We start from the raw sequence: 430,127 nt of genomic DNA, 5'->3' as shown, positions 1-430,127 counted from the left end.
ATCTCGACGTCGCCGTGCTCGGCGACGCCGCGGCGGAGGTCGCCGCCGGTGGCGAGGTGGTCGAGGTGGCCAACCCGCTCGCGGGCTCCCACCGCCGGCTCGTGGTCCGTGACGGACGGATCGTCGCCGCCACCCTGGTCGGCGACCTGTCCCGGGTCGGCCTGATCACCCAGCACTTCGACCGGCGGACCGTCCTCGGACCGCGGGAGCCGGGGAACCTGCTCCTGCCCGAGCGCGCGGCGACCGGGGGCAGCGCCGCCAGTGTCGCCCAGGCCCTGCCCGACGACGCCGAGGTGTGCGCCTGCGCGGGCGTCACCGCCGGCCGGATCCGTGCCTGCTCGTCGTACGAGCAGGTCCGCGACAGCACCCGCGCGACCACCGGCTGCGGTGGCTGCGCCCCCACGGTCCGGCAGGCTGCTCGCCAGCCGCCCGGCCCTCGCCACGAAAGGTCCCTGACATGGCCCCGCACCTCCGCAAGCGAACTCGTCGTCGTCGGCCACGGGATGGTCGGGCACCGCTTCGTGCAGGCCGCGATCGAGCGCGGCCTGACCGAGACCCACGACCTCGTGGTGCTCGGCGCGGAGCCGCGCGCGGCGTACGACCGGGTGGCGCTGACGTCCTACTTCGAGGTCGGCGCGGAGGCGCTGTCCTTCCTCCCCGAGGGCCGGTACGACGACCCGCGGGTCACCCTGCGCCTGGACACCGAGGTGGTGGCGCTCGACGCGGACGAGCACGTCGTGACCCTCGCCGGCGGAGAGCAGGTCGCCTACGACGGTCTCGTGCTCGCCACCGGTGCGGCGCCGTTCGTGCCGCCGGTGCCCGGCAGGGAGCCTGGAGAACGTCTTCGTCTACCGCACGATCGAGGACCTGGAGGCGATCCGCCAGGCGGCGCAGGGCGCTCGGGCGGGCGCGGTCGTCGGCGGTGGCCTGCTGGGCCTGGAGGCGGCGAACGCACTGCACCGACTCGGCGTGCCGACCCACGTGGTGGAGATGGCGCCCCGGCTGATGGCCGTGCAGGTCGACGAGGTGGGCGGGGCGACCCTGCAGCGGCACATCGAGGAGCCTGGGCCTCACCGTGCACACCGGTGTGATGACCGAGCCTGATCGACGGCGACGCCGACGGGCGGGTCTCGGCCATCAGGCTCGAGGACCGGGAGGCGCTGCCGCTCGACCTGGTGATCTTCTCCGCGGGCATCCGGCCGCGCGACGCGCTGGCCCGCGAGGCGGGCCTCGATCTCGCCGAGCGGGGCGGCGTGCTGGTCGACGAGCAGTGCCGCTCCTCGGACCCGCACGTGTGGGCGATCGGCGAGTGCGCCGCGCCGGCCGGGCGGATGTACGGCCTCGTGGCGCCCGGCTACGCGATGGCCGAGGTGGTCGTGGACACCCTGCTCGGTGGTGCCGCGGGCGCCTTCACCGGCGCCGACATGTCGACCAGGCTCAAGGCTGCTCGGGGTGGACGTGGCGTCCTTCGGCGACGCCTTCGGGGCCGACCCCGACTGCCTGGAGTCTGGTCTTCGCCGACGCCGTCGCGGGGATCTACAAGAAGCTCGTGGTCAAGGAGAACGACTCCGGTGGCGTCGAGTTCGCTGGGCGGCATCCTGGTCGGCGACGCGTCGGCGTACGGCGTGCTGCGCCCGCTCGTCGGCAGCGGCATGGTGCTGCCGGACAATCCCGAGGAGCCTGATCCTCCCCGCGGGGCGCGGTGGTGCGGAGATCGGCCTGCCCGACGAGGCGCAGGTCTGCTCCTGCAACAACGTCACCAAGGCCGAGATCGTCGCCGCGGTCTCCGAGGGCGGCGGTTGCGACAGCCCGGCCTGCGTCACCAGGTGCACCCAGGCGGGCGCCACCTGCGGCTCGTGCAAGACCGTGGTGAAGAAGATCGTCGAGGACCACTTCGCCGCGACCGGCAAGGCCGTCGACAAGTCCCTGTGCGAGCACTTCCGGATGACCCGGCAGGAGGCTCTTCGACGTGGTGGCGGTGCATGGCTACCAGCGCTTCGACGACATCGTCGCCGGGCACGGCACCGGCCGGGGCTGCGACATCTGCAAGCCCACGGTGGCCTCGATCCTGGCCACCCTGCTCAACCACCACGTCCTCGACGGCAGCAACGCGACGCTGCAGGACACCAACGACGCCTACCTCGCGAACCTGCAGAAGAACGGCACCTACTCGGTGGTGCCGCGCATCCCGGGCGGCGAGATCACCCCGGACAAGCCTGATCGTGATCGGCGAGGTGGCCCGCGACTACGGGCTGTACACCAAGATCACCGGTGGCCAGCGGATCGACCTTTTCGGCGCCCGGATGGAGGACCTCCCGGCGATCTGGCAGCGGCTCGTGGACGCGGGCATGGAGTCCGGCCACGCCTACGGGAAGTCCCTGCGCACGGTGAAGTCCTGCGTCGGCTCGACCTGGTGCCGGTACGGCGTGCAGGACTCCGTCGCGATGGCGATCGAGCTCGGTCTGCGCTACCGCGGGCTGCGCTCGCCGCACAAGGCTCAAGGGCGGCGTCTCCGGCTGCGCCCGGGAGTGCGCGGAGGCGCGCGGCAAGGACTTCGGGGTGATCGCGACCGAGAAGGGCTGGAACCTCTACGTCGGCGGCAACGGCGGTGCGATCCCCTCGCACGCCCAGGCTGCTGGCCGGCGACCTGTCGCGCGAGGAGCCTGATCCGCTACCTCGACCGGTTCCTCATGTACTACGTCCGCACCGCCGACCGGCTGCAACGCACGTCGTACTGGATGGAGGAGATCGGCGGCCTGGAGCGGGTCCGCGAGGTCGTCGTGGACGACAGCCTCGGCCTGGGCGCGGAGCCTGGAGGCGTCGATGGCGGCGCACGTGGACTCCTACTTCGACGAGTGGAAGGCCACCATCGAGGACCCGGAGAAGCCTGGCCCGCTTCGTCTCCTTCGTCAACGCTCCCGGTGCGCCGGAGCCCGCGATCGCCTTCCAGGAGCAGGCGTCGGAGCAGCCGCGTGCGACGACGCTGACCCTCGGCACCGCGGTGTGCCGCCTCGACCAGGTCCAGCGCGAGTCGGGAGTCCCCGCACTGGTGGGCGGCCGGGCCGTCGCGGTCTTCCGCACCTACGACGACCAGGTCTTCGCGCTCTCCAACCACGATCCCTTCGGAGGCGCTTCGGTCCTCTCGCGCGGCATCGTGGGCACGCTCGGGGAGGACGCGGTGCCCTTCGTCGCGAGCCCGTTGCTCAAGCAGCGCTTTGACCTGCGCACCGGCGCCTGCCTGGACGACCCGTCGGTGGTCGTGCCGACGTACGACGTCCGCGTGGTCGACGGTGTTGTGGTGGTCGGTGCCCGGCGCGAGACACTGGACTCGTGAGCGAGCCTTCCCCTGTCCGGATTCAGGATCGGGGTCACCGCTGCCCGGCGGGCCGAGGAGCAGGTGAACCTGCTGGAGCGCCGCGGTGCGGAGGTGGTCCATGCCCCGGCCCTGTCGGTCGACCCGAACCGCATCGACGAGGCGGGTCTGCGCGCGGCGACGGAGGACGTGCTCGCCCAGCCGGTCGACATCTTCGTGGCGACCACGGGGATCGGGCTCAAGTCGTGGTTCGCCGCGGCCGAGCGCTGGGGCCTGCTCGAGGACCTGCTGGCCCACCTCGGCGGGGCGGAGATCCTCGCCCGCGGACCCAAGAGCGTCGGTGCGCTGCGGCGGGCCGGGCTGCGCGAGCCTGTGGGCGCCGGAGTCGGAGGCCTTCGAGGACGTGCTCGGCCACCTGCGCGGGCGTGACCTGGAGGGCCGGCGGATCGTCGTGCAGGAGCACGGCCAGTCGCTGTCGATGGCCGCCCACGCGCTGCGCCGGCTCGGTGCGGACGTCACGACCGTCGCGGTCTACCGCGTCGAGGGTGCCGCCGACCCCGAGCCGATGTTCGGCCTCATCGAGCAGATCGCGGAGCGCACGGTGCACGCGGTGACCTTCACCGCCGCGCCGGCCATCGCCGCCATGATGCAGGCCGCCACCTCCACCGGCCACCGCGACGAGGTCGTCACCGCCTTCCAGGCCGACGTCGTGGCCTCCTGCGTCGGGCCGGTGACCGCGGCCGCCTTCGAGATGTGGGGCGTGCCGTCGATCTATCCCGAGCGCTCGCGCCTGGCCGCGATGGTCAAGCAGCCTGGAGACCGAGCCTGCCCTCCCGCGCCGCCGGCACCACGCTCGAGGTCGCCGGGCACACGCTGCTGCTGCACGGCGACGACGTGCTGCTCGACGGCGCCGAGGTGAAGGCTCTCGCCCGCGCCGTACGCCGTCCTGCAGGCGCTCCTCGTCAACCCCGGCACGGTGGTCTCGCGCCGCGACCTGCTCACCGCCCTGCCCTCGGGCACCGCCGGCTCCGAGCACGCCGTCGAGATGGCCGTCGCCCGGCTCCGTGCGGCGCTCGGCACCCGCTGCGTGCAGACCGTCGTCAAGCGCGGCTACCGCCTGGCGGTCGCCCCGTGAGGCTGCTGACCGTGGCCCACGGCACCCGTACGACGGCCGGCAACCTGGTCGCCGCCGAGACCACCGCGCTCGCCGGCGACCGGCTCGGCTGGCCTGCCACGACGTCGTACGTCGAGCTGTGCGCGCCGCTGCTCGCCGACGCGGCCGCGGCCGTCACCGAGCCCACGGTCGTCGTCCCGCTGCTGCTCTCGACCGGCTACCACCTGCGCCAGGACCTGCCCCGCGCCGTGGCCGCCGCACCGCGCGGGCTCGTCCGCCTCGGCTCCGGGCTCGGCCCCAGCCCGCTGCTGGCCGCCGCCCAGGTGGACCGCCTGCGCGCTGCCGGTGCCACCCCCGGTCAGCCGGTCGTGATGGTCGCCGCCGGCTCCACCGACCCGCTCGCGGCCGCCGACCTGGAGGGCGCGGCCGCGCTGCTCGCCCGGGCCTGGGGCGGCCCGGTCCGGCTCGCCACCCTCTCGGGACGGGGCGAGCGCCTCGCCCGAGTGGTGCGCACGGGGGACGCGGTGTCGTCGTACCTGATGGCGACGGGGCACTTCGCCCGCACCGCCCGCCACGACGCGCTCGCCGCCGGTGCCTCGGTCGTCGCGGACGTGCTCGGCCCGCACCCGCTCGTCGTGGACCTGGTCTGCGCCCGCGCCCGCGCGCTGGCCTCGTCCCCGGTGCCCGCCTGACCTAGGCTCGACGCATGAGCGAGAGCCTGGGAAGGCGTCGTCCTGAAGAAGTCGCGCGGTCTCTACGACGGCGCCAACCTCTACCGCCGGCTGAAGGTGCGCACCTCCGCCGGCACGATCGTCAAGGCGCGTGTGGACCGTGCGCTGTGGGACGCGGTCAGCGTCGGCGACGCCGTGCGGCGCGACGCCGACGGCAACGTCACGAAGGGCTAGACCGCGACCGACCCCACGAACCGCGCGAGCCCGGCGAGTCTCGGGGATCTCACCCGCCTCGTCGAGCGTGTCGCGCAGCACCTCGTCGTGCAGCGGTCGCGCCTTCTTCAGCAGCGCCCGGCCGGCCGGCGTGAGCTCGGTGTAGATCCCGCGCCGGTCGTCGGCGCAGAGGATCCGGGTGAGCAGGCCGCGGTTCTCCAGGCGGGTCACCAGGCGGGTGGTCGCGGAGGGGGAGAGCGCGGCGGCGCGGGCGAGCCTGCTGCATCCGCATGTGCCAGCCGTCCTGGCGGCTGAGCGCGTCGAGCACGGTGTACTCGACGACCGACAGCGCGTGCTCGCGCTGCAGCGCCTTCTCCAGCGCACCCTCGATCAGCCCGTGCACGGCGGCGAGCGTGCGCCAGCCGTGTGCCCTGATCTCGACGGCGTCGTCGGCGATACCCATGGCCCCACTGTACCCGGGTTGCGCAGATAGTCCGCGCGTGCAACTATCGATAGTGTGCGTGTGCAACTAATGCAGACGCTGACTATCTACTCACGCATCCAGGAGAGCCATGCCTGTCGCCCTGCTCGCCCTCGCCATCGGGGGCTTCGGGATCGGACTGACCGAGTTCGTCATCATGGGCCTGCTGCCCGAGGTCGCCGACGACTTCGCCGTCACCGAGACCACCGCCGGCTACCTCATCTCCGGCTACGCCCTCAGCGTCGCGGTCGGCGCCGTCGCGCTGACCCTCGCCCTCACCCGGGTGCCGCGCAAGACCGCGCTGCTCGGGCTGATGGTGCTGTTCATCGCCGGCAACCTGATCTCGGCCCTCGCCCCGTCGTACGGCGTGATGATGACCGGGCGCGTGGTCGCGGCCCTGTGCCACGGCGCGTTCTTCGGCATCGGCGCGGTCGTCGCTGCCCAGCCTGGTCGCTCCGGAGCGCAAGGCGAGCGCGATCGCGTTCATGTTCGGCGGGCTGACCCTGGCGAACGTGCTCGGCGTACCGCTCGGGACGCTGCTCGGCCAGGCCGCCGGCTGGCGCTCGACGTTCTGGGCGATCACGGTGATCGGCGTGCTGGCCTTCGTCGGCATCGCCGCCCTGGTCCCCGCCCACACCGGCCGCGGCGAGGCGGCGAGCAGCGCGCGCACCGAGCCTGGCGGCCTTCCGCAGCCCGCAGGTGTGGTTCTCGATCGCGATCACGGTGCTGGGCTACGGCGGCATGTTCGGCGGGTTCACCTACATCGCCTTCACCCTCACCGAGGTGAGCGGCTTCGCCTCGGGCGCCGTGCCCGCGCTCCTCGTGGTCTTCGGCGTCGGCCTGTTCGCCGGCAACCTCCTCGGTGGCCGGGCCGCCGACCGCGACCTGGTCCGCACCCTGCAGGCTGGCCCTCGCGGCGCTGACCGCCGTGCTCGCGGTGTTCGCGCTCACCGCCGGCAACCAGGTGCTCACCGTCGTGATGCTCTTCCTCATGGGCGCAGTCGGCTTCGGTGCCGTGCCCGGCTTCCAGATGCGCGTCATGGCGTACGCCGACCGGGCGCCCACCCTCGCCTCGGGCGCCAACATCGCGGCGTTCAACGTCGGCAACGCCCTGGGTGCATGGGTCGGCGGTCTCACCCTCGCGGCCGGGCTCGGCTACACCTCGCCGCTGTGGGCGGGCGCCGGCGTCACCGCGCTCGGTCTGGCCGTCCTGCTGGTCGCGGTCCGCGCGCCCGGCGGCGAGCGCCGCAGGGCCGTCGCGGGCGCCGAGGGGTGGGGAGAACCCCACCTCCGGGTCGGGGCCTGACCTCCTCGCGGGCGCCGCCCGCTGCGACGAGCGTGGAGCCATGACCACCACGACTCTCGGGCCCACCCGACGCAGCGAGCGTGCGCTCGCTCCTGACCTGATCCGCGGCGCGATGCTGCTCTTCATCGCCCTCGCCAACGCCGGGAACTGTGCCTTCGCCGGCCAGCCCGGCCTCGACCCCGACCCGCACGGCCTGTCCCGGGTGCTCAACTTCGGGCTCTCGCTGCTCGTCGACAGCCGGGCCTACCCCGTCTTCGCGATCATGTTCGGCTACGGCCTGGTGCAGATCGCCCGCCGTCAGGAGGCCGCCGGGGCAGATGCCCGGCGGGTCCTCGTCCGCCGCAACGCGTGGCTGGTCGCCTTCGGTCTGGTGCACGCGACCCTGCTCTACTTCGGCGACTTCCTCGGTGCCTACGGGCTGATCGGCCTCGCGGCGACCTTCCTGCTCCTGCGCCGCTCCGACCGCTTCCACCGGGCCGTGCTGTGGGTGTGGGGCCTGCAGTCGATCTACCTCGTGGTCCTCCCGGTCCTCGCCCTCACCCACGACTGGTCCGGCGGCGCCGGGCTCGTCAACTCGCCGAACCCCTCGCTCGCCGCCGACTCCTACCGCGCCTCGATCGGCGAGCGGCTCGCCGAGTGGCCGGTCCACACCCTCTCCGTGCTCCCCGCCCTGCTCATCGTCTGGCTCGGCATCTGGGCGGCGCGGCGCCGGATCCTCGAGAACGTCGACCAGCACCGCACCCTGCTCGTCCGCACCGCCGCCATCGGCCTGGGGATCGCGGTCCTCGGCGGCCTGCCCTACGCGCTCGTCGCCGCCGGCGTCCTGCACCCTGCTGCGGGCACCGTCGACATCCTCGCCCTGCTCCACGACGTCAGCGGCGAGTACGCCGGACCGGGCTACATCGCCGCGCTCGCCCTCCTCGGCGCTCGCCTCTCCCGGACCGGCCGGGTCGGGGCCGTGGCCGCGCTCGGCCAGCGCTCGCTGTCCGGCTACCTCTTCCAGTCCGTCTGCTGGCTGGTGCTCTTCGCGCCCTTCGCCCTCGACCTCGGCGGCCACACCGTCGTCGCAGTGCTCGCCGCGATCGGCGTCTGGATCGCCTCGGTCGCGGGGGCGGCGGCGCTGCAGCGTCGCGAGCACCCCGGCCCGGCCGAGAAGGTGCTGCGGGGGCTCACCTACGGCCGCCGCTGAGGTTTCCCGCCCCGAGGCTCTCCGGGGTGTGCAGCCGGACCAGGAACCGCCGGGCGTGCGCAGGTGCGCGCCCGGCGGTCGCCATCGAGACCAGCACCATCACGCCGAACCCGAGTGGAACGCTCCACGCCGCGGGGGAGGTGAGCAGGGCGCCGGCCCAGCCGTCGACGTCCACGCCCGCGAGGTGGAGCACCGCGGCGCCGCCGGCGCCCAACCCGCCTGCGGCCAGGCCGGCGAGGGCGCCGGCGTCGGTCAGCCCGCGCCACCAGATGCCCAGCACCAGCAGGGGACAGAAGGTCGAGGCCGCGACGGCGAACGCCAGCCCCACGGACTGGGCGACGCCGACCTCGCCGACGGCCAGCGCCACCAGCAGCGGTACGACGACCGCGACCACCGCCGCGAGCCGGAACGCCGTCGCCACCGACCCGGTGTCGCGATCGCCTACCCACCGGCTCGTCACGTCCTGGGTGAGCACGCCGGACACCGCGACCACCAGGCCGGACGCCGTGGAGAGGAAGGCCGCGAAGGCGCCGGCGGTGACCAGCCCGGTCAGCGACTCGCCGCCCAGCCCGCCGATCATCAGCCGGGGCAGACTCCAGCACGAGCACGTCGGAGTGGCCCTCGCGGACCAGCCGGTCGCCGTAGACCCGGCCGAGGGCGGCGTACACCGGCGGCCAGACGTAGAAGAGCCCGAGCAGGGCGAGCACCGCGAGCGTCGTACGGCGTGCGCCGCGACCGTCCGGGTTCGTGTAGAAGCGCACGACCACGTGCGGCAGGCCCATCGTGCCGAGGAAGAGCGCGATGATCAGCGAGTACGTCGAGTACAGCCCGATCCCCCCGCCGCCGGCGACCGGGTCGGACCACCCGCCGCCGACGCCCTGCCCGGCGGGCCGTCCCTCGCCCCACCACACGACGACCAGGACCATCGCGGGGAAGAGGATCGCGGTCAGGCTTGAGCCAGTACTGGAAGGCCTGGACGAAGGTGATCGAGCGCATCCCGCCCGACATCACGTTGACGAGGACGACCAGCCCGACGATGACCGGGCCCGCCCACACCGGCGCGCCGATCGCCGACTCCAGGGTGATCCCGGCGCCCTTGAACTGCGGCACCAGGTAGAGCCAGCCGACGCCGACGACCAGCAGCGAGCACGCCGAGCGGACCCAGCGCGAGGCGAGCCGCGCCTCGGCGAAGTCGGGCAGCGTGTAGGCGCCGGAGCGGCGCAGGGGAGCGGCGACCAGCACCAGCAGGACGAGGTAGCCCGCGGTCCAGCCGACGGGGTACCAGAGCATGTCCGCGCCGCCGACGAGGAGCAGGCCCGCGACGCCGAGGAAGGAGGCCGCCGAGAGGTACTCCCCGCCGATCGCCGAGGCGTTGAGCCGCGGCCGGACGGTGCGCGAGGCGACGAAGAAGTCGCTCGTGGTGCGGGAGAAGCGCAGTCCCCAGGTGCCGATCGCGACCGTCGCGACGGTGACCGCCAGCACGGCGACCAGGCCGGGGACCGCGTCCGTGCTCACTCCTGTCCCTCCGCCCTGCCCTCGACGAGATCGGCGAAGTCGCGTTCGTTGCGCTCGACGCTGCGCACGTAGCGCCAGCCCAGCAGCACGAGACAGGGATAGACGACGACGCCCAGCAGCAGCCAGGCCAGCGGTACGCCGAGCACGTCCACCTCCGCCAGCCCCGGCCACAGGTGGAAGGCCAGCGGCAGCACGCCGAGCGTGGCTGCCAGGGCGACCAGGACGGCGAGGGCGAGCCCAAGCTCGCTCACGCAGCAGCGAGCGCAGGTAGACGTCGCCCAGCGCGGTCTGCTCGTGCACGTCGCCCAGCCGGCTGAGCGGGCGCCCCGCGGCGTCGTGCCGCGGCGGGCCGGTGACCCGGACCCGCTCGGTCACCGCCGCCCCCTCACTGCTGCCCTCTCACTGGGGGCCCGCGCCCGGCGGACCAGCACGTCGCGCAGGGCGCGGGTGTGCCGGCGGCTGACGGGCGGCTCGGTCCCGCCGGCGATCACCGACGTGCGCCCGGCCTCGGTGCGCACCTCGGTCACGTGGGCGAGCGCGACCAGCAGGGAGCGGTGGATCCGGTGGAAGCCCGCCGTCGCCCACTCCTCCTCGAGCGTCGTCAGTGGGACCCGGAGCAGGTACGTCTCGCCGCCCGTGGTGTGCAGTCGCGCGTAGTCGCCCTGCGCCTCCACGTGGGTGATGTCGCCGCGGTCGACGAAGCGCGTGACGCCGCCGCGCTCGACGGCCACCTGGGTGTCGGGCGCGGGAGCCGGGGGCGCGCTGGTCGCCAGCACGCGTCGTACGGCCTCGGCCAGGCGCTCGGGGCGCACCGGCTTGAGGACGTAGTCCACGGCGTGCAGGTCGAAGGCCTCGACCGCGTGCTGCTCGTGCGCGGTCACGAAGACCACCGGCGGCGGCTGCTTGAAGCGGCTGAGCACCTCGGCCGACTCCAGCCCGCTCAGCCCGGGCATCTGGATGTCGAGGAAGACGCAGTCGACCTCGCGCTCGCGCAACAGGCGGAGGCTGTCGGTCGCGGACTGGCAGGCGATCACCTCGCCGACCCGCTCGTCGGCCTCCAGCAGGTAGACCAGGCTCGTCCAGCGCCGGCCGCTCGTCGTCGACCACCAGCACCCGCAGCGCGGTCATGCACTCACCCCCGGCGCGAACTTCGGCACCCGCACGATCACCTTCGTGCCCGCACCCGGCGCCGTCTCCACGACGAGACCGTAGTCGTCGCCGAAGGTCGCGCGCAGCCGTGCGTCCACGTTGCCGAGGCCGACCGAGTCGAGACTCGGTGTCGCCGGCGAGCGCACGTCGTACCTTGTCCGGGTCCTCGCCGACCCCGTTGTCCTCGACCTCGATCACCGCCTCGTGCCCGCGGTCGTGGGCGTTGATCGTCAGCAGGCCGGTCTGGTCGGCGCTCTCCAGGCCGTGCCGGACGGCGTTCTCGACGAGCGGCTGGACGCACAGGAACGGTACGACGACGGGCAGCACCTCCGGTGCCACGTTGAGCGTCACCTGCAGCCGGTCGCCGAAGCGGGCCTGCTCCAGCAGCAGGTAGCGCTCGATGGAGTTCAGGCTCCTCGGCGAGCGTCGTGTACTCACCGTGCCGGCGGAAGGAGTACCGGGTGAAGTCGGCGAACTCCAGCAGGAGCTCGCGTGCCCGGTCCGGGTCGGTGCGCACGAAGCCTGGCGATCGCGTTGAGCGAGTTGTAGACGAAGTGCGGGCTGATCTGGGCCCGCAGCGCGCGCACCTCGGCCTCGATCATCCGGTTGCGGTGGGCGTCCAGGCTCGGCGAGCTCCAGGCTGCCCCGACACCCACTCCGCGACCTCCTCGGTCGCCCGCACCAGGCCGGCGGTCGGCGTCGGCGAGAACGCTTGCACCGTCCCGAGCACCCGGCCCTCCACGACGAGCGGGCTCACCACGCCGGTGCGCACCGGGCAGCCGCCGACCGTGCAGCCGAGTCTGGTCGCGAGCCACCGTGCGGGTGCTGCCCTTGTCGATCGCGAGCAGGCCCACGACCGCCGCCTGGTCGGCGTGGTGGCCGCCGATCCCGTCCCAGGCGAGCACCGACTCGGTGTCGGTGATGGCGAGGGCCGGCGTACCGAGCAGTGTGCGCAGGTGCCGGATCGCCCGCTCCGCGCTGGTGGTCGTCAGTCCCTCGCGCAGGGCCGGCGCCGCGAGGGAGGCCTGGTGCAGGGCGCGGAAGGCCGCGCGGTCGGCGTCGCTCCCGAGGTTCCCCCGTCGCCACAGTCGTCCGCCCGCCATGGCCCCATCCTGGCGGCAGGACTCAGCGGAAGTCGATCAGCAGCATCCCGGTGTCGTCGTCGGCCGGCGGCTCGACGGCGGGCGGGACGTTGCTCGCACCGATCGGGACGGTGTCCTCGCCGACCGGCTCGTCCGGGCTGTCGGTGACCGGGACGACGGCCGGCTCGGGCCGCGCGGTCTTGGGCTGGATGCCGACGACCGCCCGGAAGCACTCGGTGACGTAAGGCAGCCTGCATGCCGTCCATGCCGCGGCCGAAGTCGTCGTAGAACGCCAGCACCTCGCGCAGCCGCGACTCCTGCGCGGTGCGCTCGAGGCCGGCGACCCCGGGCAGCGAGCGGACCAGGTCCTGCACCGAGTCGCGGTTGATGACCTGCCACTGCTTGAAGGAGGCGTCCTCGGCCGGGCCGAAGTAGGGCGAGGCCTCGATCGCCTCGTCCAGGCCGGCGCCCGCGGTGTGGTGGCCGATGATGTTGCCGAGCCGCTTGACCCACGGGATCCGCTCGTCGCGCAGGTTCGCGATGATCGCGAAGGTCCCGCCGCGCTTGAGCACGCGCGCGATCTCCGGCAGCGCCTTCTCGGCGTCGAAGTACTCGAACGCCTCGCCCGCCACCACCAGGTCGTACGTCGCGTCCGCCGCCGGGATCTCCTCCGCGGACGTCTGCGACACCCGCTGCTCCGGGAGCCGCAACCCGAGCCGGTCGAGCATCCGCGGGTCCGGGTCGGTGGCGTGCACGTCGTGGCCCAGCGCGACCAGGTGCTCGGTGAGCTTTGCCGGTCCCGGCGCCCAGGCTCGAGCACCGTCAGCGGCTGCTCGCCCGTCAACCACGCCACGGCCTCGCGCGGGTAGCCGGGGCGGCCGCGGTCGTAGGCCTCGGCCACGGCGCCGAAGGAGAGCGCGGCCGGGGTCGGGGTGGTGTCGTCGGTAGCCATCAGGGCGAGGGTACGGCGGGGAGCGGGCTCGATCACGCAGGCACGCCTGCGTCGCCGCCGCGAGCGGGTCCTAGGCTTCCTCCGTGAGCGATCCCCATGCCTGGCTGGTCTCCCTCGAAGGCGCGCCGTCGGGCTTCACCGCCGCCCGCGACGGCATCGACGTGCTGCTCCGCGACCGCGGCCTGCGTCGTACCGGGCCCGAGCCTGACCGGGGAGTCGCTCCTGCGCGGCGCCCACGCCAGTGCGGTGCTGGAGGGATCCGCCTCCGCGCTGAACGAGGTCCGCAACGGCGGTGGCGACGAGATCGCGGCCGACGCGGTCCGCGTCTCGACCGAGCCTGCTCTCGCTGGTCCCGGTGCTGCGCCGTCAACCGCTGCAGGCCTTCGCCCGACTGCACACCCTCGCCGCCCGGGGCACGCTGCCCGACGAGTCTGCTCGGCCGGCCGCGCGACGGCGAGGCGGCCTCCAGGCTGCGCGGGATCGCCGAGTTCGCCACCGCGCGCACCTCCGCGCCCGCGCTCGCGGTCGCGGCAGTCGTGCACGCCGAGTCTGGTGACCGCCGCGCCCTTCGGGTCGCACAACGGCATCGTGGCCCGCGCGGCCGAGCGGCTGCTGCTCGCGGTCAAGGGCGTGGACGAGAAGTCGCTCGTCGTACCGGAGGCGGCGCACCTGGCGCTGCGGCGGGAGTACGAGTCCAACCTCCGCGGCTGGGCCACCGGCGGCCCGGCCGGCATGCACGCGTGGCTGATCTACGCGACCGAGGCGTACGCCGCGGCGGCCGAGGCGAGCCCGCTCAACGGCTGAGGCACCCGGACATGCAGGTGGCACCCGAGCCTTTGATCGTCTCGGGTGCCACCGCTGACACGTGAACCATGGCTACCAGGCGTGCACACTCAACTGCTGCCCCGGAAGTGTTCCGGTAGGCCAGCGCCCTGTTAGGAAGGGTGGATCGCCGCGTGGGTACCGGGATCACGTGTTGCTCTTGAGTTCTTGATGTCCTTTGTACGCCCACCCGGGGCCACCTTCAAGGCTTGTCTTTCCACCCGATCCGGGGAACGCTGGGCGGTTGGGAGCAGGCGTCAGGCCGGGCGGCGCCGGGCGCCGATCCAGACCGCCGCACCCACCGCGACCACCCCGCCGACCGCCAGTGCGGCGAGCGTCGGCTTCGGCGGCGGCAGGTGCAGGCGCGACTGCAGACTCGACCGGCCGGTTGAAGACCAGCACCGGCCAGCCGCGGGCGGCCGCGGCCTTGCGCAGACTCGCGGTCCGGGTTGACCGCGTGCGGGAAGCCGACCGCCTCCAGCATCGGCACGTCGGTCACCGAGTCGGAGTACGCATAGCTTGTTCGCGAGGTCGTAGCCCTCGCTCTGCGCGAGCAGACGGATCGCGTTCGCCTTCTCCTCGGCGTAGGCGTAGTACTCGATCTCGCCGGTGTAGCGGCCGTCCTCGGCCTTGAGCCGGGTCGCGACCACCCGGTCCGCGCCGAGCATCCGGCCGATCGGCTCGACGACCTCGCTGCCGGAGGTGGAGACGATGACGACGTCGCGCCCGGCGGCGTGGTGCTCGTCGATGAGGCGCACCGCCTCGTCGTACACGAGGGGGTCGACGACGTTGTGGAGGGTGTCGGCGACGATCTCGCGGACCGTCGCGACCTCCCAGCCGGCGCACAGGCTGCGACATGAACTGGCGCATCTTCTCGACCTGGTCGTGGTCGGCGCCGCCGATCATGAAGACGAACTGGGCGTACGCCGAGCGCAGCACCGCCCGGCGCGAGATGAGGCCGCCGGCCTGGAACGGCTTGCTGAACGCGAGCACGCTCGACTTGGCGATGATCGTCTTGTCGAGGTCGAAGAACGCCGCGGTCGGCGCCGCACCCGGTCGGGCCATGGGCTCATCGTAGGTGTCACCCGTTGCGGAAACGTCCATCTCCCCTCCACAGGGGCGATTCCGGTACGGGTCATCCACACCCGCGCGGGTCGTGGGCGTGGTCGCGTCGGGGGTGGGCGAGAAGGTCGGCATGTCCCGAAACCCGATCCCCGCCCGCCGGCGCGCCGCCGGCCCGGCGGACGTGCCTGTCCTGGTGGTGACTGCCGATGACGACCTGCTCGCGGCCCTGCTGCCGCTCGCCGCCGCGGCCGACGTCGCCCCCTCCGTCGCCCGCGACCCGCTGACCGCGCTGCGGTCGTGGCCCGTGGCGCCGGTCGTCCTCGTCGGTGCCGACCTGGCCGAGGAGATGCTGCGCGTCGTGCCCGAGGCGCGACCGCGTTGCTTCGTCGTGACCGGCGAGCGTGCCCCGCACGAGGCTCTTCCGGACCGCGTTGCGCCTGGGAGCCGAGCAGGTCGTCGAGCTGCCCGGCGCGGAGCCCTGGCTGGTCGAGTCTGCTCGCCGACCTCACCGAGCGCCAGCCCGGTCGCGCCCGCGTGATCGGCGTGATCGGCGGAAGCGGCGGCGCCGGAGCCACCACCTTCGCCTGCGCCCTCGGCCAGTGGGCCGCCCGCTCGGGCGATGCCGTGGTCATCGACTGCGACCCGCAGGGTCCCGGCCTGGACCGGATGCTCGGCGTCGAGCGCCGCGACGGCTTCCGCTGGGACGCGCTGTGCCAGACGACGGGCCGGCTGTCGGCACGTGCCCTGCGGGAGGCACTGCCACGCAGCGGCGCCCTCGGCGTGCTGTCCTGGTACGTCGACGGGCGGGTCCCCACGCTGCAGGCCTTCGCCGCCCGCGAGGCGCTCTCGGCGGCTCGCCGCGGTCACGCCGTCGTCGTGGTGGACCTTCCGCGCTCGCCCGATGCCCTCGTCGACGAGTCTCGCCGCGCGCTGCGACCTGCTGCTCGTGGTCACCGTCGCGAGCGTCGTCGGCGTCGCCGGTGCGGCCCGGATGCGGGCGCGCTTCGCCGGTCACCCGGATGTCGCCGTGGTGCTGCGCGGTGAGGCCTTCGATCCCGACGAGGTCCGCCGCGCGGTCGGTCTGCCCGTCCTGGTGCAGATGCGGGACCAGCGCGGGCTGGCCGAGGCCGTCGACCTCGGTCTGGGTCCGCTGCGCAGCACCCGCGGGCCCCTGGCGCGCGCCGCCGCACAGGTCCTGGGCGACACGGTGGGGCCCGAAGCCGACCAGCAGGTCGTCGCATGAGTGCCGACGCGCCGGTCCCGGGTCTCGTCGAGGAGGTACGACGCCGGCTCGCCGCCGAGCCCGGCGCCCTCACCCCGCACCGCGTCGCCGACGCCCTGCGCGCGGCGGGCCGTCCCGTGGGCGATGCGACCGTCCTCGCCGTCTACGAGGGCCTGCGGCGCGAGATCGCCGGCGCCGGCCCGCTCGAGCCTCTGCTCGCACTGCCCGGCGTCACCGACGTCCTCGTCAACGGGCCCGGGCCGGTCCGGATCGATCGGGGCCGCGGCCTGGAGGCGTCGGCGGTGGTGATCGGCTCGGAGGAGGAGTGCCGCCGGCTCGCCCAGCGCCCGGTCGCCAGCGGTGGCCGCCGGATCGACGACGCCGCGCCCTGGGCCGACGTCCGGCTGCCCGGCGGGACCCGCTGCCACGCCGTGCTCGCCCCGATCGCCCAGCCCGGCACCGCCATCTCGCTGCGCGTCCCGCGCCGCGGTGGCTTCTCCCTCGCGGGGCTGCGCGCTGCCGGTGCGCTGACCGACGCCGGTCACGAGCCTGCTCGCGCGGGTCGTCGCCGAGCGGCTGGCCTTCCTGGTCTCCGGTGGCACCGGCTCGGGCAAGACGACCCTGCTCGCCGCACTCCTCGGTGTCGTCGACCCGGCCGAGCGGGTCGTCGTGGTGGAGGACGCCGCCGAGCTCCGTCCCGACCATCCCCAGGTGATCGGCCTGGAGGCGCGTCCCGCGAACCTCGAGGGAGCCGGCGCCGTGGTCCTGTGCGACCTGGTGCGTCAGGCGCTGCGGATGCGCCCGGACCGGCTGGTGGTGGGGGAGGTCCGCGACGCCGCGGTCGTGGACCTGCTGGCCGCGCTGAACACCGGTCACGAAGGCGGGTGCGGGACCCTGCACGCGAACTCCGCGTCCGACGTACCGGCCCGGGTGGAGGCGCTCGCCCTCACCGCCGGCCTCGGCCGCGCCGCCGTGCACAGCCAGGCTGGCCTCGGCCGTCGACGTGGTGCTGCACGTGGTCCGCGACCGTGGCTCGGGACGCCGCCGGCTCGGCGAGATCGCCGTCCTCGTCCGCGACCGCACCGGCGAGGTGCGCACCGAGCCCGCCGCCACCTTCCTCGCCGACGGTGACCTGTCCGAGGGGCCCGGCAGCGGCCGGCTGCTCGACCTCCTCGACCGGGACCGCTCGTGAGCGCCCTGCTGGCCGGTACGTCGGCCGCGCTCGCGTTCGCTCTGCTCCTCCCCGCACCCGCGCACCTGCCGGGACCACCCCGCCGCCGTTCCGTGCTCCTGCTCGCCCTGCTGCCCGGGGTCCTGGCGGTCGCCTCCGTGCAGCAGGTCGCGCTCGGACTCGTCGTCCTGGGTCTCGCCGCCGGCGCGCTGCGGATGCTCCGGCGGGCTCGGGAGGCGCAGACCGCCGGGCGGCACCGCGCGCGGGTCGTCGAGCCTGTGCGACGCGCTGCAGGCCGAGACTCGCCGCGGGCCAGAGCGCCGAGCAGGCCCTCGGCCGCGCAGCCGAGGACTGGCCACTCGTCGGTCCGGCCGCTCGCGCCGCCGCCACCGGGGGCGACGTGACCAACGCCTTCCGCGACCTGGCGGCCGTCCCCGGCGCCGCCTCGCTGCGGATCGTCGCCGCGGCGTGGCTGGTCGCCCACCGCACCGGTCACGGTCTTGCCGACGCCCTCGGTCGGGTCGCGGACGACCTCCGCGCCGCCGAGCAGACGCACCGGATCGTGGCCGGTGAGACTCGCCTCGGCTCGCGCCACCGCTCGCCTCCTGGCCGGGCTCCCGGTGGTTGCGCTGGCCATGGGTGCGGGTGCCGGAGCCTCACCGTGGGCCTTCCTCCTCGGGTCTGCGGCCGGACTGGTCTGCCTCGTCACCGGCCTCGGCCTCGGCTACGCCGGCCTCGCCTGGGTCGACGCCCTCGCCACCGCCATCGACCGGGACGCCTGATGGCCGTCTTCCTCGCCGTGCTGCTCGCCACGACCGCCACGGCGCTCCTCGTCCCGGCGACCACGCCCTCCACCGCCCACCGGCCGGCGCCGATGCCTGCCCCCGCCCGCGACGGACTCCTGCGGCGCGGGCGTTGGCTCTGGGCCGCCCTCGCCGGCGCCGGTGCGGCCGCGCTCGTCGGTGGTCCGCTCGCCCTCCCGGCGGGTCTCGTGACCGGCGTCGTGGTCGGTGGCGTCGCCGGACGGATCGAGCCGCCCGCCGTGCGACGTCGTCGTGAGCAGGTGCGACGCGACCTCCCCCACGTCGTCACCCTCCTCGCTGCCGCCCTCCGCTCCGGCGTCGCTCCGGCCGAGGCGGTCGAGCCTGGTCTGCCGGGCGCTGCCGGGCGCGGCGTCTGACCGGCTGGTCCCGGTCGCCGCGCGGCTCCGGCTCGGCGGGGACCCGACCGCGATCTGGTCCGGCCTCGGTGCGGACGCCGAGCTCGCCTCGCTCGGCCGTACCCTCGCCCGCGCCCAGCGCACCGGCGCACCGATCGTGGCCGCGGTCGAGCGGCTCGGAACGGAGCCTGGCCCGCCACGCGCGCGCCGAGGTCGAGGACCGAGCCCGCGCCGTCGGCGTTCGTGCCGCCGTCCCGCTCGGCCTGTGCCTGCTGCCGTCGTTCCTCGTCCTCGGCATCGTCCCGCTGGCCGTCTCCCTCGCCGCCACGATCACCCACTAGCCCCGCAACCACCAGGACCGTCCACCTCTGCGGCCCTCGCCTGTGGATCGCGCCTCCTCCTCCACAGGCGACCCCCGCTCCCACCCGCCGATTCACCTCTCCCGCCCACGCTGACCCCTCCACCGGCCGCACCCGTGGCCACCACGAAGGGAGATCCCATGTTCCGCTCGACCGTCCGCCGCCTCCGGTCCGACGGACGCCGCCGCGACGAGCGCGGCGTCACCACCGCCGAGTACGCCGTCGCCACAGCCGCCGGCGCCGGCTTCGCCGGACTGCTCTACAAGGCTGCTCAGCGGCGGACTCGGCACCCAGGCTCATCAAGACCCTCTTCGACCACGTGCTCCGCCTGCTGGGACTGCGATGAGGGCCGGCTGCCGGACTCGTCGAGGCGAGCGGGGTGCCGTCACCGCCGAGCCTGGCCGTCGGTCTCCCGCTCCTGCTCGCCGTGACCGCAGGGCTCGCCTGGCTCGTCGCCGTCGCGATCGGTCAGACGCGCACGGTCGACGCCGCGCGCGAGACGGCGCGTGCCCTGGCCCGCGGCGACGACCCGGCGGCGGCGGTGGAGGCGGGCGAGAGGGTGGCGCCCTCCGGCGTACGGATCTCCTTCAGCAGTTCCGGTCGCGAGGTTCACGTGCGAGCCACCGGCCGGATGGCCGGTCCTGGTGGGCTCCTGGCGTCGCTCCCCGGAGCGGAGCTCGACGCCGAGGCGGTCGCGCTCGTCGAGGAGGGCGCCGATCGCGGCGCCGGAGCCGGTCCGTGACCGGGCATCGTGCCGCGGTCGCACGCGGGGCGGCCACGGTCCTCGTCGTCGCCATGGCGGGCCTGCTGATGCTCATCGGCGCCGCTGCCGGGGTCGTCGGTGCGCTGGTGGTCGCTCACCGGACGGCCCAGGCGGCCGCCGACCTCGCTGCCCTGGCAGGTGCGACGGACCTCGCCGAGCGCTCCGGGCGCGACCCCTGCCGCACGGCGACCGAGGTCGCCACCGCCAACAGCGCCACCCTCACCGCGTGCACGGTGCACGGCGAGGACGTCCGGGTCGAGGTCTCCGTCTCAGGCCCGCACTGGCTGGGCCAGGACCAGGACCTGCTCGCCGAGGCACGCGCCGGGCCCGACGACCCGGCTCCGTGACCGGCCCCGGCCGCTCGGCTCAGGCCCGGCCGCGCGGCTCAGACGTTGTCGTCGTCGTTGCGGCCGTGGTCGTCGCGCCGGCGCTCGAGCTCCACCTCGTCGAGCCTTCGCGGAGAGACTCGGTGAGCCGCTTCTGCTCCTTGCGGCGCTTCCAGCCCTGCTTGGCGCCGGCCTTCATCATCCACAGCCCCAGCGCGATCAGCAGGGTGGAGACGGCACCCCAGAGGACGAGCGTGCCCGGCGAGACGTCCCAGTTCAGGATCTCGGTCGAGCGGTGCTTGTAGTCGACGCTCGCCCCGAAGAAGGCTGGCGATCAGCGCGATGACACCGAGGAGGAGGACGACCAGTCCGAGGAGCAGCATGTCGGCAGATTAGGCCATCTCGGCGTCCGGCGCGCGGGAGAGCAGTGCGTCGAGCAGCGCGACCGCGCCGCGCTTGTCGAGCGGGTCGTTGCCGTTGCCGCACTTCGGTGACTGGATGCACGAGGGGCAGCCGGTCGCGCACTCGCAGGCGGCGATGGTCGCGCGGGTGGCCCGCAGCCACGCCGCCGCGGTGCGGTAGCCCCGCTCCGCGAAGCCCGCCCCGCCCGGGTGCCCGTCGTGGACGAAGACGGTCAGGATGCCGGTGTCGGGGTGGCGTGCGGTCGAGACGCCGCCGATGTCCCAGCGGTCGCACGTCGCGAACAGCGGCAGCAGGCCGATCGAGCAGTGCTCGGCGGCGTGGGCCGCGCCCGGCAGGTCGCTCACCTCGAGCCCGGCCGCGGCGAGCATCGGGGCGAGCACACCGTCCGGCACGGTCCACCACACGGCACTCGTGGCCAGCGTGCGCGGCGGCAGGTCGAGCGGCGTCTCGTCGATGACCTCGCCGGTCCGGGCCCTCCGGCGCAGGTACGACGTCACCTGGCTCGTCACCTCGACCTGCCCGAAGGAGACCCGGCAAGGCCCCCAGTCGACGTGCTCGGCCTCGGCGACGATGGCGATGTCGGTGACGTCGCGGGCCGAGGTGGTGTGGTCGACGTCGGCGCGGTGCAGGGTCGCGACGTGCTCCTCGAGGTCGAGTCTCGTCGACTAGCCAGGTCTCGCCGCGGTGCAGGTACACGGCGCCGGTGTGCGCGGTGCCGTGGGCCCGCGCGCCGTCGACGGTGCCGACGACCCGCCCGGTTCCGGCCTCGACGAGGGAGACCTGCTGCCCGCCGGCCGAGCGGATGTCGGCGAGGTCGCACGCGCGCGAGCGATCCGTCCAGAACCAGCCCGCTGGTCGGCGCCGCAGCATCCCGCGCTCGACCAGGGGAGCCGAGCACCTCCCGGGTGCGCGGACCGAAGAGGTCGAGGTCGGCCACCGTGACCGGCAGGCTCCTGCGCCGCGGCGCACAGGTGCGGACCGAGCACGTACGGGTTGTCGGTGTCGAACACCGTGCCCTCGACCGGCCGGCCCAGCAGCGCCTCCGGATGGTGCACGAGGTAGGTGTCGAGCGGGTCGTCGCGGGCGACGAACATGCCGAGCGCCCCGCCGCCGTCGCGCCCCGCCCGGCCGACCTGCTGCCAGAAGGCGGCCCGGGTGCCGGGGTAGCCCGTCACCAGCACCGCGTCCAGGCCGCTGACGTCGATGCCGAGACTCGAGCGCGTTCGTGGCCGCCATGCCGAGCAGGCGCCCGCTGCGCAGCGACTGCTCCAGGGCACGGCGCTCCTCGGGCAGGTAGCCGCCGCGGTAGGAGTCCACCCGCCCCGCGAGGGCGGGGTCGACCTCGGCGACCAGCTTCGCCCGCCCTCCGGGCGACGGTCTCCACCCCCTGCCGGGAGCGCACGAAGGCCAGCGTGCGGACGTCGTCGACGACGAGGTCGGCGAGCAGGTCGGCGGTCTCGGCCGTCGCCCGGCGCCGTACGGGGGCGCCGTTCTCCCCGGTGTACGACGTGAGGGGCGGCTCCCACATCGCCACCGCGACCTCACCCCGTGGCGAGCCGTCGGCGGTCACCGTGGTGACGTCGAGCCCCGTCATCCGCCGCGCGGTCAGGTCCGGCTCGGCGACCGTGGCGGAGGCGAGGATGAACGTCGGCGACGACCCGTAGGACGCGCACACCCGCCGCAGGCGCCGCATCACCTGGGCGACGTGGGCACCGAACACGCCGCGGTAGTGGTGGCACTCGTCGACGACGACATAGCGCAGCGACCGGAAGAACTGGGTCCACCGCTCGTGGCCGGGCAGCAGCGAGCGGTGCAGCATGTCGGGGTTGGTCAGCACGTACTCCGCGTGGTCGCGGGTCCACTCCCGCTCCTCGGTCGTGCTGTCGCCGTCGTGCGTGGAGGTCCGCACGTCGAGCCCGAGCGCCCGGATCGCCGCCCACTGGTCGTGCGCGAGCGCCTTCGTCGGCGCGAGGTAGAGCACGGAGGCGCCCCGCTGCCCGCGCGGCCCGCGCGCTGCGCGGATCGTCGAGAGCGTCGGCAGGAGGTACGCGAGCGACTTGCCGGACGCCGTGCCGGTCGCGACCACGACGTGTTCCCCACGGTGCGCCGCCTCCGCGACCGCCACCTGGTGCGCCCAGGGCAGCCCCACCCCCCGCGACCGGTACGACGCCAGCAGGGTCGGATCGGTCCAGGCTGGCCAGTCGGCGGTGACCGCGGGCCGCGCCGGCAGGCTGCTCGAGATGGGTCAGCCGGCTGGCCCGGTCGGGCAGGGCGGTGAGCCGGCCCAGGACCGCGGCCGGGTCGCGCCGCGCGGGCGGGATCGGCAGCGTCGGACGGGGCTCGGCGGTCATGTCCCGATTGTCTCAACCACCCCCGACACAATGTCGCCGACATGTCGCCGACACCGCATCTGGTGATGCCTTGACAGCAGTCTTCGTGCGCGGCAGGGAAGGGCATGGTTTGATTGAGACCATTCCTTTGTAGGTGAGCCATCCCGGGGTGAGGTCGTTGAATCTGACACTGTCGACGCGCGAGGTCGGTGGTCGCACCGTCGTTGCCGTGGGTGGAGAGATCGACGTCTACACCGCCCCGAAGGCTGCGCGACACGATTACCGAGTCTCGTCGCCGGGGGCACCTACGACCTGGTCATCGACATGCAGGGCGTCGAGTTCCTCGACTCCACGGGCCTCGGTGTGCTGGTCGGCGGCCTCAAGAAGGTGCGCGCCCACGACGGCTCGCTGGAGCTGGTCTGCAACGCCGACCGGCTGCTCAAGATCTTCAAGATCACCGGCCTGGCGAAGGTCTTCGTCATCCACGACAGCCCGGAGACCGCGCTGGCCTGATGGCGCGAGCGCGTCGGCGCTTCGCTTGCCGCGCTGCCGCGCTCGCAGTTGTCCTGCGTAGGTGGTGACCTCCGCCCGGCGGCAAGACTGTCGGCGCGCGGGACGGCGCCTCCCTGCGCCTGCGGTCGCTCGTTCCTCGCTCCCTCCGGCTCCGGGCCGGCTTCGTCCCGCGCTGCCGACGGCCGACGGCCTGCGCCGCGCTGCCGACGGCCTGCGCCGCGCTGCCGACGGCCTGCGCCACGCTGCCGACGGCCTGCGCCGCGCCGGCGGTGCTCCCTGCGTTTCACGCTTCGCGGCGCTGCGATCGCGCGCAGCGCGCCCGAACTCGACTGTGACTCGCGTCACAACCTCCGTGTGCTCCAGGTCACAGTCTGCGTAGACTCCGGCCCACGAACTCAGACCTGGGTCCTCACCCGCACCTGAACTCCTCCAGGAGGCACTCGCATGCCCCGTCCGTTGCTCGCCGACATCGAAGTCTCGGGGGGCGACCTCGCCCTCGTGATCGTCGTTGCTGCCATCGCCCTCGGCTCCCTCGCCATGGCGACCCTGTTCAGATCAGAGGTGCTCCGGGCGGGTGAGGGCACGCCCAACATGCAGCGCATCGCCCAGGCGGTGCAGGAGGGCGCGAGTGCGTACCTCACCCGTCAGTTCCGCACGCTGACGGTCTTCGCGGCGATCGCGTTCGTGGTGCTGCTGGCGCTGCCGGCACACACCGCTGACGGCGCGAGCGGCCTGCAGTCGGAGTGGGCGGTGCGGATCTTCCGCTCCGTCTTCTTCGTGATCGGGGCGTGCTTCTCCGGCGCGATCGGCTACCTGGGGATGTCGCTCGCGGTGCGGGCGAACCTGCGGGTGGCGGCGGCCGCCAACGAGCAGGGCCGGGACCCGGCGATGAACATCGGCTTCCGCACGGGTGCCGTCGTCGGCATGGCGACGGTGGGCCTGGGCCTGCTGGGCGCGAGCGTCGTGGTGATCGTGTTCCAGGACGCCTCGCCGAAGGTGCTGGAGGGCTTCGGGTTCGGTGCGGCTCTGCTCGCGATGTTCATGCGTGTGGGGGGCGGCATCTTCACCAAGGCCGCCGACGTCGGTGCCGACCTGGTCGGCAAGGTCGAGCAGAACATCCCCGAGGACGACCCGCGCAACGCCGCGACGATCGCGGACAACGTGGGCGACAACGTCGGTGACTGTGCCGGCATGGCCGCCGACCTCTTCGAGTCGTACGCCGTCACGCTCGTCGCGGCGCTGATCCTCGGCTCGCAGGCGTTCGGCGACAAGGGGCTGGTGTTCCCGCTCATCGTCCCGGCGATCGGCGCGCTGTCGGCCATCGCGGGCGTCTACCTCACCCGCCCGCGGGCCGGGGAGAGCGGACTGACGACCATCAACCGGTCGTTCTACCTCTCCGCGGCGGTCGGCGCGGTGGCGAGTGCCATCGCGGCGTTCGTCTACCTGCCGAGCGACTGGGCCGACCTCAACGGCGCCGGCGTCGGCCTCGGCGACCTGGCCAGCGGCGACCTGCCGTCGGTCGGCCCGGCGACCTTCGCCGCCGGTGCGGTCGTGATCGGCATCGTGCTGGCAGCGGCGATCCTCGCCCTGACGGGCTACTTCACCGGCACCGACCACCGGCCGGTCAAGGACGTCGGCCGGACCTCGCTCACCGGCGCGGCCACGGTCATCCTGTCCGGCCTCTCGGTGGGCTTCGAGTCGGCGGTCTACACCGCGATCGTGATCGGTGCGGCCGTGTTCGGGGCGGCCCTGCTGGCGGGCGGCTCGACCGCCCTGGCGCTCTTCGCGGTGGCGCTCGCGGGCTGCGGCCTGCTGACCACGGTCGGCGTCATCGTCGCGATGGACACCTTCGGCCCGGTCTCCGACAACGCCCAGGGCATCGCCGAGATGTCCGGCGACGTCAGCGAGGAGGGGGCGCGGATCCTCACCGAGTTCCGACGCCGTCGGCAACACCACCAAGGCGATCACCAAGGGCATCGCGATCGCGACGGCGGTCCTCGCCGCGAGCGCGCTCTTCGCGTCGTACACCCAGTCGGCGGTGGAGTCCCTGCTCGACACCGAGGGCGTCTCCGACGCCGATCGCGGGGCCTTCGGCCTGGTGTTCCTCGTCTTCGACGCCAAGGCGATCGTCGGCACCCTGCTCGGCGCGGGCGTGGTCTTCCTCTTCTCCGGCCTGGCGATCAACGCCGTCGGCCGTGCGGCAGGCGCCGTGGTGATGGAGGTACGCCGCCAGTTCCGCGACATCCCCGGGATCATGGAGGGCACGGCGCGACCGGAGTACGGCCGCGTGGTCGACATCGTCACCCGCGACTCGCTGCGCGAGCCTGGCCACGCCGGGCATCCTGGCGATCCTCAGCCCGATCGCGGTGGGCTTCGGCCTCGGGGTGGGGCCGCTCGCGGGCTTCCTGGTCGGCGCGATCGCGACCGGCACGCTGATGGCGGTCTTCCTCGCCAACGCCGGCGGTGCCTGGGACAACGCCAAGAAGCTCGTCGAGGACGGCAACCACGGCGGCAAGGGCTCCCCGGCCCACGAGGCGACCGTCATCGGTGACACCGTCGGCGACCCGTTCAAGGACACCGCCGGTCCGGCCATCAACCCGCTGCTCAAGGTGATGAACCTGGTCTCGCTGCTCATCGTCGGCGCGATCGTCAGCCTGTCGTACGGCGACAGCCAGAACGACGTCGTGCGGATCCTGATCGCCCTCGCGGCGGCCGCCGGGATCTTCGCCGCCGTGTTCATCTCCAAGCAGCGCTCGTCGGTGATCGGTGACGATGCGCCGGCACCGGCCCCGGCGGAGTCCGCCTAGCGTGCTGCGTCGCGTCGCGACGCTGCTCGTCGCGCTGGCGGTGACCCTCGCGGTCACCGCCGGCGCGGCGCCCGGCGCACCCGGCAGGTCCGCGTCCGCGCCGGCCCGGCCCGCCACGGCGCCCTCCGTGCAGCGGACGGTCGTGATCGGCCGCTCCGTGCAGGGTCGCGTGATCCGCGCGTACTACCGCGGTGATCCGGGGGCCACCCGGGTGCTCCTCGTGCTCGGCCAGATGCACGGCGACGAGGGCGCCGGGCGCAGCACGGTCGCCTGGATCCGCCAGAACGTCCGCCCGCCGGCCGGCACGGGGGTCTGGGTGATCCCCTCGATCAACCCCGACGGCGCGGCCCGCCACCGGCGGAGCAACGCCCGCGGCGTCGACCTCAACCGCAACTGGCCCACGAGCGGCTGGCGGCGCACCCCGAAGGGCAGCCGGTACTACGGCGGACCGCGGGCCGCCAGCGAGCCGGAGACGCGAGCCCTGATGCGCTTCCTGGCCGGTGCGCGGCCGAACTACGTCGCCTCGATCCACCAGCCGCTGCACGGCGTGGGCCGCAGCGGCCCAGGCATCGCGTGGGAGCGGCGGCTGGCGCGCAACCTCGGACTGCCGCTGCGGTACTTCGGCGTCGGCAACCCCACCGGGACGGTCTCACCGACGATGACCGGCTGGTACAACCAGCGCTACCGGGGCATCGCCACCACGATCGAGTACGGCGCCCGCCCGTCCACGCGCTTCCGCACGGTGGTGGCCGGCCGCGGGATCACCCGCGCGGCCGGCATCGGCTGAGCGATGCTCAGGGCCGCATCCAGTGCGGGTGCGAGCGGTTGCCCTTGCAGACGTACCGGCGGCCCTTGGCGTCCCACCCGCTCTTGCCGTACTTCGCCTTCGGGCAGAACTGTCCGCCGCGGATGCACTTCCCGCTGCTCGTCTTCGTGCAGGGCCGGGCGTGAGCGATCGAGACGGCGTCGACGACGGCAGTGCCGGGCGCGGCGGTCGCCGTGCCGGCGGGTGCGACGAGGCCCATCAGGGCGACGGCCAGGGCGGCCATGAGCAGGCTTGAGGCGCATGAGGTCTCCGAGTTCGTAGGACGCCGGTCTGCCCGGCGGACGGCATACCGTGACACGGCGATGCCCGTCCTGTACGCGGAATGGCGGAGACGGTGACATCCCGTCCAGGACGGCGTCGAGGACGTGTCCTAGCGTGGTCCCGTGCTGCCCGTCGCCCTCGCCGCCCCGCTCCGCGAAGCCCTCCTCGACGCCGACTTCACCTACGACGCCGTCAGCGACCTGCTCGGCCCGGAGGGCCACCAGGCGCTGTCCCGCAACGAGACCACTCCCGGCCTTCGTCGTACGACGGAAGGCGGACCGCTCGCCACGCTGACCCGGCTCTTCCTGCTCCAGGCCGCGGTCCCGGCCGCCGACGCCGAGCGCGCGCTGCCGGGTCTGGTCGACCGGCTGGTCAACGCGGGGGCCCTGGTCCAGAGCGTCGGCGAGGTGGCGGCGCGGCTCGACGTGCGCCCCTATGCGACCGAGGAGGGCGACCTGTGGGTGGTCAGCGACCTCACCCCCGGGCTGAACGGGGTGGCCACCCGGGTGACCGGCGACTACGTGCTGGGGATCAGCCCGGCCTCGTCCAGCCTGGCCCAGTCTCACCCTGCGCCAGGACGTGGAGTCGGCGCTCGACCTCGGCACGGGCTGCGGCGTCCAGGCGCTGCACCTGGCGACCCACAGCGACCGGGTGGTGGCGACGGACGTCAACCAGCGCGCGCTCGCGATCGCCCGCTTCAACGTGGCCCTGAACGACGTGGACGACAAGGTCGAGGTCCGCGACGGCTCCTTCTTCGCGCCCGTGGCGGGGCAGACCTTCGACCTGATCGCCACCAACCCGCCGTTCGTGATCTCCCCGGCGACGGGGGAGCGCCTGGTCTACCGCGACTCCGGGCTGCCCGGCGACCAGGTCGTCGAGCACATCGTCCGGACCGCGCCGCGCCACCTCAACGAGGGCGGCTGGTGCCAGGTCCTCGCCAACTGGGTGATCGACCGCGACCAGCCGTGGGACGAGCGGCTCGCGGGCTGGCTCCCCGAGGAGTGCGACGCGCTGGTGGTGCAGCGCGAGGTGCTCGACCCCGCGTCGTACGTCGAGCCTGTGGCTCAAGGACGCGGGTCACCACCCGGCGACCGGCGGCGACCCCGCGGCGTACGCCCAGCGCTACGACACCTGGCTCTCCTGGCTGGAGGAGCAGCGGGTCGGCGGGATCGGCTTCGGGTGGATCAACCTGCACCGCACGGGCGGGCGCACGCGCGACCTCCTGGAGTGGCCCTACGACGTCGAGCAGCCCATCGCGCCGGCGATCTCCGGGTGGGCGGAGGCCGCGATCGCGGCCGGCTCGGTCGGCCCGGAGACGCACCTGGTGCTGCGCGAGGACGTCGTCCAGGAGACCTCCGGCCCCGTCGGCGCCGAGGACCCGTCGGCGATCGTGCTGCGCCAGCAGCGCGGCTTCCGCCGCGCCCGGCAGGTCGACACGGTCACGGCCGCCGTGGTCGGCGCCTGCGACGGTGACCTCGCCGTCGGTCCGCTCCTGGACGCGGTCGGCCAGCCTGCTGGAGCGCGATCCTGCCAGCCTGCGCGAGGTGTACCTCCCCGAGCTCGTCGAGTCTCGTGGCCGAGGGCTTCCTGGCGCCGCGTGCGGCAGACTAGGGCCGTGACGAACGCAGGCTGGTACCCCGACCCCGCTGGCGCCCCGGACACCTACCGGTACTGGGACGGACAGGCGTGGAGCCAGATGACGACGAGCACGCCGCCGGGGGCAGCGCGCCGCAGCAGCCGCAGCAGCCCTCGCAGCAGCCGGGCCCGCCGTCGTACCCCCGGGCCCCGCAGCAGCCGTACGGCGCCGTCCCGCCCGTCGCACCGCCGCCGGCCGGCGGCTACGGCCAGCCGCAGTGGAGCCCGGCCCCGCAGCCCGGTGGGGGCGGCGGCAGCGGCAAGACCGTCGGCATCGTGATCGCGGCCGTGCTCGTGCTGCTGCTGATCGGCGTCGGCGGCTTCTTCGGCGTCCGTGCCCTCACCGGTGACGACGACAAGAAGGCCGACGACAACAGACTCGGAGAGCACCGACCAGAGCGAGGGCACCGACGGCACGGACAGCACCGACGGCCCGACGGACGGCAGGCTCCAGCACCGTGGCGCCCACCGGCATCCAGTGCACCGGCGGCAAGCCCGATCCCGCCACGAACCCCGGCGCCAACCCGGCCACGATCACCGGCGGTGGCCTCACGATCCCGGTCGCCAAGGGGTACCAGGTCGACGCGCGGCTCTCGAAGTCGCACGCCTTCGCCGAGCAGATCCTCGTGCAGTACAAGTCTGGTGGAGAAGAGTCTGGATCAGCGAGTTCGCCGTCGGTGGCCTGCTCAAGTCCAACGGCTTCGACGATCTGGCGAAGAGCGCCGAGATCATCATGCAGTGCCTGACCTCGAGCGACGAGATCTACGAGGGCTTCACCAGCCGCAAGGACCTCAAGAACGAGGACATCACCGTCGGCGGCAAGCCGGCCCACCGGATCACCGCCGAGATCCGGGTCGACAACCCCGACGTCCGGGCCGAGGGCGACGTCACCACGGTGGCCGTCGTGGACACCGGCAACCCCGACCAGGCCTAGGCCTGTTCATCGGTGTCGGCACCATCGGCGACCCCGTCACGATCGACCTCAGCGAGCAGATGCTGCAGTCGGTGAAGGTCGGCTGACGCCCCCGCCCGGACCGGCCACTCTGGACGCCACCGGCGACCGGACTGGACAGCACGCGCTACCGTGATCGGCCGTAAGGCTCAGCACGTCCAGCAGCACGTTCAGTAGAGAAGGTCCCTGTGGCACACAAGTTGGTGATCGTCGAGTCGCCGGCGAAGGCCCGCACCATCGGCGGGTACCTCGGCGACGGCTTCGTCGTCGAGTCCTCCATCGGCCACATCCGTGACCTCCCGAACAACGCCGCGGACACCCCGGCGAAGATCAAGGACAAGCCGTGGGGCCGCTTGGCGATCGACGTGGAGAACGGCTTCGAGCCCTACTACGTCGTCCCGCGTGACAAGAAGTCCCACATCTCCAAGGCTCAAGAGCCTGCTCAAGGACGCCGACGAGTCTCTACCTCGCCACCGATGAGGACCGCGAGGGAGAGGCGATCGCCTGGCACCTGCTGGACGAGCTCAAGCCGAAGAACATCCCGGTCAAGCGGATGGTCTTCCACGAGATCACCAAGGCCGCCATCCAGGAGGCCGCCGCCAACCCGCGCGAGCTCGACATGGACCTCGTCGAGGCGCAGGAGACCCGCCGCATCCTCGACCGCCTCTACGGCTACGAGGTCTCGCCGGTGCTGTGGCGCAAGGTGATGTCCGGGCTGTCCGCGGGCCGTGTGCAGTCGGTCGCGACCCGGCTCGTGGTGGACCGCGAGAAGGAGCGGATGGCCTTCAAGGTCGCCTCCTACTGGGACCTCGAGGGCACCTTCGACGCCGGCTCGAAGCACGACCAGCGGATGTTCCCGGCCAAGCCTGCACAGCATCGACGGGGCCCGCGTCGCGAGCGGCTCGAGCTTCGGCCAGGACGGCCTGCTCAAGGCCAAGGCCGACGTCGTCCACCTCGACCAGCGGCGTGCCGAGGCCCTCGTGTCCGCGCTCTCCGACACCTCCTACGACGTCCGGTCGGTCGAGGCCAAGCCGTACCGCCGCTCGCCGTACGCCCCGTTCCGCACCACCACGCTGCAGCAGGAGGCCAGCCGCAAGGCTGGGCATGAGCGCCTCGGTGACGATGAGCGTGGCCCAGCGGCTCTACGAGAACGGCTTCATCACCTACATGCGTACCGACAGCACCACGCTGTCCGGCAACGCGATCGGCGCCGCGCGCAACCAGGTGGCCGAGTCTCTACGGCAGCGAGTACCTCCCCGACGCGCCGCGTACCTACGCCAGCAAGGTCAAGAACGCCCAGGAGGCGCACGAGGCGATCCGCCCGGCGGGCGACTCGTTCCGCACCCCGGCGCAGACCGGTCTGACCGGCGACCAGTTCCGCCTCTACGAGCCTGATCTGGATGCGCACCGTCGCCTCGCAGATGAAGGACGCGGTCGGCCAGTCGGTCACCATCCGCCTCGGTGGGGCCGCGGCCACGGGTGAGGACGTCGTCTTCTCCGCGTCCGGCCGGGTGATCACCTTCCACGGCTTCCTCAAGGCCTACGTCGAGGGCACCGACGACAACGCCGCGAAGGACGACCAGGAGACCCGCCTGCCGAACCTGCAGGAGGGTGACCCGGTCTCCGCGGCCTCGCTGTCGGCGAGCGGGCACGAGACGAAGCCGCCGGCGCGCTACACCGAGGCGACGCTGATCAAGGAGCTCGAGGACCGCCAGATCGGCCGACCCTCGACGTACGCCTCGATCATCGGCACGATCCTCAACCGCGGCTACGTCTACAAGAAGGGCACCGCGCTGGTCCCGGCGTGGATCGCCTTCTCCGTCGTCCGGCTGCTGACCGAGCACTTCAGCCGCCTCATCGACTACGACTTCACCGCGCTGATGGAGACGGTGCTCGACGACATCGCCCGCGGTGAGAAGAGCCGGGTCACCGAGTCTGTCGGAGTTCTACTACGGCTCCGAGGACCGCGAGGGCCTGCAGCCGCTCGTCACCGGCCTCGGCGACATCGACGCCAAGGAGCCTGGCGACCTTCCCGGTGGGTGCTCCCGAGGACGGGATCGACCTGCGGGTCGGCAAGTACGGCCCCTACCTGGAGGGTCCCGAGGACGGCGCCGGCGCGCGGGTGCGGGCGAACGTGCCCGACGACCTGCCGCCCGACGAGACTCACCGTGGAGAAGGCCAAGGAGGCTGCTGGCGAACCCGGCCGGCGAGGAGATCGACCTCGGCGTGCACCCCGAGACCGGCCTGCAGGTCGTCGCGAAGAACGGCCGCTTCGGCCCCTACGTGACCGAGCTTGCTGCCCGAGGACGCTCCCAAGAGCGCGAAGGCGCGCACCGGCTCGCTGTTCAAGTCGATGTCCCTCGACACGGTCACCCTCGACGACGCGGTGAAGCCTGATCTCGCTGCCCCGCATCGTCGGCACGGGTGAGGACGGCGAGGAGATCACCGCGCAGAACGGCCGCTACGGCCCGTACCTGAAGAAGGGGACGGACTCGCGCTCGCTCACCAGCGAGGACCAGATCTTCGGGATCACCCTCGACGAGGCGCTCAAGATCTACAGCCAGCCCAAGCAGCGCGGCCGGGCCGCCGCGGCGCCGCCGCTCAAGGAGCCTGGGCAACGACCCGGTCTCCGGGCAGCCGGTGGTCGTGAAGGCCGGCCGGTTCGGGGAGTACGTCACCGACGGCGAGTACAACGCCACGCTGCGCAAGGACGACTCGGTCGAGGCGATCACCCTCGAGCGCGCGGCCGGTTCTGCTGGCCGAGCGGCGGGCGAAGGGTCCGGCGAAGAAGACCGCCAAGAAGGGCGCGAAGAAGGCCCCGGCCAAGAAGGCGGCGGCCAAGAAGACCACCGCCAAGAAGACCGCGGCGAAGAAGACCGCGGCCAAGAAGGCAGCCAAGAAGTCCTGAGCACGCCCTCACAAGGTTTCCTTGTGAGGGCCCAGGAAGGACCTCGTTCCGCCCGCGGCCGGCGATCGGCATCGTGGCGGACGTGATCCCCTGCGGACCCCACTGGTACGCCGCCGTCATGGGCACCGGCATCCTCGCCGTCGTCCTGGCCGACCCTCCGCTCCACCTCCCCGGGGCGTCGTACGGCGCGACGGGGGCGTGGTTGCTCGCCGCGGCTCTGCTCGTGGCGGTCGCGGTGGTCGGGGCACGCTCCGGGCGGCCGTTCGGGCATCTCGGCGACCCGGTGCTGGCGCACTCCTACGGCGCGACCGCGATGGGCCTGATGACCGTGGGCGCCGCCACCGGTGCCGTGGGCGGTCGGTGGCTCGGGCCGGCGACCCTGCCGCTGGAGGCCGCGCTGTGGGTGGGCGGCACCCTGCTGGGACTGGTGACGGCGCTGGTCGTTCCCTACTGCGCGATCACCCGCCACGAGGTCGGTGACGACAGCGCCTTCGGCGGCTGGCTGATGCCCGTCGTCCCCCCGATGGTGAGTGCCGCCACCGGGGCCGTCCTCCTCCCGCACCTGCCGGCGGGCGAGCCACGGGCCACCCTGTTCGTCCTGCTGTGCGCCGGCTTCGGGATCGCCCTGGTCGCGACCCTGCTGGTCCTCCCGGCGATCTGGCAGCGCCTGCTGCGGCACGGGCCCGGCGCGCCCGGGACCGTGCCGACCCTGTGGATCGTGCTCGGCCCCCTCGGGCAGTCGATCACCGCCGCCCACCACCTCACCACCGCCGCGCCCGGTGCCCTGCCCGGCCAGGACCCTGCGCTGCTGCGCACGCTCTTCCTCGCCTACGCCCTGCCGGTCTGCGGCTTCGCACTGCTCTGGCTGGGCCTGGCCGCGGCACTGACGGTCCGCCAGGTGCGCGTCGGGATGCCCTTCGCGCCGACATGGTGGTCCTTCACCTTCCCGGTCGGCACCCTCGTCACCGGGACGACGGCCCTCGCCTCGGTCACCGGCCTCCACCTGCTCACGGGCCTGGCCGCCGCTCTGCTGGCCCTGCTGGTCCTCGCCTGGGCGGTCGTCGCGGCCGGCACCGTCCGGGCGCTGGCCGCACCGGCCGCCGTCCGTCTGATCACCCACCCGTGGAACGAGTCGGAGGTGTCTCGTAGGTTCGTCCCGTGAGCCTCCCCGGGTCAGTACGCCGCGACCGGCGTCTTCGTGTGCTTCGAGGGCGGCGAGGGCGGCGGCAAGTCGACCCAGTCCCGGCTGCTGCGCGAGCGCCTGGTGGCCGACGGCTACGACGTGGTGCTCACCTTCGAGCCCGGTGACACCCCGGTCGGCAAGGAGGTGCGTCGGATCGTGCTCAGCCCGGAGACCGGCGCACTGGCCCACAAGACGGAGTTCCTGCTCTACCTCGCCGACAAGTCCGAGCACATCGAGACGCTGGTGCAGCCCGCGCTCGACCGCGGAGCCGTCGTGATCACCGACCGGTACGTCGACTCCTCCCTGGCCTACCAGGGCGCCGGCCGCGACCTCGACCCCGTCGAGTCCGGAGGAGGTCGCGCGCTGGGCCACCGCCGACCTGCGCCCGCACCTGACCGTGCTGCTCGACGTGGAGCCCTCGGCCGGGCTGGCCCGCTTCGAGGAGCGGGACCGGATCGAGGGCGAGTCGCTGGAGTTCCACCAGCGGGTCCGCCAGGGCTTCCTCGACCTCGCCGGGCGCGACCCCGAGCACTACCTCGTCCTCGACGCGCGCTCCTCGATCGAGGACGTCGCCGCCGCGATCGCGGCCCGGGTCGAGCCGCTGCTCACGCAGGCGGTGCGGGCATGAGCATCTGGTCCACCCTCGTCGGCCAGCGCGCGACGGTCGAGCCTGCTGCGCACGGCCGCCTCCGGGCACGGGATGACCCATGCCTGGCTGTTCACCGGTCCGCCCGGCTCGGGCCGCTCCAATGCCGCGATCGCCTTCGCCGCCGCGCTGCAGTGCCCCGACGCGGGCAGCGGGCCGGACTGCCCGGACGGCTGTCACGCCTGCCGCACGGTGCTGGCCGGCTCGCACGCCGACGTCACCGTGATCCGCACCGAGAAGGCTCTCCATCGGCGTCGACGAGGTCCGCGAGCCTGGTCCGCCGCGCCTCGCTGAGCCCGATGGGCGATCGGTGGCAGGTGCTCGTCGTCGAGGACGCCGACCGGCTCACCGAGCAGGCGTGCAACGCGCTGCTCAAGGCGATCGAGGAGCCGAACGGGCGCACCGTGTGGATGCTCTGCGCGCCGACCGTCGAGGACGTGCTGCCCACGATCCGCTCCCGCTGCCGCCTGGTCACCCTCTCCACGCCGACCACCGAGGAGGTCGCCGGCTTCCTGGAGGCCCGCGGCATCGGCGCCTCCCTGGCGACGTACGCCGCCCGGGCGAGCCAGGGCCACATCGGCCGGGCCCGGGCGCTGGCCTTCGACGAGGACGTCCGGACCCGCCGCCAGGAGGTGGTCGCGATCCCGGCCCGGCTGACCTCCCTGGGCCGCTGCATGGACGCCGCCACGCGGCTCGCGACGACCACCAAGGAGGAGGCCGACGCGATCACCGCGGAGCCTCGACGCGAAGGAGAAGTCCGACCTCGACGTGGCCTACGGCGTGGTCGAGCGCGGCCGGCGCCCGCGGGAGTACGGCCCGGCCCTGGCCGCGCTCGAGAAGGGTCAGCGCACCCGCGCCAAGCGCCGCCACCTCGACGTGGTCGACCGCGGCCTGACCGACCTGGTGTCGGTCTACCGCGACGCGATCGCGGTGGCCACCCGGGCGCCCGGGGCGCTGGTCAACGAGGAGATCCGCGACCAGGTCGAGCAGATCGCCCAGGAGACCTCGCCGGAGCCTGAACCTGCGCCGGATCGGTTGGATCTTCGCCGCGCGGGAACAGATGCTGGAGTTCAACGTTCCGGTCGCCTTGGCACTGGAGTCGATGATGGTGGCACTCAAGGCGCCGCAGCGCTGAGCCGGACGACGGAAGCAGGGACCGGAGTGAGCAAGAAGGTCGATCATCGCCGTGGGCGTGGTCTGGGCACTGGTGATCGCGGGCGCGATCGGGATCGGTGTCGTGGTCCTCGCCGGCGGGGACGACGACGAGCCGAGCGCCGGCACCCGGGCCAGCGACACGGTGAGCCCGAGCGCGGACGGTCGCACGATCGACGACTTCTACGGCCAGAAGGCTCACCTGGAGCGACTGCGGCGACGACGAGTGCGCCACCCTCGAGGTCCCGATCAGCCTACCAGGCTCCGGGCGACGGCTCGATCAAGGCTCGCCGTCGAGCGCACCCAGGCCACCGGCAAGCGGATCGGCTCGCTCGTGGTCAACCCGGGCGGACCGGGCGCCGGCGGCACCTACCTCGCCGAGCAGGCGGACTCCTACTTCGCGCCGGAGCCTGCGCGCGGCGTACGACATCGTGGGCTTCGACCCCCGCGGCACGGGTGACTCCTCCCCGGTCGACTGCCTCACCGACGACCAGTCTGGACTCCTACATCGCGGCCGACCCCGACCCGGACACCCCGGAGGAGGTCACCGAGAACGAGGACAACGGCGCGGAGTTCTGGTCGGGTTGCCAGGCCAAGTCGGCCCAGGCTCGGCGCGCACGTGAGCACCGTCGAGGCCGCGCGTGACATGGACGTCCTGCGGGCCGCCCTCGGCGAGGACAAAGCTCGACTACCTCGGCTTCTCCTACGGCACCCGGCTCGGCGCGACCTATGCCGAGTCTCTACCCGGAGAAGACCGGCCGGCTGGTGCTCGACGGTGCCGTGGACCCGGCGCTCAGGCTCCCGCGACGGCGCGCTGAGCCAGGCCGCGGGGTTCGAGACCGCGCTGCGCTCCTACATCCAGAACTGCGTGAGCGGCGGCGAACTGCTTCCTCGGCAGCAGCGTCGATGCGGGCCTGAAGACGATCAAGGACCTGCTCGACTCGATCGACAAGCAGCCGTTGAAGACCAGTGACACCGAGGACCGCGAGACTCACCGTCGGGCTGGCGTTCTACGGCCTGATCACCCCGCTCTACAGCAAGGACAACTGGTCCTACCTCGACCAGGCCCTCAAGACCGCGCTGGACGGCGACGGCAGCACGCTGCTGCGGCTCTCGGACTTCTATGGCTCGCGGGAGAAGGGGAAGTACACCGACAACAGCCTCGAGGCGATCTCGGTGATCAACTGCCTCGACGACCCGTACTCCATCACCGCCGACCAGGTGCCCAGCCAGTTCCCCGACTTCGAGAAGGCCTCGCCGACGTTCGGGAAGGTGTTCGCCTGGGGGCTCACCACCTGCCACGGGGACCCGTTCAAGGCCACCGACGAGCCGGACCTGAAGATCGACGGCTCGGGCGCGGCGCCGATCGTGGTGCTCGGCACGACGCGCGACCCGGCGACGCCGTACGAGGAGGCGGTGGCGATGGCCGAGGAGCTCGAGTCCGGTGTGCTGGTCAGCCGTGACGGCGACGGCCACACGGCCTACGACAAGGGCAACCAGTGCGTCGACGACGCCGTGCACGCCTACCTCATCGACGGCAAGGTGCCTGCCGACGGACTGAAGTGCTGAGCGCCTAGACCGGCTCCAGGATCGCCTGGATCCGCTGGGTCGCGAGGTCGATCACCAGCCGGGCGGCCGGGGAGAGCGTCGCTCCGGCGCGGTGCACGATCGCCATCGTGTCGTGGACCCGCGGGCGCAGCGAGACCCAGCCGGCCTCGGGCGCCAGCCGGGGGAGCAGGCTGCAGGGCGGCGCTCTTGTGGGTGACCGTGTCGGCGAGGCCGCGCCCGACCAGACTCGATGGCGGTCTCCACGTCCTCGACCTCGATCCGCGTGGTGGGGTTGTGGCCCGCCTCGTGCAGCATCCGGCGCAGCACCAGGCGCGCGGAGTCGGAGTCCTTCCACGTCGTCTCCGGCATCACCAACCGGGCCGCGGCGAGGCGGCGCGCGGTCACCGGCGAGCCCAGCCGCTCGGGGTCGGCCGAGACGTAGACGAGACTCGTCGCGAGCGATCGGCGTGATCGTCAGGCCCTCGCTGGACAGGCCGGCGACGGCGATCATGGCCGCTTCCAGGCGCCCACGCCGCAGGTTGTCCTGCACCTCGCGGGAGTGCTGCCCGACCAGGCTCCACCCGCACGCCCGGGTAGCGCTCCAGGACGTCCGCGACCAGCCCCGCACCGCCGTAGAGGCGGGCGACGCCGAACATCCCGAACCGGATCGTCCCGGTCTCCAGCGACTTGATGCTCGCCACCGCGCGCTGCGCGTCGTCGGCCGCGGCGAGCACCCGCTCGGCGTGCGGCCGGAAGGTGTCGGCCGCCGTGGTGGGTACGACGCCGCGCCCCACCCGCCGGAACAGCGGCACGCCCAGCTTGCTTCTCCAGGTTGCGCACCTGCTCCGACACCGACGGCTGGGCGTAGCCCAGGTCTTCCGCCGCGCGGGTCAGCGACCGGTGCTCGTAGGTTGCGAGGAAGCAGGTGAGCCTGGTGCAGGGAGAGCATGCGGACCTCAAGGGAAATCCTAGGGAAGCGGCAGGAAAGAGAGCCTACCCCTTGAGAGGGTGACCGCCGAGAATAGAGGGGACAACCTCGATCGGACCTCGGAGGAGGCCTCCATGTTCACCCACGACTGCACGTCCTGTGGCCGGCGCGAGCCTGATCTTCCCGGACCAGATCACGGGCCTCGACAGCCACCACGACCACTACGTCGTCCACTTCACCTGCTGGTGCGACGCCCCCCAGGCGCACACCGAGCCGCGCCTGGTCGCGGCCGCCTGAGCGGACCCGCGCGCGTCGTACGGGGGCACGATTGGGCGGCTGCTCGCCGGCCTCGGTATGCTTCCGCGGTCGCCCTCGGGCGGCGCGCCGCCTTAAACTCAGTCGGTAGAGCGAGTCACTCGTAATGACTAGGTCGTCGGTTCGATTCCGACAGGCGGCTCCGACACGGAACAGGCCCGGTCCTCGCAGCGCGAGCACCGGGCCTGGGTGTTTTCCGACCACTTCGGGAGCCTGCGTCCAGGACGGCGCACCGCGGGACCGTGGCACGCCCATGTCCTCGAAAGCGATGGACGGCGGGCGCCGAGGGGATGGGCGCGGCAGACTCAGGGTAATAGGCAGGACAAATACGGGGACGACACCTAACAAGGGGGAAGGTCATGTCCGTCCACAAAGCCCGCGCGGTGCAGCCTGCCGACGAGGTGGCCGAGCCTGCCGGGCATCGTGCTGATGCTGCTCGTCGTCGCCATCGCTGCCGCGCTGGTCTGTCTGCTGGCCTGACTACAGGGGGAAGAACATGTACATCGGACTCGGAATCGTGCTGCTGGTGCTCGGCCTGATCCTCGTCTTCGACGTGATCACGATCGACCTGAGCCTTCGTCAACGACAGCGCGCTCGGCACGATCCTCGTCGTCGCCGGCGTGCTCGCCATCGTGCTGTCGCTGCTCTACGCGCGCCCCGGACGCCGCGAGGACGTCGTGGTGCACCACCGGGACGACACCTTGCGGTGACCGCCACGCGCTGAGGCGTGATCGGGGGGCCGGGTCCTGGTGTGGTCCGGCCCCTCGTGCTGTCCGGGCCCTACAGTTCTCGCGTGGTCAAGCGCTCGTGGGTCCTCGGTCTCGTGCTCGGTCTGCTCCTCGCGGTGGGCGCCGTGGCGCCCGCGCACGCTGCTCCCGAGCGAGCGGGCACCGGCTACCGCTGCATCGTCGACGCCTTCGGGCACACCGCGGGCGGACGGATCACCTTGCGCCGGGTGGTGAACACGCGGGTCACCCTGAGCAAGAAGACCGCGCAGTCGTTCCGCTGGCGACCGATCGCGTGGGGCCTGGTCTCGGCCGAGAGCCTGGCCCGGTCACGAGACGACCCGCCAGCTGGTCGCCGCGACCGACGGCCGGATCCGCCTGGTGGAGACCCGGTGGGACACCGGTAGCGCGCTGCGCGTGCGCGTGCTCCGGGTGGTCGGCTCCGGGTACCCCGGCCGCCTGGTCGCCTTCGACGACCGCTCGCTCTACTGGGTCGCCGCGGACCGCTCGCTGCGCCGCGCGACCTGGACCGGGACCCGTCTGGTGCGCTCGACGCGGCTCCCGGTGACGCTCGGCGGTGCCACGGCGCTCGGCGCCCGCACGACCGACCAGGGCATGCGCGTCTACTGGACCGACGCGACGGGCGCGCTGCACCTGGTCGCCGACGCGGGCGCCTCCTCCACCGACCGGGTGATCAAGGCCAGCGGGTTCCGCGGGGTCACCGGCCTGCGGACCGGGGTGTGCATGTCGCCGGACCAGGTCCGCGTCCGCCCGTACGTCGGCCTGCTCAGCGTGGACCGCAGCCGGGGAGTCGCGCGCTTCCAGCGGGTGCTGCGGCCCGGGTCTCCGGCCGCCAGCAGCGTGACCGCGCCGGCGCGGGTCGGTCGGGCGGACTGGACCTGGCCGCACCTGGGCTGATGCCGGGCCTCAGGGCACCGTCGACTCGGCCGGTACGACGGCCGCCAGGGCCTCGCGGCAGGCGCGGATCGCCGGCGTCCCGCTGATGGCCGCGCGGGTGGCGGTGAAGACCGAGCGCCGCCGGTCGTCGACGTCGACGACGCGCAGGGCCGGCGGGCGTCGTACCCGCATCAGGTCGGGGAGGATGGCGACGGCGTTGCCGCTCTCGATGAGCGCGATCTGCGCCTCGAGGTCGTCGGTCTCGAAGCGGACGTCGGGCTCGAAGCCGGCCCGGCGGCACAGCCTGCTCGGCCCAGTGCCGCGAGGCGGTCCCGGCGGGCTCCATCGTCCACGGCAGGCCGGCGGTGTCGGCGACGCAGGTGATGGCGTCCCACGGCTCCCCCGAGGGCGGTACGGCGAGCCGGAGCAGGTCGGTCGTGAGCGGCTGCCGGTCGATGTCGGGATAGACGCGGGCCGCGTGACCGGGGTACTCCTCGGCCACGACCAGGTCGAACTCGCGCATCCAGGTCTCGTAGAGCGCCTGCTCGGGCTCGCGCTGCGACATGGTCACCCGCAGCCGCGGGTTGCGGGCGGCCGACTCGGTGAGCATCTGCGGCATGAAGGCGGAGGCGGCGGACTGGAAGACCGCGAGCCGGACCGTGCCGGCGGCGCCGTCGCCCTGGCTGGCGAGGTCGGAGGCGGCCGACTCGAGGCGCTGCAGGATGACGGCGGTGTGCTCGACGAGGACCTCCGCGGCGGGGGTCAGCCGGACCCGGCGGCCCACCTTCTCCAGCAGCGGTACGCCGGCCTCCCGCTCCAGGCTGCGCGAGTGCCTGTGACACCGAGGAGGCGCTCTGGTGCAGCGCCTCGGCGACCTCGGCGAGGGTGCCGCGGCGGCTCAGGCTCGTGGAGCAGTCTCAACCGACGGACGTCCAAGCTGCTCGACGCGTGGAACCATCACTCCTGCTTAACGGTTTGCATCGGAATTCATCGCTTTATCCTAGCGGTCGCCGGGAGCGACGATGTCCCCATGACCGACCCGCGCCCGGACGCCGCGCTGCTCGCCGACGTCGACACCCTGGTCCGCAGGCTGGCTCGACGAGGCGGCCGAGCAGCCGACCGCGCCCGCCGCGCGACGGCTCGCCGACGTGCTGCGCGACCCGTCCGGGCTGGACTTCACGGTCGGCTTCGTGGACCGGGTGATCCGGCCCGAGGACATGAGCGTCGCAGCGGCCAACCTGCGCGAGCCTCGCCGGAAGCGCCCCCCGCTTCCTGCCCGTGCACCTGCGCCTGCTGCTCCGGCTCGGCGCGCTGCTGTCCGTCGTCGCGCCGGGCATCGTCATCCCGATCGCCCGCCGCGCGCTGCGGCAGATGGTCGGCCACCTGCTCGTGGACGCGACCGACGCGCGGCTGGGCCGCTCGATCGCGCGGATCCGCGAGCGCGGCGTACGGCTCAACATCAACCTGCTCGGCGAGGCGGTCCTCGGTCAGGCCGAGGCCGGCCGTCGGCTCGACGGCACCCGGCGGCTGCTGGCCCGCCCGGACGTCGACTACGTCTCCATCAAGGTCTCGGCGACCGTGCCGCCGCACTCGCCGTGGGCCTTCGACGAGGCCGTCGACCACATCGAGAAGAGCCTGCTGCCCCTGTTCGAGACGGCTGCGGCGTCGCCGACGCCGAAGTTCATCAACCTCGACATGGAGGAGTACCGCGACCTCGAGACCACCATGGCGGTCTTCACCCGGCTGCTCGACCGGCCGGAGCCTGGAGCAAGCTGGAGGCCGGGATCGTGCTGCAGGCCTACCTTCCGGACGCGCTCGCCGCGATGATGCGCCTGCAGGAGTGGGCGGCCGCGCGCCGCGCCCGCGGTGGCGCCGGCATCAAGGTCCGCCTGGTCAAGGGCGCCAACCTGCCGATGGAGCACGTCGAGGCGTCCCTGCACGACTGGCCGGTCGCGACCTGGTCGACCAAGCAGGAGTCGGACACCCACTACAAGCGGGTGCTCGACTACGCGCTGCGCCCCGAGCACGTCGCGAACGTGCGGCTCGGCGTCGCCGGGCACAACCTCTTCGACATCGCCTACGCGTGGGTGCTCGCCGGTCAGCGCGGCGTGCGCGACCGGATCGAGTTCGAGATGCTGCTGGGCATGGCCGAGGGCCAGGCCGAGGCGGTACGACGCACCGTCGGCGGGCTGCTGCTCTACGTCCCGGTCGTGCACCCCAAGGACTTCGACGTCGCGATCGCCTACCTGGTGCGCCGCCCGGAGGAGGGCGCGAGCCAGGACAACTTCATGTCGGCGGTCTTCGACCTGCACGACGACAGCACGCTGTTCGCGCGTGAGCGCGACCGGTTCCTCGCCTCGCTGGCGGACCTCGACGACGTCGTACCGCTGCCCAACCGGCGACAGGACCGTGCCACCGAGGAGCCGCGCGAGACCTCGCCCGGCACCTTCGGCAACCACCCCGACACCGACCCGGCGCTGCCCGGCAACCGCGCCTGGGGCCGGGCGATCATCGACCGCGTCGCCGGCTCCGACGCCGGTGCGGCCCTGGTCGCCGAGCACACGATCTCCGACGAGGCCGCCCTGGAGCAGGTCCTCGCCACCGCTGTCGCCGCCGGTGCGGACTGGGGTTCCCGGTCCGGTGCGGAGCGCGCCGCCGTCCTGCGCCGCGCCGCGGTGAGCCTGGAGAAGGCCCGCGCCGAGCCTGCTGGAGGTGATGGCCGCCGAGTGCGGCAAGACGCTCGACCAGGGTGACCCCGAGGTCTCCGAGGCGATCGACTTCGCCGACTACTACGCCCTGCTCGCCGAGCAGGCTCGACGAGATCGACGGGGCCCGGCAGGTTCCGGTCGGCCTGACCGTGGTGACGCCGCCGTGGAACTTCCCGGTCGCGATCCCGGCGGGCTCGGTGCTGTCCGCGCTGGCGGCCGGCAGCCCGGTCGTCATCAAGCCCGCCCCGCAGGCTCAGCGCTGCGGCTCGGTCATGGTCGAGGCGCTGTGGGCGGCCGGCGTGCCGCGCGAGGTGCTGCAGGCTGGTCCACCTGCCCGAGAACGACCTGGGCCGCCGGCTGATCGCCGACGAGCGGGTCGGCCGGCTGATCCTCACCGGCGCCTTCGAGACGGCGGCGCTGTTCCGCGAGTTCCGCCCGGACCTGCCGCTGCTCGCCGAGACCAGCGGCAAGAACTCCATCGTGGTCACTCCGCACGCCGACGTCGACCTCGCCGTGAAGGACCTCGTGTACTCCGCCTTCGGCCACGCCGGCCAGAAGTGCTCGGCCGCCTCCCTCGGCATCCTGGTCGGCTCGGTCGCGAGACTCGCGCCGCTTCCGCGACCAGGCTCGTGGACGCGGTCTCCTCCCTGACCGTGGGCTACCCCTCGGACGCGACCACGCAGATGGGCCCGGTCATCGAGCCGGTCAGCGGCAAAGCCTGGAGCGGGCGCTGACCGAGCCTGGCTCCCGGTGAGTCCTGGCTGGTCGAGCCGCGGCGGCTCGACGACACGGGGCGGCTCTGGTCGCCCGGCGTCAAGACCGGCGTACGACGGGGCTCGGAGTTCCACCTCACCGAGTACTTCGGCCCGGTGCTGGGCCTGATCGCCGCCGACGACCTCGACGAGGCGATCGCGATCCAGAACCAGGTGGACTACGGTCTGACCGCCGGACTGCACTCCCTCGACCGCGCCGAGATCGAGACCTGGGTGGACCGCGTCGAGGCCGGCAACGCCTACGTCAACCGCTCGACGGTCGGCGCGATCGTGCGCCGCCAACCCTTCGGTGGCTGGAAGAAGTCGGCCGTCGGAGCCGGCACCAAGGCGGGCGGCCCGAGTCTACCTGATCGGTCTCAGCGACTGGGTCCCCGCACCGGCCACCGCCTCCGCCCCGCTCGGCACGACGGCCCGGCGGGTCCTCGACGCCGCACGCGCCCTCGGCCTGGACGCCGCCCGGACCGGCTTCCTGGAGCGGGCCCTGGGCTCGGACGCGCTCGTGTGGCAGCGCGACCTCGGCGCACCGCGCGACGTCTCGGGGCTGACAGCGGAGAAGAACGTGCTGCGGCACCTGCCGGTCCCGGTGACCGTGCGCGACGAGCAGGGCGATCCCGCCCAGCTTGCTGCGTGTCGTGGGCGCCGGGCTGCTCGTCGGCGCTCCGGTCACCGTCTCGGTGCCGGCCTCGCCCGACCGGGTCCTCGCCGACCGGCTCGCCGGGCTCGGCGTGACCGTGCGGGTGCAGGACGACGCGGCCTGGCGCCGGGTCCTGACCACCCAGCCGCCCGCGCGGGTCCGGCTGCTCGGCGGCAGCCGGAGCGCCTTCGCCGAGGCGAGCGGCGGCCGGGTCGATGTCGCGCTCTACGCCCAGCCGGTCCTCGAGGCCGGCCGGGTGGAGCCTGCTGCCCTTCCTGCACGAGCAGGCGGTCGCGGTCACCGCGCACCGGTTCGGCTCGCCGACCCCGCTGGCCGAGGGCCTGTTCCGGTAGCCCGGGTGCGGCGGGGCACAATCGCGGCATGGCCTCCGAGCATCTCGTCCTGCGCCCGGGTGACCCGGACGTCAACGGCTACCGGCTGATGACCGCGCTCGTCGTACCGCGGCCGATCGCGTGGGTCGCGACCCGATCGGCCGAGGGTGTCGGCAACCTGGCGCCGCACTCGTTCTTCACCATCGCCAGCGCCAGCCCGCCGATCGTGCAGTTCACCTCGGTCGGCGCGAAGGACACCCTGCGCAACGTCGAGGAGACCGGCGAGTTCACGATCAGCCTCGCCAGCGAGCCGCTCATCGACCTGGTCAACGGCTCCAGCGCCCGCTTCGAGGCGGAGGTCGACGAGGCGGACCGGCTGGGCATCGCGATGGCGCCGAGCGCGGTGGTCGCTCCGCCGCGGGTCGCCGCCTCGCCGGCGTCCCTGGAGTGCCGGCTGCACCGCACGATCCCGGTCGGCGACTCGGTGCTGGTCCTCGGCGACGTGGTCGCGGTGACGGTCGACCCGGACGCGGTCGTGGACGGTCACCCCGTGCTCGGGCGGCTGGCGCCGCTGTCGCGGCTCGGGGGCGACGAGTGGGGGCTGTCCCCCGAGGTCGTCAGCCGGGAGCGCCCCCGCTGATCCCGTCGAGGATCTCCACCTGGCGTGCCCACGCCTTCGAGGTCGGGTCGATGACGACGAAGTGGTCGCCCGCGACCTCGACCAGGCTCGGCGGTGCCGCCCGCGGCCTTCGCCCGGGCGACGTAGTCGACCGACTGCTGCAGCGGAACGGTGTCGTCGTCGGTGCCGTGCACGCACCACACGGGTACGCCGAGCGGGAGCTCGCTGCCCGGGGTCGTACCGCGCGTCCGCGGTGGTCGGCGCGTGCCCCAGGAAGGCCTCGACCGCTCCGGCGCCCAGCCTGCTCGCGCGCGGCCGAGCGCAGGTCCAGCACGCCGGCCTGGCTGATCACGTGCGTGACCGGGACCTCCGCGGGCCAGCCGTGCGCGGCGCGGCCCGCCGCCCAGGTGGCGAGGTGCCCACCCGCGCTGTGCCCCAGGGTCACCACGGTCGAGGTGTCCACGTCGAGGGTCGCGAGCAGGTCGATGCCGGTGGCGACGTCGTCGAAGGTCGCCGGGGCGCCGCCCTCCCCGCCCATCCCGGGGCCGACCCGCCGGTACTCCAGGTTCCAGGCCGCCCAGCCTCGCCGAGCGAGGTCGCGCGCCAGGGGGTGCCGAGCGAGCCGGCGTCGTACTCCGAGCGCCAGAAGCCGCCGTGGACGACCACCACGACACCGCGCGGCGTCCCGCCGGGGAGGTGCAAGCTCGCCGTACTGGCTGGGGCCGGGACCGTAGTCGTGCCGGACCGCGTCCTTCGCTGGGCTCACCACTCGCTCCTGCTCCTCGTCACCGCACGCCGCCAGCGCCGCCCCGGCCGCGCCGAGGGCCGCGAGTCCCAGCACGGTACGTCGGCGCACGGGGCAATCCTCGCAGGGAGACCGCTCGCCGGGTCAGTCCGCCGGCTCCCCGGGCGTGCCCTTGCCGAAGTGGCGGGCACGGTTGAGGAAGATGCCGTCCTCGTCCAGCGTGCGGACCGGCTCGGCGGGGTTGCCGCGGTACAGCGTGAAGGGCTGGTCGAGCGAGCGGCTGACGACGGAGCCGGCCGAGACCACGAGTCTGGGGCGCCAGCGTGACGCCCATGAAGACGGTGCATCCGCTCATCAGGCAGCCTGTGGTGACCGAGGCGGACCGGCTGGGTCCGGAAACGGTCCGTGCGCAGGTCGAGGCTGTGGGTGAGCACGACCGAGCCGAAGCCGAGGATCGTGGCGTGGTGCTCCAGGCTCGACCAGGTCGGCACAGTCGATGTGGTGGGCGACGGTGATGGTCGCCCAGGCGCCCAGGACCAGCCGCGGTCGCCGGCCCTCGTCCTGGGTCGGGCCGTAGAGGCCGGTCCCGCTGCGCGAGCCGGTGACGACGTTGTCCCCACCGATGGATGCCCCCTCGCCCAGGACGAGACTCGTCGAGCCCCCACACCCGGTTGCCGTTGCCGATCGAGGAGCCGGCTGCCATCCGGAGGTGGCCGACCCGCAGCACGCTACGGCCCAGGTGAGCGGTGGGGTGGATCTCCCACCCCAGCAGGCGCCGGGCCAGCAGCACCCGCAGTCGGTGCGGGAGGAAGCGCAGCAGGTGGGGAAGCAGTCCGCTCACCGAGCGCTGCTCGCGGTGCTCGTGCGGGCGCGCTCCTCGTGGATCCCGGCCGCGCGTCCCTCGGCGTGCGCGGCGTGGTGGAGCGCGGCGAGCCCCGGCAGGCAGGAGCTCCCCAGGCCAGCGGTCTCGAGCGCCTCCTCCGGAAAGCGGCACACGACGCACTGCCGCGCCTCGTCGGCACCTCCGTCCCACGTGTGCGGGGTGGCTCGCGCCACGGCCGGGTGACGGCACTCGGCGCAGCAGGGGGTCCGGTCGCCGACCTCGAGGTTGAGGTTGCACTCGTCGTCCGAGGTGCCGCACGCCGGGCAGTCCTCACCTGGTGTCCACGAACCCGTCCTGGATCCCATCGCTTCCCCCGGAGCGTGTGTCTTCTCCTGCCGAATCCGGCTGGTACCGAGGCAGATCCAACCTTGTCCCGGGGGCTCGTGCCAACAATCGGCGCCTGCGCGCTATCACTTCCGGCAAACCCTTGCGTCAGGGGCCGGGGGGATGGCTCACCGCGCACCGGGCACACTGGGATGCACCGACCCCCGACCCTGCCCACCAGGAGCACGATGAGCACCGCGAGCGTCCCTCTCCCCGACGAGAGGAGCCAGCCCGAGGACCACGTGCCGATGGCCGTCGAGGACGTCTCCGCGCTGGCGCAGGAGGCTGGGCGAGTTCCTGCTGCACTACAAGTTCGGCCTCGACGAGATGCTGACGAAGATCAACATCCTGCGCGAGGAGCCTGTCCTTCCGTGGGACCGGCAACCCGATCGAGCACGTCGACTCGCGGCTGAAGTCGATCGAGAGCCTGCGGGCGAAGGCGGCCCGGCTCGGCGTCCCGCAGGAGCCTGGACGAGATCAGCGAGCAGATCACCGACATCGCCGGCGTGCGGATCGTGTGCAGACTTCATCTCCGACGCCTACCAGGTGCTCGACATGCTCACCACGCAGTCCGACATCACGGTCCGCACGATCAAGGACTACATCGCCCGGCCCAAGCCCAACGGCTACCGCAGCCTGCACGCGATCGTGGAGATCCCGGTCTTCCTGTCCGAGAACGTACGACGCGTGCCGATCGAGCCTGCAGATCCGCACCGTCGCGATGGACTTCTGGGCCAGCGTCGAGCACAAGATCTACTACAAGTACGACAAGGACGTCCCCGGCGAGTCTGCTCGTCGAGCTCGAGGCCGCGGCACGGGTCGCGCACGACCTCGACGAGCGGATGGCCGAGTCTGCACCGCACGGTGCACGGCTACGCCGGGTCCTAGCCGAAGCGTTCGGCCAGAGCCTGCCCGCTCGGGCTCCGGCACGCCGAGCGCGACGAGCCACTCCGCGAGGCTCCCCGTCCCGCAGGCTCGCGGTGCTCGGTGGGTGCCTCCGGGCGTCGTACGGTCACGGTGGTGGCGGTGAGCGAGACGTGGCGCCCGTCGAGGTGACGGGTGACCATCAGGCCGCTGCGGAAGTGCGAGGCGGGGAAGGTGCTCGTCCAGTGGTGGCCGATGGCGACGTCGACGGGCAGCACGGGCAGGCTCGTCGGTGGTGTGGGTGAGCTCCCAACCGCCCTCGCGCAGGCGCTCCAGGCCCCAGCCGGCCTCGGAGCGGACGACGCGGTAGCGCCAGCCGTCCTGGTCGGACTCCGCGCCGTCGACGAGCGGCACCGGGCGGAGCAGGCTCATCCCGAACCCGGGGTCGCAGAGCAGTCGTTCGCCGTCGAGGACCACCTCCACGGTCATGTGGGTGCGGCCCTGGACGGTGCCGGCGGCGGGGTCGCCGACCCGGCCGAGGTGGCGCCGTACGTCGTACCCGAGCCGGTCGAGGGCGGCGGCGACGACGGTGGCGTGCTCGAAGCAGTAGCCGCCGCGGCCGCGGCCGACGAGCTTCTCGTCGAGCACGTCGAGCCCGACGCCGGGGTGCTGGTCGAGCAGCACGTCGATGTTGTCGAAGGTGAAGGTGCGCACGTGGGCCTCGTGCAGGGCGTCCAGCGCGGCGCGCGAGGGCGCGGAGCGGGTGACGCCGAGCCGGGCGAGGTAGCCGTCGAGGTCGAGCCTGTCGGTCTGCCACGCGTCGGTCATGTGCCGAGCGTAGACAGCAGACAAGAGGTAGAACACGTTCTATTCTGAGCGCCATGACCAGCACCGCGCGCCCGGCGCGCTTCACCGATCGCCGCATCGTCGTCACCGGGGCCGCCGGGGGCCTGGGCCAGGTGGTGGCCGGGCTCTTCCGCGAGGAGGGTGCGCGGGTGGTCGCGACCGACGTGGTGGCGGCCGAGGGCGTGGTGCCGTGCGACCTGGCCGACGACGTGGCGCGCGAGGAGTTCGTGGAGGCCACGCTCGCCGAGCTCGGAGGCCTCGACGTGCTCTGCAACGTCGCGGGCGTCCAGCAGTTCGCCGAGACTCGGCACGATCACCGCCGCCAGCCTGCGCAAGCACCTCGACGTCAACGCGGTGGCGCCCCTGCTCCTCACCCAGTCGTACGCCGAGGCGCTGGTCGCCAGCACGGGCAACGTGGTCTCGGTGGCGTCGATCTCCGCGGTGATGGGGCAGCCCTACAACGCGCAGTACTGCGCCTCCAAGGCCGCGCTCCTGCTCGGCATGCGCTCCCTCGCCGTCGAGACTCGGCACCCGCGGGGTGCGCGTCAACTGCGTCTCCCCGGGTGGCATCGCCACCCCGATGATCGAGGCGGCGGCGGCCGGGCTCCCGGCCGACGCCAACTGGGACCTGGTCGCCAAGAGCACCTCGGTGATCCCGGGGTTCATGCCGCCCGTGGACGTGGCGGAGTCGCTGCTGTTCCTGGCCTCCGACGCGGCCGCGTCGATCACCGGCGCCAACCTGGTCGTCGACCGCGGCGTGGTCTGGTGATGCAGGTCGGGATGACGCTGCCGGTGATGGAGCCGGACGTCACCCCCGAGTTCGCTGCGGGACTGGGCCGGGCGGATCGACGGCGGTCCGTTCGCATCCCTCTGCTTCGGCGAGCGGATCCTGTTCGACAACCCCGACGCGCTCACCCTGCTCGGTGCGGTCTCGGCGTGGACGCGCCGGGTGCGGATCGCGGCCACTGTCGTCGTACCGCAGCCTGCACGACCCGGTGCACCTCGCCAAGGCGCTCGCCACCGCGGACCGGCTCTGTGCCGGGCGGCTCTCGGTCGGGCTCGGGGTCGGCGGTCGCGAGGAGGACTACGCCGCGGTCGGGGCGGACTGGTCGAGCCGGACGATGGGCGAGATGGCCGCACGCGCCGAACGCCTGCGCGAGGTCTGGGCCGCCGGTGAGGTCGGCCCCCGCCCGCACCGCCCGCGTGGTCCCGAGTCTGCTCGTCGGCACCCTCGGCGCGCGCACCCTGCGGCACGCCGCGCGCTGGGCGGACGGGCTGGCCGGGATGACCTTGAACGCCGACGTGGCCGAGACCGAGGCGCTGTTCGCGGTCGCCCGCGACGCCTGGGCGGAGCGCGGCAGGCCGGCGCCGAGGCTCACCACGTCCTTCTGGTTCGCACTCGCCGAGACCGCGCCGGACCCGCGCGCGCAGGTGCACGCCCACCTGCGGCACTACATGAGCCTGGCTGCCGGCCGACCTGGTCGACGCGCTCGCCGTGACGGCCGGCTTCGCCGGCACGCTCGAGGAGCCTGGGTGCACTGCTGGACCGGTTCGCCGCGATCGGCGCCGACGAGGTGCAGACTCATCCCGACCGGTGGCGACCCGCGCCAGGTGGACCTGGTCGCGGACCTGCTCGATCGCCGGCTCAGCGGACGGGCTTGATGCCCGCCGCGTGCCGGCGCGCCAGGTCGGCGTAGTAGGGCGCGTTCGTCTCGATCCAGAACTGCGCGCCGGTGCCCTCGATCGGCTTCTTGACCTGGGCAGGGCTGCCCGCGGCCAGCACGCCGTCCGGGAGGCTCGGTGCCGGGCGCGACGAGCGAGCCCGCCGCGACCAGCGTGCCCGCGCCGATCTTGGCGCCGTCGAGCACCGTCGAGTCGTTGCCGACCAGGCCCTTCTCGCCGAGCGAGTCACCATGGAAGACGCAGGCGTGCGCGACCGTGGAGTGCGCGCCGATCTCGACCGTCACGTCCGGGGCGCCGTGCACGACCGAGTTGTCCTGGATGTTGGCGCCCTCGCGGACGATGATCGTGCAGATGTCGGCGCGCAGCACGGCGCCGTACCAGACGCTGGCGCCCTTCTCGATCCGTACGTCGCCGATCAGCGTGGCGGTCGGGGCGATGAACGCCTCGGGGTGGACCTGCGGGGAACGGCCTTCGAACTCGTACGCGAACACCCCTGCACGCTAGCGGTCGGCCAGCCCGAGCTCGCGCTCGCCCACCGGCGCGAAGTACGCCGCGACGTCCGCCGCCGCCACCTCGGCCAGCGTCGCCGGCTGCCACTGAGGGTCGCGGTCCTTGTCGACCACCTGCGCGCGGACGCCCTCGACGAAGTCGTGGGAGGTGTGGAAGCCGAGCGCGAGCCGGTACTCCAGGTCCAGTGCGGGCTCCAGCCGGTCCATCCCGGCCGCCTCGCGCAGTGCCCGCAGGGTGACCTTGACCGACGTCGGCGACTTCGCCTCGATCGCGTCGGCCGCGCGGGTGGCGTCCTCGGTGCCCAGCGCGCGCAGGCGGGCGAGGATCGCGAGGGCGTCGTCGCCGGCGTACGCCGTGTCGAGCCAGGGCCGCGCCTGCGCCAGCGGGGACGGCGGGGCGGGCTCCTCGAAGGCCGCCAGCGCCTCGTCGGCGTCGGTCGTCGCGAGCGCGGCGAGCAGGCCGGGCAGACTTCGCGGAGGGGGACGTAGTGGTCGGCGAAGCCGATCGCGATCGCGTCGCCCGCGCCGACCGAGCCCGCGGTCAGGCCGAGGTGCGTGCCGGTCTCGCCGGGCGCGTGGGAGAGCAGGTAGGTGCCGCCGACGTCGGGCAGGAAGCCGATCCCGGTCTCCGGCATGCCGATCGCGGAGCGCTCGGTGACGACCCGCTGCGGTGCGTGCGCGGACAGGCCGATCCCGCCGCCGAGCACGATGCCGTCCATGATCGCCACATAGGCCTTCGGGTACGACGCGATGAGCGCGTTCAGCCGGTACTCGTCCGCCCAGAACGCCGCGGCCTCGGTCCCGCCGGCCTTCGCGTCGCGCCACATCGCCACGATGTCGCCGCCCGCGCACAGACCCCGCTCACCCGCCCCGGTCAGCACGACGGTGCGCACGGTGTCGTCCTCGCGCCACTCCTCGAGCGCGGCGGTGATGATCCCGACCATCTCGTGGGTCAGCGCGTTGATGGCCCGCGGCCGGTTCAGCACGAGGTGCGCCGCCCGGCCGTCGCGGTGGAGCAGGACGGGAGGCTCGCTCGACATGGCCGTCATTGTGCCGGGCGGCGCAAGCTGGGCCGTGCGCAGGGCGGCGGCAGCGAGGGCCGCCGCACTCAGCACGAGGTACGGCGTCAGGGTGCCCACCGGCGTGCGCAGCGCCTCGATCAGCACGGGCAGCCCGAAGCCCAGGTAGGTGCACACGTAGTAGACCCCGATCACCGCACCGCGGTGCTCGGGCGGGGTCAGCGTCTCGACGTCGACCAGGCCGGCGCGCAGGCACAGGCCGTACGCCGCGCCGAGCACCACGGAGGTCGCCACGAAGAGCGCGACCCCGGCCGTGGAGTCGACGACCGCCGCGAGCACGAAGCCGGTGGCGGCCAGCAGTGCCCCGACGATCCCGGCCCGCGGTCCCCAGCCGGACCGGCGCGCGACCACCTGGGTCACCACGCCGGTGCCGAGAGCCAGCGCGGACGCGACGCCGGCCAGCCACGGGCCACCGTGGGTGCTCACCCGCCCGGCGAGCACCACGATCGGCACCGTCACCGAGGCGAACACCCACAGCGCCATCGGCACCGCGCGCGCCAGCGCCCGGCCCACGCCGAGCCGGTCGCCCTCCGGCTGCACGACGCCCGCCGTGCCGGCCTCGCCGCTGGTGGGCGGCGCGGCCACCACGCCGAGCACCACCCCCGCGAGGGAGAGCACGATGGTGAGGGTGAAGGGCGCGACCAGACTGCGCGGATCCGGAGGCGAACTCGGCGACCAGGCCGGTGGCGAGCGGACCGGAGGCGAAGCCCGCGGTGAGCACGGTGCCGGCGATCGTCGTACCGGTGCGGCCGCCGAGGTCCGCGGCCCACGCGGTCCCGGCGCTCATCGCGAGGCCGACCCCGACGCCCACGACGAGCCGGCCGAGGTAGATCCCGGCGACCGGGTGCCAGCAGAGCATGAGCAGGTTGCCCGCCGCCGCGACGGTGGCGCCGGTCAGCACCAGCGGCCGGCGACCGGTCCGGTCCGAGAGCGCGCCGCCGCCGAGCAGCCCCGGCAGCAGGCCGAGCGCGTAGATCCCGAAGGCGCCGGCGAGGACGGTCGCCGAGAGGCCCTCGCGATCGCGGAGCACGGGGATGATCGCGGCGAAGTGGTTGGTCGCCCAGCCGGAGACGAAGAGCAGGACCGCGACGACGGCGAGCCCCGGGCGACGGGTGGAGGACACGTCCACGACCCTACGACTCGCCTAGGGTGGCCCCATGTCCGCACCCCGCCGCGCCGTCGTCACGGGCGCCGGGCCCGGCTCGATCGGCGAGTCCGTGGCCCGCGCACTGGCCGATGACGGCTGGGAGGTCGTCGTCACCACCCGCCAGGCCGCGGTCGACGGGCTGGAGTGGCACGCGCTGGACCTCGCGGACCGGGGCTCGGTCGCCCGCTTCGCCCAGTGGTACGCCGAGCGCACCGATCGCCTGCACCTGCTGGTCAACAGCGCGGGGATCCACCTGGACCTCGGCTCGCGCTGGTCCGCACCGCAGGCTCGTGGACGGCCACGAGGTGCACTGGCGCACCAACTACCTCGGCACCGTCGACCTCACCGAGGCGCTGCTGCCGGCCCTGCTGACCGCGGCGACCGCCGACGGCGACGCCCGGGTGCTGCACGTCGTCTCCCAGCTTGCACGAGCGCGGGACGGTGGAGGCGATGCTGGGGCGGGAGACGCCGTACGACTCGTGGGCGGCGTACGGCACCTCGAAGGCTGGGGCTGGTCCACCACGCGGCCTGGCTGGCGGCGGAGCACGGGTGCCACGGCCTGCGCGCCATCGCGGTGCACCCCGGCGCGGTGTCGACCAACATCGCGAACCGCGGCCTGGAGACCCGGCCGGTGCTGCGCCTGCTGCGCAACCTGGCCCGGCCGCTGGAGCGCCGGGTGCTGCTGTCGCCGCGGGACTCCGCGGCCCACCTCGTCCGGCTCGGCACGACGCCCGAGGGTGTCTCCGGCTACTACCGCAAGAGCCGCCCGGCCGAGCCCGCGCCGGCCGCGACCGACGAGGACGCCCGGCTCGCGCTGGTGGACCGCACGAACGCCTGGCTCGCGGGTCGCACCTGACCTAGGCTCTGGGCCAGCAGACTCCGCGAGGTGCTTCGGCTCGGTGCCGGGCGCCAGGCTCGTCGATCTGGGTGCGGCAGGAGAAGCCGTCGGCCAGCACCACCCGCTGCGCGGCGGGGGCTCGCAGCGCGGGCAGCAGGTTGGCCTCGGCGATCGCCACGGACACCTCGTAGTGGCCCTGCTCGACGCCGAAGTTCCCGGCCATCCCGCAGCAGCCCGCGATGCTCTGCACCCGGGCACCGGCGCGCTCCAGCAGGGCGCGGTCGGTCTCCCAGCCCATGATCGCGTGGTGGTGGCAGTGCGGCTGCGCGACCACCGTGACGCCCGACAGGTCCGGCGGGGTCCAGCCCTCCACGCCCGACAGCGAACTCGGCGAGGGTCACCGTCGCGCCGGCGACCCGGGCGGCGTCCTCGCCCGGCACCAGGCTCGGTCAGGCTCGTGGCGCAGCACCGCCGTGCAGGACGGCTCCAGGCCCACCACCTGCAGCCCCTCCCGTACGTCGGGTGCGAGCGCCTCGACCATCGAGCGCAGCCGCTTGGCGGCCCCGTCGAGCCTGACCGGTGCTGATCCAGGGCAGTCCGCAGCACTCCTGCTGGCGGGTGATCCTCGGCGCGAAGCCCGCCTCGCGGAGCACCTGTGCGGCTGCGTCCGCCACCTGGGGGGCGAAGTGGTTGGTGAAGGAGTCGACGAAGAGCACGATCGGCGTACCGGTCGTCGCCGGCTCGAACGTCCGGCGGAAGGTACGCCGCGCGAACGCCGGCATCCGCCGCCGGGTGTCCACGCCGGCCGCCTTGAGCGCGACCTTGCGCAGCGGCGTGACGTCCATCGACTTGTTGGCGAGGCGCGGCATCGCCGAGCCGAGCCTGGCCCAGCGCGGCAGCCAGCCCACGGAGTAGTGGCTGCGCGGGCGCAAACTTGTTCTTGTAGGTCTGGTGCAGCACCTCGGCCTTGTAGGCTGGCCATGTCGGTGCCGGTCGGGCAGTCCGACGCGCAGCCCTTGCAGGCCAGGCAGAGGTCGAGCGCCTCGTGCACGGCCGGCGAGGACCAGGTGATGTCGCTGTCGCCGTTGACGATCTCCTGCAGCAGCCGGGCGCGGCCGCGGGTGGAGTGGATCTCCTCCTTCGTCGCCTGGTACGACGGGCACATCACCCCGCCCGAGCCGGTGTTGTCGGCGCGGCACTTGCCGACGCCGGTGCACCGGTGCACGGCCTGGCCGAAGTCGCCGCCGTCGGTCGCGTAGGCCATCGCGAGGTTCTTGCGCAGGCCCGCGTGCACGCCGTAGCGAAGGTCGGCGGTCAGCGGCGCGGCGTCGACGATGATCCCCGGGTTGAGCAGCCCGTCGGGGTCGAAGGCCTTCTTGATGCCCGACATCAGGGCGAGCGCGCGCGGGGAGTACATCCGCGGGAGCAGGCTCGCTGCGGGCCCGGCCGTCGCCGTGCTCGCCGGACAGCGAGCCGCCGAGCGAGGCGACCAGGTCGGCGGCGTCCTCGACGAACGAGCGGTAGCGCTGCGGCCCGTCGGGGGAGTCGAAGGCGAAGTCCATCCGCACGTGCACGCAGCCCTCGCCGAAGTGCCCGAACGGCATCGCGGTCAGCCCGTGCGTGGCGAGCAGGCTCGTCGAAGGAGGTCAGGTAGGTGCCCAGCCGGTCCGGAGGCACGGCGGCGTCCTCCCAGCCCGCCCAGGCCGGCCGGCCCGACGGAGCACGGCCCGCGAGCCCGGCACCGTCGGCACGGATCCTCCACAGCCGCTCCACCGCGACCGGGTCCTCGACCACGAGCGCGGAGACGCCGAGACCGGCGCCGGCGAGCAGGTCCGCCCTGCGACGCACCTCGGCGGGGTCCTCGCCCGCGATCTCGACGAACATCCAGGCGTTGCCCGCGGGCAGGCTCCGGCACGGCGGCGGCGCCGCGACGCTCGCGGATCACGTCCACGATCCGGCGGTCGATGCCCTCGCACGCGGACGGCGTGAACGCCAGCACCTCGGGGGTGGCGTGCCCGGCGGTCGGGAAGTCGGGGAAGCCGATCACCACGAGCAGGCTTGGCGGCGGGCGTGCCGACCAGGCGGACCGTGGCCTCGGTGAGCACCGCGAGGGTGCCCTCGGAGCCGACCAGGGCCCGGGTGAGGTCGTACCGCTCGGGCAGGAGGTGCTCCACGGCCAGCCCGGAGACGTGCCGCCCGAAGGTGCCGAACTCGGTGCGCGCGGTCGCCAGGTCGGCTGCGACCACGTCGCGGACCCGGTCCAGCACGCCGTTCCCGGCCTGCGCGGTGCCGGGGCCGGTCACCAGGCTCGGTGCCGTCGGCGAGCAGCGCGCGCAGCCCGAGGGTGTTGTGCGAGGTGCGGCCGAACGCCAGCGAGCGTGCCCCGCACGCGTCGTTGCCGATCATCCCGCCGATCGTGCAGCGGGTGCTGGTCGAGGGGTCCGGTCCGAACCGGAGCCCGTACGGCGCCGCCGCGGCCTGCAGCGCGGCCTGCACCACGCCGGGCTGGACCACGGCGGTGGCCGCGTCGCCGTCGATGCTCAGCACCTGGTTCATGTGCCGGCTGAAGTCGAGCACGATGCCGGGGCCGATCGCGTTGCCCGCGACCGACGTACCGGCGCCCCGGGCAGTGACCGTCAGGCCCAGGCTCCCGGGCGGCGGCCAGCGTGGCGCGGACGTCGTCGGACACGCGCGGGAACACCACCGCAGCGGGCGGGACACGGTAGAGGGAGGCGTCGGAGGAGTACGCGGCGAGGACGGCCGCGTCGTCGTTGACGTCGGTTGCTCCGTGCCGCCGGATCTCAGGAGCGATGCCGGGCACGAGACGAAATCTATCGGGTACCGGAACGACTACGCTCCGCAGCATGACCGCTGAGCAGCGCTTCACCGTCACCTACGACGCCGCCGTGGCCACCGTCGCGCTGGCCGGTCCCGGCGGCAAGGCCGTCATGGACGAGGACTTCTTCGCCGAGCCTGGCCGCCACCTTCACCGGCTTCGAGGAGGACCCGGAGGTGCGCGCGGTGGTCGTGACGGGCACCGGCCCGCACTTCTCCTTCGGCCTCGACCTGGGCGCGGCCGCGGCCACCTTCGCCCCGCTGCGCGGCGCGACCGACGCCGGCGCCCGGCAGCACCTGCTCGCCCTGATCCGGCGCTGGCAGCGCGCGCTGGACGCCGTGGCGAACCTGCGCAAGCCGACGGTCGCGGCGCTCACCGGCTGGTGCATCGGCGGGGGCGTGGACCTGGCGGCGGCGTGCGACGTACGGATCGCCTCGGCCGACGCCCAGTTCAGCATCCGCGAGGCCAAGGTCGGCATCGTCGCGGACCTCGGCAGCCTGCAGCGCCTGGTCGGCATCATCGGCGACGGCCACCTGCGCGAGCCTGGCGCTGACCGGCGACGACATCGACGCCGTCCGCGCCGCGGAGATCGGCCTGGTCAACAGCGTGCACGACGACGCCGAGGCCACCCGTACGGCGGCCGGGGAGGCTCGCCGCGCGGATGGCGGCCAACTCCCCGCTGGTCCTGCGTGGCATCAAGGACGTCCTCGACGCCGAGCGCGGCCCGCGGGTCGAGGCCGGTCTGCGCTACACGGCGGTGTGGAACTCCGCCTTCCTGCTCAGCGACGACCTCGACGAGGCGATGCGCTCGTTCGCGGAGCGACGTCCGCCCCACTTCACCGGTCGCTAGGCTCACCGGCCGGTGACCTCGCGCTTGGCCATCGTGATCCGGGCGACCTCGCGGCCGTAGCGGACCGGGACGGCGCCGAGCGCGAGCGCGCGCTGCCGCATCGGCTCGCGCAGGTCGAAGTGCTCGGTCGCGGTGCCCTCGTTCTGGATCCAGCGCGGGTCCACGCCGAGCCGCTCGACGAAGGCGAGCAGACTCGCGGGTCCCCCTCCGGCCCGGGCAGGTCTGAGAGCAGGTGCGACCACTCGCCCTCGACCGGGCCGACCCGGGCGGGCGGCTGCATGTCGTCGACGTAGATCGTCACGGGGACAGCATCGCGCACCCGTAGATGCCCACCGCCCAATGCCCACCGCCGGCCCCGCCTCATACGCGGGACCGGCGGTCGAGGACAGGTGCGGGTCAGCGGACCCGGCCGTAGAAGACCGACGAGGTCCAGATCCGCTCCTTGGCGACCGGGTGGCCCGGGCGCGAGGCGTGCCACAGCATGTGGCGCCCGGCGTAGATGCCGACGTGGTAGACGTGACCGCCGTCGGTGAAGAACACCAGGTCACCGGGGCGCGGGTGGCGCACGTGGCGCACGGCACCGGCCTGGGCGCCGGAGGTGCGCGGCAGGCGCTTGCCGAGCTTCTTGTAGACCCACTGGGTCAGGCCCGAGCAGTCGAAGGCGCGCGGACCGGTGGCGCCGTAGCGGTAGGCGCTGCCGGCACGGCTGCGCGCCTTGGCGACCGCACGCTTGCCGAGCAGGACCTGCTTCTGCTCCCGGGTGAGCGGGGCGGGCTCGGTGGACGGCGCCGGTGCAGGCGCGTCGGCGGTGGTGGCGTTGCTGACGCCGGGGGCCGGCACGAAGGTGTCGGCGTGCGAGGGCGCCGACGGGGCGGCGAGGAGCACCGTCGAGGCGACCGGTACGACGAGAAGGCGCGCGGCAGCGCGCAGGAAGGTGGTGGACATGAAGTCTCCGCAGCGACGCCTACGAAAGGTGACCTGTCGGGCTAGGGCTGCTGGTGCCCTGGAACGCGTTCCTTCGCCCCGAGCCGCCCGCCTGGTGGCGGTCGGCGTACTGCTGGTTCTCCCGTGCCCGCGACTACCTGATCATGCTCTGCGTCGCTCCACGTCGTCGCGGGCCTCGGCGCGCGTGGGCGGCCCTCCCGGGGTCGGGAAGGTCTGACCGGGTGATTCCACCCGCTTGCAATAGTTAGCGCAGTGGTCCGCGTCACGTTCCGGGCGTGGCATCCCTCACGGCCGGAGGCCGTAACGTTGCGCCGCCCTCACGACATGGGGCTGCTTGCGGGCCTGCTAGCGAGGGCGTCCTCGACGTGCGGGTCAGCAAGCAGGTACTGCGCCAGGCGACCGTCGCGGGAGCGGTGCGGGCGCACCGGCTCGGGCACCATCCGGCCCTCCGCGGTGTCCCAGAACCGGTCCACGCGCACCGCGACGCGGCGGGCCACCCGCCCGCTCAGCCCGCGGTGCGGGAGGTAGGGGGTGCGGCCGGGTCCCGACCCCCTTCTCGGCGCGGAAGAGCCGCTCGGCGAGGCGGTCGCGCTCGCCCGGCGGGAGGCTGGCTCGCGAGGTCGGCCACGAGTGCTTGCTCCAGGCTCCCGGAACGCGGCCAGGCTTCGCCGGCGACCTCGCTCCAGATCGACGCCCACGGCCGTCGTACGACGAAGGTCGAGCCGTACAGGCTTGGCCTTGGTCTGGAACAGCGCACCCTCCAGCCGCCGGCTCTGGCGGGCCAGGCTCCTGCGCCCGCCGGCGCCCGTGCGGCAGGTGGTGCCGGGCGGCCCGGCCGAGCACCTGGTTGGCCGCGCACACGTGGCGGCTCGTGCTGGCGAGGAAGGGGTCGGTGGCGCGCAGCCGGTCACGGGGCAGGTCGCGGGTGGGCCGGCACGCCTCGGCGTCGGCCAGGCGTGCGCTGAGCACGTCGTGGGTCTCGGTGACGGTGTCGGCCAGGGTGTCGGCGCCGTTGCTGCTCTCGCTCATCGCGCGTCCCTTCGGGAGGATCCCCTCCTTGCAGTGTGCGCCCGCGTCGCAGGCACCGCAAGGACCGCTCAGCGCTCTCCCCGGGCGGCGTCGAGGATCCGGTGGAGGGACCAGAGCAGGTCCTCCTGCGCGCCCTCGCCGGCGACCATCTCGTAGCCCACCAGCGTGCTCAGCGCCCAGGTCGCGTAGCGGTGGGCGTGCGGGTCGCCGACCGACTCGGTCATCGCCTCCAGCACCACCGCGTGCCGGCTCTCGTCGACCCGGCGCTGCACGGCGCCGACCCGGTCGTCGACCCCGGCCCAGACCCGGATCGCGGCCTCGGTGCGGTGCAGCAGGTCCGCGCTGGCCCGGGCCAGCACCAGCAGCCGCTCGGCCGGGTCGTCGTAGCCGCGGGCGATCGCGACGGTCTGCTCGGTGCGCTCGCGGACCCAGCTTGTCGAGGAGGGCGTCGGTGAAGTCCTGCCAGCTTGTCGAAGGAGTGGTAGAACGCGCCGGTCGTCACGCCGAGCCGGGCGCAGAGCGGGGCCAGGCTTGAGCGCGCCGTACCCCTCGCTCGCCAGGATCTCCTGGGCGCCCTGGAACCACGCGTCGCGCAGCGCCGCGTTGCGGCGGGCCGGGCGCTCGGTCACTGGGTGCTCCTCGGGTCGGGCGGGCTCATCGTAGGGGCCGCCGGGCGGTCGGCGATGATGGCGCGCATGGCGCTCACCATCGTGACCGGAGGCACCCGTGGGATCGGGGCGGCCGTCGCCGTCCGGCTGGCGACCGACGGGCACGACCTCGTCCTCGGCTACCGCCGCGACGCCGACAGCGCCGCGACGAGCGTGGCGGCGGTCCAGGCGCACGGGGTGCGCTGCGTCGCCGTGCCGGGCGACCTGACCACCGACGCCGGCATCGCCGGGCTCTTCGCCGCGGCCGCCGAGCCCGGCGAGCCTGACCGGCGTGGTGAACAACGCGGGGGCGACCTACCGGTTCGCGCCGCTGGTGGACACCCCCGCCGAGGAGGTACGACGCACGATCGACGTCAACCTCACCGCCCCGCTGCTCGTCGCCCGGGCCGCCGTCGCGGCTCTCGGCAGCGGCGGCGTGATCGTCAACATCACCTCGGGCGCGGCCACGCTCGGCTCGCCGGGCGAGTACGTCCACTACGCCGCCGCGAAGGCCGGCCTGGACCTGGTGACCCGTGGACTCGGGCTGGAGGTCGCCGAGCGCGGGATCCGGGTGGTCGCGGTCGCGCCGGGACTGATCGCCACCGACCTGCACGCCACGACCGGCGACCCGGAGCGGGTGGAGCGGATGGCACCGCAGATCCCGCTGGGCCGGGCCGGGCAGCCCGAGGAGATCGCGGAGGCGGTCGCCTGGCTGATGAGCGAGCGCGCGTCGTACGTCACCGCGACGACGCTGCGGGTCACCGGGGGCCGCTGGAACCAGGCGACGGTGGTGCCGTCCTCGCAGGCGGTGCAGGACCACCACTGCACGAGGACCGCGCCGTCGGTGGCGCGGGTCGTCGGGCCGAGGACGTGGAGGCTGCGGGTGCCACAGGCCAGGCAGCGCAGGACGCGCCGCTGTCCGGGATCGCCTTCGGGCTCGGCGGCCAGCGCCTCGCGCAGCGCCGGCGACAACATCCGCTCGACGGCGGGGCTCAGGTGGGTGAGCCGGAGGCGGGCCGAGTGCTCGAGCGCCCGGTCACGGCAGTGGAGCAGGCTCCGCCGTTCCGGCGCAGTCCATGGAGCGGACGTCGCGCAGGTCGAGCGACACCGAGCGTGGCTGCTCGTCGAGGCAGGCGTTGACCGCGGCGCCGAGCAGGGCCGTGGTGGTGATGTCGAGGTCGCCGCCGACGACGACCAGGCCGACGCAACGCTCGACCTCGGCGGTGATGGAGAACTGGAAAGTGGCTGACGGACGCATCGTCCGGCCTTTCGGAAGATCCTTCGGCCAAGAACGGAGACGCCATGATCGGCGGGACGCGAGAGACCCTCAGCCTGCGCTCGACGTTACGCCCACGAGGCGGGGAGCACCAGTGCGCGTGCGGCAGGATGGCGCCACCATCCGCCGAACCGAAGGAACGAGCATGCGCCTCGGAATGATCATCGACTACTCCGGCGGCTTCGCCGAGACCGTCGAGCCTGGTGCAGGAGTACGAGCGCAACGGACTCGAGCTGGTCGCGATCCCGGAGGCCTACTCCTTCGACGCCGTCAGCCGACCGGCTACCTGGCCGCGCGCACCGAGAAGCTCGAGCCTGATGTCGGCCATCTTCCAGATCTACACGCGCACCCCCTCGCTCACCGCGATGACCGCGGCCGGCCTGGACTTCGTCTCCGGCGGCCGGTTCACGCTGGGCCTCGGCGCCTCCGGCCCGCAGGTCATCGAGGGCTTCCACGGGGTCAGGTACGACGCCCCGCTGGGCCGCACCCGCGAGGTGATCGACGTGTGCCGGCAGGTCTGGAAGCGGCAGCCCGTCGAGTACCGCGGCAAGCACTACACGGTTCCGCTCACCAAGGAGGACGGTGGCTCCGGGCTCGGCAAGCCGCTGAAGATCATCAACCACCCGGTCCGCCCGGACATCCCGGTCTCCGTCGCCGCTCTCGGCCCGAAGAACGTCGCGCTCGTCGCCGAGACTCGCCAACGGCTGGCAGCCGCTCTTCTTCCACCCCCACAAGGCGCGGCAGGCGTGGGGGAGTCGCTGGAGGAGGGCTTCGCGAAGCGCGACCCCGCCCTCGGCGAGCTCGACATCCAGTCTGCAGATCCCGTTCCTGCTCGGCGAGGTCTCGCCGGAGGCGGAGCAGGCGATCCGCAACCAGGCGGCGCTGCACGTCGGCGGGATGGGCGCGCGCGACAAGAACTTCTACAACCAGGCTGGCCCGCCGCTACGGCTACGACGCCGAGGCCACCGAGATCCAGGACCTCTACCTCGCCGGCAAGAAGGCGGAGGCGGCGGCCGCCGTACCGGACGACCTGGTGGACGCCGTCAGCCTGCTCGGCGACGAGGACGCCGTGCGCCAGCACGTGCGGGACCTGCACGCGGCCGGCGTCCGCACCCTGCTGCTGAACCCGCTCGCCGCGACCGACGAGGAGAAGGTCGCGCAGGTGCGCCGGCTCTCCGAGATCCTCGCCGAGGTCGAGCAGGACTGAGGCCTGCTCCGACGACGCGAACGGCCCGCCCCCGCGAGGGGACGGGCCGTTCGTGCGTCGCGGGGCGTCAGGCGCGCGGCAGCGTGGCGTACTCGACGCCGGAGATGTACTGCACCGTCCGCAGCACCTGGCAGGAGTAGCCGAACTCGTTGTCGTACCAGACGTAGAGGATCGCCGAGTCGCCGTCGACGATCGAGGCACCGCCGTCGACGATCGAGGCCGCGCGGGCACCGATGAAGTCGGTGGACACCGCGTCGGTGGCGGTCGTGTAGTCCAGGTTGCGCGCCAGCGGGCCGACCAGCGAGGCCTGGCGCAGGTGCTCGTTGACCTCCTCGCGGGTGGTCTCGCGCTTGAGCCTGCAGGCTCAGGATGGCGATCGAGACGTCCGGGGTGGGGACGCGGATCGAGTTGCCGGTGATCTTGGCGTCGAGGTCGGGCAGCACCTTGGCGACGGCCGAGGCGGCGCCGGTCTCGGTGATGACCAGGTTCAGCGGCGCGGACCGGCCGCGGCGGTCGGCCTTGTGGTAGTTGTCCAGCAGGTTCTGGTCGTTGGTGAACGAGTGCACCGTCTCGACGTGGCCGCGGGAGATGCCGAAGGCGTCGTCCATCGCCTTGAGCGGCGGGACGATCGCGTTGGTCGTGCAGGAGGCGCAGGAGAGCACCTTCTCCGAGAGGTCGACGTCGAGGTGGTTCACCCCGTGCACGATGTTCGGCACGTCGCCCTTGCCGGGAGCCGTGAGCAGCACCTTCGCGATGCCGGGGCGCAGGTGCTCGGAGAGGCCCTCGCGGTCGCGCCAGATGCCGGTGTTGTCGATCAGGATGGCGTTGTCGATGCCGTACTCGGTGTAGTCGATCTCGCTCGGCGCGTTGGAGTAGATCACCTGGATCACGTTGCCGTTGGCGATGATCTGGTTCTTCTCCTCGTCCACGGTGATCGAGCCGTTGAAGGCCCCGTGGATCGAGTCGCGGCGCAGCAGCGAGGCGCGCTTCTTGAGGTCGTCGCCCTTGGCCTTGCGGACCACGACCGCGCGCAGGCGCAGGCCGTTGCCGGAGCCGGACTTCTCCACCAGCAGGCGCGCGACGAGGCGGCCGATCCGGCCGAAGCCGTAGAGGACGACGTCCTGGGAGCCCGGGCCGGGCGTCTTGTTCTCGCCGGTGGCCTCGGCCAGCGCCTGGGCGGTGAACTCCGGGATCGAGCCCGGCTCGCCGGCGGCGCGGTAGGCGCGGATCAGCAGGGCGAGGTCGATCTTGACCGCGCCGAGGTCGAGGCCGGCGATGGTCTCCAGGAAGGGGAAGGTGTCGGCGACCGACGACTCCACGCCGTCGATCTGGCGCGCGTAGCGGTGCGTCTTGAGGATGTCGATGACCGACTTGTTCACCAGCGAGCGGCTGTGGAGCAGGATCGTGACGTCCTTCTCGCGGTGCAGACTTTGCCCACGATCGGGATCATCGCCTCCGCGGTCTCCTCGTGCTGCTTCCAGCGGTCGAACTTGTCCTCGATGACGCTCAACGAAATCCCCTAGGGCGAGACGGCAAAACCGCTCGATCGTAGGCCGGGAACGGCTGCGGAACGGTAATTGGCCCGGTGCGTGGACGGCGTGGAGTCCGTCACAGCACCTTCGTGCCGTACATCTCGCCGAGCGGGTCCGCCAGCGAGCCCAGCCGCTCGCCGTCGGGGCCGGGGAAGTAGAGCGAGACCTTCGACTCCAGGTGGTAGGCGACGCCGGCGTCGTCGAGCTTGGCCCGCAGGTAGTCCCACTTCTCCCGGGTCACCGAGATGGCGATGTGGTGGTGCCCGCCGAGCACCTCGGCGTAGGGCCCGAGGTCGAGGCCGGGCAGCGTGAAGAACGCCAGCAGGTTGCCCACGCCGACGTCGAAGAAGAAGTGGTCGGAGCCGGCGTAGTCGCGGTTCTCGAAGATCTCCGTCAGCGGGAACTCCAGCAGGCCCTGGTAGAACTCGATCGTCCGTCGTACGTCGGAGGAGAGCAGCGCCGCGTGGTGGATCCCGCGGGCGCTGCTGGCCGGCCGGTCGGCCTCGGCGACGAGGTGCTCCCGCTTGATCCGCTCGCGGTCCTTGGTGATCGCGTCGACGTCGATAGTTGCCATGTCAACCATCATGCTCCCGAAGTCGTGGATACGTCAACATTCTCGGCTAGAATCGGCGCGATGGGAACGACACGGTGGCTCGACGACGAGCAGCAGGCCGCTTGGCGCGGCTGGCTCGACGTCCACGCGCGACTCAGCGCCCGGCTCGGTCGCGAGCCTGCAGGCGGCGAGCGGGCTGTCGCTGTCCGACTACGAGATCCTGGTCGCGCTCACCGACGAGGACGTGCCGGAGCACTCGTTGCGGATGTTCGAGCTCGGCGAGCGGCTCCAGTGGGAGAAGTCCCGGGTCTCCAAGCAGGTCTCCCGGATGGAGGCGCGCGGACTCGTCGAGCGGCGGCACTGCGCCGACGACCGGCGTGGTGCCTTCGTCGACCTGACCGAGGCCGGCCACGCCGCGATCGCCGCCGCGGCGCCGAGTCACGTCGACCTGGTCCGGGAGCCTGTTCTTCGACGGCCTGAGCCCCGAGCAGGTGCGCGCCCTCGCGGACTTCACCAGCGGCGTGCTGGAGCGGGTCAGGCTCCCGCTGAGCAGGCTCCTGGCGGGCGTCGCACCTGACGCTGCTGTCGTGATCGCGCCGAATTCGCGACTGTTGCGTCAGGTACGACGCGATCAGGAGCCCCCGAGCATGTCCTCCACGGCGAGCGAGGCGAAGGTCATCGCGGCGCCGAGCGGCGCCCCCGGGCCCGGGTACGACGAGCCGAACACCGACGCGGTGGAGTTGCTGGCGGCGTAGAGGCCCGGGATCGGCGTGCCGGACTCGTCGAGCACGCGGGCCGCGGCGTCGGTGACCAGCCCGCCCTTGGTGCCGAGGTCGGAGAGCACGAACCGCGCGGCGACGTACGGCGGGGTGTCGACCGGGACGAGCGCCTTGTTGGGGGATCCGGCGGAGGCGAAGAAGGTGTCGTACTCGTCGGTGCCGCGGCCGAAGTCCTCGTCCACCCCGGACGCGGCGAAGCCGTTGAAGCGCTCGACCGTGGCGGCGAGGGTGGCCGGGTCGAGGCCGCACGCCTCGGCCAGGCCCTCGATCGTGTCGGCCCGCACCCAGGTGCCGGCGGCCAGGTGTGCGGCGGCGTCTCCCTCGGGCATCGCGATCGCGGGCAGCCGGCCGTCCTCGCGGGCGTCGAAGACGAACCACGACGGCGTGCGCTCGGGCGCGGCCGCCATCACCCGGCCGAAGCGGTCGTAGGGCAGGCACTCGTTGCCGTAGCGCTCCCCGTCCTGGTCCACCATCAGCCCGCCGCGGAAGCCGAGGGTGAAGCCTCCCCGAGCCGTCGGGCTGCAGCAGGCCCGGGCAGAACCACCCCTCGCCGGAGAAGTCGGTCGCCGCGCCGATCGCGGCGGCGGCGTCGATGACCTCGCCGGTGTTGGTGCCGCGCGGTGCCATGGACCACGCCGCGTCCCCCGGCGTGCCGTGCGCCGTACGACGCTCGGGGCTGCCCTCGAACCCGCCCGCCGCCACCAGGACGCCCCGGGTGGCCGTCAGGCTCGACGGGCCCGTCCGGGGTCTCGGCGAGCACGCCCGTCACCCGTCCGGAGGTCGCGCGCACGAGGCGGGTCACGTGGTGCTCGACCAGGATGTCACCGCCGTCGCGCAGCACCATCGCGGCCAGCCGGCCGATCAGCGCCTGGCCGCCGGAGAGTGTGGACCGGCCGGGTTGGCCGGCCCGGTCGCGCTCGACCGGCGGGCGGAGCAGGGCCCCGACGCGAGGATCGAGCGCGTCCCGGCGGATGGTGGCGGGCTGGATGGAGCGGCCCATCGGGACCCGGCCGGGCGCGTCGTAGTACTCCGAGAAGGGGATCCACTCGAAGTCCATCAGGCTCGTCGGCCTCCAGGGTCGCGACCAGCCGCGGAGCCTGGGTGAGCAGTGCCTCGACCCGTGCGGTGTCGGGCGCGTCGAGGACCGCGGCCAGGTAGGCCCGCGCCCCCTCGGTGGAGTCGGGCAGCCCGGCGCGTTGCTGCACCGCGCTGCCCGGCAGCCAGCATGCGCCGCCGGAGTACGCCGAGGTGCCGCCGATCAGCGGCGTCCGCTCCAGGACCAGGGTGCGCAGGCCGGCCCTCGCCGCCAGGGCCGCGCCGGTCAGGGCGCCACCGCCGGAGCCGACCACGATCACGTCGTACGCACTCATGGCGAAACGATAACGTGTTCTAGTTCGGTGCGGGCCGGACCGCGTCCTCCAGGGCGGGCCGCACGACCTCCGGGTCGAGCTCGAGGCCGATCGCGACCAGGGTGCTCCGCTCGGGCACCGGACACGGAGCGACGTACGCCTGCCGGCCGACGACGTGGACCACCTGCCCGCGCACGCGGTTGCCGCGGCGGACCGCGAGGGTGCCCTTGATCCGGTAGGCGCCGGGCGGCGGGGCCGCGAGCAGCGCCCTCAGCGCGTCCGGGTCGACCGGCTCGCTCGCGGTGACCGCGACGGACGCGGCGTGCGTGTGACCCGAGGCGGCCGGGCGCTCGGCGCGCAGGAGGGCGGCGAGGGGCAGGCTCGTCCTCGGGCTCCTCGGCACTCGCCGCGTCGTACACCAGGGCGGGGTCGATGCGCCCCAACGAGGTCCGTACGACGTGCGCGTGCGGGTTCCGCTCACGCACCCGGGCCTCGATCCGGGCCAGGGTCTGCTCGGGGACGAGGTCGGCCTTGTTGAGCACCACGAGGGTCGCGATCGCGAACCGGGCCGGCGCGAGGCCGCCGCCGTCGACGGTGTCGAAGTACTCCACGGCGTCCACCACGTCCACCACGCCGCCGGGACGGACGTTCGGGGCCGTGCTGCCGGCGATCATCGAGGCGAGCGCGCCGGGCTCGGCGATGCCGCTCGCCTCGACCACGATCACGTCCAGGGCGCGCCGCGGCTGCGCCAGTGCGGCCAACGCGTCGTCGAGGCCGCCGGCGTCCTCCAGGCAGCACAGGCAGCCGCCCGCGATGGACGCCGGCTCGTCGACCTGCCCGCTGACGAGCGCGGCGTCCACGTTGATCGCACCGAAGTCGTTGACGACCACGCCGACCCGGGCGCCGGGCTGGCGCAGCAGGTGGTTGAGCAGCGTCGTCTTGCCCGCGCCGAGGTGGCCGGTGAGGGCGACGACGGGGACGCGACGGGACACCGCGGCATCGTAGGCCGCCGGCCCGCTCAGCCCTGACGCCCCTTCATCCGCGGGTTCTGCTTGTTGATGACGTAGATCCGGCCGCGGCGGCGCACCACCTGCGCACCGGGCTGGCTCTTGAGCGAGCGGAGCGAGCCTGCGGACCTTCACCGGGTCCTCCTTCCGGTCCGGGGGTCGACGAGCCCGTCCAGCACCGCGCCGATCAGCCGGCGCGGCACGCGAAAGGTCTCGCCCTCGATGGTCACCGGCACCAGGTCCGGTGCGCTCGCCCTCCACTGCGCGCGGCGGTGCCGCGTGCTCGAGCGGGAGGTACGACGCTTCGGGACCGCCATCTCAGGCCACCTCCCGGATCGGCCCGAGCCACGGCTCGAAGCCGTCCTCGCCGCCGCTGTGCGCGACCCGTTCGCCGGGCGCGACCAGCAGCGCGTCGAACGCCGGGCGCAGGTGTGCGGGTGCGGCACCGAGGCCGGTGAGCACGATCCGCGTGAACGGCGTACGACGCCCCCACGCCGCGTGGTCGCCGATGCTCAGGCTGTCCGCCCGCGCCGTCCCACTCGACGATCCGGCCCGGCCGGGTCGGCAGCCAGAAGCAGCCGCGCGAGCGGTGCGGACCGGCGCCCAGGCTCTCCAGCGACTCGAGCAGACGGTCGGGGTGGAAGGCGCGAGTGGACTGCAGGTCCAGGCGCCACACGCCCTCGGCGGCCAGGTCGGGCAGCGCCTCGGTGCGTGCGGGGCTGGTCCAGGCGTCGGTGGCCGCGTGGTTGTGGATGCCGCCGGTCAGCGCGACCCCGTCGAGGTCGTGGCTGCCCGGCAGGACCGCCACGCCGGGCCGGGCGAGCGCGGAGACCAGGGCCGTGGCGGCGGGATCGGGGGCGGCGTCGAAGGCCACCACGTCGGCGTACTCCACCTGGGCGGCGAGCACCTCGCCCACCCCGCGCCGGTCGTCGTGCGCGCTGTGCAGGCCGCGGTCGGCGAGCAGGTCGTCGCCGAGCAGGTCCCGGACCGGGTGCGCGGCCGAGAGCGCGGCGACGACGCCGGAGACCCGCAGGAAGCGGGCGAGCCGGGTGTCCCAGGTGAGCACCGAGCACACGTGCGCGGCCTCGGCGCCGACGGGCAGGTGCGCCACGATGCTGGCCCAGCGGCCGTCGCGGGCCAGCCGGGCGAGGGTCGGCACGACGTCCTCGCGGATCGCGCACCCGACGCAGGCGTGCTCCAGCAGCGTCTCGTGCGTCTCCAGGACGCCGGTCAGGTCGCTGACGGTCCGGGTGAGGACGCCGCGCTCGACGTCGATGTGGTGGCGCACGGCGACCGCGCCCGGCAGGTCGAACTGCAGGCCGACCATCGCCGAGGCCATCGCGTCCACCTCCACGCCCGAGACGAGGACGACGGGCACCCTCACCGCGCGCCCCGTCCGTAGCGGCGCTCGAACGCCTCGACCCGTCCCTCGCTGTCGAGCACGCGGCCCTGGCCGGTCCAGAACGGGTGGCTGTGCACGCTCACGTCCACGTCGACGACGGGGTAGGAGCGGCCCTCGACCTCGACGGTGGCGCCGCCGGAGCGGGTGGCCAGCGTCGAGCGGGTCAGCACGACGTCGCCGGTCGCGCGGTCGCGGAAGGCGACCGGGCCGTAGTCGGGATGGATTCCTCGCTTCACGGTGTTCTCTCCTCGTCTGGTTAGAATGAGAATCGTTCTCAATCATGACACAGGCACGAGCGGAAGGAGAAGGTGATGTCACGCACCTGCCAGGTGACCGGGGCGCGGCCGGCGTTCGGCAACCACGTGTCCCACTCGCACCGTCGTACGCGACGGCGCTTCGACGTCAACGTCCAGCGCAAGCGGTACTGGGTGCCCTCGCTGGGCCGGAACGTCACGCTGCGGGTCAGTGCCCGCGGCATCAAGACCATCGACCGGCGGGGGATCGAGGCCGTGGTGGCCGACCTCCGCGCACGAGGGGAGATCTGACATGGCGAAGAAGGGCAACGACGTCCGGCCGATCGTGAAGCCTGCGGTCCACGGCGGGCAGCGGGTTCACCTACGTGACCCGCAAGAACCGGCGCAACGACCCGGACCGGCTGGTGCTGCGCAAGTACGACCCCGTCGTCCGGCAGCACGTCGCCTTCCGCGAGGAGCGCTGATGGCCAAGCAGGCCAAGATCGCCGCGCAGGAGCGGCGTCGCGCCACCGTCGAGAGGTACGCCGCCCGGCGGGCCGCGCTCAAGGAGCGGGTCCGACGGGCCGAGCCCGGCTCGGCCGAGCCTGGCGGTGGCGGTGCGGGCGTTGAGCGACCTGCCGCGCGACTCCTCGCCGGTCCGGCTGCGCAACCGCGACCAGGTGGACGGCCGTCCGCGGGGCTACCTCCGCAAGGCCGGGCTGTCGCGGATCCGCTTCCGCGAGATGGCCCACCGCGGCGAGCCTGCCGGGGATCACGAAGTCGAGCTGGTGAGCCCCGTGACAGGGTGACTCCCATGGGTTCCGGCCACTCCCACCGCGCATCCGACGGTGTCGACGACCAGATCAGCGTCGGCACGACCGCCCGCACGGCGCTCCTCGCGGCGCTCGGCGTCGCGCTGCTGCTCACCCTGGTCGGCCTCGTCGTCTGGCTGCCACCGGGCGATGCCGCCGAGCAGGCCGCGAAGAACGGTGGGGCCGCGGCGCAGTTCGCCGCGCCCGGCGTGACCTTCCCGACCGCGGAGGTCGTGGAGGTCGCGCCGAAGTGCGCGGGCGGGGGCCTGCCGGACGGCTCGGGCTGCAGCACGCTGTCCGTGCGGGTGCCCGGGGAGAAGGAGCCGGTGGTCCTCGCCGTTCCCCCGGACGTGATCGACTCCGGGATCGGGCCGGGCGACAAGGTCGAGCTGCTGCGCACCCCGGCCGCGAAGGACGCGGAGATCCAGACCCCGTCGTACTCCTACTTCGCGACCGAGCGGCACGGGACGCTGCTCTGGCTGGCGGTCGGGTTCGTGGTCGTGGTGCTCGCGATCGCCCGTCTGCGCGGGCTGTTCGCGCTGGTGGGCCTGGCGTTCGGCGGCGCGGTCGTGTGGTGGTGGATGCTGCCCGCGCTGCTCGACGGAGCGTCCAGCGTCGGTGTCGCCCTGACCAGCGCGGCGGCGATCATGTTCGTGGTGCTCTACACGACCCACGGCTTCTCGCTGCGCACGAGCACCGCCCTCGCCGGCACCCTGGTCGGCATCTTCCTCACCGCCGGCATCGGCGTGATCGCGATCGGCGACGCCCGGCTCACCGGCGTCAGCGACGAGGGCGGGCAGATCCTCGCCACCTTCGGGGCCCTGGACTTCCAGGCCCTGCTGGGCTGCGCCCTGGTCATCGCCGGCCTCGGCGTCCTCAACGACGTCACCATCACCCAGGCCTCGGCGGTCTGGGAGCCTGCGTGCCGCGACCCCGCACGCCTCGCGGGCCACCGTCTTCGCCAGCGCGATGCGGATCGGACGCGACCACATCGCCTCGACGATCTACACGATCGTCTTCGCCTACGTCGGCACCGGGCTGATCCTGCTCATGCTGCTGCGCGTCTACGACCGACCGCTGCTGGAGTCGCTCTCGACCGAGCAGACTCGCCGAGGAGGTCGTGCGCACCCTGGTCACCTCGATCGGGCTGGTACTGGCCGTCCCGGTCACGACCGGGCTGGCCGTGCTGGTCGCCGCGCCCCAGGCCCGCGAGGATCAGAGCGAGGGGTCGGTCCAGGCCAGGCTGAACGACCTCGGCCCCCCGCTCGCGGGAGACCAGCCGGCCGCGCCCGGCCTGGGCGGGACCGGGCCGGAGGTTGCCGATCAGGACGCCCTCGTCGCGGTTGCCGGCCAGCAGGATGCCGGGCATGGCGAGGTCGCGCATCGACTGGATGACCGGCTCGTAGAGCGCCCGCGAGGCACCACCGGAGCGCCGCGCGATGACCACGTGCAGGCCGACGTCGCGGGCCTGGGCCAGCAGCGGCTGGAGCAGCGCGATCGGCGAGTCTCTGCTGGGTGGCGACCAGGTCGTAGTCGTCGACGACCACGAAGACCTCCGCGCCCGACCACCAGGACCGGTTGCGCAGGCTGGTCGGGGGTGACGTCGGGGCCCGGGAGCCGGTTCTGCAGGTACGTCGCCAGGTCGCTCAGTGCGGGCTGCGCCTGCGTCGCGGAGGTGAGGTAGTTGAGGAGGTACTCCTCGGGCACCTCGCCCAGCAGCGAGCGCCGGTAGTCCACGACGACGATCTGCGCCTCCGCGGGGGTGCGGGTGCGCATGATCTCCTGGCAGTAGGTGCGCAGGAAGTTCGACTTGCCCGACTTGCCGTCGCCGAAGAGCAGCAGGTGCGGCTCGGCGTCGACGTCGAAGGCGACCGGGGCCAGGCTCCTTCTCGTTGATCGCGAGCAGCAGGCTGGCGCGCCGGGGGCGTCGGGGCCAGGGCGCGCACCTGGTCGAGCGTGATCCGGTCGGGCAGCAGCCGCGGCTTCGGCCCGCTGGGACCGCGCCAGGCCTTCGCGACCGCCGAGATCATGGCGTCCACGCCGTCGCCGAGCGTGGCGGCCTCCTGCACGCTGTCGAGGCGCGGGAGGGCGCCGAGGAAGTGCAGGCTTTGCCGGGCACCATGCCGCGCCCGGGCCGGTTGGCCGGGACGAGCGCCGCGACCTTGCGGTCGATCTCGGAGTCGATGGGGTCACCGAGGCGCAGGCCCAGACTTGGTGCCGATCAGGTCGCGCATCGCGGCCCGGAAGTCCGGCCAGCGGGTGGCCGCGGTGACGATGTGCAGGCCGAAGGTCAGTCCGCGCCCGGCGAGTCTGCTGCACCTCGACCTCGAGGTCGTCGAAGTCCGAGCGCAGGGTGCCCCAGCCGTCGACGACGAGGAACACGTCGCCGTACCCGTCGTCGGCGCGGCCTTGCGCTCGCCGGCTGCGGTAGGTCTCGATCGAGTCGATGCCGTGCGTGCGGAAGTAGGCCTCGCGACGGTCCACGATGCCCTTGACCTCGGCCAGGATCCGGCGCACGACCTCGGGCTCCGAGCGGCTGCCGACGCCGGCGACGTGCGGCAGCGCGGTCATCGGCGCGAAGGTGCCGCCGCCGAAGTCGAGCACGTAGAACTGCGACTCCAGCGGGGTGGACGTCAGCGACAGGCTGGTGACGATGGTGCGCAGCAGCGTGGACTTGCCGCTGCGCGGCCCGCCGACGACCGCGACGTGCCCGGCCGCGCCGCTCAGGCTGACGGTCAGGGTGTCGCGGCGCTGCTCGCGCGGCCGGTCCACGGTGCCGATCGGGATCGTCAGGTTGCCCGCCTGGCGCCACTGCATCGACACCAGGCCGAGGTCCGGGTGCGACTGCAGGTCGGGCATCAGGCTGGTTGAGCGTGTCGGGATCGTCGAGCGGCGGGAGCCACACCTGGTGCGCGGCCGGGCCGCGGCCCGCCATCCGCTGCACCGCGATGTCGAGCAGCGAGGTGGACTCGCCGGTCACCGGCGCGGCGGCGGGCTCGTCGTTGTCGAGCGCGGGGTCGTCGAAGGTCTGCACCTCCGAGATCGTGAACGGCAGGATGCCGCGCGAACTTGCCGCCGCCGTCGCGGTCCACCCGGCGGCGCCCGGCCTCCGGCGGCCCCGACACGTACGCCGCCTTGAACCGGGTCAGCTGGGTCGGGTCCGGCTTGAGGTAGCCCAGACCGGGCACGGCCGGCAGGCTCGTAGGCGTCGGGCACGCCGAGCACCGCGCGCGACTCCTGCGCGCTGAACGTGCGCAGGCCGATCCGGTACGACAGGTGCGACTCCAGCCCGCGCAGCCGGCCCTCCTCCAGCCGCTGCGAGGCCAGCAGCAGGTGCAGCCCCAGGGAGCGACCGAGCCGGCCGATGGCGACGAACAGGTCGATGAACTCGGGCTTGGCCGTCAGCATCTCGGAGAACTCGTCGACGACGAGGAACAGCGAGGGCAGGGGCGGCAGCTGCGCACCGGCCGGGTCGCCCGACGTACGGGCCTTCTCGTAGTCGCGGATCGAGGCGAAGTTGCCGGCCTCGCGCAGCAGCCTCCTGGCGCCGCACCATCTCGCCCGAGAGGGCGTCCTGCATGCGGTCGACGAGGGTCAGGCTCCTGCGACAGGTTGGTGATCACCGCCGAGACGTGCGGCATGTCGGACATCCCCGCGAAGGTCGCGCCGCCCTTGAAGTCGACGAGGACCATGTTGAGTTTGCTCGGGCGAGTGCGTCATCGCCAGGCCGAGCACCAGGGTGCGCAGGAACTCCGACTTGCCGGAGCCGGTCGCGCCGATGACGAGCCCGTGCGGGCCCATGCCCTGCTGGGCGGACTCCTTGATGTCGAGGTGGATCGGGCCGGCGCCGTCACCGACGCCGATCGGCACCCGCAGCCGGTCGCGGGCCGGACGCGACCGCCAGGCCGCGCCCGGGTCGAAGGTGAACACGTCACCCAGGCCGAGCAGGTCCATGAAGTCGGTGGGTGCGGTGATGTCGACCGCGTCGTCGCCGACCGCGGCGCCCGCGCTGGGGGTGAACAGCGGCGTGAGCCGCCGGGCCAGGGCCTCCGCCGAGGCGATGCTGCACTGGTCGCCCTTGGCGCGCAGTGCCTCCGTGCGCAGCCGTACGGCGAGCAGCGGGACGCCGCTCGACTCCGGCTCCCCGGGTGCCCGGTCGGCCAGGCTCCAGGCGCAGGGCGGTCGCGCTGTCGAGTCTCGCCCCAGTGCGCCGGGAGGTCGATCACGGTGACGCCGTGCAGGCCGTCGGGCGGGATCACGTGGTTGCCCGGGGGCGACTCGGCCCCGTCGGTGATGAGCACGATGTGCGGGATCGCGGGCCGCTCGTCGGCGCCGAAGCGGGGTCGCTCGCTGAGGTCCGGCGGCAGCATCTGGGCGAGGTCGGTGAGCGAGGTCGTCACCATCCGGGCCGGGCCGACGGCGTCGTTCTGGTGCTGGCTGTGGGCGTGCGGCAGCCACTTCACCCAGTCCCAGTGGGCCAGCGTGGCGTCGGTCGCGAGCACCGCGACCTGCAGGTTCTCCGGCGACTGGAAGGCCGTGGCGGAGCAGAGCAGCGCCCGCGCCATGGAGCGGGCCTCCTCCTCGCCGCCGCAGACCTCGATCCGGTCGAAGGCGCGCAGGTCGATGGATGCGGGCAGGTCGGGCTGGAGCCGGTGGACGACGAGGAGCCGGTGCAGCGCCGAGGCCGACGCCGGGTCCACGTCGTCGATGGGGGCGCCCTCGGGCGGGACCAGGCTCGAGCGCGAGCGGCTGCGCGCACACGCCGTACCGGACCTGGAGGAAGGCGGGGTCGGCCGAGGACCGCTCCCAGACCCGCGAGCGGTCCTCCGCCAGCGAGGGCAGCGCGGCCGGGTCGGGGTGGATCCAGGTGAGCGCACGGCGCTGCTGGTCGGCGGCGTCGCGGGCCACGCCGCGCACGGTCGAGAGGTAGCGCAGGTACTCCGTGCGCGAGACTGCCGACCTGCTGCTGGCGCTGCTTCCGCTGCCGGTCGATCTGCACGATGATGAAGCCGAGGGTGGCGAAGAGGAACATGCCGGCCGCGATGAAGCGCAGCGCCTGGTTCTGCCCGTTGCCGCCGCCGAGCCCGGCGACCAGGACGATCGAGCCGAGGCTGCCGAGCATCGGGATCGCGTTCATCGCCACCCCGGCGGCGCCCTCGTTGGGCTGGATCTGCGGCGGCGGCTGGATCTGCAGGCTGGCCGCCGGGCATCTCGGGCCGCTCGCTGCGCCCGCCGCGCTGGGTCAGGCTGCCGGGCGTCGCCACGCGCCGTCCCGGCGTGCTGCTCTGGGTCACCGTCACGCTGTCGTCCCCTGTCGTCCCCGGATACGCGGCCCGCTCGGCGCGGTGCGACGCGGACGATGATAGGCCCGGCTCAGGACGGGTAGGGACGACCACATGACTCGGAGGACTACCCTGCGGGCAGGAACATCAATCTCGGGAGGCCCGATGCCCGGTACGACGTCCCGGCCGGCCGCGCCCGGTGCGGTCACCGCGGTGACGGTGCACGGGCCGCTGGGGGTCCTCGACCTGACCGTGCCGGCAGGCGCGACGCTCGCCGACGTGTCCGGGGTCTACGCCGCCGAGGCCGGCCTGCCCACCGCTCTCCCGCTGGTCACCCGTACCGGCGAGACGCTGCAGATGACCGCGCGCATCGACACCCTCGGGCTGCTGCCCGGCACGGTGCTCGTCGCGATCGACCCGTACGCCCGCCCGGTGCCCCGGCGGGCGCGGGCCGGCGCGGGCGACAGCGTCCCGGCGCCGGTCGCCGGCGCGGCGTCCGCCACCTGGCTCAGCATCGCCGTCGCGGTCGCCGTGGTCGCGGGCTGGGCGGCCACCCGGCTGCCGGTCGACGAGCGGTGGCCCGCGGTCGCCGTGCTGTTGGCAGCGGCGGTGGTGGGCTGCCTGCCGATCGGCACGCTCGCCGTGCACCGCGTGGTCGCCGCCCCCGCCTTCGCCGCCGCGGCGGTGCTCGCGCTCGTCTGGGACCCGCTCCCGGCGCGGCTGCCGATGGTGCTCGGTGCCGCCGCCCTGGCGGCCGCCGTGACCGCAGCGGTGGGCCGGGCGCTCGCCGAGCCGGGCAACCCGGCGGAGCCGGCGCTGCGCACCTGGCTGGTGGTCGGCGCGGGCTGGTTCGCGCTCGCCGGCGTGGGCGCGTTGACCGGCGTCTCGCCGCAGACCGTGTGGGCACTGCTCTTCCTCGGTGCCGTGCTGGCGGCCCGCTTCGTGCCGGAGGTCGCGGTCGACGTTCCGGACCAGTACCTGCTCGACCTCGAGCGCCTCGCCGTCACCGCGTGGTCCGCCCGGGAGCGCCCGTCCGGTCGCCGGGGCCGGATCGTCGTCTCGGAGCAGGCCGTGAGCGGGGTGGCCGCCCGCGGCACCCGTACCGTGCGCGCCGCGACGACGGCGGTGCTCGTGGTCGTCCTGGTCACCGCGCCGCTGCTGCTGTGGACCGCGGTGCTGCCGCTGGACCGCACCGGCGCCCGCTTCCTGGTCGGGTTCGGCGGCGCGTCGCTGCTGCTGGCCGCGCGCAGCTACCGGCACGCCGCGGCCCGGCGGATGCTGCGCATCGCCGGGGTGCTCGCACTGGTCGTCGTCGCCGCGGTGCTGCTCGGTGCCGGGCCCGGCGATGCCGCCGGTCCCGGGCTGAGCCGGCTCCTGGCCTGCGTGGCGATCGGGGTGGCCGTGGCGCTCGTGCTGGTGGCCGTCCTGGTCGGCCGGGGCTGGCGCTCGGCGTGGTGGTCCCGGCGGGCCGAGATCGCCGAGGCGCTGTGCGGTTCGGTGGCCGTCGGCTCGCTCGTCGTGGCCGTCGGATTCTTCCGTTATCTGTGGGAACTCACGAGCCTGATGTTTAGCCCCCGCGCCGGAGCGGGTAGCAAGCACGGCATCGGCTCTAAGGCAGCACTCGGGAGCCAGATCCACTGATAGCAACCGCGGGCGGATCCGCCCAACTGACCAAGGAGCAGACATGTCGAATGTCGAGTTCGGCCACGCAGAGGGTGCGCTCAAGCAGATCGCTGAGCGCGTCATCCAGGCCAAGGATGAGTTCAAGAAGCACTCCGACACGCTGGACGGCCAGATCCAGGGCCTCAAGGGCAAGTGGGAGGGCGACGGTGGCCGCGCGTTCATCATCCTCCACCAGGCGTGGACGGAGAAGCACAAGGTCGTCACCACCGCGCTGGACAAGTTCCACGCCGCGCTGACCGAGACCGAGAAGGACAACGTCGCGGTCGACCAGCAGGCCGGCGCCGGCATGAACAACCTGTTCAACAAAGCTCGGCTCGATCTGATCTCGGGCCCCAGGATCTAGGAGACAACGACATGAGCCTCGACGGACTGCGCGTCAACCACAACGAGCCTGGACAACGCCGCCCAGCACATGTACGACACGGTGAAGCGGATGGAAGACACCCTCACCAACCTCGAGAACGACATCTCGCCGAAGGTCGCGACCTGGTCCGGCGCCCAGCAGGACGCCTACCGCGTGTCCAAGCAGGCCTGGGACTTCGCGATCAACGAGCTCAAGGACCTGCTGGACCAGAGCCACCAGACGGTCTACCAGTCCAACGCCGAGTACGTCGCCGCCGACAAGCGCGGCGCCGGCCGGTTCGAGTTCTGAGCCGAGCCCGACTCGTCCGGGAGGGCCGACGCCCAGCGTCGGCCCTCTCGTCATGTCCCGGCGCCGGTACGGCTAGCGTCCGTGCCACGATGGCCTCCGTCGCGTTCGGCGGACTCTCGGAAGGTGTGAGCAGATGACACAAGGTCTGGTCGGGCTCCCGGGGCGGTCGCCTCCGGCCTGGTCCGGGTCACCGTCACCTCCGGCACCCGCCGGGTCGACCTGGTGCTGCCCGGTGCGGTCCCGGTCGCCGAGTCTGCTCCCCGAGCTGGCCCGCAGCGTGGGCCTGCTCGACCCCGCCACCGTGCACGGCGGCTACCGGGTCGGCACGGCCGACGGCCGCCGCCTGGTCCCCGACACCGGGCTCACCCTGCAGGGCGTCGAGGACGGCGGCCTGCTCACCGTGACGGCCGGTGTGGACGACCCGGCCCCGCGGGTCTACGACGACGTGGTCGAGGCGATGGCCGACGTCGTCGAGAACGACCTCCAGCCCTGGCAGCCGGCCTCCGGGCGTCGTACGGCGTTGCTGGCGGCGGGCCTCTTCCTCCTGCTGGGTGTCGCCGCGCTCCTCGTGCAGCGCGGCTCCGACCTCGCCGCGGCCGCGACCGCCGTGGTCGCCGCCGCCCTCTGCGCCGGCGCCGTCGTGCTCTCCCGCGCGCAGCGCGAGCCGGAGGCGGCGGTCGGCGTGGCCTGGCTCGGCGCGGTGTACGCCGCGGTGGCGGGGTTGATGTTCGCCGACCACGACGGCGGCCTGCTCGGCCAGCCACTGGCCCTCGCCGGTGCCGGCGCCCTGGTCGCCGGCCTGGTCTGCGTGATCGGGCTCGGCCCCGGTCGCACCCTCGTCTTCCCTCCGGTCGTGGTCGGGGCGCTGGCCCTGGCGGCCGGGCTCTACCTCGACTCGGTCGACGGCGGGATCAGCCCGGCGGCGCTGCTCACCACGGTGCTGGCCCTGGTGGTCCTCGCCGGCAGTGTCTTCCCGTGGTTGGCGCTCGGCGCGACCTCGACCCGGGTCGACCAGGCTCTTCAGCGCCGCCGACATCACCTCCGACCCCGAGGACATCGCGGCCGGCCGGTGCTCGCCGACGCGCGGATCGCCCACGAGATCCTGCTCGCGATCTCCGGCACCGTCGGGCTGCTGCTCGTGCTCATCGCGCCGATCGCGGTGAGCCGTGGCGTCACGGGCACGCTGCTGGCGGTGGACGCGTGCCTGATCGTGATGCTGCGCACCCGGCAGTACCGCACCGGCTCGGAGGTTCTCGTCGGCCTGGTCGCCGGGCTCGCCGGCCTGGCGACCACCGCGGTCGCCGTGCTGACGCTGCACGACGACTGGCGGCCCACCCTCGCGGTGCTGCTGGCGGTCGCCGGAGCCCTGCTGCTCGCCGCGACCCTGGCCCCGTCGGTGCCCTCGGTGCGCCGCGGCCGGCTGGGCGACGTCCTGGAGTCGGTGGCGCTGATCGCGCTGGTGCCGCTGCTGGTCGTCGCGGTCGGGCTGTTCGAGAAGGTCCACGAGGCGCTGGCCTGAGATGGCGACCAAGAAGGACCTCGTCGAGGCGTACTCATTCAGCCGGCGCCGGCTGGTCACGGCCTTCGTGTCCGGCGCCCCCGGTGGCCGTGAGGTCGAGCCGGCCCGCCCGGGCCGGATGATCGTGGGCGGCGTGGCGCTCGCCGTGCTGCTCATCGCCGGTGCCGCGGTGGCCGGCGCGCTCACCAAGCGCCCGCCCGTCGACTGGAGCAGCCCGGGCCTGGTCACCGACGACCACGGTGCGCTCTACGTCATCCTCAGCGACGAGCAGTCCGCGGGCCAGGCGACCCTGCGGCCCGTCATCAACGTGACCTCGGCCCGCCTCATCCTCGGTGCCGACGCGAAGACCAAGAGCGTGCCCGACAAGACCCTCGCCACCCAGCGCAAGGGTCCCTCGATCGGGATCCTCGACGCGCCCGCGACGGTGCCCGCCGCCGACCACCTGATCAACTCGGGCTGGGTCGCGTGCACCACCGACGGCGGCGGCCTGCAGGCCGACGTCCGCACGGACCCGGAGGTGCAGCGTGCCTCGGGGATCGGGTTCGTGGTGCGGGCGGAGGAGAGCAAGGCCCGCTACCTCATCGCCGAGGCCGAGGTGCCCGACCACCCGGTGCGTGCCTACCGCTACCTCATGGCCGACAACGACGCCCTCGACGCCGAGCTCCACCTCGACACCACCGACGAGATCACCGTCCCGGACGCCTGGCTCGCGCTCTTCCCGCCCGGCGGCGACCTGTCCGCCAAGGGGCTGGGCATCCCGAGCCTGGAGCCGGCCGGTCACCCTGCCCGGCTACGCCGCGGGCGCCCAGGTGGGTGACTACGTCGAGCGGGGCGACACCCGCTACGTCTACACCGGCGCCGGGTTCGCGCCGCTGACCGACTTCGCCTTCACCGTCCTGCAGCACACCATGGCCGGGAAGCGGCTGCCGCGAGCACTCCAGGCGACCACCACCGACCCGCCGTTCAAGGCGGTGGCCGCGCCCTACCGCGACTCGTCGTGGCCGGAGACCCGGGTGCAGCGCTCCGCCGCGGCGACCGACACGGTCTGCGGCCAGCCTGGAGACCGGCAAGGGCACCGAGCCTGCCGTGCGCCTGGCCACCGTGCCCACCGGGTCGCCGCTCGGCGGCGACGTCGCCGCCGGGCAGCGCAAGGTCGTCGTCGAGCCCGGCTACGGCGCGCTGGTGCGCTCCGCCGACTGGGGCGCCACCGACGGCGGCACCGTCGCGCTGGTCGACGACGGCGGCCGCAAGCTTACTCCGTGGCGGGGCCGACCGAGGTCGAGAACCTCGGCTACAAGTCGGTCCCCCCGGTCGTCGTACCGGTCTCGTGGGTGCAGCTGTTCACCCCCGGTCCTGACCTGTCGATCCTGGACGCGCTCTGCCCGCCGCGGACGCCGACCCAGGACGCCCGGAAGCCGGCCGGTCCGACGTGCTCGTGAGGCCGCGCGCCCTCGCCGTCGCGCTCGCGCTCGCGGCGAGCCCGCTGGTGCTGCCCGGCCCGCCGGCCGTCGCCGCGGAGAACCCCGAGTGCGCCTCGATCGGACCCGACGACCGCGACCGGTCGACGGTCACCGGCCCGAACGTCGCCAGCGAGGAGCCTGCAGATCCCTGCCGCGACCCGGATCGCCGCCGCGGCCAGCCGCGCTCCGGGCCAGGGCGTCAACGTGGTCGTGGTCGACACCAGCGTGGCGGACTTCGACTCCAGGAGGTACGCCGACCTGACGAGCACGCACGGCCTGACCGCCGCCGGCATCGTGGTCGGCAGTCCTCAGAAGACGCCGCCCGTCGCCATCGGCATCGCCCCGGCCGCCGGGATCAGCGTCCGGCGTTTCTACGACGCTCCCGAGGGTGCGGCCAAGGACGGCGAGAAGCCGCCGACGCCGGAGGGCCTGGTGGCGCAGCCTGCGCACGATCCCGGCAGGCCCGCGCACGATCGTGCTCATCCCGACCGCCGTCCGCGGCTCGGCGCAGCCTGCGCACCGAGATCGATCGGCTGCACACCAACGGCGCCCTGATCATCGCGCCGGCGGGTGACCGCCCGCAGGCCAAGACCGGCTTCCTGCAGGATTACGCCGGACAGCAGCGCGCGGGGGAGGACGCCGCGGCCGACGTGTGGCCGGCGGCGGACGAGGATGTCATCTCGGTCGGCATCTCCAGCCCCGGAGCGGCGGGCACCGCCCTGCGCAGGCTCCGGCGTGGACCTGGCCGCACCCGGTGTCGGCTCGTTCTCCCTGGGCGTCCAGGGCGGCTACTGCCTGGTGAGCGACCCGTCGACGTCCTGGGCCGCGGCCGAGGTCGCCGGGGTCGCCGCACTGGTCTGGTCGGTCCACCGCACCGACACCGCCGACCAGCCTGCGCGCACGGCTGGAAGGCACCGCGTCGGGCAACGGCGACGCCAGCCCGCTCACCGGGCACGGCATGGTCCAGGCGGTCGAGGCGCTGCAGCGTCCGGTGGAGGCGCTGGGGGAGGAGTCCCCGTTCGCCACGCCCGTACGACGCGGGGAGGTCCCGCCCGAGCGCGCCGACCAGGCTCGCCGGCACCCGCAAGGACGCCGTCTGGTGGGGTCTGGCGGGCGGTGGTGCGCTCGTCGTGCTGCTCGTGCTGCGGCCGGTGCTCGCCCGGCGCCGGCGCTGACAGCTAATACTACGGTCGAGTAGCATTGGCTCCCGTGACCTCGAACCTGCTGTCGGCCCGCAACCTCTCGTTCCTGCTGCACGAGTGGCTCGACGTCACCGCGCTCACCGAGCGCGAGCGCTTCGCCGAGCACTCGCGCGAGACCTTCGACGCGCTGCTGGAGCCTGAGCGAGCAAACTCGCCACCGAGCACTTCGCACCGCACTTCCGCGCCAGCGACGAGCAGGAGCCGTCCTTCGACGGCACCACCGTCACCGTGCTGCCGGAGATCGGCGAGGCGCTGCGCCGCTTCGCCGAGATGGACGGCTTCGCGCTCGGTGCGGACGCCGAGGCGGGTGGTCTCCAGCTCCCCTCGACCGTCGGCACCGCCGCGGCCACCTGGTTCACCGCCGCCAACATCGGCACCATCTGCTACGCCTTCCTCACCCAGGCCAACGCCGCCCTGCTGCACCAGCACGGCTCGGAGGAGCCTGCGGTCCCGCTTCGTGCGGCCGATGCTGGAGGGGCGCTGGTTCGGGACCATGGCGATGTCGGAGGCGCACGCCGGCAGACTCGCTGGGCGACATCACCACCCGTGCTGTCCCCGACGGGGACGCCTACCGGATCACCGGCACCAAGATGTGGATCTCCGGCGGCGACCACGAGACTCGCCGAGAACATCGTGCACCTGGTCCTCGCCCGCCTGCCCGAGGCGCCGGCGGGGACGAGGGGGGATCTCGCTGTTCGTGGTCCCCAAGTTCCTGGTGGAGGACGACGGCAGTCTCGGCGAGCGCAACGACGTCGCGATCACCGGGATCAACCACAGGCTCGGCTCCCGGGGCACGGTCAACACCGCCCCGGTCTTCGGCAGCGGCGCGTTCACGCCGGGCGGTGCGCCCGGCGCGGTCGGCTACCTCGTCGGTGAGCCGCACCAGGGCCTGCGCTACATGTTCCACATGATGAACGCCGCCCGGCTCGGCGTCGGCACGGGCGCCACCGGCACGGCGTACGCCGCCTATCTCAAGTCCCTCGCCTACGCCCGTGAGCGTCCGCAGGGCCGCGCCGTCGGCGGTGACGTCACCACCGCCCAGGTGCCCATCGTCGAGCACACCGACGTGCGCCGGATGCTGCTCGCCCAGAAGTCGTACGTCGAGGGAGCGCTCGCGCTCACCCTCTACTGCGCCCGCCTGCTCGACGACGAGAAGACCGCGCCCACCGAGGAGGAGCGCGCCGAGGCGGCGAAGCCTGCTCGGCGTGCTCACCCCGATCGTGAAGTCCTGGCCCTCGCAGTGGGGCCAGGAGAGCACCTCGCTGGCGATCCAGGTGCTCGGCGGCGCCGGCTACACCCGCGACCACGACGTCGAGCAGCACTGGCGCGACCAGCGGCTCAACCCCATCCACGAGGGCACGCACGGCATCCAGGCGATGGACCTGCTCGGCCGCAAGGTGCTCCTCGACGGCGGCGCGGCGCTGATGCTCCTGGCCGCCCGGATGGAGGCCACCATCGCCCGCGGGCGTGAGGCCGGTGGCCAGCCCTCGAACTGGGCCGACCGGCTCAAGGCACAGGCTCGACCGCTTCGGCGAGGTGACCCTCGGGCTCGCCGGGCTGGGGGAGCCGGACCAGGTGCTGGCCAACGCCACGACGTACCTGGAGGCGGCGGGGCACCTCGTCGTCGCCTGGCTCTGGCTGGAGCAGGCGCTCGTCGCGGGCACGCAGACCGGCGACTTCTACGACGGCAAGCGGCAGGCGGCGGCGTACTTCTTCCGCACCGAGCCTGCCCAAGATCACGCCGATGCTCGACCTGCTGGCCGCAGGCGACCTGACCGCCCTGGAGATGCGGGACGCCTGGTTCTGAGCCGGGACGACGAACGGCGCCGACCCGCAGGTCGGCGCCGTTCGTACCGGCGGAGGTAGGGGGATTCGAACCCCCGAGGGCGTTAACCCAACACGGATTCCAGCCGTGCGCCATAGGCCACTAGGCGATACCTCCGCGGAGGAGGTTACCGGTCGGTGACCGGCACCCGGAAATCGCCTGGCTCGGCGGTGACCGGCGCGAGCGCCCGGAGTTCGGGTGGGCGGCGGGCATCCTCTAGAGTGAGGCCAACCCCCGTGCGGCGGCATCTCGCCCAACTCCCCCAGGGCCGGAAGGCAGCAAGGGTAAGTGAGGCTCTGTCGGGTGCGCGGGGGGCCTCTTGCTTTTTCGGCGCCCAGCCGACGGCCCTGCCCGCCTGTGCGCTGTCGGGGCCGCTGGTTAGTGTTCAGGGGTGGACTCCCCGCTCGCGCTCTACCGCCGCTACCGGCCCGAGACCTTCGCCGAGGTGATCGGCCAGGAGCACGTGACCGAGCCGCTGCGCTCGGCGCTCGCGGGCAACCGGGTCAACCACGCCTATCTCTTCTCGGGCCCGCGCGGCTGTGGCAAGACCACCAGCGCCCGGATCCTCGCGCGGGCGCTCAACTGCGAGAAGGCCCCGATCGCCGACCCCTGCGGGGAGTGCGAGAGCCTGCCGCGACCTGGAGCGCAACGGCCCGGGCTCGATCGACGTGATCGAGATCGACGCCGCCTCGCACGGTGGCGTGGACGATGCCCGGGACCTGCGGGAGAAGGCGTTCTTCGCGCCGGTGAAGAGCCGCTACAAGGTCTACATCATCGACGAGGCACACATGGTGACGACGCAGGGCTTCAACGCCCTGCTCAAGGCTGGTGGAGGAGCCGCCGCCGCACCTGCGGTTCATCTTCGCCACCACCGAGCCGGAGAAGGTCATCCCGACCATCCGCTCGCGCACCCACCACTACCCGTTCCGGCTCATCCCGCCGCGGCTGCTGACGACCTACCTCACCGAGGCTCTGCGAGCGCGAGGGCGTCGCCATCGAGCCGGCCGCGCTGCCGCTGGTGGTCCGCGCCGGCGCGGGCTCGGCCCGCGACACCCTCTCGGTGCTCGACCAGGCTGCTGGGCGGGGCCGGGCCGCAGGGCGTGACCTACGAGCCTGGCCAGCGGCCTGCTGGGCTACACCCCGGACACCCTGCTCGACGACGTCGTCTCCGCCTTCGCCAGCGGCGACGGCTCGGCCGTCTTCGGGGTCGTCGACAAGGTGATCGAGACCGGCCAGGACCCGCGCCGGTTCACCGAGGACCTGCTGCGCCGGTTGCGCGACCTGGTGATCATCTCCGCCGTGCCCGATGCCGCCGCCTCCGGACTGCTCGACGTCTCCGGCGACCAGGCCGACCGTCTCGTCGCCCAGGCGACCTCCTTCGGCCGCGGCGAGCTGACCCGGGCCGCCGACCTGGTCGCGGCCGGGCTCACCGACATGCGCGGCGCCACCGCGCCCCGGCTGCTGCTGGAGCCGATCTGCGCGCGGATCCTGCTGCCCGCCGCCGACCACACCACCGAGGGCGTGCTCGCCCGGCTGGACCGCCTGGAGCGCCGGGCCGCCATCAGCGGTACGACGTCCGCGGAGTCCGCTCCGCCCGTCGCCCCCGCCGCGCCGGCCCAGGACCGCCCGGCCCCGTCGCGGGCCGAGCGTGCCGCGCCCGAGCGGGTCGAGGACCGGCCGGGCCCGCAGCGCACGCCCCCGCCCGAGCCGGCCGCCCCCGTCGCGCCCGACCCGGTGGTGCCGGTCGAGCCGGAGCCGATCGCGGTCATCCCCGCGCCGCAGCCCGAGCCGACGCCGCAGCCGACGCCGCAGCCGACGCCGCAGCCCGCACCCCAGCGGACGCCGCAGCCCGAGCCCACGCCGGAGCCGGCCCCGCAGCAGGCCAGCGCGGGCGGGCTCACCCTGGTCGACGTACGACGCCTGTGGCCCTCGGTCATCGACCGGGTCAAGGCGGTCAAGCGGGTCACCTGGATCCACCTGACGCAGAACGCCCAGGTGGTGAGCCTGGACGGCACGGTGCTCGCGCTGGGCTTCCAGGCCGACGGGCCGCGCCGGTCCTTCGAGTCCGGCGGGCACGCCGAGATCGTGCAGCAGGCCGTCATCGACGAGATCGGCATCGAGGTCCGCATCGACGCGATCATCGACCCCGCCGCCGACCCGGGCGCCCGGCCACCGGCCCCCGCCGCACCGGCGGCCGAGCCCGCGCCGGCCCCTCGCGGGGAGCCGGCCGCGCCCACGGCGTCCGACGACCCGCCGCCCTGGGCGGTCCCGGGCGAGGAGACCGAGGCGGAGCCCACGCCGCGGCGCCCGCGGATGGCCGACATCCAGGCCCGCGAGGAGGAGCGGGCCGAGGAGCCGCCCGTCGACCCCGACGCCCACGTGGACCTCGATGACGCCGAGGTCGACGCCGAGTCCAGCGCCGAGTCTGCTCGCCCGTGAGCCTGGGCGCGCAGATGATCGAGGAGATCCCGCGCGGCGGCTGAGCCGCGCCGGACCCCCACCCGAGACCCGCAGCCAGAGAAGAGACGACCATGAGCCAGAACCCGTTCGACGCACTCGCCGGTGGCGGCGGCCTCGACCTGAACGCCCTGCTGCAGCAGGCCCAGCAGATGCAGGAGCAGACCCAGGACGCCCAGGAGCGCCTCGCCGAGACGAAGGTCGAGGGCAGCGTCGCGGGCGGCGCCGTCACGGTGACCCTCACCGGCTCCGGCGAGCCTGACCGCCGTCACGATCACCCCGGACGCCCTCGACAGCACCGACCCGGACGCGCTCGCCGACCTGGGCGACCTCGTCGTCGCGGCCTTCCGCGACGCCCGTGCCAAGGCCGACGCGCTGGCCCAGGAGAGCCTCGGCCCGCTGGCCGGCGGCCTGCCCGACCTGGGTGGCGGCCTGCCGGGTCTGGGCGGACCGGGCCAGGCGCCCGGTCAGCTCGGCTTCTAGGGCCTCGCGATGTACGAAGGCGTCGTCCAGGACCTCATCGACGAGTCTCGGCCGCCTGCCGGGTGTGGGTCCCAAGAGCGCCCAGCGGATCGCGTTCCACCTGCTGCAGGCCGACCCGGTCGACGTACGACGCCTGGCGGACGTGCTGATCGAGGTCAAGGACAAGGTGAAGTTCTGCTCGATCTGCTTCAACGTCGCCGAGGACGACCAGTGCCGGATCTGCCGCGACCCCCGCCGGGACCCGAGCGTGCTGTGCGTCGTGGAGGAGTACAAGGACGTGGTGGCGATCGAGCGGACACGCGAGTTCCGCGGCCGCTACCACGTGCTGGGCGGCGCGATCTCGCCGATCGACGGCATCGGACCGGAGCAGCTTGCACATCCGTGAGCCTGCTCACCCGGCTCGGCGACGGCACGGTCACCGAGGTGATCCTGGCGACCGATCCGAACCTCGAGGGGGAGGCCACCGCGACGTACCTCACCCGGATGCTGGGGCCCCTGGGCTTGCGCGTGACGCGTTTGGCCAGTGGACTGCCGGTGGGAGGAGACCTGGAGTACGCCGACGAGGTCACTCTCGGACGGGCATTCGTGGGAAGGCAGGCAGCAACATGAGCGACAACACCACCGGTGAGCAGGCTCCCGGGTCTCGCGGCCCTGGAGGCCCTGATCGCGGTCGAGACGGAGACGGTGCGCTTCGCCGACGACATCGCGGCGTCGGTCCGTTCGTTCCTCGACGGGCTGCGCGTGGTCGCGGCGGAGGCGACGGGCGGGCAGGCGGTCTCCCTGCTGCTCCTCCAGATCAGCCAGATCGCGCTGACCGGTGCCCGGCTGGGTGTGCACCGCGACTTCGCGCCGCGCGAGGAGTACCAGCCCGACGACGGGCCGGACCCCGACGACATCGACGAGCCTGCGCCTGCAGACTCGCCGGGCTGCTGGGCGAGACTGGACACCTACTCCGCGCTCTTCGAGCCCTACCAGCCCGAGGTCATCGAGGGCCTGATCTCCGACGACCTCACCAGCATCGCGGCCGACCTCGCCGTGGGCGTGCGCCACTACGAGGCGGGCGACGTCGAGGAGGCGCTGTGGTGGTGGCAGTTCTCCTACGTCTCCTCGTGGGGCGGGCTCGCCGGCTCGACGATGAACGCGCTGCTCTCCGTGGTCGCCCACGACCGGCTGGACGTCGACCTCGACACGACGCAGGAGCCTGGAGCCTGGTCCAGGCGGCGTCCGCCGTGCTGGACAGCGCCGAAAACGGCTAGCCCGCGCCCGTAGAATCGGGCCTGGTCCCGATGTGGCAGGGGCCGTGTCCCTTCCCCGTCAGCCAGGAGTGAGTCCCTCGTGGGCATTGTCGTGCAGAAGTACGGCGGCTCGTCGGTCGCCGATGCCGCCGGGATCAAGCGCGTCGCGCAGCGCATCGTCAACACCAAGAAGGCGGGCCACCAGGTGGTGGTCGTCGTCTCCGCGATGGGCGACACGACGGACGAGCCTGATCGACCTCGCCAACGAGGTCTCCCCGCTCCCGCCGGCCCGCGAGACTCGACATGCTGCTGACGGCGGGCGAGCGGATCTCGATGGCCGTCCTCGCGATGGCGATCCAGAACCTCGGCCACGAGGCGCGCTCGTTCACCGGCTCCCAGGCCGGGGTGATCACCGACGCCGCCCATGGCAAGGCGAAGATCATCGACGTCACGCCGGGCCGGATCGAGGCCGCGATCGCCCAGGACGCGATCGCGATCGTGGCCGGCTTCCAGGGCGTCTCGCAGACGACCAAGGACATCACCACGCTCGGCCGGGGCGGCTCGGACACGACCGCCGTCGCGCTCGCGGTGGCCCTGCGCGCCGACGTGTGCGAGATCTACTCCGACGTGGACGGCATCTTCACCGCCGACCCGCGGATCGAGCCGCACGCCCGCAAGGTGCCGCGGATCTCCTACGAGGAGACCCTGGAGATGGCCGCGCAGGGCGCCAAGATCCTGCACCTGCGGTGCGTCGAGTACGCCCGCCGCTACGACATGCCCATCCACGTCCGCTCCTCCTTCTCCGAGAAGGAGGGCACCTGGGTCGTCAAGGCCGAGGACGTCGTTTCGGAGGAGAACCCCATGGAAGCCGCGATCATCACCGGCGTCGCGCACGACCGCAGCCAGGCCAAGATCACCGTGGTCGGGGTCCCCGACAAGCCGGGCGAGGCGGCCGCGATCTTCCGCGCGGTCGCCGAGACGCAGATCAACATCGACATGATCGTGCAGAACGTCTCCGCCGCCGCGACCAGCCTCACCGACATCTCCTTCACCCTGCCCGCGGGCGAGGGGCAGACCGCCATGACCGCGCTCTCGCGCCTGCAGGAGTCGGTCGGCTTCGAGTCGCTGCTCTACGACGACAGCGTCGGCAAGGTCTCCATCGTGGGCGCCGGCATGAGTCTCCTCCCCGGGCATCTCCGCGCGCTTCTTCGAGGCGCTCTCGGAGGCCGGGGTCAACATCGAGATGATCTCCACCTCCGAGATCCGGGTCTCCGTCGTCGTCGCCGAGACCCAGGTGGAGGCGGCCGTCAACGCCGCGCACGCCGCCTTCGACCTCGGCTCGGACGAGATCGAGGCCGTCGTGTACGGAGGGACCGGCCGATGAGCATCAACATCGGCGTCGTCGGCGCCACCGGGCAGGTCGGCGTCGCCATGCGCCAGATCCTCCTCGAGCGGGACTTCCCGGTCGGCGAGATCCGGTTCTTCTCCTCCGCCCGCTCGGCCGGCAAGGTGCTCCAGTTCGGTGACCGCAAGGTCGTCGTCGAGGACGCCGAGACCGCCGACCCGTCCGGGCTCGACGTCGCGCTCTTCTCCGCCGGCGCCACCGCCTCGCGTGCGCTGGTGCCCCGCTTCGTGGACGCCGGCGTGATCGTGGTCGACAACTCCTCGGCCTTCCGCAAGGACCCGGCCATCCCGCTGGTCGTCTCCGAGGTCAACCCGGAGGCCGCCGCCGAGGTGATCGCGGCGGGCCGCGGGATCATCGCCAACCCGAACTGCACCACGATGGCCGCCATGCCCGTGCTCAAGCCGCTGCACGAGGAGGCCGGGCTGGTGCGGCTGATCGCCTCGACGTACCAGGCCGTGTCGGGCTCGGGCATCGCCGGTGTCGAGGAGGCTCTCGACCGGCATCGCGGCGGCCGGCGACAAGGCCAAGGAGCCTGGCCTACGACGGCGAGGCGGTCGCCTTCCCCGAGCCGGGGGTCTACAAGGAGACCATCGCCTACAACGTGCTGCCCTTCGCCGGGAACCTCGTCGACGACGGCCAGGGCGAGACCGACGAGGAGCAGAAGCCTCCGCAACGAGTCGCGCAAGATCCTCGGCCTGCCCGACCTGCGGGTCTCCGGGATCTGCGTGCGGGTGCCGGTCTTCACCGGCCACTCGCTCGCGATCAACGCCGAGTTCGAGCGGTCGCTGACGCCGGAGCGGGCGCGTGAGTCTGCTCGCGAACGCTCCCGGTGTCGAGTCTCGCCGACATCCCGAACCCGCTCGCCGCGGCGGGCAAGGACCCGTCGTACGTCGGCCGGATCCGTCGGGACCCGGGTGTCGACGACGACCGCGGGCTCGCGCTCTTCGTCTCCAACGACAACCTGCGCAAGGGGGCGGCCCTCAACACGGTGCAGATCGCGGAGTCTCATCGCCTCCTCGCGCTGACCGGCCCCCACTCAGGCGACCAGGTCGTCCCAGCCGGCGGCGAGGTAGTCGATGAACTGCGGGCTGACGTGCTCGCCGCGGAGCACCTCCCGCGGGACCGGGCGCTCGCGCACCCGGAAGTCCGGGTCGGCGATCGCCCGGGCCGCGAAGTCGTGGTGCAGGATCGCACCGGTGCCGACGGTCACCACGTCCGCGCCCCGCTCCAGGCACCAGCGCGCGTCCGCCGCCGAGATCACCTTGCCGGCGACGCCCAGCGCCGCGCCGTGGCGGGGCAGGTCGGTGAAGTGCTCGATCAGCAGGCCCTCGTGGCCCTCGCCGCGCGGCTGCATGAAGACGTCCCACAGCGACATGTCGAGGTAGTCGAGGTGGCCGGTGGCGAGCACGCGCCGGGCGGCCTCGCGGCCCTCGGGCAGGGTGATGCCGTAGCCCTCCGGGGTGAGCCGGAGCCCGAGCCTGGAAGTCCGGGCCGGTGCTCTGCCGGATCCCCTCGAGGACCTCCAGCAGCATCCGGACGCGGTCGTCGAAGTCGCCGCCGTAGCCGTCCTCGCGATGGTTGGAGCGGGCGTCGAGGAACTGCCCGATGAGGTACCCGTGGGCGCCGTGCACCTCGACCCCGTCGAAGCCGGCCCGCTCGGCACGGACCGCCGCCTGCACGAACTCCTCGATGACGCGCTCGACGCCGCTGGTGCTCAGCGCGACGGCGTCCTTGTCGGGCTGGTCCCAGGGGCACTCGTTCGGACCGCCGTGCAGGCTCGCGTCGGAGCGCCGGCCGCCGTGGTGGAGCCTGCACCGAGGAGCGGGTGCCGGTGGCGCGCAGGCCCTCGGCGAGCCGCTGCAGACCCGGCGACTGGCTGTCGTCGGAGATGCCGAGCCTGGCCGTTCCAGGCCCGCCCCGCCGGGCTGATGAAGGCGGCGCAGGTCATCGTGAGGCCGAAGCCGCCGCGTCCGCGGGCCACCAGCCAGGCGTACTCGTCCTCGCCGAGCGTGCCGTCGGGATTGCTCTGGATGTTCGTCAGCGGGGCCAGCGCGAAGCGGTTGGCCCACGCCGGGCCGTGCGCGAGCCTGGATCGGGTCGGCGAGAGAGGCGGTCACTCCTCCATGGTGCCCGGCCGCTCCAGCGCGGTCCGCACCAGGTGCAGGGCCGCGACGACGGTACGGCGTCGTACGGCGCCCCGGTCGCCGCTCAGCCGGAGCCTCCCGGTGGTGGGTGACGCCGTCGACGTCGACGGCGAGGTGGACCAGCCCGACCGGCTTCTCCGCGCTGCCGCCGCCGGGCCCGGCGATGCCGGTGACCCCGACGCCGAGCGTCGTGCCGAGGCGTTCGCGGGCGCCGCGAGCCATGGCCTCGGCGACCTCGCGGCTGACCGCGCCCTGCTCATCGATCAGCCTGGCGGGAACGCCGAGTCCGGCGGTCTTCGCGGCGTTCGCGTAGGTCACGAACCCACCGACCAGGTACGCCGAGGAGCCGGCCCGGTCCGCCAGCCGCCCCGCCAGGAGGCCGGCCGTGCAGGACTCCGCGGTCGCGATCGTGGCCTGCCGGGCGAGCAGGAGACCGGCGACCACGTCGTCGAGGCTGCGGCCGTCGTCGGCGTACACCTGGGCGCCGAAGGCTTCGTGCAGCGCTGCGCGCAGACCGTCGTAGGCAGCGGCGGCGGCGGGGCGGTAGCGGGTGACCACCTCGAGTCTCGCCGTCGCGCACGCAGGTGGTGACCTCGAGCCCGGCGTCCTCCAACCCGCCGTGCGCCTCCTCGTGGGCCCGGAGCAGGGCGGCCAGGCTCGGACTCGGGCGGCCCCCAGATCCGGACCTCGGCCTGGCGCAGGCTCCTCGGCCCGCTCCAGCACCGCCCGGACCGGTGCGGTGGCGAGGGCGGCGGGCCACATCGGCTGCAGGCTCGCCCGGCGGCCCGGGGAGCACCACGACCGGTGCGCCGGGACCGGGTACGACGAGACCGGGCGCCGTACCGACGGGCGGGAGGATGCTCGCCCCTTCGGGCACCAGCGCCTGCTTGCGCACGCTGTGCCGGGTGGCCTCGGCCGGCGGGCTCCACCCGCGGCGGGCGTTGAGTACCGGCGACGACCGCTCCGATCCGCTCGGCCAGGCCCTCGTCGACGTGCAGCGCGCGCCCCTGCACCTGCGCGACCACCTCGGTGGTGAGGTCGTCGGCCGTCGGCCCGAGACCACCGCTGGTCAGCACCAGGTCGTGGTCGGCGAGTCTGGAAGCGCAGCGCCGCCGCGAGGTCCTCGCGCCGGTCGCCGACCACGACGGTGCGGCCGACGTCCACGCCCAGGCTCCCGCAGCCGCTCGGCCAGCCACGGCCCGTTGCGGTCGACGACGCGACCGGTGAGCACCTCGGTGCCCGTGACGACGATGCCTGCGCGCGCTGTCACGCTCAGGTGTCGACGGGTTCGACGAAGGTCTTGGTCACCCAGACCGAGGCGAGGTACCCGCCGATGGCCAGCACCGGGATCACGATCAGCATCGACCAGTGGTCCAGGTGGTCGATGAGGAACAGCAGCGCCACCACGGCCACCAGTCCCACCGCCAGGAAGCCTGCTGCTGCCCGGGTCGGGGATCTGGAAGGTCTTGAGCAGGCTGACTGCCGAGCAGCACGCACAGCGCGAAGGTCGCGACCAGCAGCAGGAACCCGGGCCCGCCGCCGCACGACGACGTCCCGCGCACCGCCTCGCAGCCGCGCAACGAGAGCCACGTCAGCACGACCATCGCCGCGCCGACGACGAGGCCGGTGAGGGCCGCGGCGCGGTACGCCGACAGCAGCGGCCCGCCCGTGGCGAGCGCCGCGATCTCGGCATCCTCCAGGGCGCTGTCGCTGACCGGCTCGGGCTCGACCTCGACGACCGCCGGCCGCGGGGCCGGCTTCGGCTTCGGGGCGCGCTGGGGAGCCGGCTTCGGCGTCGGCGCCGCGGCGGCGGCAACCGGCTCGGGTTCGGGCTCCGGCTCGGGTTCGGGCTCGGGTTCGGGCTCGGGTTCGGGCTCCGGCTCCGGTTCGGGCTCGGGTTCGGGCTCCGGTTCGGGCTCCGGCTCGGCTTCGGGCTCCGGCTCGGGTTCGGGCTCGGGCTCGGGTTCGGGCTCGGGTTCGGGCTCGGGCTCCGGTTCGGGCTCGGGTTCGGGCTCCGGTTCGGGCTCCGGTTCGGGTTCGGGTTCGGGCTCCGGTTCGGGCTCCGGCTCGGCTTCGGGCTCCGGCTCGGGTTCGGGCTCCGGCTCGGGCTCGGGCTCCGCCTCGATGACGACGGTGGGCTCGTCGACCGGCTCCTCCACGGGGACCACGACGGTCTCCTCGACCTCCGGCTCGGGGGCAGGGGCGGGTGCGGACTTCTTGGCGGCAGGACGCTTCGCGGGCTTTGAAGCGCCGGCGGGAGCGGCCGGCTTCTTCTTCCGCCCGAACAGGCTTGGGCGGCTCCAAGCTGAGCTTCCGACTTGTCCTGCTCGTCAGACATGGAGGAAGTGTGGCACGACCTGACAGCAGATCGGCTGCTGGTCAACTGGTGAAAAAGACGAGCAGGCGGATCCCCAGGGGGATCCGCCTGCTCCGCGGTCGGGCTGACAGGATTTGAACCTGCGGCCTCCTCGTCCCGAACGAGGCGCGCTACCAAGCCTGCGCCACAGCCCGCCGGTCTCCGGCTCCCGGAGGAGCCAGCACCAGCAGTGGAGCATAGCCGAGGCCCGTGCCCGAGCAGGAATCGGGGGAGCGATCAGCCCTCAGCCCGCCGGTAGCAGGGTGAGCAGGATCGCCTCGGGGCGGCAGGCGATCCGGACCCGGGTGTAGGGGTTGGTGCCGATGCCCGCCGAGACCTGCAGCCACGCGGAGCCGGGATCGCCGGGACGCGAGTCCGCCGGGTGGCGGTGCAGCCCGCGGGCCCGGGCGGGGTCGAGGTCGCAGTTGGTGGCGTACGCGCGCGATCCACCGGGCAGGGGCAGCCGCACCTGGCCACCGTGGGTGTGCCCGGCCACGATCGCGTCGTACCCGTCGGCGGCGAACTGGTCCAGCACCCGCAGGTACGGCGCGTGCGCCACCGCCAGCCGGGCGTCGGCTCCCGGGTCGGCGGGCCCGGCGACGGCGGCCAGGTCGTCGTAGGACAGGTGGGGGTCGTCGACACCGGCGAAGGCGAGCGTGGTCTCGCCGACCGTCAGCGTGGTGCGGCGGTTGGTGAGGTCGAGCCAGCCCGCGCCCGCGAACCCGGCGGTGAGGTCGCGCCAGGGCAGTCTGCGGGACGTGGGTGTGCCGCTTGCCGTCGTCGGGCAGCAGGTAGGCGAAGGGGTTGCGCAGACCGGGCTCGAAGTAGTCGTTCGAGCCGTGCACGAACACGCCGGGCACGTCGAGGAGCGGGCCGAGGCTGTCGAGGACGACCGGAACCGCGTGGCGGTGGGAGAGGTTGTCGCCGGTGTCGATGACCAGGTCCGGCTCGAGCGCGGCCAGCGAGCGCAGCCACTCCTGCTTGCGGGTCTGGCCGGGGGTCATGTGGATGTCGCTGAGGTGCAGCACGCGCAGCGGCCGCATCCCGGGCGGGAGGACGCGCAGGTCGTGACGGCGCAGGGTGTACTGCCGCGCCTCCCACAGGGCGTACGACGTCACCCCGGCCCCGGCGAGGCCACCGAGCGCGGCGGTGCGGAGCAGTGGCCGGACGAAACCCATTGCGCCAGTCTCACACCCGTTGGGCACAATCGAGGCATGAGCACCCTCAAGGACCGACTGCGCAGCGACCTCACCACCTCGATGAAGGCCCGCGACGAGGTCCGCTCCTCGACCCTGCGGATGATCCTGACCTCGCTCACCAACGCCGAGGTCGCGGGCACCACCGCCAAGGAGCTCACCGACGACGAGGTGCTCACCGTGCTTGCCAGCGAGGCGAAGAAGCGCCGTGAGGCCGCCGTCGCCTTCGAGGACGGCAACCGCCCCGAGAGCGCCGCCAAGGAGCGTGCCGAGGCCGCGGTGATCCAGGACTACCTGCCCGCCCAGGCTCGGCCCGGAGGAGATCGCCGCCATCGTCGAGGCCGCAGTCGATCAGGCCGGCGCCGCGGGCGCAGGCCCGAAGGCGATGGGCAAGGTGATGGGCATCGTCAGCCCGCAGGTGAAGGGTCGCGCCGACGGCGCGGCCGTCGCCGCGGAGGTACGCCGCCGCCTGGGCTGAGCGCGATGTCGGATCTCGGGTCGGCGCCGCGTCGTACGGCCGTGCGGCGGACGTGGGGCGTGCTCGGCGTCATCGCCCTCACCGCGGCGGTCAACGTGCTGCTGGGCTATCTCGGCCTGCTGCCCGCGATGTACGCGAGTCTACACGATCAGCGACCTGCTCGGGGTGCCGCCGTACACCTCCGACCCCGACGTCGCCCGCGCCTTCGGCTACGCCGGGATGGCGCTCGTCGTCGGCGGGTTCGTCGCGGTCAACGCGGTGCTGCACCGCTTCCTGCCAGGGCGGCCGTGGTGGATCTGGCCGGTCGCGCTCGCGTCCTACCCGTGCGCGTTCCTCACCGAGGTCTGGGCGCCCCGCTAGCCGTTGCCTCTGCCGTTCCCGTTGCCCCGGCCGGGCTTCTTGCCGTTGCCCTTCGGCTTGCCCTTCGCCTTGGGTGTCCCGTCGGAGAGGTACAGCGTCACCCTGTCGCCGGCGCCGAGGCCCGTGCCGGCCGAGGGGGAGCCTGTAGGAGACCAGGCCCCGGGCGTAGCCGGAGTCGACCATCGGGCCCCGGGCGACGTCGAAGCCGAGGCCCTCGAGGGTCGCCTTGGCGTCGTCGTAGGACTTGCCGGCGACCGAGGGCACCGGGACGAGCAGGCCCGCGACGTCGGTCGACGAGGGGCGGACGAAGTCGTCGCCGGGCAGGTACTGGGCGATCGCCTTGAAGGTGTCGCCCCAGATCGGCCCGGCCGTGGTGGAGCCGGAGGTCGATCCCCGGACGTAGCCACCGATCGACTTGCCGTCGAGGGTGTCCTGGTTGCCGTTCTTCTTCACCCCGGCCACCACCGAGGCGCCCGCGAGGTTGGGCGTGTAGCCGGAGAACCACACCGACAGGTTGCCGTTCGTCGTCCCCGTCTTGCCGGCGGCGGGGACGCCGGGGCTGAGCGCGGCGCCGAAGCCGCCGGGCGCGATCACGCCGCGGAGCACGTCGTTGACGGCGTCGGCGATCGGGCTGGCGATGACCTGGGAGCAGGACTTGTCGTAGGTCTTGAGCACGTTGCCGTCGGTGTCGGCGATCTCCGTGACCGGCCTTGCCGCGCAGTGGATGCCGCGGGCCGCGAAGGTGGCGTAGGCCTGCGCCATGTCGAGGGGGCTCACGTTGGCGACGCCCAGGGTGAACGACGGGATCTGCCACTTCGGGCTGAGACTCGATGCCCATGGCCCGCGCCAGGCTTCCACGGCTCGCAGATCCCGGTCTCCCGCTCGAGGTTGACGAAGAAGGTGTTGACCGACTTCTGGGTGCCCTCGTAGAGGTTGGGGTTCGACGATGACGACGTCGAGTTCTTCGGCGTCCAGACCTCGGTGCTCCTGTAGGGGCCGTCGCAGGTCTCGAAGTCGTTCAGCGGGAACGCACCCGGGTTCGGCGCCGGGAAGGTCCGCGTCAGCGGGATGCCCTCCTTGATGGCGGCGGTGAGGGTGAACGCCTTGAACGTCGAGCCGGGCTGGAAGCCGGCGGCGTCGCCGTACTTCTGGGGGACCGTGTAGTTGAGGAAGGTCTCGCCCTTCTTCGATCCCATCGGCCGCGACTGCGCGAGCGCACGGACGTTGCCCGAGCGGGGCTCGACGAGTGCGATCGCGCCGATCGCCGAGTCGCCCTTGTAGACGTTGCGCTCCACGGCCTCCTGGGCGGCGCGCTGGTCGCGCATGTCGATCGTGGTCTTGATCGTGAGGCCGCCGTTGAAGATCAACCGCTGGCGGTCGGCGGCGGTGGCACCGAGGGCCGGGTCGGTCTTGAGCCAGCGCACGACGTAGTCGCAGAAGAACTGCGCGCGCGAGTTGGCGCAGCCGTTGGGCTGGTTCTGCACCTTGAGGCCGAGCCTTCATCGCCTTGGCCTGGGCGGCCTGCGCGTCGGTGATGACGTTGGTCTGCGCCATCCGGTTCAGCACGATGTCGCGGCGCACCTTGGCCTGCGGGGCGTTCCGGGTCGGGTTGTAGGCCTCGGGGCTCTGCACGAGGCCACCGAGCAGGGCGGCCTGGCGCAGGTCGAGGTCCTTGGCGTTGGTGCTGAAGTAGTGCTGCGCGGCGGCCTGGACGCCGTAGGCGCCGTCGCCGAAGTAGGCGGTGTTGAGGTAGCGCTCGAGGATCCAGTCCTTGGAGTGCCGCTTCTCCAGGGCGATGGCGTAGCGCAGCCTCCTGAGCCTTGCGGCCGTAGGTGTCGTCGGTGGCCGCCTTGCGCTCGGCGTCGGTGTCGGCCTGGTTGAGCAGGGTCAGCCTGACCAGCCTGCTGGGTGATCGAGGACCCGCCCTGGGCGACGCCGCCTGACGCCTGGTTGGTGAGCAGCGCCCGCAACGTGCCCTTCAGGTCGAGCGCGCCGTGCTGGTAGAAGCGGTAGTCCTCGATCGCCACGATCGCCTGGACCATGGTGCGCGAGATCTGGCGGAGCGGGACGTTGACCCGGTTCTGGTCGTAGAGCGTGGCGATCGTCTTGCCGGACTTGTCGAGGATCTCGGTGCGCTGCGGCAGCCTGCTCGGTCTCGAGCTCCTGCGGCAGCGAGTCGACCGAGTCGGCCACGTTGCGTGCGGTGAAGCCGGCGACGCCCGCGAACGGGATGGCGAGGCCGGAGACGACGACCCCGAGGACGGCGGCGACCAGCAGCATGACGCCGAGGTGCGAGGCGATCTTGCCGGGCGGGAGCCCGTCGAACCGGGTGCGGGACATGGCGCCCAGGGTACGGGACAGGCCGGTACGCCCCGATTCGCGATGGCCGCTGCGGGCCAGGTCACACGCCTCGGCGTAGTCCGATGTGACTACGCAGGTTGGGCCCAATGAGCGGTGGTCGAAACCGTGCTCCGTCCTTTACTTTGAACCGGTCGAGAAGACCAGGCGCTGTGGGGGCGCTGGCTTCTCGGAGTGGGAACCACAAGGGGACTGACATGTGGGTTGACGACTGGGCGCCGCGCGCCGCCTGCCGTGAAGAGCAGCCGGACCAGGCTTTTCGTTCGGGGCGCCGAGCAGAACAAGGCCAAGCAGGTGTGCTCGGGCTGCGCCGTGCGCACCGAGTGCCTCGCCGAGGCGCTGGACAACCAGATCGAGTGGGGCGTCTGGGGCGGCATGACGGAGCGTGAGCGCCGTGCGCTGCTCCGCCGCCGACCGAGCGCCTCGTGGCGCAAGGTGCTCGAGGACGCGCGCGACCGGCAGGGCGCCGCGACGGTCTGACCGGCCGGCTCCCTCAGGAGCCGTCCGCGAGCAGCGTGCCGACCCGGCGGAGCCCGCCGAGGTCGTGCACGTCGCCTGCCAGAGCCGGTACGACGACCGTCTCCACCTGCGGGTGGGCGGTCGCGAACCGCTCCCGCAGCGCGCGCTCGCGCAGCACCATCCGGACCCGGTCGGCGTGCAGCCGCAGCAGGCCGGCGGCGACCGACGTACCGCCCGTGCGGCGCAGCCGCTCCGCGGCGGTGGTCGCCTCCTCGGCCGACAGCGTGCCCGCCGGCTCCGGGCTGGCCCGGTTGACGACCAGCCCGGCCAGGGGCATGTCGTCCTCGCTGAGCCGCTCGACGAAGTACTCCGCCTCGCGCAGCGCGTCCGGCTCCGGTGCCGCCACGACGAGGAACGCCGTGCCGTCGGCCTTCAGCAGCGCGTAGGTCTGCTGCGCGCGCTGGCGGAAGCCGCCGAAGACGGTGTCGAGCGCGGTCACGAAGGTCTGCAGGTCCTTGAGGAACTGCGCGCCGAGGATCTTGGTCAGCGAGTTCGTGATGATGCTCAGCCCGGCGGACATCAGGCTTCGCCGGACCGCGCGCAGGGGCGAGCAGCAGCCGCACGAAGCGACCGTCGAGGAAGTCTGGACAGCCGCTCCGGGGCGTCCAGGAAGTCCAGCGCCGAGCGCGAGGGCGGGGTGTCCACGACGATCAGGTCGTAGGTTCCCGATGCCTGGGCATCGCGATGGATCTGGCCGAGCTTCTCCATCGCCATGTACTCCTGCGTGCCCGCGAACGAGACCCGACAGGGCGATGTAGAAGGGGTTGGCGAGGATCTGCTTCGCCTTCTCCGGGCTGGCCTGGGAGAGCACCACCTCGTCGAAGGTGCGCTTCATGTCGAGCATCATCGCGTCGAGGCTGCCCGTGCCCTCGACGCCGGTCACCGGGCGCGGGGTGTTGTCGAGCGCCTCGATGCCCATCGACTGCGCGAGCCGGCGCGCCGGGTCGATGGTCAGCACGACGACCTTGCGGCCGCGCTCGGCGGCCCGCAGCGCGAGCGCCGCGCTGGTCGTGGTCTTGCCGACGCCGCCGGACCCGCAGCACACGATGATCCCGGTGCGCGGGTCGTCCAGGAGGGCGTCCACGTCGAGGGTGCCGGCACGTCCGCTGGTCGCGGGACCCACCCGGCTGGTGTTGCGGGTCATCGGGGTCCCCGCCCGGTTGTGCGCCGGAGGAGCGCTGCGGGGGAGGTGCGGAACCGGGTGGGGTGATTCATGCCATCCCCTGCTCTCGGAGGAGTCCGGCGAGCTCGTAGAGCCCGCCGAGGTCGATGCCGCCCGCCATCTGCGGGAGGCTCGTACGACGGCACGCCCAGGTCCGCCACGAGGCTGCGCTGGGAGTCCTCCAGAGCGCGCCGCTCGGCGTGCTCGGCGGCCTCCTGGACCAGCCCGTCGACCAGGTCGGGGGTGACCTCGATCCCGCCCGCGCGCAGGTCGGTCTCGATGGCGGACCGGTCGAGGGTGCCGGCCCGCGCGGCGGCGAGCCTGGTCGGCGGACAGGTCGCGCGGACGGACCAGGTTGACGACCACTCCACCGACCGGCAGACCGGCGGAGCGCAAGCTCGGCGATGCCGTCGGCGGTCTCCTGCACCGGCATCTCCTCCAGCACGGTGACCAGGTGCACCGCCGTGCGGGGCGAGCGGAAGAGGGTCATCATCGTGTCGGACTGCGCCTTGATCGGGCCGACCTTGGCCAGCCCGGCGAGTCTCGTTGCTCACGTTGAGGAACTGGGTGATCCGGCCGGTGGGCGGCGCGTCGAGCACCACGGCGTCGTAGTCGATGGCGTTCTTGTTGCGGCTGTTGCGCTGCACCGCCTCGTAGACCTTGCCGGTGAGCAGCACGTCGCGCACGCCCGGCGCGATCGTGGTGGCGAACTCGATCACGCCGAACTTGTCGAGGGCACGGCCGGCGCGGCCGAGGCGGTAGTACATCGCGAGGTACTCCAGCAGCGCCGACTCCGCGTCGATGTGCAGGGCGTGCACGATCCCGCGCCCGCCGTCGGCATCCGGGAGGCCGGTCGTCAGCCGCCGCTCCTGGTAGGGCAACGGCTCGACGTCGAACATCCGGGCGATGCCCTGACGTCCCTCGACCTCGCAGAGCAGCACGTTCTTGCCCCGCGTCGCGAGGGCGAGCGCGAGCGCGGAGGCGACCGTCGACTTGCCGGTGCCTCCCTTGCCCGTGACCACGTGCAGGCGGACCTTCCCCCAGTCACTCACCCGGGCAGCGTAGCGAGCGGCCGGTTCCCCCGAGCAGGGAACCGGCCGCTCGCGGTCTCAATCCAGGGCCAGCCCCGCGGCCGGGGCGACCCTCGCCGCCCGTCGCGAGGGCAGGACGGCGGCGACCAGCCCGGCCAGCGTCGCGGCGCCCACCACCGCCGCCAGGCTCGGCCCAGGGCAGCACCAACCCGGCACCGTCGACGACCGGCTCCACCAGCGCACGTACGCCGGCCCAGGCGAAGGTCACGCCCAGGGTGGTGCCGAGCAGGGTGGCCACCAGGGCGAGCAGGACGGCCTCGGTGGCGAGCATGCGTCGTACCTGGCGGCGGGTGAGGCCGAGTGCCCGCAGCAGGGCGTGCTCGCGCCCGCGCTCGAGCACGGACAGGCCGAGGGTGTTGGCGATGCCGACGAGCGCGATCACGACCGCGATGCCGAGCAGGCCGACGACACCACCGGTGAGCACGTCCAGGCTGGAGGTCGACGTAGGCGCGCTGAGCCAGACCGTTCTCCACGCCGGCGTCGAGCGGCGAGCCGATCGCCTCGAGGGAGCCGGCGAGATCCTCGGGGTCCGCGCCGTCGTCGGCTCGCACCCACACGGCATGGGTCGTCACCTCGGGTGCGAGCCGGGCCAGGGTGGCGGGCGCGACGAGGGCGGCGTCGCCCCAGCCCTCACCGCCGACGACGCGCAGCCGCTCGGTCCGGTCGCCGACGGTGACCGCGACCCGGTCCCCGGCGGCGACGCCGTCGCCGAGGGCGTCCCACGGCACCACGACCTCGCGGGGCCGGGGTGCCGGGAGGTCGCCGTGCAGGACACCCCCGTCGTCGGCCGGTACGGCGAGGACGGGCAGAGGGTCCAGGCCCGGCACCCGCGCGGTGGCTCCGCTGACCGGGGTCGCCGCGGCGACGCCCGGCACGGCCCGCACCTGCTGCACGACGTCCGCCGGCAGCGGGCGCGCGCCGGTCAGGGCGAGGTCCACCGGGTGCTGGTCGTCCATCTCGGAGGCGAGCGCGGAGCGGGAGCCTGGCCAGCCCGGTGAGCACGGCTGTGGTGAGGGTGACCCCGACGAGCAGCGAGGCGGTGGTCGCGGCGGTGCGGCGCGGGTTGCGGACCGCGTTGCCGGCGGCGAGGCGCCCCGAGGGCCCGAGCAGGCGCCCGGCGAGCCGGCCCGCGGCGCCGATGAGGGCGGGCACGACGACCGGGCCGAGCATCAGCACGCCGAGGAAGACCGCGGCACCTCCGGCGACGAGCGGCGGCGGGGCGGCGGTCGCGACGGCGAGGGCCAGGGCCGCCGTACCGGCACCGAGCAGGAGGACTCCCAGCGCGATCCGCAGGCGGCCGGTGGTGGTGCGCACCCGGGTGCTGTCGTCGGGCCGCAGCGCCGCCAACGGGCTGACCTGGACGACGCGGCGGGTGGGCAGCCAGGCGGCGACGAGGGTCACCCCGATCGCGAGCACCGCGGCGGCCAGCAGCCAGCCGGCGCCGATGTGCGCGTCGCCGAGCCGGGCACCGGGCCACTGCGCGTGGATGAGCGCGACCAGCCCGTGGCCCGCGCCCAGACCCGCGACGATGCCGAGGACCGCGGCGATGATGCCCAGCGCGAGCGACTCCACCCGGACCGAGCGGACGACCTGGCGCCGGGTCGCGCCGACGCAGCGCAGCAGCGCGAAGTCCCGGCTGCGCTGGGCGAAGAGGATGGTGAAGGTGTTGTTGATGACGAGCACGGCGACGAGCAGGGCCACCGTCGTGAAGAGCAGCACGATGATCGCGATCACGTCCACGCCGTTGTTGACGTCGCGCTGGAGGTCCTGGACGAAGGCGTCGACGGTCTCCGGCTCCGCGGTCGGGACGACCGCACGGATCGCGGAGGCGGCCGCGTCGTGACCACCACCGCTCCAGGCCACGCTGCCGACGTAGAGGCTGTCCTCCCAGCGGCGCAGGTCCGGCCAGAGGAGGTACACCGAGGACACCGCGTGGTTCGAGGGCGAGTCGGCGAGGCCCACCACCCGGACGTCGAGCGCCCGGGTGCCGGTGCCGATCCGCAGCCGGTCGCCGATCGCGATGTCGTCGGCCTTCGCGGCGTTGCTGTCCACCAGCGCCTCGCCGGGACCCTGCGGGAAGCGGCCGGACACCACGTCCTGCCACCGGTGCTCGGGGCGGTCCGGCACCTGGCCGATGTCGGCGTCGCTGGTCACGACCCGGCCGTCGCGGGCGAGCCTGCTGCATGGTCCAGCCGACCAGCCAGGCGTCGGCGCCGTCCCCGGGCGCGGCGGCGATCAGGCTTCGCGGCGTCCGCTGCGGAGGGGCGGTCGAGGACGGCGTCGGCGCCGTCGTAGGGGTCGGCGAGGCCGGAGGTCAGCCCGTCGCGGACCGAGGAGGAGAGCGCGGCGGTCACCAGCACCAGCACGACGCCCACGACGATCGCGAGCAGCGCGGCGCCGTACCGGCGGGTGTGGGTGCGCAGGGAGGCGAGCAGGACGGTGCGCATCAGGCGCCGGCCACGGTGAGGGCGGCGACCAGGTCGTCGCGGCTCGGGGCGGTGAGCCGGTTCGTGATCCGGCCGTCGGCGAGGACGACCACGTCGTCGGCGTACCGGGCCGCCTCGAGCTCGTGGGTGACCATGACGACGGTCTGGCCCAGGCTCGCGCACCGAGTGGCGCAGGAAGGAGAGCACCTCGGCGGAGGCGCTGCTGTCGAGGTTGCCGGTGGGCTCGTCGGCGAACACGATGGCCGGCTCGGAGACGAGGGCACGGGCGATGGCCACCCGCTGCTGCTGGCCGCCGGAGAGCCTCGGCGGGGCGGTGGCCGAGCCGCTCCTCGAGGCCGAGGGTGCGCACGATCCGCTCGAAGCGCGGGCGCAGCGGCCCCTGGGAACGCCCGGCGAGCCTCGGTGGGGAGCCAGATGTTCTGCCCGGCGGTGAGCATCGGCAGCAGGTTGAAGGCCTGGAAGACGAAGCCGACGTGGTCGCGGCGGAAGCGGGTCAGGGTGTCGTCGTCCATCTCCTCCAGCGACTGCCCGGCGACGGCGACGGTGCCCGCGGTGGGCTGGTCGAGGCCGGCCAGGCAGTGCATGAGCGTGGACTTGCCGGACCCGGACGGGCCCATGATCGCGGTGAACCGGCCGGCGGGCAGGTCGAGGTCGACCCCGCGCAGGGCGTGCACGAGGGTGTCCTCGCGGCCGTAGGCACGGGTCAGGCCGCGGGCGCTCGCGGCGAGCGTGGAGGCGGGCGGAGCGGGCGGGGGAGTGGTCTGCAGGGACATGCTCCGAGCCTCGCCGGGATCGGCCCCGCGATCGTCAGGCCACGGGTTGATCCGGTCGTACGACGCCGGGTGGACCCCTCAGGCCCGGACCAGCCCGGTGTCGTAGGCGAGCACCACGAGCCTGGACCCGGTCGCGGGAGCCGGTCTTGGCCAGCAGCCGCCCGACGTGGGTCTTCACGGTGGCCTCCGAGACCACGAACTCGGCCGCGATCTCGGCGTTGGACAGCCCGCGCCCCACCAGCACGAGGGTCTCCCGCTCGCGGTCGGTGAGCAGCGCGAGCCGGTCGTCCGGGCTCGGCGTCGAGGGGTCGGGCAGCGCCGTCGCGAAGTGCTCCAGCAGCCGGCGGGTGGTGCTCGGGGCGACCACGGAGTCGCCCGCGTGGACCGTGCGGATGGCGCCGAGCAGGGTCTCGGGCGTCGCGTCCTTGAGCAGGAAGGCCGCCGCACCGGCGCGGATCGCGCCCAGGGCGTGCTCGTCGAGGTCGAAGGTCGTGAGCACGACGACCTGCGGCGCGCCCGCCCGTGCGGTCAGCCGCCGGGTGGCCTCGACCCCGTCCAGGCGCGGCATCCGCACGTCCATCAGCACCACGTCGCAGGCCGTCACGGCCAGTCGCTCCAGGGCCTCGCCACCGTCGCCGGCCTCGCCCACGACGGTGAGGTCGGGCTGGCTGTCGATCAGCATGCGGAAGCCGGCGCGCACCAGGCTCCTGGTCGTCGACGAGGAACACCCGGATCGGATCGCTCACAGCGGGATCCTCGCGCACACCGCGAAGCCGCCGCCCGGCGCGGGCCCCGCCGTCAGCGTGCCGCCGTGCGCCGCGACCCGCTCGCGCATGCCGGTCAGGCCCAGCCCGCGGCCGTCGTCGGGCGCCGCCGCGCCCCGACCGTCGTCGCGCACCTCGACCCGCAGCGCGCCGGCGTCGGGCCGCAGCACGACGTGCGCGGTGGCGGGCCCGGCGTGCTTGCGGATGTTGGTCAGCCCCTCCTGCACGATCCGGTACGCCGTGAGGGCAACCCCGTCCGGAACGATCACCGTGGGCCCGGGCGAACTCGGCGGTGACCGCCGTCCCGGCGGCACGGGCCTCGTCCAGCAGGCTCGCCAGGTCCGAGAGCCGCGGCTGCGGCGCCTGCGGGCCGGCGTCCTCGGAGCGGAGCACCCCCAGCATCCCGCGCAGACTCGGCCAGCGCCTCGCGCCCGGTCGCGGCGATCGTGCCCAGGGCCGGCGCGGTGACCGAAGGGTCGTGCGTCCCCGCGGCCCGGGCGCCGTCGGCCTGGACCACCATCGTGGTCAGGCTGTGCGCGACGACGTCGTGCATCTCCCGGGCGATCCGGTGCCGCTCCTCGATCGCCGCCAGGGCGGCCTGCTGGGCGGCCTCGCGCTGGAGCCGCTCACCGCGCTCGACCAGCGCGTCGACGTAGGCCTGCCGGGTGCGGCCGAGGGTGCCGAGCGCCCAGGCCACGACGACGAAGAGGGCGATGGTGATGAAGTACGCGGTGACGTCCTGCGCGCGGCCCTCGTCACTGTAGATCCGCTTCACCCAGTCGCCGGCCGCGACCCCCGCACCCAGCATCCCGACCGCGAGCGCGCCCAGGGACCAGGCGGTGGTGGAGAAGCGGGCCACCGAGTAGGTCGCGATCGGGAAGGCGAGCTGGCTCCACAGCGGGTAGTCGTTGAGGAAGGGCTGGACCGCGCTGGCGGCCGATACCGCGACGAAGACCGCCACCGGGTGGCGGCGACGCCAGGCCAGTGGGGCGATCTGGACGAGCATGAGCAGGCCGTCGGGCACCGCGACCCAGATCAGGTACGCCGGCACGGGCAGCAGGAGCAGCAGGGTGAGCCCGATGTCGAACCACTTCTCGCCGCGGGGCCCGAGGCGCCACGGCTGCCGGTCCTGACGGGTCACCGCACCACCGTAGAGCCCGCGCGCAGCCGGTGCGTCAGACCACGGGTGGACTCTCAGGTCAGCCGACCGGCCAGCACGACCCAGGTGAAGAAGGCGATCCCGAGCAGCATCCCGACGTGGCCGAGGATCGACAGCGCCGGGCCTTCGGCCCAGCCTGTCGCCGGTCGTGTCGGCGGCGTGCTTGCCGGCGCCGGACATCCAACGGGCCAGGATGAGCAGCCCGATCACGACCTCGACCCACCAGGCGACCAGCGCTGCCGCGCCGACCCCGCCCGAGGGGTCGGCGAGGTAGACGATCCACACGACCAGCGCCACCACGCCGACGACCGTGTGCGCGTTCACGATCCACAGCGGGACGACGGCGTGCCCGGACTGGCTCTGCTCCGAGGACAGGCGCATCCGGGTGAGCAGCACGACGACCGCCGCCAGCGCGGTCAGCATCCAGACGGCGTTCTCGAGGTCCACGGCCGCATCGTCCCACAGCCTGTGACCCACGCCACATGGGTGGCGCGTACGCTGGGACTCCCCGGAAGGAGTCCGCCATGGCCGAACGATTCCGTCACCTGCCACCCCCGCCCGACCCGGCCGCGCTGCGCACCGGCCAGGACGTCGACCCGACGCCGCCGGAGGAGGCCGACGAGTACCGCGAGCCTGCTCTGGGTCGTCAACCGCTACGGCTGAGCCGCCCGCCGAGCACCCTGAGTAGGGTGCAGAGCATGACCAAGTGGGAGTACCAGGTGGCGCCCGTCCTCAACCACGTCGCGGCGCAGATCCTCAACAACTTCGGCCAGGACGGGTGGGAGCCTGGTGACGCTCGTGCCCGGTCAGGGCGGCAACGACATCGCCTACTTCAAGCGCCCGGCCGAGGGCTGAGCGATGACCCCCGAGGAGCGGCTCGCCGGTCTCGGGCTGAGCGTCCCGGAGGTGGTGCCGCCGGTGGCGGCGTACCTGCCGGCGGTGCGCAGCGGTCAGCACGTCTACACCGCCGGCCAGATCCCGATGCGCGAGGGCACCCTCGTCGCGACCGGCAAGGTCGGTGACGGCACGACGCCCGAGCAGGCCACCGAGGCTGCCCGCCAGTGCGCGCTCAACGCGATCGCCGCGATCCGCTCGGTGACCGGCACCCTGGAGAACGTCCGGATCGTCAAGGTCGGCGTCTTCGTCGCCTCGGCGCCGGACTTCACCGGCCAGCCCGCGGTCGCCAACGGCGCCTCGGGTTCGTTCGGCCAGTCTTCGGCGACGCCGGCGTGCACGCCCGCTCGGCCGTCGGGGTCGCCGCGCTGCCCCTCGACTCGACGGTCGAGGTCGAGGTGGTCGCGGAAGTGGTCGCGTGAGGATCCCGCTGCCGCCGGTCCCGCTGCCGGCGGAGCCTCGCCGACGTCGCCCGGGAGTACGCCGACGGCACCCGCCAGGCGGCCGAGCCGCGCAACGCGGCGACGGTGGTGCTGCAGCGCGCCGGTGCCGACGGGGCGCCGGAGGTGTACCTGCTGCGGCGCCAGGTGACGATGGACTTCGCCGGGGGCATGTGCGTCTTCCCCGGCGGTGGCGTGGACCCGCGCGACTTCGACCACGAGGTCGCCTGGGCCGGGCCGACGCCCGCCGAGTGGGCCGCGCGCCTGGGCACCGAGGAGGACCTCGCCCGGGCGCTGGTGTGCGCTGCGGTGCGGGAGACCTTCGAGGAGTCCGGCGTCCTGCTCGCCGGCTCCTCGGCCGGCGAGGTCGTGGCCGACACGACCGGCGAGGACTGGGAGGCCGACCGCGTCGCGCTGGAGTCGCGCGAGCTCTCCCTCACCGACTTCCTCGACCGGCGCGGGCTGGTGCTGCGCACCGACCTGCTCGGCATCTGGAGCGGCTGGCTGACCCCGGTCTTCGAGCCCAAGCGCTACCGCACCTGGTTCTTCGTCGCCCAGGCTGCCCGAGGGGCAGATCACCCGCGACGTCTCCAGCGAGTCCTCGGAGGTCGTCTGGCTGCCCGCGCTGGAGGCTGCGAACGAGGCGGACGCCGGCACGCTGGCGATGCTCCCGCCGACGTACCTCACCTGCCTGGAGATCGGGACCCTCGGCACCGTCGACGCGGTGCTCGCGACGGCCACCGAGCGCTCGGTGGAGATGTTCATGCCTGAGGTCGAGCCGCTCGGCGAGGGCTTCACCCTCTCGATGCCCGACGCGCTGCGACCGCTCGTGCAGAGCCGGAGGGCGTGACGTGGAGCCCTGGCACGGCGGCGCGCACGGCGCCCGGGGCCGCTGCGTCCTGGCGCCCAACCCGGGCTTGATGACGCTCGACGGCACGAACACCTGGATCCTGCGCGAGCCGGGTGCGGAGCGTTCGATCGTCGTCGACCCCGGCCCGCTGGACGACGGCCACCTCGACGCCGTGGCCGCGCTCGCCGGGACCGTCGACCAGGTCGTCGTCACCCACCACCACCTCGACCACACCGAGGCGGCGCGCTCCTTCGCGGAGCGGATGGGCTGCGGGATCCGCGGCCTCGACCCGGCGCAGTGCTGGGGCGCGGACCCGCTGCGCGACGGCGAGACGATCTCGGTCGGGGGCCTGGACGTCGAGGTGCTCACCACCCCGGGCCACACCAGCGACTCGGTCTCCCTGCTCGTGGAGGCCGACGGCGCGCTGCTGACCGGCGACATGGTCCTGGGTCGCGGTACGACGGTCATCGCCCACCCCGACGGCGACCTCGGCTCCTACTTCGACTCGATCGCCCGGATGCGCGCCCTGGTGAGCGCGGGCCGGGCGACCTCGCTGTGGCCCGCGCACGGCCCGGTCCTGCCCGACGGGGCGGCCGTGCTCGACCACTACGTGGTCCACCGTCGCGAGCGGCTCGCCCAGGTGGAGAGTGCCCTCGGCGCCCTGGGCCTGTCGGCCGGGCAGGCTCGCGCCGGACGTCGCGGAGGACCCGGACCTGCCGCGCCGGGTCGTCGAGGTCGTGTACGCCGACGTCGACCCCTCGCTGTGGGGCGCGGCCGAGTGGTCGGTGCGCGCGCAGGCTGGCCTACCTCGCGGCCCGCTGATCCGAGGGTTGCGCGCGAAGGTAAAGCCCGCACCGTTTCCCGGATTTCTGGTGAACCCTCTGCTGCAGTAGGCGGATGCTCCCCCCGCGCAGAACCCGTTCGCTGTCCCTTGCCCTGGCGGGCGCCGTCACCGTCCTGACGACGCTTGCCGCCGGTTCCGCCCTCGCCGACGACGCCGCTCCGGCGCCCGAGACCCCCACCGAGAGCGTCGCCCCGGTGCCCGAGCCGGTGCCCGAGCCCCAGCCTGAGCCAGCACCCGAGCCGCAGCCCGAGGTGAAGCCGCAGCCCCAGCCCCAGCCCAAGCCCCAGCCGAAGCCGGAGCCGAAGCCCGAGCCCGAGCCTGAGCCCGAGCCGAAGCCGGCGAAGAGCGCGCCCACCCCGCAGGCCGCCCTCGGCCCGGTGGTCGTCTCCGGGAATTCCGCGATCGTCGTGGAGGCGACCAGCGCAGCCGGCGCCGTCGTACCGATCAGCCTTCTCGATCAGCGGCGGGTGGAGCGACTTCCCGATCGTGGCCAACGCCTGCGCGCTCGGCAACAAGCTACGTCGACACCGTGGCGGAGTTCTTCGACCTCACCTTCCTCGGCGCGGGTCTCGGGACCACCTTCTCGACCAGCCGGCAGCCTGCCGGTCGGCACCTACTACGGCGCCTGCCTGTTCGCGCCCTTCTCGCTGGGCAACCTCGCGCAGTTCAAGGCTGCACCGGTTCACCGTCGAGGTGACCGACCCGCTGCCGACGATCACCGTCCCCGACGCGATCGGCGCGGAGGCCGAGGACGCCGCCGGTGCCCCGGTCTCCTTCGCGGTCACCGCGCACGACGTGATCGACGGCGACCTCGCACCCACCTGCGACGCCGTCTCGGGCGCCACCTTCCCGATCGGTACGACGACCGTCACCTGCGCCGCGACCAACTCCCGCGACGCCGAGGCCACCGACACCTTCGACGTCACCGTCACCGCGCCGCAGCCGAGCGTCACCGGGCCCACGACGACGACCGTGGAGGCGACCGGGCCCGAAGGCTCGGCCGTCGACCTCGCCGTCTCCGGGTCGGACTTCGTCGGCAGTGCGCTCACCCCTGTCTGCCGGACCGGCGGCGGGGAGGGGCCGGAGGTCGTCCCGGGCGCGACCTTCCCGCTCGGTGACACCGCGGTGCGCTGCGTGGTCACCGACGAGTGGGGCGGGCAGGCCTCGGCGTCCTTCGTGGTCAGCGTCGTCGACACCACCGGACCCGTGATCACCGTTCCCGAGGGCCTCACCGTCGACGCGACCGGGCCCGAGGGCGCGGTCGTGGAGTTCGAGGCGACGGCGCACGACGTGGTCGCCGGCGACGTACCGGTCTCCTGCGACCCGACCTCCGGGAGCACCTTCGCGCTCGGCGAGACCGAGGTGCGCTGCACCGCGACGGACCAGCCCACCTCGCTGCGTGCCCGCACGGTCCGGGCCGCGCGGGCGAGCATCAGCGCGGCGACGTTCACCGTCACGGTGACCACGCCCGCGACGACCGACCCCGAGGAGGAGGCGCCGAGCGACGGCGGTGGCGTGGGCGAGGGTGTCACCGACGTGCCCGGCGAGGTCGGCGGCGTCCAGGCCACCGCGACGGCACTGCCCGACACCGGCGCCCCGGCGCTGACCGGTCCGGTGCTGCTCGCGGTCCTGCTGCTCGGTGCCGGCGGGGCGCTGGTCTCGCGGCGCAGGGCCTGACCCGGCAGTGGGGACATGACCTCGGAGGTCATGTCCCCACCGCCCCGCGGTGGCTAGCGTGACGCCCGTGAACGCGACCGCCGGTGTCCTGCTCCGCGAGTGGCGGCAGCGCCGCCACCTCTCCCAGGCTCGAGCTCGCCAACCGGGCGGAGGTCTCGACGCGGCACCTGAGCCTACATCGAGACCGGCCGCTCCCGGCCCACGAGTGCCATGGTGGTGCGCCTGTGCGACCACCTGGAGGTCCCCCTGCGGGAGCAGAACTCCGTGCTCCCGGCCGCGGGGCACGCCCCCGCACATCCTGAGCACCGGCTCACCGACCCGCCGATGGCGGAGGCCAACGCCGCCCTGGAGACGATCCTGCGCGGCCACCTGCCCTTCCCGGCGCTCGTCGTCGACCGGCACTGGGACCTGGTCGCCGCCAACGACGCGGTCTACGCCCTCCTCGAGGGAGTGGACGCGGACCTGCTGGAGCCGCCCGTCAACGTGATCCGGCTCTCGGTGCACCCGCGCGGGCTCGGCGGGCGGATCGTCAACCTCGAGGAGTGGCGGGCGCACCTGGCCGAGCGCCTCCGCCAGGAGCACGACGCCACCGGCGACGCCGAGTCGGCGGCGCTGCTCGCCGAGGTGAGCGCCGGTGGCGTGGCGCCGCTGCGGTCGTCCGCGCTCGTCGTACCGATGGAGGTGCGGGTGGCCGACGGCACGGTGCTGTCGTTCATCTCCACGACCACCGTCTTCGGCACGCCCCGCGAGGTGACGCTGAGCGAGCCTGGCGATCGAGGCGTTCTACCCTGCCGACGAAGCGACCCGGGCCCGCCTGGTGCGGTGAGGATCAGCGGGCGCGCCGCGACATCCGCTCCATGTCGAGGATGACGACCGAGCGCGGCTCCAGGCGCAGCCAGCCGCGCGAGGCGAAGTCGGCGAGCGCCTTGTTGACCGTCTCGCGGGAGGCGCCGACCAGGCTGGGCCAGGCTCCTCCTGGGTGAGGTCGTGGTGGACGTGCACGCCGTCGTCGGCGGTGCGGCCGAAGCGGTCGGCGAGGTCGAGCAGCGCCTTGGCGACCCGGCCGGGGACGTCGGAGAACACCAGGTCCGCGACGACGTCGTTGGCCTTGCGCAGCCGGCCGGCGAGCCTGGGTGAGCAGACCGCGGGCGACGACGGGGCGGCCCTCCAGCCAGCGCAGCAGGTCCTCGTGCGACAGCGAGGCGAACTCGGCGTCGGTGACCGCGGTGACCGTGGCCGAGCGCGGGCCGGGGTCGAAGAGCGAGAGCTCACCGAACATCTGGCCCGGGCCCATGATCGCGAGCAGGTTCTCGCGGCCGTCGGAGGACGTGCGGCCGAGCCTTCACCTTGCCCTCGAGCACGACGAACGAACTTTGTCGCCGCTGTCGCCCTCGTGGAAGAGCACCTCTCCCCGGCGCAGTCGCGTGGTGGCCAGCGACGTGCGCAGCGCAGCCATGGCCTCGTCGTCGAGGGCACTGAACAGTGGCGCCTGACGGAGTACGTCGTTGTCCACGCTTCCTCCAAAGTCACATGAAACCGGGTCTGCGGCATCCTATCCAGTGCGGCATGTCACACCTAGCCAACGCGCGGGGGTGAACGGCCGGGGAGAGTGTCGGAGCCAGCACGTAGGCTGCCTCCGTGCGGCCGATCGACACCACCGACGAGACGTCGACCCAGGCTGGTGCGGCGGGCCCGCAAGATCGACCGGGTCCTCGCCGAGACCTATCCCGACGCCAAGGCCGAGCTCGACTTCGACGACGCCTTCCAGTGCCTCGTCGTGACGGTGCTGTCGGCGCAGACCACCGACAAGCGGGTCAACGCGGTGCGCCCGATCCTCTTCGCGGCGTACCCGGACCCGGCGGCGATGGCCGCCGCCGACCGCGCCCACCTGGAGCAGATCGTCGGCCCGCTCGGCTTCTTCCGGGCCAAGACCGAGTCGCTGCTCAAGGCTGAGCGCCGCCCTCGTCGAGCGGTACGACGGCCGGTCCCCCCGCGCCTCGAGGACCTCGTCACGCTGCCCGGCGTGGGCCGCAAGACCGCCAACGTGGTGCTGGGCAACGCCTTCGACATCCCCGGCATCACCGTGGACACCCACTTCGGCCGGCTCGCCCGGCGACTGGGCTGGACCGACCTGGAGGACCCGGTGAAGGTGGAGCACGCGGTCGGCGCGCTCTTCCCCCAGCGGGACTGGACGATGCTCAGCCACCACCTGATCTGGCACGGCCGCCGACGCTGCCACGCCAAGAAGCCTGCCTGCGGTGCCTGCCCGGTGGCGCGCTGGTGCCCGTCGTACGGCCTGGGTCCGACGGACCCGGTCGAGGCGGAGAAGCTCGTCCGCACGGAGGGCCCCAACTGATGCTCGGCGTCCGGGCCGCCGTGCTGGCGGCCATCGCGGTCCTGCTCACCGCCTGCGACAGCAGCAGCGGTGCGCTGGCCTGCAAGGTCGACGTCGACACCCCGCAGCCTGGTCGAGGACCGCACGGCCGCAGGGATCGCCGACTGCACCGAGATCCCGACCGCGAAGGGCGCGGCGCAGGCTGCCCGACGTCAGCCTGCACTGCCTCGGCGGCACGTCGAAGGTGTCGCTCGCGGACGTCCAGGGCCCGGCGATCGTGAACTTCTGGTCCACCACCTGCGTCGCCTGCCTCAAGGAGATGCCGGTGCTGCAGCAGTTCCACGAGCAGTACGGCGCGCAGGTGGCCATGATCGGCGTGAACTTCCTCGACACCTACCCCGGCGCCGCGATCGACTTCGCCCGGATGAAGAAGGTGACCTACCCGTCGGCGGCCGACGCCTGCGGCGACCTGCAGGGCAGCGACCTGGTGCTGACCGGGCTGCCGCAGTTCGTCTTCGTCAAGGCCGACGGCGAGGCGAAGCAGGTCGCGGGCGGGATCACCTCGCTCGACAAGATCGTGACGCTGGCCGAGCAGAACCTCGGCATCGACCTGCCGGCCCCGAGGGCGGCCTCGTGAGCGCCGTACCAGCCGACCTGCCGCAGTGGCTGCGGCCGGTCGTCGACGGTGCGCGCGCCATCCAGGGCAGCGACCTGAGCGCCTTCCTGCCGCCCGCCGACCGGGAGGTACGACGAGGCGCGGTCCTCATGCTCTTCGGCGACCGCGACGTGCTGCTCACCGAGCGCGCCCACGACATGCGCTCGCACCCCGGCCAGGTCTCCTTCCCCGGCGGCAGCATCGACCCGGGGGAGACGCCGGTCGAGGCCGCGCTGCGCGAGGCCCAGGAGGAGATCGGCGTCGACCCGGCGGGCGTCGAGGTGGTGGGCCGGCTGCCCGGTTCGTGGCTGCCGCCGTCGAACTTCGCGGTCACCCCGATCCTCGGCTGGTGGCGCGAGCCCGGCCCGATCCGGGTCGCCTCGCCCGAGGAGGTGCACGCGATCCACCGGGTGCCGCTGGAGGAGCCTGTTCGCCCCCGAGCACCGGATCCAGGTCCGCCACCCCGGTGGCTGGAAGGGGCCGGGCTTCCTGATCGGCCCCGGCAAGGACGTGATCCTGTGGGGATTCACCGGCGGCATCCTCACCCGGTTCTTCGACTTCCTCGGGTGGCTCCCCCCGGTGGCGGACCCGCCGGTGCATGATCTCCCCGACTACATGCTCGCCGAGTACGTCCGCCGGACGGCCACGCCGAGCGCGGACGGGGACGACGGCATGGACCTCCTGGAGCCGAACGAGTGAACGTTCTCGACTGGCTGCTCATCCTCCCGGTGCTCGCCTACGCCCTGTCCGGCTACTGGCAGGGCTTCGTCACCGGCGCCTTCGCCACGGCCGGCCTGCTCGCCGGTGGTCTCGGCGGGATCTTCCTGGCGCCGCTGCTGCTGAGCCGCTTCGACCCCTCGCTGGCGGTCTCCCTCGGCGCCCTCTTCGTCGTCATCCTGTGCGCCTCGCTGGGCCAGGCCCTGCTGCAGTACGCCGGCGCGCGGGTCCGCGAGCGGATCACCTGGCAGCCCGCCCGTGCCCTCGACGCGGTCGGGGGCGCGCTGCTGAGCGCGTTCGCGGTGCTCCTCGTCGCCTGGGCGCTCGGTGTGGCGATCAGCGGCACCCGGATCGGCCCGGTCACCTCGTTGGTGCGCAGGCTCCGCGGTGCTCGGCAAGGTCAACGCCGTGCTGCCGGAGTCCGCGCCGAACGCGCTGGAGGCCTTCAACAACGTCGTCGGCACCGGCTTCTTCCCGCGCTACCTGGAGCCCTTCGCGCCCGAGCAGATCGTGGAGGTCGCGCCCGGGCCGACCAACCTGCCGCGCACGGCCGCCATTCGCGCCGTACGCCCCAGCGTGGTGAAGATCCGCGGCGGCAACAAGTGCGGCCGCGGGGTCGAGGGCACCGGCTTCGTCTTCGGCCGCAACCGGGTGATGACCAACGCCCACGTGGTCGCGGGCGTCGAGGACCCGGAGGTCAGCATCGGCGGCGGCACCGAGCTCGCCCGGGTGGTGCTCTACGACCGTGAGACTCGACATCGCCGTGCTCGCCGTCGACACCGGCGACGCGCCGGTCCTCAAGTTCGACGAGGGCGCCGAGGCCGAGACGCCGGTCGCCATCGTGGGCTACCCGCAGGACGGGCCGTTCGACGTCCAGACCGGCCGGGTCCGCGCGGTGCAGAACCTCCGTTCCCCCGACATCTACGGCGACGGCACGGTCGTGCGCGAGGTCTTCTCGCTGCGCGGCCTGGTCCGCCCCGGCAACTCCGGCGGCCCGATCGTCACCGCGCAGGGCAAGGTCGCCGGCGTCGTCTTCGCCGCATCCGTCACCGACCGCGACACCGGCTACGCGCTCACCGCCAAGCAGGTGGCGGCCAGCGCGCGCAAGGGCACCTCGCCGCAGACCGAGGGCCGCGAGGCGGACACCGGCAACTGCGCGGCCTGAGCCTGTAGGAATACCCGCTTACCGGGGGATTCCTGCGGTTCTTGACCTTTGCAACGGCCAGGAACCGCAGGAATCCCCCGCTAAGCGGGTATTCCTGCAACCCCTCGGTCCCGCCCCGAGGCGATTACGCCATAGTGGGCCCATGACCGGCACGTCGATGTACCCCGCGTTCGCCGCCCCCAGCGAGAAGGCCCTCCGGCTCTTCGAGGAGATGAAGCGCTTCCTCGCCGAGGAGGTCTTCCCCGCCGAGGAGTCCTACGCCCGCTACCGCGAGGAGCAGGGACCGGAGGACCACACGGTCCCGCCGGTGGTGGAGGAGCTCAAGGCGAAGGCTCGCGAGCGCGGCCTGTGGAACCTCTTCCTGCCGAGCGACTCCGGGCTCACCCAGGCTGGAGTACGCCACGATCGCCGAGGCTCTCCGGGTGGAGCCTGGAGATCGCGCCGGAGGCGATCAACTGCCAGGCGCCGGACACCGGCAACATGGAGCTGCTGCACCTCGTCGGCACCGAGGCCCAGCAGGAGCGCTGGCTGACGCCGCTGCTGGAGGGGAGGATCCGCTCGGCGTTCGCGATGACCGAGCCCGCCGTCGCCTCCTCCGACGCCACGAACATCGAGACCCGCATCGAGCGCGACGGCGACGAGTACGTCATCAACGGCCGCAAGTGGTGGATCACCGGCGCCGCGGACCCGCGCTGCGAGGTGCTCATCGTGATGGGCAAGACCGACCCGACAGCGGCCATCCACCGCCAGCAGTCGATGGTGATCGTGCCGGTCGACACCCCGGGCGTGGAGATCAAGCGCTCCTACCCCGTCTTCGGCCACCAGGACCAGCACGGCCACTGCGTCATCGAGTTCACCGATGCGCGGGTGCCGCTGGCGAACCTCCTCGGCGAGGAGGGCGGCGGCTTCGCGGCGGCCCAGATGCGCCTGGGCCCCGGCCGGATCCACCACGTGATGCGGGCGCTGGGTGCCGGCGAGCGGGCGCTGGCGATGATGGTCGAGCGTGCGAAGACGCGGACTGCGTTCGGCGGCCTGCTCGCCGAGCAGTCGGCCGTGCGGGAGAAGATCGCCGAGTCCCGGGTGGAGCTCGACCAGGCGCGAGCGCTGTGCCACCTCGCCGCGCACACCGTCGACGCGGAGGGCAACAAGGCGGCCCGGCACCTCATCGCCGCTGCCAAGGTCGCCGTCCCGCGGGCCGTGCTCTCGGTCATCGACCGCGCCATCCAGCCTGCACGGCGCCGCGGGTATCAGCGACGCGACGCCGCTCGCCGCGCTGTGGGGATGGCACCGCGCGATGCGGATCTTCGACGGCCCGGACGAGGCCCACCTGACGACGCTGGGCCGCGCCGAGCCTGACCCGTGACCCGCTCTTCGACCTGCCCGCCTCGCTCCACGACCAGTTCCGCTGAGGACCCCGATGACCTTCGTCCAGTACGAGCACGCCGACGGCGTCGCCCGGATCACCCTCACCGACGGCGCCAGCGGCAACCCGGTCCACCCGGGGTCGGTCGCCGCCCTCCACGAGGCCGTACGACGCGCGCGGCGCGACGCCGCGAAGGTCGTCGTCCTCGCCGCCGAGGGCCGGTTCTTCTCCGTCGGCGGCGACCTCGGTGCCTTTTCCGCGGCCGAGGACGTCGAGGCATTCATCGACGACCTCGCCGAGGCGCTGCACCGCGTGGTCGGTGAGCCTGGTCCGCTCCGAGGCGATCGTGGTCACCGTGGTGCAGGGCACCGCCGCGGGCGCGGGCTTCCCGCTCGCCGCCGCCGGCGACATCGTCCTCGCCGCGGACACCGCCAAGTTCAGCCTGGCCTACACCAAGGTCGGTCTCTCGCCCGACGGCGGCAGGCTCGCTGCTCGTGCACACCCTGGGACTGCACCGCACCCTGCGCCTGGCCATCCTCGGCGACCTGCTCACCGCCCAGGAGGCCGCCGACGCCGGGCTGGTGGCGCGGGTCGTGCCCGCCGAGGAGCCTCGCCGACGTGACCGAGCAGGTCGTGGCGAGCCTGGCCGCCGGCTCCGGCACCGCGAACGCCGCCGCCAAGCGGCTGATCCGGGAGGCCGTCGTACCGGCCCCGGAGAGCGCGCTGCGCAAGGAGACGCTGTCGATCCGCGCGCTCGCCGGCTCGCCCGACGGGCGCGAGGGCGTCGCGGCGTTCGTGGAGAAGCGGGCGCCGAGGTTCAGGCTGAGCAGCGGCACGCTCTCCGTCGGCGGCTGTCCGCCGGTGATCACGGCGGACAGCCGCTGGTAGGCGATCCGGGTGATCTCGTTGTGCACCGTCGCCAGCGGGATGGGGGACAGGGTCATCACCCGGACGATCGTCGACCCGCGGCGGAAGTAGGTGACGGTGTTGCCGACGTCCCCGGCGTGCGCGCCGGTGATCGTGCCGACCGCGACGTAGCCGCGCTGAGCGCCGACCGGGACGCCGTTGATGTTCTTGGTCGGGGTGACCTTCAGCCTCCAGGTCTCCTTCCCGCGGTAGCGGATGTCGACGTCACGGCAGCCGTTGATGGCTGTGCCGATCTCCTCGAGGGCCTTCACCGCCGTCTCCTCGTCGGCGTAGCTGCGCACCAGCCTGCTCGACCTTCGGACCCTCGGGGAGTGTCCAGGCGATCTCCGCCTGGGCGGCGACGGGCAGCATGAGGAGCGGGGACTCGGGGAGGTCGGTGCAGCCGGGCAGGAAGCTCCAGGGAGCCTCCTTCTTCCACCTCGCGCCGAGGTTCGCGCGCACGAGCAGCGTGCTGCGGGCCTGCTGCGGCGTGAGCGCCACGGACGGCTCCGCCGACGTGCTCGCGGTCGTGCTGGCGGTCGGCCGATTCTCCCCGTCCGTGCCGTCGCCGCTGTCGCAGCCGGTCAGCGTGGCTGCCACGAGCAGCACCGTCAGCGCACCGATGTGCCTCATCCGTCCCCCCGGTCGTCGATGTGGGGGAGCCTAGCCCGGGCGGTCAGTCGAACTGTCGGTTCAGCACCGAGTGGCGGTAGCCGTAGGCGGCGTACACCGCCAGCCCGATCACGAACCACACCGCGAAGCGCAGCCAGGTCGCCGGCGCCAGGAAGGTGATCAGCCAGAGGCTGAACGCCACCCCGACGATCGGTACGACGGGCATGCCCGGCAGCCGGAAGGTGCGGGGCAGGTCGGGGCGCTTGTAGCGCAGCACGATCACCGCGACGCAGACCACGACGAACGCCAGCAGGATGCCGATGTTGGTCGGCTCGGCGGCCTCCGCGATCGGCATCAGCCCGGCGATGAGCGCGGACAGCACGCCCGCGATCCAGGTGACCCGGGTCGGCACGTGGCGCGTCGGGTGGGTCTTGGCGAACCAGGCCGGCAGCAGTCCGTCGCGGCTCATCGAGAACCACACGCGGGTCACGCCGAGCATGAAGGTGAACATCACCGTCAGGATGCCGACGATCGCGCCGACCGCGATGACCGTGCCGAAGCCGTCGAGGCCGATCGAGGCGAAGGCGCTGGAGAAGCCGCTCTCCGGGTCGATGTCGCGGTAGTCCTGGATTCCGGTGAGGGTCAGGCACGCCAGCACGTAGAGCACCATCGAGATGCCCAGGGAGTAGAGGATCGCCTTCGGCATGTGGCGCTGCGCGTCCTTCGACTCCTCCGCGGCGGTGGACATCGCGTCGTACCCGAAGACCGCGAAGAAGACCACGGCCGCGCCGCTCATCGCGCCGGAGAACCCGGCCGGGGCGAACGGGCTGAGGTTGTCGGTCTTGATGTGGAAGAAGCCGACCACGACGACGAGCAGCACCAGGGCGACCTTGATGCCGACGACGAAGGTCTCCACGCGCGCGGCGTTGCGCATCCCGAGGCTGAGCAGCCAGGCGACCAGCAGGCACAGGACCATCGCGAACAGGTCGATCCGGTGGCCGTCGCCGGTGCCCGGCGCGCCGAGCATCCAGTGCGGCAGGTCGAGGCCGACCTGGTCGAGCAGGAAGCCGAAGTAGCCGGAGATGCCGATCGCGACCACCGCCACGATGGCGATGTACTCCAGCAGCAGGTCCCAGCCGATGCACCAGCCGACGACCTCGCCGAGCACGGCGTAGCCGTAGGTGTAGGCCGAGCCGGCCTTCGGGATCATGCCGGCGAACTCGGCGTAGGAGAACGCCGCGGCGGCGCTGGCGATGCCGGCGATGAGGAAGGAGATCACCACGGCCGGCCCGACGCCGTCGCCGTCGGCGCTCGCGACCGCGCCGGCGAGGGAGAAGACCCCGGCGCCGATGATGCCGCCGACGCCGATCGCGGTCAGCCGCCACAGGCCGATGGAGCGCTCGAGGCCGGAGTGGTCGTCCTCGGTGATCTGGTCCACCGGCTTGCGGCGGAAGATGCCCGTGCGGGCGGGGGGACGTGCGGTGGCGGACATGGCTCTCCCGAGGGGTGCGACAGGTGGAACCTGCCCACCCTAGGGCTCAGGCCTCCGCGGTGACGACCTCCGGGTGGTGCCGCACCGGGCAGCCGCCGACGCCGGGCACCGGACGGGTGCCGAGGTCGGCGAGGTCGTAGCCGTCGGGGTAGGCTCTTGATCCGCGGCAGGTCCGCGGTGAAGACGGGCTTGCGGTGGGACGGGGTGTGCTTGAGCACCCGAGCCCGGGCCTTCATCGCGGCCCGGCTGACCTTGCGCGCGAGCGGGCCCGGCTCGGCGTAGCCGAAGGCGTCGAGGAGGGGCTCGTCCATCAGGGCGCGGCTGAACACCTCGACCGGCTTGCGCAGCGGGCGCGGGTAGAAGGTCGTCATCAGCGCCAGGGTGGAGTCCGCGACCCGGCGCCCGCCGGCGTCGAAGTCGAAGTGCGCGCGCTCGTAGTCGTCGAGCAGGTGCATGAACCCGTCGTAGGTCTCCGGGACGTCCTTGATGCCCATGTGCCGGCCGAGGGCGCGGTAGTAGTTGACCGTCGCACGCAGACTCGGTGTCGGTCAGCGGGCGCCAGCCGTAGTCGTCCAGCCACCGCTTGGGGACGACGACGAAGGTCGACAGCACGTAGCGGAAGTCGTCGTTGGAGATGTCGTAGGCCCGGTGCATCTGGTTGATCCGGCGCAGCGCGGTCTTGCCCTGGGGGCTGTCGAAGCCGTGCACGAAGGGGGCCTCGAGGAGGAGCGCGGTGTCGTCGTAGCGCTGCTGGACCTGGCGGGTGAACGCGCCGGTCTCGTCGAGCAGACGGCCGATGCTGGGCACGGCGTAGGTGCGGAAGAGCGCGAAGGCTGAGGGACTGGGTGAAGTCCCAGGCTGAACTCGTAGAGCGCGAGGTTCTGGTAGATCTCGACGTAGTCCGTCTCCGGGTCGAGTGCCTCGTTCCGGTCCCGCCACAGCGTCTTGGCCATGCTCGGACGGTACTCGGCATAACCTGACTTACGCTAGATGGAACACGTTACAGTTTTGCGGTGAGCATCCCGCCCGACGTCTTCGCCCCGGCCGCCCTCGGACCGGTCCGGCTGCGCAACCGCACGGTCAAGGCCGCGACCTTCGAGGGCCGTACGCCGCACGGCCAGGTCACCGACGAGTCGATCGCCTACCACCGCGCCCCGGCCGCCGGCGGCGTCGGGCTGACGACCGTCGCCTACCTCGCGGTGGCCCCGGACGGGCGCACCCACCGGGAGCAGATCGTCGTCGGGGAGGACACCCTGCCCGGGCTGTCCCGTCTCGCCGACGAGATCCACGCCACCGGTGCCGCGATCGCCGGCCAGGTCGGTCACGCGGGCCCGGTCGCCAACGGCCGCTCCAACGGGGTGCACGCGATCTCCGCCAGCCCGATGCCGAGCCCGCTGTCGATGCAGATGATCCGATCGGCGACGGAGAGGGACCTGACCCGGGTCACCCGGGCGTACGTCGACGCCGCGCGGGTGCTCGTGCGTGCCGGCTTCGACGTGCTGGAGCCTGCACATGGCGCACTCCTACCTCATCTCCTCCTTCCTCGCGCCCGGCCTCAACCGCCGGCGGGACCGGTGGGGCGGGCCGCTGGAGCGACGTGCGCGACTCGCACGACAGGTCGCGCGCGTCGTGCGGGAGGAGGTGGGGGACGCCGTCGCGGTCACCGCCAAGGTCTCGGTCTCCGACGGCTTCACCGGCGGCGTGACGACCCCGATGGGGATCGAGCCTGGCGCAGCCTGCTGGAGGCCGACGGGCACCTCGACGCGCTCCAGGCTCTCCGGTGGCTCCTCGCTGATGAACCCGATGTACCTGTTCCGCGGGGAAGGCTCCCGTCGCGGAGTTCGCCGCGACCATGCCGCCGCTCGTGCGGTGGGGGATGCGGACCCCGGCCGGGCGCGGCTTCCTCAGGCGCTACGCGTTCGAGGAGGCGTACTTCCGCCCGAAGGCGATGGAGCCTGCGCGCGGCCGTGGACATGCCGCTCATGCTGCTCGGCGGGATCAACCGGCTCGGCACGATGCAGCAGGCGATGGCCGACGGCTTCGACTTCGTGGTGATGGGCCGCGCGCTGCTGCGCGAGCCGGACCTGGTGCGGCGGCTGCAGTCGGGCGAGGCGAGCCGCGGGACGTGCATCCACTGCAACCAGTGCATGCCGACGATCTACTCCGGGACGCGCTGCCCGGAGTGGGCGGCGGACGAGGTCATCCCGATTCCCCTTCCCAGCAACTAGAACCTGTTCTACATTGACCCGCATGTCACAGGTCATCCCCGAGAAGCCGCTGCGGGTCGTCGTCTGGTCCACCGGAACCATCGGCCGGTACGCCGTCGCGGGCGTCGACGCCCACCCCGACCTCGAGCTCGTCGGGGTCTGGACCTCCACCCCCGGCAAGCACGGCAAGGACGCCGGGGAGGCTGGCCGGGCTGGGCCGCGAGCTCGGGATCAAGGCGACCACCGACCGCGACGAGTCGATCGCGCTGCGGCCGGACTGCATCATCCACGGGGCGATGACCGACGACCGGGTCTTCGAGTCGATCGAGGACCTGACCGGCTTCGTCCGCGACGGCGTCAACGTCGTCTCCTCCGGCCCGGTGATCCTGCTGGCGCGGGACGGCACGCTGCCGCCGGAGATGATCGAGGGCATCGACGAGGCGGGCCGTCAGGGGAACGCCAGCCTGCACGTCAACGGCATCGACCCGGGCTTCGCCAACGACGTGCTGCCGCTCGTCCTCACCAGCCTGAGCCAGCGGATCGACCACGTGAAGGTCAGCGAGATCGCCGACTACTCGACGTACTACCAGCCGGTCGTGATGCGCGACCTGTTCGGCTTCGGGCAGCCGCTGGACGCCAAGCCGCTGCTGTGGGAGCCGGGCATCCTCACCACCGCCTGGGGCCCGGTCGTGCGCGTCATCGCCGAGGGCCTGGGTGTCACCCTCGACGAGCCGCTGGTCGAGGAGGTGACTCGTCGGCCCGCGCCGCGCACGGTCTCCACGGTGTCGGTGGACGTGGAGGAGGGCACCATGGGCTCGGTGCTGTTCCGGGTGATCGGCACCGTGGACGGCGTCCCCCGGGTGACCCTGGAGCACGTCACCCGTACCGACGCGAGCGCCGAGCCGGACTGGCCGACGCCGAACGAGGGCGACGGCTGCTACCGCGTGGAGATCACCGGTGAGCCGTGCATGAAGATGGAGTTCACCCACCACGGCGAGAACGGCGACCACAACGTCTCCGGGATGATCATCACCGCGCAGCGGCTGGTCAACGCCGTACCGGCCGTCGTCGCCGCGGAGCCGGGCCTGCGCTCCGCGCTCGACCTGCCGCTCGTCACCGGCCGCGGGCTGGTGGCGCGATGAGCATCCTCGACCGCTTCACGCTCACCGACCACGTCGCCGTCGTCACCGGCGCCGGCCGCGGGATCGGCGCCGCCACCGCCGTCGCGCTCGCCGAGGCCGGTGCGGACGTGCTCATCTCCTCGCGCACCGAGTCCCAGGCTGCACGAGGTGCGGGACCGGATCGAGGCGACCGGCCGGCGCGCGGTCGTCGTGCCGGCGAACCTCGCGCACACCGACGAGGTGGCCGGCCTCGCCCAGGCGGCGTACGACGCCTTCGGCCGTCTCGACATCGTCGTCAACAACGTCGGCGGCACCATCCCGAACGCCTTCCTGGACACCGACGTGGCCTACCTGGAGGAGTCCTTCCACTTCAACGTCGCCACCGCGCACGCGCTCAGCCGCGCGGCCGTGCCGCTGATGCTGGCGTCCGCGGGGGAGGGCCGGCAGAAGTCGATCACCTCGATCAGGCTCGATGATGGGCCGCACCGCCGCGCGCGGCTACCTCGCCTACGGCGTCGCCAAGGCCGCGCTCGCGCACTGGACCCGGCTCGCGGCGACCGACCTGGCGCCGGGCATCCGCGTCAACGGGGTCTACGTCGGCTCGGTGATGACCAGCGCGCTGGAGTTCGTCGCCGGCGTGCCCGCCATGAAGGAGCAGATGGAGCAGGCCACCCCGCTCGGCCGGATCGGCGAGGCCGAGGACATCGCCGCGGCGGTCGTCTACCTGTCCTCACGCGCCGGGCAGTTCGTCACCGGCAAGCCTGCTGGAGGTCGACGGCGGCATCCAGCAGCCCAACCTCGACCTCGACCTCCCCGACCTCGAGCCCGCGACGGCCGCTGACTAGGGTCGGCCCATGACGAGCGGTGTCGCCACGGGCCATGCGATCTCTCCCGACTCGGGCGAGCACTGGGCGGCCGAGGGCGCCTGGCAGGTCGCCGAGGGGATCCACCGGATCCCGCTCCCGCTGCCGATGGACGCCCTCAAGGCGGTCAACGTCTACGTCGTCGCCGGCGACGACGGGCTGACCCTGATCGACGGCGGTTGGTCGATCCCGGTCGCCCGCGAGTCTGCTGGACAAGTGCCTGCGCTCGATCGGCTCCGGCTTCGGCGACATCAAGCGGTTCCTGGTCACCCACGTGCACCGCGACCACTACACGCTGGCCACCGTCCTCGGCCACGAGTACGGCGCCGAGGTGGCCCTCGGCATCGAGGAGCGGCCCGCGATCGAGTCTGCTCCACCGGGCCGCCGCCGGCGAGACTCGACGAGGGGCCCTTCCTGGCGCCCCTGCGCACCGCCGGCGCCGCCGAGATCGCCGAGTTCGTGGGCGGCTGGCCCCCCGGAGCTGCCCGACGCCGTGGACTGGGCCTTCCCCGACCTGTGGCTGGAGGGCGACCGCTCCTTCGAGATCGGCCGCCGCACCCTGGACGCCGTGCACACCCCCGGCCACACCCCCGGCCACTACGTCTACGCCGACCGGGCCGAGGGCGTGCTCTTCTCCGGCGACCACGTGCTGCCCACGATCACCCCGTCGATCGGCTTCACCGTGCCGGCCACCGACCAGCCGCTGGGCCAGTTCATGGCCTCCCTGGCCCGGGTCCGGCAAGCTGCCCGACCTGCGGGTCCTCCCGGCCCACGGGCCGGTGGCCCCCTCGACGTACTCCCGGGTGGACGAGCCTGCTCGCCCACCACGAGACCCGCCTGGACCAGTGCGCGGCGTCGCTGCGGGCCCGCGGTGCGGTCACCTCGCTCGTGGTCGCCAAGGACCTCGGCTGGACCCGCCACGAGCGGGCCTTCGACGACCTCGACGTGTTCAGCCGGGGGATGGCCGCGATGGAGACGATGGCCCACCTGGGTCTGCTCGTCGCGCGCGGCCAGGCCACCAGCGAGGACCACCCGGACGGCACCGTCTTCACCGCCGTAGACTGACCCGGTCCGACAGGGGAGCCCCACGGGGCTGAGAGTGCGCACTGCGCAGACCCTCCGAACCTGATCCGGTTAGCACCGGCGAAGGGAGTCATCCGATGCGCATCCGCGCGCTCACCGGCCTCACCACGCTCGCCCTCCTGGTGGGCGGCTGCTCGCTCGTCGGCCAGGAGGACGACGGCAAGGGTGCGGTCAAGAGCACCGAGGTCACCCTGGTCACCCACGAGTCCTTCGTGCTCCCCGACGAGCCTGGTCACGAAGTTCGAGAAGGACACCGGCTACCACCTCAAGATCAGCAAGCCTGGGCGACGCCGGGACGCTGACCAACCAGACTCGTGCTCACCAAGGACAAGCCGGTCGGCGACGTGGTCTTCGGCATCGACAACGCCTTCGCCACCCGGGCGATCGACGAGGGCGTGCTCACCGGCTACGCGCCGACGCTGCCGGCGGGCGCCGCGCAGTACGAGCTCCCCGGCGACGACGCGGACGCCCTGACCCCGGTCGACACCGGCGCGGTCTGCGTGAACGTCGACAGTGCGTGGTTCCGCAAGCAGGGGATCGCGGAGCCGCAGGGCCTCGACGACCTCACGAAGCCCGCCTACAAGGACCTGTTCGTCGTCCCCGCCGCGAGCACCAGGCTCGCCCGGCCTGGCCTTCCTCCTCGCGACCATCGGCCGCTACGGCGACGGCTGGGCCGAGTACTGGAAGCGAGCTCGTCGCCAACGGCGCCAAGGTGGTCAAGGGCTGGACCGAGGCCTACATGGAGGACTTCACCTTCTCCGGCGGCGACCGGCCGATCGTGGTGTCCTACGACTCCTCCCCGGCCTTCACCCTCGACAAGGCGGGCGAGCGGACCTCGACCCGGGCGCTGCTCGACGGCTGCTTCCGGCAGGTCGAGTACGCCGGCGTGCTGCGGGGCGAGGACACCAACACCGACGGCGCGCACGCGGTGATCGACTGGCTGCTCTCGCCGGAGGTGCAGGCCGCGCTGCCGCCGAGCATGTACGTCTTCCCGGTCGCCGACGACACGAAGCCTGCCCGCGGAGTGGGCGCGGTTCGCGAAGCGGCCGGCCGAGACCGAGCAGGTCGCCCCGGCCGAGATCGCCGAGAAGCGGAAGGCGTGGCTGGAGGAGTGGACCGACCTCACCTCGCGATGAGCCTCGAGGCCACGGCACGGCGGGCGGCGTACGCCGCCCTGGCCGTCGTGCCGGTCGCGGTGGTGGCGGTCTTCTTCGTGCTCCCCGTGGGCGCGATGCTGCACCGCGGGCTGTGGCCGGAGGGCCGGTTCGCACCGGGCGCCGTGCTCGACGTGCTGGCCCGTCCGCGCACCGGCCGGGTGCTGTGGTTCACGCTCTGGACGAGCACCCTCGCCACGACGCTCGCGGTCGCGCTGGGCCTCCCGGCGGCGTACGTCCTGCACCGGCTGCGCTTCCCCGGCCGGGCGCTGGTCCGGGCGGCGCTGCTGGTGCCCTTCGTGCTGCCGACCGTCGTGGTCGGGCTGGCGGTGCGCGAGTCGATCGCGCCCTCGGGGATCCTCGGCTTCCTCGACCTGGACGGCACCCCCGCGGCGATCATCGTCGGGCTGGTCTTCTTCAACGTGGCGGTGGTGATCCGCACCGTCGGTGTCGCCTGGGAGTCCCTGGACCGCCGGCCCGGTGAGGCCGCCGCCGCGCTGGGGGCGACGCCCTGGCAGGTGTTCCGCACGGTCACCCTTCCCGCGCTGCGCCCGGCGATCGTGTCGGCGGCGAGCGTGGTCTTCCTGTTCTGCGCCACGGCCTTCGGGGTGGTGCTGGTGCTCGGCGGAGTCAAGTACTCCTCGGTCGAGACCGAGATCTACCTGCTCACCGCCGACCTGCTCGACCTGCCCGCCGCGGCGGCGCTCTCGCTCGTGCAGATGCTCGCGGTCGTGGTGCTGCTGGTCGTGGTCGGCCGGCTGCGCGCCGTACCGGACCCGACGGTACGACGCGCGAGCGCCACCCCCGCGCGCCCGCACCTGCGCGACCTGCCGGCCCTCGTGGTGACCGCCGCGACCCTCGTGGCCGTCGCGCTGCCGGTCCTCGCGCTCGTCGTGGGCTCGCTGCGGCGCGACGGGCACTGGAGCCTCGACTACTACCGCGCGCTCGGCGGCTCCGCCGACGGGCTCTTCGAGGTCTCGCTGACCCATGCGCTGCTGGCCTCCCTGCGGATCGCGGTGGACGCGACCTGGATGTCCCTCCTGCTCGGGCTCGCGGTCGCCTTCCTGGTCACCCGCCGCGTGCGCAGCCGCACGGGACGCCGTGCGCGTGCCGTGCTCGACGGCTTCTTCATGCTCCCGCTCGGCGTGTCCGCGGTGACCCTCGGCTTCGGCTTCCTCATCGCGCTCGACTCCCCGCCGCTCGACCTGCGGGCGAGCCCACTGCTCGTCCCGGTCGCCCAGGCGCTGGTGGCCCTGCCGATCGTCGTACGGACGCTGGTGCCGGTGCTCGCCGGCATCGACGACCGTCAGCGCCAGGCCGCCGCCTCGCTCGGTGCCGGCCCGCTGCGCACCCTGCTGACCGTGGACCTCGCCGTGGTCTGGCGACCGCTGCTGGCGGCGGCGGGCTTCGCGTTCGCGGTCTCCCTGGGGGAGTTCGGCGCGACGACCTTCATCGTGCGCCCGGCCGAGCCGACCCTGCCCGTCGTGATCTACCGTCTGCTCGGCCACCCCGGGCCGCTCAACCACGGCAGCGCGCTCGCCGCGTCCGTCGTCCTGGCGGCGGTCACGGCGGCCGTGATCCTCGTCGTCGAGCGGCTGCGCGTGCCGGGAACGGGAGCCTGGTGATGCTGGAGTCTGCGCGACGTCTCGGTCGCCTTCGAGGGCAACCGTGCGGTGGACGGGGTGGACCTGGGCGTCGCGGACGGCGACGTGCTGGCCGTGCTCGGCCCGTCCGGCTGCGGGAAGTCCACACTGCTGCGGGCGGTCGCCGGCCTCGAGCCCGCCACCGGCACCGTCGCCTGGGACGGCACCGACCTGCGCGGCACGCCCACCCACCGGCGCGGCTTCGCGCTGATGTTCCAGGACGGCCAGGCTCTTCGACCACCTCACCGTCGCCCGCAACGTCGGCTACGCCCAGCGGCTGCGCGGCCTGTCCCGGCCGGCCGTGCGCGCCGAGGTGGACGACCTGCTCGACCTCGTCGGCCTGGGCGGGTACGCCGACCGCCTCCCCCGCACGCTCTCCGGCGGCGAGCGCCAGCGGGTCGCCCTGGCCCGGTCCCTGGCGGCGAAGCCGCGCCTGCTGCTGCTCGACGAGCCGCTGAGCGCGCTCGACACCGGCCTGCGGGCGCGGCTGGCCGCGGACCTGCGCCGGATCCTGACCGAGTCCGGCACCACCGCCCTGCTCGTCACCCACGACCAGGACGAGGCGTTCGCCGTCGCCGACCGGCTCGCCGTGATGCGCGCCGGCCGGATCGTCCAGGAGGGACCCACCGCCGAGGTCTGGGCCGCGCCGGCGGACGCCGAGACCGCCGGCTTCCTCGGCTACCCCCGGGTGCTGCGCGGCGACGCTGCCGGCGCCCTGCTGAGGCTGGTGGGCCGGCCGGCGGCGCCGGGCGCGGTCGTCGCGGTCCGCGCGAGCGCGGTGGTCGCGGGTCCCGCCGGCGGGCGGCCCGCCACCGTCCGCTCCTTCCGGCTGACCCCCGACGGAGCCCGGCTCGTGGTCGACGTGGACGGGATCGGCACGCTCGACGCGCAGGGCGTGCCCGGGTGGACCGCGGCGCCGGGGGAGCGGGTCGCCGTCCAGGTCGACGCAGGCGGCGTAGCGCTCCTCACCCCGGACGCGCCCAGGTTCTGACGAGGCGTCTCATAGACTCCCTCGGGTGTACCGCCGCGCCTATACCCTCCTCATCGGCACGGCCGCTCTCATGCTCGGCCTCGCGGTGTTCGCTGCCGTCAAGATCGACCGGCGGCTGCTCGACCCGGAGGGGAGGCTTCCTCGGACCGTCGTACATCCGGCTGCCGCTGCTGCTGATCGGGGCGCTGCTCCTCGACCTGCTGCCGCTCACGCTGTGGCGCGCGCGGGGCCGGCCCAGCCGCGTCGTACCGATCGTCAAGCACCGGCTGCGCACGCACTGGTCCAAGGAGCGCGCGATCCTCGTCGGTGTCGGCGTGATCGGCTTCTACCTGACCTACGTCAGCCTACCGGAACCTCAAGTCGTTCCTGCCGTTCGTCCGCTCCGACCCGAACGCGCCTCCGGGCGAGGTGCGGGCGCTGTCGTACGACCGGGAGCCTGCACCTGCTCGACAAGGTCATCTTCTTCGGCCACGACCCCAGCGACGTGCTGCACGGCATCTTCGGCAAGACCTTCACCGCCGAGGCTCCTCTCGCCGATCTACCTCGGCTTCCTGCCGCTCGTGCCGCTCGCGGTGACCGCGTGGCTGGTGTGGTCGCGCAACATGTCCTTCGGCTACTGGTTCGTCACCTCGCAGTGCCTGGCCTGGTCGCTCGGCACGCTGTCGTACTACCTGCTGCCGACCCTGGGCCCGGGCATCGCCTACACGTCGGAGTACTACGGCGTGAACGGCCTCGCGCACACCGGCACCACCGACCTGATGGACGCGATCGTCAGAGCGAGGGGCAACGTGCTCTACGGCGGCGCGACGGAGTCGGTGAACTCCATCGCCGGCTTCGCGAGCCTGCACTGCGCGATCACGCTGCTGTTCGCGCTGATGGTGCAGTACACCCTGCGCTCGAAGATCCTGAAGATCGTCTTCTGGGTGAACTTCGGGCTCACCGTGATCGCCACCCTCTACTTCGGCTGGCACTACGTCGCCGACGACCTCGCCGGGATCGCCATCGCGATCGTGTCCTTCTACGTCGGCGGCGTGGCCAGCGGCCAGAAGTTCGACAGACGCGGGCACTCCCATCCGACGACGACCACGTCGAAGGTCCCCGTCGACGTCGACTGATCCGCGGGGGCTCTGCCTTCCGTCGTACCTGACGAATCGGTCGTGAACTGCCGGAGTTCACGACCAATTCGTCAGGTGCGACGCATGCCCGGAGTCCGCCGCGCGAGAATTACAACCATGTAGTTCGTCAAGCCGACACGCCGGTGATTGCTGAGAAAGTTGGGATTTTTGTTTCCAATGTGACGAAATCGCACTACGGTGACGCAAGTGCGTACTCCAGGCTCTCGGGACCGGCCTGCTCGCGCTCGTGCTGACCGCGGGGGTGGTCGCGCCGGCGTTGGCGGACCCGAGCGGCGGCGACGGGAGCGGTACGCCGAGCGCGGCCGACGTCCGTGACGCCCGGTCCCGGGCCGACGCGGCGAGGTCCGAGGTGGACGTGGTGCGCGAGAAGCTCGCCGCCGCCGACGCTGCCGTCGATGCCGCCTCGGAGAAGGCCGCACGGGCCGCGGAGGCGTGGAACGGGGCGCGCTGGAAGGCACAACAGGCTCAGGCCGCCGAGCGCACGGCGAGGGCGGCCTCGGTGCAGGCCGACCGGGTGCTCGCGGTGCAGCGCGCGTCGTACCGGGACGTGGTCATCGCCTCCGTCAACGGCGGTGGCGCGCTGGAGGACGCCGGCGCGCTGATCTCCTCCGACGGCATGGGCGCCCTGCTGGAGCAGACGACCGCGAACAAGCGGATCGACGCGCTGATGCAGCAGCGCCGCGAGGAGTACGACGCCGCGGCCACCGCCGCGGAGCACGCCGAGAAGACCGCGACCAAGGCCTCGTCGGCCGCCGCCGAGGCGCTGCGCACCGCGGCCACCGCCCGGGACGCTGCCGCCTCGCAGGCAGCGAGCGCCGCCGCCACCGCCGCGTCCGTACGCCGCCAGAAGGCCGCCCTCGTGCGCACGCTGGCCCGACTCCAGGGCGTCAGCGTCGCGGTCGCCCAGCGCCGTCAGGACGGCCTCGTGGCGGCCGCCCGGGCCCGGGCCGTCGCCCGCGCCGAGGCTGCTGCCGCCAAGGCTGCCGCCGCACGGCCGAAGCCCGAGCCGAAGGAGGCCGGCAAGCCGGCGTCGAGCCACGAGCCGCGACAGGAGGACCAGCCGCGCACCCCGCCGGCCCCCTCCGGAGGTGCCCGGGCCGCGATCGCCTTCGCCCGCGCGCAGGCTCGGCGAGCCCTACCTGTGGGGTGCTGCCGGCCCCGGCTCGTGGGACTGCTCGGGCCTGACCGCCGGCGCCTGGTCCGCGGGCGGCAAGAGCCTGCCCCACTACTCCGTCGCCCAGTACGACGTCTCGACACCGATCTCGGCCGCCGACCTGCGTCCCGGCGACCTGGTGTTCTGGGGCGACGGTGGCGGCCCGTCGACCATCCACCACGTCGCGCTCTACGTCGGCGACGGCCGGATCATCCACGCCCCGCGTACCGGCCGGCCGGTGACGGAGGAGTCGATGTACTACTGGCGGACGCCGGACTTCTACGCGCGTCCGTGAAGCCGCGCCGGGTCGGCTAGGTTCTGGCCATGGCCGAGGAGTCCACGAACGCGCTGCCCCCCGAGCTGAGCGTCGACGTTCCCGCGTTGACCGACCTGCTCGACGGCCGGTACGCCGAGATCCGCCGCACCGTGCGCGAGCCTGCTACCGACGTACGCCTCCGTGCTGGAGGACGCCGAGACGATGACCCGCGCGGACTTCCGCGAGCGGGTCAAGGACGTCGTGCTGGAGATGGCCGGCACCGGTGCGACCGGCATGGGCTTCCCCGAGGAGTACGACGGCGGGGGCGACATCGGCGCCTCCATCGCCGCCTTCGAGACGCTCGGCTACGGCGACCTGTCGGTGCTGGTGAAGGTGGGCGTGCAGTTCGGCCTGTTCGGCGGCGCGATCCTGCAGACTCGGCACGAAGCGGCACCACGACGCCTACCTCGCCGACATCGTGAACGGCCGGCTGCTCGGCTGCTTCGCGATGACCGAGACCGGGCACGGCTCCAACGTGCAGGCCCTCGGCACCGTCGCGACCTACGACGCCGAGACCGGCGAGTTCGTGGTCACGACCACCACGCCGAGCGCCGGCAAGGACTACATCGGCAACGCCGCAGCGCACGCCCGGGTGGCCGTGGTCTTCGCCCAGCCTGGAGGTGGGAGGCGAGGGGCACGGGGTGCACGCGCTCGTCGTACCCGTCCGGGACGAGGCGGGCGACCCGCTGCCCGGCGTCCGGGTCGAGGACGACGGCGCGAAGATGGGCCTCAACGGCGTCGACAACGGACGCCTGTGGTTCGACGGGGTCCGGGTACCGCGGGAGAACCTGCTCAACCGGTTCGCGGACGTGTCCGAGGACGGCACCTACAGCAGCGAGATCGAGAGCCCGGGCCGCCGCTTCTTCACCATGCTCGGCACCCTGGTCCAGGGCCGGGTCTCGGTCGGTGCGGCGGGCATCAGCGCCTCGAAGGTCGCGCTCACCGTGGCCATCCGCTACGCCCTGCAGCGCCGCCAGTTCGAGGCGACCGCGGAGGACAGCGAGGAGCCTGCTGCTCGACTACGGCCTGCACCAGCGCCGCCTGCTGCCGCTACTGGCGCGCACCTACGCCCTGCACTTCGCGCAGGAGGTGCTCACCGGCGCGCTGCACGACGTCTTCTCCGGCATCGACACCGACGAGGAGTCCCGCCGGCTGCTGGAGTCGCGCGCCGCCGGCACGAAGGCGTTGGCCACCTGGCACGCGACCCGCTCGATCCAGGAGAGCCGGGAGGCCTGCGGCGGCGCGGGCTACCTCGCGGTCAACCGCTTCGCCGCGCTCAAGGCCGACACCGACGTGTTCACGACCTTCGAGGGCGACAACCACGTGCTGCTGCGAACCTGGTCGCCAAGGGCCTGCTGACCGACTACGCCAGCGACTTCGAGGACCTCGACCAGGCTCGGGATGGTGCGCTTCGTGGCGGGTCTCGCCGTCGAGACGGTGCTGGAGCGGACCAAGGCGCACCAGCCTGCTGGAGCAGATCCGGGACCTGCTGCCGGGTGGCGGCGGGGACGACTGGGACACCGACGCGGGGCTGCTCGACCCGGCGTACCACCTGGCGATGCTGCGCTTCCGCGAGGAGCACCTCATCGGCGGGGTGGCCCGCCGGCTCAAGCGTGGCGTCGACAGCGGGATGAATCCCGGCGAGGTGTTCTCCCGGGTGCAGGACCACGTCATCGCCTCGGCCCGCGCCCACGTGGAGCGCGAGATCCTGGAGGCCTTCGTCGACAAGGTCGCGGCGACGCCGGAGGGACCGCTGCACGACGTCCTCAACGCGCTGTGCGACCTCTACGCACTGAGCACGATCGAGGCCGACCGGGCCTGGTTCCTCGAGCACGGCAGGCTCACCAGCACCCGGTCCAAGGCGATCACCCGCGAGGTGGGCGACCTGTGCCGGCGGCTGCGCCCGGTCGCGGGCGACCTGGTCGCCGCCTTCGCCGTGCCCGAGGCGCTGTTGCGGGCGCCGGACCTGATCGGAGAGCAGCGATGATCCGCTCCACCCTCTCGCACGTGCCAGGCCTGGGCGGCTGGTCCGACGACCCGCTGTGGGCCGACTTCTACGACTGGACCGTCGAGCACCCGCGGCTCGGCGGTGCGGTCTGGCGCGCGGGCATCCAGAGCGACCTGCGCCTGCTCTACCGCGCCGCCGCGGAGATCGGCCGCCAGCCGGCCGGTGCCCGGGTCCTCGACATCCCCTGCGGCGGCGGGGTCGCGCTGCGCGGGCTGAGGCCCGCCCAGGACGTCGAGTACGTCGCCGCGGACATCGCCCAGACCATGCTGGACCGCACGATGCGGGCCGCCGAGGAGCGCGGCGTCGCCGACCAGGTCACCCCGCGCATCGCCGACGTGGGGGACCTGCCGTTCGAGGACGACTCCTTCGACCTGGTCGTCACCTTCACCGGGCTGCACTGCTTCCCCGACCCGGCCCGCGCGGTGATCGAGATGGCCCGGGTGCTGCGCCCGGGCGGCGTGATCACCGGCAGCGCGCTCCTCAACGACCGGCTGCGCTACGTGCCGCTGCGGCAGGTCGGCCGGCTCGCCGGGCTGCTCGGCCCCGGCTGCACCACCGGCGACCTGGAGAGACTGGTTCGCGGGCCAGGGGATCGCGGACGTGGTGATCGAGACGAGCGGCGCCATCGGCTACTTCCGCGGGGTCAAGCGGTAGTGCCCGGCCGTCGTACCGCCGCCGAGCGCAGTGCCGCGGTCTTCGACGCCCTGCGCCGCCAGCCTGCTCGACAACCCGTGGCGCGACGTGACCCTGGAGGCCGTCGCCAACGACGCCGGGGTGAGCCGGCAGACGCTCTACAACACCTTCGGCTCCCGCAACGGCCTCGCCCAGGCCTACACGCTCGCCCTGGCCGACGTGCTCTGCGACGTGATCGCGGCGACCGTCGCCGAGCATCCCGACGACCCGCGGGCGGGCCTGGAGGCAGGCCTGGTGCTCTTCTTGGAGGGCGCCGCGAGCGACCCGCTGATCGGCCGGGTCCGCGACGGCGACGCCCACCCGGACCTGGTGCGGCTGGTGACCGCCGACGCCGGTCCGCTGCTCGTGCGCGCCGGCGACCGGCTGGAGCAGATCGCCCGCACCACCTGGCCCGCCCTCACTCCCGACAGCGCACGGAGGTTCGCCCGGGTGGCGGCCCGGATGGCGCTGAGCCTACATCACCACGCCGCCCGAGCACGACGAGAGCCCGGCCGCTCTCGCGGCCGGGCTCTCGGAGGTGCTCGCTCCCCGCTAGGGGAGAGGGGCTCAGTGACCCTCGGTCTTGAACCGCTCGAAGGAGGCCACGATCTCGGCCTCGGCCTCGGTGCGGCCGACCCAGTCGGCGCCCTCGACGGACTTGCCGGGCTCGAGGTCCTTGTAGACCTCGAAGAAGTGCTGGATCTCGAGCCGGTCGAAGTTCGGCACGTGGTTGATGTCGCGCAGGTGCTCCATGCGGGGGTCGCCCGCGGGAACGCACAGGACCTTGTCGTCGCCGCCGGCCTCGTCGGTCATCCGGAACATGCCGATCGCGCGGCACTTGATCAGGCAGCCCGGGAAGGTCGGCTCCTGCAGCAGGACGAGGGCGTCCAGCGGGTCGCCGTCCTGGCCGAGGGTGTCCTCGATGTAGCCGTAGTCGGCGGGGTACATCGTGGAGGTGAAGAGGAAGCGGTCGAGGCGCATGCGCCCGGACTCGTGGTCGACCTCGTACTTGTTGCGGCTCCCCTTGGGGATCTCCACGAGGACGTCGAACTCCAGCACTGGCTTCCTCCACACGTGATTCGTCGCCCGCTGCGGCGGGCCGGCCGGGGCGCTGGTGAACCGTTGGGAGCCTGCCCCGCGCCACTGTCGGCGCCATTGTCCCGCACAATGTCCCCGAACGCGCAGTCGGGGAGGAAACCGTGGGCAAGGGTGACGCCAGCAGTCATCGCGAGAAGCACCCGCACCGGGTGCGGCGCGGCATCGCCGCGCTGCTCGGTGTGGTGCTGGTCGGGGGTGGCGCGGTCGCATGGCGGACCGGGCAGGCCGAGGAGTGGTGGCACGAGTTCGCGCGGCGACGCGGCAGGCCCGGCCGACCCGGCCGCGGTGGCCCCGCCGCCCGGGGTGGACGTCCCCGACGTCGTACGACCCGCGGCGCTGGCGCCTCCGGCGCCCGGTGCCGGGCCGCTCGACCGGGCGGCGATCGCGGCCGCGCTGGCGCCGTTGAGGGACAAGGACCTCGGTCCGCACGTCCTCGCCGCGGTCGCCCCGCTGACCGGCACCGGCTTCGCCTACCAGGCCACCGAGGGGCTGCCCGTCGCGATGCCGGCCTCCACGACCAAGGTGGTGACCTCCGCGGTCGCGCTCTTCCTGCTCGGCCCCGACAGGACCTTCGCGACCCGGACCGTCCTGGAGAGGAGCGGTACGACGCCCCGGCTGGTCCTCGTCGGGGGCGGCGACCCGTACCTCACCCGGACCCCGGCCTCGACCGACGACGGCACCAGCCCGACGTACCAGCCGAAGCGCGCCGACATCCGCACCCTCGCGCGCTCCACGGCGGCGTCGCTGCGGGCGAGCGGGGTGAGCGTCGTGCGCCTCGGGTACGACGACACGCTCTTCTCCGGTCCTGCGATGAACCCGCGCTGGGAGGCGGGCTACTTCCCCGAGGAGGTCTCGCCGATCAGCCCGTTGTGGCTCGACACCGGCCGCACGGCCGACGGCCGCACCCGGGTCGCGAACCCCTCGGCGACGGCCGCGCTGGAGTTTCGCCGCGAGCTCGGCCGGGCCGGGATCAAGGTCTCCGGCACCACCAGCCACGCCGCCGCCGCGGCGAGCGCGACCGCTGTCGCACAGGTCCACAGCCCGACCCTCGCGCAGATCGTGCAGCGGCTGCTGGAGGTCAGCGACAACAACGCCGCCGAGGTGCTGCTGCGCCAGATCGGCGTCGCCGAGGGCGGCGCGGGCACGTTCACGGCCGGCCAGGCGGCCGTCGCCCGCGTGCTGAAGGCCAACGGGATCGACCTCGGCACCTCCGTCCTGTACGACGGCAGTGGGCTGTCCCGCAGCAACCGGCTCGCCCCCCAGGTGCTCGTCGACGTGCTGCGGTGGGCGGCCTCGGACCGCGCGCCGCAGCTGCGCCCGCTGCTCGCCGGGCTGCCCGTCGCGGGCTACACCGGCTCGTTGGACGACCGGATGGACCAGGGTCCGCCGGCCGGCCGGGGCAGGGTGCGAGCCAAGACCGGGACGCTGACCGGGGTCACCTCGCTGGCCGGGATCGCGGTGGACCGCAAGGGACGGCTGATGGCGTTCGCGCTGATGGCCGACCGGGTCAAGGCGCCCAAGGCGACGCTGGCCCGCACCGCGATGGACGACGCCGCGGCGGGCCTGGGCGCCTGCCTGTGCTGAGGGCCTGTCGGCGCTCGCTCAGACGCGGGTCTTCTCGATCTCGGCCGCCGCGTCGGCGACCGTGCGCCCCGCGAAGCCGGGCCGTCCGCCGTACGGGTCCTCCTCGGTCCACAGCGTCGTCGGCGCGGCCCTCCGCACGACCGGCAGCACCTCGGCGGCGACCCGCTCGAGCATCTCCAGCTCGCTGCTCGTGCGGGAGCACGGTGGGCAGGCTGAACGACTGCAGGTCGTGGCCGTAGGCCTCGTGGAACCACAGGATCTTCTCGGCGATCTGCTGCGGGCTGCCGACCAGCACCGGGCCGCGCTCGATGGCGTCGTCGATGCTGGTGAACACCCAGTCGTTGCCGGGGGTGTGGTTGCCGGGGGCGTTGAAGAACTCGATCATCCGCTCGTACGTCGGCCCGAAGGCCCGCCGTGCCTCCTGGGTGGTGTCGGCGACGTAGAGGAAGCCGGCGCCCGCGCCGACGTAGGCGAACCGGGGGTCGTGACCGTGCCGGGCGTGCTCGGACCGGTAGTGCTCGATCAGCCGGGTGTAGGCGTCGCGGGGCTGGATGGCGTTGGCGCTGAACAGCGGGTCGCCCCACTCGGCGGCCAGGGCGGCGGAGGTGAGCGTGGTGGCCGAGCCGTGCCAGGTCCGCGGCGCGCCGGCGTAGGGCCGGGGGAGGGAGGTGACCTCCTCGAGCGGGCCGCGGAACTCACCGGACCAGGTGACGCTCGCCTCGCGCCACAGCCGGCGGAGCAGGCCGTACTTCTCGGCCAGCGCGTCCCACTGACGCCCCTCCTCGATGCCGAACATCGGCAGCTGGCGCAGACTCGTTGCCCTTGCCGATGGTGATCTCGACCCGGCCGCGGGAGAGCCTGGTCGAGGGTGGCGTAGTCCTCGGCGACCCGCAGCGGGTCGAGGATCGAGAGCACGGTGACCCCGGTCTGCAGCCGGACCCGCGTCGTGCTCGCGGCGATCGCGCCGAGCAGGACGGTGACCCCGCTGGAGAGGAAGTTGCCGGCGTGCCGCTCGCCGAGGGCGACGGCGTCGAAGCCGAGCTCCTCCGCGTGACGGGCCGAGGCGACCGCCTGGGCGAGCCGCTCGTCGGGGCGGACCTGGCGGCCGGTGACCGGGTTCGCGAGGTGCGGGACGATGTCGAGGACCTGGAAGCGCACCGTCTCACCCTACGAACTAAGTCAAGTAACTTGATAGCGTTAGTCCATGAGCCGCACTCGTGGACGTCTCCACCTCGCCGCCGCCCTCGAAGGAGCCGGTTGGCACCCCGCCGCCTGGCGCGAGCCGAACGCCCGGCCCGCCGAGTTCGTTCACCGCCCGCTACTGGACCGACCTGGTCCGTGAGGCCGAGTCCGGCCGACTCGACGTCGTGACCCTGGAGGACGGCTTCGCGATCCAGACCGACGAGCCCTTCGGCCGCGCCGACGACGACCGGACCGACCGGGTCCGCGGCCGGCTGGACGCGGTCCTCGTCGCCGCCCGGGTCGCGCCGCTGACCCGCCACATCGGCATCGTGCCGACCGCCGTCGTCACGCACACCGAGCCCTTCCACCTCGCCAAGGCCGTCGCCACCCTCGACTACGTCAGCGGCGGCCGGGCCGGCGTCCGGGTCCAGGTCGCGCCGCGCCCGCGCGACGCCGCCCTGGTCGGGCGGCGCGCCTTCCCCGACCTCGGGTACGACGACCTGGCCACCCCCGCGGGCGAGGAGCCTGATCCGCGAGAGCCTTCGCCGAGGCCGCCGACTACGTCGAGGTGCTGCGCCGGCTGTGGGACAGCCTGGGAGGACGACGCGGAGATCCGCGACGTCGCGACCGGCCGGTTCGTCGACCGCGACAAGGCTGCACTACATCGACTTCGAGGGCCGCTGGTTCGACGTCAAGGGCCCCTCGATCACGCCCCGGCCGCCGCAGGGCCAGCCGGTCGTGGCCGCGCTCGCGCACCGCTCCGAGCCCTATCGGCTCCTCGGCACCTCCGCCGACCTCGGCTTCGTCACCCCGCACGCGACCGGCGACATCGCGCCGGTGCTCGCCGAGATCTCGGAAGCGGCGGCCGGGCGCGACGAGCCGGTCCGGGTGCTCGGCGACCTGGTCGTCGTCCTGGACGAGAGCGAGCAGGCCGCCGTCGACCGGCTGGGCCGGCTCGACGCGGTCGCCGGGGCGCCGTACCGATCGGACGCGCGGGTGTTCACCGGCACCGCGTCCGGCCTCGCCGACCTCATCGCCGAGTGGTACGACGCCGGGCTGGCCGGCGTGCGGCTGCGCCCCGCCGTGCTGCCCGACGACCTGGAGGCGGTCAGCCGCCGCGTCGTACCCGAGCCTGCGGCGGCGGGGCCTGGTCCCCGACCGCTACGAGGCCGCCACCCTGCGCGGCCTGCTCGGCCTGTCCCGTCCCGCCAACCGCTACGCCCACGCCTGAGGTCCCGCCATGTCGACACCCCCCGAAGAAGCAGGTCCACCTCGCCGCGCACTTCCCCGGCGTCAACAACACCACCGTGTGGAGCGCGCCGGAGTCCGGCAGCCACATCGAGTTCTCCTCGTTCACCGAGTTCGCCCAGATCGCCGAGCGCGGCCTGTTCGACTTCCTCTTCCTCGCCGAAGGCCTGCGCCTGCGCGAGCAGGGCGGCCGGATCTACGACCTCGACGTGGTCGGCCGGCCGGACACCTTCACCGTCCTGACCGCGCTGGCCGCGGTCACCGAGCGGCTCGGCCTGACCGGCACGATCAACTCGACGTTCAACGAGCCCTACGAGGTGGCGCGGCAGTTCGCCACCCTCGACCACCTCTCGGCGGGCCGCGCCGCGTGGAACGTGGTGACCAGGCTGGGATGCCTTCACGGGCGAGAACTTCCGGCGCGGCGGCTTCCTGCCGAAGGACCAGCGCTACGAGCGCGCCCGGACCTTCCTGCAGACCGCGACCGAGATCTGGGACTCCTGGCGCGGCGACGAGGTGCTCGCCGACAAGGAGTCCGGCCGCTTCCTGGCCCGCCCCGACGCCGGCTCCTTCGCCCACCACGACGCGCACTTCGACATCGAGGGCCGGTTCAACGTGCCACGTAGCCCGCAGGGCCGCCCGGTGATCTTCCAGGCCGGTGAGTCCGAGGAGGGCCGGGAGTTCGCCGCCGCCCACGCGGACGCGATCTTCTCCCGCTACAGCAAAGCTCGAGGAGGGGCGGGCGTTCTACGCCGACGTGAAGGGCCGGCTGGCCCGCCACGGCCGCTCCCGCGAGGACCTGCTCATCCTCCCCGCGGCGACCTTCGTGCTCGGCGACACCGACGCCGAGGCTGCCGAGATCGCCCACGAGGTGCGTCTCGCGCAGGTCTCGCCGGCGACGGCGATCAAGTTCCTCGAGCAGCCTGTGGAACACCGACCTGTCCGACCACGACCCGGACGGGCCGCTGCCGTCGTTCGACCCCGTCGCCGGCGACGACCTGTTCGCGAAGGGTCGTGCCTCGGTACGGGTCAACCGCGACCCGGTCGAGATCGCCCGCGAGTGGCGCGAGCGCGCCGAGGCGAACGGCTGGAGCAGCCGCGAGTCGATCATCGAGGTGACCGGCCGGCAGTCCTTCGTCGGCTCCGCGGCCACGATCGCCGAGACCCTCGACGACTTCGTCCAGGCCGACGCCAGCGACGGCTTCATCCTGGTCCCGCACGTCACGCCGGGCGGCCTGGGCCGCTTCGTCGACGAGGTGGTGCCGCTGCTGCAGGAGCGCGGCGTCCACCGCACGGCGTACGCCGGCACGACGCTGCGCGAGCACCTCGGGCTCGCCCCCGCGGGCTCCGCCGCCGGCGCCACCGCCCGGAGCGAGGCGGCGTCGTGAGCCGCGCCCCGCTGTCCGTCCTGGACCTGGTGCCCGTCGTCTCCGGTGAGACCGGTGCGGACGCGCTGCGCCACAGCGTCGACCTGGCCCGGGAGACCGAGCGCCTGGGCTACGCCCGCTACTGGGTCGCCGAGCACCACCTCAACCCCGGCGTCGCCGGCACCTCGCCCGCGGTCGTGATCGCCCTGCTCGCCGGTGCCACCTCGACCATCCGGGTCGGCTCCGGTGCGGTGCTGCTCGGGCACCGCACAGCGCTCAACACGATCGAGGAGTTCGGGCTGCTCGACGCGGCCTACCCCGGCCGGATCGACCTCGGAGTCGGCCGCTCCGGCGGCAAGCCCCCGTCCTCGGCGCTCGCCGACGAGCCGCCGGTCGCCCTCGTGGACGGGCGCACCCCGGAGGGTCTGCTCGTGCCGCCCAAGGTCTCCGTCGAGCGGCTGCTGAAGTCGCCGCGCTTCGCCCTGCAGCAGGCGCTCCTCAAGGCTCGAGGGCGCCCAGTCCGCCGACTACGGCGAGCAGACTCGACGACATCCTCGCCTTCATCGCCGGCACCTGGGTGTCGCGCGACGGCGTGCCCGCCCGGGTGGTCCCCGGTGAGGGCGCGGACCTGCAGCCTGTGGGTGCTCGGCAGCAGCGGCGGCGAGAGCGCGCAGGTCGCGGGCAAGCGGGGGCTGCGGTTCGCGACGAACTACCACGTGAACCCCGCCGGCGTGCTGGAGGCCGCTGCGGCGTACCGCGCCGCCTTCGAGCCCTCCGACGTCCTCGCCGCCCCGCACGTCGCGGTCTCCGCCGACGTCGTGGTCGCCGAGGACGAGGCCACCGCCCGCGAGCCTGGCCACCGGCTACGGCCTGTGGGTGCGCAGCATCCGCACCGCCGAGGGCGCCATCCCGTTCCCCACCCCGGAGGAGGCGCGGGCCTGGGAGTGGACCGCGGAGGACCGGGCCCTGGTGCAGGACCGCCTCGACACCCAGTTCGTCGGAACACCCGCCCAGGTCGCCGACCAGCCTGGAGGTCCTCCAGCGCGCGGTCGGCGCGGACGAGCCTGGTGGTCACCACCATCACCCACGACCACGCCGACCGGGTGCGCTCCTACGCCCTGCTCGCCGAGGAGTGGTCCCGCCGTTGACTTGGGGTTTCCCACCCGCGAGTTGGGGTTTCCCACCCGCGAGTTGGGGTTTCGCACCCGCGAGTTGGCAGTTGTCCACCGCCCCGCGAGGTGGGAAACCCCCAACTCGGCGGTGGAAAGCCACAACTCGGGGGTGGGAAACCCCAACTCGCGGCTAGGGGCCTTCTCGCCCGCTTCCACCGCGACGGGCAGGTCGTTGCCGGCGGGCGGGAGCGGGCAGGTGGCGTACGGCGTGTAGGCGCACGGCAGGTTCACCGCGCGGTTGAAGTCCACGACGGTCTCCTCGCCCGAGAGCGGCCGCGGCACCGACAGGCTCCGCACCGCCGGGTACGTCGTCACGCCGGACGTCTCGTCGCGGAAGAGCACGAGCAGCGAGTCCGGGGTGAAGCCGGGGAAGGCGATCAGCCGCAGCGGCTTTCCCGCCACCTCGAAGGCGAAGCTCGCCGACGGCGCCGTAGACGTGCTCCAGGCCCTCGACGACCGAGCCGACGGCGGTGTCGACCGGGGCGTCGTAGGCGGTGAAGCGGGCGGCGAGGGTCCAGGCCGGGTCGGGGTCGTAGGCCGTCGTACCGGTGTAGGCGGCGAGGACCGGGGCGTCGGGGTGCCGCGGGCGGACGATGTCGGCGCCGCCGCGGCGGGCGACCTCGACGACCGCGTCGCCGAAGCGGGCGGTGACGCCGCCCCGCTCGGGGATCGGGCCGAAGGCGTGCCGCCCGGTGACGGTGACGCCGTCGACCTCGAGGGACTCACCGGGTTCGAGCTCGACGACCGGCCCGTCCGGGCCGGTGCGCCAGGCGCCGGGGGCGTCGGTGAAGCGGGCGGTGTCCTCGGTCAGCCAGTTCAGGCTGGTGACGGCGAGGAAGCCGTGCGGGTCGGCGCGGGCGCTCTCGTGGGCCCGGTGCCAGGCCTGCCAGGCCTCGCTGAAGCCTGCTGGTGGTCTCGGTGGTCATGTCCGTCTCCCTCTCAGAACGCCGGCTCGGGGTCGAGCTCGGACTTGTCGATGCCGATCCCGGCCACGTCCCACTTGGCGAAGATCTTCGCGTAGACGCCGCTGTCGATGAGACTCGTTGACGGCCGCGACCAGCACCGGCGCCAGCGGCGAGCCCTTGTCGGTCACGAAGCCCACGTCGCTGGAGCCTGATCTCGCCGAGGAAGGTGAGGTTCGGCTGGTGGACGGCGATGTACCGCAGGCTCAGGGTCGGGCCGAAGAAGAGATCGGTCTTGCCGCTCTGCAGGCCGAGCAGGATCGCCGACTGGTCCTTGAAGTACTCCACCTCGTAGGGCTTCTCGCCGGCCTCGGCGCAGTCGCCCGCACCCTTCTCGAGGATCTGCTGGAAGGCTCGACCCCGGCGTCGTCGCGACCTTGCGCCCGCAGATGTCGGTGAGCTTCGTGACCTTGTCGAGGCCGCTCTTCTTGTTGCTGACGAACGCCTGCCCGTCCTTGACGTACGTCGCGAAGTCGACCACCTTCAGCCGCTCGCTCGTCACCGCGAAGTTGGCCTGCCCGACGTCGTACTTGCCGCTCTGGGTGCCCGGCACGATCGTCTCGAAGTCTGCCGAACTGCACGTCCCAGGCTCACCCCGAGCACCTTCGCGACCGCGTTGCGCAGGTCGATGTCCAGCCCGACCTGGGTGCCGTCGGCGGTCGAGCCGGAGTGCGGCAGGAAGGTCTCGCCGACGGCCTCGGTGACGCCGATGGAGAGCCTTCCCGCTCTGCTGCACCGCCTTCGGGAGGCTTTGCGCGCAGGGCCGGGTCGGCGGCCACGCCGGACACGACGTCCTCGGTGGGCAGGCTCGACCGGCGCAACGCTGGTGCCGGCTCCGACCTTCTTGTCGTCGGCGCTGAGGGTGTCCGAGCTCTCGCCGCACGCCGCGAGGGCGAGCGCGAGGACGACGGTGGCACCGGCGAGGACGGTCCGGGTGGGCTTCACGGGGGTTCCTTTCGGGAGGTTCACAGGACGGCGGAGAGGAACGCGCGGGCGCGCTCGTTGCGGGGGTTCTCGAGGACGTCGGCGGGTGGGCCGGACTCGACGATGCGGCCGGCGTCGAGGAAGACGACCTGGTCGGCCGCCTCGCGGGCGAAGCCGATCTCGTGGGTGACCACGATCATCGTCAGCCCGGTGCGGGCGAGGTCCTTCATGACGGCGAGCACCTCACCGACCATCTCCGGGTCGAGCGCGCTGGTCGGCTCGTCGAAGAGGATCAGGTCCGGACGGTTGGCCACCGCACGGGCGATCGCCACCCGCTGCTGCTGGCCCCCCGACAGGCTGGCGCGGGTACGACGCCTCGCGGCCCGCGAGGCCGACCCGCTCCAGGAGCTCGGTGGCCCGCGCCGCGGCCTCGGGGCGTCGTACGCCGGCGGCGAGCCTGACCCTCGACGATGTTCTCGAGCGCGGTCTTGTGGGGGAACAGGTGGAACTGCTGGAAGACCATGCCGATCCCGGCTCGCTGCCGGGTGATCGCCCGGTCGGGCAGACTCGCGCAGGTGTCGGCCGTCGTCGCGGTAGCCGATCACCTCCTCGGCGACCTCGACGAAGCCGGCGTCCGGCTTCTCCAGGTGGTTGATGCAGCGCAGCAGCGTGGACTTGCCGGACCCGGAGGGGCCGAGCAGGACGGCGACCTCGCCACGGGCGACGTCGAGGTCGATGTCCTCCAGGACGAGGTGGTGGCCGAAGGCTCTTGCGCAGCCCGCGGATCCGGACCAGGGGCGTGCTCATGCGAGCCCTGCGAGGTCGGCCCGGGTGCGGCTGCGCAGCGGCAGGTTGCCGCGGGTGACCTGCCACAGCCCGCGCGTCGTACCCCCGTCGCGGCCCCGGGCGTAGTGCCGCTCCACGAAGAACTGGCCGATGGAGAGCAGCGTGGTGAGGATGATGTACCAGATCGTGGCGACCAGCAGCAGCGGGATGATCAGGTAGTTCTGGTTGTAGATCAGCCTGCACGGAGTAGAGCAGGTCCTGCACCGCGATCACGCTGACGATCGAGGTGGCCTTGAGCATCCCGATCAGCAGGTTGCCGCTCGCCGGGATGATCGACGGCATCGCCTGGGGGAGCACGATCCGGCGGAAGATCCGGCCCTTGCCGAGGCCCAGCGACTTGGCTGCCTCGGTCTGGCCGGGCTCGACCGCGAGCAGCCCGCCGCGCACGATCTCCGCGGCGAAGGCCGCGACGTCGAGGGTCAACCCGACGAACGCGGCGAGGATGCCGGTGAACAGGTGCGCGGTCTCCACGGTGGCGAAGGTCTTCACGCCCGGGATCGACAGCGAGAGCGTCGGGTAGAGCGAGGAGAGCTCGAACCAGAACAGCAATCTGCACCAGCGGCGGCACCGAGCGGAACAGCCAGATGTAGACGAAGGCTGACGGACTTCAGCACCGGGTTGTCGGAGAGCCGCATGACGGCGAGCACGATCCCGATCAGGTAGCCGCACACCAGCACCGCGGCCGTCAGCCACAAGGTGAGGGCCAGGCCGTCGAGGATCGAGGGGCGCAGGAAGAAGTGGGCGACGACGTCCCACTGGTAGTGCGGGTTGGTCGCCATGCTGCGCAGCACGAGGGCGACGATCACGAGCACGAGCGCCGCCGAGATCCACTGGCCGGGCTTGCGGCGCGCGACCAGGCGCGCGCCGAGCAGGGCTTCGTCGCCCGGAGCCGTCGTCGGCTCGGTACGCCGAGGTGTCCCGAGATCCACCGTCACTGCCGTCGCCTCCCGATCGGACAACTAAGTCGATCAAATCTATCGAGATAGTAGTCCGAACGTCGGACGGTGGTCCGGTGGGCGAGACGGGCGGCCTGGTCAGCCGGCGGCGGCCTCCTTCTCGCAGCCGTCGGAGATCTTCTCGACCCGCTGCTGCATGGCTGCGGAGGCCTTCTCGTCGAGCACCGCGGCGAGGACGTCCTTCTCCGGGATCTGGCGCTCGACGCACGCGGTGAGGGCGGCCCAGTAGTCATCGTCGGCGACCTTCGCCTTCTCCGCCGGGGTGCTGGCGGCGCTCTCGGAGAACGAGCGCATCGTGCGGAGGCCGAAGTCGACCAGCCCCACGCATGTCGACAGCGCTTCGGTGCGGACCTCGACGAAGGCCTGCGGCTCGTCGCGCATCGTGGCGGTCTCGTGGCTCGCGTCGAGCACCTTCCACTCCACGAGCCGGTCCGCGCCCGCCTTCTCCAGCACGGCGTCGCCGAGGCAGCCGGTCTCCTCGTCGGTGAAGGCGACGGCGTCCATCTCGCCGAACGCCGCGGCGAGTGCCTTCGCCGCCGGATCCGCCTGCTCGGCGCTCGGCGAGGCCGTCGGCGACGACTCCGAGGCGGGATCGTCCCCGCAGCCGGCAAGACCGAGGGCCAGGACGAGCGTCGCGGCGAACAGCGTGACGTGGCAAGTCCGAGTTGTCATGACAGGACAATCTACGGGCATTGCGCCCCCGTCCTAGGGTGGCCCCATGACCACGCCGAGCACCGAGTCGCCCGCGATGATCGACTGGGGCCCGGCCGCCGCGCTCGGCAGCAGGCTCGCCGGGGACGGCCCCGTGGTGACCCGTGCCGAGGCGGACGCCGCCGTCGCCGAGCCTGCGGGCGGGCGCGCACCGCTCGACCGGGCTGGTCCGCGACTTCACCGGTCTCGATGCACCCGAGGGCACCGCGCCGATCCTGGTCGTCGACCGCCCCGGCTGGGTGCAGGCGAACGTCGAGGGCTTCGCGGTCGCCACCCGGCCGATGGTCGAGAAGCCTGGTGGCGAGCAAGCCGCCGTCGGCCCTGGCGCTCAAGGTCGGCTCGAAGGTCACCGGTGCCGAGGTGGGCGGTCTGCTGGGCTTCCTGGCCGGCAAGGTGCTCGGCCAGTTCGATCCCTTCCACCCCGACCACGGCCGGCTGCTGCTCGTCGCGCCGAACGTCGTCCACGTCGAGCGCGAACTCGGCGTCGACCCCCACGACTTCCGGCTCTGGGTCTGCCTGCACGAGGAGACCCACCGGGTGCAGTTCACCGCTGTGCCGTGGATGCGCGAGCACCTGTTCTCCGAGATCCAGGCGATCAGCGACGCCGTCGAGCCGAGCAGACTTCCTCGACGCCGGCGTGGAGCGGATCGCCGAGGCGATCAAGGCCGGCCGCAACGGCGGCAGCATCGTCGACATGTTCAGCAGCCCGGAGCAGCGCGAGGTGCTGGACCGGGTCACCGGCATGATGTCGCTGCTCGAGGGCCACGCCGACGTGGTCATGGACGACGTCGGTCCGACCGTCATCCCGAGCGTGGAGCGGATCCGCCGCAAGTTCACCCAGCGCCGCCAGGGCGTCGGGACGCTCGACCGGGTCCTGCGCCGACTGCTCGGCCTGGAGGCCAAGATGGCGCAGTACCGCGACGGCGCGAAGTTCGTCCGCGCCGTCGTCGACAAGGTCGGCATGGAGGACTTCAACGCCGTGTGGGCCGCCCCGGAGAACCTCCCCGGCAAGGCGGAGCCTGGCCGACCCCGAGGGCTGGGTCCGCCGCGTCCTGGCCTGATGGGCCTCCACCCGGCGGTCGCCGCCACCCGCCACGGCGTACGACGCACGCTGGCCCCGCTCGACCCGGGCACCGCCGTCCTGGTGGCCTGCTCGGGCGGTGCCGACTCGCTCGCCCTGCTGAGCGCCACCGTCTTCGAGGCGCGCAAGGCGGGGCTCCGGGTGGTCGGCGTGACCGTCGACCACGGCCTGCAGGAGGGCTCCTCCGAGCACGCCGCACACGTGGTGGCGCAGATGGCCGGCCTCGGCGTGGACGAGACCGCGAGCGCCCGGGTGCACGTCGACCCCGCGGGGCTGGGTGTCGAGGCGGCCGCCCGCCGGGCCCGCTACGACGTGCTGGAGCAGATGCGCGCGCACTTCGGCGCCGCGCTCGTGCTGCTCGGCCACACCCGCGACGACCAGGCCGAGACCGTGCTGCTGGGCCTGGCCCGCGGCTCGGGGGGCCGGAGCATCGCCGGGATGCGCCGCGCGTTCGACCACTACGCCCGTCCGCTCCTCGACGTCGCCCGTGCCGACACGGTCGCGGCCTGCCTGGCCGAGGACATCGCGTTCTGGGAGGACCCGCACAACAGCGACCCCGGCTTCGCCCGGGTCCGGGTCCGGCAGCGGGTGCTGCCGGTGCTGGAGGACGAGCTCGGGCCGGGGATCGCCGCCACCCTCGCCCGCACGGCCGACCAGGTCCGTGCCGACGTGGAGGCCCTGGACGCCCTCGCGAATGCCGCCCGGGCCGAGTCTCGCCGACCCCGGCGGACTGCCGCTCGCGGGCCTCGCCGGGCTGCTCCCGGCCGTCGCCACCCGGGTGCTGCGGCTGGCCGCGCTGGAGGCCGGCGCGCGGGACGCGGAGCTCTTCCACGTCCACGTGACGGCCCTGCACCGGCTGGCGCTGGGCGCGACCAGCGGTGAGGTCCAGGCTGCCGGGCCACGTCACGGCGTACCGGGACCGCGCCCACCTCCGCTTCACCCGGACCGCTGTGGCAGGCTGACGCCCATGCTTGCGGATGATGTCGCGGACGACCTCGTCGAGGTGCTCTTCACCGAGGCCCAGATCCAGGAGCGGATCAAGGAGCCTGGCCGCCGAGATCGAGCGTGACTACGACGGCTTGGACCTCGTCCTCGTCGGCGTGCTGCGCGGCGCAGTGATGGTCATGGCCGACCTGTCCCGCTCGCTCGGCAAGCACGTCGAGATGGACTGGATGGCCGTGTCGTCGTACGGCTCGGGCACGAAGTCCTCCGGCGTCGTGCGGATCCTCAAGGACCTCGACGCCGACATCACCGGGCGCCACGTGCTCATCGTCGACGAGATCATCGACACCGGCCTGACCCTGTCGTGGCTGACGTCCAACCTCGGCTCGCGCGGTCCGGCGAGCGTCGAGATCGCCACCCTGCTGCGCAAGCCGGAGGCGCTGCAGATGCCGGTGAAGGCCAAGTACGTCGGCTGGGACATCCCCAACGAGTTCGTCGTGGGCTACGGCCTGGACTACCGCGAGCGCTACCGCAACCTGCGCGACATCGGCACGCTCGCGCCCTCTGTCTACTCCTGACCCGCGCCCGCCTGTGCGGCGCAACCATGGACCAGACAGAATGAGTCTGACGACGGCGTGTACCGTCGTCGGATCCTGGATGGTGGAGATGGGGACGGTCAGTCGGTGAAGCGGGTTTTCAGAGGGCCTTGGCTCTGGATCGGTGTGGCGGTGGTGACCGTCATCCTCGCGCTGCAGTACCTCGCGCCGGGAGGCGGGTACGACGAGGTCCCGACCTCCCAGGCTCGAGAAGTACATCGCGCAGGGCAAGGTCGACAAGATCACGTTCACCGACGGTGACCAGTCGATCCAGGCCGACCTCGACAAGGGCACGCGCGACTCCGGCGACAAGGTCGTGGCGTACTACATCAACGGCGAGCAGGAGTCGATCCTCGCGGCCGTCAAGGAGCAGGTCGACAAGGGCACCATCGACGAGGCGAACTCCAAGAACCCGCAGCCCAGCCTGCTGGGCTCGCTGCTCGCCACGCTGCTGCCCTTCGTGCTGATCATCGCGCTCTTCATCTTCTTGATGAACAACGTCCAGGGCGGTGGCCGGGGCGTCATGCAGTTCGGCAAGTCCAAGGCGAAGATGATCTCCAAGGACATGCCGAAGACCACCTTCGCCGACGTCGCGGGCTGCGACGAGGCGATCGAGGAGCCTCGGCGAGATCAAGGAGTTCCTCCGGGAGCCCGGCAAGTTCCAGGCCGTCGGCGCCAAGATCCCCAAGGGCGTGCTGCTCTACGGCCCGCCCGGAACCGGCAAGACCCTGCTCGCCCGCGCCGTCGCGGGTGAGGCGGGCGTGCCGTTCTACTCGATCTCCGGGTCCGACTTCGTCGAGATGTTCGTCGGCGTCGGCGCCTCCCGGGTCCGCGACCTGTTCGAGCAGGCCAAGGAGAACGCCCCCGCGATCGTCTTCATCGACGAGATCGATGCCGTCGGCCGCCACCGCGGCGCCGGCATGGGCGGCGGTCACGACGAGCGCGAGCAGACCCTCAACCAGGCTCCTCGTCGAGATGGACGGCTTCGACGTGCGCGGCGGGGTCATCCTGATCGCGGCCACGAACCGGCCCGACGTGCTCGACCCCGCGCTGCTGCGCCCGGGCCGCTTCGACCGCCAGATCCAGGTCGACGCGCCGGACCTCGCCGGCCGCAAGCGGATCCTCGAGGTCCACTCGCGCGGCAAGCCGCTCGACGGCTCCGTCGACCTGACCTCGGTCGCGCGGCGCACGCCCGGCTTCTCCGGCGCCGACCTCGCCAACGTGCTCAACGAGGCCGCGCTGCTCACCGCGCGCAACGGCCAGAAGGTCATCACCTCGGCGACCCTCGACGAGGCCATCGACCGGGTCATCGCCGGGCCGCAGCGCAACTCGCGGCTGATGTCGGAGAAGGAGAAGCCTGATCACCGCCTACCACGAGGGCGGCCACGCTCTCGTCGCGGCGGCGCTGCCGGGCACCGACCCGGTCCACAAGATCACGATCCTGCCCCGCGGCCGCGCGCTGGGCTACACGATGGTGCTGCCGGACGAGGACAAGTACTCCCAGACCCGCTCGGAGATGCTCGACAAGGCTCGCCTACATGCTGGGCGGCCGGGCGGCGGAGGAGATGGTCTTCCACGACCCGACCACCGGTGCCGGCAACGACATCGAGAAGGCCACCAGCCTGGCCCGGGCGATGGTCACCCAGTACGGCATGACCGAGCGGCTGGGCGCGATCAAGGCTCGGCGACTCCAACTCCGAGCCGTTCCTGGGCCGCGACATGGGCCACCAGCGCAACTACTCCGAGGACGTCGCGGCCGCGATCGACGACGAGACCAAGAAGTTCCTCGCCGTGGCGCACCAGGAGGCTTTCGACATCCTGGTCGAGAACCGCGACGTGCTCGACGACCTGGTGCTCGCGCTGCTCGACAAGGAGACCCTCGACAAGGAGCAGGTCGCGGAGATCTTCACCGCCCTGCGCCGGCGCCCCGAGCGGCCCGCCTGGACCGGGTCGCCGGACCGGATCCCCCTCCGACATCCCGCCGGTGGAGATCCCCGAGGAGATCCGCCGTCGCGCCCAGGCTCAACGGCCAGACCGCGCCCGAGACCCAGGAGGGCGGTCAGATCCTGACGCCTCCCGGTCCTGGCGGGGACGTCTACGGCGGCACGCCGGCCGCGCCGCCCACCGACCCCCAGCCGCCGGCACCCACCGCTGGGACCTGAGCCGTGGCCGATCCGATCTCCGTGCCGGAGCGCACGCCGGGCGACGTACCGGACTTCGACCACGAGCGGGCCGAGGCGGCCGTGCGCGAGCCTGCTGTACGCCATCGGTGAGGACCCGACCCGGGAGGGCCTGCAGGAGACGCCCGCCCGCGTCGCCCGCGCCTACGCCGAGTCTCACCGCCGGTCTCCGGATGGCTCCCGAGGACGTGCTCACCACGACCTTCGACCTCGGCCACGACGAGATGGTGCTCGTGCGCGACATCGAGTCTGTGGTCGATGTGCGAGCACCACCTGGTGCCGTTCACCGGCGTGGCGCACGTCGGCTACATCCCCGCCGGCAGCGGCAAGATCACGGGCCTTTCCAAGGCTCGCCCGACTGGTCGACCTCTACGCCAAGCGGCCCCAGGTCCAGGAGCGGCTGACCACGCAGATCGCGGACTCGCTGATGGCGATCCTCGAGGCCCGCGGCGTCATCGTCGTGATCGAGGCCGAGCACCTGTGCATGACCATGCGCGGGGTCCGCAAGGCCGGCGCCCGCACGCTCACCTCGGCTGTGCGCGGGATCATGCACAACCCGGCCACCCGCGCCGAGGCGATGGCGCTGATCCACAGCCCCCGCTCCTGAGTCTCACATCTGATCAGGTTTCTCTCAGTTTTTCCTGACAGGACTTGTCTTGTCTGTCAGGCTCCGGGTTCGCGCTGACGGAGGGTCGGCGCTTCCCGGGATTCTGGAGTGCCTGTGTCTTCACGTCTGCGTGGTCATGTCTTCTTCGGTTCGGTGGGCATGGCCGTGGTGCTGTCGGGCTTCGGTGTGCAGCCGGTGTGGGGTCCTCAGCCCGCGGTGGCCGCGCCGGTGGCGGCTGTTGACGACGGGGCGGAGAAGGGGCCGCTCGTGCGGCCCGACTCGATCTCGGCGCAGGTGACCGCGCGGGCGTCGGGCAAGCGGGTGGAGGACCTGTCGCAGGGTGATGCGTTCACGCAGGTGTTCGCCAATGCGGACGGGTCGTGGACCTCGGAGACGGCCTCGGAGCCGGTGCGGGCACAGGACGAGGAGGGTGTGTGGTCGCCGATCGACCTGACGTTGGTCAAGGTCGGGGGGCGGTTGGTGCCGAAGAACGCCCCAGGTGAGGTGTCGCTGTCCGCGGGTGGGGACAGGGTCTTCGCCGACGCCGTCCCCGACGACGGTCCCGGTGGTGCGGGCAAGGTGTCGTGGTCCTGGCCGAGCGAGTCTGCCGGAGCCGGTGCTGGACGGTGCGTCGGCGACGTATCGCGATGTCGTGGCTGGTGGTGGTGACCTCGTGGTCACGGCCACGGCGTCGGGCTTCACGCACAACGTGGTGCTCGAGGAGCGGCCGAAGGCGGGCGCGGACGGCAAGATCGCGCCGGTCGGTCTCACGGTCCCGGTCACCACGCCGGGTGCGGAGGTCCGCACGAACGCCGCGGGCGGGATCGAGGTCACCGCGAAGGCCGGCAAGGCCGGCAAGGCCGGTGAGATGGTGGCCTCGGCTCCGGCGCCGATCATGTGGGACTCCTCGAAGGGTGAGGACGAGCCGAAGGCCGGACCCGGTGATGCGCAGTTCGCGCCCGTCAAGGCGACGGTGGCCGACACCGCCGCCGGCGGTCGGTTGAAGCCTGGCGCCGGACATGAGCCTTCCTGACCGACCCCGACACGGTGTATCCGGTCACGGTCGACCCGCAGTTCACGTTGTACTCCAACGCCGACACCTGGGTGATGAACACCGGGATCACCTCGGGGATGGGCGCCTCGACGCAGCTGCGCGCCGGGACCTACGACGGTGGCACGCACCTGGCGCGGTCGTTCTTGAAGTTCCCCGGCGACGCGACGTGGAACGGCACCCAGATCCGTGGTGCGGTGCTGAAGCCTGTGGAACTTCGAGTCGGGCTCGTGCAACGCCGGTGCGATCCGTGCTTCGCGGATCACCGAGGCGTGGAACTCCACGAATGTCACGTGGTCGAACCAGCCCGTCGCGACCGCGACCGACCAGGTCCAGTACTCGCCTGCCCATGGTGCGAGCGGGTGTGCCGCTGCGGAGGCGCAGTGGAACGTGACCAACATCGTGCAGTCGTGGGCCAACGGGACGCCGAACTACGGCCTGCGGATGGCGGCCTACACCGAGACCAACTCCAACACCTGGCGGCTGTACTACTCGGCCGACTCCAGTGGCGGGACCGCCCGCCCGAAGCTCGTCGTGACCTACAACCGCTACCCGACCACGAGCCTCCCCGTCGGCCACGCCGTTGACGGCCTGGGCGGGGGTCAACGGTGGTGCGACGAGTCTACTTCACCAAGACCCGCACACCCACGGTGTCGGCGAAGGGCTCGGACGCCGACGGCGGCCGGTCAAGATCCTGATGCGCGCCTACGCGGCCCAGGACACCTCCTCCCAGGTGCTCGGCGGTTGCTGGACGCCCTTGGGGGCACAGGGCACGACGTTGTCGTGCACGATGCAGACCCTGCCCAACGACACCACGGTGTACTTGCGGGGCAAGGCTCAAGACTCCGCGGGTGCGTGGGGTGGCGGTTCTCTCGACGCCGCCGGTGGCTGGACGTCATGGCGTCCGATCAACGTCGGGGCGACTACTCCGGAGCCACCGGTCATCGCCTGCCCCACGCCGTACTCGAACGACTCGTGGGCTGAGACCGGTCCGGCCACCAACCTGACCTGCACGATCACTGCGACCGGCACGGGTTGGTCCGCACCGGGCTACATCCGCTGGTCGCTGAACGGCGCCCCGGAGACCCGTACCAAGATCACTCCCTCGCCGAACGCGACCACCGCACGGGTCAGTGTGACAGTGCCCAAGGACCTGGGTGCGTACGAGATCACCGCGAAGGCGGAGAGCCGTTCGGGACTGATCTCGGAGGAGGAGAGCCTACGGCTTCGGCTACGGCCCGTTCACCATGGCATCCCCGGTGACGGACCCGTCCGGGCGGGCCTCGGTCACCACGACCGATCGCGTCACCCTGGTCGCCGAGGGGCCGACCAACACCGCGACCAACCCCGAGCCGGTCGTGAAGTGGCGTGTCGCCGGGTCCGGTGAGAACGCGGCCAACGGCTGGCACGACGCCGGCGTGACCGACTACGACACCTCCACGCCTGCCGCCGGGAAGACCTCGGTCACGGCGGTGGTCGACACCTCGACCTTCGACGACGGCAACGGTGGCCCCAATCCCCGCCGCCCGGTCATGCTCGAGCCTGCAGATCTGCATGCCCTACCCCTCGACCACGGCCTGCACCTGGGCCAGCGCACCCGTGCGCGTGCTGCGGGTTCCGCACGCCTTCGGCGGCAACTACCCCGTCGCCGAGGCCGGACCGGGAGAGGTCGCGCTCTGGACCGGAGAGTTCGGGCTCTCCGAGACCGACGCCACCGAGCCGGGTTACGGCGCCGAGCCTGGGCGTGTCCCGTTCGTACGGCTCTTTCGGCGGTCCCTCGGAGGACCTCGACGGAGGACCAGCAGGTGTGTTCGGGCCTGGCTGGACTGCCTCTCTTGGCGGAGTAGAAGCCGGTTTCTCGGACGGGGTGCTCATCGACGCGACCACCCAGGACGGGACACTGATGCTTGTCACCGGAACCGGCGACACCTTGGTGTGGGCAAAGGTGACGCCTTCGCTCCGTCGCGCTGTGGGCGTGCTGCCGCAAGGGCCTTGGGAGCCCGCCGACGAGGACACCCGTCGTTCGGGCATCAGGCTTTCCGTTGCCGGAAACGGGGTAGCGACGAAGGTCGTGGTGACCGACGTCAGCGGGCTCGCGACGACTTTTGGCGTGCCCTCCCCTCCGGCGGGCGTGCTCAGTGAGTACCGCTTCACGCCGGAGTCGGTCCAGGACCCGGTCAAGGTGGGTGACACGGGAAAGATCACCTTCCTCCACGACAGCAGTGGCCGGGTGCAGGAGATCGTTTCGCCTGTACCTACTGGCGTCACGTGCGACACGTCCGCGGTGATGGTGAACGGTTGCCACGCGCTGACCCTGACCTACGGCACTAGCGGCAACAGCAAGGACCGACTCACTAACATCGATGTGGTTCACGGTGCCACGGTCAAGCACGTGACTTCGTACCAGTACGACTCCCAAGGTCGCCTCGTCGGTGTCACCAACAACAGGACGGGGCTGACGACGACCTACGCCTGGGCCGGGACGGAGGGCTCCGCCGCTCGGCGGCTCGCGTCGTACACGCCCCCGGGTCTCAAGCCGATCCGGCTCGAGTACGACTCGGAAGGCCGACTGAGTGCGATTGCTCGTGACAACCCCACGGGTGCTGGGACGACAACGCTCGAGCAGGTGCGCTACGACGTCCCGATTCAGGGTGCAGGCGCATCGGACGCGGGCCTGCCGGTCCTCGACCAGGTCGCCGTCGCCGCGTGGAACCAGCAGAGTGCCCCGACCTACGCTGCTGCTGTGTTCTCGCAGGGAGCGCCCAAAGTCGCCGCGGATCCAGCGGACGTGGCCGGTGGCGACTGGAAGGAGGCCGTGATCTCCTACACCGACGCCGATGGTCGTGGTGTCAATACGGCGCAGTTCGGCTCAGGTCGCTGGCTCCTCACCGCCGCGGACTACGACAACGGCGGCAACCTGCTCCGCACACTCTCGTCGGGTGACGTTGCAGCCGTCCAGGACGGCGAAGTGGCAGCGTCGGACGCCGGCACGCTCAACGTCTACGGCGAGGTCAAGAACTCCGCAGGCACTGTGACCATCGCCGAGGGCACGGTCCGCACCGAGACCTTCGGCCCGGCCCGGGCCGCTGTGACGACAGACGCGGGTGGCCTCGACGGCCAAACGAAGTGGGTGCGCCCGCACTCGGTGACGACCTACGACGAGGGGGCGCCCAACGACGGAATCAACGCCGTCACCGGTGCTGCATACGCCCTGCCTACCCGCGTGATCACTAGGCCGTGGGACCCCGCCACGGGTGCCGACGTCCTAGGAGCCGGCACAGTCCTCGCGGACACCCGCACGGGCTACGACGCCCTGCTGTCGGGCGACAAGTCCGGCTGGGAGCTTGGACTTGCGACGTCGACGACGACAGTGATGGGTGCGAATCAGCCCGACATCGTCAACCGCACCCGCTACGACGACGACGGCCGGGTGATCGAGACCCGGCAGCCCTCCTCGGACGGCTCGGACGCTGGCACAAAGAAGACGACTTACTACACCTCCGGCGCCAACGCGGCCGACGGCGCCTGCGGGAACAAGGCTCAATGGGCCGGTCTCGTTTGTGTGACGTCGTACGCCGGCGGCACTCTTCCTGCAGAACGTGTCGTGGGTTACGACGATGACCTGCAGCCACTCGGTGTGAACCAGACTGTCGCGGGAGTCCTGCGCCGGACGAGCACTACTCGTTACGACTCCAGCGGCCGCGTGTCGCGGTCGTGGGTCAAGACCGAGGGCGTGCAGAGGCTCTCAGCCGGTGACCGGCAGACCAACGGAGTACGACGCCAGCACGGGGCAGATCAGCGCGGTGAAACCGGTCGACAACAACGGTGACGCCATAGCGGGCCAAGGACTCGTCACCCAGTTCGATGACTGGGGGAGGCCGACCTCCTACTCCATCGACAACGGGAGCGGTGCGGAGATCACCACGACCACCTACAACGCCTCCGGCGATGTCTCTGCGGTGACCGACCCCCGAGGCACGACGACGTACCAGTACGACGGCACAGATGCGGCGGGTAAGGAGGAGCATCGCGGTGAGGTCACCAAGGTGGCTACAAGCCGCCCCGGCGCTGCCGATGTGGAGTTCTCCGGCGCCTACGACGCGAACGGCACCCTCGTCTACCAAAACCTGCCCGGCGGCCTGGTTCAGCGCACCGTGGTGGACAATGCGGGCCAGCCTGACCGGTACGTCGTACTCAGGTCGCGTCAACCTCCCTGACGCTGACGGCAACGCCGTACCCACCGACGATGTCGCGTGGCTCGGGTGGTCCCAGAACAACGACATCTTCGGACGCACGCGGGCGGAGTGGACCCCCGAAGGCGCCGCCTACACCGGAAACCTCAATGGCAGTTCCGCAACTGGCTACGCGCGCGGCTTTACCTACGATCGTGCTGGGCGCCTGACCGATGTTGTCGAGCACACGGCTGCTAGCGGAGGTACCCCCACGGTGGGAGATGAGGGTCTCGCCACGCCGGTCGGCGCTGCTTGCCAGACTCGCGCCTACGGCTTCGACACCAACGGCAACCGCACCAGTCTGACGCGCCGAGGCGCGAATGCCGACGGGACCTGCAGCAGCACCGTGGCAAAGCTCCCGGACGTGGACTTGGGACGTCGCCGACCGGCCGACCAACGCCGGATACGGCATCGATCCTCTCGGTAGGATGACGACCATCCCTGCCGTCGACTCTCGTAGCGGTGGATCAGACGTCGCGCTCACCTACTTCGATGACGACTCCGTTAGGTCGATCTCACAGGGCGCGCGGGTGACCACCTACACCCTGGACCCGGCACGCCGACGGTCCACCGAACTGACCGTCGAGGGAGGTTCCACGAGGTCGGTGGATCTTCACTATGTCGACGGCTCCGACAGCCCCGGCTGGGCGCGTCTCTCTGCTGATGGGCAGGTTACGACGACGCGGTATGTCGAGAGTCTCAGCGGCGCCCTCTCCGCGACGCTGGCGAGCAGCGGGACCAGCACGAGTGCCGCTGCTGCGCTCACGGTGACGCTGACGAACCCCCACGGGGACATCGTCGCATCGGCAAGCGTGCCGAGCTCCGGACCGGCTGCCGGCATCGACAAGCTGGTCAGCTCTACGACGAGTACGGCAACCCCGTACCCACCGCTGCGGAACAGGCTGAAGGCGAGTGGCGTCGTCTACGGCTGGTTGGGAGGACACGAGCGCGCCGCGCAGCCGCAGGGCTTCGTGCTGATGGGGGCTCGGGTCTATAACTCCGTGACCGGGCAGTTCACGTCTCGCGATCCCTTGTTCGGCGGCAACTCGACCACCTATGCCTACCCGCAGGACCCGATGAACAGCGCAGATCTCACGGGGACTTCAGGCTCCGGGATCGGGACCAAAGCGGTGTACAACGCTTGCCGGGATGCGGGATTCGGAATCCTCAAGTGCGGAAAGGTCGTCGCCGTCTCCGCCAAGATCGCTGGCTGGGTGCTGATTCGGCGGTTCTCGGCCGGGAAAGACAACGCGACGCGGCACTTCACGTGGATGGTCTATCTGTCGTACACGCTGGGGCGCGACGCAGCGTGGAAGATTGCGAAGGCTCACGAGAAGGGATCCAAGGACAAGCAGGACAGCATCAGAGACACCGCGAACAACCAGTACAGCCTCGGTTGGTACGATAGGCATAAGAAGATGACTAAGAACCACTTCGACGTCAGCAATCACTTGGGTTCTCATGAGATGGACATCAACTGGTTCATTGATCATGCGTTGAAGTCTGTACAAGGACGGCTGGCTGTTCAAGGTGAACTGCAGCGGGCTGGTCGTGGCGAGTGACTCGACCTTCGATATCGATTGCTGACGCGGTGTACCTTTGCCAAGGATCCGCCGCCGGGGATCTCGGGTGGTGTGCGGAGAGGTGGGGTGGTCGCGCATGTGGACGGTGCTAGCGCTGTCGTTGACGGTTGTCGCAGTCGTGGGTTCGGTGCCGCTTCTGCTGCTCACTCGCCGGTCTGGCACTCGGCGGACGAAGTGGTGCGGTCTCGTGGCCCTCGCCGCCTCGCTGCTCGCACTCGTCGCGCTGGCAGGACAGCCTGCTCCAACAGGTCCTTGTCTACCGTCAGGTAGAGGCTGTCGCTCCTGAAGGTGACTATCGTGCTGTTGTCGACCGTCCGTTCAAGCCTGATGGAGACCGTGACCCGAGTGCAGGTGTTCAAGGCAGGCTGGGTTCATCCGTCGCCGATGGCTGCGCTTTGCACGCAGGACATCGACTCCTCGGTCTACCTCCGTTGGGAAGGAGAGCGGTCCTTGGCCGTCATCTCCCCAAGCGGAAAAACGATGGCAACTGTTGAGATCGGTCGAGATGGAGCGGCGAGGGTGACATCACCCGGGCGTTTCCACGACTGCTGATGGCAAAGCGGGCAACGCCCGCAGGGCCGATAGGGTTCGAGTCGTGACTGACCGACCGCTCGTGATGGGGGTCGTCAACGTCACGCCGGACTCCTTCTCCGACGGCGGCCGGTACGACGACCCGGAGCGCGCCGTCGCCCACGGCCGCGCGCTGCTGGCCGAGGGTGCCGACATCCTCGACGTCGGGGGTGAGTCGACCCGACCGGGGGCCACCCGGCCGCTGCTCGCGGAGGAGCCTGGACCGCGTCGTACCGGTCATCGAGGCGCTGGCCGCGGACGGGGCGACGGTGTCGGTGGACACGATGCGCGCGGAGGTCGCGGCGCGGGCGGTCGAGGCGGGGGCGAGCATCGTCAACGACGTCTCCGGCGGGCTGGCAGACCCGGAGATCCTGGACGTGGTGGCGAGCACCGGCGCGACGTACGTCGCGATGCACTGGCGCGCGCACAGCGACACGATGCAGCAGTTCACGAGCCTACGAGCCCGACGTCGTGACCGCGGTCCGCGCCGAGCCTGGGCCAGCGGGTGGAGGCGATCCGTGCGGCCGGCGTGCGCGACGAGCAGGTCGTGCTGGACCCGGGGCTGGGTTTCGCCAGGCTCGCGCACCACAACTGGGGTCTGCTGCGCCACCTGGACCAGGTCGCGCAGGGCTTCCCGCTGCTGGTCGGCGCGAGCCGGAAGACGTTCCTGGGTCGCCTGCTCGAGGCCCCCGACGGCAGCCCGCGCCCGGTGGGCGAGCGCGAGGCGGCCGGGATCGCGCTGACGACGATGCTCGCGGCGGGTCTCGGCGGCGCGGACGTGTGGTGCCTGCGGGTCCACGATGTGCGCGCCCATCGCGACGCGCTGGCGGTTGCGGCACAGTGGGGTGGGTACACCGCTGATCGGGCAGCGGGTGGGAAGGAGGCCGGTGACTGACGAGCCTGAGCATCGACGGCATCGAGTGCTTCGCCCACCACGGGGTGTTCGACCACGAGCGGCGCGACGGGCAGGTCTTCAAGATCGACCTCGTGCTGGGGGTGGACACCCGTCCCGCCGCGGCGAGCGACGACCTCGCCGACACCGTCGACTACGGCGGCCTGGTGGACCGGGTCGTGGCGGCGGTCGAGCGCGACCCGGTCGACCTCATCGAGACCCTTGCCGAGCGCATCGCCGATGTCGCTCTCATGGACGGTCGTGTTGAATGGACGCGAGTGACGGTGCACAAGCCGGACGCGCCCATCCAGGCGACCTTCGCCGACGTACGTCTCACCATCACCCGCTCGCGGGTGCCGGGGGACACGGCGGGAAACCGAACCGGAAAGACGGAGGCCCCAGCATGACCGAGACCCCCAACCCGAACATCATCGACGCGGACACCCTCACCGGGGAGATGCGTCCGATCCGTCGAGTGGTCATCGCGCTGGGCTCGAACCTCGGCGAGAGCCTTCTCCAACCTGCAGGGTGGTGTGGACGCTCTCGCGGACACCCCGAACGTGTGGGTCACCGGCGTCTCGCCGGTCTACGAGAGCGCCCCGGTGGACTGCCCCGAGGGCTCCCAGAACTTCCTCAACGCGGTCGTCCTCGCCGACACCACGCTCTCCGCACACCGGCTGATCGACCGCGCGCTCGCGATCGAGGACGCCTTCGACCGCCTGCGGGGCGAGGCGAAGAACTCCCCGCGCACCCTCGACGTCGACCTGATCGTGGTCGGCGACCGGCGCAGCGACAAGGAGGAGCCTGCGGCTCCCGCACCCGCGCGCCCACGAGCGTGCCTTCGTGCTCAAGCCGTGGCTCGACCTCGAGCCGGACGCGGTGTTCCTCGACCGCGGGCCGGTCGCCGACCTGCTGGCCGCGGTCGGCACCGACGGCCTGACCCCGCGCCCGGACCTGGTCCTCGAGCTCGAGTGAGCGCGGCGGGCGACCCCGGCGGGGAGCCTCCGTCGGGATCACTGCGCCCGACCTCGCTGCTGACCCTGGTCGGCTGGGCGGTGGTCGGCGGAGTCCTGGGCTGGGCGCTGCACCCGGTCGCGGACCGGCTGGGCGTCGTACCGCCCCTGGTGACGGCGGGGCAACCGCTGGCGCTGGGGCTGCTCGCCGCGATCCTGGGCTACGTCGCGTGGGTGACCTACCGCGCCGTGCACGTGCGCCGCGAGCGCCTGGAGGCCCACCAGGCCGTCAACCGGCTGGTGCTCGCGCGTGCCTGCGCCCTGGTGGGCGCCCTCGTCGCCGGGGGGTACGTCGGCTACGCGCTCAGCCTGGATCGGTGACCGCGCCGAGCGGGCCGACGACCGGATCGCGGGCTCCCTCGCGGCCGCCGGCTGCGCGGTGGTCGCGGTGGTCGCCGCGCTGCTGCTGGAGCGTGCGTGCCGGGTCCGCGACGACGACGAGCCCGCCTGATGCCCGAGGGTGGGGCGGATGTGACAGGTGGGGCCTGCGTGTTCTCCCGGGTCCGAGGCGGGAACGGGCATAACGTGCAGGCATGACTTCCCCCGCCGGCAACCGTCGTCGCCAGCGGTCGACCCGTCTCGTGGTCGCCGCGCTCATGCTCGTGGTCTCGGCGCTCGCCGTCGTGGGCACGGCCCTGACCGGGTCCTGGCTGCTCGTCACCATCGCCGCGCTGGTGGCGGTCGTGCTGGGTGCCGCCGCTACGAAGATCACCCACTCCGAGTCTGCTCGACTCCCGCGAGGAGGCCGCCCGTGACCGGGCGCAGCAGGCTCAGGCCTACGCCCGGCTGACTGAGGCGCGGGTCACCGAGAACGTCGAGTTCGCTGCCGACATGACCGGCAAAGCTCGCCAAGCGCGACGCCACCGTCACCCGGCTGGAGAAGCGCCTCGGCGACGCCGCCGCGGAGCCTGGCCGACGCCCGCCGCGAGCCTGGGCGAGGCCCGCGACCTGGCGAGCACCACCCAGCGCGAGAACGAGGGGCTGAACCGGCGCCTGGTCGACGCGGAGGAGCGGGCCAGCCAGGCCGTCGTACGGGTGGCGGAGCTGGAGGCCGAGCTCGACGTCGTCACCAGCGAGCCTGCACACCGCGCGGACGGCGGCGGCGAACTGGCGCAAGGGCAAGACCGCCTGAGCCGAGGCGCCCGGGCGGCTCACTAGGATGGCCGTCCGTCGCCCGCTTCGAGAAGGACCCCCGTGACCGCCAGCGCCATCTACCTGCACATCGGGGCCCCCAAGACCGGCACCAGCCTTCCTCCAGCGGATGATCTGGCTGAACAAGGAAGAGCCTGCGCGCGCAGGGCTTCTTCTTCCCGCCGGGCAGCCGACGGATGCAGTTCGACGCGGTCTCCGACCTGCGCGGCGGCATCTGGAGCGAGGCGGAGCCTGTCCGCCACCTGGGACCTGGTCGTCGAGCGGGCGCACCGCAACGAGGGCGTGGCGGTGATCAGCGAGGAGCCTGCTGTGCGGCTCGCCGCCGGAGGTCATCGAGCGGATCGTCACCTCGCTGGCCCCGATCCCGGTGCACGTGGTGCACGCCGCTCGGGACTTCGCCCGGCAGGTCCCGGCCGAGTGGCAGCAGTGGCTGCGCTCGCGCTCGACGACGACCTACGAGCTCTACCTGGACCGGCTGCGCGACGTGCCGGACCAGTCGTTCTGGCAGACCCAGGACCCGAGCCTGGTCTACGCGCGGTGGGGCCCCTACCTGGAGCCGGGCCACTTCCACGTGCTGACCGTGCCGCCGCCGGGCTCGGACCCGAGCCTGCTGTGGCAGCGGTTCAGGCTCGATCGTGGGCTTCGACCCCGACGTCCCGCACGCGCCGCCGGGGATGCAGAACCCTTCTCTCGGCCTGGCCGAGGCGGAGCCTGCTGCGCCGGTTCAACGTGCAGATCGGCGAGCGCTTCCCGATGCGCGACCGCTACATCCGCGTGGTGCGCGACAACCTGATGCGCGACGGGCTGTTCAGCGCACCGGACCCGATCAAGATCGGCGTCCCCGCGCCGTACGTCGACTGGGTGCGCGAGCGCTCGCGGCAGATGGTCGACGACCGGCCGCGCTGGCCGGCGAGGTGGACGTCGTCGGCAGCCCGGAGGACCTCGCGGCCAACGTCGTGGACGCCGTCCGGCTGCCCTCGGAGTCTGTCCGACGGCGAGCCTGCTGGAGGCCGCGATCGCCACCATGATCCGCCAGCACGAGGTCATCGAGCAGCGGATGGACGAGCGGGACGCGCGACGCGCGGAGAAGGACGCGGCGCCGCCTCCAGCACCGGTCTCCCTCCCGCGGCGGGTGCGCGGCGCGATCGCCCGGCGGGTCCGTGGTTGATCAGCGGCTGGTGCCGCTGCGCGACCTCGCCGCGTCCTACGCCCGCACGCCCGGTGAGGTGCGCTCGGTGGCCGTCGTCGGCAACGCCCCGATGGTGCCCTCGGCGGCCCGCGCCGCGGCGATCGACGGATGCGACCTGGTGCTGCGCACGAACAGACTTCGTGCTCGACGCCCCCGGCGCGGAGCCGGTCGCCGGGCGTCGTACCGATGTCGTGCTGTGGGGCCGGATGGTGCGGGCGACGGTGTCTTCCTTCGCGGACTACCGCGCGCGGCTCTACGTCCTGCTGGAGCCGATGCGGATGTTCCACCGCCCCGAGGTCTGGCCGGGCTCCTGGCCCGCCGACCTGGGGCTGGTGGTCGCCCGCAACGACGCCGTCGCGGTGCCCCTGCTCGAGGAGCCTGGGCGTCCCGTGGCGCGCGGAGGCCCTCGCCCCCACGACCGGTACGACGGCCGCCTGGCTCGCCCGCACGCTGTTCCCCGACGCCGTGGTCCACCTGACCGGCCTGTCCTACGTCGACGACCCCTCGCCCGAGCGCTGGGACTACCAGTCCGGGGCGAGTGGCCGGATCGGCCCGGAGCACCGGGTGGCCGCCGAGGGGGCACTCCTGCGGCGGTGGTGGCAGGAGGGCCGGGTACGGTTCTGGCCGACCGACTCCGAGGAGGAAGCATGAGCCGTCCGGGTCCCAAGGACGTGGTGCGCGCGCTGCGTCGTGCCCACCGCCTGCCGGACGACACCGGCGAGCGGGTCGCGGACCTGGAGCGCCGGCTCGGCGACGCGGTCCGCGAGATCGGCCGGATCGGCCCGCAGGCTGGCGGCGCTGGAGGAGCGGGTCGAGGAGCCTGCGCGCCCGGCTGGAGGACCCCGCGCCGACGGCGGACACGGCCGAGGTCGAGGCGGCCCGCTCGGTGCTGGACGAGGTCCGGGCCGAGCACGCCCGGGTGCGGGCGCGGATCAGCGCCGCGACCGTCTTCGAGGAGCGGCTGCGGGTGCTGGAGGACCGGGCTGGCGTGGACTCCGCGACCGGCCGCGACCGCGCCTGAGCTCCCCTTCGGCCGCCTCTCGCGCCACGCAACTACCGAATCTGCTGTGAATTCCCGTCCGGGACAGCGAATTCGGTAGTTGAACCGCAGCCAGGGTCAGGCTCAGCGCGCGGTCCAGCCGCCGTCGACCTCGACAGTCGAGCCGGTGACGAAGGACGAGGCGGGCGAGGCGAGGAAGAGCAGCGCGCTCATCACCTCCTCCGGCTGGCCGACCCGGCCGAGCAGGGTCAGCCCGGCGATCTTGTCCTGCAGCGTGGCCGCCTCGGGTGTGCCCGGCTCGCCGGGGAAGGGGCCGAGGACCAGCGCGTTGACCCGGATGCCCTCGGGGCCGGACTCGGCGGCGGCGTACCGGGTGAGCCTGGAGCATCGCGGCCTTGGCGGTGCCGTAGAACGGCGGGTTGCGGTGCGACTCCTCGGCGTAGATCGACAGGTCGGGCGCGACCACGCCGTACATCGAGGAGACGTTGACCACCGCCGCCGGGCCGCCGGCCGCGGCGGAGACGGCGAGTGCGGGGCGGGCGGCCTCGATGGCGCGGGCGGAGGCGGTGACCGCGAGGTCGAAGGCCAGCCGGTAGTCCTCGTCGGTCGCGGTGCGCAACGAGCCACCGCGCGGGACGTGCGCATTGTTGACCAGTACGTCGAGCCGCCCGTGCCGCTCGGCCACCTCGCCCAGCAGTGCGGGCCACGCGGCGGAGGTGATGTCGCAGGTCGCGAACTCGACGCGCGGGATCTCCCCGACGGCCTCCGCGAGGCGCTCGGGGGAGCGGCCCACGGCGACCACGGTGGCGCCGGCGTCCGCGAGCGCGCGGACCATGGCGGGTCCGGAGCCGGCCGGAGGCGCCGCTGACGACGGCGACGGTGCCGGTGAGGTCGAAGAGGTCCATCTCAGGCTCCAGGTGCTCGGGTCGACGAGGGCGAGCGGGCCGGGGGCGACGAGGTCGTGGACGACCGCGACCTCCTCGGCGGTGAGCGGCGGGCGGTGCACCAGGGCGGCGGTGTCGTCGACCTGGGCGGCGTTCTCCGCGCCGGCGACGACCGAGGTGACCCACGGTTGCGCCAGCACGTAGGCAATGCACAGGTCGGCGCGCGAGCCTGCGGCCCAGGGTCTCGACCGCCCGGTCCAGGGTGGCGGTGATCGCGGCGCCGTCGGCCACGGCGGGCCAGCGGGCGGCGGTGCCGGCGGCCAGCAGCCCCTGCAGGTACGCCGACCGGACGGTCACCACGACGTCGGGCCGCGCGGCCAGCGCCTCCTGGACCTCGGGGGCGAGCCAGCGCCGGTCGAGCAGGTTGAACGGCAGCCTGGACGTAGCGGCAGCGCGGGTCGGCGAGCAGGGCGAGGAGCCTCCTCGGGCGTCGACAGGCTGGCGCCCGCGACCCGCGCGGTGCCGTCGGCGACCAGTCCGGCGGTCTCATCGGCGACACCCGGACGGTGCCAGTCGGCGGCGCGGTGCACGAGCAGGCCGGCGACCGAGGACGCGCCGAGCAGGCGCAGGCTGGTCGCGACCGAGGCCCGGGCGGCGTCCGCGCCCTGGCCGTCGGTCAGCGGCAGGACCTTGGTGACGACACCGGCGTGCTCGGACAGGCCGCGGCGCAGGGCGGCGCCCAGGCGCTGCTCGGAGGCGCCGTAGCCACGAGCGGTGTCGAGGTGCGTGATCCGGTTGCGTCGTACGGCGGCGAGGACCTCGCTCACCTCGGCGTCGGACGGGAGGCCGCCGGTGTTGGCGGCGCCGTAGGGGACGCCGAGCCTGGACGGTGCCGAGCACCAGAGCGGACTGGCCGAGGGGGTTCTCGCGCACCGGCAGGGGAGCGCGCAGGCTCGGTCGCGGCACCCACGAGGTCGCACAGGGTGCGCCAGTCGGCGCCGACCGGGTCCGCAATGCCGGCCAGGACCCGCGCCAGGGCGACGAAGTCGTCGAAGGTGTCGACCGTGCAGCGCAGCCCGGCCCACGCGCCGGTGCCGGAGAGAGAGGTGCGCAGGTCGCCCTCCCGCTCGCGCATCCACGGGGTGACGTGCTCGCGCTCGAAGGCGGAGCTCGCGGCGGCGTCCGCCTCGCGGAGCAGCCCGGCGGTGAAGGCCTCCGCTGCGACGCCGTACGGCAGGGCGGGGTCGTCGCCGCCGAGCCGGGCGTAGCGTTGCCCGGAGTCCGCCAGGGCCGCGACGAGCCTGGCCCACCACGTCCCCGTCCGGTACGACGTTGTCGGCGGTCAGGCGCACCACGACGTCGTCGTCGGCGAGCCCCTCCGCGGCCAGCACGAAGCGCGCGAGCGGGTCGTCGAGCGGTCCGCGCACGACGGCGACGTCCGCGGCGGTGCAGGCGGCGGCGATCACGTCGTCCTCCGGCTGGTCGCTGGTGGCGACCAGCACCGGGTGACCGGCGTTGCCGGCCCGCTGTGCGGCGAGAACCACCATCGGGCGGCCCGCGACGGACAGGAGCGCCTTGCCCGGCAGCCGCGAGGAGCCTGAGCCGGGACTGGAGCACGACCTGGACGCGCGCACTCATGACGAGGTCAGGTCAGCCGAGGATGTCGGTCAGCGTCTCGACGACGCGGTCCACGTCGGCGTCGGTCAGGTCGGGGAAGAGCGGCAGCGAGAGCTCCTCGGCGTAGAACGCCTCGGCGTTCGGGCACATCCCGCGCTGGTAGCCCGCATCGGCGTAGACGGGGTGCCAGTAGACCGGGATGTAGTTGACCTGCACGCCGATGCCGCGCTCGCGCATCTTCTCGAAGACCTCGCGGCGGCGGCCGTCGAGGATCCGCGCGCAGTAGAAGTGCCACACCGGGTCGACGCCCTCGCGCTGCACCGGGATCCGCACGCCGTCCACGCCGGCCAGGGCCTCGTTGTAGCGGGCCCAGATCTCCGCGCGCCGCTGCTTGAAGGCCTCCAGCCGTTGGAGTCTGCGAGAGCCCGAGGGCGCACGCGACGTCGGTCAGGCGGTAGTTGAGGCCGTGCTCGTGGACCTCGTACCACCAGCCGCCCTGGTCGGCGTTCGCGAACCGGTCGGCGTCGCGGACCATGCCGATGAAGTGGAACTCGTGGGCGCGCTGGGCGATCGCGTCGTCCTTGGCGACCACCGCACCACCCTCGGTGGTGGTCATGTTCTTGGTCGGGAAGAAGGAGTAGGTCGTGACGTCGGCCAGGTCGCCAACGGGGACGCGTCGGCCGCCCTCGTCGATCACAGCGCCGCCGATCGAGTGGGCGGCGTCGGCGAGGGTGAGTGCGCCGACCCGGTCCGCGATCGGCTGGAGCGCGGCGTAGTCGGCGGGGTGGCCGGTGTAGTCGACCGCGGCGACGACCTTGGTGCGCTCGGTGACCAGCGTGTCGACGGCGGCCGGGTCGATCAGGCCGGTGTCCTCCTCGACGTCGGCGAAGACGACCTTCGCACCGAGGAGGGAGGCGCCGGAGGCGGTCGCGACGAAGGTCATCGGCGTGGTGACGACCTCGTCGCCGGTGCCGACGCCCGCGCCGGCGTAGGCCATGTGCAGCGCGGCGGTGCCCGAGGTGCAGGACACCGCGCGGTGCCCGCCGGACAGCGCGCCGATCGCCTCCTCGAAGCGGGTCACGGTCGGCCCGGTCGTCAGCCAGTCACCGCGCAGGACATCGGCGACCGCCTCGACGTCGGCCTCGGTGATCGACTGGCGGCCGTAGGGGAGCATCAGATGCCCGACTCGAGGACCTCGCGGAGGTCCTCGACGCCCCACCAGATGTCGTTCTTGTCCGAGGCGCAGTGGAAGCCCTCGGGCACCGGCACCGCGTCCTTGATCGGCTGGTAGCCCCACTGCGGGGTCTCCGGCTCGATGACGTAGTACTTGCCGTCCTGGATGATCACCGCGCGGCGACCCTCCTCGGGGCTGATCATCTCCTCGTGGAGCTTCTCGCCCGGGCGAAGCCCGATGTCGACGAACTCCGCGTCCGGCACGACCGCGTGGGCCAGGTCGACGACCTTGTGCGAGGGGATGTGCGGCACGAGCAGACTCGCCGCCCTGCATCAGGTCGAAGGTGTCGACGACCATCTGCACGGCCTGCGGCAGCGTGATCAGGAAGCGGGTGCAGCGCAGGTCGGTGATCGGCAGGCTTCTCGCCGCGCTCGGCCATCGCCTTCCACTTCGGGATGATCGAGCCGCGCGAGCCGGTCACGTTGCCGTAGCGGACCACCGCGAACCGGGTCGGGTACGACGCGGCGTAGTTGTTGCCGAGGATGAAGATCTTGTCGGCGGTCAGCCTTCGTGGCGCCGTAGAGGTTGATCGGCGAGGAGGCCTTGTCGGTCGAGAGCGCGACGACCTTCTTCACGCCCGCGTCGATCGCGGCCTCGACGACGTTCTGCGAGCCGAGCACGTTGGTCTTGATGAACTCGAAGGGGTTGTACTCACCCGTGTCGACCTGCTTGAGCGCGGCCGCGTGGACGACGTAGTCGACGTCGTGCATCGCGCGGAGCAGGCGCTCGCGGTCACGGATGTCGCCGATGAACCAGCGCAGCCGCGGGTCGTCGTTGAACATCTGGCGGCACTCGAACTGCTTGAGACCGTCGCGGCTGATGATGATGAGCCGGCGCGGGTTCAGGTTGTCGAGGGCGTAGCGGATGAACGCCTTCCCGAAGGAACCGGTGCCACCGGTGATCAGGATGCTGCTCCCCTGGAGGATGGACACGCGCACGCCTTCCGTCGGACGGGAGCGGGGCCCGTCCCCGCCACGAAGAATCGGACTGACGATACCGTTGGCCGCCGCTGTCGCCGGAATCGAGGGGAGACCAGGGTGTCGAGGGTGATCGTCTGGTGCGATCTGGGTCCCGACATCGGGGTGGGCCACCTGATGCGCTGCCTGGCCCTCGCCGAGGAGCCTGGCGGCCCGGGGCCGCGAGGTGGTCTTCCTCGTCGACGCGGGCTCGGTGCCCTTCGCGGCGGCCCAGGCTCGAGGCCCGCGGCTTCGGCTCGGTCGTCCCCGCTGCGACGGTGACCGCCCAGGCTGGACCAGGCTCGCGGAGGCTCGAGCCGGAGGCGGTCGTGATCGACTCCTACCGCCTGCCGCCGGTCGCGTACGCCGCCGCGCGGGCGTCGTACCGGACGCTGGCGGTGGTGGACGGCGCGATCGGCGGCCGCGAGGCCGACGTGTACCTCGACCAGAACATCGGGGCCGAGCACGACCATCGCTCCCTGCCCGCCGGCGCGGTCAGGCTGGCCGGCTTGCGCTACGCCTTGATGCGCGACGAGGTGCTGCGGCACCGTCCCGCGCAGCCGGAGGTGCCGGCGCCCGACGGGCCGGCGCGGGTGCTCGCCTTCTTCGGCGGCACCGACGCCTTCGGAGCCGCCCCCGTGCTGACCGCCGCGCTCGCGGCGACGGGACAGCCCTTCCGGCTCTCGGTGGTCGCGGCGAGCGCGGAGCGCCGGGCCGCGCTGGAGGCGATCGCCACCGCACCGGGCCAGGAGGTCGAGGTGATCGCGCCGACCGACCGGATCGCCGAGCCTGGTGCGCGAGGCCGACCTCGTCGTCAGCGCGGCCGGCACGTCGAGCTGGGAGCCTGCTGTGCCTCGGTGCGGCGGCCGCCTTCGTCTGCGTCGCGGACAACCAGGCGGAGTCCTACGGCCGGGTCGTGGCGCAGGGGCTGACCTTCCCGCTCGGCCTGCTCTCGGGGGTGCGTGCCGACCCCGCGGCGGCGACCGCGGTGCTGGCCGAGGCGCTCTCCGACGCGGAGGCGCGCAACCGGCTGCGTCGTACCGGCTGGGAGGCTGGTGGACGGCCAGGGCCGCGAAAGGGTTGTCGCCGCGCTGCTCCCTTGATGGCACGGGCTATCACGGTTGATATAACTGGCGAGTGCGTGAGCCTGACCGACTTCCGGCCGTTCCTCCGTACCGCCTCGACGTTCTGGCGCCACAACGTGCTGCCGGAGTCCGAGCGGATCATCCTGGTGGAGGCGATGAGCCAGGACCTGCGGGTGACGCTGCGCAACCTCACGGTGGCCAACGCACTGCGCCGGATGGAGCCCGCCCGGGTCATCGTCTACAGCGGTGCCGACGAGGACTGGAACCAGATCGTCTGGACCTACTTCAACCTCGAGGAGATCTCGCAGATGGCCACGGCGTACGGCGCCGAGACCGTCTTCGACGTGCACGCGCTCGTCGACGCGCGGGTCGCCGGCACCGCCGAGCCGCTCGAGGTCGCCGGCGTCGACCTCGGCGGCGACCTGCCCGAGTCCGGCATCTCCCCGCAGTCCTTTGAGGACATCGTCTACGCCACCGCCTGCAGGATGGCGCTGGTCGCGCGCCTCGACGACTCCCCGGAGCTGCAGGCCAAGAAGGCGCACGTCGCCGCGCGCAGCGTGGAGTTCGCCAAGATCTACGACGCCCTGCTGGCCAACAACGACGTGGTCGCGCTGATCACCAGCCACGTCGACTACAACAACTTCGGGCTCGGGGTCGAGGCGGCGCTGCGCCACGACGTTCCCGTGCTCTTCCCGCAGTCCACTGGCGGACTCAAGGTCTACGGCCTGTTCCCCGAGAAGCCTGCCGGCGGACGCCCCGATCCGGGCCGGGCTGACCTCGCAGGCTCGGCGAGTTCTTCGACAAGCACCTGTGGCCGAACCGCGAGCCTGCTGCACCGCGGCTCCGAGCCTGACCCAGTGGCGCTCCAAGGCCACCCTCGGGCGTCCGTCGTGGTGGCGCGCCGGCCAGGACTTCTCCAGCATCGAGTTCGCAGACCCCGGCCGACCGCGCCGCGGTCCGGGTGCCCGCCGGGCGCCGGGTCGGCCTGGACCCCTCGAAGCCGACGGTCTCGGTGTTCAACCACGCCGTCTCCGACGCGCTCGGCACCAACTGGGAGGTCTTCGCCGACCTCGGCGACTGGATCGAGCGGACGGCCGCGTGGGCCGCCGAGCACGACGAGGTCAACTGGATGTTCCTCGACCACCCCCACCAGCACATGTACGACGCCACCGGCTTCTTCGACGGCGTCGCGGCCCGCTACGCCGACAAGCCGCACATGAGGTTCATGCGCAGCCTGGACCTGTCGAAGAACTACCTGACCGCGCTGACCGACCTGGTGCTCACCGTGCGCGGCAGCGTCAGCAGCGAGTACCCCGCCCTCGGCATCCCCGCGCTCCAGTGCGGCTGGTCGGAGTGGAGCGCCTGCGGCTTCACCACCGTGGCGGCCAGCGTGGAGGAGTACTTCGCCGAGCCTGCAGCGCCACGTCGACGGGCTGCTCGGCGGCGTGGAGCCTGATCACGCCGGAGCAGGTCGAGCGGGCGCGACTGTGGATGTGGTTCTACCGCTGCGCCTCCGACGTGCCCTCCGGCCTGGTCCAGCAGTGGCCGGTCGGCGAGGGCGACGAGCTCTTCGAGATCCTGGCGGTCAACATGCTGCACGTGGAGTCCGACGGCGAGCCCGCGTTCGCGGCGATGAACCGGATGTGGCGGCGCCGGGAGCCCTTCCTGTCCCGCTTCGACTGGGAGGTCCCCCCCGAGAGCCTGGCGATGCAGACTGGGGGTGGTGGCGTCATGAGCGGCGTCTTCGAGCCTGCCCACCCTGCACGTCGGCACGATGTTCGACCGGCCCGCCCGGCGCCACGAGCTCGCCGGTCTACCTCGACCAGGACGTGCCGGGCGCGGTGGCGCTGATCGACGGCGCGGTCCGGGCACCGCACCGGCTCGCGCGCGTCGTACGGCCCTCGGGGATGCTGGGCCTCTCGCTCGTGCGCCCGGACGGGCCGTTCACCGTGCACCTCGACATCCGCATCGACGGGCTGTCCAACGAGATGTGGCACGACAACATGCTCGGCAGCCGCGCCAAGATGGCGCGCAGCGAGGACAAGGACCGCGAGGTCCCCCTTCCCGACGTCTCCGGCCGCCACCGCCTGCTCCGCTTCACCGCGCAGGGCCGCACCATCGCCGGTGCCGCCCTCGGCCTGCGCCGCTACGACGGCGAGGCGACCCTCGAGCAGGTCTCCTTCCAGGTCTCTCCCGAGCAGGCTCGGCGACGACGGCATGCTGATGATCGGCATGGAGTCCTCGCGCGCCGACGAGCAGGTGTGGCCTACCGGCGCCGCGATGCCCGACGGTGTGGTCGGCATCGCCGTCGCCCGCATCCACCTGCGCCTCGGCTCCGAGCCGATCGCCCCCCGGGTGGCCGTCGGCCGCCACGACGACCACGGCGCGCTGGTGCTCGGCCAGAGCGGGATCTTCGTCGTCAACCCCGGAGCCCCCGACACCGGCGCCGAGACTCGAGGTCGGCGTCCGCAGCGTCGGCGGCGACCGCCTGCGCGGGCGCCGGGCCCGGGTCAAGCACCCCGGGCGCGCGGTGCGCGAGTTCGCCCAGGACCGGGTGGTCGACAAGTCCCACGGCATCGGGATCGACGTGCGCACGCTGGACGGCGGCGTCGTACCGGGTGCGGAGGCCGAGGGCGCGCGGCTGCGCCTGCCCGCCGGCACCGGCCCGGTGATGGTCCGGCTGACGAAGCGGTCGCCGTCGGGCGAGCCCGCGTTGGTCGACTGGAGCGTGCGGAGCCGCTCGCTTCGGTGAGGGCACTCGGCGTCGCCCCGCTGCTCCTCGCCTCGGCGGGGACGGTGGCGGCAGGTGGCGCCGACGAGGCGGACCCGGGCCCGTCCAGCATGTTCACCGGCGACCAGGCTTCGCCGGCAGCCTGGAAGAAACGCCGACCGGTTCCCCCTGCTCGTGCCCGCGACGATGCCCGCCGGGGCGGCGGACTCCGACGAGCCGGGCTTCGGACGGTCGAATGTCGTCGTCGAGCCGACCGAGCCCGCCGCGTCGAGCACTGGAGGGGGTTCCTGACCTCTTCCTACGGTTCTTGACCCTTGCAACGGTCAAGAACCGTAGGAATCCCCCGGTAACCGGGGATTCCTGCACCCCCTTTAGAGCAGGTCGAGCGACATGGGCGTGCCCATGGGCACGTCCTGCCGGAACTCCCGGCCCTCGATGTCGCGGAAGGAGTCCGGCGGCAGGCCGTCTGCGGGACGGACCGAGCGGACGTTGTCGGGGCCGACCTTCTCGCCGGCCCGGACGTCGCGGGAGACGAAGAGCGAGCGCCGGAAGCGCAGGCCCTCGGCCTCGATCTCCTTGGGTCCGATCCGGGCCTCGCCCATCGCCTGCCAGGCGATCTTGGTCTCCCGCACCAGCGAGGCGAACTCGCCGGGGTCGAGGGAGAAGTCCGCGTCCACGCCACCGTCGGCGCGGTCGAGGGTGAGGTGCTTCTCGATCACCGTGGCGCCGAGCGCGACCGCGGCTACCGAGGCGCCGATGCCCAGGGTGTGGTCGGAGAGACCCACCTGGACGTCGAGTGCGTCGCGCAGGACCGGGATGCCGCGCAGGTTGGACGCCTCCGGGGGAGCGGGGTACGACGCGGTGCAGGCCAGCACGACCAGTCTGCTCGTTGCCCGTCTCCCGCGCCGCGCGGACGGCGCTGTCGATCTCGCCCATCGTGGCGGTGCCGGTCGAGATGATCGTCGGCAGCCCCGTCGCGGCGATCGAGCGGATCAGCGGCAGGTCGGTGATCTCGCTGGAGGCGGACTTGATGAGCGGGACGCCGAGGCCGTGCAGGAAGTCGACGGCGGTCGGGTCGAAGGGTGCGCTGAACCCGAGCATCCCCAGGCTCCTGGGCGAGCGCGAAGATCGGCTCGTGCCAGTCCCACGGGGTGTGCGCCTCGGTGTAGAGGTCGTAGAGGCGGCGGTTGGGCCACAGCGGGTGGTCCGCGCTGAGCCGGAACATCGGGGAGTCGACGTCGAGCGTGATCGTGTCGGCCGTGTAGGTCTGGATCTTCACCGCGTGCGCGCCCGCGTCGGCGGCGGCGCGGACGATCTCGAGCGCGCGCTCGAGGTCGCCGTTGTGGTTGCCCGACATCTCGGCGATCACGAACGGCTCGGCGTCGGGGCCGATGGTGCGGCCGCCGGTTCCGATGGCGTCCAGGCTCATCGGGTGCCCTCCTCTGTGCTGTTGCCAGTGCTGTTCTCGGTGCGGTTCCTGCGTGCCCCGCGGCGGTCCTCGCGGCGCAGGCTGATCGGGTGCACCTCGATGGTGCGGCCGTCGACCGCGCGGGTCTCGGCGGGGCCCTCGGTGAAGCGGAAGCGGCGGTTCATCGAGCGGACCGCCTCGTTGCCGGCGAGCACCTCGCCGTCGAGGGTGTCGACGCCGAGTTCGTCGAAGGCGTACGTCGTCGCCTCCTTCATCACCTGCATCCAGGCCATCAGGGCCAGGCCCTCGGCCTCGACGGTCTCGCTGTCGAGGTAGAAGCCCCACGAGCAGCGGCGCTGCTCGTCGTCGATGTCGAAGAAGCCTGACGATCCCCAGCGGACGCTCGCCGAGTTCGAAGACCAGCACCCGGCGGGTGGGGTCCTCGCGGGTGCGCGCCCACCAGCCTGCGTGCTCCTCGGCGGAGATCTCGTGCGCGTGGATGCTCACCGCCCGGTTGGCGGCCTGGTTGCGCCACGCCCGCATGGCGTCGACGTCGCCGTCCCCGGCGGGACGCAGCATGGTTCCTCCTCGACTGGACCGCTGGAGTGCGGCTCCCTGCGCGGCTAACGGTAGTCTGCCCGCCATGACGACGGTTCCCCGCGATCGCCTTCGTGAGTCGATGGGTGAGGTTCTGGCCGCGCAGAGCAAGGCGCTGCCCGCCAACGACGACGCGCAGGCTGGCCGACATCGGCTTCCGCTCGCTCGACTTCAGCGAGTCTCGCCCTCCGGGTGGAGGACGAGATCGACGAGGAGCCTGAACTTCGACGCCGCCGGCCTGCGCCAGATCACCACGGTCGGAGACGTCCTCGACCTCCTGCTCGAGATCCAGGACGCGTGAGCCTCCGCAGCAACCGGGTCATCGACGCCCGCACGGGCGAGGCCCTGGCGTGGGACGAGCTCCCCGCCGTCTCGGCCCCGGCGCCTGCTGCTGTCGTCGTCCCGACGTCGTACGACGCCCTGCCGTGGGTCCACCGGCACGTCACCACCGGTGACGAGTCTGCTCGTCGTCGCGGCCGGCCGCATGGAGCCGGTGCTGCGCCAGGAGCCTGCTGGACTCCGGCTTCAACGTGGTCGAGGGCGACACCGTCACCCCCGCGACCACGCCGCGCGAGCCCACCGCGGGCCGGCTCTGGCTGCTGACCTCCGGCTCGACCGGGCGGCCCAAGCAGATCGGGCACACCCTCACCTCGCTGACCACCGTGTCCGGCGACCTGCCGCCGCGGCGCTGGCTGTGCCCCTACTCGCCGGGCACCTACGCCTGGTGGCAGGTGGTCACCCTGGGCCTCGCCGCGCCCGCGCAGGACCTCGTCGTGGTCGACCCGAGCGGCCTGGACGAGTGGGTGCCGGCCGCCGTCGAGCACGGCGTGACCGCGGCCTCCGGTACGCCGACGTTCTGGCGGCAGAGCATCATGAAGCAGCGCGACCGTCTCGGCGAGGTACCGCTGGAGCAGATCAGCCTCGGCGGCGAGCCGGTCGACCAGGCCGTCCTCGACCAGGCTCCGCGAGCCTGTTCCCCGACGCCCGGATCTCCTGGATCTACGCCTCCTCCGAGGTGGGCGCCTCGATCGTCGTGCACGACGGCCGCGCCGGCTTCCCCGCCGCGTGGCTGGATCGCGACACCCCGGGCCGGCCCCGGATCTCGGTCCAGGACGGCGAGCTGGTCATCACCTCGCCCCACCACGGCGAGGGACTGGACGGCTCGATCCGCACCGGTGACGCCGTCGTGGTGGAGGGCGACCGGGTGCTCATCACCGGCCGGCTCAACGCCGACGAGATCAACGTGGGCGGCGCGAAGGTGTCCGCCGGCGTGGTCCGCTCGGTCCTGCAGGCGCACCCCGACGTCGCCTGGGCCCACGTCCGCGGCCGCAAGGCGCCGCTGGTCGGCACGATCGTCGTCGCCGACGTGGTGCTCACCTCGGGCGCGACCGAGGACCCCGAGGCGCTGACCCGGATCACCGACTGGTGCCGCGACCGGCTGCCCGACTACGGCGTCCCGCGCCGGGTCGCGCTCCTCGCCCAGATCCCGACCAAGGAGACCCTGAAGAGCGATGTCTGATGCCACCCTCGTGCCGCCCGCCGGCGTCGTCCTGATCTCCGGCGCCTCGCGCGGCCTCGGTCTCGCGATGGTGACCGACCTGCTGGAGCAGGGCGTCAAGGTCGCGGCGTTCGCGCGCACGGTGACCCCGGACCGACGCCCTCGCCGCCCGGTTCCCCGAGACCAGCCACTTCGGCTCGGTCGACATCACCGACGCCCCGGCCACGCAGGCCTTCGTCAAGGAGGTCGAGGCGAAGCTCGGCGTCATCGACGGGCTCGTCAACAACGCCGCCGTCGGCCAGGACTCGCTCCACGTGCACACCTCCGCCGACGAGATCGCGCGGATCATCGAGACGAACCTGACCGCGCCGCTCGTGCTCACCCGGTTCTGGCTGCGCCGCCTGATGGGCAAGGGCCGTCGCGGCCGCCTGGTCAACATCACCTCGATCTGCGGCCAGCGCGGCTACCAGGGCCTGGTCGCCTACTCCTCCACCAAGGCCGGCCTCGACGGGGCCACCCGCGCGATCGCCCGGGAGATGGCCGGCCGGGTGCTCGCCAACTCGGTCGCGCCGGGCTTCTTCGCCTCGGAGATGTCCGCCGTGCTGGGCCAGAACCAACTCGAGTCGATCACCCGTCGTACCCCGTCGGGGGCGATGACCTCGCCCGAGGACGTCGTCCCGGTGGTCCGCACCCTGCTGCTCGACCAGACGAACATCAACGGCCAGGCGATCGTCATCGACGGTGGCGGCTCCATCTGACCCGCTCTCCCAGGCTCCGCGTCGGCACCGACGCGGAGCCTGAGCCGGTACGACGCCCGCTCCCACCTCTCCGACGGCCGGGTGGTCGCCTGGACCGGCCCCGCGGACGGGGTCGCGATCGACGCCGAGATCGAGCGGCCGGTGCCCCCCGCCCTCGCCGCGGCCCACGGGGCGGAGTCCTTCTGGGAGCGCTGGACCCGGCTGGAGTGCCGGGCGAAGCCTGACCGGGGTGCCGGTCGTGCTGCTCCAGCGCGGCGGCCTCGACCCGGACGCTCCGTCCGGCGTCGAGCCTGGTGACGGGCCGGCTGCACCCGGACGCCGCGACGACGGTCGTCGTGAGCGTCGCGCGCCGCCGCGGAGCCGTGTGACCTAGCCCACCGATCCGATCCGTTCCCCGGAGCGCGCGGACCGGCGTACCGTTGAGTCGTCCCGGAACCCCGGGACGCACCTGATGAGCACAACGTCCGGTACCCACACCGGCTGCCCCGCACGGAGCAGTGGTCGGTGGGACGGGAACGAAAGGTTCACGATGTCCCACGACCTCCGTGTGGGTGTCGTCGGCGCGGGTCGCGTCGGCGCCGTCCTGGCCGCCGCCCTCCGTGCGGCCGGTCACCCCGTCGTCGCCGCTGCCGGTGAGTCCGACGCCTCGCGCCGCCGCGCGGCCGGTCCTGCTGCCCGGCGTGCCCCTGCGCAAGCCGAGCGACGTCGCCCGGGCCGCCGACCTGCTGCTGCTCACCGTCCCCGACGACATGCTGCCCAACGTGGTCCGGGTGCTCGCCGACAGCGGCGCGCTCCGTGAGGGCCAGGTCGTGGCGCACACCTCCGGCCGGCACGGCCTCGCTGTCCTCGCGCCCGCCGCGGCCGTCGGCGCACGGATCATCGCGCTCCACCCGGCGATGACCTTCACCGGCACCACCGTCGACCTGGAGCGGCTGCACGGCTGTGTCTTCGGGCTCACCGCCGGCCCGGCCGAGCACGACCTCGCCGAGGAGCCTCGTCGCCGACCTCGGCGGTCGCCCCACCTGGGTGCCCGAGCAGATGCGCACGCTCTACCACGCTGGCCTCGCGCACGGCGCCAACCACCTGGTCACCCTCGTCAGCGAGGCGATGGGCCTGCTCACCGCCGCCGGCGTCGACGACCCCGCGGGCACGCTGCGCCCGCTGCTCGACGCCGCGCTGGACAACGCGCTCGCCCACGGCGACGCCGCCCTCACCGGGCCGATCGTGCGCGGTGACGTGCAGACCGTCGCGGCGCACCTGCGTGACATCGCCGCGAACGCGCCCGACACCCTGCCGTCGTACGTCGCGATGGCGTGGGCCACCCTCGACCGCGCCGTCACCGACGGCCGGCTGCTGCCCATCCAGGCGCAGAAGATCGCGACCGTCCTCAGCGCCTACGGCGACCGCCGGGTGCTGCCCCACCGCGAGAACGCATGACCACCCTCACCACGCCCGCTGTCGCACGCAGCCGGGCCGACCTCGACGCGCTGCTCGGCGCCCGCCGTGCCGCAGGCCCCGTCGTGCTCGTGCCCACCATGGGCGCGCTGCACGAGGGCCACGCGTCGCTGATGCGGATCGCCCGCGAGCGCGCCGGCGAGTCCGGCACCGTGGTGGTCTCGATCTTCGTCAACCCGCTGCAGTTCGGGCCCGGTGAGGACCTCGACCGCTACCCGCGCACCTTCGACGCGGACCTGGAGCTCGCCGGCGGCGAGGGCGTCGACGTGGTGTTCGCTCCGGTCGTCGCGGAGATGTACCCCGACGGCGTCCCGCACGAGGGCCTCGCCTCCGAGGCCGTCACCGTCCAGCCCGGACCGCTCGCGGACCTCTTCGAGGGCGCCAGCCGGCCCGGTCACTTCCGCGGGGTGGTGACCGTCGTCGCCAAGGCTCTTCGGCCTGGTCCGCCCGGACGGCGCGGTCTTCGGGGAGAAGGACTACCAGCGACTCGCGCTGATCCGGCGGATGGTGTCCGACCTGTGCCTGGGCATCGAGGTGGTCGGGGGGAGACCGACCGCGAGCCCGACGGTCTGGCCCGCTCCAGCCGCAACCGCTACCTCGACGCCGGGCAGCGGCAGCAGGCGGCCGTGCTGTCCCGGGCGCTGCGCGCGGCGCAGTCGCGGGCGTCGTACGGCGTCCCGGCGGCGCGGTGGGCGGCGATGGCCGTCATCAAGGACGAGCCGGGCGTGGAGCCTGGACTACCTCGCGCTCACCACCACGGGCCTCGGCGAGCCTGCCCGACTACCCCGAGGCCGGCACGCAGGGCCGCGTCCTCGTCGCCGCCCGGGTCGGCACGACCCGGCTCATCGACAACATGCCTCTGCAGTTCTGATCCCGAGGGAGAATCCCATGCTGCGCACCATGATGAAGTCCAAGATCCACCGCGCCACCGTCACCCAGGCCGACCTGCACTACGTCGGCTCGGTCACCGTCGACGAGGACCTGCTCGAGGCCGCCGACCTGCTGGCCGGCGAGACTCGTGCACATCGTCGACATCACCAACGGTGCCCGTCTGGAGACCTACACGATCGCGGGCGAGCGCGGCAGCGGCGTGATCGGCATCAACGGCGCGGCAGCGCGCCTGGTCCACCCCGGCGACCTCGTGATCCTCATCGGCTACGGCCAGATGAGCACCGAGGAGGCCAAGGAGCACCAGCCGCACGTGGTGTTCGTCGACGCCGACAACAAGATCATGGCCACCGGCTTCGACCCCGCCGAGACCTTCGGCGACCCGAGCCTGTCCCGTGGCGACGTGACCGCGGGTCGCTGAGTAGCCTGCACGAATGCCTGAACACCTGCGCCTGCCCGGGCGGCTCACCGCGCCCCGTCCCGGGTGGAGCACCCGCGCCGACGTCGTCATCGTCGGCACCGGCATCGCCGGCCTGACCGCGGCGCTGCGGCTGCGCACGCAGGTCGACAAGGTCCTCGTGGTGACCAAGGACGTGCTGTCCGCGGGCTCCACGCAGTGGGCGCAGGGCGGCATCGCCGCGGCCCTCGGGCCGGGCGACACCCCCGAGCAGCACGAGGTGGACACCCTCGTCGCCGGCGCGGGCGCCTGTGACGCGGACGCCGTCCGCGTGCTGGTGAACGAGGGGCCCGACGCGGTGCGCGAGCCTGATCGCGCTCGGCACCAACTTCGACCACACCGCCGACGGTGGTTCGTCGCTCACCCGGGAGGGCGGTCACCACCGCGACCGGATCGCGCACGCCGGCGGCGACGCCACCGGCGCGGAGATCCAGCGCGCCCTGGTCGCGGCGATCGAGGCGGCGCCCGACATCGAGGTCATCCAGCACGCCCTCGCCGTCGACCTGCTGCTGGCCGAGGATGGTGGCGTCGCCGGGCTCACCCTGCACGTCATGGGCGAGGGCCAGCGCGGCGGGGTCGGCGCCGTGCACTGCCGCGCGGTGGTGCTCGCCAGCGGCGGTTTCGGCCAGGTCTTCTCCCAGACCACGAACCCGTCGGTGTCGACCGGCGACGGGATGGCCCTTGCCCTGCGCGGCGGGGCGACCCTGCGCGACCTGGAGTTCGTGCAGTTCCACCCCACGGTGATGTACCTCGGCCCCGACTCGCGCGGCCAGCAGCCGCTCATCTCCGAGGCCGTCCGCGGCGAGGGCGCCTTCCTCGTCGACGACGAGGGCACCCGGTTCATGCAGGGCGTGCACGAGCTCGCCGACCTCGCGCCGCGCGACGTGGTCGCCAAGGCGATCATGAAGCGGATGCTGGAGACCGGGCGGCCGCACATGTGGCTCGACGCCCGCCACCTCGGCGCGGCGTTCTGGGAGAAGCGCTTCCCGACCATCCTCGCCACCGCCCGCTCCCACGGCGTCGACCCGGTCACCCAGGCCTGATCCCGGTCGCGCCGGCCTGCCACTACGTCTCCGGCGGGGTCCGCACCGATCTCGACGGCCGCAGCGACGTCCCCGGCCTCTACGCCAGCGGCGAGGTCGCCTGCTCCGGCGTCCACGGCGCCAACCGGCTCGCCTCGAACTCGCTGCTCGACGGGCTCGTCTTCTCCCGCCGGATCGCGAACGTGCTCCCGGGCGAGCCTGCGGGACTGGGCCGAGCCGGTCGCCGACACCCGGCCGGCCGGGCTGGTCGCCGGATCCGCGCGCAAGCAGGCTGCAGGAGACGATGACCTCACGGGCCGGTGTGCTGCGCAGGCTCCGAGGGCCTCGGCGAGGCCGCCCGGCTGCTCGACAAAGCTCGCCGGCGACGCGGCCGAGGTGATCGACCAGGAGGCCTGGGAGACGACCAACCTGCTGACCATCGCGAGCGCCCTGACAGGTGCCGCGGCGCTGCGTCAGGAGACCCGCGGCTCGCACTGGCGCGAGGACTTCCCCGAGCGCGAGGACGAGCGCTTCGCGGGCCACTTCGACGTCCGCGTGGACGACGGCGAGTCGACCCTGTCGTTCGTCGCCGCGCCGGCCACCGACGGGACCCCGCGATGATCGCCCGGACCCCCTTCGCCGAGTCTGCCCTCGACGCTCGTCGACGAGATCGCCGCGGCGGGCCTGGACCCCCGCGCGGTCTACGACCACGTCACCCTCGCGTTCGAGGAGGACCTGCCCGGCGGCGCCGACGACGTCACCAGCGCCGCGATGCCCGACATGGGCGAGGCGGTCGCCGACTTCGCCGCCCGCGAGCCCGGCGTCGTCGCGGGCCTGGCGATCGCCGAGTCTCGCCTTCGCCTACGCCCTCGGCGACACCGTGACGGTCACCGGCCGGGTGCCCGACGGCACCCGCGTGGAGCCCGGCGACGTCGTGCTGACCGTCACGGGGCCGGTGCGTGGTGTGCTCACCGCCGAGCGGACCGCCCTCAACTTCGCCTCGCACCTCTCCGGTGTCGCGACCGCCACCGCGCAGTGGGTCGACGCGCTGGCCGGCACCCGCGCCCGGGTGCTCGACACCCGCAAGACGCTGCCCGGGTGGCGCGCGCTGCAGAAGTACGCCGTGCGCTGCGGCGGTGGCGTCAACCACCGGTTCAGCCTGGTGGACCGGGCGATGGTCAAGGACAACCACGCGGTCGCCGCGGGTGGCGTCGTCGCCGCCTACGAGGCCGTCGTCGCCGCGAACCCCGGCCTCCGGGTCGAGGTCGAGGTGGTGGACCTCGACGAGCCTGCGCGCGGTCCTCGCGGCCGGCTGCACCGAGGTGCTGCTCGACAACATGTCCACCGCCGACATGGCCGAGGCGGTGCGCATCAACGCCGACGCCGGCGCGCCCGCCACCCTGGAGGCCTCCGGCGGGCTCACGATCGAGCGGGCCCGCGAGGTCGCCGAGACCGGCGTCGACTTCATCTCCGTCGGCGCGCTGACCCACTCGGTCGACGTGTTCGACCTCGGCCTGGACTTCCGTACGACGCCATGAGCCTGCTGGCGGCCGACATCGGCAACGCGCACACCGTCCTCGGGCTGCTGGAGGACGGCGAGGTCGTGGACCACTGGCGGGTCTCGACCGACGAGCGTCGTACGGCCGACGAGTGGGGGGTCCTGCTCCGCGGCCTGCTCGAGACCCAGGAGGACGCCGTCACCGGCGTCGCCGTGTGCGCGACCGTGCCGTCGGTGCTCAACGCGTGGCGGGAGATGCTCGCCGCCCAGTTCCCCGACGTGCCCCGGGTGATCGTCGAGCCCGGCGTCCGCACCGGGGTGCCCATCGTGGTCGACAACCCCCGCGAGGTCGGCACCGACCGGATCATCAACGCCCTCGCCGCCGCCTCGGACTACTCCGGCCCGGCGATCGTCGTCGACTTCGGCGGCACCGCCACCACCTTCGACGTCGTCGACGCCGCCGGCCGCTACGTCGGGGGAGCGATCACCCCCGGCATCGAGATCTCCCTCGACGCCCTCAGCCGCGGCGGTGCCCAGCCTGCGGATGGTCGAGTCTCGTCCGCCCGCGCGGCGTGATCGGCAAGAACACCGTGGAGGCCCTGCAGTCCGGGATGGTCTTCGGCGTCGCCAGCCAGGTCGAGGGGATGGTCGAGCGGCTGGTCGCCGCGCTCGGCGCGGCCGAGGAGGACGTGACGGTGATCGCTACCGGATACCTCGCACCGCTCGTCCTCGACGAGTGCCGCTGCTTCACCCATCACGAGCCCTGGCTCACCCTGCGCGGGCTCGGCCCGGTCTACGCGCGCAACGCATAAGGCCGGTTCTCCCCGGTTGGTGGCAACACCATCTTGCCAATGAATGCGGCTCGGTTAGTTCCCGATATCGGCCGAGATGCCGCGCCGGTGCTTGTCGCATTCTCGAAGATGGATATTATCGGCGATATCCAATTCGGATTATCGAATATCGAGGAGCGCAACATGGCCCAACGCGTCAACATTGTCCTGGTCGACGACATCGACGGCAGCGACGCGACGCAGACGGTCGCCTTCGGCCTCGACGGGGCGAGCCTACGAGATCGACCTGAGCGACGGCAACGCCTCGGCCCTGCGGGAGGCGCTCGCGCCGTACCTGGGCCACGCGCGCAAGGTCGCTCGCGGCGGTGGCGGCGGCAAGCGCAACGGCCGCGCGGCGGCCGCGGCGGGCGGCACCTCCGCCAAGGAGATCCGGGAATGGGCGCGGGAGAACGGGCACTCCGTTCCCGAGCGGGGGCGCATCCCCGCCGACGTGCGCGAGGCGTACGACGCGGCCCACTGACGCGGTCGAGGACCGGGCCCGTTCGCTGACAGCGGACGGGCCCGATCCGTTTCTCGGGAACGCGTAGGGTGTGAGCGGGGTTGTAGACCTACGAACAGCCCTGTGACGTGTGAGGAGCGTGCAATGTTCGAGCGGTTCACTGACCGAGCCCGCCGGGTGGTCGTGCTGGCCCAGGAAGAGGCCCGCATGCTCTCCCACAACTACATCGGGACCGAGCACATCCTGCTCGGCCTCATCCACGAGGGCGAGGGCGTCGCCGCCAAGGCCCTGGAGTCGCTCGACATCTCCCTCGAGGCGGTGCGCGCACAGGTCGAGGAGATCATCGGCCAGGGCCAGCAGGCCCCCTCGGGACACATCCCCTTCACCCCGCGCGCCAAGAAGGTGCTCGAGGCTCTCCCTGCGCGAGGCGCTGCAGCCTGGGCCACTCCTACATCGGCACCGAGCACATCCTGCTCGGCCTGATCCGCGAGGGCGAGGGCGTCGCCGCCCAGGTGCTGCAGAAGCTCGGTGCCGACCTCAACCGGGTCCGCCAGCAGGTCATCCAGACTGCTCTCCGGCTTCCAGGGCAAGGAGACCGGCTCCGCCGCGGCGGCCTCCGGCTCGACCAGCGGTGGGGACGCGCCGTCGTCCTCGCTGGTGCTCGACCAGTTCGGCCGCAACCTGACCCAGGACGCCCGCGAGGGCAAAGCCGACCCGATCATCGGCCGCGGCGCGCAGATCGAGCGCGTCATGCAGGTGCTCTCGCGTCGTACCAAGAACAACCCGGTGCTGATCGGTGAGCCCGGCGTCGGCAAGACCTCGATCGTGGAGGGCCTGGCCCAGGACATCGTCAAGGGCAACGTTCCCGAGACGCTCAAGGACAAGCAGATCTACACCCTCGACCTGGGTGCCCTGGTCGCGGGCTCGCGCTACCGCGGTGACTTCGAGGAGCGCCTCAAGAAGGTGCTCAAGGAGATCCGCACCCGCGGCGACATCGTGCTGTTCATCGACGAGATCCACACCCTCGTCGGTGCCGGTGCTGCCGAGGGCGCCATCGACGCGGCCTCCATCCTCAAGCCGATGCTGGCCCGTGGTGAGCCTGCAGACGATCGGTGCGACCACCCTCGACGAGTACCGCAAGTACCTCGAGAAGGACGCCGCCCTCGAGCGCCGCTTCCAGCCGATCCAGGTCCCCGAGCCGTCGATCGCCGACACGATCGAGATGCTCAAGGGCATCCGCGACCGCTACGAGGCGCACCACCGGGTCACCATCACCGACGAGGCCCTGGTCTCCGCGGCGACGCTGGCCGACCGCTACATCTCCGACCGCTTCCTGCCCGACAAGGCGATCGACCTGATCGACGAGGCCGGCTCGCGGCTGCGGATCCGCCGGATGACGGCGCCCGCGGACCTGCGCGAGTACGACGACAAGATCGGCGAGGTGCGTCAGCGCAAGGAGGCCGCCATCGACGGCCAGGACTTCGAGGCCGCCGCGCGCCTGCGCGACGAGGAGAAGCAGGCTGATCCTCGCCAAGTCCGAGCGCGAGAAGCAGTGGCGCTCCGGTGACATGGACGAGGTCGCCGAGGTCGACGAGGAGCCTGATCGCCGAGGTGCTCGCCGTGGCGACCGGCATCCCGATCGTGAAGGCTCTCCGAGGAGGAGTCCACGCGGCTGCTCAAGATGGAGGACGAGCCTGCACAAGCGCGTCATCGGCCAGGACGAGGCGGTCAAGGCGCTCTCGCGGGCGATCCGTCGTACCCGTGCGGGGCTCAAGGACCCCAAGCGTCCCGGTGGCTCGTTCATCTTCGCCGGCCCGTCCGGCGTCGGGAAGACGTGGCTGTCCAAGACGCTCGCCGAGTTCCTCTTCGGCGACGAGGACGCGCTGATCCAGGCTCGACATGTCGGAGTTCGGCGAGAAGCACACCGTCTCGCGCCTCTTCGGTTCGCCTCCGGGCTACGTCGGCTACGAGGAGGGCGGCCAGCTCACCGAGAAGGTGCGCCGCAAGCCGTTCTCCGTGGTGCTCTTCGACGAGGTCGAGAAGGCGCACCCGGACATCTTCAACAGCCTGCTGCAGATCCTGGAGGAAGGTCGCCTGACCGACTCCCAGGGCCGGGTCGTGGACTTCAAGAACACCGTCATCATCATGACCACCAACCTCGGCTCGCGCGACATCGGCAAGTCGGTGGGTCTGGGCTTCGGCGGCGGCGACGCGGCCGGATCCTACGACCGGATGAAGGCGAAGGTCTCCGACGAGTCTCAAGCAGCACTTCCGCCCCGAGTTCCTCAACCGTGTCGACGAGATCATCGTCTTCCCGCCGCTGTCCTCGGAGCAGATCGTCGCGATGGTCGACAACATGATCGCCGCCGTGGAGGTCCGCCTGCGCGACCGCGACATGAAGGCTCGAGCCTGACCCAGGCCGCGAAGAACCTGCTCGCCGAGCGGGGCTTCGACCCGGTCCTCGGGGCCCGGCCGCTGCGCCGCACGGTCCAGCGCGAGATCGAGGACGTGCTCGCCGAGAAGATGCTCTACGGCGAGGTCGGCCCCGGCCAGATCGTGCTCGTGGACGTCGACGGCGAGGGCCCGAACGCCGCCTTCACCTTCGAGGGGCAGAAGGTCGGCGAGCCTGCCCGACATGCCGCCGCTCGAGACGGTCAACGAAGGCCCGGCCGATGCCTCCGAGCCTGAGCGGGGACGACTCCGAGTCGGCCTGATCCTCGACGTGACGAGCCCGGTGTCCCCTCGGGGGCGCCGGGCTCGTGCGTCTCCTGCGGGCGCTCGGCTCGGTCAGGGGAGCGCGTAGCGCCCGTCCGCCCGGCGCACCACGAGTCCGTCCGCGATCAGCGACGCCAGTGCCCGCTCCCGTTGCGCGACCTGGTCCCAGGCGGCGTCCATCCGCTCCTGGCCGACGGCGCCGGGCGCATCGCGGAGCACGGCCAGCAGCCTCCCCCGGCACTGCCGGTCGGTGCCCGCATAGGTCTGCACCGGCCGCGGTGGCCCGTCGTAGGCCGGCGCGCCGGCCGCCTGCCAGGCGCACGCCTCGAGCACCGGGCAGTCGGTGCAGCGCGGACGGTCCGCGGTGCACACCAGGGCGCCGGCTCCATCACCGCGACCGACCACGTCGCCGCGGTCGGTGGGTCCTCGGGTAGCAGGGCCGCGCCCAGGTCCCGCTCGGCGCGGTTGACCGACCGGGCGGGGAACTCCACGCCGGTGACGGCGCGCCCGAGCACCCGGCGGACGTTGGTGTCGAGCACCACCTGCCGCTGGCCGTAGGCGAATGCCGCCACGGCCGCCGCGGTGTAGTCGCCCACCCCCGGCAGCGCCAGCGAACTCGTCGTACGACGCGGGGACGGTCCCCCCGTGCTGCTCGGTGATGGCGACCGCGGCCGCGTGCAGGCGCAGCGCCCGGCGCGGGTACCCCAGCCGGCCCCATGCCCGCACCGCCTCGCCCGACGGCTCGGCCGCCAGCGCGGCCGGGGTCGGCCAGCGCTCCAGCCAGGTCGCGTGCACCGGCAGCACCCGCACCACCGGGGTCTGCTGCAGCATGAACTCGCTGACCAGCACCGACCACGCCGACGCCTCCGGCCGGCGCCAGGGCAGGTCGCGCGCGTGGGCGTCGTACCAGCGCAGGATCGGCTCCACCAGGCCGTCCCCGGTCCCGGCGTCCGTCGTGGCATCACTCGTCGTCATCGCACGCCATTGTGACCTCGGTCGAGTTCGGCCCCTCCCGGCGGGTCACCCCGGTTCCCGGCCCAGCGCTGACTACCGTCGGATCCATGGCCTCCCCGCGTCGTCCCGCTCCTGCCCGGGGCCGTACGACGCGCGGCCCGCTCGAGCCCGCTGTGTACTGGCGGCGCCGGGTCTTCGTGCTCGGCGTGGCCTTCGCGCTCGTCTTCGGGATCGCCCGCGCGCTCGGTGGTGGCAGCGACGCCGGCTCCGACGACCGGCCGGCCGCGGAGCAGGCCGGCGCACAGGTGGAGCCCTCCCAGACGGTCACCGCCGGGAAGTCCGGCGCGACGGGCAGCAGCACCCCCACTGCCAGCGGCGCGACCACCGGCGCGAGCGCGCCCGTCACCCCGACGCTCGCCTCGCCGCAAGGCCCCTGCCCCGCCGCCGACGTCGTCGTGACGCCCTCGGTGCCCGCCCCGGCCGTGGCCGGTAGCGACGTCACGCTGCGCCTGTCGCTGCAGACCCGGGCCGCCGAGGCCTGCACCTGGCAGATCTCGAGGTCCAGCGTCATCGTCAAGATCTCCGACGGCTCCCGCCAGCCTGTGGACGACGCAGCAGTGCCCCGAGGCGGTGCCTACCGCCTCCGTCGTCGTACGACGCACCGTCGCCACGGTCGTGAACCTCACCTGGAAGGAGACGCGCCAGTCCGGGCCGGGCTGCTCGCGTCGTACCGGCTGGGTGACGTCGGGTGACTACACGATCGCCGCCGCTGCGTTCGGCGGCGAGCCGGCCACCGCCGCGTTCGTGCTGGTGAAGCCCTCCGCGGTGACGAGCACGCCGACCGCGAAGGCCACGCCGACCGCGAAGGCCACGCCCACCGGGACGGCCACGCAGAAGGCGACGGTCCGGCCCACGAAGAAGCCGACGAAGGCCGTCAACTAGCCCGTCCGGCTCCGCTCGTGCGGGACCTGCTCAGACGTACCGCTCGAGGATCGTCGACTCCGCCAGCCGGCTCAGCCCCTCGCGAACGCTGCGGGCCCGCAGGCTCGCCGACGCCCTCGACGGCCTGCAGGTCGTCGATGCCGGCCGAGAGCAGGCTTCTGCAGGGTGCCGAAGTGGTCGACCAGGCCCTCCACGACGTTCGAGGGCAGCCGTGGGACCTTGGTGAGCAGGCGGTATCCCCGGGGAGCCACCGCGCCGTCCAGGTGCTCGCCGGTGCCGATGCCGAGCACCTTGGCCACCGCGGAGGGGTCCACGAGGTCGGTCGCGGACAGGCTGCTCCAGGCTTGCCGAGCAGGCTCCAGCGGGTCCCGACTGCGCCGGCGCGAGGGCACGTAGTCGCGGATCACCAGGCTCGCGCTCGGTGTCCACGCCGGTCACCAGGCTCCTCGAGCCTGCAGGGCGAGGAGGCGGCCGTCGGTGCCGAGCTCGAGCACGTAGTCCTCGATCTCCCGCGCGATCCGGGTGACCATCTCCAGCCGCTGGGCGACCACGGCCACGTCCCGCACGGTGACGAGGTCCTCGATCTCCAGGGCCGACAACGTGCTGGAGACCTCGTCGAGCCGCGGCTTGTAGCGCTCCAGCGTCGCCAGCGCCTGGTTGGCGCGGGAGAGGATCTGGCCGGAGTCCTCGAGCACGTGCCGGGTGTCGCCGACGTAGGCCGCGATGATCTGCATCGACTGCGACACCGAGATCACCGGGTGCCCGGTCTGCTTCGCGACCCGGTCCGCGGTGCGGTGCCGGGTGCCCGTCTCCTCGGAGGGGATCGACTGGTCGGGCATCAGGTGCACGGCCGCACGGATGATCCGGGTCAGGCTCCCGTCGACGATGATCGCACCGTCCATCTTGGCGAGTCTCGCGCAGCCCCGTCGCGGTGAAGGGGACGTCGAGCTCGAAGCCGCCGGTGCACAGGCTGTCGACCAGCCGGTCCTGCCCGATCACGATCAGGGCGCCGGTGCGGCCGCGCAGGATGCGCTCGAGGCCGTCGCGCAACGACGTGCCGGGCGCGATCGACGCAAGGGTCTCGCGGAGTCGGAGATCGGCCGACGCGACCACTCGCGCTCCTCACTGTCATGACTGCTGGACCCACGGGCCGCGGATCCGGGGCGCACCGCCACGGTGCACAGGCTCACCCTAGCGGCGTACCCCCCGTCGCACGCGGTGGATTCCGCCGTGCCGCGCCCGCGCGTTGTCAGCAGTTGTCAGGTCCGGGGTGCGTGCGCACTGTGGAGTTTGTCGCTTCACTCGCCGGCCTCGACCACCTCCAGCGCGTGCTTGGTACGACGGTCGAGGTTGAGCAGGCGCAGCGTCGAGATCACGTCCGGCGCCTCGATCACCCGCATCCCCGCGATCATCCGGTCCCGCGCGGGGCCGCGCGCGCCCTGCGCCTGGCCGGGCTCGGCCGGTACCACCGCCAGGCTCGAACCCGAGCCGGGCTGCCTCCGCCAGGGCGCTGGGACAGGTCGCGCACCCGGCGCAGGCTCCCCGGACAGCCCGATCTCGCCCATCGCCACCACGCCCGCCGGCGGCGCGCTGACGAAGGTCGAGGAGGCCAGCGCCACCGCCAGGGCGAGGTCGCTCCCGGGATCGGTGAGCCGCGCCCCGCCCACGGTCGAGGCGAACACGTCGTGCTGGTGCAGGCTTGATCCCGCAGTGCTGCTGGAGCACCGCGAGGATCATCGCGAGCCGGGAGCCGTCCAGCCCCGAGGTCGTACGACGCGGACGCTCCGCCGCCGACAGCGTCACCAGGGCCTGCACCTCCGCGAGCAGCGGGCGCCGCCCCTCCATGGTCACCGCGACGCAGGTGCCCGGCACCCGCCCGTGGTGCCGCTCGGTGAAGATCCCGGTCGGGTCCTCCACCGCGCGGATCCCGTCGGCGCTCAGGTCGAAGCAACCGACCTCGTCGACCGGGCCGAACCGGTTCTTCACCGCGCGCACCATCCGGAAGCGCGAGTCGCGCGAGCCCTCGAAGTGCAGCACGACGTCGACCAGGTGCTCCAGCACCCGCGGGCCCGCGATCCCGCCGTCCTTGGTGACGTGCCCGACCAGCACGACGGTGATGTCGCGGCTCTTGGCGACCCGCACCAGGGCCTGGGCGACCTCCTTGACCTGCGTCACCCCGCCCGGAACGCCGTCGACGTCGGCCGCGCCGATCGTCTGCACCGAGTCGACCACCACCATCTGCGGGCGCACCTGCTCGATATGGGTCAGCACGGCGCCGAGGTCGGTCTCGGCGGCCAGGAAGAGCTCGTCGTGGATCCCGCCGGTGCGGTCCGCGCGCAGCCGCACCTGGGCCGCGGACTCCTCGCCGGTGACGTAGAGCGTGCGCTGCCGGCGCTCGGCGGTGCGCGCCGCCACCTCCAGCAGCAGGGTCGACTTGCCGACACCGGGCTCGCCGGCCAGCAGGACCGCGGCGCCCGGGACCAGCCCACCACCGAGCACCCGGTCGAGCTCGGGGACGCCGGAGGCCTCGTGCATCGCGCGGTCGGCCGGGACCTGGCCGATGGGAATCGCCCGCTGGGTGACCGGCGCGGCCGTCGTACGGCTGGTGGGGGAGGTCGTGGCGGCCGCGACCTCGACGACCGACCCCCACGCCTGGCACTCACCGCAGCGGCCCACCCACTTGGCCGTCGTCCAGCCGCAGTCGCCGCAGCGGTAGTTCGAACGTGTTTTCGAAGCCATGCCCCGAAGGTAGACCACCCCTCCGACACCCGCCCCCCGCCACGCGGTCCGTGGAAGGATCGGCCTGTGGACAACCCGCGCCCACCGGCCACCCTGGCCGACGTCGCCGAGCGTGCCGGCGTCTCCCGCCAGACCGTGTCGAACGCCGTCAACAACCCCGACCTGCTGCGGCCGGACACCCTCGCCCGCGTGCAGGAGGCGATCGAGACCCTCGGCTACACGCCGAACCGCGCCGCCCGCCACCTGCGCACCCGCTCGTCGCGGTTGATCGGCCTGCGCCTCACGCCGGCGCAGGAGTTCACGGCGAACATGGCGATGGACCGGTTCGTGCACGCGCTGGTGGAGGCCGCGCGCGACGTCGACCACCACGTGCTGCTCTTCTCCGGAGGTCCGGTGGCCGAGGGGGAGCGCCCCGACCCCCTCGGCGGGTACGACGACCTGTTGCGCGCGACGGCGGTGGACGCCTTCGTCGTGACCGACACCTACCTCGGCAACCCGCAGACCGTCGGGCTGACCCGCCGGGGCGCCCCCTTCGTCGCCTTCGGCCGGCCCTGGGACGACCCGGACGCCACCCATCCCTGGGTCGACGTCGACGGCGCCGCGGGGACCGAGGCGGCCACCCACCACGTGCGCGAGCAGGGACACGAGCGGATCGCCTGGCTCGGCTGGGAGCCGGGCTCGCGGATCGGTGAGGACCGGCGCTCGGGCTGGCACCGCGCGATGACCAGGCACGCTCTGGCCACCGCCGGCCTCGAGGCGGCGGTGCCGGACACCGTCGACGCCGGGCGCGAGGCCGCCGCCGCGCTGCTCGACTCCGCGGCGCCCAGCGCCTTCGTGTGCGCCTCGGACACGCTCGCGGTCGGAGCCCTGCACGCCCTGGCGGAGCGCGGCCGTACGCCGGGCCGGGAGATCGCGGTCGTCGGCTTCGACGACTCCCAGGTCGCCCAGGTGATGGGGCTGACCTCGGTGCGGCAGCCGCTGGAGCAGGTCGCACAGGCGCTCGTCGGCGCGCTCGCGGAGTCTGCTCGCACCGTCGGACGGCGAGGTGCGCGAAGTTCTTCTCGCGCCCACCCTCGCAATCCGTCGGACCTCCGTGTGAGGATGAGCGACGCAGGATGACCTGCGTCACATCTCGGAAGGAATGCTCATGTCCTTGCGCAGCACCCGGCGGCTCCGAGTCGCCACCCTCACCGTCTCGGCCGGCCTCGCGCTGGCCGGTCTGACGGTCTCCGGCACCGGAGCCACGGCCGCACCCGGCGGCGGCGCGGAGCCGGTGTCCACCCCCGTCCCGATCAGCACCCCGGACGGCGTCGTGTCGGCGTACCTGCTCAACGCCAAGCACGCCAACCCCGGCCAGACCCGGCTCGTCGAGCGCGCCGTGGAGAAGGCCGGTGGCGTCGTGGTGCAGACCTGGCCGCAGATCGGCGTCGTCGTGGCGCACAGCGACCGCGCGGCGTTCCGGGCCGACGTACGACGCGCCGGGGGCAACGCCCTCGAGTCCGTCGGCGCGACCCGCTCGGTGCCCGTCACCGAGGGCACGCCGGCCGGCGTGCAGTCCCCGTGGGGCCCCGGCAAGGGCCGAACCAGCGTGGCCCGGGCCGACCGCAGCGACGACACGACCGGCTCCGAGGCGACCACCGCGGTCACCCCGGACCCGCGCGAGTCCGAGCAGTGGGACCTCGCCATGATCAAGGCCGACAAGGCGCACCAGATCACCGACGGCTCCCGTGACGTCGTCGTGGGCGTGCTCGACAGCGGCATCGACGCCGACCACCCGGACCTGGCGGCGAACATCGACGTGGCCGACTCGGTCAACTGCAGCAACGCGGGGCGGCCGGACACCTCCCCGACCGGCTGGCAGCCCACCACCAGCGACCACGGCACGCACGTGGCGGGCACCATCGGTGCGGCGCGCAACGGCACCGGCATCGTCGGGGTCGCGCCGAACGTGCGGATGGCCTCGGTCAAGGTGGTCAACGACGACGGGTTCATCTACCCGGAGTACGCCGTCTGCGGCTTCGTGTGGGCCGGTGAGCACGGCTTCGACGTGACCAACAACAAGCTACTACGTCGACCCGTTCCAGTTCTACTGCGAGGACCAGCCCGACCAGTACGCCGCCAAGGAGGCCGTGCGTCGCGCGGTCGCCTGGTCGACGGACCAGGGCGTGGTGCACGCGGCCGCGGCGGGCAACTCGTCGTACGACCTGGCGAACAAGACGACCGACACCACCAGCCCCGACGACGGGACGACGGTCAACCGGACGATCAACAACGCCTGCCAGGACATCCCGACCGAGCCCCGGGCGTGGTGACGGTGGCCTCGCTGGAGCGGTTCCCGGCCACCTCGCTGGACAACCGGCTCTCCGGGTTCAGCAACCGTGGTCTCGGCGTCATCGACGTCGCGGCTCCGGGCTCGCGGATCCTGTCGACGATCGTCGCGGGCAACGGCTACGGCCTCAAGTCCGGTACGTCGATGGCCTCGCCGCACGTCGCCGGCGTGCTGGCGCTGATGAAGTCGGCGCACCCGTCGTGGACGCCGGCGCAGATGGTCGCCAAGTCTGCGTGCGCAGGCCGACGACCACGCCTGCGGCACGACCACGGCCGGTGCGCCGTGCGTGGGCACCGCCGCGGAGAACAAGCTACTACGGCGACGGTGTCGTCGACGCGCTGGACGCCGTGCAGTGATCGACTCCACCCCGGGCGCCTGCGGGCGCCCGGGGTGGGTCAGCGCTGGCGGGACCAGAGGTTGACGGCGTAGTCGACCTCGACACCCTCGTGGTGGCGCAGCACCTCCGTGGCGGTGGCGGGCGGGAGCTCGATGCGCACGACCTCCTCGAGGTCGGCGCGGGAGGCGAAGCGCCAGCCCATGTCGACCCGGTCGAGGGTCCAGCCGCGGATGCTCCAGAACCGCTCGATCTCCTCGGGCGGCGGCAGGTGGGCGAAGCCGCGCCGGAACCAGGCGCCGAAGGTGGAGCGCGAGCCGTCGTTGTCGATGACCAGGGCGGTGCCGCCGGGCCGCAGGACGCGGTCGAGCTCGACGAGGCCGGGCTCGCAGCCGGGGCCGAAGAAGTAGGCCCAGCGCACGTGCACGACGTCGACGCAAGCGTCGGGCAGCGGGATCTCCTGCGCGGCGCCGGGCCGGACCTCGGCGTTCGCGACGCCGCGAGCGCGCAGCCGGCGCCGGGCCAGGCTGGCACAGCCCGGTGTGCGGCTCGACGCCGATCACCCGCGCCGCGCGCTCGGCGAAACGGGGGAGGTGGAAGCCGGTGCCACAGCCGAGGTCGAGCACGACCCGCCCGGTCCAGTCGGCCCGAGCCTCCAGGGCGGCCCACAGGCGCCCGTCGGGGTCGGCGGCGCGGTTCTCGAGCTCGTAGGTCGCGGTGTGGTTCCAGATGTTGGGGCTCGCGATGGCGCCCCGGACCGTGTGGCTCAACGCCTCGGTGCGGAGGCGTCAGATCCGGACGATGCCGTCCGGGGTGAGCACCTGCGCGGCAAGGATGCCGGGCGTGCCGTGCGGGGCGACCCACTCGACCTTGACGTCCTCCAGCGGCGCCTCGACGGTCTCGCCGAGCCACTCGCTGACCCGCTGCGGGTCACCGGCGATCTCGATGCCGGCGAGGGAGACGGTGCCGTCCGCGCCCTGGGAGGGGTGCAGGTCGGCGGGCACGCCCCACTGGATGAAGAAGGGCGAGCTGCGGGTCGGCGATCAGGCCGTTGATGCCGATCTGCCGCCAGCGCAGGCTCGGTGCCGTCGGGGCGGTGCCGCGAGCCCGGGACCGCGGAGCGGCCCAGCCGCTGCTCGACGATCGAGATGTCGGGGACCGCCACCGCCCAGCCGAGCCAGCCGCCGCCGAGGGCGGAGCGGGCCTTGACGGCCTGGCCGAAGGGCGCCTTGTCGGAGGCCGGGTGGTCGAGTGCCTCGACGACCTCGATGTAGGTGCCGTCGGTGAGCGGGAGCGTCATGTTCCGCGTGCCGAAGCGCGGGTGCACCCCGCCGTCGGAGAAGTCTCGCCCGAGCGCTGCGCCCAGGCGTGCGGCCGTGCTGGCCAGTCCGTCGGGTCCGGCCGCGTAGGAGAGATGGTCCAGGCGCATGTCAGACATTCTGAGCGCTCACTGAGAGGAACCCCGCATCGGGGTCGTTGTCTCTTGATGTCGAGAGGTGACAGTCACCCCGGCACGGGTCAGCGCGGGGTCGCCGCAGGTCAGCGCGGATCGGCCGGGTGCAACGCCAGCGCGGAGCGCGAGCGCAGGTGCGCCTCGCAGTGGGCGACCAGACTCGTCGTACCCCTTGCGGCCGATCAGCGCGACCAGACTCGGGCTCGTTGGTGACGTAGAGCGGCTCGACGGCGACGTGGGCCTCGGTGTTGCCGGAGCAGTACCAGTCGAGGTCGTGACCGCCCGGACCCCAGCCGCGGCGGTCGTACTCGGTGATGGTGACCTCGGTGTAGGTCGTGCCGTCCATCCGCTCGACCTCGCGGAAGGTACGCCGGATGGGCGAGCTGCCAGCACACGTCCGGCTTGGTCTCCAGCGGGTTGCGGCCCTGCTCGAGCGCGAGCCCGTGCAGTGCGCAGCCCGATCCGCCGGGGAAGTCCGCGCGGTTGGCGAAGACGCACGAGCGCTGCCCGGCGACCTCGTGCATCCGGGTCTTGCGCTCGCCGTCCTCGTCCTTCTCGACCCAGTCGCGCCGCTTGACCGGCCGGCCCGGATGGGCCTGCCAGTGCGCAGGGGTGAGTCTGCTCGACGAACGCCTCGACCCGTCGCTCGTCCTCCTTGTCGGCGAAGTGCGCGCCGAGGGTGCAGCACCCGACGTCGGGGGAGTCGGCGTAGATGCCGGCACAGCCACCGCCGAAGATGCAGGTGTAGGACGACGTCAGCCAGGTGAGGTCGCACTTGAGGACCTCGCTCTCGTCGGCCGGGTTGACGAACTCCACCCACGCACGCGGGAAATCGAGCGAGACCTCAGGCACTGCTCAAATCTAGTTGAGGGGTCCGCACCGGCCGAGCAGGCACGAGTACCGTGGACGCATGCGTCTGGGCGTGCTCGACATCGGCTCGAACACCGGTCACCTGCTCGTGGTCGATGCACACGGCGGTGCCGCGCCGTTGCCGGCGTTCTCCTACAAGGAGCCGCTGCGCTCGGCCGAGCACCTCGATCCGGCGGGCGACGTCTCGCCGACGGGGATCGAGGCACTGTCCGCCTTCACCGCACAGGCCCTGCGGGTCGCGGAGGAGAAGGGCTGTGAGGAGATGCTGTCGTTCGCGACCTCCGCGGTGCGCGACGCCGGCAACTCCGAGGAGGTGCTGGCGCACGTGGAGCGCGAGACCGGCGTACGGATCGAGGTGCTGCCGGGCGAGGACGAGGCGCGGCTGACCTTCCTGGCGGTGCGCCGCTGGTTCGGCTGGTCGGCGGGCCGGCTCGCGGTGTTCGACATCGGCGGAGGCTCGCTGGAGATCGCGGCCGGATCCGACGAGCGCCCGGACGTGGCCTGGTCGCTCCCGCTGGGCGCGGCCCGGCTGGCCCGCGCGGACTTCGCCGAGCGCCCCGACGGGGGCCGGCTGCGCGAGATCCGCCGGCGGATCCGGGCCGACATCGCCCGGGACGCGGGCCACCTCCTGCGCGCCGGTACGACGCACCGCGCCTCCGCCACGTCGAAGACCTTCCGCTCGTTGGCGCGGATCTGCGGCGCCGCGCCGTCCGGGGAGGGCCAGGCTGGTGCCGCGGTCCCTGCCGCTGGCCGAGCCTGCGGCAGTGGATCCCGAAGTCTGCTGGCGATGACGCCCGAGGAGCTCGCCGAGCCTGCCCGGCGTCTCGCCGAGCCGCACGCACCAGATCGTGCCGGGTGCGCTGGTGGCCGAGGCCTGCATGGACATCTTCGACCTGCCCGAGTCTGGAGATCTGCCCCTGGGCGCTGCGCGAGGGCGTGATCCTGGAGCGGATCGACAAAGCTCAGCGTCACCGACGAGTCATGACCGGGCGCGGCAGCCGGCCCCGGATCGGGCTGTCGACGAGCTCGGTCTACCCGGAGTCCACGGCGCACGCGTTCGCCTACGCCGCGGCGGTGGGCTACGAGGCCGTCGAGGTCATGGTCGGCATCGACGCCCTCTCCCAGCAGGTCGACGCGGTCCTGCGGCTCTCCGAGCACCACGACCTGCCGGTGAGCGCGATCCACGCGCCCTGCCTGCTGTTCACCCAGCGGGTCTGGGGCGTCGAGCCCTGGGGCAGGTCTGGAGCGCTCCGCGCAGATGGCGCGCGAGGTGGGTGCCGAGGTCGTCGTGGTGCACCCGCCGTTCCGGTGGCAGCGGGAGTACGCCCGCGACTTCGTCAACGGGATCGCGGCGCTGGAGGAGTCGTCGGGGATCGCGTTCGCGGTGGAGAACATGTACCCGTGGCGGGCCTCGCGCCGGCACCTGGAGATGTACGTCCCCGGCTGGGACCCCTCCGAGGAGCCCTACGCCAACACCACGATCGACCTCTCGCACGCCTCGATCGCCCGCGCCGACCCGGTCGCGATGGCTGAGCGGCTCGGCCCGCGGCTGCGCCATGTGCACCTGACCGACGGCACCGACTCCGCCAAGGACGAGCACCTGGTGCCCGGCCGCGGGACAACCGGCGCCGCGGACTTCCTGCGCCACCTGGCCCGCGCCGGCTTCGCCGGCGAGGTCGTGCTGGAGATCAACACCCGGCGCTGCGCCACCCGCGAGGAGCGCGAGGCGGACCTGCGGGAGTCCCTGGAGTTCGCGATCGAGCACCTCGGCGCGGAGCCGGCCGGGCGCCGTACCGACGAGGCGGCGTCGGGAGGCGCCCCGTAAATTGGGGCCCATGAGTCCGGTCCGGGGGGGCGCTCGAGTCGATCTCGCGCAGCGCATTGCCGCGACTCGTGGGGGTGCTGCCGCTGTCCGCCGCCGTCCTGGACCGGTACGTCGCCGGGGAGTCGTTCCGCGAGGCCCCGGCCGTCGTCGAGGCGCTCGCCGCCGAGGGCATCGACACCACGGTCGACCACCTCACCGCCACCCCGCAGGACGAGACCCAGGCGATCGCGGCCGTGCAGGCCTACCGGATGCTGCTCGACCGGATCGGTGACGCCGGGCTGGGCGACCGGGCGGAGGTCTCCGTCGACCCGGTCGCGATCGGCCTGCTGCTGCCCGAGGGCGAGAAGCTCGCGGTCGAGAACGCCCGCAAGATCTGCCGGGCTGCCCACAGTGCCGGGACCTCGCTCACCCTGGCGATGCGCGACCACACCACGGTCGACGCCACGCTCGCCGTCGCCCAGGCGCTGCGCCACGACTTCCCCGCCACCGGGATCACCCTGCAGGCGCGGCTGCACCGCACCGAGTCCGACTGCCGTGCCCTGGCCTACGCCGGCAGCCGGGTCCGGATCTGCAAGGGCGAGGAGGACGCTCCCGCCGAGGTGGCCTTCACCGACCCCGGTGACGTCGACCGCTCGTACGTGCGCTGCATGAAGGTGCTCCTCGGCGGCGACGGCTACCCGATGCTCGCCACCCACGACCCGCGGCTGATCGAGATCGCCGGCGCGCTCGCGAGCCGCTACGGAAGGGCACCGGGGACCTACGAGTACCAGGCTGCGCCACGGCGTGCGGCCCGCCGAGCAGCGCCGCCTGGTCGCCGCCGGTGAGCGGGTGCGGGTCTACCTGCCCTACGGCGAGCAGCGGCACCGCTACGTCGCGCGGCGGCTGGCCGAGCACCCCCAGGACTTCTCCCAGGTACTGGTCTCGCTGGTGCGCCGCGGCTGAGCCTCAGCGGAACGAGTAGCCGCCGTCCGGGAAGAGGGTCGAGCCGGTGGTGACGCCGTTCAGGAGCAGGAACACGACGGCCTGGGCGACCTCCGGCTCGGTACCCATCCGGCCGATCGTCGAGGCACCCGCTTAGAAGTCGAAGGCGGCCTGGCGGACCGCCGGGTCCCGCTGGTCCCACAGGTGGCCGTCGACGGTGCCGGGAGCGACCGCGTTGACCCGGACCGGGGCGAGACTCGACGGCGAGGCCGCGGGCGAGGCCTTCGACGGCGGCGTTCGCCGCGACGTACGCCGGTGCGTCGCCGGCCGGCCGCACGCTCGCCGCCCCGGACATCAGCACGATCGAGGCGTCCGGGCCGAGCCTTGCCGAGCGCGGCCTTCACGACGCGGTACTGGCCCCAGAACTTCGACTCGAAAGGCGTGGCCGCCTCTTCCAGGCTCAGGCTCGGCGATCGGCCCCGTCACATAGGCTCGCGGCCGTGGTGAAGATCCCGTCCACCTGCTCGACCTGCTCGAAGAAGCGCGCGACTGAGGCGGTGTCGGAGGTGTCGACCGGGTGTGCGGTGGCGTTCTCACCCAGGCTCGGCGACTGCTCGCTCCAGGGTCGCCGCGGTCCGTCCGCCGAGCACGACCCGGCCCCCGGCGGACACCACCTGGCGAGCCACCTCGAGCCCGATGCCGGTGCCGCCGCCGACGAGGACGATCGTGCGGCCGGCGAAGGCGTCCGGCGCAAGGAGTGAAGTCATGGCCGAAGCCTAGGAACGCCCTGGTGAGCGGTGATCCGGTTTCCCTCCGGTGCCCGCACGTGACACGCTTCGCGGCGTACCCGAGGACGAGCAGGAAGGGAGCAGACCGTGACGAAGCGCACCGCCGTCATCGGCGCCGGCATGATGGGGGAGACCCTGCTGGCAGGCCTGGTCCGCGCCGGCCGCGGCGCCGACGACCTGCTCGTCGTGGAGAAGCGCGCCGAGCGCGCCGCCGAGCTCAGCGAGCGGTACGACGTCCCGGTGGTCGACGACGTCAGCGCCGCCGCCGCGGCGGACACCGTGCTGCTCGTCGTCAAGCCGCAGGACATGGCCGGCGTGCTCGACGAGTCTCGCCCCGGGCCTGCGCCGCGGCCAGCCTGCTGGTCTCGGTCGCGGCGGGCATCACCACCGCCTTCGTCGAGTCCCGGGTGCCCGAGGGCGTCGCCGTCGCCCGGGTGATGCCGAACACGCCCGCGCTGGTCGGCGAGGGGATGGCCGCGATCTCGCCCGGCACCTGGTGCGAGGAGTCGCACCTCGCCGAGGCCTCGGCGCTGCTGTCCTCGGTCGGCAAGGTGGTCGAGGTCCCGGAGAAGCAGCAGGACGCGGTGACCGCGATCAGCGGGTCCGGGCCGGCGTACCTCTTCCTGGTCGCCGAGGCGATGATCGAGGCCGGGGTGCACCTCGGGCTGCCGCGCCCGGTCGCCTCCGAGTCTGGCCGTGCAGACGCTGCTCGGCTCGGCCACGATGCTGCGGGAGACCGGCGAGCACCCCGGGGTGCTGCGCGAGCAGGTCACCTCGCCGGGCGGTACGACGGCCGCCGCGCTCCGCACGTTGGAGGACCACGGCCTCCGGGCAGCCTTCCTGGCGGCGCTGGAGGCGGCCCGGGACCGCTCTCGCGAGACTCGGCGGCTAGCCGCGCAGGGCTCCGGCCACGTCGAGCTCGGCGAGCCCGCGCACCCGGACCACGCCCTGGCCGGCGCCGCGCTCGTCGTAGCGCCCGTAGCGGTCGAGCAACCGGGCCTGCAGGCCCGCCCGCCGCGCGCCGACCACGTCGTGGCGCAGCGAGTCCCCGACCATCAGCGTCGCGGCCGGGTCGACCCCGAGGTGGGCGCACGCGGTGAGGTAGGCGCGGGGGTCCGGCTTGGCGGCGGGCAGCGAGGAGGAGGCGAAGACGGGGACGTCGGCGCGCAGCAGTCCGGTGCGGCGCAGGCTTCTCGGTCTGGACCGCCTGGTCGCCGTTGGTGAGGATGCCGACGGGCAGGCCGGCTGCCCGGGCCCGGTCGATCGCATCCGCGGCGTCGTCGAACGCTCGCCAGGCGGCCTGGTAGCAGCCCAGGAAGCCCGCGAAGACGTCGTCGGCGAGCGCGTCGTCGGCCAGGTCCCACCCCGGCAGGAAGGCCCGGATCCGCACCCGGCGCTGCTCGAGGTGGGTCGGCTCGCGCCGCTGCGCCCGCTCGTGGTGCCGCGCCTCGAGAACGGACCAGCGCTCGACCAGGCTCCTCCAGGCTCGGCCGGGCTCTGGGCCAGCCCGAGGCCCGTGAGCCAGGTCCGCAAGCCGCGATCAGCGGCCCCGCGGTGGTCCACGAGGGTGTCGTCCAGGTCGAGGAGGAGGGCCCGGATCGTCATGCCGAGCAGTCTGCCAGCGCCCGCCGACAGCACCCCGCGAGGCTCCGGCGGCGGGCCCGGGTCAAGGCGACACGCCGAGACCTCAAAAGTTTCACTGAGCAATCTCTTCCCCATGCGTCACATCTGGCTCTATTCTCACGCAGAGGCGTCCGCAGATCACAGGCTGGGGAAGGCGGTGACGGACGCGCAGAAAGCGTGGTTGTCATGACTCCTCCGTCGCGTGAGCGCACCGAGTCCCTGCCGGACCCCAAGTTCCTCACGATCGCCGAGGTCGCCACGGTGATGAGGGTCTCCAAGATGACCGTCTACCGCCTGGTGCACAGCGGCGAGACTGCCGGCTGTACGCGTCGGACGCTCCTTCCGGGTGACCGAGGAGAACGTCAACGAGTACCTCAGGAAGTCCTTCTACAGCGCTGGTTGAGCCGAGCGTGGCTCCGCCGCGAGGTGGGAGGCCCTGCAAGAATCCCCGCTTACCGGGGTATTCCTACGGTTCTTGACCGTTGCAACAGTCAGGAACCGTAGGAATACCCCGGTAAGCGGGGATTCCGACACCTCGCCCAGCAGACTCCGCCTGCCGGCGTGATGCGATCTTCATCCCATCTCAGTCGCTGATTCACCGCGCCCACCGACGGCCCGATAGGCTGACCCGGTGCTCCGGGGCCTGCCCGGAGCGTCGTAGCAACGTCGGGCGAGCATCGTCCGATGCTCTGGAGAGGTTCCACGTGGGTTCTGTCATCAAGAAGCGTCGCAAGCGCATGGCGAAGAAGAAGCACCGCAAGTTCGCTGAAGAAGACGCGCGTGCAGCGTCGCAAAGCTCGGCAAGTAACGCCAGAGCCTGCCGCCGGTGCGCATGGGGCGCACCGGCCCGACCCTGAGGAGTCAGTGGGATGGGCGCCGGTCGAACAGTCCTGGTCACGGGAGTCTCCCGCGACCTCGGGCGCACGTTCGCGCGCACCCTGGCCACCGACCCCGGGGTCGACCGTGTCATCGGCGTCGACGTCATCCCGCCTCGCGGCGACCTGGGTGACGTCACCTTCGTGCGCGCCGACATCCGCAACCCGGTGATCGCCAAGGTGATCGCCAAGGAGGACGTCGACACGGTCGTCCACATGAGCGTCATCGCCACCCCCGGCTCCGCCGGTGCGCGCGGCACGATGAAGGAGTCTCAACGTCATCGGGACGATGCAGGCTGCTCGCCGCCTGTCAGAAGGCCGAGCAGGTGCGCCAGGTCGTGGTGAAGTCCTCGACCACCGCCTACGGCGCCAGCAGCCGCGACCCGGCGATGTTCACCGAGGACATGGAGCCGCGCCGGCCACCGCGCAGCGGCTACGCCAAGGACGTCAACGAGGTCGAGCGCTACGTCCGCGGGTTCGCCCGCCGCCGCTCCGACGTGACGGTCACCCTGCTGCGCTGCGCCAACGTGATCGGCCCGCGCGTGGTGAGCCCGCTCGCGTCGTACTTCCGGATGCCAGTGATCCCGACCGTCCTCGGCTTCGACCCGCGGCTGCAGTTCCTCCACGAGAGCGACCTCAACCGGGTGCTGCGCCACGCCGTTCTCAACGAGACCACCGGCACCTTCAACGTCGCCGGCGACGGTCTGCTGATGCTGTCCCAGGCGCTGCGCCGGATGGGCCGCACCAGCGTGCCGCTGCCCGGTGTCGCCTTCGGCGGGCTCGGCTCGGTGCTCCGCTCGGCGCGGATGGCCGACCTGTCGCCGGAGCCTGGTCGCCTTCTTGACCTACGGCCGCGGCGTGGACACGACCCGGATGCGCAGCGTGCTGGGCTTCGAGCCGTCGTACACCACGGCCGAGGCGTTCGCCGAGTTCGTCGGCACGCTGCCCCCGGGCACCCGCCGCGCCGACTCCGCCCTGGCCGCCCTGGCCGAGCACCTGCCCCCGGTCGACGAGGACCGTCCCGCCCAGGCTCACCGTTGCCGGAGGCAAGGATGGCTGACGCCGAGATCATCCCGATCGGTACCCGCGGCCGCCCCGGCCGGGGCACCGGCACCCGCCCGTCCGCCGCGGCCCGTGGGCTGGCGCCCAAGTCCGGTACGCCGCGCAAGCCTGCGGCCGAGAAGCAGCCGAAGCCCGAGCGGCCCGCCGAGAAGCCGCTGCAGGACAACCCCGAGGACCGCCCGGTCATCGAGACCGCCTCGCTGCTCGACGACCCCGCGCCGGCGTCGGAGGCGTCGCTGCCGGCCGCCCGCACCGAGGAGCGCGGTCTGAGCCCGCTGGCCGGGATCCCGGTCGGGGACTGGCTGGCCGCCTTCCAGCACGCCGCCCGCGAGGCTCTTCGGCGACCAGTGGGAGCCCCAGGCTGGCGCGCTTCCTGGCGTTCCTGCGGCGTCGGTTGACCGGCGACTACACCGTCGACGAGTACGGCTTCGACCCCGAGGTCACCGAGCGCTTCTTCATGGCCGCGCTGCGGCCGATCGCCCAGCAGTGGTTCCGCATCGAGGTCCGCGGCATCGAGAACATCCCGGCCGAGGGCGGCGCCCTGGTGGTGTCCAACCACTCCGGCACGATCCCGGTCGACGGCCTGATGACGATGGTCTCCATCCACGACCACGCCGGGCGCTACCTGCGCCCGCTGGGCGCGGACCTGGTGTTCCGGCTGCCCTTCGTCGGCGCGCTGGCCCGCAAGGGCGGCGCCACCCTGGCCTGCAACGAGGACGCCGAGCGGATGCTGCGCGGCGGTGAGCCTGGTCGGGGTGTGGCCCGAGGGCTTCAAGGGCATCGGCAAGCCGTTCTCCGACCGTTACAAGGCTGCAGCGCTTCGGCCGCGGCGGCTTCGTGTCGGCCGCACTGCGCACCGGCGTGCCGATCATCCCGCTCTCGGTCGTCGGCGCGGAGGAGATCTACCCGCTGGTCGGCAACATCCCGTCGCTGGCCCGCCTGCTCGGCGTCCCGTACATCCCGATCACGCCGTTCTTCCCGCTCCTCGGGCCGCTCGGCCTGGTCCCGCTGCCGTCGAAGTGGCTGCTGGAGTTCGGCGAGCCGATCCGCACCGACGAGTACGACGCGGGCGCCGCCGAGGACCCGATGCTGGTCTTCAACGTGACCGACCAGGTCCGCGAGACCATCCAGCAGACGCTCTACAGCCTGCTGATGCAGCGCGAGTCCGTCTTCAAGTGACCTGAGCCCGGCCGGAGCGGCCGGGTGGCGGTCGCTACTTGAGCAGGCCGCCGAGGCTGCCGAGCAGGCCGCCCACGCCGTCGATCAGGCTCCGGGACGGCACCCTTGGGCGGAGTCGTCGTCGTGCCGGACGAGGGCTTCTTCGTCGGCAGCAGCGAGGTCACCTTGTCGACCACGTCGCCGACGTCGCGGGTGGCGGTGTCGACGGGGTTCTTCGCGGTCGGCTGGTCCGCCGGGTCGGGGGCGGTCGTGCTGGTGCTCGGCTTCGCGCCGGGCTTGGTGGTGGCCGACCTGGCCTTCGGCGGGGTGGTCGCCGCGGCCTGGTCGAGGACCGGGCCGCCGAGGATCTTCTGGACCTGCGCCATCGCCGCGAAGTCGGGCAGCCGGGTGACCTCGTCGTTGCTGCAGGTCGGGCAGGCCTCCCACGCCGCGGCGTCCACCTGGCGCACGGTCTGGGTGGCCGTGATCAGCGGGGCGCGGATCGCGTCGGGGATCTCGGTGCCGAGACCGGCGAGCACGTCCATGCTCTTGCCGGCGAAGTCGCGCAGCGCGCTGATCGGCTGCGTCTTGCCGGTCGCGGTGTAGTCGTCGAGCGCCAGCTCGGAGGCCTGCTCGGTCTGGTCGGTGAAGTCCTGCAGCGTCGAGGCGATGACGTCGGCGTCGGCGCCCTTGTCGGTCAGCCGCTGCACCTCGTCCAAGCGCGCCGAGGCGTGCGAGAGGACGGTGTCGGCCTTGGACGCGCCGTCGGACTTGAGGTTGGTCTGGGCGTCCTCGATGGCCCGCTTGACCGGGTAGAGCGCGTCCCCGGGCAGCGCGTCCTGGGAGGCCATCGCCATCGAGCCGCTGGCCGCGACCACGGCGAAGCCGCCGACGAGAGCGGCGATCCGGCGCTCGCGGGAGCCGCGGCGCTGGCGCGGGGTGAGGCGCAGCGCGAGGTCGGCCTCGGCGGCCGCGGGGGCGCGCTCGGCGGCGGCGACCAGGCTGGGTGCGCAGGGAGGAGACGAACTCGGGGCGGGCCTCGACCGGCGGGGCGGCGCGCAGCGCGGCCACCAGGCTCGAGCAGGTCGGCGTGCTCGCCGGGGTCGCTCGCGCGTCCCTCGAGCAGGGCGGCGAACTCCTCCGCTGCCCCTCGCGACCAACCGTTCCCGCGCATCACGATGTCCGTCCTTCACTCCGCCGGGGCAGGGTCGCACCGGCGCTACGAAGGTCCAACGAGCCCGGAGCCGGGGTGGTTACGGTGCGGATGGCTATTGCGCCATAGTCCGAATTGATCATCGCAACCCCTCCGGCATCAGGCTGGCCAGGTTGCGCACGCCGCGCAGCCTGCAGCTCGCTTGATCGCGCCGTCGCTGCGGCCCAGGGCCGCAGCGGTCTCCGCGATGCTCAGCCCCTGCAGGAAGCGCATGATCAGGCAGTCGCGCTGCTCGTTGGGCAGCCTTGGTGAGGGCCTCGAGGAGGATCTCGTTGGTGAGGCTCGCCAGCACGGCGTTCTCCGGGCCCTCGGTGCTGTCGTCGTGCTGGCCCATGTCCTCGGTGGTCGACTCGAGACGCGTCCGGCCGGCCTTGAAGTGGTCGGTGGCCAGGTTGCGGGCGATGGTCATCAGCCAGGCGCCGAAGTCCTTGCCCTGCCAGCGGAAGGAGGGCATGTTGCGCAGCGCGCGGAAGAAGGTCTCCGAGCACAGGTCCTCGGCGACCACGACCGATCGGGTGCGGTAGTAGAGGAAGCGGTAGACCGAGGGCTGGTAGTGGTCGTAGAGCAGGCCGAACGCCTCGGCGTCGCCGGACCGGGCCAGGCTCGACCAGGCCGATCAGCCGCTCCCGCTCCTCGGGGGAGTCCTCGGAGGAGGTGGCGAGCGTCGCGTCGCCGAAGCCTGCTGCCGCCGCTGCCGGGGGCGCGCTCGAAGCCGTCGTCGGACTCGGCGTGGGCCTCGCTCAGCAGCCAGCCCGTGCGGTCCGCGACGGGGCGGGGGCGAGACGTCGCGGCGCCGGCGATCGCCAGCGCGGGAACCGGCTCGAGAGTCAGGGCGCTCGCGACGGCGGCCCGCAGGGCGTCAAGCCCGCGCGCGACGTCGCTGCGATCCCAGGTCATGCCCGGCCCCTCCCTCGTACCCCCCGCGCTCGATACTACGGTGCTTCTCAGGGCGCTGGAACCCAAATGTGATAACCGACCGGTTGCTTCGGCATGGTCACGACAGGTGGCGCCGGACCTGCCGTCGTACGAACGCGCCGGCGACCGCCGCGCCGGTCGCGGCCGAGCCGACGAGCAGTCCTGCACGGGCGGCCTTGCGGCCGGTCCGGTAGTCGCGGATCCGCCAGCCGTGCGCCCGGGCGTGTGCCCGCAGGCTTTGGGGTCGGGGTTGATGGCGCAGGGGTCTCCGACGAGACCGAGCATGGGCAGGTCGTTGGCGGAGTCGCTGTAGGCCGAGCAGGCGGCCAGGTCGAGGCCCTCGCGCTCCGCCAGCGCCTCGACCGCGACCGCCTTGGCGGGGCCGTGCAGCATGTCGCCGACGAGCCTTGCCCGTGTAGACGCCGTCGACGTGCTCGGCCACCGTGCCCAGGGCCCCGGTCAGGCCGAGCCGACGGGCGATCAGGCTCGCGATCTCGATCGGTGCCGCGGTCACCAGCCAGACCCGCTGGCCCTGGTCGAGGTGGAGCTGCGCGAGCGCGCGGGTGCCCGGCCAGATCCGGTGCGCCATCGCCTCGTCGAAGATCTCCTCGCCGATCTCCTCCAGGCTCCTGCACGGTGTGCCCGGCGACGAAGGCCAGCGCCGAGTTGCGCGCATCGGCGACGTGCTCGGGGTCCTCCACCCCGGCGATCCGGAAGTACGCCTGCTTCCAGGCCGCGCCGAGCAGGTCCTTGGTGGTGAAGAAGTCCCGGCGGTAGAGACCCTTGGCGAGGTGGAAGATGCTCGCGCCCTGCATGACGGTGTTGTCGACGTCGAAGAAGGCGGCGGCGTGCGGGTCCGCGGGCTGGGCGAGGGCGGTCTCGACCTCGGCCGCGGCGGCGGCCGCCTCCCCGGCGAGCCTTGGATCGCTGCTGGAGGTTGAGCCGGCGGGGCCGGTCGGCGGACGCACCCATGACCCCACTCTAGGGATCCGCGGCGTCGTAGGATCGCCCTCATGCCGTTTTCCGACGCCGCGGGCCCCGACGTCGCCGAGTCTGGTGCGCTCGGCGGCCCGCGACCTGCCCGGGCGGCTCGCTGTCGTCGAGGCAGGCGGGCGGGGCCTGACCTGGGCCGGGCTCGACGACGAGGTCGGCCGGGTCGCCTCCGGGCTGGGAGCGCTGGGCGTGCTTGCGGGGCACCGGGTGCTGCTCGTGCTCGGCAACCGGATCGAGTTCGTCACCACCTACCTCGGCGTCCTGCGCGCCCAGGCCGTCGCGGTCCCGGTCAACCCCGGCTCCACGGTCACCGAGCCTGGCCGGCCTGCTCGTCGACTGCGGCGCGCGCACGGTCGTCGCCGACGGCGACACCCTCGCCGCGGTCCGCGAGGCGGTGGGCCGCGCCGAGGTCAGTGCCGCCGCGCGCGACGAGAGCCGGCCGGTGCCGCGCGTGGTCGTGGTCGGCGCCGAGGCCACCCCCACCGAGACGTCGTACGACGACCTGCGGGCCGAGGAGGCGCGCCCGGTGCCGCCGCTGCCGGACCCGGAGAAGCTCGCGGTCCTCCTCTACACCAGTGGTACGTCGGGCCGCCCCCGCGCCGCGATGCTCACCCACCGCGCCCTGCTCGCCAACGTCGAGCAGGTCGCCGGGGTCGAGCCGCCGATGATGCACAGCGACGACGTGGTGCTCGGCGTGCTGCCGCTCTTCCACGTCTACGGCCTGGGCGCGGTGCTCGGCGGGGTGCTGCGGCACCGCGCCAGCCTGGTGCTCACCGACCGCTTCGACCCCGAGGGCACGCTCGACCTGATCGAGGACGAGGCCTGCAGCCTGGTCCCGGTCGCGCCGCCGGTGTTCGCGGCCTGGCGCGACGTCGACGCGCTCGCCGAGCGGCTCGGCCCGGTGCGGATGATCCTGTCCGGCTCGGCGCCGCTGCCGGCGGAGGTGGTCGAGGAGTTCAGCGCGCTCACCCGGGTGCCGGTGCACCAGGGCTACGGGCTCACCGAGGCGGCGCCGGTGGTCACCACCACGCTGCTCTCCGCGACGCCGAAACCCGGCTCCGTCGGTGCCGCGCTCGAGGGCATCGAGCCTGCGCCCGGTCGACGAGGACGGCCGGCCGGTCACCGGCGCCGAGGCCGAGGACGCGGGCGAGATCCAGATCCGCGGGGCCAACCTGTTCAGCGGGTACTGGCCCGACGGCGCCGACGGCCCCGGCGACGACGGCTGGTGGTCCACCGGCGACGTGGGCTTCCTCGACGCCGACGGCGACCTCTTCCTGGTGGACCGGGTCAAGGAGTCTCGTCATCGTCTCCGGCTTCAACGTCTATCCCACCGAGGTGGAGGCGGCGCTGGCCGACGTGCCCGGGGTCCGTCAGGTCGCCGTGCTCGGCACGCCCGACGAGCGCACCGGCGAGGCGGTGCTCGCCTACGTCGTCCCGGACGACCCGGCACGCGACGCGGGCGCGCTCGTGGCGGCGGTCCACGCGGTCGCGGAGGAGCGGTTGGCGCCGTACAAGCGTCCGGGGCGGGTGGAGGTCGTCGAGGCCCTGCCGCGCACCGTCACCGGCAAGATCCGCAAGGGCATGCTGCGCGGTCACGAGCGTCGCCGCGCGCTGGGGATCCTCGAGTGAGCGCGCGGGTCACGCTCTACGGCCGGCCGGGCTGCCACCTGTGCGACGACGCCCGCACGGTGATCGCCGCGGTGTGCGCCGAGCTCGGCGAGGAGTGGGTCGAGGTGTCCATCGACGACGACCCCGAGCCTGGCCGACAGGTTCGCCCACGAGATCCCGGTGACCTTCGTGGACGGCCGTCAGCACGACTTCTGGCGGGTCAGCCCCGAGCGCCTGCGCCGCGCCCTCCGTCCGGGAGGCTGAGCGCCGGGCTATCCTCGGCGACCATGCCCACCGTCGTCGCTCTCCGGCTGCCTGCACGCTGGCGCCGGACCGGCGTCGTCGTCGGGCTCCTCGCGCTGCTCGCGGTGCTGCTGCTCAGCCACCGCTTCGGCCGGGCCGTGCCCACGAACAACTACCGCCCGATGATCACCACCGACGCGATCGCGACCGGCTGCTACCCGCTGCCCGGCGACGCCCGCCTCGACCTGCCGTACCAGATCCGGCGTGACGAGGACGTCGCCACGGCGACGGGCCAGCGGCGCAGCCTGCAGGGACAGTACGACCTCGTCGACCGCGACGAGGCCGAGCAGCGGCTGGTCTCCTCCTTCGAGGCGGTCGGCTTCCGTCCCACGGGCGGGACAGGTGGCGAGATCACGCTGACCAAGGGCGCCGAGCGGATCGGGCTGGTCGTGAAGGAGCCTTCCCGACACCAGCGCCGCGACCCTGGTCCGGGGGACCTTCGTGCTCGACCTGCCCGTCGTCGCGCGTGCCAAGGACGATCCGGTCTGCGGGTTCCCGTCCTCCACCAAGCGCTGGGCCGAGCCGCGGGAGGAGAAGAAGTGACCCGCCTGCTCGCGCTCAGGCCTGCCTGGCTGCCGCGCCCCGAGATCCTGCTCGGCTGGCTGGTGGTCGCGCACGTGGTGCTCAAGGCTGCTGATCTACCCGCTGGTCATGCATGCCGCGCCGGTGGGCGACGAGTCGGCGTACCTCAACGGGGGGGCGGGCGCTGTCCAACCTGGTCCGCGACGTCTTCTCCTTCCACAGCCCCGACGGCGCCGAGCCTGGACCGCAACGTGGTCGCCTCGGGCTGGTTCATGCCCGGCATGCCCGTGCTCACCGCGCCCCTGTACCTCGTCTTCCCCGACGCCTCGATCGAGCCTGGCCCGCGCCTACCTCGGCCTCGTCACGCTCATCCTGTTCGTGGTCGTGCTGCGCTCGGTCGCCCGCCGGATCGGTCCCGGCTGGGCCTGCGTCGTGGCGGTCTTCCCGGGGCTGATCCCCAGCCTACGTCGTCTTCACGTACGGCGCGTGGGGGGACCTCTGCGCCGGCCTGGTCCTGGTGCTGCTGCTCGTCCACGTGGTCGAGTCTCCTGCGCGGCGTACGACGTGGGGAGGCGCCCAGCCTCCGCGAGGGCCTGGTGCTGGGCCTGCTCGCGATCGCCGTTCTCTACCTGCGCTCCAGCACCGCGATCCTGCTCGGTGCCCTCGGCGCGGTGACCCTGCTGGCGGCGGTCCTGCTGCTGCGCGGCCGGGTCCGGCTGCGCGCGCTCGGCTCCGCGGTCCTCGCCGGCGTGGTGTTCCTGCTGCTGCTGGCGCCGTGGTCCTTCTTCGCCTCGCAGGCGCTGGGCGGCCGGGTGATCACCACGACCACCGTGCCGACGGTGATGGCCACGACCTTCGGCGACCGCAGCGAGATCTGCTTCGGCAAGTGCGACCCGGACAGCACGATGTGGTTCCGGCCGCTGCGCTACTCCCGCGAGGTGGGCCGCGCCACCGACACCAGCGAGGTCGAGGTCCTCAAGGTGATGTCGGACTACGCCCTGCGCGACCTCACCCTGTCCCACTACCTCGACCAGGTCGTGCACAACGTCGGTGCCTACGCGCTGCAGCCCAACAACTTCACCGGCTACCTCGCCCCGCCCGAGGGCCGGGGTGCGCTCGGCCGCTCCGCGGAGATGGTCGCCGACATCCTCACCTGGGCGATGTACGCCCCGATGATCCTGCTCGGCGCCGTCTCCCTGCTCTTCCAGGCCCGGCGCAGCATCGAGGCGCGGGTGCTCGACCTGCTGACCAAGGCTCGCCCTCGGCGGGCTGCTCGTCCAGCCCTTCGTGCACATCGCCGGCGCGCGCTACTGGACCACCGCCGGGCCGGTCTTCGCGATCGCGGCCTTCTCCTTCCTGCGCGAGCGCCAGCCGCCGCGGGCCACGGGACCCCGCCACCGACCGGCGTGGTGACCGCGACCGACGCGAGCGTCTTGCGGTGGCTGGGCCGGGTGCAGGTCCTGCTCAGCGTCGCCACCGCCGCGGTGGTGCTCGTGCTCCTCGCCGCCATCGTGTTCTAGACGACCGTCCCCGGGGCTCGCACGCTGCGGCGCCCAGAGCACGCGCCAGCGGCGTTGCCGACGCTCGCAGGACGACCCGGTACGGCTTCGCGCGGGCGCCTTGCCAGTGCACGCCCTGAGCACCACTCGCTGCACGATCCCCGAGCGCCGATCGTCTAGGGTCCGCACCATGGAAGAGACCGGACGCCGACGCATCGCCTACGTCCTCCCCGTCTACAACGAGGAGGAGAACATCGCGGTCTTCCACGCCGCGCTGGTCGAGGCGACCGCGCAGCGACCGGACCTCGACTTCGAGTTCGTCTACGTCGACGACGGCTCCCGTGATGCCTCGCTGGAGCGGCTCGTGGACCTGCGCGCCGAGGACCCCCGGGTGACGGTCGTGCAGTTCTCCCGCAACTACGGCCACCAGGCTCGCGGTCACCGCCGGGCTGGACCTCTTCGCCGACGGCGGCGCGGACGCCGTGATCGTCATGGACACCGACCTGCAGGACCCGCCGCGGGTCAGCCTGGAGATGATCCAGCGCTGGGAGGAGGGCGTCGAGGTCGTCTACGCCCAGCGTCGTACCCGCAAGGACACGCCGTTCAAGCGGGCGACCGCCTGGGGCTTCTACTGGGCGCTGGACCGGCTGGCCTCGATCGAGATCCCGCGCAACGTCGGCGACTTCCGGCTGATGGACGCCAAGGTGGTCACCGAGGTCTCCCGCTACCGCGAGCACGACCGGTTCCTGCGCGGCATCGTCGCCCACGTCGGCTTCCGGCAGGAGGCGCTGCTCTTCGACCGCGACGAGCGCTTCGCGGGGGAGACCGGCTACCCGCTGAAGAAGATGCTCAGACTTCGCCGCCAGCGGCATCCTCGGCTTCTCCACGACGCCGCTGAAGATGATCTCGCGGCTCGGCTACGCCATCTCGCTGCTCAGCGTCCTGCTCGCGGTCTACGTGCTCTTCATCCGGCTCTTCAAGCCCGACGAGTCGGTGCCCGGCTGGGCGTTCCTCGGGGTCGGCATGTTCATGCTCAGCGGCATCCAGACTGGTGATGATGGGCGTGATCGGCAGCCTACCTCGGCCGGGTGTACGTCGAGTCGCAGGACCGCCCGCTCTACACCCTGGCCATGGTCGCCCGGGACCAGCCGGACACCGGCCCCGGCCCGCGCCGCCACCGCGACATGGGTGCGCTCGGCCCGGGAGCGGAGTCCTGAGCAGCCGGAGCACCGCGGTCCGCTTCGCGGCCGTCGGGATCTGCAACACCGCGATCGACGCGGTGGTCTTCGTGCTGCTGCACGACCACCTCGGGATCGCGCTGGCGAACCTGGTCTCGACGACCGCCGGGATGATCTTCAGGCTTCGTCGTCAACGGGCTCTTCACCTTCCGCGCCGACAAGGCTGACCGTCCGCCACGCGGTGCTCTTCCCTGGTCACCAACGCGCTGGTGATGTGGATCATCCAGCCGCTGCTCATCCACGGCTGGCTGTGGCTGCTGGAGCACGGGCCGGACGTGGCGCTGGGGCCGATGTCCGCGGGCGACGTACGGATCGCCGTGGCCAAGCTCGCCGCCATCGCGTGCTGCCTGGTCATCAACTTCTTCGCCTACCGCTACGTCGTCTGGCCGGTCGAGCGGCGGGCCGAGGACGCCCCGGTGTGACCCATCTCCGGTTGCGCTCCCGCCGGTTTTGTTCTCACGTTCACAAACTCCTACAGTGATCGAGTCGCGCCCCACTGGACCGCTGGGTGCGGCTGGAAAGTGGAGCCTGTGAGCGCACGGAGTTCGACGGATGCCAGCCGGGCCATCCCGGAGGCCACGGTCGCCCGCCTGCCCGTCTACCTACGGGCACTGACGGCCCTGGCCGACAGTGGCATCCGCACGTGCTCCAGCGAGGACCTCGCCTCCGCGGCCGGCGTCAACAGCGCCAAGCCTGCGCAAGGACCTGTCCTACCTCGGCAGCTTACGGCACCCGCGGCGTCGGGTACGACGTCGACTACCTCCGCTACCAGATCGCCCGTGAGATCGGCGTCACCCAGGACTGGCCGGTCGTCATCGTCGGCATCGGCAACCTGGGCCACGCGCTCGCGAACTTCTCCGGCTTCCGCAGCCGCGGCTTCCGGGTCGTCGCGCTGCTGGACGCCGACCCGGCGCTGGTCGGCCAGACCGTGGCCGGCGTGCAGGTGCGGCCCTTCGCCGAGTCTGGAGGAGACGGTGCGCACCCACGACGTCGCGATCGGCGTCATCGCCACCCCGGCCGTCGCCGCGCAGGACGTCGCGGACCGGATGGTCGCGACCGGCATCACCAGCATCCTGAACTTCGCACCGGCCGTGCTGGCGGTGCCGGAGGGCGTCGACGTCCGCAAGGTCGACCTCTCCATCGAGTCCGCAGATCCTCGCCTACCACGAGCAGCGCAAGGCCAACGGTGCCGAGCCGGCCGCCGTGGCGGTCGAGACCGACGGAGGTGCGGCATGAGTGTTCTCGTCGTGGGGATGTCCCACAACTCGGCCCCGATGGCGCTCCTGGAGAAGGTCGCGCTCGACGACGACGGCGTGCAGAAGTCGATCGCCGACTCCGCCTCCTGCGAGCACGTCACCGAGGCGACGGTCATCGCGACCTGCAACCGGCTGGAGATCTACACCGAGGTCGAGCGCTTCCACGGCAGCATCGAGCAGATCTCCCGGCTCCTCGTCGAGCGCGCCGGCGAGGCCACCGAGGCGATGCTCCCGCACCTGTACGTCCACTACGACGACGGCGCGATCTCCCACCTCTTCCAGGTCGCCGCGGGCCTCGACTCGATGGCGGTCGGCGAGGGCCAGATCCTCGGCCAGACCCGCGACGCGCTGCGCCGTGGCCAGGAGACTCGGCACCGTCGGTCCCGCCCTCAACCTGCTCTTCCAGCAGGCCCTGCGGGTCGGCAAGCGGACCCGCGCCGAGACCGACATCGACCAGGTCGCGCCCACCCTGGTCAGCGCCGCGCTCGACCAGACCACCGCCGCCGTCGGCCCGGTCGCGGGCAAGGACGTCGTCGTGGTCGGCGCCGGCTCCATGGCCGGGCTGGCCACCGCGACCGTCTCGCGCCTCGGTGCCGGCCGGCTCACCGTCGTCAACCGCTCGGCCGACCGCGGCGAGCGCCCGGCCGAGCAGTACGACGCCCACGCGGTCCCGCTCGACGGTCTCGGCGCCGCGCTGGCCCACGCCGACATCGTCATCTCCTGCACCGGCTCCTCGGGCTCGGTCATCGACGCCGCCCAGGCTCGGCGCCGCGCGCGCCGCCTCCGGCCATCCGGTCGCGCTGATCGACCTGGCCCTCCCGCACGACATCGACCGCGGTGTCCGCGACCTGCCGGGCGTCTCGCTGGTCGGCCTCTCCGAGGCTCGCCGCGGCCCTGCAGGGCAGCCCCAGCGGCCGCGAGGTGCTCGAGGTCCGCCGGATCCTCGGCGAGGAGGTCACCGCCTTCCTCGCCGCGCGCCGCCAGGCCAGCGTCACGCCGACCGTGGTCGCCCTGCGCTCGATGGCCACCGGCGTCGTCGACGCCGAGATGCAGCGCCTGGAGAGCCGGCTGCCCGATCTCGACGAGCACACCCGCTCCGAGATCCGCCACGCCGTGCGCCGGGTGGCCGACAAGTCTGCTCCACGAGCCCACCGTCCGGGTCAAGGGAGCTCGCCAACGAGCAGGGCGCCGTCTCCTACGCCGCCGCGCTCGCCGGTTCTTCGCGCTCGACCCCGAGGCCGTCGACGCGGTCACCCGCCCGGTCGGCGTCGAGGAGGCCGGGTCATGACCCTGCGCATCGGCACCCGCCGCAGTGCCCTCGCCACCACGCAGTCCGGCCACGTCGCCGACGCGATCCGCGAGTCTCACCGGCACCGAGACCACCCTCGTGGAGATCACGACCGACGGCGACCGCAGCCAGGCCGCCGGCACCCCGCTCGCCGGGGCGCCCTCCACCGGTGTCTTCGTCAGCGCGCTCCGCGACGCGCTGCTGGCCGGCGAGGTCGACGTGGCCGTGCACTCGCTCAAGGACCTGCCGACCTACGCCGCCGAGGGGATCGCCCTGGCCGCCGTACCTCCTCGGGAGGACGCGCGCGACGTCGTCGTCGCCCGCGACGGGCTGACCCTCGGCGAGCCTGCCCGTCGGCAGCCGGGTCGGCACCGGCTCCCCGCGCCGGGCCGCCCAGACTCGAGGCGCTCGGACTCGGCGTGGAGGTCAGCGGGGTCCGCGGCAACGTGGACACCCGGATCGGCAAGGTGCGCAGCGGGGAGTACGACGCCGTCGTGCTCGCCCGTGCCGGCCTGGCCCGGCTGGGCCGTCTCGACGAGGCGACCGAGGTGCTCGACCCGCTGCAGGTGCTCTCGGCCCCCGGCCAGGGCGCTCTGGCCGTCGAGTGCCGGGCCGACGACACCGCGACGCTCACCCTGCTCGCCCGGCTCGACGACCCCGGCACCCGTGCCGCGGTCACGGCCGAGCGCACCCTGATGGCCCGCCTCGAGGGCGGCTGTGCGGCACCGATCGGTGCCCTGGCCGAGCCTGGCCGAGGGGGAGGAGAGCACGGAGGTCTGGTTGCGGGCCGTCGTGCTGTCCGAGGACGGCGCACTGTCCGTGCGCCGCTCCGCCTCCGCGCCGCTGGGCGCCGACCCCACGCAGTGGCCGGCCGCGGCCGCTGCCCTGGGCGAGGCCCTGGCGAACGAGATGCTCGACGAAGGCGCCGCCGAGCTGGTCGCTCCGTCACCCCCCGGAACGCCCGCCCCTGGAACCCCAGTCCACCCGTCCGCACGATCCTCAGAGGTGCACTCCGCATGACGCGAGCCACGACAGCCAACCCGGCTGCCCCGTCTCCCGCCCCCCAGGCCAAGCCCGGTGCCGTTGCCTTCGTCGGCACCGGCCCTGGTGACCCCGACCTGTTGACGCTGCGCGCGGTCAGGCTGATCGAGGACGCCGACATCGTCATCACCGAGGAGCCCGGTCACGCCGACCTGGTCCGCGTCGTCCGCGCCCGCGCCGAGGTGGTCGGCGACGAGCCCGCCCCCGAGGTCGAGTACGTCGACGGCGGCTTCGGCGAGGACGGCCAGCCGCTGACCCACGCCGCTCGCGCCAAGGTCGTCGTCAAGCAGGCCAAGCGCGGCCTGCGCGTCGTACGGCTGCTCGGGGGGACCCGTTCCTCTACGCCTCGGGTCCCGAGGAGGCGCAGGCCGTCGCCAAGGCCGGCCTCGGCTTCGAGGTCGTCCCCGGCGTCTCGTCGGTGGGCGCCGTCCCGGCGTACGCCGGCATCCCGCTGACCACCAAGGACCACCGCGAGGTGGCCGTGGTGACCTGCGGCGACAAGGTCGACTGGAGCCGGTACGCCGACACCCCGACCCTGGTCCTGCTCTCCGCGGTCGGCCAGATCGGCGACATCGCCAAGCGACTCGTGGCGCTCGGCCGCTCGCCGCAGACCCCGGTCGCGATGACCCGGGTCGGCACCACCACCGAGCAGCAGACGATCACCTCCACGCTGGAGCAGATCGCCGCCGACGCGCGCGCCGCCCGGATCGCGCCGCCGGCGATCACGGTCATCGGTGCGGTCGTCGACCTGCGCGAGAAGTCTGTCGTGGTTCGAGACCAAGCCGCTGTTCGGCTGGCGGGTGCTGGTGCCGCGCACCAAGGAGCAGTCCGCCTCGCTGTCCAACCGGCTGCGCGAGTTCGGCGGCGTGCCCGAGGAGGTGCCGACCATCTCGGTGGAGCCGCCGCGCAACCCGCAGCAGATGGACAAGGCCGTGCGCGGCCTGGTCGAGGGTCGCTACGAGTGGATCGCCTTCACCTCGGTCAACGCGGTCAAGGCGGTGCGCGAGAAGTTCGAGGAGTACGGCCTCGACGCGCGGGCCTTCTCCGGGCTCAAGATCGCCGCGGTCGGCGACAAGACCGCCGCCGCGATCGCCGCCTGGGGCCTGCGCGCCGACCTGGTGCCCTCCGGCGAGCAGTCCGCCGCCGGCCTCCTGGAGGACTGGCCCGAGTACGACGAGCAGACTCGACCCGATCAACCGGGTCTTCCTGCCTCGCGCCGACATCGCCACCGAGAACCTGGTGGCCGGCCTGATCGACCTCGGCTGGGAGTGCGACGACGTCACGGCGTACCGCACCGTCCGGGCCGCTCCGCCGCCGGCGCCGACCCGCGACGCGATCAAGACGGGCAAGTTCGACGCGGTCGTCTTCACCTCCTCCTCGACGGTGCGCAACCTCGTCGGCATCGCCGGCAAGCCGCACCCGTCGACGGTGATCGCGGTGATCGGCCCGGCGACCGCCAAGACCGCCGAGGAGCACGGCCTGCGCGTCGACGTGATGGCGCCCCAGCCCGACGTCGACCTGCTGGTCGAGGCGCTCGCCGGCTTCGGTGCCTCGCGCCGTGCCGCGATGCTGGAGGCCGGCGACCCGGTCACCAAGCCGAGCGACCGCAAGCCGAGCGCCCGGCGCCGCAAGGCCTGAGGCCCCGCCTCGTCCGTGTGCCGGAGACACCCGATCGTGGGGGTCTCCGGCACACGCGTCGTTTTCGGGGTGGGAGGATGAGGTCATGAGCGACTTCCCCCGTCCCGTGGTCCGTCCCCGTCGTCTGCGGACCACCGCGGCGATGCGGGACCTGGTCGCCGAGACGACGCTGGAGCCGCGCCAGCCTGGTGCTGCCGATGTTCGTCCGCGAGGGCGCCGGCGAGCCGATCCCGATCAGCACCATGCCGGGGGTGGTCCAGCACTCCCGCGACAGCCTGCGCAAGGCGGCCGTCGAGGCGGCGGAGGCCGGGTTGCGCGGGGTGATGCTGTTCGGCGTACCGGAGACCAAGGATGCCCTCGGCACCGGCGCCACCGACCCCGACGGCATCCTCAACGTCGCGATCGCCGACGTCGCGGCCGAGGTCGGCGACGCGCTGGTCGTGATGAGCGACGTGTGCCTCGACGAGTTCACCGATCACGGCCACTGCGGCGTGCTGACCCCCGAGGGGGTCGTCGACAACGACGCGACCTTGGAGCGGTACGCCGAGATGGCGGTCCAGCACGCCCAGGCCGGCGCCGGGCTGGTCGGCCCCAGCGGCATGATGGACGGCCAGGTCGCCGTCATCCGCGAGGCCCTCGACGCCGCCGGGCACACCGACGTCGGGATCCTGGCCTACTCCGTGAAGTACGCCTCCGCCTTCTACGGCCCCTTCCGCGAGGCCGTCGACAGCAAGCCTGAAGGGTGATCGCCGCACCTACCAGCAGGACGGCCGCAACGCCCGCGAGGCGGTGCGCGAGCCTGCTCCTCGACATCGACGAGGGCGCCGACGTCGTGATGGTGAAGCCGGCCCTGGCCTACCTCGACGTGCTCCGCCAGGTCGCCGATGTCGCCGCCGAGCAGGGCGTGCCCGTCGCGGCGTACAACATCTCGGGGGAGTACGCCATGCTCGAGGCCGCCGCCGCGAACGGCTGGATCGACCGCGAGCCTGCGATCCTCGAGACGCTCACCTCGATCCGCCGCGCCGGCGCCGACATGATCCTCACCTACTGGGCCACCGAAGCCGCCCGCTGGCTGCGCTGACGGGCTGCCGCTGCCCCACCAGGGGATCAGACGGGCGGCCCCGTGCTTCCCAGGGCTTGCCGCCAGGCGGAGGCAGGCTCTCCCCAACGCGACCGCGAGGGCGCTCGCCCCGAAAACGCGAGAGCCCCGGACCTGGGGGGTTGGCCGGGGCTCTCGCGCGTTGTTCGGGGCTACTTGTACGACGACACGCAGTCCTTGTTCGCCTGCAGCGGGTTCGGCTGGGTCAGCGACCACAGCGCGCACTTGACGGTGACCTCGAGCGGCTTGATCGCGCCGGCCAGGCCACGGACCAGGCCGTCGACCGGCTCGACGCCGGTGATGGGCCCCTCGTTGGCCGGGTCGAGCGGACCGCCGTCCGTGGTCAGGCCGGGGGTGGTGGGCTTGCTGCCCGGCTTGGGGACGGTGGGCGTGGTGGTGCCGCCGCCGGGCTTGGTGCCGCCGCCGGTGCTGCCACCGCCGGTGCTGCCGCTGCCCGTCGTGCCACCGGTGGTGCCACCGGTCGTCGTACCGCCGCCGCTGGTGCCGCCGGTGATCCCGGAGTTGTGGTTGCGGTGCTTGGTGGACTTCGGGCCGTTCACGTCGAAGGCTCGGGGGCTCCGGCACGACGTAGCCGGCCGCGGTGGTGTTGTTGGGAACCGAGGTGAAGTCGCCCTCGAGGTAGGCGTTCATGATCTTGAGGACCAGGTCGACGTAGGCGTCGCTGTGGTTGTAGCGGTAGACCGCGGCGCGCTGGCCGGCGACCGTGGACAGGTCGCCCTCGCCGGAGCAGAGGTAGACCGCCGCCGCGAGCGAGGCGTCGTCGATGTCCTGCGGGTTGCGGGCGGCGTCGTCGTCGGCGTCCACGCCGACGACCTGCCAGGTCGAGGGGATGAACTGCATCGGACCGACGGCGCGGTCCCACTGGGTGTCGTTGTCGTAGACACCGGCGTCGGTGTCGGAGATCGCCTTGGTGCCCTTCTGGCCGTTGAGCGCCGGGCCGTAGATGCCGGGCGTCGCGACGCCGTCGTCGTTGAGCACGTTGCCGCCGAAGCGACCGTGGTTGGACTCGACGCGGCCGATGGCGGCGATCAGCCGCCAGGTGATCTTGCAGGTCTTGTCGGCGGAGTTGATGACCGTCTCCGCGCGCTGGTACGCCGCGAGCGCGGCCGCCGGGATCGCGTTGGTCGAGGCCGCGTTCACGATGCCCGCCGCGTTGCCGCCGTCGAGGCCCTCCACGCCGGTCGGGTCGGACAGGCTGGCCGGGTCCTCGATGGACTCCTCCGGCACACTGGTGCCGTCGGTCACGGTGCCGGGGCTCTCGGCCGCGACGACCGGGGCCGTGACGCCGCCGATGCCGGCGACGGAGGCCGTCCACGCAGCCGACAGCAGGGCCAGCGGAATGATGGTGGCGCCGCGCTGCAGGCGCCCCAGACGCTTCCTCGACATGTCCCGTCTCTCTCCCCTGGCCCGAAGGCCGGTTTCGCGTGGGCCGCTCCCTCGTGGACCCACCTGTGCGTCGCGCGCGACCCACCGTGGTGGACCCCCGAATGGCACGACACCTGGAGAACGAATCGTGACACACCGACGTTACGGGTGTCACATGATCCAGCCCACAATGCGGGCGGCGTGGTATGTGCCCGGCGCACGACCGAGCCGGATCCGAGATCACCGCCCGGCGGCGCACCCGCGTTCAGGAGCCTCTCAGGAAGGGACCGCGATGCGGGCCGGCTGGGGTGGATCGGCGACAATGGCGCGGTGCCCGACCTCGTGACCACCGGCTCCGACGCCCTGTTCGCGCGGGCCCGCGCCGTGACCCCGGGCGGGGTCAACTCGCCGGTCCGCGCCTTCAACGCCGTCGGCGGGACCCCGCGCTTCATCCGCTCCGCGACCGGACCCTGGCTGACCGATGTCGACGGCAACACCTACGTCGACCTGATCTGCTCCTGGGGCCCGATGCTGCTGGGCCACGGCCACCCCGCCGTGCTGGAGGCGGTGCGCGAGGCGGTGGCGCGCGGTACGTCGTACGGCACCCCGACCGAGGGCGAGGTGGCCCTCGTCGAGGCGATCGTGGCCCGCACCCCGGTCGAGCGGCTGCGCCTGGTCTCCTCCGGCACCGAGGCGACGATGTCCGCGATCCGGCTGGCCCGAGGGTTCACCGGTCGCGACGTGGTCGTGAAGTTCGCCGGCTGCTACCACGGTCACGTCGACTCGCTGCTCGCCGCGGCCGGCTCGGGTCTGACCACCTTCTCCATCCCCGGCACGCCCGGCGTGCCCGCCAGGCTCCACGGCGCTCACCCTGGTGCTGCCCTACAACGACCGGGAGGCGGTCACGGCCGCCTTCGCCGAGCACGGCGACCGGATCGCCTGCCTGGTCACCGAGGCGGCGCCGGGCAACATGGGCGTGGTCCCGCCCGAGCCGGGCTTCAACCGCTTCCTCGCCGAGACCTGCCGAGCGCACGGCGCGCTGTTCGTCAGCGACGAGGTGATGACCGGCTTCCGGGTCTCGGCCAACGGCCAGTGGGGCACCGACGGCAAGGTCGAGGGCTGGACCCCCGACCTGCTCACCTTCGGCAAGGTGATGGGCGGCGGCTTCCCCGCGGCGGCCTTCGGCGGCCGGGCCGACGTGATGGCCCACCTCGCTCCGGAGGGCCCGGTCTACCAGGCCGGCACGCTCTCGGGGAACCCGGTCGCGACCGCCGCCGGGCTCGCCACGCTGACCGCGGCGACCGAGGAGGTCTACGCCCGCCTCGACGTGGTCGCCGACGCGCTGCGGGCCGGGATCGCGGAGTCCTTCACCGCCGCCGGCCTGCCGCACGTGATCCAGTCGACGGGCTCGATGTTCTCGGTGTTCCTCACCGAGGAGCCGGTGCGCGACTTCGCGCAGGCGCAGCGCACCTCCGTCCCGGCGTACGCCGCGCTGTTCCACTCCATGCTCGACCAGGGTGTCCACCTGCCCCCGTCGGCCTACGAAGCCTGGTTCGTGTCGTCCTCCCACGACGACCGTGCCGTCCAGCAGGTGCTCGACGCCCTGCCTGCCGCCGCCCGCGCTGCCGCTGAGGAGATCGGATGAGCACCCCCGACACCGTCGTCCACCTGGTCCGTCACGGGGAGGTCCACAACCCCCAGGGCATCCTCTACGGGCGCCGCGACGGCTTCCACCTCTCCACCCGGGGCCGCGCGATGGCCGACCGGGTCGGCCAGGCGCTCAAGGGCAACGACGTCACCCTGATCCGCTCCTCGCCGCTGGAGCGCGCGCAGGAGACCGCCGCCCCGCTGGCGACCGCGCTCGGGCTGCCGATCGAGGTCGAGCCGCGGATCCTGGAGTCGGAGAACCGGTTCGAGGGCCGCACCTTCGGCAAGGGCAACAACGCGCTGCGCAACCCGCTGCTGTGGCGCCACCTCTACAACCCGTTCAAGCCGTCATGGGGCGAGCCCTACAAGGCGATCGTCGAGCGGATGATGGCCGCGGTCCACGACGCCCGCCGCGACGCCGAGGGGCACGAGGCGGTGCTGGTCTCCCACCAGGCTCCCGATCTGGACCACCCGCCTGGCCGCGGAGAAGCGCTCCTTCCTGCACGACCCGCGCAAGCGCCAGTGCACGCTGTGCTCGATCACCTCCTTCGGCTTCGCGGGCGAGGAGCCTCGTCGAGATCTCCTACGCCGAGCCGGCCCTGGACCTGATCCCGACCGGCGACATCGCCGCGCCGTTCTCGGCCGGTGACGCCCCGGAGGAGAACAGGCCGGAGGGGACACCCCCCGCATGACCCGCCGCGCCCGCCTCGCCGGGCTGATCGCCCCGCTGCTGCTGATGACCGCCTGCTCCGACATCGGCGGCACCGGCGACCTCGAGTACGTCGGGGGCGACGGCGGCGTCGTCGAGGTGGCGCGCGACAAGCGGCCGGACGCGGTCGAGATCAGCGGCAAGACGATCCAGGGCAAGCCCCTCGACGTCGCGGACCTGCGCGGCAAGGTCGTCGTCCTCAACGTGTGGTGGTCCGGCTGCGGCCCGTGCCGCGCCGAGATGCCGATGCTGGTCGAGGCGGAGAAGGAGCCTGGGCAAGGAGAAGGTCGCCTTCGTCGGGATCAACATCCGCGACGCGGCCCCGGAGAACGCCGCCGCCTTCGAGCGCGACCGCGGTGTCGACTACCCCTCGCTCTACGACCCGGGCAGCGAGACCCTGCTGGGCCTGGGCAAGTACGCCCCGCCGTCGATGCCCGCGACGATCGTCCTCGACGCCGAGGGCCGGGTCGCCGCGTTGATCAACGGCCCGATCCCGTCCAAGAGCACGCTCACCACCGTGGTGAAGGACACCCTGGCGGAGTCCGATGGGTGAGTGGTTCCGCGAGCAGGCCGCCGCCGGCTCGCTCGGTCTGGCAGTGCCCGTGGCGGCGATCGCGGGCCTGGTCTCGTTCTTCTCGCCGTGCGTGCTCCCGCTGCTGCCCGGCTACCTGTCCTACGCCACCGGCCTCTCGGGTGCGGACCTCGCCGCCGGTGAGGCGAGCAACCGCCGCGGCCGGATGCTGCTCGGATCGGTGCTCTTCGTGCTCGGCTTCGCGGTCGTCTTCGTCTTCTACGGCACCGCCTTCGGCTCGATCGGCCAGTCGCTGCGCCGCTACCAGGACGAGTTGCAGGCTGGTCCTCGGCGTCGTGCTGATCGTCCTCGGGCTGGTCTTCGCCGGTGTCCTCTCCCTCTTCCAGCGCGACCTGCGGGTGCACAAGGTGCCCGCCGTCGGGCTGGGCGCCGCCCCGCTGATCGGCGCCCTCTTCGCGATCGGCTGGACGCCCTGCGTCGGGCCGACCTTCGGGGTGATCCTCAACCTGACCTTCGCCGACGGCGCCACCGCGGCGCGGGGCGGCCTGCTGGCGCTCTGCTACGCGCTCGGGCTGGGCCTGCCGTTCATCGTCGTCGCGCTGCTCTACAACCGCCTCTCCCACGCCCTGGGCTGGGTACGCCGCCACCAGTCTCGCCTTCATGCGGGTCGGTGGTGCCTTCCTCGTGGTCATCGGCGTGCTGATGGTCACCGGCTGGTGGGACCACGTCGTGCAGTGGGCCCAGCCTGCGCACCGTCGACTTCGGCGAGACGATCCTGTGAGCGCCGAGCGTCGTCCGGGCGAGCCTGACCGCACGGGAGCTGCTGCGCTGGCTGTGGCGCCAGATCACCTCCATGCGCACGGCGCTGATGCTGCTCCTGCTGCTCGCGCTCGCCGCGATCCCCGGCTCGGTGATCCCGCAGGCCGGCGTCGACTCGCTCGCGGTCACCCGGTGGAAGAGCGACCATCCCAAGGCTCACCCCCGTCTACGAGAAAGCTCGACCTGTTCGCGGTCTACTCCTCGCCCTGGTTCTCCGCGGTCTACCTGCTGCTGGTGCTCTCGCTGGTGGGCTGCATCGTGCCCCGGCTGTTCGTCTACTACCGCGCCCTGCGCGCCCGGCCCCCGGTGGCGCCGCGGCACCTGACCCGGATGCCCGTGCAGGCGTCGTACGACACCGACGTGGACGCCGCCGAGGTGCTGGCCCACGCCCGCGCGGTCCTCGGCCGGCGGCACCGGCTCCGCCCGGCCGCCGACGGTGACGACTTCGTCGCCGCCGAGCGCGGCTACGTCCGTGAGGCCGGCAACCTGCTCTTCCACCTCTCGGTGCTCATCGTGCTGGCCGGCTTCGCCGTCGGCGGGCTGTGGGGCTACCAGGGCGGCGTGATCATCACCGAGGGCTCGACGTTCAGCAACAGCCTCACCCAGTACGACGACTTCAACCCCGGCGGCCTGTTCCGCCAGTCCCAGGCTCAAGGACTTCCGGTTCACCGTCGACAAGTTCGACGTCGAGTGGCTCGACTCCGGCCCGCGGGCCGGCCAGGCGCGCAAGTTCCAGGCGCACCTGAGCCTACCGGGAGAGCCTGAAGGGCCCGGAGAAGGAGTACGACCTGCGGGTCAACCACCCGCTGGAGATCGACGGCACCGACGTCTTCCTGATCGGCCACGGCTACGCGCCGGTCGTCACCGTGCGCGACGCGAAGGGCCAGGTCACCTACACCGGCCCGACGCCCTTCCTCCCGCAGGACGCGAGCTTCTTGTCCTTCGGCGTGATCAAGCCGCCGGTGAGCAACCCGCAGACTCGGCCTGGAGGGGTTGTTCTACCCCACGTTCGACATGCGCAACGGCGACCCGGTCACCGTCTTCGGCAACGACCTCAACCCGACCCTGTCGATGCTCGCCTACACCGGCGACCTCGGCATCGAGTCCGGCCGCTCGCAGTCGGTGTACGTGCTCGACAAGACGAACGCGAAGCCTGGTGGAGAAGGACGGCAAGCCGGTGCGCGTCGACCTGCAGCCGGGGGACACCTTCCAGGCTGCCCGACAACCTCGGCTCGGTCACCTTCGACCGGGTGGACCCGTGGGTCCGCATCCAGATCAGCCAGACGCCCGGCAAGGGCGTCGCTCTCATCGGCGTGATCCTCGCGCTGATCGGGCTGTGCGCCTCGCTCTTCATCCGCCCCCGGCGGGTGTGGGTGCGGGCCACGCCCGGCACAATGGACGGCAGCGGTGGCACTCACGTCGAGGTCGCCGTACTCGATCGGTCCGGCAACGGCGAGATGGACGAGATCCTCTCCACGCTGCTCGGCCAGGCTCAAGGAGGTACCCCGGTGAAGGACGCCACGTGGGAGACGCTGAGCAACCAGGCGGTCGCGGTCGCCGGCGTCGTCTACTTCCTGGCCCTGCTCGTGCACCTGGCCGAGTGGGCGTCCCTGCGCCAGCCGGCCGCCGACCGTGGTCTGGTCGCCGCGGGCGGCGTACCAGCCTTGGGGGAGGGGGACGCCGAGACGCCGGCACGCGGCGAGCGGGTGGCCTTCCTCGGCCGGCTCGGCTTCCTGCTGACCGCGATCGCCTGCGCCGTGCACTTCGTGGCGCTCGTCGGGCGCGGCATGGCCGCGGACCCGAACCGGGTGCCGTGGGGCAACATGTACGAGTTCACGCTGACCGGCACGTTCATCGTCGCCATGCTGTACGTCGTCCTCTACCGCCGCTTCTCGCTCGGCTGGATGGGCCCGCTCGTCGTCGGCTTCGTGCTGACCACGCTGATGGTCGCGGTGATCTGGCTGCACGACTCGGTCGCGCCGCTCACCGAGGCGCTGGACTCGCCCTGGCTGGTGATCCACGTGGTCTCGGCCGCCATCGCCACCGGCGCGTTCACCCTCGGCGGCATCGCCTCGATCATGTACCTGGTCCGGCAGCGGGCCGAGCGCCGCGCCACCGAGGCCGGCCGCGAGCCTGCGCGGCTGGCTGGCCCGGGTCCCGCAGGCTCGACGCGCTGGACCGGCTGGCCTACCGGGTGCACGCCTTCGCCTTCCCGGTGTGGACCTTCGCGGTCCTCATCACCGGCCCGATCTGGGCCCACGAGGCGTGGTCGCGCTACTGGAACTGGGACCCCAAGGAGGTGTGGGCGTTCATCACCTGGGTCGTGTACGCCGGCTACCTCCACGCCCGCGCCACGGCCGGCTGGAAGGGCCGCCGGGCCGCGATGCTCGCCCTGGTCGGCGTCGCCACGCTGTGGTTCAACTTCATCGGCATCAACTACTTCGCGACGTCGAGCCAGCACTCCTACGCCGACGAGCGCCCCGCCTTCCTCGCGGACTCCTGAGGCGCGGGCCCTCGGGGGTGGGGTCCTCGGGGGTCAGGCCCTCGCGGGTCAGGCCCTCACGGGTCAGGCCTCCGGCTGGTCCGGCGGGTTCTTGCCCCGCCGCTCCTGCCGGCGCTGCCACTCGAGGTCGCGCAGGAAGGTCTCGTCGTCGTCCGGCGCGACCGGGCGGCTCGGCGGCTGCGGGCGGGACGGCCGGCGCGGGACCTGCTGGCCGCCGTACCCGCGGTCCTGCAGCCAGCGCACCGCCAGATAGGTGATGGCCGCGAAGAGGATCACGACGAGCAACAGACTTCACCCTTCAAGAGTAGGGCGGCGGTGGTCGCCGTGGGGGCGGTCCCCGGGGGTCGCTTCCGCGGGTGGCCCGCATACCCTGGTGCGGTGAAGGAGTTCTGGATCTACACCGCTCTGCGCGCCGGCATGTTCGTCGGCGCCTTCTGCATCGTGTTCGGGGTGTGGTTCCTCGTCGCCGACGCGGTCAACGTGCTGCTCGTCGTGGTGATCGCGTTCCTGGTCAGCGGCGTCGCGTCGTACCTGCTCCTGGAGCGGCAGCGCAACGCCTTCGCGGTGAAGGTCGAGGACCGCGCCGGCCGGATCTCCGAGAAGTACGAGGAGATGCGCGCCAAGGAGGACGAGCCGGAGGACTGAGCCTCCGCGAGTGGGGAGAGGGCGACGCGGGTCGTGCCGCGCCCCCACTCAAGCCAGGACGAGCCCCAGGCCGGCCAGGACGGCCCAGACCAGGCTCGGCGATCCCCGTCTGCTGCAGCACCGGGATCAGGGCCGGGCCGCGGGCTCCGCCGAGCACGGTCCGGGCCGCGGCGAGGGCCGGGACCAGGAAGCCCAGCCCGAGCAGTGCCCACCACGAGGTGAGCGCGGCCAGGACGACGACCGCCAGGGCGGCGAGCGCGACGAGGACGGCGTAGAACCCCCGGGTACGACGATCGCCCAGCCGCACCGCGAGGGTGATCTTGCCGGCGACCTCGTCGGTCGGGATGTCGCGCAGGTTGTTGGCGACCAGGATCGCGCAGGCCAGCGCGCCGACGCCGGTGCCGGCGGCGACCGAGGCCCAGCCGATCTGGCCCCACGCCTCGGTCTGCACCCAGGTGGTGCCGACCGCGGCGACCAGGCCGAAGAACACGAAGACCATCACCTCACCGAGGCCGAGGTAGCCGTAGGGCTTGGAGCCGCCGGTGTAGTACCAGGCGGCGAGCACGCTCAGCGCGCCGACGGCCAGCAGCCACCACGCGCCGGTGGCGGCGGTCAGGGCGAGCCCGGCGAGGGCGGCGACGCCGAACGAGAGGAACGCCGCCCGCTTGACGGCCGCCGGGGTGGCGAGGCCGGAGCCGACCAGGCGCAGCGGGCCGACCCGCTCGTCGTCGGTGCCGCGGATGCCGTCGGAGTAGTCGTTGGCGTAGTTGACCCCGACCTGCAGCGCCAGGCTGACCACCAGCGCGAGCAGGGCGCGCCACCACACCGCGGCGTCGGCGTACGCCGCCACGGCGGTGCCGACGAGCACGGGCGCGACCGCGGCGGGCAGGGTGCGCAGTCGGGCGCCGGCGATCCAGTGGGCAGGGGTGGCCATAGCCGTCGATTCAAGCAGGCTGCGCGCTCTCCGCGCCCACCCGGGTCAGGTACCGCTCGGCGGCCCGTGCGGCCGGGTGGATGGCGACCGCGGCGACCGCGACGATGGCCGCGATGACGAGCCAGCCCTGGGCACCCCACTCCATGGCGAGGAAGGTGTACGCCGCCGGGGCCCACACCGAGCCGAGGGTGTAGCCGAGCTGGGTGACGCCCTGGTACTCCCCGCGCCGTGCGGGGTCGGAGAGCCTCGGCCTGCAGGCCCCAGTCGCCGGCGGAGCCGAAGAGCTCGGCGCCGGTCACGGTCACGTGGCCCACCCAGACCAGCACGATCGTCACCCAGCCGACGGTGTCGTGGGTGACCAGCACGATCGCGCAGGACAGGACGAAGAAGAAGGCGCCACGACGCTGGGCGCGCAGCGAGTCGGCCACGGTGGTGATGCCGCGGGCGGCGGCGACCTGCAGCAGCACAGCCATCACGGTGTTGGTGCCGAACAGCCAGGCGAGCAGCACGCGCGGGGCGTCGGTCTCCTCGACCAGCCACAGCGGGATCACCACGTTGAGCAGCACCTGGTGGGTGTTCAGCACGCCGCTGCAGATGGACATCGCGACGTACCCGCGGTTGCGCAGGGCGCTCTTCCGGTCGCCCGCCTCCTCCAGGACCTGCTCCAGCGGCGCCTCCTCGGCGTGGTGGATCGCCCGGGGCAGGCGCGCGACGAGAGCCGCGTTGAGCAGCAGCAGGACGGCGGTCGCCAGCGGGACGGCGCGGACCACGTCGTCGCTGTTGGTGGCGAGCGCGACCCCGGCGAGCAGCGCGCCGAGGGTGTAGCCGACGTTGCGCGCGGCGCGGAAGTAGGCGTTGGAGGAGACCCGCTCCTCGCGGGGGAAGACGTCGAAGCGGTAGGCGTTGCGCGCGGCCCGGCTGGCCGTGGAGACGGTCTCCAGCACGATCATCATCGCGATGAAGGTGCCGAGGCCGCCGACGGCGAGCCAGGCGAGGTAGAGCAGCGCCTCGAGCAGCGAGGCCAGGGCCCAGACCGTGCGGGCGCCGTAGCGGTCGCTGAGCCTTGCCGAGCGGTACGGCGAGCAGGAAGGTCACCACGCCCGCGACGGTCAGCCCGAGGCCGACCTGGGCGGCGCTCAGCCCGACGATCTGGGTGAAGAAGACCGCGCTGCCGGTGAGGAAGACGCCGTCGCCGAAGGCGGAGAGCACCGACTGCGTGGAGAGCCGGCGGACCAGGGGGGTGGGACCGGCGAGACGGGCGACCCGCTCCGGAATATATCTTGACATCAAGAGAAAGTCTACGCTCCGGCGTTGACCCCTGTCGACCGACTTTCCTCCGGATCCGGGTCCGCGGTGGCCGGGAAGTGCTGGTCGCGGAAGCGCGTCGCGCTGCGCAGCGACGGCCCGGTCAGTGCCGACGCGCCGACGATCACCGCCGCGATCACCAGCCAGCCCTCGCCGCCCTGCCCGAGGGCGAGGAAGGTGAAGGCGGCGGGCGCCCACATCGAACCCATCGCGCGGGTGACCTCGGCGACGCCCTGGTACTCCCCGCGTCGGTGCGGGTCCATCAGGCTCGGCCTGGAAGGCCCAAACTCGCCCCGGAGAAGAAGAGCTCCGCCCCGGTCACCGTGACGTGCCCGAGCCACACGAGCAGCACGGTCACCACACCGGCGGTGGAGTGGGTGGTCAGGGTGACCAGGCAGGACACCACGAAGAAGGCCGTGGAGATCCACACGTACCGCATCCCGTCGCGCAGGCCTCGCACCCCCTTCGAGGTGTACGCCGGCAGGACGATGCACAGCACCGTGTTGGTGCCGTAGAGCCACGCCAGCAGGACGTGCGGGGCGTCGGTGGCCTCGACGACCCACAGGGGGATCACCACGTGCAGCAGGGTCTGGTTGGTCGACAGCACGCCGAGGCAGAACGTCAGCGCGACCCAGCCCCGGTTGCGCGCCGGGCCGGGCCCGGCAGGGCGCACGCGGGCCTCGCCGTTGGCGACGCGCAGGTCGTGCGGCGCGGCAGGCAGGCCGGCGATCCGCAGCGCGCTCACGATCGTCAGCAGGGCGGCGAAGAGCGGCGACCAGCGGATGACCTCCAGGCTCCCGGTGGCCAGCGCGATGCCGCCGACGATCGCGCCGAGGGTCAGTCCGAGGTTGACCGCGGAGTAGAGGTGGGCCTGGGTGGCGACCCGCTCCTCGGGCGGGAGCACGTCGACGACGTAGGCGCGGTAGCCAGACCGGGCCGCGGATCCGAAGACGGCGAAGACCGTGCCGACGACGAGGTAGGTCTCGAAGGAGCCGACGAACGGCAGCGCGACGAAGCAGGCGCCGCGCACCCACATGCTCACCGCCCACACCCGCCGCGGGCCGAACCGGTCGGCGACCCGACCGGCGGGGTAGGCGAGCAGGAACTCCGCGACGTTGACGAGGGTCAGCGCCAGGCCGACCCGGGCTGCCGACATCCCGACCACCTGGGTGAGGAAGACCGCGCTGCCCGTGTTGAAGGCGCCCTCACCCGTGGTGAGCAGGGTCATCTGGGACGCGAGACGTCGCCCCAGCGGCGTCGGCGGCACCAGCCGTCGCCACAGGGTCTGAGATTCCGCCCGATCGGTCCTCATCGTCGGTCATCATCCCCCAGCGACTAGGTTTTGTCGCGTGCGAGTTTGGGCGGCCTCCGGTTCCGCCGACGAGGTGAGGGCCGGGGCCCGGGCCTGGCTCGACGGCCCGGACGACGTCTCGCTGGTCGTCACCACCTCCGGATCGACCGGTACGCCGAAGCGCGTGCTGCTGGGCCGCGAGGCGGTGCTCGCCTCGGTCCGCGCCTCGGCGGCCCGGCTCGGTGCGAGCGGCCCGTGGGTGCTCGCCCTCCCGCCGTCGTACGTCGCGGGGGTGCAGGTGCTGCTCCGCTCACTCGTCGCCGGGCACGCCCCGACGCTGCTGGAGCGCGACGGCTGGCCGGCGGGCGACGGGTGGTTCACCTCGCTCGTGCCCACCCAGGCTGACCCGGATGCTCGAGGTCGCCGAGGACCGCGCGGCCCTGCGCCGCGCGCACACCGTGCTGCTCGGCGGTGGGCCGATCGGCGCGGGCCTGCGCGCCCGGGCGGCCGACGCGGGGGTGCACGTCGTGGCGACGTACGGCTCGGCGGAGACCGCCGGCGGGTGCGTCTACGACGGCGTACCGCTCGACGGGGTGGCGGTCGCGCTCGGCGAGGGCGGCCGGGTGCGGATCGCCGGGCCCACCCTGTTCACCGGCTACGACGGCGCGCCGGACCTGACCGCCGAGGTGCTCGTCGACGGCTGGTTCCTCACCTCCGACGCGGGCCGCTTCGACGAGGACGGCCGGCTGGCGCTGATCGGCCGGCTCGACGACGTCGTCGTCACCGGCGGGCTGAACGTGCCGGGGCCGGCCGTGGCGGAGCGGCTGCGCGGGCACCCGGCGGTCGCGGCGGCGGAGGTGCTCGGCGTACCGGACGCCGAGTGGGGCAACCGGGTGGTGGCCTTCGTCGAGTCTCACGGCGCCGGTCGATGCCGCGGCGCTGCGCGACTGGGTCGCCGCCGAGCACCCGCGGGCCTGGGCGCCGCGCCAGGTCGTGGTCCTCGATGCGATCCCGCTGCTGCCCAACGGCAAGCCGGACCGGCAGGCCCTGCGTGCGGAGGCGGCGCGGTGAGGGTCCTCTCGATCCCGATGCGCACCCGCTTCCGCGGCATCACCGTGCGCGAGGTCGCGCTCCTCGGCGGCCCCGGCGGCTGGGGGGAGTGGAGCCCCTTCCTGGAGTACTCGCCCGAGGTCGCCGAGCCCTGGCTGCGCTGTGCGGAGGAGGCCCTGGCCGGGGACTGGCCCGCACCGGTGCGCGACACCGTCCCGGTCAACGTGACCGTGCCCGCGGTCGGTCCCGAGCGGGCCGCCGAGATCGTCCGGGCGGGCGGCTGCCGCACCGCCAAGGTGAAGGTCGCCGAGCCCGGCCAGTCGCTGGCCGAGGACCTCGACCGGGTCGCGGCCGTGCGCGCCGCCCTCGGCCCGGGAGGCAAGGTGCGGGTCGACGCCAACGGCGGCTGGTCGGTCGAGGACGCCGTCGCCGCGATCGGCGCCCTGGACCGCGCCGCCGGCAGCCTGGAGTACGTGGAGCAGCCCACCGCGAGCGTCGAGGACCTGGCGCGGGTCCGCCGCCGGGTGGACGTCCCGGTCGCGGCCGACGAGTCGATCCGCCGGGCCGAGGACCCCTACCGGGTGCGCGAGCCTGGAGGCCGCCGACATCGCGGTGCTCAAGGTGCAGCCGCTCGGCGGCGTGCGTGCCTGCCTGGAGATCGCGGAGCGGATCGGCCTGCCCGTGGTGGTCTCCTCGGCGCTGGAGACCTCGGTGGGGATCGCCGCCGGGGTCGCGCTCGCCGCGGCACTCCCGGAGCCTGCCCCACGCCTGTGGGCTGGCCACCGTCCAGCCTGCTCACCGCCGACGTGGCGGCCGCGCCGCTGCTGCCCGTGGACGGCGCGCTGCCGGTCGGGCGTCCGGCCGTCGACCTCGCCGCGGTGGACGCACTGGCCGCCGCGCCCGAGCGGGTGGCGCACTGGACGGCCCGCCTGGCCGCCGTACGTGGGGTGCGGGAGGATCGGGAGCGATGACCTCCGCCGCCCTCGCCGACGCCTGCCTGGCCTGGCTCGCGCGCGCCGGCGTCACCGACGTGGTGGCCGCGCCCGGCTCGCGCAACGCCCCGCTCCTGCTGGCGCTGTGGGCCGCGCAGGGGAGCGGCGGGCCCCGCCTGCACACCCGGATCGACGAGCGGACGGCAGGCTTCCTCGCGCTCGGGCTCACCAAGTCCGGCGCCCGCACAGCCGTCGTCACCACCTCCGGCACGGCCGTCGCGAACCTCCATCCCGCCGTCCTGGAGGCCGCCCACTCCGGCATCCCGCTCGTCGTGCTCTCGGCCGACCGCCCGGCCCGGCTGCGCGGCACCGGCGCCAACCAGACCACCGACCAGGTCGGGATCTTCAGCCCCTTCGTGACGACGTACGACATCGCCTCGGAGGCGGACCTGCTCGCGGCCTCCCCGGCAGCCGAGGGCCCACTGCACCTCAACGTCCAGGCTCGACGCGCCCCTGGTGCCGGAGGCTCCTGCGCCCCACGCACCTACCGAATTCGTCGTGGGACCGGCCGATTCACGACAAGAATGGATGGTGCGTGGCGAGCCGGAGCCGCTGTGGCCAGGGCCCCGCACGGTCGTGGTGGCAGGCGACGACGCCGGCCCGCGTGCGCGGCAGGCTCGCCGAGGCGGCCGGGTGGCCGCTGCTGGCCGAGCCGAGCAGCGGCGCGCGCACGGGCGACCACGCGCTGCGCACCTACCGGCTGCTGCTCGGGACCACCCTGGGCGAGCGGATCGAGCGGGTGGTGGTCCTCGGGAGGCCCACGCTGTCCCGGCCGGTCACCCGCCTCCTGGAGCGGTACGACGTGGAGGTGCTCGTCGTCCCGAGCCCCGGCGTGTGGCCGCCCGCTCCGCCGGGCTCGGTCGCGATCGGCCCGCCGTCCTGGGCCGGCGAGCCGGACGACCCGGCCTGGCTCGCCGCCTGGCGCGACGCGGACCGGGCGCTGGCCCGCCGGGTGGACCGCCTGCTCGCGGAGCAGCCCACCCTCACGCCGTACGACGTCGCGAGCGCCACGCACGCCGCCCTCCCCGCCGGCGGGCTGCTGGTGGTCGGGGCGTCCAGTCCGATCCGCGACCTCGACCTGGTGGCGCGCCCCACGCCCGTCGGGAGCCGGCGCAAGGTGATCGCCAACCGCGGCCTGGCCGGGATCGACGGCACGATCAGCACCGCGATCGGTGCTGCGCTCGGCCGGCCGGGCTCGACGCGGAACCTCGCCCTGATGGGGGACCTGACCTTCCTGCACGACCAGACCGCGCTCGTCCTCGGCCCCGACGAGCCGCGTCCGGACCTCACCATCGTGGTCCCGAACGACGACGGTGGGGCGATCTTCTCGATGCTGGAGCAGGGCGCGCCCGCGCACGCGGCCTCCTTCGAGCGGCTCTTCGGCACCCCGCACGGCACGGACCTCGCCAGCCTGTGCGCCGCCCACCGGGTCGCGCACCTGAGGGTCACCTCGCGCCCCGAGTCTGGAGCAGGCGCTGGCCTCGCCGAACGGCGGGATCGAGGTCGTGGAGGCCGTCGTCGACCGCACCGGCCGCCGCGAGCCTGGACGGCGCCATCCGCGCTCTCGCCACCGAACCGGGAGAATAGCGGGGTGGAGATCGCATTCCTGCTCGTCGCCGTGGCGGTCGTCGTCCTGACGGTGACCGCCCTCTCGGAGCGGGTGGACGTCCCCGCGCCGCTGACCCTGGTGGTGGTCGGCGTCGCCGCGTCGTACGTCCCCGGGGTGCCGGAGCCTGCGTCTCGAGCCCGAGATGGTGCTGCTCGGCCTGCTCCCACCGCTGCTCTACTCCGCGGCCGTCAACACCTCGCTCGTCGACTTCAACGCCAACCGCGGCCCGATCCTGCTGCTGTCCGTGGGCCTGGTCGCGTTCACCACCCTCGGCGTCGGTGCGGTGGTCGAAACTCGTCATCCCCGACCTGCACTGGGCCCTGGCCCTCGCCATCGGCGCCGTCGTCGCACCGCCCGACGCGGTCGCCGCGACCGCGATCGGCCGCCGGATCGGCCTGCCCCGGCGCGTCGTCACGATCCTCGAGGGCGAGTCCCTGCTCAACGACGCCAGCGCCCTGGTCGCGCTGCGCACGGCGGTCGCCGCGCTCGGTACGACGGTCGCGGCCTGGCAGGTCGGCCTCGACTTCGTGATCGCCGCCGGCGGTGGTGCGGCGATCGGCGGCCTCGCGTTTCTCGTCGTCGGCTTCATCCGCAAGAAGGTCACCGACCCGCTGCTCGACACTGCGATCTCACTGGTGATCCCGTTCGCGTCGTACATCGTGGCGGAGGAGATCCACGCCTCCGGCGTCGTCGCCGTCGTCGTCGCGGGACTGCTGCTGGGCCACGTCGCGCCGATCCTGCAGTCCGCGCAGTCGCGGATCGCCGAGCGCACCAACTGGCGCACCATCGCCTACGTCCTGGAGAACACCGTCTTCCTGCTCATCGGCCTGCAGGCCGACTGGCTGCTGGCGGAGGTCGGCGACAGCGAGTACGGCGCAAGCACGATCGCCCTCGCGTGCGGCGCCGCGCTGCTGACCTGTGTCGTGCTGCGCATGGTCTGGGTGTTCGCGGCCAGCGGCCTGCTGCTGCGCCGCGGGCCGGAGGCGCGCACGGGCGAGCCGATGCCGATGCTGTGGCGCAGGCTCGTTCCTCATCGGCTGGGCGGGCATGCGCGGGGTGGTCACCCTCGCGGCGGCGTTCACCGTGCCGGAGGACACCGCCCACCGCGAGGTGCTGCTGATCATCGCGTTCGCCGTCGTGGCGGGCACGCTGCTCGGCCAGGGGCTCACCCTGCCCGCCCTGGCGCGCACGCTGCGGGTCCCCGGCCCCGACCCGCAGGACGACGCGCTCGCCCGCGCGACCCTGCTCCAGCAGGCGGCGAAGGCGGGCATCAAGCGTCTCGACGAGTCTCGCCGCCGAGGACGACGACCCGCTGCGCGTGCGGGACCTGATCATCCAGCGCATCGAGCAGCGCAACTTCGCCGCCTGGGAGCGGCTCGGCACCACCGCCGACCTGGAGAGCCCGAGCGATCTCTACGCGCGCTGGCGCGGGGAGATGATCGAGAAGGAGCGCCGCCGGGTGCTCGAGATCCGCTCCACCGGCAAGGTGCCCTCGGAGATCGTCAGCGAGGTGCTGGCGATGCTCGACGTCGAGGAGTCCATGCTGGACGCCGCCGTCGCGCAGCGTGCCGAGCTGCGGACCGCCGTCGCCAGCCGGCCGCTCGCCGGCGGCTGCGAGGACCTGCTGGCCACCCCGTTGGCCGGATCGCCCGAGGTGCCGTCGGTGCTGGCGTGCGCGGAGTGCATCGCCGACGGCGAGCAGTGGGTCGCCCTGCGGATGTGCCTGACCTGCGGGCACGTCGCCTGCTGCGACTCCTCGCCGGGGCGCCACGCCACCGCGCACTTCCGCGAGACCCTGCACCCCGTGATGCGCTCGGTGGAGCCGGGCGAGGACTGGCGCTGGTGCTTCGTCCACCACCAGACCGGCTGACCCCGCGGGCTACGGTGGGAACATGCGCCTGACCAAGTTCGGCCACGCCGCCGTCCGGATCGAGCACGACGGCACCACCCTGGTCCTCGACCCCGGCATGTGGAGCGAGCGCGAGTCGGTCGACAGCGCCGACGCGGTGCTGATCACCCACGAGCACGCGGACCACTACGACGCCGAGAACCTGCGTGCCACGGACGCCCCGATCTACACGATCGCCGCCGTGGCCGCGCAGATCCGCGAGTCCGCGCCCGACGTGGCCGAGCGGGTCACCGTCGTCGCGCCGGACGAGACCTGGACCATCGGCGGGATCGGGGTCCGCGCGATCGGGGAGCCTGCACGCCGTGATCCACCCGGACCTGCCGCGCTTCCACAACAGCGGCTACCTGATGAGCGTCGGCGAGCAGGCCGTCTTCCACCCCGGCGACGCGCTGACCGTGCCCGGCGTGCCGGTCGACGTGCTGCTCACCCCGGTCTGCGCGCCGTGGATGCGGCTCAGCGAGGGCATCGACTTCGCGCGCTCGGTCGGCGCCGCCCGCAACGTCGCGATCCACGACCGGGTCTACTCCGAGGCCGGGCTGGGGATCGTCGACGCCCAGTTCGGCCGCCTGCTCGGCGCGCGCGACCTCGACTACGTCCGGCTGGCCGACGGTTCCGACCTGTAGCCCGACCTGCGGTCCGACCTGGAGCCCCCTCGGGGATCTCTCAGGTCGACCCGGCATGATGGCGCAATGCCGATCGCACGCTCCACCGTTGCCGGTGCCGCCACCGGCGCCGTCCTGCTCGTCGCCGCCGTCGGGTTCGGGGTCGGGCTGCCGAAGGTCGTCGACGACCCGGCTGCCGCGACCACGACGCTGCCCACGCTGCCCGAGAAGGCTGGACGACCGCTTCGTCGCGCTGCAGGCGATCACGGCCGAGCAGGCCGGGCTGACCTCGGCGGAGCAGACCGCGCAGTTCAAGACCTTCGTCGCGAGCACGATCGCGAGCGAGAAGCAGGCCAACAAGTCCCTCGCCAAGGAGTACGGCGCCGCGCGGGCCCGCAGACTACATCGACCTCCCCGAGCCGGGGAGCACCCAGCAGAGCACGCCGGCGCAGGCTCGCCGTCACCGTCGTGCCCGGCCCTGCCGGCCTGCTGAACCCGAGCGGGCCGTTCTCGGTCGACCAGTCGGGTGCGCACTACCAGGCTCCAGGACGTGCAGGGGAAGCGCTGCGCGGTGATCTGGAAGGAGGCGGCCGACCCGACCACGGGCATGCCGACCGGCCAGCCTCCGACCGCCGCCGACTACAACGTCCAGTGCCGGACCGAGAGCAAGGGCCTGACCTACGACATCTTCAGCACCGGGCTGACCCCGGACGAGGTCGTCGGCTACCTCGACAAGGTCGTCGCGCTCGGCTGAGCCCGGTCCTCGACTCCAGTAGACGACGACCTTGTCGCCGAGCCTGGACCTGGTCGAAGAGCCACGCCACGGCGTCCTTGTCGCGCACGTTGACGCACCCGTGCGAGGCGCCGTTGTAGCCACGGGCGGCGAAGTCCGAGGAGTAGTGCACCGCCTGGCCGCGGGAGAAGAACATCGCGTACGGCATCGGCGTGTGGTACAGCGACGAGACGTGGTCGCGGCTCTTGCGCTCGATGGCGAAGACGCCCTCCCGGGTCGGCGGACTCGGAGGAGCCGAAGCGCACGTCCACGGTCTTGCGGACGTCGCCGTCGACCACCCAGCGCAGGGTGCGGCTCGACTTGTCGATGCAGAGCACCCGGCCGGTCGTGCAGCGCGGGTCCAGCGGGCCCGGGGTGTTGCCCCCACCGCCCGGCGGCGGCTGGTTCGTCAGGCTTCGCCCTGGGTGGGCTGGCGGGTCATCTTGTGCAGCAGGTCGAGGGTGCGCTGGTCCACGGCGCCGGTGACCGCGATCTGGCGCTTGGCCTGGAAGCCGCGCACCGCCTCGGCCGTCACGGCGCCGTAGTGGTCGGTCACGTCACCGCTGAACCACGCGATCTGCTTCAGCCGCGCCTGCAGGCTCGCGGACCCGCGGGCCGTCGTCGCCGGGGAGAGCAGCGCCGGCCCGGCCGTCGGTGTGGGCTTCGCGCTGCGGGTCGCGCTGGGAACCTCGCTCGGCGTCGCGTCCGGGGTCCCGCTCGGCGTCTCGCTGGGAGTCGCACTCGGCTGGTCGCCGGGTGTCTCGCTCGGCTCCTCGGACGGGCTGGGGGTGCCGTCCTGCGAGGGCGTCGCCGCAGGAGTGCTGGTGCTCGGCGCCGGTGCCGGCCGGTGCTGTCGCGGGGCCGCGGTCGGTGAGGAGTCCTGCCACGGCAGTGCGTCCTCGCGCACGGCCCAGCCCACGCCGTAGGCCAGGACCGAGAGGAGCGCCGCGACCACGGTGACGAGGGTGATGCGGCGAGCGAGCCGCGTCTTGGTGTTCATGTAGGAGTAGACGCCGCGGGCGGCCGGTTGGTTGCGAGCGAATTTGCGCCGATAGGCTGCCGCGGTGGCCCGCGCAGAGCTCGACAAGCAGCCCGCCGACGTCCGACGCATGTTCGATGCGGTCGCGCGGCGGTACGACCTGACCAACGACATCCTCTCGTTCGGGCAGGACCGCCGCTGGCGCAAGGAGGTGCTCACCGCCGTCGACCCGTCGTACGGCGACCGGGTGCTGGACCTCGCCGCCGGCACCGGCACGTCGAGCCAGCCGTTCCGCGACGCCGGCGCGACCGTCATCCCGTGCGACTTCTCCGTCGGCATGCTGCAGGTCGGCAAGAAGCGGCTTCCGCACCTGCCGTTCACGGCCGGCGACGGCACGAGGCTCCCGTTCCGCGACGCCACCTTCGACGCCGTCACCATCTCCTTCGGGCTGCGCAACATCGTCGACCCGCTCGCCGGGCTGGCCGAGATGCGCCGGGTCACCAAGCCCGGAGGTCGCTTGGTCGTGTGCGAGTTCAGCCACCCGACCTGGACGCCGTGGCGCACGGTCTACCTCGAGTACCTGATGAAGGCGCTGCCCGCCGTGGCCCGCGCCGTGTCCTCGGCGCCGGACGCCTACGTCTACCTCGCCGAGTCGATCCGCGCCTGGCCCGACCAGGCAGGCCTGGCCGCGATGATCGGCGAGGCCGGCTGGAGCGGCGCGGAGTGGCACAACCTCTCCGGCGGGATCGTCACCCTGCACCGCGCGACCGCCTGAGGGTTTCCGGCCGGTCGGACCCGGGCACCGTGCCCGCCATGCGTCGCGTCCTGCTGCTCCTCCTCGCGGTGGCCCTGGTGCTCTCCGGCTGCTCCGGCGCCGAGAGCGGCGGCACCGACCGGCAGAAGGTCGTGCACTGGCTGGACGAGCGCCCCGACGTCGCCTCCGTGCAGGAGCGGGGCGATCGCGTCGTCGTACGGCTGGAGAAGGGCCGCACCGACGACCAGGTCTGGGACTTCGTCGACGACTTCCAGGCCTACGCCGAGGACCTCAGCGACCGCGGGTCCTACCGCCTTGCTGTCGACGGCTTCGACGCCTACCTGCCGCCGATCGGGCGTGGCAGCCGGTCGCGCAGCGAGGCGGAGGGCGACCTCGTGCGGGCGCTGTGGTTCCGTGCGGACGGGCGGGCGACCGCGGTCACCGACGGCGCTGCCGCCTCGGTGAGCACCCTCGTGACGGCACCGGCCGCGGACGTCGCCGCGCTGGCACTGGACCTCCAGGACATCGGCGTCGACACCGGCGACTCGATCCGGGTGCAGTCCGCCGACGGTCGCACGGGCGTGCAGTGGAGCACCCGCCTTGACTTCGACGTCGACGTCGCCGCCCTGCGCGCCATGGTCGCGCTCCAGCGACGCTTCCCCCGCACCGGCGGTTGGATCAACGGCGTCGCAGGCGCCACCCGCGTCGGCGTCGTGTTCTCGCCCCGCGACATCTCCCTCGACGACCTGCGACAGCAGGCGGCCCGGCTCGTTCCCTGGCTCGACCGGGACAGGGACGCGATCGGCTGGGGCACGCTGGTGACCTCACCCCGCGGCCTGCGGGACGCGACCGAGGACCCCGCCACCCGAGCGGCGTACGTCGCGCTGGCGGCGGTCCCCGGCCTCGCCCCGGCCCGGTACGTCGACGTGCTCGCCACCGGCCTCGCCGGCTTCCGCGCCGCCCGTCGCGTGCTCGCCGCGAACCCCCGGGCGCGGCTCCGCTCGCTGGGGTATGCCCCGGCGCCCTCGCCCCACCTGGGCCAGGACCCGGACCTCGTCGTCGAGACGTTCGCCGGTGAGACCCCGCGCCGGCTGGCGTCGTACGAGAAGGTGATGGAGCCTGCCCGACGTGATCGGGGTGGTCCCCCACCTCGGCCGGCTGGAGGCTCGCGGCCGGCATCGACGACGACCAGGCTGCGCAGCGCGCTCACGGTGATGCGCGAGTCCGCGCCGCCCGGGGCGACGCTGACCGTCTCCCTCGCCGCCTCCCGCACCGGCGTACGGCGCTGGGTGGGCACGACCGCGCTCGCCCCCGACGGCAAGGTGCGCCGCGGCGCCGCGGCGGATGAGGAGCGGCTCGACGACGACCTGCTGCAGCGGGTCGAGACGACCTGGACCGAGCCTGGCCGGCTGAGCATGTGATCATGCGAGCGTGAAGCAGGAGTGGACCCCGACCGAGGCCGAGCAGCGCGAGGTGGTCCGCGCGGCCGCGGTCCACTACTGGCGCGCGACCGCGCTCCCCGGCGTGGTGCTGGTCGCGGGCATGGCCCTGCTGGCGCTCGGGCTCAGCGGCCCGGTCCTGGCGCTGGTGCTGGCCGTCCTCGCGGCAGCCTGGCTGGGGTGGGCGTGGACCTCCTCGCTGCGCAGCGCGCGGGAGGTGCTCGGGGCGGCCTACCCGGTCGGTACGACGGTCGCGGCCGAGGCCACCGAGGACGCCCTCGTGCTGAGCACCGGCACGGGCACCGCGCAGGTGGCGTGGGAGCGGTTCACCCGGCCCCGGGTGGGTCCGGTCTTCCTCACGGCCCGCGACGGCACGAGCCGCCAGTGGCTGATGGTGCCGCGCCGGCTGTTCCCGGACGCCTGGCTGGAGCGGATCGGCGTACCACCCCGTCGTGCCTGATTTTCGCAACCCTCCCATGCGTTAAATTCCCAGGTCAGACCGCCTTTGTGGTCTGCGCCACCCCCTGTGCATGCTGGTTCGGGGAGTGGCAGGATGTGGGCCACGCCACTAGTGATTCTGTTCACAAGATCACGAGAGGGAGGCTCATGGGGCTCTCACACACCGGTCCTGGTGCTCGCCGCTCTCGCCGCGTTGTTCGCGGTCGGGTCGGTCGCGATGAGCACCATGGTGGGGCCGCGGCGCTACAACCGCGCCAAGATGGACTCCTACGAGTGCGGCATCGAGCCCACGCCCCAGGCGCTGAGCGGCCGCTTCCCGGTGAAGTACTACATCACCGCGATGCTCTTCATCGTCTTCGACATCGAGATCATCTTCCTCTACCCGTGGGCCATGCAGACTCGACCAGATGGCGTGGTTCGGGCTGGTCGAGATGATCCTCTTCATCGCCACGGTCTTCGTGGCCTACGCCTACGTCTGGCGGCGCGGCGGATTGGACTGGGACTGAGCCATGGGTATCGAGGAGAAGCTCCCCAGCGGAGTGCTGCTCAGCACCGTCGAGGGGCTGGCCGGCTACATGCGCAAGGCCAGCCTTCTGGCCGGCGACCTTCGGCCTGGCCTGCTGCGCCATCGAGATGATGACGTCCGGCGGCCCGAAGTACGACCTCGCCCGCTTCGGCATGGAGGTCTTCCGCGCCAGCCCGCGCCAGGCCGACCTGATGATCGTCGCGGGCCGGGTGAGCCAGAAGATGGCGCCGGTGCTGCGCCAGATCTACGACCAGATGGCCGAGCCCAAGTGGGTGCTCGCGATGGGCGTGTGCGCGAGCAGCGGCGGCATGTTCAACAACTACGCGATCGTGCAGGGCGTCGACCACGTCGTACCGGTCGACATGTACCTCCCCGGCTGCCCGCCGCGCCCGGAGATGCTCATCGACGCGATCCTCAAAGCTGCACGACAAGGTCCAGCACGACACCCCCTTCGGCAAGAACCGCGAGGCGCAGATCCGCGAGTCCGAGGCCGAGGCCCTGGTCGCGCTGCCGACCGGCGACCAGCGGGGGCTGCTGCGATGAGCGAGAAGCAGGGCCCGGAGAAGGCCGTCGAGCAGTCGCCCGAGAACGCCCCCGAGGCGCTCGGCGAGCCGGGCCTGGAGGTCCGCGCGGTCGGCGAGCGACAGGGCATGTTCGGCGTCCAGGGCAGCGGTGACACCAGCGGGTACGGCGGACTGGTGGCCCCCGTCGTGCTCCCCGGCGCCGCGCAGCGTCCGTTCGGTGGCTGGTTCGACACGGTGGCCGACAAAGCTTGGACGCACTGGTCGAGCAGGTCGTGATCCACCGCGGCGAGATCACCTTCCACGTCCGCCGTGCCGACCTGGTCACCGTGATGCAGGCTGCTGCGCGACGACCCGGCGCTGCGTTTCGAGTTCCTCTCCGGCGTCAACGGCGTGCACTACCCGGGCGACGCCGGGCGCGAGCCTGCACGCGGTCTACCACCTGGCGTCGTACACCTGGAACCGGCGCATCCGCGTCGAGACCAGCGCCCCCGACGCCGATCCGCACGTGCCGTCGGTGGTCGCGGTCTACCCCGCCGCCGACTGGCACGAGCGCGAGACCTGGGACATGTTCGGCCTGCAGTTCGACGGGCACCCGGCGCTGACCCGGATCCTGATGCCCGACGACTGGCCGGGCCACCCGCAGCGCAAGGACTACCCCCTCGGCGGCATCCCCGTGGAGTACAAGGGCGCCACCGTCCCACCGCCGGACCAGCGGAGGAGCCTACAGGCTGATGAGCACCGACTTCTACGCCGACCCCGCCGCCGACACCAGCGACGGCAAGGTCTTCACCGTCAGCGGCCAGGACTGGAGCGAGATCGCCGACGGCCTCGGCGAGGGCGACGCCGCCGAGCGGGTCGTGGTCAACATGGGCCCCCAGCACCCGTCCACCCACGGCGTGCTCCGGCTGATCCTCGAGATCGAGGGCGAGACGGTCACCGAGGCCCGCTGCGGCATCGGCTACCTGCACACCGGCATCGAGAAGAACATGGAGTACCGCACCTGGACGCAGGGCGTGACGTTCTGCACCCGGATGGACTACCTCTCCCCGTTCTACAACGAGATGACCTACGTCCTGGGCGTCGAGCGACTGCTCGACATCGAGGACGACATCCCCGAGAAGGCCCAGGTCATGCGGGTCCTGCTCATGGAGCTCAACCGGATCTCCAGCCACCTCGTCTGCATCGCCACCGGTGGCATGGAGATCGGCGCGCTGACCGTGATGACCATCGGCTTCCGCGAGCGCGAGCCTGGTCCTCGACCTCTTCGAGCTGATCACCGGCCTGCGGATGAACCACGCGTTCATCCGTCCCGGTGGCGTCGCCCAGGACATGCCGCCGGGCGCCCTGGACCAGATCCGCGACTTCGTGGCGCTGATGAAGAAGCGCCTTCCGGAGTACGCCGCGCTGTGCAACGCCAACCCGATCTTCAAGGCCCGCCTGGAGAACGTCGGCCACCTCGACCTCGAGGGCTGCATGGCGCTGGGCCTGACCGGCCCCGTCCTGCGCAGCACCGGCTACGGCTTCGACCTGCGCAAGGCCCAGCCCTACTGCGGCTACGAGACCTACGACTTCGACGTGCAGACCTGGGACACCGCCGACTCCTACGGCCGGTTCCGGGTCCGCCTCAACGAGATGTGGGAGTCGCTCAAGATCATCGAGCAGGCCGCCGACCGGCTGGCCCGCCTGGAGGGCGCGCCGGTCATGGTCGCCGACAAGAAGGTCGCCTGGCCCAGCCAGGCTCTCCATCGGAAGCGACGGCATGGGCAACAGCCTCGACCACATCCGCCACATCATGGGGGAGTCGATGGAGGCCCTGATCCACCACTTCAAGCCTGGTGACCGAGGGCTTCCGGGTCCCGGCCGGCCAGGCCTACGTGCCGGTCGAGTCGCCGCGCGGCGAGCTCGGCGCCCACGTCGTCTCCGACGGCGGCACACGGCCGTTCCGGGCGCACTTCCGCGACCCGTCGTTCAACAACCTCCAGGCGATGGGCGTGATGAGCGAGGGCGGCCAGATCGCTGACGTCATCGTCGCCATCGCGAGCATCGACCCGGTCATGGGAGGCGTCGACCGCTGATGGCTACGAACCCGCTGGACGACAAGACGCTCGGCGAGTCTGCGCGAGATCGCGGCCCGCTACCCCGAGCCGCGCTCGGGGCTGCTTCCGATGCTGCACCTCGCGCAGTCGGTGCAGGGCAGGATCACCCCCGAGGGCATCGAGGCCTGCGCCGCGATCCTCGACATCAGCCCCGCCGAGGTCAGCGGCGTCGCGACGTTCTACACGATGTACAAGCGGCACGGCGTGGGCGACTACCACGTCGGGGTGTGCACCAACACGCTGTGCGCGGTGATGGGCGGCGACGAGATCTTCGCCCGGCTCAAGGAGCACCTCGAGATCGGCAACGACGAGGTCGCCGTGCAGCGCCAGGGCGACTCCCGCACGGTCAGCCTGGAGCACATCGAGTGCAACGCGGCCTGCGACTACGCGCCGGTGCTGATGGTCAACTGGGAGTTCATGGACAACCAGACCCCCGAGTCGGCGGTCCAGGTGGTCGAGGCGCTGCGCGCCGGCCACGAGGTCCGCTCCACCCGCGGTCCCCGGCTGTGCACCTGGCGCGAGGCCGAGCGGGTGCTCGCCGGCTTCCCCGACGGTCGCGCCGACGAGGGCCCGACCGCCGGACCGGCCAGCCTCGCCGGGCTCGAGATCGCCCGCGAGCGCGGGTGGTCCGCGCCGGACCCGTCCGCGCAGCCGGCTCAGGAGGCGAGCGATGACTGACACCCTCACCCCGGTGCTCACCGACACCTGGGACGACGCGCAGGGCTGGAAGGCTCAGCGCCTACGCCGCCAAGGGCGGGTACGACGCCCTCGACGCCGCCTTCGCGATGAGCCCTGACGAGGTCATCACCGCCGTCAAGGACAGCGGCCTGCGCGGCCGTGGGGGCGCCGGCTTCCCGACGGGCATGAAGTGGTCCTTCATCCCGCAGGACAACCCCAAGCCGAAGTACCTCGTCGTCAACGCCGACGAGTCCGAGCCGGGGACCTGCAAGGACATCCCGTTGATGATGGGCAACCCGCACGTGCTCGTCGAGGGCGTGATCATCAGGCTCCTACGCCATCCGCGCCCACAAGGCGTTTATCTACATCCGCGGTGAGGTCGTCCACGTCGTGCGCCGGGTGCAGGCCGCGGTCGCGGAGGCCTACGCCGCCGGGCACCTGGGCAAGGACATCCACGGCTCGGGCTACGACCTCGACGTGGTCGTGCACGCCGGCGCGGGTGCCTACATCTGCGGCGAGGAGACCGCGCTGCTGGAGGGCCTGGAGGGTCGCCGCGGCCAGCCCCGGCTGCGCCCGCCGTTCCCCGCGGTGGCCGGGCTCTACGCCAGCCCGACGGTCATCAACAACGTCGAGTCCATCGCCTCGGTCCCCGCGATCGTCAAGAACGGCGCGACCTGGTTCGCCTCGATGGGCACCGAGAAGTCCAAGGGCCACGGCATCTTCTCGCTGTCCGGCCACGTCGTGAAGCCCGGCCAGTACGAAGCCCCGCTCGGGATCACCCTGCGCGAGCTTCTCGACCTCGCCGGCGGTGTCCGGGCCGGGCACCGGCTGAAGTTCTGGACCCCCGGCGGCTCCAGCACACCGCTGCTGACGGCCGAGCACCTCGACGTACCGCTCGACTTCGAGGGGGTCGGCGGCGTCGGCTCCATGCTCGGCACCCGCGCGCTGCAGATCTTCGACGACACCACCTGCGTGGTGCGCGCGGTGCTGCGCTGGACGGAGTTCTACAAGCACGAGTCCTGCGGCAAGTGCACCCCCTGCCGCGAGGGCACCTGGTGGCTGGTGCAGGCGCTGACCCGGCTGGAGAACGGCCAGGGCAGCGAGGAGGACCTCGACCAGCTTGCTCGACCAGTGCGACAACATCCTGGGCCGCTCGTTCTGCGCTCTCGGCGACGGTGCGACCAGCCCGATCTCCAGGCTCCATCCAGCACTTCCGCGACGAGTACCTCGCGCACCTCGCCCAGGGCGGGTGCCCGTTCGATCCGGCCCGGTCGACCGCCTGGGCCGGGCAGGAGGTGTCGGCATGAGCGCCGGCGAGGTCGAGAAGACCGACCTGGTCACCGTCACCATCGACGGCGTCCAGGTCAGCGTCCCCAAGGACACCCTGGTGATCCGCGCCGCCGAGCAGATCGGCGTGCAGGTCCCCCGCTTCTGCGACCACCCGCTGCTCGCACCGGTCGGTGCCTGCCGGCAGTGCCTGGTCGACGTACCGGACGCGGGGAACGGTCGCGGCTTCCCCAAGCCACAGGCCTCGTGCACCCTGCCGGTCGCCGACGGCATGGTCGTCAGCACCCAGGTCACCAGCCCCGTCGCCGACAAGGCGCAGCAGGGCGTGATGGAGCCTGCTGCTGGTCAACCACCCGCTCGACTGCCCGGTCTGCGACAAGGGCGGCGAGTGCCCGCTGCAGAACCAGGCGATGTCCAACGGGCGCGGGGAGTCGCGCTTCTCCGACGAGCGCAACCGCGGCGTGAAGCGGACCTTCCCCAAGCCGATCAACCTCTCCCCGACGGTGCTGCTCGACCGCGAGCGGTGCATCGTGTGCCAGCGCTGCACCCGCTTCGCCGAGGAGATCGCGGGCGACCCGTTCATCGAGTCTGCTCGAGCGCGGAGCCCAGCAGCAGATCGGCATCGCCGAGGACGCTCCCTTCCTGTCGTACTTCTCGGGCAACGTCATCCAGATCTGCCCGGTGGGTGCGCTCACCTCGGAGCAGTACCGCTTCCGCTCGCGGCCCTTCGACCTGGTCTCCGCGCCGGGCATCGCCGAGCACGACGCCTGCGGCTCGGCGATCCGGGTCGACCACCGCCGCGGCAAGGTGCTGCGCCGCCAGGCCGGCAACGACCCGGCGGTCAACGAGGAGTGGATCACCGACAAGGACCGCTTCGCCTTCGCCTACGCGCAGGCCGAGGACCGGCTCGCCTACCCGCAGGTCCGCGACGAGGAGGGCAGCCTCCGCCCCGCGTCGTGGCCCGAGGCCTTCACCGTCGCCGCGCGCGGCCTTGCCGCGGCGCGCGACGCCGCCGGGGTCGGCGTGCTGACCGGTGGCCGGCTCACGGTCGAGGACGCCTACGCCTACAGCAAGTTCGCGCGGGTGGCCCTGGGCACCAACGACATCGACTTCCGGGCCCGGCCGCTCTCGGCCGAGGAGACCGGCTTCCTCGGTGCGCACGTGGTGCTGAGCGGGCCGGGCGCGGGCGCGGTGACCTACGGCGACCTGGAGTCCGCCGCGAAGGTCGTCCTGGTCGGCCTGGAGCCCGAGGACGAGGCCGGCGCGATCTTCCTGCGCCTGCGAAAGTCGGTCCTGGCCGGCGGCACCGACGTGATCAGCCTGGCGCCGTTCACCACCCGCGGGCTGGAGAAGGCTGCGGGCCCGGGTCGTGCTGACCGCGCCGGGCGCGGAGCCCGCCACGCTCGAGACCCTGGCCGGCGAGACTCGACGCGAGCAGCGTGCTGCTGGTCGGGGAGCGCCTGGCGAGCGTGCCCGGCGCGCTCGGCGCCGCCGCCCGGATCGCCGCGAGCACCGGCGCCCGGCTGGCCTGGGTGCCGCGTCGTGCTGGTGACCGCGGTGCGGTCGAGGCCGGTTGCCTGCCCACCCTGCTGCCCGGCGGCCGTCCGGTCGCCGACGCCCAGGCCCGGGTCGACGTCGCCACCGCCTGGGGCGCCGCCGCGCTGCCCGAGGCGGAGGGGCGCGACGCGGACGCCATCGTCGCCGCGCTCGCGGCCGGCGAGCCTGAGCGGTCTGGTCGTCGCGGGCGTCGACCCCGACGACACCGCCGACCCGGCGCTGACCCGGGCCGCGGTGGCCGCGGCCTCCTTCGTGGTGGCCTTCGACCTGCGTCGTACCGAGGTCACGGAGGCGGCCGACGTCGTCTTCCCCGTCGCGCCGACCACCGACAAGTCCGGCACCTTCGTCAACTGGGAGGGCCGGGTGCGCCCGTGGGAGGCCGCCCTGCACAACCCGGCCTCGCTTCCGGAGCCTGCGCGCCCTCGCGGGCATCGCCGACGAGCCTGGGCACCCCGCTGGGCTTCCGCACGGTTCCCGAGGTCCGCGCCGAGATGGGCCAGGCTCGGCCCCTGGGACGGCCCGCGTGTCGAGTGGGCACCTGCGACGGCCGAGTCGGCGGCTCCGGCGTCCGCAACCCCCCACCCGACCGCCGGAAACCCCCACTCGGCGGTGCGGCTGGCGACCTGGAAGCAAGCTTGCTCGACAACGGCTCGCTGCAGGACGGCGACAAGTACCTCAAGGCGACCTCGCGCACGCCGGTCGCACTCGTCACCCGGGCCGTGTACGACGCCCACGGGCCCACCGTCACCCTCACCGGCGACCGCGGGTCGATCACGCTGCCCGCCGAGATCGGCGACGACCTCGTCGACGGCGTGGTGTGGGTGCCGGCCAACTCGGTCGGCGACGGTGTGCTCGCGGACCTCGCCTCGCCCGGCAGCACGGTCACGATCAGCGGAGCGGAAGGGGTGCACGGATGAACACGACCCTCGGTGCCTTCGGCAACGACGTCTGGTGGATCATCGGCGTCAAGACCCTGCTCGTCTTCGTGATCCTGGTCCTGCTGACGCTCTTCAACATCTGGTGGGAGCGCCGGGTCGTGGCCCGGATGCAGCACCGCATCGGCCCCAACGTGCACGGCCCCTTCGGCCTGCTGCAGTCGCTGGCCGACGGCGTGAAGCCTGGCCTTCAAGGAGGACCTGATCCCCAAGGCCGCCGACAAGGTGGTCTTCGTGCTGGCGCCGGTGATCGTCGTGGTGCCCGCCTTCGTGACGTTCAGCGTGATCCCGTTCGGCCCCGAGGTGACCCTGTTCGGTGAGCGCACGCCGCTGCAGGCCGACCGACATGCCGGTGGCGGTGCTCTTCGTGATGGCGATCGCCTCGATCGGCATCTACGGCATCGTCCTCGGTGGCTGGTCCAGCGGCTCGACGTACTCCCTGCTGGGCGGGTTGCGCTCCAGCGCGCAGATGATCTCCTACGAGGTCGCGATGGGCCTGGCCCTGGTCGCGGTCTTCATGTACGCCGGGTCGATGTCCACCAGCGAGATCGTCGCCGCCCAGGACGACATCTGGTTCGGGCTGGCGCTGGCGCCATCGTTCATCATCTACACGATCGCGATGGTCGGGGAGACCAACCGGGCGCCGTTCGACCTCCCGGAGGCCGAGGGCGAGGCTGGTCGGCGGCTTCCACACCGAGTACTCCAGCCTGAAGTTCGCGCTCTTCTTCCTCGCCGAGTACATCAACATGGCGACGGTCTCCGCGCTGGCCACCACGCTCTTCCTCGGCGGCTGGCACGCGCCCTTCTGGATCGACCAGGTCTGGGCCGGCGCCAACGAGGGCTACTGGCCGGTGCTGTGGTTCTTCGGCAAGGTGCTCTTCTTCATCTTCGTCTTCATCTGGCTGCGCGGCTCGCTGCCGCGGCTGCGCTACGACCAGTTCATGGCCTTCGGCTGGAAGCGGCTGATCCCGATCTCGCTGGGCTGGATCGTCGTCGTGGCGACCTTCAAGGTCGCGCGCAGCGAGGGCGTCTTCGACGGGAACAACCAGACCTTCTGGCTGGTCGCGGCCGGGCTGCTGCTGGCGGTGTTCGTGCTCAGGTGGCTGATCCCGGAGAAGCAGGCCGACGACGGCCCGGCGCCGGTGAACCCGCCGCGCGCCGGCGGCTTCCCGGTGCCGGAGATGCCTGCCAGTGGTGCGGTTCGCGGCGCGGCGGCGCCGTTGGTGTTCCGCACGGACGTCCACACGAGCGATGCAGGGGTGCGCAATGGCTGAGCAGAAGAGCCCGAAGGGCCCCACGGTCAAGGAGCAGTTCTGGGACCCGGTCGCCGGGTTCGGCGTGACCTTCCGGACCATGTTCCGCAAGGTGGTCACCGAGCAGTACCCGAAGGAGAAGCTCGCCCACCGCGCCGCGCTTCCACGGCCGCCACCAGGCCAACCGCTGGCCCGACGGCCTGGAGAAGTGCGTGGGCTGCGAGCCTTGTGCGCCTGGGCGTGCCCCGCGGACGCGATCTACGTCGAGGGTGCCTCCAACGACGACCGGCTGGACGAGAACGGGCAGTCCGGCCGCTACTCCGCCGGTGAGCGCTACGGCCGCGTCTACCAGATCAACTACCTGCGCTGCATCCTGTGCGGGCTCTGCATCGAGGCGTGCCCGACCCGCGCGCTGACGATGACCAACGAGTACGAGTCTCGCCGACGACAGCCGCTCCAGCCTCATCTACGAGAAGTCCGACCTGCTCGCCCCGCTGCTGCCGGGCATGGAGCAGCCGCCGCACGCCCAGACTTGCTCGGCGACGACGACGTCTACTACCGCGGCGAGGGGGCCCCGCAGTGACCGCCTTCTGGATCCTCGCGCCGATCATGGTGATCGCCGCGCTGGGCCTGCTGTTCGTGCGCAAGGCGGTGCACGCCGCGCTGCTGCTGGCCGTGGTGATGATCAGCCTCGCCGTGCTGTACGCCGTGCTGCAGGCGCCCTTCCTGTTCGCCGTGCAGATCATCGTCTACACCGGCGCGATCCTGATGCTCTTCCTCTTCGTGCTCATGCTCGTCGGTGTCGACGCCTCCGACTCGGTGGTGGAGACGATCAAGGGCCAGCGCGTGCTGGCCTGGGCCACCGGTGCCGTGTTCGTGGTGATCATGGTCGTCGGGCTCACCCAGGCTGACGTTCGGCACGGCGGTCGGGCTCGACGAGGCCAACCAGGGTGGCAACGTCCAGGGGCTCGCCAACCTGCTGTTCTCGCGCTACGTCTTCATCTTCGAGGCGACCAGCGCGCTGCTCATCACCGCGGCGGTCGGCGCGATGGTGCTGGCCCACCGCGAGCGGCTCACGCCGCGTCGTACCCAGGCGGACATCGCGGCCGACCGGGTGCGCGCGTACGCCGAGACCGGCGCCCACCTCGGACCGCTGCCCCCGCCGGGCGTCTACGCCCGGCACAACGCCGTCGACACCCCGGCCCTGCTGCCCGACGGCAGCCCGGCGCCCGCCTCGGTCTCCCGGGTGCTCGCCGCCCGCGGCACCATGCAGTCCGCCGGGCTCACCGACATCGAGGCGATCAAGTCGCAGGCTCGGTGTGCAGCCGGAGCAGAAGCCGGAGACCGGCGGCAAGGACGCCGGCACCGGCTCCAGTGAGGAGAACCAAGCGTGACCGAGTACGTGGTGCTCTCGTCGATCCTCTTCACCATCGGCGCGATCGGGGTGCTCACCCGGCGCAACGCGATCGTGGTGTTCATGTGCGTGGAGTCGATGCTCAACGCCTGCAACCTGGCCTTCGTCGCCTTCGCCCACCAGCACGGCAACCTCGACGGGCAGATCGCCGCCTTCTTCGTGATGGTGGTCGCCGCGGCGGAGGTCGTGGTCGGCCTCGCGATCATCATGACCATCTTCCGGACCCGACGCTCGGCCTCGGTCGACGACGCCAGCCTGCTGAAGTTCTGAGGGAACGATGAACGCACTCTCCGCACTGACGCTCGCCGTGAGCGAGTCCGAAGCCCACATCCCCGTGGTCGCCCCGACGGAGGCCGACGGGGTCTTCAGCCTGCTGTGGTTGATCATCGCGCTGCCGCTGCTGGGTGCCGCGGCCCTGCTGCTGCTCGGCAACGCCCGGACCAAGAGCCTACGGGCACTGGATCGGGCTCGCCACGATCACCGGCTCCTTCGTGCTCAGCGTGGTCATGTTCCTGACCCTTCTCGGCCGCGACGAGGGTGACCGGCAGGTCGCGAAGCACCTGTGGACGTGGATCGAGGCGGGCCGTCTCGACGTGGGGCTGGACCTGCTCTACGACCCGCTGTCGGCGCTCTTCCTGCTGCTGATCACCGGCGTCGGCGCGCTGATCCACCTGTACTCCGTGGGCTACATGGAGCACGACCCCCGGCGCTCGCGGTTCTTCGCCTACCTGAACCTCTTCGTCGCGGCGATGCTCATGCTGATCCTCTCGGAGAACTACGTGGGCCTGTTCCTGGGCTGGGAGGGGGTCGGCCTCGCGTCGTACCTGCTCATCGGGTTCTGGCAGCACAAGCCGTCCGCTGCCGCCGCGGCCAAGAAGGCCTTCGTCATCAACCGGGTCGGCGACATGGGCCTGGGCCTGGCGATCTTCTTGATGTTCGCGACCTTCGGCACGACGAGCTTCTCCGGCGTGAGCGCGCTGTCGAGCGGCGCGACCGAGACCACGCTGAACTGGATCGGCGTGCTGCTCCTCGTCGGCGCGTGCGGCAAGTCGGCCCAGGTGCCGCTCCAGGCCTGGCTCCTGGACGCGATGGAGGGTCCGACCCCGGTCTCCGCGCTGATCCACGCGGCGACCATGGTCACCGCCGGCGTCTACCTGGTGACCCGGTCGAACTTCGTCTTCGAGGCTCGCCCCGGCCGCGCAGACCGCGGTGGTCATCGTCGCCACCGTCACCCTGCTGTGGGGCGCGATCATCGGGTGCGCCAAGGACGACATCAAGAAGGGCCTGGCCGGCTCCACGATGAGCCAGATCGGCTACATGATGCTGGGCGCCGGGCTCGGCGTCGCGGGCTACGCCTTCGCGATCTTCCACCTGCTGACCCACGGCTTCTTCAAGGCCAACATGTTCCTCGGCGCCGGATCGGTCATGCACGCCATGGACGACGACGTCGACATGCGCCACTACGGCGCGCTGCAGAAGGCGCTGCCCGTCACCTTCGCGACCTTCGCGCTCGGATTCCCTCGCGATCATCGGCGTCCCGCCCTTCGCCGGCTTCTGGTCGAAGGACAAGATCATCGAGACCGCACTGGTCGAGAACCCGGTCGTCGGCATCTGCGCCCTGCTGGGCGCCGGCATCACCGGGTTCTACATGACCCGGATGATGCTGATGACGTTCTTCACCCAGAAGCGCTGGGGCAAGGACGTGCACCCGCACGAGAGCCCGAAGGTGATGACGATCCCGCTGATCGTCCTCGCCGCGCTCTCCGCGCTCGGCGGCCTGATGCTCGCCGGCAACTGGATCGTCGACTGGCTGAGCCCGGTCGTCGGCCACGCCGAGCACGAGGAGCCGCCGATCCCGGTCATCCTCATCACCCTGATCACCATCGCGGTGGTCGCCGCCGGCGTGGCGCTCGCGTGGTTCCTCGTCGGCAGGCAGCAGGTGCCGCGCGAGGCGCCGGCCGAGGTGTCCTTCGCGACGAAGGCGGCCCGGGCCGACCTCTACGGCGACGCGATCAACGACGCGCTGGTGGTGAACCCCGGCAAGGCGACCGCGCGCGGCCTGGTCGGCGTGGACCGCTCGCTCGTCGACGGGCTGTTCACCGGGGGAGCGACGGTCGTCGCCGGCACCGGTGGTTCGCTGCGCCGCATGCAGAACGGCTACGTGCGCTCCTACGCCCTCGGGATCCTCGGCGGCGCCGTGATCCTCGTCCTGACGCTGCTGGTGGTGAACTGATGCTGTCGATCCTGATCTGGCTCCCGATCGCCGGGGCGCTGGTGGTGGCCCTCGCGCCGCGCGCGCTGAGCAAGACCATCGGGCTCGGCGTCGCGCTGGTGACCCTGGTCCTCGGCATCGTCGCCACCCTGCAGTACGACGTGGACGGTGGCCGTCGACTCGTCGAGGAGCAGGAGTGGATCAAGGCGTTCGGGGTGCACTACGCCCTCGGCCTCGACGGTCTCGGCCTGCTCATGGTGCTGCTCACCGTCCTGCTGGTCCCGCTGGTGCTCGGCGCGGAGTGGTTCAAGGCCGACGACCCCGAGGGCGGCGGCGCGCGCGCCTTCGTGGCGTGGACCCTGGCCCTGGAGGGCCTGTCCCTCGCGGTCTTCTGCGCCACCGACGTCTTCCTCTTCTACGTCGTCTTCGAGGCGACGCTCATCCCGGCGTACTTCCTCGTCGGCTCCTTCGGCCGCGCCGGCCGCGGCGCCGCGGCCCTGAAGTTCCTGATGTTCCAGGCTCGCGGGCGGGCTCATCCTGCTGGCGAGCGTGATCGGGCTCTACGTCGTCTCCGCCCAGCAGGGCGAGCCGTCGTACCTGCTCTCGGACCCGGAGAAGGCTCGACATCGGCACCGAGGCCGGCCGCTGGCTGTTCTTCGGCTTCTTCATCGCCTTCGCGATCAAGGCGCCGCTGTTCCCGGTGCACACCTGGCTCGCCGACACGACCGAGAAGGCCACGCCCGGCACCGGCGTGCTGCTCGTCTGCATCCTCGACAAGATCGGCACCTTCGGGATGCTGCGCTTCTGCCTCGGCATCTTCCCCGAGGCCTCGCAGTGGGCGACCCCGCTCGTCGTGACGCTGGCCCTGATCTCGGTCGTCTACGGCGCCCTGATCGCCATCGGGCAGGACGACATCTTCCGCCTGATCGGCCTGACCTCGCTGAGCCACTTCGGCCTGATCACCCTCGGCATCTTCACGATGAGCACCCAGGGCGCCTCCGGCTCGATCCTCTACATGGTCAACCACGGGCTCGGCACGGCCGCGCTCTTCCTCGTCGCGGGCTACCTCTACGACCGCCGCGGCACCTCGCGGATCAGCGAGATGGGCGGCATCGAGAAGGTCGCACCGGTGCTCGCGGGGCTCTTCCTCGTCGCCGGCCTGGCCACCCTCGGCCTGCCGGGTCTCTCGCCCTTCGTGAGCGAGTTCCTGGTTCTCCTCGCGGCCTTCGGCTATGCCTGGTACGTCGGTGCGATCGCCATCACGGCCGTGGTGCTGGCCGCGATCTACGTGCTGTGGATGTACCAGCGCACGATGACCGGGCCCACGCCGCCCCAGGCCGCCGACACCAAGGACCTCGGCCTGCGCGAGATCGCCGCCGTCGCCCCGCTGGTGGCCGCACTGGTCTTCTTCGGCTTCTACCCCGCACCCCTGCTCGACGCGGCCAACCCGACGGTGGGTGAGCCTGCTCGAGCACGTCGGCGTGCAGGACCATCCGCCGACGGTCGACCCGACGTCGGTGCAGCACGACGTGGAGGAGGCGCACTGATGGAGTTCATCAAGCCCGAGCTCGAGTACGCCGAGCTGCTGCCGCTCCTCGTCGTCCTCGGCGGTGCCTGTGTCGGTGTGCTCTTCGAGGCCCTCCTGCCGCGCGGCACCCGCCGGCTCCCGCAGGTCGTGCTCACCCTGGTCGTGCTGGTCCTCGCGCTCGTCGCGACGATCGTGGTCGGCTCCGGTCTCGACGAGCACCGCGGCCTCGACGGCAGGCTCCGGCAAGGGCCTGGTCGGGGCGATGGGCAGCGTCGTGGTCGACGGCCCGACCGTCTACCTGTGGGGCCTGCTGCTGGTCTTCGCGATCGGCGGGGTCGCGCTCTTCGCCGAGCGCCGGCTGGAGGGCGGGGTCTCCGCGTTCACCGGCCAGGCGGCCGCGCTGCCCGGCACCGACACCGAGCGCGACGCCTCCACCCGCGGCCTGGAGCACACCGAGGTCTACCCGCTGCTGCTGTTCGCGGTCGGCGGCATGCTCCTCTTCCCGGCCTCCGGCGACCTCCTCACGATGTTCGTCGCGCTGGAGGTGCTCTCGCTGCCGCTGTACCTGCTCTGTGGTCTCGCCCGCCGGCGCCGCCTGCTGAGCCAGGAGGCCGCGATGAAGTACTTCCTGCTCGGCGCCTTCGCCTCCGGCTTCTTCCTCTACGGTGCCGCGCTGGTCTACGGCTACGCCGGCTCGGTCGACTTCGCCGGCATCAACGAGGCCGCCCGCGCGGGTGGTGCGAACCACGGCCTGCTGCTCGCGGGCATCGCCCTGCTCGCTGTCGGCCTGCTCTTCAAGGTCGGCGCCGTGCCCTTCCAGGCCTGGACCCCCGACGTCTACCAGGGTGCGCCCACCGCGGTCACCGCGTTCATGGCCGCCGGGACGAAGGTCGCCGCCTTCGGCGCCCTGCTGCGGCTGATGTACGTCGCCTTCGGTGGCGAGCGCTGGAGCCTGGGTGCCGATGCTGTGGGTCGTCGCGATCGCGTCGATGGTGCTGGGGGCGGCCCTGGCCGTCGTCCAGAACGACGTGAAGCGGATGCTCGCCTACTCCTCCGTCGCGCACACCGGCTTCCTGCTCGTGGGCGTGCTCGGCGTGCAGAGCGCCGGCGACCTGGCAGAGGGCCAGTACTCCTCGCTGGAGGGCGTGCTCTTCTACCTGACCACCTACGGCTTCGCGATGATCGGCTCCTTCGCGCTGGTCACCCTGGTCCGCGACGCCGGCGGCGAGGCGACCCACTACGACCGCTGGGCCGGCCTGGGCAAGCGCTCACCGCTCGTGGCCGGGGCGTTCGCCTTCTTCCTGCTCTCGATGGCCGGGATCCCGCTCACCGCGGGCTTCATCGGCAAGTGGGCGGTCTTCACCTCGGCGATGTCCGCCGGCGCCCGGCCGATCGTGCTGGTGGCGATCGCGTCCAGCATCGTCGCGATCACCTTCTACGTGCGCCACATCCGGCTGATGTTCTTCGTCGACGCCCACCCGGACGGCGCGGGTGCGGTCACCCGGCCCTCGCTCCTCACCTCGGCGACAGTCGTGGTGTGCCTGGCCGCCACCCTCGTGCTGGGCGTCGTGCCGGGGCCGGTTCTCGATCTGGTCACCCATACGGGAGACTTCATCAGGTGAGACCACCTGCACGTCCGGCCGAGTCTCGCCCTCCCGATCGACGACACCGCGCTCGCCGAACGGCTGCGCGCGCGCCTGGCCGTCGTGGAGGAGGACCTCTACGCCCACGCGTCCAGCCGGGCGCCGTACGTCACCGAGGCGGCGCGACACCTGCTCGCCGCCGGCGGCAAGAGGTTCCGTCCGCTGCTGGTGCTGCTCGCCGCCGAGGCCGGACCGCGCCCGGACGCGCCCGAGGTGCTCACCGCGGCGAGCGTCGTGGAGATCACCCACGTCGGCTCGCTCTACCACGACGACGTGATGGACGAGGCCGCGCTGCGTCGCGGCGAGGACTCCGCCAACGCCCGCTACGACAACCTGGTCGCCATCCTCACCGGTGACTGGCTGTTCGCGAAGTCCTCCGAGCCTGACCGCCCAGGCTCGGCCCGGAGGCGGTGCGGATCCAGGCCGCGACCTTCACCCGGCTGGTCGAGGGCCAGATCCTGGAGACCGTGAAGCCGGGCCCCGAGGAGGACGCGCTCGCGCACCACCTCGACGTCGTCGCCGGCAAGACCGGCTCCCTGATCGCCACCTCCGCGCACTACGGCGCCCTCTTCGCCGGTGCGGAGCCGGCAGTCGTGGAGGCGCTGACGGCCTACGGCGAGCTGGTCGGCACCGCCTTCCAGGCTCTCCGACGACATCCTCGACATCGCCTCCGAGACCGAGGAGTCCGGCAAGACGCCCGGGACCGACCTCAAGGAGGGCGTGCCCACCCTGCCGGTGCTGCTGGCACGCGCGTCGAGCGACCCGGCCGACGACCGCCTGCGGGAGCCTGCTGGACCCCGAGCGCACGGACCTGGCCGCCGACGCCGCCCTGCACGCCGAGGCGCTGGACCTGCTGCGCAAGCACCCGGCGATGGCGCAGGCGAAGGCCTACGTCGTCGACCGGGCCCGGGAGGCCAAGGCCCTGCTCGCCGCCCTGCCCGAGGGGTCGGTGCGCACCGCGCTGGAGGACTTCGCCGACGTGGTCGCGGTCCGCACCGCCTGAGACCGCGCCCGGTCACACCGTGATCGGTCGCGCCTTGCACGCCCTCGGCCGAACCGTTCCGGACCCCCCTCGTTAATCTGCACCAAACCAGTTAACTTTGAGGGCATGAGCCTCCTGACGACCAACCAGGACCTCGACCCGGTCGCGCTGCGGCAGGCGTTCGGGGTGTTCCCGACCGGGGTGGTCGCCCTCGCCGCGGAGGTCGACGGCGCGCCTGTCGGCCTCGCCGCCAGCCTCCTTCACCTCGGTCAGCCTGGACCCGCCGCTGGTCTCGGTCTCCGTCGCGCGGACCTCGAAGACCTGGCCGGACCTGCGCCGGGCCCGTCACTTCGGCGTCACCGTGCTCGCCGACCACCACGGCAGCGTGTGCCGCCAGGCTCTCCGGGCCGGTGGCCGGGCGCTTCGCCGACGTCGAGGTGAGCATCAGCGAGGACGGCGCGGTGACCCTCGACGAGGGCCTGGTCCGCTTCGACTGCACGCTGTACCGCGAGGTCGAGGCCGGTGACCACATCATCGTCCTGCTCCAGGTCCATGCCGTCGACACCGGCGCCGAGGACGACGCCGGCCATCCTCTGGTCTTCCACCGCAGCGGCTTCGGCCGCCTGGAGCGCAGCGCCTGAGCGGCGTACCCCCGATCGCCTCGCGCGGCAGCGGCGCGCACCCCGCCGCTGCCGCGCGCGGCCTTTTCCGCCCGATCGCGGGCACGGGTTTTACTTCCGGCCGGGATGGGCAGATGCTCGGAGCACACAGAAACAAGATCCCCGGAGGAGATCCCCATGCGCATGACGCGCCTCATCACGGCCTTCGTCGCCGTGTTCGCCGCGACCGTCCTCGGTCTGACGGCCACCACCAACGCCCACGCGGCCACCCCGACCACCCAGGCCACCGTCGCGCAGAAGGCGCTTCCGCGCCACGTCGTGACCAACCTGCGCTCCGTCCAGGTCAAGGGCACCCGGACCGTCTACATCAAGGGCAACCTGAAGTCGGCTCCCGGCATCCGCGTCTACCTGCAGTCGCACAAGAACGGCGGCCGCCCCGGCTACCACGCCGTCACCTCGGTCCGCTCGGCCCCCGGCACCGGCGCGTTCTCGATCCGCTTCCGCGGTGTCTGCAGCACCGCCTACCGCATCGTGATCAAGCCGACCGTGCGGTACTCGCTCTACAAGCAGTACGTCGGCACCTTCACCTGCCGCTGATCCTGCGCGGCACCCGTCACACGGCGGACGCCTCGGCCACCCGGCCGAGCGTCCGCCGTCGGTGTCTCAGGGCCTCGACGGTGAAGATCGCCAGGGCCAGCCAGACCAGGCCGAAGCCCACCCAGCGCCCCGGCGGCATCGACTCGCCGAGCACGGTGATCCCGAGCAGGAACTGCAGGACCGGCGCGAGGTACTGCAGCAGGCCCAGCGTCGTCATCGACACCCGCGTCGCGGCCGCCCCGAAGCACAGCAGCGGTACGGCGGTCACCGCACCGCTCGCGACCAGCAGCGCCACGTGCCCCGCACCCTCACCGGTGAAGTGGGAGCGCCCCGCCGCTCCCAGCCACACCAGGTAGACCAGCGCGAAGGGCGCGATCACGGCCGTCTCGAAGGCCAGGCTCTCGATCGCGCCGACCCCGGCGGACTTCTTCGCCAGGCCGTAGGTGCCGAAGGAGAAGGCCAGCACCAGCGCGACCACCGGCGGCCGGCCGTAGTCCACGGTCAGCACCGCCACGGCGACGAAGCCGGTCGCGAGGGCGCCCCACTGCAGCGGCCGCAGCCGCTCGCCGAGCAGGAGCACGCCCATCAGCACCGTCACCAGCGGGTTGATGAAGTAGCCCAGGGAGGTCTCTACGACCCGGTCGCTGTTGACGCCGTAGATGAAGGTGCCCCAGTTGGAGGTGATGGTGATCGCCGCGACCACCAGCAGCAGCGCCGTACGACGGTCGCGGACGATCGCACGCAGCTGCCGCCCGCGGCGCAGCAGCACCACCAGCAGGCCCATCACGACGACCGACCAGACCATCCGGTGGGCCAGGATCTCGATGGCTCCGCTGGGCTCGAGCAGGGGCCAGTAGAGCGGGAAGGCCCCCCCACATCAGGTACGCGGCAACCCCGAGCAGCAGGCCGCGCCTGGTGTCAGCCATGCATGGTCAGTCGATCGTCCAGGTGTCGCCGGCGTTGATGAGGGCGGTCAGCCGGTCCTCGGCGCTTCCGGAGACCTTCGCGGCGGCGTCGGCGACCTGCGCGCGCGCCTGGTCGTCGTACGTCGGCCGCTCGACCTGGCGGAAGATCCCGATCGGGCTCCGGTTGAGGTAGCCCGCGTCGGTCAGCCGCGAGATCGCGAAGGCCGTGGACGGGTCCGGGTTCGCGGCGTCGTGGACGATGATCGCCTCGGCCGCGACGGACGCGGTGTCGGCGACCTCGACGCCGCCGCCGGCGCCACGGACCAGGGCCTTGTCGCCGAGACCGGTGGTCTCCTCGCGCACACCGAAGGTGATCGGCTCGCCGTGGGTGAGCGGGATCAGCGCGTGCGCGTTGTCGCGGTCCTTGATGGCGTCGAAGGCGCCGTCGTTGAAGATCGGGCAGTTCTGGTAGATCTCGACCAGGGAGGTGCCGCGGTGGGCGGCGGCGGCGGCGAGGACGGCGGTGAGGTGCTTGCGGTCGGAGTCGATGGTCCGCGCCACGAACGAGGCCTCGGCGCCGAGCGCCAGCGAGACCGGGTTGAACGGGTGGTCGAGCGAGCCGGCGGGGGTGGACTTGGTGACCTTGCCGACCTCGGAGGTGGGGGAGTACTGGCCCTTGGTGAGTCCGTAGATCCGGTTGTTGAACAGCAGGATCGTCATGTTGACGTTGCGGCGCAGGGCGTGGATGAGGTGGTTGCCGCCGATGGAGAGGGCGTCGCCGTCGCCGGTGACGACCCAGACCGACAGGTCCTCGCGGGCGGTGGCGATGCCGGTGGCGATCGAGGGCGCACGTCCGTGGATGGAGTGCATGCCGTAGGTGTCGAGGTAGTAGGGGAAGCGTGAGGAGCAGCCGATGCCGGAGACGAAGACGATGTTCTCGCGTCGGAGTCCGAGGTCGGGGAGGAAGGACTGGACGGCCTTGAGGACGGCGTAGTCGCCGCACCCGGGGCACCAGCGGACCTCCTGGTCGCTGGAGAACTCCTTGGCGGTCTGCGTCTGGCCCTCGTCCAGCGACGGCACCAGGCTCGGTGCCGGAGCGCAGGGACGGGTTGCCGAGGTCGATGGTCGTCACTTGACCGGAGCCTCCTCGTGGTCGGCGGGAAGATTGAGTCCGTGCTCGCCCAGGTCGACGGTGCGGCCCTCGGCCTCGCCGACGAGCGCGCCCACCGCCTCCGCGAGCTCGGCCGCCTTGAGCGGCAGGCCGTAGACGTGGTTGTAGCCGATGGCGTCGACGAGGTACTCCGCGCGCAGCAGCCGCGAGAGCCTGGCCGAGGTTCATCTCGGGCACGAGCACCTTGTCGTAGCGCTTGAGGATCTCGCCCAGGTCGTTGGGGAACGGGTTGAGGTGGCGCAGGTGTGCCTGCGCGACGTGGTAGCCCGCGCGTCGTACCCGGCGGCAGGCGGCACCGATCGGGCCGTACGTCGAGCCCCACCCGATCACCAGCACCTTGGCCTCGCCCGAGGGGTCCTCCACCTCCAGCGGCGGGAGGTCGTTGGCGATGCGCTGGACCTTCTCGGCACGGATGCGGACCATCTTGTCGTGGTTGGCCGGGTCGTAGGAGATGTTGCCGTGCCCCTCGCCCTTCTCCAGGCCACCGATGCGGTGCTCCAGGCCTGCGGTGCCCGGGATCGCCCAGGGACGGGCCAGGGTCTCCTCGTCGCGCAGGTAGGGCCAGAACGTGTCCGGCTCGTCGCCGTCGGAGCCGGTCGAGACCTTGTTCGGCCCGGTCGCGAAGGCGGGGTCGATGACGGGCAGGTCCTTCACGGACGGGATCGCCCACGGCTCTGAGCCGTTGGCGAGGTAGCCGTCGGAGAGCAGGAAGACCGGGGTGCGGTAGGTGATCGCGATCCGGGCGGCCTCGACCGCGGCGGCGAAGCAGTCGCCGGGGGACTGCGGCGCCACGATCGGGACCGGGGCCTCGCCGTTGCGGCCGTACATCGCCTGGAGCAGGTCGGCCTGCTCGGTCTTGGTGGGCAGGCCGGTCGAGGGGCCGCCGCGCTGGACGTTGACGACGACGAGCGGCAGGCTCGGTCATCACGGCCAGGCCGATCGCCTCGGACTTGAGCGCGATGCCCGGCCCGGAGGTCGTGGTGATGCCGAGTCTGGCCGGCGAAGGAGGCGCCGATCGCGGCGCCGATGCCGGCGATCTCGTCCTCGGCCTGCAGCGTGGTGACGCCGAAGCCCTTGTGCTTGCTCAGGCTCGTGGAGGATGTCGGAGGCCGGGGTGATCGGGTAGGAGCCCAGGAAGACCGGCAGCCCGGAGCGCACCCCCGCGGCCACCAGACCGTAGGACAGCGCCAGGTTGCCGGTGATGTTGCGGTAGGTGCCGGCGTTCATCTTGGCCGGCTTGATCTCGTACTGGACGACGAAGGTCTCGGTGGTCTCGCCGTAGTTCCAGCCGGCCTTGAAGGCGGCGATGTTGGCGCCGAGGATGTCGGCGACCTTCGCGAACTTCCGCTCGAGGAAGGTGATGGTCGGCTCGGTCGGGCGGCCGTACATCCAGGAGAGCAGGCCGAGGGCGAACATGTTCTTCGCGCGGGCGGCATCCTTGCGGGAGAGGCCGAACTCCTTGACCGCCTCGACGGTGATCCCGGTGAGGTCGACCGGCTGCACCTGGAAGCCGGCGAGGATGTCGTCGACCTCGCCGAGCTTTGTCGAGCGGGTTGGAGGAGTAGCCCGCCTTGTCGAGGTTGCGCTTGGAGAAGTCGTGGGTGTCGACGATGATCGTCGCGCCCTTGGGCAGGTCGCCCAGGTTGGCCTTGAGCGCCGCCGGGTTCATCGCCACCAGGACGTCGGGGCGGTCGCCGGCGGTCAGGATGTCGTGATCGGCGAAGTGGATCTGGAACGAGGAGACCCCGGGGATGGTGCCCTGGGGGGCGCGGATCTCGGCCGGGAAGTTCGGCAGGGTGACCAGGTCGTTGCCGAAGACCGCCGACTCCTGGGTGAAGCGGTCACCCGTCAGCTGCATGCCGTCGCCGGAGTCGCCGGCGAACCGGATGATCACCCGGTCCAGGCTGCTTGACCTGCTTGGTCTGGCTCACGTTCGGTCCACTTCTCTCGGGCGGCGGGGGCGTCCGTCCCGGCGCGCACCGACGGCGGACTCTGCGAAGTCTACGGCCATTTCTAGAACACGTTCCACATTTGGGTGGACACCTGTCCAGCCAAGGTCGGCCGCGACCTCCCCACGATAGACCGCGCCGCGCAGGCGTCGTACCGCGCTCCGAGTGATGAGCGTCTCGCCGGGTCGCGACCTCGTCGTCTCGCGACACGTCTCACATTGCGATCAAAGTCCAGTGAACATGTATTCTTTAGTCAGATTCACCAGGTGGTTCCCGAGACCACCTGACTGACTGATTGGGTGCGAGACATGAAGCGAATGATGAAGGCTGCTGCCTTGGCGATGACTGGCGCGCTGGCGCTGACCGCCTGCGCGAGCGCCGACGGTGGGAGCGACAGCAAGGACAAGACGATCAACATCGTCGGGTTCGCCGTCCCCGAGGCGGGCAACAAGGCCGCCGCCGTCGAGTTCAACAAGACCGACGCCGGCAAGGACGTGAAGTTCTCCGGCGCCTACGGCCCCTCCGGCGACCAGAGCCGCAAGGTCGCGGACACCAAGGGCAAGGACACCGACTACGTCGTGTTCTCCCTGGAGCCCGACATGACCCGCCTGGTCGACGCCGGCCTGGTCGACGAGAAGCTGGAACCAGGGCCCCAACAAGGGCATCGTCTCCAGGCTCGGTCGCCGTCATCGCCACCGAGAAGGGCAACCCGCTCGGCATCAAGAACTGGAGCGACCTCACGCGCCCCGACGTCAAGATCGTCACCCCCGACCCGGCCAGGCTCCGGCTCGGCGAAGTGGAACGTCCTCGCGCTCTACACCTACGCGAAGTCCACCGGCGCCACCGAGGAGCAGGCCAACGCCTTCCTCGTGAAGGTCTTCAAGAACGTCAAGACCTGGGCCGCCAGCGGCCGTGAGGCGACCGAGGCCTTCAAGAAGGGCGTGGGCAACGTCCTGCTGACCTACGAGAACGAGGCCATCCTGGCCAAGCAGAACGGCGAGGACCTCGACTACGTCGTCCCGGACCACACCTTCAAGATCGAGAACCCGGGCGCCGTCCTCAAGGACTCCGTCCCGGTCGCGAAGGACTGGCTGGACTTCATCCTCAGCGACAAGGGCCAGGCTGGCCTTCGTGTCCAAGGGCTTCCGCCCGGTGACCGACGTCGACATCAGCGGCGTCAAGGTCGAGGGTGCCAACGACCCGAGCAACCCCTTCCCGCCGGTCAAGGACCTGAGCACCGCCGCCGACCTCGGCGGTTGGAGCGCCATCAACAAGGAGTGGTTCGGCAAGGACGGCGCCAGACTCCGCTTCGACAAAGCTGTACGCCGAAGCCACGAAGCAGTGACCGACACGCTCGTGTCATCCCCAGGGCCGGTTCCGACCAGGAACCGGCCCTCGGGCCGTGTCAGGGGCGACAGGCTCGGGCCGCCTCCCGCTCACCCTCGCCTCTCGCCTCGGCCTCGGCGTAGCGCTGGTGTGGTTCAGCATCCTGGTGCTGATCCCGCTCGCCGCGGTGGTCGGTGCGGCCGCCGCCGGTGGTTGGGGCGCCTTCTGGGGCACCCTCACCGACGCCCAGACCTTCGCCGCCCTGCGGCTGACGGTCGTCGAGGCGCTGCTGGTGACGGTGGTCAACGCCGTGCTCGGCACGGTCGTGGCCTGGGTGCTGGTCCGCGACCAGTTCTTCGGCAAGCGGATCCTGGACGTCGTCATCGACATCCCGTTCGCGCTGCCGACGATCGTCGCGGGCCTGGTGCTGCTCAGCCTGTGGGGGCCGAACAGCCCGGTCGGGGTGAACATCGTCAACACCCAGCGGGGCATCTTCCTGGCCCTGCTCTTCGTGACCCTGCCGTTCGTCGTACGGACCGTCCAGCCGGTGCTCATCGAGACCCGACGCGGACGTCGAGGAAGCCGCCGCGTCGCTGGGCGCCTCGCGGTTCACGACCTTCCGCCGGATCATCCTGCCGAGCCTGGTGCCGGCGATCGCGGCCGGCTCGTCGCTGGGCTTCGCGCGGGCGATCAGCGAGTTCGGGTCGCTGGTGCTGATCTCGGGCAACACGCCGTACAAGACCGAGGTCGCGTCGCTGAAGATCCTCAAGTTCCTCGAGGGCGACAACCAGGCCGGGGCCGCCGCGGTGGCCGTGCTGCTGCTGATCGTCGCCGTGGTGACGATCGTGGCGCTGGACCTGATCTCGCGGAGGGTGGCGCGCCGTGGCTGACACCCGACAGATCCGGGCCCGTCGCGGCCCGGTGGCCTACGCCCTGCGGGCGTTCGTCATCGTCTACCTCGCCGTGCTGGTCATCTGGCCGCTCTACGAGGTCACCAAGCAGACCTTCGCCCCGGTCAAGGCCGGCGCCGAGGGCGGCTTCGGTGCCTTCTTCGAGCGCCTGGGCGACCCGTCGGTGTCGTACGCCTTCAACCTGACCGGGACCGTCGCGTTCTGGGCGGTCGTGATCAACACCGTCTTCGGCGTCGGGATCTCGCTGCTCATCGTCCGCTACCGGTTCCCCGGCCGGCGGGTCCTCTCGGTGCTCGTGGACCTGCCCATGTCGGTGTCCCCGGTCGTGGTCGGCCTCGCGCTGGTGCTGGCCTACAGCACCGGCAAGGGCTGGTTCGGCGAGGCGCTGGCGGGCGTCGGCTTCTACATCATCGGTACGACGCCCGGGCTGATCATGGCGACCGCCTTCGTCAGCCTGCCGCTGGTGATCCGCGAGATCGTCCCGGTGCTGGAGGAGATCGGCACCGACGCCGAGCTCGCCGCCAGCAGCCTGGGCGCCAACGGCTGGCAGACCTTCCGCCGGATCACCCTGCCCAGCATCAAGTGGGCCGTGATCTACGGCGTCGTGCTGAGCATGGCCCGCTCGCTGGGTGAGTTCGGCGCGGTCAAGATCGTCAGCCCCGGTGCCGAGTTCCGCGGCGAGACCGCGACCCTCCTCATCCAGAACCGCTACACCAACTACGAGGAGCCCACGGCGTACGCCGCCGCCTTCGTGCTCGTGCTCGCCTCCGTGCTGGCCCTCGTCGTGGTGTCCCTCATCCGCAAGGAAGATCACGCATGAGCATCGAGGTACGAGGGGTCAACAAGTCGTACGGCGACTTCGTGGCCCTGGAGAACATCAACGTTTCCCTGCCCACCGGTCAGGCTCACCGCGCTGCTCGGTCCCTCCGGTGGCGGCAAGTCCACCCTGCTGCGCATCATCGCCGGCCTGGAGTCCGCCGACAGCGGTCAGGTCGAGATCGAGGGCACCGACGCCACCCGGCTGCCTCCGCAGAAGCGCAACGTCGGCTTCGTGTTCCAGCACTACGCCGTCTTCAAGCACATGACGGTCGCCAAGAACGTCGCCTTCGGCCTGGAGATCCGCAAGCGGCCCAAGGCAGAGGTCAAGGCCAAGGTGGCCGAGGCTCCCTCGAGTCCGGTGCACCTCTCGCAGTTCGCCCACCGGCTGCCCTCGCAGGCTCTCCGGTGGCCAGCGCCAGCGCCTGGCGCTGGCCCGGGCGCTCGCGGTGGAGCCCTCGGTGCTGCTGCTCGACGAGCCCTTCGGGGCGCTCGACGCGAAGGTCCGCAAGGAGCCTGCGCGACTGGCTGCGCCGGCTGCACGACGAGGTGCACGTGACGACGGTCTTCGTGACCCACGACCAGGAGGAGGCCCCGGAGGTCGCCGACGAGATCGTGGTCATCAACGAGGGCCGGATCGAGCAGATCGGCACGCCCGACCAGGCTCTACGACGAGCCGGCCAACGACTTCGTGATGGGCTTCCTCGGCGAGGTGACCCAGGCTCGGCGGCGTACGGCTGCGCCCGCACGACATCGACCTGACGACCGCCCCGGGCGCGCCCGGGGCGCTCGCGGGGACGATCACCCGCGCGCTGCGGGTCGGCTTCGAGGTCCGCCTCACCGTCGACGTCGAGGGGCAGGCCGAGCCGGCCCTGGTCGTGCTCTCCCGCACCCACGCTCGCGCGCTGGACCTCGACGCCGGTGCCCGGGTCTGGCTGCGGCCGACCACGGGCGCCACGTCCGTGCCGGTGCTCGGGGCGGCGAGCGCCTGAGCCTGCGCGGAGACGGTGCGGGACCGGGCCCGCACCCTCTCCGCCCCCTAGGCTGGGCCCGTGAGCCTACCTCCGGGCGACGCGCGTCTTGTGCTGGCTGCTGGGGGTGGCCGTGCTGGTGTCGGTCGTCCACTACGTCGACAACTACGTCAACTACGACGACTACCCGCTGCCGGGGCCGGACGCGACGATCCCGGCGCCCTCGGCGGGGCTGGTGGCGGGCGGGTGGTTCCTGTTCACCGCGCTGGGCGGTATCGGCCTGCTGCTGTGGCTGCGCCGGCACATCACCACCGCGGCGGTCTTCCTGACCGGCTACTCCGTCTCCGGGCTGGTCGGCATCGCGCACTACACGGTGCCGGGGGCGGGCTCCATGGTGTGGTGGCGCCAGGTGCACATCGTCGCCGACATCATCTGCGGCGCGGCCGTCCTCGGCTTCTCGCTGTGGGCCGCGCGCAACTCCAACCACCTCATCCCGCCGGCGGCGAAGGGCTTTCAGCCCGACGCTTGAGCCCCTCCGCGTGCCGCCGGAATCCGTCGGCCACCCGGGCCGGCCCCGCGAGGCGCACCAGGGGCCCGCGGAGCCTCCTCCACCGTGTCGTACGACGTGGGGCCGCCCGGGCGCTGGGTGAGCCGCTGGTGGCGCACTCCCCGGACCAGGCCGAGGTGGGCGGGCAGGCCCTCGTAGACGTACGACATCAGCGCGCTCGTCGTACCGGTGGCGGGGTCGGTGGTGGGGCCGTCGAGCGCGGTGATCCGCTCGGGGGAGCGGGTCCGCTTCCCGTTCACCCACACCACGTGCAGCACGATCGGGTTGCCGACGGCCGGCGGCTGGGCGGTGACGGCGCGCTCGACGAAGGGGTTCCACTCGGCGTACCGCTCCGTGTCGAGCATGATCGCCCACACCTGCTCCAGCGGGGCGTCGATCTCGATCCGGGCGGCGGGGTGCATGCCCGCATGATGCCCGAGGATCAGCGAGCGCGCTGGGCGTAGGTGTTGGCGAGGCCCGCGATGTCGGCGACGTAGGCGTCGGAGTGGTTGAAGCTGAACACCGCGCGCCGCCACGCGTCCGCGCTGGAGAGGTCGCCGCTGTGGCACAGGTAGCGGCCGGCGGCGAGGGTGGCGTCGTCGATCTGGTTCGGGTCGGCCACGCCGTCGCCGTTGCCGTCGGCGGCCCAGGTCGCCCAGGTCGAGGGGATGAACTGCAACGGCCCGACCGCCCGGTCCCAGCGGGTGTCACCGTCGAGGATGCCGCCGTCGGTGTCGGGCACCGCCCCGAACGCCCCGCCGTCGAGCGCGGGCCCGCGGATGGCGGGCACCGAGAGGCCGTCCGCGCCGAGCGCCGACTCGTGGATCGTGCCGTGCCGCGACTCCACACCACCGAGCGCGGCGATCGTGTTCCACGCGACCTTGCACCCGGGCTGCTCGTCGGCGACGCGCAGGTGAGCCCGGGCGTACGCCGCCAGGGCCCGCGCCGGGATGCCGGTCCTGGTCGCGGTCGTCGCGAGCCAGGTCTCGTCGGGGCGGTAGGGGTCGACCGCGGGCGCCTGCGGGGCGCTGCCGACCGTCGCCACCGCGGTCGGTACGACGGCCGGCGGCGCCGGGAGCGGCTGGGACCGCGACGCGTCCTGCCCGGCGTACGCGACGGCGAGGGCGAGACCGGACAGCAGCGCCAGTCCCGCGATGACCACCGCCAGTGCGGTGGCGAACGCCCGATCGAACCTCACGACGGCGACACGTCAACGGGAGCCGGTGGGGCGCAGAGCCGGGGACGGGTGCCCCGAGATCTCCACGGACCCGTCGCCGGACGTGCGCGGAACCTGGCGGCTGCGGCGGTTGCTCACGGGTTCCTCGGTCTCGTGTGGGCTGTCTGCGGAACGGACCCAGGATATCCGCCGTGCTGCTTCCCAGAAGCCGGGGGGACGCGGGCGGATCGGCACGGGGGGAACGGGTAGCAACAGGACACGTCCCGCTGTGGAGTCACTCGGGAGCACGCCTCCTCGGGCGGCCTTCGGCGTGGCGAGACCCCGGGCGGATTTCGGTGGGCCGTTGGTCCGCCCGGGGCCGCCAAGCGACAAGAGAGCGCCCGTCGCGCGGGGCCTGGGATCCCCGACGTGCGGTCGTCGCATCATTCCCGTGACGTCGAGACTTCGGGGGCGTACCGTCGGGACCAAGGAGAGGTCCAGCCGCGATGGCTCGCCATTCGGTGCCTCGGTCAAGCAAGCGGCCAGGTCGGGAATCGCCTAGGCGGGCCCGGCTTCGGCCAGAAACGCTGGCCGCCTCACTCGAGGGCCCCGGGTGGGGCGGTTTCGCCGGTCCGCGGGCCAGTCGGCTCCACTCTCCGGGACGGCGACCGCATGTCCTGTGCGGGGCACGGGTACCGCTGGGGGCAAGACGCCGACGAGGCGGCCGTGCGCGGTCGTGGGAGGAGGTCGCTCAGATGCTGGGTGACGAGCAGAGAGGACGGCTCCGCCAAGCAGGAGAGAGGTTCCAAGCCGCGACGCGGGAGCGCGACCAGGGCGCTCACGGAGCCTGCGGGCCGCGCTGGCCGAGGCCGACGGCAACACCACTCCGGCCGAGGCGGCCGAGATCACCGGGCTCGGCACGGCGATCAGTGCGGTCCTGCTGGGACACGACTGAGCCCCGGGCCTCTCGCCCACCCTGCACGTTGGCCAGGAGGGCGAGAGCCGGGCGTCGTGCAACGTCAGCGGTAGTTGGTGAACTGCACCGCGAACTCGTAGTCCTGCGCCTTCACCAGGGCCTGCACGGCCTGGAGGTCGTCGCGCTTCTTCGAGGAGATGCGGAGCTCGTCGCCCTGGATCTGCGCCTTGACGCCCTTGGGGCCCTCGTCGCGGATCAGGCTTTGGAGATCTTCTTGGCGTCCTCGGAGGTGATGCCCTCCTTGAGGGCGACGTCGATCTTCGAGACCTGGCCGGACTGGCGCGGCTCGGAGGCGTCGAGGATCTTGAGCGACTGGTTGCGCTTGATCAGCCTTGTCCTGGAAGACGCTGAGCACGGCACTGGCGCGGTCGTCGGCCGAGGCGCTGATCTCGATCGCCTGCTCGCCCTTCCACTCGATGCTCGCGCCGGTGCCCTTGAAGTCGAACCGGGTGGCGATCTCGCGGGCGGTCTGCCCGAGGGCGTTGTCGACCTCCTGGCGGTCGAGCCTTGCTGACGATGTCGAACGAGGAATCGGCCATGGATCTCACCTGCGCGTCGTTGGGGTTTTTCTGCCGGGCGGTGCTGCTGCGCTATTGTTTCGCGTCGTCGCCGACCTTCCAACTCGGAAACGCTCTCAGGCAAGGAGCGGGGCTGGTGACACTCCCGGCAGATTGCCCGAGCGGCCAAAGGGAGCCTGACTGTAAATCAGCCGGCATTGCCTACGTAGGTTCGAATCCTGCATCTGCCACGGGAACCGATACCGCCCCTGACCAGCGACTTCGCGGGTCAGGGGCGGTTCGCTTTTGCCGTTTACCGGTCCCCGCCGGGCCGGGTGCGCGGGCGCTTCGCATGGATCACCACGGGCCGGCCCTTGACAGGTAGAGCAATGTGACATTGCATTGCCTGCGCCGGCGTGATCCAGGTCACAACAGCCGGGCGCACCGATCGTGCGCCGCGACGGCCGTCGTCGCGGACAACGCTCACCGAACCTGTCGAAGGAGCTCGTCGATGAAACTCTCCCCCGGTCGATCACCCCTGCGGATGGCGCTCGCCGTCCTCGCGCTGGCCGGCGCCGGCGCCGTGCCGGTCCTCACCCCGCCCGCCGTGGCCGCCGCCGACACGTGCGTGAAGGGCACGCTGAAGTACACCTCCCCGGATGCGGAGTCGCAGTCGTCGCTCACGGCGGCGGTGCCGCGCGCCAAGTTCGAGGTCTGGGACACCAGGCTCCCTGCTCGCGACCGGCGAGACCAACACTGACGGGACCTTCTCGGCCTGCACCGGCAGGTCCTCGGTCTCCGGCCTGGAGGTCTACTTCGGCACCACCGCCGCCGGTGGCCGGTGGCGGGTGATCCACGACGTCGTCAAGACGCCCACCAACAACGACCTGCACTGGTTCTCCACCCCCACGATCGCGACGCAGAGCGGCACCAAGGACTACGGCGTCGTGCAGCCGCCGGCCGACGAGCAGGGCGCCTTCCGGGTCCTCGCCGTGCTCAACAAGGCTCTACAGCCAGCGGGACGCGGCCTCGTCCTGCTTCGCCAAGATCGACGCCGGCACCTGCGAGACCCTCACCGTCGTCTGGGCGTCAGATCGCACCGAGGGCGGCTGGTGGGACTACCAGAAGGCTGGCGACTCCTACGTCGACTCCTCCGGGAACCTGGTCAACACCAAGTACGTCGTCCTAGACAAGTACGACCAGTGGTCGCAGCACACCATCATCCACGAGGCCGGGCACTGGCTGCAGTGGCAGTCTGCACAACCAGCGCTTCCCGGTGGTCAACGCCTGCAACCCGCACTACATCGACCGGGCCTCGTCGGAGTCGTGCGCCTGGACCGAGGGCTTCGCCGACGCCGTCGCCGCGAAGGTGCTCGGCGACCGCCAGTACGTCTACCCCGACGCCAACAAGGCCCCGGCCCCCTTCGAGCCCAGCGGCTGCACGGCCGGCCAGCAGTGCGCGTGGCCCGGTGGCCGGGCGACGCAGGGCAACGTCGGCGCCGCGATGCTCGACCTGTGGGCCGCGGACGGCGGTTGGAACAGCGGCTTCGCCGCGATGGCGACCGAGGTGAGCCCCGGCGTGAAGGCCTACTTCGCTCACCGCTACCCGTCGCCGGGCAGCACGGTGACCGGGATCTACGACCGGCACGGCCTGCAGGAGAACACCGGCGTGCTCTGACCCGGTGGACCCGTCCCCGTCCCGCTCGCCGGGGCGGGGTCGGGGTCGCTCAGGCAGGGTCGTGCGGTCCCCGCCCGAAGCCGTTGCGCTCGCGCGCCTCGTGCGTGCGGGCCTCGAGGTAGTCGACGGAGAGGGCGAGCAGGGTCGCGGCCGCGCTGTCGGGCAGCAGGTCCGGGTTCCACCGCAGGACACGCCGGGTCTCGATGGGCCGGCCCGCCAGCGGCCGGAGCGCGACGTCGTCGGGGTTGCGGGCGTGGTCGAGGCAGATGCTGACGGCACGGCCTGCCGCGACGTAGGGCCAGAAATCGATCAGGTCGACGGCGCCGAATGGCGTCCGCGGCTTGATCCCCGCGGCCGCGAAGGCTCGGTGCAGGGCCGTCAGCGTCCCGTCCGGCTCGCCGGGCGGGAGCAGCCAGGCCTCCCCCGCCGAGGTCGGCGAGGTCCACCTCCTCGCGATCCGCGAAGCGGTGGTCGCCGGCCAGCGCGACGACCGTGCCCTCGAGGGGGATGACGACCTCCTCGCGGAAGCCGGGCGGCACCGGTGCGTCGTGCTGCGGGTGGATCGAGACGAGCGTGGCGGCGACCTGCCCGCTCACGAGCAGACTCGTGCTGCCGGGCGCTCGAGGCGTCGACGTGGGGGATCACCGTCCGCTCGGGCCAGGCCTGCTCCAGCGCGGGAAGCATGCCCACGGCCACGCTGCTGTAGTTGCAGCCGAAGCGCAGCACCTCCGCGTCGGACTGTGCCCGCACCCGGGCGAACAGGCTCCTCCAGGCTGGCGCTGATCGATCGCCAGCCCTCGACCAGGGTGGCGCCCGCGGCCGTCGGGACGGCCCCGGAGCGGCAGCGGTCGAAGAGGACGACGCCGAGTCTCGTTCTCGATGCGCCGGACCTGCGCCGTCACGGCCGGCTGCGACGTCCCCAGGGCGCGCGCGGCGGCGCCCATGCTGCGGTGGCGGGACACGGCCTCCACCAGGCTCGAGGTGACGTGACTGGATACGCATCGGGTCCCCCATCCGAGTTCGAGGTCGATCCACGGGGTGAGCACGCAGCGTCGCGGTTGCTGCCCCGAGAAGCGATCCGGTGGGTCAAGCCAAGCACCGTTGGCTGGACGTGAAAAGAGGCGAACGCCGGGAGAATTGTCGGCAAATCCTGCCGCAGCGCACAGGATCGGCAGGGGCGGCCGTGACGGCGCGGGTGGGCGGCCATAACCCGGGCGTGATGAGCGATTGGGATTGGCGGCTCCTCGGGCCGCCGACGAGGCTGCCGTCACCGGCAACCACGCCGGTCTCGGAGAAGGAGCTTTGCGTGTACCGATCCCCCATGAGGCTCGCCGTGGGCGGCAGCCTGCTGCTGGCCGCGATGGCGGTCGCCCCGGCGATGTCGACGGCCACCCCTACCGTCGCCGCCGCCAAGCCGACCCCCGTCGCCCCGGAGTCCCCGGCGCTGAAGGCGTCCGAGCAGTCCAAGGCTGCCCAGACGGCCACCGACCTGCGGCTGTCCGGCGGAGAGAAGGCTGATCGTCAAGTCCGTCATCGAGGACGCCAACGGTGACACCCACGTCCGCTACGAGCGCACCTACGACGGCCTGCGCGTCATCGGCGGCGACCTGATCTCGCACAAGGACGCCCAGGGCACGGTCGAGCAGGTGACCTGGAACGTCCGCAAGGCCGTGAAGCCGGCCTCGACGACCCCGCAGGTCACCAAGGCGGCGGCCCAGAAGGCCGGCCTCGCCGCCTCCCCGGCGAAGCAGGAGAAGGCCAGTGGCGGTGAGACTCGTCATCTTCCAGGCGGCCACCGGCCCGCGCCTGGCCTACGACGTGGTGACCGAGGGCGTGCTCGCCGACCAGTCGCCGAGCCGCGCGCACTCCTACATCGACGCGCGCACCGGCAAGCCTGCTGGGCTCGCAGGAGGAGATCAAGAGCGGCACCGGCAACTCCCAGTACTCCGGCCAGGTGACGGTCGGCACGACCCAGTCGGGCTCGACGTACCAGGCTCAAGGACGCCACGGGGAACTACACGACCGACCTGAACGGCGCCCCCTACACCAGCACCAGCACCGGCACGCTCTTCACCGACGCCGACGACGTCTGGGGCAACGGCAGCACGTCGAGCCGCCAGACCGCGGCCGTCGACGCGCAGTACGGCGCCGAGAAGACCTACGACTTCTACAACACCCAGGCTCGGCCGCCGCGGCATCTGGAACAACGGCACCGGCGCCCGCAGCCGCGTCCACGTCGGCAACGGCTGGAGCAACGCGAACTGGGACGGCACGCAGATGAACTACGGCGACGGCGCCAACAACGCCAAGCCGCTCACCGAGCCTGGACGTCGCCGCGCACGAGATGACCCACGGCGTCACCGAGAACACCGCGAACCTCGACTACGGCAACCCGGACGCCGGGATCTACGTGGAGTCCGGCGGTCTCAACGAGGCGACGTCCGACATCCTCGCGGCCGGGGTGGAGTTCTACGCCAGCAACGCCGCCGACCCGGGCGACTACCTCGTCGGGGAGAAGGTCGACATCCGCGGCAACGGAACGCCGCTGCGCTACATGGACAAGCCGAGCAAGGACGGCAGCAGCCAGGACTGCTACAACTCCCAGACCGGCAGCATCGACCCGCACTACTCCTCCGGCCCGCTGAACCACTGGTTCTACCTCGCCTCCGAGGGCTCCGGCGCCAAGACCGTCAACGGGGTGAGCTACAACAGCCCGACCTGCGGCGGCGCCCCGGCGGTCACCGCCATCGGTCGCGACAAGGCGCTCAGGATCTGGTACCGCACGCTGTCGACGTACCTGACCAGCAACAGCAGGTACCCCGATGCCCGCAACGGTGCGGTCAAGGCGGCCAAGGACCTCTACGGCGCCTCGTCGGCAGAGTGCAAGGGCGTCGAGGCCGCGTTCACCGCGATCGCGGTCCCCGCGGGCACCGAGAAGTGCGACGGCACCACCACGCCCCCGCCGACCGGTGGCGCGCTGACCAACGGCGGCTTCGAGTCCGGCCAGACCGGCTGGACGGGCACGTCGGGCCCGATCAACAACGACACTGGTCGCCCCGCACACTCGGGGTCGTGGAAGGCTCGTGGCTCGGTGGCAACGGACAGTCGGCGACCGAGAAGGAGTCGCAGTCGTTCGCAGTGCCGGCGACGGCGACCTCGCCGACGCTGACCTACTGGATCCGCATCGACACCGCGGAGACCGGCAGCACGGCCTACGACACCGCGGCGGTGAAGATCAACGGGACGACGAAGCAGTCGTACTCGAACGCCTCCACCCCGCAGGCGACGTGGGTGCAGAAGACGATCGACCTGACGGCCTACAAGGGCACGACGGTGACGCTGGAGCTCTCGGCGGTCGAGGACCAGACCCTGCAGACGAGCCTTCGTCATCGACGACGTGGCGACCAGGCTTCTGAGCCTGACCCGGACCCGGCGCACGGCCCTCGCCCGAGCGAGGGCCGTGCGCCGAGCTCGTCAGTCGGCGAGCAGCAGGTCGCCCACCGGCTCCAGGAGGATCGGCTCGAAGCGCTGCACGACCGCCGCGGCCATCACGTCCAGCGGTGCCCGCGCCTCGGCCGGAGGTTCCCAGGGTGCCTCCCAGGTGGCACAGTCGGGCCACTGGGCGTAGCCGTAGAACAGCCCGTCCGCGCCGCGGTGCAGCCGTGAGCCACGCCCGCCCCGGTGCTCCCGGATCAGGCTCGGTCAGCCGCGTCCACGCGGTGACGAAGTCCTGCTCGGCGGCCGGCTCCACCCGCCACCGGTAGAGCGCGACGAATCCCGTGCCTGCATCGGTCATGGCGCCATCCTGCCCCCGTGGACCCGTCAGGCGGGGAAGGCGACGACCTCGCCGAGCACGCCGAGCCGCACCCGGTCCCCGGGAGCGGGAACGGAGTCGGCCGGGGTCCGCGCGGCCACCTGCTCGCCCGACTCCAGGCGAACCCGGATGGTGGCGTCGTGGCCGAAGAAGGCTGACGTCGAGGACCTCGCCGCCGGCGCCCTCGGCGCGGATCTGCACCTGCTCGGAGCGGACGGCGAGGCGCACCGGGCCGGACGGCGTACCGGCGCGGACCGGGACCGGTCCCAGGGCGCACTCGGCGCGGCCGTCGGCGCCGACGAGACCGGGCAGGAGCGAGGCGTGCCCGATGAAGGAGGCGACGCGCGGGTCGGCCGGCTCGAGGTAGACCGTCGCGGGTGCGGCGACCTGGAGGAACCGGCCCTCGGCCATCACCGCCACCTGGTCGGCCAGGGACAGCGCCTCACCCTGGTCGTGGGTGACCAGGACGGCCGCGGCGTCCGCCGCCCGCAGCGCCCGTACGACGGCCCGGCCCGTCTCCTCGCGCAAGCCGGCGTCGAGCGAGGAGAACGGCTCGTCGAGCAGCACCAGGCGGGGCCGGGGCGCGAGCGCGCGGGCGAGGGCGACCCGCTGCTGCTGGCCACCGGAGAGCCTGGTGCGGGAAGCGGGCGGCGACGGCGGGGTCGAGCTCGACCAGGGGCCAGCGCCTCCTCCACGACCCCGGCGGCCGTGCCGCGCTCGGCGCGAGGCAGCCCGAAGGTGATGTTGCGCGCGACGCTGAGGTGCGGGAAGAGCGCGCCCTCCTGCGGGACGTAGCCGACCCCGCGCCGCCGGGCGGGCACGCTGCGCCGCTCGCCGACGACCTCGGTGCCGGCCACGGTGATCGACCCGGCGATGGGCTCGACGAAGCCGGCCACCGCCCGCAGCAGGGTGGTCTTGCCGCAACCGGAGGAGCCGAGGATCGCGGTGACTCCGGCGGCGACGGTGAGGTCGATGTCCTGGAGCACGCTCGTGCGGCCGTAGCCGGCGGCGAGCCCGCGGATCTCGAGTGCGGTCATCAGCGGCTCCGGAGGCTCACCCTGGCCAGCAGCCAGGTGGACGGGACGGACAGGACGACGAGGGCGAGCGCGTACGGCGCGGCGGCGCCGTACTCCACCGCGGAGGCATCGGACCAGAACTTCGTCGCGAGGGTCTCCGTGCCGAGCGGGGCGAGCAGCAGGGTGGCGGTCAGGCTCGGTCGAGACCGCGAGGGCGACCAGCGCGGCGGCTGCCGCCAGTCCCGGCACGACGAGCGGCAGGGTCACCCGGCGGGCGACCTCCGGGCCGCTGCAGCCCAGGCTGCGCGCGACGTCCTCCAGGCCCGGCGGGACCGAGCTCGAAGGTGCCGCGGACGCTGACGACCGCGCGCGGCAGGAAGAGGATCAGGTAGCCCGCGACGAGCAGGGCGAGGGTCTGGTACAGGTCGGGGACCGCGCGGATCGACACCGTGACCAGCGCCAGCGCGATGACGATGCCGGGCATCGCGGACGCGGTGTAGACGCTGCGCTCGATGGTGGTGGTGAGCCAGCCGCGGTGGCGCACCGCCAGCCACACGACCGGTACGGCGGCCGCGGTCGTCACCAGCCCACCGAGCACCGCGAGGACCACGGTGTGCCCGAGCGCACCGGTCAGGCTCCGCGGTCTCCAACCCGGTCGAGGTGCCGCGGACCAGCCACCGCACCAGGCTGCCGAGCGGGACGGCCAGCGACCACAGGGCCAGCCCGGCGAGGCCGAGCAGCACGAGCGGCCGGCGCCGCCCGAGCCGGATCCGGACCACCTCGCGGCTCGCGCCCGCGCCCACGCGGGCCCGTGGACGGCGACCGCGCAGCAGGGCCTCGATGCCGAGCAGGAGCAGGCAGAAGGTGACCAGCACCAGCGCCAGCAGGGTGGCCTCGGGGCCGTTGAAGACCGTGGCGTACTGCTGGAGGATCGCGGTCGTCAGGGTCGGGTAGTTGAGCAGGCTGCAGCGCTCCGTACTCCGCCAGGAGGTGCAGGCCCACGAGCAGCGCCCCGCCCAGCACCGCCGGGCTGATCGCGGGCAGGGTGACCCTCCAGAACACCTGCCACCCGCCCTTGCCGAGCGCGGTCGCCACCTCCTCGACGGCCGGGTCGAGGCGGCGCAGGCTGGCCACCGTCGGCAGGTAGACGAGCGGGTAGTACGACAGCGTCACGACCATCACCGCGCCGGGGAAGGGACTGCACGGCGTGGGTCGTCGAGACCCAGCCGAAGCCGTTGACGAAGGCCGGAACGGCGAGCGGCGCGCACAGCAGCCCGTGCCACCATCCCCGCCCCGGTACGTCGGTCCGCTCGACCACCCACGCGCCGGCGACACCGACCACGACGCTCGTCAGCGTGCCGACGACGAGCAGCCGGGTGGTGTTCCACAGCAGGCTCGCCGATCCGGGGACGCCACAGGAAGTCGCGTGCCTCGCCCGGGCCGAGGTCGGCGGTGCTCCACAGGACGTAGCCCAGCGGCACGAGGGCCAGCGCCGCGATGGCGAGGCCGACGAGGAGGAGGGGGACGGAGCGGGACCTCAACGCGGGTGCGGACTCACAGGAAGCCGACCTCGGTCATGAGGTCCACGACCTTCTTGGAGTCGAGGTCGGAGACGTTGACGGCGGGCGGCTGCAGCGCGCTGAACGGCTTGGTCACGCCCTCGAGCGTCACGGCCGGGTTCAGCGGGTACTCCAGCGCATAGCTGTCGGCGAGGATCTGCTGGCCCTTCTCGTCGACGAGGAACTTCACGAACTTCTCCGCCTCGTCCTTCATGTCGCTGGAGGCCAGCACCCCGGCGCCGGAGACGCTGACGAAGGCGCCCGGGTCCTGGTTGCCGAAGTAGTACTGGGCGGAGTGGTCGCTGACGTCGCCGTTCTCCTTGTGGTCGCGCTCCCAGTAGTAGTGGTAGACGATGCCGACCTCGACCTCGCCGGAGTTCACCGCCTCCAGCACGAGGTTGTTGCCGTCGTACACCTTGCCGTTGGCCTTGATGCCCTCGAGCCAGGCCTTGGTGGCCGCCTCGCCCTCGAGGTCGAGGATGCCGGCGACGATCGCCTGGAAGTCCGCGCCGGTGGGGGAGAAGGAGATCTTGCCCTTCCACTCCGGCTTCGCGAGGTCGAGGATCGAGGCCGGCATGGCGGCGGCGTCGGTCTGGTCGGTGTTGTAGACGAGGACCGTCGAGCGGGCGACGAAGCCGGTCCACATCCCGCTGCGGGGGCGGTACTGCGCCGGGATGGGGGCCACCAGGTCGTCGGGCAGGCTTCTCGAAGAGCCCGGCGGCCTCGACCTGCGACATCGCCGGGGAGTTCTCGGTGAGGAAGACGTCGGCCGGCGAGGCCTTGCCCTCGGCGACGATCTGGTTGGAGAGACTCGAGGTCCTTGCCGTTGCGCAGGCTCGACCTCGATGCCGGTCTCCTTGGTGAACTCCGGCGCCGACTCCTTGAGCAGGGGCTCGTGCTGGGCGTTGTACACGACCAGGCTTCGGCTCGTCGTCACCGCCGCACGCCGCGAGGAGCGGGGCGACCAGGGTGAGGGCCGCGAGGCCCAGGCCGGTGCGGAGGAGCCTGCTTCTTCATCGGGCTTCCTGTCGGGTGGGGTGGTCGGGAGCGTAGTGAGAGCGGGGGCGGCGCAGGCGTGCGGCCCGGGCGAGGAGCAGGCTCGGCCAGCCGCCAGGCGAGGACACCGACGGCGAGCGAGGCGAGCAGTCCGCCGAGCGGCCAGCGGTTCTCCAGGTGCGGGTAGACCTGCCAGTGCGTGAGGTAGATGAGAAGCGAGGCGCTGGCGAGGGTCCCGGTGATGCCGACGAGCACGCGCGGCCAGGGCACCGTCGGCAGGCCGACGAGCACCAGCAGGCCACCGGCGATCGTCAGGTCGCGCTGGAGGTCGCCGGTGAGGTCCCAGGTGCCGAGCAGCAGGAGCCCGGCCGCGAGCAGGCGTTGCGGCGTGGTGCGGGCGACGGCGGCGGCCCACCCGCCGAGGAAGAGCCAGCCGACGAACAGCGAGGAGTGGATCACGTCGCCGTCGTACGACGACCAGGTGGCCCACCAGCGCGGCACGAGCGCGAGCGCGGTGAGCCCGGCGGCGAGGCCGAAGCGGTGCCGCCGCTCGAGTGCCATGACCCGTGGCACCGAGGTGAGCAGGCCGGCGCCGACCGCGAGCATCAGCACCACCTCGACGAACCAGAAGTGCCACGCCGGCTCGGACCAACCGCGTCCGCCGAGCAGGTCGTTGAGCAGCAGCACGGTGCGCAGCGGATAGGTCCCGGCGACCAGGCTGACCAGCCCGATCCAGAGGATCGACGGCACCGCGATCCGGGCGGCGGCACGACCGACGCGCCGCAGGCGCTGGCGGGAGTCCTCGTCGGTGAGGTGGAAGCGGGCGAAGTTCGTGCCGGTGACGGCGAGCAGCACGTGCGCGCCGCCGACGAGGGTCCACAGGTTGCTGTGGGAGCCGACGATCATCACGATCGCCAGGGCGCGCAGCGGGATCGTGGTGTCGATCCGCGCGAACCGGCGCCGGCGCGCGGGATCGAGCAGGGCGAGGTCGGCGACGGAGCGTCGCTGCCAGTCGGGAGGCAGCGCGCCGAGCCGGCGCTCGAGGAGCAGCGACAGCTCGACGTACGACAGCGAGTCGCCGCCGAGGCTCACGAAGGAGTCCTGCGGCCCGACCTCCCGGCCCAGCACCCGGGCGTAGTGCCGGGCGAGCGCGTCGCCGAGGGAGACCGGCTCGGGCGCGGGCTCCGGGTGGAGCCGGGCGAGGGCCGCGTGGTCGGGCTTGCCGTTGGCCAGGCGCGGGAGCTCCGCGACGGCGGCCGCGCGGATCGCGTGCGGCGGCAGCCCGGTGTCGGCGGCGACCTCGGCCGCGACCTCGGCCAGGGCCTCCGGGTCGGGGGCACCGGGGACGGCGACGACGAGTCTGCTCGGCGTCCGCGGCCTGCGCGCAGGCGGCGTCGTGGCCACCCAGGGCGAGGAGGGTCTCCACCCGGTCGAGGTCGAGGCGCTGGCCGAAGAGCCTTGGCGAAGCGGGCGCGCCGCCCGACGATCTCGACGAGGCCGTCGGTGATCCGGGCCAGGTCACCGGTGCGGAGCTCGGCGAGTCTCGGCGCCCCGGCGCAGGTCGGCCGGCGACTCGGCGTAGCCCATCATCACGTTGGGCCCGGAGTAGACGAGCTCGCCGACGCCGGGCGCGGCGCCCGCGACGGGCTCCAGCCGGAAGGACCCGCCGGGGATCGCGTGCCCGACCGTCTCCGGGTGCCGGGCGGCCAGGTGCGGCGGCAGGTAGGCCATCCGGGCGGTCGCCTCCGTCTGGCCGTACATCACGACCAGGCTCCCAGCCCTCGCGCGCGCCCTGCTCGGCCAGCGTGCGGACCCGCTCCGGCGCCATCCGGCCACCGGCCTGGGTCACCTGGCGCAGGCTCGGCAGGCCGGGCCAGCCCGCGACGCCGAGCAGGTCGAAGGTGTAGGGCACGCCCGCGAAGGAGGTCACCCCGCGGGCCCGGGCGTCCGCCCACAGGCCGGGGTCGGTGACCGAGCGATCGTCGAGCACGACCGAGGCGCCCACCGCCAGGTGGCTGTGCAGCACCGAGAGGCCGTAGCAGTAGTCCAGCGGCAGGGTGGTGAGCGCGACGTCCCCCGCCGTCAGCCCGAGGTACGACGCGATGGCGACGGCGTTCGACTCCAGGTTGGCCGCGGAGAGCCGGACCAGCCTTGGGCGAGCCGGTCGACCCGGAGGTGCTGAGCAGCAGCCGCAGGTCGGGGTGCAGGCTCCGGTTCACCGGCCGTGCAGGCGGCGGCGAGACTCGTCGTCGGCGGTGAGCAGCGTGGCGTGGGCGCCGGTGAGCGCGGCCAGCCAGGACACCACGAACTCCACGGTCGGTGCGGGCCTCAGGTGCACCAGCCGGCGCGGGCCGAGCGCGGCCCGGGCCGCGGCGACCGGGCCGTCCAGGCTCGTCGTAGGAGACCGTGCGATCACCCGCGTGCAGGGCGGGGAGGGTGCCGTGACGGGACAGGTCGGTGGCGAGTCCCGCCGCGACCTGTGCGCTGGCTGTGCCTTCCCCCATGGGGGAAGACTAAAGCAAGGCTGTCCTTAGGCCGGCGTCAGCAGGAAGACCGGGATGACCCGGTCGGTCCACTCGGTGTACTTCCGGTAATTCGGCCACACCGTGACCATGTGCGCCCAGGCCTTGTCCTTCTCCGCGCCGGTCAGGCTCGCGCCAGGTGCAGGTCCGGGTCCGCCCGTCGTAGCGGACCCCCACGGTCTCCGCGGCGCGCAGGTTGAAGGTCCACACGGGTGGCTTGGGCGCGCCGAAGTGCGAGCCGGCGATCAGCCAGCCGCCCTGCCACGGCACGCAGAGCAGCGGGGTCTCGCGCGGGATGCCGCTCTTGCGGCCGACGACGGTGAGCATCAGGTTCGGCAGCCCGGCGATGTCGAGCAGGGTGAGCCGGCCGCGGGTGAGCCGCTGGAGGTTCGTGTCGGTCCAGGTGACCTGGGGGAGCAGGCTTCGGCATCCACGACTGGGAGCCGATCTTGATCGCGAGCGGGGTGAGCAGGCCCATGGCCGCCACCCTAGTGACGTGCGGCGTTGCCTGTCCGTTCAACCCCAGGACGCCGGGCGATCCTACGGTGCCCATCGTGATCACGCGTGGGCTCGTCGGTGGGGTGCTGGTGTTCCTCGGCGGCCTCGTCACGGCCACGCTGCCGCAGTCGACCCCGGTCCTGAGGATCGCGGTGCTCGGCTCGATCCGCGGCCACGAGACTCGGCCGGATGGCCGGGCTGGTGCTGGTGCTGGCGGGCCTCGGGCTGCTGGCGAGTGCGTGGCTGCGGCTGTGCCGCACGGTCGCGGTCGGTGACCGGGAGACTGCGGACAGTGCCGAGGGGGTCGCCCTGGTGCGCTTCGCCTCCGCCGTGTGGTGCGCGCCGCTGGTGCTGGCGCCGCCGCTGTTCTCCCGTGACGGATGGTCCTACGCCGCCCAGGGGATGCTCGCCCGGGTGGGCCTCTCGCCCTACGACTGGGGGCCGGGGGCGCTGGCGCCCGACAACTTCCTGCCGCTGCCGACCTGGCTGACCGCTCCGCCGATCGTGCAGGCGGTCGACCCCCTGTGGTGGGACACGGCGACGCCGTACGGGCCGGTGCCGGTGTTCTTCGGCGCCCTGGCGGCCGGTACGACGGGCAACCCGTGGCTCCTCGTCATCGCCCACCGCCTGCTGGCCCTGGTCGGGCTGGCCCTGCTGGCGTGGGCCGTGCCGCGCCTGGCGTCCTGGACCGGGGCCAACCCGGCGGTCGCCTCGGCGGTCGTGCTGGTCTCCCCACTGATGGTCGCCAACGGCGTGGCCGGCCTGCACAACGACCTGCTCATGGTCGGGCTGATGGCCGCGGCGCTGGTCGTCGCGGCCGAGCGCGGCTGGGTGTGGGGCGCGATCCTGGCGGGCTTCGCCGCTGGGGTGAAGGTCCCCGGTGGGCTGGTCTGCGTCGGCATCGCCCTGGTCTCGCTGCCCGTCGGGGCCGCCCTGCTGCCGCGCCTGCGACGGCTGGTGGCCGTCGGCACGGTCGCGGTCGGCACCCTGCTCGGGCTCGGCATCGCGACCGGGCTGGGCAACGGGTGGCTGCACGCCCTGACCGTGCCCGGCGAGGTCAACACCCCGCTCTCCGCGACCACCCTGGTCGGCGGCGTCGTCGACTTCCTCGCCCTCCACCTCGGCATCGGCACCGACCCGGCGTTCTTCCGCGACCTGGTCCGCGCCGTCGGCCTGCTCGCCGCCCTGTCCATCGGCGCGTGGGTCGCCCTGGGCTGGCGCACGGGCGACCGGAGCCGGGCCCTGGCCGGCGTCGCGACCGCGGGCGCGGCCTTCGTGCTGCTCTCGCCGGTCGTGCACCTGTGGTACTTCCTGATGCTCCCGCCCTTCCTGGCCACCCAGCGGCTGCGTCCGCAGGCGATGGGCGCACTGGTGGGCGTCTCGATGCTGCTCGGGCTAGTGGCGCCGCTGGACTCCTCGCTGCACGGCGCCTACTACGCGATCGTGCTCGGCTCGATGACCGTCGCGCTGCTCATGCCGGTGCTGCTGCTGACCCGCGGCGCCCGCGAGTCGCTCGCCCGGGTCGTGGCGCCGCTGGCTCCGGCGCCGGCCGTCGCCGCCGAGCCGGTGGAGCAGACGGTGGACCAGACGGTGGACCAGACGGTGGAGCAGCCGGTCAGGCCGTGAGGACGCCCACCCGCTCGCCGGCGTGCAGGGCCAGCATCCGCGCGACGGTGCGGTCCCAGCCGAAGCGCTCGGCTCGCTGACGCGCGCCGCGCCGCACGTCCTCCTCGGGCCGGGCGGCCAGCCGGAGCACGGCGTCGGCGAGCGCGCTCGCGTCGGGCGTGGCCCACTCGCCGCTGGCCGCGTCGACGAGCTCCCGGGCGCCGCCGCGGTCGGCGGTGACGACCGGCGTGCCGCAGGCCAGCGCCTCGAGCACGGCCAGGCCGAAGGTCTCGCCGGGGCAGACCGACAGCGAGACGTCCGCGGCGGCGAGCCGGTCGCGCAGGACCTCGCGGCCGTCGACGTACCCGTGGAAGGTGACGGGGGCACCGGCGGCGATCTCCTCCAGGCTCGTCGCGGTGCGGGCCGTCGCCGTAGACGTCCATCCGCACCGGTACGCCGCGCCGGTGCAGGCTCGACCGCCGTGGCGACGGCGAGGTGCGGGGACTTCTCCCGCGAGAGCCGTCCGGCGTGGACCAGCCGCAGGCTCGCGGCCCCGGGGCGCCCGCGGGACCGGCCGGAAGGTCTCCAGGTCGACGCCCAGCGGCACCCGCTCGACCGGGCAGCCGGCGTTGGCGGCGACCGTGCGGAACTCCTCCTCGGCGTAGCGGGAAGTCACCACGACGGTGTCGAAGGCTGCGCACCAGCAGCCGGTTGAGCAGGCCGATGGAGACCTTCGAGGTGGTGTCGAGGCCCGAGCGCATCGCGAACATGTCGCCCATCCGCTCGTGCGAGAGCAGCACCGAGCGCACGCCGTTGCGCCGCGCCCACCAGGCGACCGGCAGCAGGGTCGGCTTGTCGCTCCACTCCACGCTCGTCGGCGCCCAGCGCTCCAGCACGTCGGTCACCCGCCAGGGCTCGACGATCAGCCGGTAGCCTCCGCCGACGCGGGGCGCGCGCACCTGCACGACGTCGCCGAGGTCGGTGGAGGTGACGGCGTCGACCGGTCCGGGGATCACCAGGAGTCGCTCGGCCCCCGCGTCGGCGTACCCCCGGCCGAGGTGCTCGATCGCGGTCCGCATGCCTCCCGAGGTCGATCCGACGAAGTTGGCCAATTGGGCGATCCGCACGGGGACACCATGACGACAACGGATGAACTGATGCCCACCGCACGGTTGACGGGCGCGAAAGGATGAGGACATGAGCAACCCGGAGACGGACCCGGACGAGGTGCTGTGCGAGAGCCGCCAGGCCTCCGGTGTGGAGGCTGATGACGCCGCGCGAGGTGCCGCTGGGCGGCCCCCGTGCGATGCCCGTACGACGCACGCTCCCGCAGCGGCAGCGCTCGCTGATCGGTGCCTGGTGCTTCCTCGACCACTACGGCCCGGACCGGGTGAGCGAGAGCGGCGGCATGGAGGTCGCGCCGCATCCGCACACCGGCCTGCAGACGGTCTCGTGGCTGTTCACCGGCGAGATCGAGCACCGCGACAGCGCCGGGAACGTGGCGATGGTCCGCCCGCGGGAGGTCAACCTGATGACCGCCGGGCACGGCATCAGCCACTCCGAGGTCTCCACCCCGGAGACCACCGTGCTGCACGGTGCCCAGGCTCTGGGTGGCGCTGCCCGAGGCGGCGCGTGACACCGCGCCCGGCTTCGAGCACTACGCGCCGCAGGAGGTCGCCGGCGAGGGGTGGCGCGCGCACGTCTTCCTCGGCTCGCTGCTCGGCGACCGCTCCCCGGTCACCACGTTCACCCCGCTGCTGGGGGCCGAGACCGTCCTGGACCCCGGTACGACGCTGGCGCTCCCCGTCGAGGAGGCCTTCGAGCACGGCGTGCTCGTCGACCTCGGCTCGGTCACCGTCGGCGACCTCGACGCCCACTCCGCCGACCTCGCCTACGTCCCGACCGGCGCGCAGGAGATCACCCTGGTCGCCGGCGAGGAGGGCGCCCGGCTGCTCGTGCTCGGCGGCCCGCCGTTCGGCGAGTCGATCGTGATGTGGTGGAACTTCGTGGGCCGCACCCACGAGGAGGTCGTCGCCTACCGCGCGGCGTGGCAGGAGCAGATCACCGACCCGGCGACCGGCGAGGTGCTGGACGACAGCCGGCTCGTGGCGCCGGGCCGCTTCGGCGTCGTGCCGGACCAGCCGCTGCGGCCGATCCCCGCGCCCGGCCTGCCCAACGCCCGGCTGCGAGAGCGCCGGTGATCACCGGCCTCACCTGGCTGATCGGCTTCCAGGCTGCTGGGCGAGACTCGTCGTGCGGGTCGCCGACCTGCCGGTGCCCGGGCCGGTGCTCGGGATGCTCTTGCTGTTCGTCTTCCTCCGCCTGCGCCGCTACGGCGACGACGGCCCGGTCGTGCGCGCCGGAGCCGCGCTGCTGCGCCACCTCCAGCTTGTTCTTCGTCCCGGCCGGGGTCGGCGTCGTGGTCTACCTCTCCGTGCTCGGGCGCGACGCGCTCCCGATCGCGGTGGCGATGCTCGGCTCCTGGTTCCTCGGGCTCGTCGTGGTCGCGTGGACCGCCGAGGGGCTGGAGCGGCTGCTCGGGCGCCCGCGCGACGACCTGGGGGACCTGGGGGACCTGGGGGAGACCGCGTGAACGACGCGCTCGACGTCCTCTGCTCGCCGCTGGGGCTGCTGGCGGTGACCCTGCTGGGCTACCAGACTCGGCCGCTGGATCCAGCAGCGCTCCGGCGGCCACCCGCTCGCCCAGCCGGTGCTGGTCGCCGTCGTGGTGGCCGGCACCGCCATCACCGTGCTCGACGTGGACTACGCCGACTACCGCTCCGCGACCGAGTCTGGTCGCCTTCTGGCTCGGGCCCGCGACGGTGGCGCTCGCCGTGCCGCTGCACCGGCAGGCGGACCGGCTCAAGGGCTTCGTCGTACCGATGCTGGTGGCGGTGCTGGTCGGCGCCGCCGTCTCGATCACCTCGGCGGTCCTGCTCGCCCGGGCGCTCGGCGCCGACACCGCGCTGGAGAAGACGCTGGCGACGAAGGCCGCGACCACGCCGGTGGCGATCGCGATCACCCAGTCGCTGGGCGGGATCCCGCCGCTGGCAGCGGTCTTCGCGATCCTGATCGGCATCTTCAGCGCCATCGTCGGGCCGGCGACGCTGAACCTGCTGCGGATCCGCGACCGGAGGGCCCGCGGGCTCGCCATCGGGGCCGTCTCGCACGGTGTCGGCGCGTCCCGGATGCTGCGCGAGGACGAGACCGAGGGCGCCTTCGCCGGGCTCGCGATGGGCCTGTCCGCGCTCGCGATCAGCCTGCTGGTGCCGGTGCTCGCGCTGGTCCTGTTCTGAGCCCGATCTCCGACCTGGGTCGGAGGTGCGCGCCCCGCCGGAGCGGCTAGGTTCCCTCCATGCGCGTGCATGCCTTCTCCGACGATGCCCTGGGTGACCTCGACGCGGTGGGCCTGGCCGAGCACCTCGGTGCCGGCAAGGTCTCGGCGCAGGAGGTGGTCGACGCCGCGATCGCCCGCGTCGAGCAGGTCTCCGACGCCCTCAACCCGATGGCCTACCGGGCCTTCCAGCGGGCCCGTCTGGAGGCGCGGACGCCGGGCGAGGGCTTCTTCGCCGGCGTACCGACGCTGGTCAAGGACAACGTCGACGTCGCGGGCATGCCGACCATGGCAGGCACCGACGCCTGGGAGCCGCGCCCGGCCAAGCGGGACGGCGACTTCGCCGCGATGTACCTCGCCACCGGGGTGATCCCGCTCGGCAAGAGCCAGGCTCTCCGAGTACGGCTTCAGCGCCTCGGCCGAGCACCCGCGGCTGGGTGCGGTGCGCACGCCGTGGAACACCGAGCACACCGCCGGGGCCTCCAGGCTCCGGCTCCGGCGCGCTGGTCGCCGCGGGCGCCGTCCCGATCGCCCACGCGAACGACGGAGGCGGCTCCATCCGCATCCCCGCCTCGGTCAACGGCCTGGTCGGGCTCAAGCCCACCCGCGGCCGCCTGGCGCAGGACAAGCAGTTCCGCGACATGCCGATCCGGATCGTCTCCGACGGCGTGCTCACCCGCTCGGTGCGCGACACCGCGGCGTTCTACCGCGAGGCCGAGCGGATCCACCGGGCGCTGGAGCCTGCCGCCGATCGGCGACCTCACCCGGCCGATCAAGCGCCGGCTGCGGATCGCGCTCAACACCACCGGCGTCGGCCGCGGCGCGGACCCCGAGACCACCGCGCTCACCGAGCAGACCGCGGCGCTGCTGGAGAGCCTGGGGCACACGGTGACCGAGTCCGACGTACCGGTCGGGCCGGGCTTCGCCGACGACTTCCTGCTCTACTGGTCGATGCTCTCGCTGGTGCTGCTCACCACCGGCCGGCCCGCCCACGGGCGGAGCCTGGGTCAAGGCCCAGCACGACAACCTCACCCTCGGGCTGGCCCGGCACGCCCGCCGCAACCTGCACCGCCTGCCCGGCGCCATCGCCCGGCTCAAGCGGGCCAACGCCCAGGCCGAGCCTGCACTACGAGAAGTACGACGTCGCGCTCACCCCGACGCTCGCCACCGCCACGCCGCGGGTCGGCCACCTCGACCCCACCCAGTCCTACGACGTGGTGATCGACAAGGCTGCAGGACTGGGTCGCGTTCACGCCCTGGCAGAACATCACCGGCGCCCCGGCCATCTCGCTGCCCCTTGCCACGACCGCCAGCGGGCTGCCCCAGGGGATGATGTTCGGGGCCGCTCCGGGGCACGAGGCGCTGCTGATCGAGTCTCGCCTACGAGACTCGAGGAGGCGGCGCCGTTCGCCCGGATCCAGGGCTGATCGAACGAAAACCGGCCGCGAATTTCGCACCCCCCAGGGCGCGTGTATCGTTCTGCGGCGTTGCCCCTTTAGACCAGTCGGCAGAGCGTCTCCATGGTAAGGAGAAGGTCTACGGTTCGATTCCGTAAAGGGGCTCTGGGAGCAAGGGTTCGCCGAACCGGCCGCGAAGGCGGTCGGGGACGCGAGTGCCCTGACCCCCTGGCGGGGTAAACTCAGGTGGTTAGAGCACACGGCTCATAATCGTGGTGTCGCGGGTTCGAGTCCCGCCCCCGCTACGCCAGATGACGAAGCAGCACAGCAGTACCCCCGAAGACGCATCCAGAAGGACTTCCCGTGGCCAGCAAGAGCTCTGACGTTCGCCCCAAGATCACGCTTGCCTGCGTGGACTGCAAGGAGCGCAACTACATCACGAAGAAGAACCGGCGCAACGACCCCGACCGCATCGAGCTTGTCGAAGTTCTGCCCGCGTTGCCGCAAGCACACCGCGCACCGCGAGACCCGCTGATCCCAGCGCTCTCCGAGCGCTCCGAACGACCCGCCTCCCCTCAGGGTGGCGGGTCGTCGTCGTTCTCGAGACCCGCTCCGACTCGCGAGTAGCCGAACGCCCGGACTAGGGTCGTCGGCATGCCGATCGACGCCGACCTGGTCGGCCGCGCCTTCCCCCGACCCCGCCGCGCGCCGTCACCGCGGAGGCCGTCGCGGCCTTCGCCAGCGCCGTCGGCGGGCCGCCGGACGGGCCGGTCCCGCCGACCTTCCCGATCGTGGTCACCTTCGCCGCACTGCAGGACTTCCTGGCCGCCGAGCAGGTCGAGCTTTCCCGGATCGTGCACGGCGACCAGCGCTTCCGCTACGCCCGCCCGGTGGTGGTCGGGGACGAGCCTGAGCGCCACGCTCACCGTCACCGGCGTCCGCTCGATCGGCGGCAACGACATCGTCAGCACGTCCAGTGAGATCACCGACGCCGGCGGCGCGGTGGTGTGCACCGCGACCGCCACCCTGGTCCACCGCGGAGGTGCAGCATGAGCGCGCTCGTCCCCGGCGCCGAGCTCGCCCCACGCAGCCTATGACATCACCCGCGCCGACCTCGTCGCCTACGCCGCCGCGAGCGGGGACCACAACCCGATCCACCAGGACGAGGAGATCGCGCTCGCGGTCGGCCTGCCGGGCGTGATCGCGCACGGGATGTACACCCTCGCGCTGGTCGGCCGTGCGGTCGCGGAGTGGACCGGCGACGCCGAGGTCGTGGAGCCTGGGCGCGAAGTTCGTGGCCCCGGTCGTCGTACCCGCCCGGGGGGCGGCGCGGGTCACCGTCGCCGGCACCGTGGGCGAGCGCACCGACGACGGACTGCTGGCGCTCGCGCTGCAGATCACCGTCGACGGCACGAAGGTGCTCGGCGCGCCCAAGGCGATCGTCCGTGCCTGACCCGTCGCTGGCGGAGCTCACCACGCTGCGCCTCGGCGGCCCCGCCGCCCGGTACGTCGCCGCCCCCGACGCTGACGCCCTGGTGGCGGCCGTGTCCGAGGCCGATGCCGCGGGAGAGCCGGTGCTGCTGGTGGGCGGCGGCAGCAACCTCGTCGTCGCCGACGAGGGCTTCGCCGGGACCGTCGTGCACCTGACCGGCGGCGGCGTGCAGGTCGCCGACGACGGCTGCGGGGTCGTGTCGGTGACGGTCGCCGCGGGGGAGCCGTGGGACGACCTGGTCGCCCGCGCGGTCGGCGAGGGCTGGACCGGCGTCGAGGCGCTCTCCGGCATCCCCGGCACCACCGGCGCCACCCCGGTGCAGAACGTCGGCGCCTACGGCCGGGAGGTCGCCCAGACCATCGCCCGGGTCCGGGTGTGGGACCGCGTGCTCCGCGGTGAGCGCACCTTCTCTGCCGCCGAGTGCGCCTTCGGCTACCGGCACTCGCGGTTCAAGGCCGACCCCGGCCGCCACCTCGTGCTCGAGGTGACCTTGGACTTCCACCCCGGCGACCTCTCCGCCCCGGTCGCCTACGCCGAGCCTGGCGCGCACCCTGGACGTCGAGATCGGAGAGCGCGCCCCGCTGGCCGAGGTCCGTGCGGCGGTGCTCGGCCTGCGCCGCGGCAAGGGCATGGTGCTCGACGCGGCGGACCACGACACCTGGAGCGCGGGCTCCTTCTTCACCAACCCCTTCGTGGAGGCGGGGCAGGTGCCGGACGGGGCGCCGTCGTACGCCCAGCCGGACGGGCGGGTCAAGACCAGCGCCGCGTGGCTGATCGAGCACGCCGGCTTCGGCAAGGGCTTCGGGCTGGACCGGCCGGGCGCCCGGGTCTCGCTGTCGACCAAGCACACCCTCGCGCTGACCAACCGCGGCGGCGCGAGCACTGCTGGTTTGCTGGACCTGGCCCGCGAGGTGCGCGCCGGGGTGCGTGAGCGGTTCGGGATCACCCTCGTCAACGAGCCGGTGCTCGTCGGGGCCCGTCTCTAGATCCCGTTGAAGGCGGCGGCGATCAGCGCGATGAACGCCACGACCAGGACCACCGCGATCACCGCCAGCACCGTGCCGACGATGCCGGTGATCAGCCCGCCGAGGGCGACCCCGTCGCCGGTGTAGCGGCGCGGGTCGGCGCGGATCTGGCGCCGGGCCCAGATGCCCAGCCAGATCGCGATCGGCGAGCACACCGCGCCGACGATCGTGACGATGAGGAAGGGCACCAGGAAGAGCGAGACCAGGCCGATGATGCCGAGCACCAGCGAGGTGACGGCGAGCGGGTGCGTGGGGGTGCCGTAGGCTGCCGAGGTACTGCGACGGCACGCCATAGGGCAGGGGGGCCGGGGTGATCGTCGGCTCCGGACGCGTGTCGCCCCAGGCCGGCGCGTCATAGGCGGGGTACGCCGGCTGGGTCGGCCCGCCCCCCGACGGCGGGGTGAGGGGCGGCTGGTCGCTCATGGGCACAGCGTGCCACCCCGCGTCCGCCCCGAAACTCAGCCGGCTGCGGGGTCGGCGGGAGCGGCGAGCCAGGCATCGATGTCGCCCAGCGCCCGCTCGCGCAGGTCCTGCGGCGCCCGGCTGGCCCGCAGCGACATCCGCGCCGACTCGGCGAGTCTGGTCGTCGCAGAAGCTCGTGCGCGGCCCGCATGGTGGCGTACTGGCCCGCGAGCCGGGAGCCGAACAGCAGCGGGTCGTCGGCGCCCAGGGCGACCGTCGCGCCCGCGTCGAGCAGGGTCGGCAGCGGCACCGAGGTCAGGTCGGAGTAGACCCCGAGCGCGACGTTCGAGACGGGGCAGACCTCCAGCGCGACGCCCGCGTCGACGATGCGGCGCAGCAGGTCCGGGTCCTCCGCCGCCCGTACGCCGTGCCCGAGCCGGCCCGCGTGCAGGGAGTCCAGGCAGGTGCGGATGTGCTCGGGCCCGCGCAGGCTCGCCGCCGTGCGGGGCGAGCAGCAGCCCGGCCCGCTCGGCGATCGCGAAGGCGCCGGCGAAGTCCTCGGTGCGCCCGCGACGCTCGTCGTTGGAGAGCCCGAAGCCGACGACCCCGCGGTCGACGTACTGCGCGGCGAGGCGGGCCAGCGTGCGGGCGTCCAGCGGGTGCCGGGTGCGGTTCGCGGCGATCACCACCGCCATCCCGAGCCCAGTCAGCGCCGATGCCTCGCGCACCGCGTCCAGGACGAGGTCGGTGAAGGCGGTGATCCCGCCGAAGCGACCGCCGTAGCCGCTGGGGTCGACCTGGATCTCCAGCCACCGGCCGCCGTCACGGACGTCGTCCTCGGCCGCCTCGCGGACCAGCCGGCGCACGTCGTCCTCGGTGCGCAGCACCGAGCGCGCCACGTCGTAGAGGCGCTGGAAGCGGAACCAGCCCTTCTCGTCGGCGGCCGTCAGCTGCGGCGGCCAGTCCTCGGCGAGGGCGTCGGGCAGTGCGATGCCGTCCCGCTCGGCGAGACTCGAGGAGGGTGGTGTGGCGCATCGACCCGGTGAAGTGCAGGTGCAGGTGCGCCTTCGGCAGAGCAGACAGGTCACGCACGGTAGCCATCGTAGGGGCGCCGAATGTAACGTCGAGCGGCCCGGCGTCCAAGAGGGGACATGACTGACCACCAGCAGGCCGATCCGGGGGACGTCCACCGCATCGGCGGCGACCCGGATGCCTTCGAGGCGTTCTACCGGGAGCACCTCGACACCGTCCAGCGCTTCGTGGCCCGCCGGGTCGCCGACCCGTACCTGGCCGCCGACCTCACGGCCGACGTCTTCCTCGCCGCCGTCGAGGCGGCGGCAGGCTACCGGGCCGACCGCGGCAATCCCGCGGCCTGGTTGACCGGGGTGGCGCGCAACGTCGTGGCCGCGGAGTTCCGCCGCCAGGGCCGCCAGCGCACCGCGGTCCGCAAGATCGCCGGCCGGCGCCTGCTCGAGACCGACAGCCTGGGCCGGATCGAGGAGCGGATCGACGCCGAGCGCGAGACCCGGCGCCTGTACGACGCCCTGGCGGTCCTGCGACCGCGCGACCGCGCACTCATGGAGCCTGGTCGCCGTGGAGGGGATGTCGGTCACCGACGCCGCAGCCGTGCTGGGGGTGAAGCCGGCCACCGCGCGGGTCCGGCTGCACCGCAGCCGGCGCCTGGTCCAGTCCCACTTGCTGCCGTCGACCGCGACCGCAGCCCTCGTCCCGGAGGTTTCCCCATGAGCACCACCCGTCCGCTCGACCACTTCGAGCAGTCCCTGCTGGCAGAGCCTGCGCAGCCACGTGGCTCGCCGCGGCGCCGCCCCCGCACCCCGCCGGCGCCGGCTTGCCGCCGCCGGTGCGGGCGTGCTCGCCGCGGCCTCGATCGGGGTCGGCGCGATCGTGCTGCGGCCCGACCCGTCGTTCGCGGTGACGCAGGAGGCGAACGGCGACATCGTCGTCACGCTCACGCGTCTCGACGACGCCGCGGGCCTGGTCCGCGCCTTGGCCGAGCACGGGGTCGAGGCGGAGGTCGGAAGCGACCCCGGCCGTTCCTCCCTCGAGATCCGCGCCGAGGACGCTGCTCCCGGGCAGAAGGACACCGTGACACCCGGCGAGCCCGCCGCGTCGGCCCCGCTCACCTGTGACCTGATCGGTGTCGAGACACCACCCAGCGGCGGCGTGAGCTTCCGTCTGCCCGCAGCGGCGGTGGACGCGGACGTTCCGCTGCTGATCCAGGGCGACGCGGGCGACGACTACTCCTCGATCACCGTGGCGTGGGAGGACTCCGTCTGCTGACGCCCCCGAGGAACCTGCGCCGGTCCGGCTTTGGACCCGTGTGGGTGGGGTGGGTAGAGTCACCCTCTGGTGGATCTTCCACATGATGAGTCACGCCCTGATGACGTCGGGCCTGCTCGTCAGGCGGAGGCTCCGAAGGGCACTAAACCAATTGGCAGAGCATCGGCCTCCAAAGCCGAGGGTTGGGGGTTCAAGTCCCTCGTGCCCTGCAAGAGATGACCACGAAGAAGGAAGGGTGAGCACCGTGTCGGATGCCCCGGCAGTCCGCGGAGGCCGCAAGGACTCCTCGGGTGGCAAGCAGCCCGAGAAGCGCACCGGTCCGGTGACCTTCTACCGCCAGGTGGTCGCCGAGCCTGCGCAAGGTGGTCTACCCCACCCGCGACCAGGCTGGTGACCTACTTCTTCGTCGTCCTCGCGTTCGTGCTGGTGATGATCGCCCTGGTGTCCCTGCTGGACCTCGGGCTGGGCAAAGCTCGCCTTCCAGGTCTTCACCGGCGCCGACGACATCTGATCCCGCCTTCCGGCGGGTCGGTGAAACATTCGGACAACTGATGGAGCAGCACGTGTCGGAGCAGTACGACTCGGCCCCCGAGATCGACGAGGCGGCCGACCAGGTCGAGGCCGTGGAGTCGGCCGAGGAGGACGCCGTCGAGGCGACCGCCGAGGCGGACGCGACCGACGAGACGGTGGAGGTCGACGAGACCGTCGACGTCGAGGGCGCCGACGAGATCGCGGCCACCGAGGACGAGGCTGCGGCCGAGACCGAGGACGACGCCGAGGACGAGACCCCGGCCGAGGACGAGGACCCGCTCGAGGCGTTCCGCCGCGAGCCTGTGGGCCAAGCCCGGTGACTGGTACGTCGTGCACACCTACTCCGGCATGGAGAACCGGGTGAAGCAGAACCTCGAGAACCGGATCCACTCCCTCAACATGGAGGACTACATCCACGAGATCGTGGTCCCCACCGAGGAGGTCGCCGAGATCAAGAACGGCCAGCGCAAGATGGTCAAGCGCACCGTTCTCCCCGGCTACGTGCTGGTCCGCCTCGACCTCACCGACGAGTCCTGGGCCGCGGTGCGGCACACCCCGTCGGTCACCGGCTTCGTCGGCCACAGCCACCAGCCGGTGCCGCTGAGCATGGACGAGGTCGAGAAGATGCTGGCCCCGGCCGTCGTCACCGCGGCTGCTGCCGAGGCCGAGGCTGCCGCGGCCGCCGGTGGTGGGGGCGGTGCCGCCTCGACCCCGGCCAAGAAGCCGGTCGAGGTCGCCGACTTCGACGTCAGCGACTCGGTGCTCATCGTCGACGGCGCCTTCGCGACGCTGCACGCCACGATCACCGAGATCAACGCCGAGGCCCAGCGGGTCAAGGCGCTCGTGGAGATCTTCGGCCGGGAGACCCCGGTCGAGTCTCTCGTTCAGCCAGATCCAGCGGGTCTGAATTTCGCGTCCGCGCCCGCGCGCGGAAGAATGTCTGGGTTGCCCCGCTCCGGTGGGGGACGCAGGTGGCAGAGACGTACGTCGTACGCCTCGTCATGACCACGAGAAGAAAGAGATTGAGGAATGCCTCCCAAGAAGAAGATCGCCGCACTCGTCAAGGTGCAGGCTGCAGGCCGGCTCGGCCACCCCGGCGCCGCCGGTCGGTACCGCGCTCGGTCCGCACGGCGTCAACATCATGGACTTCTGCAAGGCGTACAACGCGCAGACCGAGTCCATGCGCGGCAACGTGATCCCCGTCGAGATCACCATCTACGAGGACCGGTCCTTCGACTTCATCACGAAGACGCCGCCGGCCGCTGAGGCTGATCAAGAAGGCCGCCGGCCTCAAGAAGGGCTCGGGCGTCCCGCACAAGGAGAAGGTCGGCAAGGCGACGACCGACCAGGTGCGCGAGATCGCCACGACGAAGGCTCCCCGACCTCAACGCCAACGACATCGACGCCGCGATGAAGATCGTCGCCGGTACCGCCCGCTCCATGGGCGTCACCGTCGAGGGCGCCTGATCCACCGTGGAAGGGCCGCGCTGGCCCGCTGACCACACCTCCTCTTCGAGTTAAGGAACCACCATGCAGCGCAGCAAGACCTACCGCGCGGCTGCCGAGACGTTCGACAAGAACGAGACTCCACGCGCCGCTCCCCGCGATCAAGATCGCGAAGAACACCAGCAAGAAGAAGTTCGACGAGACCGTCGACGTGGTCATGCGCCTCGGCGTCGACCCGCGCAAGGCGGACCAGATGGTCCGTGGCACGGTCAACCTGCCGCACGGCACGGGCAAGACCGCCCGCGTCCTCGTCTTCGCCAACGGCGACAAGGCCGAGGCCGCCCGTGAGGCCGGCGCCGACCACGTCGGTGGCGACGAGTCGATCGACAAGGTCGCCGGCGGCTGGATCGACTTCGACGCCGTGGTCGCCACCCCGGACCTGATGGGCAAGGTCGGTCGTCTCGGCCGCGTCCTCGGCCCGCGCGGCCTCATGCCGAACCCCAAGGTCGGCACCGTCACCCCGGACCCGGCCAAGGCCGTCTCCGACATCAAGGGCGGCAAGATCGAGTTCCGCGTCGACCGCCACGCCAACCTGCACTTCATCATCGGCAAGGCATCCTTCTCCGAGCAGCAGACTCGCGGAGAACTACGCCGCCGCCCTCGACGAGGTGCTGCGGCTCAAGCCGTCCAGACCCAAGGGCCGGTACCTGAAGAAGATCACCTTCTCCACCACGATGGGCCCCGGCATCCAGGTCGACCCCAACCGCGTCAAGAACGTCGCGGTCGAGGACGAGGCCTGAGCCTCCCACCGTCGTACGACGCCCGCCGCTCCCTCCGGGGAACGGCGGGCGTCGCGCTTTCGGGCCGCTGCCTAGGGTGTGCGTCATGCGGCGACTGCTCGGGGCGCTCCTGCTCACCTCCACCCTGCCGTTCGCGGCGTGCACCGACGACGCGCCCGACCCGGTCGCCGACGTCCCGGCGCCGGTGACCGAGCCCAGCGGCACCACCGCCCCACCCGGTCTCGACGAGGCCTCGGCCGGTTGGGACGAGCGGCCAGACGGCCCCTCCCCGACGCCCGACGCGCAGGCTCGACGACGCCGCGCTCACCGCGCTGCTGCGCACCCGCGCCTCCGTGCCGGGCGGCGAGCGCTCCTGCCGCCCGGACCAGGTGCGGCTCTCGCTGGAGTCCTTCGACGCGGCCGCCGGGCACCGGTTCACCCAGGTCGTGGTCCGCAACACCTCCGCGGACACCTGCGTGCTCGAGGGCATCCCCGGCATCGGCGTGCGGGGGGAGTGGGGGAAGCGGTTCGTGCCCGAGGTGCGTCCCGACGACGGCCCCACGGGCGGGGTGCGCTCGAGCGTGGTCGAGCCTGGCGCCGAAGGGCCGGGCGGTGGCCGCGCTGGAGTGGACCGGCGCGCTCGCCGGCGCGCAGTCGGAGAAGGCCTCGCTGCTCGTCGTCCAGGCTCGCCGGCGCTCAGGTGCCGGTGCCGGTCCCCGCACGCATCCCGGACAGCCCCGGGCCGCTCGACATCGGCATGTTCACCACGCTCGACGTCTCGCCGTTCGTTCGGGGTTCCTGACCTCTTCCTACGGTTCTTGACCGTTGCAACGGCCAGGAACCGTAGGAATCCCCCGGTAGGCGGGTATTCCTGCAGGCCTAGGCGGTGAGCTTCTCCAGCGCCGCCAGGCTCGACGCACACGGCCACCCCGGCCATGGCCGCCTCCACCTCGGCGAGCACCGGGAAGGTCGGCGCCAGCCGGATGTTGCGGTCGTTGGGGTCGTCGCCGTGCGGGAAGGCCGAGCCGGCGGGGGTCAGCGCGATGCCGGCCTCCTTGGCCAGGGCGACCACGCGCGCCGCCGTACCGTCGAGGACGTCGAGGTTGACGAAGTAGCCGCCCGTCGGCACCGTCCACTCGGCGATGCCGAGACCGCCGAGGCGGCTGCTCAGGGCCTCCTCGACCGCGGCGAACTTGGGCGCGATCAGGTCGCGGTGCTTGCGCATGTGCGCCCGCACGCCGTCGGCGTCGCCGAAGAACTCGACGTGACGCAGTCTGGTTGACCTTGTCGGGGCCGATCGCGGCGAAGCCGAGGCGCTGGAGGTACCACGCCCGGTTCTCCGCCGACGTCGCGATCACCCCGACGCCGGCGCCGGCGAAGGTGATCTTCGAGGTCGAAGCGAACATGATCGGCCGGTTCGGGTGGCCGGAGGCGGCGGCCGGGCCGAGCGCGTCGGCGCTCTTGGCCTCGTCGTCGGTGAGGTGGTGCACGGCGTAGGCGTTGTCCCACAGGATCCGGAAGTCCGGCGCCGCGGTCGGCATCGCCATCAGGCTCCGCGGCCACCTCGGCCGAGCAGACCGCGCCCGTCGGGTTGGCGTACGTCGGCACGAGCCACAGCCCCTTGACCGCCGGGTCCTCGACGAGTGCCCGGACGGCGTCCACGTCGGGCCCGTCGGCGTTCATCGGCACGGTCACCATCTCGATGCCGAGCTCGGCCAGCATCGTGAAGTGGCGGTCGTAGCCCGGTACCGGGCAGATGAACTTCACGACCGGCTCCTCGCCCCACGGGCGCGGGGAGTCCGGGCCGCCCTTGAGCAGCATCGCGGTGATGACCTGGTACATCATCGTCAGGCTGGAGTTGCCGCCCGCGACGATCGCGGAGGCGTCCACGCCGAGCAGGTCGGCGAAGATCTCGCGGATCTCCGGCAGCCCGTCCAGGCCGCCGTAGTTGCGCACGTCCGTGCCCGCCCGGTCCTTGTACGACGTGGGCAGGCGCAGCAGGTCGTTGGACAGGTCGAGCCTGGTCGGCGCCCGGCTTGCCTCGGGTGAGATCGAGCTTGAGGCCCTGGGACTTCAGGGCGTCGTAGTCGCCGCGCACCGTCGCCAGACGCGCGGCGAGGTCGTCGGCGGACAGGTCGGCGAGGGGCGTCGAGTTCGTCACGGGTCCATCGTGCCGCATCCGCCCCCAGAACCCCTGACCGCATCCGGTCACGCCCCGCCCCGGCCCGTTCAGCCCACTTCTGTGCCGCTTCCGGACAGGTGAGCATCGGTGCACCGATCCGATGGCGACCGAGGAAAGAGAGGGGGAGCGATGCTCACGTACTCCGTGATGCTGCCGTTCTCGACGACGAAGCCCGACCAGGCTGACGCCCTACGCCTCGATGGTCGAGTGGACCGCGGTCCACCGGCTGTGGCAGGGCCAGTCGGTCGTCATCGAGCCGCACCAGGCCTTCGCCCACGCGGCCGGCGCCGGCCTGCGGATCCCGCTCGGGCTCGCGGTGACGCTGATGCCGCTGCGCCACCCCTTCGAGGCGGCTGTGCAGGCGGCGTCGCTGGCCCGGACCACCGGCCAGCCGCTGGTGGCGGGCTACGGGCCGGGCCCCAAGCCTGTTCCAGCAGATGCTGCGCGGCAAGCCCTACGAGAGCCAGGCTCGGCGCCGTGCGGGAGTACGTCACCGCGATGCGCGGGCTGCTGAGCGGCAAGCCGATCGCCCAGGACGGGGAGTACTTCACCTGCCACGGCTCGCTCGGTGTGGCGAACCCGCTGGTCGAGATCGGTCTCGGGGTGCTGCGGCCGCGCATGGCCGAGCTGGCCGGTGAGGTCGCGGACGTCGCGATCACCTGGCTGACCCCGGCCTCCTACATCCGCGACACCATCCGGCCGGCGCTGGAGGAGGGCGCCCGCAAGGCGGGCCGTCCCGTGCCGCGAATCGTGGCCGCCGTACCGATGGCGTTGGAGCGGCACGGCCGTGAGCCGGCCGAGGTCGCCCTGGCGAGCAATGCCGCGCACCTGCGCGGCCCGCACTACCAGGACATGTTGGCCAAGGCCGGCGTCGACGTCGCCGGCAAGGAGCCGATCGCGGCCGCCGCTGCGCTCGTCGAGAGCGGCGCCTTCCTGAGCGGCGACCTCGACGGCCTGGTGGCGGGACTGAAGGAATTCGAGGACGCGGGCGTGGACGAGGTGGCCCTGAACTTCACCGGGGTGCAGAACAAGTCCGGCCCGCGCAAGGCGATGGAGGAGCCTGAGGCTCGTGCTCAAGGAAGTCGGGGTGTTGTGAGATGACCGCACAGGCTGGAGGCGCCCACCACGGGCGCGACGCGTGAGGTGAAGGGCAGCCGCCGCACGCTCAAGACGTGGGGCTCGGGCCTGGTGAGCGCCGACGTCTTCGAGTCGGGCCTGGCGCCCTTCGGCGACACCTCCGCCGTCGTCGTGCTGGACCGCGCCGAGCACCTGCCCGGCGTCCTCGACAGCGGCGTCGTCGGCGCCGACAGCCGGGTCTTCGTGCCCCGTGCCGAGGACAGCGGACCGAGCCCGCTCGTGATGGGCTACGAGGGCTCGCTCAGCGACCCCGGCGGCGAGGTCCAGGTCGGTGCGTCCTTCTTCCTGCAGACCCAGGACTACGGAACGAGCGAGTACCTCTCGCTGATCGGTGCGACCCTGGTCCGCGTCGTCGACGAGGCGGACTTCGAGACCTTCCTCGACGACGCCGACCGGGCCCGTACGACGGGCGTCTTCCCCGAGTTCCTGACCCACCACCTGGTGGCGCTGTGCGACGTCCCCGCCCTGGGCGGCCGGTACGCCGAGGACGGCCCCTCGCTGCGCCTGTTCGTCGACGTCAACGGCGCGATCTCCACCTCGCCGAGCGGTCTGCGGCTGGGTGAGGTGGGCGACGACTTCGCCACCTTGGAGAAGGAGTGGCTGCGGCTCAACGGGGCCGGTGGTTCGCCGTGCTCGGTGTGCCTGGGCGCGGCGATCCCGGACGAGGTACGGGTTCCGGCGATCACCGCCCGACCGTGGCTCTCGCGCTACCACGACGCGATCGCCGGGGTTCGCCACCTCCGCGGGCGGGAGATCGGCTTCGACCACGAGATCCAGGTCTCCGGCTTCGGTGGCCGGATGACGCCGGAGCTCGCCGAGGTCGTCACGCCCGCCGACGAGCGGTCCGGTGCGCCGACCCTGCTGTGGACCGCCGATGCGGCGTTCGTGCACAGCCCGCTCACCGACCGCGTCTTCCGGTTGGAGCGCGAGGCGGGCGCGGTGGTCGAGCGGCTGATGGTGCTCGGATCCGTCGAGGCGGCGGCGGGCCCGGTGCCCGAGGAGACGCTGCTGCAGGTCCGCGACTTCTTCGCCCGCGCCGGCCTCCCCCTCTGCGACTGAGGCCTGCCATGACCGTCACGGGAACCATCGAGCGGGCGCTGCGCGGCAGCGCGGCGTCGGCGCTGGAGGGGCGGCTCGGCGAGTCTCACCCTCTGCGACCTCTACGACGCCGCGGGCGCGGCCGTCTACCACGACACCGGCTCGCTGGACCCGACCGAGATCCGTGAGCCTGGTGCGGCTGGTCCGCGCCACCGCCGGGCCGATCCTCGAGCTCGCGGCCGGCTCCGGCCGGCTCACCCTGCCGCTGCTCGGGATGCGCCGTCCGCTCACCGCGGTCGAGTCTCTCGCCGGACATGGCCGCGATCCTGCGCGCCGAGGGCGCGCGTGCCCGTGGCGGCGACCAGCCTGGAGGTCCTCGAGGCGGACATGAGCGACTTCGACCTGGGCCGCACCTTCGGCGTGGTCGCCCTCGGCGCCTCCTCGATCGCACTGCTCGACCCGGCCGGCCGCCAGGGCCTCTACGCCTGCGTGCGCCGCCACCTCGCCGCCGACGGCGTCTTCCTGCTCTCGGTCGCGCACACCCTGGAGACCGACGGCGGCACCTGTGACGACACCTACGACGTGCAGGGCCGCTCCGGCCGGGCCTACCGGATGCACCAGTTCTGGCAGCCCGGTGAGGACCACCGCACGGTCTGCGTCTACCCGCTCGACGGCGAGTCGCCCGCCTCCCCGGTGTGCCTGAGCGCGCCACGGGTGATGGACCGCGACCTCGTGGTCGCAGAGCCTGGCCGAGGCCGGCTTCACGCTGCGCGCCGAGCACCCGGTCGCCGGTCCCGGCACCGTCGTGCGCGACGTCTTCTTGGAGGTGGTCGCGTCGTGACCGCGCTGTGGCCCGCCCTGCTGCCACCCAGCCGGCACGGCGACGACGACCTGTGCCTGCGCGGCGCCTCCGGCGTGCGGCTCTCCTTCCTCGACGGAAGCGAGCGGCTGTGTGCCACCAGCGGGCTGTGGAACGTCAACCTCGGCTACGGCAACGAGGCGATCGCGAAGGCGGTCGGCGAGGCGACCCGCGACGCGTCGTACCTCGGGGTGTTCCGGTGGGAGAACGACCGGGCTCGCGAGGCAGCGGACCTGCTGTGCGAGGTCGCCGGCAGCGGCCACTTCGGCAAGGTGCTGTTCAGCACCTCCGGCGGCGCGGCCAACGACCTGGTGATGAAGTCTGGTCCGCCACCACCACGCGCTGCGCGGCGACACCCGCCGACGCCTCGTCGTGGGGCTGCGCGACAAGCCTACCACGGGCTGATGTTCGGCAGCGCCGCGCTCACCGCCGACGACCTCGGCCAGCAGGCTCGTACGGCGTCGACCGGCGCCTGGTGCGCCACGTCCCGCCCAACGACGTCGACTCGCTCGCCCGGCTGCTGGAGCGCGAGGGCGCCCAGGTCGCGGCCGTCGTGGTCGAGCCGGTGCTCGGCACGGGTGCCCTCCCCCTCGCCGAGGAGTACGTCGCTGCGCTGGTCCGCCTGCGCGACGAGCACGGCTTCCTGCTGGTCGCCGACGAGGTCGCCACCGGCTTCGGCCGTACGGGTGACTACTTCGCCTCGCAGACGTGGCCCGGCCGCCCGGACGTGATGGTCACCTCGAAGGGCCTGACCAACGGGACCTGTGCCGCCGCCGCGGTCCTCGTCTCGCACGAGGTGGCCGATGTCTTCGCCTCCGCCGACGCGGTGCTCGGTCACGCCGAGACCCAGGCCGGCACGGCCACCACGGCCGCCGCGATCATCGCCACCATCGAGCAGATGGCCGGCCTGGACGCGGTCGAGCGCGGTCGTGGTGTGGCCCGCCTGCTCGATGCCCGGCTCGACCGGCTGGTCGCCGACGAGGCCGCGGTGACCGGCCACGACGGGCGCGGCTGCTTCCGCGCGGTGACCGTCGCCGGCGCCGACGGGCGCCCGATCGCCGGCACGGACGTGGCCGACCTGGTCACCGCGATCCGCCACGCCGGCGCGGTCGTGCACCCCGGGCCGCACGGCTTCCAGGCTCATCCCGGCCCTGGTCTACACCGAGGCCGAGGTCGACGAGCTCTTCGGCTGTGTGCGTGCGGGTCTGGCCGCCTTCGCCGGGGGAGGGAAGCGCTGATGTACCCCGACCGGCCCAGCGTCACGCTCGACGGCACCGCCGCCCTCGGTCCCTGGCTGCGCGAGCGCGAGGTCGCCGGCACCGCGCTGCTCCTCGTCGACGACGGCGTCACCGGCACCGCGATCGAGGACGCCGTGATCGACGAGCTGCGCGCCGCCGGCACCAGCGTCGAGCGCCGGGTGGTCTCCGCCCGCGGCAGCGCCGTCCACCCCGCGGAGCGGCACCGCGTCGTCGTCGGCGTCGGTGGCGGCGGTGTGATCGACCAGGCCAAGGCTCACCTGCCTGCTCGGCGGCGGCGACGGCGCCCGGCGGCGGCTCGGCGCGGCCCAGCGCTGCGGGCTGGTGGCCCTGCCCCGCGACGTACGACGGCGCCAGCACCTGGTCCTCGTCCCCACCACCGTCGGCACCGGCGCCCACGTGAGCCCCAACGCGTGCCTGGAGGTGCGCGGCGCCAAGCGGCTCGTCAACGGCGACTGCCTGCGCGCCGACGCCTCCGTGCTCGACCCGGCGGCCGTCGCCGCGCTGCCCGGTTGGCTGCTCGCCGAGGGCGCGCTGGAGAACCTGGCCCGGGTGGCTGGGGTCTTCGTGGGCGACGAGCGCGACGTACCGGTCGCCGACGCGCTGGTCGAGGACGTGGTGCGCGAGGTCGTCCGGCTCGGCTACCGCGCCGACGACAGCATGGACGCGGCCGGGCGCACCGCGCTGCTCGCGATGAGCGGGCGCACCCACGGCGCCGATCTCGTCGAGGACCGCGCGCTCTACATCGACAAGTGCTGGCCGCTGGCCAACGAGGCTCTCGACCGGCCTCGGCATCCGCAAGGTGCAGGCCATCGCGATCGTGCTGCCCGCGCTGTGGCGGGCCATCGAGGCCGGTACGACGGCCGCGGGCTCCGCACGCCGGCTGGCCCGGCTGTGGGACGTGGTCCGTGCGGCCGCCCCGGTCGACCTGCCCGTCGCCGCCGGCGCCGGCCTCGACCGGCTGGTCGCCGACTGGCGGATCGCGACCACCGGGCACCGCCCGGACGACGACCTCGTGGACCGGCTCGCCGCGGGCGCCGTCCGCGCGTGGGGGGCGGGGCTGCCGATGCTGCGCGGCCTCGACCACGCCGACGTCGCCGCGCTCTACCGCGACGGGCTGCGGCGCGACCAGGACTCCGGGACCGCGACCGCGGTGCCGGCCGGATCGAGATGAGAAGGGAGGTGTATCGGATGTTCCACGAGGACGCTCCCCTGGGTCTCGCCATCCAGGAGATGGAGGCCCAGGACGCCCCGGGCTGGGGTACCGCCATCAGCGCCGTCACCGGCGCCACGCTCGTCACCGCCGTCGCTTACACGTGATCGGCAGTGATCCCCACCGCTAGAGACCTCGGAAGGAGGTGATTCAGATGGAGAACAACAAGATGCTCGAGACTCGAGATGCAGGAGCCTGGAGACCCTCGACGCTCCCGGCTGGTGGTCCAGGCTTCGTGGACAGCGTGGTCGTCACCGGCGTCACCGTCGCGGCCTACACCTGATCGGCCCTTCGGCGACAGCCGGATCAATCCGCTGCTGTGCCCGTCCTACGTGGCGGGCACAGCAGCGGCACCCACCCCGACCTTCCAGCCCTTCTCCCGGGAGACCCACCGTGACCCAGCAGATCGACGACCGCGACGCGCTGAGCCTGCCGGCTCGCCCGCGGCTCGCGGCCGACGTCCGGGTGCACCCTCCGGTCGAGGAGGGCTCGCCGTGGATCATCGAGCGCGACGGACGCCGCTACTTCCGGGTCGGCCCGGACCTGGCCCGGCTGGCCCAGTCGCTCACCGGTGACCACGACCAGCGCGAGTCGCTCGTCGTGCTCGGCCGGCCCTGGAGCGAGGACGTCCTCGAGGGGGCGTTGCGCCAGCCTGCACGGGCTCAAGGCTTGCTCGCCGACGGCGACACCCCGCCCCCGCGGCGGCGCCGGGTCAGCGTCGTACCGCCCATGACGATCCAGTTCACGGTGCTCGACCCGTCCCGGATCCTGCGGCGGCTCGCGCCGCTGACCGACCTGCTCGGCCGGCGCCCGGCGCTGCTGGGCTGCCTCGCCATCGCCGTCGGCGGACTGGTCGCGCTCGCGCTGCAGGCGCCGACCGTGGACGAGCCTGATCTCCAGCCCGGTCCCGCTGATGGTCTTCGCGGTCGTCTTCCTCGGCAACTTCCTCGCCACCGTCGTGCACGAGATGGCGCACGGTGCCGTGCTCACCCACTTCGGCGGGACGCCCCGCCGGATGGGCTTCATGCTCTTCTACCTGGTCCCCGCCTTCTTCTGCGACGTCAGCGACGGCTGGCGGCTGCCGCGCGGCGCTCAGCGGGTCCGGGTCGCGCTCGCCGGCATCGCCGCACAGTTCGTCCTGGCCGGCGTCAGCGGCCTGGTGTCCCTCACCCTGCCCGACTCGACCCTGCGCAGCAGCATGGTGCTGCTCTCCGCGGTGATCTACGTCGCGGGCTCGGTCAACGTGATCCCGTTCGTGAAGTTCGACGGCTACCTCGCGCTGATGTCCCACCTCGACATCTCCGACCTGCGCTCGCACGCCATGGCCGATGCTCGCGCCTTCCTGGTCCGTGCGCTCTTCGGTGTGCGCGGAGAGCGCGCGCTGCCGGGCCGCCGCTGGGTGGTGCCCTACGGCCTGGGCTGCCTGCTGTTCCCGCTCTTCCTCGTCGGCTTCGTCGGCCTGCGGCTGTGGTCGGAGATCTTCGCCCGGATGGGGTACGTCGGCGCGATGATCAACCTGAGCCTGGTGCTGCTCATCGTCTGCGGGATCGGCAAGGAGCCTGGTCCGCCTGCACCGGGCCGCCCTCGACGGCGGTGGCCGGATGACCCGGCTGCTCGGGGTGGACCTGGTGCTGGCGGCGATCACCCTCGCCGTGCTGACGCAGGTGCAGGTCGCCCGCACCGTGCCGGCCGGCTACACCGTCGACGGCGACACCGCGCGGCTCTACGTCACGACCTCCTCCGACGGCGACCGGATCCACCCGGGCCAGCCCGTCGAGCTCCGCGACAACGGCATCATCCGCCGCCCGCAGACCGGGGCCGCCACGGTCGGCGACGCCCCCTCGGAGCACGCCAAGATCTCGATGACCACCTTCACGCCGCTCGACCTGGACCTCGACCTCACCACCGGTGTCGTCTCCTTCCGGCTCGACGTGGCCGATCCGCCTGCCCACGACTCCGGGGTCGCCCGGGTCGAGGTCGGCCAGCGGTCGGTCGGCGGCTGGCTCTACGACTCCTACGTGGCCCCGGTCCTCTGACCCGAGCCACCCACCACCGCACGCAGGAGGTCCCGCCCATGGACGCCCCGGTCTACATGTACTACTGCCGGCCCGACACGCTCTTCCACGACGTACCGGGTTTCGAGCGGGGCACCTTCGCGCGCTCGACCGCCGCCGCCCCCGCGGGCTGGCGACGCGGCGCCGACCGCGAGTGGGTGACCCTGCTGCCGGCCGCGCCGCTGCCGCGCCAGGGCTGGAAGATCCACGTCAGCGCCACCCCGGACAGCGCCGAGCACGTGCTCGCCACGTGCTGGGACTACTGCGTCGCGCACGAGATGGCGTTCAAGTTCCTCAAGAGCACCGAGTGCCTGCTCGCCCGCTCCAGCAAGTACGCCGACCGGGCCGGCAGCGGCAAGTTCGTCACCATCTACCCGGTGGACGAGGACCAGCTCGCCACCGTGCTGGAGGAGCTCGGCGCGCTGCTCGACGGGCAGCCGGGGCCCTACATCCTCAGCGACATCCGCTGGCGCAACGGTCCGCTCTACGTGCGCTACGGCGCCTTCGAGCCGGTCCAGCCTGCGCACCTCCGCGGGCGACCTGCGCTACGCGATCGAGGACCCCGAGGGCCGGCTGGTGCCGGACGTGCGCGGGCCCGGCTTCCGCCCGCCGCCGTGGGTGGCCCTGCCCGCGCCGGTGCAGGAGGCCGTGGACGCGCGCCAGCAGACCCGGCTCTCCGACTTCCCCTACCGCCCGCGCAAGGCGCTGCACTTCTCCAACGGCGGCGGGGTCTACCACGGCACCGACCGCGACGACGCGCCCGTGCTGCTCAAGGAGGCCCGTCCGTTCGCGGGCCTGGACACCTCCGGCGCCGACGCGGTCGCCCGCCTCGACCAGGAGCGCTGGGCCTACGAGCAGGCTCGCCGGACTGCCGCACATCCCGCGCCTGTTCGACTACCGCCGCGGCCACGAGCACTACTTCCTGGTCCGCGAGGAGGTCGACGGCGAGGACCTCCAGCACCTGATCTTCGCCCGCAACCCGCTGCTGCGGGCCGACGCGCGCCCCGAGGACTTCGCGAGGTACGCCGCCTGGGCGCTGGAGATGATCGACCGGGTCGAGGAGGGGCTGGCCGCCATCCACGGCCGCGGCGTCGTGTACGCCGACCTGCACCCCGGCAACGTGATGGTCACCGCCGACGGCTCGCTGCGCTTCATCGACCTGGAGGCCTCGCGCCCGATCGAGGAGCGCACCGCCCAGTTCATGGCGGCGCCCGGCTACTCCGCGCCGCCGGGCTGCACCGGAGCGGCGATGGACCGCTACGCGCTGGGCGTGATGCGGCTGGCGATGTTCGTGCCGATGCCTTCGCTGCTGATCTGGGGACCGGACAAGGCGGGTGAGTTCCTGGCCACCATCCGCCGTTACTTCCCCGTCCCCGAGGACTTCGAGGACCGGGTCCGGGCCGACCTGACGCCGACCACGGAGCCGCTGCCGGTCGAGGAGATCGACGAGCGGCAGGTCGCCGCGGCGGCGCTGATCCGGCAGATCTCCGGCACCGGCTGGCCCGAGACCGGAGGAGCGGAGGAGCCGGAGGGCACCTGGCGCGCGCTGGCCGCGCGGATCGCCGCCGGCATCCTCGACAGCGCCGACCTCGACCGCACCGACCGGCTCTACCCCGGTGACGTGCAGCAGTTCCTCGCCCGCGGCGCCGGCCTCGGCCTCTCCCACGGAGCCGCCGGCGTCCAGTGGACCCTGCACGCGCTCGGGTACGACGTGCCGGAGTCCCACCGCGCCTGGCTGCGCGACGCCGCCCGTCGCCACCCGTGGGGCGACCCCGGGCTGGTCGACGGCGCCGCCGGCACCGCGGTCGCGCTGCACGCCCTGGGTGAGCGCGAGCTCGCCGGGGACCTGCTCGACCGGGCCGTGGCCCAGGTGGCCGAGCGACCGGGCTGGCGGCTCGCCGACGGGCGCTCCGGGGTGGGTCTGGCGCTGCTGGAGTCTGGCCGCCCGCGAGGACGACCCGAGCCGGTCCGCGTGGCTGACCGAGCGCGCGGGCGAGCTCGCCCACGCCTGGCGGGCCGAGGACGTCGTACCGGCGGAGGCGTCGTCGTGGGGCCCCGGCCTCTTCGGCGGCGCGACCGGGCCGGCGGCGTTCGCGATCGCCTGGGCCGCGGTGAGCGGTGAGGAGCAGTACCTCGACCTCGCCGCCGCGGCCCTGCGCCACGACGTCGCCGCCCAGCGCACGATCAGCGCGGGCGCCGGCAACGGCACCCTCTCCCCGCTCCTGGTGCGCGGCAGCGGCGGCACGGCCGCGGTAGCCGACCGCCTCCTCGCCCAGCGGTACGACGAGGAGCCTGGCCGCCTTCCGCGCCGAGGTCCGCACCGCCAGCGCCGTGCCCTTCGTCAACGACGGAGGGCTGTTCGGCGGCCGCGCCGGGCTGATGGTGCTGCGCCGTGCCCTCGGTGTCGCGCGCGACGAGGCGCACCTGCGCTCGCTGAGCCTGCACGTCGTCGGCTGGAACGAGCACCTGGTCACCCTCGGCCCGCTGGCCCTGCGCTTGTCGGCGGACCTCGGCACCGGCGCCGCCGGCGTGCTGCTCGCGGTGCACGGTGAGACTCGACGAGCAGCCCCTCTCCCTGCCCTTCCTGGGCCTGTCCACCCCGGCGCGGCTCGCGGAAGGAGCCCTGCGATGAGCACCACCCCGGCGATCGAGGCGATCGGCCTCGGCAAGCACCACGGCGGGGTCCGCGCGGTGGCGGACCTGTCGTTCGCCGTCCGGCCGGGCGCGGTCACCGGCTTCCTCGGGCCCAACGGCGCGGGCAAGTCGACCACGCTGCGGCTGCTGACCGGCCTCGACCGGCCCTCCGCCGGGCGGGTCCTCGTGGACGGTCGGCCGCTGACCGAGTGGCCCGAGCCGGGCCGCAAAGACCGGCGCGGTGCTCGGCGTCAACTGCGCGCACCGCGGCCGGACCGCACGCGACAGCATCCGGTGGGTCTGCCGGCTCGCCGGCGTCCCGGCCGCCCGCGGTGACGACCTGCTCGAGGAGCCTCGGCCTGTGCGGGGTCGCGGACCGTCGTACCGGCGGCTTCTCGCTGGGCATGCGGCAGCGCCTCGCGCTCGCGATCGCGCTCGTCGCGGACCCGGAGATCCTGGTGCTCGACGAGCCGATGAACGGCCTCGACCCCGAGGGCATCCTGTGGACCAAGGACCTGCTGCGCCGGATGCGCGCCGAGGGCCGCACGCTCTTCTTCACCACGCACCTGCTGTCCGAGGTCGAGGACCCGGTCGACGACCTCGTCGTGATCGCCAACGGCGCCGTGGTCGACACCGGCTCGGCGCGGTCGTTCATGGACCGCCACGACCACGGTGCGGTCGTGGTCCGCTCCGACGACCTGCCGGGCCTGGCCGCCGTGCTTCAAGCGGCCGGCGGCCGGGTGGTGCGGGTGCTCGACGGCGACCGGATGGAGGTGTCCGGCCTGGACGCCGCCCAGGTCGGGCGGATCGCCGCCCAGGCCGGCATCCCGGTGCTCGAGCTCTCGACCGGCCGCAGCCTGCACGGCGCCTTCGACGCCGCCCTGAACCCCCGCCTCGCCGTCGATGGAGGAGTCCGATGAGCACCCTGCCGGTCCGGCTGACCCAGGCCGAGCCTGATGAAGTTCACCACCGTGCGCTCGCACCTGGTCACGCTGGTGCTCGGCACCGCCGCGGTCACCGCGATCGCGGTCGCGGTGGCCGCCGCGGGCGACCAGCCGATCGGCCCGGCCGCGCCGGAGCCGGTGGCCCTGCCGATGGAGTACTTCGCCTACGTCGCCATGGTGCTCGGCGTCCTCGTCGCCACCTCCGACTTCTGCTCCGGCACCTACCGGATCGCGGCCGGTCTGGTGCCGCGACCGGGCCTGCTCCTCGCCAGCAAGTACGTCGCCGGCGTGCTGCTCGGTCTCGGCGCTGCCGTCGTCGTGCTGCTCCTCGTCCTGATCGGCGCGGCGCTCGGGGCCGACGCCACCATGGGCTCGCCGTTCGCGGCCGACCAGTGGCCTGCGCACCTGGTCAGCCTGCTCGTCGTACCGGTGGCGGTGACGATCGGCATCTCGGTCGGTGCCCTGCTGCGCAGCAGCGCCGCCGCGATCGCCCTGCTCCTGCTGTGGTCGCTCGGCGTGGAGACCGTGCTGGTGCTCCTGCTCCCGGAGGACGTCGGCGCCTACCTGCCGTTCAAGACCGTCGGCGCCAGCCGCACCGTGGTCGGTGAGACCGGCGACGGCGCGGGCTTCGCCCTCTTCGCGGCGTACGCCGGGGTGCTGGCCGCGATCGCCTTCGCCGCCCACGTACGGCGCGACGCCCCAGCCGACTGATCCGCCCGCACCCCCCACGGACGCACGACGCCCGGACCGGCCAGAGCCGGTCCGGGCGTCGTGACGTGGAGGGAGGTCAGCCGCCGTTGACGATGGCGACGAGGGCCGCGTGGTGGCGGCGGTAGGCCTCGCGGCCGGACCGGGTCATCCGCAGCCACACGCGGTAGCGGGACCCGGTCCGGACGCGACGCTGGGCGATGTAGCCCGCCTCGGAGAGGTAGGCCAGCCTGCTTGCTGAGGACCGACGCGCTGATCCCGAGATGTGCCTGCACGGCGGCGAACTCCACTTCCTGCGCGGCATGCAGCATCGCGCAGATCCGCAGCCGGTGAGCGGGGTGGATCACCGGGTCGAGGTCGTCGGCGGCGGTCATGCTCAGGCGGTACGACGCTGGTAGGCAGCGCCCGTGACCAGGACGACGATTGCCGACAGGCCGGCGCCGACGGCCCAGACCCACGCGGTCTCGGTGATCGCGTAGACCACGGCGGTGCCGCCGATGACGACGAGCATCGTGATCAGGAAGGGTGCCAGGTCGCGGAACCGGAACGCGGCGAAGGAGACGCCGCGCTTGTTCTGGACCTGCATGTTGAGCAGCAGCGCGATGGCCACCGCGCCGAACATGACGGTCGAGCGCTGCGCGGTGTCGAGCATCTGGGCGAGCAGGACCAGGGCGACGAGCACCGCCATCGCGGCGAAGAACCAGGAGGGGGAGGACCGGGTTGCGGACGGCCGAGCCGGCCTTGTCGGCGAGGCCGAGCGCGTCGCGCGCCTCGCGTTGCGTGGGGTCAGGTTTTCCGAGACTTTCCATACTGGAAAGTGTCCGCCTCACTTTCCAGAGTGTCAAGTGAGAATGACCCGAATTCCAGGGGGTTCTCGCCCCATCGCAGGTCGGCTCAGGTGATCGTGAAGTCGTCGTGGTAGCCGATCCGGGCCAGGCTCCACCCGGCCGTCCGGGAGCACCCAGTAGTGCAGCCGACGGGCGGCCGCGGTGCGAACCTGCAGGCTGGCGCGGAAGGCGAGCGCTCCGTCCTCGCGGACCCGCTGCCGCGAGCCGTTGCCGGTGCCGTCGGTCGCGCGCAGCGGGTGGACGCCGAGACCCGGCCGGTCCGGTGCCCGCCCGCAGGCGACCTCGGCGCAGACCTCGTGCACCCGGTCCATGCCGATGCCCTCGACCCGGCGCAGCGAGTCCAGGAACTCCGGTCCCACGACCGGCTCGCGCCACGGGTACCGCTCGCGGTCCGCCGCCGTCGTGCGCCGCGCCCAGCCTGGACCGGATCGCCGCCACCAGGCGCCGGCTCTCGGGCACCTGTGCGTCCAGGCTCGTCGCGCAGCGCCGCCGCGGTCTCCTTGCGCTCGTGGGCCTGGGCCCGAGAGCGCTGGGCGGACCGCTCGGCCCGCTCCGCGCGGGTCCGGGCGTGGTCGAGGTCTCGCCGCAGCCTGCCGGCCCTCCTCGGTGGCGGTGGCGAGCTCGGCCCGGAGGCGTCGTACCTCGGCGCGGGCCTGGTCCAGCGCGCTCTGGGTGCTGTCGACGAGCCCCGCGGAGGCGTCCTCCAGGGTCGCGAGCACCCGCTGCCGCGCGTCGGCGAGGTCCTGCTCGAGGTCGGTGACCAGGCCGGACGCCTGGGCGCGCAGACTCGGCGAGGTGCTGCTCGGTGCCGGCGACCAGCCGGCGGTAGTCCTCGCCCGCGCTCCGGGCGCGCTCGGCTGCCGCGTCCAGACTCGCGGATCTGGTCGGCGATGCCGCCGCTCGTGGCCGCCGGCGCCGGCGCGTGGTCGCCGAAGGAGGGCCCGGGCGGCAGGCTCCGCGGCCAGCGGGAGCACCACCGGCTCGGGGGCGTCGTCGTCGGGCAGCCAGGGCGGGCCGTCGAGCAGGAGGGCGGGCCGCACCCCGCCCGTGGGCACGTCGCGCAGCGACAGCAGCACGCGCTCGGACCCCTCGTGGGCCAGCACTCGGGCCCACACCCGCTGGCCGACCTGCAGCCGCTCCTCGGGGTGGCCGACGTGGTCCTCGGCGACCTCGCTGACGTGCACCAGGCCCTCGACCCCGGGCAGCAGACTCGACCAGCGCGCCGTAGGACCGCAGCGCGACCACCCGGCCCGCGACGCTCGCCCCGACCGGCGCCTCGGTGGCCAGTCGCTCGCGCGGATCGGGCTGGAGCGCGGCGGCGCTGACCAGCAGGCGGCGCCTGCCGTCCCAGCCGGTGACGCGGACGCGCAGGGTCTGCGCGACCCGGACCAGCCGCGCCAGGGGCGCGCGCACCGGGGCGGCCTCGGCCGCCGGCAGGATCGCGGGCGTCCCGTCGGCCAGCCGGACGACGGCCTCCTCCTCGCGCACCGCCACGACGACCGCGACCTGCTCGCTGCGGGTCGGTCCGGCCGTCGCCCGGCCGGAGCCCGCGACCGCCGCGGCGACCCGGTCGAGCACGGTGGGATCGGCCGTGGTCGCGTCGTCGAGGAGCACGAGCGGGTGCTCGTCCGAGGAGCCTGGCCGGGCCCAGGCCGGGGCGCCAGACCCGCACCGCGTCACCGAAGACGTCGAGGCCCTCGGGCAGGCGGCGCTTGAGCCTCCCAGGTCGCCTCGGTGGAGGTGAGCAGGTGCACGCTGGCGCGCTCGCCGAGCGTGGCGAGCAGCCCGGGGACGTCGAGCAGCGGCGCACCCGAGCGGGCGGCGACCGCGACCAGCGGCCGGCGCCGGGCGGGGTCGAGTGCCCGTGCGGCGAGGTCCGCCGCGGCGGCGGCCGTGTCGACGACCTCGGGCTGGGCGCTCATCGCGGCTCAGAGCAGGTCTTCGCTCGTCAGCAGGCCGGTGTCGCGGGCCCGCACGCCCGCCTCGAACCGGCTGCGGGCACCGAGCCGGGCGTTGATGGACTCCGCCATCCGGCGCACGGTGCGCTCGGAGACGCCGAGGGCGTTGGCGACGGCACGGTCGGTGCGGCCCTGGGCCCACAGCCGCAGCGCCTGCATCTCCTGCTCGTTGGTCGGCCGCGCTCGCGGTGCCGGCGCGGGCCGAAGGGCTTGGACGTGCGCCAGGTGGAGGTGAACAGTGCCGACAGGGCCGTCACCATCCCGCGGCCCGTGACGACCATCGCCCCCTGCGCGGAGTCGTCGTCGAGCGGGACCATGACGACCTCGCTGTCGACGACGATCATGCGCAGCGGAAGGGTGGGGGTCACCCGCACCTCGCCGCCGAGGTCGCTCAGCCAGTTGATGTGCTCGACGGTCGCCTCGTCGTTGAGGACCGAGTCGAGGTAGACCGCGCGCATCCGGATGCCGCGGGCCAGGGTCTCCCTGGTTGAGCGGGCGCGAGCGGCGCAGGTTCTCCGCCGACTGCGCGCCGCCGGGGTTGAACGACCAGATCGTGTGCGAGCAGCGCTGGGAGAGGTCCTCGATCCGCCGGCGCACCGCGTCCAGCCCGATCACCCGCTCGATGTCGAGGGAGTCCGGCGCCGCGGCGTGCCGGGCCTCGAGCAGCTGCCCGATCGCCATCCGGCTCTCCTCCAGGCGCACCTTGCGACTGGCGATGTCGGACTCGTACTGCGCCAGCAGCGCCGTCAGCGCCGCGTCGGGGTTGATCAGCCGCGGTTGCGCGTCACGGGCGTCGTGCACCAGGGCGAGGGCGGCCAGGCGGTTCAGCGCGTCGCCCAGGTCCGGCTCGGAGATGCCGATGGCGTCGCGGATGGTCTCGCGATCGGCCTCCGGGTCGGCCAGCAGCGTGCGGTAGACCCGCTCGGCGTTGGTGTCGAGCCCGAGCTCGGCGAGCCGTCCGCCGAGCGCGTCCGGTGACTCGCTGTCGCCCCACGGGTACAGCACGGGACATCCCTTCCCCTCGTGCCCTGTGCCGGTCGAGCGCAGGCTCCCCACAAGCGCGAGCCCGATCGGCACGGTGAACGAGCAGAGGATAGCCCGCAGCGACCCGGTTCATGCCTGAGAGCGAGCGAAGAATGGGAGGGCTCGCGCCGCCGTGTCAGGCACCCCGCTGGGTGCGCACGTGGACCCGCTCGAAGGCCATCGCGCTGCGCGGCACGACCACCTTGACCACGGAGATGTCGTCGTCGGTGCTGAGGTCGACCAGCAGCGGCTCGCTGCCCACCACCTCCCGCACCCGGCGCACCATCGCGGCCAGGCTCCTCGCCGAGGTCGTCGTGGTGCTGCCCGAAGCCCGCCGTCGCCTCGTCGTACGACGCGGTGGGGGCCGGGAACTGCCCCTTGATCCGCGCGTGCTGGTGGGCGTGGTCCATCGTGCTCCAGAAGTGCTCCAGGTCGTCGCGGCTGCCGACGATCGCCGCCAGCCGACCCTGAGCCGCCTCGGTGACGGCCCGGGAGAGCGCGATGAGCGGGTCGCCGTGGGAGCCGCTGCCGCCGCAGACGACCGGGAAGTCCCAGGCTCCAGACCAGGCACTTGAAGGTCGGTACGCCGAACCGGCTCGGCAGCAGCGCGATCGAGATCTGCCCGCCGGCACCGGTGATCGCCTCCACCATCGCGGCGCAGACCGGGTCCGGGACGCTGGAGGGGTCGATCGAGGGCGCGGCGGCGATCTCGGCGAGCGTCGGGCGGCTCAGGGCGTCCCGCTCGATCACCTCGTAGAGCGCGTGCAGCGCGGCCTCCTCGCGGCAGTTGCCGGAGGCCAGGCCGTTGCTGCTCGGGCGCAGGTCGACGGGGGACCACCGGTGCGCCGCCGGATCGCGGAAGCAGATCTCGTCGATCGGCACCGGCACCGTCTGCCCGGTCTCCATGCCGACGGCGTCGACCCAGTCCAGCGGGGTGCGCTCGCTGAGGAAGGGGCTGGGTGTCATCCCGATCTCGCGCACGTCGTAGGGCAGGTCGAGGTCCGCGGCCGCGACGGCGCGGTGCGTCACCGGCGGGCGGACCCGCTCGGCGTGCCAGAACTCGATGCCCTCCATGGCCGCGGAGACCTTCGCCAGGAGCAGGCTCTGGCCCTTGCCCTGCGAGACGCTGAGCGTCCAGGACAGCGGCCGGGTCGCCATCGCCACCGGGATCCCGAGGTGGTCGAGGCCGGTGACGTCGGAGACCCGCGTGATGCCGTAGCGCTCGAAGCGCGGGCAGATGATCTCCCAGGTCTCCTCGGGGGCGCGGGTGCGGTGGGTGCCGCTCGTGTGGACCTTGCGGGTGCCGGTGCTCATGCGAGCCTCCATCGGGTGCTCAGGGTGCCGCCCTCGTCGGCGTGGTCGCGCAGGAAGGACGGCCGGACGGCGGCGGCCGCCTCGTCCAGGCTCGGCAGGCCGCGGTCGCGGGCCGCGGCGAGCAGCACCGTGTGGTCCGGCGAGCAGGCCCACAGCCCGGCGAGGTGGCGCAGCAGCCGCTCCTGCGGCAGCCGGTCGACCAGGCGCTCCTTGTTGCGCCACCAGGTCTCGTCGTTGAGCCGCGCCGCCCGGGCGATCTCCTGCCGCAGCGCCGGTGCGTCGACCAGGTCGGGCCGGGCCCGGCGCAGGTCGTGCAGGCCGCGCGGGGGAGCGAAGGCGCGGACCAGGGTGCGCAGCACCGACTCGGGCGCGGGCAGGTCCCGCTCGGTGTCGAGCAGGTACGGGCTGTCGGCGCCGATCACGCCGACCCACTGCGCGGCGACCTCCTCCTCGCTCGTGCCGAGCTTCGCCGACGACGAAAGCACGCCAGGTGGCGGGGAAGTCCGCGTCGTACACCTGGCGGTGGCGCAGCACGGCGGCGTCGCTGACCCCCACCCCGTCGGTGGGCACGACGCGGTGCTCGACCGCCCAGTCGTAGACGTGCGGGTTGCGCCAGGTGTCCGCGCTGCGCACCCGCGCGGGTGCGGCGGTCAGGCTCCTCCAGCCGGGCCAGGGTCTCCAGGGCGTCGTACGCCTTGACGGCGGCGGCCTGCGGACGGTCCGCGCGGAACGCGTCGAGGGCGTCCAGGCTCGGCCTCCGCCTCCGGCGTCTCCCGCAGCACGGTACGACGCAGGGCCGGCCACGACCGCTCGGTGTAGTGCTGCCTCCGGCAGGTCGCCACGAGCCGGTCCGCCAGGGCGGGGGAGAGGACACCGGCCTCCACCGCGGCGGCGGTGGCGACCCGGACCCCGACGAGCGGGACGTTGCGCGCCGACAGGTCGCCCTCGCGCAGGTGCACCACGGCCACCTCGTCGTCGGCGTCGATGACCCCGTCGCGGTACATCCCGAAGACGGTGCCGGCGCCGATCATGCCCACCTGGTGCAGGCTCGGCGGCGCGCAGCGCGCCCATGCTGGAGCAGCCGACCACGTGCACGCCGCGGTCGATCAGGCTCGAGGATCTCCTTGTGCCGCACCGACACCTGCTGGTGGTACAGCCCGTCGACGATCACCACGACCGCGCCCGCCGGGGCGTCCAGAGCGATCAGGTCGCCGTGCCGGACCGGCTCGTGCACGTGGGCGTCGGGCCGGACGCTGTGGACCTGCTCGGCGGTGAGGGTGGGGCCGGTGAAGACGTGGACCGGCGAGAGGTGCGACACGGTGCTGCTCCGATCGGGGGCTAGGAGTTGCGCAGGGAGTCGACCAGCGAGATCCGGGCGCCGGTGCGCAGCACGGAGCGCTCGTAGACCCGCCCGCCGACGAGGGTGACGACGGCGACGGCGACGATGGTGAGGACGACGCTGAGGATGACCTGCCGACTCGCGACGTCCCCGGTGGCGAGCCGGACCGGCATCACCATGGAGGAGAACGGCGGAACCAGCGAGATCAGGCTGGGCGAAGGTGGAGCCGGGCTCCTGCAGGGCGACGAAGGCGCCGAGGTAGGAGCCGACCATCAACGCGCTCATCGGACCGAGCGCGCCGTTGACCTCCTCCTGGCGCGACACCAGGGAGGCCAGCGCCGCGGCCAGCGAGCCGAAGAAGAGGAAGCCGAGCAGGTAGCCGCCAGCGGCGGCCGCGAAGATCACCGCCGAGCCGTGCGGCAGGTCGTCGGTCATCCCGGTGATGGCGGCCGTGCCGAGCCCGGCGGCGCCGAGGACGACGAGCCTGGACCGTGCCGAGCAGCCCGAAGGCGAGCAAGCTTTGCCGGTGAGGAGCCTGCCAGGGCCGTACGGCGACGAGCAGGATCTCGACGATCCGGTTGCCCTTCTCCTCCACGACCCCGATGGCGACGCCGATCGCCGAGGTCATCAGCAGCATGAGCAGCGCGACCATCAGCAGCAGCGCCAGCCCGGTGCGGGCACCGCTGTCGGCCGCCTCGTCGCCGACCGTCTCCCGGCTCAGCGGGGCGACCGAGAGTGCCGACTGCTGCTGCGCCGCGCTCAGGCCGAGCCCGGTGAGCCGGTCCTGCACGGTGAGGGACTGGTGGGCGGAGTCGAGCAGCGCGCTGAGCGCCCCGTCCGGCTCGCCCTCGGTGAGCAGCCGGTCGTCGTCGAGCACGACCGCGTCGAGGTCGCCGTCCTCGACGCCCTTCCGCGCCGCGGCCTCGTCCTGGTCGGTGACCAGGCTCGACCTGCAGGCCCGCCTGGTCGGCGAGCCTGCTCCACCACGGGCGCGAGCCTCCTTGCTCGTCGTACCGACCAGGGCGACGGTGTAGTCGTCCTCGCCGATCAGGGACGGCACGACGACGAACGCCACCACCGCGACCGTGCTCGCGAGCAGGCCGAGCAGGAAGCCCTTGCTGCGGATGCGCGACTCGATCTCGCGGCGCGCCACCAGCCAGACGTCGCTCACGCCATCGCCTCCCGGAACAGGTCGGTCAGGGTCGGCTCGTCCCACGCGAAGTGCTCGACGGTGCCGAGCCCCATCGCCGTGGTGAGCACGCCGGTCGGGTCCGCCCCGTCGAGGTCGAGCACGGCGGTGCCGTCGGCGTCGGTCTCCACGACCCGCCCGGGCAGGCGGCCGGCCCAGTCCTCGCCCGCGCCCGAGACCCGGATCCGCAGCCGGGGCTCACCGGTGCGCCGGGCGTCGGCGACCGAGGAGTCGAGCACGATCCGCCCGTCCCTGAGCATCGTGATCCGGTCGATCAGCCGGTCGACGAGGTCGAGTCTGGTGGCTGGAGAAGACGATCGGCACGCCGGCCGCGGCCTTCTCGCGCAGCACCACCACCAGCGCCTGCGCGCCGATCGGGTCCAGCCCGGAGAACGGCTCGTCGAGCACGAGAAGCTCCGGGTCGTGCACCAGCGAGACCGCGAACTGCACCCGTTGCTGGTTGCCCAGCGACAGGGTCTGCACCGCGGCGTCGCGGTAGCGGCCGATCTCCAGCCGCTCGAGCCAGTCGTCGGTCGCCCGCCGGGCGGCGGCCGGGCCGAGCCCGTAGAGCCGCCCGAAGTAGTCGATCTGCGCCCCGACGGCCATCTTCTGGTAGAGCCCGCGCTCCTCGGGCATGTACCCGAAGCGCCGCCGCGCGGCCCGGTCCACGGGCCGGCCCTGCCAGGTGCAGGTGCCCGCGTCCGGGGTCAGCACGCCCATGATCGCGCGCATCGTGGTCGTCTTGCCGGCGCCGTTGGGGCCGACGAAGCCGAGGATCTGGCCGGGCCCGACGCTGAGGTCGACGCCGTCGAGGACCGTCCTGTCGCCGTAGGCCTTGATGAGGCCGGTGACCCGCAGGCTCGCCGCTCACGGCAGCGGGTGGGGGTCGGGGCAGCGGGTGCCGGGGCCGAGGCGTCGTTCGTTCCAGCCGTACGTCGTGCGCTCGTCGATCCGCAGCGGCTGGTAGCCGTCCGGCACCACCTTCACCACCGACCAGCCCATCGCCCGCACCCGCTCGGGCAGCCGGTCGGTGAGGTCGAGCACGATCGGGTCGAGGCCGTCGGCGAGGAGCGCGGCGAGCAGGTCGCCGGTGGCGAGCGGCGGCAGCGCGAGCGGGTAGGTCGAGGGCAGCGGGTCCGCCAGCCACGCGGCCAGGCTCGCGGCGCCCCGCGGCGAGGCGAGGAAGGCGAGCCGGTCGTTGTCGCCGGTCACGACGGTGGGCGGCGGCTCGGTCGCGGCGGCGCGGACCGCGAGCAGGCTGCGGTACAGCCTGCAGGCTCTCCTCCAGGGCGCCCGCGACGGCATGGCCCGGGTCGTCGGAGACCTTGGCGCCGACGCAGAGCGCCGGGCCGGTGGGTGTCTCCACCCGCACCCCGCCCACCACGCAGACCAGCCCGGGCACCGACAGCGGCAGACTCGGCGAGCACCGGCTCCATCCCGCCGCGGCGGACCAGGGCGAGCAGGTCGGCCACCCGGCGCCACGAGGCGTCCGGCGCGCCGCCGGCGAGCAGCCCGTCCACGTCGACGGCACGGGTACGCCGCCGCCGGGTCCACGACACGATCACCGCGTCCCGCTCGATCGTCTCCAGCAGCGCCGAGCGCAGCGCCCGCTCGTGGCCGATCCCGGACGCCGTGCCCGAGGGGCCCGGGTCGAACGCGGGTCCCTCGGACTCGGCCGGGTAGTCCACCAGGCCTGCGGGCACCAGCAGCCGTGCCCCGTCACGGACCCGGGTGCCGGCGTAGCGGCGGACCGGGTGCGTCAGCGGAGCGTGCAGGGCGGCGAGCCCGCTGCCGTCGTACGGCGTGCCGGAGGTGGCCTCCGGCCCGCCGTGCAGGGCCAGCCGCTCGACCGCCTCGCCCACCGCCCGCACGAGCGCGTCGCGCCGGGTCAGCGCACAGGCACCGGTCACGCACGAGGTGAGCGCGGTGCTGCTCGTCGGCGGCGGGTGCGGGCAGGCGAGCCTGGATGGCCACCCGCCACAGCCCGTCGCCCGCGAGGCCCGGAGGCTCCGCGGAGTGCGCCCGGACCAACCCGGCTGCCGGGTCGAGGAGTCCCAGCAGGTCCAGGGCGGCCCGCGGCCGGGCGGGTGCGGGCGGGGCGGTCGGCACGGTCACGAGCGGGCCGTCGGGGTCCGGACTACTCCCAGCCCCAGTTGTCCAGGGCCGTGTGGATGTCCGGCACGGGGATCACGATGACGCCGCCGACCACGATGGTCCCGGTCGTCGGGGGCGCCGGCGGCACCGGCTGCGCGTTGCTCGGCGCGGCGGCGAGCAGAGTGCCGGCGATGCCGAGCGAGCCGACGACGGCCGCACGGCGGGCCAGGCGGGCGAGACGACGGGGCGAGCGGGAGGCGCTGCGAGGAGCCATGGGGGGTAGTTCCTTCCGAGATGGGTCGTTGCTGCAGAAATCGTGACCCGGCCCCTACCCCCTCAGAAGCGGGGTCAAGCGGCCATGTCCGGGTCCGGACAGTCCCCGATTTGGCGGGGCGCCGCGGGCGCCGTACCGTTGCCCTCGAAACCTTTAGACCGCCGGTTGTCCGGGCTGCCAAGTCCGGGCCGAAGGTTCCACGGAAGTGGACGCCTGCGCAGGGGATCAGAGCAGCACCGCGGGCCTCGCCCGTTGTCCACGCCCTGAGCGCCTGCGCTCGGGGCGTTCGTCTTTCCTGGACGAGTGCGGCGGTCCCCATCCGGAAGGAGACCCATGGCGCGGGCAGACAAGCAGGCCGCCGTCGCGGAGATCGCTGAGTCGTTCAGCGAGTCCGCAGGCGCTGTGCTGACCGAGTACCGCGGTCTCACCGTCAAGGAGCCTGCAGGACCTTCGCCGCTCCCTCGGTGCGAACGCCAGCCTACGCCGTGGTCAAGAACACGCTGGCCAAGGCTCGCCGCCAAGGAGGCGGGCATCGACGGCTTCGACGACCTGCTCACCGGCCCGACCGCGATCGCCTTCATCAAGGGCGACGTCGTCGAGGCGGCGAAGGGTCTGCGTGACTTTGCCAAGGCGAACCCCACCCTGGTCATCAAGGGTGGCGTTCTGGACGGCAACCTCCTCGACGCGACCGAGATCGGCAAGGCTGGCCGACCTCGAGTCCCGCGAGGTGCTCCTGGGCAAGGCTGGCGGGCGCGATGCTCGCTTCGCTGAGCCAGGCCGTCTACCTCCTCAACGCCCCGCTCGCCCAGGCTGCCCGGCTCGCCGGCGCCCTGGAGGCGAAGGCGCAGGAGGACCCCTCGATCCTCGCAGGTGGTGCCGGCACGCCGGCCGCCGCTGACGAGGCTCCCGCCGAGGAGGAGGCTCCCACCGAGGAGCCCGCCGCCGAGGCTGCCTCTGACGAGGAGCCCGCCGAGGCCTGAGGCCTCGGCGTCACCACCACCTGAAACCCGGCCCTGCGACGGAAGTCGACGGGCCACCTGAGAAAGGAACCGCCACCATGGCGAAGCTCACCACTGACGAGTCTCCTCGACGCGTTCAAGGAGATGACCCTCATCGAGTCTCTCCGAGTTCGTGAAGCAGTTCGAGGAGACCTTCGGCGTCACCGCCGCCGCCCCGGTCGCCGTTGCCGCCGCTCCCGCCGCCGGCGGTGGCGCGGGCGGTGCCGAGGAGGCCGCTGCGCAGGACGAGTTCGACGTCATCCTCGAGGCCGCTGGTGACAAGAAGATCAACGTCATCAAGGAGGTGCGCGCGCTGACCTCCCTCGGTCTGAAGGAGGCCAAGGACCTCGTCGAGGGCGCGCCCAAGGCCATCCTGGAGAAGGTCAACAAGGAGACGGCCGACAAGGCCAAGGAGTCCCTCGAGGGCGCCGGCGCCACCGTCACCCTCAAGTGACCTCTCGCTGATCCGTCAGCACCGAGGCCGGCAGGAGCACCGCTCCTGCCGGCCTCGGGCATTTGGTCCCGCTCCGTCGACTTGGGACTTCCCACCCGCGACTTGGGACTTCGCACCCGCGACTTGGGACTTCGCACCCGCGACTTGGCACTTCGCACCAGCGAGCAGAGGCCCAGGTCGGAGTGGAAAGCCACAACTCGCGGGTGGGAACCCACAACTCGCGGGTGGGAACCCACAACTCGCGGGTGGGAACCCACAAGTCGCGCTCCGGCAGTGCCTCGCGCCGGAGGCTACTGGTGAGTACATTCGGGGTCTCGATAGTCGGGTTGGCGTGACGGGCGCCACGGGGAACGCGTAACGTGCGCCACGTGCTCGCGTTGTTCCCACGGAGCACGACCCGGGGTCAGCGGAGGAAGAGGTCAACATGGGCGTCGACGTAGCGGTGACGAACCTGACGAAGCAGTTCGGCAAGCAGACTCATCTGGAAGGGCGTCTCGCTCACGCTGCCCGCCGGTGAGATCTCGGTGATGCTGGGCCCGTCGGGCACCGGCAAGTCGGTCTTCCTCAAGGCCCTGATCGGCCTCATCAAGCCCGACGAGGGCTCGATCGTCATCGAGGGCACCGACATCGCCTCCTGCTCCGAGAAGGAGGCTCTACGAGGTCCGCAAAGCTGTTCGGCGTGCTCTTCCAGGACGGCGCCATGTTCGGCTCGATGAACCTCTACGACAACGTCGCCTTCCCGCTGCGCGAGCACACCAAGAAGGGCGAGTCCGAGATCCGTGACATCGTCATGGAGAAGATGGACCTCGTCGGTCTGCTCGGCGCCGAGATGAAGGCTCCCCGGCGAGATCTCCGGCGGCATGCGCAAGCGTGCCGGCCTGGCCCGCGCGCTCGTGCTCGACCCCGAGATCCTGCTGATCGACGAGCCGGACTCCGGGCTGGACCCGGTGCGCACGTCGTTCATCAACCAGGCTCTTCGTCGACCTGAACGCCCAGATCGACGCGACCTTCCTGATCGTCACCCACGACGTGCACTCGGTGCGCGTCGTGCCCGACCAGATCGGTCTGCTCTACCACAAGCACCTCGCCATGTACGGCCCCCGCGAGATGCTGCTGTCCTCCGACGAGCCTGTCGTGCGCCAGTTCCTCAACGCCCAGACCGTCGGCCCGATCGGGATGTCGGAGGAGAAGGACGCCGACCAGGCTCGCCGCCGAGAAGGACATGAGCCTGCCCGCGCTGCCGCCGATCCCGCTGCAGGCTCGAGCCCTCCAACGGCATCCCGCGCCGGGCCCAGCGTGAGCCCGGGGCGTGGTGCCGCGAGAACGGCATCACGCCGCCGCCGGGCTCCTTCACCAAGGAAGCCGAGCACGCCAGCGGCTCCCAGCAGCACTGACCCACATGTCCCTGACGGTTGCAAGGGCGCTCCAGCCCGTCGGAACCGCCGGCAAAGGCTCTTCGCGTTCGCTCTCGACGTCGCGCGAGGCCTCTTCCGGCGTCCGTTCCAGACACGTGAGTTCATCCAGCAGGCCTGGTTCATCGCCTCGGTCACCATCGTGCCGACGGCGCTGGTCGCCATCCCCTTCGGCGCGGTCATCGCGCTGCAGGTCGGCGGCCTGATCAAGCAGTTCGGCGCGCAGTCGTTCACCGGCTCCGCCTCCGTGCTCGCGGTCATCCAGCAGGCCGGCCCGATCGCGACGGCACTGCTGATCGCCGGCGCCGGCGGCTCGGCGATCGCGGCCGACCTCGGCGCGCGCAAGATCCGCGAGGAGCCTCGACGCGATGATGGTGCTGGGCATCGACCCCATCCAGCGCCTCGTCGTTCCTCGCGTGCTCGCCTGCATGCTGGTCGCGGTCTTCCTCAACGGCATGGTCAGCGTCGTCGGCGTCGCCGGCGGCTACGTGTTCAACGTGATCCTGCAGGACGGCACCCCCGGCGCCTACCTGGCCAGGCTTCACCGCGCTCGCCCAGCCTGCCGGACGTGTGGATCGGCATGCTGAAGGCGCTCATCTTCGGTCTGATCGCGGCCATCGTGGCGGCGTACAAGGGGATGAACGCCGGTGGCGGCCCGAAGGGCGTGGGCGACGCCGTCAACGAGTCCGTGGTCATCACCTTCCTGCTGCTGTTCGTCGTCAACTTCACGCTGAGCACGATCTACCTCCAAGTCGTGCCCCCGAAGACGGGTTGAGGTCGCGGACATGTCGAACATCAAGGCGGTCTACCAGCGGCCCGTGCAGGGCCTGGACACCCTCGGCCACGAGCCTGTCCTTCTACATCAAGGTGCTCCTGGCGCTGCCGCGCTCGATCACCCGCTACCCGCGCGAGATCCTGCGGATCCTCGCCGAGGTCACCCTCGGCTCCGGTGCGCTCGCCGTCATCGGCGGCACCGTCGGCGTCATCATCGGGATGACCTTCTTCACCGGCGCCCAGGTCGGCCTGTCCGGGTACGCCGCGCTCAACCAGGCTCGGTACGGCGGCCTTCTCCGGCTTCGTCTCCGCCTACTTCAACACCCGCGAGATCGCCCCGCTCGTCGCCGGCATCGCGCTGGCCGCGACCGTCGGCTGCGGCTTCACCGCCCAGGCTCGGCGCCATGCGGATCTCGGAGGAGATCGACGCCGTCGAGGTGATGGCGATCCCGTCGATGCAGTTCCTCGTCACCACCCGCGTGGTCGGCGGTCTCATCGCGATCGTCCCGCTCTACGTCGTGGGCCTGCTGTCGTCGTACGTCGCCAGCCGGCTGGTGGTGACCAAGTTCTACGGTCAGTCGACGGGCACCTACGACCACTACTTCAACCAGTTCCTGCCACCCGGCGACGTGCTGTGGTCCTTCGGCAAGGTGCTCGTCTTCGCGGTGGTCGTGATCCTGATCCACTGCTACCACGGCTACACCGCCTCCGGCGGTCCCGCGGGCGTGGGCGTCGCGGTGGGCAAGGCGGTGCGGACCAGCATCGTCGCGATCAACGTGATCGACCTCTTCCTGTCGATGGCGATCTGGGGCGCCTCGACCACTGTCAGGCTGGCGGGGTGATCGGGCGATGAACCGCATCCTGGCCGCCCACAAGGCGCTCGGCGTGATCTTCGTGTGCCTGCTGCTCCTCGGCGTCTGGCTCACCTACGCGACCTTCTCCAAGAAGTTCGTCAGCTACGACAAGGTCACCTTGACCACCTCGACCGTCGGTCTGCAGTCGCCCACCCGCGCGGACGTCAAGATCCGCGGCGTCATCGTCGGCGAGGTGCTCGAGGCCCGGTCCGGCGAGGGCAAGAGCGCCGTGCTGACCCTCGGCATCTACCCCGACAAGATCTCCGAGATCCCGGCCAACGTGACCGGCTCGATCGTGCCCAAGACGCTCTTCGGCGAGAAGTACGTCTCCCTCGTCGTACCGGACACCGGGCCGTCGGGCACGATCCGGGTCGGCGCGACGATCGATCGCACCAAGGTCGCCACCGAGCTCGAGGAAGTTCTCTCCGACATCTACCCGCTGCTCACCACCGTGCGCCCGGCCGACCTCAACGCGACGCTGACCGCGCTGGCGACCGCGCTCGACGGACGTGGCGAGCAACTCGGCAAGAACCTCGAGACCGTGGACTCCTACCTCAAGCGGATCAACCCCGAGATCCCCGCACTGCTGCAGGACCTCAAGGCTGACCGCGCAGGTGTCCGACACCTATGCCGACATCCTCCCCCAGGTGGCCCAGATCCTCGACAACACGGTGAAGACGACCGGCACGCTGGAGGAGAAGGAGGCGTCGCTGACCGCGACCCTGCGCGACGTGCGCAGACTTCTCCGACACCGCACGCTCCTTCCTCGCCGCCAACGAGTCCAAGTCTGCGCGAGGCCGGGGAGCCTGAGCACGCCGATCCTGCGCGCCGTCGCCCGGTACGCCGTCACGATCCCCTGCATGGCCGCGGGCATCGTCAAGGCCCAGGGCCGCCTGGCCAGTGCCTTCCGCGGCTACGAGCCTGCACATCGTGCTGGAGACCCTGCAGAAGCAGCCGCGCAAGTACACCGCGGCGGACGCCCCGAAGTTCGGCGACGACCGCGGCCCGAACTGCCTCGGCCTGCCGGACATCCCCTACAGCCAGGAGAACCCCTACCCGCCGCTGCCGCACCTCAACGACGGCATGAACGGCAACACCGGCAAGGGCAACTTCCGCCCGGCGCCCGACCAGGCCGCCTACACCGGCACGCCCGACGACGTGGCCGCGCTGCGTGGCGCGCTCGACGCCGAGTACGGCGCAGGCGACGACCTCGGCGTGCTGCTCGCCGGCCCGCTGGCGGCAGGGGGCACGCGATGATCCGCGGTCTCGACAAGCGCACCAGCGGCGACCTGGTCCGGCTGGTGGTCTTCATGGTCACCACCGCCCTCGCCACGAGCGTCCTGATCATCACGATCGGCAACCTGTCGTTCGGAGCGAAGAAGGACTACGCCGCCGAGTTCGTCGACGCCACCGGCGTCAACAAGGGCGACGACATCCGGATCGCGGGCGTCAAGGTCGGCAGCGTCGAGGACGTGAAGGTCGTCGGCCCGCACCGGGCGCTGGTGAAGTTCAAGGTGGACGCCGACACCGTCCTCAACGACGCGACGCACGCCCGGATCCGCTACCGCAACCTGCTCGGCCAGCGCTACATCTCGCTCTTCCAGGAGGGCGACACCGGCAAGCGGCTGGACGAGGACGCGAAGATCCCGACCAAGAAGACCGAGCCCGCGCTCGACCTGACGGTGCTCTTCAACGGCTTCAAGCCGCTCTTCGAGGCGCTCTCGCCCGACGACATCAACAAAGGCTGTCCTACGAGATCGTCCAGGTCTTCCAGGGCGAGGGCGGCACCCTCGAGGGCCTGCTCTCCAGCACCGCCTCGCTCACCCAGACCCTGGCCGACCGCGACAAGGTCATCGGGCGACTCCTCGACAACCTCGACTACGTCCTCGACCACGTCGCGGACCGGGACACCCAGCTGACCCGGCTCATCGACAGACTTCCGCAAAGCTGGTCGGCGGCCTCAACGACGACCGTGAGGCGATCCTGTCCTCGCTGGACTCGATCTCCGCTCTGTCCGTGCAGACCGCGGCCCTGGTGACCGACATCAAGGACCCGTTCGTCAAGGACATCAAGGAGCCTGCGCACGGTGGCGACCACGCTGGACCGCAACCGCAAGGAGATCGACCGCGCGATGCAGGTGCTGCCGATCAAGTCTGCGCAAGATCGGCCGGACGGCGACGTACGGCTCGTGGTTCAACTTCTACCTCTGCCACTTCCAGGCTCACGGTCAAGGTCCCCGGCCAGTCGACGCCGATCCTCAAGCCGAACATCCCGGTCGGCACCCAGCGCTGCAACCTCGCTGAGGAGGTGGGGGAGCGGTGAAGCCCTTCCGCGAGCGCAACCCGGTCGTCATCGGCGCGGTGAGCATCGCCACCCTGGTTCTCATGGTGGTGGCCGCCATGCGCGCCCAGGACCTGCCGCTGGTCGGTGGTGGCGACACGTACTACGCCTCCTTCACCGAGGCCGGTGGCCTCAAGGTCAAGGACGAGGTCCGCATCGCCGGCGTCCGCGTCGGTCAGGTCACCTCGATGGAGCTCGACGGCAACTCGGTCAAGGTCGGCTTCAAGGCTCAAGACCGACCAGAGAGCTCGGCGACAAGACCGCCGCCGACATCAAGGTGAAGACCATCCTCGGCTCGATGTTCCTCGCGGTCACCCCGGGCGGCGAGGGCGAGATGGCCGAGGGCGGGACCATCCCGACCGACCGCACCACCTCGCCGTACGACGTGGTGGAGGCGTTCAGCGGACTGGCCGAGACGTCGGCCGACATCGACACCGACCAGGCTGGCCGCGTCGCTGACGACCCTGGCCGACCTGACCCGCAACACCCCCGAGGAGTTCCGCTCCGCCCTCTCCGGCGTCTCGGCCCTGTCGAAGGTGATCGCCTCGCGGGACACCCAGATCAACTCGCTGCTCAAGAACCTCAACCGGGTCTCGACGGTGCTCGACTCCCGCGACCAGGACATCGTGGCGCTGATGGGTGACGCGGACACGCTGTTCCAGGCGCTGGTTCAGCGCAAGGCGCAGATCCACAACCTGCTGGTCTCGACCACCACGCTGAGCCAGAAGCTCACCGGCCTGATCCGGGACAGCAGGGCCGACCTCAAGCCGGCGCTGGACCACCTGGACTCGGTGCTGCAGGTGATCAAGAAGAACGAGAACAACCTGGAGCAGTCGATCGCGACGATGGCGCCCTTCTACCGCGTGTTCGCGAGCACCCTCGGCACCGGCCCGTGGTTCGACACCTACCTGTTCAACCTGCCGCCGGCACCGCGTCTGGGAGGCCAGTGATGAGTGACCTGCGCCGTTGGCTGCCCGTGGCCGTCGTCCTCCTGCTCCTCCTCGCCGGGGTGGTGTGGATGCTCGGCGGTGAGAGCGACCGCAAGACCGTGACGGCCTACTTCCCGCGGGCCGTGTCGGTCTACGAGGGCAGTGACGTCCGGGTGCTCGGCGTGGCCGTGGGCCGGGTCGAGGAGGTGGTGCCCGAGGGCACCCAGGTCAAGGTCGTGATGACCTACGACAAGGACGTCGACGTCCCGCAGGACGCCGAGGCGGTCATCGTCTCGCCGTCGGTCGTGGGCGACCGCTACGTCCAGCCTGTCACCGGCCTTCGAGGACGGCGACAAGGTGATGGCCGACAACACCGTCATCAAGGCGGAGAAGACCGGCATCCCGCTCGAGGCTCGACGAGATCTACTCCAGCATCGACAAGGCTCACGGTCGCGCTCGGCCCCGAGGGAGCCAACCGCCAGGGCGCGCTGACCGACCTGCTGGAGCAGACCGCGAAGAACTTCGGTGGTCAGGGTGAGCAGTTCCACCAGACCATCAAGGACTTCGGCAAGGCTCAGCGAGACCTTGGACAACAACAAGGACGACCTGTTCGACTCGGCCAAGCAGACTCGAGGGCTTCATCAAGACCCTCGCCGACAACGACGACACGGTGCGCGGCTTCAACCGCTCGCTGGGCAATGTCTCGACGCTGCTCAACGACGAGCGCCAGGAGCCTGACCACCGCCCTGACGAACCTCGGTACGGCGCTCGACGAGGTCGCGACCTTCGTCAAGACCAACCGCGCGGTGCTCGGGCGCAACATCAAGGACGTCAACCGGGTCGCCAAGGTGCTGGTCCGCCAGCGCGGGGCACTGGACGAGATCCTCGACGCCGGTCCGCTGGCGCTGACGAACCTCTACCACACCTACAACCCCAAGGACGCCACGCTCGACACCAACGCCAACATCGGCAACATCCTGCACGAGTCGACGTCCAAGCCGTCCTCGGTGGTGTGCCTGCTGGTGGCGCCGGCCGACGCCAAGGGCGACCTGTGCAACCTGATCCGCAAGATCCTGCCGCGGGGTGCCCCCTTCGGGATCGGCTCGGCCTTCTCCCAGCCCTACGACCCGACGCTCAACGGACTCGTGGAGGTGGAGCGATGAGACGCTTCGGTGCACGGGCCCGGGTGGCCGTCGCGCTGCTCGCCGGCATGCTGACGCTCTCCGGCTGCGACTTCGACGTCTACAAGTCTGCCGCTGCCCGGTGGCGCGGACACCGGGTCGGACCCGATCTCCGTCAAGGTCCAGTTCGACGACGTGCTCGACCTGGTGCCCAAGTCCTCGGTCAAGGTCAACGACGTCACCGTCGGCCAGGTGAGCGACGTGGAGCTCGACGGCGACAAGGCCGTGGTGACCCTCAAGGCTCCGCAAGGACGTCAACCTGCCCGACCAGCCGGTGGCCTCGATCCGCCAGACCAGCCTGCTCGGTGAGAAGTTCGTGTCGCTGGCGGCGCCCACCAACGGCGGCCAGGGCCGGCTCTCCGACGGCGACGTGATCAAGAACGGCGGCCGCAACCCCGAGGTCGAGGACGTGCTCGGCGCGCTGAGCCTGGTCCTCAACGGTGGCGGCATCGCCCAGGCCAAGACCATCTCCACCGAGACTCAACAAGGCCCTCGACGGCCGTGAGGACTCGGCGAAGTCCGTGCTCACCCAGGTCCGCACCCTGGTGGGTAGCCTCGACGAGCGCAAGGCGGACATCGTCTCGGCGATCGAGTCGGTCAACCGGCTCGCCGTCACCGCCCGCCAGCACCAGGACAGCATCGACCGCGCGCTCGACGAGCCTGCCGAGCGCCCTCGACTCGCTGGACCGCCAGCGCGGCGACCTGGTGCGGATGCTCGACGGGCTGACCAAGCTCAGCAACGTGGGCGTCCGGGTCATCCGGACCACCCAGGCCTCGACGGTCAGCACCCTCAAGTCGCTGGACCCGATCCTGACCCAGACTCGCGAAGGCCGGGGACAACTTCACCAAGGGGTTCAGCACCTTCCTGACCTACCCGTTCATCGACGAGGCGGTCGGCCGCAACCCGCAGACGGCGAAGAACCTGCACATGGGCGACTACGTCAACCTCTCGATCGACCTGCAGGCTCGACCTCGGCAACCTGCGGCTGCCGGACGTCGCCTGCATCCCGATCAACCAGGCTGCCGGATCTCCCGCTCGACCAGCCTGGTGGACCTCAAGACGCTGTGCGCGGGTGTCACGGCGACCCTGCAGACCTGTCTGCGCACGCCGCCCGACCTCGCCGCGTGCGCCAGCTCGCCGAAGTTCCTCTTCGACAACGTCTGCGCGGCGGTCAAGGCTGCTCTGCGGCGGCCTGCCGAACCTCACGGGGGCTCGCGGCGCCAAGGGTGCCCAGTCCAGCGCCGGGGGCAACCCGATCAACGACCTGCTCGGCAGCGTGCTGGGCGGCGGCGGTCTCAACCGGCCGGCGCCGGGGGCCGAGGACCAGGTCAACTCGATGTGGCGCGAGTTCGACGAGACCTACGACACCGACCTGGTCGACCTCTACTCCGCGGCCATCGTGGCGAAGTCCCCGGCAAGGAGCGTGTCCCGGTGATCACTCGTCGTACCCGCATCCAGCTTGTTCATCTTCGCGCTGATCACCCTGCTCGGCGTGAGTTTACGTCGGCGCCCGCTACGCCCACCTCGACCGGCTCGTCGTCGACGGCGACTACACCGTGGTCGCGCACTACCCCGACTCCGGCGGCATCTTCACCGGCGCGGAGGTGACCTACCGCGGCGTCGGCATCGGCTCGGTCGGCGAGTCTCGTCCTCACCGACAAGGGCGTCGACGTCCACCTCGACATCGAGAACAAGTGGGACAAGATCCCGCGCGACACCATCGCCCTGGTCGGCAACCGCTCCGCGGTCGGCGAGCAGTACGTCGAGCCTGCAGCCGCAGACCGACAAGGGCCCCTACCTCGTCGAGGGCTCCGAGATCGACGACGTCGCGACCCCGATCGCCACCGAGAAGCCTGCTCGGCGACCTGTCGGCCACGGTCTCCAGCGTCGACCGCGACTCCCTGCGGACCACGATCGAGGAGCCTCGGCAAGGCCTTCGAGGGCACCGGCCCGGACCTGCAGAAGATCATCGACACCGGCAACTCCTTCATCGAGACGGCCAACGACAACTTCGACCTCACCACCGCGCTGATCCGCGACGGCAACACGGTCCTGCAGGGCCAGGCTCGCCACGCAGAGCTTCGCTGCGCACCTTCGCCAGCCAGCCTGTCCTCGTTCAGCACCGCGCTCGCCGGCGCGGACCCGGCGCTGCGCAAGGTGATCGACTCCGGCTCGGTCGCGGCCACCCAGCCTGCGCACCTTCCTGGAGCAGAACGGCGTCGGTTCTCAGCGACCTGCTCTCCAACCTGGTCACCACCGGCCGGGTCGTGGTGCGCCACCTCGCCGGGATCAAGCAGGCTCCTCGTGGTCTACCCGTACGCCGTCGGCGCGGGCCAGGTCGTCGTCGGCAAGAACTCCGAGGGCAGCCTGGGACGCGCACTTCGGGTTGATCCTCAACCTGTCGCAGCCCTGCTACGAGGGCTACACCAAGTCGCGGCGCAACCCGGAGACCGAGCGCAAGGACGACCTGCCGATGCCCAACGTCGGCTGCACCGACAAGAACCCGGACGTGAACCCGCGCGGTCTGCAGAACCTGCAGCGCCCGGCGCCCGGTGCCACGAAGTACGACATCGCGGCGCACTACGACAAGGCCACCGACACGATCACCTGGGACATCCCCTCGGGCGGTTCGAGCGGCCGGGGTAACGTGGCGCCGACGACGCTCGGAGAGGACTCGTGGAAGTGGCTGTACCTCCAACCGACGCTCGACCGCCGGTGACGACGGAGACGCCCGAGCAGCCCGAGCAGCCCGAGCAGGAGGACAGCACGGCCCGCAGGCTCCGCGAAGGCGCGCTGGGCGCTGCTCGCCCTGCTGGCCGGCGTGCTCGTGGCGGGCCTCGTCGTGTCGGCGATCATCGTCTTCGGCAACGGCACGGGTTCTGGCCTGGGCGGCAAGATCGACTCGGTGCGCAAGCCGCCGGTCAGCGTCTCCAAGGACCGCGAGCAGGTGCTGGCCGCGGCCGACACCTTCGCCACCCGCTTCAACACCTACGGTCCCGACCTGCTCGACCAGCAGGGCAAGATGCCCAAGTACGCCGAGGTCGGCACCCTGATGACCGCCAAGTTCCGCACCGTCTTCGACCAGAACGTCGTGCTCGCCGAGAAGACCGTCTCCGAGACCGGGATCGCCCGGGTCGCCAACGTTCTCGGCACCGGCATCTCGCAGATCGACCACGACTCCGCGACCGTCCTCATCGGCACGACGGTCGACTCGTCGTACCCCAGCCCGGACGACCCGAAGGAGCGGATCGACTTCGCCCCGCAGCGCTTCCGCTACGAGATCTCGCTGGTCAAGGTCGACGGCTCCTGGCTGGTCGACGACCTCGACGACCTCGACGACGGCCTGCCCTCGCTCGGCAGGCTCCTCGGCCCAGGACGCCCTCCCGGGCGCCCCGACGCCGTCGTCGGGCGCCTCGTCCACGCCCTCGCCGTCGGGGAGCCCGAGCCAGGGGAGCCCCACGCCGTGAGCGCCAACCTCTACGACATCCTCGACGTCGAGGAGTCGGCCACCTCCGAGGAGATCCGCGCCGCGTGGAAGTCCGCGGTCGCCGACCTCGACCCGACCGACCGCCGGTTCCGGGCCTACAGCGACGCGGCCGGCGTGCTGCTCGACGACGACAAGCGGGCGGCGTACGACGCCGAGCCTGGCCGCCGAGCGGGAGGCCGCCGCTCCGGCGCCGGCCCCGGTCCGGGCCGCCGCGAAGCCGGTGTCCGAGCAGGGCGACGCCGCGCCCGTGGAGACCTCCGGCCCCGCCGCCGAGGAGCCGCGGACGCCGTCCACCGGCCCCGCGGGCTGGGTGCTCGGTGCGGTCGGTGCCGCGGCCGTGGTCGCCCTGGCGGTGGCTGTCTTCCTGCTCCTGCAGCCGGGCGGCAAAGCCTGTTCTCCGACAGACTCGCCGAAGAAGATCGCCGAGGCCAATGCCTCCTTCGAGAAGTCCTCGATCTCGGCCGAGGGGGCCGCGGAGCGCCTGGTCGCGCCGGTGTTCTCCTACAGCCTACCAGACGATGGCCGCCGACCTCGACCGGGTGCAGCAGTACCTCGGCCCCGGACTCGGCGCCAAGCAGGCCAGCCTGTGGCCCACCCTGACCAAGGACGCCGTCGCCCAGCAGGTCGTGGTCCGGGCGAAGGCCCAGGCCGCTGCGTTGACCCGGATCAGCAAGGACGGCAAGAACGCCACCGTCCTGGTCTTCCTGGTCCAGGAGAGCACGAAGCGCGGCACCCAGCAGACGCCGCTGCAGATGTGGGTCTCGCTCGACCTGGTGCGCAAGGCGGGCAGCGAGGACGGCTGGCTGGTCTCGGACCTGTGCGTGGACAACGGCTGCCAGAGCCTGATCTTCCCCGGCGGGGTCGCTTGACCTCGGGGGGCCTCGCCGAGCATGATCGGCGCACCGGTTCGAGGGCAGCAGGTCGAGCCTGGATCACGACTGCGAGATTCGTGCGCAGCCGGCGTTGTCCGGCGCGCGGATGTCGTGTATCGTGGCTCTTTGCGCCTGCCCTCAGATGCGCTTCGGCCTGCCCGGTGGCCGTTGACGTGGTGGACAGGGCGCTCTCGAAAGAGTCGAACCCGTCGAAGGACAACTCTTGGCCGCGCGCACCACCCCCGGTAAGTCCCGCATTTCTTTCGCGAAGATCTCTGAGCCGCTGGCACTGCCGCAGGCTCCTCTCGCTCCAGACAGACAGACTTCGACTGGCTGATCGGCAACGAGGCCCACAAGGCACGGATCGAGGCCCGGATCGCCTCGGGCATCGACGCGACGTTCAAGTCCGGTCTGGAGGAGATCTTCGAGGAGATCTCCCCGATCGAGGACTTCTCCGAGACCATGTCCCTCTCGTTCGAGAACCCGGTCTTCTACGACCCGAAGTACACCGTGGACGAGTGCAAGGAGAAGGACCTCACCTACTCCGCCCCGCTCTACGTCTCCGCCGAGTTCACCAACAACGAGACCGGTGAGATCAAGGGCCAGACGGTCTTCATGGGCGACTTCCCGCTCATGACGCCCAAGGGCACCTTCGTCATCAACGGCACCGAGCGCGTCGTCGTCTCGCAGGCTCGTCCGCTCGCCGGGCGTCTACTTCGAGCGCACCGCCGACAAGACGTCCGACAAGGACATCTTCACCGCCAAGTCTCATCCCGAGCCGCGGCGCCTGGCTCGAGTTCGAGATCGACAAGCGCGACATGGTCGGCGTCCGCCTCGACCGCAAGCGCAAGCAGAACGTCACCGTGCTGCTCAAGGCCCTCCAGGCCATCGCCGAGGACACCGGCGAGGAGTACGACTACGACGCCGTGATGGCCGACCTGCGCCAGTTCGAGTCGATCCAGGCTGACCGAGGAGAAGGACAACACCTCCGGTCCCGACGACGCGCTGCTCGACATCTACCGCAAGGCTGCGCCCGGGCGAGCCGCCGACGCGTGAGGCCGCGCTGACGCTGTTGAGGAACTACTACTTCAACCCCAAGCGCTACGACCTCGCCAAGGTCGGCCGCTACAAGATCAACAAGAAGCTCGGCCAGGACCAGGCGTTCGACCAGCAGACGATGACGATCTCGGACATGGTCGCGACCATCCGCTACATCGTCGCGCTGCACGACGGCCGGACCCAGGCTCGAGAGCGCCCAGGGCGAGATCGAGATCAGCCCGGACGACATCGACCACTTCGGCAACCGGCGCATGCGCACGGTCGGCGAGCTCATCCAGAACCAGGCTCCGCACGGGCCTGGCCCGGATGGAGCGCGTGGTCCGCGAGCGGATGACGACCCAGGACGTCGAGGCGATCACGCCGCAGTCGCTGATCAACATCCGCCCGGTCGTCGCTGCGCTCAAGGAGTTCTTCGGCACCTCGCAGGCTCTCGCAGTTCATGGACCAGACCAACCCGATCGCGGGCCTGACGCACAAGCGTCGCCTCTCCGCGCTCGGCCCCGGTGGTCTGTCCCGCGACCGCGCCGGCATGGAGGTCCGCGACGTCCACCCGTCGCACTACGGCCGGATGTGCCCGATCGAGACGCCGGAAGGCCCGAACATCGGTCTGATCGGCTCGCTCGCCTCCTACGGCCGGATCAACCCGTTCGGCTTCGTCGAGACGCCGTACCGCAAGGTCGAGAACGGCAAGGTCACCGACAAGATCGACTACCTCACCGCCGACGACGAGGACCGTTACGTCATCGCGCAGGCCAACGCCGCCCTCGACAAGAACGGCAAGTTCGCCGAGGACCGCGTGCTCGTGCGCCTGCGCCAGGGCGAGGTCTCCGAGATCCCGGGCGACGAGGTCGACTACATGGACGTCTCGCCGCGCCAGATGGTGTCGGTCGCGACGGCCCTGATCCCGTTCCTCGAGCACGACGACGCCAACCGCGCGCTCATGGGCGCCAACATGCAGCGTCAGGCCGTGCCGCTCATCCGCAGCGACAGCCCGATCGTCGGCACCGGCATCGAGTTCCGTGCCGCGGTCGACGCCGGTGACGTCGTCACCGCCACGGCGGCCGGTGTCGTCAAGTCGGTCTCGGCCGACCTGGTCGAGACCATGAACGACGACGGCACGTACTCCTCCTACCGCCTGGCGAAGTTCAAGCGCTCCAACCAGGGCACCTGCATCAACCAGCGCCCGCTGGTCGAGGCGGGGGACCGGGTCGAGGTCGGCTCGCCGATCGCCGACGGTCCGTGCACCGACAACGCGGAGATGGCGCTGGGCACCAACCTGCTCGTGGCGTTCATGCCGTGGGAGGGCCACAACTACGAGGACGCGATCATCCTCAGCCAGCGCCTGGTGCAGGAGGACGTCCTCACCTCGATCCACATCGAGGAGCACGAGGTCGACGCCCGCGACACCAAGCCTGGGTCCGGAGGAGATCACCCGGGACATCCCGAACGTCTCCGAGGAGATGCTGGCCGACCTCGACGAGCGCGGCATCATCCGCATCGGTGCCGAGGTCCGCGACGGCGACCTGCTCGTCGGCAAGGTCACGCCCAAGGGCGAGACCGAGCCTGACCCCGGAGGAGCGGCTGCTCCGCGCGATCTTCGGTGAGAAGGCGCGCGAGGTCCGCGACACCTCGATGAAGGTCCCGCACGGCGAGACCGGCACGGTCATCGGCGTCCGGGTCTTCGACCGCGAGGAGGGCGACGAGTCTGCCGCCGGGCGTCAACCAGGCTCGTGCGCGTCTACGTCGCGCAGAAGCGGAAGATCTCCGTCGGTGACAAAGCTCGCCGGCCGTCACGGCAACAAGGGCGTCATCGCCAAGATCCTGCCCGTCGAGGACATGCCGTTCATGGAGGACGGCACCCCGGTCGACGTCGTGCTCAACCCGCTGGGTGTGCCGCGACGGATGAACATCGGCCAGATCCTCGAGCCTGCACCTGGGCTGGCTCGGCAAGCAGGGCTGGGACATCAACCTGTCCGGCGACCCGGAGAACTCCGACTGGAAGCAGCGGCTGATCTCGATCGGCGTCGACAAGGCCGAGGCGAACACCAAGGTCGCCACGCCCGTCTTCGACGGTGCCCGCGAGGACGAGATCATCGGCCTCCTCGGCGCCACGCTGCCCACCCGCGACGGTGTGCGGATGATCAAGGAGGACGGCAAGGCCAGCCTGTTCGACGGTCGCTCCGGCGAGCCGTTCAAGGACCCGGTCTCGGTCGGCTACATGTACATCCTCAAGGCTCCACCACCTGGTCGACGACAAGATCCACGCGCGCTCGACCGGCCCCTACTCGATGATCACGCAGCAGCCCCTGGGCGGTAAGGCCCAGTTCGGTGGCCAGCGGTTCGGCGAGATGGAGGTGTGGGCCATGGAGGCGTACGGCGCCGCCTACGCCCTCCAGGAGCCTGCTCACCATCAAGTCCGACGACGTGCCTGGTCGCGTCAAGGTCTACGAGGCGATCGTGAAGGGCGAGAACATCCCCGACTCGGGCATCCCGGAGTCGTTCAAGGTCCTCGTCAAGGAGATGCAGTCGCTGTGCCTCAACGTGGAGGTGCTGTCCCAGGACGGCACGGCCATCGAGATGCGCGACGCGGAGGAGGACGTCTTCCGCGCCGCCGAGGAGCCTCGGCATCGACCTGTCCCGTCGCGAGCCCAGGCTCGGTCGAAGAGGTGTGAGCCGCGTGGCGCGCCTGCGGGCGCGCCACGCCTCCACCCCACCTACTTCACTTTTCAAGAACTAACGAAGGACAGCAGCCATCGTGCTCGACGTGAACTTCTTCGACCAAACTTCAGATCGGCCTGGCCACCGCGGACGACATCCGCACGTGGAGCCACGGCGAGGTCAAGAAGCCGGAGACCATCAACTACCGCACGCTCAAGCCCGAGCGTGACGGCCTCTTCTGCGAGAAGATCTTCGGTCCCACCCGGGACTGGGAGTGCTACTGCGGCAAGTACAAGCGCGTGCGCTTCAAGGGCATCATCTGCGAGCGCTGCGGCGTCGAGGTGACCCGCTCCAAGGTCCGCCGTGAGCGGATGGGCCACATCGGTCGGCCGCCCCGGTCACGCACATCTGGTACTTCAAGGGTGTGCCGAGCCGTCTGGGCTACCTGCTCGACCTGGCGCCGAAGGACCTGGAGAAGGTCATCTACTTCGCGGCGTACATGATCACCTCGGTCGACGAGGACGCGCGTCACCGCGACCTCTCCGACCTCGAGGGCAAGATCCAGCCTGCAGCGCCAGTCCATCGAGAAGCGGCGCGACGCCGGCCTCGAGGACCGCACCAAGAAGCTCGAGGAGGACCTCGCGGCCCTGGAGGCCGAGGGGGCCAAGGCCGACCAGCGCCGCAAGGTGCGCGACGGTGCCGAGCGCGAGCTCAAGCAGCCTGCGCGACCGTGCCCAGCGCGAGCCTGGACCGCCTCGACGAGGTGTGGGACACGTTCAAGAGCCTCAAGGTGCAGGACCTCATGGGTGACGAGGTGCTCTACCGCGAGATGAAGAACTGGTTCGGCAAGTACTTCGAGGGCCACATGGGCGCCACGGCGATCCAGAAGCGCCTGCAGTCCTTCGACCTCGACGCCGAGGTGGAGAGCCTGCGCGAGACCATCGCGACCGGCAAGGGCCAGCGCAAGGTCCGTGCCCTCAAGCGGCTCAAGGTCGTCGAGGCCTTCCGCAAGACGGGCAACAAGCCGGAGGGCATGGTCCTGGACGCCGTCCCGGTCATCCCGCCGGACCTGCGCCCGATGGTGCAGGCTCGACGGTGGCCGCTTCGCGACCTCCGACCTCAACGACCTGTACCGCCGCGTCATCAACCGGAACAACCGCCTCAAGCGGCTGCTCGACCTCGGCGCGCCGGAGATCATCGTCAACAACGAGAAGCGGATGCTGCAGGAGGCCGTCGACTCGCTGTTCGACAACGGCCGCCGTGGCCGTCCGGTGACCGGTCCGGGCAACCGCCCGCTCAAGTCGCTCTCCGACATGCTCAAGGGCAAGCAGGGTCGCTTCCGCCAGAACCTGCTCGGCAAGCGCGTGGACTACTCGGGCCGTTCGGTCATCGTGTCGGGTCCGCGACTCAAGGCTGCACCAGTGCGGTCTGCCCAAGCAGATGGCGCTGGAGCTCTTCAAGCCCTTCGTGATGAAGCGGCTCGTGGACCTCTCGCACGCGCAGAACATCAAGTCCGCCAAGCGGATGGTCGAGCGTGGCCGCCCGGTCGTGTGGGACGTCCTCGAAGAGGTCATCACCGAGCACCCCGTGCTGCTCAACCGTGCGCCCACCCTGCACCGCCTCGGCATCCAGGCCTTCGAGCCGCAGGCTGATCGAGGGCAAGGCCATCCAGATCCACCCGCTCGTGTGCACCGCGTTCAACGCGGACTTCGACGGTGACCAGATGGCCGTGCACCTGCCGCTGTCCGCGGAGGCGCAGGCCGAGGCCCGGATCCTGATGCTGTCGACCAACAACATCCTCAAGCCCTCGGACGGCCGTCCGGTGACCATGCCGACCCAGGACATGATCATCGGCCTGTTCTTCCTGACCACCGAGCGCGGCGAGGCCCGCGTCGGCGCGGACGAGAAGAACGAGTCTGCGCTCGTTCTCCTCGCCGGCCGAGGCGATCATGGCCTACGACCGCAACGAGATCAGCCTGCAGAACCGGGTCCGGATCCGCCTCGACGACGCCGTCGTCGACGGTGTGGAGCCGGGCGAGACGGTGCTGCTGGAGACCACGCTGGGCCGCACGCTCTTCAACGACGCGCTCCCGGCCGACTACCCGTACGTCAACGAGGAGGTCGGCAAGAAGCGCCTCGGCGCGATCGTCAACGACCTCGCCGAGCGCTACGGCAAGGTCGAGGTCGCGGCGTCCCTGGACGCGCTGAAGGACACCGGCTTCCACTGGGCGACCCGCTCGGGTGTCACCGTGTCGATCGACGACGTGGTGACCCCGGACAACAAGGTCGAGATCCTGTCGGGCTTCGAGGAGAAGGCCGCCAAGATCCAGAAGCAGTTCGAGCGTGGTCTGGTGACCGACGACGAGCGCCGCCAGGAGCCTCATCGAGATCTGGACCGAGGCCGGCAAGCGGGTCGGTGACGCGATGGAGGAGGCCTTCAAGGCCCAGCCGTCGAACCCGATCTACATGCAGGTCTACTCGGGCGCCTCCGGTAACTTCAACCAGATCCGCCAGGTCGGCGCCATGCGTGGTCTGGTGGCGAACCCGAAGGGCGAGATCATCCCGCGCCCGATCAAGGCCAACTTCCGCGAGGGCCTGTCCGTCCTGGAGTACTTCATCTCCACGCACGGTGCTCGCAAGGGTCTGGCCGACACCGCGCTGCGGACCGCCGACTCGGGCTACCTGACCCGTCGTCTGGTGGACGTCTCGCAGGACGTCATCATCCGCGAGGACGACTGCGGCACCGAGCGCGGTCTGCCCAAGGTGATCGGCGTCCGTGGTGAGGACGGCGTGGTCGTCAAGGACGACAACGCCGAGACCGCGGCGTACGCCCGGACGGCGGCCAAGGAGATCACGCACCCGACGACCGGTGAGGTTCTCGCCGGCGCCGGTGAGGACCTCGGCGACGTCAAGATCGCCGAGTCTCATCGAGGCCGGCATCGAGGAGGTCACGGTCCGCTCGGTCCTGACCTGCGACGCCAAGACCGGCACGTGCGCGAAGTGCTACGGCCGCTCGCTGGCCACCGGCAAGGCTCGTCGACATCGGCGAGGCGGTCGGCATCATCGCCGCCCAGTCGATCGGTGAGCCCGGCACGCGGCTGACGATGCGTACCTTCCACACCGGTGGTGTGGCCTCCGCGGACGACATCACGCAGGGTCTGCCCCGCGTGGTCGAGGCTCTTCGAGGCGCGTACCCCCAAGGGTGTCTCGCCGATCTCCGAGGCCGCCGGCCGCGTGGAGATCGAGGAGACCGACAAGGCCCGCAAGGTCCTGGTCACCCCGGACGACGGCTCCGAGGTCATCGAGTACGTCGTGTCGCGTCGCTCGGCGCTGCTGGTGCAGGACGGCCAGCACATCGAGGTCGGCCAGATGCTGACCAAGGGCACGCCGGACCCCAAGGAGGTGCTCCGCATCCTCGGTGTCCGCCGGACGCAGCAGCACCTCGTCGACGAGGTCCAGGAGGTCTACCGCAGCCAGGGTGTGTCGATCCACGACAAGCACATCGAGATCATCGTGCGGCAGATGCTGCGCCGGATCACGGTGCTCGAGTCGGGCGAGACCAACCTGCTGCCCTCCGACCTGGTGGACCGGGTCAAGTTCGAGGAGGAGAACCGTCGCGTGGTCTCCGAGGGCGGCAAGCCGGCCTCGGGTCGTCCCGAGCTCATGGGCATCACCAAGGCCTCGCTCGCGACCGAGTCGTGGCTCTCGGCGGCCTCCTTCCAGGAGACCACCCGCGTGCTCACCGACGCCGCGATCAACGGTCGCTCCGACAGCCTGCGTGGCCTGAAGGAGAACGTGATCATCGGCAAGCTGATCCCGGCCGGCACCGGCCTGGAGCGCTACCGCAACATCCGGGTGGAGCCGACCGAGGAGGCGCGCGCCGCGGCGTACGCCGTCACGGGCTACGAGTCCTACGACTACGAGTTCGGCAACGCCGGCGGCCGGGCCGTCGCCCTGGACGACTTCGACTTCGGTTCCTACCAGAACTGAGGTGGATGGGCCGAGCGTGTCGACCTCGTCGCCACGCTGCCGGCCACGCGGTCGAGTCCGGTGGAGCTCAGGTTCCACCGGCGGCAAGACGGCCGGAGCGCAGGAACGCCGCTTCCTCCGCTCCGGTCGCTCGTGCCTCGCTCACTCCGCTCCGTCGTTCGGCGTCCCTGCCTCACCCGGCACGTGACACCGCTACCGCCCGCTCCTGCTACGGCAGGGGCGGGCGGTCCCGCTTTGCGAGTCGTGCTGAGGTGGGGTCGTGGCCACCTTCACCATCGACGCGCTCGACGTCGGCCCCGCGGACCTCGCCGCGCAGGCTGCCCGTCGCGGCCCGGCTGCGCCGGATGATCCCCGGGCCGGACCGGCCGGACTACTGCCTGGCCGTGCTCACCGCGCCCCTCCGGCACCGTACGACGCGCGAGGGCCTGCTCGCCGCCGGCGTCGCGGTGGACCGGGTCGAGGACTTCATGATCGCCACCGCGGAGGACGGCACCGTCGACCTCACCGTCGGCGCCCTGGTGCTCTGCGCGCGACTGGTCGGCCAGCAGGTGCACCAGGGCATGCAGCGCTTCCCGGTCAACCTCGCGCTCGTGCTGAGCCGGGAGGTGCTCGGGGCGGACCTGCTGGACTTCCGGCTCTGCCTGCCGGTGGGTGTCGGGCTGATCACCGACCGGCCCGAGCCTGGAGGCTTAGAGCGCGGCCGCGATCCGGGCACCGGTGGCGGCGATCGCCTCCGGGTCGCCGGGGACCCCCGGCTCGAAGGGCAGTGCGAGGCGGTCGCGGCCCATGTCGGCGTACCGGGGGATGAGGTGGAGGTGGAAGTGGAAGACCGTCTGCCAGGCCTGCGCACCGCAGCAGTTGAGCAGGTTGACGCCGTCGGCCCCCAGCGCCGGTACGACGGCGCGCGCGATCCGCTGCGCCTCGACCGTGACGGCGGCGAGGTCGTCGGGCGCGATCTCGAGCAGGTCGCGGCTGTGCGTCCTCGGCACCACCAGCAGGTGGCCCTCGGAGCCCGGGTTGATGTCCATGAACGCGCAGGTCGAAGCAGTCTCGGCGACCTTCGTCGCCGGCACCTCGCCGGCGACGATGCCGCAGCACAGGCACGGATCGGTCATGGACCGAGGCTAACCGGCAGCACCGGAGGGCCGCCTGCGAGAATCTTCGGGTGAACGCTCCTCTCCGCACCGACGTGCTCGTCGTCGGCGCCGGACCCGCCGGGTCCGCGGCGGCCGCCTGGGCCGCGCGTGCGGGCGCCGACGTGGTGCTCGCGGACGCGGCCGTCTTCCCGCGCGACAAGACCTGTGGCGACGGGCTCACCCCGCGCGCGATCGGCGAGCCTGGAGCGGCTCGGCCTGCGCGAGTGGGTGCGCTCGCACACCGTCAACCAGGGCCTGCGCGCGCACGGCTTCGGCCAGACCCTGCACCTGCCGTGGCCGGGCGGGCACCTGCCGGAGTGGGGCAGTGCCATCCCGCGCACCGAGCTCGACGACCACCTGCGCACCACGGCGGTCGACGCCGGGGCGGTGCCGCTCGACGGCGCCCGGGCGGTCGACGTACGACGAGACGGGGACCGGGTCTCCGCGGTGGTCTTCAAGGACGGCCGCGAGGTCGAGTGCCGCCGCCTGGTCGTGGCCGACGGCGTCCGCTCCCCGCTGGGCAAGGTGCTGGGACGGGAGTGGCACCGCGACACCGTCTACGGCGTGGCGGGCCGGTGCTACGTGAAGTCCACCCGCGCCGACGACCCGTGGATCAGGCTCGCACCTGGAGTCTGCGCGACGGGCAGGACGAGATCCTCAGCGGCTACGGCTGGATCTTCCCGCTCGGCGCGGGGTCCGGCGAGGTCAACCTCGGCGCGGGCACGCTCGCCACGGCGAAGCGGCCCACGGACGTCGCGATCAAGCCGCTGATGAAGGCTCTACGCCGATGGCCTGCGCGAGGAGTTCGGGCTCGGCGACGAGCCTGCGGATGCCGACCTCCGCACTGCTGCCCATGGGCGGTGCCGTCTCGAACGTCGCCGGGCGCAACTGGGCCCTGATCGGCGATGCCGCGGCCTGCGTGAACCCGCTCAACGGCGAGGGCATCGACTACGGCCTGGAGACCGGCCGCCTGGTCGCCGAGCTCTTCGCCGAGACCCCCGGGGCGGACCTCTCGGTGGTCTGGCCGGACATCCTGCGCGCCCACTACGGCGAGTCGTTCTCCATCGCTCGGCGCCTCGCCGGCCTGGTGACGGTGCCGCGCCTGCTGCCGGCGCTCGGCCCGGTCGGGATGCGCTCGGACCTGCTGATGACCCTGGCGCTGCGCTGGATGGGCAACCTGGTCACCGACGAGGACCGCGACCGCGCGGCGCGGGTGTGGCGCTGGGCCGGGCGGCGTTCCCTGGCGCGCGATGCCCGCCCGCCCTTCAGGCTGAGTTGGTACTTCCCACCCGCGACTTGGGGCTTCCCACCGCCGAGTTGTGCGCGAGCGACACGACGCTAGGGTCGAAGTCCCAAGTCGCGGGTGGGAAACCCCAAGTCGCGGGTGGGAAACCCCAAGTCAACGAGGAGGCGGTGATGGCGCAGCGGGTGCAGCGGCTGGCGGCGTACGCCGTCATCGTCCGGGGCGAGGAGATCCTGCTCTCGCGGCTCTCCGAACGGGTCACCAAGAAGGAGCCTGTGGTCGCTGCCGGGTGGCGGCGTGGACCACGGCGAGGACCCCCGCGACGCGGTCGTGCGCGAGGTCTACGAGGAGACCGGGCTGGACGTCGAGGTCGACGAGCCCGCGCACGTCTACTCCCTCCACGTCGAGGACTCCTGGCGTCGCGGGCGCCGGGTCGACGCGCACTCGGTGCGGATCGTCTACGAGGGCTGGGTGCCCGCGGACGCGCCGGAGCCGCACGTCACCGAGGTCGACGGGAGCACCGCCGAGGCGGCGTGGAAGCCAATCGCGGACGTGCTGGACGGCACCGTGCCGACGGTGAGCCTCGTGGGGGAGGCGCTGGCGTCGTACCGGATCCGGCAGCGGCAGCGCACCGCCGCCTACGCCTACGTCGTCCGCGACGACGCGATCCTGCTCACCCGCACCTCGCACCTGGCCCCGGACCCCGGGACCTGGCACCTGCCGGGCGGCGGGATCGACCACGGCGAGACCCCGACCGACACGATCCGCCGCGAGACTCGGCGAGGAGTGCGGGCTGGAGGGCCGGGCGACCGGTGCCGCTGACCGTGCTCGACCACCACTTCACCGGCACCGCGCCCAACGGCCGGGCCGAGGACTTCCACGCGATCGGCGTGATCTACCGGGCCGAGGTGGGCCCGGGGGAGCCGCACGTCGTCGAGGAGGACGGTACGACGGACGCGGTCGCCTGGGTGCCCCTCGCCGACGTCGCCGCGGGCCGCCTGAAGGTCTACGGCTCGGTGCTCGCCGCGATCGAGGCGGCCGGAGACGCTAACGTGCAGGCGTGAGCGAGACCGTCTTCACCTATGCCGCGCCCGCCCTCAAGTTCGGCCGGGGTGCCTCGCGCGAGATCGGCCACGACGTCAGCGCCTGGGGCGCGCGCCGCGTCCTGCTGGTGACCGACCCGGGCGTGGCCGCCGTGGGTCATGCCGACGACGTGGCCGGCTCCCTGCGCCAGCGCGGCCTGGAGGTCGTGGTCTTCTCCGGGGCCCGGGTGGAGCCGACGGACGTCTCCCTGGAGGAGGCGGTCGCCTTCGCCCGCTCCGAGGGCCCGTTCGACGCGGTGGTCGCGGTGGGCGGCGGCTCCTCGATCGACACCGCCAAGGCCGTCGCGCTGCTGGTGACCAACCCCGGTGAGCCTGATGGACTACGTCAACGCGCCGATCGGCAAGGCGCGGGCGCCGCAGCAGCCGGTGCTGCCCCTGGTCGCCGTACCGACCACGACGGGGACGGGCGCGGAGTCCACCACCATCTGCGTGATGGACGTGCTCTCGCTCAAGGTGAAGACCGGGATCAGCCACGCCGCGCTGCGCCCGCGACTCGCGGTGGTCGACCCGGCGCTCTCGGCGACCCAGCCGGCGGGAGTCGTCGCGGCGGCCGGGATGGACATCCTGTGCCACGCGCTGGAGAGCCTACACCGCCCGGTGGTACGCCGACTTCGACGCCAAGACGCCTGAGCAGCGGGTGCCCTACTGCGGCTCCAACCCGATCGCCGACCTGTGGTCGGAGAAGGCCCTCGGCCTGCTCTCGACCGCCTTCCGGGGCGCCGTGCACCGCGACCCGGGCGACCCGGCGGGTGTCGAGGCAGCCGACCAGATGGCGCTCGCGGCGACCTTCGCCGGCCTCGGCTTCGGCAACGCGGGCGTGCACATCCCGCACGCCAACGCCTACCCGATCGCCGGCCGGGTGCGGGACTTCACGCCCGTCGACTACCCGCAGGACGAGCCGATGGTCCCGCACGGCATGGCCGTGGCGCTCACCGCGCCCGAGGCGTTCCGGTTCACCTTCGACGCCGCGCCCGAGCGGCACCTGCGCGCCGCGCAGCCTGCTCGACCCGTCGGCGACGGGCCGCGACGCCGCGGTGCTGCCCGACGTGATCGCCCGGCTGATGCAGGACATCCACCTGCCCAACGGCCTCGGCGCGGTCGGCTACGGCGAGGGCGACGTCGACGACCTGGTCGACGGTGCCCTCAAGCAGCAGCGGCTGCTCGCCACCGCCCCGAAGGAGGTCACCGGGGAGGACCTGGCCGGGATCATCGGGGCCTCCCTCGAGCACTGGTGAGCCGCCTCTAGGCTGGTGGGGTGAACCCGCGCCACCGCCGTCTGATCATCCCGGCCGCGCTGGTGCTGCTCCTGCTCATCGTGGTCGTGGCGGCGCTGGCGAAGTGAGGGCCCCGTGAGCAGCCGCACCGAGACGCTCGAGCGGGGCCTCGCCCAGGTGGCGGGGGACCTGCTGGCCGAGGACCGCCTGGTCCGCGCGGTCGCCTCCGGCCGCCGCCGTGCGGCCACGCCGCCGTGGCGCCGGGTCGAGCCTGCGCTGGGTGGACCTCAAGGCGGGCCGCCACCTCCAGGTCGTCCGGTACGACGCCACCCAGGCGCACACCTCGAACCACCTCCTCGGCGACGCGGCGCGCGCCGAGGTGGAGGGCCTGCTGGCCGAGCCGTTCGGCAACTGGACGGTCGAGACCACCGAGCACCTGCTCTCGCTGCGGGTGACCAAGAAGGGCGACGCGGCGCTGCACACCTCGGCCCGGCAGGCACCGGCGCCGCAGAGCACCGAGCACGACCGGGCCAAGGACCGGATGCTCGCCGAGGACGACCCGCTGTTCGCCGCGCTCGGGCTCAGCGACGCCCAGGGCCGGATCAAGCCGACCCGGCGGGCGAAGTACCGCCAGGTCGAGGACTTCCTGCGGATCCTGGACCGGTCGGTCACCGACGCCATCGCCAAGGGCCACGTCCGTACGCCGACCGCCGAGGACCCGCTGCGCGTGGTCGACCTCGGCTGCGGCAACGGCTACCTCACCTTTGCCGCCCAGCGCTTCCTCACCGAGCGTCGCGGCCTGCCCGTCCGGCTGACGGGAGTGGACGTCAAGGAGCAGTCCCGCGACCACAACAACGCGGTCGCCGCGCAGGCTCGGGATCGAGGCGACCTTCGTCGCCGGCACCATCGGCGAGGCCGAGCCTGCCGGAGCCGCCGGACGTGGTGCTCGCGCTCCACGCCTGCGACACCGCGACCGACGACGCGCTCGCCCGCGCGGTCGGGTGGGGGGCCCCGCTGGTGCTGGCCGCGCCCTGCTGCCACCACGACATCGCGGCCCAGGCTGCGCCGCGGGACCCCGCCCGCGCCGTACCAGGCGGTGGTGCGCGACGGCATCCTGCGCGAGCGCTTCGCCGACACCCTCACCGATGCGCTGCGCGCGCTGCTGCTGCGGGGGCAGGGCTACCGGGTGGACGTGATGGAGTTCGTCGACAGCGCGCACACCCCGCGCAACACCCTGCTGCGCGCGGTGCGGACCGGTGCCACCACCCCGCCGCAGGAGTACGACGACCTGGTCGCCACCTGGGACCTCCGGCCGCGGCTCGGCGAGCTTGCTGGGTCGGTGAGCCGCGTGGAGAAAGCCTGCTGTTCCTCCTGCTGCCCCTGCCCTTCGGCATCGGCTTCCTCGCGCCCGGCCCGGCGTCGGAGCCGATCGCCTCGCAGGTCGTCTTCCACTTCACCGACCCCGACGTCGTCGAGTCGAGCGGGCTGGTCGCGCGCGACGGCCTCGTCGTCACCGTCAACGACTCGGGCGACAGCAACCGGATCTTCACCGTCGACCCGGCGAGCGGCGACACCGTCGGGGTCACCCGCTGGCAGGGCGACGGCTCGGACAACGAGGCGCTGGCTCCCGCCGGCGACGGGCAGGTCTACGTCGGCGACATCGGCGACAACGCCGGCTCGCGGAAGTCCGTCGAGGTCGCGAAGGTGCCGTTCGGGCGCGGCGACCGCGAGGTGCGCGCCACGACGTACGAGCCTGGTCTACCCCGACGGTCCCCACGACGCCGAGACGCTGCTGACCGACCCCACGACCGGCCGGCTGTACGTCGTCGCGAAGGCCTTCATCGGCCAGGTGTACGCCGCCCCGGCAAAGCTCGACGCGGACCGGCCGAACCGGCTCACCCCGGTCAAGGAGGTGCTCGGCATCGCGACCGACGGCGCCTTCCTGCCCGACGGCAAGCACGTGATCATCCGCAACTACACCCAGGCGGCGGTCTACACCTGGCCGGACCTGCGCCGGGTCGCCCTGCTCGACCTGCCCGCCCAGCAGCAGGGCGAGGGCCCGGCCGTGCGCGAGGACGGCGCGATCCTGCTCAGGCTCGGAGGGCAAGGAGGCCGACGTGCTGCGGGTCGAGCCTGCCGGCCGCGGTGCAGGGGGAGGCTGACGGCACCGGCCGCGGAGCAGGCGTCGCCGGTCGTCGAGGACGAGGAGCGGTCCTGGTGGCCGTGGGCGCTCGGCGGGGCCGCGGCGGTGGCGCTCGTGGCGGGAGCCACCGGTCTGATCCGGCGGCGACGGGGAACCTAGCGAGCGTGGCCCGCCTGCGTCGTACCTCACCGGATCAGCCGGGCTGGACGCGGCGCCGCTCGGGGCGTGGCTTCGTCCACCTCGACCAGCACGGGAAGCCGCTTCCGGTCGAGGACGCCGCGCGCTGCAAGGCGCTGGTCATCCCACCGGCCTGGCAGGACGTGTGGATCAGCCCCTTCCCCAACGGGCACCTGCAGGCTGTCGGCGTCGATGACGCCGGCCGTCGCCAGTACCTCTACCACCCGGACTGGGTGGAGCGGCGATCCGCCGAGAAGCACGCGCGGGTGGTCAGGCTCGGCCGACGACTGCCGCGGCTGCGCGAGGAGGTGCTCGCGGACCTCGCCACCGACGACCTCGCCACCCGGGCGACCTGCGCGCTCGCCGTACGGCTGATCGACCTCGGCTGCTTCCGGATCGGCAACGACGTGTACGCCGAGGAGTACGGCTCCTTCGGCCTGACCACCCTCGAGCGCCAGCACGTGCGCCGCTCCGGCGACCTGCTGGTCTTCGAGTTCGTCGGCAAGTCCGGCGTCGAGCACCACGTCGAGATCGACGACCCGCAGGCGGTCGAGGCGCTCGACAAGCGGCGCCGGCGGCGTCGCAAGGACCGCCGGCTGCTGGACGTCGACGGCTCGGACGTGAACGCCTACCTGCGCGAGGCGAGCGGCCTCGACGTCACCGCGAAGGACTTCCGCACCTGGCACGGCACCGTGCTCGCGGCCGCCGCGCTCGCCGAGGCACCCGGCCCGGAGGCGTCGAAGACCGCCCGCAAGCGCGCGGTCGCCGGTGCGATGAAGGAGGTCTCGGAGTTCCTCGGCAACACCCCGGCCCTGGCCCGTTCGTCGTACGTCGACCCGCGGGTGGTCGACGCCTACCAGGAGGGCAGGACCATCCGGGCCGCCGTACGGCGTGCCCCGGAGGACGACGGCGACGAGCGGCGGGCGGTGCTGGAACGGGCCACACTGCGCCTGCTCGGCGGGCGCCGGTGACAGGATCGAGGTCATGGAGATCGAGGTCGTCGAGGGCGACATCACCGCGCAGGACGTCGACGCGGTCGTGAACGCCGCCAACCGGGCGATGCGCGGCGGGGCCGGCGTGGACGGCGCGATCCACCGGGCCGGCGGCCCGGCCGTGCTGGAGGACTGCCGGCGCCGCTTCCCGCACGGGCTCGCCACCGGGGACGCCGGGTGGACCACCGCGGGGGAGATGCCGGCCCGCTGGGTGATCCACGTGGTCGGCCCGAACCGGCACGCCGGCGAGACCGACCGGAGCCTGCTCACCTCCTGCTACCGGCGCGCCCTGGAGGTCGCCGACGAGCTCGGCGCCGCCTCGGTCGCCTTCCCGCTGATCAGTGCGGGGGCCTACGGCTGGCCCAAGGAGGACGCCGCCGACGCGGCGTTCGAGACGCTGCGCGCGACGCCCACTGCGGTGGAGCGGGTGCGGATGGTGGCCTTCGGGCGGGCGGCGTTCGACCTCCTCACCGGCCGGCTCTGACCCGGGACTTCGTCCCGAATTCGCTGACCGAACGTCACTGTCCGCGTCGTGGCGTCGTTGGTCCGGCAACCCCAGCACACCGCCGGACGAAAGGTGCGGACCATGCCGATCGAGTCTCACCTCAGCAGCCCTGCTGGTCGCCGTCGCCTTCCTCTGCGTGGCGTTCCTGGCCCGCGGCACGGACCAGGTCGTGGTCCTGCCCGCCACCGTCGCGAGTGCCGAGGAGTGGCGCTCCGCTGCCCTGCATCACTTCCAGGAGCACAAGGACCTGCGCCGCTCGGTCGCCGAGGCGCTGTCCACCCCGGGTGCCGTCACCGGCGAGGCCCGGCGCGAGTCGATGGTCGCGCTCGGAGCCCCTCGGGTCGACGTCATGGCCTAGGTCACCCAGCGAGCGCCTCGACCACGAAGTCGATCGAGCGCGTCAGCGCCTCGACGTCGGCGGGGTCGATCGCCGGGTACATCGCGATCCGGGTTCTGGTTGCGGCCGAGCTTTGCGGTACGGCTCGGTGTCGACGATCCCGTTGGCCCGCAGCACCTTCGCGACCTGCGCCGCGTCGATCGACTCCTCGAAGTCGATGGTGCCGATGACCAGCGAGCGGTGCTCGGGGTCCGCCACGTAGGGCGTCGTGTACGACGTGCGCTCGGCCCAGCCGTAGAGCGCGTCCGAGGACGCGGTGGTCCGCTCGACCATCCCCTTGAGCCCGCCCTGGCCGTTCATCCAGTCCAGCTTGCTCGGCCATCAGGAAGAGGGTGGCGACCGAGGGGGTGTTGTAGGTCTGGTTGAGGCGGCTGTTGTCGATGGCCGTCTTGAGGTTGAAGAAGGGCGGGATGTAGCGGTCCGTGGCCGCGATCCGCTCGGCGCGCTCGATGGCGGCGGGGGAGAAGATGCCGAACCACAGGCCGCCGTCGGAGGCGAAGCACTTCTGCGGGGCGAAGTAGTAGACGTCGGTCTCGGTGAGGTCCACCGGCAGGCCGCCGGCGCCCGAGGTGGCGTCGATCAGCACGAGCGCGCCGTCGCCGGCACCCGCGGGCCGGACGACGGGCGCCATCACCGCGGTCGAGGTCTCGTTGTGCGCCCAGCCGTAGACGTCCACGCCCTCCTCGGCGACCGCGTCGGGGCGCGAGCCGGGGTCGGCGGCGATGACCGACGGGGCGTCCAGCCACGGGGCGGCCTTGACCGACGAGGCGAACTTCGAGGAGAACTCGCCGAAGGTCAGGTGCTGCGACTTCTTCTCGATCAGGCCGAACGCCGCGATGTCCCAGAACGCCGTGGCCCCGCCGTTGCCGACGACGACCTCGTAGCCCTCCGGCAGCGAGAACAGGTCACCGAGGCCCTGGAGCACGCGGCCGACGGTGTCCTTGACCGGGGCCTGGCGGTGCGACGTACCGAGCAGGGAGGAGCCGGTCGCGGCCAGCGCGTCGAGGTGGCTCGTCTGGATCTTCGACGGGCCGGCGCCGAAGCGGCCGTCGGCGGGCTTGAGCGCTGCGGGGATCTGGATGTCGGTCACGAGGTCAACCTTCTCGATCGGCACGGGAGGACGGCTGACGACGTTGTCAGAGATGACCCCAGTGTGACAGGCCGATCACACCGGTGTTCAATCAGTTTCGCGATGCAAGCCTTCCTCGACCTGCGCCCCGTCGGCTACCTGCACCCCGACGCGGGAGCCTGCTCGTGGCCCGCGTCCAGGCGGAGTACGTCGAGCGCTACGGATCCCCCGACGAGAGCCCCGTCGACCCGGCCGTCTTCGACCTGCCGGAGGGCCTCTTCCTGGTCGGGTACGACGGCGCGGAACCGGTCGGCACCGGCGCCTGGCGCCGCTCCCCGGTGCACCGTCTCGGCGGCACGAGCGCGGTGGAGATCAAGCGGATGTACGTCGTCCCGGAGCGCCGCGGCCGGGGTCACGCCCGCGCGATCCTCGCCGAGCTCGAGCACACCGCGGCCGCGGCCGGCCACGACCTCGTCGTGCTGGAGACCGGTCTGCGCCAGCCAGAGGCCATCGAGTCTCTACCGCAGCGCTGGCTACGAGGAGGTCGAGGGCTTCGGCTTCTACGCCGATGCCCCGCTCTCGCGCTGCTTCGGCAAGCGCCTGGGCTGAGGCGGGCCCGGCCGGGCGAGGTCAGCGCAGGCCGTGCTCGAAGGCGAACACGACGAGTCTGCACCCGGTCGCGCAGCCCGAGCTTGCGCAGCACGCCGCCGACGTGGGTCTTGACGGTGGACTCGCTCGAGAACAGACTCGTCGGCGATCTCGGCGTTGGACAGGCCGCGGGAGACCGCGTCGAAGACCGCACGCTCGCGCGGGGTGAGCCTGCGCAGCACCTCCGGCTCGGCTCGCGGCGAGCCGAAGGTGGCGTCGAGCAGCCCGAGCAGACTCGTCGGGACCGAGCACCTGGTTGCCGGCGTGGACCGTGCGGACGGCGTCCTGCAGGCTGTTGCGGCGTCGCGGTCTTCAGCAGGAACCCGCTCGCACCGGCCCGGATCGCGTCGGCGGCCCGGCCGTCGGTACTCGAAGGTGGTCAGGACGATGACGCGGACCGGCCGCTCGCGCCGCTGGGCGCGGCTGGGCAGCAGCACCTGACGGGTGGCCTCGGCGCCGTCCATCTCCGGCATCTGCATGTCCATCAGCACCACGTCGGGCCGGCACCGGTCGACCAGCGAGATCGCCTCGAAACCGTTGGCCGCCTCGCCGACGACGGTGAGGTCGGGCGCGGCGTCGAGGATGATCTTGGTCCCGGTGCGGACGAGGTCCTGGTCGTCGACCAGGAGCACGCGGATCGCCTCGGTGCTGTCGGGCGCGCTCACGGGCCGGCCTGCGAGACGGGGATGCTGGCCTCCACGCAGAACGTCGCGTCCTCGCGTCGTACGACGAGGGTGCCGCCGACCGCCTGGAGCCGCTCGCGCATCCCGGCCAGGCCCATCCCGTCGGACCGCGCCGGGTCCACCGACGGGTTGCGCACGCAGAGCAGCAGGCCGTTGCGCCAGTCGCGCACCACCTCGATCCGGTCGCCGTCTCCGTGCTTGAGCGCGTTGGTCAGCATCTCCTGCAGCACCCGCAGCGCCACCGCCGCGGTCGCGGGCGGGAGCGGGCGGGGCGTGCCGAGCACCTGGCTGTCGACGGTGGCCACCAGTGCCGGGATCCGGCTGATGAGGTCGTCGAGGTCCGCGGAGACCGGCGACTCGGTGCCGGAGGAGAGCACGCGTCGTACCTCGGTGAGCGAGGCGCGGGCCGAGGAGGCGATGTGGTCGACGGCGGCGAGGACGTCGGGAGGGGTGGCGTCGGAGAGGAAGCGGACCGAGTCGGCCTGGCGGATGATGACGACGAGGGAGTGCCCGACGACGTCGTGGACGTCGCGGGCGAGCCTGGCCTGCTGCTCCTGGGCCTCGGTCTGCGCCTCGGCCACGGCGAGGGCGTGCCGGTCGCGCTCGGCGCGCGCACGCCAGCGCAGGCCGGAGCCCAGGAGCCACGGAACGGCGAGGGGGGAGGCGATGGTGACGATCAGCAGCGCGAGCGCGGCGGGATCGTCGGTCAGTCCGGCCGCGTCGATGCGCTGGGCGGCCTCGGTGCCGGCGTTCGCCAGGAACGCTCCGCTGAGCAGGTAGGCGGCCGGCACGAGGAGGCCGCTGACCCACAGCGTGACCACCCCACCGCGCCGGGCGCACTGGAAGATGACGACCGCGACGGCGAGACTCGTCGGCGGCGATCGACCCGCCGGCGGCGAACGTCGCCAGGCTCCACGAGGACCAGCAGCGCGACGCCGGCGATCGGGGACAGCCGCGAGAGCCCCGCTGCGGTTCCGAGCACGAGCGCCACGGCGACCCGGGTCGCGCCAGCGGGTGTCAGGTCGCCGGCCTGAGCGAGCGCGAGCTCGGTGAGGGTGACGAGCGCCATGAGGAGTCCGGCAACGGTTGCCGTGCCCCGGGTGACGTCCACCGCACCAGTATCGCGCCGGAGGGCTGCACTCATGACGTCACACCCCCGGTCGCCGAGGAAAGGGCAGGACGACCGGGGATGCTTCGGGTACGCCGCCGGCGGGAGGCCGGAGCCGTCAGCAGGTGCGGTAGTAGTACTTGTCGTCGGCACCGGGGGTGTTGACGGCGTACTTCTCGGCGATCGACTTCGAGCCGGAAGCGGTGCAGGCGCTGCGCGACAGGTCGCCGTTGAGACCCGACCGACGAGCCGTGGTTCTTGTTGACGGTGTAGTACGAACGCACCTTGGCGTTCCAGAAGCCGTACTCCCAGGTGCCACCCGTCGAGGGGTGCTGGGTGACCGAACCGGGGTGCAGGTAGGCCATCGCCGGGCTCGCCGCTCCCACGGCCGTCAGCATCATCGCGCCGGCGGCGACCGTCATCTTGATCTTGTTCATGTCTTGAAACCTCCACGAGCCGGATGGCTCCTCGGTTGTGCGGGCGCGTCGAGACTCGCCCAGGAGGCGTGCCGGCGGCCATCGGTGCGACCCGCGGGCAGCCCCCATTGCGCGGCGGGGGCATCTGTGCTGGGGCGCACGCCCCGTCAGGCGTCGACAGGGTCGCTCCCGGTCGTGCTGCGCAGCATCAGCGACGCGAGCGCCCACCGCTTGTAGCCGCGGCCCTCGGTCTCGCCCTGGGCGGGGAAGAGTCGTTGGAAGAGGTAGTCGACGTGGTGGTCGACCGCTTTGGGACTGACCTGCAGGCCCCGCCGGTCGAGCACCTCGGAGATCGCGGCCGACGTGGGCGGGACGCCCCGCTCCCCGATGCCGCGGCACAGGCTCCTCGAGCACGGCCAGGTAGTGGGTGCCGTGACGCAGGCCGGCTCCCGCCAGCGGCGCCAGGCTGGACCGGCACGCCGTACCCGACTCGACCAGCACCTCCGGGCCGATCACGGTCACCCGCTCGCTCACCTGGCACGGTCCGAGCCGGAAGGACAGACTCGGCGAACTCGAAGGGCACCACGAGTCGACGCCGCCCGGGCAGCGCGTTGACCTGCAGCGCCGCGTTCTCCTGGTCCACCACGACGCCTTCGACGTCGGTGCACAGGTTGTCCAGGCGCCAGTGGTCGCCGTGGGCCGTCACCACGCAGCGCACCCACGCGCCGGGCCGGCAGGTCAGCACCACGTCGAGACCGCAGTCGGCGCACGGACAGGAGCCCATCGTCAGGCTCGCGCCCGGGCGCACGTCGATCCGCTGCGGGGGCCCGGCGGGTGCCTGGCGCATGACGGTGAGAACCGCGTCGGCTGGGGGTGTGCGTCCACGGGGTGTTCCTCCTCCCGAGAGTCGGCCCCCGGAGCACACCATCGCCGGCCGGCCCCTCCGGTCGGCCTTTGGTGCCGCAAACCGGCACCAAAGGACGAGGTCCCGGCCGGCCGCGTCGAGCACATTGGTCGAGACCGGCAGCGCCCCGCTCGCCCGGCCCGACTCTCGGAGGTGTCATGTACCAGCGGATCATCGCGCTCGTCGCGGGCTCGCTCTTCGCGCTGATCGCCGTCCTCGGCGCGGTCATGACCGACCTCAACGACCGCAAGCTATCCCGAGCAGACTCGGCGCGACCAGCGCCCTCTACCTCGACTTCAGCGGCGAACTCGACGCCCGACGACCGTGCGCTGGCCGAGCTCGCCCGGCTCAGCGACGAGCACGACCTCGGGCTGGTCCGGATCCTGCCCGACCTCGCGGGCGACAACGACGGCCGGGTCTTCGTCCCCGTCGGCGACCGCGCCCACGACCTGCCCACCAAGGTCCACTGGTACGGCGACCAGCCGACCGGGGTGGTGCGGGGGCCCGGGGCGCTCGACCACTCGTTCGCGACCGGCCAGTACCTCGCCACCGGGCCGCGCGAGGGTCTGGACGCCTTCGAGTCGACGCTGACCGGCGAGGGCGTCCGGGTCAACCGGGTCGACAACACCTTCGCCCAGTCCCTGTCGTTCCTGGTCCGGCAGGAGAGCCTTCCGGGCCACCCTGACCGCCGGCGCGGCCCTGCTGGTCAGCATGGCCCTGTTCTGGCTGTCGGTCCGCTCGCGCGGACGGGCCCTGCGCGTCCTCGGCGGGGTGAGCGCCGTGCGCATCCAGGTCGAGGACCTCGGCCGGCTCGCGCTGACCGTCGCCCTGCCGGCGATCCCGGTCACCGCGGTGGCCGTGGGGGTCGTGGCCGCCACCCACGGCACACCCTGGCTGGCCTACTACGCGACGACGCTGGTCGCGCTGGAGGCCGGTGTCGTCCTGGTGACCCTGGCGAGCGCGTTGGTCATGTCGCTGGTGTCCTGGCCGGGCGTCACGATGCTGGCCACCCGCCAGCCCGCGGTCAACAGCCTGCGCCGTGCCTCGGGGCTGCTCAAGGCCGCCACCTTCGTCCTGGTGCTCCTCACCGTCGGCCCGGCCTGGTGGGCCTACGGCGACGCACAGGCCGCGGCCGACCAGCAGGCGCGCTGGCGCAACCTGTCCGACCAGGTCGCGCTGCGCTTCCCCGCGGGCCTGGGGGAGAAGGGCTTCGTCGAGGCCAGCGGCCAGGTCGGCCAGGTGGTCGAGGCGGCCGACGCCGACGGCTCGGCGGCGCTGAGCCTACGCCATGGACCCCGGCCAGTTCGGTGTCCAGGGCGGGCCGTACGACGCCGTGGTGCTCGTCAACAAGGCATGGCTGCGGCTGATGGACATCGACACCGGCGCCGGTACGACGGCGGTGCGCCCCGTCGATGCGTCCACCGTCCCCGAGAACCTGCGGGCCGCGCTCGCCCCCAACTTCGACCTGTGGGCCCGCGCCCCGCACTCGGGAGCCGAGGTCTGGCGCTCGCTCACCATGTTCTCGGCCACCGGGGACGCGGAGATCCCGATGGCCGCGGCCGGCAACGGCGACCTGATGTTCCCCGAGCACCCGCTGCTGCTCGAGGTCGCGTCGGCGGCGTCGTTCAACGACGACTTCCTCGCCTCGCTCACCTCGACCGACAACCTGATCTTCGACGGCCTCGACCCGACGCTCGCGCTCCTGCGCGACCACGACCTGCAGAACACCATCCAGGTCAAGTACGCCGCGGAGGACGGTGTCCTCAGGGCGCAGTTCGCCTCCTACGAGGCCTGGTTGCGAGGCTTCGCGCTCGTGGCCCTGGCCGGGGCGTTCGCCCTCGCCCTCGCGGTCAGCGCCTTCATCGCCTCGTTGATCCACGCCCGCCGCGACTTCCCGCTGCGCCTCGACGGACGTGGGTGGTCCGACGTGCTGCGGGCCCGCGTCGGTGGCGAGTCTCGTGGTCACCGGTGTGCTCGGCGCGCTGATCGTCCTCGTGCTGCCGCCCGGCGACCTCGGCCCCACCGTGGTGGCGCTGCTGGCCGGGATCGGCGCCACGGCCGTGGCCCACGTGGCCGCCTCGCAGTGGACCTTCCGCCGCATCGTGAACCGCACCATCTAGCCCGCCCGTCCCTCACCACGAAGGAGAACCCGATGATGCTCGAAGCCGTCGACCTCGGAGTCGACATCGACGACCAGCCGATCCTGGCCGGTGAGTCCCTCAGGCTGCCCGCGAGGCGCGATGACCGCTCTGGTCGGTCCGAGCGGGTCGGGCAAGACCACGCTCCTGCACTGCCTGGGGCTGCTCCAGACGCCGACCCACGGCGACGTCCTCGTCGACGGCGAGCCGACCCGCGGGTGGGGCGCGGCCCGGCGCCGCCGCTTCTGGCGCGACCACGCCTCCTTCGTCCTCCAGGACTACGGGATCATGCTCGAGGAGCCGGTGTCCTTCAACGTCACGATGGCCGCCCGGCTCTGGGGCCGTGGCGTCGCCGGCGACGCCGGCCGGCTCCGCGACGCGCTGGCCGCCACCGGCCTGGCCGGGCGCGACGACGAGCCCGCCTCGCACCTGTCCGGCGGCGAGCGCCAGCGGCTCGCGGTGGCCCGGTCGATCTACAAGCAGGCCCGGGTGATCCTGGTCGACGAGCCGACGGCCTCGCTCGACGACGTCAACCGCGACGTCGTCCTCGAGCTCGCTGCGCGGGCGAGCCGGCGAGGGCTGCACCGTCGTCATCGCGACCCACGACCCGGCCGCGATCGAGAAGCTGTGACCTCGTCCACCGCGTGGGTTCGACCCACCCGGCCGGGGTCGCTGTCGCCGGGACGACCCGATGACCGCCCCCCGGCTCCGGCTGCTGCTCGCCTGCCTGATCGGTCTCGGCGGCCTCCTGGTCGCGGCCGCGGCCAGCGGCTTCGTGAGCTTCCCCGGCTCCGCCGACACGGCGCGGCCCCGCTGTGGCGCACTGCCGACTGCCGCGGTCGTCACCGCCGCGCTGCGCCACCACCCCGAGGTCACCTCTGCCCTCGAGTCCGCCGCGAAGGGGGTCGAGGTCTCGATGAGCCGGCCCTGCTCGGGCAAGTACGCCGATCGGGCGATGATCGCGATCGACGCCCCCGGAGACGCCGCCGACGCGGTCCAGAAGTGGCTCAACACCCACGACGCCTACGGGGTCCCGGTCGAGGTCAACGACTAGTCGCCGGTCAGGCCACGTCCCGCCGCCGCACCAGCACGACGCTCAGCACGACCGCCAGGGCGACGTACACCGCGACGGTGGCCGTGGCCTGGCCGCCGCCGACCGTGTCGAGCACGCCCGGCGTCCCGTCGCCGTCGCCGGTGCCGATGATCGAGCCGATGAGCGAGCCGGCCGACGTGCCCGGCAGGACGGCGGTGAGGGCGTCCACCCAGTCGAGCAGCCGGCCGACGCCGCGCAGCAGGTTCTCCACCACGAGCGCCCAGACCAGGCCGAGACCGACCGACAGCGCAGGTCCCCGAGCGAGGGTGCCGAGCGCGAAGCCGAGGAGCGCCCACATCTCCAGCACCAGGAAGCCGGCGCCGAAGGCCTGCACCACGTCGCCGGCCGAGGGCATCACCACGTCCTGGCCCTCGGCGGCGGTGATGATGAGCGAGACGGCGAGGTCGAAGCCCAGCGTGACGAGGAGGGTCGCCAGCACGAAGATCGTCAGCGCGGTCATCGAGCCGAGCACGGCGGGCGTGCGTCGTACCCCTTGGGAGAACAGGGTCTTCCAGGTGCCCCAGCCGTAGCCGTTGCCGGCCACCAGCGCGCCGAGCACCATCGTCAGCGCACCGCCGAACATCGGCATCCCCTGCAGGAAGACGTGCGGCACGGCGTCCGGCATCAGGCTCCGCGAGTCTGCTGGGCGCGGGTGGTGCCCTCGTCGGTGAACGACGCCTCGCCGCTGGTGTAGGACAGGTAGGTGAACAGGTAGCCGAACATCAAGGCTCAGTGCGAGCCAGGCACCGAGGGTGATCCACACCGCCGGCCAGGCCCGCAGCCGCATCAGGCTCGGCTCGGGTGCTGCGCAGGGTCGCGCTCATGACGCCATCTCCTCGTTCTTGCGGGTGGTCATCTCGAAGAAGACCTCTTCCAGGCTGCGCTCGGCAGCGGTGATCTCGTGCACGTCGACGCCCTCCTCGACGAGCGCGCGGGTGACGTGGGGCGCCGCGTCGGGTGGAAGGCTGAGCACCAGCGCCCCGTCGTCGGTACGACGCACGCCGTCGTCGCCCGCCAGCCGCATCGCGACCGCCAGCGCCTCCGGCTCGGGTGTGGCGCGCAGCCGGATCGAGATCCCGCCGCGCAGGCTCGGCGACGCGCGCCTCGCGCAGCAGCCGGCCGTCGCTGATCACACCGACCCGGTCGCAGATCTCCTGCACCTCGGCGAGCATGTGGCTGGACAGCAGCACGGTCTGGCCGCCGCGGGCGAGGTCGACGACGAGCGCCCGCATGTCGGCCATGCCGGCGGGATCGAGGCCGTTGGTCGGCTCGTCGAGCACGATCAGGTCCGGGTCGCCCATCAGTGCCGCCGCGACACCGAGCCGCTGCTTCATGCCGAGGGAGTAGCCCTTGAACCGGTCGTCCCCGCGGCTCGCGAGGTCCACCCGCTCCAGCACCCGCTCGACCTCGGTGTCCGCGAAGCCGCGGTGCCGGGCCAGGGTGCGCAGGTTCGCGCGGCCGGAGAGATAGGGGAAGAAGCCGGGGCCCTCGATGAGGGCGCCGACGGGGGAGATCGCGCTCGCCGTGCCGGACGTCGGGCGGATCAGTCCGAGCAGCATGCGCAGGGTGGTCGTCTTGCCGGCACCGTTGGGCCCCAGGAATCCGTACACCTCGCCGCGCCGGACGTTCATGCTCACCTTGTCGACGGCGACGCGGTCGCCGTAGACCTTCGTGAGGCGGTCGGTGGAGGCCACCGTGGTCTGTGCGTTCATGTCCTCCAGGCTGGTCGCGGCACGCCTCGAGCGCGTCCGCCGGGACGCGGCTCCGGCGTACGCGGAATTGCGTAGGCACGAGGCTCTCGTCGTCGTACGACGTGAGGACCGGGCTCGCCTAGGTTCGGGGCATGGACACGAACATGTGGCTGGCCAAGCGCTGGTGGCTGATCCCGGTGGCGGTCATCATCGTCGGCGGCTCGGTGGCGGTGAACCTCGGGCACGACGGGCACGTCGACGCCGGGGTGGTCGGCCGGGTGCTCTCCGTGGCACTCGCGGCCCTGGCCGCCGGCTCGCTCCTGCTGCTCGACCGCTGCCCGGTGCTCCTCGTCGCGACGGGTGCCGCGAGCGGCGCCTACTTCGCGGTGGGAGGCGAGAACGGGCCGATCTTCTTCGCACTGATCGTCGCCTCCTTCGTGCTGGCGACGCGGCGGCCGTTCCGCTCGTGGTTCCCGCTGCTCCTCGTGGCGGCGGTGCTGATCTGGGCCGGGCTGCTGGTGCGCGGGCTGCGCTGGGACGACCTCGTCGTCGGCGCCTGGCAGTCGATCGGGATCGGCGCCCTGGTCTCCTCGGCCGCCGCGATCGGCACGATGCTGCGCCAGGGGCGCTCCGCCTGGGTGGACCGCACCTCGCGTGCCGCGGCCGAGGAGCGGCTGCGGATGGCCCAGGACCTGCACGACGGCGTGGGCCACGGGCTCGCGGTGATCGCCATGCAGGCCGGGGTCGCGCTGCACGTGCTCGACCCGGACGCCGACCGCTCGGGCAAGGTCCGCGAGAGCCTGGAGGCGATCCGCGCCACCAGCCGCGAGGCCCTGGACGCGCTGCGCGTGGAGCTCGCGACGATCGCGGGGGAGCCCGCGCCGCGCCGGCCCGCGACCGGGGTCGAGGCGATCCCGGCGCTGGTCGAGCGGGTGCGCTCGGCGGGGCTGAGGTTGGAGGTGATCGGCGAGCCGGGTGAGCCTGACCCCGCGGACCGGCGCGGCGGCGTACGCCGTGCTGCAGGAGTCGCTGACCAACGTGCTCCGGCACGCCGCCGCGAGCACCGCGACGGTCGTGTGGGAGCGCGGCGCCGACACGATCGCGCTGCGGGTGTCCGACGACGGGCAGGGCGGCGCGGTGCAGGATGAGGGCATGGGCATCAGCGGCATGCGCTCCCGCGTGGAGGCGCTCGGCGGCACCTTCCGTGCCGGGCCGGTGCCGCAGGGCGGGTTCGAGGTCAGCGCGGTGCTGCCCGCATGACCGGGGCGATCAGCGTGGCGCTCGTCGACGACCAGCCGCTGGTCCGGATGGGCCTGGCCACGCTGATCGAGAGCGAGCCGGACCTGGCGCTGGCCGGCGAGGCCGGTGACGGGCGCGAGGGCTTGGCCCTGCTGCGTCGTACGACGCCCGACGTGGTGCTCTGCGACATCCGGATGCCGGTCATGGACGGCCTCGCGCTGCTCGCCGAGGTCGCCGCCGACCCGGCGCTTGCGGCCGTGCGGGTGGTGGTGCTGACGACCTTCGAGACTCGACGAGTACGTCTTCGAGGCGCTGCGCAACGGCGCCAGCGGCTTCCTGCTCAAGGACGCCGAGCCGACGGCGATCCTCGACGCGGTGCGGGTGGTGGCCGACGGTGGCTCGCTGCTCGCGCCCTCGGTGACCCGCCGGGTGATCGACCACTTCGGCGCGAGCCGCGCCGAGCGGCCGCACCCGCGCCTGGGCGACCTCACCGAGCGCGAGGCGGAGATCCTCGGCTGGGTCACGACGGGGATGTCGAACGCCGAGATCGCCGAGGCACTGGTGGTCAGCCCCGACACGGTGCGCACGCACGTGAGCCGGGCGATGGTGAAGCCCAGGCGCGCGACCGCGCGCAGGCTGGTGGTCTTCGCTATCGAGTCCGGGCTGCGACGTCCGCCGGGACGTTGACGCCGGGCAGGTTGTCGGCCGCGCCGACCGGTGTGCCGATGCTGCGGGTGACGGGGACGTACCCGCCCCAGACCCCGGCGGCGACGTCCTCGGGCTCGTCGACCGGGTCACCGGCGCGGGCCTTCATCGACGCCTCGCGCAGCGGGACGGCGAGCACGGCCGTCGCCGCGAGCTCCTTGCGGGTGCTGGGCCGCATCGTCGCCGCACGGCCGGGGATCATGTGGTCGACGATCAGGTCGAGTGCGTGGATCCGCTCGTCCGGGTCCTCGACGAGCCGGGCGGTGCCGATGACCACGGCCGAGCGGTAGTTCATCGAGTGGTGGAACGCCGAGCGCCCGGCCACGAAGCCGTCCAGGCTCGGTGACCGTCACGCATACCGTGGCGCCGGCCGATCCGCGCAGCCAGCGGGCCGCCACGGACCCGTGGAAGTAGAGCGTGCCGTCGGCGTCGGGACCGTCGGTGTCCACGGCGTACGCCGTCGGGAGGACCAGGGGGTGGTCGCCGACCTGCACCCCGAGGTGCGCCACCAGCGCCTCGTCGAGGAAGGCCAGCAGGGCGGCGCGCTCGCCGACCGCGCGGTTGCGGCCGCGGTTGATCCGGGTGCGTCCGGTGGGCTCCAGTGCGGTGGTCATGGCACCATCGTGGGCGACAGGTGGCCTGGGCGCACGGGCCATTTCCCTCAGACTCTGGCAGGCCATTTTGCTCCCCGTCCGCATCGATCGCGACGACCCGCAGCCGCTCGGCACCCAGGCTCGCCGACCAGATGCGCACGCTGGTGCTCTCCGGGGCGCTCGCGGGCGGCGACCGGATGCCCGCCTCCCGCCGGCTCGCCGCGGACCTCGGCGTCTCCCGCTCGGTCGTCGAGCAGGCCTTCGACCAGTTGCTCGCGGAGGGCTGGCTCGAGGCCCGCCAGGGCGCCGGCACGTGGGTGTCCGGCGGCGTCGTGCACCGCTCCCGGACCGCTGCCCGCCGGGGCGCTCCGGCGCCCGAGCGGCCGCTGGTGATGCTCGACGCCGGCACGCCCTGGATCGACCCGCGCCACGAGGCGGTGTGGCGCCGCGCCTGGCGTGAGGTCTCGACCGCCACGCCCCCGCGCGGGTACGACGACCCGCGCGGCCTGCCCGCGCTCCGGACCCTGGTCGCCGAGCGCCTCGGCCGCACCCGCGGGCTCGCCGTGGACGCTGACCAGGTGCGGATCACCGGCGGCATCGGCGCCGGTCTGCGCCACCTGCTCGCGGTCGTGCCGCGTGCCCCGGTCGCGCTGGAGGACCCGGGCTACCGGGCCGCCGTCGCGACGGTCCACGAGTCCGGCCGCACCGTGCGGGACGTGCCCGCGCTGGAGCCGGTGCGCGACCTCGCGGGCTGCGCGGCGGCCTACGTCACCCCGGCGCACCAGCACCCGCTCGGCCGGGTCATGCCCGCCGCCGACCGGCTCACCCTGCTCGCCACCGCGCGCCGCGACGGGGCGCTGGTGATCGAGGACGACTACGACTCCGAGTTCCGCTACGACGTCGCCCCGGTCCCCGCGCTCGCCTCGCTCGACCGGGACCGGGTGGCCTACCTGGGCACCGCGTCGAAGTCGATCCTGCCGTCGCTGCGGATGGGCTGGTGCGTCGTACCGGACGGGTGGCTGGACGACTTCGACGCCCACCGCCGGCTCACCCACGACGCCCCGCCCTGGCCGGTGCAGCGGGCGATGGTCACCCTGCTCCGGGACGGCTACGTCGACGCGGTCGTCCGCTCCGCACGCCGGGTCTACGCCGAGCGGGCGCCGCGCGTGGTCGCCGCGCTCTCGCCCCACGCAGAGCCTTTGCCGGCCCGGTCGCCGGGATGTACTCCACCTGGCTGCTCCCGCACGCCCGCGCCGTCCGGGTCCGCGCGGCCGCCGAGGACGCCGGGTTCCGGGTGAACCTGCTGCGTGACTACTGCCGCACGGCGCGGCTCAGCGGGCTGGTCGTCGGCTTCGGCGGCCCGACCGACGCGGAGCCTCGACCGGGCGCTCGGGGTGCTCGTCAGCGCGCTTCGCCGATCTTGACCGGCCGCCCGGCGAGGTAGCCGACGCAGCCCTGGACGACGCCGAGGCCGACCAGCAGGGTGCAGGGCAGGGTCCAGGAGTCGGTGGCGTGGTGCAGGACGCCGACGAGGAACGGGCCACCGGCGGCGATGAGGTAGCCCACGCTCTGGCCCATCGTGGACAGCGCCGCGGTGTCGGCCGTGGTCGTCGTGCGCAGCGCGAAGCAGAGCAGCACCACCGGGAAGACCGCGCCGCCGGAGCCGAGGAGTGCCGCCCACAGCCACGCGCCCTCCTCGGGCGCGAGCGCGAGGCCCGCCCAGCCGGCGGCGGTGAGTGTGGTCAGGACCGCGATCAGGTGGCCCTGGTGGCGCATCCGGCCGGCGATGCTCGGGGCGAGGAAGAAGAACGGGACGCCGATGACGATGCTGACGGCGAGCAGCAGGCCGGCGGTCTCGTCGCTGAACCCGGCGTCGGCGTACAGGCTCGGAAGCCAGGCTCATCATCACGTAGGCGAACAGCGACTGGGTGCCGAAGAGCACCGTGACCGCCCACGCGGTGGGGCTGCGCCACAGCGCCGCGCCCCGGACCGTCGTACGGCGCTCGGCGCGGCCGCGCGCGAACGGCAGCCAGGCGAGCAGCGCGGCGACCGCGACGATCGCCCACAGGCCGAGGCCGAGGCGCCAGGAGCCCGTGGCGTTGGTGAGCGGGACGGCGAGGGCGGCACCGGCCGCGGAGCCGAGGGAGAGCACGGCCGTGTAGGCGCCGGTCATCGCGCCGACCCTGCCGGGGAAGTGCTCCTTGACGATGGCAGGGATGAGCACGTTCGCCAGCGCGATTCCGGAGCAGGCGACGAAGGTGCCGGCGACGAGGGCGGGCGTGCCGTCGAGGACACGCAGCACCAACCCGGTGGCGAGGACGACGAGGGCCAGCGCGAGGCCGCGGTCGACGCCGATCCGGCGGGTCACGGCCATGGCGGTCGCGCCGACGATCGCGAAGCACAGCACCGGCAGCGAGGTGAGCAGCCCCTGGACCGTGGGGGAGACGCCGATGTCCCCGAGGCGGTCGAGCAGCGCCCCGAGGCTGGTGACGGCGATCCGGAGGTTGATCGCGACGAGGAGGACCGCCACGACCAGGCCGACGCCCGCGCGCCGGTGCGACTGCGAGGATGGTGCAGTGGCACCGATGGGGTGCACGCGGGCGACGCTGGCCATGTCGCTAGTATGGCAGACATCGGATGATTGGATGAAAGATGCCCCTGGCACCGGCAACCCCGGCCTCCTTGGTCGACCAGGCGATCGACGGCATGCGCGCGCTCCTCTCCGGCGGCGAGTGGACCGTCGGCACCCGCATCCCGCCCGAGCCCCAGGCTCGCCGCCTCGCTCGGCGTCAGCCGCAACACGGTGCGGGAGGCGGTCAAGGCGCTCGCCCACGTCGGCGTCCTGGAGGTACGACGCGGTGACGGCACCTACGTCGCCGCCGTCACCGAGATGCGCGCCCTGATGCGCCGTCAGGCCGAGCGCGTCGACCTCGCGCACCTGCTGGAGGTGCGGCACGCGATCGAGGTGCAGGCCGCGACCCTGGCCGCGACCCGCCGTACGGATGCGGACCTGGCGAGCCTCGACACGATCATCGCCCGGCGCCGCGATGCGGTGACCGCCGGCGACGGCCCGGCCTTCATCGACGCCGACGTCGACTTCCACGTCGCGGTCGTCGCCACCGCGCACAACCCCCTCCTCGCCGAGTCTGTACGACGGCCTGGTGGAGACCCTTCGGGCCAGCATCGACGACCCGGTCCACGGCGCCGACACGCTGGCCGACGAGCACGACGCGGTGCTGGAAGCGATCCGCAGCGGTGACGGACCGGCCGCCGCGCTGGCCGCCGCCGAGTCTGCTCGATCACGTGGCGCGCTGAGGCCACTCAGGCCACCCGCACGGCTGGCTCACGCGGGGCGCGGCGCAGGGCACGCGTCCTGGTGCGCCGGGCGGCGGTGAGCGTCGTCCGCACCCGCTCCTGCTCGAACATCACGTCCTCCCAGGTGAACCGCAGCACCAGCCAGCCGTGGGCGGCGAAGGCGTTGTAGCGCCGGGCGTCCGAGCGCAACGCGGCGCGGTCGCCGTGCCAGGCGAAGGAGTCCGCCTCCAGCACGATCCCCAGCCGCTCGTCGACGAGGTCGGCACGACCGAGGAAGGTCGTGCCACCGCCCGGCGCCGGCACGCGCAGGGACACCTGCGGCCGGACGGTGAGACCGCGCACCGTGAGCGCGATCGCGCGGAGCACCGACTCGAAGGGGTTGGCCGCGTCCGGGCTCGCCCGGACGGCCACCTGCCGCATGTGCAGCGCGTGCGGGCCGCGCGCGTCCCGGACCAGCGCCCGGAGCCGGCCGGGGAGAACCCCTCGCGCAGCGCGGAGTCCGCGACGGCCAGCGCGGCGTCGTACGAGAGGTGGCGCAGGCAGTCCACGAGCGTGCGGTCGCGGGTGGTGACGCCGTCGGCGACGTCGTCCGGACCGAGGTCGAGCCGTCGCAGGCTCGACGTGCCGGGCTCGCTCCGGTGCGACCACACGTCTGCGCGGGACCGCGACCTGGGGCCGCTCGGGCGGTTGCTTCACGGCCCAGCCCCAGTGCAGCGCGGCGCTGGTCAGGCACAGCACCCCGCGCAGGGCGTGGGCGGCGGCGCGGGCGTCGTCGGCGTTCGGCAGGGCGTAGCGGCCGCGGGCCAGCCGCACGACCTCGCCGGAGCGCAGGGAGGCCTCCACCTCCGCGCGGCTCGCCAGCCGGAGCAGGGCCGCGCGCGAGGAGACACCGCCCAGGCGGGTGAGGCTCCTCCGGCACCGTCATGGCCCGAGTCTTGCCTCTCGCGGCGGTCCGCGGGATCTCCCTCCACAGACCTCGTAGCCGCGCGGACACGATGTGACGGGGGGAGAAGAGTGACGGGAGAGGCGCCTGTCGGCGTCTCTCCCGTCACCTATGTCCGCGTGAGTACGAGGCTCACTTCGCCCAGTCGGGGTTCCAGCCCTCGATGTCGCTCGCGGGGCGGGTCGACGGCCCGGTGTAGACGGCCGACGGACGGATCAGCCGCCCGGTCCTCTTCTGCTCCAGGATGTGCGCCGACCAGCCGCCGGTGCGGGCGCAGGTGAACATCGAGGTGAACATGTTGGCCGGGACCTCGGCGAAGTCGAGGACGATGGCCGCCCAGAACTCCACGTTCGTCTCCAGCACGCGGTCCGGGCGGCGCTCGCGCAGGCTCGGCCAGCGCGGCCTGCTCCAGCGCCTCGGCGACCTCGTAGCGGGCGGCGCCCAGGCTCCTGGCCGTGCGGCGCAGCACCCGCGCCCGCGGGTCCTCGGCGCGGTAGACGCGGTGGCCGAAGCCCATCAGCCGCTCACCGGAGTCGAGCAGGCCCTTGACGTACGCACGGGCGTCGCCGGACTTCTCGACCTCCTCGATCATGCCGAGCACGCGCGAGGGGGCACCGCCGTGCAGCGGGCCGCTCATCGCGCCGATCGCGCCGGAGAAGGCAGCCGCGACGTCGGCACCGGTCGAGGTGATGACGCGGGCGGTGAAGGTGGAGGCGTTCATGCCGTGCTCGGCGGCCGAGGACCAGTACGCGTCGATCGCGTGCGCGTGCTTCGGGTCCGCCTCGCCGCGCCAGCGGATGAGGAACTTCTCCGCGAGCGTCTTGCCCTCGTCCACGAGCTCTGCGGGACGACGGGCAGGTGGAGGTCGCGGGCCGACTGCCCGGCGTACGACAGGACCATGACGGCCACCCGGGCGAGGTCGGCGCGGGCCTGCTCGTCGGAGATGTCGTAGGACTGGCCGAAGCCGAACGCCGGCGCGAGCATCGCGATCGCGGCCTGGACGTCGACCCGGACGTCGCCGGTGTGCACCGGCAGGCTGAAGGCCTCCGCCGGCGGCAGGCCGGGGGTGAACGAGCCGTCGATCAGCAGGCCCCAGACGTTCTCGAACGGGACGCGACCGGCCAGGTCCTCGATGTCGACCCCGCGGTACCGCAGTGCCGAGCCTTCCTTGTCCGGCTCCGCGATCTGGGTCTCGAAGGCGACGACGCCTTCCAGTCCGTGGTGTACCTCAGGCATCGGCGACTCCTTCGTTGCGTCGGGCGGTCCGCCGGACACCCGGCGGGCCGCAGGCCACTCGCATTCTGCCGCACGCCCTTCCGCGCGCCCCCGCGTCCCCTAGGTTGGGACGCATGGCCGACCTCGACCCGACCTCCGACCTCGCCACCCTCCGGGCCGAGTACGGCGCCGTGGGGCTCGACGAGCCTGGGCGCCGATCCCGACCCCTGGGTCCAGTGGCGCCGCTGGTTCGACGACGCGGTCGCGGCGGCGCTGCACGAGCCGAACGCGATGGTCCTCGCGACCGCCTCCGCCGGTGCGCCGTCGGCCCGGACGGTGCTGCTCAAGGGGGTGACCCCGGAGCGCCCCGACGACGGCTTCGACTTCTACACCAACCAGGCCTCGCGCAAGGGCCGGGAGCCTGGCGGAGGAGGCGCCGTGCGCGCTGCTCTTCCCCTGGCACCCGCTGGAGCGCCAGATCCGGGTCGAGGGCGTGGCCCGGCAGGCTGCCGGCCGCCACGGTCGCTGCCTACTGGGCGACCCGCCCGCGCGCCTCGCAGGCTCGGTGCCTGGGCGTCGCCGCAGTCGCAGGTGGTGGCCGGGCGCGACGAGACTCGACGTGCGCTACCGGGAGGTCGAGGAGCGCTTCGCCGGCCAGGACGTGCCGGTCCCGCCCGAGTGGGGCGGCTACCGCGTGCAGCCCGCGACCTTCGAGTTCTGGCAGGGCCGGCGCAGCCGCCTCCACGACCGCCTGCTCTACGCCAGGACGGCGTCCGGCTGGGAGATCACGCGGCTGGCGCCCTGAGGCGAGCCGTTGCCGCGGTCGGTGCTGTCGTCGGACTCCCGGGAGGCGGCGTAGACCACCCCGAGCACGATGAGCACCACGATCACCGCGACCAGCAGCAGGGTCTGGTGCCGGTCGCCGGCCGAGGCGTCGTAGGCGACCTTGTCGGCCTTGGGCTTCTTGTCCGGCTGGGGCTCCTTGGCCGGTTTCGGCTCCTTCTCGGGCCGGGGGTCCTCGGCACGGGCGGCCTTCGCGGCCCGGCGGGCGGCCTTCTCGGCGCGGGCCTTGTCCCGCCCACGGGTACGACGCCGCCGGACCCGGTCGCTGCCGACCGGCAGGCTCGCCCTCGAGCGGCTCGAAGTGGGGGATCGCGAAGGTCGGCGAGACGAAGTTCCGGAACTCGTCGTGCATGCCCCGGCCGTCCTCCTCGGGCTCATCGGCGACGGGCTCGGGCTGTTCCGTGGTGGGCTCCGGCTCGGGCTCCTCCACGAGGGGCTCCGGCTCGGGCTCCTCCACGAGGGGCTCCGGCTCGGGCTCCGGGTCGGGCGTGCGCACCGGCTCGATCGGGACGGAGGTGGTGCCGGTGACCCGGGACAGGTCGAGGGGCGGGAGGTCGTCCGCGTCGTCGGGTACCCACGGGTCCGTCAGCGGGTCGGTGAGCGGGTCGAAGCGGGGGGACCGGCCGCGACGGGGTCAGCAGGCTGCGGAACTCATCGTGCGCGACGGGCTCGGGCTCGGGTTCCGGCTCGGGCTCGGGCTGGGGTTCCGGCTCGGGGTCGGGTTCCGGCTCGGGGTCGGGTTCCGGCTCGGGGTCAGGTTCCGGCACGGGGTCGGGTTCCGGCACGGGGTCGGGTGCCGGCACGGGGTCGGGTTCCGGCACGGGGTCGGGTTCCGGCTCGGGCGCCGGTTCGGGTGCCGGGCTCGGCCAGGACGCCGCCGGCACGGTGTCCAGGACGATGAGCAGTGCCTGCGCGGTCGGCCGCCGGTGGTCGGGACCGCTGATGGCGCGCATCAGCACCTCGGCCGCGAACGGTGGGAAGCCGGGCACCACCGCGGCCGGCGGGGCGGGATCACCCTCGCCGGGGTCGGCGCCGGTCAGTGCCCGGTAGGCGAGTCGCCCGAGGACCGCCGCGTCCGTCTCGCCCAGCAGGCTGCAGCAGCGCGATGGCCTGCCGGGCCGGGACCGGGTCGGGCGCGGCCGCAGCGATCAGCGCGTCGAGGTGGGCGCGCGCGTCCGACGGAGGCCCCATGTCCATGGGCGCATGATCCCGCGATCGCGGCGAGTTCGTAGCCGAATCCGACAACCCGCGGTGTCAGCCGAGCCGGGCCCGGACCTCGGCGGCGATCGCGTCGACGGCCGGTACCGCGCTGATCCGGGCCGCGATCCCCTCCGCCGCCGCCCGGTACGACGCCTCGCCGAGCACCCGCGCCACCAGGCTCGCCGACGTCGTCACCGCGCCGCCGCCGGATCGCCACGCCGGCGTCCTCGAGGCGCACCGCGTGGTCGAACTGGTCGTAGTCCACCGGCCACACCACCGCCGGCAGCCCCGCCGCCAGCGTGTGGCCGAGCACACCGGCCCCGCCGTGGTGGACGACGGCGTCGAAGCGGGGCAGGTCGCGGGCATAGCTCGACGTAGTCGTGCACGACCACGCCCGGCGGGGGCGCCACCGCGACCGCGGAGCCCAGGCTGACGTGCACCCGGACGTCGTCCGGCAGCGAGCGAGCGGCCTGACCGGCTGCGTCGAGGAGCGCCTGCTTGTGCCAGGGCAGGTGCGTGCCGGCGGTGACCAGCACGTGCCGGAGGGCGGGATCGAGGTCCGGCGGCGCGGCCTCGACGGGCGGCGTGAAGAGCACCGGGCCGACGTACCGGACGGCGGGTGGGAGGTCGCGCTCGTACTCCACCGCGCCCGGCGTCAGCGCGAGCACCCGCTCCGCGGAGTAGATCGCCTCCGAGCCGTCGTCCCGGTAGATCCGGGTCAGCCCGACGTCGCTCAGCCGCACGCCCGCGAGCCGCGGCGCGACCCGCTTGAAGGCGCGCACCCAGCGCCGCCCGGCCGCGTCGCGGGCGCGGCCGAGCGGGGTCTGTCCCGGCCGCCACCCGCCGAGGTACGACGGCGGGCCGCTCCGTCCCTCGATGGCGCACGGCGAGGGGTGCACCGTCCACCAGGGTGAGCCGACGGCGTCGGCGGCCGGACCGACCGCGCCCATCGTGAAGTCCGCGATCACCAGGTCCGGCGGGCCGGAGCGCCACAGGTCGAGCAGACTCGGCCTGGAAGTCGCGCTGCAGCCCGACGGCGGCGTGGAACTGGCGGAAGAGCCTTCCGCGGGTGGCTGCCGATCCGGTACGGCGGGTTGACCACCGTCTCGATGACCTCGTCCGCCCCGTCGAGCAGGGCCAGGGCGGTGACGCCCGACACGGCGGCGGCGGGCAGTGCGGCCGCCGTGCTGATCACCCGCACGTCCAGGTCCGGCTCCGCGGCCAGCCGGACGGCGATGCCGAGCACCGGGTGCAGGTGCCCGGCCATGGGCGGTGCGACGAGGTCGACCCTCACGCGGCTTCCTCGGCGAGCCTCGATGGCCGGGCGGTGGCACAGCGCCGAGAGACCCGGGGGAGTCGAGGTAGTCGAGGTGCCCGGAGCGGACCTCCAGGTCGCGCGGCCACCACCGCGCCAGGTGGTCGCTGCTGCTCGCCACCCGGATGGTCCGGCACTGCGGCGGACGGGTCGCGACGGCGCCGTACGCGACGACGGTGAGCCGGTCGAGGACGTCCGGGGCCAGGCCCAGGCGTCCGAGCAGGTCGAGCCCGATCGAGCCGGCCAGGACCAGGGTGTGGTCGGCCCGGCGCAGCTGCTCCTCCACGCCCGCGCGGTGGCGCGCGGCCCAGCCCGTCATCAGCAGCCGGATCCGGACGAAGAGCACGAGGTGGCGCAGGCTGCCGAGCCAGATCGGCACCTTCCGGTACGGCGCCAACGAGGCGTCGTAGGGGAAGTTGAGCCGGACCTTCGCGGCGTCCGGCACGGGCAGCGCGTCGAGAAAGGCGGTCTGGACCGGGGAGAGCGCGCAGGCTGCGCGGGTCGCTCTGCCCGGTGAGGTAGAGCACCTGGAGCCTCATCGGACCGCCTCGAAGTCGTCGTCGGCGCGGACCCGGTAGGTGCGGGTCCGCCACCGGATCGTGCGCTGCACCGCGCCGTGTCCCAGGTGCAGCGGCTGCACCAGACCCGAGGCGAGCGAGACGGCGGGCCGGTGCAGCGGGCGGCCGTAGATCCGTCGCTGCAGGTGTCGCAGCAGCAGGGCCCGGCCGCCGAGCACGGCGACCAGCGGCAGCAGGCGGCGCTCCCGGACGGAGCCGGCGAGGACCACTGCGAGCAGGTTCGGGTGGATGCCGTGCAGGAGGCTGATGGCGGCGACGGTGCGCATCGGCTGGCGGCGCAGCAGCAGGTTCGCGAAGAGCATCCAGCGGTGCATCAGCCGGGCGTAGTGGCCGGGCCCCTCGACCGTGGTGGTGAGCCACTGCGGCGAGGCCGTCTGGCAGATCGTGCCGCCGCTGCCGAGCACGGCGCCCGCGACGGCGAGGTCGTCGGTGAGGTGGCGCAGCAGGGGCGTGAAGCCGCCGATCGCGCGCAGGTCGCGCACGCGCATCGCCCAGGTCATGCCGTTGATCGTGACCGGCGCCATCGTCAGGTAGGTCATCGCCGCGTTGTTGTCGACGAACTGCTCGACCAGCTGCGCCCACACGTCCCTCCCGGGCAGGTACGCCGGCAGGCCGGTCGCCAGCGTCGCCCGCTCCAGCCCGCCGAGCAGCGCGCCCAGGCTGGCCCGGGGCAGCCGGGTGTCGTCGTCGAGCACCAGGAAGACCTCGTCGTCGCCGGCGTCCTCGAGCGCGGGCTGCAGGCTGGCGAGCTTCGGGTTGACGCCCTCGGGCGCGGGCGGGCAGAGCCGCACCTCGAGCCGGTCGACCGGGCCGATCCGCTGCACGATGTGCTGCGCCTCGGCGTCGTCCTCGTCGACCAGCCAGCAGAAGCGTGCGCCGTCGAGCGAGAGCAGGTTGTCGCGCAGCGCGTCCTCCAGTCCCGGGTCGCCGGAGAGGATCGGCTGCACCACGACGACCCGGGCGATGTCGGTGGGCTCGGTCGCCGCCGGCGCACGGCCCGCGTTGCGCAGGGTGACGACGGCCTTCGCGCCCTGCAGTCCGAGGTAGCCCGCCGCGGCGGCGCTCAGCGGCCGGCTCACAGTCGCTCCCGCTGCCACGCCACGAAGGCGTCCACGCCCTCGGCGACGGAGATCCGCGGCGGACCCAGGTCGCGCAGCATCTTGTCGGGCACGAACGTCTTGGACCGAACTCAGCACCCCCACGCCGTACGGCGTGATGGGCGGCTCGCCCGGCAGGTGCAGCACCCGCCAGGCCCGCTCCAGCACGCCGGCCGCGCGCATCGCGGTGGTCAGGCTGACCTCGCGCGAGGGCGGGTCGAAGCCGAGCCGGGCGATCACCTCGAGCAGCAGCGCCTGGATCTCGACCGGCTCGGCGTTCGTCAGGTGGTAGACCCCGGTCAGGTCGGGTCGCGCGGCGAGTCTGGATCAGGTAGTCGGCGAGGTTGTCGACGTAGATGAGGTCGCCGACGGCGGGCTCCGTGCGCCCGGTCAGCCGCGGGATCCGGCCCGCCCGGGCGGCGGCGATGATCCGCGGGAAGAGCACGGTGTCCTCGGGCCCGAAGACCGCGCGCGGGCGGCCGATCACCCAGGAGCCGGGGTAGGTGCGGACCAGCCGCTCGGAGCCGGCCTTGGTCCGGGCGTAGTCGTTGGCGAAGGTGCGCGGCAGCGGGGTCGCCTCGGTGAGGCCGAGCCTGGTCGCCGTCGCGGTAGAGCACCGAGGACGACGACACGTGCACCAGCCGTGGGCTCCCCAGTGCCGCGCACCACTCGAGCACGGTCTGCGTCGCGATCACGTTGTCCCGGTCGTAGTCCGCGCGCTGGGCGTACGGCGTCGCGCGGGCAGCGCAGTGGATCACCGCGTCGGGCTGCCAGGGCAGACTCCGGCAGGTCCGCCGGTGAGGTCCGGCCGAGGTCCACGCTCGCGTAGTCGTCGCGGTCCAGCCGGCGCCGGCCGACGCCGAACACCTCGTGCCCGGCCTCCTGCGCCATCGCGACGGTCCGCCCGCCGACGAAGCCGGACGCGCCGGTCACCAGCAGCCTCATGACACCCTCCTGATCCGTCGCCGCTTCTGGTCGGGTGCCTCCACCGGCCACCCCATCGGCACGACGGTGGGCGGCTCCGCCCGCAGCCGCTGAGCCAACCGCTCGATCTCCACGCCCACTCGCGAGATCCCCGCGGGCAGGCCGGTGACGGCGACCCGCCACTCGCGGCCGTGCTGCTCGATCCGGTAGTCGCCGAGTCTCGCCCGCCAGTGCGACCGTGTGCCGCAGCACGTCCGGGTAGACCGGCACGTCGCCCAGCAGGAGCACGTCGTCGGCCCGCCCCAGCACGGCGGCGATGCTGCGCCCCGGCCGCCCGCACGGGCAGGGGCCCGGTGCGGCCATCAGCACGTCGTCGAGCCGGTGCCGGACGACGAGCCTGGGTGGTGCGGGTGAAGTCGGTGACGAGCGGGCGGAAGCGCCGATGGTCCAGCCACTCGGGCTCGATGTGCACGTGGCCCTCGTTGAGGTGCAGCCGCCCGGCCGGGCAAGCTGACGGCAAGCAGGCCCTCGGTCGCCTGGTAGATCTGCTCGACCGGCCGCCCGAACGCGGTCCTGATCACCGTCTCGTCCTGCGGGTCGAGGGTCTCGGCGACTGAGATCACCTGCAGCGGCCGCAGCCCTGCGGGCCTCGCAGCCGCGATCCGCCGCAGCACGCTGGCCGGCGCGACGAGAACGTCGGTCCCCGGCAGGTCGCCCAGGTGGTCCTCGACCGGGACGGTCAGGTCGTGCCAGGAGAAGTGCACCCGGCGGCTGTCGAGGGTCTCGTAGAGGTTGCTGTTGGCGCGCAGGAAGAGCGCGACCCGCAGCGGCCGGCGGGCCAGCACCCGCAGCGACGCGGGCGCCATCATCTGGCCGAGCAGGATGCCCGCCCACAGGCGGCTCTCCTGCTCCGAGACGAGGAAGACGCCGCGAGTGCCGGTGGTGCCGGAGGACAGCCCGACGGTCACGCCGCCGGGCAGGGTGCCGGTGAAGTCCCGCGAGCGCTCGGCGGCCTCGGCGACCGAGAGCGCCCGGTCGAGGGTGATGCCGTAGCGGTTGAACCCCGCGAAGTCCGCCAGCACGGTGCGCTTGTCGACCACCGGCAGGCTCCGCCAGGGGACGGCCCGCGAAGTCCGCGTAGAAGGACGCCCGGGGCAGGTCCTCGCGCAGGAAGCGGTCGACGGCACGGGTGCGCGCGGCGTCGTACCGCCGGGGGAGGAGCCAGCGCTCGCGGGCGAACGCGGCGGCCACCGCCGCCTGGGATCCGGCCAACTCAGGCTCCGGCGTACCAGGCCGCGTGCCCCTCCGGGCAGTGCGCCGGGAGGATCAGCAGGTCGGGGTGCGCCGCGTCGAGGGCGTGCAGCACGGCCAGGGTGGACAGCGTCGTCGGCCAGTCGTGCATCACGTTCCTGGCCAGCCGGGACGGCGGCTTGAGGTCGCGGTAGGAGCGCGTCGTCCAGGCCGCGTCGCCCACCAGCAGCACCTGCCGGCCGCCGGAGGTGAAGAGCAGACCGAGGTGCCCGGGCATGTGCCCGGGCAGGTCCACGGCGAGCAGGCTGCGGTCGCCGAGCAGGTCCCACGCGGTCAGGCCGGCCACGTCGGCGCGGGCGAAGGACTCGACCGGGTCGAGCCGGTCGCGCAGGTCGTCGGGCAGCAGGGCCGGCAGGATCGCGTGCCGGGTCGCGGTGAGCCCACGCAGGGACAGCGCGTGGTCGGCGCCGGCGCCGCCCGCGACGATGCGGGCCCGGGGGTGGTCGAGGAGGCCGCCGACGTGGTCGCCGTGGAAGTGCGAGACCACGATGCGTCGTACGTCGCCCGGGTCGATGTCGAGCGCCGCGAGCCTGCCGCGGGAGGTGCTCCGCCTCGGGCAGGGTGACGGGCAGGGTCGTGCGGTAGAGCAGACTCCGGCAGCCGGCGGGTCGCGTCGAAGAAGTGCTGGGAGTAGCCGGTGTCGAAGAGCGTCCAGCCGTGCGTGGGGTGGTGCAGCGCGCCGACGTACGACGGGAACTCGATCGGGCGCAGCCGGCCACCCTGCCGCGCCAGCGCCTCCGGGCCCTTGCAGTGGCCCACGCGCAGCCAGTGGAAGGTGACCTCGGGCTGGTCGGTCAGTAGCACAGGACCACCCCGCCCAGGCTGATCCCGGCGCCGGTGCCCAGCAGCAGTGCGGTGTCGCCGCGCTGCAGCCGGCCGCTCTCGATCGCCACGTGCAGCGCGGAGGGCAGCGAGGCGGCGACCTGGTTGCCGTGGTCGGCGTAGATGTCGACGAGGCGGTCGGCGACCCCGAACTGCTGGCGGACCCAGTCCAGGCCGTGGTGGCTCGCCTGGTGCGGCACGACGGCCTGCAGGCTCCTCCAGCGTGACGCCGGCGTCGGTCATCAGCCCCTCCACGAAGGCCGGCAGGTGGCGGAAGGCGAGGCGGAAGACCGCGCCACCGTCCATCCGGAAGCGGCCCCACTCGGCGTAGTCGCCCTCGACCCGGTCGGGTGCGAAGCGCGAGCCGCCGCCCCGGATCTCGCAGGCGTGCGCCCCCTCGCTGTAGGTCTCGAAGCCCGCGGACAGCACCGCCGAGCCGGTGTCGCCGGCCGGGCCGACCACCGCGGCGGCAGCGCCGTCACCGAAGATCCCGGACGCGCCGAGGTCGGACCAGTCCAGCCCCACCGAGGCCAGGTCCGAGGACACGATGAGGATCCGCTCGTGGCGGCCCGCGTCGACCAGGGTCGCGGCGAGGTCGAGCGCCACCAGGAAGGCTCATGCAGGCTGGCGTTGACGTCCCACGCCGCGATGGGCCGGCCCGGGGCCAGTGCCTCGTGCATCAGCGCCGCGTTGCAGGGCAGCGGCTGGTCCGGGGTGGCGCTGGCGCCGATGATCACGTCCACGTCGTCGAGGTCCAGGCCGGCGGCGGCCAGGGCCTTTCGGGCCGCGCGGGCGCCCAGGTCGGCGGCGGTGCCGCGCTCGACGTACCGGACCCGGACGCCGGTCTTGTCTTCCACGGTGCCCGGCGCGAGGCCGAGCCGTTCGTCCATCTCCGCGCTGGTCACGGCCTCGTCCGGCACCACCGCACCGGTGCCGAGGATGCGCAGCGCGCGCCGCCCGAGAGCCTGGCACGGGAACCCCCTTCGTCGTGGTGCTTGGAGGATAGTCGGGCGGCTCGATCAGCGCCCGGCGTCGTCCAGTGCCGCCCCGGTCAGGCTCGCGGCCGAGACTCGATGAGGCTCCTCGGCCCGGTGGAAGTCCAGCGTGCGCGCGGCGCTCAGCGGCACGGTCACCAGCACGTCCGGCGGCAGCGCGGCCAGCCGGTAGCGGGTGATCAGGCTCTGCATCGCGTCGAAGGACTGCGCCACGACCTCCGAGGTGCGCACGTCGGGGCGCACCTCCGCCTCCTGCGCTGCCTCCGCCGGGGCCTCCGGCGCCCCGATCGGTACGACGTCGGCCAGGTCGTCCCCGCGCCGGAACCGCCGGCGCAGGTCGGCCGCCCACTCGGCCCGGCGGACCGAGAAGCCCCGCGCGGGCGAGGACGGCTCGTGCGGCTCGCGCGGGCCCTGCAGGGACACCGCGAGGGTGAAGTCGGCCGCCGCGGCGGCGGTCGGCTCCAGCGGCAGCGGGTTGAGCAGGCCACCGTCGACGAGCACCCGGCCGTCCACGACGGCGGGCGTGAAGAGCCCGGGGATCGCGATCGACGCGCGGATCGCGGGAATGAGCGGGCCGCGCTGGAACCACACCTCGCGCCGGGCCGCGAGGTCGGTCGCGACGGCCGTGAAGGGAATCGGCAGGTCCTCGATCATCACCTCGCCGACCAGGCTCGTCGAGGCTCGCCATCAGCCGCTCCGCGCTCGCCGCTCCGCCGCCGCCCCAGGTCGGGTCGGCCAGCCGGACCACGCGGCGTTGGGTGAGCGTCGCCGCCCAGTCGCTGAACTCCTCGTCCTTCCCGGCGGCGACCAGGCCCCCGACGACGGCCCCCATCGACGTACCGGACACCGCGACGACCTCGTGCCCCCCGCGCCCGCACCTCCTCGACCGCGCCGAGGTGGGCGTAGCCGCGGGCGCCACCGGAGCCGAGGACGAGTGCGACGCGAGCCATGTCCCCATTGTGTCGACTTGGGGTTTTCCACCCGCGACTTGGGGCTTGCCACCCATGACTTGGGGCTTTGCGACCGGCCCTGCCGGGCGGAAACTCCCAACTCGCGGGCGGGAAACCCCAAGTCGCGGGAAATGGCTTGTGAGTGAGTGCTCACTCATTCATACTGTCCGGCGTGCCACCCCGCGCTGCCCCGCTCTCGCCCGAGGATCGTCGTGAGGCCCTGATCCGGGCCACCCGTCCGCTGCTCTACGAGCACGGGCGGGCGGTGACGACGAAGGCTGATCGCCGAGGCGGCGGGGGTCGCGGAGGGCACGATCTTCCGGGTCTTCGAGTCCAAGGACGCGCTCATCGACGAGACCATCGCGCGCGCCTTCGCGCCCGGGGACGTGCTGCACCGGCTCGACGAGATCGACCCGGCGCTGCCGCTGCGGGACCGGCTGCTCGCGATGACCTCGATCCTGCAGCAGCGCTTCCTCGCCATCTTCGAGCTGGATGCGGGCGCTCGGGGCGGTCGGCCCGCCGCAGCACCTGCACGACCGGCCGGAGATCGTCACCGGCCTGGAGGAGGTACGACGCCGCCTGCTCGCCCTGATCGAGCCGGACGCCGAGCGCCTCACCACGACCCCCGAGCGGGTGCTGCACGTGTGGCGCCTGCTGACCTTCGCCGGCTCCCACCGGGAGATCGCCGACAACGACCTGCTGACCCCTGCCCAGATCGTCGACACCGTGCTGCACGGTGTGGAGAGGACCGACGGCTGATGCTGTTCAGGCTCCTGCGGACCCACCTCGCGCCGTACCGTCGCTGGCTCGGCGTGATCGTGGTGCTCCAGTTCACCTCGACCGCGGCGATGCTCTACCTGCCGCACCTCAACGCCGACATCATCGACAAGGGCATCGCCCGCGGCGACAACGACTACGTGCTGCGGATCGGCGTGATCATGCTCGGCGTCTCGCTGCTGCAGGCCGCCTGCTCGATGACCTCGGCCTACTTCGGCGGCCGTACGGCGATGGCGTTCGGCCGCGACGTCCGGGGCCGGGTCTTCCACCGGATCGGCAGACTTCTCGGCCCGGGAGGTGTCCGGCTTCGGCGCCCCGTCGCTGATCACCCGGGCGACCAACGACGTCCAGCAGGTGCAGATGCTGGCGATGATGACCTGCCTGATGGCCGTCACGATCCCGATCATGATGGTCGGCGGCGTGGTGATGGCGATGCGCGAGGACTTCGGCCTGTCCTGGCTGGTCGTCGCCGTCGTCCCGGTGCTCTTCGTGTGCATCGGCCTCGTGGTCTCGCAGATGGTGCCGGCGTTCCGCCAGGTGCAGGAGCGCCTCGACGACGTCAACCGCATCCTGCGCGAGCAGATCACCGGCATCCGGGTCGTCCGTGCGTTCGTGCGCGAGCCCTACGAGACCGAGCGCTTCGACCGCGCCAACGGCGACCTGACCGAGGTCTCGCTGCGCGCCGGACGCTGGATGGCGCTGATGTTCCCGCTCGTCATGGCGGTCTCGAACGTCGCCAGCGTCGGGGTGATCTGGTTCGGCGGGCACCGCGTCGACGCCGGCCAGATGGACGTCGGCGCACTGACGGCCTTCCTGTCCTACCTGATGCAGATCCTGATGTCGGTGATGATGGGCACCTTCATGCTGATGATGATCCCGCGCGCCGCGGTCAGCGCGGACCGGATCAGCGAGGTGCTCGCGACCGACACCAGCGTCGTGCCGTCGGCGAGCCCGGTCACCGAGGTCTCCGTCGCGGGCCACCTCGACCTCGAGGACGTCGGCCTGACCTACCCCGGCGCCGAGGAGCCGGTGCTCTCGGGCGTCAGCCTCTCCGCTCGCCCGGGCCAGACGGTCGCGCTCATCGGCTCCACCGGCGCCGGAAAGACCACCCTCGTCAACCTGGTCCCGCGGCTGCTCGACGCCACCGCCGGCACGGTGTACGTCGACGGGGTGGACGTCCGCGAGACTCGACCCCGACCTGCTCTGGTCGAAGATCGGGCTGGTGCCGCAGCGGGCCTTCCTGTTCTCGGGGACCATCGCGACGAACCTGCGCTACGGCCGCCCGGAGGCGACCGACGAGGAGCCTGTGGGAGGCGCTGGAGGTCGCCCAGGGTGCGGACTTCGTGCGCGAGATGCCGGAGGGCCTGGACACCCCCGTCGCCCAGGGCGGTACGACGGTCTCGGGCGGCCAGCGACAGCGCCTGGCCATCGCCCGCGCGCTCGTCCGGCGCCCCGAGATCTACCTGTTCGACGACGCCTTCTCCGCGCTCGACGTCGCCACCGACGCCCGCCTGCGGGCGGCGCTGCGGCCGGTGACCCGCGACGCGACGGTGATCGTGGTCGGCCAGCGGATCGCCACGATCCGCGACGCGGACGTGATCCTCGTGCTCGAGGACGGCCGGGTCGTCGGCCAGGGCACGCACGACGAGTCTGCTGCGGGACAACCCGACGTACCGGGAGATCGCCGCCTCACAGGGCATCAAGGGAGAGGAGGTCCCGGCATGAGCAAGGGCACGATGAAGCAGACCGAGCGGATCGTCCAGCAGGGCGGCCCGGGACGCGGCCCGATGGGCGGCATGGTCGGGCAGAAGGCCGACGACTTCGGCACCTCCGCCCGCCGGCTGCTCGGCCTGCTGCGGCCCGCGCGCGGTCGCGCCGTCGCGGTGCTGCTGCTCGGCATCGGCTCGGTCGCCTCGGTGGTGGTCGGCCCGTACCTCATGGGCAAGGCGACGGACGCGGTGTTCGGCGGCCTGATCGGCGGCCGGTTCGACGCCTCGCTGTCCAAGGAGCAGGTGGTCGCCGGTGCGGAGGCCAAGGGGGACGGCGGCCTCGCCGACTTCCTGCGCGGCCTGGACTTCGTGCCCGGTGTGGGCGTCGACTTCGACAAGGTCGGCCACCTGCTGCTGATCACGCTGCTGATCTACGTCGGCGGCCAGGTGCTCGGCTGGCTGCAGGGCTTCCTCGTCAACGACATCGTCCAGGCGACCGTGCGCCGGATGCGCACCGACGTCGAGGAGAAGGTGCACCGGCTGCCGCTGTCGTACTTCGACCGCCAGCCGCGCGGCGAGCCTGCTGAGCCGGGTCACCAACGACATCGACAACGTCGCGCAGAACCTCCAGCAGACGATGAGCCAGCTTGCTCACCTCCCTGTTGATGGTCGTGGGCGTGCTGGGGGCGATGTTCTGGGTCTCGCCGCTGCTGGCCCTGATCGCTCTGGTGTCCGTGCCCTTGGCGATGTTCGCCACGAGCCGGATCATGAAGCGCTCGCAGAGCCAGTTCATCAACCAGTGGCGCCAGACCGGCCGGCTCAACGCGCAGGTGGAGGAGTCCATCTCCGGGCACGCCCTGGTGACGGTCTTCGGCCGGCGCGGCGCGGTGGAGGAGGACTTCGCCAAGGCCAACGAGGAGCCTGTACGAGTCGTCGTACCGCGCGCAGTTCATCAGTGGCCTGGTGATGCCGATGATGATGCTGATCGGCAACCTGAACTACGTCGTGATCGCGGTCGTCGGCGCGCTGCGCGTCTCCTCCGGATCGCTGAGCCTGGGCGAGGTGCAGGCCTTCATCCAGTACACCCGGATGTTCACCCAGCCGATCACCCAGATCGCGTCGATGGCGAACCTGCTGCAGTCCGGCGTCGCCTCGGCCGAGCGGGTCTTCGAGTCTGCTCGACGCCGAGGAGGAGGTGGCACCGTCGTCGCTGGCTCCCGAGCCGGCGCGGGCCACGACCCGCGGCGAGGTGCGCTTCGAGAAGGTGTCGTTCTCGTACGGCGAGGAGCCGCTCATCGAGGACCTCTCGCTCGTCGCGCACCCGGGCCAGATGGTCGCGATCGTCGGCCCGACCGGCGCCGGCAAGACCACCCTGGTCAACCTGATCATGCGGTTCTACGAGACTCGACGGCGGCCGGATAACCGTCGACGGCCGCGACGTGACGGAGATGAGCCGGGCCGAGTCTGCGCAGCCGGATCGGGATGGTGCTGCAGGACACCTGGCTGTTCGAGGGCACCATCCGCGACAACATCGCCTACGGGCGGCCCGACGCGACGGAGGAGGAGATCCGCGAGGCCGCGCGGGCGACGTACGTCGACCGGTTCGTGCACTCCCTGCCCGAGGGCTACGACACCAAGGTCGACGACGAGGGCTCGAACCTCTCCGCCGGCGAGCGCCAGCTGATCACCATCGCCCGCGCCTTCCTCGCCCAGCCCGCGCTGCTGATCCTCGACGAGGCCACCTCGTCGGTGGACACCCGCACGGAGCCTGCTGCTGCAGCAGGCGATGGCCGCGCTGCGCAGCGACCGGACGTCCTTCGTGATCGCGCACCGGCTCTCCACGATCCGCGACGCGGACCTGATCCTCGTCATGGAGCACGGCCGGATTGTCGAGCAGGGCTCGCACGCGGAGCCTGCTCGAGCGCGACGGCGCGTTCGCCCGGCTGCACGCGGCCCAGTTCGCGGCGGCGGCCGTCTGAGCGTCACCGGCCCCATGCTCCAATTGCGGTGACAGGGTGCGCCGTACGACGAGAGGGCTGGAACGGTGTGGTGGTGGCTGGTGCTGGCCATCGGGAGCGAGGTCGTGGCGACCCTGTCGCTGCGGGCGTCGGAGGGATTCTCCCGCCTGGTGCCCTCGCTCGTGGTCCTGGTGGGGTACGTCGTGGCGTTCTACGCCCTCTCGCAGTCGCTGGTGCGCGGCATGCAGGCTCGGCACGGCGTACGCCGTCTGGTCGGGCGTGGGGGTGGCCACGATCGCGCTGCTGGGCCTGGTGATCTTCCGGGAGTCGCTGAGCCTGGTGCAGGTCGCCGGGCTGGGGTTCGTGGTGGTCGGCGTGGTGCTGCTCGAGCTCGGCGGGCAGCATGCCTGAGCATTTGGGATTAATCTCTATAGTCTTACTTCAGTAAGACCGTTTCCCGGTCGCCGCCGTCCCGAGGAGGTCGTCGTGACCCTGGCCGTCCACCCCACCCACGCCACCGCCCACCAGCCCGTCGAGGTCCACCAGGTCGGCGGCCGTCTCGGCGCCGAGATCTCCGGCGTCCGGCTGAGCGGCGACCTGTCGCCCGAGGTCGTCGCGCAGGTGCGCGCCGCACTGCTGCGGCACAAGGTCGTCTTCTTCCGCGGCCAGCACCACCTCGACGACGAGACCCACGCCGCCTTCGCCGAGCCTGCTCGGCGAGCCTGACCACCGCGCACCCGACGGTCAACACCGGCAGCGCGCGAGTCCTGCGGGTCACCGCCAACCGGGGGATGGCCGCCAACAGCTGGCACACCGACGTGTCCTTCGTGGATCGGGTGCCCGCGATCAGCGTGCTGCGCGCGGTGACCCTGCCGGACTTCGGCGGCAACACCGTGTGGGCGAACACCGCGGCGGCGTACGACGCCCTGCCGGCGCCGCTGCGCGCCCTCGTCGACGAGTTCGTGGGCCCACCACACCAACTCCTACGACTACGCCCAGCGCGACGAGGAGCACGACGAGCCGGACGCGAACTACACCCGCGCGGACTTCGCGTCGCAGGTCTTCGAGACCCGCCACCCGGTGGTGCACGTGCACCCGGAGACGGGGGAGCGCGCGATGCTGCTCGGCAACTTCGTCAAGGACTTCGTGGGCCTGAGAACCGACCGAGTCGATCGCGCTCTTCCAGGCTCCTGCAGAACCGCATCACCAAGCCTGGAGAACACCGTGCGCTGGCGCTGGGCGCCCGGCGACGTCGCGATGTGGGACAACCGGGCCACCCAGCACTACGCCGTCGCCGACTTCGACACCCAGCCGCGCGAGATGCGCCGGATCACCGTCCAGGGCGCCGTCCCGGTGGGTCTGGACGGACGGCGATCGGTCGTCGTCCAGGGCGACGCGTCGGCCTACACCCGCATCGACGAGTCGATCTCCTGAACGCTCAGCAGTCGTACTGGAAGTAGGCCTTGTCGCCACCGGTCACCGCGATCGAGGTGACCGGCGTGCTGTCGCTGACCTGCGCGGCCGGCACGCCGAGCAGGAAGCCCAGGTACGGCTTGCCGTCCTCCACGCCGGGCGGGTACGTCGACGCGCCGTCGTAGCCGTCGTCGACGAGCGGCGAGAGGTGCGGGTACGCCGCGCGCAAGCTCGCCGTAGGTCGAGCCGACGTGGATGCCGCCGTGGTCGGTGCGCGGCCCGCGCGCACTGACGAGGATCTGCTGGACGGTCGCCTGGTCGTCGGTGATCACGACGATGCCCTTGGGGTTGCCCTTCCAGCGGGCCTTCTCCGCGCAGACCGAGGCGCCGTCCTCGAGCCTGCCCGGTGCGCGCCCACTCCGCGCGGGTCATCCCGACCCGCACCTCGCCGAGCATGCCGGGAGCGATCGTCAGGTCGAGGTTCTTCCCTGCCTTGGGCGGGAGGCTTCGACGGCGGCGCCGTGAAGGTCCGGCTCGGGGTGCTCGTCGGGCTCGCCGTACCGGTGGTGCTCGTCGGTGACGGCTCCGCGACGGGCTCGTCCGACGAGCCGCAGGCGGTGAGGGCGAGCCCCAGGGTGAGTACGAGCGGTGCGGCGGTGCGGAACATCGGGCCTCCCGGGATTGTCGTTTCCTGTTCCGACGCCCGGGAGGCCCGATCGGTTCTCAGCGGCGCAGGATCCTGCGGGCCAGCAGGTTGCCGGCCACCTGGATCACCATCACCATGGCGACGAGCACCACGATCGCAGCCCACATCAGCACGTAGTCGAACTGGCGGAACCCGAAGCGCTGCGCGAAGGAGCCCAGCCCGCCGCCGGCCACGACGCCCGCGATGGCCGTCATGTCCACGATCGCCACGAAGGCGAAGGTGAAGCCGAGCACGAGCGGTCCGAGCGCCTCCGGCACGAGCACGGTCAGCGTGATCCGCGCCCGGCTGGCGCCCATCGCGCGGGCCGCCTCGATGACACCGGGGCTGACGGTGACGAGGTTCTGCTCGGCGATCCGGCTGATGCCGAAGATCGCGGCCACGGTGATGCCGAACGTCGCGGCCTTGATCCCGATGCCGGTGCCGACGACGTCGCGCGCGAGCGGCTGCAGGGCGGCGATGAAGATGACGAACGGGATCGGCCGGAAGCAGTTGACCACCACGTTGAGCACCCAGAACACCGGGCGGTTGGCGTAGAGCCCGCCCTTGCGGGTGAGGTAGAGCCCGAGACCGAGCCCGAGACCGAGCAGGCCGCCCACCACGAGGGCGATGGAGGCCATGACGACCGTCTCGCCGGCGGCGGCCCAGAACTCCGGCTGCAGGTCCCACAGCCGGGTGTCGCTCGCGAGCACGCTCATCACGCCACCTCCGTCCACGGCACGACGCCCTCGAGGTCCGCCAGTGCGGCATCGATCGCCGCGTCGGTCCCGGTGAGCGCCAGGGTCAGGTTGCCGAAGCCTGCTGCCCTGGACCTCCTCGATCCCGCCGTAGACGAGCTCGAAGGACACCTCGTGGCGCAGGAAGGTGGCGAAGGCCTCGGACTGGCGCACCGACCGGTCGCGGAAGGCGAGCCGGACGAACCGCCCGTCGTGGGTCTCCCGCAGCGCGGCGACCACGTCGTCGGGCGGCAGGTCGTCGACGACGGTACTGACGAAGCGCCGGGTCACCGGGTGCTGCGGTGCGGTGAAGACGTCGAGCACCGGCCCGGACTCGACCACCTTGCCGGACTCCATCACCGCGACCCGGTGCGCGATGCGTCGTACGGCGTCCATCTCGTGGGTGATCAGCAAGATGGTGATGCCCAGGCTCGCGGTTGACCTTGGCGAGCAGGTCGAGCACGTCGCGGGTGGTGTCCGGGTCGAGAGCGCTGGTGGCCTCGTCGGCGAGCAGCAGCCGAGGGCTGGTGGCGAGCGCGCGGGCGATGCCGACGCGCTGCTTCTGCCCGCCGGACAGGTCGGTGACCCGGGCGTGCGCCTTGTCGGCGAGGCCGACGAAGTGCAGCGAACTCGGAGATCCGCTTCTGCTGCTCGGCCTTGCCGACCCCCGCGACGGTGAGCGGGAACGCGAGGTTGCCCCACACCGTGCGCGACTCCATCAGGTTGAACTGCTGGAAGACCATGCCGATGCCGCGGCGCAGGCTCGCGCAAGGCCCGCTCGGAGAGCGTGGTGACGTCGACGCCGTCGACGACCACGCTCCCCGAGGTGACCGGCTCCAGGGCGTTGACCAGTCGCACCAGGGTGGACTTGCCTGCCCCGGAGTAGCCGATGATCGCGAAGATCTCGCCCCGCTCCACGCTGAGGTCGACGCCGTCCACGGCACGCTGGGCGGGTGCGCCCCGACCAGCGCCCGGGAACTCCTTGACGACCTCGCGCAGGCTCGACCAGTGCTGTGCTCACTGCGAGATCACTTCTTGGTGGCGCGCAGCTGCGTCTCGACCTCGTCCAGGCTGGCCTGGAGCTCGGCCGGGCTGGTGGTGAGGAACTGCGCCGTGCCGCCCGAGGCCTCGTTGGCGCCGTCGAGCACGTCCTTGCTGGTCTGGTAGACCTCGACGAGCTTCTTGAGCGCCTCGTTGTCCTTGTCCTCGGCGCGGGCCACGAAGACGTTCACGTAGGGCAGCGCCTTGGGGTCCTTCGGGTCGTCCTTGGCGATGGCGTCGGAGAACTTCAGGCCGGCGTCCTCGACGAAGTCGTTGTTGATGATGGCCGCGGCCACGTCGGGCAGCGAGGTAGGCGTGAGGTCGGCCTGGAGGGCCTTGACCTTGACCTTCGAGGCCGCGGTGTCGACGTCGGCGATGGTGGAGAAGGCCGAGCCGCCGCCCTTGAGCCTGACCAGGCCGGCCGACTGCAGGACCAGCAGGCCGCGGGCCTGGTTGGAGTCGTCGTCGGGGACCACCACGGTCGAGCCCTCGGGGATGTCGGCGACGTCCTTGTACTTCTTGGAGTAGAGGCCCAGCGGGTAGATCGCGGTCGCGCCGATCGGCACCAGGTCGTCGTCGTTCGCGACGTTGTACTGGGCGAGGTAGACGAGGTGCTGGAACTGGTTGACGTCCAGTCTCACCCTGGCTCAGTGCCGGGTTGGCCTGGGCGTAGTCGGCGAAGTCCTTGATCTCCAGGTCGATGCCGGCGTCCTTGGCGCGCTCCTTCAGCGTCTCCCAGTAGGGGTCGCTGGCGCTGACCGCGCCGATGACGACCTTGACCGGCTTGTCCTTCGACAGCGCCGGCGCCTTGTCGCCACCGGTCGCGCGAGGAGCGTCGTCCCCGCCGCGGACGGCGAAGAAGGTCACCACGCCGATGATGGCGAGCACGACCACGACGACGCCGGCGATCAGCGGCACGCGGGACTTGGGGGCTTCGATGAGGGGAGTCTGGTCCGACATCGTCTTCCTCTTCTCGGGTGGGCGCGACGGGTGGTCGCACCGGTGGGCGGCGGGTGGCCGATGAGTCGCCCACCTTAAAGGCAAGTAACTCGATTCGATTAATCGGGCTTGGGTGACCCGACGGTCGGCTCAAGGAGGTGGGGTGGGCAGGCATTCCCCGGTGTGACCGGCGCAACGTCGCCGGCCTGCGCGAGAGCGCTCGGCAAAACCCGTTGTCCGGCGGCGAGGTGCGGCCTAGTCTTTTCGCACACGGGAAAGGAGGTGGTCCGAAGAATGATTTCTCATCGGATGCGTGAGGTGGCTGCTCGCTAGCAGCCTGCACTCCAAGGATGCGGCTGCCCGCGAATCCAACAGCAGCCACCCGACCCGCAGGTGAGCCCGGTCCATCCGCCGGGTGAGGCTCCGACGAGCCACTCCTGCGGGTCGCTGCTTTTTCCGGGCGGGCGCCGCGAGGTGTTCCGTGTCACGGAAAGTTGCCGTCGTCAACCATTCGGCATATGGTTGATGCATGTCAACTAGTTCCACGGCGACCGCCGTACCGGGTCAGATGACCCACCGCGAGATCCTGGAGGCCCTGACCGGGCTCCTCCTGGCGATGTTCGTGGCCATGCTCTCCAGCACCGTGGTCAGCAACGCGCTGCCCGCGATCGTGACCGACCTGCACGGCAGCCAGACCGGCTACACGTGGGTCGTCGTCGCCACCCTGCTCACGATGACCGCCACCACCCCGATCTGGGGCAAGGCTGGCCGACCTGTTCAGCAAGAAGTTCGCTGGTCCAGGCCGCGCTGGTCATCTTCTCCATCGGCTCCGTCGTCGCCGCCACGGCGCCCAACATGGGCGTCCTCATCGGCGCGCGCGCCTTCCAGGGCCTCGGCGTCGGCGGCCTGACCGCCCTGGTCCAGGTCGTCATCGCCTCGATGGTCTCCCCGCGCGAGCGGGGCCGTTACAGCGGCTACATCGGCGCGGTCTTCGCCACCGCGACCGTCAGCGGACCGCTCCTCGGCGGTCTCGTCGTGGACAGCCCACTGGGCTGGCGCGGCTGCTTCATCGTCGGCATCCCGGTCGCGATCGTCGCCTTCGTCGTGCTGCAGAAGACCCTGCACCTGCCGACGATCAAGCGCGAGGTCAAGATCGACTACGTCGGCGCCACGCTCATCATGAGCGGCATCAGCCTCATCCTGGTCTGGGTCAGCCTGGCCGGCACCAACTTCGACTGGATCTCCGGTACGTCGGCCGCGCTCGTCGCCGGCAGCATCGTCCTGATCGGCGCGGCCCTGTGGGTCGAGGCCAAGGTCGCCTCCGAGCCGGTCATCCCGCTGCGCCTGTTCCGCGACCGCACCACCGCGCTGGCGACCGCCGCGTCGGTGATGATCGGTGTCGCGATGTTCGGCGCCACGGTCTACCTCAGCCAGTACTTCCAGGCTCGCCCGCGGGATGAGCCCGACCGAGGCCGGCCTGATGTCGATCGCGATGGTCGGCGGACTGCTCGTCTCCAGCATCGTCAGCGGCCGGGTCATCACCCGCACCGGGCTGTGGAAGCGCTGGCTGGTCGGCGGCATGGTGATGGTCATCGCCGGCATCTCGCTGCTCGGCACGATCGACGCGGAGACCCCGCTGGTCGTGGTCGGTCTCTTCATGGCGATCGTCGGTGTGGGCCTCGGTGCCACCATGCAGAACCTGGTGCTCTCGGTGCAGAACAACACCGCCCCCGAGGACCTCGGTGCCGCCAGGCTCGGTGGTCGCGATGTTCCGCTCCATCGGTGGCTCCGCCGGTGTCGCCGCGCTCGGCGCGGTGCTCGCCCACCAGGTCAGCAGCAGCGTCAAGGACGGCGTCCTGCAGGCTGGTGAAGGCCGGCAAGATCAGCCAGGAGCAGACTCGCAGCGATGCAGCACTCCACCGGCGACATCCCGGACCTGAAGTCGCTGCCCGCGCCGATCCGCTCGCTCTACGAGGCCTCGTTCGGTGACGCGGTCGGCCACCTGTTCATGGTCGCCGCCCCGTTCGCGGTGGTCGCCTTCGTCTGCATCCTGTTCATCAAGGAGGTGCCGCTGCGGACCAGCAACGGTCCCAGCGTCGCCGAGTCCGAGATCCAGGCGGGCGTGCTCGCCACCAGCGAGGCCGTCGACTACCCGGCGTACGACGTCGAGGGCGACAGCGCGCAGGTGGGGAACCGGCGATGACCACGGTCGCCACCGGCTCGCGCAGCGACGCGCTGCGCGAGCTCGAGGCGGAGGTCGGCGTGCTGATCCGCCGCGTCCGCCGGGTGATCGGCGAGCGGGCCCGGGCCGTGCACCCGGACCTGCTGCCCTCGTCGTACCTGATGCTGGGCTACGTCCGCGACCACGGGCCCGTGCGGGCCTCGGCCGTGGGCCAGGTGCTCGACATCGACAAGGGTGCGATCAGCCGGCAGGTCCAGCACCTCATCGACCTCGGCCTGCTCGACCGCTCGCCCGACCCCGAGGACGGCCGGGCGACCCTGCTGACCGCCAGCGCCGACGCCGTACGGCGCCTCGAGCAGGTCGCCGACGACCGGCGGGCCCTGCTCGTCGAGCGTCTGGGCGAGTGGTCACCGGAGGAGATGCGGGCCTTCGCGGCCTCGCTCCACCGCTACAACGAGGCGCTCAGCGAGCCCGGCGACGGCTGCTGAGCCGCCGCGGAGGTCTCAGCGGATCCACGCGGCCGTGTCCGGCGGGAGCACCCCGCCGGGCAACGGACCGCTGCTGATCAGCACCTCGCCCACCGGCAGGGCGACCGGCTCGACACCGGTGTTGACGACGACCGTGACACCCGCCCGGCGCACCACCAGCACGTCGTCCTCGGACTCTGCGACCGTCGTCTCGTCCGCCCCCGCGAACACCGCGCGCCGGGCCGTCAGGGCTCGGCGGTAGAACGCCAGCGTCGAGTCCGGGTCGGCCTGCTGGGCCGCGACCGTCAGCCCCGCCCAGTCCGTCGGCTGCGGGATCCACGGCTGGCTGCCCTCCGCGCCGCCGAAGCCGTACGGCGGTGCCGTGCCCGACCACGGGACCGGCACCCGGCAGCCGTCGCGCCCCGGCTCGCCGGTGCGGAACCACGAGGGGTCCTGCCGCGCCTCGGGCGGCACGTCGACCTGCTCCAGGCCGAGGCTCCTCGCCCTGGTAGAGGTACGCCGAGCCGGGCAGGGCGAGCATGGCGAGCGTCGCGGCGCGGCCGCGGGCGACGCCGGCCGGCCCTCCGCCGTACCGGGTGGGGTGGCGGACCACGTCGTGGTTCGACAGGACCCAGGTGGGCGCCGCCTGCGCGGTCGCGACCGCGGCGATGGAGCCCTCGATCACCTCCGCGAACTCCTTCGCCGACCAGGGCGTGGAGAGCCAGGCGAAGTTGAACGCCTGGTCCGAACTCGTCGGGCCGGATGAACTCTGCCATCGCCTCCGGCGTCTGGGTCCACGCCTCGGCGACGGCCATCCGGTCGCCGGGGTAGGAGTCGAGGACCTTGCGCCAGCGGCGGTAGACCTCGTGCACCTCCGGCTGCTCCCACATCGGCTCGTCGCGCACGACCCGCTCGACCATCGACTCGGCCTGCTTGGCGGCGTCCTCGCTCTTCTCCGGCAGGACCTGGTCGCGCAGGGACGCCTCCTTGAAGAGCCCGTGGGCGACGTCCACCCGGAAGCCGTCGACGCCGCGGTCCAGCCAGAACCGGAGCACCCCCTCGAACATGTCGCCGACCTCGGGGTTGCGCCAGTCCAGGTCGGGCTGCGAGGTGTCGAACAGGTGCAGGTACCACTGACCATCGGGCACGCGGGTCCAGGCGGGACCGCCGAAGATCGACTGCCAGTTGTTGGGCGGCTCGCTGCCGTCCTTCCCCCTGCCCTCGCGGAACAGGTAGCGTGCCCGCTCGGGCGAGCCAGGCGCCGCGGCGAGCGCCTCCTGGAACCACACGTGCTGGTCGGAGGTGTGGTTCGGCACCAGGTCGACGATGACCCGCAGGCCCAGGTCGTGGGCCGTCGCGAGCAGGGTGTCGAAGGCGGCCAGGTCGCCGAAGAGCGGGTCCACGTCGCGGTAGTCCGCCACGTCGTAGCCGTGGTCCTTCTGGGGCGAGCGGTAGAACGGGGTGATCCACAGCGCGTCCACGCCGAGGGTGCGCAGGTACGGCAGCCGCGAGGTGATGCCGGCCAGGTCGCCGATCCCGTCGCCGGGCGTCGGCATCTCGTCGGCGAAGTCTGCGGACGTAGACCTGGTAGACGACGGCGTCGTACCACCAGGGGTGGCTCGTGCTGGTCATCGGAACTCCTCCGGGTCGATCGCGATCCACACGTGCTCGGCGGTGGCGACGACCTCGTCGCCGGCCCCGTAGAGCGTGGCCGCGGTGAACGTCTTGCGGCCGTCGAGGGCGCGTTGCTCGCCCACGACGACATAGCGCTGCGAGGTGTGCGGCAGGTGGCGCACCTCGACGGTGATGCGGCCCAGCACGGAGGGCCGGCCCTCCAGGTCCGAGGACCAGCCGCCGGGACAGTCGAGAGCGGCCCAGGCGAGCGCCACGCTGCTCTCGTACGGCGTCCAGGTGGCCGCCACGCGCTCGGTGCCCACCGGTCCGGGGAAGATCCGCAGCCCGTCGCCGGGGCGCCGGTCGGTGCCGCAGACGAAGCAGGTGGGGAAGGGGTGCAGCCGGTGCCCGGCGTAGGCCTCCTCGGCCTCGGCGGCCCGCGTCGCCAGGACCGGTGCGACCGGGACGAGCGCGTCCTCGGCGTAGGTCGCGACAGCGACCGGGCGCCCGTCGTGGCTGATCGACGCGCCGCCGTCGGTGACGGCCAAGGTCAGCGGGGTCTCCAGCGGAGGGGGCTGGCGGAGGGTGACGGTGATCGGCCGGCCGAGTCCCTGGCCCGGCAGCCGGGCGGCGAGGGCGCCGGCCACCCAGCCGCCGTTGCCGGAGCGGGGTGGGCCGTTGAAGCGGTGGGGGACGAGCAGGGTGGTCACGACGACCAGCCTGCCAGCACCATGCGCAACAATGGTCGGGTGAGCGACCTGATCGACACCACCGAGATGTACCTCCGCACGATCTATGAGGCTGATCGAGGAGGGGATCGTCCCGCTGCGTGCCCGGATCGCCGAGCGCCTCCACCAGAGCGGCCCGACCGTGTCGCAGACCGTGGCCCGGATGGAGCGCGACGGACTGCTCACCGTCGAGGGCGACCGCCACCTCGAGCTCACCGACGACGGCCGCCGGCTCGCCACCCGCGTCATGCGCAAGCACCGCCTCGCCGAGCGCCTGCTCGTCGACGTGATCGGCCTGGACTGGGAGCAGGTCCACGAGGAGGCGTGCCGCTGGGAGCACGTCATGTCCGAGACCGTGGAGCGCCGCCTGCTCGACCTGCTGAACCACCCGACCGAGTCGCCGTACGGCAACCCGATCCCGGGCCTGGACGAGACTCGGCGAGGACAAGACCGCCGAGGACTTCATGGACGACGTCGAGCCGCTCTCGCGGGCCGCGTCGAAGGAGAGCTCCCTGGCCCTCGTGCGCCGGATCTCGGAGGAGATGCAGAAGGACGAGGCGCTGATGAGCGCCATGCACCGGGTCGGCGCGCTGCCGGACAAGACGATCACGATCCAGGCCACGCCCGACGGGGTGCTGGTCGGGTCCGGCGGTGAGTCCGCGGAGATCTTCCCCGAGGCCGCGGACCACATCTTCGTCAAGCGGTTGTAGGCGTCGACTCCGGGCCGCCGCCAGCGTGGTCAGCCACTCGCTCGTGCCCGCCTCGACCTTGTACGTCGCCAGGTCGTCGCCGCGCGTGGGGCCCCGGTTGACGATCACCACCGGCGTGCCGCGCTGGGCCGCGCGCCGGACGAAGCGGAGGCCGCTCATCACGGTCAGGCTGGACCCGGCCACGAGCAGGGTGCCGTCCGCGCCCAGTGCCTCGACGGCGGCGTAGCAGCGCTCGACCCGGGGCTTGGGGACGTTCTCGCCGAAGAAGACGACGTCGGGCTTGAGGATGCCCTCGCAGTCCCCGCAGCCGGGGACGACGAAGCCGGCCGTGTCGTCGAGGTCGACGTCGCCGTCCGGGCGCACCGCCACGTCGGCGTGCGCCGCGGCCCAGCCGGGGTTGGCGTCGTCGAGCCGCTGCTGCAGCGCGGCCCGCGGCGTCGTACGACGGCAGGAGAGGCACACCACGTCCGCGATCCGCCCGTGCAGGGCGATCGTGCGGGGCGTGCCGGCGGCCTCGTGGAGGCCGTCGACGTTCTGGGTGATGACGAGACCGGCGCCGAGGGCGGCGACGGCGCGGTGGCCGGCGTTCGGCTCGGCGCGTCGCATCCGGGACCAGCCGAGGTGGCTGCGCGCCCAGTACCGCTGCCGGGCGGCCGGGCCGGAGACGAACTCCTGGTAGGTCATCGGCATCCGCACCGGGGCGCCCGGGCCGCGGTAGTCCGGGATGCCGGAGTCCGTCGACAGGCCGGCGCCGGTGAGCAGGACGAGCGGTCCCTCGGCGCAGCGGGCCAGCGCCGCGTCGGTCGTGACCGGGTCGAGCAGGGTCATGCGCCGTAGCGCAGCCGGGCCCGCTCGCGGGCCTTCTGCGCCTCGACCTCGCGGTTCTTCGGCGGCGCGGTCGTCACCAGCCTGCTCGAGCAGGTGCTCGGTGATGTGGGCGATCTGGTGGACCGCCTCGTCGAAGGCGGCCTGGTTGGCCTGGCTCGGCTTCGTCGTGCCGCTGACCTTGCGCACGAACTGCAGGGCGGCGGCGCTCACCTCGGTGGAGGTCGCCGGCGGCTCGAAGTTGTTGAGCGGGCGGATGTTGCGGCACATGCCACCACGGTACGTCGCGCGGCCGGACTGTGCTCGGGTCCGGCGGGTACCACGCGGGGATCCCGCCCCCAGAGACCGAGGAGTGCGATGAGCGACCTCGCCCACGTCCCCGCCGTACGACGCAGTGTGGCCGCGACCCCCGAGCAGGTCTGGGAGGTGCTGAGCGACGGCTGGCTGTACCCCACCTGGGTCGTCGGCGCGGCCCGGATGCGCGACGTCGACGAGGCCTGGCCCGCCGCCGGCGCCCGGCTGCACCACTCGGTGGGCAACTGGCCGCTGCTCCTCGACGACAAGTCCGAGGTGCTGGAGTCCCGGCCCCCGCGGCTGCTGCGACTCCAGGCGCACGGCTGGCCCGCGGGTGCCGCGGAGGTGCTGCTGGAGATCGAGCCGGAGGGGACCGGCTCGCTGGTCTCCATCCGCGAGGACGCCGTGAAGGGACCGGGCTCGCTCGTGCCGCGCCCGGCCCGCCAGGCGGCGATCGTGCCCCGCAACCGCGAGACCCTGCGCCGCCTGGCCTACATCGCCGAGGGCCGCGCCTGAGGCCCTGAGGCCCTGAGGCTCAGTCCGCGCGGACGGCCTGGTCCAGCAGGCGCGACCAGGCGGTGCCGAGCAGGCTTCTTGCGCACCGCGGCGCGCGGGCCACCGCTGTCCCCGAGGGCCGAGCGGGCCGCGTTCCAGCCGCACGCGCCGTGCACCCCGCCGCCCGGGTGGGCCGAGGCGCCGGCGAGGTAGAGCCCGGGGACCGGCGTCTCCGGGCGGCCCAGGCCGGGCAGCGGGCGGAAGACGAGCCTGCTGGTGGATGCCCGACGTACCGGCGTTGATGGCACCGTCGACCAGGTTGGAGTCGGCGCCCTCGATGTCGCGCGGCCACTGCACGTGCTCGGCGAGCACGGCGTCGGCGAACCCGGGTGCGGCGTCCTCGATCGCCGAGCGGACCCGGTCGGCCACCACGGCCAGCGCCTCGTCGTCGCCCGCGATCGCGTGCGGGACGTGGGTGTAGGCCCACACGCTCTCGGTGCCGGCGGGGGAGCGGGTCGCGTCGGCGGTGGTCATCTGTCCGACCAGCACGAACGGCCGGCGCGGCACCCGCTGGGTCGACAGGTCGGCGGCGAAGTCGACGAAGCCGTCCTCGTCGACGCCGAGGTGCACCGTCCCAGCGCCGTGCGCGCCCGCGGCGGTCCACGGCGCTGGCGTGCGCAGCGCCCAGTTGAGCTTGAGTGTCGGGTTGTCCCAGTGGAAGCGGTCCAGCGCGTCGGCGGTCCGCGCGGGGAGGTGCTCGCGCCCGACCAGCCGCTCGTAGAGCGTGGGCGCGTCGACGTCGGCGAGCACCGCGCGGCGGGCGGTGACCCGGGTGCCGTCGGCGAGCCGTACGCCGCTCGCCCGGCCGTGCTCGACCTCGACCCGCTCGACGCGGATCCCCGTGCGCACCTGCCCGCCGCCGGCCTGCAGCCGGGAGACGAGCGCGTCGGCGAGACGCTGGGCGCCGCCGACGGGGACGGGGGAATCCGACGTCCTGCGCGAGCATGCTCATCAGCCAGCCGAACATCCCGCTGCCCGCGGCGTCCGGTCCGACGTCGGAGTGCATCGCGTTGCCGGTCAGCAGCACCGCGGCGCCCTCGCCGCCGAACCGCTCGTCGGCGAGGCGGTGCACGGGCAGGACCGCCTGGCGCAGCATCTCCAGCGCGTCCGCCGTGCCGAGCGCCCGCAACAGGCGCAGCGCCGAGCGCACCGGCGGGAAGGGGGTGAAGAGGGCGTCGAGCAGCGGGTCGCGGACCCGCGACCACTGCTCCCACAGCGCCAGCCAGGCCTCGCCGTCGCCGGCCGCGAACTCCTCCAGCCCGGCCGCGGTGTCCTCCACCCGCCGGTGCAGCACGGCGGCCCGGTCGTCGGGGAGCACGTGGGCCATGACGACCGGCGCCTGCGTCCACTCCAGGCCGTGGTGGTGCAGGTCGAGGCCGGCGATGACCGGCGAGGCCGCCGCGAGCGGGTAGAACGCGCTGAACAGGTCGTTGCGGAAGCCCGGCGCGGTCACCTCGGCGGTGCGCACCGCGCCGCCACAGGTCTCGTTGGCCTCGACGAGCAGCACCTCCCAGCCCGCGTCGACCAGGGCGTTGGCGGCGACCAGGCCGTTGGGCCCCGCCCCGATGACGACGGCGTCCACCGCGGTCACCGGGTGCCCACCCGCACGTCCCGCCGTCCCTGCCGTGGCACTGCCCTCATCGCCGGCCTCCCTCGTCGGTGTCGCCGAGAGGTACCCACCAGGGCGCGCCGAACACCCGCGGTGCCAACCGGGCCTAGAGCTCGAAGAACTGCGCCTTGTCCCCGGTGACCAGCACGACCCGCCCGTCCGGCATCGGTACGGCGCGCACGTGGTCCACGTCGTCGCCGTACTCCACCTGGACCAGCCGCGGGTGCAGGTGACGCTCGGCCAGGTGCACCACCGCGACGTACCCGACCCGGCGGCCGGCGTCGCGCTCCAGCACGGTGATGAACGTGCGCTTCGCGGGGAGCCAGGTGAACGCGCGCGGGTCGGTGCCGGCGAGCGCCCGGAAGTCACGGCCGAAGCCGAAGGTGTCGAGTCTCACGGACCTTCGTGACGTCGCGGACGTCGAACAGCCCGATCCGGGCACCCCAGCCGTAGGCGCTCGGCCCCTCGCCGACGCCGATCATCCGCCAGGCTCCCGAGCGGGTGCAGGTAGGAGGAGAAGCCGGGGACGTCGAGCTTTGCCGAGCAGCCTCGGGTGCGCGGTGTCGGTGAGGTTCACGGCGTAGAGCGGGTCCTTGCGCCGGTAGGTCACCAGCACGGCCAGGTCGTCGAACCACCGCACCGACTTGAGGCTCCTCGTTGAGCCCGAGCCCGTCGAGGCGGCCCTCCTCGACCAGGTCGGTGCCCTGGCGGCGGAGGGTGACCACGGAGTTGAAAGGCCCGGTCTGGCGGGTCGGGCTGACGGCGACGCGGAGCACGTCGCCCGCCTCGTCCATCGACCACCGGTCGCGGATCGCACCCTCCACCTCGCCGGAGGCGACGTGGGTGGCGGCGGCGCCGTCGAGCGCGAAGTCGAAGAGGTACGACGAGCCGGTGTCCGTGCCCGGTGACGGCATCCCGCAGGTCGGGATCGTGCAGTCGCCGATGCCGCGCTCCCAGACCGGCGAGGCGTCCTGGGTGGCGAGGTACAGGTGGTTCGCGGACTCGTAGGCGATCCCGGTCCGCCCGGCCAGCCCGATCGCGTCGAGGGTGGTGGCGCGGTCGGCGTCGAAGCCGACGATGCTGGTCGTGGCGAGCGCCAGGTCCTCGGAGGGCACCGCGACATCGGTGCAGTCGAGCAGCCGGCGGCTCTTGCCGTCGCTGGTCACCGTCGGCAGCCAGTCCTCGATGGTGGTCTTGTCGACGAGGGCGCGGTTCTCGCGCTGCGCCTGCGCCTGCGTGCGCTTGCCGCCCGGCTCGACGAACGGCAGGTCCGGCAGCCCGGACTGCAGCACCAGCCGGATCGCGCTGCCGTGCTGGCGCGCGGAGAGGCTCGCGGCGTCGTACCGGACGTCCTCGGCGATCCTCGGCTCCCTCGGGTCCGCGATCGAGATCGTCACGACCCGGGTGCCGGGGCGCTCCGGCGGGCTGCTCGTGTCGCCGCCGATCGCGACGATCGTGTCGTCGGCGAGCAGGATCTCGGCGTCCGCGACACCGGGCAGGGCGAGCGAGCCGAGGGTCGCGGTGGAGGTGCCGGTCACGTCGTAGAGGGTGAGCCGGCTCTCGCGCATCGTGGCGAGCACCTTGCCGTCGGTCTTGACGGTGTCCGGCTCGTCGATCCCGGCCTCCTGGACGTTGGTGCCGGTCGCGCTGTTGGTGACGCGGTCGGTCTGGGGGAGCCTGGGCGTTCCTCCGGAGAGGAGCGAGCGACTTGGCGGTGGTGCTGAGGTCGTTGAGGTTGCCCACCCCGTCGAGCGCCGCTCCGTTGTCGAGTGCGACGTAGTCCCGCGCGTCTCCCCAGCCCCAGGGGCTGACGAGCGCCTTCCCCCGCGTCCGGTACGTCGCGAGCAGGTCGTCGCACGACCTCGCCGGCTTCAGGTCGGCCTGGAAGGCGGCACGCCGCGGCAGCGCGTCGAGCCCCGGCGGGTCACCGGGGCCGGAGCCGCGCACCAGCGTCCCGGCGACGAAGGCGCCGGCGAGCCCGGTGACCAGGCCCGCGGTGACCAGCGGCCGGACGAGCAGTCGGCGACGGCGGCGCCGCTCGCCCGCGGCGGCGGCCAGGATGGCGGTGACCGGCGCGCGGCCGGCGTCGTAGTCGTCCCAGAGTCGTTCGAGGTCGGTCACTTCGTCCCTCCGGACAGGTCGAGGAGGTGGTCGTTGGCGGCGAGGTGGGACAGCGCCCGGGAGAGCCGGCTCTTCACGGTCCCGGCAGGCACCCCGAGTGCCTCCGCCGTCTGCCGCTCCGAGAGCCTGGACGAAGTAGCGCAGCACCACGACCTCCCGGTTCGGCTTGGTCAGGGAGCCGAGCGCGCGGTGCACGGCATCGGCGATCGCGACCCGCTCGGCGGCGTCCCCGCCGCGCTCGGTCGCGGGCCGCTCGACGGCCTCGGGTGCGTCGTACTGGCGGTCCTTCCACCAGCGGGTACGACGCGTGTCGCGCAGGCAGTTGAGCAGCATCCGGTAGACGTAGGCGTCGCGGTTGTCGACGTTGCTGACCCGCTCCCAGGCGGTGTAGCAGCGCACCAGGGTGGTCTGGGCCAGGTCCTCCGCCTCGTCGGGCCGGGCGCCGAGGAAGACGGCGGCGCGGACCAGCGAGGGCCAGGCTCTGCTCGACGTAGTCGGCGTAGGCCGACTCGTGCTCTGGTTCCACGGGTGCTCCGTCTTCCGGTTGAACGTGCTGAACCTATGACGGGACGAGGCTTGCGCCGGGTTCCATCGGTGATGAAAGACTCCGAGGCATGGCAGACAAACTCCCGTCCGTACGACGTGGTCCTCTTCGGCGCGACCGGCTTCACCGGCGGGCTCACCGCCGACTACCTCGCCGCCCACGGCGACGCGGCTCTGCGGTGGGCGATCGCCGGTCGCAGCGAGACCAAGCCTGGAGGCGGTGCGCGAGCGGCTCGCCCGCACCAACCCGGCGCTGGCGGACCTGCCGCTGCTCGTGGCCGACGCCGCGGACCCCGACTCGCTCGCCGAGGTGGTGCGCACGACCAAGGTGGTCGCGACCACCGTCGGGCCCTACATCCAGTTCGGTGGCCCCCTCGTCGCCGCCTGCGCCGCCGCCGGCACCGACTACGTCGACCTGACCGGCGAGCCGGAGTTCGTCGACCGGGCCTACGTCGAGCACAACGCCACCGCCGAGGGCTCGGGCGCGCGGCTGGTGCACTCGTGCGGCTTCGACTCGATCCCGCACGACATCGGGGCGTACTTCACGATCCAGGAGGCTCGCGAAGGAGCCTCGGCGGGGAGATCACCGCGCCGGTCGCCCTGCGTGGGGTGGTCCGCTCCAAGGCCGGGTTCTCCGGCGGGACCTTCCACTCCGCGCTGACGGCCTTCTCCCGCGCGCGGCAGATGAAGGAGGCCTCCGGTGCCCGGCGGCGGATGGAGCCGCGGCCGGAGGGGCGCCGCTCGCGGGCCTCGGTCGGCTCACCGCGTCGCGACGCCGAGTCTCGGCTACTGGCTGCTGCCGCTGCCGACCATCGACCCGTTCGTGGTGGCGCGGAGCGGGGCCGCGCTGGCGTCGTACGGTCCGGCGTTCACCTACTCCCACTACGCCGGGACGAAGACCCTGCGCTACGCCGCGGGCGGTGCCGTCGGCGTCGGCGGGCTGACCCTGGCCTCCCAGGTCCCGCCGCTGCGCAAGGCCCTGCTCAAGCGGGTCCCGCAGGGCGAGGGTCCCTCGGCGAGCCGTCGCGAGAAGTCGTGGTTCACCGTCGACTTCGTCGCCGAGTCGGCCGGCACGACTGTGCACACCCGGGTCTCCGGCGGCGACCCGGGCTACACCGAGACCGCGAAGATGCTCGCCGAGTCGGCCGTGTGCCTGGCGCTGGACGAGAACCCGAACGTCTCCGGCCAGGTCACCACCGCCACCGCGATGGGCGACGCACTGCTGGCCCGGCTGCAGCGCGCCGGGATCGTCTTCGAACGACGCTGAGAGGCGGGCCGGGGCCCCACTCCCCAGCCCGCCTGCTCGTGGTGTGCTCAGCGGGTACGACGCGCCCGGCGCTGCCGCGCGAGCACCGCGCCCGCCGCGGTGAGCGCGCCGCCGCCGGCCAGCAGCCACGTCGGCCCGGCGCCGTCCTCGTCGTCCGCGGCGTGCGCGGACCCGGCTCCCGCGTCGATCCGGCTCGGGACGTCGACGTCCGCGACCTCGACGACCTTCGGCTCCGCGTGGGGCGCCCCCGGCTTCGGCGTGCCGGCCGGCTGGTGCTTCGGCCCGGCCGGCTGGTCCCGGTCCTCGGGCTGGTCCTCGGGCTGGCCGGGCTTGTCCTGCGGGTCCGGGAGGGCGATGTCACCGGGGCCGTGCGGGTGGGGGTCGGGCTTCGGCTCCGGGTTGGTGATGTCGCCGGGCCCGTGCGGCTTGGGGTCGGGCTTCGGGTCCGGGCTCGCGATGTCGCCGGGGCCCTGCGGCTTCGGGTCGGGCTTCGGCTCCGGCACGGCGATCTCGCCCGGGCCGTCCGGCGTCGGGTCGCCGCTCGGCGGCGGCGCCACGATGACGCCGGGGCCGGCGGGGATGCCGTCGGCGTGGGCCGTGGCGCTGCCGAAGGCGATCGCACTGACCGCGATCGGGGTGGCGACGAGCAGGCGGAGGGCGGCGCGGGTGGTGCTGTTCATGGTGACTCCCTGGTCGGTGATGGGCGGTTCCGTCGGGAGTAGGAGCCGCCCGGCCCAGGGACCTTGCAGTTTTCTGGGAGAAGTTCCTCAGCGCCGGCGCAGCACGCAGATCAGCAGCGTCTCCTCGTCGTACGTCCAGTCGGTGTGCCACTCGAGCCGGAAGCCCTCCTCGAGCGCCGCCGCCACCAGCTCCCGGTCCGCGAAGTCCTCGTGGCGGCGCACGAATCCCTGGGCCAGGTCCGGCCGGGCCGGTGTGCCCGCGGCCCGGAAGGTCGCCGTCACCAGCCGCCCACCCGGGCGCAGGGCCCGCCACCAGGCCGCGACCGCCGGGTCCCGCTCGGCCAGCAGGTGCAGCGCTGTCACGCAGGTGATGACGCTCGCCGTGCCGTCCTCGATCGGCAGGTCCGCCATGTCGACCTGCACCAGGCTCAGCCTGCGGCAGCGCTGCCCGGGCGACCGCGAGCATCTCCGCCGACAGGTCGACGCCAGCGAGCGGTGTGCCCGGCCAGCGTGCGTCGATCGCCCGCAGCACCAGGCCGGTGCCGGTGCCCACGTCGATCACCGGACCGCCCGGGTCGCCGACGACGTCCGCGACGGCGTCAGCGAGGGCGCGGTGCATCGCGCTGTCGTCGTACGACGCGGCACGGGCGTCGTAGTGGGCCGTGACCGCCGCGTGCTGCTCGGCGTGCCGGCGCAGACTCGGACAGGATCGCCGCGTGCTCGTCGCGGTCGCGCGCGATCGCCGCGCGCCCGTGCCGGTTCGCGCGCCGGAACTGCATGTCGAGCACCGCCTGGGCCTCCACCGGCCCGACCCCGAAGTGCTCCTGGACGGCGATCCGGGCGCTCGCCTCGTCGGCCGCGTCGACGACGAGGGCGAGCGTCGCGAGGGGGTCCTCGGCCGCTGCGGCGAGCACCGTCAGGAAGTGGAGGCGGATCTCGAGCCTGCTCGACGCGCTCCGCGATCGGGGGCATGGGAGGCGGCACGGGATCAGCCTCGCACGGGCCGCCCGCTGCTCAGGGCAGCGACGCGGTGGCGACCAGGTGCGCGAAGACGACGGTGTTGTCGGGGTAGCCGGCCGCCGTGCGCGTCCCGCCGCAGGTGATCAGCCGCAGCAGGGGTTGCGCCGTGTCCGGCCAGATCCGGTCGTAGGGCAGGCGCTCCTTCGGCACGTCCTCGACGGCGTCGACGACGAAGACGGCGACCGCGCCGGGCCGGTGCACGCGGACGACGTCGCCGGGGCGCAGGGTGGCCAGGCTCCGAGAAGACGTCCGGCCCGTCGGGGCCGTGGACGTGGGCGACGACCACCGCGCCGCCGGGCTCGCCGGGGCGCGGGCCGGGTGCGTACCAGGCGGCCGCCCCGAAGTCCGGGGTGTCGAGGGTGCCGTCGGGCTTCAGGCCGCGCCCCGTGAGCGGCTCGTCGACACCGAGGGCCGGGACCTCGATCCGCGTCGGCTCGGCCACCCGTACGACGGGCGCGGGCGCCGCCGGTAGGTCGGGTGCCGGAGGCGGGACGGGGGTGCGGACCTCGACGGGTGCCGGGACCGGGTCGGGGTGCAGGGCGGTGAGTACACCGGTCGTCCCGGCGAGCAGGGCGAGGACGGCGGCGGTGCCGGCGAGGAACGTGCGCATGCTCGTAGGAGCACCGCGCCGCCCCGACCTTGCAGGAACTCAGCCCGGACAGGGATTGACGTCGAACGTCCGCGACCGGCTGCTGGTGAGCCCGCTCCGGTCGGTCGCGGTGAAGGTCACCGTGAGCGCGCCGCCCGTCCCGATCGGGCCGATCGAGGTGGACCAGGTGCTGCCGCTGTGCCCGGCCGCCCGCTGGCCGCTCACGGCACCGGACCAGCGCACCTGGACCGACCGGACGCCACCGCCGTCGGTCACCGGGGCGCTGACGGTGATCGTGCAGTCGGTGCCGCTGGTGGCGATCGCGCCCACCACGGGCGGGCGGACCACCGTGAGCGTGACGGCGACGAGGATCGTCCCGCCGGACCAGGTGACCGCGACCTCGCCGCGGTGCCTGCCCTCGGCGAGCCCGGCGCGTCCGGCGGTGATCCGCAGCCCGGTCGACGAGCCGGCCGCGATCGTGCCGCCACCGGTGGAGACCGAGAGCCAGGAGGTCCGGGCGCGCGCGGTGAAGCGGACGGGGCTACCGCCGGCGTTGGTGAGGCGGACCGTGTCCGACGTACCGCGGCTGCCGAGGTCGAGCGAGCGGGTGGAGGCGCGCAGGTCACCGGGCGCGGCGGCGACCGAGGGGGGCGCCGAGGCCGGCGTGGAGGCGGCGGCGGAGGTCGTCGTGGGCGCCGAGGTCGGCGAGGCACCGGGAGTGGTGGGGGCCGGCGCCGCCGGAGCCGTGGTGGTGGTCGTCGGCGGGGTGGTGGACGCGGTCGGCACCGGGTCCACGGCGTTCTCGGTGTCGTCTCCGCCGGGCCACAGCAGCACCACCGCGAGCACGCCGAGCAGGAGCAGCAGCACCCCGCCGGCTGCGGCCAGCGCGCCACGACGGCGGCGGGCGGCGACGCCGACGACCGGCAGGTCGACGTAGAACGCCACCAGTCGCTCGTCCTCGAGCACCCGGTCGCGCAGGGCGGCCGGGGCGGCGAAGGCGGGGACGCCGGCGAGCAGCGCCAGCGGGCTGACCATCAGCCGGCGGCGGTGGGCGCAGACGTCGCAGCCGTCGACGTGGCGGGCGACCCGCTTGCGGACCAGCGGCGAGAAGGTGCCGTCCCAGCCGCGCAGCACGCTCGCGAGACTCGTCGCAGTCGTCCGAGCCGCGCCGTGCGATGAGCAGCGCGCCGAGCGCGCGCTCGACCTGGTCGCGCGCGCGACTGAGCATGACGTAGGCGTTGGCCGGGGTGACGTCCATGGCCGCGGCCAGGCTCGGCGCCCTCCAGGCCCTGGCGCAGGTGCAGGTCGATCAGCGCCCGGTCGCGGTCGTTGAGCCCCTCGACCGCCGACCAGACGAGCGCCTGGAGCTCCTCGGTGACCTCGGCGTCGGCGACCTGGTCCTCGGGCCCGCTGCCCTGGTCAGGCATGGCTTCCAGCCACTCGTCGTCGTGCGCCTCGCGAGCCCGCGCGCGCAACGTGCGCAGGCACTCGTTGCGGACCACGGAGTACAGCCACGGCCGCAGCCGCGAGGCATCGCGCAGCCTGGGCGAGACTTCTCGGCCATCACCACGAACGAGTCGGCGACGCAGTCCGCGGCCTCCTCGCGGTTGCGGAGCATCGAGAACGCGAAGTCGTGCAGCCGGTCGGCGTACCGCTCGTAGACACCGGCGAACGCCAGCCGGTCCCCGGCCAGCACACCGGTGACCAGGTCCGCGTCGGGGAGCGCACCCGCGGGGGTCATGGCGCGATCGTACGGATCGCGGGCGGGTGGCATCGGCGGATCGGCACATCGGTCTCCCTCGGCTGCTGGTGCGGGACAGGGGTAGGAGCGCGGGCTCGCCGGAACCTTTCACTTTTCTCGCAGAAGGCTGCATGGGTACATCTAGGAGTGAGTCGATCGGATAACTAGCGTGAGGAGCCTCCGACGAAAGGTGCTCCACCGTGTCCGTCACCGACGAGTCTGCTCCGCAACAACGAGGCGTACGCCGCCGGCTTCTCCGGCCCGCTGCCCCTCCCGCCCGCCAAGCAGGTCGCCGTGGTGGCCTGCATGGACGCCCGGATCAACGTCTACGGCGTGCTCGGGCTCGCCGAGGGCGAGGCGCACGTGATCCGCAACGCCGGCGGCGTGGTCACCGAGGACGAGATCCGCTCCCTCACGATCAGCCAGCGGCTGCTCGGCACGAAGGAGATCATCCTCATCCACCACACCGACTGCGGCATGGTCACCTTCACCGACGACGCCTTCAAGGCCGACATCGAGAAGGACACCGGCATCAAGCCGGCCTGGGAGAGCGAGGCCTTCCCGGACGCCGAGGCCGACGTGCGCCAGTCGATCAACCGGATCAAGGCCTCGCCGTTCATCCCGGTCAAGGACAGCATCCGCGGCTTCGTGTTCGACGTGGCGACCGGCCGGTTGAACGAGGTCGCCTGAGACCTAGACGGGGCTGATCGGCAGCGACCGGCGCGGCTGGAACTCGAAGGCCGCGCCGGTGCTGAAGCGGACGACCTCCACCTCGGGCGCCTCCGGTGCCGCCTCGTCCCTGCGTACGACCAGCGCCCGCCAGCCCGCCTCGTCGGCGAGCGGGGAGACCTCGACGTCGAGGTGCGGGTCGAGCCCGTGCACGACCGCCTGGAGCGCCGCGGTCCAGTCCGGGCCGCACAGCGAGATCCAGGCGCCGTCCTCGTCGGCGGGACCGGGGCGGACGACCGAACTCGTCGCCGGAGAGCTCCGCGTCGACGTACTCGGCGGGGTTGAGCAGGGGGTGCACGGCCAGCAGCCGCAGCGCGCCCTCGACCGGGTCGAGCGTGTGCAGGTCCAGCGCGCGGGCCAGCCGCTCGGCGCCGATGCCGGCGACGCCGACGAGTCGCTTGCGGCGCAGGCTTCAGCAGACTCCGCGTCGGTCTCGGTCCGCTCGGCGACGGCCAGCGCGAACGAGCGGTCGAGCAGGTGCATCTGCAGGCAGACCTCGTCGGCGATGCGCACCAGCGCGGACTGGGAGAAGGCGGCGAGGTCGAGGTCGGAGAGCAGCGGTCCGGTGTAGTCGGCGCGGCCCTCGTCGCTCGCGTCGATCGGCGCGAGGGCGAGGGTCGCGGCGCGGGAGCGCTCGACGACCGCGAGCGCGGGCACCGGCTCGGGCTCGGGGTGCGCGTCGTCGATGACCACCGTCCACGCGCAGTGCGGGTGGCGGTCGGCGGCCCTCTGCTCGGCGCTGCGCGGCGGCCGGTGGATCGGGCGGACCTGGGCGTGCGGGTTGGAGGCGATCGCGGTCGCGTCGAAGGTCGGGTCCTCGATGTCGTGGCACATGCCGCGCACGTAGTCCTCGCCCATCGGCTCGACGTCCATCAGCGCTCCGCAGTGGTCGAGCCGGAACTCCCCGCGCCAGGGGTCGTGCACCGTGTAGCGGAAGTCCATGAACTGCGGGGGAGCGCCGATGTCGAGTCTGCAGGCCCTTGAAGATGGTGACCACGTCGCCCTGCCCGGGTTGCTCCGGTGCGTAGCCGAGCGCCGCCTGCATCCGCCGCGTGTAGACCGGGCTGGCCGCCGCCCACTCCTCGATCGCGACCTGCTGCATCTCCTCGCGCCCGAAGGCCGCGATGCACCGAGCCATCCCGGAGCGGTCGATGAGACTGACCCATCAGCAACAGGCTCCGGCACGACGACCGCGAGCTCCGCGCGCGAGAGGTCGGCGTACCTGCTCACGCCAGCCCCAGCCGCCCGGCCAGGCTTTGTCGAGGTAGGCGAGCACCTTGTCCTCGTCGGAGTCCGGGACGCCCCAGATCAGGCTCGCTGGGCCCGGCAGCCATCCAGTCCGCGAAGTCCGACTCGTCGGGACGCTTGGCGACCAGGATCCGCACGTCCGGCTGGCCCTCGCGCCCGGCCTCGGCCCACGCCTTGCGCAGGCTTGTCGGCGTTGGCCGCGACGTCGCTGGTGGTCGGGGTGGTCATCCAGCCGTCGGCGTGCGCGGCGATCCAGGCGAAGGTCTTCGGCCCCGCGCCGGCGCCGATGATCACCGGGATCCGCCCCTGCGGGGCTTGGGGAAGGCCCAGGCTCGGGCCGAAGGAGACGAACTCGCCGTCGTACGACGCCTCCTCCTCGGTCCACAGGGCGCGCATCGCCTCCAGGTACTCCTTGAGGACGGTGCGCCGCTTTCCGGCCGGCACGTGGTGGTCGGTCAGGCTCGTCGGTGTTCCAGCCGAAGCCGGCGCCGACGGTGACGCGACCGCCGGAGAGGTGGTCGAGGGTGGCGAGCGTCTTGGCGAGGGTGATCGGGTCGGACTCGACCGGGAGCGCGACCGCGGTCGAGAGCCCGATCCGCTCGGTGACGGCCGCGCAGGTGGCCAGCGACACCCACGGGTCGAGGGTGCGCAGGTACCGGTCGTCGGGCGGGCTCCTCGCCGCCCGTCGGGTGCAGCGCGTCGCGGCGCATCGGGATGTGGGTGTGCTCGGGCACGTAGATGGTGTCGAAGCCGCGGTCCTCGGCGGCCTTGGCCAACCGCGCAGGAGTGATGCCGCGGTCGGAGGTGAAGAGGACGATCCCGTTGCGCATGTCAGCAGACTAGAACGTGTTCTAGGAAAATGCTTGCGCCCGGATCGAACGTCTCCTATGTTGGACACGTGTCCAGTCAAGTGTTCGAAGCACCGCGGCAGGGTCTGAACCCCCGCCAGGCCGAGACCGTGGAGAAGTCTGCTCGTCGCCGGGCTGGCGGAGCCTGCGGGCCGTGGGCCACGAGGCGCTGACGGTGCGCACCGTCGCCCAGCGCGCGGGCGTCTCGCCGGCGACGGCCTACACCTACCTGGCCTCGAAGAACCACCTCTTCGCCGAGGCTCTTCTGGCGCCACCTCACCTCCGACGACGCTGCGGCGCCGGGTGGCGACAGCGCCACCACGCGGCTGCAGGCCACCATGCGCGCGCTCACCGCGCGGATCGTCGAGGAGCCGGAGTCTGGCCGCCGCCGTCACCCCCCGCGCTGCTCGGCACCGACCCCGACGTCGCACGGCTGCGGCTGCGGATCGGCGCGGAGTTCCTCGCCCGGTTCGAGGCGGCGATGGGGGAGCAGGCCGACCCCGCGGTGCTGGAGGTGCTGGTGCTGACCTTCTCCGGTGCGCTGCTGCAGGCCGGCATGGGGCTGATGACCTACGACGAGATCGCCGAGCGGCTGGTCTCCGCCGTCGCCGTGATCCTCCGGGGCCACTGATGGTCTTCGACCCCTACGACTACGCCTTCCAGGACGACCCCTACCCGACGTACCGGTGGCTGCGCGAGGAGGACCCGGTCCACCACGCGGAGGCCGACGACATCTGGGTGATCTCCCGGCACGCCGACGTGTTCGCGGTGCTGCGTGACGACGAGACGTTCTCGAACCGGATGGGGGTCTCCCTCGACGCCTCCGCGTGGAACCCCGAGGCGCACCGGGTGATGAGCTTCCTCGGCCTCGACGGCGCCGAGCAGTCGCGGATCCGCAGGCTGGTCTCCGCGGCCTTCACCCCCCGCCGGGTGCGGGAGGCGACCCCGGAGGTCGAGGCGCTGACCGCGCGCTACCTCGAGCGCGCCTTCGCCGCCGACGCCGAGCGCGGCGAGGCCGACTGGATCACCGACTTCGCCGGCCTGCTCCCGATGGACGTGATCTCGCAGATGATGGGCGTGCCCGTCGCCGACCGGGACGAGGTACGACGCCTGGCGGACCTCGTGGTCCACCGGGAGGACGGCGTCCGCGACGTGCCGCAGGCCGGCATGGAGGCGTCCTTCGCGCTCTTCGAGTACTACGGCGAGATGGTCGCGCACTGCCGTCGTACGCCGGGCGATGACCTGACCTCCGCGCTGGTCGCGGCCGAGCTCGACGGCGACCGGCTCACCGACGGCGAGATCATGGCGTTCCTGTTCCTCATGGTGGTGGCGGGCAACGAGACGACGACCAAGGCTGCTCGGCAACGCGCTCTTCCACCTCGCCGCGCACCCCGAGCAGCAGGCGCGGGTGCTCGCCGATCCCGGCCTGGTGCCGGCGTGGATCGAGGAGACGCTGCGCCACGACACCTCCAGCCAGATGCTCGCGCGGTACGTCGTGCGGGACGCCGAGGTCGCCGGCACGACCATCCCGGCGGGCTCCAAGGCGCTGGTCCTGCTCGGCAGCGCGAACCGCGACGAGCGGGTCTTCACCGACCCCACGACGTACGACATCGGCCGCGACAAGGCCGAGCTGGCGCAGATCCTGAGGCTTCGGCACCGGCCGGCACTTCTGCCTCGGCGCCAACCTCGCGCGGCTCGAGGCGCGGGTGGTGCTGGAGGAGACTCGTCCGCCGGGTCGAGGCCTTCGAGGTGCACCCCGAGCGCGCGGTGCGGGTGCACTCCACCAGCGTGCGCGGCTTCGCGTCCCTGCCGGTCTCGTTCACCGTCAGGAGCGCGTGATGGCTGGATCACGGAAGCCCGTCCACCCCGACCGCCGCCCGGCCGTCGTCGCGGGCGCCTCGTCCGGGATCGGCGCCGAGACCGCGCGCGCCCTCGCGGCAGCCGGCTTCCCCCGTCGCCCTCGGTGCGCGCCGGGTGGACCGCCTGCAGGAGGCTGGCCACCGAGATCCGCGAGGCCGGGGAGAGGCGTTCGTGCACGCCCTCGACGTCGCCTCGACCGCCTCGGTGGAGAAGTTCGCGGCGGCCACGACCGCCGGTCTCGGCGCGGCCGAGGTGGTGGTGTGCAACGCCGGGCTGCTCGCGCCGGGCGCACTGCTCGACGCGAGCACCGACGAGCCTGGCCGCGGAGTTCGACGTCAACGTGCTCGGCGCGCACCGCCTGGTCCGCGCCTTCGGCACCGGCATGGTCGAGCGGCAGCGCGGCGACCTCGTCTTCGTCTCCTCCGACACCGCCCTGCGGGCCCGGCCGTTCATGCGCGGCTACAGCGCCACGAAGTCCGGGCTGGAGGGCCTGGTCGAGGCGCTGCAGATGGAGCCTGGAGGGCACGGGGGTGCGCGCGTCCGTCGTACGCCCCGGGCCGACGTGGTCGGAGATGGGCTCGGACTGGGACGCCGACGCCGGCGCGAAGGTCCTCACCGAGTGGATCAAGTGGGGGCACGCCCGGCACTCGCACTTCCTCAAGGCATCGGCGGTCGCGGACGCGATCGTCACGGTCGTCAGCGCCCCGCGCGGGGTGCACCTCAGTCCGCTCGACGTGAACCCCGAAGCACCCCTGGAGGGCAAGTGAGTCTCCACGACATCCCCGAGGTCTCCACGCTCCTCGACGACCAGGACGTCAGCGTCCCCGCGATCATCAAGGGCACCGGGCACCTGCCCGAGATGCGGGTGGACCCGATCGCGCTCTTCCACCGGGTGCGCGAGGAGTGCGGCGACATCGGCCGCTTCCGGCTCGCCGACAAGCAGGTCGTCCTGGTCACCGGTGCGGAGGCCAACGAGGCCTTCTTCCGGGCGCCCGACGACGTGCTGGACCAGGCGGCGGCGTACCCCTTCATGACGCCGATCTTCGGCAAGGGCGTGGTCTTCGACGCCTCGCCCGAGGAGCGCCAGCAGATGCTCAAGAACCAGGCGCTGCGCGGCGACATGATGCGCGGGCACGCGCAGACCATCGAGGCCGAGATCCGCCGGATGGTCGCCGGCTGGGGCGAGGAGGGTGAGATCGACCTGCTCGACTTCTTCGCCGAGTCGACGATCTACACCACCTCCTCGTGCCTGATCGGCAAGCCGTTCCGCGACCAGGCTCGACGGCTCCTTCGCGGAGGTCTACCACCGCCTCGAGCACGGCACCGACGCCATCGCCTACGTCGACCCGTACGCCGACATCGAGAGACTTCCGGATCCGCGACGAGGCGCGGGAGGAGCCTGGTCGCGAAGGTGCAGGCGATCATCGCCGCGCGCCGGGCCCGTGGCGAGGTGCCGAAGGAGGAGCGAGACCTGCTCGACGTCCTCATCGCGGTGGGCTACGACGCCGACATGGTCACCGGCATCTTCATCTCGATGATGTTCGCCGGCCACCACACCTCGTCCGGCACCGCCTCGTGGGCGATGATCGAGTCTGCTGCGCAACCCGGCCGTGATGGCCGACGTCGTCGCCGAGTCTGGACGCGCTGTACGCCGACGGCAGCGAGGTCTCCTTCCAGGCCCTGCGCTCGATCCCCGTGCTGGAGGCGGCACTCAAGGAGACCCTGCGCCTCCACCCGCCGCTGGTGATCCTGATGCGCCTGGTGCAGGCCGACTTCGACCTGCTCGGGCACACCATCCCCGCCGGCACCGTGCTCGCGGCCTCGCCGCGGGTCTCGAACCGGATCGAGGAGGACTTCCCGAAGGCCGACCAGTTCGACCCGGGCCGCTACGTCGACCCGCGCCAGGAGGACCTGCAGAACCGCTGGACCTGGATCCCCTTCGGCGCCGGGAAGCACCGCTGCGTCGGCAACGCCTTCGCGATGATGCAGATGAAGGCCATCTTCTCGGTGATCCTGCGGGACTTCTCCTTCGAGCCCGTGCAGGAGCCTGGACTCCTACCGCGACGACTTCACCAAGATGGTCATCCAGGCTCGCACAGCCCGCCCGCGTGAAGTACCGCCGGAGGATCCGATGAGGGTCGTCGCCGACACCGGCGTGTGCCAGGGCCACCAGGCTCTGCCAGGGCGAGGCGCCGAGCGTCTTCGGCTTCGACGAGTCCGCCGACGTGGTCGTCGTCCTCGACGAGCACCCCGGCGAGGCGTTGCGCGCCGACGTCACCACCGCTGTGAAGTACTGCCCCGCCTTCGCCCTGTCCGTCGAGGAGGACCGAGATGAGTGACCTGACCGCACCTCTGAGCAGGGCGGAGATCGAGGAGTTCTGGGACTCCTGGCTCGACGTCAACCGCCGCGCCGAGCAGAGCGGCGACTGGCGGGTGATGGCCGAGTGGTACGCCGCGGACGCGACGTACGGCTGGATGTACGCCCCGGACGAGCACTTCATGGCCGTGGGCCGCGACCAGATCCGGGACTGGGCGATCGGCATCGAGATGGACGGCCTCGACGGCTGGCACTACGACTACGTCTGCACGGTGATCGACGAGCAGAAGGCGATGATCGTGGGCTTCTGGAAGCAGCGCTCGGGGATCCTCGACGACAGCGGCAAGGAGTACGAGATCCTCGGCCTCGGCGGCTCCTGGTTCGGCGTCGGGCGCACCGACGAGGGCGTCAAGATCGTCTGGCAGCGCGACTGGTTCGACATGCCCTCGACCGCGCACACCTTCCTGGAGATCATCCAGGCCGGCAAGGCGCCGGACACCCTGCTGAAGCGGATGTCGGTCTCCGGGCACGGCGTCCCCGGGCACTACCACCACGCCGAGTTCGCCCTCGACCGTGTGGCCGCCTCCGGTCGAGGCCGGGCAGTACGTCGAGCAGGCATCCGCTCCGGAGGTGACGGCGTGAGCGCGCTGCCGCCGCCGGCCCAGCAGGCTGATCGACGGCAAAGCTGGTCGGGGCGTCCGACGGCGCGACGTACCCGGTCCTGAACCCGGCGAACGGGCAGGAGATCGGGGTGGCTCCCGACGGCACCGCCGAGGACGTGGACAGGGCGATCGCCGCTGCCCGCCGGGCCTTCGAGGAGTCCTCGTGGTCGACGGACGCCGGGCTGCGGGTGCGGTGCCTGCGGCAGCCTGCACGCGGCCCTGCTGGAGCACGCCGACACCTTCCGGGCGCTCACCACGGCCGAGGTCGGGATGCCGGGATTCATGATGGGCGCGGCCGGGTTCGACGTGCCGGTGGACGGGCTGAGGTGGGTGACCGACCTGCTGGAGTCCTATGCGTTCGAGACCGACCTCGGGGTCGCCTCGCCGATGGGGATTCCCTCGCGTCGTACCGTGCGGCGCGAGCCGGTCGGCGTCGTCGCCGCCATCACGCCCTGGAACGTGCCGACCCAGATCAACCTCGCGAAGGCCGGCCCGGCGCTCGCCGCCGGCTGCACCGTCGTGCTCAAGCCGGCGCCGGACACCCCGTGGGTGGCGGCCGAGCCTGGGCCGCCTGGTCGCCGAGCACACCGACATCCCCGCGGGCGTCTTCAACGTGGTGACCCCGCGCTCCAACGAGGTCGCCTCCGTGCTCTCGACCGACCCGCGAGTCGACATGGTGTCCTTCACCGGCTCCACCGCCGTCGGCCGGGCGATCATGGCGGCGGCCGCGCCCACGCTGAAGAAGGTCTTCCTCGAGTCTGGGCGGCAAGTCCGCCGCGATCGCGCTCGACGACGCCGATGTGGCCGCGGTCGCCGGCGGCACCGCCTTCGCGGCCTGCATCCACGCCGGCCAGGGCTGCGCGATCACGACCCGGCTCGTCGTCCCCCGCGAGCGGTACGACGAGGCGGTGTCCGTCGCCGCGGCGACCATGGAGTCCATCGGCGCGAAGGACCCCGCCGACCCCGGCGCCATCTGCGGCCCGGTGATCTCGTCCGTCCAGCGGGACCGGGTGGCGTCCTACTTCGAGGTGGCCCGGGAGGAGGGCGGCACCTTCGCCACCGGCGGCGCGATCATCGAGCAGGACGGCTTCTGGGTGCAGCCCACCGTCGTGGCCGGCCTGGACAACTCCTCGCGCCTGGCGCAGGAGGAGATCTTCGGCCCGGTCCTCGTGGTGATCCCGCACGACGGTGACGACGACGCGGTGCGGATCGCCAACGACTCGGCGTACGGGCTCTCCGGGTCGGTCGACTCCGGCGACCTGGAGCGCGCCAGGGCCGTCGCCGCGCGGATCCGGACCGGGACCCTCGCGGTCAACGGGGGCGTGTGGTTCAGCCCCGACGCCCCGTTCGGGGGCTACAAGCAGTCCGGCATCGGCCGGGAGATGGGTGTCGCCGGGTTCGAGGAGTACCTGGAGACCAAGACGATCGCGGAGCCGGCGTGAGCGGGTCGTAGGAATCCCCGCTTACCGGGGGATTCCTACGGTTCTTGACCGTTGCAACGGCCAGTAAGCGCAGGAATCCCCCGGTAAGCGGGGATTCCCCGGCACCAGAGTGGTAGGAGTGAAATGCGATTCCAGGACAAGGTGGTCGTCGTCACGGGCGCGGCCCAGGGCATCGGCGAGGCCTACGCACGGGCCCTGGCGAGGGAGGGCGCGGCGGTCGTCGTCGCCGACCTGAACGAGGAGGCCGGCGCCAAGGTCGCCGCGTCCATCGAGGAGAACGGCGGCCGCGCGATCTTCGTGCGCTGCGACGTGTCGTCGGCCGAGTCCGCCGAGAGCCTCGTCGAGCGGAGCGTCGCGGAGCTCGGCGGGATCGACCACCTCGTCAACAACGCCGCGATCTACGGCGACATGGAGTTCAACCTGCTGATCTCCGTCGACTGGGACTACTACCGCAGGTTCATGAGCGTGAACCTCGACGGCGCGCTCGTCATGACCCGCGCGGTCCACCCCGAGATCGCCAAGCGGGGCGGGGGAGCGATCGTCAACCAGTCAAGCACGGCGGCCTACCTCTACTCCGGCTTCTACGGCCTCGCCAAGGCGGGGATCAACAGCCTCACCCAGCAGGCTCGCGCACGAGACTCGGCGGCCAGCGGATCCGGGTGAACGCGATCGCGCCCGGACCGACCGACACCGAGGCGACCCGCACGCAGGCGGGCGACGCGGCCAAGGACATCGTCCGCAACAGCCTCGCCATCAAGCGGATGGGCGCCGTAGAGGACATGGTCGGCGCGCTGCTCTTCCTGCTCTCCGACGACGCCTCCTGGGTGACCGGCCAGGTCCTGGCGGTCGACGGCGGCCAGACCTTCCGGCTGTGACCGGCGTGCTCACGGTCGGGTTCGTCGGCCTCGGCAACATCGGCAGGCCGATGGCGCTCCGGCTCGCCGCTGCCGATCACGTCGACCTCCGGGTCTACGACGTCGCGCCGGAACCCGTCGCCGGGTCTGGTCGCCGCGGGTGCCACCGCCGTCGGCTCCGTCGCGGCGATCGACGCCGACGTGGTCTGCGTGATGGTCCGCGACGACGACCAGGTGCACGACGTGGCGCGGGACCTGCCGCCCGGCGCGGTGCTCGTCCTCCATTCCACGGTGGCGCCCACGACCCCGGCCGAGCCTGGCGGTGCAGGGCCACCGGGTCCTCGACGCCCCGGTCAGCGGCGGGCCGATGGGTGCTGCCGACGGCAGCCTGGCGATCATGGCCGGCGGCGACGCCGAGGCCTTCGCCGCCGCGCGGCCGGCCCTGGAGGCGATGGGCAGCAAGGTCGTCCATGCCGGGCCGCTCGGCTCCGGCACCCGGATGAAGGCTGGCCCGCAACCTCATCCACTTCGTGGCCTTCACCGCCGTCACCGAGGCCCAGCAGACTCGCCGAGGCCGCCGGCCTCGACCTGCTCGCGCTCGGCGAGGTGGTGCGCCACACCGACGCGATCACCGGCGGCCCGGGCGCGATCATGCACCGGGCGACCGCGGCGCCGATCGCACCCGACGACTTCTGGCACGGCGTCTTCTCCCACGTCGCCGCGCTGGGGGAGAAGGACCTGGGCTTCGCGGTCGCACTCGCGGACGAGCTCGGCGTCGACGTACCACTGGCACGGGAGGCGCTCCCGCGCCTGCGGAAGGGACTGGGGATCTGATGGGCAAGTTCGACGACCTCCCGGAGGCGCGCCGTCGCGGCCTGGAGAAGATGGAGCAGGTCTACGGCTTCGACATGACCGACGGCGAGGGCGACTTCTTCCGCTACACCGCGGAGCACCTGTTCGGCGACGTCTGGCAGCGGCCCGGGATCAGCGACCGCGACCGGCGGCTCTTCCTGATCGGGCTGCTGGTCGGCCAGCGCGCCGATGACGTGCTCGGCATCCAGGTCCCGGCGGCGCTGGCCAACGGCGAGCCTGGACGCCGAGGTGCTGCGCGAGCCTGGTGATACTGGCCTGTCACTACGACGGCTGGCCCAACGGATCGCGGTTCAGGCTCGGTCGTCGAGAACGCCCTCGCGAAGGCAGCCCGCGCCGAGGGAGCCGGCTGACCAGCACCTTGTTAGCCTCGGGTCGATGAGTCGCGACGTTGCGGAGGCGGTACCGGATCGTTCGGCGATCCCGGTCGAGCCCGTGACGCTGGACTCGCTCCGCGTCGTGCCCGCGCCGGTCCCCGGCGCGCTCGGCGTGTGGCGGATGGAGACCGAGCGCTTCGGCGACGAGGAGACTCGACCTCGGCGCGACCTGGCTCGACGAGGCGGAGCGCAAGCAGTCGTCCTCCTACGTCCGGGCGGAGCCTGCGCCGCGCCTACGTGCTCGCCCACGCGGCGGCCCGGCTGGTGCTCGGCGCCGCGACCCGCACCGCGCCGGAGGACGTCGTGTGGGGCCGCCACGACTGCCCGGGCTGCGGGGAGCCGCACGGCCGTCCGCGTGCTGAGGGAGCCGCGGTGGAGTTCTCGCTGTCGCACACGCCCGGTCAGGTGCTGATCGCCGTCGCCGACGTACCGGTGGGGGTGGACGTGGAGCGCCACCCCGACGACCCGGTTGCCCTGGCCGGCCTGCTGCACCCGCGGGAGACCCAGGAGATCACCGCGGCCGCCCAGGGGACCCTCGACGGCGGCCGCGCCACCGTCCGCTTCACCCGCGCCTGGTCGCGCACCGAGGCCTACCTCAAGGGCATCGGCATCGGCCTGGGCCGTGACCCGCACCTCGACTACCTGGGCACCGACGAGGCTCCCGGTCGCAGGATCGCGGGCTGGTCCGTCCAGGACGTCCTCGTCCCCGAGGGGTACGGCGCCGCCGTGGCCCTCCTCGGTTGACCCGGCCGTGATCGAGGCGATCGGCTACGTCGGCAGCGCCGGCGCCGCCACCATGTGGCTCCCGCAGGCCTTCCGCGCCGTCCGGCACCGAGCCGACCCGGAGGCGCTGGCCGCGCTGAGCCGGACGACGTACACGGTGGCGATCGTGTTCAACATCCTGCTCACGACATACGGCTCGGTGGAGCACGCACGCCCGGTCATGCTCGCCGGCGTCGTCAACCTGGTCTGCGCGAGCGTCATCCTGTGGGCCATCCTCAGCGGCTCGCGGGGGAGGGCGGTGCCGTGATCGCCGCCCTCGGCTGGCTCGTCGGGATCATCGACGTCGGGCAGTTCCTGCCGCAGACCCGCCACACGCTCGGCCGCCGCCACGACCCTGCGGCGCTGCGCGGGCTGAGCGTGTGGACCTGGACCATCGCGACGATCCAGGGCGCGGCGTGGATCGTCTACGGCTTCGCCAACGACCTGCTGCCCATCGCGATCCCGAACCTGCTCATCACACCCGCGTGTGCGCTGATCCTGCTGGCCCGCCTGCGCGCGGGCCGCGCACCGGCCTGAGTCATCGCTGCGTTCGCCGCGCCATCGCCACCGCGAGGGTGAGCAGCACGAGGGTCCACATGACGGCGGCGGCGATCCAGATCACGTCCATGGAGACGCGCCGGCGGACCGATCGGTTGCCTCCGTCTCGAACTTCCCTGCCGTGGGTACCGCCGGGTCCGCCGCTGCTCCCCGAAGGAGGCCCCCGTGTCGACCTACCCCGTCGTCCCGCCCGAGCAGGACCACGTCGCCGGCGTCTCGGTCGGCGCGGTCCTGTCCTGACGATGGCGAGCAAGCCGAGGCTCCTGCCGGTCCGGCAACCGCGCGAGGTCGAGGGCATCGTGATCGTGCTGCACGGCGGTGGCGCGCGCCGGGGCGAGGTGATGGTGAGCCCCGCCCAGGCTCTCGGTCCTGCGGATGATCCCCGTCGCCCGCCGGATCGCGCGCGCCGGCAAGCGCCGCCTCGCGGTCTACCGTCTGCTGAACTCCTACCGCGGCTGGGACACCCGGCACACCCCGGTCGAGGACGCCCACTGGGCGCTCGACCGGGTCGCCGAGCGGTACGGCGCCGACGTCCCCGTCTGCCTGGTGGGCCACTCGCTCGGTGGCCGCGCCTCGATCCTCGCCGCCACTCGGTCCTCCGTGCGTGGTGTGGTGGCGCTGGCCGCCTTCGTCTACGCGAATGACGCCGACCGGCTCCCGCTCCGCGACCGCCGGGTCCTGTTCGTGCACGGGCTGCGCGACCGGATCGCACCGGTCCAGCGCGCTCGCGCCCTGGCCGCCCGGCTCGCGGCGCGCAACCAGGTGGGCTTTGTCGCCATACGCAACGGCAAGCACGCGATGCTCGCCGAGCACCGGACCTTCGAGCGGGCCGCAGCGGACTTCGTCACCGCCACCCTGCTCGGCACGGCGCCCGGGTCCCCGGTCGCGGAGGCGATGGACGGACCGGAGCCGGTCGAGGTGGGCTGAGGGTGCCCCCGGTAGGAGTCGAACCTACGACCTTTCGCTTAGGAGGCGGCTGCTCTATCCACTGAGTCTACGGGGGCGTACGGCGAACCATCTTGTCAGGTGCGCGCCACAGGATTCGGCGCAGGGCAGGGTGAGCGGGGAGAATGGCTCGCATACCACTGTCGGCGGTCGCCAGACCGACCGGGCTTGCCCGGGTCCGTACGGTGGGGGCGGCGCTCGCGCGTCGTACGGTCGCTGACTCGGCAAGGCGAACGAGAAGACCATGCAAGCCCGCCCCGAGGCGGCCGCACGACCAGGTGACAGATGACTCAGCACGACTCCTCCCGGCGACCGGGAGGGCCGAGCGAGCCCGGCAGCCGGGCTCGTCGCGTGTCGACCTCCCGCGCCGTACGACGCCCGCGAGGCACCCGCGGCGGTGGCCGGCGCAAGGCGCCGCAGCCGGGCAAGGCTCGTCTTCAAGGTGATCCTGTCCAGCCTCACTGCGCTCGGTCTCCTCACCGGCGTTGGTGTGGTCGCGCTCTACAACAACTTCAACGGCAACATCGACCACAAGGAGATCGCCGCCCAGGCTCGGCAGGGACCGGCCCGCGAAGGAGGAGGTGTCGGGGCCCGAGGAGCCGCTGAACGTGCTCGTCATGGGCACCGACAGCCGCTCGGGTGAGGGCAACGGCATCGACGGCGAGGCCGGTGGCGGCCTCTCCGACACGACGATCCTGTTCCACCTCTCGGCCGACCGGGAGTACGCCTACGGCATCTCCATCCCGCGGGACACGGCCGTGGTGCGGCCCACCTGCTACCGCGAGGACGGCTCCGAGATCCCCGGCAGCGGTGGCTACGTCAAGTGGAACGAGGCCTTCGCCTCCGGCGGCCCGGCGTGCACGACCCGCCAGGTCGAGCAGGCTGAGTGGGGTCCGGATCGACCACTACGTGGTCGTGGACTTCAACCAGTTCAAGGACATGGTCAACGCCCTCGACGGCGTCGAGGTCTGCATCCCCGAGGACATCGACGACCCCAAGCACGACGTCCACCTCAAGGCGGGCACGCGCGAGATCAAGGGCAAGGAGGCGCTGACCTACGTCCGCGCCCGCTACCGGATCGGCGACGGCACCGACCCCAACCGGACCCGTCGCCAGCAGGCCTTCATCGGCTCGATGATCAACAAGGCGCTGACGGCCGGCATGCTCGCGCGCCCCGACCGGCTGATCCGGTTCATGAACGCCGCGACCTCCTCGCTGCAGTCCGACCTCGACATCGCCGAGATCGCCGACATCGCCAACACCGCGCGGGGCATCGGCGCCGACAACATCAAGTTCGTCACGACGCCGTGGGTCTACTCCGACAAGGTGAGCTCCGGCATCGAGTGGACGCCCGAGGTGCAGAAGGCTGTGGCGCCTGGTGCGCCGCGACAAGCCGCTGACGGCGGAGTTCCTCAAGGACGCGCTGAGCGCCGGTGACAAGCCGGACGGTACGCCGTCCGCCGGTGGCTCCTCCTCCGCCGGGGCGCCGTCGTCGTCGGCCACCGCGAGCGACGGGGCCAGCGACAAGGCCAGCGACAAGGCCAGCGACGGCGCGACGGACCAGCCGAGCAACGGCGCCACCGGCGACGGCGGCCTGTCCCAGGAAGGCCGCGCCGCGGCCGGTCTGTGCTGATGGCCGGCACCGACGAGCCCGCCTGGAAGCGCAAGCAGCGGCTTGCCGAGATCTTCGGCGACGTCGAGCCCTCGGTCACCGAGGACGACAAGGACGAGCCTGCCGCGAAGGCGGAGCCGGCCGCGGAGAAGTGGCTCAAAGAGCAGGTGCCGCCCCACCACGGAGGGTGAAGCGGCACCTGTCGGTGTTGCGGACGATCAGCGGGTCGTGAGCGCGTCCCGGATCTGCGTGAGCAGGACGATGTCGGGGGCCTCGGCCTCCGGCTGGTCGGGGAAGAACTTCTCCTTGGCCTTGGTGTAGGGCGTGACCACGAGGAAGTAGACGACGGCCGCCATGATCACGAAGGCGATCACGGCGTTGATGAACAGGCCCACGTTGACGTTGGCGATCTCGGCCGAGCCTGAAGTCGGGCTGGTCGAAGATCTTGCCGATGAAGCCCATCAGCGTGTCGGTGAAGGTCTTCACGACCGCAGCGAACGCGGTGCCGATGATGAACGCAACGGCCAGGTCGACCAAGTTGCCCTGGAGCAGGAACTTCTTGAAGCCGGACATGGATTTCTCCTCAATTCCGAGAATTTTGGCGGTGGTGGTGCTACTCAGCATCGCAACCTATCTGCGACGCCACGTATAAGTCACGTACGACGCGACCGAGGCGGCCGTGACCTCTTCCACGTCCGCAGCGGGCAGGGCGAGCACGACCAGCCGCCCGGGGAGGGCGCCGTCGGTCGTCGTACCAGCCTCTGGGAGGGCCAGCACCTGCGCGTCCGAGGCCAGTGCCCGGGCGCTCCCGGCGCGCGGATCGGTGGCGACCAGGTCGATCCGGTCGCCCACGGTGAGCAGGCCGGCCTGGCCGGCGTCGGAGAGACGGACGGGCAGCGTGACGGCCCCCGGTGGTTGGGCGTCCGCGAGCCCGGCCCCCACCAGCCGTACGTCGGTGACCGCTTCGCCCGCGCGCAGCGGCGCCGCCAGGGTCCGTCCCTCGGGGGTCCCGACCGCCCCGCCCGGGACGACGCCCGCGGGCAGCGTCACGTCGGCGAGGTCGCCGCGGCCCAGCACGTGCCCGGCCGGCAGGTCGTGCCCGGCAACGCGCACCGTGACGGTCGGTGGGTCGGGCGGGGCGAGGGCGTGGAGGCCGGCGGCCACCGCGCCGGCGGCGAGCAGGGCGGCGAGAGGTCGGCGCCGGCGCAGGACGCGGCGTCGGAGGTCGGTCAGGGTGTCGGCGACGCGGCGCCGGGCGGAGGTGTCCATGCCCGGCACGCTAGGCCGGTGGGCGCCCGCCTGCAGGCGTCATCCACAGGCCCCGGACCTCAGGCGGAGGAAGCCGCCGCGCCGCTGCTGGACGAGCCTGCTGGAGGAGCCTGCTGGAGGAGCCTGCTGGAGGAGCCGGTGGACGAGCTCTTCGCCGGCGTCGAGGAGGTGTCGGAGGAGCCTCGCGGCCGGCGTCGAGGTGGTCGTCGAGGGGGACGACCCGCTGCCGCTGGTCTCGCTGGACGAGCCTGGAGGAGCGGCTGTCGGTCTTGTAGAAGCCGGATCCCTTGAAGACCACGCCGACCGAGTTGAAGACCTTGCGCAGCCGCCCGTCGCACTCCGGGCAGACCGTGAGCGCGTCGTCGCTGAAGGCTCTGGAACTGCTCGAAGGCGTGACCGCACGCGGTGCAGAGGTACTGGTAGGTGGGCATCGGCGAACTCCGTGTTGGCACTCTCGACTGTCGAGTGCCAAGGATACGGCACGGCCGGGAGTCCGTGGGCATCGCGCCGGACGCACCCGGCACAATGGCCGCACCATGGTGGAGGCAAGCAGCAGCACCGAGGACATGCCCGGCGTACCGACGGGGGACCGCAGGCTGGCGGGGGTTCCGCGCCTGGTCGCGACCCCTGCGCTGGATGGCCGGCATCGCCGTGCTGCTGGTGCTGGTTCTCGTCGCCGGCCTGGTGACCACGGTCGTCGTGGTCCGCCGCCCGTGGCCGCAGACCAGCGGCAGCCTGGGGCTCTCCGGGCTGGAGGGCGAGGCCCGGGTGGTGCGGGACGGTGCCGGCATCCCGCAGATCTACGCCGACTCGATGCACGACCTGATGATGGCGCAGGGCTTCGTGGCCGCTCAGGACCGCTTCTTCGAGATGGACGTACGCCGCCACGCGACCGCGGGCCGGCTCTCCGAGCCTGTTCGGCGAGGCCGGCCTGGAGAGCGACCTCGTGGTGCGCACCCTCGGGTGGCGACAGGTGGCCGAGCAGGAGCCTGACGATGCTCCGGCCGGCGACCCGCAGCGCGCTGGACGCCTACGCCGAAGGCGTCAACGCCTATCTCGCCGGCCGCTCCACCTCCGAGATGGCGCTCGAGTACACCCTGCTCGGCGTCACCGGCCTCGACTACACCCCCGAGAAGTGGTCCGCGGTGGACTCCATCGCCTGGCTCAAGGCGATGGCCTGGGACCTGCGCGGCAACCTCGAGGAGGAGATCGGCCGGGCGCTGACGACCGCCGCGGTGGGGGAGGAGCAGACGGCCGAGTCTCTACCCGTCGTACCCCTACGACAAGCATCCGCCGATCGTCCAGCAGGGCGGTCTGCTGGGCAAGGAGTTCGACCAGGACGTCGACGGCCGCGGATCCGCGCTGCTGCGCCGCCCGGCGCCGGGCGGCGGCCGGACGCTGGCGGCGCTCGCCGGCGTGAAGGGCGTGCTGTCTGGCGTACCGGCGCTGCTGGGGAAGGGCGACGGCCTCGGCTCCAACAGGCCTGGGTGGTCGACGGCAAGCACACCAGCACCGGCGCGCCGATGCTGGCCAACGACCCGCACCTGGGCATCTCGCTGCCCGGCGTCTGGACCCAGGTCGGCCTGCACTGCCGCACCGTGTCCAGCGAGTGCCCGATGGACGTGGCGGGGTTCAGGCTTCTCCGGCGTGCCCGGCGTGGTGATCGGGCACAACCGCGACATCGCCTGGGGCTTCACGAACCTCGGTCCCGACGTCACCGACCTGTACGTCGAGCGGGTGAGCGACGACGGGTGGCAGTACGACGGGAAGACCCGCCCGCTGACCAAGCGGGACGAGACGATCAAGGTCCGCGGCGGTGACCCCGTCGACATCACCGTCCGCTCCACCGACCACGGGCCGCTGCTCTCCGACCTGGTCGCCGTGGACGAGCGGTTGAAGCAGGTGGACCTCACCGACGACGGGCTGGCCGAGCAGGTGGCCGAGGTCGGCAAGGACGACGCGGAGGCCGCCGGCGACCCGTGGGACGTGGGCGTCGCGCTGTCGTGGACGGCGCTGCAGCCGCACCCGACCGCCGACGCGCTGCTCGCGCTGGACCTCGCCACTGACTGGACCTCCTTCCGTGCCGCGCTCAAGGACTTCGCGGCGCCCGGGCAGAACGTCGTCTACGCCGACACCCAGGGCCACATCGGCTACCAGGCGACCGGCCTGGTACCGATCCGCGGCCGTGGCAACGACGGCCGGACGCCGGCCGCCGGCTGGCTGCCGGACACCGGCTGGACCGGGCGCTTCGTGCCCTACGACGCGTTGCCGCACGTGCTCGACCCGGAGTCCGGGATCATCGCCACCGCCAACCAGGCCGTCATCGACCCGCGCCGCTACCCGCCCTTCCTCACCGACGACTGGGACCAGGGCTACCGCTCGACCCGGATCAACGAGCCTGCTCGCGGCCGACGACGAGCCTGAGCGTGGAGGAGATGGGCTCGATCCAGGCTCGACAACTGGAGCGCGATCGGGGAGGCGCTGACGCCGTACCTGCTCCGGGTGAAGGCTGCCCAAGGGCTACTACTCCGACGGCCAGCGGCTGCTCCGCTCGTGGAACTACCGGCAGGGAGCGGACAGCGCCGCCGCGGCGTACTTCAACGTGGTGTGGCGCCGCCTGCTGCAGCGCACCTTCGCCGACGAGCCTGCCCGACGCGCTGGAGCCCGACGGCGGCGACCGCTGGTTCTCGGTGGTCTCCTCGATCCTGCCGCGCGCGGCGAACCACTGGTGGGACGACGTCGAGACCGACGGCACCGTCGAGCGGCGCGACGACATCCTGCGCGCGGCGATGATCGCGGCCCGCGACGAGATGACCGCGCGCCAGTCGCCCAACGCCGACGAGTGGTCGTGGGGCCGGCTGCACCGGCTCGAGCCTGCGCTCCTCGACCCTCGGCGAGTCCGGCATCGGACCTATCGAGTGGCTCTTCAACCGCGGCCCGTGGCAGGTCGGCGGCGGTGGCTCGCTGGTCGACGCGACCGGCTGGGACGCCCGCGAGGGGTACGACGTCGAGACCGCCCCCTCGATGCGGATGGTCGTGCCGCTCGACGACCTCGACCGGGCCCGCTGGATCAACCTGACGGGTGCCTCCGGGCACGCCTTCAACCCGCACTACACCGACCAGACCGACCTGTGGGCCGCCGGCGAGACCCTGCCGTGGAGGTTCACCGCGGACGCCGTCGGCAAGGCCGGCGAGGACGTCCTGGTCCTCACCCCCGGCAGTTGACTTGGGGTTTCCCACCCGCGACTTGGGGTTTCCCACCAACGACTTGGGGCTTCCCACCCGCGACTTGGGGTTTCCCACCGTCGAGTGGGGGGTTGTCCGCGGGCGCCGATCACGATCCGCGGGTGGAAAGTGCCGACTCGCGGGTGGAAAGTCCCCACTCGCGGGTGGGAAACCCCAAGTCAACGGAAGCGGGTGAGCCCGGCCGGGGTCGCCGCGGCGGTCACCGGCCGGTCGTGCGGCTCGGCGGGTACGGCGGGGAGCAAGCTCCTCGTCGTACAGCAGCACGCAGGTGAAGGTGCCCACCGGCACGCGGCCCAACGCCCGGTCGTAGGAGCCGCCACCGCGGCCGAGCCGGGTCCCGTCGGCACCGGCGGCGAGCCCGGGCACGAGCACGGCGTCGGCGGTCGCGATCGCGTCCCCGCCCAGCGGCGGGCCGACGGGCTCCAGCAGGCCACGCCGGGCGGGAACCAGCCGGCCGTCGTACGCCGCCCAGTCCAGGTCGTCGTCCGGCAGCAGCACCGGCAGCAGCACCCGCTTGCCCGCGGCGTGCAGGCGGTCGAGCAGCAGGGTGGTGCCGGGCTCGGCGCCGACCGAGACGTAGCAGGCGACGGTGGCGGCGCGACGTACCTCCTCGGCGGCCAGGACCACCTCGGCGAGGTCGCGCGCGGCGGCGCCGACCCCGGTCAGTGGACGGCGCCGGCGGGCGGTCAGCAAGCTGGTCACGGAGGGCGGTCTTGGCGCCCGCGCCTTGGTGCGGTTGCGAACCGGTCACCCGACAAGCCTACGATCGGCAGCATGGGTATGAGTGGCCGGAGCAGCGGCCTGGAGATGGCGCGGGCGAAGATGGCCGACGCCGGGGTCGACCCGGTGGCGATCGAGACGTTCGCGCACTACTACCGGCTCCTCGAGCACGGTGAGACCGGGATGATCCCGGAGTCGACGATCGACCCGGTGGACATCGAGAGCCTGGCCGACGCCGAGGTGCCCGACGAGGTGGCCGCGGACGCGATCGGCAAGACGGTCGCGATCAAGGCTCAACGGCGGCCTCGGCACGTCGATGGGCATGGAGCGTGCCAAGTCGCTGCTGTGCGTGCGGCGCGGGCTGAACTTCCTCGACATCATCGCGCGGCAGGCGCTGCACCTGCGCACGGCGTACGGCGCCCGGCTGCCGCTCCTCTTCATGAACTCCTTCCGCACCTCCGCCGACACCCTCCACGCCCTGGGCCGGTACGACGAGCCTGGCGGCGGGTGACCTGCCGATCGAGTTCCTGCAGAACAAGGAGCCCAAGGCTCCTCGCCGACAGCCTCAAGCCGGTGGACTGGCCCAAGGACCCCGACCTGGAGTGGTGTCCGCCCGGGCACGGCGACATCTACACGGCGCTGCGCGGCACCGGCCTGCTCGACCGGCTGATCGCGGAGGGCTACCGCTACGCCTTCGTCTCGAACTCCGACAACCTCGGCGCCGTCCCCGCCCCGCGGGTGGCGGGGTGGTTCGCCGCGTCGGGTGCGCCGTTCGCGATCGAGGCGGTGCGTCGTACCCCCTCGGACAAGAAGGGCGGGCACTTCGCCCGGCGCAAGGCCGACGGCCGGATCGTGCTGCGCGAGACCGCCCAGACGTTGCCCGAGGACCGCGAGGCGCTGGCGGACCTGAGCCGCCACAAGTTCTGCTCGACCAACAACCTGTGGTTCGACCTGGTCGCGATGAAGGCGAAGCTCGACGAGCGCGACGGCGTGCTCGGGCTGCCCCTCATCCGCAACGAGAAGACCGTCGACCCCGCCGACCCGGCCAGCCCGAGGGTGATCCAGGTCGAGACGGCGATGGGGGCGGCGATCGAGGTCTTCGAGGGCGCCCGGCTGATCGAGGTCGGCCGCGACCGGTTCATCCCGGTGAAGACGACCAACGACCTGCTGGTGCTGCGCTCGGACGTCTACGAGATCGGCCAGGACTTCGCGCTGACCCAGGTCGCCACCGACGTGCCGTACGTCGACCTCGACACCGACCACTACAAGGTCGTCGGGGAGTTCGACAAGCGCTTCCCCGAGGGCGCCCCCTCCCTCGCCAAGGCGACCTCGCTGAAGGTCGAGGGCGACTGGACGTTCGGCCACGGCGTGCAGGTCGTGGGTGACGTCGAGCTCGACGGCAAGGGCGCGCAGCGGGTCCCCGCCGGCGAGGTGCTCTCCGGGGATGCCTGACCCCTCGGTCCCGGCGCACCGGGCCCGTGTCCTCGCGGGCGTCGCGGCGCTCGACCCGGTCGAGGTGCCGCTCTCCGAGGCGCGCGGGCGGGTGCTCGCCGCGGACGTGGTCGCGCGGCTCGCCGTACCCCCCTTCGACCACTCGGCCATGGACGGCTTCGCCGTCCGCGCTGCCGACGTCGCGCAGGTACCGGTGGACCTGCCGGTCTCCGGCGTGGTCGCCGCGGGAGACCTGGTGCCGGTGCTGCCGCCCGGCACCGCGATCCGGATCATGACCGGCGCGGAGCCTGCCGCCCGGTGCCGACCTGGTCGTGCCCTTCGAGTGGACGAGCGGCACGGACCCGGTGCGGGTGCGGCGCACGGCGGACGCGGGGCGCCACGTCCGCCGGCTGGGCGAGGACGTCGCCGCGGGTGCGGTGGCCCTGTCCGCCGGCACCCGCCTCGGGCCGGTGCACCTCGGCCTGCTGACCTCGGTGGGCGTCCCCGTCGTACCGGTGCGAGCACGGCCCCGGCTGGGTGTGCTCTCGACCGGTGCCGAGCTCGGTCGCGGGGCACGTCCCGGACAGCAACAGCGCCACGCTGCTGGCGGCGGGCGAGGCCGTGGGCGCGGCGGTATGCCGCTTCGGCCCGGTCGCCGACGACCTGGGCGGCTTCCGCGCCGCCCTGGCCGAGGCCGCCGCCGTGTCCGACCTCGTGGTCACCACCGGCGGCATCTCCGCGGGGGACCACGATGTCGTCAAGGCCGCGCTGCGCGAGGAGCCCGGCTTCTGGTTCGGCCCCGTCGCGATGAAGCCCGGCCGGCCGCAGGGCTGCGGTGTCCTGGAGGTGGCCGGGCGGCGGGTGCCCGTGGTGACCCTGCCGGGCACGCCGGTCGCGGCCTACGCCTCCTTCCTGCTCTACGTCTTCCCGGCGCTCCGCGCGCTCGCCGGCCTGCCGCAGGCAACCCGGACCGCACCACTCGCGAGGCCCGTCGAGGCGGGCGACCGGACCGTCCTGCTCCCCGGCCGGTACGACGACCGCGGACGGATCGCGCCACTGCCCGGGCGCGTCGGGCACGCGCAGGCACTGCTGGCGCGTGCGGACGCGTTGCTCGTCGTACCCGCATCGGACAGGGTGGTCCCCGAGGGCGCCCCCGTCGAGGTGCTCGCGCTGCACCCGGAGGAGGACGGACATGGCTGATCGACTGACCCACGTCGACGAGAGCGGCGCCGCTCGGATGGTCGACGTCTCCGCCAAGGACGTCACCGCGCGGGTCGCCCGGGCCTCCGGCCGGGTGCTCGTCTCGGCCGAGGTGGTCGCGCTGCTGCGCGGCGACGGCGTGCCCAAGGGCGACGCGCTCGCGGTCGCCCGGATCGCCGGGATCATGGGCGCCAAGCAGACCCCGGCGCTGATCCCGCTGTGCCACCCGCTCAGCGTCTCCGGGGTGGTGGTCGACCTGTCGGTCGCCGACGACGCCGTCGAGATCGCCGCCACCGTGAAGACCACCGACCGCACCGGCGTGGAGATGGAGGCACTGACGGCCGTGTCGGTCGCCGCCCTCACCGTCGTCGACATGGTCAAGGCCGTCGACAAGGGCGCGGTGATCACCGACGTCCGGGTCGAGACGAAGTCCGGCGGGAAGTCCGGGGACTGGTCCCGGTGAGCACCGCCGCAGGGCTGCCCGCCACCGTCGTGGTGGCCTCCAACCGCGCCGCCGCCGGGGTGTACGACGACACGACCGGCCCGCTCATCGTGGACGCCCTGCGCTCGTGGGGCTTCACCGTCGGCGACCCGGTCGTGTGCCCGGACGGCGAGCCGGTCGGTCTCGCGATCGCCGCGGCCCTCCAGGCCGGTGCCCGGGTGGTGCTGACCACCGGCGGCACCGGGCTCACCCCCACCGACCGCACGCCCGAGGTGACCCGCCCGTTGCTGGACCGCGAGGTGCCGGGTCTCGCCGAGGCGATCCGTGCCGCCGGCGTGGCCAAGGGCATCCCCACCGCCGTGCTCTCGCGCGGGCTCGCCGGGGTCGCCGGGCAGGCGCTGGTGGTGAACCTCCCGGGCTCGCGCGGCGGGGTGAAGGACGCGCTCGGCGTTCTGGAACCGGTCATCGTGCACGCGGTCGAGCAGGTCGTGGGGAGCGACCATTGAGCACCCCCGCGCGGGAGCGGATGATCGTCGGCACCCCCGGCCGGGCCTGGCCCAACGAGCTCATCTCCGGCACCGATCCGGTCGTCCGGCTGCGGCCGATCAGCCAGCGCGACGCTCGCGCCTGGCGATCGGCACGCCGTCGCAACGCGCTCTGGCTGGCCCGGTGGGACGCCACCGCGCCGCCGGGTGCCGACGCCCGGCCGCTGTCCTTCCGGGCCTTGGTGAAGAGGCTGCGGCGCGCGGCCCGGCAGGGCACGACGTACCCCTTCGTGGTGGAGGTGGACGGTCGCTTCGCCGGCCAGGTCAGCGTCAACAACATCGTCCGCGGCTCGGCGCAGTTCGCATCGGTCGGTTACTGGATCGACCAGGAGTTCGCCGGGCGCGGGGTGATCCCGCGGGCGGTGGCGATGGTGATCGACCACTGCTTCTTCCTCGGCGGGCTGCACCGGATCGAGATCTGCATCCGCCCGGAGAACACCAACTCGCTGCGGGTGGTGGAGAAGCTCGGCATCCGCGAGGTGGGCTACGCACCGCTGTTCCTGCACATCGACGGGCAGTGGCGCGACCACCGGATCTTCGCGGTCACCCGCGAGGAGGCACCCCGCGGAGTACTGGTCCGGCTGGAGACGTCGCAGCCCTGAATCACATGCGTCACAGCAATCAATCTGTGACACACCGATGGACATGCGCCCCACCGTGCGCTACCGCTCCTAACCTCTCGGTGTGGACCTGAGCAGCCTGATCTTCGTCGCACTCTTCGTGGCGTGGGCGGTCTACCTCGTTCCCAAGGCGCTGCGCAGCCACGAGGAGGAGACCGACAGCCGTTCGGTCGAGGGCTTCTCCGACCGGCTCCGGGTGCTGGCGCGGCGCGACGCCGTCTCGGCGTCGGAGTCCGTGCTGGTCTCCGGTGAGATGCCAGCCGTCGTCGACGAGGAGCCCGCGGCGCCCACCCCTGCGCCGCGTGCCTCCCGTCCGGCGCGCTCGGTGAGCGCGGCCCAGCGCCGCCGCCGGGTGCTGACCTTCCTGCTGATCCTCAACGTCGCGCTCGTCGCCCTCGCC

Annotated in this window: 499 protein-coding genes, 8 tRNA genes, 1 other RNA gene, 174 pseudogenes and 1 riboswitch (2 of these 683 cut by a window edge); of the genes and pseudogenes, 456 read left to right on the top strand and 226 right to left on the bottom strand. The window is 72.7% G+C overall.

What is annotated here, in order from left to right; translation table 11 throughout:
• The 10 genes and pseudogenes from G5V59_RS20260 to G5V59_RS20210 form a co-directional block, all read left to right on the top strand.
• Window positions 1–773: pseudogene (locus G5V59_RS20260) on the top strand (FAD-dependent oxidoreductase) (its annotated part extends 1,021 nt beyond the left edge of the window); the annotation flags it as partial.
• A 19-nt stretch (window positions 774–792) separates the two neighbouring features.
• A complete protein-coding gene (locus G5V59_RS20255; protein WP_278259961.1) occupies window positions 793–1,104 on the top strand; it encodes an FAD-dependent oxidoreductase in 312 nt (103 codons plus the stop codon).
• Window positions 1,101–1,265 (top strand): annotated as a pseudogene (locus G5V59_RS37265) (FAD-dependent oxidoreductase); the annotation flags it as partial. The gene G5V59_RS20255 and the pseudogene G5V59_RS37265, both read left to right, overlap by 4 nt.
• A 193-nt stretch (window positions 1,266–1,458) precedes the next feature.
• Window positions 1,459–2,220, top strand: coding sequence for a (2Fe-2S)-binding protein (locus tag G5V59_RS20245; RefSeq protein ID WP_278257646.1), 762 nt, complete (start codon window positions 1,459–1,461; stop codon window positions 2,218–2,220).
• Between the two features lie 336 nt (window positions 2,221–2,556).
• Window positions 2,557–2,667 (top strand): annotated as a pseudogene (locus tag G5V59_RS20235) (hypothetical protein); the annotation flags it as partial.
• A gap of 334 nt (window positions 2,668–3,001) precedes the next feature.
• Entirely contained in the window at window positions 3,002–3,334 is a 333-nt protein-coding gene (gene nirD / locus G5V59_RS20230) for a nitrite reductase small subunit NirD (RefSeq protein ID WP_341350995.1), read from the top strand.
• A gap of 63 nt (window positions 3,335–3,397) precedes the next feature.
• Window positions 3,398–3,742, top strand: a complete 345-nt coding sequence (locus G5V59_RS20225; RefSeq protein WP_278257645.1) for a uroporphyrinogen-III synthase — start codon at window positions 3,398–3,400, stop codon at window positions 3,740–3,742.
• Window positions 3,717–4,232, top strand: a complete 516-nt coding sequence (locus tag G5V59_RS20220) for a uroporphyrinogen-III synthase (protein ID WP_278257644.1) — start codon at window positions 3,717–3,719, stop codon at window positions 4,230–4,232. The genes G5V59_RS20225 and G5V59_RS20220 overlap by 26 nt, the downstream gene beginning before the upstream one ends.
• Before the next feature lie 57 nt (window positions 4,233–4,289).
• Entirely contained in the window at window positions 4,290–4,448 is a 159-nt protein-coding gene (locus G5V59_RS20215; protein ID WP_278257643.1) for a winged helix-turn-helix domain-containing protein, read from the top strand.
• The gene (locus G5V59_RS20210; RefSeq protein WP_341350994.1) at window positions 4,445–5,119 is read left to right on the top strand and encodes a CbiX/SirB N-terminal domain-containing protein; all 675 of its coding nucleotides are present in this window, start codon (window positions 4,445–4,447) and stop codon (window positions 5,117–5,119) included. Before G5V59_RS20215 ends, G5V59_RS20210 begins: the two co-directional genes overlap by 4 nt.
• Before the next feature lie 420 nt (window positions 5,120–5,539).
• On the opposite strand, the pseudogene G5V59_RS20205 reads toward G5V59_RS20210, so the two are convergent.
• Window positions 5,540–5,695, bottom strand: a pseudogene (locus tag G5V59_RS20205) (hypothetical protein); the annotation flags it as partial.
• 188 nt (window positions 5,696–5,883) lie between these two features.
• On the opposite strand from G5V59_RS20205, the gene G5V59_RS20200 reads away from it, so the two are divergent.
• From G5V59_RS20200 to G5V59_RS20190, 3 genes are read left to right on the top strand one after another with little or no spacing between them, the layout of a single operon-like run.
• A complete protein-coding gene (locus tag G5V59_RS20200; RefSeq protein WP_278257641.1) occupies window positions 5,884–6,579 on the top strand; it encodes an MFS transporter in 696 nt (231 codons plus the stop codon).
• Entirely contained in the window at window positions 6,492–7,142 is a 651-nt protein-coding gene (locus tag G5V59_RS20195) for a hypothetical protein (RefSeq protein WP_278257640.1), read from the top strand. Before G5V59_RS20200 ends, G5V59_RS20195 begins: the two co-directional genes overlap by 88 nt.
• Window positions 7,139–8,287 carry a DUF418 domain-containing protein gene (locus G5V59_RS20190; RefSeq protein WP_278257639.1) on the top strand — a complete coding sequence of 383 codons (1,149 nt, stop codon included), beginning with the start codon at window positions 7,139–7,141 and terminating at the stop codon, window positions 8,285–8,287. The genes G5V59_RS20195 and G5V59_RS20190 overlap by 4 nt, the downstream gene beginning before the upstream one ends.
• Here G5V59_RS20190 and G5V59_RS20185 read toward each other — a convergent pair.
• From G5V59_RS20185 to G5V59_RS20160, 6 genes and pseudogenes are all read right to left on the bottom strand, one after another.
• Complete coding sequence (locus tag G5V59_RS20185; RefSeq protein WP_278257638.1) at window positions 8,268–8,867, bottom strand: hypothetical protein; 600 nt, start codon at window positions 8,865–8,867, stop codon at window positions 8,268–8,270. The genes G5V59_RS20190 and G5V59_RS20185 overlap by 20 nt on opposite strands.
• Complete coding sequence (locus G5V59_RS20180; protein ID WP_278257637.1) at window positions 8,867–10,177, bottom strand: hypothetical protein; 1,311 nt, start codon at window positions 10,175–10,177, stop codon at window positions 8,867–8,869. The genes G5V59_RS20185 and G5V59_RS20180 overlap by 1 nt, the downstream gene beginning before the upstream one ends.
• Window positions 10,174–10,836, bottom strand: a complete 663-nt coding sequence (locus tag G5V59_RS20175; RefSeq protein ID WP_278257636.1) for a LytTR family DNA-binding domain-containing protein — start codon at window positions 10,834–10,836, stop codon at window positions 10,174–10,176. The genes G5V59_RS20180 and G5V59_RS20175 overlap by 4 nt, the downstream gene beginning before the upstream one ends.
• Before the next feature lie 292 nt (window positions 10,837–11,128).
• Window positions 11,129–11,278: pseudogene (locus G5V59_RS37260) on the bottom strand (sensor histidine kinase); the annotation flags it as partial.
• A gap of 107 nt (window positions 11,279–11,385) precedes the next feature.
• Entirely contained in the window at window positions 11,386–12,054 is a 669-nt protein-coding gene (locus tag G5V59_RS20165; protein WP_278257634.1) for a sensor histidine kinase, read from the bottom strand.
• Window positions 11,940–12,881, bottom strand: coding sequence for a class I SAM-dependent methyltransferase (locus tag G5V59_RS20160; RefSeq protein ID WP_278257633.1), 942 nt, complete (start codon window positions 12,879–12,881; stop codon window positions 11,940–11,942). The genes G5V59_RS20165 and G5V59_RS20160 overlap by 115 nt, the downstream gene beginning before the upstream one ends.
• Before the next feature lie 200 nt (window positions 12,882–13,081).
• Here G5V59_RS20160 and G5V59_RS20155 point away from each other — a divergent pair, with 200 nt between their 5' ends.
• The gene (locus G5V59_RS20155) at window positions 13,082–13,789 is read left to right on the top strand and encodes an oxidoreductase (RefSeq protein WP_278257632.1); all 708 of its coding nucleotides are present in this window, start codon (window positions 13,082–13,084) and stop codon (window positions 13,787–13,789) included.
• 220 nt (window positions 13,790–14,009) lie between these two features.
• Here the strand turns inward: G5V59_RS20155 and G5V59_RS37255 are convergent, their stop codons facing one another.
• The gene (locus G5V59_RS37255; RefSeq protein WP_341350993.1) at window positions 14,010–14,306 is read right to left on the bottom strand and encodes a hypothetical protein; all 297 of its coding nucleotides are present in this window, start codon (window positions 14,304–14,306) and stop codon (window positions 14,010–14,012) included.
• 43 nt (window positions 14,307–14,349) lie between these two features.
• Window positions 14,350–14,655 (bottom strand): annotated as a pseudogene (locus G5V59_RS37250) (haloacid dehalogenase-like hydrolase); the annotation flags it as partial.
• Between the two features lie 308 nt (window positions 14,656–14,963).
• On the opposite strand from G5V59_RS37250, the gene G5V59_RS20145 reads away from it, so the two are divergent.
• From G5V59_RS20145 to G5V59_RS20100, 10 genes and pseudogenes are all read left to right on the top strand, one after another.
• Entirely contained in the window at window positions 14,964–15,410 is a 447-nt protein-coding gene (locus G5V59_RS20145) for a hypothetical protein (protein WP_278257631.1), read from the top strand.
• Window positions 15,411–15,415: 5 nt separating this feature from the next.
• The gene (locus tag G5V59_RS20140) at window positions 15,416–15,916 is read left to right on the top strand and encodes a hypothetical protein (protein WP_278257630.1); all 501 of its coding nucleotides are present in this window, start codon (window positions 15,416–15,418) and stop codon (window positions 15,914–15,916) included.
• Entirely contained in the window at window positions 15,903–16,115 is a 213-nt protein-coding gene (locus tag G5V59_RS20135) for a hypothetical protein (RefSeq protein ID WP_278257629.1), read from the top strand. The genes G5V59_RS20140 and G5V59_RS20135 overlap by 14 nt, the downstream gene beginning before the upstream one ends.
• Window positions 16,112–17,286, top strand: a pseudogene (locus G5V59_RS20130) (TadA family conjugal transfer-associated ATPase). Before G5V59_RS20135 ends, G5V59_RS20130 begins: the two are co-directional and overlap by 4 nt.
• Entirely contained in the window at window positions 17,283–17,669 is a 387-nt protein-coding gene (locus G5V59_RS20125) for a hypothetical protein (RefSeq protein WP_278257628.1), read from the top strand. The pseudogene G5V59_RS20130 and the gene G5V59_RS20125 overlap by 4 nt, the downstream one beginning before the upstream one ends.
• Window positions 17,666–18,445 carry a hypothetical protein gene (locus tag G5V59_RS20120; RefSeq protein WP_278257627.1) on the top strand — a complete coding sequence of 260 codons (780 nt, stop codon included), beginning with the start codon at window positions 17,666–17,668 and terminating at the stop codon, window positions 18,443–18,445. Before G5V59_RS20125 ends, G5V59_RS20120 begins: the two co-directional genes overlap by 4 nt.
• Window positions 18,446–18,513: 68 nt before the next feature.
• A complete protein-coding gene (locus tag G5V59_RS20115; RefSeq protein WP_278257626.1) occupies window positions 18,514–18,765 on the top strand; it encodes a hypothetical protein in 252 nt (83 codons plus the stop codon).
• A gap of 158 nt (window positions 18,766–18,923) precedes the next feature.
• Window positions 18,924–19,214, top strand: a complete 291-nt coding sequence (locus G5V59_RS20110) for a DUF4244 domain-containing protein (RefSeq protein ID WP_278257625.1) — start codon at window positions 18,924–18,926, stop codon at window positions 19,212–19,214.
• Window positions 19,211–19,525 carry a TadE family type IV pilus minor pilin gene (locus G5V59_RS20105; protein WP_278257624.1) on the top strand — a complete coding sequence of 105 codons (315 nt, stop codon included), beginning with the start codon at window positions 19,211–19,213 and terminating at the stop codon, window positions 19,523–19,525. Before G5V59_RS20110 ends, G5V59_RS20105 begins: the two co-directional genes overlap by 4 nt.
• Window positions 19,522–19,893 (top strand): Rv3654c family TadE-like protein, encoded by a 372-nt coding sequence (locus G5V59_RS20100; protein ID WP_278257623.1) that lies wholly within the window; start codon window positions 19,522–19,524, stop codon window positions 19,891–19,893. Before G5V59_RS20105 ends, G5V59_RS20100 begins: the two co-directional genes overlap by 4 nt.
• A gap of 38 nt (window positions 19,894–19,931) precedes the next feature.
• Here the strand turns inward: G5V59_RS20100 and G5V59_RS20095 are convergent, their stop codons facing one another.
• From G5V59_RS20095 to G5V59_RS37235, 4 genes are all read right to left on the bottom strand, one after another.
• Window positions 19,932–20,255 carry a hypothetical protein gene (locus G5V59_RS20095; protein WP_278257622.1) on the bottom strand — a complete coding sequence of 108 codons (324 nt, stop codon included), beginning with the start codon at window positions 20,253–20,255 and terminating at the stop codon, window positions 19,932–19,934.
• 9 nt (window positions 20,256–20,264) lie between these two features.
• Window positions 20,265–20,804 (bottom strand): Zn-binding domain-containing protein, encoded by a 540-nt coding sequence (locus G5V59_RS37245; RefSeq protein WP_341350992.1) that lies wholly within the window; start codon window positions 20,802–20,804, stop codon window positions 20,265–20,267.
• Window positions 20,805–20,960: 156 nt separating this feature from the next.
• On the bottom strand, window positions 20,961–21,476 hold the full coding sequence (locus G5V59_RS37240) for a hypothetical protein (RefSeq protein WP_341350991.1): 516 nt from the start codon (window positions 21,474–21,476) through the stop codon (window positions 20,961–20,963).
• Entirely contained in the window at window positions 21,467–22,381 is a 915-nt protein-coding gene (locus G5V59_RS37235) for a DEAD/DEAH box helicase (protein ID WP_341350990.1), read from the bottom strand. Before G5V59_RS37235 ends, G5V59_RS37240 begins: the two co-directional genes overlap by 10 nt.
• On the opposite strand from G5V59_RS37235, the gene G5V59_RS37230 reads away from it, so the two are divergent.
• The 6 genes and pseudogenes from G5V59_RS37230 (at window position 22,365) to G5V59_RS20065 (ending at window position 26,732) form a co-directional block, all read left to right on the top strand.
• Complete coding sequence (locus tag G5V59_RS37230; RefSeq protein ID WP_341350989.1) at window positions 22,365–22,712, top strand: hypothetical protein; 348 nt, start codon at window positions 22,365–22,367, stop codon at window positions 22,710–22,712. The two genes, G5V59_RS37235 and G5V59_RS37230, sit on opposite strands and share 17 nt — an antisense overlap.
• A gap of 174 nt (window positions 22,713–22,886) precedes the next feature.
• A pseudogene (locus G5V59_RS20085) lies at window positions 22,887–23,138 on the top strand (STAS domain-containing protein); the annotation flags it as partial.
• Between the two features lie 444 nt (window positions 23,139–23,582).
• Window positions 23,583–25,001, top strand: a pseudogene (locus G5V59_RS20080) (sodium/proton-translocating pyrophosphatase); the annotation flags it as partial.
• A 100-nt stretch (window positions 25,002–25,101) separates the two neighbouring features.
• Window positions 25,102–25,401 (top strand): annotated as a pseudogene (locus tag G5V59_RS20075) (sodium/proton-translocating pyrophosphatase); the annotation flags it as partial.
• A gap of 103 nt (window positions 25,402–25,504) precedes the next feature.
• On the top strand, window positions 25,505–25,945 hold the full coding sequence (locus tag G5V59_RS20070) for a sodium/proton-translocating pyrophosphatase (RefSeq protein ID WP_278257621.1): 441 nt from the start codon (window positions 25,505–25,507) through the stop codon (window positions 25,943–25,945).
• A gap of 1 nt (window position 25,946) precedes the next feature.
• Complete coding sequence (locus tag G5V59_RS20065) at window positions 25,947–26,732, top strand: DUF2817 domain-containing protein (RefSeq protein ID WP_278257620.1); 786 nt, start codon at window positions 25,947–25,949, stop codon at window positions 26,730–26,732.
• Between the two features lie 7 nt (window positions 26,733–26,739).
• Here G5V59_RS20065 and G5V59_RS20060 read toward each other — a convergent pair whose 3' ends face one another.
• Window positions 26,740–26,994 (bottom strand): hypothetical protein, encoded by a 255-nt coding sequence (locus G5V59_RS20060; RefSeq protein ID WP_278257619.1) that lies wholly within the window; start codon window positions 26,992–26,994, stop codon window positions 26,740–26,742.
• 111 nt (window positions 26,995–27,105) lie between these two features.
• Here G5V59_RS20060 and G5V59_RS20055 point away from each other — a divergent pair, with 111 nt between their 5' ends.
• From G5V59_RS20055 to G5V59_RS19990, 14 genes and pseudogenes are all read left to right on the top strand, one after another.
• Window positions 27,106–27,744 (top strand): hypothetical protein, encoded by a 639-nt coding sequence (locus tag G5V59_RS20055; protein WP_278257618.1) that lies wholly within the window; start codon window positions 27,106–27,108, stop codon window positions 27,742–27,744.
• On the top strand, window positions 27,657–28,505 hold the full coding sequence (locus G5V59_RS20050) for a methyltransferase (RefSeq protein ID WP_278259959.1): 849 nt from the start codon (window positions 27,657–27,659) through the stop codon (window positions 28,503–28,505). The genes G5V59_RS20055 and G5V59_RS20050 overlap by 88 nt, the downstream gene beginning before the upstream one ends.
• Window positions 28,502–28,651 carry a hypothetical protein gene (locus tag G5V59_RS20045; RefSeq protein WP_278260322.1) on the top strand — a complete coding sequence of 50 codons (150 nt, stop codon included), beginning with the start codon at window positions 28,502–28,504 and terminating at the stop codon, window positions 28,649–28,651. Before G5V59_RS20050 ends, G5V59_RS20045 begins: the two co-directional genes overlap by 4 nt.
• Window positions 28,630–28,947: a DUF2510 domain-containing protein gene (locus tag G5V59_RS20040; protein ID WP_341351269.1), complete on the top strand. Its 318-nt coding sequence runs from the start codon at window positions 28,630–28,632 to the stop codon at window positions 28,945–28,947. The genes G5V59_RS20045 and G5V59_RS20040 overlap by 22 nt, the downstream gene beginning before the upstream one ends.
• A gap of 178 nt (window positions 28,948–29,125) precedes the next feature.
• Complete coding sequence (locus G5V59_RS20035; RefSeq protein WP_278260321.1) at window positions 29,126–29,413, top strand: hypothetical protein; 288 nt, start codon at window positions 29,126–29,128, stop codon at window positions 29,411–29,413.
• Window positions 29,401–29,601, top strand: a complete 201-nt coding sequence (locus G5V59_RS20030; RefSeq protein ID WP_278260320.1) for a hypothetical protein — start codon at window positions 29,401–29,403, stop codon at window positions 29,599–29,601. The genes G5V59_RS20035 and G5V59_RS20030 overlap by 13 nt, the downstream gene beginning before the upstream one ends.
• Before the next feature lie 206 nt (window positions 29,602–29,807).
• A pseudogene (gene topA / locus G5V59_RS20025) lies at window positions 29,808–32,527 on the top strand (type I DNA topoisomerase).
• Window positions 32,528–32,609: 82 nt separating this feature from the next.
• Window positions 32,610–33,689 (top strand): C4-dicarboxylate ABC transporter, encoded by a 1,080-nt coding sequence (locus tag G5V59_RS20020; protein ID WP_278259957.1) that lies wholly within the window; start codon window positions 32,610–32,612, stop codon window positions 33,687–33,689.
• Window positions 33,690–33,725: 36 nt separating this feature from the next.
• Window positions 33,726–34,338: pseudogene (gene tmk / locus G5V59_RS20015) on the top strand (dTMP kinase).
• Window positions 34,335–35,491: pseudogene (locus G5V59_RS20010) on the top strand (DNA polymerase III subunit delta'). Before tmk ends, G5V59_RS20010 begins: the two co-directional pseudogenes overlap by 4 nt.
• Window positions 35,492–35,542: 51 nt before the next feature.
• Window positions 35,543–35,968, top strand: a complete 426-nt coding sequence (locus G5V59_RS20005; RefSeq protein WP_278257617.1) for a hypothetical protein — start codon at window positions 35,543–35,545, stop codon at window positions 35,966–35,968.
• The gene (locus tag G5V59_RS20000; protein WP_278257616.1) at window positions 35,940–36,131 is read left to right on the top strand and encodes a hypothetical protein; all 192 of its coding nucleotides are present in this window, start codon (window positions 35,940–35,942) and stop codon (window positions 36,129–36,131) included. Before G5V59_RS20005 ends, G5V59_RS20000 begins: the two co-directional genes overlap by 29 nt.
• Window positions 36,128–36,481 (top strand): hypothetical protein, encoded by a 354-nt coding sequence (locus G5V59_RS19995; RefSeq protein WP_278257615.1) that lies wholly within the window; start codon window positions 36,128–36,130, stop codon window positions 36,479–36,481. The genes G5V59_RS20000 and G5V59_RS19995 overlap by 4 nt, the downstream gene beginning before the upstream one ends.
• Window positions 36,478–37,077 (top strand): alpha/beta hydrolase, encoded by a 600-nt coding sequence (locus tag G5V59_RS19990; RefSeq protein WP_278257614.1) that lies wholly within the window; start codon window positions 36,478–36,480, stop codon window positions 37,075–37,077. Before G5V59_RS19995 ends, G5V59_RS19990 begins: the two co-directional genes overlap by 4 nt.
• A gap of 4 nt (window positions 37,078–37,081) precedes the next feature.
• Here the strand turns inward: G5V59_RS19990 and G5V59_RS19985 are convergent, their stop codons facing one another.
• The 3 genes and pseudogenes from G5V59_RS19985 to G5V59_RS19975 all read right to left on the bottom strand — a co-directional run.
• Window positions 37,082–37,567, bottom strand: a complete 486-nt coding sequence (locus G5V59_RS19985; protein WP_278260319.1) for a hypothetical protein — start codon at window positions 37,565–37,567, stop codon at window positions 37,082–37,084.
• The gene (locus tag G5V59_RS19980; RefSeq protein ID WP_278260318.1) at window positions 37,458–37,868 is read right to left on the bottom strand and encodes a hypothetical protein; all 411 of its coding nucleotides are present in this window, start codon (window positions 37,866–37,868) and stop codon (window positions 37,458–37,460) included. Before G5V59_RS19980 ends, G5V59_RS19985 begins: the two co-directional genes overlap by 110 nt.
• A gap of 58 nt (window positions 37,869–37,926) precedes the next feature.
• Window positions 37,927–38,016: pseudogene (locus G5V59_RS19975) on the bottom strand (hypothetical protein); the annotation flags it as partial.
• 127 nt (window positions 38,017–38,143) lie between these two features.
• Here G5V59_RS19975 and G5V59_RS19970 point away from each other — a divergent pair.
• From G5V59_RS19970 to G5V59_RS19950, 5 genes are all read left to right on the top strand, one after another.
• Window positions 38,144–38,281 (top strand): hypothetical protein, encoded by a 138-nt coding sequence (locus G5V59_RS19970; protein ID WP_278257613.1) that lies wholly within the window; start codon window positions 38,144–38,146, stop codon window positions 38,279–38,281.
• A gap of 86 nt (window positions 38,282–38,367) precedes the next feature.
• Window positions 38,368–38,441, top strand: a tRNA-Thr gene (locus G5V59_RS19965).
• Window positions 38,442–38,795: 354 nt separating this feature from the next.
• The gene (locus G5V59_RS19960) at window positions 38,796–39,023 is read left to right on the top strand and encodes a hypothetical protein (protein WP_278257612.1); all 228 of its coding nucleotides are present in this window, start codon (window positions 38,796–38,798) and stop codon (window positions 39,021–39,023) included.
• A gap of 3 nt (window positions 39,024–39,026) precedes the next feature.
• Window positions 39,027–39,431, top strand: coding sequence for a hypothetical protein (locus tag G5V59_RS19955; protein ID WP_278257611.1), 405 nt, complete (start codon window positions 39,027–39,029; stop codon window positions 39,429–39,431).
• Window positions 39,406–39,942 (top strand): hypothetical protein, encoded by a 537-nt coding sequence (locus G5V59_RS19950; protein WP_278257610.1) that lies wholly within the window; start codon window positions 39,406–39,408, stop codon window positions 39,940–39,942. The genes G5V59_RS19955 and G5V59_RS19950 overlap by 26 nt, the downstream gene beginning before the upstream one ends.
• 9 nt (window positions 39,943–39,951) lie before the next feature.
• On the opposite strand, the gene G5V59_RS19945 is transcribed toward G5V59_RS19950, so the two are convergent.
• The 4 genes and pseudogenes from G5V59_RS19945 to G5V59_RS19930 form a co-directional block, all read right to left on the bottom strand.
• Entirely contained in the window at window positions 39,952–40,224 is a 273-nt protein-coding gene (locus G5V59_RS19945; protein WP_278259956.1) for a LysR substrate-binding domain-containing protein, read from the bottom strand.
• Window positions 40,225–40,291: 67 nt separating this feature from the next.
• Window positions 40,292–40,540: pseudogene (locus G5V59_RS19940) on the bottom strand (LysR family transcriptional regulator); the annotation flags it as partial.
• Between the two features lie 143 nt (window positions 40,541–40,683).
• On the bottom strand, window positions 40,684–40,842 hold the full coding sequence (locus G5V59_RS19935) for a hypothetical protein (protein ID WP_278257609.1): 159 nt from the start codon (window positions 40,840–40,842) through the stop codon (window positions 40,684–40,686).
• Window positions 40,843–40,921: 79 nt separating this feature from the next.
• Window positions 40,922–41,101 carry a hypothetical protein gene (locus tag G5V59_RS19930; protein WP_278257608.1) on the bottom strand — a complete coding sequence of 60 codons (180 nt, stop codon included), beginning with the start codon at window positions 41,099–41,101 and terminating at the stop codon, window positions 40,922–40,924.
• A gap of 98 nt (window positions 41,102–41,199) precedes the next feature.
• On the opposite strand from G5V59_RS19930, the gene G5V59_RS19925 reads away from it, so the two are divergent.
• The 7 genes and pseudogenes from G5V59_RS19925 to G5V59_RS19895 all read left to right on the top strand — a co-directional run bounded on the left by G5V59_RS19925 (window position 41,200) and on the right by G5V59_RS19895 (window position 45,008).
• Window positions 41,200–41,748, top strand: a complete 549-nt coding sequence (locus G5V59_RS19925) for a proline dehydrogenase family protein (protein ID WP_278257607.1) — start codon at window positions 41,200–41,202, stop codon at window positions 41,746–41,748.
• Window positions 41,709–42,674 carry a proline dehydrogenase family protein gene (locus G5V59_RS19920; RefSeq protein ID WP_278257606.1) on the top strand — a complete coding sequence of 322 codons (966 nt, stop codon included), beginning with the start codon at window positions 41,709–41,711 and terminating at the stop codon, window positions 42,672–42,674. The genes G5V59_RS19925 and G5V59_RS19920 overlap by 40 nt, the downstream gene beginning before the upstream one ends.
• Window positions 42,671–42,889, top strand: a pseudogene (locus G5V59_RS37225) (aldehyde dehydrogenase family protein); the annotation flags it as partial. The gene G5V59_RS19920 and the pseudogene G5V59_RS37225, both read left to right, overlap by 4 nt.
• 61 nt (window positions 42,890–42,950) lie before the next feature.
• Window positions 42,951–43,280 (top strand): aldehyde dehydrogenase family protein, encoded by a 330-nt coding sequence (locus tag G5V59_RS19910; RefSeq protein WP_341351268.1) that lies wholly within the window; start codon window positions 42,951–42,953, stop codon window positions 43,278–43,280.
• Window positions 43,281–43,369: 89 nt separating this feature from the next.
• Window positions 43,370–44,131 (top strand): aldehyde dehydrogenase family protein, encoded by a 762-nt coding sequence (locus tag G5V59_RS19905; RefSeq protein ID WP_341351267.1) that lies wholly within the window; start codon window positions 43,370–43,372, stop codon window positions 44,129–44,131.
• Entirely contained in the window at window positions 44,077–44,478 is a 402-nt protein-coding gene (locus tag G5V59_RS19900; protein ID WP_278257605.1) for a hypothetical protein, read from the top strand. The genes G5V59_RS19905 and G5V59_RS19900 overlap by 55 nt, the downstream gene beginning before the upstream one ends.
• A complete protein-coding gene (locus tag G5V59_RS19895; protein ID WP_278257604.1) occupies window positions 44,418–45,008 on the top strand; it encodes a flavin reductase family protein in 591 nt (196 codons plus the stop codon). The genes G5V59_RS19900 and G5V59_RS19895 overlap by 61 nt, the downstream gene beginning before the upstream one ends.
• On the opposite strand, the gene G5V59_RS19890 is transcribed toward G5V59_RS19895, so the two are convergent.
• The 3 genes from G5V59_RS19890 to G5V59_RS19880 are packed head-to-tail and all read right to left on the bottom strand — an operon-like array spanning window position 44,986 to window position 46,920.
• Window positions 44,986–45,843 (bottom strand): hypothetical protein, encoded by an 858-nt coding sequence (locus G5V59_RS19890; RefSeq protein WP_278257603.1) that lies wholly within the window; start codon window positions 45,841–45,843, stop codon window positions 44,986–44,988. The genes G5V59_RS19895 and G5V59_RS19890 overlap by 23 nt on opposite strands.
• On the bottom strand, window positions 45,773–46,573 hold the full coding sequence (locus G5V59_RS19885) for a hypothetical protein (protein WP_278257602.1): 801 nt from the start codon (window positions 46,571–46,573) through the stop codon (window positions 45,773–45,775). Before G5V59_RS19885 ends, G5V59_RS19890 begins: the two co-directional genes overlap by 71 nt.
• Entirely contained in the window at window positions 46,570–46,920 is a 351-nt protein-coding gene (locus G5V59_RS19880) for a hypothetical protein (RefSeq protein WP_278257601.1), read from the bottom strand. The genes G5V59_RS19885 and G5V59_RS19880 overlap by 4 nt, the downstream gene beginning before the upstream one ends.
• Before the next feature lie 207 nt (window positions 46,921–47,127).
• Between G5V59_RS19880 and G5V59_RS19875 the strand changes: the two genes are divergently transcribed.
• Both G5V59_RS19875 and G5V59_RS37220 read left to right on the top strand, forming a co-directional pair.
• Window positions 47,128–47,352, top strand: a complete 225-nt coding sequence (locus tag G5V59_RS19875; RefSeq protein ID WP_278257600.1) for a hypothetical protein — start codon at window positions 47,128–47,130, stop codon at window positions 47,350–47,352.
• Window positions 47,267–47,548 (top strand): annotated as a pseudogene (locus G5V59_RS37220) (hypothetical protein); the annotation flags it as partial. The gene G5V59_RS19875 and the pseudogene G5V59_RS37220, both read left to right, overlap by 86 nt.
• 147 nt (window positions 47,549–47,695) lie before the next feature.
• Here G5V59_RS37220 and G5V59_RS37215 read toward each other — a convergent pair.
• A complete protein-coding gene (locus G5V59_RS37215; RefSeq protein ID WP_341350988.1) occupies window positions 47,696–48,631 on the bottom strand; it encodes an arylamine N-acetyltransferase in 936 nt (311 codons plus the stop codon).
• Window positions 48,632–48,684: 53 nt separating this feature from the next.
• On the opposite strand from G5V59_RS37215, the gene G5V59_RS19860 reads away from it, so the two are divergent.
• The 3 genes from G5V59_RS19860 (at window position 48,685) to G5V59_RS19850 (ending at window position 50,148) form a co-directional block, all read left to right on the top strand.
• Entirely contained in the window at window positions 48,685–49,233 is a 549-nt protein-coding gene (locus G5V59_RS19860; protein WP_278257598.1) for an SDR family NAD(P)-dependent oxidoreductase, read from the top strand.
• A complete protein-coding gene (locus tag G5V59_RS19855; RefSeq protein WP_278257597.1) occupies window positions 49,230–49,418 on the top strand; it encodes an SDR family oxidoreductase in 189 nt (62 codons plus the stop codon). The genes G5V59_RS19860 and G5V59_RS19855 overlap by 4 nt, the downstream gene beginning before the upstream one ends.
• Window positions 49,419–49,644: 226 nt before the next feature.
• Window positions 49,645–50,148: an LLM class flavin-dependent oxidoreductase gene (locus G5V59_RS19850; RefSeq protein ID WP_278257596.1), complete on the top strand. Its 504-nt coding sequence runs from the start codon at window positions 49,645–49,647 to the stop codon at window positions 50,146–50,148.
• On the opposite strand, the gene G5V59_RS19845 is transcribed toward G5V59_RS19850, so the two are convergent.
• From G5V59_RS19845 to G5V59_RS19835, 3 genes are read right to left on the bottom strand one after another with little or no spacing between them, the layout of a single operon-like run.
• Window positions 50,101–50,823, bottom strand: a complete 723-nt coding sequence (locus tag G5V59_RS19845; protein ID WP_278257595.1) for a gamma carbonic anhydrase family protein — start codon at window positions 50,821–50,823, stop codon at window positions 50,101–50,103. The two genes, G5V59_RS19850 and G5V59_RS19845, sit on opposite strands and share 48 nt — an antisense overlap.
• Before the next feature lie 9 nt (window positions 50,824–50,832).
• Entirely contained in the window at window positions 50,833–51,693 is an 861-nt protein-coding gene (locus G5V59_RS19840; RefSeq protein ID WP_278257594.1) for an enoyl-CoA hydratase/isomerase family protein, read from the bottom strand.
• A gap of 9 nt (window positions 51,694–51,702) precedes the next feature.
• Window positions 51,703–53,043, bottom strand: a complete 1,341-nt coding sequence (locus G5V59_RS19835) for an MFS transporter (RefSeq protein WP_278257593.1) — start codon at window positions 53,041–53,043, stop codon at window positions 51,703–51,705.
• Window positions 53,044–53,077: 34 nt separating this feature from the next.
• Here G5V59_RS19835 and G5V59_RS19830 point away from each other — a divergent pair, with 34 nt between their 5' ends.
• Window positions 53,078–53,923: an SDR family NAD(P)-dependent oxidoreductase gene (locus tag G5V59_RS19830; protein WP_278257592.1), complete on the top strand. Its 846-nt coding sequence runs from the start codon at window positions 53,078–53,080 to the stop codon at window positions 53,921–53,923.
• Between the two features lies 1 nt (window position 53,924).
• Here the strand turns inward: G5V59_RS19830 and G5V59_RS19825 are convergent, their stop codons facing one another.
• From G5V59_RS19825 to G5V59_RS19805, 5 genes and pseudogenes are all read right to left on the bottom strand, one after another.
• The gene (locus tag G5V59_RS19825; protein WP_278257591.1) at window positions 53,925–54,278 is read right to left on the bottom strand and encodes a (Fe-S)-binding protein; all 354 of its coding nucleotides are present in this window, start codon (window positions 54,276–54,278) and stop codon (window positions 53,925–53,927) included.
• A gap of 24 nt (window positions 54,279–54,302) precedes the next feature.
• Window positions 54,303–55,295 carry a (Fe-S)-binding protein gene (locus G5V59_RS19820; protein WP_278259953.1) on the bottom strand — a complete coding sequence of 331 codons (993 nt, stop codon included), beginning with the start codon at window positions 55,293–55,295 and terminating at the stop codon, window positions 54,303–54,305.
• Between the two features lie 103 nt (window positions 55,296–55,398).
• A pseudogene (locus G5V59_RS19815) lies at window positions 55,399–55,509 on the bottom strand (hypothetical protein); the annotation flags it as partial.
• A gap of 88 nt (window positions 55,510–55,597) precedes the next feature.
• A pseudogene (locus G5V59_RS19810) lies at window positions 55,598–55,789 on the bottom strand (hypothetical protein); the annotation flags it as partial.
• 159 nt (window positions 55,790–55,948) lie between these two features.
• Complete coding sequence (locus G5V59_RS19805; RefSeq protein WP_278257590.1) at window positions 55,949–56,626, bottom strand: FAD-binding oxidoreductase; 678 nt, start codon at window positions 56,624–56,626, stop codon at window positions 55,949–55,951.
• A gap of 143 nt (window positions 56,627–56,769) precedes the next feature.
• Between G5V59_RS19805 and G5V59_RS19800 the strand changes: the two genes are divergently transcribed.
• Window positions 56,770–57,294, top strand: coding sequence for a hypothetical protein (locus tag G5V59_RS19800; RefSeq protein ID WP_278257589.1), 525 nt, complete (start codon window positions 56,770–56,772; stop codon window positions 57,292–57,294).
• Here G5V59_RS19800 and G5V59_RS19795 read toward each other — a convergent pair.
• The gene (locus tag G5V59_RS19795) at window positions 57,258–57,413 is read right to left on the bottom strand and encodes a hypothetical protein (RefSeq protein ID WP_278257588.1); all 156 of its coding nucleotides are present in this window, start codon (window positions 57,411–57,413) and stop codon (window positions 57,258–57,260) included. The genes G5V59_RS19800 and G5V59_RS19795 overlap by 37 nt on opposite strands.
• Here G5V59_RS19795 and G5V59_RS19790 point away from each other — a divergent pair.
• Window positions 57,403–57,591: a hypothetical protein gene (locus tag G5V59_RS19790; protein WP_278257587.1), complete on the top strand. Its 189-nt coding sequence runs from the start codon at window positions 57,403–57,405 to the stop codon at window positions 57,589–57,591. The genes G5V59_RS19795 and G5V59_RS19790 overlap by 11 nt on opposite strands.
• A 2-nt stretch (window positions 57,592–57,593) precedes the next feature.
• Here G5V59_RS19790 and G5V59_RS19785 read toward each other — a convergent pair whose 3' ends face one another.
• From G5V59_RS19785 to G5V59_RS19775, 3 genes are all read right to left on the bottom strand, one after another.
• Window positions 57,594–57,938: a DUF4031 domain-containing protein gene (locus G5V59_RS19785; protein ID WP_278257586.1), complete on the bottom strand. Its 345-nt coding sequence runs from the start codon at window positions 57,936–57,938 to the stop codon at window positions 57,594–57,596.
• A gap of 49 nt (window positions 57,939–57,987) precedes the next feature.
• On the bottom strand, window positions 57,988–58,536 hold the full coding sequence (locus G5V59_RS19780; RefSeq protein WP_278257585.1) for a C40 family peptidase: 549 nt from the start codon (window positions 58,534–58,536) through the stop codon (window positions 57,988–57,990).
• Between the two features lie 372 nt (window positions 58,537–58,908).
• The gene (locus tag G5V59_RS19775) at window positions 58,909–59,565 is read right to left on the bottom strand and encodes a hypothetical protein (protein ID WP_278257584.1); all 657 of its coding nucleotides are present in this window, start codon (window positions 59,563–59,565) and stop codon (window positions 58,909–58,911) included.
• 683 nt (window positions 59,566–60,248) lie between these two features.
• On the opposite strand from G5V59_RS19775, the pseudogene G5V59_RS19770 reads away from it, so the two are divergent.
• From G5V59_RS19770 to G5V59_RS19760, 3 genes and pseudogenes are all read left to right on the top strand, one after another.
• Window positions 60,249–60,428, top strand: a pseudogene (locus G5V59_RS19770) (SDR family NAD(P)-dependent oxidoreductase); the annotation flags it as partial.
• 76 nt (window positions 60,429–60,504) lie between these two features.
• Window positions 60,505–61,461, top strand: coding sequence for an SDR family oxidoreductase (locus G5V59_RS19765; protein ID WP_278257583.1), 957 nt, complete (start codon window positions 60,505–60,507; stop codon window positions 61,459–61,461).
• A gap of 230 nt (window positions 61,462–61,691) precedes the next feature.
• Complete coding sequence (locus G5V59_RS19760) at window positions 61,692–62,612, top strand: LLM class flavin-dependent oxidoreductase (protein ID WP_278257582.1); 921 nt, start codon at window positions 61,692–61,694, stop codon at window positions 62,610–62,612.
• Between the two features lie 150 nt (window positions 62,613–62,762).
• Here the strand turns inward: G5V59_RS19760 and G5V59_RS19755 are convergent, their stop codons facing one another.
• The 4 genes and pseudogenes from G5V59_RS19755 to G5V59_RS19740 all read right to left on the bottom strand — a co-directional run bounded on the left by G5V59_RS19755 (window position 62,763) and on the right by G5V59_RS19740 (window position 64,801).
• Window positions 62,763–62,996 carry a hypothetical protein gene (locus G5V59_RS19755; protein WP_278259952.1) on the bottom strand — a complete coding sequence of 78 codons (234 nt, stop codon included), beginning with the start codon at window positions 62,994–62,996 and terminating at the stop codon, window positions 62,763–62,765.
• A gap of 109 nt (window positions 62,997–63,105) precedes the next feature.
• Window positions 63,106–64,074 (bottom strand): annotated as a pseudogene (locus G5V59_RS19750) (glyceraldehyde-3-phosphate dehydrogenase); the annotation flags it as partial.
• Entirely contained in the window at window positions 64,071–64,205 is a 135-nt protein-coding gene (locus tag G5V59_RS19745) for a hypothetical protein (protein ID WP_278257581.1), read from the bottom strand. The pseudogene G5V59_RS19750 and the gene G5V59_RS19745, both read right to left, overlap by 4 nt.
• Before the next feature lie 98 nt (window positions 64,206–64,303).
• A complete protein-coding gene (locus tag G5V59_RS19740; RefSeq protein WP_278257580.1) occupies window positions 64,304–64,801 on the bottom strand; it encodes a VOC family protein in 498 nt (165 codons plus the stop codon).
• On the opposite strand from G5V59_RS19740, the gene G5V59_RS19735 reads away from it, so the two are divergent.
• A complete protein-coding gene (locus tag G5V59_RS19735) occupies window positions 64,800–65,357 on the top strand; it encodes a MarR family winged helix-turn-helix transcriptional regulator (protein ID WP_278257579.1) in 558 nt (185 codons plus the stop codon). The two genes, G5V59_RS19740 and G5V59_RS19735, sit on opposite strands and share 2 nt — an antisense overlap.
• Window positions 65,358–65,411: 54 nt before the next feature.
• Here G5V59_RS19735 and G5V59_RS19730 read toward each other — a convergent pair whose 3' ends face one another.
• From G5V59_RS19730 to G5V59_RS19695, 8 genes and pseudogenes are all read right to left on the bottom strand, one after another.
• Window positions 65,412–66,032 carry an FAD-binding protein gene (locus G5V59_RS19730; RefSeq protein ID WP_278257578.1) on the bottom strand — a complete coding sequence of 207 codons (621 nt, stop codon included), beginning with the start codon at window positions 66,030–66,032 and terminating at the stop codon, window positions 65,412–65,414.
• Complete coding sequence (locus G5V59_RS19725; protein ID WP_278257577.1) at window positions 66,032–66,403, bottom strand: hypothetical protein; 372 nt, start codon at window positions 66,401–66,403, stop codon at window positions 66,032–66,034. Before G5V59_RS19725 ends, G5V59_RS19730 begins: the two co-directional genes overlap by 1 nt.
• Window positions 66,381–66,929: an FAD-binding protein gene (locus G5V59_RS19720; protein ID WP_278257576.1), complete on the bottom strand. Its 549-nt coding sequence runs from the start codon at window positions 66,927–66,929 to the stop codon at window positions 66,381–66,383. Before G5V59_RS19720 ends, G5V59_RS19725 begins: the two co-directional genes overlap by 23 nt.
• Complete coding sequence (locus G5V59_RS19715) at window positions 66,926–67,900, bottom strand: GTP-binding protein (protein ID WP_278259951.1); 975 nt, start codon at window positions 67,898–67,900, stop codon at window positions 66,926–66,928. Before G5V59_RS19715 ends, G5V59_RS19720 begins: the two co-directional genes overlap by 4 nt.
• A 26-nt stretch (window positions 67,901–67,926) precedes the next feature.
• Window positions 67,927–68,034, bottom strand: a pseudogene (locus tag G5V59_RS19710) (ribosomal protein bL36); the annotation flags it as partial.
• 12 nt (window positions 68,035–68,046) lie between these two features.
• Window positions 68,047–68,232 carry a 50S ribosomal protein L32 gene (rpmF, locus tag G5V59_RS19705; RefSeq protein WP_278257575.1) on the bottom strand — a complete coding sequence of 62 codons (186 nt, stop codon included), beginning with the start codon at window positions 68,230–68,232 and terminating at the stop codon, window positions 68,047–68,049.
• Window positions 68,233–68,429: 197 nt separating this feature from the next.
• A pseudogene (locus G5V59_RS19700) lies at window positions 68,430–69,242 on the bottom strand (GTP-binding protein); the annotation flags it as partial.
• 53 nt (window positions 69,243–69,295) lie between these two features.
• On the bottom strand, window positions 69,296–69,553 hold the full coding sequence (locus G5V59_RS19695) for a type B 50S ribosomal protein L31 (RefSeq protein WP_278257574.1): 258 nt from the start codon (window positions 69,551–69,553) through the stop codon (window positions 69,296–69,298).
• Between the two features lie 75 nt (window positions 69,554–69,628).
• Between G5V59_RS19695 and rpmB the strand changes: the two genes are divergently transcribed.
• From rpmB to G5V59_RS19675, 4 genes and pseudogenes are all read left to right on the top strand, one after another.
• On the top strand, window positions 69,629–69,862 hold the full coding sequence (rpmB, locus tag G5V59_RS19690; RefSeq protein ID WP_278257573.1) for a 50S ribosomal protein L28: 234 nt from the start codon (window positions 69,629–69,631) through the stop codon (window positions 69,860–69,862).
• 1 nt (window position 69,863) lies between these two features.
• Window positions 69,864–70,035, top strand: a pseudogene (gene rpmG, locus G5V59_RS19685) (50S ribosomal protein L33).
• A pseudogene (rpsN, locus tag G5V59_RS19680) lies at window positions 70,035–70,342 on the top strand (30S ribosomal protein S14). Before rpmG (G5V59_RS19685) ends, rpsN begins: the two co-directional pseudogenes overlap by 1 nt.
• A gap of 22 nt (window positions 70,343–70,364) precedes the next feature.
• Entirely contained in the window at window positions 70,365–71,609 is a 1,245-nt protein-coding gene (locus G5V59_RS19675; RefSeq protein WP_278257572.1) for a YibE/F family protein, read from the top strand.
• 76 nt (window positions 71,610–71,685) lie between these two features.
• Here the strand turns inward: G5V59_RS19675 and G5V59_RS19670 are convergent, their stop codons facing one another.
• From G5V59_RS19670 to G5V59_RS19655, 4 genes are all read right to left on the bottom strand, one after another.
• Window positions 71,686–73,221, bottom strand: coding sequence for an FtsK/SpoIIIE domain-containing protein (locus tag G5V59_RS19670; protein WP_278257571.1), 1,536 nt, complete (start codon window positions 73,219–73,221; stop codon window positions 71,686–71,688).
• Window positions 73,221–73,550 carry a hypothetical protein gene (locus G5V59_RS19665; protein WP_278257570.1) on the bottom strand — a complete coding sequence of 110 codons (330 nt, stop codon included), beginning with the start codon at window positions 73,548–73,550 and terminating at the stop codon, window positions 73,221–73,223. The genes G5V59_RS19670 and G5V59_RS19665 overlap by 1 nt, the downstream gene beginning before the upstream one ends.
• A 213-nt stretch (window positions 73,551–73,763) precedes the next feature.
• Entirely contained in the window at window positions 73,764–73,985 is a 222-nt protein-coding gene (locus tag G5V59_RS37210; RefSeq protein WP_341350987.1) for a hypothetical protein, read from the bottom strand.
• Window positions 73,957–75,279, bottom strand: a complete 1,323-nt coding sequence (locus G5V59_RS19655) for an FtsK/SpoIIIE domain-containing protein (RefSeq protein ID WP_278257568.1) — start codon at window positions 75,277–75,279, stop codon at window positions 73,957–73,959. Before G5V59_RS19655 ends, G5V59_RS37210 begins: the two co-directional genes overlap by 29 nt.
• Before the next feature lie 98 nt (window positions 75,280–75,377).
• Between G5V59_RS19655 and G5V59_RS19650 the strand changes: the two genes are divergently transcribed.
• The 11 genes from G5V59_RS19650 to G5V59_RS19600 all read left to right on the top strand — a co-directional run bounded on the left by G5V59_RS19650 (window position 75,378) and on the right by G5V59_RS19600 (window position 84,026).
• On the top strand, window positions 75,378–75,725 hold the full coding sequence (locus tag G5V59_RS19650; protein ID WP_278257567.1) for a hypothetical protein: 348 nt from the start codon (window positions 75,378–75,380) through the stop codon (window positions 75,723–75,725).
• A gap of 84 nt (window positions 75,726–75,809) precedes the next feature.
• Window positions 75,810–77,285, top strand: coding sequence for a hypothetical protein (locus G5V59_RS19645; protein ID WP_278257566.1), 1,476 nt, complete (start codon window positions 75,810–75,812; stop codon window positions 77,283–77,285).
• A 43-nt stretch (window positions 77,286–77,328) separates the two neighbouring features.
• Complete coding sequence (locus G5V59_RS19640; protein WP_278257565.1) at window positions 77,329–77,670, top strand: WXG100 family type VII secretion target; 342 nt, start codon at window positions 77,329–77,331, stop codon at window positions 77,668–77,670.
• A gap of 48 nt (window positions 77,671–77,718) precedes the next feature.
• The gene (locus tag G5V59_RS19635) at window positions 77,719–77,979 is read left to right on the top strand and encodes a WXG100 family type VII secretion target (RefSeq protein WP_278259950.1); all 261 of its coding nucleotides are present in this window, start codon (window positions 77,719–77,721) and stop codon (window positions 77,977–77,979) included.
• A gap of 133 nt (window positions 77,980–78,112) precedes the next feature.
• Window positions 78,113–79,498, top strand: a complete 1,386-nt coding sequence (locus tag G5V59_RS19630) for a type VII secretion integral membrane protein EccD (RefSeq protein ID WP_278257564.1) — start codon at window positions 78,113–78,115, stop codon at window positions 79,496–79,498.
• 1 nt (window position 79,499) lies between these two features.
• Window positions 79,500–80,315 (top strand): type VII secretion protein EccB, encoded by an 816-nt coding sequence (locus G5V59_RS19625; protein ID WP_278257563.1) that lies wholly within the window; start codon window positions 79,500–79,502, stop codon window positions 80,313–80,315.
• Window positions 80,308–80,937 carry a type VII secretion protein EccB gene (locus G5V59_RS19620; protein WP_278257562.1) on the top strand — a complete coding sequence of 210 codons (630 nt, stop codon included), beginning with the start codon at window positions 80,308–80,310 and terminating at the stop codon, window positions 80,935–80,937. Before G5V59_RS19625 ends, G5V59_RS19620 begins: the two co-directional genes overlap by 8 nt.
• Window positions 80,934–82,133 (top strand): hypothetical protein, encoded by a 1,200-nt coding sequence (locus tag G5V59_RS19615; protein ID WP_278257561.1) that lies wholly within the window; start codon window positions 80,934–80,936, stop codon window positions 82,131–82,133. The genes G5V59_RS19620 and G5V59_RS19615 overlap by 4 nt, the downstream gene beginning before the upstream one ends.
• Before the next feature lie 255 nt (window positions 82,134–82,388).
• Window positions 82,389–83,036: a hypothetical protein gene (locus G5V59_RS19610; RefSeq protein ID WP_278257560.1), complete on the top strand. Its 648-nt coding sequence runs from the start codon at window positions 82,389–82,391 to the stop codon at window positions 83,034–83,036.
• The gene (locus G5V59_RS19605) at window positions 82,918–83,631 is read left to right on the top strand and encodes an acyl-CoA dehydrogenase family protein (protein WP_278259949.1); all 714 of its coding nucleotides are present in this window, start codon (window positions 82,918–82,920) and stop codon (window positions 83,629–83,631) included. Before G5V59_RS19610 ends, G5V59_RS19605 begins: the two co-directional genes overlap by 119 nt.
• On the top strand, window positions 83,628–84,026 hold the full coding sequence (locus G5V59_RS19600; RefSeq protein WP_341350986.1) for an acyl-CoA dehydrogenase C-terminal domain-containing protein: 399 nt from the start codon (window positions 83,628–83,630) through the stop codon (window positions 84,024–84,026). The genes G5V59_RS19605 and G5V59_RS19600 overlap by 4 nt, the downstream gene beginning before the upstream one ends.
• Here the strand turns inward: G5V59_RS19600 and G5V59_RS19595 are convergent.
• Window positions 84,018–84,102 (bottom strand) — tRNA-Ser (locus tag G5V59_RS19595). The genes G5V59_RS19600 and G5V59_RS19595 overlap by 9 nt on opposite strands.
• Window positions 84,103–84,213: 111 nt before the next feature.
• Between G5V59_RS19595 and ffs the strand changes: the two genes are divergently transcribed.
• From ffs to G5V59_RS19540, 11 genes and pseudogenes are all read left to right on the top strand, one after another.
• Window positions 84,214–84,305, top strand: an RNA gene (ffs, locus tag G5V59_RS19590) — signal recognition particle sRNA small type.
• 71 nt (window positions 84,306–84,376) lie between these two features.
• Window positions 84,377–84,553 (top strand): annotated as a pseudogene (locus G5V59_RS37205) (ATP-binding protein); the annotation flags it as partial.
• Window positions 84,525–84,749: pseudogene (locus G5V59_RS19580) on the top strand (hypothetical protein); the annotation flags it as partial. The pseudogenes G5V59_RS37205 and G5V59_RS19580, both read left to right, overlap by 29 nt.
• A gap of 254 nt (window positions 84,750–85,003) precedes the next feature.
• Window positions 85,004–85,207 carry a hypothetical protein gene (locus G5V59_RS19575; protein ID WP_278260317.1) on the top strand — a complete coding sequence of 68 codons (204 nt, stop codon included), beginning with the start codon at window positions 85,004–85,006 and terminating at the stop codon, window positions 85,205–85,207.
• Entirely contained in the window at window positions 85,111–86,424 is a 1,314-nt protein-coding gene (locus tag G5V59_RS19570; protein WP_341351266.1) for a hypothetical protein, read from the top strand. The genes G5V59_RS19575 and G5V59_RS19570 overlap by 97 nt, the downstream gene beginning before the upstream one ends.
• A 92-nt stretch (window positions 86,425–86,516) precedes the next feature.
• A pseudogene (locus tag G5V59_RS19565) lies at window positions 86,517–86,925 on the top strand (YbaB/EbfC family nucleoid-associated protein).
• A gap of 9 nt (window positions 86,926–86,934) precedes the next feature.
• A pseudogene (recR, locus tag G5V59_RS19560) lies at window positions 86,935–87,534 on the top strand (recombination mediator RecR).
• Between the two features lie 15 nt (window positions 87,535–87,549).
• The gene (locus G5V59_RS19555; protein ID WP_278257559.1) at window positions 87,550–88,194 is read left to right on the top strand and encodes a DUF5063 domain-containing protein; all 645 of its coding nucleotides are present in this window, start codon (window positions 87,550–87,552) and stop codon (window positions 88,192–88,194) included.
• 66 nt (window positions 88,195–88,260) lie between these two features.
• A pseudogene (locus tag G5V59_RS19550) lies at window positions 88,261–89,544 on the top strand (aspartate kinase).
• Window positions 89,541–90,413 (top strand): annotated as a pseudogene (locus G5V59_RS19545) (aspartate-semialdehyde dehydrogenase); the annotation flags it as partial. The pseudogenes G5V59_RS19550 and G5V59_RS19545, both read left to right, overlap by 4 nt.
• A pseudogene (locus G5V59_RS19540) lies at window positions 90,395–90,475 on the top strand (hypothetical protein); the annotation flags it as partial. The pseudogenes G5V59_RS19545 and G5V59_RS19540, both read left to right, overlap by 19 nt.
• Before the next feature lie 70 nt (window positions 90,476–90,545).
• On the opposite strand, the gene G5V59_RS19535 reads toward G5V59_RS19540, so the two are convergent.
• The 5 genes from G5V59_RS19535 to G5V59_RS19515 all read right to left on the bottom strand — a co-directional run bounded on the left by G5V59_RS19535 (window position 90,546) and on the right by G5V59_RS19515 (window position 95,243).
• Window positions 90,546–92,852, bottom strand: a complete 2,307-nt coding sequence (locus tag G5V59_RS19535) for a nicotinamide-nucleotide amidohydrolase family protein (RefSeq protein ID WP_278257558.1) — start codon at window positions 92,850–92,852, stop codon at window positions 90,546–90,548.
• Window positions 92,779–92,979, bottom strand: a complete 201-nt coding sequence (locus tag G5V59_RS19530; protein ID WP_278257557.1) for a molybdopterin-binding protein — start codon at window positions 92,977–92,979, stop codon at window positions 92,779–92,781. The genes G5V59_RS19535 and G5V59_RS19530 overlap by 74 nt, the downstream gene beginning before the upstream one ends.
• A gap of 85 nt (window positions 92,980–93,064) precedes the next feature.
• Window positions 93,065–93,877 (bottom strand): hypothetical protein, encoded by an 813-nt coding sequence (locus G5V59_RS19525; RefSeq protein ID WP_278257556.1) that lies wholly within the window; start codon window positions 93,875–93,877, stop codon window positions 93,065–93,067.
• Window positions 93,878–94,145: 268 nt separating this feature from the next.
• Window positions 94,146–94,220 (bottom strand) — tRNA-Pro (locus G5V59_RS19520).
• The gene (locus tag G5V59_RS19515) at window positions 94,197–95,243 is read right to left on the bottom strand and encodes a metallophosphoesterase (RefSeq protein WP_278257555.1); all 1,047 of its coding nucleotides are present in this window, start codon (window positions 95,241–95,243) and stop codon (window positions 94,197–94,199) included. The genes G5V59_RS19520 and G5V59_RS19515 overlap by 24 nt, the downstream gene beginning before the upstream one ends.
• Window positions 95,244–95,279: 36 nt before the next feature.
• On the opposite strand from G5V59_RS19515, the pseudogene G5V59_RS37200 reads away from it, so the two are divergent.
• Both G5V59_RS37200 and G5V59_RS37195 read left to right on the top strand, forming a co-directional pair.
• A pseudogene (locus tag G5V59_RS37200) lies at window positions 95,280–95,507 on the top strand (GatB/YqeY domain-containing protein); the annotation flags it as partial.
• A gap of 76 nt (window positions 95,508–95,583) precedes the next feature.
• Window positions 95,584–95,739, top strand: a complete 156-nt coding sequence (locus G5V59_RS37195) for a GatB/YqeY domain-containing protein (protein ID WP_341351265.1) — start codon at window positions 95,584–95,586, stop codon at window positions 95,737–95,739.
• Window positions 95,740–95,829: 90 nt separating this feature from the next.
• Here the strand turns inward: G5V59_RS37195 and G5V59_RS19505 are convergent, their stop codons facing one another.
• The 3 genes from G5V59_RS19505 to G5V59_RS19495 all read right to left on the bottom strand — a co-directional run bounded on the left by G5V59_RS19505 (window position 95,830) and on the right by G5V59_RS19495 (window position 98,504).
• Window positions 95,830–96,876 carry a penicillin-binding transpeptidase domain-containing protein gene (locus tag G5V59_RS19505; RefSeq protein ID WP_278257554.1) on the bottom strand — a complete coding sequence of 349 codons (1,047 nt, stop codon included), beginning with the start codon at window positions 96,874–96,876 and terminating at the stop codon, window positions 95,830–95,832.
• Window positions 96,873–97,583: a penicillin-binding transpeptidase domain-containing protein gene (locus G5V59_RS19500; RefSeq protein ID WP_278257553.1), complete on the bottom strand. Its 711-nt coding sequence runs from the start codon at window positions 97,581–97,583 to the stop codon at window positions 96,873–96,875. Before G5V59_RS19500 ends, G5V59_RS19505 begins: the two co-directional genes overlap by 4 nt.
• A gap of 75 nt (window positions 97,584–97,658) precedes the next feature.
• Window positions 97,659–98,504, bottom strand: a complete 846-nt coding sequence (locus G5V59_RS19495; protein ID WP_278257552.1) for a transglycosylase domain-containing protein — start codon at window positions 98,502–98,504, stop codon at window positions 97,659–97,661.
• A 187-nt stretch (window positions 98,505–98,691) separates the two neighbouring features.
• Here G5V59_RS19495 and G5V59_RS19490 point away from each other — a divergent pair, with 187 nt between their 5' ends.
• Window positions 98,692–98,937, top strand: coding sequence for a WhiB family transcriptional regulator (locus tag G5V59_RS19490; RefSeq protein WP_278257551.1), 246 nt, complete (start codon window positions 98,692–98,694; stop codon window positions 98,935–98,937).
• A gap of 13 nt (window positions 98,938–98,950) precedes the next feature.
• Here G5V59_RS19490 and G5V59_RS19485 read toward each other — a convergent pair whose 3' ends face one another.
• From G5V59_RS19485 to G5V59_RS19445, 9 genes and pseudogenes are all read right to left on the bottom strand, one after another.
• Window positions 98,951–100,120: an ArsA-related P-loop ATPase gene (locus tag G5V59_RS19485; protein ID WP_278257550.1), complete on the bottom strand. Its 1,170-nt coding sequence runs from the start codon at window positions 100,118–100,120 to the stop codon at window positions 98,951–98,953.
• A complete protein-coding gene (locus tag G5V59_RS19480; protein ID WP_278257549.1) occupies window positions 100,117–101,190 on the bottom strand; it encodes an ArsA-related P-loop ATPase in 1,074 nt (357 codons plus the stop codon). Before G5V59_RS19480 ends, G5V59_RS19485 begins: the two co-directional genes overlap by 4 nt.
• Window positions 101,183–101,791: an ABC transporter permease gene (locus G5V59_RS19475; RefSeq protein ID WP_278257548.1), complete on the bottom strand. Its 609-nt coding sequence runs from the start codon at window positions 101,789–101,791 to the stop codon at window positions 101,183–101,185. Before G5V59_RS19475 ends, G5V59_RS19480 begins: the two co-directional genes overlap by 8 nt.
• Before the next feature lie 68 nt (window positions 101,792–101,859).
• Entirely contained in the window at window positions 101,860–103,383 is a 1,524-nt protein-coding gene (locus G5V59_RS19470; RefSeq protein ID WP_278257547.1) for an ABC transporter permease, read from the bottom strand.
• On the bottom strand, window positions 103,380–103,676 hold the full coding sequence (locus G5V59_RS19465; RefSeq protein WP_278257546.1) for a hypothetical protein: 297 nt from the start codon (window positions 103,674–103,676) through the stop codon (window positions 103,380–103,382). The genes G5V59_RS19470 and G5V59_RS19465 overlap by 4 nt, the downstream gene beginning before the upstream one ends.
• 398 nt (window positions 103,677–104,074) lie before the next feature.
• Window positions 104,075–104,449, bottom strand: a pseudogene (locus G5V59_RS37190) (ABC transporter ATP-binding protein); the annotation flags it as partial.
• Between the two features lie 34 nt (window positions 104,450–104,483).
• Entirely contained in the window at window positions 104,484–105,149 is a 666-nt protein-coding gene (locus G5V59_RS19455) for a response regulator transcription factor (RefSeq protein WP_341350985.1), read from the bottom strand.
• Between the two features lie 42 nt (window positions 105,150–105,191).
• Entirely contained in the window at window positions 105,192–105,440 is a 249-nt protein-coding gene (locus tag G5V59_RS19450) for an ATP-binding protein (RefSeq protein WP_278257545.1), read from the bottom strand.
• A 38-nt stretch (window positions 105,441–105,478) separates the two neighbouring features.
• Complete coding sequence (locus tag G5V59_RS19445; protein WP_278257544.1) at window positions 105,479–106,819, bottom strand: histidine kinase; 1,341 nt, start codon at window positions 106,817–106,819, stop codon at window positions 105,479–105,481.
• 411 nt (window positions 106,820–107,230) lie between these two features.
• Here G5V59_RS19445 and G5V59_RS19440 point away from each other — a divergent pair, with 411 nt between their 5' ends.
• From G5V59_RS19440 to G5V59_RS19415, 6 genes and pseudogenes are all read left to right on the top strand, one after another.
• Window positions 107,231–107,857 (top strand): RidA family protein, encoded by a 627-nt coding sequence (locus tag G5V59_RS19440; RefSeq protein WP_341350984.1) that lies wholly within the window; start codon window positions 107,231–107,233, stop codon window positions 107,855–107,857.
• Window positions 107,797–108,477: a hypothetical protein gene (locus G5V59_RS19435; protein ID WP_341350983.1), complete on the top strand. Its 681-nt coding sequence runs from the start codon at window positions 107,797–107,799 to the stop codon at window positions 108,475–108,477. Before G5V59_RS19440 ends, G5V59_RS19435 begins: the two co-directional genes overlap by 61 nt.
• A 149-nt stretch (window positions 108,478–108,626) precedes the next feature.
• Window positions 108,627–109,016, top strand: a pseudogene (locus tag G5V59_RS19430) (MBL fold metallo-hydrolase); the annotation flags it as partial.
• A gap of 187 nt (window positions 109,017–109,203) precedes the next feature.
• Window positions 109,204–109,449: a hypothetical protein gene (locus G5V59_RS37185; protein ID WP_341351264.1), complete on the top strand. Its 246-nt coding sequence runs from the start codon at window positions 109,204–109,206 to the stop codon at window positions 109,447–109,449.
• A 437-nt stretch (window positions 109,450–109,886) separates the two neighbouring features.
• Window positions 109,887–111,077, top strand: a complete 1,191-nt coding sequence (locus tag G5V59_RS19420) for an HYR domain-containing protein (protein ID WP_278257542.1) — start codon at window positions 109,887–109,889, stop codon at window positions 111,075–111,077.
• Between the two features lie 216 nt (window positions 111,078–111,293).
• Window positions 111,294–111,947 carry a transcriptional regulator gene (locus tag G5V59_RS19415; protein WP_278257541.1) on the top strand — a complete coding sequence of 218 codons (654 nt, stop codon included), beginning with the start codon at window positions 111,294–111,296 and terminating at the stop codon, window positions 111,945–111,947.
• On the opposite strand, the pseudogene G5V59_RS19410 reads toward G5V59_RS19415, so the two are convergent.
• Window positions 111,907–112,533 (bottom strand): annotated as a pseudogene (locus G5V59_RS19410) (Crp/Fnr family transcriptional regulator). The gene G5V59_RS19415 and the pseudogene G5V59_RS19410 sit on opposite strands and share 41 nt — an antisense overlap.
• Window positions 112,534–112,758: 225 nt before the next feature.
• Between G5V59_RS19410 and nth the strand changes: the two are divergent.
• The 12 genes and pseudogenes from nth to G5V59_RS19350 all read left to right on the top strand — a co-directional run bounded on the left by nth (window position 112,759) and on the right by G5V59_RS19350 (window position 118,200).
• The gene (gene nth / locus G5V59_RS19405; protein WP_278257540.1) at window positions 112,759–113,433 is read left to right on the top strand and encodes an endonuclease III; all 675 of its coding nucleotides are present in this window, start codon (window positions 112,759–112,761) and stop codon (window positions 113,431–113,433) included.
• Window positions 113,433–113,693 (top strand): hypothetical protein, encoded by a 261-nt coding sequence (locus tag G5V59_RS19400; RefSeq protein WP_278257539.1) that lies wholly within the window; start codon window positions 113,433–113,435, stop codon window positions 113,691–113,693. Before nth ends, G5V59_RS19400 begins: the two co-directional genes overlap by 1 nt.
• Complete coding sequence (locus G5V59_RS19395; RefSeq protein WP_278257538.1) at window positions 113,657–114,049, top strand: TlpA disulfide reductase family protein; 393 nt, start codon at window positions 113,657–113,659, stop codon at window positions 114,047–114,049. The genes G5V59_RS19400 and G5V59_RS19395 overlap by 37 nt, the downstream gene beginning before the upstream one ends.
• The gene (locus G5V59_RS19390) at window positions 114,046–114,669 is read left to right on the top strand and encodes a CoA pyrophosphatase (RefSeq protein ID WP_278257537.1); all 624 of its coding nucleotides are present in this window, start codon (window positions 114,046–114,048) and stop codon (window positions 114,667–114,669) included. The genes G5V59_RS19395 and G5V59_RS19390 overlap by 4 nt, the downstream gene beginning before the upstream one ends.
• Before the next feature lie 126 nt (window positions 114,670–114,795).
• Complete coding sequence (locus G5V59_RS19385) at window positions 114,796–115,533, top strand: CvpA family protein (protein WP_278257536.1); 738 nt, start codon at window positions 114,796–114,798, stop codon at window positions 115,531–115,533.
• A complete protein-coding gene (locus tag G5V59_RS19380; RefSeq protein WP_278257535.1) occupies window positions 115,530–115,949 on the top strand; it encodes a trypsin-like peptidase domain-containing protein in 420 nt (139 codons plus the stop codon). Before G5V59_RS19385 ends, G5V59_RS19380 begins: the two co-directional genes overlap by 4 nt.
• A gap of 142 nt (window positions 115,950–116,091) precedes the next feature.
• Window positions 116,092–116,481: a hypothetical protein gene (locus G5V59_RS19375; protein WP_278257534.1), complete on the top strand. Its 390-nt coding sequence runs from the start codon at window positions 116,092–116,094 to the stop codon at window positions 116,479–116,481.
• Window positions 116,430–117,212, top strand: a pseudogene (locus G5V59_RS19370) (acyl-CoA dehydrogenase family protein); the annotation flags it as partial. The gene G5V59_RS19375 and the pseudogene G5V59_RS19370, both read left to right, overlap by 52 nt.
• The gene (locus G5V59_RS19365; RefSeq protein ID WP_278259945.1) at window positions 117,121–117,312 is read left to right on the top strand and encodes an acyl-CoA dehydrogenase family protein; all 192 of its coding nucleotides are present in this window, start codon (window positions 117,121–117,123) and stop codon (window positions 117,310–117,312) included. The pseudogene G5V59_RS19370 and the gene G5V59_RS19365, both read left to right, overlap by 92 nt.
• Window positions 117,309–117,635 carry a hypothetical protein gene (locus G5V59_RS19360; protein WP_278257533.1) on the top strand — a complete coding sequence of 109 codons (327 nt, stop codon included), beginning with the start codon at window positions 117,309–117,311 and terminating at the stop codon, window positions 117,633–117,635. The genes G5V59_RS19365 and G5V59_RS19360 overlap by 4 nt, the downstream gene beginning before the upstream one ends.
• Window positions 117,560–117,934, top strand: coding sequence for an enoyl-CoA hydratase-related protein (locus tag G5V59_RS19355; protein ID WP_341350982.1), 375 nt, complete (start codon window positions 117,560–117,562; stop codon window positions 117,932–117,934). Before G5V59_RS19360 ends, G5V59_RS19355 begins: the two co-directional genes overlap by 76 nt.
• The gene (locus tag G5V59_RS19350) at window positions 117,931–118,200 is read left to right on the top strand and encodes a hypothetical protein (protein WP_278257532.1); all 270 of its coding nucleotides are present in this window, start codon (window positions 117,931–117,933) and stop codon (window positions 118,198–118,200) included. Before G5V59_RS19355 ends, G5V59_RS19350 begins: the two co-directional genes overlap by 4 nt.
• Window positions 118,201–118,443: 243 nt before the next feature.
• On the opposite strand, the gene G5V59_RS19345 is transcribed toward G5V59_RS19350, so the two are convergent.
• From G5V59_RS19345 to G5V59_RS19335, 3 genes are read right to left on the bottom strand one after another with little or no spacing between them, the layout of a single operon-like run.
• Entirely contained in the window at window positions 118,444–118,851 is a 408-nt protein-coding gene (locus G5V59_RS19345) for a hypothetical protein (RefSeq protein WP_278257531.1), read from the bottom strand.
• 43 nt (window positions 118,852–118,894) lie between these two features.
• Window positions 118,895–120,322: an amino acid permease gene (locus G5V59_RS19340; RefSeq protein ID WP_278257530.1), complete on the bottom strand. Its 1,428-nt coding sequence runs from the start codon at window positions 120,320–120,322 to the stop codon at window positions 118,895–118,897.
• Window positions 120,205–120,816 carry a hypothetical protein gene (locus G5V59_RS19335; RefSeq protein ID WP_278257529.1) on the bottom strand — a complete coding sequence of 204 codons (612 nt, stop codon included), beginning with the start codon at window positions 120,814–120,816 and terminating at the stop codon, window positions 120,205–120,207. The genes G5V59_RS19340 and G5V59_RS19335 overlap by 118 nt, the downstream gene beginning before the upstream one ends.
• A 519-nt stretch (window positions 120,817–121,335) precedes the next feature.
• Between G5V59_RS19335 and G5V59_RS19330 the strand changes: the two are divergent.
• A pseudogene (locus G5V59_RS19330) lies at window positions 121,336–121,854 on the top strand (NADH:flavin oxidoreductase); the annotation flags it as partial.
• Window positions 121,835–122,377, top strand: a complete 543-nt coding sequence (locus G5V59_RS37180) for a hypothetical protein (protein ID WP_341351263.1) — start codon at window positions 121,835–121,837, stop codon at window positions 122,375–122,377. The pseudogene G5V59_RS19330 and the gene G5V59_RS37180, both read left to right, overlap by 20 nt.
• 198 nt (window positions 122,378–122,575) lie before the next feature.
• On the opposite strand, the gene G5V59_RS19315 is transcribed toward G5V59_RS37180, so the two are convergent.
• On the bottom strand, window positions 122,576–122,815 hold the full coding sequence (locus G5V59_RS19315) for a hypothetical protein (RefSeq protein WP_278257528.1): 240 nt from the start codon (window positions 122,813–122,815) through the stop codon (window positions 122,576–122,578).
• A 10-nt stretch (window positions 122,816–122,825) separates the two neighbouring features.
• Between G5V59_RS19315 and G5V59_RS19310 the strand changes: the two genes are divergently transcribed.
• The 11 genes and pseudogenes from G5V59_RS19310 (at window position 122,826) to G5V59_RS19260 (ending at window position 130,499) form a co-directional block, all read left to right on the top strand.
• Window positions 122,826–123,671 (top strand): diacylglycerol kinase, encoded by an 846-nt coding sequence (locus G5V59_RS19310; protein WP_278257527.1) that lies wholly within the window; start codon window positions 122,826–122,828, stop codon window positions 123,669–123,671.
• Window positions 123,668–123,805: pseudogene (locus G5V59_RS19305) on the top strand (SDR family NAD(P)-dependent oxidoreductase); the annotation flags it as partial. The gene G5V59_RS19310 and the pseudogene G5V59_RS19305, both read left to right, overlap by 4 nt.
• A pseudogene (locus G5V59_RS19300) lies at window positions 123,771–124,034 on the top strand (SDR family NAD(P)-dependent oxidoreductase); the annotation flags it as partial. The pseudogenes G5V59_RS19305 and G5V59_RS19300, both read left to right, overlap by 35 nt.
• An 88-nt stretch (window positions 124,035–124,122) precedes the next feature.
• Window positions 124,123–124,491, top strand: coding sequence for an SDR family oxidoreductase (locus tag G5V59_RS19295; RefSeq protein ID WP_278257526.1), 369 nt, complete (start codon window positions 124,123–124,125; stop codon window positions 124,489–124,491).
• A gap of 296 nt (window positions 124,492–124,787) precedes the next feature.
• Window positions 124,788–125,573 (top strand): MBL fold metallo-hydrolase, encoded by a 786-nt coding sequence (locus tag G5V59_RS19290; RefSeq protein WP_278257525.1) that lies wholly within the window; start codon window positions 124,788–124,790, stop codon window positions 125,571–125,573.
• Between the two features lie 6 nt (window positions 125,574–125,579).
• A riboswitch (TPP riboswitch) is annotated at window positions 125,580–125,682 on the top strand.
• The gene (locus G5V59_RS19285; protein WP_278257524.1) at window positions 125,674–125,898 is read left to right on the top strand and encodes a hypothetical protein; all 225 of its coding nucleotides are present in this window, start codon (window positions 125,674–125,676) and stop codon (window positions 125,896–125,898) included. It overlaps the preceding riboswitch by 9 nt.
• A gap of 12 nt (window positions 125,899–125,910) precedes the next feature.
• Window positions 125,911–126,528: an ABC transporter substrate-binding protein gene (locus G5V59_RS19280; protein WP_278257523.1), complete on the top strand. Its 618-nt coding sequence runs from the start codon at window positions 125,911–125,913 to the stop codon at window positions 126,526–126,528.
• 47 nt (window positions 126,529–126,575) lie between these two features.
• Window positions 126,576–128,375, top strand: coding sequence for an iron ABC transporter permease (locus tag G5V59_RS19275; RefSeq protein ID WP_278259942.1), 1,800 nt, complete (start codon window positions 126,576–126,578; stop codon window positions 128,373–128,375).
• A 48-nt stretch (window positions 128,376–128,423) separates the two neighbouring features.
• A pseudogene (locus G5V59_RS19270) lies at window positions 128,424–128,573 on the top strand (ATP-binding cassette domain-containing protein); the annotation flags it as partial.
• Between the two features lie 97 nt (window positions 128,574–128,670).
• Window positions 128,671–129,384, top strand: coding sequence for an ABC transporter ATP-binding protein (locus G5V59_RS19265; protein ID WP_278259941.1), 714 nt, complete (start codon window positions 128,671–128,673; stop codon window positions 129,382–129,384).
• Entirely contained in the window at window positions 129,297–130,499 is a 1,203-nt protein-coding gene (locus G5V59_RS19260; RefSeq protein WP_278259940.1) for a phosphatase PAP2 family protein, read from the top strand. Before G5V59_RS19265 ends, G5V59_RS19260 begins: the two co-directional genes overlap by 88 nt.
• A gap of 193 nt (window positions 130,500–130,692) precedes the next feature.
• On the opposite strand, the gene G5V59_RS19255 is transcribed toward G5V59_RS19260, so the two are convergent.
• The gene (locus G5V59_RS19255) at window positions 130,693–131,559 is read right to left on the bottom strand and encodes a hypothetical protein (protein ID WP_278257522.1); all 867 of its coding nucleotides are present in this window, start codon (window positions 131,557–131,559) and stop codon (window positions 130,693–130,695) included.
• Window positions 131,560–131,608: 49 nt separating this feature from the next.
• Here G5V59_RS19255 and G5V59_RS19250 point away from each other — a divergent pair, with 49 nt between their 5' ends.
• The 4 genes from G5V59_RS19250 to G5V59_RS19235 all read left to right on the top strand — a co-directional run bounded on the left by G5V59_RS19250 (window position 131,609) and on the right by G5V59_RS19235 (window position 135,256).
• Window positions 131,609–131,968: a C40 family peptidase gene (locus tag G5V59_RS19250; protein WP_278257521.1), complete on the top strand. Its 360-nt coding sequence runs from the start codon at window positions 131,609–131,611 to the stop codon at window positions 131,966–131,968.
• A gap of 183 nt (window positions 131,969–132,151) precedes the next feature.
• Entirely contained in the window at window positions 132,152–133,348 is a 1,197-nt protein-coding gene (locus G5V59_RS19245; RefSeq protein WP_341350981.1) for an acyl-CoA dehydrogenase family protein, read from the top strand.
• A gap of 199 nt (window positions 133,349–133,547) precedes the next feature.
• Window positions 133,548–133,976 (top strand): acyl-CoA dehydrogenase, encoded by a 429-nt coding sequence (locus G5V59_RS19240; protein ID WP_278257519.1) that lies wholly within the window; start codon window positions 133,548–133,550, stop codon window positions 133,974–133,976.
• Complete coding sequence (locus tag G5V59_RS19235; protein ID WP_278257518.1) at window positions 133,973–135,256, top strand: class I SAM-dependent methyltransferase; 1,284 nt, start codon at window positions 133,973–133,975, stop codon at window positions 135,254–135,256. Before G5V59_RS19240 ends, G5V59_RS19235 begins: the two co-directional genes overlap by 4 nt.
• Here G5V59_RS19235 and G5V59_RS19230 read toward each other — a convergent pair.
• Entirely contained in the window at window positions 135,237–135,725 is a 489-nt protein-coding gene (locus G5V59_RS19230) for an inorganic diphosphatase (RefSeq protein WP_278259939.1), read from the bottom strand. The two genes, G5V59_RS19235 and G5V59_RS19230, sit on opposite strands and share 20 nt — an antisense overlap.
• Window positions 135,726–135,878: 153 nt before the next feature.
• On the opposite strand from G5V59_RS19230, the gene dacB reads away from it, so the two are divergent.
• Window positions 135,879–137,351 carry a D-alanyl-D-alanine carboxypeptidase/D-alanyl-D-alanine-endopeptidase gene (gene dacB / locus G5V59_RS19225; RefSeq protein WP_278257517.1) on the top strand — a complete coding sequence of 491 codons (1,473 nt, stop codon included), beginning with the start codon at window positions 135,879–135,881 and terminating at the stop codon, window positions 137,349–137,351.
• Here the strand turns inward: dacB and G5V59_RS19220 are convergent.
• Both G5V59_RS19220 and G5V59_RS19215 read right to left on the bottom strand, forming a co-directional pair.
• On the bottom strand, window positions 137,275–138,147 hold the full coding sequence (locus tag G5V59_RS19220) for an LLM class flavin-dependent oxidoreductase (RefSeq protein ID WP_278257516.1): 873 nt from the start codon (window positions 138,145–138,147) through the stop codon (window positions 137,275–137,277). The two genes, dacB and G5V59_RS19220, sit on opposite strands and share 77 nt — an antisense overlap.
• A gap of 71 nt (window positions 138,148–138,218) precedes the next feature.
• Window positions 138,219–138,509, bottom strand: a pseudogene (locus tag G5V59_RS19215) (LLM class flavin-dependent oxidoreductase); the annotation flags it as partial.
• Between the two features lie 59 nt (window positions 138,510–138,568).
• On the opposite strand from G5V59_RS19215, the pseudogene G5V59_RS37175 reads away from it, so the two are divergent.
• The 6 genes and pseudogenes from G5V59_RS37175 to G5V59_RS19195 form a co-directional block, all read left to right on the top strand.
• A pseudogene (locus G5V59_RS37175) lies at window positions 138,569–138,940 on the top strand (LLM class flavin-dependent oxidoreductase); the annotation flags it as partial.
• 175 nt (window positions 138,941–139,115) lie between these two features.
• Window positions 139,116–139,451: pseudogene (locus G5V59_RS37170) on the top strand (LLM class flavin-dependent oxidoreductase); the annotation flags it as partial.
• A gap of 122 nt (window positions 139,452–139,573) precedes the next feature.
• A pseudogene (locus tag G5V59_RS37165) lies at window positions 139,574–140,152 on the top strand (LLM class flavin-dependent oxidoreductase); the annotation flags it as partial.
• Between the two features lie 58 nt (window positions 140,153–140,210).
• On the top strand, window positions 140,211–140,897 hold the full coding sequence (locus G5V59_RS19205) for an LLM class flavin-dependent oxidoreductase (protein WP_341351262.1): 687 nt from the start codon (window positions 140,211–140,213) through the stop codon (window positions 140,895–140,897).
• Window positions 140,894–141,166, top strand: a complete 273-nt coding sequence (locus G5V59_RS19200; protein ID WP_278260316.1) for a hypothetical protein — start codon at window positions 140,894–140,896, stop codon at window positions 141,164–141,166. Before G5V59_RS19205 ends, G5V59_RS19200 begins: the two co-directional genes overlap by 4 nt.
• The gene (locus G5V59_RS19195) at window positions 141,163–142,293 is read left to right on the top strand and encodes an LLM class flavin-dependent oxidoreductase (protein WP_278259937.1); all 1,131 of its coding nucleotides are present in this window, start codon (window positions 141,163–141,165) and stop codon (window positions 142,291–142,293) included. Before G5V59_RS19200 ends, G5V59_RS19195 begins: the two co-directional genes overlap by 4 nt.
• A gap of 222 nt (window positions 142,294–142,515) precedes the next feature.
• On the opposite strand, the pseudogene G5V59_RS19190 reads toward G5V59_RS19195, so the two are convergent.
• The 10 genes and pseudogenes from G5V59_RS19190 to G5V59_RS19145 all read right to left on the bottom strand — a co-directional run.
• Window positions 142,516–142,719: pseudogene (locus tag G5V59_RS19190) on the bottom strand (DUF1684 domain-containing protein); the annotation flags it as partial.
• 82 nt (window positions 142,720–142,801) lie between these two features.
• Window positions 142,802–142,912 (bottom strand): annotated as a pseudogene (locus tag G5V59_RS19185) (hypothetical protein); the annotation flags it as partial.
• Between the two features lie 127 nt (window positions 142,913–143,039).
• Window positions 143,040–143,243, bottom strand: coding sequence for a hypothetical protein (locus G5V59_RS19180; RefSeq protein WP_278257515.1), 204 nt, complete (start codon window positions 143,241–143,243; stop codon window positions 143,040–143,042).
• The gene (locus G5V59_RS19175) at window positions 143,240–143,410 is read right to left on the bottom strand and encodes a hypothetical protein (RefSeq protein WP_278257514.1); all 171 of its coding nucleotides are present in this window, start codon (window positions 143,408–143,410) and stop codon (window positions 143,240–143,242) included. Before G5V59_RS19175 ends, G5V59_RS19180 begins: the two co-directional genes overlap by 4 nt.
• A complete protein-coding gene (locus G5V59_RS19170; protein ID WP_278257513.1) occupies window positions 143,407–143,832 on the bottom strand; it encodes a transporter substrate-binding domain-containing protein in 426 nt (141 codons plus the stop codon). Before G5V59_RS19170 ends, G5V59_RS19175 begins: the two co-directional genes overlap by 4 nt.
• Entirely contained in the window at window positions 143,778–144,224 is a 447-nt protein-coding gene (locus tag G5V59_RS19165; protein WP_278257512.1) for a hypothetical protein, read from the bottom strand. Before G5V59_RS19165 ends, G5V59_RS19170 begins: the two co-directional genes overlap by 55 nt.
• A gap of 20 nt (window positions 144,225–144,244) precedes the next feature.
• Window positions 144,245–145,010, bottom strand: a pseudogene (locus tag G5V59_RS37160) (amino acid ABC transporter ATP-binding protein).
• Between the two features lie 288 nt (window positions 145,011–145,298).
• Window positions 145,299–145,538, bottom strand: a pseudogene (locus G5V59_RS37155) (ABC transporter permease subunit); the annotation flags it as partial.
• Entirely contained in the window at window positions 145,535–145,978 is a 444-nt protein-coding gene (locus G5V59_RS19150) for a hypothetical protein (protein ID WP_278257509.1), read from the bottom strand. The gene G5V59_RS19150 and the pseudogene G5V59_RS37155, both read right to left, overlap by 4 nt.
• Before the next feature lie 105 nt (window positions 145,979–146,083).
• On the bottom strand, window positions 146,084–146,677 hold the full coding sequence (locus G5V59_RS19145; protein ID WP_278257508.1) for a hypothetical protein: 594 nt from the start codon (window positions 146,675–146,677) through the stop codon (window positions 146,084–146,086).
• A 143-nt stretch (window positions 146,678–146,820) separates the two neighbouring features.
• Here G5V59_RS19145 and G5V59_RS19135 point away from each other — a divergent pair.
• From G5V59_RS19135 to G5V59_RS19025, 21 genes and pseudogenes are all read left to right on the top strand, one after another.
• A pseudogene (locus G5V59_RS19135) lies at window positions 146,821–147,307 on the top strand (zinc-dependent metalloprotease); the annotation flags it as partial.
• Window positions 147,308–147,353: 46 nt separating this feature from the next.
• Window positions 147,354–148,679, top strand: coding sequence for a tRNA lysidine(34) synthetase TilS (gene tilS, locus G5V59_RS19130; protein WP_278257507.1), 1,326 nt, complete (start codon window positions 147,354–147,356; stop codon window positions 148,677–148,679).
• Between the two features lie 85 nt (window positions 148,680–148,764).
• Window positions 148,765–149,317, top strand: a pseudogene (hpt, locus tag G5V59_RS19125) (hypoxanthine phosphoribosyltransferase).
• Window positions 149,318–149,392: 75 nt separating this feature from the next.
• A pseudogene (gene ftsH, locus G5V59_RS19120) lies at window positions 149,393–151,497 on the top strand (ATP-dependent zinc metalloprotease FtsH).
• Between the two features lie 21 nt (window positions 151,498–151,518).
• Window positions 151,519–152,122, top strand: a pseudogene (folE, locus tag G5V59_RS19115) (GTP cyclohydrolase I FolE).
• A 153-nt stretch (window positions 152,123–152,275) separates the two neighbouring features.
• Window positions 152,276–152,791, top strand: coding sequence for a hypothetical protein (locus G5V59_RS19110; RefSeq protein ID WP_278257506.1), 516 nt, complete (start codon window positions 152,276–152,278; stop codon window positions 152,789–152,791).
• Window positions 152,739–153,155, top strand: a complete 417-nt coding sequence (locus tag G5V59_RS19105) for a hypothetical protein (protein WP_278257505.1) — start codon at window positions 152,739–152,741, stop codon at window positions 153,153–153,155. Before G5V59_RS19110 ends, G5V59_RS19105 begins: the two co-directional genes overlap by 53 nt.
• Window positions 153,156–153,169: 14 nt before the next feature.
• The gene (locus tag G5V59_RS19100) at window positions 153,170–153,760 is read left to right on the top strand and encodes a hypothetical protein (RefSeq protein WP_278257504.1); all 591 of its coding nucleotides are present in this window, start codon (window positions 153,170–153,172) and stop codon (window positions 153,758–153,760) included.
• Window positions 153,757–154,560: a hypothetical protein gene (locus tag G5V59_RS19095; protein ID WP_278257503.1), complete on the top strand. Its 804-nt coding sequence runs from the start codon at window positions 153,757–153,759 to the stop codon at window positions 154,558–154,560. The genes G5V59_RS19100 and G5V59_RS19095 overlap by 4 nt, the downstream gene beginning before the upstream one ends.
• Window positions 154,532–155,020 (top strand): hypothetical protein, encoded by a 489-nt coding sequence (locus tag G5V59_RS19090; protein WP_278257502.1) that lies wholly within the window; start codon window positions 154,532–154,534, stop codon window positions 155,018–155,020. The genes G5V59_RS19095 and G5V59_RS19090 overlap by 29 nt, the downstream gene beginning before the upstream one ends.
• Before the next feature lie 20 nt (window positions 155,021–155,040).
• Complete coding sequence (locus G5V59_RS19085) at window positions 155,041–157,002, top strand: hypothetical protein (RefSeq protein WP_278257501.1); 1,962 nt, start codon at window positions 155,041–155,043, stop codon at window positions 157,000–157,002.
• Window positions 156,977–157,390 (top strand): hypothetical protein, encoded by a 414-nt coding sequence (locus tag G5V59_RS19080; protein ID WP_278257500.1) that lies wholly within the window; start codon window positions 156,977–156,979, stop codon window positions 157,388–157,390. The genes G5V59_RS19085 and G5V59_RS19080 overlap by 26 nt, the downstream gene beginning before the upstream one ends.
• 545 nt (window positions 157,391–157,935) lie before the next feature.
• Window positions 157,936–158,967, top strand: a complete 1,032-nt coding sequence (locus G5V59_RS19075; RefSeq protein ID WP_278257499.1) for a hypothetical protein — start codon at window positions 157,936–157,938, stop codon at window positions 158,965–158,967.
• 309 nt (window positions 158,968–159,276) lie between these two features.
• Window positions 159,277–159,540: a hypothetical protein gene (locus tag G5V59_RS19070; protein ID WP_278257498.1), complete on the top strand. Its 264-nt coding sequence runs from the start codon at window positions 159,277–159,279 to the stop codon at window positions 159,538–159,540.
• A 64-nt stretch (window positions 159,541–159,604) separates the two neighbouring features.
• Window positions 159,605–160,453, top strand: a pseudogene (gene folP, locus G5V59_RS37150) (dihydropteroate synthase).
• On the top strand, window positions 160,450–160,857 hold the full coding sequence (gene folB / locus G5V59_RS19050) for a dihydroneopterin aldolase (RefSeq protein ID WP_278259936.1): 408 nt from the start codon (window positions 160,450–160,452) through the stop codon (window positions 160,855–160,857). The pseudogene folP and the gene folB overlap by 4 nt, the downstream one beginning before the upstream one ends.
• Window positions 160,858–160,983: 126 nt before the next feature.
• A complete protein-coding gene (gene folK / locus G5V59_RS19045; protein WP_278257496.1) occupies window positions 160,984–161,784 on the top strand; it encodes a 2-amino-4-hydroxy-6-hydroxymethyldihydropteridine diphosphokinase in 801 nt (266 codons plus the stop codon).
• Window positions 161,714–161,914, top strand: a complete 201-nt coding sequence (locus G5V59_RS19040) for a hypothetical protein (RefSeq protein ID WP_278260315.1) — start codon at window positions 161,714–161,716, stop codon at window positions 161,912–161,914. Before folK ends, G5V59_RS19040 begins: the two co-directional genes overlap by 71 nt.
• Window positions 161,915–161,996: 82 nt before the next feature.
• Window positions 161,997–162,218: a hypothetical protein gene (locus tag G5V59_RS19035; protein ID WP_278257495.1), complete on the top strand. Its 222-nt coding sequence runs from the start codon at window positions 161,997–161,999 to the stop codon at window positions 162,216–162,218.
• On the top strand, window positions 162,154–162,621 hold the full coding sequence (locus G5V59_RS19030; protein WP_278257494.1) for a hypothetical protein: 468 nt from the start codon (window positions 162,154–162,156) through the stop codon (window positions 162,619–162,621). Before G5V59_RS19035 ends, G5V59_RS19030 begins: the two co-directional genes overlap by 65 nt.
• Before the next feature lie 36 nt (window positions 162,622–162,657).
• Window positions 162,658–164,904 (top strand): hypothetical protein, encoded by a 2,247-nt coding sequence (locus G5V59_RS19025; RefSeq protein WP_278257493.1) that lies wholly within the window; start codon window positions 162,658–162,660, stop codon window positions 164,902–164,904.
• Window positions 164,905–164,927: 23 nt separating this feature from the next.
• On the opposite strand, the gene G5V59_RS19020 is transcribed toward G5V59_RS19025, so the two are convergent.
• Window positions 164,928–165,128: an SDR family oxidoreductase gene (locus G5V59_RS19020; RefSeq protein ID WP_278259935.1), complete on the bottom strand. Its 201-nt coding sequence runs from the start codon at window positions 165,126–165,128 to the stop codon at window positions 164,928–164,930.
• A gap of 313 nt (window positions 165,129–165,441) precedes the next feature.
• Between G5V59_RS19020 and G5V59_RS19015 the strand changes: the two genes are divergently transcribed.
• Window positions 165,442–165,672, top strand: a complete 231-nt coding sequence (locus G5V59_RS19015) for a hypothetical protein (RefSeq protein WP_278257492.1) — start codon at window positions 165,442–165,444, stop codon at window positions 165,670–165,672.
• A 93-nt stretch (window positions 165,673–165,765) separates the two neighbouring features.
• A complete protein-coding gene (locus G5V59_RS19010; protein ID WP_278257491.1) occupies window positions 165,766–165,960 on the top strand; it encodes a hypothetical protein in 195 nt (64 codons plus the stop codon).
• A gap of 81 nt (window positions 165,961–166,041) precedes the next feature.
• Here the strand turns inward: G5V59_RS19010 and G5V59_RS19005 are convergent, their stop codons facing one another.
• From G5V59_RS19005 to G5V59_RS18980, 6 genes and pseudogenes are all read right to left on the bottom strand, one after another.
• Window positions 166,042–167,322, bottom strand: a complete 1,281-nt coding sequence (locus G5V59_RS19005) for an aldo/keto reductase (RefSeq protein WP_278257490.1) — start codon at window positions 167,320–167,322, stop codon at window positions 166,042–166,044.
• Between the two features lie 16 nt (window positions 167,323–167,338).
• Window positions 167,339–167,680, bottom strand: a complete 342-nt coding sequence (locus G5V59_RS19000; protein ID WP_278259934.1) for a DegT/DnrJ/EryC1/StrS family aminotransferase — start codon at window positions 167,678–167,680, stop codon at window positions 167,339–167,341.
• Window positions 167,681–167,795: 115 nt separating this feature from the next.
• Window positions 167,796–168,524 (bottom strand): annotated as a pseudogene (locus tag G5V59_RS18995) (aminotransferase class V-fold PLP-dependent enzyme); the annotation flags it as partial.
• Window positions 168,479–168,790, bottom strand: coding sequence for a polysaccharide biosynthesis protein (locus G5V59_RS18990; RefSeq protein WP_278257489.1), 312 nt, complete (start codon window positions 168,788–168,790; stop codon window positions 168,479–168,481). The gene G5V59_RS18990 and the pseudogene G5V59_RS18995, both read right to left, overlap by 46 nt.
• Window positions 168,791–168,963: 173 nt before the next feature.
• A pseudogene (locus G5V59_RS18985) lies at window positions 168,964–169,023 on the bottom strand (hypothetical protein); the annotation flags it as partial.
• Between the two features lie 34 nt (window positions 169,024–169,057).
• Window positions 169,058–169,471: pseudogene (locus G5V59_RS18980) on the bottom strand (polysaccharide biosynthesis protein); the annotation flags it as partial.
• 125 nt (window positions 169,472–169,596) lie between these two features.
• Here G5V59_RS18980 and G5V59_RS18975 point away from each other — a divergent pair.
• From G5V59_RS18975 to G5V59_RS18950, 6 genes are read left to right on the top strand one after another with little or no spacing between them, the layout of a single operon-like run.
• Window positions 169,597–170,427: a hypothetical protein gene (locus G5V59_RS18975; RefSeq protein ID WP_278257488.1), complete on the top strand. Its 831-nt coding sequence runs from the start codon at window positions 169,597–169,599 to the stop codon at window positions 170,425–170,427.
• Window positions 170,412–171,800, top strand: coding sequence for a hypothetical protein (locus tag G5V59_RS18970; protein WP_278257487.1), 1,389 nt, complete (start codon window positions 170,412–170,414; stop codon window positions 171,798–171,800). The genes G5V59_RS18975 and G5V59_RS18970 overlap by 16 nt, the downstream gene beginning before the upstream one ends.
• Window positions 171,710–172,036 carry a hypothetical protein gene (locus G5V59_RS18965; protein WP_278257486.1) on the top strand — a complete coding sequence of 109 codons (327 nt, stop codon included), beginning with the start codon at window positions 171,710–171,712 and terminating at the stop codon, window positions 172,034–172,036. Before G5V59_RS18970 ends, G5V59_RS18965 begins: the two co-directional genes overlap by 91 nt.
• Window positions 171,934–172,431: a hypothetical protein gene (locus G5V59_RS18960; RefSeq protein WP_278257485.1), complete on the top strand. Its 498-nt coding sequence runs from the start codon at window positions 171,934–171,936 to the stop codon at window positions 172,429–172,431. The genes G5V59_RS18965 and G5V59_RS18960 overlap by 103 nt, the downstream gene beginning before the upstream one ends.
• On the top strand, window positions 172,355–172,804 hold the full coding sequence (locus G5V59_RS18955; RefSeq protein ID WP_278257484.1) for a hypothetical protein: 450 nt from the start codon (window positions 172,355–172,357) through the stop codon (window positions 172,802–172,804). Before G5V59_RS18960 ends, G5V59_RS18955 begins: the two co-directional genes overlap by 77 nt.
• Window positions 172,798–173,622, top strand: coding sequence for a hypothetical protein (locus G5V59_RS18950; protein WP_278257483.1), 825 nt, complete (start codon window positions 172,798–172,800; stop codon window positions 173,620–173,622). The genes G5V59_RS18955 and G5V59_RS18950 overlap by 7 nt, the downstream gene beginning before the upstream one ends.
• A gap of 60 nt (window positions 173,623–173,682) precedes the next feature.
• Here G5V59_RS18950 and G5V59_RS18945 read toward each other — a convergent pair whose 3' ends face one another.
• From G5V59_RS18945 to G5V59_RS18935, 3 genes and pseudogenes are all read right to left on the bottom strand, one after another.
• A complete protein-coding gene (locus tag G5V59_RS18945; protein WP_278257482.1) occupies window positions 173,683–174,186 on the bottom strand; it encodes an N-acetylneuraminate synthase family protein in 504 nt (167 codons plus the stop codon).
• 79 nt (window positions 174,187–174,265) lie between these two features.
• A pseudogene (locus G5V59_RS18940) lies at window positions 174,266–174,412 on the bottom strand (N-acetylneuraminate synthase family protein); the annotation flags it as partial.
• Between the two features lie 73 nt (window positions 174,413–174,485).
• Window positions 174,486–174,668: pseudogene (locus G5V59_RS18935) on the bottom strand (N-acetylneuraminate synthase family protein); the annotation flags it as partial.
• A 694-nt stretch (window positions 174,669–175,362) separates the two neighbouring features.
• On the opposite strand from G5V59_RS18935, the gene G5V59_RS18930 reads away from it, so the two are divergent.
• The 29 genes and pseudogenes from G5V59_RS18930 (at window position 175,363) to G5V59_RS18820 (ending at window position 186,870) form a co-directional block, all read left to right on the top strand.
• Window positions 175,363–175,617 carry an acyl carrier protein gene (locus G5V59_RS18930; RefSeq protein WP_278257481.1) on the top strand — a complete coding sequence of 85 codons (255 nt, stop codon included), beginning with the start codon at window positions 175,363–175,365 and terminating at the stop codon, window positions 175,615–175,617.
• Window positions 175,614–175,919, top strand: a complete 306-nt coding sequence (locus G5V59_RS18925) for a hypothetical protein (protein WP_278257480.1) — start codon at window positions 175,614–175,616, stop codon at window positions 175,917–175,919. Before G5V59_RS18930 ends, G5V59_RS18925 begins: the two co-directional genes overlap by 4 nt.
• Complete coding sequence (locus tag G5V59_RS18920; protein ID WP_341350980.1) at window positions 175,847–176,725, top strand: AMP-binding protein; 879 nt, start codon at window positions 175,847–175,849, stop codon at window positions 176,723–176,725. Before G5V59_RS18925 ends, G5V59_RS18920 begins: the two co-directional genes overlap by 73 nt.
• Window positions 176,656–176,835 carry a hypothetical protein gene (locus G5V59_RS37145; protein ID WP_341351261.1) on the top strand — a complete coding sequence of 60 codons (180 nt, stop codon included), beginning with the start codon at window positions 176,656–176,658 and terminating at the stop codon, window positions 176,833–176,835. Before G5V59_RS18920 ends, G5V59_RS37145 begins: the two co-directional genes overlap by 70 nt.
• 185 nt (window positions 176,836–177,020) lie before the next feature.
• Window positions 177,021–177,572, top strand: coding sequence for an SDR family oxidoreductase (locus G5V59_RS18915; RefSeq protein WP_278259933.1), 552 nt, complete (start codon window positions 177,021–177,023; stop codon window positions 177,570–177,572).
• Window positions 177,573–177,801: 229 nt separating this feature from the next.
• Entirely contained in the window at window positions 177,802–177,945 is a 144-nt protein-coding gene (locus G5V59_RS18910) for a hypothetical protein (RefSeq protein ID WP_278257478.1), read from the top strand.
• Window positions 177,946–178,023: 78 nt separating this feature from the next.
• Window positions 178,024–178,176: pseudogene (locus G5V59_RS37140) on the top strand (hypothetical protein); the annotation flags it as partial.
• Window positions 178,118–178,405 (top strand): annotated as a pseudogene (locus tag G5V59_RS37135) (hypothetical protein); the annotation flags it as partial. The pseudogenes G5V59_RS37140 and G5V59_RS37135, both read left to right, overlap by 59 nt.
• Before the next feature lie 205 nt (window positions 178,406–178,610).
• Window positions 178,611–179,009: a DUF2520 domain-containing protein gene (locus G5V59_RS18895; protein ID WP_278257477.1), complete on the top strand. Its 399-nt coding sequence runs from the start codon at window positions 178,611–178,613 to the stop codon at window positions 179,007–179,009.
• Window positions 179,006–179,629 (top strand): annotated as a pseudogene (locus G5V59_RS18890) (pantoate--beta-alanine ligase); the annotation flags it as partial. The gene G5V59_RS18895 and the pseudogene G5V59_RS18890, both read left to right, overlap by 4 nt.
• Before the next feature lie 286 nt (window positions 179,630–179,915).
• A pseudogene (gene panD / locus G5V59_RS18885) lies at window positions 179,916–180,336 on the top strand (aspartate 1-decarboxylase).
• Between the two features lie 13 nt (window positions 180,337–180,349).
• Window positions 180,350–180,811: pseudogene (locus tag G5V59_RS37130) on the top strand (FAD-dependent oxidoreductase); the annotation flags it as partial.
• A pseudogene (locus G5V59_RS37125) lies at window positions 180,720–181,415 on the top strand (FAD-binding protein); the annotation flags it as partial. The pseudogenes G5V59_RS37130 and G5V59_RS37125, both read left to right, overlap by 92 nt.
• Complete coding sequence (locus tag G5V59_RS37120) at window positions 181,310–181,702, top strand: FAD-binding protein (protein WP_341351260.1); 393 nt, start codon at window positions 181,310–181,312, stop codon at window positions 181,700–181,702. The pseudogene G5V59_RS37125 and the gene G5V59_RS37120, both read left to right, overlap by 106 nt.
• Before the next feature lie 88 nt (window positions 181,703–181,790).
• Window positions 181,791–182,015: a hypothetical protein gene (locus G5V59_RS18875; protein WP_278257475.1), complete on the top strand. Its 225-nt coding sequence runs from the start codon at window positions 181,791–181,793 to the stop codon at window positions 182,013–182,015.
• Window positions 182,012–182,278 carry a hypothetical protein gene (locus tag G5V59_RS37115; protein ID WP_341350979.1) on the top strand — a complete coding sequence of 89 codons (267 nt, stop codon included), beginning with the start codon at window positions 182,012–182,014 and terminating at the stop codon, window positions 182,276–182,278. The genes G5V59_RS18875 and G5V59_RS37115 overlap by 4 nt, the downstream gene beginning before the upstream one ends.
• Window positions 182,275–182,622: pseudogene (locus tag G5V59_RS37110) on the top strand (nicotinate-nucleotide diphosphorylase (carboxylating)); the annotation flags it as partial. The gene G5V59_RS37115 and the pseudogene G5V59_RS37110, both read left to right, overlap by 4 nt.
• Before the next feature lie 109 nt (window positions 182,623–182,731).
• Complete coding sequence (locus G5V59_RS37105; protein ID WP_341351259.1) at window positions 182,732–182,932, top strand: hypothetical protein; 201 nt, start codon at window positions 182,732–182,734, stop codon at window positions 182,930–182,932.
• Window positions 182,929–183,468 carry a type III pantothenate kinase gene (locus tag G5V59_RS18865; RefSeq protein WP_341351258.1) on the top strand — a complete coding sequence of 180 codons (540 nt, stop codon included), beginning with the start codon at window positions 182,929–182,931 and terminating at the stop codon, window positions 183,466–183,468. Before G5V59_RS37105 ends, G5V59_RS18865 begins: the two co-directional genes overlap by 4 nt.
• Window positions 183,465–183,704 carry a hypothetical protein gene (locus tag G5V59_RS37100; RefSeq protein ID WP_341350978.1) on the top strand — a complete coding sequence of 80 codons (240 nt, stop codon included), beginning with the start codon at window positions 183,465–183,467 and terminating at the stop codon, window positions 183,702–183,704. The genes G5V59_RS18865 and G5V59_RS37100 overlap by 4 nt, the downstream gene beginning before the upstream one ends.
• A 162-nt stretch (window positions 183,705–183,866) precedes the next feature.
• Window positions 183,867–184,203 (top strand): annotated as a pseudogene (locus tag G5V59_RS18860) (Lsr2 family protein).
• A gap of 123 nt (window positions 184,204–184,326) precedes the next feature.
• Window positions 184,327–184,665 carry a Clp protease N-terminal domain-containing protein gene (locus G5V59_RS18855; RefSeq protein ID WP_278257474.1) on the top strand — a complete coding sequence of 113 codons (339 nt, stop codon included), beginning with the start codon at window positions 184,327–184,329 and terminating at the stop codon, window positions 184,663–184,665.
• A gap of 29 nt (window positions 184,666–184,694) precedes the next feature.
• On the top strand, window positions 184,695–184,982 hold the full coding sequence (locus tag G5V59_RS18850) for a hypothetical protein (protein ID WP_278260314.1): 288 nt from the start codon (window positions 184,695–184,697) through the stop codon (window positions 184,980–184,982).
• Window positions 184,933–185,208: pseudogene (locus G5V59_RS18845) on the top strand (AAA family ATPase); the annotation flags it as partial. The gene G5V59_RS18850 and the pseudogene G5V59_RS18845, both read left to right, overlap by 50 nt.
• A 196-nt stretch (window positions 185,209–185,404) precedes the next feature.
• Window positions 185,405–185,632 (top strand): annotated as a pseudogene (locus G5V59_RS18840) (hypothetical protein); the annotation flags it as partial.
• 20 nt (window positions 185,633–185,652) lie between these two features.
• Window positions 185,653–185,706 (top strand): annotated as a pseudogene (locus G5V59_RS18835) (hypothetical protein); the annotation flags it as partial.
• Window positions 185,707–185,745: 39 nt separating this feature from the next.
• Entirely contained in the window at window positions 185,746–186,069 is a 324-nt protein-coding gene (locus G5V59_RS18830) for a hypothetical protein (RefSeq protein WP_341350977.1), read from the top strand.
• 12 nt (window positions 186,070–186,081) lie between these two features.
• A pseudogene (locus tag G5V59_RS18825) lies at window positions 186,082–186,399 on the top strand (AAA family ATPase); the annotation flags it as partial.
• Window positions 186,400–186,414: 15 nt separating this feature from the next.
• On the top strand, window positions 186,415–186,870 hold the full coding sequence (locus G5V59_RS18820) for a hypothetical protein (protein WP_278259932.1): 456 nt from the start codon (window positions 186,415–186,417) through the stop codon (window positions 186,868–186,870).
• 99 nt (window positions 186,871–186,969) lie between these two features.
• Here the strand turns inward: G5V59_RS18820 and G5V59_RS18815 are convergent, their stop codons facing one another.
• Window positions 186,970–187,872, bottom strand: a complete 903-nt coding sequence (locus tag G5V59_RS18815; RefSeq protein ID WP_278257473.1) for an A/G-specific adenine glycosylase — start codon at window positions 187,870–187,872, stop codon at window positions 186,970–186,972.
• A gap of 86 nt (window positions 187,873–187,958) precedes the next feature.
• Here G5V59_RS18815 and G5V59_RS18810 point away from each other — a divergent pair, with 86 nt between their 5' ends.
• Entirely contained in the window at window positions 187,959–188,603 is a 645-nt protein-coding gene (locus G5V59_RS18810; protein WP_278257472.1) for a hypothetical protein, read from the top strand.
• Window positions 188,590–188,793, top strand: a complete 204-nt coding sequence (locus G5V59_RS18805; RefSeq protein ID WP_278257471.1) for a hypothetical protein — start codon at window positions 188,590–188,592, stop codon at window positions 188,791–188,793. The genes G5V59_RS18810 and G5V59_RS18805 overlap by 14 nt, the downstream gene beginning before the upstream one ends.
• A 71-nt stretch (window positions 188,794–188,864) precedes the next feature.
• Here G5V59_RS18805 and G5V59_RS18800 read toward each other — a convergent pair whose 3' ends face one another.
• From G5V59_RS18800 to radA, 3 genes and pseudogenes are all read right to left on the bottom strand, one after another.
• Entirely contained in the window at window positions 188,865–189,200 is a 336-nt protein-coding gene (locus G5V59_RS18800) for a hypothetical protein (protein WP_278257470.1), read from the bottom strand.
• Window positions 189,201–189,227: 27 nt separating this feature from the next.
• Window positions 189,228–189,695 (bottom strand): DNA integrity scanning diadenylate cyclase DisA, encoded by a 468-nt coding sequence (disA, locus tag G5V59_RS18795; RefSeq protein WP_278257469.1) that lies wholly within the window; start codon window positions 189,693–189,695, stop codon window positions 189,228–189,230.
• 396 nt (window positions 189,696–190,091) lie between these two features.
• Window positions 190,092–191,532: pseudogene (gene radA / locus G5V59_RS18785) on the bottom strand (DNA repair protein RadA).
• Between the two features lie 66 nt (window positions 191,533–191,598).
• Here radA and G5V59_RS18780 point away from each other — a divergent pair.
• The gene (locus tag G5V59_RS18780) at window positions 191,599–192,651 is read left to right on the top strand and encodes a LacI family DNA-binding transcriptional regulator (RefSeq protein WP_278257468.1); all 1,053 of its coding nucleotides are present in this window, start codon (window positions 191,599–191,601) and stop codon (window positions 192,649–192,651) included.
• Window positions 192,652–192,679: 28 nt separating this feature from the next.
• On the top strand, window positions 192,680–194,290 hold the full coding sequence (locus G5V59_RS18775) for a S8 family serine peptidase (RefSeq protein WP_278257467.1): 1,611 nt from the start codon (window positions 192,680–192,682) through the stop codon (window positions 194,288–194,290).
• Here the strand turns inward: G5V59_RS18775 and G5V59_RS18770 are convergent.
• The 3 genes from G5V59_RS18770 to G5V59_RS18760 all read right to left on the bottom strand — a co-directional run bounded on the left by G5V59_RS18770 (window position 194,257) and on the right by G5V59_RS18760 (window position 196,500).
• The gene (locus G5V59_RS18770; protein ID WP_278259931.1) at window positions 194,257–194,706 is read right to left on the bottom strand and encodes a methyltransferase domain-containing protein; all 450 of its coding nucleotides are present in this window, start codon (window positions 194,704–194,706) and stop codon (window positions 194,257–194,259) included. The two genes, G5V59_RS18775 and G5V59_RS18770, sit on opposite strands and share 34 nt — an antisense overlap.
• A gap of 255 nt (window positions 194,707–194,961) precedes the next feature.
• Window positions 194,962–195,624: a VOC family protein gene (locus tag G5V59_RS18765; protein WP_341350976.1), complete on the bottom strand. Its 663-nt coding sequence runs from the start codon at window positions 195,622–195,624 to the stop codon at window positions 194,962–194,964.
• 18 nt (window positions 195,625–195,642) lie between these two features.
• Window positions 195,643–196,500, bottom strand: a complete 858-nt coding sequence (locus tag G5V59_RS18760; protein ID WP_341350975.1) for a hypothetical protein — start codon at window positions 196,498–196,500, stop codon at window positions 195,643–195,645.
• 58 nt (window positions 196,501–196,558) lie between these two features.
• Between G5V59_RS18760 and G5V59_RS18755 the strand changes: the two genes are divergently transcribed.
• The 5 genes from G5V59_RS18755 to G5V59_RS18735 all read left to right on the top strand — a co-directional run bounded on the left by G5V59_RS18755 (window position 196,559) and on the right by G5V59_RS18735 (window position 199,754).
• Window positions 196,559–197,458 (top strand): Ppx/GppA family phosphatase, encoded by a 900-nt coding sequence (locus tag G5V59_RS18755; protein ID WP_278257466.1) that lies wholly within the window; start codon window positions 196,559–196,561, stop codon window positions 197,456–197,458.
• 318 nt (window positions 197,459–197,776) lie between these two features.
• On the top strand, window positions 197,777–198,343 hold the full coding sequence (locus G5V59_RS18750; RefSeq protein WP_341350974.1) for a sugar phosphate isomerase/epimerase: 567 nt from the start codon (window positions 197,777–197,779) through the stop codon (window positions 198,341–198,343).
• Between the two features lie 74 nt (window positions 198,344–198,417).
• Window positions 198,418–199,167, top strand: coding sequence for a proline dehydrogenase family protein (locus G5V59_RS18745; RefSeq protein ID WP_278257465.1), 750 nt, complete (start codon window positions 198,418–198,420; stop codon window positions 199,165–199,167).
• On the top strand, window positions 199,127–199,285 hold the full coding sequence (locus G5V59_RS18740; protein WP_278257464.1) for a hypothetical protein: 159 nt from the start codon (window positions 199,127–199,129) through the stop codon (window positions 199,283–199,285). Before G5V59_RS18745 ends, G5V59_RS18740 begins: the two co-directional genes overlap by 41 nt.
• A gap of 214 nt (window positions 199,286–199,499) precedes the next feature.
• Window positions 199,500–199,754, top strand: coding sequence for a hypothetical protein (locus G5V59_RS18735; RefSeq protein WP_278257463.1), 255 nt, complete (start codon window positions 199,500–199,502; stop codon window positions 199,752–199,754).
• A 103-nt stretch (window positions 199,755–199,857) separates the two neighbouring features.
• On the opposite strand, the gene G5V59_RS18730 is transcribed toward G5V59_RS18735, so the two are convergent.
• Window positions 199,858–200,031, bottom strand: a complete 174-nt coding sequence (locus G5V59_RS18730; RefSeq protein WP_278257462.1) for an SDR family NAD(P)-dependent oxidoreductase — start codon at window positions 200,029–200,031, stop codon at window positions 199,858–199,860.
• Window positions 200,032–200,139: 108 nt separating this feature from the next.
• Here G5V59_RS18730 and G5V59_RS18725 point away from each other — a divergent pair, with 108 nt between their 5' ends.
• The 3 genes and pseudogenes from G5V59_RS18725 to G5V59_RS18715 all read left to right on the top strand — a co-directional run.
• On the top strand, window positions 200,140–200,490 hold the full coding sequence (locus tag G5V59_RS18725) for an NAD(P)-binding domain-containing protein (protein ID WP_278257461.1): 351 nt from the start codon (window positions 200,140–200,142) through the stop codon (window positions 200,488–200,490).
• A gap of 58 nt (window positions 200,491–200,548) precedes the next feature.
• Window positions 200,549–200,683: pseudogene (locus G5V59_RS18720) on the top strand (hypothetical protein); the annotation flags it as partial.
• A gap of 92 nt (window positions 200,684–200,775) precedes the next feature.
• Window positions 200,776–200,871, top strand: a pseudogene (locus G5V59_RS18715) (pyrroline-5-carboxylate reductase dimerization domain-containing protein); the annotation flags it as partial.
• Window positions 200,872–200,940: 69 nt separating this feature from the next.
• Here G5V59_RS18715 and G5V59_RS18710 read toward each other — a convergent pair.
• Window positions 200,941–201,657, bottom strand: a complete 717-nt coding sequence (locus G5V59_RS18710) for an HAD family hydrolase (protein WP_278257460.1) — start codon at window positions 201,655–201,657, stop codon at window positions 200,941–200,943.
• Between the two features lie 204 nt (window positions 201,658–201,861).
• Here G5V59_RS18710 and G5V59_RS18705 point away from each other — a divergent pair.
• From G5V59_RS18705 to G5V59_RS18685, 5 genes and pseudogenes are all read left to right on the top strand, one after another.
• Window positions 201,862–202,078, top strand: a pseudogene (locus tag G5V59_RS18705) (helix-turn-helix domain-containing protein).
• A 301-nt stretch (window positions 202,079–202,379) separates the two neighbouring features.
• Window positions 202,380–202,479 (top strand): annotated as a pseudogene (locus tag G5V59_RS18700) (AURKAIP1/COX24 domain-containing protein); the annotation flags it as partial.
• Window positions 202,480–202,544: 65 nt separating this feature from the next.
• Complete coding sequence (locus G5V59_RS18695; RefSeq protein WP_278257459.1) at window positions 202,545–202,895, top strand: NAD-dependent epimerase/dehydratase family protein; 351 nt, start codon at window positions 202,545–202,547, stop codon at window positions 202,893–202,895.
• Window positions 202,877–204,010 (top strand): NAD-dependent epimerase/dehydratase family protein, encoded by a 1,134-nt coding sequence (locus G5V59_RS18690; RefSeq protein WP_278257458.1) that lies wholly within the window; start codon window positions 202,877–202,879, stop codon window positions 204,008–204,010. Before G5V59_RS18695 ends, G5V59_RS18690 begins: the two co-directional genes overlap by 19 nt.
• Window positions 204,007–204,717 (top strand): 1-acyl-sn-glycerol-3-phosphate acyltransferase, encoded by a 711-nt coding sequence (locus G5V59_RS18685; RefSeq protein WP_278257457.1) that lies wholly within the window; start codon window positions 204,007–204,009, stop codon window positions 204,715–204,717. Before G5V59_RS18690 ends, G5V59_RS18685 begins: the two co-directional genes overlap by 4 nt.
• A 34-nt stretch (window positions 204,718–204,751) precedes the next feature.
• On the opposite strand, the gene G5V59_RS18680 is transcribed toward G5V59_RS18685, so the two are convergent.
• The 5 genes and pseudogenes from G5V59_RS18680 to G5V59_RS37090 all read right to left on the bottom strand — a co-directional run bounded on the left by G5V59_RS18680 (window position 204,752) and on the right by G5V59_RS37090 (window position 207,870).
• Window positions 204,752–205,930, bottom strand: coding sequence for a DUF5667 domain-containing protein (locus G5V59_RS18680; RefSeq protein ID WP_278257456.1), 1,179 nt, complete (start codon window positions 205,928–205,930; stop codon window positions 204,752–204,754).
• A gap of 152 nt (window positions 205,931–206,082) precedes the next feature.
• On the bottom strand, window positions 206,083–206,196 hold the full coding sequence (locus G5V59_RS18675; protein ID WP_278257455.1) for a sigma factor-like helix-turn-helix DNA-binding protein: 114 nt from the start codon (window positions 206,194–206,196) through the stop codon (window positions 206,083–206,085).
• Window positions 206,197–206,275: 79 nt separating this feature from the next.
• Window positions 206,276–206,551, bottom strand: a pseudogene (locus G5V59_RS18670) (sigma-70 family RNA polymerase sigma factor); the annotation flags it as partial.
• A gap of 686 nt (window positions 206,552–207,237) precedes the next feature.
• Window positions 207,238–207,487: pseudogene (locus G5V59_RS37095) on the bottom strand (haloacid dehalogenase-like hydrolase); the annotation flags it as partial.
• Window positions 207,409–207,870 carry a hypothetical protein gene (locus tag G5V59_RS37090; protein ID WP_341350973.1) on the bottom strand — a complete coding sequence of 154 codons (462 nt, stop codon included), beginning with the start codon at window positions 207,868–207,870 and terminating at the stop codon, window positions 207,409–207,411. The gene G5V59_RS37090 and the pseudogene G5V59_RS37095, both read right to left, overlap by 79 nt.
• An 84-nt stretch (window positions 207,871–207,954) precedes the next feature.
• Between G5V59_RS37090 and G5V59_RS18660 the strand changes: the two genes are divergently transcribed.
• From G5V59_RS18660 to hemB, 15 genes and pseudogenes are all read left to right on the top strand, one after another.
• Window positions 207,955–209,520 carry an AMP-binding protein gene (locus G5V59_RS18660; protein ID WP_278257454.1) on the top strand — a complete coding sequence of 522 codons (1,566 nt, stop codon included), beginning with the start codon at window positions 207,955–207,957 and terminating at the stop codon, window positions 209,518–209,520.
• A 2,493-nt stretch (window positions 209,521–212,013) separates the two neighbouring features.
• Window positions 212,014–212,721 carry a glycosyltransferase gene (locus G5V59_RS18645; protein ID WP_278257452.1) on the top strand — a complete coding sequence of 236 codons (708 nt, stop codon included), beginning with the start codon at window positions 212,014–212,016 and terminating at the stop codon, window positions 212,719–212,721.
• Window positions 212,669–212,878 carry a hypothetical protein gene (locus G5V59_RS18640; protein WP_278257451.1) on the top strand — a complete coding sequence of 70 codons (210 nt, stop codon included), beginning with the start codon at window positions 212,669–212,671 and terminating at the stop codon, window positions 212,876–212,878. Before G5V59_RS18645 ends, G5V59_RS18640 begins: the two co-directional genes overlap by 53 nt.
• Window positions 212,878–213,228 carry a GtrA family protein gene (locus tag G5V59_RS18635; protein ID WP_278257450.1) on the top strand — a complete coding sequence of 117 codons (351 nt, stop codon included), beginning with the start codon at window positions 212,878–212,880 and terminating at the stop codon, window positions 213,226–213,228. The genes G5V59_RS18640 and G5V59_RS18635 overlap by 1 nt, the downstream gene beginning before the upstream one ends.
• A 45-nt stretch (window positions 213,229–213,273) precedes the next feature.
• Entirely contained in the window at window positions 213,274–213,483 is a 210-nt protein-coding gene (locus G5V59_RS18630; RefSeq protein WP_278257449.1) for a hypothetical protein, read from the top strand.
• 108 nt (window positions 213,484–213,591) lie between these two features.
• Window positions 213,592–214,297 (top strand): annotated as a pseudogene (locus G5V59_RS18625) (redox-sensing transcriptional repressor Rex).
• Window positions 214,294–214,629, top strand: a pseudogene (locus tag G5V59_RS18620) (glutamyl-tRNA reductase); the annotation flags it as partial. The pseudogenes G5V59_RS18625 and G5V59_RS18620, both read left to right, overlap by 4 nt.
• A gap of 241 nt (window positions 214,630–214,870) precedes the next feature.
• Window positions 214,871–215,032 (top strand): annotated as a pseudogene (locus G5V59_RS18615) (glutamyl-tRNA reductase); the annotation flags it as partial.
• Between the two features lie 122 nt (window positions 215,033–215,154).
• A pseudogene (locus G5V59_RS37085) lies at window positions 215,155–215,391 on the top strand (hypothetical protein); the annotation flags it as partial.
• Between the two features lie 210 nt (window positions 215,392–215,601).
• Window positions 215,602–216,625: pseudogene (gene hemC, locus G5V59_RS18605) on the top strand (hydroxymethylbilane synthase).
• Window positions 216,622–217,101 carry an SAM-dependent methyltransferase gene (locus tag G5V59_RS18600; RefSeq protein WP_278257448.1) on the top strand — a complete coding sequence of 160 codons (480 nt, stop codon included), beginning with the start codon at window positions 216,622–216,624 and terminating at the stop codon, window positions 217,099–217,101. The pseudogene hemC and the gene G5V59_RS18600 overlap by 4 nt, the downstream one beginning before the upstream one ends.
• A pseudogene (locus G5V59_RS18595) lies at window positions 217,029–217,268 on the top strand (SAM-dependent methyltransferase); the annotation flags it as partial. The gene G5V59_RS18600 and the pseudogene G5V59_RS18595, both read left to right, overlap by 73 nt.
• A 112-nt stretch (window positions 217,269–217,380) precedes the next feature.
• Window positions 217,381–217,797: pseudogene (locus G5V59_RS37080) on the top strand (uroporphyrinogen-III synthase); the annotation flags it as partial.
• A gap of 88 nt (window positions 217,798–217,885) precedes the next feature.
• A complete protein-coding gene (locus G5V59_RS18585; protein WP_278257447.1) occupies window positions 217,886–218,284 on the top strand; it encodes a uroporphyrinogen-III synthase in 399 nt (132 codons plus the stop codon).
• Window positions 218,285–218,369: 85 nt separating this feature from the next.
• A pseudogene (gene hemB / locus G5V59_RS18580) lies at window positions 218,370–219,365 on the top strand (porphobilinogen synthase).
• A 170-nt stretch (window positions 219,366–219,535) separates the two neighbouring features.
• Here the strand turns inward: hemB and G5V59_RS18575 are convergent.
• Both G5V59_RS18575 and G5V59_RS18570 read right to left on the bottom strand, forming a co-directional pair.
• A complete protein-coding gene (locus G5V59_RS18575) occupies window positions 219,536–219,943 on the bottom strand; it encodes a hypothetical protein (RefSeq protein WP_278257446.1) in 408 nt (135 codons plus the stop codon).
• A gap of 250 nt (window positions 219,944–220,193) precedes the next feature.
• Window positions 220,194–220,790 (bottom strand): annotated as a pseudogene (locus G5V59_RS18570) (hypothetical protein); the annotation flags it as partial.
• A gap of 321 nt (window positions 220,791–221,111) precedes the next feature.
• On the opposite strand from G5V59_RS18570, the pseudogene hemL reads away from it, so the two are divergent.
• From hemL to ccsA, 11 genes and pseudogenes are all read left to right on the top strand, one after another.
• Window positions 221,112–222,414 (top strand): annotated as a pseudogene (gene hemL / locus G5V59_RS18565) (glutamate-1-semialdehyde 2,1-aminomutase).
• Window positions 222,411–223,108: pseudogene (locus G5V59_RS18560) on the top strand (histidine phosphatase family protein). Before hemL ends, G5V59_RS18560 begins: the two co-directional pseudogenes overlap by 4 nt.
• Window positions 223,105–223,335: pseudogene (locus G5V59_RS18555) on the top strand (TlpA family protein disulfide reductase); the annotation flags it as partial. The pseudogenes G5V59_RS18560 and G5V59_RS18555, both read left to right, overlap by 4 nt.
• A 61-nt stretch (window positions 223,336–223,396) precedes the next feature.
• Window positions 223,397–223,678, top strand: coding sequence for a TlpA disulfide reductase family protein (locus G5V59_RS18550; protein WP_341351257.1), 282 nt, complete (start codon window positions 223,397–223,399; stop codon window positions 223,676–223,678).
• Window positions 223,671–223,913, top strand: a pseudogene (locus G5V59_RS18545) (cytochrome c biogenesis protein CcdA); the annotation flags it as partial. The gene G5V59_RS18550 and the pseudogene G5V59_RS18545, both read left to right, overlap by 8 nt.
• On the top strand, window positions 223,819–224,466 hold the full coding sequence (locus G5V59_RS18540; RefSeq protein ID WP_278259929.1) for a cytochrome c biogenesis protein CcdA: 648 nt from the start codon (window positions 223,819–223,821) through the stop codon (window positions 224,464–224,466). The pseudogene G5V59_RS18545 and the gene G5V59_RS18540, both read left to right, overlap by 95 nt.
• A gap of 44 nt (window positions 224,467–224,510) precedes the next feature.
• A complete protein-coding gene (locus tag G5V59_RS18535) occupies window positions 224,511–224,801 on the top strand; it encodes a cytochrome c biogenesis protein ResB (protein ID WP_341350972.1) in 291 nt (96 codons plus the stop codon).
• A complete protein-coding gene (locus tag G5V59_RS18530) occupies window positions 224,702–225,241 on the top strand; it encodes a cytochrome c biogenesis protein ResB (RefSeq protein WP_278259927.1) in 540 nt (179 codons plus the stop codon). Before G5V59_RS18535 ends, G5V59_RS18530 begins: the two co-directional genes overlap by 100 nt.
• Before the next feature lie 228 nt (window positions 225,242–225,469).
• Window positions 225,470–225,793, top strand: coding sequence for a hypothetical protein (locus G5V59_RS18525; RefSeq protein ID WP_278257445.1), 324 nt, complete (start codon window positions 225,470–225,472; stop codon window positions 225,791–225,793).
• Window positions 225,794–225,870: 77 nt separating this feature from the next.
• Window positions 225,871–226,524 (top strand): annotated as a pseudogene (locus G5V59_RS37075) (hypothetical protein); the annotation flags it as partial.
• A gap of 146 nt (window positions 226,525–226,670) precedes the next feature.
• The gene (gene ccsA, locus G5V59_RS18515; RefSeq protein ID WP_341351256.1) at window positions 226,671–226,979 is read left to right on the top strand and encodes a cytochrome c biogenesis protein CcsA; all 309 of its coding nucleotides are present in this window, start codon (window positions 226,671–226,673) and stop codon (window positions 226,977–226,979) included.
• Between the two features lie 63 nt (window positions 226,980–227,042).
• On the opposite strand, the gene G5V59_RS18510 is transcribed toward ccsA, so the two are convergent.
• Window positions 227,043–227,255: a hypothetical protein gene (locus tag G5V59_RS18510; RefSeq protein ID WP_278257444.1), complete on the bottom strand. Its 213-nt coding sequence runs from the start codon at window positions 227,253–227,255 to the stop codon at window positions 227,043–227,045.
• 102 nt (window positions 227,256–227,357) lie between these two features.
• Here G5V59_RS18510 and G5V59_RS18505 point away from each other — a divergent pair, with 102 nt between their 5' ends.
• The gene (locus tag G5V59_RS18505) at window positions 227,358–227,624 is read left to right on the top strand and encodes a DUF4229 domain-containing protein (RefSeq protein ID WP_278257443.1); all 267 of its coding nucleotides are present in this window, start codon (window positions 227,358–227,360) and stop codon (window positions 227,622–227,624) included.
• Window positions 227,625–227,672: 48 nt separating this feature from the next.
• Here G5V59_RS18505 and G5V59_RS18500 read toward each other — a convergent pair.
• From G5V59_RS18500 to G5V59_RS18485, 4 genes and pseudogenes are all read right to left on the bottom strand, one after another.
• Window positions 227,673–228,558 (bottom strand): annotated as a pseudogene (locus G5V59_RS18500) (1,4-dihydroxy-2-naphthoate polyprenyltransferase).
• Between the two features lie 368 nt (window positions 228,559–228,926).
• Window positions 228,927–229,574: pseudogene (locus G5V59_RS18495) on the bottom strand (MFS transporter); the annotation flags it as partial.
• Window positions 229,575–229,856: 282 nt separating this feature from the next.
• Window positions 229,857–230,126, bottom strand: a complete 270-nt coding sequence (locus tag G5V59_RS18490; RefSeq protein WP_278257442.1) for a hypothetical protein — start codon at window positions 230,124–230,126, stop codon at window positions 229,857–229,859.
• A complete protein-coding gene (locus tag G5V59_RS18485) occupies window positions 230,126–231,130 on the bottom strand; it encodes an MFS transporter (protein WP_278257441.1) in 1,005 nt (334 codons plus the stop codon). Before G5V59_RS18485 ends, G5V59_RS18490 begins: the two co-directional genes overlap by 1 nt.
• Window positions 231,131–231,212: 82 nt before the next feature.
• Here G5V59_RS18485 and G5V59_RS37070 point away from each other — a divergent pair.
• The 8 genes and pseudogenes from G5V59_RS37070 to G5V59_RS18440 form a co-directional block, all read left to right on the top strand.
• Window positions 231,213–231,446: pseudogene (locus G5V59_RS37070) on the top strand (hypothetical protein); the annotation flags it as partial.
• 775 nt (window positions 231,447–232,221) lie between these two features.
• Window positions 232,222–233,175: pseudogene (locus G5V59_RS18470) on the top strand (o-succinylbenzoate synthase).
• Window positions 233,172–234,317 carry a thiamine pyrophosphate-binding protein gene (locus G5V59_RS18465; protein WP_278259925.1) on the top strand — a complete coding sequence of 382 codons (1,146 nt, stop codon included), beginning with the start codon at window positions 233,172–233,174 and terminating at the stop codon, window positions 234,315–234,317. The pseudogene G5V59_RS18470 and the gene G5V59_RS18465 overlap by 4 nt, the downstream one beginning before the upstream one ends.
• Before the next feature lie 766 nt (window positions 234,318–235,083).
• Entirely contained in the window at window positions 235,084–236,136 is a 1,053-nt protein-coding gene (locus tag G5V59_RS18460) for a cation:proton antiporter (protein ID WP_278257440.1), read from the top strand.
• Window positions 236,124–236,675 carry a UBP-type zinc finger domain-containing protein gene (locus G5V59_RS18455; RefSeq protein ID WP_278257439.1) on the top strand — a complete coding sequence of 184 codons (552 nt, stop codon included), beginning with the start codon at window positions 236,124–236,126 and terminating at the stop codon, window positions 236,673–236,675. The genes G5V59_RS18460 and G5V59_RS18455 overlap by 13 nt, the downstream gene beginning before the upstream one ends.
• Before the next feature lie 22 nt (window positions 236,676–236,697).
• Window positions 236,698–237,396, top strand: a complete 699-nt coding sequence (locus G5V59_RS18450) for an MBL fold metallo-hydrolase (protein WP_278257438.1) — start codon at window positions 236,698–236,700, stop codon at window positions 237,394–237,396.
• Window positions 237,397–237,425: 29 nt separating this feature from the next.
• Complete coding sequence (locus tag G5V59_RS18445; protein ID WP_278257437.1) at window positions 237,426–237,809, top strand: hypothetical protein; 384 nt, start codon at window positions 237,426–237,428, stop codon at window positions 237,807–237,809.
• Between the two features lie 33 nt (window positions 237,810–237,842).
• Entirely contained in the window at window positions 237,843–238,070 is a 228-nt protein-coding gene (locus G5V59_RS18440) for a hypothetical protein (RefSeq protein WP_278257436.1), read from the top strand.
• Here the strand turns inward: G5V59_RS18440 and G5V59_RS18435 are convergent.
• On the bottom strand, window positions 238,006–238,476 hold the full coding sequence (locus tag G5V59_RS18435; protein WP_278257435.1) for a L,D-transpeptidase: 471 nt from the start codon (window positions 238,474–238,476) through the stop codon (window positions 238,006–238,008). The genes G5V59_RS18440 and G5V59_RS18435 overlap by 65 nt on opposite strands.
• 21 nt (window positions 238,477–238,497) lie before the next feature.
• Entirely contained in the window at window positions 238,498–239,088 is a 591-nt protein-coding gene (locus G5V59_RS18430; RefSeq protein WP_278257434.1) for a peptidoglycan-binding protein, read from the bottom strand.
• A gap of 64 nt (window positions 239,089–239,152) precedes the next feature.
• On the opposite strand from G5V59_RS18430, the gene G5V59_RS18425 reads away from it, so the two are divergent.
• The 27 genes and pseudogenes from G5V59_RS18425 (at window position 239,153) to G5V59_RS18300 (ending at window position 259,571) form a co-directional block, all read left to right on the top strand.
• The gene (locus G5V59_RS18425; protein ID WP_278257433.1) at window positions 239,153–239,842 is read left to right on the top strand and encodes a demethylmenaquinone methyltransferase; all 690 of its coding nucleotides are present in this window, start codon (window positions 239,153–239,155) and stop codon (window positions 239,840–239,842) included.
• 29 nt (window positions 239,843–239,871) lie between these two features.
• Window positions 239,872–241,242 carry a hypothetical protein gene (locus G5V59_RS18420; RefSeq protein WP_278257432.1) on the top strand — a complete coding sequence of 457 codons (1,371 nt, stop codon included), beginning with the start codon at window positions 239,872–239,874 and terminating at the stop codon, window positions 241,240–241,242.
• 10 nt (window positions 241,243–241,252) lie between these two features.
• Window positions 241,253–241,720, top strand: a complete 468-nt coding sequence (locus G5V59_RS18415; RefSeq protein ID WP_278257431.1) for a hypothetical protein — start codon at window positions 241,253–241,255, stop codon at window positions 241,718–241,720.
• 93 nt (window positions 241,721–241,813) lie between these two features.
• Window positions 241,814–242,225: pseudogene (locus G5V59_RS18410) on the top strand (NADH-quinone oxidoreductase subunit A).
• A 3-nt stretch (window positions 242,226–242,228) separates the two neighbouring features.
• Window positions 242,229–242,788 (top strand): annotated as a pseudogene (locus G5V59_RS18405) (NADH-quinone oxidoreductase subunit B family protein).
• Between the two features lie 107 nt (window positions 242,789–242,895).
• Window positions 242,896–243,490, top strand: a pseudogene (locus tag G5V59_RS18400) (NADH-quinone oxidoreductase subunit C); the annotation flags it as partial.
• A gap of 10 nt (window positions 243,491–243,500) precedes the next feature.
• Window positions 243,501–244,844, top strand: a pseudogene (locus tag G5V59_RS18395) (NADH-quinone oxidoreductase subunit D).
• Between the two features lie 39 nt (window positions 244,845–244,883).
• Window positions 244,884–245,543: an NADH-quinone oxidoreductase subunit NuoE gene (gene nuoE / locus G5V59_RS18390; protein ID WP_278259924.1), complete on the top strand. Its 660-nt coding sequence runs from the start codon at window positions 244,884–244,886 to the stop codon at window positions 245,541–245,543.
• Window positions 245,536–246,850: pseudogene (gene nuoF, locus G5V59_RS18385) on the top strand (NADH-quinone oxidoreductase subunit NuoF). The gene nuoE and the pseudogene nuoF overlap by 8 nt, the downstream one beginning before the upstream one ends.
• Window positions 246,847–249,304 (top strand): annotated as a pseudogene (locus G5V59_RS37065) (NADH-quinone oxidoreductase subunit G). Before nuoF ends, G5V59_RS37065 begins: the two co-directional pseudogenes overlap by 4 nt.
• A pseudogene (locus tag G5V59_RS37060) lies at window positions 249,301–249,444 on the top strand (NADH-quinone oxidoreductase subunit H); the annotation flags it as partial. The pseudogenes G5V59_RS37065 and G5V59_RS37060, both read left to right, overlap by 4 nt.
• A gap of 224 nt (window positions 249,445–249,668) precedes the next feature.
• Window positions 249,669–249,935 (top strand): annotated as a pseudogene (locus G5V59_RS37055) (NADH-quinone oxidoreductase subunit H); the annotation flags it as partial.
• A gap of 61 nt (window positions 249,936–249,996) precedes the next feature.
• Window positions 249,997–250,596 (top strand): complex I subunit 1 family protein, encoded by a 600-nt coding sequence (locus tag G5V59_RS37050; protein WP_341351255.1) that lies wholly within the window; start codon window positions 249,997–249,999, stop codon window positions 250,594–250,596.
• Window positions 250,589–251,105: pseudogene (gene nuoI, locus G5V59_RS18360) on the top strand (NADH-quinone oxidoreductase subunit NuoI); the annotation flags it as partial. The gene G5V59_RS37050 and the pseudogene nuoI, both read left to right, overlap by 8 nt.
• Window positions 251,106–251,184: 79 nt before the next feature.
• Window positions 251,185–251,427: pseudogene (locus G5V59_RS18355) on the top strand (NADH-quinone oxidoreductase subunit J); the annotation flags it as partial.
• 55 nt (window positions 251,428–251,482) lie between these two features.
• Entirely contained in the window at window positions 251,483–251,953 is a 471-nt protein-coding gene (locus tag G5V59_RS37045; protein WP_341351254.1) for an NADH-quinone oxidoreductase subunit J, read from the top strand.
• A gap of 12 nt (window positions 251,954–251,965) precedes the next feature.
• A complete protein-coding gene (gene nuoK, locus G5V59_RS18350) occupies window positions 251,966–252,259 on the top strand; it encodes an NADH-quinone oxidoreductase subunit NuoK (protein WP_278259923.1) in 294 nt (97 codons plus the stop codon).
• A 7-nt stretch (window positions 252,260–252,266) separates the two neighbouring features.
• Window positions 252,267–254,222 (top strand): annotated as a pseudogene (gene nuoL / locus G5V59_RS18345) (NADH-quinone oxidoreductase subunit L).
• A gap of 604 nt (window positions 254,223–254,826) precedes the next feature.
• Window positions 254,827–255,600: pseudogene (locus G5V59_RS18340) on the top strand (NADH-quinone oxidoreductase subunit M); the annotation flags it as partial.
• 391 nt (window positions 255,601–255,991) lie between these two features.
• A pseudogene (locus G5V59_RS37040) lies at window positions 255,992–256,600 on the top strand (proton-conducting transporter membrane subunit); the annotation flags it as partial.
• A gap of 91 nt (window positions 256,601–256,691) precedes the next feature.
• Window positions 256,692–257,351: a proton-conducting transporter membrane subunit gene (locus G5V59_RS18330; protein ID WP_278259922.1), complete on the top strand. Its 660-nt coding sequence runs from the start codon at window positions 256,692–256,694 to the stop codon at window positions 257,349–257,351.
• A gap of 84 nt (window positions 257,352–257,435) precedes the next feature.
• Window positions 257,436–257,843: a polyprenyl synthetase family protein gene (locus tag G5V59_RS18325; protein WP_278257430.1), complete on the top strand. Its 408-nt coding sequence runs from the start codon at window positions 257,436–257,438 to the stop codon at window positions 257,841–257,843.
• Window positions 257,783–257,956: pseudogene (locus G5V59_RS18320) on the top strand (polyprenyl synthetase family protein); the annotation flags it as partial. The gene G5V59_RS18325 and the pseudogene G5V59_RS18320, both read left to right, overlap by 61 nt.
• 70 nt (window positions 257,957–258,026) lie before the next feature.
• On the top strand, window positions 258,027–258,398 hold the full coding sequence (locus G5V59_RS18315; protein WP_341351253.1) for a hypothetical protein: 372 nt from the start codon (window positions 258,027–258,029) through the stop codon (window positions 258,396–258,398).
• A 191-nt stretch (window positions 258,399–258,589) separates the two neighbouring features.
• Window positions 258,590–258,880, top strand: a complete 291-nt coding sequence (locus G5V59_RS18310) for a flavin reductase family protein (protein ID WP_341351252.1) — start codon at window positions 258,590–258,592, stop codon at window positions 258,878–258,880.
• Window positions 258,792–258,995: a flavin reductase family protein gene (locus G5V59_RS18305; RefSeq protein WP_278257429.1), complete on the top strand. Its 204-nt coding sequence runs from the start codon at window positions 258,792–258,794 to the stop codon at window positions 258,993–258,995. Before G5V59_RS18310 ends, G5V59_RS18305 begins: the two co-directional genes overlap by 89 nt.
• 156 nt (window positions 258,996–259,151) lie before the next feature.
• Window positions 259,152–259,571 (top strand): hypothetical protein, encoded by a 420-nt coding sequence (locus G5V59_RS18300; RefSeq protein ID WP_278257428.1) that lies wholly within the window; start codon window positions 259,152–259,154, stop codon window positions 259,569–259,571.
• A gap of 16 nt (window positions 259,572–259,587) precedes the next feature.
• Here the strand turns inward: G5V59_RS18300 and rarD are convergent, their stop codons facing one another.
• From rarD to G5V59_RS18285, 3 genes and pseudogenes are all read right to left on the bottom strand, one after another.
• Window positions 259,588–260,388, bottom strand: coding sequence for an EamA family transporter RarD (gene rarD, locus G5V59_RS18295; protein ID WP_341351251.1), 801 nt, complete (start codon window positions 260,386–260,388; stop codon window positions 259,588–259,590).
• Between the two features lie 115 nt (window positions 260,389–260,503).
• Window positions 260,504–261,559 (bottom strand): 2-oxoacid:ferredoxin oxidoreductase subunit beta, encoded by a 1,056-nt coding sequence (locus G5V59_RS18290; RefSeq protein WP_341351250.1) that lies wholly within the window; start codon window positions 261,557–261,559, stop codon window positions 260,504–260,506.
• A 45-nt stretch (window positions 261,560–261,604) separates the two neighbouring features.
• A pseudogene (locus G5V59_RS18285) lies at window positions 261,605–263,505 on the bottom strand (2-oxoacid:acceptor oxidoreductase subunit alpha).
• Between the two features lie 432 nt (window positions 263,506–263,937).
• Between G5V59_RS18285 and G5V59_RS18280 the strand changes: the two are divergent.
• From G5V59_RS18280 to G5V59_RS18255, 7 genes and pseudogenes are all read left to right on the top strand, one after another.
• Window positions 263,938–265,065: an extracellular solute-binding protein gene (locus tag G5V59_RS18280; RefSeq protein WP_278257427.1), complete on the top strand. Its 1,128-nt coding sequence runs from the start codon at window positions 263,938–263,940 to the stop codon at window positions 265,063–265,065.
• A gap of 450 nt (window positions 265,066–265,515) precedes the next feature.
• Window positions 265,516–265,812: an ABC transporter permease subunit gene (locus tag G5V59_RS18275; RefSeq protein ID WP_278259919.1), complete on the top strand. Its 297-nt coding sequence runs from the start codon at window positions 265,516–265,518 to the stop codon at window positions 265,810–265,812.
• Window positions 265,813–265,885: 73 nt separating this feature from the next.
• Window positions 265,886–266,653 carry a sulfate ABC transporter permease subunit gene (locus G5V59_RS18270; RefSeq protein WP_278257426.1) on the top strand — a complete coding sequence of 256 codons (768 nt, stop codon included), beginning with the start codon at window positions 265,886–265,888 and terminating at the stop codon, window positions 266,651–266,653.
• Between the two features lie 93 nt (window positions 266,654–266,746).
• Window positions 266,747–266,935: pseudogene (locus tag G5V59_RS37035) on the top strand (ATP-binding cassette domain-containing protein); the annotation flags it as partial.
• Between the two features lie 139 nt (window positions 266,936–267,074).
• Window positions 267,075–267,344, top strand: coding sequence for a hypothetical protein (locus G5V59_RS37030; RefSeq protein WP_341351249.1), 270 nt, complete (start codon window positions 267,075–267,077; stop codon window positions 267,342–267,344).
• Window positions 267,345–267,386: 42 nt separating this feature from the next.
• Complete coding sequence (locus G5V59_RS18260; protein ID WP_341351248.1) at window positions 267,387–267,641, top strand: TOBE-like domain-containing protein; 255 nt, start codon at window positions 267,387–267,389, stop codon at window positions 267,639–267,641.
• A 112-nt stretch (window positions 267,642–267,753) separates the two neighbouring features.
• Window positions 267,754–268,149 carry a hypothetical protein gene (locus G5V59_RS18255; protein ID WP_278257425.1) on the top strand — a complete coding sequence of 132 codons (396 nt, stop codon included), beginning with the start codon at window positions 267,754–267,756 and terminating at the stop codon, window positions 268,147–268,149.
• On the opposite strand, the gene G5V59_RS18250 is transcribed toward G5V59_RS18255, so the two are convergent.
• Entirely contained in the window at window positions 268,134–268,589 is a 456-nt protein-coding gene (locus tag G5V59_RS18250) for an SRPBCC family protein (protein WP_278257424.1), read from the bottom strand. The two genes, G5V59_RS18255 and G5V59_RS18250, sit on opposite strands and share 16 nt — an antisense overlap.
• A 20-nt stretch (window positions 268,590–268,609) precedes the next feature.
• On the bottom strand, window positions 268,610–269,365 hold the full coding sequence (locus G5V59_RS18245) for a lytic transglycosylase domain-containing protein (RefSeq protein ID WP_278257423.1): 756 nt from the start codon (window positions 269,363–269,365) through the stop codon (window positions 268,610–268,612).
• A gap of 720 nt (window positions 269,366–270,085) precedes the next feature.
• Between G5V59_RS18245 and G5V59_RS18240 the strand changes: the two genes are divergently transcribed.
• Complete coding sequence (locus G5V59_RS18240; RefSeq protein WP_278257422.1) at window positions 270,086–270,352, top strand: hypothetical protein; 267 nt, start codon at window positions 270,086–270,088, stop codon at window positions 270,350–270,352.
• On the opposite strand, the pseudogene G5V59_RS18235 reads toward G5V59_RS18240, so the two are convergent.
• A pseudogene (locus G5V59_RS18235) lies at window positions 270,343–270,838 on the bottom strand (YajQ family cyclic di-GMP-binding protein). The gene G5V59_RS18240 and the pseudogene G5V59_RS18235 overlap by 10 nt on opposite strands.
• Window positions 270,839–270,964: 126 nt before the next feature.
• Between G5V59_RS18235 and G5V59_RS18230 the strand changes: the two are divergent.
• The 4 genes from G5V59_RS18230 to G5V59_RS18215 all read left to right on the top strand — a co-directional run bounded on the left by G5V59_RS18230 (window position 270,965) and on the right by G5V59_RS18215 (window position 272,474).
• A tRNA-Tyr gene (locus G5V59_RS18230) sits at window positions 270,965–271,047 on the top strand.
• 260 nt (window positions 271,048–271,307) lie between these two features.
• On the top strand, window positions 271,308–271,556 hold the full coding sequence (locus G5V59_RS18225; protein ID WP_278257421.1) for a hypothetical protein: 249 nt from the start codon (window positions 271,308–271,310) through the stop codon (window positions 271,554–271,556).
• A gap of 81 nt (window positions 271,557–271,637) precedes the next feature.
• On the top strand, window positions 271,638–271,985 hold the full coding sequence (locus G5V59_RS18220; RefSeq protein WP_278257420.1) for a hypothetical protein: 348 nt from the start codon (window positions 271,638–271,640) through the stop codon (window positions 271,983–271,985).
• Window positions 271,986–272,072: 87 nt separating this feature from the next.
• Window positions 272,073–272,474 carry a hypothetical protein gene (locus tag G5V59_RS18215; RefSeq protein WP_278257419.1) on the top strand — a complete coding sequence of 134 codons (402 nt, stop codon included), beginning with the start codon at window positions 272,073–272,075 and terminating at the stop codon, window positions 272,472–272,474.
• Here the strand turns inward: G5V59_RS18215 and G5V59_RS18210 are convergent.
• Together G5V59_RS18210 and G5V59_RS18205 are read right to left on the bottom strand one after the other, a co-directional pair.
• A complete protein-coding gene (locus tag G5V59_RS18210) occupies window positions 272,432–273,070 on the bottom strand; it encodes a hypothetical protein (protein WP_278257418.1) in 639 nt (212 codons plus the stop codon). The genes G5V59_RS18215 and G5V59_RS18210 overlap by 43 nt on opposite strands.
• 45 nt (window positions 273,071–273,115) lie before the next feature.
• The gene (locus tag G5V59_RS18205; RefSeq protein WP_278257417.1) at window positions 273,116–273,445 is read right to left on the bottom strand and encodes a LysR family transcriptional regulator; all 330 of its coding nucleotides are present in this window, start codon (window positions 273,443–273,445) and stop codon (window positions 273,116–273,118) included.
• A 335-nt stretch (window positions 273,446–273,780) separates the two neighbouring features.
• Here G5V59_RS18205 and G5V59_RS18200 point away from each other — a divergent pair, with 335 nt between their 5' ends.
• The 6 genes and pseudogenes from G5V59_RS18200 (at window position 273,781) to G5V59_RS18175 (ending at window position 275,643) form a co-directional block, all read left to right on the top strand.
• On the top strand, window positions 273,781–274,026 hold the full coding sequence (locus G5V59_RS18200; protein ID WP_278257416.1) for a hypothetical protein: 246 nt from the start codon (window positions 273,781–273,783) through the stop codon (window positions 274,024–274,026).
• Window positions 273,989–274,066, top strand: a pseudogene (locus G5V59_RS18195) (hypothetical protein); the annotation flags it as partial. The gene G5V59_RS18200 and the pseudogene G5V59_RS18195, both read left to right, overlap by 38 nt.
• 54 nt (window positions 274,067–274,120) lie before the next feature.
• A complete protein-coding gene (locus G5V59_RS18190; RefSeq protein WP_278257415.1) occupies window positions 274,121–274,432 on the top strand; it encodes a hypothetical protein in 312 nt (103 codons plus the stop codon).
• 69 nt (window positions 274,433–274,501) lie between these two features.
• Window positions 274,502–274,591 (top strand): annotated as a pseudogene (locus G5V59_RS18185) (hypothetical protein); the annotation flags it as partial.
• A 79-nt stretch (window positions 274,592–274,670) separates the two neighbouring features.
• Window positions 274,671–274,730: pseudogene (locus G5V59_RS18180) on the top strand (hypothetical protein); the annotation flags it as partial.
• An 88-nt stretch (window positions 274,731–274,818) separates the two neighbouring features.
• Window positions 274,819–275,643, top strand: coding sequence for a M4 family metallopeptidase (locus tag G5V59_RS18175; protein WP_278257414.1), 825 nt, complete (start codon window positions 274,819–274,821; stop codon window positions 275,641–275,643).
• 653 nt (window positions 275,644–276,296) lie between these two features.
• Here G5V59_RS18175 and G5V59_RS18165 read toward each other — a convergent pair.
• From G5V59_RS18165 to G5V59_RS18120, 10 genes and pseudogenes are all read right to left on the bottom strand, one after another.
• Window positions 276,297–276,407 (bottom strand): hypothetical protein, encoded by a 111-nt coding sequence (locus G5V59_RS18165; RefSeq protein ID WP_341351247.1) that lies wholly within the window; start codon window positions 276,405–276,407, stop codon window positions 276,297–276,299.
• A gap of 579 nt (window positions 276,408–276,986) precedes the next feature.
• Window positions 276,987–277,325 (bottom strand): annotated as a pseudogene (locus G5V59_RS18160) (ATP-binding cassette domain-containing protein); the annotation flags it as partial.
• 169 nt (window positions 277,326–277,494) lie between these two features.
• Complete coding sequence (locus G5V59_RS18155) at window positions 277,495–277,914, bottom strand: hypothetical protein (protein ID WP_278257411.1); 420 nt, start codon at window positions 277,912–277,914, stop codon at window positions 277,495–277,497.
• Between the two features lie 20 nt (window positions 277,915–277,934).
• On the bottom strand, window positions 277,935–278,483 hold the full coding sequence (locus tag G5V59_RS18150) for an ABC transporter permease subunit (protein WP_278259916.1): 549 nt from the start codon (window positions 278,481–278,483) through the stop codon (window positions 277,935–277,937).
• Window positions 278,483–278,845, bottom strand: coding sequence for a hypothetical protein (locus G5V59_RS18145; protein ID WP_278257410.1), 363 nt, complete (start codon window positions 278,843–278,845; stop codon window positions 278,483–278,485). Before G5V59_RS18145 ends, G5V59_RS18150 begins: the two co-directional genes overlap by 1 nt.
• A 13-nt stretch (window positions 278,846–278,858) precedes the next feature.
• Window positions 278,859–279,800 carry an extracellular solute-binding protein gene (locus G5V59_RS18140; RefSeq protein WP_278257409.1) on the bottom strand — a complete coding sequence of 314 codons (942 nt, stop codon included), beginning with the start codon at window positions 279,798–279,800 and terminating at the stop codon, window positions 278,859–278,861.
• Entirely contained in the window at window positions 279,797–281,263 is a 1,467-nt protein-coding gene (locus G5V59_RS18135; RefSeq protein ID WP_278257408.1) for a phosphopantetheine-binding protein, read from the bottom strand. The genes G5V59_RS18140 and G5V59_RS18135 overlap by 4 nt, the downstream gene beginning before the upstream one ends.
• Window positions 281,264–281,377: 114 nt before the next feature.
• On the bottom strand, window positions 281,378–281,620 hold the full coding sequence (locus G5V59_RS18130; protein ID WP_278257407.1) for an AMP-binding protein: 243 nt from the start codon (window positions 281,618–281,620) through the stop codon (window positions 281,378–281,380).
• Window positions 281,620–282,363, bottom strand: a complete 744-nt coding sequence (locus G5V59_RS18125; RefSeq protein ID WP_278257406.1) for a hypothetical protein — start codon at window positions 282,361–282,363, stop codon at window positions 281,620–281,622. The genes G5V59_RS18130 and G5V59_RS18125 overlap by 1 nt, the downstream gene beginning before the upstream one ends.
• A 142-nt stretch (window positions 282,364–282,505) precedes the next feature.
• Window positions 282,506–282,859 carry a hypothetical protein gene (locus G5V59_RS18120; protein ID WP_278257405.1) on the bottom strand — a complete coding sequence of 118 codons (354 nt, stop codon included), beginning with the start codon at window positions 282,857–282,859 and terminating at the stop codon, window positions 282,506–282,508.
• Window positions 282,860–282,926: 67 nt separating this feature from the next.
• Here G5V59_RS18120 and G5V59_RS18115 point away from each other — a divergent pair, with 67 nt between their 5' ends.
• Window positions 282,927–283,154, top strand: coding sequence for a hypothetical protein (locus G5V59_RS18115; RefSeq protein WP_278257404.1), 228 nt, complete (start codon window positions 282,927–282,929; stop codon window positions 283,152–283,154).
• Window positions 283,069–284,505, top strand: coding sequence for a polyprenol phosphomannose-dependent alpha 1,6 mannosyltransferase MptB (gene mptB, locus G5V59_RS18110; protein ID WP_278257403.1), 1,437 nt, complete (start codon window positions 283,069–283,071; stop codon window positions 284,503–284,505). Before G5V59_RS18115 ends, mptB begins: the two co-directional genes overlap by 86 nt.
• Here mptB and G5V59_RS18105 read toward each other — a convergent pair.
• Both G5V59_RS18105 and G5V59_RS18100 read right to left on the bottom strand, forming a co-directional pair.
• Complete coding sequence (locus G5V59_RS18105) at window positions 284,495–285,160, bottom strand: glycosyltransferase (RefSeq protein ID WP_278257402.1); 666 nt, start codon at window positions 285,158–285,160, stop codon at window positions 284,495–284,497. The two genes, mptB and G5V59_RS18105, sit on opposite strands and share 11 nt — an antisense overlap.
• The gene (locus G5V59_RS18100; RefSeq protein WP_278257401.1) at window positions 285,157–285,630 is read right to left on the bottom strand and encodes a hypothetical protein; all 474 of its coding nucleotides are present in this window, start codon (window positions 285,628–285,630) and stop codon (window positions 285,157–285,159) included. The genes G5V59_RS18105 and G5V59_RS18100 overlap by 4 nt, the downstream gene beginning before the upstream one ends.
• Window positions 285,631–285,739: 109 nt before the next feature.
• Between G5V59_RS18100 and G5V59_RS18095 the strand changes: the two genes are divergently transcribed.
• The 10 genes and pseudogenes from G5V59_RS18095 to rpmG (G5V59_RS18050) all read left to right on the top strand — a co-directional run bounded on the left by G5V59_RS18095 (window position 285,740) and on the right by rpmG (G5V59_RS18050) (window position 289,750).
• Window positions 285,740–286,120 (top strand): pirin family protein, encoded by a 381-nt coding sequence (locus G5V59_RS18095; RefSeq protein ID WP_278257400.1) that lies wholly within the window; start codon window positions 285,740–285,742, stop codon window positions 286,118–286,120.
• Window positions 286,080–286,685: a pirin-like C-terminal cupin domain-containing protein gene (locus G5V59_RS18090; protein ID WP_278257399.1), complete on the top strand. Its 606-nt coding sequence runs from the start codon at window positions 286,080–286,082 to the stop codon at window positions 286,683–286,685. The genes G5V59_RS18095 and G5V59_RS18090 overlap by 41 nt, the downstream gene beginning before the upstream one ends.
• Window positions 286,682–287,077: a CidA/LrgA family protein gene (locus G5V59_RS18085; protein WP_278257398.1), complete on the top strand. Its 396-nt coding sequence runs from the start codon at window positions 286,682–286,684 to the stop codon at window positions 287,075–287,077. The genes G5V59_RS18090 and G5V59_RS18085 overlap by 4 nt, the downstream gene beginning before the upstream one ends.
• A 229-nt stretch (window positions 287,078–287,306) precedes the next feature.
• Entirely contained in the window at window positions 287,307–287,780 is a 474-nt protein-coding gene (locus tag G5V59_RS18080) for an LrgB family protein (RefSeq protein ID WP_278257397.1), read from the top strand.
• Window positions 287,781–287,839: 59 nt separating this feature from the next.
• Window positions 287,840–288,148: pseudogene (locus G5V59_RS37025) on the top strand (amidase family protein); the annotation flags it as partial.
• A 107-nt stretch (window positions 288,149–288,255) separates the two neighbouring features.
• Window positions 288,256–288,528 (top strand): annotated as a pseudogene (locus G5V59_RS18070) (amidase family protein); the annotation flags it as partial.
• Between the two features lie 520 nt (window positions 288,529–289,048).
• Window positions 289,049–289,345, top strand: a complete 297-nt coding sequence (locus G5V59_RS18065; RefSeq protein ID WP_341351246.1) for an amidase family protein — start codon at window positions 289,049–289,051, stop codon at window positions 289,343–289,345.
• Window positions 289,308–289,380, top strand: a tRNA-Thr gene (locus G5V59_RS18060). The genes G5V59_RS18065 and G5V59_RS18060 overlap by 38 nt, the downstream gene beginning before the upstream one ends.
• Window positions 289,381–289,445: 65 nt before the next feature.
• Window positions 289,446–289,520 (top strand) — tRNA-Met (locus tag G5V59_RS18055).
• A 58-nt stretch (window positions 289,521–289,578) separates the two neighbouring features.
• Window positions 289,579–289,750: pseudogene (gene rpmG / locus G5V59_RS18050) on the top strand (50S ribosomal protein L33).
• 105 nt (window positions 289,751–289,855) lie between these two features.
• Here the strand turns inward: rpmG (G5V59_RS18050) and G5V59_RS18045 are convergent.
• Window positions 289,856–290,014 carry a hypothetical protein gene (locus G5V59_RS18045; RefSeq protein WP_278257396.1) on the bottom strand — a complete coding sequence of 53 codons (159 nt, stop codon included), beginning with the start codon at window positions 290,012–290,014 and terminating at the stop codon, window positions 289,856–289,858.
• Here G5V59_RS18045 and G5V59_RS18040 point away from each other — a divergent pair.
• The 4 genes and pseudogenes from G5V59_RS18040 to G5V59_RS37015 all read left to right on the top strand — a co-directional run bounded on the left by G5V59_RS18040 (window position 290,007) and on the right by G5V59_RS37015 (window position 291,693).
• Window positions 290,007–290,195: a MaoC family dehydratase N-terminal domain-containing protein gene (locus G5V59_RS18040; RefSeq protein ID WP_278257395.1), complete on the top strand. Its 189-nt coding sequence runs from the start codon at window positions 290,007–290,009 to the stop codon at window positions 290,193–290,195. The two genes, G5V59_RS18045 and G5V59_RS18040, sit on opposite strands and share 8 nt — an antisense overlap.
• Before the next feature lie 118 nt (window positions 290,196–290,313).
• A pseudogene (locus tag G5V59_RS18035) lies at window positions 290,314–290,478 on the top strand (MaoC/PaaZ C-terminal domain-containing protein); the annotation flags it as partial.
• Window positions 290,466–291,185, top strand: a pseudogene (locus tag G5V59_RS37020) (FAD-binding protein); the annotation flags it as partial. The pseudogenes G5V59_RS18035 and G5V59_RS37020, both read left to right, overlap by 13 nt.
• A gap of 151 nt (window positions 291,186–291,336) precedes the next feature.
• On the top strand, window positions 291,337–291,693 hold the full coding sequence (locus tag G5V59_RS37015) for a hypothetical protein (RefSeq protein ID WP_341350971.1): 357 nt from the start codon (window positions 291,337–291,339) through the stop codon (window positions 291,691–291,693).
• Here G5V59_RS37015 and G5V59_RS18020 read toward each other — a convergent pair.
• From G5V59_RS18020 to G5V59_RS18010, 3 genes and pseudogenes are all read right to left on the bottom strand, one after another.
• A complete protein-coding gene (locus G5V59_RS18020) occupies window positions 291,690–292,025 on the bottom strand; it encodes a DUF4190 domain-containing protein (RefSeq protein WP_278257393.1) in 336 nt (111 codons plus the stop codon). The two genes, G5V59_RS37015 and G5V59_RS18020, sit on opposite strands and share 4 nt — an antisense overlap.
• Before the next feature lie 59 nt (window positions 292,026–292,084).
• A complete protein-coding gene (locus G5V59_RS18015; protein ID WP_278259914.1) occupies window positions 292,085–292,585 on the bottom strand; it encodes a hypothetical protein in 501 nt (166 codons plus the stop codon).
• 100 nt (window positions 292,586–292,685) lie between these two features.
• Window positions 292,686–293,222: pseudogene (locus tag G5V59_RS18010) on the bottom strand (adenosine deaminase); the annotation flags it as partial.
• Window positions 293,223–293,285: 63 nt separating this feature from the next.
• Here G5V59_RS18010 and G5V59_RS18005 point away from each other — a divergent pair.
• The 10 genes and pseudogenes from G5V59_RS18005 to G5V59_RS17970 all read left to right on the top strand — a co-directional run bounded on the left by G5V59_RS18005 (window position 293,286) and on the right by G5V59_RS17970 (window position 297,993).
• Entirely contained in the window at window positions 293,286–294,284 is a 999-nt protein-coding gene (locus tag G5V59_RS18005; RefSeq protein ID WP_278257392.1) for a sigma-70 family RNA polymerase sigma factor, read from the top strand.
• 287 nt (window positions 294,285–294,571) lie between these two features.
• Window positions 294,572–294,644 (top strand) — tRNA-OTHER (locus G5V59_RS18000).
• 26 nt (window positions 294,645–294,670) lie between these two features.
• Window positions 294,671–294,829, top strand: coding sequence for a hypothetical protein (locus G5V59_RS17995; protein ID WP_278257391.1), 159 nt, complete (start codon window positions 294,671–294,673; stop codon window positions 294,827–294,829).
• A complete protein-coding gene (locus G5V59_RS17990; protein ID WP_278257390.1) occupies window positions 294,826–294,987 on the top strand; it encodes a preprotein translocase subunit SecE in 162 nt (53 codons plus the stop codon). The genes G5V59_RS17995 and G5V59_RS17990 overlap by 4 nt, the downstream gene beginning before the upstream one ends.
• 11 nt (window positions 294,988–294,998) lie before the next feature.
• A pseudogene (locus G5V59_RS17985) lies at window positions 294,999–295,873 on the top strand (transcription termination/antitermination protein NusG).
• A gap of 51 nt (window positions 295,874–295,924) precedes the next feature.
• Window positions 295,925–296,140, top strand: a pseudogene (locus G5V59_RS37010) (hypothetical protein); the annotation flags it as partial.
• 88 nt (window positions 296,141–296,228) lie between these two features.
• A pseudogene (locus tag G5V59_RS37005) lies at window positions 296,229–296,297 on the top strand (50S ribosomal protein L11); the annotation flags it as partial.
• Between the two features lie 18 nt (window positions 296,298–296,315).
• Window positions 296,316–296,465 carry a hypothetical protein gene (locus G5V59_RS37000; RefSeq protein ID WP_341350970.1) on the top strand — a complete coding sequence of 50 codons (150 nt, stop codon included), beginning with the start codon at window positions 296,316–296,318 and terminating at the stop codon, window positions 296,463–296,465.
• A gap of 31 nt (window positions 296,466–296,496) precedes the next feature.
• Window positions 296,497–297,212: pseudogene (gene rplA, locus G5V59_RS17975) on the top strand (50S ribosomal protein L1).
• Window positions 297,213–297,297: 85 nt separating this feature from the next.
• Entirely contained in the window at window positions 297,298–297,993 is a 696-nt protein-coding gene (locus G5V59_RS17970) for a hypothetical protein (RefSeq protein WP_278260312.1), read from the top strand.
• A 111-nt stretch (window positions 297,994–298,104) separates the two neighbouring features.
• Here the strand turns inward: G5V59_RS17970 and G5V59_RS17965 are convergent.
• A pseudogene (locus tag G5V59_RS17965) lies at window positions 298,105–299,370 on the bottom strand (aminotransferase class I/II-fold pyridoxal phosphate-dependent enzyme); the annotation flags it as partial.
• Between the two features lie 184 nt (window positions 299,371–299,554).
• Here G5V59_RS17965 and G5V59_RS17960 point away from each other — a divergent pair.
• The 16 genes and pseudogenes from G5V59_RS17960 to G5V59_RS17885 all read left to right on the top strand — a co-directional run bounded on the left by G5V59_RS17960 (window position 299,555) and on the right by G5V59_RS17885 (window position 311,219).
• Window positions 299,555–299,887, top strand: a complete 333-nt coding sequence (locus tag G5V59_RS17960; RefSeq protein WP_278259913.1) for an LLM class flavin-dependent oxidoreductase — start codon at window positions 299,555–299,557, stop codon at window positions 299,885–299,887.
• Complete coding sequence (locus tag G5V59_RS17955; protein ID WP_278257389.1) at window positions 299,851–300,474, top strand: LLM class flavin-dependent oxidoreductase; 624 nt, start codon at window positions 299,851–299,853, stop codon at window positions 300,472–300,474. The genes G5V59_RS17960 and G5V59_RS17955 overlap by 37 nt, the downstream gene beginning before the upstream one ends.
• Window positions 300,475–300,516: 42 nt before the next feature.
• A complete protein-coding gene (gene mpaB, locus G5V59_RS17950) occupies window positions 300,517–301,569 on the top strand; it encodes a daptide biosynthesis RiPP recognition protein (RefSeq protein ID WP_278257388.1) in 1,053 nt (350 codons plus the stop codon).
• An 8-nt stretch (window positions 301,570–301,577) separates the two neighbouring features.
• Window positions 301,578–301,736: a hypothetical protein gene (locus tag G5V59_RS17945; protein ID WP_278257387.1), complete on the top strand. Its 159-nt coding sequence runs from the start codon at window positions 301,578–301,580 to the stop codon at window positions 301,734–301,736.
• The gene (locus G5V59_RS17940; RefSeq protein WP_278257386.1) at window positions 301,733–301,939 is read left to right on the top strand and encodes a hypothetical protein; all 207 of its coding nucleotides are present in this window, start codon (window positions 301,733–301,735) and stop codon (window positions 301,937–301,939) included. The genes G5V59_RS17945 and G5V59_RS17940 overlap by 4 nt, the downstream gene beginning before the upstream one ends.
• Window positions 301,936–302,829 (top strand): annotated as a pseudogene (locus tag G5V59_RS36995) (aminotransferase class III-fold pyridoxal phosphate-dependent enzyme); the annotation flags it as partial. The gene G5V59_RS17940 and the pseudogene G5V59_RS36995, both read left to right, overlap by 4 nt.
• A gap of 53 nt (window positions 302,830–302,882) precedes the next feature.
• Window positions 302,883–305,006, top strand: a complete 2,124-nt coding sequence (locus G5V59_RS17930; protein ID WP_278257385.1) for an aminotransferase class III-fold pyridoxal phosphate-dependent enzyme — start codon at window positions 302,883–302,885, stop codon at window positions 305,004–305,006.
• Window positions 305,007–305,030: 24 nt separating this feature from the next.
• Entirely contained in the window at window positions 305,031–305,159 is a 129-nt protein-coding gene (locus G5V59_RS17925) for a hypothetical protein (protein ID WP_278257384.1), read from the top strand.
• A 110-nt stretch (window positions 305,160–305,269) separates the two neighbouring features.
• Window positions 305,270–306,481: a hypothetical protein gene (locus tag G5V59_RS17920; protein WP_278257383.1), complete on the top strand. Its 1,212-nt coding sequence runs from the start codon at window positions 305,270–305,272 to the stop codon at window positions 306,479–306,481.
• Window positions 306,478–306,912 carry a hypothetical protein gene (locus tag G5V59_RS17915; RefSeq protein WP_278260311.1) on the top strand — a complete coding sequence of 145 codons (435 nt, stop codon included), beginning with the start codon at window positions 306,478–306,480 and terminating at the stop codon, window positions 306,910–306,912. The genes G5V59_RS17920 and G5V59_RS17915 overlap by 4 nt, the downstream gene beginning before the upstream one ends.
• 38 nt (window positions 306,913–306,950) lie before the next feature.
• Window positions 306,951–307,895: a hypothetical protein gene (locus tag G5V59_RS17910; RefSeq protein WP_278260310.1), complete on the top strand. Its 945-nt coding sequence runs from the start codon at window positions 306,951–306,953 to the stop codon at window positions 307,893–307,895.
• On the top strand, window positions 307,799–309,052 hold the full coding sequence (locus G5V59_RS17905; RefSeq protein ID WP_278259912.1) for a hypothetical protein: 1,254 nt from the start codon (window positions 307,799–307,801) through the stop codon (window positions 309,050–309,052). The genes G5V59_RS17910 and G5V59_RS17905 overlap by 97 nt, the downstream gene beginning before the upstream one ends.
• Window positions 309,042–309,482, top strand: coding sequence for a hypothetical protein (locus G5V59_RS17900; protein ID WP_278257382.1), 441 nt, complete (start codon window positions 309,042–309,044; stop codon window positions 309,480–309,482). Before G5V59_RS17905 ends, G5V59_RS17900 begins: the two co-directional genes overlap by 11 nt.
• Window positions 309,427–309,900: an ATP-binding cassette domain-containing protein gene (locus G5V59_RS17895; RefSeq protein WP_278257381.1), complete on the top strand. Its 474-nt coding sequence runs from the start codon at window positions 309,427–309,429 to the stop codon at window positions 309,898–309,900. The genes G5V59_RS17900 and G5V59_RS17895 overlap by 56 nt, the downstream gene beginning before the upstream one ends.
• Window positions 309,897–310,484 (top strand): AAA family ATPase, encoded by a 588-nt coding sequence (locus G5V59_RS17890; protein ID WP_278257380.1) that lies wholly within the window; start codon window positions 309,897–309,899, stop codon window positions 310,482–310,484. Before G5V59_RS17895 ends, G5V59_RS17890 begins: the two co-directional genes overlap by 4 nt.
• 36 nt (window positions 310,485–310,520) lie before the next feature.
• Window positions 310,521–311,219: a hypothetical protein gene (locus G5V59_RS17885; RefSeq protein WP_278257379.1), complete on the top strand. Its 699-nt coding sequence runs from the start codon at window positions 310,521–310,523 to the stop codon at window positions 311,217–311,219.
• Window positions 311,220–311,295: 76 nt separating this feature from the next.
• Here the strand turns inward: G5V59_RS17885 and G5V59_RS17880 are convergent, their stop codons facing one another.
• The 3 genes from G5V59_RS17880 to G5V59_RS17870 form a co-directional block, all read right to left on the bottom strand.
• On the bottom strand, window positions 311,296–311,520 hold the full coding sequence (locus G5V59_RS17880) for a transcriptional regulator (protein ID WP_278257378.1): 225 nt from the start codon (window positions 311,518–311,520) through the stop codon (window positions 311,296–311,298).
• Between the two features lie 72 nt (window positions 311,521–311,592).
• Window positions 311,593–311,904: a hypothetical protein gene (locus G5V59_RS17875; RefSeq protein WP_278257377.1), complete on the bottom strand. Its 312-nt coding sequence runs from the start codon at window positions 311,902–311,904 to the stop codon at window positions 311,593–311,595.
• A gap of 153 nt (window positions 311,905–312,057) precedes the next feature.
• Window positions 312,058–313,140 carry a hypothetical protein gene (locus G5V59_RS17870; protein WP_278257376.1) on the bottom strand — a complete coding sequence of 361 codons (1,083 nt, stop codon included), beginning with the start codon at window positions 313,138–313,140 and terminating at the stop codon, window positions 312,058–312,060.
• On the opposite strand from G5V59_RS17870, the gene G5V59_RS17865 reads away from it, so the two are divergent.
• Window positions 313,112–313,780 (top strand): hypothetical protein, encoded by a 669-nt coding sequence (locus G5V59_RS17865; RefSeq protein ID WP_278257375.1) that lies wholly within the window; start codon window positions 313,112–313,114, stop codon window positions 313,778–313,780. The genes G5V59_RS17870 and G5V59_RS17865 overlap by 29 nt on opposite strands.
• Here G5V59_RS17865 and G5V59_RS17860 read toward each other — a convergent pair.
• From G5V59_RS17860 to G5V59_RS17800, 13 genes are all read right to left on the bottom strand, one after another.
• Window positions 313,741–313,986 (bottom strand): hypothetical protein, encoded by a 246-nt coding sequence (locus G5V59_RS17860; protein ID WP_278257374.1) that lies wholly within the window; start codon window positions 313,984–313,986, stop codon window positions 313,741–313,743. The two genes, G5V59_RS17865 and G5V59_RS17860, sit on opposite strands and share 40 nt — an antisense overlap.
• Window positions 313,987–313,992: 6 nt before the next feature.
• Entirely contained in the window at window positions 313,993–315,027 is a 1,035-nt protein-coding gene (locus tag G5V59_RS17855; protein WP_278257373.1) for a LuxR C-terminal-related transcriptional regulator, read from the bottom strand.
• 108 nt (window positions 315,028–315,135) lie between these two features.
• Window positions 315,136–316,992 (bottom strand): YcaO-like family protein, encoded by a 1,857-nt coding sequence (locus G5V59_RS17850; protein WP_278257372.1) that lies wholly within the window; start codon window positions 316,990–316,992, stop codon window positions 315,136–315,138.
• Between the two features lie 17 nt (window positions 316,993–317,009).
• A complete protein-coding gene (locus G5V59_RS17845; RefSeq protein WP_278259911.1) occupies window positions 317,010–317,390 on the bottom strand; it encodes a TfuA-like protein in 381 nt (126 codons plus the stop codon).
• Window positions 317,387–317,677: a hypothetical protein gene (locus G5V59_RS17840; RefSeq protein WP_278257371.1), complete on the bottom strand. Its 291-nt coding sequence runs from the start codon at window positions 317,675–317,677 to the stop codon at window positions 317,387–317,389. The genes G5V59_RS17845 and G5V59_RS17840 overlap by 4 nt, the downstream gene beginning before the upstream one ends.
• 20 nt (window positions 317,678–317,697) lie before the next feature.
• Window positions 317,698–317,871 carry a hypothetical protein gene (locus tag G5V59_RS17835; RefSeq protein ID WP_278257370.1) on the bottom strand — a complete coding sequence of 58 codons (174 nt, stop codon included), beginning with the start codon at window positions 317,869–317,871 and terminating at the stop codon, window positions 317,698–317,700.
• 32 nt (window positions 317,872–317,903) lie between these two features.
• Window positions 317,904–318,869, bottom strand: coding sequence for an ABC transporter permease (locus G5V59_RS17830; protein WP_278257369.1), 966 nt, complete (start codon window positions 318,867–318,869; stop codon window positions 317,904–317,906).
• Window positions 318,866–319,126: a DUF4162 domain-containing protein gene (locus G5V59_RS17825; RefSeq protein WP_278257368.1), complete on the bottom strand. Its 261-nt coding sequence runs from the start codon at window positions 319,124–319,126 to the stop codon at window positions 318,866–318,868. Before G5V59_RS17825 ends, G5V59_RS17830 begins: the two co-directional genes overlap by 4 nt.
• Window positions 319,086–319,664 carry an ATP-binding cassette domain-containing protein gene (locus G5V59_RS17820; protein ID WP_278259910.1) on the bottom strand — a complete coding sequence of 193 codons (579 nt, stop codon included), beginning with the start codon at window positions 319,662–319,664 and terminating at the stop codon, window positions 319,086–319,088. The genes G5V59_RS17825 and G5V59_RS17820 overlap by 41 nt, the downstream gene beginning before the upstream one ends.
• Before the next feature lie 90 nt (window positions 319,665–319,754).
• Window positions 319,755–320,099 carry a hypothetical protein gene (locus G5V59_RS17815; protein WP_278257367.1) on the bottom strand — a complete coding sequence of 115 codons (345 nt, stop codon included), beginning with the start codon at window positions 320,097–320,099 and terminating at the stop codon, window positions 319,755–319,757.
• Window positions 320,096–320,722, bottom strand: coding sequence for a YcaO-like family protein (locus G5V59_RS17810; protein WP_278259909.1), 627 nt, complete (start codon window positions 320,720–320,722; stop codon window positions 320,096–320,098). Before G5V59_RS17810 ends, G5V59_RS17815 begins: the two co-directional genes overlap by 4 nt.
• The gene (locus tag G5V59_RS17805; RefSeq protein WP_278257366.1) at window positions 320,607–321,002 is read right to left on the bottom strand and encodes a hypothetical protein; all 396 of its coding nucleotides are present in this window, start codon (window positions 321,000–321,002) and stop codon (window positions 320,607–320,609) included. Before G5V59_RS17805 ends, G5V59_RS17810 begins: the two co-directional genes overlap by 116 nt.
• 22 nt (window positions 321,003–321,024) lie before the next feature.
• Complete coding sequence (locus G5V59_RS17800) at window positions 321,025–321,255, bottom strand: hypothetical protein (protein ID WP_278257365.1); 231 nt, start codon at window positions 321,253–321,255, stop codon at window positions 321,025–321,027.
• 333 nt (window positions 321,256–321,588) lie between these two features.
• On the opposite strand from G5V59_RS17800, the pseudogene rplJ reads away from it, so the two are divergent.
• The 41 genes and pseudogenes from rplJ to G5V59_RS17600 all read left to right on the top strand — a co-directional run bounded on the left by rplJ (window position 321,589) and on the right by G5V59_RS17600 (window position 342,264).
• Window positions 321,589–322,235 (top strand): annotated as a pseudogene (gene rplJ, locus G5V59_RS17795) (50S ribosomal protein L10).
• Between the two features lie 77 nt (window positions 322,236–322,312).
• Window positions 322,313–322,707: pseudogene (gene rplL, locus G5V59_RS17790) on the top strand (50S ribosomal protein L7/L12).
• Window positions 322,708–323,234: 527 nt separating this feature from the next.
• Entirely contained in the window at window positions 323,235–323,423 is a 189-nt protein-coding gene (locus G5V59_RS17785) for an ATP-binding cassette domain-containing protein (protein ID WP_278257364.1), read from the top strand.
• Entirely contained in the window at window positions 323,387–323,695 is a 309-nt protein-coding gene (locus tag G5V59_RS17780) for a hypothetical protein (protein WP_278257363.1), read from the top strand. Before G5V59_RS17785 ends, G5V59_RS17780 begins: the two co-directional genes overlap by 37 nt.
• Window positions 323,586–323,933 (top strand): hypothetical protein, encoded by a 348-nt coding sequence (locus G5V59_RS17775; protein ID WP_278259908.1) that lies wholly within the window; start codon window positions 323,586–323,588, stop codon window positions 323,931–323,933. Before G5V59_RS17780 ends, G5V59_RS17775 begins: the two co-directional genes overlap by 110 nt.
• Window positions 323,815–324,417, top strand: a pseudogene (locus tag G5V59_RS17770) (ABC transporter permease); the annotation flags it as partial. The gene G5V59_RS17775 and the pseudogene G5V59_RS17770, both read left to right, overlap by 119 nt.
• Before the next feature lie 70 nt (window positions 324,418–324,487).
• A complete protein-coding gene (locus G5V59_RS17765; RefSeq protein ID WP_341351245.1) occupies window positions 324,488–324,706 on the top strand; it encodes an ABC transporter permease in 219 nt (72 codons plus the stop codon).
• Window positions 324,700–324,894 (top strand): ABC transporter permease, encoded by a 195-nt coding sequence (locus tag G5V59_RS17760; protein WP_278259906.1) that lies wholly within the window; start codon window positions 324,700–324,702, stop codon window positions 324,892–324,894. Before G5V59_RS17765 ends, G5V59_RS17760 begins: the two co-directional genes overlap by 7 nt.
• A 92-nt stretch (window positions 324,895–324,986) precedes the next feature.
• On the top strand, window positions 324,987–325,334 hold the full coding sequence (locus G5V59_RS17755; protein WP_278257362.1) for a hypothetical protein: 348 nt from the start codon (window positions 324,987–324,989) through the stop codon (window positions 325,332–325,334).
• Complete coding sequence (locus G5V59_RS17750) at window positions 325,298–325,735, top strand: ABC transporter permease (RefSeq protein ID WP_278257361.1); 438 nt, start codon at window positions 325,298–325,300, stop codon at window positions 325,733–325,735. Before G5V59_RS17755 ends, G5V59_RS17750 begins: the two co-directional genes overlap by 37 nt.
• 7 nt (window positions 325,736–325,742) lie before the next feature.
• Window positions 325,743–326,834, top strand: a complete 1,092-nt coding sequence (locus G5V59_RS17745) for an MCE family protein (protein WP_278257360.1) — start codon at window positions 325,743–325,745, stop codon at window positions 326,832–326,834.
• Window positions 326,831–327,004 carry a hypothetical protein gene (locus G5V59_RS17740; RefSeq protein WP_278257359.1) on the top strand — a complete coding sequence of 58 codons (174 nt, stop codon included), beginning with the start codon at window positions 326,831–326,833 and terminating at the stop codon, window positions 327,002–327,004. Before G5V59_RS17745 ends, G5V59_RS17740 begins: the two co-directional genes overlap by 4 nt.
• A complete protein-coding gene (locus tag G5V59_RS17735; RefSeq protein ID WP_278257358.1) occupies window positions 327,001–327,666 on the top strand; it encodes an MlaD family protein in 666 nt (221 codons plus the stop codon). Before G5V59_RS17740 ends, G5V59_RS17735 begins: the two co-directional genes overlap by 4 nt.
• 97 nt (window positions 327,667–327,763) lie before the next feature.
• Window positions 327,764–328,069 carry a hypothetical protein gene (locus G5V59_RS17730; RefSeq protein WP_278257357.1) on the top strand — a complete coding sequence of 102 codons (306 nt, stop codon included), beginning with the start codon at window positions 327,764–327,766 and terminating at the stop codon, window positions 328,067–328,069.
• A complete protein-coding gene (locus G5V59_RS17725) occupies window positions 328,066–328,368 on the top strand; it encodes an MlaD family protein (RefSeq protein ID WP_278257356.1) in 303 nt (100 codons plus the stop codon). Before G5V59_RS17730 ends, G5V59_RS17725 begins: the two co-directional genes overlap by 4 nt.
• A gap of 162 nt (window positions 328,369–328,530) precedes the next feature.
• The gene (locus G5V59_RS17720; protein ID WP_341351244.1) at window positions 328,531–329,037 is read left to right on the top strand and encodes an MCE family protein; all 507 of its coding nucleotides are present in this window, start codon (window positions 328,531–328,533) and stop codon (window positions 329,035–329,037) included.
• 26 nt (window positions 329,038–329,063) lie between these two features.
• Window positions 329,064–330,179, top strand: a complete 1,116-nt coding sequence (locus tag G5V59_RS17715; RefSeq protein WP_278257355.1) for an MlaD family protein — start codon at window positions 329,064–329,066, stop codon at window positions 330,177–330,179.
• An 87-nt stretch (window positions 330,180–330,266) separates the two neighbouring features.
• Window positions 330,267–330,506 carry an MlaD family protein gene (locus tag G5V59_RS17710; protein WP_341351243.1) on the top strand — a complete coding sequence of 80 codons (240 nt, stop codon included), beginning with the start codon at window positions 330,267–330,269 and terminating at the stop codon, window positions 330,504–330,506.
• On the top strand, window positions 330,472–330,702 hold the full coding sequence (locus G5V59_RS17705; protein WP_278257354.1) for a hypothetical protein: 231 nt from the start codon (window positions 330,472–330,474) through the stop codon (window positions 330,700–330,702). Before G5V59_RS17710 ends, G5V59_RS17705 begins: the two co-directional genes overlap by 35 nt.
• Before the next feature lie 16 nt (window positions 330,703–330,718).
• Window positions 330,719–331,066, top strand: coding sequence for a hypothetical protein (locus tag G5V59_RS17700; RefSeq protein WP_278257353.1), 348 nt, complete (start codon window positions 330,719–330,721; stop codon window positions 331,064–331,066).
• Window positions 331,067–331,125: 59 nt separating this feature from the next.
• Window positions 331,126–331,806, top strand: coding sequence for a hypothetical protein (locus G5V59_RS17695; protein ID WP_278257352.1), 681 nt, complete (start codon window positions 331,126–331,128; stop codon window positions 331,804–331,806).
• Entirely contained in the window at window positions 331,755–332,588 is an 834-nt protein-coding gene (locus G5V59_RS17690) for a hypothetical protein (protein ID WP_278257351.1), read from the top strand. The genes G5V59_RS17695 and G5V59_RS17690 overlap by 52 nt, the downstream gene beginning before the upstream one ends.
• The gene (locus G5V59_RS17685; protein ID WP_278257350.1) at window positions 332,585–332,917 is read left to right on the top strand and encodes a hypothetical protein; all 333 of its coding nucleotides are present in this window, start codon (window positions 332,585–332,587) and stop codon (window positions 332,915–332,917) included. Before G5V59_RS17690 ends, G5V59_RS17685 begins: the two co-directional genes overlap by 4 nt.
• A 102-nt stretch (window positions 332,918–333,019) precedes the next feature.
• Window positions 333,020–334,285, top strand: coding sequence for a hypothetical protein (locus G5V59_RS17680; RefSeq protein ID WP_278257349.1), 1,266 nt, complete (start codon window positions 333,020–333,022; stop codon window positions 334,283–334,285).
• Window positions 334,225–334,554 (top strand): hypothetical protein, encoded by a 330-nt coding sequence (locus G5V59_RS17675; RefSeq protein WP_278257348.1) that lies wholly within the window; start codon window positions 334,225–334,227, stop codon window positions 334,552–334,554. Before G5V59_RS17680 ends, G5V59_RS17675 begins: the two co-directional genes overlap by 61 nt.
• Before the next feature lie 465 nt (window positions 334,555–335,019).
• Window positions 335,020–335,487: a hypothetical protein gene (locus G5V59_RS17670; protein WP_278257347.1), complete on the top strand. Its 468-nt coding sequence runs from the start codon at window positions 335,020–335,022 to the stop codon at window positions 335,485–335,487.
• Window positions 335,421–335,624, top strand: a complete 204-nt coding sequence (locus G5V59_RS17665; protein ID WP_278257346.1) for a hypothetical protein — start codon at window positions 335,421–335,423, stop codon at window positions 335,622–335,624. The genes G5V59_RS17670 and G5V59_RS17665 overlap by 67 nt, the downstream gene beginning before the upstream one ends.
• 5 nt (window positions 335,625–335,629) lie before the next feature.
• On the top strand, window positions 335,630–335,950 hold the full coding sequence (locus tag G5V59_RS17660; protein WP_278257345.1) for a hypothetical protein: 321 nt from the start codon (window positions 335,630–335,632) through the stop codon (window positions 335,948–335,950).
• A gap of 105 nt (window positions 335,951–336,055) precedes the next feature.
• A pseudogene (locus G5V59_RS17655) lies at window positions 336,056–336,973 on the top strand (DNA-directed RNA polymerase subunit beta); the annotation flags it as partial.
• Window positions 336,974–337,076: 103 nt separating this feature from the next.
• The gene (locus G5V59_RS17650) at window positions 337,077–337,220 is read left to right on the top strand and encodes a hypothetical protein (RefSeq protein ID WP_278257344.1); all 144 of its coding nucleotides are present in this window, start codon (window positions 337,077–337,079) and stop codon (window positions 337,218–337,220) included.
• A gap of 28 nt (window positions 337,221–337,248) precedes the next feature.
• Window positions 337,249–337,506, top strand: a pseudogene (locus tag G5V59_RS17645) (hypothetical protein); the annotation flags it as partial.
• A gap of 37 nt (window positions 337,507–337,543) precedes the next feature.
• Window positions 337,544–337,789: pseudogene (locus G5V59_RS17640) on the top strand (hypothetical protein); the annotation flags it as partial.
• Window positions 337,790–337,944: 155 nt separating this feature from the next.
• Window positions 337,945–338,109, top strand: a pseudogene (locus G5V59_RS36990) (hypothetical protein); the annotation flags it as partial.
• 296 nt (window positions 338,110–338,405) lie between these two features.
• Window positions 338,406–338,777, top strand: coding sequence for a hypothetical protein (locus G5V59_RS17635; RefSeq protein WP_341351242.1), 372 nt, complete (start codon window positions 338,406–338,408; stop codon window positions 338,775–338,777).
• Window positions 338,699–339,304, top strand: a pseudogene (locus G5V59_RS17630) (DNA-directed RNA polymerase subunit beta'); the annotation flags it as partial. The gene G5V59_RS17635 and the pseudogene G5V59_RS17630, both read left to right, overlap by 79 nt.
• Window positions 339,246–339,566: pseudogene (locus G5V59_RS17625) on the top strand (hypothetical protein); the annotation flags it as partial. The pseudogenes G5V59_RS17630 and G5V59_RS17625, both read left to right, overlap by 59 nt.
• A gap of 148 nt (window positions 339,567–339,714) precedes the next feature.
• Window positions 339,715–339,861, top strand: a pseudogene (locus G5V59_RS36985) (hypothetical protein); the annotation flags it as partial.
• Window positions 339,809–339,997 (top strand): annotated as a pseudogene (locus G5V59_RS36980) (hypothetical protein); the annotation flags it as partial. The pseudogenes G5V59_RS36985 and G5V59_RS36980, both read left to right, overlap by 53 nt.
• Before the next feature lie 226 nt (window positions 339,998–340,223).
• Complete coding sequence (locus G5V59_RS17610; RefSeq protein WP_278257342.1) at window positions 340,224–340,694, top strand: hypothetical protein; 471 nt, start codon at window positions 340,224–340,226, stop codon at window positions 340,692–340,694.
• 4 nt (window positions 340,695–340,698) lie between these two features.
• The gene (locus G5V59_RS17605) at window positions 340,699–341,376 is read left to right on the top strand and encodes a hypothetical protein (RefSeq protein WP_341350969.1); all 678 of its coding nucleotides are present in this window, start codon (window positions 340,699–340,701) and stop codon (window positions 341,374–341,376) included.
• Window positions 341,377–341,508: 132 nt separating this feature from the next.
• Window positions 341,509–342,264: a hypothetical protein gene (locus tag G5V59_RS17600; protein WP_278257341.1), complete on the top strand. Its 756-nt coding sequence runs from the start codon at window positions 341,509–341,511 to the stop codon at window positions 342,262–342,264.
• Window positions 342,265–342,533: 269 nt separating this feature from the next.
• Here G5V59_RS17600 and G5V59_RS17595 read toward each other — a convergent pair whose 3' ends face one another.
• Window positions 342,534–342,818, bottom strand: a complete 285-nt coding sequence (locus G5V59_RS17595) for a hypothetical protein (RefSeq protein ID WP_278257340.1) — start codon at window positions 342,816–342,818, stop codon at window positions 342,534–342,536.
• A gap of 135 nt (window positions 342,819–342,953) precedes the next feature.
• On the bottom strand, window positions 342,954–343,379 hold the full coding sequence (locus G5V59_RS17590) for an HIT family protein (RefSeq protein WP_278257339.1): 426 nt from the start codon (window positions 343,377–343,379) through the stop codon (window positions 342,954–342,956).
• Between the two features lie 50 nt (window positions 343,380–343,429).
• Between G5V59_RS17590 and G5V59_RS36975 the strand changes: the two are divergent.
• The 12 genes and pseudogenes from G5V59_RS36975 to G5V59_RS17535 all read left to right on the top strand — a co-directional run.
• A pseudogene (locus G5V59_RS36975) lies at window positions 343,430–343,495 on the top strand (hypothetical protein); the annotation flags it as partial.
• Window positions 343,496–343,508: 13 nt separating this feature from the next.
• Window positions 343,509–344,171: an FAD-dependent monooxygenase gene (locus G5V59_RS17580; protein WP_341351241.1), complete on the top strand. Its 663-nt coding sequence runs from the start codon at window positions 343,509–343,511 to the stop codon at window positions 344,169–344,171.
• 82 nt (window positions 344,172–344,253) lie between these two features.
• Window positions 344,254–344,742, top strand: a complete 489-nt coding sequence (locus G5V59_RS17575; RefSeq protein ID WP_278257338.1) for a hypothetical protein — start codon at window positions 344,254–344,256, stop codon at window positions 344,740–344,742.
• A 198-nt stretch (window positions 344,743–344,940) separates the two neighbouring features.
• Window positions 344,941–345,465 (top strand): NUDIX domain-containing protein, encoded by a 525-nt coding sequence (locus G5V59_RS17570; RefSeq protein WP_278257337.1) that lies wholly within the window; start codon window positions 344,941–344,943, stop codon window positions 345,463–345,465.
• Window positions 345,354–345,707, top strand: coding sequence for a hypothetical protein (locus tag G5V59_RS17565; RefSeq protein ID WP_278259900.1), 354 nt, complete (start codon window positions 345,354–345,356; stop codon window positions 345,705–345,707). Before G5V59_RS17570 ends, G5V59_RS17565 begins: the two co-directional genes overlap by 112 nt.
• Window positions 345,704–346,027: pseudogene (locus G5V59_RS17560) on the top strand (iron-containing alcohol dehydrogenase); the annotation flags it as partial. The gene G5V59_RS17565 and the pseudogene G5V59_RS17560, both read left to right, overlap by 4 nt.
• A gap of 34 nt (window positions 346,028–346,061) precedes the next feature.
• A complete protein-coding gene (locus G5V59_RS17555; RefSeq protein WP_278259899.1) occupies window positions 346,062–346,376 on the top strand; it encodes an iron-containing alcohol dehydrogenase in 315 nt (104 codons plus the stop codon).
• A 7-nt stretch (window positions 346,377–346,383) separates the two neighbouring features.
• Complete coding sequence (locus G5V59_RS17550; RefSeq protein ID WP_278257336.1) at window positions 346,384–346,992, top strand: iron-containing alcohol dehydrogenase; 609 nt, start codon at window positions 346,384–346,386, stop codon at window positions 346,990–346,992.
• 509 nt (window positions 346,993–347,501) lie between these two features.
• Window positions 347,502–347,789 (top strand): annotated as a pseudogene (locus G5V59_RS36970) (methyltransferase); the annotation flags it as partial.
• A gap of 110 nt (window positions 347,790–347,899) precedes the next feature.
• The gene (locus tag G5V59_RS17545; RefSeq protein ID WP_341351240.1) at window positions 347,900–350,251 is read left to right on the top strand and encodes a methyltransferase; all 2,352 of its coding nucleotides are present in this window, start codon (window positions 347,900–347,902) and stop codon (window positions 350,249–350,251) included.
• 13 nt (window positions 350,252–350,264) lie between these two features.
• Window positions 350,265–350,756: an O-acetyl-ADP-ribose deacetylase gene (locus tag G5V59_RS17540; protein ID WP_278257334.1), complete on the top strand. Its 492-nt coding sequence runs from the start codon at window positions 350,265–350,267 to the stop codon at window positions 350,754–350,756.
• A 157-nt stretch (window positions 350,757–350,913) separates the two neighbouring features.
• Entirely contained in the window at window positions 350,914–351,135 is a 222-nt protein-coding gene (locus G5V59_RS17535) for a hypothetical protein (RefSeq protein ID WP_278257333.1), read from the top strand.
• A gap of 1 nt (window position 351,136) precedes the next feature.
• On the opposite strand, the pseudogene serC reads toward G5V59_RS17535, so the two are convergent.
• A pseudogene (gene serC / locus G5V59_RS17530) lies at window positions 351,137–352,264 on the bottom strand (phosphoserine transaminase).
• Window positions 352,265–352,347: 83 nt separating this feature from the next.
• On the opposite strand from serC, the pseudogene G5V59_RS17525 reads away from it, so the two are divergent.
• Window positions 352,348–352,695: pseudogene (locus tag G5V59_RS17525) on the top strand (GNAT family N-acetyltransferase); the annotation flags it as partial.
• A 108-nt stretch (window positions 352,696–352,803) separates the two neighbouring features.
• On the opposite strand, the gene G5V59_RS17520 reads toward G5V59_RS17525, so the two are convergent.
• From G5V59_RS17520 to G5V59_RS17500, 5 genes are all read right to left on the bottom strand, one after another.
• Window positions 352,804–353,556 carry a response regulator transcription factor gene (locus G5V59_RS17520; RefSeq protein WP_341350968.1) on the bottom strand — a complete coding sequence of 251 codons (753 nt, stop codon included), beginning with the start codon at window positions 353,554–353,556 and terminating at the stop codon, window positions 352,804–352,806.
• Window positions 353,553–354,365: a histidine kinase gene (locus G5V59_RS17515; RefSeq protein WP_278257332.1), complete on the bottom strand. Its 813-nt coding sequence runs from the start codon at window positions 354,363–354,365 to the stop codon at window positions 353,553–353,555. Before G5V59_RS17515 ends, G5V59_RS17520 begins: the two co-directional genes overlap by 4 nt.
• The gene (locus G5V59_RS17510; RefSeq protein ID WP_278257331.1) at window positions 354,281–354,685 is read right to left on the bottom strand and encodes a hypothetical protein; all 405 of its coding nucleotides are present in this window, start codon (window positions 354,683–354,685) and stop codon (window positions 354,281–354,283) included. The genes G5V59_RS17515 and G5V59_RS17510 overlap by 85 nt, the downstream gene beginning before the upstream one ends.
• Window positions 354,686–354,714: 29 nt before the next feature.
• A complete protein-coding gene (locus tag G5V59_RS17505) occupies window positions 354,715–355,119 on the bottom strand; it encodes a lactococcin 972 family bacteriocin (protein WP_278257330.1) in 405 nt (134 codons plus the stop codon).
• 187 nt (window positions 355,120–355,306) lie between these two features.
• Window positions 355,307–355,945, bottom strand: a complete 639-nt coding sequence (locus G5V59_RS17500; RefSeq protein WP_278257329.1) for a hypothetical protein — start codon at window positions 355,943–355,945, stop codon at window positions 355,307–355,309.
• A 215-nt stretch (window positions 355,946–356,160) separates the two neighbouring features.
• Here G5V59_RS17500 and G5V59_RS17495 point away from each other — a divergent pair, with 215 nt between their 5' ends.
• From G5V59_RS17495 to G5V59_RS17485, 3 genes are read left to right on the top strand one after another with little or no spacing between them, the layout of a single operon-like run.
• On the top strand, window positions 356,161–357,369 hold the full coding sequence (locus G5V59_RS17495) for a hypothetical protein (RefSeq protein ID WP_278257328.1): 1,209 nt from the start codon (window positions 356,161–356,163) through the stop codon (window positions 357,367–357,369).
• Window positions 357,291–358,835, top strand: coding sequence for a hypothetical protein (locus tag G5V59_RS17490; protein WP_278257327.1), 1,545 nt, complete (start codon window positions 357,291–357,293; stop codon window positions 358,833–358,835). The genes G5V59_RS17495 and G5V59_RS17490 overlap by 79 nt, the downstream gene beginning before the upstream one ends.
• The gene (locus tag G5V59_RS17485; protein ID WP_278257326.1) at window positions 358,832–359,194 is read left to right on the top strand and encodes a hypothetical protein; all 363 of its coding nucleotides are present in this window, start codon (window positions 358,832–358,834) and stop codon (window positions 359,192–359,194) included. Before G5V59_RS17490 ends, G5V59_RS17485 begins: the two co-directional genes overlap by 4 nt.
• Window positions 359,195–359,201: 7 nt before the next feature.
• Here G5V59_RS17485 and G5V59_RS17480 read toward each other — a convergent pair whose 3' ends face one another.
• Window positions 359,202–359,996, bottom strand: coding sequence for an ABC transporter permease subunit (locus tag G5V59_RS17480; protein ID WP_278257325.1), 795 nt, complete (start codon window positions 359,994–359,996; stop codon window positions 359,202–359,204).
• A complete protein-coding gene (locus G5V59_RS17475) occupies window positions 359,956–360,945 on the bottom strand; it encodes an ABC transporter ATP-binding protein (RefSeq protein ID WP_278257324.1) in 990 nt (329 codons plus the stop codon). Before G5V59_RS17475 ends, G5V59_RS17480 begins: the two co-directional genes overlap by 41 nt.
• Before the next feature lie 131 nt (window positions 360,946–361,076).
• Between G5V59_RS17475 and G5V59_RS17470 the strand changes: the two are divergent.
• The 4 genes and pseudogenes from G5V59_RS17470 to G5V59_RS36955 all read left to right on the top strand — a co-directional run.
• A pseudogene (locus tag G5V59_RS17470) lies at window positions 361,077–361,763 on the top strand (histidine kinase dimerization/phosphoacceptor domain-containing protein); the annotation flags it as partial.
• Between the two features lie 136 nt (window positions 361,764–361,899).
• A complete protein-coding gene (locus tag G5V59_RS36965) occupies window positions 361,900–362,184 on the top strand; it encodes an ATP-binding protein (RefSeq protein WP_341350967.1) in 285 nt (94 codons plus the stop codon).
• Window positions 362,181–362,408: pseudogene (locus tag G5V59_RS36960) on the top strand (response regulator); the annotation flags it as partial. The gene G5V59_RS36965 and the pseudogene G5V59_RS36960, both read left to right, overlap by 4 nt.
• 286 nt (window positions 362,409–362,694) lie before the next feature.
• The gene (locus G5V59_RS36955) at window positions 362,695–362,850 is read left to right on the top strand and encodes a LuxR C-terminal-related transcriptional regulator (protein WP_341351239.1); all 156 of its coding nucleotides are present in this window, start codon (window positions 362,695–362,697) and stop codon (window positions 362,848–362,850) included.
• Here G5V59_RS36955 and G5V59_RS17455 read toward each other — a convergent pair.
• Together G5V59_RS17455 and G5V59_RS17450 are read right to left on the bottom strand one after the other, a co-directional pair.
• The gene (locus G5V59_RS17455) at window positions 362,813–363,163 is read right to left on the bottom strand and encodes a pyridoxamine 5'-phosphate oxidase family protein (protein ID WP_278257321.1); all 351 of its coding nucleotides are present in this window, start codon (window positions 363,161–363,163) and stop codon (window positions 362,813–362,815) included. The genes G5V59_RS36955 and G5V59_RS17455 overlap by 38 nt on opposite strands.
• Before the next feature lie 103 nt (window positions 363,164–363,266).
• A pseudogene (locus G5V59_RS17450) lies at window positions 363,267–363,482 on the bottom strand (pyridoxamine 5'-phosphate oxidase family protein); the annotation flags it as partial.
• A gap of 131 nt (window positions 363,483–363,613) precedes the next feature.
• Between G5V59_RS17450 and G5V59_RS17445 the strand changes: the two are divergent.
• Window positions 363,614–364,759: a PLP-dependent aminotransferase family protein gene (locus tag G5V59_RS17445; RefSeq protein ID WP_278257320.1), complete on the top strand. Its 1,146-nt coding sequence runs from the start codon at window positions 363,614–363,616 to the stop codon at window positions 364,757–364,759.
• Between the two features lie 614 nt (window positions 364,760–365,373).
• On the opposite strand, the pseudogene G5V59_RS17440 reads toward G5V59_RS17445, so the two are convergent.
• A pseudogene (locus G5V59_RS17440) lies at window positions 365,374–366,075 on the bottom strand (MFS transporter); the annotation flags it as partial.
• A gap of 92 nt (window positions 366,076–366,167) precedes the next feature.
• On the opposite strand from G5V59_RS17440, the gene G5V59_RS17435 reads away from it, so the two are divergent.
• The gene (locus tag G5V59_RS17435) at window positions 366,168–366,323 is read left to right on the top strand and encodes a hypothetical protein (RefSeq protein ID WP_278257319.1); all 156 of its coding nucleotides are present in this window, start codon (window positions 366,168–366,170) and stop codon (window positions 366,321–366,323) included.
• Entirely contained in the window at window positions 366,265–366,720 is a 456-nt protein-coding gene (locus tag G5V59_RS17430; protein ID WP_278257318.1) for an FCD domain-containing protein, read from the top strand. The genes G5V59_RS17435 and G5V59_RS17430 overlap by 59 nt, the downstream gene beginning before the upstream one ends.
• Window positions 366,721–366,782: 62 nt before the next feature.
• On the opposite strand, the gene G5V59_RS17425 is transcribed toward G5V59_RS17430, so the two are convergent.
• A complete protein-coding gene (locus G5V59_RS17425) occupies window positions 366,783–367,619 on the bottom strand; it encodes a DUF559 domain-containing protein (protein ID WP_278257317.1) in 837 nt (278 codons plus the stop codon).
• A gap of 232 nt (window positions 367,620–367,851) precedes the next feature.
• Window positions 367,852–368,955: pseudogene (locus tag G5V59_RS17420) on the bottom strand (citrate synthase 2).
• Window positions 368,956–369,225: 270 nt separating this feature from the next.
• Here G5V59_RS17420 and G5V59_RS17415 point away from each other — a divergent pair.
• Window positions 369,226–369,294 (top strand): annotated as a pseudogene (locus tag G5V59_RS17415) (hypothetical protein); the annotation flags it as partial.
• A gap of 133 nt (window positions 369,295–369,427) precedes the next feature.
• Window positions 369,428–369,739 carry a pyridoxine 5'-phosphate oxidase C-terminal domain-containing protein gene (locus G5V59_RS17410; protein WP_278257316.1) on the top strand — a complete coding sequence of 104 codons (312 nt, stop codon included), beginning with the start codon at window positions 369,428–369,430 and terminating at the stop codon, window positions 369,737–369,739.
• Here the strand turns inward: G5V59_RS17410 and G5V59_RS17405 are convergent.
• The 16 genes and pseudogenes from G5V59_RS17405 to G5V59_RS17330 form a co-directional block, all read right to left on the bottom strand.
• Window positions 369,691–370,155, bottom strand: a complete 465-nt coding sequence (locus G5V59_RS17405) for a hypothetical protein (RefSeq protein WP_278257315.1) — start codon at window positions 370,153–370,155, stop codon at window positions 369,691–369,693. The two genes, G5V59_RS17410 and G5V59_RS17405, sit on opposite strands and share 49 nt — an antisense overlap.
• Complete coding sequence (locus tag G5V59_RS17400; protein ID WP_278257314.1) at window positions 370,152–370,766, bottom strand: hypothetical protein; 615 nt, start codon at window positions 370,764–370,766, stop codon at window positions 370,152–370,154. Before G5V59_RS17400 ends, G5V59_RS17405 begins: the two co-directional genes overlap by 4 nt.
• Before the next feature lie 22 nt (window positions 370,767–370,788).
• Window positions 370,789–370,968, bottom strand: a complete 180-nt coding sequence (locus G5V59_RS17395) for a hypothetical protein (RefSeq protein ID WP_278257313.1) — start codon at window positions 370,966–370,968, stop codon at window positions 370,789–370,791.
• A 63-nt stretch (window positions 370,969–371,031) separates the two neighbouring features.
• Complete coding sequence (locus G5V59_RS17390; RefSeq protein ID WP_278257312.1) at window positions 371,032–371,172, bottom strand: hypothetical protein; 141 nt, start codon at window positions 371,170–371,172, stop codon at window positions 371,032–371,034.
• A complete protein-coding gene (locus G5V59_RS17385; RefSeq protein WP_278257311.1) occupies window positions 371,169–371,945 on the bottom strand; it encodes a hypothetical protein in 777 nt (258 codons plus the stop codon). Before G5V59_RS17385 ends, G5V59_RS17390 begins: the two co-directional genes overlap by 4 nt.
• Window positions 371,942–372,271, bottom strand: a complete 330-nt coding sequence (locus tag G5V59_RS17380) for a hypothetical protein (RefSeq protein WP_278257310.1) — start codon at window positions 372,269–372,271, stop codon at window positions 371,942–371,944. The genes G5V59_RS17385 and G5V59_RS17380 overlap by 4 nt, the downstream gene beginning before the upstream one ends.
• A complete protein-coding gene (locus G5V59_RS17375) occupies window positions 372,268–372,885 on the bottom strand; it encodes a hypothetical protein (protein WP_278257309.1) in 618 nt (205 codons plus the stop codon). The genes G5V59_RS17380 and G5V59_RS17375 overlap by 4 nt, the downstream gene beginning before the upstream one ends.
• On the bottom strand, window positions 372,828–374,207 hold the full coding sequence (locus tag G5V59_RS17370; protein ID WP_278257308.1) for a glycosyltransferase: 1,380 nt from the start codon (window positions 374,205–374,207) through the stop codon (window positions 372,828–372,830). Before G5V59_RS17370 ends, G5V59_RS17375 begins: the two co-directional genes overlap by 58 nt.
• Before the next feature lie 59 nt (window positions 374,208–374,266).
• Complete coding sequence (locus G5V59_RS17365) at window positions 374,267–374,725, bottom strand: SDR family oxidoreductase (RefSeq protein ID WP_278257307.1); 459 nt, start codon at window positions 374,723–374,725, stop codon at window positions 374,267–374,269.
• Window positions 374,722–375,363 (bottom strand): hypothetical protein, encoded by a 642-nt coding sequence (locus G5V59_RS17360; protein ID WP_278257306.1) that lies wholly within the window; start codon window positions 375,361–375,363, stop codon window positions 374,722–374,724. Before G5V59_RS17360 ends, G5V59_RS17365 begins: the two co-directional genes overlap by 4 nt.
• The gene (locus G5V59_RS17355; protein ID WP_278257305.1) at window positions 375,254–375,991 is read right to left on the bottom strand and encodes a hypothetical protein; all 738 of its coding nucleotides are present in this window, start codon (window positions 375,989–375,991) and stop codon (window positions 375,254–375,256) included. The genes G5V59_RS17360 and G5V59_RS17355 overlap by 110 nt, the downstream gene beginning before the upstream one ends.
• A 173-nt stretch (window positions 375,992–376,164) precedes the next feature.
• The gene (locus G5V59_RS17350) at window positions 376,165–376,689 is read right to left on the bottom strand and encodes an MBL fold metallo-hydrolase (protein ID WP_278257304.1); all 525 of its coding nucleotides are present in this window, start codon (window positions 376,687–376,689) and stop codon (window positions 376,165–376,167) included.
• Between the two features lie 752 nt (window positions 376,690–377,441).
• A pseudogene (locus tag G5V59_RS17345) lies at window positions 377,442–377,630 on the bottom strand (hypothetical protein); the annotation flags it as partial.
• A 9-nt stretch (window positions 377,631–377,639) separates the two neighbouring features.
• Window positions 377,640–377,996, bottom strand: coding sequence for a hypothetical protein (locus G5V59_RS17340; RefSeq protein WP_278257303.1), 357 nt, complete (start codon window positions 377,994–377,996; stop codon window positions 377,640–377,642).
• A gap of 47 nt (window positions 377,997–378,043) precedes the next feature.
• Window positions 378,044–378,673 (bottom strand): patatin-like phospholipase family protein, encoded by a 630-nt coding sequence (locus tag G5V59_RS17335; protein WP_278257302.1) that lies wholly within the window; start codon window positions 378,671–378,673, stop codon window positions 378,044–378,046.
• On the bottom strand, window positions 378,673–378,969 hold the full coding sequence (locus G5V59_RS17330; RefSeq protein WP_278257301.1) for a hypothetical protein: 297 nt from the start codon (window positions 378,967–378,969) through the stop codon (window positions 378,673–378,675). Before G5V59_RS17330 ends, G5V59_RS17335 begins: the two co-directional genes overlap by 1 nt.
• A 172-nt stretch (window positions 378,970–379,141) precedes the next feature.
• On the opposite strand from G5V59_RS17330, the gene G5V59_RS17325 reads away from it, so the two are divergent.
• The 9 genes and pseudogenes from G5V59_RS17325 to G5V59_RS17265 all read left to right on the top strand — a co-directional run.
• Window positions 379,142–379,561 carry a hypothetical protein gene (locus tag G5V59_RS17325; protein ID WP_278257300.1) on the top strand — a complete coding sequence of 140 codons (420 nt, stop codon included), beginning with the start codon at window positions 379,142–379,144 and terminating at the stop codon, window positions 379,559–379,561.
• A 41-nt stretch (window positions 379,562–379,602) separates the two neighbouring features.
• Complete coding sequence (locus G5V59_RS17320) at window positions 379,603–379,728, top strand: hypothetical protein (RefSeq protein WP_278260309.1); 126 nt, start codon at window positions 379,603–379,605, stop codon at window positions 379,726–379,728.
• Window positions 379,728–381,471, top strand: a pseudogene (locus G5V59_RS17315) (ABC transporter ATP-binding protein). The gene G5V59_RS17320 and the pseudogene G5V59_RS17315 overlap by 1 nt, the downstream one beginning before the upstream one ends.
• Window positions 381,472–381,683: 212 nt before the next feature.
• Window positions 381,684–383,434 (top strand): annotated as a pseudogene (locus G5V59_RS36950) (ABC transporter ATP-binding protein).
• Between the two features lie 65 nt (window positions 383,435–383,499).
• A pseudogene (locus G5V59_RS36945) lies at window positions 383,500–383,586 on the top strand (SMR family transporter); the annotation flags it as partial.
• A gap of 106 nt (window positions 383,587–383,692) precedes the next feature.
• Window positions 383,693–383,824, top strand: a complete 132-nt coding sequence (locus G5V59_RS17280) for a hypothetical protein (protein WP_341351238.1) — start codon at window positions 383,693–383,695, stop codon at window positions 383,822–383,824.
• A 75-nt stretch (window positions 383,825–383,899) separates the two neighbouring features.
• Window positions 383,900–384,139 carry a TauD/TfdA family dioxygenase gene (locus G5V59_RS17275; protein WP_278257298.1) on the top strand — a complete coding sequence of 80 codons (240 nt, stop codon included), beginning with the start codon at window positions 383,900–383,902 and terminating at the stop codon, window positions 384,137–384,139.
• Window positions 384,140–384,204: 65 nt separating this feature from the next.
• Window positions 384,205–384,348 (top strand): annotated as a pseudogene (locus G5V59_RS17270) (TauD/TfdA family dioxygenase); the annotation flags it as partial.
• Between the two features lie 130 nt (window positions 384,349–384,478).
• Window positions 384,479–384,847, top strand: a pseudogene (locus G5V59_RS17265) (TauD/TfdA family dioxygenase); the annotation flags it as partial.
• Here G5V59_RS17265 and G5V59_RS17260 read toward each other — a convergent pair.
• From G5V59_RS17260 to G5V59_RS17240, 6 genes are all read right to left on the bottom strand, one after another.
• Window positions 384,817–385,158: a hypothetical protein gene (locus tag G5V59_RS17260; RefSeq protein WP_278257297.1), complete on the bottom strand. Its 342-nt coding sequence runs from the start codon at window positions 385,156–385,158 to the stop codon at window positions 384,817–384,819. The pseudogene G5V59_RS17265 and the gene G5V59_RS17260 overlap by 31 nt on opposite strands.
• Entirely contained in the window at window positions 385,155–385,493 is a 339-nt protein-coding gene (locus G5V59_RS17255) for a hypothetical protein (RefSeq protein WP_278257296.1), read from the bottom strand. Before G5V59_RS17255 ends, G5V59_RS17260 begins: the two co-directional genes overlap by 4 nt.
• Window positions 385,494–385,549: 56 nt before the next feature.
• Complete coding sequence (locus G5V59_RS36940; RefSeq protein WP_341351237.1) at window positions 385,550–386,200, bottom strand: ABC transporter permease subunit; 651 nt, start codon at window positions 386,198–386,200, stop codon at window positions 385,550–385,552.
• A 452-nt stretch (window positions 386,201–386,652) separates the two neighbouring features.
• The gene (locus G5V59_RS36935) at window positions 386,653–386,988 is read right to left on the bottom strand and encodes a hypothetical protein (RefSeq protein WP_341350966.1); all 336 of its coding nucleotides are present in this window, start codon (window positions 386,986–386,988) and stop codon (window positions 386,653–386,655) included.
• The gene (locus G5V59_RS36930) at window positions 386,964–387,266 is read right to left on the bottom strand and encodes a hypothetical protein (protein WP_341350965.1); all 303 of its coding nucleotides are present in this window, start codon (window positions 387,264–387,266) and stop codon (window positions 386,964–386,966) included. Before G5V59_RS36930 ends, G5V59_RS36935 begins: the two co-directional genes overlap by 25 nt.
• Window positions 387,263–388,246 (bottom strand): MetQ/NlpA family ABC transporter substrate-binding protein, encoded by a 984-nt coding sequence (locus G5V59_RS17240; protein WP_278257295.1) that lies wholly within the window; start codon window positions 388,244–388,246, stop codon window positions 387,263–387,265. The genes G5V59_RS36930 and G5V59_RS17240 overlap by 4 nt, the downstream gene beginning before the upstream one ends.
• Before the next feature lie 508 nt (window positions 388,247–388,754).
• On the opposite strand from G5V59_RS17240, the gene G5V59_RS17235 reads away from it, so the two are divergent.
• The 5 genes and pseudogenes from G5V59_RS17235 (at window position 388,755) to G5V59_RS17220 (ending at window position 390,895) form a co-directional block, all read left to right on the top strand.
• Window positions 388,755–389,135: a hypothetical protein gene (locus G5V59_RS17235; protein WP_278257294.1), complete on the top strand. Its 381-nt coding sequence runs from the start codon at window positions 388,755–388,757 to the stop codon at window positions 389,133–389,135.
• Window positions 389,018–389,602, top strand: a pseudogene (locus G5V59_RS36925) (MFS transporter); the annotation flags it as partial. The gene G5V59_RS17235 and the pseudogene G5V59_RS36925, both read left to right, overlap by 118 nt.
• A 79-nt stretch (window positions 389,603–389,681) precedes the next feature.
• A complete protein-coding gene (locus G5V59_RS36920; protein ID WP_341351236.1) occupies window positions 389,682–390,095 on the top strand; it encodes a hypothetical protein in 414 nt (137 codons plus the stop codon).
• A 36-nt stretch (window positions 390,096–390,131) separates the two neighbouring features.
• A complete protein-coding gene (locus tag G5V59_RS17225; RefSeq protein ID WP_278260307.1) occupies window positions 390,132–390,428 on the top strand; it encodes a hypothetical protein in 297 nt (98 codons plus the stop codon).
• Entirely contained in the window at window positions 390,425–390,895 is a 471-nt protein-coding gene (locus tag G5V59_RS17220) for a MarR family transcriptional regulator (RefSeq protein ID WP_278257293.1), read from the top strand. The genes G5V59_RS17225 and G5V59_RS17220 overlap by 4 nt, the downstream gene beginning before the upstream one ends.
• A 15-nt stretch (window positions 390,896–390,910) precedes the next feature.
• Here G5V59_RS17220 and G5V59_RS36915 read toward each other — a convergent pair whose 3' ends face one another.
• From G5V59_RS36915 to G5V59_RS17210, 4 genes and pseudogenes are all read right to left on the bottom strand, one after another.
• Window positions 390,911–391,279, bottom strand: a complete 369-nt coding sequence (locus tag G5V59_RS36915) for a DUF3459 domain-containing protein (RefSeq protein WP_341350964.1) — start codon at window positions 391,277–391,279, stop codon at window positions 390,911–390,913.
• A gap of 151 nt (window positions 391,280–391,430) precedes the next feature.
• Window positions 391,431–391,559, bottom strand: a pseudogene (locus tag G5V59_RS36910) (hypothetical protein); the annotation flags it as partial.
• A gap of 154 nt (window positions 391,560–391,713) precedes the next feature.
• Window positions 391,714–392,430: pseudogene (locus tag G5V59_RS36905) on the bottom strand (alpha-amylase family glycosyl hydrolase); the annotation flags it as partial.
• Between the two features lie 72 nt (window positions 392,431–392,502).
• Window positions 392,503–393,198, bottom strand: a complete 696-nt coding sequence (locus G5V59_RS17210) for a hypothetical protein (RefSeq protein WP_278257292.1) — start codon at window positions 393,196–393,198, stop codon at window positions 392,503–392,505.
• 39 nt (window positions 393,199–393,237) lie between these two features.
• Between G5V59_RS17210 and G5V59_RS36900 the strand changes: the two are divergent.
• Window positions 393,238–393,926: pseudogene (locus tag G5V59_RS36900) on the top strand (metal-dependent transcriptional regulator).
• Window positions 393,927–394,094: 168 nt separating this feature from the next.
• Here the strand turns inward: G5V59_RS36900 and G5V59_RS36895 are convergent.
• Window positions 394,095–395,021: pseudogene (locus G5V59_RS36895) on the bottom strand (DUF2277 family protein); the annotation flags it as partial.
• A gap of 87 nt (window positions 395,022–395,108) precedes the next feature.
• Between G5V59_RS36895 and G5V59_RS17195 the strand changes: the two are divergent.
• On the top strand, window positions 395,109–395,561 hold the full coding sequence (locus G5V59_RS17195; protein WP_278257290.1) for an SRPBCC family protein: 453 nt from the start codon (window positions 395,109–395,111) through the stop codon (window positions 395,559–395,561).
• Between the two features lie 19 nt (window positions 395,562–395,580).
• Here G5V59_RS17195 and G5V59_RS17190 read toward each other — a convergent pair whose 3' ends face one another.
• The 5 genes and pseudogenes from G5V59_RS17190 to G5V59_RS17170 form a co-directional block, all read right to left on the bottom strand.
• A complete protein-coding gene (locus G5V59_RS17190) occupies window positions 395,581–397,191 on the bottom strand; it encodes an NAD(P)-binding protein (protein ID WP_278257289.1) in 1,611 nt (536 codons plus the stop codon).
• Window positions 397,192–397,315: 124 nt separating this feature from the next.
• On the bottom strand, window positions 397,316–397,606 hold the full coding sequence (locus tag G5V59_RS17185) for a hypothetical protein (protein WP_278257288.1): 291 nt from the start codon (window positions 397,604–397,606) through the stop codon (window positions 397,316–397,318).
• 81 nt (window positions 397,607–397,687) lie between these two features.
• A complete protein-coding gene (locus tag G5V59_RS17180; protein WP_278257287.1) occupies window positions 397,688–397,849 on the bottom strand; it encodes a beta-propeller domain-containing protein in 162 nt (53 codons plus the stop codon).
• A gap of 1,477 nt (window positions 397,850–399,326) precedes the next feature.
• Window positions 399,327–399,422, bottom strand: a complete 96-nt coding sequence (locus G5V59_RS17175; protein WP_278259893.1) for a hypothetical protein — start codon at window positions 399,420–399,422, stop codon at window positions 399,327–399,329.
• Window positions 399,423–399,678: 256 nt separating this feature from the next.
• A pseudogene (locus G5V59_RS17170) lies at window positions 399,679–400,035 on the bottom strand (hypothetical protein); the annotation flags it as partial.
• A gap of 58 nt (window positions 400,036–400,093) precedes the next feature.
• On the opposite strand from G5V59_RS17170, the gene G5V59_RS17165 reads away from it, so the two are divergent.
• Both G5V59_RS17165 and G5V59_RS17160 read left to right on the top strand, forming a co-directional pair.
• Window positions 400,094–400,534 carry a hypothetical protein gene (locus G5V59_RS17165; protein ID WP_278257286.1) on the top strand — a complete coding sequence of 147 codons (441 nt, stop codon included), beginning with the start codon at window positions 400,094–400,096 and terminating at the stop codon, window positions 400,532–400,534.
• A 39-nt stretch (window positions 400,535–400,573) separates the two neighbouring features.
• Window positions 400,574–401,140 carry a hypothetical protein gene (locus tag G5V59_RS17160; protein ID WP_278257285.1) on the top strand — a complete coding sequence of 189 codons (567 nt, stop codon included), beginning with the start codon at window positions 400,574–400,576 and terminating at the stop codon, window positions 401,138–401,140.
• A 47-nt stretch (window positions 401,141–401,187) separates the two neighbouring features.
• Here the strand turns inward: G5V59_RS17160 and G5V59_RS17155 are convergent, their stop codons facing one another.
• From G5V59_RS17155 to G5V59_RS17130, 6 genes are all read right to left on the bottom strand, one after another.
• Window positions 401,188–401,820, bottom strand: a complete 633-nt coding sequence (locus tag G5V59_RS17155) for a hypothetical protein (protein WP_278257284.1) — start codon at window positions 401,818–401,820, stop codon at window positions 401,188–401,190.
• 87 nt (window positions 401,821–401,907) lie between these two features.
• Entirely contained in the window at window positions 401,908–402,309 is a 402-nt protein-coding gene (locus tag G5V59_RS17150) for a methyltransferase domain-containing protein (protein ID WP_278259892.1), read from the bottom strand.
• Between the two features lie 110 nt (window positions 402,310–402,419).
• Window positions 402,420–402,734, bottom strand: a complete 315-nt coding sequence (locus G5V59_RS17145; RefSeq protein WP_278257283.1) for a hypothetical protein — start codon at window positions 402,732–402,734, stop codon at window positions 402,420–402,422.
• Window positions 402,735–402,808: 74 nt separating this feature from the next.
• Window positions 402,809–403,450, bottom strand: a complete 642-nt coding sequence (locus G5V59_RS17140; RefSeq protein ID WP_278257282.1) for a hypothetical protein — start codon at window positions 403,448–403,450, stop codon at window positions 402,809–402,811.
• A gap of 39 nt (window positions 403,451–403,489) precedes the next feature.
• Window positions 403,490–404,563, bottom strand: coding sequence for a hypothetical protein (locus G5V59_RS17135; RefSeq protein ID WP_278257281.1), 1,074 nt, complete (start codon window positions 404,561–404,563; stop codon window positions 403,490–403,492).
• Window positions 404,464–405,219 carry a sigma-70 family RNA polymerase sigma factor gene (locus tag G5V59_RS17130; RefSeq protein ID WP_278257280.1) on the bottom strand — a complete coding sequence of 252 codons (756 nt, stop codon included), beginning with the start codon at window positions 405,217–405,219 and terminating at the stop codon, window positions 404,464–404,466. The genes G5V59_RS17135 and G5V59_RS17130 overlap by 100 nt, the downstream gene beginning before the upstream one ends.
• Window positions 405,220–405,464: 245 nt before the next feature.
• Between G5V59_RS17130 and G5V59_RS17125 the strand changes: the two genes are divergently transcribed.
• Window positions 405,465–405,860 carry a carbonic anhydrase gene (locus tag G5V59_RS17125; protein WP_278257279.1) on the top strand — a complete coding sequence of 132 codons (396 nt, stop codon included), beginning with the start codon at window positions 405,465–405,467 and terminating at the stop codon, window positions 405,858–405,860.
• 3 nt (window positions 405,861–405,863) lie between these two features.
• Here the strand turns inward: G5V59_RS17125 and G5V59_RS17120 are convergent, their stop codons facing one another.
• The 3 genes and pseudogenes from G5V59_RS17120 to G5V59_RS17110 form a co-directional block, all read right to left on the bottom strand.
• Window positions 405,864–407,129, bottom strand: a complete 1,266-nt coding sequence (locus G5V59_RS17120) for a hypothetical protein (protein ID WP_278257278.1) — start codon at window positions 407,127–407,129, stop codon at window positions 405,864–405,866.
• Window positions 407,130–407,207: 78 nt separating this feature from the next.
• The gene (locus tag G5V59_RS17115) at window positions 407,208–407,591 is read right to left on the bottom strand and encodes an LLM class flavin-dependent oxidoreductase (protein ID WP_278257277.1); all 384 of its coding nucleotides are present in this window, start codon (window positions 407,589–407,591) and stop codon (window positions 407,208–407,210) included.
• Window positions 407,592–407,667: 76 nt separating this feature from the next.
• A pseudogene (locus G5V59_RS17110) lies at window positions 407,668–407,778 on the bottom strand (LLM class flavin-dependent oxidoreductase); the annotation flags it as partial.
• A gap of 242 nt (window positions 407,779–408,020) precedes the next feature.
• Between G5V59_RS17110 and G5V59_RS17105 the strand changes: the two are divergent.
• From G5V59_RS17105 to G5V59_RS17025, 17 genes and pseudogenes are all read left to right on the top strand, one after another.
• Window positions 408,021–408,626 (top strand): helix-turn-helix domain-containing protein, encoded by a 606-nt coding sequence (locus G5V59_RS17105; protein ID WP_341351235.1) that lies wholly within the window; start codon window positions 408,021–408,023, stop codon window positions 408,624–408,626.
• 777 nt (window positions 408,627–409,403) lie between these two features.
• A complete protein-coding gene (locus G5V59_RS17100) occupies window positions 409,404–411,602 on the top strand; it encodes a cytochrome P450 (protein WP_278257276.1) in 2,199 nt (732 codons plus the stop codon).
• Entirely contained in the window at window positions 411,551–411,967 is a 417-nt protein-coding gene (locus tag G5V59_RS17095) for a cytochrome P450 (RefSeq protein WP_278257275.1), read from the top strand. Before G5V59_RS17100 ends, G5V59_RS17095 begins: the two co-directional genes overlap by 52 nt.
• Window positions 411,968–411,986: 19 nt before the next feature.
• Complete coding sequence (locus G5V59_RS17090; RefSeq protein ID WP_278257274.1) at window positions 411,987–412,190, top strand: hypothetical protein; 204 nt, start codon at window positions 411,987–411,989, stop codon at window positions 412,188–412,190.
• Window positions 412,187–412,897, top strand: a complete 711-nt coding sequence (locus tag G5V59_RS17085; protein ID WP_278257273.1) for a hypothetical protein — start codon at window positions 412,187–412,189, stop codon at window positions 412,895–412,897. The genes G5V59_RS17090 and G5V59_RS17085 overlap by 4 nt, the downstream gene beginning before the upstream one ends.
• 26 nt (window positions 412,898–412,923) lie before the next feature.
• Window positions 412,924–412,980 (top strand): annotated as a pseudogene (locus G5V59_RS17080) (hypothetical protein); the annotation flags it as partial.
• Window positions 412,970–413,332 (top strand): annotated as a pseudogene (locus G5V59_RS17075) (aldehyde dehydrogenase family protein); the annotation flags it as partial. The pseudogenes G5V59_RS17080 and G5V59_RS17075, both read left to right, overlap by 11 nt.
• Window positions 413,333–413,447: 115 nt before the next feature.
• Window positions 413,448–413,537, top strand: a pseudogene (locus G5V59_RS17070) (aldehyde dehydrogenase family protein); the annotation flags it as partial.
• 97 nt (window positions 413,538–413,634) lie between these two features.
• Window positions 413,635–414,276, top strand: a complete 642-nt coding sequence (locus G5V59_RS17065) for an aldehyde dehydrogenase family protein (RefSeq protein WP_278257272.1) — start codon at window positions 413,635–413,637, stop codon at window positions 414,274–414,276.
• A 141-nt stretch (window positions 414,277–414,417) separates the two neighbouring features.
• Entirely contained in the window at window positions 414,418–414,939 is a 522-nt protein-coding gene (locus G5V59_RS17060; protein WP_278257271.1) for an SDR family NAD(P)-dependent oxidoreductase, read from the top strand.
• Window positions 414,936–415,151: an SDR family oxidoreductase gene (locus G5V59_RS17055; protein ID WP_278257270.1), complete on the top strand. Its 216-nt coding sequence runs from the start codon at window positions 414,936–414,938 to the stop codon at window positions 415,149–415,151. Before G5V59_RS17060 ends, G5V59_RS17055 begins: the two co-directional genes overlap by 4 nt.
• A gap of 189 nt (window positions 415,152–415,340) precedes the next feature.
• Window positions 415,341–415,964, top strand: coding sequence for a hypothetical protein (locus G5V59_RS17050; RefSeq protein ID WP_278257269.1), 624 nt, complete (start codon window positions 415,341–415,343; stop codon window positions 415,962–415,964).
• Window positions 415,964–416,251: a carboxymuconolactone decarboxylase family protein gene (locus tag G5V59_RS17045; protein WP_278257268.1), complete on the top strand. Its 288-nt coding sequence runs from the start codon at window positions 415,964–415,966 to the stop codon at window positions 416,249–416,251. Before G5V59_RS17050 ends, G5V59_RS17045 begins: the two co-directional genes overlap by 1 nt.
• 240 nt (window positions 416,252–416,491) lie before the next feature.
• On the top strand, window positions 416,492–417,121 hold the full coding sequence (locus tag G5V59_RS17040; RefSeq protein ID WP_278257267.1) for a 4'-phosphopantetheinyl transferase superfamily protein: 630 nt from the start codon (window positions 416,492–416,494) through the stop codon (window positions 417,119–417,121).
• Window positions 417,122–417,128: 7 nt separating this feature from the next.
• Window positions 417,129–417,407 (top strand): hypothetical protein, encoded by a 279-nt coding sequence (locus tag G5V59_RS17035; protein WP_278257266.1) that lies wholly within the window; start codon window positions 417,129–417,131, stop codon window positions 417,405–417,407.
• Window positions 417,404–417,676, top strand: coding sequence for a hypothetical protein (locus tag G5V59_RS17030; RefSeq protein WP_278257265.1), 273 nt, complete (start codon window positions 417,404–417,406; stop codon window positions 417,674–417,676). Before G5V59_RS17035 ends, G5V59_RS17030 begins: the two co-directional genes overlap by 4 nt.
• A 396-nt stretch (window positions 417,677–418,072) precedes the next feature.
• Window positions 418,073–418,624 carry an alpha/beta family hydrolase gene (locus G5V59_RS17025; protein ID WP_278257264.1) on the top strand — a complete coding sequence of 184 codons (552 nt, stop codon included), beginning with the start codon at window positions 418,073–418,075 and terminating at the stop codon, window positions 418,622–418,624.
• Between the two features lie 3 nt (window positions 418,625–418,627).
• Here the strand turns inward: G5V59_RS17025 and G5V59_RS17020 are convergent.
• Window positions 418,628–418,701, bottom strand: a tRNA-Arg gene (locus tag G5V59_RS17020).
• Window positions 418,702–419,039: 338 nt separating this feature from the next.
• Here G5V59_RS17020 and G5V59_RS17015 point away from each other — a divergent pair.
• Genes G5V59_RS17015 through G5V59_RS17000 form a run of 4 tightly spaced genes read left to right on the top strand, consistent with a single transcriptional unit; the run spans window position 419,040 to window position 420,445 of the window.
• Complete coding sequence (locus G5V59_RS17015; RefSeq protein WP_278257263.1) at window positions 419,040–419,285, top strand: hypothetical protein; 246 nt, start codon at window positions 419,040–419,042, stop codon at window positions 419,283–419,285.
• Window positions 419,260–420,042: an LCP family protein gene (locus G5V59_RS17010; RefSeq protein WP_278257262.1), complete on the top strand. Its 783-nt coding sequence runs from the start codon at window positions 419,260–419,262 to the stop codon at window positions 420,040–420,042. The genes G5V59_RS17015 and G5V59_RS17010 overlap by 26 nt, the downstream gene beginning before the upstream one ends.
• The gene (locus G5V59_RS17005) at window positions 420,021–420,275 is read left to right on the top strand and encodes a hypothetical protein (RefSeq protein ID WP_278257261.1); all 255 of its coding nucleotides are present in this window, start codon (window positions 420,021–420,023) and stop codon (window positions 420,273–420,275) included. The genes G5V59_RS17010 and G5V59_RS17005 overlap by 22 nt, the downstream gene beginning before the upstream one ends.
• Window positions 420,275–420,445: a hypothetical protein gene (locus G5V59_RS17000; RefSeq protein ID WP_278257260.1), complete on the top strand. Its 171-nt coding sequence runs from the start codon at window positions 420,275–420,277 to the stop codon at window positions 420,443–420,445. Before G5V59_RS17005 ends, G5V59_RS17000 begins: the two co-directional genes overlap by 1 nt.
• 27 nt (window positions 420,446–420,472) lie before the next feature.
• Here the strand turns inward: G5V59_RS17000 and G5V59_RS16995 are convergent, their stop codons facing one another.
• The 4 genes and pseudogenes from G5V59_RS16995 to G5V59_RS16980 form a co-directional block, all read right to left on the bottom strand.
• Window positions 420,473–420,616 (bottom strand): hypothetical protein, encoded by a 144-nt coding sequence (locus G5V59_RS16995; RefSeq protein ID WP_341351234.1) that lies wholly within the window; start codon window positions 420,614–420,616, stop codon window positions 420,473–420,475.
• A 118-nt stretch (window positions 420,617–420,734) separates the two neighbouring features.
• Window positions 420,735–420,827: pseudogene (locus G5V59_RS16990) on the bottom strand (MscL family protein); the annotation flags it as partial.
• Window positions 420,828–420,884: 57 nt separating this feature from the next.
• Window positions 420,885–421,523, bottom strand: coding sequence for an SAF domain-containing protein (locus tag G5V59_RS16985; protein ID WP_278257259.1), 639 nt, complete (start codon window positions 421,521–421,523; stop codon window positions 420,885–420,887).
• A gap of 59 nt (window positions 421,524–421,582) precedes the next feature.
• The gene (locus tag G5V59_RS16980; RefSeq protein ID WP_278257258.1) at window positions 421,583–421,954 is read right to left on the bottom strand and encodes an FmdB family zinc ribbon protein; all 372 of its coding nucleotides are present in this window, start codon (window positions 421,952–421,954) and stop codon (window positions 421,583–421,585) included.
• A gap of 64 nt (window positions 421,955–422,018) precedes the next feature.
• Here G5V59_RS16980 and G5V59_RS16975 point away from each other — a divergent pair, with 64 nt between their 5' ends.
• The 6 genes and pseudogenes from G5V59_RS16975 (at window position 422,019) to G5V59_RS16955 (ending at window position 424,748) form a co-directional block, all read left to right on the top strand.
• Window positions 422,019–422,516 (top strand): penicillin acylase family protein, encoded by a 498-nt coding sequence (locus G5V59_RS16975; RefSeq protein WP_278257257.1) that lies wholly within the window; start codon window positions 422,019–422,021, stop codon window positions 422,514–422,516.
• A 2-nt stretch (window positions 422,517–422,518) separates the two neighbouring features.
• Window positions 422,519–423,103 (top strand): annotated as a pseudogene (locus G5V59_RS16970) (penicillin acylase family protein); the annotation flags it as partial.
• Window positions 423,104–423,170: 67 nt separating this feature from the next.
• Window positions 423,171–423,947, top strand: a complete 777-nt coding sequence (locus G5V59_RS16965; protein ID WP_341350963.1) for a penicillin acylase family protein — start codon at window positions 423,171–423,173, stop codon at window positions 423,945–423,947.
• 85 nt (window positions 423,948–424,032) lie between these two features.
• A pseudogene (locus tag G5V59_RS36890) lies at window positions 424,033–424,151 on the top strand (penicillin acylase family protein); the annotation flags it as partial.
• A gap of 62 nt (window positions 424,152–424,213) precedes the next feature.
• Window positions 424,214–424,420, top strand: a pseudogene (locus tag G5V59_RS36885) (penicillin acylase family protein); the annotation flags it as partial.
• Window positions 424,398–424,748 carry a penicillin acylase family protein gene (locus G5V59_RS16955; protein ID WP_341351233.1) on the top strand — a complete coding sequence of 117 codons (351 nt, stop codon included), beginning with the start codon at window positions 424,398–424,400 and terminating at the stop codon, window positions 424,746–424,748. The pseudogene G5V59_RS36885 and the gene G5V59_RS16955, both read left to right, overlap by 23 nt.
• Window positions 424,749–425,066: 318 nt before the next feature.
• Here G5V59_RS16955 and G5V59_RS16950 read toward each other — a convergent pair.
• Window positions 425,067–425,396: pseudogene (locus G5V59_RS16950) on the bottom strand (5-formyltetrahydrofolate cyclo-ligase); the annotation flags it as partial.
• A 153-nt stretch (window positions 425,397–425,549) separates the two neighbouring features.
• Between G5V59_RS16950 and G5V59_RS16945 the strand changes: the two are divergent.
• From G5V59_RS16945 to G5V59_RS16915, 7 genes and pseudogenes are all read left to right on the top strand, one after another.
• Window positions 425,550–426,941 (top strand): annotated as a pseudogene (locus G5V59_RS16945) (UTP--glucose-1-phosphate uridylyltransferase).
• Window positions 426,934–427,212: pseudogene (locus tag G5V59_RS16940) on the top strand (molybdopterin molybdenumtransferase MoeA); the annotation flags it as partial. The pseudogenes G5V59_RS16945 and G5V59_RS16940, both read left to right, overlap by 8 nt.
• Window positions 427,213–427,457: 245 nt before the next feature.
• Complete coding sequence (locus G5V59_RS16935) at window positions 427,458–428,120, top strand: molybdopterin-binding protein (RefSeq protein WP_341350962.1); 663 nt, start codon at window positions 427,458–427,460, stop codon at window positions 428,118–428,120.
• The gene (gene moaC, locus G5V59_RS16930) at window positions 428,113–428,583 is read left to right on the top strand and encodes a cyclic pyranopterin monophosphate synthase MoaC (protein ID WP_278257254.1); all 471 of its coding nucleotides are present in this window, start codon (window positions 428,113–428,115) and stop codon (window positions 428,581–428,583) included. Before G5V59_RS16935 ends, moaC begins: the two co-directional genes overlap by 8 nt.
• A complete protein-coding gene (locus tag G5V59_RS16925) occupies window positions 428,580–429,068 on the top strand; it encodes a MogA/MoaB family molybdenum cofactor biosynthesis protein (protein ID WP_278257253.1) in 489 nt (162 codons plus the stop codon). The genes moaC and G5V59_RS16925 overlap by 4 nt, the downstream gene beginning before the upstream one ends.
• 20 nt (window positions 429,069–429,088) lie before the next feature.
• Window positions 429,089–429,709 carry a GNAT family protein gene (locus G5V59_RS16920; protein WP_278257252.1) on the top strand — a complete coding sequence of 207 codons (621 nt, stop codon included), beginning with the start codon at window positions 429,089–429,091 and terminating at the stop codon, window positions 429,707–429,709.
• 82 nt (window positions 429,710–429,791) lie between these two features.
• Window positions 429,792–430,127 carry the 5' portion of a hypothetical protein gene (locus G5V59_RS16915; RefSeq protein ID WP_278257251.1) on the top strand. The gene runs 528 nt beyond the window's last position, so 336 of the gene's 864 nt are visible here — the first part of the coding sequence; the start codon lies at window positions 429,792–429,794; its stop codon lies off the right edge, out of view.

It is taken from the genome of Nocardioides convexus, assembly GCF_011090295.1.
The sequence above is the reverse complement of the archived record's forward strand: the minus strand, read 5'-3'. Positions and strand labels throughout refer to the sequence as shown.

Bases quoted from the DNA above. Each gene is read 5' to 3' on its own strand.
- G5V59_RS20200 (WP_278257641.1), top strand. From the start codon at position 5,884: ATGCCTGTCGCCCTGCTCGCCCTCGCCATCGGGGGCTTCGGGATCGGA.
- G5V59_RS20190 (WP_278257639.1), top strand. From the start codon at position 7,139: ATGACCACCACGACTCTCGGGCCCACCCGACGCAGCGAGCGTGCGCTC.
- G5V59_RS20185 (WP_278257638.1), bottom strand. From the start codon at position 8,867: ATGATCGGCGGGCTGGGCGGCGAGTCGCTGACCGGGCTGGTCACCGCC.
- G5V59_RS20165 (WP_278257634.1), bottom strand. From the start codon at position 12,054: ATGGCGGGCGGACGACTGTGGCGACGGGGGAACCTCGGGAGCGACGCC.
- G5V59_RS20155 (WP_278257632.1), top strand. From the start codon at position 13,082: ATGCCTGGCTGGTCTCCCTCGAAGGCGCGCCGTCGGGCTTCACCGCCG.
- G5V59_RS20110 (WP_278257625.1), top strand. From the start codon at position 18,924: ATGTTCCGCTCGACCGTCCGCCGCCTCCGGTCCGACGGACGCCGCCGC.
- G5V59_RS20095 (WP_278257622.1), bottom strand. From the start codon at position 20,255: ATGCTGCTCCTCGGACTGGTCGTCCTCCTCCTCGGTGTCATCGCGCTG.
- G5V59_RS20060 (WP_278257619.1), bottom strand. From the start codon at position 26,994: ATGGCCGCCCTGGCCGTCGCCCTGATGGGCCTCGTCGCACCCGCCGGC.
- G5V59_RS20030 (WP_278260320.1), top strand. From the start codon at position 29,401: ATGCAGTGCCTGACCTCGAGCGACGAGATCTACGAGGGCTTCACCAGC.
- G5V59_RS19985 (WP_278260319.1), bottom strand. From the start codon at position 37,567: ATGATCGCCGTCGCCGGCCTGTCCAGCGAGGGCCTGACGATCACGCCG.
- G5V59_RS19960 (WP_278257612.1), top strand. From the start codon at position 38,796: ATGTACATCGGACTCGGAATCGTGCTGCTGGTGCTCGGCCTGATCCTC.
- G5V59_RS19895 (WP_278257604.1), top strand. From the start codon at position 44,418: ATGGCCTCCGAGCATCTCGTCCTGCGCCCGGGTGACCCGGACGTCAAC.
- G5V59_RS19880 (WP_278257601.1), bottom strand. From the start codon at position 46,920: ATGGGATCCAGGACGGGTTCGTGGACACCAGGTGAGGACTGCCCGGCG.
- G5V59_RS19875 (WP_278257600.1), top strand. From the start codon at position 47,128: ATGAGCACCGCGAGCGTCCCTCTCCCCGACGAGAGGAGCCAGCCCGAG.
- G5V59_RS37215 (WP_341350988.1), bottom strand. From the start codon at position 48,631: ATGACCGACGCGTGGCAGACCGACAGGCTCGACCTCGACGGCTACCTC.
- G5V59_RS19860 (WP_278257598.1), top strand. From the start codon at position 48,685: ATGACCAGCACCGCGCGCCCGGCGCGCTTCACCGATCGCCGCATCGTC.
- G5V59_RS19855 (WP_278257597.1), top strand. From the start codon at position 49,230: ATGATCGAGGCGGCGGCGGCCGGGCTCCCGGCCGACGCCAACTGGGAC.
- G5V59_RS19830 (WP_278257592.1), top strand. From the start codon at position 53,078: ATGTCCGCACCCCGCCGCGCCGTCGTCACGGGCGCCGGGCCCGGCTCG.
- G5V59_RS19820 (WP_278259953.1), bottom strand. From the start codon at position 55,295: ATGTCGGGCATCAAGAAGGCCTTCGACCCCGACGGGCTGCTCAACCCG.
- G5V59_RS19800 (WP_278257589.1), top strand. From the start codon at position 56,770: ATGACCGCTGAGCAGCGCTTCACCGTCACCTACGACGCCGCCGTGGCC.
- G5V59_RS19790 (WP_278257587.1), top strand. From the start codon at position 57,403: ATGGCGGCCAACTCCCCGCTGGTCCTGCGTGGCATCAAGGACGTCCTC.
- G5V59_RS19780 (WP_278257585.1), bottom strand. From the start codon at position 58,536: ATGTCCACCACCTTCCTGCGCGCTGCCGCGCGCCTTCTCGTCGTACCG.
- G5V59_RS19775 (WP_278257584.1), bottom strand. From the start codon at position 59,565: ATGAGCGAGAGCAGCAACGGCGCCGACACCCTGGCCGACACCGTCACC.
- G5V59_RS19735 (WP_278257579.1), top strand. From the start codon at position 64,800: ATGTCAACCATCATGCTCCCGAAGTCGTGGATACGTCAACATTCTCGG.
- G5V59_RS19740 (WP_278257580.1), bottom strand. From the start codon at position 64,801: ATGGCAACTATCGACGTCGACGCGATCACCAAGGACCGCGAGCGGATC.
- G5V59_RS19730 (WP_278257578.1), bottom strand. From the start codon at position 66,032: ATGGTGGACCAGGACGGGGAGCGCTACGGCAACGAGTGCCTGCCCTAC.
- G5V59_RS19725 (WP_278257577.1), bottom strand. From the start codon at position 66,403: ATGGTGCTGCGCGACGGCGGTGACATCCTGGTCGAGCACCACGTGACC.
- G5V59_RS19720 (WP_278257576.1), bottom strand. From the start codon at position 66,929: ATGAGTGCGTACGACGTGATCGTGGTCGGCTCCGGCGGTGGCGCCCTG.
- rpmF (WP_278257575.1), bottom strand. From the start codon at position 68,232: ATGGCGGTCCCGAAGCGTCGTACCTCCCGCTCGAGCACGCGGCACCGC.
- rpmB (WP_278257573.1), top strand. From the start codon at position 69,629: ATGTCACGCACCTGCCAGGTGACCGGGGCGCGGCCGGCGTTCGGCAAC.
- G5V59_RS19675 (WP_278257572.1), top strand. From the start codon at position 70,365: ATGGGTTCCGGCCACTCCCACCGCGCATCCGACGGTGTCGACGACCAG.
- G5V59_RS19670 (WP_278257571.1), bottom strand. From the start codon at position 73,221: ATGCCCGACCTGCAGTCGCACCCGGACCTCGGCCTGGTGTCGATGCAG.
- G5V59_RS19645 (WP_278257566.1), top strand. From the start codon at position 75,810: ATGCCCGGTACGACGTCCCGGCCGGCCGCGCCCGGTGCGGTCACCGCG.
- G5V59_RS19640 (WP_278257565.1), top strand. From the start codon at position 77,329: ATGTCGAATGTCGAGTTCGGCCACGCAGAGGGTGCGCTCAAGCAGATC.
- G5V59_RS19630 (WP_278257564.1), top strand. From the start codon at position 78,113: ATGACACAAGGTCTGGTCGGGCTCCCGGGGCGGTCGCCTCCGGCCTGG.
- G5V59_RS19625 (WP_278257563.1), top strand. From the start codon at position 79,500: ATGGCGACCAAGAAGGACCTCGTCGAGGCGTACTCATTCAGCCGGCGC.
- G5V59_RS19515 (WP_278257555.1), bottom strand. From the start codon at position 95,243: ATGGGTTTCGTCCGGCCACTGCTCCGCACCGCCGCGCTCGGTGGCCTC.
- G5V59_RS19485 (WP_278257550.1), bottom strand. From the start codon at position 100,120: ATGACCCGCAACACCAGCCGGGTGGGTCCCGCGACCAGCGGACGTGCC.
- G5V59_RS19475 (WP_278257548.1), bottom strand. From the start codon at position 101,791: ATGCCGTGTGGGTGCGAGCCGACGACGGCGCGGACCCCGAGGATCTCG.
- G5V59_RS19465 (WP_278257546.1), bottom strand. From the start codon at position 103,676: ATGCGCACCGTCCTGCTCGCCTCCCTGCGCACCCACACCCGCCGGTAC.
- G5V59_RS19440 (WP_341350984.1), top strand. From the start codon at position 107,231: ATGACCCCCGAGGAGCGGCTCGCCGGTCTCGGGCTGAGCGTCCCGGAG.
- G5V59_RS19400 (WP_278257539.1), top strand. From the start codon at position 113,433: ATGCTCGGCGTCCGGGCCGCCGTGCTGGCGGCCATCGCGGTCCTGCTC.
- G5V59_RS19375 (WP_278257534.1), top strand. From the start codon at position 116,092: ATGACCGGCACGTCGATGTACCCCGCGTTCGCCGCCCCCAGCGAGAAG.
- G5V59_RS19345 (WP_278257531.1), bottom strand. From the start codon at position 118,851: ATGAGGCACATCGGTGCGCTGACGGTGCTGCTCGTGGCAGCCACGCTG.
- G5V59_RS19340 (WP_278257530.1), bottom strand. From the start codon at position 120,322: ATGTCCGCCACCGCACGTCCCCCCGCCCGCACGGGCATCTTCCGCCGC.
- G5V59_RS19335 (WP_278257529.1), bottom strand. From the start codon at position 120,816: ATGGGCATCAAGGACGTCCCGGAGACCTACGACGGGTTCATGCACCTG.
- G5V59_RS37180 (WP_341351263.1), top strand. From the start codon at position 121,835: ATGGCGCACTCCTACCTCATCTCCTCCTTCCTCGCGCCCGGCCTCAAC.
- G5V59_RS19315 (WP_278257528.1), bottom strand. From the start codon at position 122,815: ATGATGCAGTCCGGCCGCAGCGCGATCGACTCGTCGCGGTCGGTGGTC.
- G5V59_RS19310 (WP_278257527.1), top strand. From the start codon at position 122,826: ATGACCGACGACCGGGTCTTCGAGTCGATCGAGGACCTGACCGGCTTC.
- G5V59_RS19295 (WP_278257526.1), top strand. From the start codon at position 124,123: ATGATGGGCCGCACCGCCGCGCGCGGCTACCTCGCCTACGGCGTCGCC.
- G5V59_RS19285 (WP_278257524.1), top strand. From the start codon at position 125,674: ATGCGCATCCGCGCGCTCACCGGCCTCACCACGCTCGCCCTCCTGGTG.
- G5V59_RS19275 (WP_278259942.1), top strand. From the start codon at position 126,576: ATGTACGTCTTCCCGGTCGCCGACGACACGAAGCCTGCCCGCGGAGTG.
- G5V59_RS19245 (WP_341350981.1), top strand. From the start codon at position 132,152: ATGACCCGCGCGGACTTCCGCGAGCGGGTCAAGGACGTCGTGCTGGAG.
- G5V59_RS19240 (WP_278257519.1), top strand. From the start codon at position 133,548: ATGCTGCGCTTCCGCGAGGAGCACCTCATCGGCGGGGTGGCCCGCCGG.
- G5V59_RS19235 (WP_278257518.1), top strand. From the start codon at position 133,973: ATGATCCGCTCCACCCTCTCGCACGTGCCAGGCCTGGGCGGCTGGTCC.
- G5V59_RS19220 (WP_278257516.1), bottom strand. From the start codon at position 138,147: ATGTTCGGCATCGAGGAGGGGCGTCAGTGGGACGCGCTGGCCGAGAAG.
- G5V59_RS19180 (WP_278257515.1), bottom strand. From the start codon at position 143,243: ATGACCACCGAGACCACCAGCAGGCTTCAGCGAGGCCTGGCAGGCCTG.
- G5V59_RS19145 (WP_278257508.1), bottom strand. From the start codon at position 146,677: ATGACAACTCGGACTTGCCACGTCACGCTGTTCGCCGCGACGCTCGTC.
- G5V59_RS19035 (WP_278257495.1), top strand. From the start codon at position 161,997: ATGACTTCCCCCGCCGGCAACCGTCGTCGCCAGCGGTCGACCCGTCTC.
- G5V59_RS18965 (WP_278257486.1), top strand. From the start codon at position 171,710: ATGTTCCTCGACCACCCCCACCAGCACATGTACGACGCCACCGGCTTC.
- G5V59_RS18955 (WP_278257484.1), top strand. From the start codon at position 172,355: ATGTTCGACCGGCCCGCCCGGCGCCACGAGCTCGCCGGTCTACCTCGA.
- G5V59_RS18950 (WP_278257483.1), top strand. From the start codon at position 172,798: ATGCTGATGATCGGCATGGAGTCCTCGCGCGCCGACGAGCAGGTGTGG.
- G5V59_RS18930 (WP_278257481.1), top strand. From the start codon at position 175,363: ATGACGACGGTTCCCCGCGATCGCCTTCGTGAGTCGATGGGTGAGGTT.
- G5V59_RS18895 (WP_278257477.1), top strand. From the start codon at position 178,611: ATGCGCACGCTCTACCACGCTGGCCTCGCGCACGGCGCCAACCACCTG.
- G5V59_RS37115 (WP_341350979.1), top strand. From the start codon at position 182,012: ATGATCGCCCGGACCCCCTTCGCCGAGTCTGCCCTCGACGCTCGTCGA.
- G5V59_RS37105 (WP_341351259.1), top strand. From the start codon at position 182,732: ATGTCCACCGCCGACATGGCCGAGGCGGTGCGCATCAACGCCGACGCC.
- G5V59_RS18865 (WP_341351258.1), top strand. From the start codon at position 182,929: ATGAGCCTGCTGGCGGCCGACATCGGCAACGCGCACACCGTCCTCGGG.
- G5V59_RS18855 (WP_278257474.1), top strand. From the start codon at position 184,327: ATGTTCGAGCGGTTCACTGACCGAGCCCGCCGGGTGGTCGTGCTGGCC.
- G5V59_RS18820 (WP_278259932.1), top strand. From the start codon at position 186,415: ATGAAGGCGAAGGTCTCCGACGAGTCTCAAGCAGCACTTCCGCCCCGA.
- G5V59_RS18815 (WP_278257473.1), bottom strand. From the start codon at position 187,872: ATGACGACGAGTGATGCCACGACGGACGCCGGGACCGGGGACGGCCTG.
- G5V59_RS18810 (WP_278257472.1), top strand. From the start codon at position 187,959: ATGGCCTCCCCGCGTCGTCCCGCTCCTGCCCGGGGCCGTACGACGCGC.
- disA (WP_278257469.1), bottom strand. From the start codon at position 189,695: ATGGACGGTGCGATCATCGTCGACGGGAGCCTGACCCGGATCATCCGT.
- G5V59_RS18775 (WP_278257467.1), top strand. From the start codon at position 192,680: ATGTCCTTGCGCAGCACCCGGCGGCTCCGAGTCGCCACCCTCACCGTC.
- G5V59_RS18765 (WP_341350976.1), bottom strand. From the start codon at position 195,624: ATGCGCCTGGACCATCTCTCCTACGCGGCCGGACCCGACGGACTGGCC.
- G5V59_RS18755 (WP_278257466.1), top strand. From the start codon at position 196,559: ATGCGTCTGGGCGTGCTCGACATCGGCTCGAACACCGGTCACCTGCTC.
- G5V59_RS18750 (WP_341350974.1), top strand. From the start codon at position 197,777: ATGGCGCGCGAGGTGGGTGCCGAGGTCGTCGTGGTGCACCCGCCGTTC.
- G5V59_RS18730 (WP_278257462.1), bottom strand. From the start codon at position 200,031: ATGACTTCACTCCTTGCGCCGGACGCCTTCGCCGGCCGCACGATCGTC.
- G5V59_RS18710 (WP_278257460.1), bottom strand. From the start codon at position 201,657: ATGACGATCCGGGCCCTCCTCCTCGACCTGGACGACACCCTCGTGGAC.
- G5V59_RS18695 (WP_278257459.1), top strand. From the start codon at position 202,545: ATGGGCGCCGGTCGAACAGTCCTGGTCACGGGAGTCTCCCGCGACCTC.
- G5V59_RS18675 (WP_278257455.1), bottom strand. From the start codon at position 206,196: ATGCGCTTCCTGCAGGGGCTGAGCATCGCGGAGACCGCTGCGGCCCTG.
- G5V59_RS37090 (WP_341350973.1), bottom strand. From the start codon at position 207,870: ATGGGTGCGTCCGCCGACCGGCCCCGCCGGCTCAACCTCCAGCAGCGA.
- G5V59_RS18645 (WP_278257452.1), top strand. From the start codon at position 212,014: ATGGAAGAGACCGGACGCCGACGCATCGCCTACGTCCTCCCCGTCTAC.
- G5V59_RS18640 (WP_278257451.1), top strand. From the start codon at position 212,669: ATGCTCAGACTTCGCCGCCAGCGGCATCCTCGGCTTCTCCACGACGCC.
- G5V59_RS18635 (WP_278257450.1), top strand. From the start codon at position 212,878: ATGATGGGCGTGATCGGCAGCCTACCTCGGCCGGGTGTACGTCGAGTC.
- G5V59_RS18630 (WP_278257449.1), top strand. From the start codon at position 213,274: ATGTGGATCATCCAGCCGCTGCTCATCCACGGCTGGCTGTGGCTGCTG.
- G5V59_RS18600 (WP_278257448.1), top strand. From the start codon at position 216,622: ATGACGCGAGCCACGACAGCCAACCCGGCTGCCCCGTCTCCCGCCCCC.
- G5V59_RS18535 (WP_341350972.1), top strand. From the start codon at position 224,511: ATGCGCACGGCGCTGATGCTGCTCCTGCTGCTCGCGCTCGCCGCGATC.
- G5V59_RS18490 (WP_278257442.1), bottom strand. From the start codon at position 230,126: ATGGACCCGCACCGACGCGGGGAGTACCAGGGCGTCGCCGAGGTCACC.
- G5V59_RS18465 (WP_278259925.1), top strand. From the start codon at position 233,172: ATGACCTCCGCCGCCCTCGCCGACGCCTGCCTGGCCTGGCTCGCGCGC.
- G5V59_RS18450 (WP_278257438.1), top strand. From the start codon at position 236,698: ATGCGCCTGACCAAGTTCGGCCACGCCGCCGTCCGGATCGAGCACGAC.
- G5V59_RS18430 (WP_278257434.1), bottom strand. From the start codon at position 239,088: ATGAACACCAAGACGCGGCTCGCTCGCCGCATCACCCTCGTCACCGTG.
- G5V59_RS18330 (WP_278259922.1), top strand. From the start codon at position 256,692: ATGCTGTGGGTCGTCGCGATCGCGTCGATGGTGCTGGGGGCGGCCCTG.
- G5V59_RS18300 (WP_278257428.1), top strand. From the start codon at position 259,152: ATGCGCATGACGCGCCTCATCACGGCCTTCGTCGCCGTGTTCGCCGCG.
- G5V59_RS18280 (WP_278257427.1), top strand. From the start codon at position 263,938: ATGACTGGCGCGCTGGCGCTGACCGCCTGCGCGAGCGCCGACGGTGGG.
- G5V59_RS18250 (WP_278257424.1), bottom strand. From the start codon at position 268,589: ATGCACCCCGCCGCCCGGATCGAGATCGACGCCCCGCTGGAGCAGGTG.
- G5V59_RS18225 (WP_278257421.1), top strand. From the start codon at position 271,308: ATGAAACTCTCCCCCGGTCGATCACCCCTGCGGATGGCGCTCGCCGTC.
- G5V59_RS18175 (WP_278257414.1), top strand. From the start codon at position 274,819: ATGACCCACGGCGTCACCGAGAACACCGCGAACCTCGACTACGGCAAC.
- G5V59_RS18150 (WP_278259916.1), bottom strand. From the start codon at position 278,483: ATGGTCGTGACGCTGTCGTACTACCCGCTCGTCTACCTGCCGACGGTG.
- G5V59_RS18130 (WP_278257407.1), bottom strand. From the start codon at position 281,620: ATGTACGGCCAGACGGAGGCGACCGCCCGGATGGCCTACCTGCCGCCG.
- G5V59_RS18125 (WP_278257406.1), bottom strand. From the start codon at position 282,363: ATGGGGGAAGGCACAGCCAGCGCACAGGTCGCGGCGGGACTCGCCACC.
- G5V59_RS18120 (WP_278257405.1), bottom strand. From the start codon at position 282,859: ATGGGCCTGCTCACCCCGCTCGCGATCAAGATCGGCTCCCAGTCGTGG.
- mptB (WP_278257403.1), top strand. From the start codon at position 283,069: ATGGCCGGGCTGGTGCTGGTGCTGGCGGGCCTCGGGCTGCTGGCGAGT.
- G5V59_RS37015 (WP_341350971.1), top strand. From the start codon at position 291,337: ATGGTGCTCGACGCGGCGGACCACGACACCTGGAGCGCGGGCTCCTTC.
- G5V59_RS18020 (WP_278257393.1), bottom strand. From the start codon at position 292,025: ATGGCGTGCCGTCGCAGTACCTCGGCAGCCTACGGCACCCCCACGCAC.
- G5V59_RS18005 (WP_278257392.1), top strand. From the start codon at position 293,286: ATGACTGACCACCAGCAGGCCGATCCGGGGGACGTCCACCGCATCGGC.
- G5V59_RS17970 (WP_278260312.1), top strand. From the start codon at position 297,298: ATGCGGCGACTGCTCGGGGCGCTCCTGCTCACCTCCACCCTGCCGTTC.
- G5V59_RS17945 (WP_278257387.1), top strand. From the start codon at position 301,578: ATGACCGTCACGGGAACCATCGAGCGGGCGCTGCGCGGCAGCGCGGCG.
- G5V59_RS17925 (WP_278257384.1), top strand. From the start codon at position 305,031: ATGGAGAACAACAAGATGCTCGAGACTCGAGATGCAGGAGCCTGGAGA.
- G5V59_RS17915 (WP_278260311.1), top strand. From the start codon at position 306,478: ATGACCCGGCTGCTCGGGGTGGACCTGGTGCTGGCGGCGATCACCCTC.
- G5V59_RS17910 (WP_278260310.1), top strand. From the start codon at position 306,951: ATGGACGCCCCGGTCTACATGTACTACTGCCGGCCCGACACGCTCTTC.
- G5V59_RS17885 (WP_278257379.1), top strand. From the start codon at position 310,521: ATGAAGTTCACCACCGTGCGCTCGCACCTGGTCACGCTGGTGCTCGGC.
- G5V59_RS17880 (WP_278257378.1), bottom strand. From the start codon at position 311,520: ATGCCGCGCAGGAAGTGGAGTTCGCCGCCGTGCAGGCACATCTCGGGA.
- G5V59_RS17875 (WP_278257377.1), bottom strand. From the start codon at position 311,904: ATGGCGGTGCTCGTCGCCCTGGTCCTGCTCGCCCAGATGCTCGACACC.
- G5V59_RS17860 (WP_278257374.1), bottom strand. From the start codon at position 313,986: ATGAGCGCCCAGCCCGAGGTCGTCGACACGGCCGCCGCCGCGGCGGAC.
- G5V59_RS17845 (WP_278259911.1), bottom strand. From the start codon at position 317,390: ATGATCGGCGCCGGCACCGTCTTCGGGATGTACCGCGACGGGGTCATC.
- G5V59_RS17835 (WP_278257370.1), bottom strand. From the start codon at position 317,871: ATGCCGGTCCGGCTCGCCACCGGGGACGTCGCGAGTCGGCAGGTCATC.
- G5V59_RS17800 (WP_278257365.1), bottom strand. From the start codon at position 321,255: ATGGCTCCTCGCAGCGCCTCCCGCTCGCCCCGTCGTCTCGCCCGCCTG.
- G5V59_RS17785 (WP_278257364.1), top strand. From the start codon at position 323,235: ATGCTGGGCCCGTCGGGCACCGGCAAGTCGGTCTTCCTCAAGGCCCTG.
- G5V59_RS17765 (WP_341351245.1), top strand. From the start codon at position 324,488: ATGATGGTGCTGGGCATCGACCCCATCCAGCGCCTCGTCGTTCCTCGC.
- G5V59_RS17760 (WP_278259906.1), top strand. From the start codon at position 324,700: ATGCTGAAGGCGCTCATCTTCGGTCTGATCGCGGCCATCGTGGCGGCG.
- G5V59_RS17750 (WP_278257361.1), top strand. From the start codon at position 325,298: ATGCGGATCTCGGAGGAGATCGACGCCGTCGAGGTGATGGCGATCCCG.
- G5V59_RS17745 (WP_278257360.1), top strand. From the start codon at position 325,743: ATGAACCGCATCCTGGCCGCCCACAAGGCGCTCGGCGTGATCTTCGTG.
- G5V59_RS17740 (WP_278257359.1), top strand. From the start codon at position 326,831: ATGAACGGCAACACCGGCAAGGGCAACTTCCGCCCGGCGCCCGACCAG.
- G5V59_RS17735 (WP_278257358.1), top strand. From the start codon at position 327,001: ATGATCCGCGGTCTCGACAAGCGCACCAGCGGCGACCTGGTCCGGCTG.
- G5V59_RS17695 (WP_278257352.1), top strand. From the start codon at position 331,126: ATGGGCGACTACGTCAACCTCTCGATCGACCTGCAGGCTCGACCTCGG.
- G5V59_RS17670 (WP_278257347.1), top strand. From the start codon at position 335,020: ATGTCCCTCTCGTTCGAGAACCCGGTCTTCTACGACCCGAAGTACACC.
- G5V59_RS17650 (WP_278257344.1), top strand. From the start codon at position 337,077: ATGCTGGCCGACCTCGACGAGCGCGGCATCATCCGCATCGGTGCCGAG.
- G5V59_RS17610 (WP_278257342.1), top strand. From the start codon at position 340,224: ATGGCCTACGACCGCAACGAGATCAGCCTGCAGAACCGGGTCCGGATC.
- G5V59_RS17605 (WP_341350969.1), top strand. From the start codon at position 340,699: ATGGAGGAGGCCTTCAAGGCCCAGCCGTCGAACCCGATCTACATGCAG.
- G5V59_RS17590 (WP_278257339.1), bottom strand. From the start codon at position 343,379: ATGACCGATCCGTGCCTGTGCTGCGGCATCGTCGCCGGCGAGGTGCCG.
- G5V59_RS17575 (WP_278257338.1), top strand. From the start codon at position 344,254: ATGGGCGGTGCCGTCTCGAACGTCGCCGGGCGCAACTGGGCCCTGATC.
- G5V59_RS17555 (WP_278259899.1), top strand. From the start codon at position 346,062: ATGGACTACGTCAACGCGCCGATCGGCAAGGCGCGGGCGCCGCAGCAG.
- G5V59_RS17540 (WP_278257334.1), top strand. From the start codon at position 350,265: ATGGAGATCGAGGTCGTCGAGGGCGACATCACCGCGCAGGACGTCGAC.
- G5V59_RS17505 (WP_278257330.1), bottom strand. From the start codon at position 355,119: ATGAACAAGATCAAGATGACGGTCGCCGCCGGCGCGATGATGCTGACG.
- G5V59_RS17500 (WP_278257329.1), bottom strand. From the start codon at position 355,945: ATGCGCCAGGCACCCGCCGGGCCCCCGCAGCGGATCGACGTGCGCCCG.
- G5V59_RS17495 (WP_278257328.1), top strand. From the start codon at position 356,161: ATGTACCAGCGGATCATCGCGCTCGTCGCGGGCTCGCTCTTCGCGCTG.
- G5V59_RS17490 (WP_278257327.1), top strand. From the start codon at position 357,291: ATGGACCCCGGCCAGTTCGGTGTCCAGGGCGGGCCGTACGACGCCGTG.
- G5V59_RS17485 (WP_278257326.1), top strand. From the start codon at position 358,832: ATGACCGCCCCCCGGCTCCGGCTGCTGCTCGCCTGCCTGATCGGTCTC.
- G5V59_RS17475 (WP_278257324.1), bottom strand. From the start codon at position 360,945: ATGAACGCACAGACCACGGTGGCCTCCACCGACCGCCTCACGAAGGTC.
- G5V59_RS36955 (WP_341351239.1), top strand. From the start codon at position 362,695: ATGTCGAACGCCGAGATCGCCGAGGCACTGGTGGTCAGCCCCGACACG.
- G5V59_RS17455 (WP_278257321.1), bottom strand. From the start codon at position 363,163: ATGAACTACCGCTCGGCCGTGGTCATCGGCACCGCCCGGCTCGTCGAG.
- G5V59_RS17445 (WP_278257320.1), top strand. From the start codon at position 363,614: ATGCGCACGCTGGTGCTCTCCGGGGCGCTCGCGGGCGGCGACCGGATG.
- G5V59_RS17435 (WP_278257319.1), top strand. From the start codon at position 366,168: ATGCGCGCGCTCCTCTCCGGCGGCGAGTGGACCGTCGGCACCCGCATC.
- G5V59_RS17405 (WP_278257315.1), bottom strand. From the start codon at position 370,155: ATGAGCCCGAGGAGGACGGCCGGGGCATGCACGACGAGTTCCGGAACT.
- G5V59_RS17395 (WP_278257313.1), bottom strand. From the start codon at position 370,968: ATGGGGCCTCCGTCGGACGCGCGCGCCCACCTCGACGCGCTGATCGCT.
- G5V59_RS17335 (WP_278257302.1), bottom strand. From the start codon at position 378,673: ATGATCGAGGACCTGCCGATTCCCTTCACGGCCGTCGCGACCGACCTC.
- G5V59_RS17330 (WP_278257301.1), bottom strand. From the start codon at position 378,969: ATGGCTCGCGTCGCACTCGTCCTCGGCTCCGGTGGCGCCCGCGGCTAC.
- G5V59_RS17255 (WP_278257296.1), bottom strand. From the start codon at position 385,493: ATGTTCCGCACCGCCGCACCGCTCGTACTCACCCTGGGGCTCGCCCTC.
- G5V59_RS36935 (WP_341350966.1), bottom strand. From the start codon at position 386,988: ATGGTCTTCCAGCAGTTCAACCTGATGGAGTCGCGCACGGTGTGGGGC.
- G5V59_RS17240 (WP_278257295.1), bottom strand. From the start codon at position 388,246: ATGTCGGACCAGACTCCCCTCATCGAAGCCCCCAAGTCCCGCGTGCCG.
- G5V59_RS17235 (WP_278257294.1), top strand. From the start codon at position 388,755: ATGTCAACTAGTTCCACGGCGACCGCCGTACCGGGTCAGATGACCCAC.
- G5V59_RS36920 (WP_341351236.1), top strand. From the start codon at position 389,682: ATGAGCCCGACCGAGGCCGGCCTGATGTCGATCGCGATGGTCGGCGGA.
- G5V59_RS17225 (WP_278260307.1), top strand. From the start codon at position 390,132: ATGCAGCACTCCACCGGCGACATCCCGGACCTGAAGTCGCTGCCCGCG.
- G5V59_RS17220 (WP_278257293.1), top strand. From the start codon at position 390,425: ATGACCACGGTCGCCACCGGCTCGCGCAGCGACGCGCTGCGCGAGCTC.
- G5V59_RS17195 (WP_278257290.1), top strand. From the start codon at position 395,109: ATGAGCGACCTCGCCCACGTCCCCGCCGTACGACGCAGTGTGGCCGCG.
- G5V59_RS17155 (WP_278257284.1), bottom strand. From the start codon at position 401,820: ATGAACAGCACCACCCGCGCCGCCCTCCGCCTGCTCGTCGCCACCCCG.
- G5V59_RS17140 (WP_278257282.1), bottom strand. From the start codon at position 403,450: ATGCGCACGTTCCTCGCCGGCACCGCCGCCGTCCTCGCCCTGCTCGCC.
- G5V59_RS17130 (WP_278257280.1), bottom strand. From the start codon at position 405,219: ATGTGCCGATCCGCCGATGCCACCCGCCCGCGATCCGTACGATCGCGC.
- G5V59_RS17090 (WP_278257274.1), top strand. From the start codon at position 411,987: ATGAGGGTCGTCGCCGACACCGGCGTGTGCCAGGGCCACCAGGCTCTG.
- G5V59_RS17085 (WP_278257273.1), top strand. From the start codon at position 412,187: ATGAGTGACCTGACCGCACCTCTGAGCAGGGCGGAGATCGAGGAGTTC.
- G5V59_RS17045 (WP_278257268.1), top strand. From the start codon at position 415,964: ATGGGCAAGTTCGACGACCTCCCGGAGGCGCGCCGTCGCGGCCTGGAG.
- G5V59_RS17025 (WP_278257264.1), top strand. From the start codon at position 418,073: ATGATCCCCGTCGCCCGCCGGATCGCGCGCGCCGGCAAGCGCCGCCTC.
- G5V59_RS17010 (WP_278257262.1), top strand. From the start codon at position 419,260: ATGGGCACCGACAGCCGCTCGGGTGAGGGCAACGGCATCGACGGCGAG.
- G5V59_RS17000 (WP_278257260.1), top strand. From the start codon at position 420,275: ATGGCCGGCACCGACGAGCCCGCCTGGAAGCGCAAGCAGCGGCTTGCC.
- G5V59_RS16985 (WP_278257259.1), bottom strand. From the start codon at position 421,523: ATGGACACCTCCGCCCGGCGCCGCGTCGCCGACACCCTGACCGACCTC.
- G5V59_RS16980 (WP_278257258.1), bottom strand. From the start codon at position 421,954: ATGCCCACCTACCAGTACCTCTGCACCGCGTGCGGTCACGCCTTCGAG.
- moaC (WP_278257254.1), top strand. From the start codon at position 428,113: ATGGCTGATCGACTGACCCACGTCGACGAGAGCGGCGCCGCTCGGATG.
- G5V59_RS16920 (WP_278257252.1), top strand. From the start codon at position 429,089: ATGATCGTCGGCACCCCCGGCCGGGCCTGGCCCAACGAGCTCATCTCC.